This is a genomic window from Paraburkholderia sp. UCT70 (genome assembly GCF_050434085.1).
GTDB lineage: Bacteria > Pseudomonadota > Gammaproteobacteria > Burkholderiales > Burkholderiaceae > Paraburkholderia > Paraburkholderia tuberum.
On sequence record NZ_JBNPVZ010000001.1, the window covers coordinates 57,672 to 458,253 of the forward strand.

At 59.4% G+C, this 400,582-nt stretch carries 339 protein-coding genes, 54 pseudogenes and 3 other annotated features (1 of these 396 running past the window's edge); of the genes and pseudogenes, 212 read left to right on the plus strand and 181 right to left on the minus strand.

Features of this window, described 5'->3' with window-relative positions:
* A protein-coding gene (locus OKW41_RS00275) for an NAD/NADP octopine/nopaline dehydrogenase family protein (RefSeq protein WP_429571150.1) crosses the window boundary here: on the minus strand, positions 1 to 644 show its 5' portion. 469 nt of this gene lie to the left of the window's left edge; only the first 644 of its 1,113 coding nucleotides appear in the window; its start codon is at positions 642 to 644; its stop codon lies off the left edge, out of view.
* Positions 645 to 2,043: 1,399 nt separating this feature from the next.
* Here OKW41_RS00275 and OKW41_RS00280 point away from each other — a divergent pair.
* From OKW41_RS00280 to OKW41_RS00300, 5 genes are all read left to right on the plus strand, one after another.
* Positions 2,044 to 2,925 (plus strand): DMT family transporter, encoded by an 882-nt coding sequence (locus tag OKW41_RS00280; RefSeq protein ID WP_429571420.1) that lies wholly within the window; start codon positions 2,044 to 2,046, stop codon positions 2,923 to 2,925.
* 709 nt (positions 2,926 to 3,634) lie between these two features.
* Entirely contained in the window at positions 3,635 to 4,174 is a 540-nt protein-coding gene (locus tag OKW41_RS00285; protein WP_429450564.1) for a polysaccharide deacetylase family protein, read from the plus strand.
* The gene (gene nodC, locus OKW41_RS00290; protein ID WP_429571151.1) at positions 4,152 to 5,369 is read left to right on the plus strand and encodes a chitooligosaccharide synthase NodC; all 1,218 of its coding nucleotides are present in this window, start codon (positions 4,152 to 4,154) and stop codon (positions 5,367 to 5,369) included. Before OKW41_RS00285 ends, nodC begins: the two co-directional genes overlap by 23 nt.
* Positions 5,370 to 5,781: 412 nt before the next feature.
* Positions 5,782 to 6,696 carry a nodulation factor ABC transporter ATP-binding protein NodI gene (gene nodI, locus OKW41_RS00295; protein WP_429571152.1) on the plus strand — a complete coding sequence of 305 codons (915 nt, stop codon included), beginning with the start codon at positions 5,782 to 5,784 and terminating at the stop codon, positions 6,694 to 6,696.
* Between the two features lie 3 nt (positions 6,697 to 6,699).
* Positions 6,700 to 7,488 (plus strand): ABC transporter permease, encoded by a 789-nt coding sequence (locus tag OKW41_RS00300; RefSeq protein ID WP_429571153.1) that lies wholly within the window; start codon positions 6,700 to 6,702, stop codon positions 7,486 to 7,488.
* A 47-nt stretch (positions 7,489 to 7,535) separates the two neighbouring features.
* Here the strand turns inward: OKW41_RS00300 and OKW41_RS00305 are convergent, their stop codons facing one another.
* From OKW41_RS00305 to nifH, 15 genes and pseudogenes are all read right to left on the minus strand, one after another.
* Entirely contained in the window at positions 7,536 to 7,820 is a 285-nt protein-coding gene (locus OKW41_RS00305; RefSeq protein WP_429571154.1) for a hypothetical protein, read from the minus strand.
* 79 nt (positions 7,821 to 7,899) lie between these two features.
* Complete coding sequence (locus OKW41_RS00310; RefSeq protein ID WP_429571155.1) at positions 7,900 to 8,403, minus strand: hypothetical protein; 504 nt, start codon at positions 8,401 to 8,403, stop codon at positions 7,900 to 7,902.
* A 53-nt stretch (positions 8,404 to 8,456) separates the two neighbouring features.
* Complete coding sequence (locus tag OKW41_RS00315) at positions 8,457 to 8,960, minus strand: hypothetical protein (RefSeq protein ID WP_429571156.1); 504 nt, start codon at positions 8,958 to 8,960, stop codon at positions 8,457 to 8,459.
* A 297-nt stretch (positions 8,961 to 9,257) separates the two neighbouring features.
* The gene (locus OKW41_RS00320) at positions 9,258 to 9,818 is read right to left on the minus strand and encodes a nitrogen fixation protein NifQ (protein ID WP_429571157.1); all 561 of its coding nucleotides are present in this window, start codon (positions 9,816 to 9,818) and stop codon (positions 9,258 to 9,260) included.
* Positions 9,819 to 9,829: 11 nt separating this feature from the next.
* Complete coding sequence (gene fdxB / locus OKW41_RS00325; protein ID WP_429571158.1) at positions 9,830 to 10,141, minus strand: ferredoxin III, nif-specific; 312 nt, start codon at positions 10,139 to 10,141, stop codon at positions 9,830 to 9,832.
* Between the two features lie 25 nt (positions 10,142 to 10,166).
* Entirely contained in the window at positions 10,167 to 10,367 is a 201-nt protein-coding gene (locus OKW41_RS00330; protein ID WP_429571159.1) for a CCE_0567 family metalloprotein, read from the minus strand.
* 24 nt (positions 10,368 to 10,391) lie between these two features.
* Positions 10,392 to 10,877 (minus strand): NifX-associated nitrogen fixation protein, encoded by a 486-nt coding sequence (locus OKW41_RS00335; protein ID WP_429450575.1) that lies wholly within the window; start codon positions 10,875 to 10,877, stop codon positions 10,392 to 10,394.
* Positions 10,870 to 11,283 (minus strand): nitrogen fixation protein NifX, encoded by a 414-nt coding sequence (nifX, locus tag OKW41_RS00340; RefSeq protein WP_184010354.1) that lies wholly within the window; start codon positions 11,281 to 11,283, stop codon positions 10,870 to 10,872. Before nifX ends, OKW41_RS00335 begins: the two co-directional genes overlap by 8 nt.
* Positions 11,284 to 11,305: 22 nt before the next feature.
* Positions 11,306 to 12,697: a nitrogenase iron-molybdenum cofactor biosynthesis protein NifN gene (gene nifN, locus OKW41_RS00345; protein ID WP_429571160.1), complete on the minus strand. Its 1,392-nt coding sequence runs from the start codon at positions 12,695 to 12,697 to the stop codon at positions 11,306 to 11,308.
* 50 nt (positions 12,698 to 12,747) lie between these two features.
* Positions 12,748 to 14,265, minus strand: coding sequence for a nitrogenase iron-molybdenum cofactor biosynthesis protein NifE (gene nifE / locus OKW41_RS00350; RefSeq protein ID WP_429571161.1), 1,518 nt, complete (start codon positions 14,263 to 14,265; stop codon positions 12,748 to 12,750).
* A 169-nt stretch (positions 14,266 to 14,434) separates the two neighbouring features.
* On the minus strand, positions 14,435 to 14,785 hold the full coding sequence (locus OKW41_RS00355; protein ID WP_429571162.1) for a hypothetical protein: 351 nt from the start codon (positions 14,783 to 14,785) through the stop codon (positions 14,435 to 14,437).
* A gap of 78 nt (positions 14,786 to 14,863) precedes the next feature.
* Positions 14,864 to 15,213: pseudogene (locus tag OKW41_RS00360) on the minus strand (hypothetical protein).
* A gap of 16 nt (positions 15,214 to 15,229) precedes the next feature.
* Positions 15,230 to 16,789 (minus strand): nitrogenase molybdenum-iron protein subunit beta, encoded by a 1,560-nt coding sequence (nifK, locus tag OKW41_RS00365; RefSeq protein WP_429571163.1) that lies wholly within the window; start codon positions 16,787 to 16,789, stop codon positions 15,230 to 15,232.
* Between the two features lie 74 nt (positions 16,790 to 16,863).
* Positions 16,864 to 18,327 (minus strand): nitrogenase molybdenum-iron protein alpha chain, encoded by a 1,464-nt coding sequence (gene nifD, locus OKW41_RS00370; protein ID WP_429571164.1) that lies wholly within the window; start codon positions 18,325 to 18,327, stop codon positions 16,864 to 16,866.
* A gap of 105 nt (positions 18,328 to 18,432) precedes the next feature.
* Positions 18,433 to 19,314 (minus strand): nitrogenase iron protein, encoded by an 882-nt coding sequence (nifH, locus tag OKW41_RS00375; RefSeq protein WP_018423167.1) that lies wholly within the window; start codon positions 19,312 to 19,314, stop codon positions 18,433 to 18,435.
* Positions 19,315 to 19,693: 379 nt separating this feature from the next.
* Between nifH and OKW41_RS00380 the strand changes: the two genes are divergently transcribed.
* The 3 genes from OKW41_RS00380 to OKW41_RS00390 all read left to right on the plus strand — a co-directional run bounded on the left by OKW41_RS00380 (position 19,694) and on the right by OKW41_RS00390 (position 21,347).
* A complete protein-coding gene (locus tag OKW41_RS00380; protein ID WP_429450584.1) occupies positions 19,694 to 20,113 on the plus strand; it encodes a group II truncated hemoglobin in 420 nt (139 codons plus the stop codon).
* Between the two features lie 36 nt (positions 20,114 to 20,149).
* Entirely contained in the window at positions 20,150 to 20,758 is a 609-nt protein-coding gene (locus OKW41_RS00385) for a hypothetical protein (protein WP_429571165.1), read from the plus strand.
* Between the two features lie 76 nt (positions 20,759 to 20,834).
* Positions 20,835 to 21,347 carry an ankyrin repeat domain-containing protein gene (locus OKW41_RS00390; protein WP_429571166.1) on the plus strand — a complete coding sequence of 171 codons (513 nt, stop codon included), beginning with the start codon at positions 20,835 to 20,837 and terminating at the stop codon, positions 21,345 to 21,347.
* 9 nt (positions 21,348 to 21,356) lie between these two features.
* Here the strand turns inward: OKW41_RS00390 and OKW41_RS00395 are convergent, their stop codons facing one another.
* The 5 genes and pseudogenes from OKW41_RS00395 to cyoA all read right to left on the minus strand — a co-directional run bounded on the left by OKW41_RS00395 (position 21,357) and on the right by cyoA (position 26,400).
* Positions 21,357 to 22,439 carry a fatty acid desaturase gene (locus OKW41_RS00395; protein WP_429450589.1) on the minus strand — a complete coding sequence of 361 codons (1,083 nt, stop codon included), beginning with the start codon at positions 22,437 to 22,439 and terminating at the stop codon, positions 21,357 to 21,359.
* 105 nt (positions 22,440 to 22,544) lie between these two features.
* The gene (gene cyoD, locus OKW41_RS00400; RefSeq protein WP_090811308.1) at positions 22,545 to 22,877 is read right to left on the minus strand and encodes a cytochrome o ubiquinol oxidase subunit IV; all 333 of its coding nucleotides are present in this window, start codon (positions 22,875 to 22,877) and stop codon (positions 22,545 to 22,547) included.
* Positions 22,878 to 23,490 (minus strand): annotated as a pseudogene (gene cyoC / locus OKW41_RS00405) (cytochrome o ubiquinol oxidase subunit III). It lies immediately after the preceding gene.
* 3 nt (positions 23,491 to 23,493) lie between these two features.
* Positions 23,494 to 25,500: a cytochrome o ubiquinol oxidase subunit I gene (gene cyoB, locus OKW41_RS00410; RefSeq protein WP_429571167.1), complete on the minus strand. Its 2,007-nt coding sequence runs from the start codon at positions 25,498 to 25,500 to the stop codon at positions 23,494 to 23,496.
* Positions 25,501 to 25,503: 3 nt separating this feature from the next.
* Positions 25,504 to 26,400 carry a ubiquinol oxidase subunit II gene (gene cyoA / locus OKW41_RS00415; RefSeq protein WP_429571168.1) on the minus strand — a complete coding sequence of 299 codons (897 nt, stop codon included), beginning with the start codon at positions 26,398 to 26,400 and terminating at the stop codon, positions 25,504 to 25,506.
* A gap of 105 nt (positions 26,401 to 26,505) precedes the next feature.
* Between cyoA and OKW41_RS00420 the strand changes: the two genes are divergently transcribed.
* Positions 26,506 to 26,781, plus strand: coding sequence for a hypothetical protein (locus OKW41_RS00420; protein ID WP_429450599.1), 276 nt, complete (start codon positions 26,506 to 26,508; stop codon positions 26,779 to 26,781).
* A 96-nt stretch (positions 26,782 to 26,877) separates the two neighbouring features.
* Here the strand turns inward: OKW41_RS00420 and hemN are convergent, their stop codons facing one another.
* Complete coding sequence (gene hemN, locus OKW41_RS00425) at positions 26,878 to 28,281, minus strand: oxygen-independent coproporphyrinogen III oxidase (protein WP_429454480.1); 1,404 nt, start codon at positions 28,279 to 28,281, stop codon at positions 26,878 to 26,880.
* A gap of 845 nt (positions 28,282 to 29,126) precedes the next feature.
* Here hemN and OKW41_RS00430 point away from each other — a divergent pair.
* The 3 genes from OKW41_RS00430 to OKW41_RS00440 all read left to right on the plus strand — a co-directional run bounded on the left by OKW41_RS00430 (position 29,127) and on the right by OKW41_RS00440 (position 30,653).
* On the plus strand, positions 29,127 to 29,798 hold the full coding sequence (locus OKW41_RS00430) for an OmpW/AlkL family protein (RefSeq protein ID WP_429450601.1): 672 nt from the start codon (positions 29,127 to 29,129) through the stop codon (positions 29,796 to 29,798).
* Positions 29,799 to 30,089: 291 nt separating this feature from the next.
* Positions 30,090 to 30,398 (plus strand): ArsC/Spx/MgsR family protein, encoded by a 309-nt coding sequence (locus OKW41_RS00435; protein WP_429450603.1) that lies wholly within the window; start codon positions 30,090 to 30,092, stop codon positions 30,396 to 30,398.
* An 18-nt stretch (positions 30,399 to 30,416) separates the two neighbouring features.
* Positions 30,417 to 30,653: an FmdB family zinc ribbon protein gene (locus tag OKW41_RS00440; RefSeq protein WP_090811320.1), complete on the plus strand. Its 237-nt coding sequence runs from the start codon at positions 30,417 to 30,419 to the stop codon at positions 30,651 to 30,653.
* Between the two features lie 391 nt (positions 30,654 to 31,044).
* Here OKW41_RS00440 and OKW41_RS00445 read toward each other — a convergent pair whose 3' ends face one another.
* From OKW41_RS00445 to OKW41_RS00510, 14 genes and pseudogenes are all read right to left on the minus strand, one after another.
* The gene (locus tag OKW41_RS00445; RefSeq protein WP_429450605.1) at positions 31,045 to 31,887 is read right to left on the minus strand and encodes an SIR2 family NAD-dependent protein deacylase; all 843 of its coding nucleotides are present in this window, start codon (positions 31,885 to 31,887) and stop codon (positions 31,045 to 31,047) included.
* Positions 31,888 to 31,897: 10 nt separating this feature from the next.
* Positions 31,898 to 33,061 carry a DegT/DnrJ/EryC1/StrS family aminotransferase gene (locus tag OKW41_RS00450; protein WP_429450607.1) on the minus strand — a complete coding sequence of 388 codons (1,164 nt, stop codon included), beginning with the start codon at positions 33,059 to 33,061 and terminating at the stop codon, positions 31,898 to 31,900.
* Entirely contained in the window at positions 33,048 to 33,326 is a 279-nt protein-coding gene (locus tag OKW41_RS00455) for a hypothetical protein (RefSeq protein WP_429571169.1), read from the minus strand. The genes OKW41_RS00450 and OKW41_RS00455 overlap by 14 nt, the downstream gene beginning before the upstream one ends.
* Before the next feature lies 1 nt (position 33,327).
* Entirely contained in the window at positions 33,328 to 33,546 is a 219-nt protein-coding gene (gene nifT / locus OKW41_RS00460) for a putative nitrogen fixation protein NifT (RefSeq protein WP_007177241.1), read from the minus strand.
* A 114-nt stretch (positions 33,547 to 33,660) separates the two neighbouring features.
* Positions 33,661 to 33,909, minus strand: coding sequence for an aminotransferase class V-fold PLP-dependent enzyme (locus tag OKW41_RS00465; protein WP_429450609.1), 249 nt, complete (start codon positions 33,907 to 33,909; stop codon positions 33,661 to 33,663).
* Between the two features lie 77 nt (positions 33,910 to 33,986).
* Positions 33,987 to 34,358: a hypothetical protein gene (locus OKW41_RS00470; RefSeq protein WP_429450611.1), complete on the minus strand. Its 372-nt coding sequence runs from the start codon at positions 34,356 to 34,358 to the stop codon at positions 33,987 to 33,989.
* The gene (locus OKW41_RS00475; protein WP_429450612.1) at positions 34,355 to 34,630 is read right to left on the minus strand and encodes a nitrogen fixation protein NifZ; all 276 of its coding nucleotides are present in this window, start codon (positions 34,628 to 34,630) and stop codon (positions 34,355 to 34,357) included. The genes OKW41_RS00470 and OKW41_RS00475 overlap by 4 nt, the downstream gene beginning before the upstream one ends.
* A complete protein-coding gene (locus OKW41_RS00480; protein WP_184053466.1) occupies positions 34,627 to 35,007 on the minus strand; it encodes a nitrogen fixation protein NifZ in 381 nt (126 codons plus the stop codon). The genes OKW41_RS00475 and OKW41_RS00480 overlap by 4 nt, the downstream gene beginning before the upstream one ends.
* Positions 35,000 to 35,719, minus strand: a complete 720-nt coding sequence (locus tag OKW41_RS00485) for a 4Fe4S-binding leucine-rich repeat protein (protein WP_429450616.1) — start codon at positions 35,717 to 35,719, stop codon at positions 35,000 to 35,002. Before OKW41_RS00485 ends, OKW41_RS00480 begins: the two co-directional genes overlap by 8 nt.
* Entirely contained in the window at positions 35,716 to 36,297 is a 582-nt protein-coding gene (locus OKW41_RS00490; protein ID WP_429450618.1) for a hypothetical protein, read from the minus strand. Before OKW41_RS00490 ends, OKW41_RS00485 begins: the two co-directional genes overlap by 4 nt.
* 15 nt (positions 36,298 to 36,312) lie before the next feature.
* A complete protein-coding gene (locus OKW41_RS00495) occupies positions 36,313 to 36,720 on the minus strand; it encodes a HesB/IscA family protein (RefSeq protein ID WP_429450620.1) in 408 nt (135 codons plus the stop codon).
* A 50-nt stretch (positions 36,721 to 36,770) separates the two neighbouring features.
* Positions 36,771 to 36,965: a 4Fe-4S binding protein gene (locus tag OKW41_RS00500; protein WP_429450621.1), complete on the minus strand. Its 195-nt coding sequence runs from the start codon at positions 36,963 to 36,965 to the stop codon at positions 36,771 to 36,773.
* Between the two features lie 40 nt (positions 36,966 to 37,005).
* Positions 37,006 to 38,601 carry a nitrogenase cofactor biosynthesis protein NifB gene (gene nifB / locus OKW41_RS00505; RefSeq protein WP_429571170.1) on the minus strand — a complete coding sequence of 532 codons (1,596 nt, stop codon included), beginning with the start codon at positions 38,599 to 38,601 and terminating at the stop codon, positions 37,006 to 37,008.
* A pseudogene (locus OKW41_RS00510) lies at positions 38,523 to 39,344 on the minus strand (sigma 54-interacting transcriptional regulator). The gene nifB and the pseudogene OKW41_RS00510 overlap by 79 nt, the downstream one beginning before the upstream one ends.
* A gap of 300 nt (positions 39,345 to 39,644) precedes the next feature.
* On the opposite strand from OKW41_RS00510, the pseudogene OKW41_RS00515 reads away from it, so the two are divergent.
* From OKW41_RS00515 to OKW41_RS00575, 13 genes and pseudogenes are all read left to right on the plus strand, one after another.
* A pseudogene (locus OKW41_RS00515) lies at positions 39,645 to 40,429 on the plus strand (aminotransferase class V-fold PLP-dependent enzyme); the annotation flags it as partial.
* A 12-nt stretch (positions 40,430 to 40,441) separates the two neighbouring features.
* Positions 40,442 to 40,555 carry an iron-sulfur cluster assembly scaffold protein gene (locus OKW41_RS00520; protein ID WP_429454482.1) on the plus strand — a complete coding sequence of 38 codons (114 nt, stop codon included), beginning with the start codon at positions 40,442 to 40,444 and terminating at the stop codon, positions 40,553 to 40,555.
* A 66-nt stretch (positions 40,556 to 40,621) separates the two neighbouring features.
* A complete protein-coding gene (erpA, locus tag OKW41_RS00525) occupies positions 40,622 to 40,996 on the plus strand; it encodes an iron-sulfur cluster insertion protein ErpA (protein ID WP_429450623.1) in 375 nt (124 codons plus the stop codon).
* Positions 40,997 to 41,019: 23 nt separating this feature from the next.
* Positions 41,020 to 41,172, plus strand: a pseudogene (locus tag OKW41_RS00530) (2Fe-2S ferredoxin); the annotation flags it as partial.
* A gap of 395 nt (positions 41,173 to 41,567) precedes the next feature.
* Positions 41,568 to 42,704 carry a homocitrate synthase gene (gene nifV, locus OKW41_RS00535; protein ID WP_429571171.1) on the plus strand — a complete coding sequence of 379 codons (1,137 nt, stop codon included), beginning with the start codon at positions 41,568 to 41,570 and terminating at the stop codon, positions 42,702 to 42,704.
* On the plus strand, positions 42,701 to 42,853 hold the full coding sequence (locus tag OKW41_RS00540; RefSeq protein WP_429571172.1) for a hypothetical protein: 153 nt from the start codon (positions 42,701 to 42,703) through the stop codon (positions 42,851 to 42,853). Before nifV (OKW41_RS00535) ends, OKW41_RS00540 begins: the two co-directional genes overlap by 4 nt.
* Positions 42,854 to 42,858: 5 nt before the next feature.
* Entirely contained in the window at positions 42,859 to 43,197 is a 339-nt protein-coding gene (gene nifW, locus OKW41_RS00545; RefSeq protein WP_429571173.1) for a nitrogenase stabilizing/protective protein NifW, read from the plus strand.
* Positions 43,198 to 43,231: 34 nt separating this feature from the next.
* Positions 43,232 to 44,080 (plus strand): electron transfer flavoprotein subunit beta/FixA family protein, encoded by an 849-nt coding sequence (locus OKW41_RS00550; RefSeq protein ID WP_429571421.1) that lies wholly within the window; start codon positions 43,232 to 43,234, stop codon positions 44,078 to 44,080.
* A complete protein-coding gene (locus tag OKW41_RS00555) occupies positions 44,077 to 45,180 on the plus strand; it encodes an electron transfer flavoprotein subunit alpha/FixB family protein (protein WP_429571174.1) in 1,104 nt (367 codons plus the stop codon). The genes OKW41_RS00550 and OKW41_RS00555 overlap by 4 nt, the downstream gene beginning before the upstream one ends.
* Positions 45,181 to 45,191: 11 nt before the next feature.
* The gene (locus OKW41_RS00560) at positions 45,192 to 46,502 is read left to right on the plus strand and encodes an FAD-dependent oxidoreductase (protein WP_429465814.1); all 1,311 of its coding nucleotides are present in this window, start codon (positions 45,192 to 45,194) and stop codon (positions 46,500 to 46,502) included.
* Complete coding sequence (locus tag OKW41_RS00565) at positions 46,499 to 46,798, plus strand: ferredoxin family protein (RefSeq protein WP_018423212.1); 300 nt, start codon at positions 46,499 to 46,501, stop codon at positions 46,796 to 46,798. The genes OKW41_RS00560 and OKW41_RS00565 overlap by 4 nt, the downstream gene beginning before the upstream one ends.
* 36 nt (positions 46,799 to 46,834) lie before the next feature.
* Positions 46,835 to 47,131 carry a (2Fe-2S) ferredoxin domain-containing protein gene (locus OKW41_RS00570; protein WP_429571175.1) on the plus strand — a complete coding sequence of 99 codons (297 nt, stop codon included), beginning with the start codon at positions 46,835 to 46,837 and terminating at the stop codon, positions 47,129 to 47,131.
* Positions 47,128 to 47,715, plus strand: coding sequence for a hypothetical protein (locus tag OKW41_RS00575; protein ID WP_429571176.1), 588 nt, complete (start codon positions 47,128 to 47,130; stop codon positions 47,713 to 47,715). The genes OKW41_RS00570 and OKW41_RS00575 overlap by 4 nt, the downstream gene beginning before the upstream one ends.
* A 212-nt stretch (positions 47,716 to 47,927) precedes the next feature.
* On the opposite strand, the gene nifA is transcribed toward OKW41_RS00575, so the two are convergent.
* Both nifA and OKW41_RS00585 read right to left on the minus strand, forming a co-directional pair.
* The gene (gene nifA / locus OKW41_RS00580) at positions 47,928 to 49,766 is read right to left on the minus strand and encodes a nif-specific transcriptional activator NifA (protein ID WP_429571177.1); all 1,839 of its coding nucleotides are present in this window, start codon (positions 49,764 to 49,766) and stop codon (positions 47,928 to 47,930) included.
* Positions 49,767 to 50,273: 507 nt separating this feature from the next.
* A pseudogene (locus OKW41_RS00585) lies at positions 50,274 to 50,805 on the minus strand (transposase); the annotation flags it as partial.
* A gap of 328 nt (positions 50,806 to 51,133) precedes the next feature.
* Between OKW41_RS00585 and OKW41_RS00590 the strand changes: the two are divergent.
* Positions 51,134 to 51,445 (plus strand): annotated as a pseudogene (locus OKW41_RS00590) (IS3 family transposase); the annotation flags it as partial.
* Between the two features lie 133 nt (positions 51,446 to 51,578).
* Here the strand turns inward: OKW41_RS00590 and OKW41_RS00595 are convergent.
* Positions 51,579 to 51,749, minus strand: a pseudogene (locus OKW41_RS00595) (LysR family transcriptional regulator); the annotation flags it as partial.
* A gap of 141 nt (positions 51,750 to 51,890) precedes the next feature.
* Here OKW41_RS00595 and OKW41_RS00600 point away from each other — a divergent pair.
* The 8 genes and pseudogenes from OKW41_RS00600 (at position 51,891) to OKW41_RS00635 (ending at position 57,725) form a co-directional block, all read left to right on the plus strand.
* Positions 51,891 to 52,133 (plus strand): hypothetical protein, encoded by a 243-nt coding sequence (locus OKW41_RS00600; protein WP_429553397.1) that lies wholly within the window; start codon positions 51,891 to 51,893, stop codon positions 52,131 to 52,133.
* Positions 52,134 to 52,797: 664 nt separating this feature from the next.
* A complete protein-coding gene (locus OKW41_RS00605) occupies positions 52,798 to 53,391 on the plus strand; it encodes a NodA family N-acyltransferase (RefSeq protein ID WP_429571178.1) in 594 nt (197 codons plus the stop codon).
* Positions 53,392 to 53,408: 17 nt separating this feature from the next.
* Entirely contained in the window at positions 53,409 to 54,080 is a 672-nt protein-coding gene (nodB, locus tag OKW41_RS00610) for a chitooligosaccharide deacetylase NodB (protein WP_429571179.1), read from the plus strand.
* 391 nt (positions 54,081 to 54,471) lie between these two features.
* On the plus strand, positions 54,472 to 54,963 hold the full coding sequence (locus tag OKW41_RS00615) for a glutamine synthetase (protein ID WP_429402229.1): 492 nt from the start codon (positions 54,472 to 54,474) through the stop codon (positions 54,961 to 54,963).
* Positions 54,964 to 55,105: 142 nt separating this feature from the next.
* The gene (gene nifV / locus OKW41_RS00620) at positions 55,106 to 56,242 is read left to right on the plus strand and encodes a homocitrate synthase (RefSeq protein ID WP_429450644.1); all 1,137 of its coding nucleotides are present in this window, start codon (positions 55,106 to 55,108) and stop codon (positions 56,240 to 56,242) included.
* Between the two features lie 40 nt (positions 56,243 to 56,282).
* Positions 56,283 to 56,588 (plus strand): nitrogenase-stabilizing/protective protein NifW, encoded by a 306-nt coding sequence (locus OKW41_RS00625; protein WP_429450646.1) that lies wholly within the window; start codon positions 56,283 to 56,285, stop codon positions 56,586 to 56,588.
* Positions 56,585 to 57,067 (plus strand): annotated as a pseudogene (locus tag OKW41_RS00630) (electron transfer flavoprotein subunit alpha/FixB family protein); the annotation flags it as partial. The gene OKW41_RS00625 and the pseudogene OKW41_RS00630, both read left to right, overlap by 4 nt.
* 172 nt (positions 57,068 to 57,239) lie before the next feature.
* Positions 57,240 to 57,725 (plus strand): hypothetical protein, encoded by a 486-nt coding sequence (locus tag OKW41_RS00635; protein WP_429571180.1) that lies wholly within the window; start codon positions 57,240 to 57,242, stop codon positions 57,723 to 57,725.
* Between the two features lie 160 nt (positions 57,726 to 57,885).
* Here OKW41_RS00635 and OKW41_RS00640 read toward each other — a convergent pair whose 3' ends face one another.
* Positions 57,886 to 58,002, minus strand: a complete 117-nt coding sequence (locus OKW41_RS00640) for a nitrogen fixation protein NifQ (protein ID WP_429450648.1) — start codon at positions 58,000 to 58,002, stop codon at positions 57,886 to 57,888.
* A gap of 41 nt (positions 58,003 to 58,043) precedes the next feature.
* Here OKW41_RS00640 and OKW41_RS00645 point away from each other — a divergent pair.
* A pseudogene (locus OKW41_RS00645) lies at positions 58,044 to 58,244 on the plus strand (IS3-like element ISBvi4 family transposase); the annotation flags it as partial.
* Between the two features lie 58 nt (positions 58,245 to 58,302).
* Here the strand turns inward: OKW41_RS00645 and OKW41_RS00650 are convergent.
* Entirely contained in the window at positions 58,303 to 59,250 is a 948-nt protein-coding gene (locus OKW41_RS00650) for a LysR family transcriptional regulator (protein ID WP_429450649.1), read from the minus strand.
* 514 nt (positions 59,251 to 59,764) lie between these two features.
* Here OKW41_RS00650 and OKW41_RS00655 point away from each other — a divergent pair.
* The 3 genes from OKW41_RS00655 to nodU all read left to right on the plus strand — a co-directional run bounded on the left by OKW41_RS00655 (position 59,765) and on the right by nodU (position 64,334).
* Positions 59,765 to 61,777 (plus strand): carbamoyltransferase family protein, encoded by a 2,013-nt coding sequence (locus tag OKW41_RS00655; RefSeq protein WP_429571181.1) that lies wholly within the window; start codon positions 59,765 to 59,767, stop codon positions 61,775 to 61,777.
* Between the two features lie 192 nt (positions 61,778 to 61,969).
* Entirely contained in the window at positions 61,970 to 62,599 is a 630-nt protein-coding gene (gene nodS / locus OKW41_RS00660; RefSeq protein WP_429571182.1) for a nodulation methyltransferase NodS, read from the plus strand.
* A gap of 13 nt (positions 62,600 to 62,612) precedes the next feature.
* Positions 62,613 to 64,334: a nodulation protein NodU gene (gene nodU / locus OKW41_RS00665; protein ID WP_429571183.1), complete on the plus strand. Its 1,722-nt coding sequence runs from the start codon at positions 62,613 to 62,615 to the stop codon at positions 64,332 to 64,334.
* Positions 64,335 to 64,542: 208 nt separating this feature from the next.
* Here the strand turns inward: nodU and OKW41_RS00670 are convergent.
* Positions 64,543 to 65,153 (minus strand): annotated as a pseudogene (locus OKW41_RS00670) (transposase); the annotation flags it as partial.
* 288 nt (positions 65,154 to 65,441) lie between these two features.
* Positions 65,442 to 68,105, minus strand: coding sequence for a 2-oxoglutarate dehydrogenase E1 component (locus tag OKW41_RS00675; RefSeq protein ID WP_429571184.1), 2,664 nt, complete (start codon positions 68,103 to 68,105; stop codon positions 65,442 to 65,444).
* A 312-nt stretch (positions 68,106 to 68,417) separates the two neighbouring features.
* Between OKW41_RS00675 and OKW41_RS00680 the strand changes: the two are divergent.
* Positions 68,418 to 69,030: pseudogene (locus tag OKW41_RS00680) on the plus strand (IS6 family transposase).
* Positions 69,031 to 69,465: 435 nt separating this feature from the next.
* Here OKW41_RS00680 and OKW41_RS00685 read toward each other — a convergent pair.
* Positions 69,466 to 69,929 (minus strand): annotated as a pseudogene (locus OKW41_RS00685) (IS6 family transposase); the annotation flags it as partial.
* A 290-nt stretch (positions 69,930 to 70,219) separates the two neighbouring features.
* A pseudogene (locus OKW41_RS00690) lies at positions 70,220 to 70,518 on the minus strand (IS701 family transposase); the annotation flags it as partial.
* Positions 70,519 to 70,887: 369 nt separating this feature from the next.
* On the opposite strand from OKW41_RS00690, the gene OKW41_RS00695 reads away from it, so the two are divergent.
* Positions 70,888 to 72,186, plus strand: a complete 1,299-nt coding sequence (locus OKW41_RS00695; RefSeq protein ID WP_429571185.1) for a cytochrome P450 — start codon at positions 70,888 to 70,890, stop codon at positions 72,184 to 72,186.
* 166 nt (positions 72,187 to 72,352) lie between these two features.
* Here the strand turns inward: OKW41_RS00695 and OKW41_RS00700 are convergent.
* Positions 72,353 to 72,692, minus strand: a pseudogene (locus OKW41_RS00700) (IS110 family transposase); the annotation flags it as partial.
* A gap of 295 nt (positions 72,693 to 72,987) precedes the next feature.
* Between OKW41_RS00700 and OKW41_RS00705 the strand changes: the two are divergent.
* Positions 72,988 to 74,085: a porin gene (locus tag OKW41_RS00705; RefSeq protein WP_429571186.1), complete on the plus strand. Its 1,098-nt coding sequence runs from the start codon at positions 72,988 to 72,990 to the stop codon at positions 74,083 to 74,085.
* Positions 74,086 to 74,206: 121 nt separating this feature from the next.
* A pseudogene (locus OKW41_RS00710) lies at positions 74,207 to 74,744 on the plus strand (IS6 family transposase); the annotation flags it as partial.
* Positions 74,745 to 74,888: 144 nt separating this feature from the next.
* On the opposite strand, the gene istB (OKW41_RS00715) reads toward OKW41_RS00710, so the two are convergent.
* Both istB (OKW41_RS00715) and istA (OKW41_RS00720) read right to left on the minus strand, forming a co-directional pair.
* Entirely contained in the window at positions 74,889 to 75,659 is a 771-nt protein-coding gene (gene istB / locus OKW41_RS00715; protein WP_429571187.1) for an IS21-like element helper ATPase IstB, read from the minus strand.
* On the minus strand, positions 75,656 to 77,290 hold the full coding sequence (gene istA, locus OKW41_RS00720) for an IS21 family transposase (protein WP_429571188.1): 1,635 nt from the start codon (positions 77,288 to 77,290) through the stop codon (positions 75,656 to 75,658). The genes istB (OKW41_RS00715) and istA (OKW41_RS00720) overlap by 4 nt, the downstream gene beginning before the upstream one ends.
* Positions 77,291 to 77,471: 181 nt before the next feature.
* On the opposite strand from istA (OKW41_RS00720), the gene OKW41_RS00725 reads away from it, so the two are divergent.
* The 3 genes and pseudogenes from OKW41_RS00725 (at position 77,472) to OKW41_RS00735 (ending at position 80,319) form a co-directional block, all read left to right on the plus strand.
* Positions 77,472 to 78,581 carry an IS110 family transposase gene (locus OKW41_RS00725; protein WP_429571422.1) on the plus strand — a complete coding sequence of 370 codons (1,110 nt, stop codon included), beginning with the start codon at positions 77,472 to 77,474 and terminating at the stop codon, positions 78,579 to 78,581.
* A 446-nt stretch (positions 78,582 to 79,027) separates the two neighbouring features.
* Positions 79,028 to 79,247, plus strand: a pseudogene (locus tag OKW41_RS00730) (IS6 family transposase); the annotation flags it as partial.
* A 367-nt stretch (positions 79,248 to 79,614) separates the two neighbouring features.
* Positions 79,615 to 80,319: a GntR family transcriptional regulator gene (locus OKW41_RS00735; protein WP_429571189.1), complete on the plus strand. Its 705-nt coding sequence runs from the start codon at positions 79,615 to 79,617 to the stop codon at positions 80,317 to 80,319.
* Between the two features lie 118 nt (positions 80,320 to 80,437).
* Here OKW41_RS00735 and OKW41_RS00740 read toward each other — a convergent pair whose 3' ends face one another.
* From OKW41_RS00740 to OKW41_RS00750, 3 genes are all read right to left on the minus strand, one after another.
* A complete protein-coding gene (locus OKW41_RS00740) occupies positions 80,438 to 81,253 on the minus strand; it encodes an SAM-dependent methyltransferase (protein WP_429571190.1) in 816 nt (271 codons plus the stop codon).
* Positions 81,254 to 81,925: 672 nt separating this feature from the next.
* Positions 81,926 to 82,678: a maleate cis-trans isomerase family protein gene (locus tag OKW41_RS00745; protein WP_429571191.1), complete on the minus strand. Its 753-nt coding sequence runs from the start codon at positions 82,676 to 82,678 to the stop codon at positions 81,926 to 81,928.
* A 69-nt stretch (positions 82,679 to 82,747) separates the two neighbouring features.
* Complete coding sequence (locus tag OKW41_RS00750) at positions 82,748 to 83,452, minus strand: GntR family transcriptional regulator (RefSeq protein WP_429571192.1); 705 nt, start codon at positions 83,450 to 83,452, stop codon at positions 82,748 to 82,750.
* A gap of 350 nt (positions 83,453 to 83,802) precedes the next feature.
* Between OKW41_RS00750 and OKW41_RS00755 the strand changes: the two genes are divergently transcribed.
* From OKW41_RS00755 to OKW41_RS00800, 10 genes are all read left to right on the plus strand, one after another.
* Positions 83,803 to 84,945 carry a M24 family metallopeptidase gene (locus tag OKW41_RS00755; RefSeq protein WP_429571193.1) on the plus strand — a complete coding sequence of 381 codons (1,143 nt, stop codon included), beginning with the start codon at positions 83,803 to 83,805 and terminating at the stop codon, positions 84,943 to 84,945.
* Between the two features lie 5 nt (positions 84,946 to 84,950).
* Positions 84,951 to 85,160, plus strand: a complete 210-nt coding sequence (locus OKW41_RS00760) for a hypothetical protein (RefSeq protein WP_131317375.1) — start codon at positions 84,951 to 84,953, stop codon at positions 85,158 to 85,160.
* Positions 85,157 to 86,497, plus strand: coding sequence for an amidase (locus tag OKW41_RS00765; RefSeq protein ID WP_429571194.1), 1,341 nt, complete (start codon positions 85,157 to 85,159; stop codon positions 86,495 to 86,497). Before OKW41_RS00760 ends, OKW41_RS00765 begins: the two co-directional genes overlap by 4 nt.
* Positions 86,498 to 86,548: 51 nt before the next feature.
* Positions 86,549 to 87,631: an ABC transporter substrate-binding protein gene (locus tag OKW41_RS00770; RefSeq protein WP_429571195.1), complete on the plus strand. Its 1,083-nt coding sequence runs from the start codon at positions 86,549 to 86,551 to the stop codon at positions 87,629 to 87,631.
* A gap of 15 nt (positions 87,632 to 87,646) precedes the next feature.
* Positions 87,647 to 88,795: an ABC transporter ATP-binding protein gene (locus OKW41_RS00775; RefSeq protein WP_429571196.1), complete on the plus strand. Its 1,149-nt coding sequence runs from the start codon at positions 87,647 to 87,649 to the stop codon at positions 88,793 to 88,795.
* A gap of 2 nt (positions 88,796 to 88,797) precedes the next feature.
* Positions 88,798 to 90,072, plus strand: a complete 1,275-nt coding sequence (locus OKW41_RS00780) for an ABC transporter permease subunit (RefSeq protein WP_429571197.1) — start codon at positions 88,798 to 88,800, stop codon at positions 90,070 to 90,072.
* Positions 90,073 to 90,074: 2 nt separating this feature from the next.
* Complete coding sequence (locus tag OKW41_RS00785; RefSeq protein WP_429571198.1) at positions 90,075 to 90,929, plus strand: ABC transporter permease; 855 nt, start codon at positions 90,075 to 90,077, stop codon at positions 90,927 to 90,929.
* Positions 90,930 to 90,939: 10 nt separating this feature from the next.
* On the plus strand, positions 90,940 to 91,602 hold the full coding sequence (locus OKW41_RS00790) for an N-formylglutamate amidohydrolase (RefSeq protein ID WP_429571199.1): 663 nt from the start codon (positions 90,940 to 90,942) through the stop codon (positions 91,600 to 91,602).
* A 238-nt stretch (positions 91,603 to 91,840) separates the two neighbouring features.
* Positions 91,841 to 92,053 (plus strand): hypothetical protein, encoded by a 213-nt coding sequence (locus tag OKW41_RS00795; protein ID WP_429571200.1) that lies wholly within the window; start codon positions 91,841 to 91,843, stop codon positions 92,051 to 92,053.
* A gap of 24 nt (positions 92,054 to 92,077) precedes the next feature.
* Positions 92,078 to 93,013 carry an NAD(P)-binding domain-containing protein gene (locus OKW41_RS00800; RefSeq protein WP_429571201.1) on the plus strand — a complete coding sequence of 312 codons (936 nt, stop codon included), beginning with the start codon at positions 92,078 to 92,080 and terminating at the stop codon, positions 93,011 to 93,013.
* A gap of 250 nt (positions 93,014 to 93,263) precedes the next feature.
* On the opposite strand, the gene OKW41_RS00805 is transcribed toward OKW41_RS00800, so the two are convergent.
* The 4 genes from OKW41_RS00805 to OKW41_RS00820 are packed head-to-tail and all read right to left on the minus strand — an operon-like array spanning position 93,264 to position 96,745.
* Positions 93,264 to 94,193 (minus strand): electron transfer flavoprotein subunit alpha/FixB family protein, encoded by a 930-nt coding sequence (locus tag OKW41_RS00805; RefSeq protein ID WP_429571202.1) that lies wholly within the window; start codon positions 94,191 to 94,193, stop codon positions 93,264 to 93,266.
* Entirely contained in the window at positions 94,193 to 94,942 is a 750-nt protein-coding gene (locus OKW41_RS00810) for an electron transfer flavoprotein subunit beta/FixA family protein (RefSeq protein ID WP_429571203.1), read from the minus strand. The genes OKW41_RS00805 and OKW41_RS00810 overlap by 1 nt, the downstream gene beginning before the upstream one ends.
* A gap of 35 nt (positions 94,943 to 94,977) precedes the next feature.
* On the minus strand, positions 94,978 to 95,580 hold the full coding sequence (locus tag OKW41_RS00815; protein WP_429571204.1) for a HutD/Ves family protein: 603 nt from the start codon (positions 95,578 to 95,580) through the stop codon (positions 94,978 to 94,980).
* Positions 95,558 to 96,745 carry an NAD(P)/FAD-dependent oxidoreductase gene (locus OKW41_RS00820; protein ID WP_429571205.1) on the minus strand — a complete coding sequence of 396 codons (1,188 nt, stop codon included), beginning with the start codon at positions 96,743 to 96,745 and terminating at the stop codon, positions 95,558 to 95,560. The genes OKW41_RS00815 and OKW41_RS00820 overlap by 23 nt, the downstream gene beginning before the upstream one ends.
* A gap of 181 nt (positions 96,746 to 96,926) precedes the next feature.
* Between OKW41_RS00820 and OKW41_RS00825 the strand changes: the two genes are divergently transcribed.
* The 11 genes and pseudogenes from OKW41_RS00825 to OKW41_RS00875 all read left to right on the plus strand — a co-directional run bounded on the left by OKW41_RS00825 (position 96,927) and on the right by OKW41_RS00875 (position 108,604).
* Entirely contained in the window at positions 96,927 to 97,898 is a 972-nt protein-coding gene (locus tag OKW41_RS00825) for a LysR family transcriptional regulator (protein ID WP_429571206.1), read from the plus strand.
* Positions 97,899 to 97,923: 25 nt separating this feature from the next.
* Positions 97,924 to 98,713, plus strand: a pseudogene (hutG, locus tag OKW41_RS00830) (N-formylglutamate deformylase).
* A 246-nt stretch (positions 98,714 to 98,959) separates the two neighbouring features.
* Positions 98,960 to 99,708, plus strand: a pseudogene (locus OKW41_RS00835) (NAD(P)/FAD-dependent oxidoreductase); the annotation flags it as partial.
* Between the two features lie 648 nt (positions 99,709 to 100,356).
* Positions 100,357 to 101,679, plus strand: coding sequence for a lysine N(6)-hydroxylase/L-ornithine N(5)-oxygenase family protein (locus OKW41_RS00840; RefSeq protein WP_429571207.1), 1,323 nt, complete (start codon positions 100,357 to 100,359; stop codon positions 101,677 to 101,679).
* A gap of 4 nt (positions 101,680 to 101,683) precedes the next feature.
* Positions 101,684 to 102,925: an MFS transporter gene (locus tag OKW41_RS00845; RefSeq protein ID WP_429571208.1), complete on the plus strand. Its 1,242-nt coding sequence runs from the start codon at positions 101,684 to 101,686 to the stop codon at positions 102,923 to 102,925.
* A gap of 40 nt (positions 102,926 to 102,965) precedes the next feature.
* Positions 102,966 to 103,745 (plus strand): phytanoyl-CoA dioxygenase family protein, encoded by a 780-nt coding sequence (locus OKW41_RS00850; protein ID WP_429571209.1) that lies wholly within the window; start codon positions 102,966 to 102,968, stop codon positions 103,743 to 103,745.
* A gap of 16 nt (positions 103,746 to 103,761) precedes the next feature.
* Positions 103,762 to 104,097, plus strand: a complete 336-nt coding sequence (locus tag OKW41_RS00855; protein ID WP_429571423.1) for a cupin domain-containing protein — start codon at positions 103,762 to 103,764, stop codon at positions 104,095 to 104,097.
* Between the two features lies 1 nt (position 104,098).
* The gene (locus OKW41_RS00860) at positions 104,099 to 105,682 is read left to right on the plus strand and encodes a class I tRNA ligase family protein (RefSeq protein WP_429571210.1); all 1,584 of its coding nucleotides are present in this window, start codon (positions 104,099 to 104,101) and stop codon (positions 105,680 to 105,682) included.
* 18 nt (positions 105,683 to 105,700) lie between these two features.
* Positions 105,701 to 106,858 (plus strand): PLP-dependent aminotransferase family protein, encoded by a 1,158-nt coding sequence (locus OKW41_RS00865; RefSeq protein ID WP_429571211.1) that lies wholly within the window; start codon positions 105,701 to 105,703, stop codon positions 106,856 to 106,858.
* A gap of 326 nt (positions 106,859 to 107,184) precedes the next feature.
* The gene (locus OKW41_RS00870; RefSeq protein WP_429571212.1) at positions 107,185 to 107,853 is read left to right on the plus strand and encodes a heme-binding domain-containing protein; all 669 of its coding nucleotides are present in this window, start codon (positions 107,185 to 107,187) and stop codon (positions 107,851 to 107,853) included.
* A gap of 31 nt (positions 107,854 to 107,884) precedes the next feature.
* Positions 107,885 to 108,604, plus strand: coding sequence for an IS6 family transposase (locus OKW41_RS00875; protein WP_429571424.1), 720 nt, complete (start codon positions 107,885 to 107,887; stop codon positions 108,602 to 108,604).
* A 328-nt stretch (positions 108,605 to 108,932) separates the two neighbouring features.
* On the opposite strand, the gene OKW41_RS00880 is transcribed toward OKW41_RS00875, so the two are convergent.
* The 3 genes from OKW41_RS00880 to OKW41_RS00890 all read right to left on the minus strand — a co-directional run bounded on the left by OKW41_RS00880 (position 108,933) and on the right by OKW41_RS00890 (position 112,488).
* Positions 108,933 to 109,142, minus strand: a complete 210-nt coding sequence (locus OKW41_RS00880) for a hypothetical protein (protein WP_429571213.1) — start codon at positions 109,140 to 109,142, stop codon at positions 108,933 to 108,935.
* An 871-nt stretch (positions 109,143 to 110,013) separates the two neighbouring features.
* Positions 110,014 to 111,822, minus strand: coding sequence for a S8 family serine peptidase (locus OKW41_RS00885; protein WP_429571214.1), 1,809 nt, complete (start codon positions 111,820 to 111,822; stop codon positions 110,014 to 110,016).
* 465 nt (positions 111,823 to 112,287) lie between these two features.
* Positions 112,288 to 112,488 (minus strand): hypothetical protein, encoded by a 201-nt coding sequence (locus OKW41_RS00890; RefSeq protein ID WP_429571215.1) that lies wholly within the window; start codon positions 112,486 to 112,488, stop codon positions 112,288 to 112,290.
* A gap of 28 nt (positions 112,489 to 112,516) precedes the next feature.
* On the opposite strand from OKW41_RS00890, the gene OKW41_RS00895 reads away from it, so the two are divergent.
* Complete coding sequence (locus tag OKW41_RS00895) at positions 112,517 to 112,939, plus strand: hypothetical protein (protein ID WP_429571216.1); 423 nt, start codon at positions 112,517 to 112,519, stop codon at positions 112,937 to 112,939.
* Positions 112,940 to 113,793: 854 nt separating this feature from the next.
* Here the strand turns inward: OKW41_RS00895 and OKW41_RS00900 are convergent.
* On the minus strand, positions 113,794 to 113,949 hold the full coding sequence (locus OKW41_RS00900; RefSeq protein WP_429571217.1) for a hypothetical protein: 156 nt from the start codon (positions 113,947 to 113,949) through the stop codon (positions 113,794 to 113,796).
* A gap of 249 nt (positions 113,950 to 114,198) precedes the next feature.
* Here OKW41_RS00900 and OKW41_RS00905 point away from each other — a divergent pair, with 249 nt between their 5' ends.
* From OKW41_RS00905 to OKW41_RS00915, 3 genes and pseudogenes are all read left to right on the plus strand, one after another.
* Positions 114,199 to 114,966 (plus strand): methyltransferase family protein, encoded by a 768-nt coding sequence (locus tag OKW41_RS00905; RefSeq protein ID WP_429571218.1) that lies wholly within the window; start codon positions 114,199 to 114,201, stop codon positions 114,964 to 114,966.
* Between the two features lie 139 nt (positions 114,967 to 115,105).
* A pseudogene (locus OKW41_RS00910) lies at positions 115,106 to 115,640 on the plus strand (IS5 family transposase); the annotation flags it as partial.
* A gap of 542 nt (positions 115,641 to 116,182) precedes the next feature.
* Positions 116,183 to 117,232, plus strand: a pseudogene (locus OKW41_RS00915) (IS30 family transposase).
* Positions 117,233 to 117,357: 125 nt separating this feature from the next.
* On the opposite strand, the gene lon reads toward OKW41_RS00915, so the two are convergent.
* Positions 117,358 to 119,775: an endopeptidase La gene (lon, locus tag OKW41_RS00920; protein WP_429571219.1), complete on the minus strand. Its 2,418-nt coding sequence runs from the start codon at positions 119,773 to 119,775 to the stop codon at positions 117,358 to 117,360.
* 760 nt (positions 119,776 to 120,535) lie between these two features.
* On the opposite strand from lon, the gene OKW41_RS00925 reads away from it, so the two are divergent.
* The 7 genes and pseudogenes from OKW41_RS00925 to OKW41_RS00955 form a co-directional block, all read left to right on the plus strand.
* Positions 120,536 to 121,186 (plus strand): helix-turn-helix transcriptional regulator, encoded by a 651-nt coding sequence (locus OKW41_RS00925; protein ID WP_429571220.1) that lies wholly within the window; start codon positions 120,536 to 120,538, stop codon positions 121,184 to 121,186.
* A pseudogene (locus tag OKW41_RS00930) lies at positions 121,107 to 121,403 on the plus strand (IS110 family transposase); the annotation flags it as partial. The gene OKW41_RS00925 and the pseudogene OKW41_RS00930, both read left to right, overlap by 80 nt.
* Before the next feature lie 91 nt (positions 121,404 to 121,494).
* Positions 121,495 to 122,739: a tyrosine-type recombinase/integrase gene (locus OKW41_RS00935; protein ID WP_429571425.1), complete on the plus strand. Its 1,245-nt coding sequence runs from the start codon at positions 121,495 to 121,497 to the stop codon at positions 122,737 to 122,739.
* A 130-nt stretch (positions 122,740 to 122,869) separates the two neighbouring features.
* The gene (locus OKW41_RS00940; protein ID WP_429571221.1) at positions 122,870 to 123,139 is read left to right on the plus strand and encodes a DUF1488 family protein; all 270 of its coding nucleotides are present in this window, start codon (positions 122,870 to 122,872) and stop codon (positions 123,137 to 123,139) included.
* Positions 123,140 to 123,868: 729 nt separating this feature from the next.
* Positions 123,869 to 124,177 (plus strand): type II toxin-antitoxin system RelB/DinJ family antitoxin, encoded by a 309-nt coding sequence (locus tag OKW41_RS00945; protein ID WP_429571222.1) that lies wholly within the window; start codon positions 123,869 to 123,871, stop codon positions 124,175 to 124,177.
* A complete protein-coding gene (locus OKW41_RS00950) occupies positions 124,174 to 124,464 on the plus strand; it encodes a type II toxin-antitoxin system RelE/ParE family toxin (protein WP_429571223.1) in 291 nt (96 codons plus the stop codon). The genes OKW41_RS00945 and OKW41_RS00950 overlap by 4 nt, the downstream gene beginning before the upstream one ends.
* Before the next feature lie 11 nt (positions 124,465 to 124,475).
* Positions 124,476 to 124,676, plus strand: a pseudogene (locus tag OKW41_RS00955) (IS3 family transposase); the annotation flags it as partial.
* A gap of 392 nt (positions 124,677 to 125,068) precedes the next feature.
* Here the strand turns inward: OKW41_RS00955 and OKW41_RS00960 are convergent.
* Positions 125,069 to 125,266 carry a hypothetical protein gene (locus tag OKW41_RS00960; RefSeq protein ID WP_429571224.1) on the minus strand — a complete coding sequence of 66 codons (198 nt, stop codon included), beginning with the start codon at positions 125,264 to 125,266 and terminating at the stop codon, positions 125,069 to 125,071.
* Positions 125,267 to 126,055: 789 nt separating this feature from the next.
* Here OKW41_RS00960 and OKW41_RS00965 point away from each other — a divergent pair.
* The 6 genes and pseudogenes from OKW41_RS00965 to maiA all read left to right on the plus strand — a co-directional run bounded on the left by OKW41_RS00965 (position 126,056) and on the right by maiA (position 129,612).
* Positions 126,056 to 126,253: a hypothetical protein gene (locus tag OKW41_RS00965; RefSeq protein WP_429571225.1), complete on the plus strand. Its 198-nt coding sequence runs from the start codon at positions 126,056 to 126,058 to the stop codon at positions 126,251 to 126,253.
* Positions 126,254 to 126,713: 460 nt separating this feature from the next.
* A pseudogene (locus tag OKW41_RS00970) lies at positions 126,714 to 126,824 on the plus strand (high-potential iron-sulfur protein); the annotation flags it as partial.
* Positions 126,825 to 126,831: 7 nt separating this feature from the next.
* Complete coding sequence (locus OKW41_RS00975; protein WP_429571226.1) at positions 126,832 to 127,371, plus strand: poly-beta-hydroxybutyrate polymerase N-terminal domain-containing protein; 540 nt, start codon at positions 126,832 to 126,834, stop codon at positions 127,369 to 127,371.
* Between the two features lie 11 nt (positions 127,372 to 127,382).
* On the plus strand, positions 127,383 to 128,081 hold the full coding sequence (locus OKW41_RS00980) for an IS6 family transposase (RefSeq protein WP_429571227.1): 699 nt from the start codon (positions 127,383 to 127,385) through the stop codon (positions 128,079 to 128,081).
* A gap of 12 nt (positions 128,082 to 128,093) precedes the next feature.
* Entirely contained in the window at positions 128,094 to 128,828 is a 735-nt protein-coding gene (locus OKW41_RS00985; protein WP_429571228.1) for a hypothetical protein, read from the plus strand.
* A gap of 136 nt (positions 128,829 to 128,964) precedes the next feature.
* Positions 128,965 to 129,612 carry a maleylacetoacetate isomerase gene (gene maiA / locus OKW41_RS00990; RefSeq protein WP_429571426.1) on the plus strand — a complete coding sequence of 216 codons (648 nt, stop codon included), beginning with the start codon at positions 128,965 to 128,967 and terminating at the stop codon, positions 129,610 to 129,612.
* A gap of 611 nt (positions 129,613 to 130,223) precedes the next feature.
* Here maiA and OKW41_RS00995 read toward each other — a convergent pair.
* Positions 130,224 to 130,568 (minus strand): hypothetical protein, encoded by a 345-nt coding sequence (locus tag OKW41_RS00995; RefSeq protein WP_429571434.1) that lies wholly within the window; start codon positions 130,566 to 130,568, stop codon positions 130,224 to 130,226.
* Between the two features lie 164 nt (positions 130,569 to 130,732).
* Complete coding sequence (ligD, locus tag OKW41_RS01000) at positions 130,733 to 132,238, minus strand: DNA ligase D (RefSeq protein WP_429571229.1); 1,506 nt, start codon at positions 132,236 to 132,238, stop codon at positions 130,733 to 130,735.
* 279 nt (positions 132,239 to 132,517) lie between these two features.
* Between ligD (OKW41_RS01000) and OKW41_RS01005 the strand changes: the two genes are divergently transcribed.
* Positions 132,518 to 135,007 carry a filamentous hemagglutinin N-terminal domain-containing protein gene (locus OKW41_RS01005; RefSeq protein WP_429571427.1) on the plus strand — a complete coding sequence of 830 codons (2,490 nt, stop codon included), beginning with the start codon at positions 132,518 to 132,520 and terminating at the stop codon, positions 135,005 to 135,007.
* A 711-nt stretch (positions 135,008 to 135,718) separates the two neighbouring features.
* On the opposite strand, the gene OKW41_RS01010 is transcribed toward OKW41_RS01005, so the two are convergent.
* From OKW41_RS01010 to OKW41_RS01020, 3 genes are all read right to left on the minus strand, one after another.
* Positions 135,719 to 136,741 (minus strand): hypothetical protein, encoded by a 1,023-nt coding sequence (locus OKW41_RS01010; protein WP_429571230.1) that lies wholly within the window; start codon positions 136,739 to 136,741, stop codon positions 135,719 to 135,721.
* A gap of 241 nt (positions 136,742 to 136,982) precedes the next feature.
* A protein-coding gene (locus tag OKW41_RS01015) for an IS3 family transposase (RefSeq protein ID WP_429571231.1) occupies positions 136,983 to 138,214 on the minus strand; the annotation gives its coding sequence in 2 pieces (ribosomal slippage) (positions 136,983 to 137,926 and positions 137,926 to 138,214; 1,233 coding nt in all).
* Positions 137,820 to 137,936, minus strand: a sequence feature (AL1L pseudoknot). Its footprint overlaps the gene before it by 117 nt.
* Before the next feature lie 70 nt (positions 138,215 to 138,284).
* Positions 138,285 to 139,001 carry an IS4 family transposase gene (locus OKW41_RS01020; RefSeq protein ID WP_429571232.1) on the minus strand — a complete coding sequence of 239 codons (717 nt, stop codon included), beginning with the start codon at positions 138,999 to 139,001 and terminating at the stop codon, positions 138,285 to 138,287.
* Here OKW41_RS01020 and OKW41_RS01025 point away from each other — a divergent pair.
* A protein-coding gene (locus tag OKW41_RS01025; protein WP_429450707.1) for an IS3 family transposase occupies positions 138,975 to 140,110 on the plus strand; the annotation gives its coding sequence in 2 pieces (ribosomal slippage) (positions 138,975 to 139,239 and positions 139,239 to 140,110; 1,137 coding nt in all). The genes OKW41_RS01020 and OKW41_RS01025 overlap by 27 nt on opposite strands.
* Here the strand turns inward: OKW41_RS01025 and OKW41_RS01030 are convergent.
* Positions 140,094 to 140,951, minus strand: coding sequence for an IS4 family transposase (locus tag OKW41_RS01030; RefSeq protein ID WP_429571233.1), 858 nt, complete (start codon positions 140,949 to 140,951; stop codon positions 140,094 to 140,096). The two genes, OKW41_RS01025 and OKW41_RS01030, sit on opposite strands and share 17 nt — an antisense overlap.
* A 542-nt stretch (positions 140,952 to 141,493) precedes the next feature.
* On the opposite strand from OKW41_RS01030, the gene OKW41_RS01035 reads away from it, so the two are divergent.
* Positions 141,494 to 142,477, plus strand: coding sequence for a hypothetical protein (locus OKW41_RS01035; protein ID WP_429571234.1), 984 nt, complete (start codon positions 141,494 to 141,496; stop codon positions 142,475 to 142,477).
* Between the two features lie 501 nt (positions 142,478 to 142,978).
* Here the strand turns inward: OKW41_RS01035 and OKW41_RS01040 are convergent.
* Complete coding sequence (locus OKW41_RS01040) at positions 142,979 to 143,542, minus strand: cysteine hydrolase family protein (RefSeq protein ID WP_429571235.1); 564 nt, start codon at positions 143,540 to 143,542, stop codon at positions 142,979 to 142,981.
* 349 nt (positions 143,543 to 143,891) lie between these two features.
* Between OKW41_RS01040 and OKW41_RS01045 the strand changes: the two genes are divergently transcribed.
* Positions 143,892 to 144,524, plus strand: coding sequence for a class I SAM-dependent methyltransferase (locus OKW41_RS01045; RefSeq protein ID WP_429571236.1), 633 nt, complete (start codon positions 143,892 to 143,894; stop codon positions 144,522 to 144,524).
* 547 nt (positions 144,525 to 145,071) lie between these two features.
* Here OKW41_RS01045 and OKW41_RS01050 read toward each other — a convergent pair.
* Both OKW41_RS01050 and OKW41_RS01055 read right to left on the minus strand, forming a co-directional pair.
* Entirely contained in the window at positions 145,072 to 145,845 is a 774-nt protein-coding gene (locus tag OKW41_RS01050; RefSeq protein WP_429571237.1) for an SDR family oxidoreductase, read from the minus strand.
* Positions 145,846 to 145,880: 35 nt separating this feature from the next.
* A complete protein-coding gene (locus tag OKW41_RS01055) occupies positions 145,881 to 146,294 on the minus strand; it encodes an acyl-CoA thioesterase (protein WP_187630047.1) in 414 nt (137 codons plus the stop codon).
* A 113-nt stretch (positions 146,295 to 146,407) separates the two neighbouring features.
* On the opposite strand from OKW41_RS01055, the gene OKW41_RS01060 reads away from it, so the two are divergent.
* The 4 genes from OKW41_RS01060 to OKW41_RS01075 all read left to right on the plus strand — a co-directional run bounded on the left by OKW41_RS01060 (position 146,408) and on the right by OKW41_RS01075 (position 150,548).
* A complete protein-coding gene (locus OKW41_RS01060) occupies positions 146,408 to 147,112 on the plus strand; it encodes a Crp/Fnr family transcriptional regulator (protein ID WP_429354829.1) in 705 nt (234 codons plus the stop codon).
* 143 nt (positions 147,113 to 147,255) lie between these two features.
* On the plus strand, positions 147,256 to 148,623 hold the full coding sequence (locus OKW41_RS01065) for an MFS transporter (protein WP_429571238.1): 1,368 nt from the start codon (positions 147,256 to 147,258) through the stop codon (positions 148,621 to 148,623).
* A 59-nt stretch (positions 148,624 to 148,682) separates the two neighbouring features.
* Positions 148,683 to 149,603 (plus strand): 3-keto-5-aminohexanoate cleavage protein, encoded by a 921-nt coding sequence (locus tag OKW41_RS01070; protein WP_187630050.1) that lies wholly within the window; start codon positions 148,683 to 148,685, stop codon positions 149,601 to 149,603.
* Positions 149,604 to 149,606: 3 nt separating this feature from the next.
* Complete coding sequence (locus tag OKW41_RS01075) at positions 149,607 to 150,548, plus strand: 3-hydroxyacyl-CoA dehydrogenase NAD-binding domain-containing protein (RefSeq protein WP_187630051.1); 942 nt, start codon at positions 149,607 to 149,609, stop codon at positions 150,546 to 150,548.
* Positions 150,549 to 150,876: 328 nt separating this feature from the next.
* Here OKW41_RS01075 and OKW41_RS01080 read toward each other — a convergent pair whose 3' ends face one another.
* Positions 150,877 to 151,515, minus strand: coding sequence for a putative quinol monooxygenase (locus tag OKW41_RS01080; RefSeq protein ID WP_429571239.1), 639 nt, complete (start codon positions 151,513 to 151,515; stop codon positions 150,877 to 150,879).
* A 689-nt stretch (positions 151,516 to 152,204) separates the two neighbouring features.
* Here OKW41_RS01080 and OKW41_RS01085 point away from each other — a divergent pair.
* Positions 152,205 to 152,996: a hydroxyacylglutathione hydrolase gene (locus OKW41_RS01085; protein ID WP_429571240.1), complete on the plus strand. Its 792-nt coding sequence runs from the start codon at positions 152,205 to 152,207 to the stop codon at positions 152,994 to 152,996.
* 354 nt (positions 152,997 to 153,350) lie between these two features.
* Here the strand turns inward: OKW41_RS01085 and OKW41_RS01090 are convergent, their stop codons facing one another.
* From OKW41_RS01090 to OKW41_RS01110, 5 genes and pseudogenes are all read right to left on the minus strand, one after another.
* Positions 153,351 to 153,833, minus strand: coding sequence for a cupin domain-containing protein (locus OKW41_RS01090; RefSeq protein WP_429571241.1), 483 nt, complete (start codon positions 153,831 to 153,833; stop codon positions 153,351 to 153,353).
* Positions 153,834 to 154,487: 654 nt separating this feature from the next.
* On the minus strand, positions 154,488 to 155,321 hold the full coding sequence (ppk2, locus tag OKW41_RS01095; RefSeq protein WP_429571242.1) for a polyphosphate kinase 2: 834 nt from the start codon (positions 155,319 to 155,321) through the stop codon (positions 154,488 to 154,490).
* Positions 155,322 to 155,344: 23 nt separating this feature from the next.
* The gene (locus OKW41_RS01100; protein ID WP_429571243.1) at positions 155,345 to 156,985 is read right to left on the minus strand and encodes a Na/Pi cotransporter family protein; all 1,641 of its coding nucleotides are present in this window, start codon (positions 156,983 to 156,985) and stop codon (positions 155,345 to 155,347) included.
* Positions 156,986 to 157,147: 162 nt separating this feature from the next.
* Positions 157,148 to 158,530 (minus strand): HAD-IC family P-type ATPase, encoded by a 1,383-nt coding sequence (locus tag OKW41_RS01105; RefSeq protein WP_429571244.1) that lies wholly within the window; start codon positions 158,528 to 158,530, stop codon positions 157,148 to 157,150.
* A pseudogene (locus tag OKW41_RS01110) lies at positions 158,476 to 159,321 on the minus strand (HAD-IC family P-type ATPase). Before OKW41_RS01110 ends, OKW41_RS01105 begins: the two are co-directional and overlap by 55 nt.
* 159 nt (positions 159,322 to 159,480) lie before the next feature.
* On the opposite strand from OKW41_RS01110, the gene OKW41_RS01115 reads away from it, so the two are divergent.
* The 5 genes from OKW41_RS01115 (at position 159,481) to tnpC (OKW41_RS01135) (ending at position 164,220) form a co-directional block, all read left to right on the plus strand.
* Positions 159,481 to 160,563, plus strand: a complete 1,083-nt coding sequence (locus OKW41_RS01115) for an IS630 family transposase (protein ID WP_429571245.1) — start codon at positions 159,481 to 159,483, stop codon at positions 160,561 to 160,563.
* Between the two features lie 13 nt (positions 160,564 to 160,576).
* Positions 160,577 to 160,876: a hypothetical protein gene (locus OKW41_RS01120; protein WP_429571246.1), complete on the plus strand. Its 300-nt coding sequence runs from the start codon at positions 160,577 to 160,579 to the stop codon at positions 160,874 to 160,876.
* Between the two features lie 832 nt (positions 160,877 to 161,708).
* A complete protein-coding gene (tnpA, locus tag OKW41_RS01125) occupies positions 161,709 to 162,173 on the plus strand; it encodes an IS66-like element accessory protein TnpA (RefSeq protein ID WP_429571247.1) in 465 nt (154 codons plus the stop codon).
* Positions 162,173 to 162,526: an IS66 family insertion sequence element accessory protein TnpB gene (tnpB, locus tag OKW41_RS01130; protein WP_429444186.1), complete on the plus strand. Its 354-nt coding sequence runs from the start codon at positions 162,173 to 162,175 to the stop codon at positions 162,524 to 162,526. Before tnpA (OKW41_RS01125) ends, tnpB (OKW41_RS01130) begins: the two co-directional genes overlap by 1 nt.
* A 116-nt stretch (positions 162,527 to 162,642) precedes the next feature.
* Entirely contained in the window at positions 162,643 to 164,220 is a 1,578-nt protein-coding gene (gene tnpC / locus OKW41_RS01135; RefSeq protein WP_429571248.1) for an IS66 family transposase, read from the plus strand.
* A gap of 659 nt (positions 164,221 to 164,879) precedes the next feature.
* Here tnpC (OKW41_RS01135) and OKW41_RS01140 read toward each other — a convergent pair.
* Positions 164,880 to 166,607 (minus strand): HAD-IIB family hydrolase, encoded by a 1,728-nt coding sequence (locus OKW41_RS01140; protein ID WP_429571249.1) that lies wholly within the window; start codon positions 166,605 to 166,607, stop codon positions 164,880 to 164,882.
* 601 nt (positions 166,608 to 167,208) lie between these two features.
* Here OKW41_RS01140 and OKW41_RS01145 point away from each other — a divergent pair.
* Positions 167,209 to 168,365: pseudogene (locus OKW41_RS01145) on the plus strand (IS30 family transposase).
* A 199-nt stretch (positions 168,366 to 168,564) separates the two neighbouring features.
* Here OKW41_RS01145 and OKW41_RS01150 read toward each other — a convergent pair.
* Positions 168,565 to 168,945, minus strand: a complete 381-nt coding sequence (locus tag OKW41_RS01150) for a hypothetical protein (protein ID WP_429571250.1) — start codon at positions 168,943 to 168,945, stop codon at positions 168,565 to 168,567.
* Positions 168,946 to 169,581: 636 nt separating this feature from the next.
* Between OKW41_RS01150 and oxlT the strand changes: the two genes are divergently transcribed.
* Positions 169,582 to 170,913, plus strand: a complete 1,332-nt coding sequence (gene oxlT, locus OKW41_RS01155) for an oxalate/formate MFS antiporter (protein WP_429571251.1) — start codon at positions 169,582 to 169,584, stop codon at positions 170,911 to 170,913.
* 20 nt (positions 170,914 to 170,933) lie between these two features.
* Here the strand turns inward: oxlT and OKW41_RS01160 are convergent, their stop codons facing one another.
* Entirely contained in the window at positions 170,934 to 171,173 is a 240-nt protein-coding gene (locus OKW41_RS01160; RefSeq protein WP_429571435.1) for a hypothetical protein, read from the minus strand.
* Here OKW41_RS01160 and oxc point away from each other — a divergent pair.
* Together oxc and OKW41_RS01170 are read left to right on the plus strand one after the other, a co-directional pair.
* Positions 171,066 to 172,225, plus strand: a pseudogene (oxc, locus tag OKW41_RS01165) (oxalyl-CoA decarboxylase); the annotation flags it as partial. The gene OKW41_RS01160 and the pseudogene oxc overlap by 108 nt on opposite strands.
* 39 nt (positions 172,226 to 172,264) lie before the next feature.
* The gene (locus OKW41_RS01170) at positions 172,265 to 172,984 is read left to right on the plus strand and encodes an oxidoreductase (protein ID WP_429571252.1); all 720 of its coding nucleotides are present in this window, start codon (positions 172,265 to 172,267) and stop codon (positions 172,982 to 172,984) included.
* 487 nt (positions 172,985 to 173,471) lie between these two features.
* Here OKW41_RS01170 and OKW41_RS01175 read toward each other — a convergent pair.
* Positions 173,472 to 174,639: pseudogene (locus tag OKW41_RS01175) on the minus strand (IS91 family transposase).
* Positions 174,640 to 174,760: 121 nt separating this feature from the next.
* Between OKW41_RS01175 and OKW41_RS01180 the strand changes: the two are divergent.
* Together OKW41_RS01180 and OKW41_RS01185 are read left to right on the plus strand one after the other, a co-directional pair.
* A pseudogene (locus OKW41_RS01180) lies at positions 174,761 to 174,838 on the plus strand (integrase); the annotation flags it as partial.
* Between the two features lie 9 nt (positions 174,839 to 174,847).
* A pseudogene (locus tag OKW41_RS01185) lies at positions 174,848 to 175,228 on the plus strand (ATP-binding protein); the annotation flags it as partial.
* A 239-nt stretch (positions 175,229 to 175,467) separates the two neighbouring features.
* On the opposite strand, the gene OKW41_RS01190 reads toward OKW41_RS01185, so the two are convergent.
* The gene (locus OKW41_RS01190) at positions 175,468 to 175,845 is read right to left on the minus strand and encodes a hypothetical protein (protein WP_429571253.1); all 378 of its coding nucleotides are present in this window, start codon (positions 175,843 to 175,845) and stop codon (positions 175,468 to 175,470) included.
* Positions 175,846 to 176,709: 864 nt separating this feature from the next.
* Between OKW41_RS01190 and OKW41_RS01195 the strand changes: the two genes are divergently transcribed.
* From OKW41_RS01195 to OKW41_RS01205, 3 genes are read left to right on the plus strand one after another with little or no spacing between them, the layout of a single operon-like run.
* Positions 176,710 to 178,347, plus strand: coding sequence for a recombinase family protein (locus OKW41_RS01195; protein WP_429571254.1), 1,638 nt, complete (start codon positions 176,710 to 176,712; stop codon positions 178,345 to 178,347).
* Complete coding sequence (locus OKW41_RS01200) at positions 178,271 to 179,173, plus strand: plasmid partitioning protein RepB C-terminal domain-containing protein (RefSeq protein ID WP_429571255.1); 903 nt, start codon at positions 178,271 to 178,273, stop codon at positions 179,171 to 179,173. The genes OKW41_RS01195 and OKW41_RS01200 overlap by 77 nt, the downstream gene beginning before the upstream one ends.
* Complete coding sequence (locus OKW41_RS01205) at positions 179,170 to 180,150, plus strand: plasmid partitioning protein RepB C-terminal domain-containing protein (RefSeq protein ID WP_429571256.1); 981 nt, start codon at positions 179,170 to 179,172, stop codon at positions 180,148 to 180,150. The genes OKW41_RS01200 and OKW41_RS01205 overlap by 4 nt, the downstream gene beginning before the upstream one ends.
* A 306-nt stretch (positions 180,151 to 180,456) precedes the next feature.
* Here OKW41_RS01205 and OKW41_RS01210 read toward each other — a convergent pair.
* The 14 genes and pseudogenes from OKW41_RS01210 to OKW41_RS01275 form a co-directional block, all read right to left on the minus strand.
* Positions 180,457 to 181,128: pseudogene (locus OKW41_RS01210) on the minus strand (IS5 family transposase); the annotation flags it as partial.
* Positions 181,115 to 181,480, minus strand: coding sequence for a hypothetical protein (locus OKW41_RS01215; protein ID WP_429571257.1), 366 nt, complete (start codon positions 181,478 to 181,480; stop codon positions 181,115 to 181,117). The pseudogene OKW41_RS01210 and the gene OKW41_RS01215, both read right to left, overlap by 14 nt.
* A 311-nt stretch (positions 181,481 to 181,791) precedes the next feature.
* Positions 181,792 to 182,493 (minus strand): SDR family NAD(P)-dependent oxidoreductase, encoded by a 702-nt coding sequence (locus OKW41_RS01220; protein WP_429571258.1) that lies wholly within the window; start codon positions 182,491 to 182,493, stop codon positions 181,792 to 181,794.
* A gap of 68 nt (positions 182,494 to 182,561) precedes the next feature.
* A complete protein-coding gene (gene cysN, locus OKW41_RS01225; protein ID WP_429571259.1) occupies positions 182,562 to 184,487 on the minus strand; it encodes a sulfate adenylyltransferase subunit CysN in 1,926 nt (641 codons plus the stop codon).
* The gene (gene cysD, locus OKW41_RS01230; protein ID WP_429571260.1) at positions 184,487 to 185,389 is read right to left on the minus strand and encodes a sulfate adenylyltransferase subunit CysD; all 903 of its coding nucleotides are present in this window, start codon (positions 185,387 to 185,389) and stop codon (positions 184,487 to 184,489) included. The genes cysN and cysD overlap by 1 nt, the downstream gene beginning before the upstream one ends.
* Before the next feature lie 24 nt (positions 185,390 to 185,413).
* Positions 185,414 to 186,187, minus strand: coding sequence for a 3'(2'),5'-bisphosphate nucleotidase CysQ (locus OKW41_RS01235; RefSeq protein WP_429571261.1), 774 nt, complete (start codon positions 186,185 to 186,187; stop codon positions 185,414 to 185,416).
* Positions 186,184 to 186,690: a VOC family protein gene (locus OKW41_RS01240; RefSeq protein WP_429571262.1), complete on the minus strand. Its 507-nt coding sequence runs from the start codon at positions 186,688 to 186,690 to the stop codon at positions 186,184 to 186,186. Before OKW41_RS01240 ends, OKW41_RS01235 begins: the two co-directional genes overlap by 4 nt.
* A 2-nt stretch (positions 186,691 to 186,692) precedes the next feature.
* Complete coding sequence (locus OKW41_RS01245; RefSeq protein ID WP_429571263.1) at positions 186,693 to 187,862, minus strand: sulfotransferase family protein; 1,170 nt, start codon at positions 187,860 to 187,862, stop codon at positions 186,693 to 186,695.
* Between the two features lie 86 nt (positions 187,863 to 187,948).
* Complete coding sequence (locus OKW41_RS01250; protein WP_429571264.1) at positions 187,949 to 189,115, minus strand: DUF1214 domain-containing protein; 1,167 nt, start codon at positions 189,113 to 189,115, stop codon at positions 187,949 to 187,951.
* Positions 189,103 to 190,125, minus strand: a complete 1,023-nt coding sequence (locus OKW41_RS01255) for an alcohol dehydrogenase catalytic domain-containing protein (protein WP_429571265.1) — start codon at positions 190,123 to 190,125, stop codon at positions 189,103 to 189,105. Before OKW41_RS01255 ends, OKW41_RS01250 begins: the two co-directional genes overlap by 13 nt.
* A 374-nt stretch (positions 190,126 to 190,499) precedes the next feature.
* Positions 190,500 to 191,309, minus strand: coding sequence for a MarR family transcriptional regulator (locus OKW41_RS01260; RefSeq protein WP_429571266.1), 810 nt, complete (start codon positions 191,307 to 191,309; stop codon positions 190,500 to 190,502).
* Between the two features lie 249 nt (positions 191,310 to 191,558).
* Complete coding sequence (locus OKW41_RS01265) at positions 191,559 to 192,248, minus strand: NAD(P)H-dependent flavin oxidoreductase (RefSeq protein ID WP_429571267.1); 690 nt, start codon at positions 192,246 to 192,248, stop codon at positions 191,559 to 191,561.
* Entirely contained in the window at positions 192,199 to 192,537 is a 339-nt protein-coding gene (locus OKW41_RS01270) for a nitronate monooxygenase (RefSeq protein ID WP_429571268.1), read from the minus strand. Before OKW41_RS01270 ends, OKW41_RS01265 begins: the two co-directional genes overlap by 50 nt.
* Positions 192,538 to 192,611: 74 nt before the next feature.
* On the minus strand, positions 192,612 to 192,947 hold the full coding sequence (locus OKW41_RS01275; protein ID WP_429571428.1) for an acyl-CoA reductase: 336 nt from the start codon (positions 192,945 to 192,947) through the stop codon (positions 192,612 to 192,614).
* 107 nt (positions 192,948 to 193,054) lie between these two features.
* Here OKW41_RS01275 and OKW41_RS01280 point away from each other — a divergent pair.
* The 4 genes and pseudogenes from OKW41_RS01280 to OKW41_RS01295 all read left to right on the plus strand — a co-directional run.
* Positions 193,055 to 193,552 (plus strand): annotated as a pseudogene (locus OKW41_RS01280) (DUF4158 domain-containing protein); the annotation flags it as partial.
* Positions 193,553 to 194,043: 491 nt separating this feature from the next.
* The gene (locus OKW41_RS01285; protein ID WP_429571269.1) at positions 194,044 to 194,316 is read left to right on the plus strand and encodes a hypothetical protein; all 273 of its coding nucleotides are present in this window, start codon (positions 194,044 to 194,046) and stop codon (positions 194,314 to 194,316) included.
* Between the two features lie 611 nt (positions 194,317 to 194,927).
* Positions 194,928 to 196,052: a hypothetical protein gene (locus OKW41_RS01290; RefSeq protein WP_429571270.1), complete on the plus strand. Its 1,125-nt coding sequence runs from the start codon at positions 194,928 to 194,930 to the stop codon at positions 196,050 to 196,052.
* 333 nt (positions 196,053 to 196,385) lie between these two features.
* Positions 196,386 to 197,219 (plus strand): hypothetical protein, encoded by an 834-nt coding sequence (locus OKW41_RS01295; RefSeq protein WP_429571271.1) that lies wholly within the window; start codon positions 196,386 to 196,388, stop codon positions 197,217 to 197,219.
* Between the two features lie 494 nt (positions 197,220 to 197,713).
* Here OKW41_RS01295 and tnpC (OKW41_RS01300) read toward each other — a convergent pair.
* From tnpC (OKW41_RS01300) to OKW41_RS01320, 5 genes and pseudogenes are all read right to left on the minus strand, one after another.
* Positions 197,714 to 198,487 (minus strand): annotated as a pseudogene (tnpC, locus tag OKW41_RS01300) (IS66 family transposase); the annotation flags it as partial.
* 140 nt (positions 198,488 to 198,627) lie between these two features.
* The gene (locus tag OKW41_RS01305) at positions 198,628 to 199,107 is read right to left on the minus strand and encodes a hypothetical protein (RefSeq protein ID WP_429571272.1); all 480 of its coding nucleotides are present in this window, start codon (positions 199,105 to 199,107) and stop codon (positions 198,628 to 198,630) included.
* Between the two features lie 40 nt (positions 199,108 to 199,147).
* The gene (locus OKW41_RS01310) at positions 199,148 to 200,917 is read right to left on the minus strand and encodes a PQQ-binding-like beta-propeller repeat protein (protein WP_429571273.1); all 1,770 of its coding nucleotides are present in this window, start codon (positions 200,915 to 200,917) and stop codon (positions 199,148 to 199,150) included.
* Positions 200,914 to 202,692 (minus strand): hypothetical protein, encoded by a 1,779-nt coding sequence (locus tag OKW41_RS01315; protein WP_429571274.1) that lies wholly within the window; start codon positions 202,690 to 202,692, stop codon positions 200,914 to 200,916. Before OKW41_RS01315 ends, OKW41_RS01310 begins: the two co-directional genes overlap by 4 nt.
* Positions 202,693 to 202,916: 224 nt before the next feature.
* Positions 202,917 to 204,524 (minus strand): S10 family peptidase, encoded by a 1,608-nt coding sequence (locus OKW41_RS01320; protein WP_429571275.1) that lies wholly within the window; start codon positions 204,522 to 204,524, stop codon positions 202,917 to 202,919.
* Between the two features lie 362 nt (positions 204,525 to 204,886).
* Here OKW41_RS01320 and OKW41_RS01325 point away from each other — a divergent pair.
* A pseudogene (locus tag OKW41_RS01325) lies at positions 204,887 to 205,181 on the plus strand (DDE-type integrase/transposase/recombinase); the annotation flags it as partial.
* A gap of 400 nt (positions 205,182 to 205,581) precedes the next feature.
* A complete protein-coding gene (locus OKW41_RS01330; protein WP_429571276.1) occupies positions 205,582 to 206,670 on the plus strand; it encodes a trypsin-like serine peptidase in 1,089 nt (362 codons plus the stop codon).
* Here the strand turns inward: OKW41_RS01330 and OKW41_RS01335 are convergent, their stop codons facing one another.
* Both OKW41_RS01335 and OKW41_RS01340 read right to left on the minus strand, forming a co-directional pair.
* Positions 206,671 to 207,687 carry a hypothetical protein gene (locus OKW41_RS01335; protein ID WP_429571277.1) on the minus strand — a complete coding sequence of 339 codons (1,017 nt, stop codon included), beginning with the start codon at positions 207,685 to 207,687 and terminating at the stop codon, positions 206,671 to 206,673.
* Positions 207,684 to 208,418, minus strand: a complete 735-nt coding sequence (locus OKW41_RS01340) for a hypothetical protein (RefSeq protein ID WP_429571278.1) — start codon at positions 208,416 to 208,418, stop codon at positions 207,684 to 207,686. The genes OKW41_RS01335 and OKW41_RS01340 overlap by 4 nt, the downstream gene beginning before the upstream one ends.
* A 77-nt stretch (positions 208,419 to 208,495) precedes the next feature.
* Here OKW41_RS01340 and OKW41_RS01345 point away from each other — a divergent pair.
* From OKW41_RS01345 to OKW41_RS01360, 4 genes and pseudogenes are all read left to right on the plus strand, one after another.
* Positions 208,496 to 208,756: pseudogene (locus OKW41_RS01345) on the plus strand (IS6 family transposase); the annotation flags it as partial.
* 869 nt (positions 208,757 to 209,625) lie between these two features.
* Positions 209,626 to 211,260, plus strand: coding sequence for an IS21 family transposase (gene istA, locus OKW41_RS01350; protein ID WP_429571188.1), 1,635 nt, complete (start codon positions 209,626 to 209,628; stop codon positions 211,258 to 211,260).
* The gene (gene istB / locus OKW41_RS01355) at positions 211,257 to 212,027 is read left to right on the plus strand and encodes an IS21-like element helper ATPase IstB (protein WP_429571187.1); all 771 of its coding nucleotides are present in this window, start codon (positions 211,257 to 211,259) and stop codon (positions 212,025 to 212,027) included. The genes istA (OKW41_RS01350) and istB (OKW41_RS01355) overlap by 4 nt, the downstream gene beginning before the upstream one ends.
* A gap of 182 nt (positions 212,028 to 212,209) precedes the next feature.
* A pseudogene (locus tag OKW41_RS01360) lies at positions 212,210 to 212,653 on the plus strand (IS6 family transposase); the annotation flags it as partial.
* A gap of 6 nt (positions 212,654 to 212,659) precedes the next feature.
* Here the strand turns inward: OKW41_RS01360 and OKW41_RS01365 are convergent.
* The 6 genes from OKW41_RS01365 to OKW41_RS01390 form a co-directional block, all read right to left on the minus strand.
* Positions 212,660 to 212,923, minus strand: a complete 264-nt coding sequence (locus OKW41_RS01365; protein WP_429571279.1) for a hypothetical protein — start codon at positions 212,921 to 212,923, stop codon at positions 212,660 to 212,662.
* A gap of 737 nt (positions 212,924 to 213,660) precedes the next feature.
* On the minus strand, positions 213,661 to 214,497 hold the full coding sequence (locus OKW41_RS01370) for a sulfurtransferase (RefSeq protein WP_429571280.1): 837 nt from the start codon (positions 214,495 to 214,497) through the stop codon (positions 213,661 to 213,663).
* 281 nt (positions 214,498 to 214,778) lie between these two features.
* A complete protein-coding gene (locus tag OKW41_RS01375; protein WP_429571281.1) occupies positions 214,779 to 215,267 on the minus strand; it encodes an SRPBCC family protein in 489 nt (162 codons plus the stop codon).
* Positions 215,268 to 215,860: 593 nt separating this feature from the next.
* Complete coding sequence (locus OKW41_RS01380) at positions 215,861 to 218,140, minus strand: filamentous hemagglutinin N-terminal domain-containing protein (protein ID WP_429571282.1); 2,280 nt, start codon at positions 218,138 to 218,140, stop codon at positions 215,861 to 215,863.
* A 621-nt stretch (positions 218,141 to 218,761) separates the two neighbouring features.
* Positions 218,762 to 221,212 (minus strand): filamentous hemagglutinin N-terminal domain-containing protein, encoded by a 2,451-nt coding sequence (locus OKW41_RS01385; RefSeq protein WP_429571283.1) that lies wholly within the window; start codon positions 221,210 to 221,212, stop codon positions 218,762 to 218,764.
* Positions 221,213 to 221,872: 660 nt separating this feature from the next.
* Positions 221,873 to 222,085, minus strand: a complete 213-nt coding sequence (locus OKW41_RS01390) for a hypothetical protein (protein WP_408258917.1) — start codon at positions 222,083 to 222,085, stop codon at positions 221,873 to 221,875.
* Positions 222,086 to 222,278: 193 nt separating this feature from the next.
* Between OKW41_RS01390 and OKW41_RS01395 the strand changes: the two genes are divergently transcribed.
* Positions 222,279 to 223,196, plus strand: a complete 918-nt coding sequence (locus OKW41_RS01395) for a Ku protein (RefSeq protein WP_429571284.1) — start codon at positions 222,279 to 222,281, stop codon at positions 223,194 to 223,196.
* Positions 223,197 to 223,210: 14 nt separating this feature from the next.
* A complete protein-coding gene (locus OKW41_RS01400; RefSeq protein WP_429571285.1) occupies positions 223,211 to 224,137 on the plus strand; it encodes a MerR family transcriptional regulator in 927 nt (308 codons plus the stop codon).
* An 85-nt stretch (positions 224,138 to 224,222) separates the two neighbouring features.
* Here the strand turns inward: OKW41_RS01400 and OKW41_RS01405 are convergent, their stop codons facing one another.
* The 7 genes from OKW41_RS01405 to OKW41_RS01435 all read right to left on the minus strand — a co-directional run bounded on the left by OKW41_RS01405 (position 224,223) and on the right by OKW41_RS01435 (position 230,174).
* Positions 224,223 to 224,399: a hypothetical protein gene (locus OKW41_RS01405; protein WP_429453761.1), complete on the minus strand. Its 177-nt coding sequence runs from the start codon at positions 224,397 to 224,399 to the stop codon at positions 224,223 to 224,225.
* Between the two features lie 137 nt (positions 224,400 to 224,536).
* The gene (locus OKW41_RS01410; protein WP_429571286.1) at positions 224,537 to 224,773 is read right to left on the minus strand and encodes a hypothetical protein; all 237 of its coding nucleotides are present in this window, start codon (positions 224,771 to 224,773) and stop codon (positions 224,537 to 224,539) included.
* Positions 224,774 to 224,837: 64 nt separating this feature from the next.
* A complete protein-coding gene (locus OKW41_RS01415) occupies positions 224,838 to 225,275 on the minus strand; it encodes a DUF29 domain-containing protein (protein WP_429571287.1) in 438 nt (145 codons plus the stop codon).
* Between the two features lie 308 nt (positions 225,276 to 225,583).
* The gene (istB, locus tag OKW41_RS01420; RefSeq protein WP_429571136.1) at positions 225,584 to 226,372 is read right to left on the minus strand and encodes an IS21-like element helper ATPase IstB; all 789 of its coding nucleotides are present in this window, start codon (positions 226,370 to 226,372) and stop codon (positions 225,584 to 225,586) included.
* A gap of 5 nt (positions 226,373 to 226,377) precedes the next feature.
* Positions 226,378 to 227,901, minus strand: coding sequence for an IS21 family transposase (gene istA, locus OKW41_RS01425; RefSeq protein WP_429571429.1), 1,524 nt, complete (start codon positions 227,899 to 227,901; stop codon positions 226,378 to 226,380).
* A 414-nt stretch (positions 227,902 to 228,315) separates the two neighbouring features.
* Positions 228,316 to 229,818 (minus strand): DNA ligase D, encoded by a 1,503-nt coding sequence (gene ligD / locus OKW41_RS01430; RefSeq protein WP_429571288.1) that lies wholly within the window; start codon positions 229,816 to 229,818, stop codon positions 228,316 to 228,318.
* Positions 229,731 to 230,174 (minus strand): hypothetical protein, encoded by a 444-nt coding sequence (locus OKW41_RS01435; RefSeq protein ID WP_429571289.1) that lies wholly within the window; start codon positions 230,172 to 230,174, stop codon positions 229,731 to 229,733. The genes ligD (OKW41_RS01430) and OKW41_RS01435 overlap by 88 nt, the downstream gene beginning before the upstream one ends.
* Positions 230,175 to 230,519: 345 nt before the next feature.
* Between OKW41_RS01435 and OKW41_RS01440 the strand changes: the two genes are divergently transcribed.
* Complete coding sequence (locus OKW41_RS01440) at positions 230,520 to 231,083, plus strand: site-specific integrase (RefSeq protein ID WP_429571290.1); 564 nt, start codon at positions 230,520 to 230,522, stop codon at positions 231,081 to 231,083.
* Between the two features lie 48 nt (positions 231,084 to 231,131).
* On the opposite strand, the gene OKW41_RS01445 is transcribed toward OKW41_RS01440, so the two are convergent.
* A complete protein-coding gene (locus OKW41_RS01445) occupies positions 231,132 to 232,511 on the minus strand; it encodes an IS4 family transposase (protein ID WP_429571291.1) in 1,380 nt (459 codons plus the stop codon).
* A gap of 139 nt (positions 232,512 to 232,650) precedes the next feature.
* Positions 232,651 to 233,888 (minus strand): IS3 family transposase gene (locus OKW41_RS01450; protein ID WP_246530497.1). Its coding sequence is split into 2 segments (ribosomal slippage): positions 232,651 to 233,585 and positions 233,585 to 233,888, totalling 1,239 coding nucleotides; the frame shifts between segments, so codons are not numbered across the junction.
* Positions 233,482 to 233,598: a sequence feature (AL1L pseudoknot), on the minus strand. (Overlaps the previous gene by 117 nt.)
* Positions 233,889 to 233,938: 50 nt before the next feature.
* Here OKW41_RS01450 and OKW41_RS01455 point away from each other — a divergent pair.
* Positions 233,939 to 234,079 (plus strand): annotated as a pseudogene (locus OKW41_RS01455) (YbhB/YbcL family Raf kinase inhibitor-like protein); the annotation flags it as partial.
* A 189-nt stretch (positions 234,080 to 234,268) separates the two neighbouring features.
* On the opposite strand, the gene OKW41_RS01460 reads toward OKW41_RS01455, so the two are convergent.
* Positions 234,269 to 234,817 carry a hypothetical protein gene (locus OKW41_RS01460; protein WP_429401207.1) on the minus strand — a complete coding sequence of 183 codons (549 nt, stop codon included), beginning with the start codon at positions 234,815 to 234,817 and terminating at the stop codon, positions 234,269 to 234,271.
* A 196-nt stretch (positions 234,818 to 235,013) separates the two neighbouring features.
* On the opposite strand from OKW41_RS01460, the gene OKW41_RS01465 reads away from it, so the two are divergent.
* Positions 235,014 to 235,772, plus strand: a complete 759-nt coding sequence (locus OKW41_RS01465) for a class I SAM-dependent methyltransferase (RefSeq protein ID WP_429571292.1) — start codon at positions 235,014 to 235,016, stop codon at positions 235,770 to 235,772.
* 836 nt (positions 235,773 to 236,608) lie between these two features.
* Here OKW41_RS01465 and OKW41_RS01470 read toward each other — a convergent pair.
* The 3 genes and pseudogenes from OKW41_RS01470 to OKW41_RS01480 all read right to left on the minus strand — a co-directional run bounded on the left by OKW41_RS01470 (position 236,609) and on the right by OKW41_RS01480 (position 238,834).
* Positions 236,609 to 237,948, minus strand: a pseudogene (locus OKW41_RS01470) (MFS transporter).
* Positions 237,933 to 238,568: a hypothetical protein gene (locus tag OKW41_RS01475; RefSeq protein ID WP_429571293.1), complete on the minus strand. Its 636-nt coding sequence runs from the start codon at positions 238,566 to 238,568 to the stop codon at positions 237,933 to 237,935. The pseudogene OKW41_RS01470 and the gene OKW41_RS01475 overlap by 16 nt, the downstream one beginning before the upstream one ends.
* Positions 238,457 to 238,834: an FAD-dependent monooxygenase gene (locus OKW41_RS01480; protein WP_429571294.1), complete on the minus strand. Its 378-nt coding sequence runs from the start codon at positions 238,832 to 238,834 to the stop codon at positions 238,457 to 238,459. Before OKW41_RS01480 ends, OKW41_RS01475 begins: the two co-directional genes overlap by 112 nt.
* On the opposite strand from OKW41_RS01480, the gene tnpC (OKW41_RS01485) reads away from it, so the two are divergent.
* The 6 genes from tnpC (OKW41_RS01485) to OKW41_RS01510 all read left to right on the plus strand — a co-directional run bounded on the left by tnpC (OKW41_RS01485) (position 238,809) and on the right by OKW41_RS01510 (position 244,791).
* On the plus strand, positions 238,809 to 240,332 hold the full coding sequence (gene tnpC / locus OKW41_RS01485) for an IS66 family transposase (protein ID WP_429571295.1): 1,524 nt from the start codon (positions 238,809 to 238,811) through the stop codon (positions 240,330 to 240,332). The genes OKW41_RS01480 and tnpC (OKW41_RS01485) overlap by 26 nt on opposite strands.
* Positions 240,333 to 240,346: 14 nt before the next feature.
* Positions 240,347 to 240,835 (plus strand): hypothetical protein, encoded by a 489-nt coding sequence (locus OKW41_RS01490; protein WP_429571296.1) that lies wholly within the window; start codon positions 240,347 to 240,349, stop codon positions 240,833 to 240,835.
* A 30-nt stretch (positions 240,836 to 240,865) separates the two neighbouring features.
* Positions 240,866 to 241,234: a calcium-binding protein gene (locus OKW41_RS01495; protein ID WP_429571297.1), complete on the plus strand. Its 369-nt coding sequence runs from the start codon at positions 240,866 to 240,868 to the stop codon at positions 241,232 to 241,234.
* Positions 241,235 to 242,013: 779 nt separating this feature from the next.
* Entirely contained in the window at positions 242,014 to 242,301 is a 288-nt protein-coding gene (locus tag OKW41_RS01500; protein ID WP_429571298.1) for a hypothetical protein, read from the plus strand.
* 132 nt (positions 242,302 to 242,433) lie between these two features.
* On the plus strand, positions 242,434 to 242,778 hold the full coding sequence (locus tag OKW41_RS01505; RefSeq protein WP_429571299.1) for a hypothetical protein: 345 nt from the start codon (positions 242,434 to 242,436) through the stop codon (positions 242,776 to 242,778).
* 84 nt (positions 242,779 to 242,862) lie between these two features.
* Positions 242,863 to 244,791 carry an AAA family ATPase gene (locus tag OKW41_RS01510; RefSeq protein ID WP_429571300.1) on the plus strand — a complete coding sequence of 643 codons (1,929 nt, stop codon included), beginning with the start codon at positions 242,863 to 242,865 and terminating at the stop codon, positions 244,789 to 244,791.
* A gap of 446 nt (positions 244,792 to 245,237) precedes the next feature.
* Here the strand turns inward: OKW41_RS01510 and OKW41_RS01515 are convergent, their stop codons facing one another.
* The 3 genes and pseudogenes from OKW41_RS01515 to OKW41_RS01525 all read right to left on the minus strand — a co-directional run bounded on the left by OKW41_RS01515 (position 245,238) and on the right by OKW41_RS01525 (position 246,611).
* On the minus strand, positions 245,238 to 245,816 hold the full coding sequence (locus OKW41_RS01515) for a hypothetical protein (RefSeq protein WP_429571436.1): 579 nt from the start codon (positions 245,814 to 245,816) through the stop codon (positions 245,238 to 245,240).
* A 152-nt stretch (positions 245,817 to 245,968) separates the two neighbouring features.
* Positions 245,969 to 246,310, minus strand: a pseudogene (locus tag OKW41_RS01520) (site-specific integrase); the annotation flags it as partial.
* The gene (locus OKW41_RS01525; protein ID WP_429571301.1) at positions 246,303 to 246,611 is read right to left on the minus strand and encodes a hypothetical protein; all 309 of its coding nucleotides are present in this window, start codon (positions 246,609 to 246,611) and stop codon (positions 246,303 to 246,305) included. The pseudogene OKW41_RS01520 and the gene OKW41_RS01525, both read right to left, overlap by 8 nt.
* A gap of 1,317 nt (positions 246,612 to 247,928) precedes the next feature.
* Here OKW41_RS01525 and OKW41_RS01530 point away from each other — a divergent pair.
* From OKW41_RS01530 to OKW41_RS01540, 3 genes are read left to right on the plus strand one after another with little or no spacing between them, the layout of a single operon-like run.
* Positions 247,929 to 248,678: a hypothetical protein gene (locus OKW41_RS01530; protein WP_429571302.1), complete on the plus strand. Its 750-nt coding sequence runs from the start codon at positions 247,929 to 247,931 to the stop codon at positions 248,676 to 248,678.
* 37 nt (positions 248,679 to 248,715) lie between these two features.
* Entirely contained in the window at positions 248,716 to 249,576 is an 861-nt protein-coding gene (locus tag OKW41_RS01535) for a hypothetical protein (RefSeq protein ID WP_429571303.1), read from the plus strand.
* 1 nt (position 249,577) lies between these two features.
* On the plus strand, positions 249,578 to 250,201 hold the full coding sequence (locus tag OKW41_RS01540) for a hypothetical protein (RefSeq protein WP_429571304.1): 624 nt from the start codon (positions 249,578 to 249,580) through the stop codon (positions 250,199 to 250,201).
* Positions 250,202 to 251,351: 1,150 nt separating this feature from the next.
* On the opposite strand, the gene OKW41_RS01545 is transcribed toward OKW41_RS01540, so the two are convergent.
* Positions 251,352 to 252,770, minus strand: a complete 1,419-nt coding sequence (locus OKW41_RS01545) for a replication initiation protein (protein WP_429571305.1) — start codon at positions 252,768 to 252,770, stop codon at positions 251,352 to 251,354.
* A gap of 661 nt (positions 252,771 to 253,431) precedes the next feature.
* Between OKW41_RS01545 and OKW41_RS01550 the strand changes: the two genes are divergently transcribed.
* Positions 253,432 to 254,643, plus strand: a complete 1,212-nt coding sequence (locus tag OKW41_RS01550; RefSeq protein WP_429571306.1) for a ParA family protein — start codon at positions 253,432 to 253,434, stop codon at positions 254,641 to 254,643.
* Positions 254,640 to 255,620: a ParB/RepB/Spo0J family partition protein gene (locus OKW41_RS01555; protein WP_429571307.1), complete on the plus strand. Its 981-nt coding sequence runs from the start codon at positions 254,640 to 254,642 to the stop codon at positions 255,618 to 255,620. Before OKW41_RS01550 ends, OKW41_RS01555 begins: the two co-directional genes overlap by 4 nt.
* 2,701 nt (positions 255,621 to 258,321) lie before the next feature.
* Here OKW41_RS01555 and OKW41_RS01560 read toward each other — a convergent pair.
* Positions 258,322 to 258,744 carry a hypothetical protein gene (locus OKW41_RS01560; protein WP_429571308.1) on the minus strand — a complete coding sequence of 141 codons (423 nt, stop codon included), beginning with the start codon at positions 258,742 to 258,744 and terminating at the stop codon, positions 258,322 to 258,324.
* A gap of 640 nt (positions 258,745 to 259,384) precedes the next feature.
* Between OKW41_RS01560 and rpoD the strand changes: the two genes are divergently transcribed.
* Positions 259,385 to 261,280 (plus strand): RNA polymerase sigma factor RpoD, encoded by a 1,896-nt coding sequence (gene rpoD, locus OKW41_RS01565; protein ID WP_429571309.1) that lies wholly within the window; start codon positions 259,385 to 259,387, stop codon positions 261,278 to 261,280.
* Positions 261,281 to 261,439: 159 nt separating this feature from the next.
* On the opposite strand, the gene OKW41_RS01570 is transcribed toward rpoD, so the two are convergent.
* A complete protein-coding gene (locus tag OKW41_RS01570; protein ID WP_429571310.1) occupies positions 261,440 to 262,825 on the minus strand; it encodes a hypothetical protein in 1,386 nt (461 codons plus the stop codon).
* Positions 262,826 to 263,103: 278 nt separating this feature from the next.
* Between OKW41_RS01570 and OKW41_RS01575 the strand changes: the two genes are divergently transcribed.
* The 11 genes from OKW41_RS01575 to OKW41_RS01625 all read left to right on the plus strand — a co-directional run bounded on the left by OKW41_RS01575 (position 263,104) and on the right by OKW41_RS01625 (position 271,203).
* Positions 263,104 to 263,613, plus strand: a complete 510-nt coding sequence (locus OKW41_RS01575; RefSeq protein ID WP_429571311.1) for a hypothetical protein — start codon at positions 263,104 to 263,106, stop codon at positions 263,611 to 263,613.
* Positions 263,585 to 264,580 carry a hypothetical protein gene (locus tag OKW41_RS01580; protein WP_429571312.1) on the plus strand — a complete coding sequence of 332 codons (996 nt, stop codon included), beginning with the start codon at positions 263,585 to 263,587 and terminating at the stop codon, positions 264,578 to 264,580. Before OKW41_RS01575 ends, OKW41_RS01580 begins: the two co-directional genes overlap by 29 nt.
* Positions 264,581 to 264,651: 71 nt before the next feature.
* On the plus strand, positions 264,652 to 265,518 hold the full coding sequence (locus OKW41_RS01585) for a transposase (RefSeq protein WP_429571313.1): 867 nt from the start codon (positions 264,652 to 264,654) through the stop codon (positions 265,516 to 265,518).
* 361 nt (positions 265,519 to 265,879) lie between these two features.
* The gene (locus tag OKW41_RS01590) at positions 265,880 to 266,248 is read left to right on the plus strand and encodes a hypothetical protein (RefSeq protein WP_429571314.1); all 369 of its coding nucleotides are present in this window, start codon (positions 265,880 to 265,882) and stop codon (positions 266,246 to 266,248) included.
* A 327-nt stretch (positions 266,249 to 266,575) separates the two neighbouring features.
* The gene (locus tag OKW41_RS01595; RefSeq protein WP_429571430.1) at positions 266,576 to 266,779 is read left to right on the plus strand and encodes a BPSL0761 family protein; all 204 of its coding nucleotides are present in this window, start codon (positions 266,576 to 266,578) and stop codon (positions 266,777 to 266,779) included.
* A complete protein-coding gene (locus OKW41_RS01600; protein WP_429571315.1) occupies positions 266,776 to 267,381 on the plus strand; it encodes an HAD domain-containing protein in 606 nt (201 codons plus the stop codon). Before OKW41_RS01595 ends, OKW41_RS01600 begins: the two co-directional genes overlap by 4 nt.
* A gap of 352 nt (positions 267,382 to 267,733) precedes the next feature.
* The gene (locus tag OKW41_RS01605; protein WP_429571316.1) at positions 267,734 to 268,258 is read left to right on the plus strand and encodes an HAD domain-containing protein; all 525 of its coding nucleotides are present in this window, start codon (positions 267,734 to 267,736) and stop codon (positions 268,256 to 268,258) included.
* Positions 268,259 to 268,593: 335 nt separating this feature from the next.
* Entirely contained in the window at positions 268,594 to 269,313 is a 720-nt protein-coding gene (locus OKW41_RS01610) for a hypothetical protein (protein WP_429571317.1), read from the plus strand.
* A gap of 328 nt (positions 269,314 to 269,641) precedes the next feature.
* Complete coding sequence (locus tag OKW41_RS01615) at positions 269,642 to 269,923, plus strand: hypothetical protein (RefSeq protein ID WP_429571318.1); 282 nt, start codon at positions 269,642 to 269,644, stop codon at positions 269,921 to 269,923.
* Between the two features lie 137 nt (positions 269,924 to 270,060).
* Entirely contained in the window at positions 270,061 to 270,609 is a 549-nt protein-coding gene (locus OKW41_RS01620; RefSeq protein ID WP_429571319.1) for a DUF2442 domain-containing protein, read from the plus strand.
* Between the two features lie 384 nt (positions 270,610 to 270,993).
* Positions 270,994 to 271,203 carry a hypothetical protein gene (locus OKW41_RS01625; protein WP_429571320.1) on the plus strand — a complete coding sequence of 70 codons (210 nt, stop codon included), beginning with the start codon at positions 270,994 to 270,996 and terminating at the stop codon, positions 271,201 to 271,203.
* Positions 271,204 to 271,608: 405 nt separating this feature from the next.
* Here the strand turns inward: OKW41_RS01625 and OKW41_RS01630 are convergent.
* A pseudogene (locus OKW41_RS01630) lies at positions 271,609 to 271,778 on the minus strand (metal-sensing transcriptional repressor); the annotation flags it as partial.
* 396 nt (positions 271,779 to 272,174) lie between these two features.
* Here OKW41_RS01630 and OKW41_RS01635 point away from each other — a divergent pair.
* Both OKW41_RS01635 and OKW41_RS01640 read left to right on the plus strand, forming a co-directional pair.
* Positions 272,175 to 272,870, plus strand: a complete 696-nt coding sequence (locus tag OKW41_RS01635; RefSeq protein WP_429571321.1) for a glycine zipper 2TM domain-containing protein — start codon at positions 272,175 to 272,177, stop codon at positions 272,868 to 272,870.
* 149 nt (positions 272,871 to 273,019) lie between these two features.
* Complete coding sequence (locus tag OKW41_RS01640) at positions 273,020 to 273,304, plus strand: hypothetical protein (RefSeq protein WP_429571322.1); 285 nt, start codon at positions 273,020 to 273,022, stop codon at positions 273,302 to 273,304.
* Between the two features lie 31 nt (positions 273,305 to 273,335).
* Here OKW41_RS01640 and OKW41_RS01645 read toward each other — a convergent pair whose 3' ends face one another.
* The 4 genes from OKW41_RS01645 to OKW41_RS01660 form a co-directional block, all read right to left on the minus strand.
* The gene (locus tag OKW41_RS01645) at positions 273,336 to 274,544 is read right to left on the minus strand and encodes an MFS transporter (protein ID WP_429571323.1); all 1,209 of its coding nucleotides are present in this window, start codon (positions 274,542 to 274,544) and stop codon (positions 273,336 to 273,338) included.
* Positions 274,545 to 274,655: 111 nt separating this feature from the next.
* On the minus strand, positions 274,656 to 277,691 hold the full coding sequence (locus OKW41_RS01650) for an efflux RND transporter permease subunit (protein WP_429571324.1): 3,036 nt from the start codon (positions 277,689 to 277,691) through the stop codon (positions 274,656 to 274,658).
* Between the two features lie 17 nt (positions 277,692 to 277,708).
* A complete protein-coding gene (locus OKW41_RS01655; RefSeq protein ID WP_429571325.1) occupies positions 277,709 to 278,656 on the minus strand; it encodes an efflux RND transporter periplasmic adaptor subunit in 948 nt (315 codons plus the stop codon).
* 97 nt (positions 278,657 to 278,753) lie between these two features.
* Complete coding sequence (locus tag OKW41_RS01660; protein ID WP_429571326.1) at positions 278,754 to 280,037, minus strand: TolC family protein; 1,284 nt, start codon at positions 280,035 to 280,037, stop codon at positions 278,754 to 278,756.
* Between the two features lie 196 nt (positions 280,038 to 280,233).
* Between OKW41_RS01660 and OKW41_RS01665 the strand changes: the two genes are divergently transcribed.
* The 4 genes from OKW41_RS01665 to OKW41_RS01680 all read left to right on the plus strand — a co-directional run bounded on the left by OKW41_RS01665 (position 280,234) and on the right by OKW41_RS01680 (position 283,360).
* On the plus strand, positions 280,234 to 280,908 hold the full coding sequence (locus OKW41_RS01665) for a response regulator (RefSeq protein WP_429571327.1): 675 nt from the start codon (positions 280,234 to 280,236) through the stop codon (positions 280,906 to 280,908).
* The gene (locus OKW41_RS01670) at positions 280,872 to 282,209 is read left to right on the plus strand and encodes an ATP-binding protein (RefSeq protein WP_429571328.1); all 1,338 of its coding nucleotides are present in this window, start codon (positions 280,872 to 280,874) and stop codon (positions 282,207 to 282,209) included. Before OKW41_RS01665 ends, OKW41_RS01670 begins: the two co-directional genes overlap by 37 nt.
* A 363-nt stretch (positions 282,210 to 282,572) precedes the next feature.
* On the plus strand, positions 282,573 to 282,893 hold the full coding sequence (locus OKW41_RS01675) for a hypothetical protein (RefSeq protein ID WP_429571329.1): 321 nt from the start codon (positions 282,573 to 282,575) through the stop codon (positions 282,891 to 282,893).
* 131 nt (positions 282,894 to 283,024) lie between these two features.
* On the plus strand, positions 283,025 to 283,360 hold the full coding sequence (locus tag OKW41_RS01680) for a hypothetical protein (RefSeq protein WP_429571330.1): 336 nt from the start codon (positions 283,025 to 283,027) through the stop codon (positions 283,358 to 283,360).
* 101 nt (positions 283,361 to 283,461) lie between these two features.
* On the opposite strand, the gene OKW41_RS01685 is transcribed toward OKW41_RS01680, so the two are convergent.
* Positions 283,462 to 283,995 (minus strand): sensor histidine kinase, encoded by a 534-nt coding sequence (locus tag OKW41_RS01685; protein WP_429571331.1) that lies wholly within the window; start codon positions 283,993 to 283,995, stop codon positions 283,462 to 283,464.
* Positions 283,996 to 284,858: 863 nt separating this feature from the next.
* On the opposite strand from OKW41_RS01685, the pseudogene OKW41_RS01690 reads away from it, so the two are divergent.
* A pseudogene (locus tag OKW41_RS01690) lies at positions 284,859 to 285,092 on the plus strand (SOS response-associated peptidase family protein); the annotation flags it as partial.
* 189 nt (positions 285,093 to 285,281) lie between these two features.
* On the opposite strand, the gene OKW41_RS01695 reads toward OKW41_RS01690, so the two are convergent.
* Entirely contained in the window at positions 285,282 to 285,434 is a 153-nt protein-coding gene (locus OKW41_RS01695) for an H-NS family nucleoid-associated regulatory protein (RefSeq protein WP_429571332.1), read from the minus strand.
* Positions 285,435 to 285,436: 2 nt separating this feature from the next.
* Here OKW41_RS01695 and OKW41_RS01700 point away from each other — a divergent pair, with 2 nt between their 5' ends.
* The gene (locus OKW41_RS01700) at positions 285,437 to 285,763 is read left to right on the plus strand and encodes a hypothetical protein (protein ID WP_429571333.1); all 327 of its coding nucleotides are present in this window, start codon (positions 285,437 to 285,439) and stop codon (positions 285,761 to 285,763) included.
* Between the two features lie 247 nt (positions 285,764 to 286,010).
* Here the strand turns inward: OKW41_RS01700 and OKW41_RS01705 are convergent.
* Positions 286,011 to 286,262, minus strand: a pseudogene (locus OKW41_RS01705) (hypothetical protein).
* A 564-nt stretch (positions 286,263 to 286,826) separates the two neighbouring features.
* On the opposite strand from OKW41_RS01705, the gene OKW41_RS01710 reads away from it, so the two are divergent.
* The 3 genes and pseudogenes from OKW41_RS01710 to OKW41_RS01720 all read left to right on the plus strand — a co-directional run.
* Entirely contained in the window at positions 286,827 to 287,294 is a 468-nt protein-coding gene (locus OKW41_RS01710) for a DUF1488 family protein (protein ID WP_429571334.1), read from the plus strand.
* Between the two features lie 203 nt (positions 287,295 to 287,497).
* Positions 287,498 to 287,815 (plus strand): P-II family nitrogen regulator, encoded by a 318-nt coding sequence (locus tag OKW41_RS01715; RefSeq protein WP_187635620.1) that lies wholly within the window; start codon positions 287,498 to 287,500, stop codon positions 287,813 to 287,815.
* A gap of 259 nt (positions 287,816 to 288,074) precedes the next feature.
* Positions 288,075 to 288,296: pseudogene (locus OKW41_RS01720) on the plus strand (hypothetical protein); the annotation flags it as partial.
* A 437-nt stretch (positions 288,297 to 288,733) separates the two neighbouring features.
* Here OKW41_RS01720 and OKW41_RS01725 read toward each other — a convergent pair.
* Both OKW41_RS01725 and OKW41_RS01730 read right to left on the minus strand, forming a co-directional pair.
* The gene (locus tag OKW41_RS01725; protein WP_429571335.1) at positions 288,734 to 289,264 is read right to left on the minus strand and encodes a phasin family protein; all 531 of its coding nucleotides are present in this window, start codon (positions 289,262 to 289,264) and stop codon (positions 288,734 to 288,736) included.
* A gap of 168 nt (positions 289,265 to 289,432) precedes the next feature.
* The gene (locus OKW41_RS01730; protein ID WP_323047015.1) at positions 289,433 to 289,636 is read right to left on the minus strand and encodes a cold-shock protein; all 204 of its coding nucleotides are present in this window, start codon (positions 289,634 to 289,636) and stop codon (positions 289,433 to 289,435) included.
* A gap of 1,074 nt (positions 289,637 to 290,710) precedes the next feature.
* Between OKW41_RS01730 and OKW41_RS01735 the strand changes: the two genes are divergently transcribed.
* On the plus strand, positions 290,711 to 291,238 hold the full coding sequence (locus tag OKW41_RS01735; RefSeq protein WP_429571336.1) for a Uma2 family endonuclease: 528 nt from the start codon (positions 290,711 to 290,713) through the stop codon (positions 291,236 to 291,238).
* Positions 291,239 to 291,543: 305 nt separating this feature from the next.
* Complete coding sequence (locus OKW41_RS01740) at positions 291,544 to 291,912, plus strand: hypothetical protein (protein WP_429571337.1); 369 nt, start codon at positions 291,544 to 291,546, stop codon at positions 291,910 to 291,912.
* 367 nt (positions 291,913 to 292,279) lie between these two features.
* On the opposite strand, the gene istB (OKW41_RS01745) is transcribed toward OKW41_RS01740, so the two are convergent.
* From istB (OKW41_RS01745) to OKW41_RS01755, 3 genes are all read right to left on the minus strand, one after another.
* Positions 292,280 to 293,038, minus strand: a complete 759-nt coding sequence (gene istB / locus OKW41_RS01745) for an IS21-like element helper ATPase IstB (RefSeq protein ID WP_429571338.1) — start codon at positions 293,036 to 293,038, stop codon at positions 292,280 to 292,282.
* Positions 293,039 to 293,052: 14 nt separating this feature from the next.
* Positions 293,053 to 294,594 (minus strand): IS21 family transposase, encoded by a 1,542-nt coding sequence (gene istA / locus OKW41_RS01750; RefSeq protein ID WP_429571339.1) that lies wholly within the window; start codon positions 294,592 to 294,594, stop codon positions 293,053 to 293,055.
* A gap of 1,194 nt (positions 294,595 to 295,788) precedes the next feature.
* Entirely contained in the window at positions 295,789 to 296,124 is a 336-nt protein-coding gene (locus OKW41_RS01755; RefSeq protein WP_429571340.1) for a hypothetical protein, read from the minus strand.
* A 1,047-nt stretch (positions 296,125 to 297,171) separates the two neighbouring features.
* Here OKW41_RS01755 and OKW41_RS01760 point away from each other — a divergent pair.
* The 6 genes and pseudogenes from OKW41_RS01760 to OKW41_RS01785 all read left to right on the plus strand — a co-directional run bounded on the left by OKW41_RS01760 (position 297,172) and on the right by OKW41_RS01785 (position 299,664).
* Positions 297,172 to 298,047 carry an H-NS family nucleoid-associated regulatory protein gene (locus OKW41_RS01760; protein WP_429571341.1) on the plus strand — a complete coding sequence of 292 codons (876 nt, stop codon included), beginning with the start codon at positions 297,172 to 297,174 and terminating at the stop codon, positions 298,045 to 298,047.
* A gap of 209 nt (positions 298,048 to 298,256) precedes the next feature.
* Positions 298,257 to 298,484 carry a hypothetical protein gene (locus tag OKW41_RS01765; protein WP_429571342.1) on the plus strand — a complete coding sequence of 76 codons (228 nt, stop codon included), beginning with the start codon at positions 298,257 to 298,259 and terminating at the stop codon, positions 298,482 to 298,484.
* 376 nt (positions 298,485 to 298,860) lie between these two features.
* Positions 298,861 to 298,911 (plus strand): annotated as a pseudogene (locus OKW41_RS01770) (H-NS histone family protein); the annotation flags it as partial.
* Positions 298,912 to 298,946: 35 nt separating this feature from the next.
* Positions 298,947 to 299,018 (plus strand): annotated as a pseudogene (locus tag OKW41_RS01775) (hypothetical protein); the annotation flags it as partial.
* A 150-nt stretch (positions 299,019 to 299,168) separates the two neighbouring features.
* Positions 299,169 to 299,357, plus strand: a complete 189-nt coding sequence (locus OKW41_RS01780) for a hypothetical protein (protein WP_429571343.1) — start codon at positions 299,169 to 299,171, stop codon at positions 299,355 to 299,357.
* Positions 299,358 to 299,436: 79 nt separating this feature from the next.
* Complete coding sequence (locus OKW41_RS01785; protein ID WP_429571344.1) at positions 299,437 to 299,664, plus strand: hypothetical protein; 228 nt, start codon at positions 299,437 to 299,439, stop codon at positions 299,662 to 299,664.
* Positions 299,665 to 299,795: 131 nt separating this feature from the next.
* Here the strand turns inward: OKW41_RS01785 and dcm are convergent, their stop codons facing one another.
* From dcm to OKW41_RS01840, 11 genes and pseudogenes are all read right to left on the minus strand, one after another.
* Entirely contained in the window at positions 299,796 to 300,887 is a 1,092-nt protein-coding gene (dcm, locus tag OKW41_RS01790; protein WP_429571345.1) for a DNA (cytosine-5-)-methyltransferase, read from the minus strand.
* A gap of 165 nt (positions 300,888 to 301,052) precedes the next feature.
* Positions 301,053 to 302,319 (minus strand): annotated as a pseudogene (locus OKW41_RS01795) (IS256 family transposase).
* A 293-nt stretch (positions 302,320 to 302,612) separates the two neighbouring features.
* The gene (locus OKW41_RS01800; protein WP_429571346.1) at positions 302,613 to 303,476 is read right to left on the minus strand and encodes an HNH endonuclease; all 864 of its coding nucleotides are present in this window, start codon (positions 303,474 to 303,476) and stop codon (positions 302,613 to 302,615) included.
* Positions 303,476 to 305,071: an ATP-binding protein gene (locus tag OKW41_RS01805; RefSeq protein ID WP_429571347.1), complete on the minus strand. Its 1,596-nt coding sequence runs from the start codon at positions 305,069 to 305,071 to the stop codon at positions 303,476 to 303,478. The genes OKW41_RS01800 and OKW41_RS01805 overlap by 1 nt, the downstream gene beginning before the upstream one ends.
* Before the next feature lie 18 nt (positions 305,072 to 305,089).
* Entirely contained in the window at positions 305,090 to 305,521 is a 432-nt protein-coding gene (locus OKW41_RS01810) for an EcoRII N-terminal effector-binding domain-containing protein (RefSeq protein WP_429571348.1), read from the minus strand.
* Between the two features lie 16 nt (positions 305,522 to 305,537).
* Positions 305,538 to 307,415: a DEAD/DEAH box helicase gene (locus tag OKW41_RS01815; RefSeq protein WP_429571349.1), complete on the minus strand. Its 1,878-nt coding sequence runs from the start codon at positions 307,413 to 307,415 to the stop codon at positions 305,538 to 305,540.
* Positions 307,416 to 307,699: 284 nt separating this feature from the next.
* Entirely contained in the window at positions 307,700 to 310,360 is a 2,661-nt protein-coding gene (locus tag OKW41_RS01820) for an AAA family ATPase (protein ID WP_429571350.1), read from the minus strand.
* A 79-nt stretch (positions 310,361 to 310,439) separates the two neighbouring features.
* Positions 310,440 to 312,692, minus strand: coding sequence for a DEAD/DEAH box helicase (locus OKW41_RS01825; RefSeq protein WP_429571351.1), 2,253 nt, complete (start codon positions 312,690 to 312,692; stop codon positions 310,440 to 310,442).
* Positions 312,664 to 313,962: an ATP-binding protein gene (locus tag OKW41_RS01830; protein WP_429571352.1), complete on the minus strand. Its 1,299-nt coding sequence runs from the start codon at positions 313,960 to 313,962 to the stop codon at positions 312,664 to 312,666. The genes OKW41_RS01825 and OKW41_RS01830 overlap by 29 nt, the downstream gene beginning before the upstream one ends.
* Complete coding sequence (locus OKW41_RS01835; protein WP_429571353.1) at positions 313,959 to 316,349, minus strand: TerB N-terminal domain-containing protein; 2,391 nt, start codon at positions 316,347 to 316,349, stop codon at positions 313,959 to 313,961. The genes OKW41_RS01830 and OKW41_RS01835 overlap by 4 nt, the downstream gene beginning before the upstream one ends.
* A 761-nt stretch (positions 316,350 to 317,110) precedes the next feature.
* Positions 317,111 to 317,977, minus strand: coding sequence for a transposase (locus OKW41_RS01840; RefSeq protein ID WP_429571313.1), 867 nt, complete (start codon positions 317,975 to 317,977; stop codon positions 317,111 to 317,113).
* Positions 317,978 to 318,424: 447 nt separating this feature from the next.
* Here OKW41_RS01840 and OKW41_RS01845 point away from each other — a divergent pair, with 447 nt between their 5' ends.
* From OKW41_RS01845 to OKW41_RS01870, 6 genes are all read left to right on the plus strand, one after another.
* Positions 318,425 to 319,372 carry a Ku protein gene (locus OKW41_RS01845; protein WP_429571354.1) on the plus strand — a complete coding sequence of 316 codons (948 nt, stop codon included), beginning with the start codon at positions 318,425 to 318,427 and terminating at the stop codon, positions 319,370 to 319,372.
* The gene (locus OKW41_RS01850; RefSeq protein WP_429571355.1) at positions 319,369 to 320,211 is read left to right on the plus strand and encodes a tetratricopeptide repeat protein; all 843 of its coding nucleotides are present in this window, start codon (positions 319,369 to 319,371) and stop codon (positions 320,209 to 320,211) included. The genes OKW41_RS01845 and OKW41_RS01850 overlap by 4 nt, the downstream gene beginning before the upstream one ends.
* 1,301 nt (positions 320,212 to 321,512) lie before the next feature.
* Positions 321,513 to 323,060 carry an IS21 family transposase gene (istA, locus tag OKW41_RS01855; RefSeq protein WP_429571431.1) on the plus strand — a complete coding sequence of 516 codons (1,548 nt, stop codon included), beginning with the start codon at positions 321,513 to 321,515 and terminating at the stop codon, positions 323,058 to 323,060.
* A gap of 12 nt (positions 323,061 to 323,072) precedes the next feature.
* Positions 323,073 to 323,831: an IS21-like element helper ATPase IstB gene (istB, locus tag OKW41_RS01860; RefSeq protein ID WP_429571356.1), complete on the plus strand. Its 759-nt coding sequence runs from the start codon at positions 323,073 to 323,075 to the stop codon at positions 323,829 to 323,831.
* 262 nt (positions 323,832 to 324,093) lie between these two features.
* Positions 324,094 to 324,585, plus strand: a complete 492-nt coding sequence (locus tag OKW41_RS01865) for a hypothetical protein (protein ID WP_429571357.1) — start codon at positions 324,094 to 324,096, stop codon at positions 324,583 to 324,585.
* Between the two features lie 18 nt (positions 324,586 to 324,603).
* On the plus strand, positions 324,604 to 324,870 hold the full coding sequence (locus OKW41_RS01870; RefSeq protein WP_429571358.1) for a hypothetical protein: 267 nt from the start codon (positions 324,604 to 324,606) through the stop codon (positions 324,868 to 324,870).
* Between the two features lie 539 nt (positions 324,871 to 325,409).
* Here OKW41_RS01870 and OKW41_RS01875 read toward each other — a convergent pair.
* The 3 pseudogenes from OKW41_RS01875 to OKW41_RS01885 form a co-directional block, all read right to left on the minus strand.
* Positions 325,410 to 325,832, minus strand: a pseudogene (locus OKW41_RS01875) (transposase); the annotation flags it as partial.
* 5 nt (positions 325,833 to 325,837) lie between these two features.
* A pseudogene (locus tag OKW41_RS01880) lies at positions 325,838 to 326,923 on the minus strand (IS630 family transposase).
* 77 nt (positions 326,924 to 327,000) lie between these two features.
* Positions 327,001 to 327,708 (minus strand): annotated as a pseudogene (locus tag OKW41_RS01885) (IS110 family transposase); the annotation flags it as partial.
* Positions 327,709 to 327,848: 140 nt separating this feature from the next.
* Between OKW41_RS01885 and OKW41_RS01890 the strand changes: the two are divergent.
* A complete protein-coding gene (locus OKW41_RS01890) occupies positions 327,849 to 328,346 on the plus strand; it encodes a hypothetical protein (protein WP_429571359.1) in 498 nt (165 codons plus the stop codon).
* Between the two features lie 67 nt (positions 328,347 to 328,413).
* Here OKW41_RS01890 and OKW41_RS01895 read toward each other — a convergent pair whose 3' ends face one another.
* Positions 328,414 to 328,665, minus strand: a complete 252-nt coding sequence (locus tag OKW41_RS01895) for a hypothetical protein (protein WP_429443996.1) — start codon at positions 328,663 to 328,665, stop codon at positions 328,414 to 328,416.
* A gap of 970 nt (positions 328,666 to 329,635) precedes the next feature.
* Here OKW41_RS01895 and ltrA (OKW41_RS01900) point away from each other — a divergent pair.
* The 3 genes from ltrA (OKW41_RS01900) (at position 329,636) to OKW41_RS01910 (ending at position 333,998) form a co-directional block, all read left to right on the plus strand.
* Positions 329,636 to 330,904 carry a group II intron reverse transcriptase/maturase gene (gene ltrA, locus OKW41_RS01900; protein WP_429571360.1) on the plus strand — a complete coding sequence of 423 codons (1,269 nt, stop codon included), beginning with the start codon at positions 329,636 to 329,638 and terminating at the stop codon, positions 330,902 to 330,904.
* A gap of 581 nt (positions 330,905 to 331,485) precedes the next feature.
* Positions 331,486 to 332,790 (plus strand): group II intron reverse transcriptase/maturase, encoded by a 1,305-nt coding sequence (ltrA, locus tag OKW41_RS01905; protein ID WP_429571361.1) that lies wholly within the window; start codon positions 331,486 to 331,488, stop codon positions 332,788 to 332,790.
* Positions 332,791 to 333,644: 854 nt separating this feature from the next.
* On the plus strand, positions 333,645 to 333,998 hold the full coding sequence (locus OKW41_RS01910) for a BON domain-containing protein (protein ID WP_429571362.1): 354 nt from the start codon (positions 333,645 to 333,647) through the stop codon (positions 333,996 to 333,998).
* Between the two features lie 35 nt (positions 333,999 to 334,033).
* On the opposite strand, the pseudogene OKW41_RS01915 reads toward OKW41_RS01910, so the two are convergent.
* Positions 334,034 to 334,179 (minus strand): annotated as a pseudogene (locus OKW41_RS01915) (XdhC family protein); the annotation flags it as partial.
* 303 nt (positions 334,180 to 334,482) lie between these two features.
* Between OKW41_RS01915 and OKW41_RS01920 the strand changes: the two are divergent.
* The 7 genes from OKW41_RS01920 to OKW41_RS01950 all read left to right on the plus strand — a co-directional run bounded on the left by OKW41_RS01920 (position 334,483) and on the right by OKW41_RS01950 (position 340,764).
* Positions 334,483 to 334,749, plus strand: a complete 267-nt coding sequence (locus OKW41_RS01920; protein ID WP_429571363.1) for a hypothetical protein — start codon at positions 334,483 to 334,485, stop codon at positions 334,747 to 334,749.
* 647 nt (positions 334,750 to 335,396) lie between these two features.
* A complete protein-coding gene (locus OKW41_RS01925) occupies positions 335,397 to 335,777 on the plus strand; it encodes a hypothetical protein (RefSeq protein WP_187638489.1) in 381 nt (126 codons plus the stop codon).
* A 4-nt stretch (positions 335,778 to 335,781) separates the two neighbouring features.
* Complete coding sequence (locus tag OKW41_RS01930) at positions 335,782 to 336,720, plus strand: ATP-grasp fold amidoligase family protein (protein ID WP_429571364.1); 939 nt, start codon at positions 335,782 to 335,784, stop codon at positions 336,718 to 336,720.
* 59 nt (positions 336,721 to 336,779) lie between these two features.
* Positions 336,780 to 337,781, plus strand: coding sequence for a glycosyltransferase family 2 protein (locus OKW41_RS01935; protein ID WP_429571365.1), 1,002 nt, complete (start codon positions 336,780 to 336,782; stop codon positions 337,779 to 337,781).
* Between the two features lie 73 nt (positions 337,782 to 337,854).
* The gene (locus tag OKW41_RS01940; RefSeq protein ID WP_429571366.1) at positions 337,855 to 338,505 is read left to right on the plus strand and encodes a hypothetical protein; all 651 of its coding nucleotides are present in this window, start codon (positions 337,855 to 337,857) and stop codon (positions 338,503 to 338,505) included.
* 139 nt (positions 338,506 to 338,644) lie between these two features.
* Positions 338,645 to 338,968 carry an SOS response-associated peptidase family protein gene (locus OKW41_RS01945; RefSeq protein WP_429571367.1) on the plus strand — a complete coding sequence of 108 codons (324 nt, stop codon included), beginning with the start codon at positions 338,645 to 338,647 and terminating at the stop codon, positions 338,966 to 338,968.
* Between the two features lie 512 nt (positions 338,969 to 339,480).
* Entirely contained in the window at positions 339,481 to 340,764 is a 1,284-nt protein-coding gene (locus OKW41_RS01950; protein WP_429571368.1) for a helix-turn-helix domain-containing protein, read from the plus strand.
* Here the strand turns inward: OKW41_RS01950 and OKW41_RS01955 are convergent.
* Positions 340,677 to 341,903: an ISL3 family transposase gene (locus OKW41_RS01955; RefSeq protein WP_429571369.1), complete on the minus strand. Its 1,227-nt coding sequence runs from the start codon at positions 341,901 to 341,903 to the stop codon at positions 340,677 to 340,679. The genes OKW41_RS01950 and OKW41_RS01955 overlap by 88 nt on opposite strands.
* Between OKW41_RS01955 and OKW41_RS01960 the strand changes: the two genes are divergently transcribed.
* The gene (locus tag OKW41_RS01960) at positions 341,794 to 342,342 is read left to right on the plus strand and encodes a hypothetical protein (RefSeq protein ID WP_429571437.1); all 549 of its coding nucleotides are present in this window, start codon (positions 341,794 to 341,796) and stop codon (positions 342,340 to 342,342) included. The two genes, OKW41_RS01955 and OKW41_RS01960, sit on opposite strands and share 110 nt — an antisense overlap.
* 122 nt (positions 342,343 to 342,464) lie before the next feature.
* Here OKW41_RS01960 and OKW41_RS01965 read toward each other — a convergent pair whose 3' ends face one another.
* Both OKW41_RS01965 and OKW41_RS01970 read right to left on the minus strand, forming a co-directional pair.
* The gene (locus tag OKW41_RS01965) at positions 342,465 to 342,623 is read right to left on the minus strand and encodes a DUF1643 domain-containing protein (RefSeq protein WP_429571370.1); all 159 of its coding nucleotides are present in this window, start codon (positions 342,621 to 342,623) and stop codon (positions 342,465 to 342,467) included.
* A 76-nt stretch (positions 342,624 to 342,699) separates the two neighbouring features.
* Positions 342,700 to 343,062: a hypothetical protein gene (locus OKW41_RS01970; protein ID WP_429571371.1), complete on the minus strand. Its 363-nt coding sequence runs from the start codon at positions 343,060 to 343,062 to the stop codon at positions 342,700 to 342,702.
* A 612-nt stretch (positions 343,063 to 343,674) separates the two neighbouring features.
* On the opposite strand from OKW41_RS01970, the gene OKW41_RS01975 reads away from it, so the two are divergent.
* The 4 genes from OKW41_RS01975 to OKW41_RS01990 all read left to right on the plus strand — a co-directional run bounded on the left by OKW41_RS01975 (position 343,675) and on the right by OKW41_RS01990 (position 345,774).
* On the plus strand, positions 343,675 to 343,893 hold the full coding sequence (locus OKW41_RS01975) for a DUF4160 domain-containing protein (RefSeq protein ID WP_429453723.1): 219 nt from the start codon (positions 343,675 to 343,677) through the stop codon (positions 343,891 to 343,893).
* On the plus strand, positions 343,880 to 344,290 hold the full coding sequence (locus OKW41_RS01980; protein ID WP_429571372.1) for a DUF2442 domain-containing protein: 411 nt from the start codon (positions 343,880 to 343,882) through the stop codon (positions 344,288 to 344,290). The genes OKW41_RS01975 and OKW41_RS01980 overlap by 14 nt, the downstream gene beginning before the upstream one ends.
* Positions 344,287 to 344,610, plus strand: coding sequence for a tyrosine-type recombinase/integrase (locus OKW41_RS01985; protein ID WP_429571373.1), 324 nt, complete (start codon positions 344,287 to 344,289; stop codon positions 344,608 to 344,610). Before OKW41_RS01980 ends, OKW41_RS01985 begins: the two co-directional genes overlap by 4 nt.
* Before the next feature lie 108 nt (positions 344,611 to 344,718).
* Positions 344,719 to 345,774: a UPF0149 family protein gene (locus tag OKW41_RS01990; RefSeq protein ID WP_429571374.1), complete on the plus strand. Its 1,056-nt coding sequence runs from the start codon at positions 344,719 to 344,721 to the stop codon at positions 345,772 to 345,774.
* Between the two features lie 1,035 nt (positions 345,775 to 346,809).
* Here the strand turns inward: OKW41_RS01990 and OKW41_RS01995 are convergent.
* Positions 346,810 to 347,709, minus strand: a complete 900-nt coding sequence (locus OKW41_RS01995; protein ID WP_429571375.1) for a hypothetical protein — start codon at positions 347,707 to 347,709, stop codon at positions 346,810 to 346,812.
* A gap of 805 nt (positions 347,710 to 348,514) precedes the next feature.
* On the opposite strand from OKW41_RS01995, the gene OKW41_RS02000 reads away from it, so the two are divergent.
* The 9 genes from OKW41_RS02000 to OKW41_RS02040 all read left to right on the plus strand — a co-directional run bounded on the left by OKW41_RS02000 (position 348,515) and on the right by OKW41_RS02040 (position 358,150).
* Positions 348,515 to 349,696, plus strand: coding sequence for a hypothetical protein (locus tag OKW41_RS02000; protein WP_429571376.1), 1,182 nt, complete (start codon positions 348,515 to 348,517; stop codon positions 349,694 to 349,696).
* Positions 349,693 to 350,454 (plus strand): hypothetical protein, encoded by a 762-nt coding sequence (locus OKW41_RS02005; protein WP_429571377.1) that lies wholly within the window; start codon positions 349,693 to 349,695, stop codon positions 350,452 to 350,454. The genes OKW41_RS02000 and OKW41_RS02005 overlap by 4 nt, the downstream gene beginning before the upstream one ends.
* A 309-nt stretch (positions 350,455 to 350,763) precedes the next feature.
* Positions 350,764 to 351,507: a hypothetical protein gene (locus tag OKW41_RS02010; protein ID WP_429571378.1), complete on the plus strand. Its 744-nt coding sequence runs from the start codon at positions 350,764 to 350,766 to the stop codon at positions 351,505 to 351,507.
* A gap of 548 nt (positions 351,508 to 352,055) precedes the next feature.
* Positions 352,056 to 352,490, plus strand: a complete 435-nt coding sequence (tnpA, locus tag OKW41_RS02015; RefSeq protein WP_429571379.1) for an IS66-like element accessory protein TnpA — start codon at positions 352,056 to 352,058, stop codon at positions 352,488 to 352,490.
* Positions 352,487 to 352,831: an IS66 family insertion sequence element accessory protein TnpB gene (tnpB, locus tag OKW41_RS02020; RefSeq protein ID WP_429571380.1), complete on the plus strand. Its 345-nt coding sequence runs from the start codon at positions 352,487 to 352,489 to the stop codon at positions 352,829 to 352,831. Before tnpA (OKW41_RS02015) ends, tnpB (OKW41_RS02020) begins: the two co-directional genes overlap by 4 nt.
* Positions 352,832 to 352,861: 30 nt before the next feature.
* A complete protein-coding gene (gene tnpC, locus OKW41_RS02025) occupies positions 352,862 to 354,430 on the plus strand; it encodes an IS66 family transposase (RefSeq protein WP_429571381.1) in 1,569 nt (522 codons plus the stop codon).
* 79 nt (positions 354,431 to 354,509) lie between these two features.
* Positions 354,510 to 355,289 carry a hypothetical protein gene (locus tag OKW41_RS02030; protein WP_429571382.1) on the plus strand — a complete coding sequence of 260 codons (780 nt, stop codon included), beginning with the start codon at positions 354,510 to 354,512 and terminating at the stop codon, positions 355,287 to 355,289.
* A 404-nt stretch (positions 355,290 to 355,693) separates the two neighbouring features.
* The gene (locus OKW41_RS02035) at positions 355,694 to 357,421 is read left to right on the plus strand and encodes an HAD-IIB family hydrolase (RefSeq protein WP_429571383.1); all 1,728 of its coding nucleotides are present in this window, start codon (positions 355,694 to 355,696) and stop codon (positions 357,419 to 357,421) included.
* Between the two features lie 465 nt (positions 357,422 to 357,886).
* Positions 357,887 to 358,150: a hypothetical protein gene (locus tag OKW41_RS02040; RefSeq protein ID WP_187634563.1), complete on the plus strand. Its 264-nt coding sequence runs from the start codon at positions 357,887 to 357,889 to the stop codon at positions 358,148 to 358,150.
* A gap of 310 nt (positions 358,151 to 358,460) precedes the next feature.
* Here OKW41_RS02040 and OKW41_RS02045 read toward each other — a convergent pair whose 3' ends face one another.
* Entirely contained in the window at positions 358,461 to 358,640 is a 180-nt protein-coding gene (locus OKW41_RS02045) for a DUF4148 domain-containing protein (protein ID WP_429571432.1), read from the minus strand.
* A gap of 185 nt (positions 358,641 to 358,825) precedes the next feature.
* Entirely contained in the window at positions 358,826 to 359,770 is a 945-nt protein-coding gene (locus OKW41_RS02050) for a LysR family transcriptional regulator (RefSeq protein ID WP_429571384.1), read from the minus strand.
* Between the two features lie 182 nt (positions 359,771 to 359,952).
* On the opposite strand from OKW41_RS02050, the gene OKW41_RS02055 reads away from it, so the two are divergent.
* The 3 genes from OKW41_RS02055 to OKW41_RS02065 all read left to right on the plus strand — a co-directional run bounded on the left by OKW41_RS02055 (position 359,953) and on the right by OKW41_RS02065 (position 363,818).
* The gene (locus OKW41_RS02055; RefSeq protein WP_429571385.1) at positions 359,953 to 360,876 is read left to right on the plus strand and encodes a dihydrodipicolinate synthase family protein; all 924 of its coding nucleotides are present in this window, start codon (positions 359,953 to 359,955) and stop codon (positions 360,874 to 360,876) included.
* 237 nt (positions 360,877 to 361,113) lie between these two features.
* A complete protein-coding gene (locus OKW41_RS02060; RefSeq protein WP_429571386.1) occupies positions 361,114 to 362,556 on the plus strand; it encodes an MFS transporter in 1,443 nt (480 codons plus the stop codon).
* 188 nt (positions 362,557 to 362,744) lie between these two features.
* Positions 362,745 to 363,818, plus strand: coding sequence for a porin (locus OKW41_RS02065; RefSeq protein ID WP_429571387.1), 1,074 nt, complete (start codon positions 362,745 to 362,747; stop codon positions 363,816 to 363,818).
* 359 nt (positions 363,819 to 364,177) lie between these two features.
* On the opposite strand, the gene OKW41_RS02070 is transcribed toward OKW41_RS02065, so the two are convergent.
* From OKW41_RS02070 to OKW41_RS02095, 6 genes are all read right to left on the minus strand, one after another.
* Positions 364,178 to 365,644, minus strand: coding sequence for a 3'-5' exonuclease (locus tag OKW41_RS02070; RefSeq protein WP_429571388.1), 1,467 nt, complete (start codon positions 365,642 to 365,644; stop codon positions 364,178 to 364,180).
* 330 nt (positions 365,645 to 365,974) lie between these two features.
* Positions 365,975 to 366,688, minus strand: coding sequence for a TetR/AcrR family transcriptional regulator (locus tag OKW41_RS02075; protein WP_429571389.1), 714 nt, complete (start codon positions 366,686 to 366,688; stop codon positions 365,975 to 365,977).
* A 246-nt stretch (positions 366,689 to 366,934) separates the two neighbouring features.
* Positions 366,935 to 367,633, minus strand: a complete 699-nt coding sequence (locus OKW41_RS02080) for a hypothetical protein (protein ID WP_429571390.1) — start codon at positions 367,631 to 367,633, stop codon at positions 366,935 to 366,937.
* 67 nt (positions 367,634 to 367,700) lie between these two features.
* On the minus strand, positions 367,701 to 368,972 hold the full coding sequence (locus tag OKW41_RS02085) for a CaiB/BaiF CoA transferase family protein (protein WP_429571391.1): 1,272 nt from the start codon (positions 368,970 to 368,972) through the stop codon (positions 367,701 to 367,703).
* A gap of 1 nt (position 368,973) precedes the next feature.
* Entirely contained in the window at positions 368,974 to 369,750 is a 777-nt protein-coding gene (locus OKW41_RS02090; protein WP_429571392.1) for an enoyl-CoA hydratase/isomerase family protein, read from the minus strand.
* Positions 369,751 to 369,880: 130 nt separating this feature from the next.
* Positions 369,881 to 370,177, minus strand: a complete 297-nt coding sequence (locus tag OKW41_RS02095; RefSeq protein ID WP_429571393.1) for a DUF1330 domain-containing protein — start codon at positions 370,175 to 370,177, stop codon at positions 369,881 to 369,883.
* 163 nt (positions 370,178 to 370,340) lie between these two features.
* Here OKW41_RS02095 and OKW41_RS02100 point away from each other — a divergent pair, with 163 nt between their 5' ends.
* The 9 genes from OKW41_RS02100 (at position 370,341) to OKW41_RS02140 (ending at position 381,583) form a co-directional block, all read left to right on the plus strand.
* Positions 370,341 to 371,747, plus strand: a complete 1,407-nt coding sequence (locus tag OKW41_RS02100; RefSeq protein ID WP_429571394.1) for an NAD-dependent succinate-semialdehyde dehydrogenase — start codon at positions 370,341 to 370,343, stop codon at positions 371,745 to 371,747.
* 46 nt (positions 371,748 to 371,793) lie between these two features.
* Entirely contained in the window at positions 371,794 to 372,678 is an 885-nt protein-coding gene (locus OKW41_RS02105; protein ID WP_429571395.1) for a 3-keto-5-aminohexanoate cleavage protein, read from the plus strand.
* A 263-nt stretch (positions 372,679 to 372,941) separates the two neighbouring features.
* Positions 372,942 to 373,373, plus strand: coding sequence for a tautomerase family protein (locus tag OKW41_RS02110; RefSeq protein ID WP_429571396.1), 432 nt, complete (start codon positions 372,942 to 372,944; stop codon positions 373,371 to 373,373).
* A gap of 175 nt (positions 373,374 to 373,548) precedes the next feature.
* Positions 373,549 to 374,568, plus strand: coding sequence for a zinc-dependent alcohol dehydrogenase family protein (locus OKW41_RS02115; RefSeq protein ID WP_429571397.1), 1,020 nt, complete (start codon positions 373,549 to 373,551; stop codon positions 374,566 to 374,568).
* 9 nt (positions 374,569 to 374,577) lie between these two features.
* A complete protein-coding gene (locus OKW41_RS02120; RefSeq protein WP_429571398.1) occupies positions 374,578 to 374,988 on the plus strand; it encodes a hypothetical protein in 411 nt (136 codons plus the stop codon).
* A gap of 403 nt (positions 374,989 to 375,391) precedes the next feature.
* Entirely contained in the window at positions 375,392 to 375,916 is a 525-nt protein-coding gene (locus OKW41_RS02125; RefSeq protein ID WP_429571399.1) for a hypothetical protein, read from the plus strand.
* A 12-nt stretch (positions 375,917 to 375,928) separates the two neighbouring features.
* The gene (locus OKW41_RS02130) at positions 375,929 to 377,029 is read left to right on the plus strand and encodes an OmpA family protein (RefSeq protein WP_429571400.1); all 1,101 of its coding nucleotides are present in this window, start codon (positions 375,929 to 375,931) and stop codon (positions 377,027 to 377,029) included.
* 166 nt (positions 377,030 to 377,195) lie between these two features.
* On the plus strand, positions 377,196 to 377,828 hold the full coding sequence (locus OKW41_RS02135; RefSeq protein WP_429571401.1) for an alkyl hydroperoxide reductase: 633 nt from the start codon (positions 377,196 to 377,198) through the stop codon (positions 377,826 to 377,828).
* A 503-nt stretch (positions 377,829 to 378,331) separates the two neighbouring features.
* A complete protein-coding gene (locus OKW41_RS02140; protein WP_429571402.1) occupies positions 378,332 to 381,583 on the plus strand; it encodes an AAA family ATPase in 3,252 nt (1,083 codons plus the stop codon).
* A gap of 157 nt (positions 381,584 to 381,740) precedes the next feature.
* Here the strand turns inward: OKW41_RS02140 and OKW41_RS02145 are convergent.
* Positions 381,741 to 382,956 (minus strand): annotated as a pseudogene (locus OKW41_RS02145) (ABC transporter substrate-binding protein).
* 929 nt (positions 382,957 to 383,885) lie between these two features.
* Between OKW41_RS02145 and OKW41_RS02150 the strand changes: the two are divergent.
* Positions 383,886 to 384,158, plus strand: a complete 273-nt coding sequence (locus OKW41_RS02150; protein ID WP_429571403.1) for a DUF1488 family protein — start codon at positions 383,886 to 383,888, stop codon at positions 384,156 to 384,158.
* Between the two features lie 18 nt (positions 384,159 to 384,176).
* Here OKW41_RS02150 and OKW41_RS02155 read toward each other — a convergent pair whose 3' ends face one another.
* Positions 384,177 to 384,518, minus strand: coding sequence for a tyrosine-type recombinase/integrase (locus OKW41_RS02155; protein ID WP_429571404.1), 342 nt, complete (start codon positions 384,516 to 384,518; stop codon positions 384,177 to 384,179).
* 70 nt (positions 384,519 to 384,588) lie between these two features.
* Between OKW41_RS02155 and OKW41_RS02160 the strand changes: the two genes are divergently transcribed.
* A protein-coding gene (locus OKW41_RS02160) for an IS3 family transposase (RefSeq protein WP_246530497.1) occupies positions 384,589 to 385,826 on the plus strand; the annotation gives its coding sequence in 2 pieces (ribosomal slippage) (positions 384,589 to 384,892 and positions 384,892 to 385,826; 1,239 coding nt in all).
* Positions 384,879 to 384,995: a sequence feature (AL1L pseudoknot), on the plus strand. (Overlaps the previous gene by 117 nt.)
* A gap of 59 nt (positions 385,827 to 385,885) precedes the next feature.
* On the opposite strand, the gene OKW41_RS02165 is transcribed toward OKW41_RS02160, so the two are convergent.
* Positions 385,886 to 387,265: an IS4 family transposase gene (locus OKW41_RS02165; RefSeq protein ID WP_429443705.1), complete on the minus strand. Its 1,380-nt coding sequence runs from the start codon at positions 387,263 to 387,265 to the stop codon at positions 385,886 to 385,888.
* Positions 387,266 to 387,770: 505 nt separating this feature from the next.
* Positions 387,771 to 388,475: a transposase gene (locus OKW41_RS02170; RefSeq protein WP_429571405.1), complete on the minus strand. Its 705-nt coding sequence runs from the start codon at positions 388,473 to 388,475 to the stop codon at positions 387,771 to 387,773.
* Between OKW41_RS02170 and OKW41_RS02175 the strand changes: the two genes are divergently transcribed.
* A complete protein-coding gene (locus tag OKW41_RS02175) occupies positions 388,474 to 388,746 on the plus strand; it encodes a hypothetical protein (RefSeq protein WP_429571406.1) in 273 nt (90 codons plus the stop codon). The genes OKW41_RS02170 and OKW41_RS02175 overlap by 2 nt on opposite strands.
* Positions 388,747 to 389,038: 292 nt before the next feature.
* Here the strand turns inward: OKW41_RS02175 and OKW41_RS02180 are convergent, their stop codons facing one another.
* The 6 genes and pseudogenes from OKW41_RS02180 to OKW41_RS02205 all read right to left on the minus strand — a co-directional run bounded on the left by OKW41_RS02180 (position 389,039) and on the right by OKW41_RS02205 (position 394,377).
* On the minus strand, positions 389,039 to 390,169 hold the full coding sequence (locus tag OKW41_RS02180; protein ID WP_429571407.1) for an NAD(P)/FAD-dependent oxidoreductase: 1,131 nt from the start codon (positions 390,167 to 390,169) through the stop codon (positions 389,039 to 389,041).
* Positions 390,162 to 391,799: a methionine--tRNA ligase gene (locus OKW41_RS02185; RefSeq protein ID WP_429571408.1), complete on the minus strand. Its 1,638-nt coding sequence runs from the start codon at positions 391,797 to 391,799 to the stop codon at positions 390,162 to 390,164. Before OKW41_RS02185 ends, OKW41_RS02180 begins: the two co-directional genes overlap by 8 nt.
* A gap of 43 nt (positions 391,800 to 391,842) precedes the next feature.
* Positions 391,843 to 392,904 carry an NAD(P)/FAD-dependent oxidoreductase gene (locus tag OKW41_RS02190; protein ID WP_429571409.1) on the minus strand — a complete coding sequence of 354 codons (1,062 nt, stop codon included), beginning with the start codon at positions 392,902 to 392,904 and terminating at the stop codon, positions 391,843 to 391,845.
* On the minus strand, positions 392,904 to 393,260 hold the full coding sequence (locus OKW41_RS02195) for a cupin domain-containing protein (protein ID WP_429571410.1): 357 nt from the start codon (positions 393,258 to 393,260) through the stop codon (positions 392,904 to 392,906). Before OKW41_RS02195 ends, OKW41_RS02190 begins: the two co-directional genes overlap by 1 nt.
* Positions 393,261 to 393,391: 131 nt before the next feature.
* Positions 393,392 to 393,583: pseudogene (locus OKW41_RS02200) on the minus strand (DNA polymerase IV); the annotation flags it as partial.
* A gap of 158 nt (positions 393,584 to 393,741) precedes the next feature.
* Entirely contained in the window at positions 393,742 to 394,377 is a 636-nt protein-coding gene (locus tag OKW41_RS02205; protein WP_429571411.1) for a response regulator, read from the minus strand.
* 395 nt (positions 394,378 to 394,772) lie between these two features.
* Here OKW41_RS02205 and OKW41_RS02210 point away from each other — a divergent pair.
* Positions 394,773 to 395,025 (plus strand): annotated as a pseudogene (locus tag OKW41_RS02210) (IS6 family transposase); the annotation flags it as partial.
* A gap of 61 nt (positions 395,026 to 395,086) precedes the next feature.
* Here the strand turns inward: OKW41_RS02210 and OKW41_RS02215 are convergent.
* Positions 395,087 to 395,242 (minus strand): annotated as a pseudogene (locus OKW41_RS02215) (integrase core domain-containing protein); the annotation flags it as partial.
* Positions 395,226 to 396,197, minus strand: a complete 972-nt coding sequence (locus OKW41_RS02220) for a reverse transcriptase domain-containing protein (protein WP_429571412.1) — start codon at positions 396,195 to 396,197, stop codon at positions 395,226 to 395,228. The gene OKW41_RS02220 and the pseudogene OKW41_RS02215, both read right to left, overlap by 17 nt.
* 461 nt (positions 396,198 to 396,658) lie before the next feature.
* On the opposite strand from OKW41_RS02220, the gene OKW41_RS02225 reads away from it, so the two are divergent.
* A complete protein-coding gene (locus tag OKW41_RS02225) occupies positions 396,659 to 397,927 on the plus strand; it encodes an SIR2 family protein (protein ID WP_429571413.1) in 1,269 nt (422 codons plus the stop codon).
* Positions 397,920 to 399,653, plus strand: coding sequence for an ATP-binding protein (locus OKW41_RS02230; RefSeq protein ID WP_429571414.1), 1,734 nt, complete (start codon positions 397,920 to 397,922; stop codon positions 399,651 to 399,653). Before OKW41_RS02225 ends, OKW41_RS02230 begins: the two co-directional genes overlap by 8 nt.
* Positions 399,654 to 399,833: 180 nt before the next feature.
* Here the strand turns inward: OKW41_RS02230 and OKW41_RS02235 are convergent.
* On the minus strand, positions 399,834 to 400,582 hold a 749-nt coding region (locus OKW41_RS02235; protein ID WP_429571415.1), incomplete at its 5' end, for a hypothetical protein.

The window sequence follows — 400,582 nt, forward strand, 5'->3', positions numbered from 1 at the left end:
AAAAAATCTCCTTTTGTGCTTTCTATCCATCCCGTATTTAAAATACCCCCGACAGGATGGATGACACCATTATTCGACTGCATTCCAATTGCGAAAATGTTATCCCACCACAGGAGTCTTTCCGGAAAGATTGCGGTGATTTGCGATAACTGTTTCTCATCCATGGCGTTCGAAAAAGCAGCAATCGGCAAACAATTCTTAATACCAGTGATCCGGACTTCGCCGTCCCTGACCGACGACGCATAGGGCGAGGAATTTGTCTCTAGAACTGCCTGCGGGTTTAGCTTTTTTGAACCCATCGGGGAAAAAAAATTGGCATTATTGACTATGATGACATGTCGACTCAAATCGAAACCTTTTAGATCGCCAATGAGGTCGTCATGCGCGTATGCCGGAACAGCAACCACGAGAAAACGCGAGAAGTTTACGGCCTCATCCATATCAGTAGTTACAGTCGGATAAAACTCACCCGTGATAGCCATGCTAGCCAACAAGCGACCGTTCGCTCGGATCGCATCAATATTACGACGATGATCTGGCTTCCCGTAAAGGAGAACTTCGAATCCACGACTAGCCAAATCGGCCGCGAAAGCGCATCCACAATTTCCGGCACCGATGATTGAAACTGGAAACCTTAATGGCATGTCCTCTCCGCATAAACAAACAGAAGTTTTCTGTGACGCCACTCAATATTGCGACGTCATGCAAGGCTGAACGCCGATCAGTGGCTGTGCGTTAGCACCACGACGGCACGCAACGAACGTGCCACCGCGGACCGAGGTCACCTCTTTAAACGGCTTATATACCGGTTAATCCGGTGAGCAGAACAAGACGCGATTCCTCGTCCAGTGCAGATCATGTCGCGAACGTTACAAATCCAGCATCTTGAGTTAGATCTGTCCGAATCCCGACGTGTTTGTACGGCAACGCGTATCAACCACCGCTGAACAATCATCTGTGCGGAAAGGTTATAAGGCAAAACGGTGTTTTGGCACTCAGATCGCGCAGGTACGTTGGTGCGAGCTTCTTACAAGGCCTCTCACGCCGGCCCAGTGATCGACTGTGATATTGTGGCCACAGCGATGACCGAACTCGTTTCCGATAGATAGATCAAACATCCGAGCGAGCGAGTCGGTATAACGGTCCGGCTGAACGCGAAAACTGCGTCTATCGCCGTTAATGATTCAGAAGGCCATTGGCGGGTCTCGTACGCTCTGCTACGAAAGACTGTTGACATCTAACCTTTGCGATACCGTCAACACGGGTTCCGCTGACGGATACATCTCAATGATCTTCAATTTGGCGCCCTAGTGCCGTAGGCCCGCGAACACCTCCAATAGAGCCTCCCACTCTGTACTTAGGGGCGTTCATTCCATATGTCGTCGCGTAGTAGCCGATGCCGCGCGACTGGGTCATCCGTCGTGAAGTGTGACGGACCCAATCGCGCGCCAGGACGGGACACGAAGGCACCGCTTGCGACAAACCACGCGCCGTTTGTCTGGAATCCGACGTCGGCAATGTCAGCCGAGGCAATTTCGCGAAATTCGCCAAAAGTTCGTTCACCGGGGATTTCGAGCTTTCAGGCTGACATGGTGCGAAAACTGCATGCAGAAAGCTATCCGACCTGGGATATTTCGACAAACCGCGACGTCCCGTAACGCTGCTCAACCAATCTTTTTTGACGCGCCCGATGCGAAGTCGATCGCCGTGCCGAAGAGACAGCCGCTACAGCCATGACGTTGTCCGTTGAGGGCTGTGCTGCCTGAAGCCCTCACGCGCAGCCCGAGCTGAAATCAGCTTTCCGTCCGCGCTGAAATGGCCCCGACAGTTAGAGCCGGTATGCGCCGTGTGGGCTTCGTTACCACACGCGATCGAGCAGGCACTCCTTTTTCGCGGGACCTTCGCAACATGAGAAAACTTTTCGTGATGACGCGCAGAACGAAATTCTGCCTTCTGCGGTATGTCGGTTTGAATTTTGTTACGTTAGGGAATCCTCATATAAGTCACGATTCGTTTGAGACATCGGAGCAGTCTGGCTACAAGTTGGCAACCGAAAATCGGCTTTTTCGCACAAGATTTAGAAAGCTGCGCGGGATTGCGTTCATGTTCTACGCGATTCTTTTCTTCGCGATAAGCAATGCGGTTGCGAAGCTCATTCCGGCAAGATATCCGGCGAACGAGATGATGTTCTTTCGGATGCTATCGGGATTAATTCCCGCCGCGTTCGTGTTCGGGACTCGTCTCATTCAATGGAAGGAACTCACGATTTATCGCGTAGGCGGTCATTTCATCAGAGCCGTCACAGGGCTTGCCGCAGTAGGATTTTTCATTGCCGGCGTGCCATATCTGCCTTTATCAACTGCTGTAACGCTGAAGGAGACAGAAGCAATCTTTGTCTGCTTTTTCGGCATCGTGTTCTTGGGTGAGCGTTTTCGCCTACCTACGGCGATAGCGTCGATGTCCGGATTCGTGGGAGTCGCGGTGGCTTCCTCACCATTTAGCGCCAATGGTGCGTCGCTGCGCGCAATGATTCTAATTCTGCTGAGTGCTATGTTTAGCGCCGGTTCAGTCATCCAGGTCAAGAGACTCTCGCGAACTGACGAGCCAGCGACAATCGTCTTCTATTACACAATCATAGCGACGATTGTTAGCGGAGTGTCACTTCCCGTCGCTTGGGTAACGCCAGATCTAAGGGATTTCGGGTACATGGTTCTATTTGGGCTGACTGCAGGTGTAGCTCAACTTATGCTAACGATCGCAGTCGCGACTGTCGCCACCCCAATCGTCGCCTCATTTGGTTACCTCAGCATTGTATGGGCAATCATTTTCGACTATTTGATTTGGGGGGAGGTCATTTCTCTACAGGTAGCACTCGGAACGGTCATAATTATTGCAAGTGTGCTCTACCTGTCGTGTCGCGCCTAAATGATCCTTTGTGACAGAGCAATGTGCGCATGACCACGACCAGATACTGATATGACTGTCGCAGTCGAGTACCGCAAAGGTGACGACGCGAGCGACAGGACGCGCCGCTCAAGCTCGTCTTCTTCCAGATGTTCGACCGACGCCTAGCCCAGTCCTGCCGCTGCGGCAAGCTGAAGATACTGCGTGATCGTCCCCAGACCGACGCTGAGGGCGCCCTGCACGCTGGCGGTGCGTGAGATCGCATGCCCACTTCAGGCGGAGTACTTCCTTGATTTTTGCGCATGGTTGTCCGATGAGCCGGCATCGTCGGTCGCTCCAACAACGGATCTACCTTAACGCCAGCGGATTGGTCTATGCGCGCGAGCGCAACGAGCAGATGTAGATCGAAACCCATAAAACGCATTTCTCAACATATCCACGCTATAGATGCAAGGCATCAACGCAATCGATTTTACAAATCAATTTTTGTGTTGCACAGTGAAGCCTATCGTTGCGGAAATGGAAATCGAAGTTGATTGATCGAATACTTCAAATTTGTAAGTAGTACGACAATGTTTAGACGTGTCTTCATGATGACCATACTTTTAGATGTATCTCTCGACGCGCCACCTAAGCTTACCGGAACCGTGCCCGTCGTAGCCTTTCGGTTGGGACTATCGACCGTGGAGCGGCCTACTGGCTCGATAATTGAACGAAACGGTCCAGATCTGTGAAGGTTTTCGATTGCGTATCCGAGGCGCGCGACGAGTGCCACGATCGCGCCGGATGTCACGACGTCTACTTAACCTTTGACGACAGTATCAATTCCTTTTTCATACCGAATTTTCTCGATTTATTCGGGCCATTCCGGGTTCCAGCAACATTCTGCGTTATCGGCGCGTACGCAGCGGACCAGCCGAAGCTGATCCGACGGATGATCGCGGACGGGCACGAGGTCGCAAACCACACGATGACTCGTCCGGACCTGTCCAGATGCGAACCCACCGAAGTACAACAGGAAATACTAACGGCAAGCAGGGTCATCAGGATGGCGAGCCCGCATGCTTCGCTGCGGTATATGCGTGCCCCGTATGGCATGTGGACCGAAGCAGTGCTCACTACGTCAGCGAGCGCTGGTCGGCGCGAGCAGACCCTCATGGCGCTTTCCCTCATGATTCCAGCATTGCATGACCGGGGGTTTGCAATCCGATCGCTTCCTCAACCTCACCGGACGAACCAGATACCCTATGAACATGCTTGCCGCAACTAGCACTGTCGCTGTCTCGTTTTATGCGCTGCTTTCGACTGTCTATAAAAGCACGCAGGCGCTTTATGCTCAGCCGACAAACGTGTCATCGCTGTCGGACGGCCTGGTCGACTCCGACACTCTGCCGGGCGTGGATGTCATCGTTCCCTGCTTCAACGAGGACCCACCCACGCTCTCGGCATGCCTGGAGTCCATCGCAAACCAGGACTACGCCGGAAAACTGCGCGTCTATGTGGTTGATGATGGTTCTGCGAATCTCGACGCCGTGAGGTCGGTATACGATGCATACACGCGCGACCCGAGATTCAACTTCATTACGCTTCCCCAAAATATGGGAAAGCGCAAGGCACAGATCGCCGCGATACGCTCCTCATCCGGGGAACTTGTACTCAACGTCGACTCGGACACGACGCTGGCGCCCGATGTCGTCAAGAAGCTCGTATTGACAATGCGAGACGCGACGATAGGCGCCGCCATGGGGCAGTTGACGGCCAGCAACCGCAGCGACACCTGGTTGACCCGTCTGATCGATATGGAGTACTGGCTGGCATGCAACGAAGAACGCGCCGCACAGGCTCGCTTCGGCGCTGTTATGTGTTGCTGCGGTCCATGTGCTATGTACCGCCGGTCCGCGCTCCTTTTGCTGCTAGATCAGTACGAGACGCAATTTTTTCGCGGGAAGCCGAGCGACTTCGGCGAGGACCGTCATCTGACGATTCTCATGCTGACGGCAGGTTATCGGACCGTGTACGTTCACGACGCCATTGCGGCGACAGTCGTTCCAGACAGACTGGGGGCGTATCTGCGCCAACAACTGCGCTGGGCGCGCAGTACGTATCGGGACACGTTCCTTTCGCTGCGCCTGCTGCCCTGTCTCGATCGTTACCTTACGCTGGACGTGGTCGGACACAATCTGGGCTCGCTATTTCTCGGCTTATCGCTTCTAGCGGGTCTCGCGCAGCTCGCATTGACAGCGACAGTGCCGTGGTGGACTGCCCTGATAATCGCATCATCGACCATGATCCGCTGTAGCGTGGCATCGGTTCGCGCTCGCCAGGTTCGATTTCTTGGCTTTTCTCTTCACACACCCATTAACCTCTTTCTCTTGCTCCCCCTGAAAGTCTATGCGCTGTGTACATTGAGCAATAGCGATTGGCTGGTCCCGTGGCTCTGCGGGCAACGTATCGAACGTTCATGAAAAACAGGTCGATACTCCGGATCCGGTTACAAAGCCGAACGTGACTTCAGCGTCAAGAGCTGCAACTCCGCACCGTCGACCGGATCACGCGTGTGAGTCTTCAACATTAGCAACGTCTGACGAAGCATTCGATGGCAATTAGTTAATTGTACATAGGATCTCGAATATTGCGCCAACCCAGAACCGCCCACCATCGGCAGGGTCCGCTTGAGTGCGATCGTCTCACGCAAAGGCTCGATTGTCGCCTTCCCAACGCGAGTGCATTCACCGAAATCCTGGTACTCCATTGTCAGCAACTCTCCCACATGGCAGGCAAGGATGTTCTATCGACCAGTGCGTTTTCAATAGGGCCGCGGCAGCAGAACGGCTTCTTTTTCTCTAAGACGAGTGCGTAATTTCCCTTCTTATCTCCATGTCCAAAGCAGCAATCAGCTTCGCCGGCGTAAGTAAGTCATATGGCGACAAGATCGTAGTCGACGGATTGTCGTTCAGCGTCGCGCCTGGAGAGTGCTTCGGTCTGCTAGGGCCAAATGGCGCGGGCAAGAGCACGACGGTGCGTATGGTTCTCGGCATGGCGCCGCCCGACGCAGGCAAGATCATCGTGCTCGGGGAGCCAGTGCCGGCGCGCGCTCGCTCGGCACGTATGAGCATTGGCGTGGTGCCGCAATTCGACAACCTCGAGCCTGGGTTCACCGTGCGCGAGAACCTTCTGGTGTTTGGGCGCTACTTCGGCATGAGCACACGTGAAATTGAAGCGGTCGTGCCGTCGCTGCTCGAATTTGCCCGCCTCGAAAGCAAGGTCGATGCGCGCGTCACCGAACTATCCGGTGGCATGAAGCGGCGGCTGATGCTGGCACGCGCGCTGATCAACGATCCACAGTTGTTGGTCATGGACGAGCCTACAACAGGTCTCGACCCGCATGCGCGCCACCTGATCTGGGAACGCCTGCGTTCCCTGTTGGCGCGCGGCAAGACGATCCTCTTGACCACCCATTTCATGGAAGAGGCCGAGCGGTTGTGCGACCGACTGTGTGTGCTGGCGGAGGGGCGAAAGATCGCCGAAGGCGGGCCTCGCGCGCTGATCACAGAACAGATCGGGAGCCACGTGGTCGAGATCCACGGCGGCAATCCGCATGAGCTGCGCACGTTGATCGCGCCGCACGCGCAGCGTATCGAGGTCAGTGGTGAGACACTCTTTTGCTATGTGTCCGATCCGGAACGGGTGTGCGTACAGTTGCGCGGTCGCGCGGCGCTGCGCCTTTTACAGCGTCCCGCAAATCTCGAGGATGTCTTTTTGCAGTTAACCGGGCGCGGGATGAAGGAGTGAACGATGAGAGAGTTTTATGCAGCGGCCCTGCCCGCGAACGTGTGGAACTGGGTTGCAGTGTGGCGCCACAACTATCTGGCATGGAAAAAAGTCGCGTTTGCCTCGATTCTCGGTAACCTTGCCGATCCTATGATTTATCTGTTCGGCCTCGGCTTTGGTTTCGGGATAATGGTAGGTCGCGTCGATGGCGCATCTTATATCGCGTTTCTCGCGGCGGGCATGGTCGCCACGAGCGCGATGACCTCCGCGACCTTCGAAACGATTTACGCAGCTTTCTCTCGCATGCATGTTCAGCGCATGTGGGAAGCGATCCTGTGTACACAGCTCACGCTCGGCGATATCGTTCTCGGTGAACTGGCATGGGCCGCCACTAAGGCCTTTTTTGCCGGCATCGCCGTCATGGTGGTAGCCACCGTGCTGGGTTATTCAGCGTGGTCATCCATTCTCTACGCATCGCCTGCCATCGCCCTGACTGGCCTCGCCTTCGCGAGTCTGGCGATGATCCTCGCGGCGCTTGCACCCAGTCACGATTACTTCGTCTTCTATCAAACGCTCGTTCTCACGCCCATGGTGCTCCTGAGCGGCGTGATCTTCCCGATCAGTAAGCTACCTGCCGTTTTTTGCGACGTAGCGCGCTTCTTACCGCTCGCACATTCCGTCGACCTTATCCGTCCCGCTATGCTCGGACGCCCGGTGGGCAGTGTTGCCCTGCATATTGGGGCTCTCTGCATCTGCACGGTGTTGCCGTTCTTCCTGTCGGTGGCGCTGTTACGTCGACGCCTCATGTCTTAATGCCAGCTATGGCTTGTACGAGTGACCAGGAAAAACACCATGTCGTATCAACGCGAACGCTTCGTGCATCCGCGCACGCGCCTCATCCGCCGACGGTATCCCCACAGCCCGATATAGCACCGGAAACGAGTCGCGATGTAGGCAAACAGCAGCGTCAGCGCGCTGCTGATCGCGTACGACCTGTAGTGATGGTCGGCGAGCCACACCTCGTGGTAGCCGAACGTTTGGGCGGCCGGCGCATTACGCACGGATTGCGTCAGCGCATCGCGCGCGTCGCCGTCGGGGTTCTCGACGTTGAGGAAAAGGCCGTAGCGTTGTGCGGAATCCGACATGGCAGACCCTCTCGTGGAATGGCCACGTCAAAGTCAAGTTTTGCGCCCACATCTCGCGGTACGTAAAGTCATGACGACGTCAGCCATGCCTCAGGCAGAAGCGCGACGCTGCGACCACGCCGCGCGGCTGGGCAGGCCGAGCCCGCAACACGCCCGCGATGAAGCTCGTCACGCTCGACGAACGCAAAGCGGACCACGGCGCGCGGTGACGCGCGCACAACCGCCGCAGCGCGACCAGCGAGTCCGGGTCGATCAGATCCAGTGGGCACAGCACCCGGTAGGCGCCCGACAGCAAAGCCTCGAAGCTTTCGGCGCGGCTATCGTCGTCGATGGTCCCGGTGTGATGAACGAACTCGCCTCCGGCCGCCTCCACCAGCGCACGCAGCGCGGCGTTGATGCTTGGCCGCCCGCCCACATAAACCCATCGACGCCCGCTCAATGCGCGCGTCAATGCGCGGTCGTCGAGCAGCGAATGCTCAACCGCGAACAACTCGTGCTCCAGGCTCGCGACATGTGCCCGCGCGCGCTCCAGCGACAGGCTCGCACTGCTGTCAGGAAGGCATGTGCCGCGGTTCTGATTCATGACGGGCTGCGCCTCGGATCGCGCCGTTCCGGCAACGGCCGGCGGCATGGGTCTCATGGCGAGCGCCTCGTGGCATGGCCCGCAAGCCGTTCGCCCGCTGCCGGAGTGAGAAACCAACTACGCACCGTGTCGTACGTGTAGCGCGTCCGGCCGGCATGACGCGCGTGCGGCGCCAGCCGATGCTCGGACAGCGGCTTCGCCCAGCCCCAGAAGTCGGCGCGCAGCGCGGGCGGGAAACCGACGTCGTCGAACGCGTACCAAAGTTGAACCAGCCAGGGTTCGCGGCCCTCTTCGTCAAGCAGCAACGGCGGCCTGGAGCCTGCCTGCAGATGTGCATGCCGCTCGTCGTAATACAGCAGCCCGCCGCAGGACTCGACCACGAAGTCGGCCACCCGCGACGCGACACAATCGAAGCGGTGACCGACGCGTGCAAACAGCAGCATAAGCCTGAGCCGCTGCAAGTGGCACAGCGCCAGATCGCGCAACCCCGCTTCGTCGCAGATCGCGAGTAGCCGGCGCGGCGGTTGCGGCAGCGCGGGCACGCAGGCGGGCGGCAATGCCCGGGCGCGCGGCCCTTGCTGCTGCGACTCCGCAACGGGCCATTGCAGCGTCAGGTAGCAAGCCCGGGTGCAGGGTGTACAGCGAGGGCGGGGCTCCGGGGACGCAGCAGATTGGAACGAATCCATAGGTGCGTAAGGTTTGTGGTTCGATTTCTCGGGTGAATGCCTGAATAGATAACGATGAGCACGCTTAAGCAAGTCCCGTGCCTTCTCACTGTGAATCTACCGAAGAAGCCTGGCAATGCGGACCGGCGACGGACCTGCTCAACGGGGGAGCGGGCCGGGCATTTTTGCCTACTCCGCTTCAAAGCAAAGCGCATGGTCCGAACAGACACCACAACTCGGCGCCTTGCAGATGAACAGGCCCTCGCGCTCGCACAGTTGCTTGTAGAAGAACTTCTTCCACTTCATGTCATGCGTATTCTTCGCGGCCAGCCGCGGAAACCAGTGGCTGATCAATGCGGACAACTCGCACCGCGACGGCAGAAGCAGGTCTTGCCAAAGGTGGTTTTGCCCGAGGCTCGCGCAGGCCAATGCATGGGCCACGCAGTTCGCCTCGTCTGCCGGGCCGGCGCGCGGATCGGCATGATGATTGAGCAACGCCACCAGGTCTTCCAGTTCGTCGTCACGCGGCATCGTGGCGGGCGACAAGACGCACGTAAGACCGAGCGCCGGCCCGGCACCCGGGAACCAGCGCGCGAGCATTCGGCGCGTCTGGTCGGCGTCCAGTCCGGGCATCGGCAGCACATCGACGCCGTGGTGCTCGATCCCGCTCGACAGCACGCCGGCCAGTGCCAGCACGGTGGGATCGCCCGCATCCACCGCGCACGCCATCAGGGTTGCATAGGCGTCCATCGCGGCATCGCTCAGAGAGCGGCCGCCGCATGCGTGTAGCACTTTTTCGGGCAGATCTTCGCGCACGCGGTGCAGCCGACGCACAGTTCCCGATGCACGATAATCATCACCTTCTTCTCGTACTCGTCGTCGTCTTCGTCTTCGTCCCCGTCCAGTGCGACGTGCGCGCCGTCCTCGTTAAGCCCGACGAGTTGCAGCACGCCACGCGGACAGACACGGAAACAACGTCCGCAACCAATGCATTTTTCTTCGTCGAGCCTGTTGACGAAGGTCGGCGTCCAGGTGGCGCCGCTCGGCAGCGTAACGCTGAAGGTATCGCTCATGACGTGGCTCCATGGCTTCGCTGGTTCAGACCGCTGGCGCAGCGGCAGCCTTGCGGGCTGCCATCAGCGCGGCGTGGGCGTCATGGCAGCGCTGGGCGACAGCGAGAATGTTCTCCCAGTTGGTCGGGAGTTCCTCTGAGAGGTCGTGCAGGTCCAACTTCGCCCGGGTCGCTTGCGCGTTGAGTTTCTTCAGGTGCGCCTTGAGTTCATCGGCATCGGTGCTCATCGTCTCGGTCCCCTCACGATTTCTTCACGCGCCGTACTGTGCGACGGCGGGGTACATCCGGATCACCTCGACCGCTTCGTCGAGAAGCTTTGCGCCCGCCTCGGCGAGCTTCTCCAGCGAAGCGAAGCCGAACCGGTGTACGTCTCGCAACTGCTTGTTGACGACAACGAGCCGCCCCGCGAGCAACACCATGCGGCCGAAGCCCTCGTGGCTCATCTTCATCATCGGCGAAACCATTTGGCCGGTCTCACGCTCGATCGCCACCGCAATCGCGCTATAGAAAAGCTCGAGCCGCCACAGCGTTTCGGGGTCGGGATCGCCCATGATCGGAATCGCGCGGCGTTCCTCCGGCGTGTGGATGTACGGCTTGAGCAGTTGCAGGTCGGTCTTTCCGTCCCACACGCCGTGGGTGTCCTGCGCGCGCAACTGCCTGACGAGCTGCTGCACGAACGGTGCGACCAGCAGCATTTCGTCGCTGGCCTTGGACGGAATTGCGGATGATTCAGCCATGGGATACCTCATCGTCTTCAAAGTCGTATACACGTTCGCCACCCTTCGCCAGCGCCTTGCGCAGCCACGGCGGCGGCGTGCCCTTCAGCACCTGTTGCAACTTGCCGAGAATCTCCTCGATGGACTCGGGCCGCGGCACCTTGATCGGGTGAATCTTCAGCGCAACCACTCGAGCCGCGGCCGAGCCGCCGATTGCGGCGACGTACAGGATCGCGCAATCCTTGACGGCTTCCAGCTTGGGCGCGACCTTATCCTCGTCGCCGTCCTCTTCGAGCTTGCCACCAAAGTCGAACGCCTCGACGAACTGGTAGCCGTCCGGTGTGACGTTGTAGGTGACGATGCTCCTCGCCCAGCCAAAATGCGCATCGACGAACTGCCTGTCCTGGGTGGCGAACGCGATCTTCATGCTGTGTGCTCCTTTAGGTGGGTCAAGCACCGGCCGCGACGACAGGAATGCTCGCTTCCCGCGCCGGATCGCGCGCGGCCAGATCGATAGCGGCCTGCGGCAGCGGCCAGTCGCCCGGATCGTGATGCGGAATCTGCTCGATCATCAGGTTGGCGATCTCAAAGATCAGGTTCATCGTGCCGCGGTAGCCGACGTAGCGTCGATGTGCGTTTCCAACCCGGTCGAAGACCGGAAAACCGATCCGGAAGAGCGGCTTTTGCAGGTGCTCGGCCATCTGCCTGCCGTGCGAATGGGTGATCAGCAGGTCGCAGTCCGCCGCGGCGCGCTCCATGTCTTCGAGATCGCCGATCACGACCTGATCAGCGGGCAGCAACGCGTGCGCGGGCGATCGCGTCGTGCTGATGCAGCAGCGCAACTGCGCGCCCATCTCGTGCAGCATGCTGCCGACCGCGAACAGCAGATCGGGCTCTGCGCCGATCGCGACCTTGATGCCTCCAGTGTAGAAATGGCCATCTAGCATCGCATCGAGCAATTGGCTGCGCTGACGCCGGTATTTCGCGGGGACGGGTCGTCCGGAGCGCTGCGCGAGCAATTGCAGCAGACGATCGTTGGGTTCCAGTCCGGTGAGCCGCCCGAACACTTCGAACGGTGTGCCGGCGATAGCATGCAATGCCTCCGCGCCGTCGCGCGTCTGCTCGCCCACGCCGATCGTAAATGCCGATGCACCAGCGGCCCGGATCTCCGCGAGCGTGGTACCGCCCAGTGTGGTGCCGCGCCAGTCCGGCGCGATATGGCCGTCGAGCGAGCCGGAAATGTCGGGCAGCACGATGACATCGAAGCCGAACGCTTCTATGATCTCGCGCAGTTCGTCGATGTCGCCAGGCGACAGATGGCTGCCGGGCAGCAGCGTCACCTGATTGGCCACCGTTGGCAACGCCTTGACCAGCGCGTTGACGATGCCGGTAATCGCATGCCGGTAGCCGTCTTCGAATGCGCCGACATAGTCGGGGGTCGACACATAGACGATCTCAGTGTCGTTGAGTTCGGGCTTGCGCTTGCGCACGGTAACGAGATAGCCGTCCACGTCGTCGCCTTCGGTCTCGGTGAGACCTGTTGAACAGATCGCGATGACCTTCGGCGCAGCGCGCTTGCGGATGTTGAGCAGCGCGGCCTCGATGTTCTCGTAGCCGCCGAGCACCGCGGTGACTTCGTCCATGGCTGTCGTCTGCAGCGGGATCGCCTCCCTGAAGTGGCGCACCAGCAGCACGAGGCCGAACGACGTGCAGCCCTGCGAGCCGTGCATCACGGGCATGCAGGCATCGAGCCCAAGGAACGCGAGGCTCGCGCCCAGCGGCTGGCTCATCTTGAGCGGATTGACCGCACAGGCTTTCATAGATTCGACGACATCGGCCATGGCATTTTCTCGAGTTCGGGGGCGTCAGGTCGGTATACCGGGTTCGAGGCTCATCGCCCCCACCCCGGGGCGCTCGACGGCGGGCGCGCGGCTTGCGCTTGGACCACACCGAGCGCTCCTCCGTGCGCGGCGCTCGACAGCGGGCGGGCGGCTTGCGCTTGGACCACACCGAGCGCTCCCCCGTCGTCGCCCCACGGAGCAGGGATCCGCACCTGTTGCCACACCGGGTTGTAGATCGCGCGGTCGATCTCATGCACCAGCTCGACGATCCCCTCGTAGCCGCCATAAGGGTGGTGGCGTTCCTGATTGATGTCGAGCCACGGTATGCGGGCCTTCAGTGCGACGAACTGTGAGCGGCCACCCGACAGCATGATGTCGGCCCGCGCGTCCCTGAGCATCGCGTACATCTCGCGCGGCGTCATACCGTCGATCATGTGGGCGTCGTCGCCCATGATCTCCCTGATCTTGTCCTTGTCTTCCTTAGTGCTCTTCTTGACGCTGGTGCCGACGATTTCGAGCCCTGCTTCCTGCAGCGCGGAAACCACCGACCAAGACTTCACGCCACCTGTGATGAGCAACACCCGCTTGCCGGTAAGGCGCGCTTTGTAGTGCGCGATGCGCTCCCACGCACGCGCTTCCTCGGCGGCGATCAGGCGCTCGGTCCGCTCGAGCAGATCGTCCGGCGCACCCTGCTGCACGAGCAGGCTGGCGATATGGCGCAGCGTGTCGCTCATGTCGCCGATTCCATAGAACGAGCCCTCGAAGTAAGGGATGCCGTAGCGTCGCTGCATCTTTGTCGCGATGTTGATCATCGACTTCGAGCAGACCATCATGTTGACCTTGGCGCGATGCGAACTTGCGATCTCGTTGTAGCGCCCGTCGCCGGAGATGCACGAGAGGATACGGATGCCTAGCGCGTCGAGCAGCGGCTTGGTCTGCCAGAGTTCGCCCGACAGGTTGTATTCGCCAATGACGTTGATGTCATACGGCGTCGTGTACTCGGGCTCGCGCGTGCCGATCACATAGTTGAGGATCGCCTCGCCGCCAAGCTTGTTGCCCAGATTCTTCGGCCCGGCGAAACCGGGGGAAATGACCGGAATCACCGGCTTGCCAAATTGTTCGGTGGCGCGCTTGCAGACCGCCTCGATGTCGTCGCCGATCAGCGCAGTGACGCAGGTCTGGTAGACGAACACTGCGGGCGGATCGTATTTCTCGATGATTTCGCGCACGCTCCTGAACAGGCGCTTCTCGCCGCCGTACACCACGTCGAGTTCGTTGATATCGGTGGTGAAGCCGGTGCGATAGAGTTGCGAACCGGATGAAGCGGCGTGCCGGTTGTCCCACGAGTTACCTTCACAGGCAATCGGCCCGTGCACGAGGTGTGCGACGTCCACCACCGGCTGCAAAGCGATCTTCGCGCCGTCGAACGCGCACCCGCCTGCGGCCGAACCCGGCGAAAGCTGCTTCGTGCAGCCCCTTTTGCGTTCCTTCTCGCTCTTGCCTTGATTCTTGTCGCAACCCGGCTCGTCGAAAACTTCGGCGATTTGGGCATTGAGCGAAGCAGACATGACGTGCTCCTGATGGATGAACGTTTCTCTAGTGGCAAGTTCCATCCCACCGGGAAACGCCTTGAAAACGTGCCAATTGGCGCTGAAGCAGTCGCTCGCGCGCATCGCAATGGCGGGTTCGAACGGTTTGCGACAGACGGTTCGCGACACAGAAAACGACAACACACGTTCACTGCCTGCCTTGCCGTTCCGTATGGAGCAGGACCCGTGCGATCGCATTCGCGCGCGCCTCCAGCAACGCATCCGGCCCCAAGGGTTCGCGAACCGCCAGGTAAGCAGTCAGCGCGCGGCGCATCCGTGGAGCTTTCGCGTATTCCCACCGCACAGATCGACAGGTACTCTGCCCGTCCGTTCGCATCGGAAACGTGGTCGACAACGCGAGCAGTTCGCGCGGCGTTACCTCGTCCTTGATCTCCGCGAGGCTCAACGGGTCGGACGCCGCCACCTCGCGCTCAAAGTCGTCGTGGGCGAACCGCGCACTCAGCGGCCCTGAGTCAGACTGCTCGACTACATAGATCATGCCCCGCTCCCTCGCTTAGGTTCGTCACGCAGGCTAGCTACAAACCAGCGCAGCAATTTTGTTTTCAGCGGTGCCCCGCTACTCGACACCCTCCGCCGCAATCTTCGCCCACACCGCACGAGGTAACCGCGGCGCGATGCCCGCCGGGCTCGCGTCGAACTGCCGCCGAGCCGCCGACATCGCACCCTGTGCAATCGCAATTCCTCGTGCGTCAATGGCAACCGGCCGGCCACATGCGCGGGCCCCCCGGGCAGCACTTGGGCGATCATCTGCCGGTTCGGGTGTTCGAGCAGCGGGACGAGGTGGTCGGCCTCGCCCACACCGGCCAGGCAAACCTAGCCGTTGATGACCTCGACGTTACGGCCGTCCTGCGTCATCTTGACCAGAACTGCATCTGCCGCGCCCGATGCATCTGCTGTGTCTGCCATGGCCGCGCTCTCCTCGTCAGCGAATGATGTCGTAGCTGTAGTCGGTCTTCGCCACGTCGATCGTGTTGGCGTCGAGCGCTTCGAAGAACTCGTCCAGCAGCGTGACCAGCACCCGCAACGCACCTTCATAGCCCCAGGTCGGGAAGCGATGGTAATGGTGGCGATCGAAGATCGGGAACACCATGCGTATCAGCGGCGTTTTGGTATCGCGCTCCAGATATTTGCCGTAGGTGTTTCCGATCAGGAAATCCACCGGCTCGGTAAACAGCAGTGAGCGCATGTGCCACAGATCGCGTTTCGGATACACCTTGCAGCCGGCGCCGTAGGGCGACGCGTCGAACAGCGCCTGCACCTTCGCAGCCCAGGTTTCGTTGCCGTTGGTCGCCAGCACGTGAGCCGGCTCGGCGCCGAGTTCCAGCAGGAACTGCGTGTAGCCCAGCATCTGGTCCGGGTCGCCGTAGAGTGCAAAGCGCTTGCCGTGCAGGTGAGCCTGGCTGTCGGCCATCGCATCGACGAGCTGGCCTCGCTCCTTCTCCAGTTGCGCCGGAATCGGCTTGCCGGTCACGCGCGAGATTTCCATCAGGAACTGATCGGTGCCCGCGACGCCAACCGGCGAGTTCAACACCACCACTTCCTGTCCATGCTCGCCAATGAACTTGCTGGTCTTCTCGCAGCAGTATTCCTGGAACACGAAGGTCGCCTTCGCGTTCAACGCGCGCTCGACTTCCTCCTTGGTCGTGCCGCCTTCGTACATCCGGAACTCACCGTCGGTCGGCGTATTCCACGTTTCGGATGGGTCGCAGATGATGTTCACCGTCACGCCGAACAGATCGAAGATGCGGCGAATTTCCTTCATGTTGCCGACCACGTAGCCGTCGAAGCCGCCGATGAAGTTGACGCTGTCGTCGGGCACGCGCTCAAGCGGCGTCGCTGTGCCGGCCTTGCCGTCCCAGAAGTGCTTGAGGATGCCGAGGAGCGCGTTGTCGTAGCCGGTCACGTGGCTGCCGACGAAGGCCGGCGTGTGCGCGAACGGCACGTCATAGTCCTCCGGCACGCTGCCCTTCTGCTTGCTGTTCTTGATGAGCGCGTCGAGGTCATCGCCGATCACTTCCGCCATGCAGGTCGTGGAGACCGCGATCATGTCGGGCTTGTACAGGTTGTACGCATTTGCGAGGCCGTCGATCATGTTGTTCATGCCGCCGAACACCGCCGCGTCCTCGGTCATCGACGAGCTGACGCACGAGGTCGGCTCCTTGAAGTGACGCGAGAAGTGCGAGCGGTAAAACGCTACACAGCCCTGCGAGCCATGCACAAAACTGAGCGTCTTGTGAAAGCCGTTGGCCACGTACACTGCGCCGAGCGGCTGGCAGGCCTTGGCCGGGTTGATGGTGAGCGAGTCGCGTGCAAAGTTCTTTTGCCGGTAGTCTTCGCTCTTGGTCCACTCGACGATCTCCTTGACCTGCTCGTCTGAATGGTTGAACTCGAAGTTTTCCTTTTTCGCGCGGAAAATTTTCTGGTACTCGGGCTCACGGAACAGGAGTTCCTGGTCGAGAATGTTGTCTGCAGATTGGGGCACGGGATGCTCCTGATATTCAATTCAATGGCCTGCCGGCCGGTGATCAGTCCGGTGATCGGTGCGGTGGCCGGCGCTTAGGGGGTTTTCTTCCAGGGTGCCTTGGCGAGCCCCCATACCGGGCTGGAAATGGCCATGTCCATGTCGCGCGCGAAGATGGCGTAGCCGTCGTAGCCGTGATATGGACCGGAATAGTCCCAGCTGTGCATCTGGCGAAACGGCACGCCCATTTTCTGGAACACGTACTTTTCCTTGATGCCGGAGCCGACCAGATCGGGCTGGACCTGTTCGACGAACCTCTCAAACTCGTAGCCGGTCACGTCGTCGTAAATCAGTGTGCCGTCCTTCACGTAGTGCGTGGTGCGCTGATAGTCGTCGTTGTGGCCGAATTCGTAGCCGGTGCCGACCACGTTCATGCCGAGGTCTTCGTAGGCGCCGATCACGTGGCGCGGACGCAGGCCGCCAACGAACAGCATCACGGTCTTATCCTGCAGGCGCGCTCTGAACTTCGCGTTCACCGCATCGACCAGGGGACGATACTTGGCGATCACTCTCTCCGCGTTGGCTTTGATGGTGTCGTCGAAGTGACTGGCGATCTCGCGCAGGCTCTTCTCGATCATCGACGGGCCGAAGAAGTTGTATTCCGCCCACGGAATGCAGTACTTCTCTTCCATGTGCCGGCTGATATAGTTCATCGAGCGGTAGCAATGCAGCAAATTGAGCTTGGCCTTGGGCGTATTCTCGAGCTCGGCGATCGAGCCGTCGCCCGACCATTGCGCGATCACGCGCAGGCCGATCTCTTCGAGCAGAATCCGGCTCGACCAGGCATCGCCTCCGATGTTGTAATCGCCGATGATCGCAACATCATAAGGCGTCGAAACAAATTCGGGCCGCTTGTCCGGATCGGCCTTGTCGAATATCCAGTCTCGAATCGCATCGTTAGCCAGATGGTGGCCCAGCGACTGGCTGACGCCGCGAAAACCTTCGCAGCGCACCGGCAAAATGGTGTGCCCTTCATACTGCGCACTCTTCTTCTTAGAGACCGCCTCGATGTCGTCGCCGATCAGGCCGATCGGGCATTCACTCTGGATCGAGATGCCCTTGTTCAGCGGAAACAGTTCCTGAATCTCGTCGATGATCTTGTCGAGCTTCTTGTCGCCGCCGAAGACGATGTCCTTTTCCTGGAAGTCCGACGTGAACTGCATCGTCACGAAGGTGTCGATACCGGTAGTGCCGATGTAGTAGTTGCGACGCGCGGCCCACGAGTACTGGCCGCAACCGACCGGACCATGACTGATGTGGATCATGTCCTTGATGGGCCCCCAGACCACGCCCTTCGAGCCGGCGTACGCGCAACCGCGAATCGTCATCACGCCCGGCAATGACTTGATGTTTGATTTCACGCCACAGTCGGGCTTGCCGTCCTCGAAGGTGCCCAAATGCTTGGCGCGCCGTTTGGCCATCTTCTCCGGATAGGCCTTCAGAACTTCATCGATCAGGGCCTTGTTCGCGGCCTTGCGCTCTTCAACAGTGACGCTCATGGGGGAATGCTCCATAGGGTGAGTATCAAGCCTGGCAGCGGGTAGCCGGCATGGCCCGGTTCATCGCGTGAAGAAGAACACCGGGCCGCGCGCGGCGGCGCTCGCTTAGGCGGTCAGTTCCGCTGCAGGCTTGCCGACTTGCGATTCGTCGATGGACGTCATGATTCCGTGCTCCATTAACAGGTCTTCCAGTTGATCCATCGTGATCGGCGTCGGGATCGTCCCGTTGCCCGCGTTGTTGTGCACCTTGGTGGCGAGCTGGCGATACTCTTCCGCCTGTTTGGATTCGGGCGCGAACTCGATCACCGTCATGCGGCGCAGCTCGGCGTGCTGCACGATGTTATCGCGCGGCACGAAGTGGATCAGCTTCGAACCGAGCATCTTCGCCAGCGCTTCGGCGAGTTCGAGTTCCTTGTCGGTCTGACGCTCGTTGCACACGAGCCCGCCGATCCGCACACCGCCGCTGTTCGCGTACTTCAGAATGCCCTTTGAAATGTTGTTGGCCGCATACATGGCCATCATTTCGCCGGACATCACAATGTAGATTTCCTGCGCCTTGTTCTCACGAATCGGCATTGCGAAACCGCCGCACACCACGTCGCCGAGCACGTCGTACGACACGTAGTCCACGCCGTCATAGGCGCCGTTTTCTTCGAGGAAGTTGATCGACGTGATGACGCCACGGCCCGCGCAGCCGACGCCCGGTTCCGGACCACCGGACTCCACGCAACGGATGTTGCGGTAACCGATCTTCATCACGTCCTCGAGTTCGAGGTCCTCCACCGAGCCGGCTTCGGCCGCTAGCGACAGGATGGTGTCCTGCGCCTTTGCATGCAGGATCAGGCGGGTAGAGTCCGCCTTGGGATCGCAGCCGACGATCAGGATTTTCTGCCCGAGTTCAGTCAGGGCTGCCAGGGTGTTCTGCGAGGTGGTCGACTTGCCGATACCGCCTTTACCGTAGAACGCGATTTGCCGAAGTTTAGACATTGCATTTCTCCATTCAGGAAGAAGGGTTGAAATCAGGGTTGCGTAACCGCGACCATGTCAGCCTGTCGTGCCTGTATGGGTCTTCTTATATCGAGTCACGCATCGGCCGGACCTGTGTCCGCGCTGGACTCCAAACGCAGCTTCTGTGCCACGTCACCAGCGGTACTGCGACGCGTCCGCCCCGCCGCGCTGCGGCGGTTGGTTCGGGACTTTTGCGGACTCCTCTTCTGTCTTGTCGATTTCGCGACAAACCACGCGAACTTCGTCGCCAATGAAACCATTCGGGCGCGTTTGTCGTGCGATTTCTGTCGCATCGGCCTGCGTGCAGCCGCACAATCGCCGGGTTGCGGCCTGGTTCGGTTATTGCGTTGATCGCGCCATGGACACACCAGCCACCCAACCTTCGCGACCCGTGCCACGCGAGACGCACTTCGACCGTCTAGGCGGCGAGACCGCCGTCATCCGCCTTGTCGATGCGTTCTATCGGCACATGGATACGCGGGCCGACGCGCAGCGCATTCGCGCGATGCATCACCCAGACCTGTCTTCGACGAAGGCCGTGCTGGTGCTGTATCTGTGCGAATGGCTCGGCGCCGACAAGCGGTACTCGGCACAGCGCGGCCAACCACGGCTGCGCATGCGTCATGCCGCATTCGCGATCGGCACCGCCGAACGGGATGCGTGGCTAGCTTGCATGCGCGCCGCGTTCGACGAGACGGGTGTCGATCCGGTGCTACGCGATGAACTGATGCAGGCCTTTTTCAAAATCGCCGACCGGATGCGCAATACGCAGACGTGAATCCCTCTTCAACGCTGTTTAACCCAAGGATCTGTGATGACCGAAACGCTCGCGCACAAGGAGATCGACGACACCGCGTTCGCCCGTCTCGAACATGAAGGCCGTCTGCTCAACCCGGTTCTCAAGGGGCTGACGAACAAGTTCGGCCGGGTCGGCTTCCGCGGCGAACTTGCGCTGCGGTTTGCCCCAAAGCTCGCCGACGAAGCGCGGCCGCCGGAGCTGACCTGCGATCAGGTGATGGCATGCGCGACGATCGGCCATAAGCACTTGCCGTTCTTCGCCGGGTATCTGTTGAGCTTCGAACATCTGAAGGACGTGGCCGAGGTGCTCAGCGACACGCTCTCGGCGGACGGCAAGTACTTTCTGTTTTGCGACAACATCGACCTGAGCAAGCGATATCAGGTGCCGTACAAGGGCGCGATGTTCTATGTGCTGCCGATTCTCGAGTCCACCGTCTACAACGAGATGCTCGAACTGCTGTACCTTGAAAAGAACGAATTGAAGAAAAAGGACTCAGGCGGCAAGCTGGATGCGGTAGCGGACGCGGCCACCAAGTTCGACGTGACCTTCGACACGATCACCTACAGCGAAGGACTTGAATTGATGGGGCCGGTGCGCAACCCCAACGAGAACCGGCCTGTCTGAGGCGCGGGTCCCGACTGCTGCCGCCCGCACGGCTGCGCCAACCGATGTTCCCTTGCACCCGAACGCGACCATGATCATGCACACCGACACTGCTTTCGTCGTCCGCGAGCGCCTGGCCTCGCGCGTTGTCCGGAACGCCGATCCACAACTCGAAACGATCGTGCCCGCCGCACTTTCCACGTGGCTGGCGTACCACGGCTTCCCTGATCCGCATTCGCGCTGCGTGAACGGCGAAACCCCGTTGATGCGCGCCGCGCAGCATGGCGAGGACGCGGTCGTCGAAGCGTTGCTCACACTCGGCGTACGCGCCGACGCGCTCGATGACGACGGCAACCATGCGCTCTGGTTCGCGTGCCTGCACGGCGGCCCCGCGACCATCCTGCGGCTGATCGACGCCGGCGCGCCGATCGACCATGTGAACGACGACGACATCACATGCCCGATGCAGGCAGCCGCGAGCGGTCGCCTCGACGTCCTGCAGATGCTGCTTGCGCATGGGGCGAACGCAGAACTGTGCGCACCGGATGGCCGCAGCGCGCTCGACATGGCAGCCGACCTCGGGCTGCAACTGCTGCTTGCTTTCGGATGACAGGCTTTGTTAGCGAGTCTTAAGAAGGACGTGCGTCGCGCGACCAGCGAAATCGGTCCACTGATCAGTCGAAAAATCGTATAGTTTGCAGCCTCGTGCGGTGTCGAAGTACCAACGCCACGAAAACCGCTGCACGACGATCCGTTCCGGAAGCATCGCTTCGAGGGTTCGCTGAGCATCGACGAGCCCGTATAGAGGGAGACTCATGTCGACGTGATGCGCGGTGTGCTCCATGATGTGATGAAACAGCGCGCCAAAACGCCAGCGAAAGGTCAAGTGCACCGTCGTGGATACGAACGGATCCGAACGCCCCCATTTCGCGCGATCGTCGTACCAGCGGATTTGCGGATGCGTGTGGTGCGCGTACACGACGAAACCCACCATCGCGCACCAGAACAGGAACGGCACCCCGAACCCGCATGCGATTGACGGAACCACCCCCCGCTGCGTCGCGCGAGCGATCCACGCGAGCGCGCCGATCCACAGCAGTGCGAACACCGATACCAGCGTGCAGTCACGGAAGAACACGGGGCGCCGGGTCGGCATTGCGGCCCGCGACGGGAAAAACATCTTCGTCCACCAAATTTCGATCATGTAGTAGAGACCGGGCGCCCAGCCGCTGCGATAGATACGTTCCAGTGCGCGCCGTGGCCCACTCAAGGCGCGATATTCTTGGATCGTCAGCGGTGCCCACACAAAATCGACGCCTTTCAGGTTCGTGTAGCCGTGATGCACCACGTTGTGACCCACTTGCCACAGGCTGTACGGCGTGAGCGACGGCAGGAAGGCGATCCGGCCCAACCAGCGGTTGAGCGTGCGGTGCCGGGTCAGGCTCTCATGACATGCGTCGTGACCGATGACGAAGAGCCGTCCGATGACGAAGCCCGCCATGCATCCGAATACGGTCTTCAGCACGAACCCGTGCGCGAACACGCTCGCGGCGAGCGCACACAATAGCAAAACGTAGTCGAACACGAGCAGCAGAAGCGCGTAGGCGGTGCGGCGTTCGGCGAACGGTGTCAGCCACGAGCGGATGACCTTGCGATGGGGCAATGGCTCATTGGCGGGAACGGGGTGATTCGGACTGTTCATGAAGAATGACCGGTAGAGCGGTGCAGCAAAACACTACGTACGCGGTCGACGGCTGCATGCCGTGTCCGCGATGATGTGACCAGACAGTTTCGCGCTGGTGGCGAGTCAGCGCGACATCATGTTCATGCTGACATTGTGCATCACCCAGATCGTGCCGAAGATCAGGAACAGCGCGGCGAGCGCGGTGTAGCATAACGCCAGCACGTTCCAGCGCTGGCCGCGCGACAGGTCGAGATGCAGGAACGTCACCAGATGCACGACGATCTGCACGAACGCGAGCAACGCGAGCGCCATAATCGCGGAGCCGGACGGCAGCAACCGTTGCGTGACGATCGAGAATGAGCCAGCAGTCAGCGCCACGGCAAGCACGAAACCGGTGATATAACCGGCGACGTCACCACGCGAGGCGGTCGTGGACGTCGAGTGTGAATGGACCATTTAGAGCATGCTCCCGAGATAGACAAACGAAAACACGCAGATCCACACGATGTCGAGGAAGTGCCAGAAGAGGCTCAGGCATGTCAGACTCGTGAGGTCGCGACCGGACAGTTCAGGCGAGCGGACGACATGCACGACGAGCACAGCCATCCAGACGAGGCCGGCTGTGACGTGCAGGCCGTGGGTGCCAACCAGCGTGAAGAACGACGACAGGAAGGCGCTGCGACTGGGCCCAGCACCGTCGGCGACTAGGTGCGAGAACTCGCGCAGCTCTAACGCGAGGAACAGCGCGCCAAGCACGAACGTCACGAGGAGCCAGCAGATCACGGCACCACGCCCCTGGCGCTGCGCGCCGAGCATCGCGAAGCCGTAGGTGGTGCTGCTCAGCAGCAGCGCGCCGGTTTCAAGTGCGACACCCGGGATGTCGAACAGGTCCCGTCCGGACGCACCACCCCCCCGCGAACTGGTGCGCCATTACGGCGAACACGGCGAACAGCGACGCGAACAGCACGCAGTCGGTCATCAGGTACAGCCAGAAGCCGAACACGGTGGGCGTTGGGCCGTGGTCAACGCTCGACCTGCCGTGATGGACGAGTAATGCAGATTGCGTCATGGATCAGGTCTCCGCGGATTCGGGTAATTCAAGGGCGGCCGGGGTGGGTGCGCTGCCGCGTCGTGCTTCGATTTCGCGCACGCGCGAGGCCGGAATCACGTAGCCATGGTCGTCGCGGAAGCTACGCGCGATCAGCGCGGCGACGATCGCGACGAAGGCCAGCACGGCGAGCCACGTGATGTGCCAGACGCCGGCGAAGCCGAGCACGAGGCTGAATGCGCCGATCAGGAACCCGTCCGCGGTGTTCGACGGTAGGTGGATGTCCTCGTAATGCGCCAGTGCGGCATTTGCTGCGCCGCTTTCCTTCATGTGCGCGAACGCGTCGAGTTGGTGGACGACCGGTATGCGCGCGAAGTTGTAGACAGCGGGCGGCGACGCGGTGGCCCATTCGAGCGTGCGGCCGTTCCACGGGTCGCCCGTCAGGTCGCCGTATTCCGGCTCGTTGCGATGGATCACGCTCACGACGACCTGGGCGATCTGGTGCACGACACCGAGTGCAATCAGCACCACGCCGCATGCGGCGACGAACAGCCAGGGATGCCAGGTCGGGTTGTCGTAGTGATTCAGGCGCCGGGTCATGCCCATGAAGCCGAGCACGTAGAGCGGCACGAACGACACGTAGAAGCCGACGAACCAGCACCAGAACGCCCGCTTGCCGAGCTTCTCGTTAAGCTTGAAGCCGAACGCCTTCGGGAACCAGTAATGGAAGCCTGCGAGATAGCCGAACACGACGCCGCCTATGATCGCGTTGTGAAAGTGCGCGATCAGGAACAGGCTGTTGTGCAGCACGAAGTCCACGCCCGGGATCGCCATCATCACGCCCGTCATGCCGCCGATCGTGAACGTGACCATGAAGCCGATCGTCCACAGCACGGGTGCGGTGAACTCGATGCGACCGCGGTACATCGTGAACAGCCAGTTGAAGATTTTCACGCCCGTGGGGATCGCGATGACCATCGTCATAATGCCGAAGAACGCGTTAACGTCCGCGCCGGAACCCATCGTGAAGAAGTGGTGCGCCCACACGAGGAATGCGAGCACCGTGATCGCGCACGACGCGTAGACCATCGTTCTGTAGCCAAACAGCGGTTTCTTCGCGAAGGTCGCGATCACTTCCGAGTAGATGCCGAACGCGGGCAGCACGAGGATGTACACCTCCGGGTGGCCCCACGCCCAGATCAGGTTCAGGTACAGCATCGCGTTGCCGCCGAGCTCATTTGTGAAAAAGTGCATGCCTGCGTAGCGGTCGAGGCCGAGCAGTGCGAGCGTCACGGTTAGGATCGGGAACGTTGCCATGATCAGCACGTTCGAGCACAGCGCCGTCCACGTGAACACCGGCATCTTCATCAGCGTCATGCCGGGCGCGCGCAGCTTGACTATCGTCACGAAGAAGTTGATCGCGGTAATCAGCGTACCGACGCCGGAGAGCTGCAGACTCCAGATGTAGTAGTCGACCCCGACGCCGGGACTGAACTGCAGCTCCGACAGCGGTGGATACGCGAGCCAGCCGACCTGCGCGAACTCGCCGATCACGAGCGACAGATTGATCAGGATCGCGCTGATCGCCGTCATCCAGAAGCTCAGCGAATTCAGGAACGGAAAGGCGACGTCGCGCGCGCCGATCTGCAGCGGCACGACAAGATTGAAGAGGCCGACCATCAGCGCCATCGCCATGAAGAAAATCATGATGACACCGTGCGCGGTGAATATCTGGTCGTAGTGGTGCGGCGGCAGGTAGCCGGGGCCGTGAAACGCGATCGCGAGCTGAAGCCGCATCATTACGGCGTCGACAAAACCGCGCATGAGCATCAGCACCGCGACGATGATGTACATGATGCCAATCTTCTTGTGATCGACGCTTGTCAGCCACTCGGTCCAGAGCCACTTCCAGCGGCCGAGCTTCGTGAGCGTGACGATGACCGCCAGCACGATGAGCGCCATGAACGCGGCCGCGCCCATGATGATCGGCTGATCGAACGGAATCGCGCCGGGCGTGAGTTTTCCAAACATGGCTTACTCCGTGGTCTGCGTGCGACAGGCGGCGTCGCGGAAGGCCGTGACGTTGCCGTTGTTGTATCGGGCAACGATGTTGCGAAACAGGTGCTGGTCGATCGATGAGAAGTAGCGTACCGACTGCTTCTCGCTCGGCTTCGCGACTTCGGCGTATTCGTCCATGCTCAGGCGGTCCGGCGAAGCCTTGACCTTCCGCACCCATGCGTCGAAGTCGGTGGCGCTCGTCGCGAGCGTGCGGAACTTCATGTCGGCGAATCCCTTGCCGCTGAAGTTGGCGGACATGCCTTCGAAATTTCCCGGTGCATCCGCGATCAGGTGCAGACGGGTCTGCATGCCGACCATTGCATACACCTGGGTGCCGAGTTGCGGGATGAAGAATGAGTTCATCACCGAGTCCGACGTGATCCGGAAATTCACCGGCGTATCGACTGGCACGGCGAGCTGGTTCACCGACGCAATGCCGAGGTCCGGGTAGATGAAGAGCCACTTCCAGTCGAGCGCGACCACCTCGAGGTCGATCGGCTTCACGCTCGACTGCAGCGGCCGGTACGGGTCGAGCTCATGCGTGGTGCGCCACGTCAGGATACCGAGGTACAGGATGATCAGGGCGGGGATCGTCCAGCAGACGATCTCGATCGCCGTCGAGTGCGCCCATTTGGGTGCATAGACCGCGTGACGGTTCGACGCACGGTAGCGCCACGCGAAGAACAGCGTCAGCAGGATCACCGGGATCACGACGATCAGCATCGCCCACGTGGCGGTGGCGATCAGCGACTTCTCGGCCGCGCCGACGCTCCCTTTTGGATCAAGCACAGTCAGAGCACATCCCGATAGACAGGCGCTCAATGTCGTGACGATCGCTATCGACCGTTTCCTTAAGGCTTTTCTGTCTGTCATAGTGGTTAAGTCCGGGTTGTGGCACTTTTGACCTGAAACTGGCTTGACGCATGCGGCATCACACTCGCAGCGTCATGGTCCGACAACCGGCCAGCTTTGTGATTGATGTCGATCAAGGATGAACAAAGCGGCGGGGTGCGGTGCACTGACGCAGTGCGCGGGCAAAATCAGGCGATCGCTCATGTCTTCATGGCTGAACAGAAGCAGAGCCAGGCTGCGAGGGATGGCCTCGATCTGGCAATCGAGGGTCGTGACGGGCACGTGGCGCGGAACGAAGGACAGACTTTACGGCGCCCGTGTGAACAGGGGAACACCTTGCTGACGGTGCGGTTTGCGGGTAATGCAACGCTCGCAGCATTCTCGATGCGCGGGACAATCTGATCCGGATCAGCGAATACGCACCTTGGCGTTGCTATTTCGGAGTTCGACGAACACGTCTCGTCGCGTTGTTTGCGCCAGCCGCCGGCGGTCGTGCCGCTAGATCAGTTTTGACCAGGACGAGCTCGAGGGGCGCTCCAGATAACCGTCGAACACCATGGCCACTGCGCGCACGAAGAACCGGCCTTTTGGGGGAATCGAGATGCCGTTTCCATCGATGCTCACCAGTCCCGCCTCCCGGTATGGTTCCAGGGCGGTAAGCTCACTTGAGAAATAGCGGACGAAGTCGATCTGATGCGCTAGCGAGATCGCCGCGAAATTCAGCGGCACGCTGCACATGAGCGTCATGATCACCTCCCGACGCAACGCATCGTCAGGCGATAGGGAAATTCCGCGTTCGACCGGAAGCCGGCCTTCGTCGAGTGATCGGTAGTAGCTTTGCAACGAGCTCGTCGACTGGCTGTACGCGCTGCCGATCTTGCCGATGGCCGACACACCGAAGCCGACCAGATCGCACTCCGCGTACGTCGTGTAGCCTTGGAAATTACGATGGAGGCTACCGTTGCGCATCGCAATGCTCAGCTCGTCGTCGGGTCTGGCGAAATGGTCGAGACCGATATAGATGTATCCGGCATCGAGAAAGCGCTGGGCCGAGAGCATAAATATGCGCAGGCGCTCCTCGGTCGATGGCAATTGGGCTGCGTCAATTAATCGCTGGGCCTTGAAGCGGTCTGGTAGGTGCGCGTAGTTGTAGAGCGCGACGCGATCGGGCGCCAGCCGGATCACCTCGTCTAGTGTGTGGGCAAAGCTGGCGACAGTCTGCTGCGGCAAACCGTAGATCAGGTCGACGTTAATTGAGAGAAATCCCGCATCGCGTGCGCCGCTGAGTGCGCGTTCCACCACATCGAGTGGCTGGATGCGATTGACAGCCTGCTGGACGTCGGTAGCAAAGTCCTGTACGCCGAAGCTCGCTCGGTTGAAGCCGAGGCGCGCGAGTGGTGAAAGCGTTTTGGTGCTGACGGTTCGCGGATCGATTTCGATGGCGAGTTCTGCGTCGATCGCGAACGCGAAGCGGTTCTGCAGTTGCTGGACAAGCTCTTCGAGCTCGGCAACAGGAAAGAAGGTCGGCGTTCCACCGCCCAGATGCAGCTGCACGGTTCGCCGGTCAGGTCCGAGATGTGACGCGACCAGGTCCATCTCACGAACGAGGTAGCTCAGATATCTAGCGCTGCAGCCATGGTCGTGCGTGATGACCTTGTTGCATGCGCAGAAGTAGCAGAGTGATCTGCAAAACGGCAAATGAACATATAGCGAGAGCGGCGGATTATTCTCGGCAGTAGCACGAGCGGCAAGCTGACGTTCGTATGCCCGCTCCTCGAACCCGGGGTGAAATCGATCTGCGGTGGGATATGAGGTATAGCGAGGCCCCGAACGGTCGAAGTGGCGAACCACCTCCGCGGGAATCTCCGGACTGTCAGGCGTTCGGGATGCCGCTTCCCGCATCCGCGTGCGCTGCTTCGGCTGATAATCTGCTTCGCGGTGTATTCGTTTCTTCATCCCCATCTCCAGAACCTTCCGCGCGGACAGCGCCGCGAACACGGTTGCCCCGATTGTCCTGCATGGAGCCCGGAAAGCTCTGATCTGTGTCAATACGAGGTGTCGTTAGCGCGATAGTCCTGTGTAGGTGAGAGGCGAGGCGCGGGACGTGTTCATGATATACACGGACGTTCGTTCTGGAATAGCGCTACGCTCAGGCGCGCAATCTCGCGAAGCCGGCCGCCTGAAATTATGTGCCTGCGACCGGGCAACGGGACGGCACGCCCCGGCGAGCTCGTGTTGATGGTGACGGCAGAGCCTGCGGCCGAGCGTCCAGAAGTGCATCCAGGACGGGAAGACGTCAGATACGGGCGGGTCGGGTGCGCTAGATAGCCTTGACAACGGCTTCTTCGGGAAGCTGACTGGCTTCGCCCGCGGCACGAATTGCCATTGATCTGCCGTACAGCCTGAGTGGTCGGGCACTGGGTACGCGACGCGTGTCGCGCGGCGCTTTCGCACCCGCCAGATAGATCTGAACTGCGGAGCATCGCGCATGGCTGTGCGGTTCGGCGGCTGCAGGCAGTTTGGCAATGGCTGCGAAATCGGTCCTCCGGGTGCGAGAAACATCTTGGGTACCAGTCAATGCGGTTGAAGGCCCATAGTCCGTCCTCAAGGCTCCCGCTATCTCGACATTCCTACGCGTGACCCGATGTCGCAACTTGACTTCGGGCTCGGGACCGGTTGATCTTGCGCAAGGGCCACCCTGATTTGCGCGTCGACAATTCCCCGCATACATCAACAAGGGGAAAGCGATGAAGCTGATTAAGGCCGTCATGATCGTGGCAAGCCTGTGCGCTACCGGTTTGTTCGAAGTGCTGGCATACGCGGATGACGTAAGCGCGAACGGAAGCACGATGGCAGGCGAGGTGCGGGCGGATGGGATCCACGCCGGTGACGTGCTCGTGCGTCTGCGTGCCATCTCGATCGAGCCCGAAGTACACACCAGCGGCACGTTGTCGTCGCTCGGCGTGGGTGTCAATAACGCACTCGTGCCGGAGTTGGACCTGACCTATATGATCCGCGACGCGATCGGCATCGAGCTGATTCTCGCCACCTCGCGGCACCACGTGACGTCTGGCCTCGGCGATCTCGGTGGCGTGAACGTGCTGCCACCGACGCTGCTGCTGCAATATCACTTCAACCATGCTGGCATGATCCGACCGTATGTCGGCGCGGGGGTCAACTACACGTACTTCTACAACGACGGCCTGAGCGCGGGCTCCGAAGGTATCCAGGTATCACGCAGCAGCTTCGGTCCGGCGGTGCAGGCTGGCGTCGACGTGCAGATCACGAAGACCGTCTTTCTCAACGCGGATATCAAGAAGATCTGGATGCACACGGACGCCTCGGTCGGCGATAGTTCGTTGGGCCGGCTGGACATCGACCCACTGGTACTGGGAATAGGCGTCGGGATGAAGTTTTAGCGAGCGCAGCTAGTGTCCCTTTCCGTTGTTAAGTGCGCACGCTGCTCGGGCTGGGCGCCGATCCGGCTGTGCGTTATCAGGACGACTTCACTGCCATCGACACGGCGGCCAGCCTCGACTGCCTGCAACTGCTGCGTCAAACCTGAGAACCCCGGCAATGGCCCACCTCATCCAAAGGCCCGGCTGCTCCGGCAATGCGCGCCAGAAAGCCCTGCTGCGCATAGCCGGCCACACACTCGACGTGCGCAACCTATTGAGCTGGCTCTGGACCGCCGCACGCTGCGGGCCTTCATGGCGCCGCGGCCGGTCAGCGAGAGGTTCTACCGCGCGGCACGGCGCATCAAGTCGAGCGAAGTGGTGCCGGAAACGATCGACGCCAATGTCGCGCTGGCGCTGTTGCTGGCCGAGCCGCTGCTGATCCGTCGGCCGCTGATGCAATGCGACGAGCGCCGCATGGTCGGCTTCAATGCGGCCTTGGTGCACACCTGGATCGGGCTCGGCGCGCACGCACCGGCCCCGGACATGCCGCACGAAGGCTGCGCCGCAATGACAGACCACAGCTCGCACCAACGGGCGATCCGCTGCGCCCCATCCACCTGAAACGGAGATCTGATCACTATGCCCCTGTACGACTACCGCTGCGCGGCCTGCGGCCACGCATTCGAAACGCTGGTGCGCGCCGGCCACACGCCCGTCTGCCCGCAATGCGGCGGCACAGCGCTGGACAAGCAGGTCAGCGCGCCGGCCTCGCCCGGCAAGAGCCGCGCGATCATCTCCCGCGCGCGGCGTCAGGCGGCGCGCGAAGGGCACCTCAGCAACTATTCGCCGGCCGAGCGCCGCAAGCTGCTGCGCTGAGCCCAACGGGGAATCGCGCTGTCGATGTATATGAACCTCGAGGGCGCCTACGGGATGGCACTCAGTCTCACCGTCTTCATGGCCGGCACGCTGGATCAGACCACCGCCGACAGCCTGCTGGAACGCGCGAAGGGCATCTGCCCGTATCTCGACGCGTGGCTTCGCAACATTGCGTCAGCACGGCCGCCCTCGCGCTCGCGCGCTTCGATGACCACGACGGAAACGTCCTGCGCATGCAGTACGCGCGCCAGCGCGAGGCCGAGTTGCCTGCAGCAGAGTCGCGCCGGCGGCAACGTCGTAGGTCTTGCCCGAAGGCAGTACGGTCAATGTGGTCATGACGGCGATCTTGATAAAAGGCTACGGATAAAGAACGATGGATAGCGGCCACGCTTCACGCGGCCAGTGCGGGTTGCAAGGCATCCACCAACGCTTCGGCGAACCCGCCCAGCGGCATCGCGATGCACGTGATGCCCTGCTCTTCGAGAAAGCGCGCCTCCGTACGCGTCGGTTCGTCGGACAGCACGGCCCAGTGCATGTCGGAGGAGCGCTTCATGATCTGGCGCGCGAAACTGCGTGTGAGCTGGTCATCGAAACGGCAGCCCAGAAACAAAAAACTGCGACCGCTGCGCCACGCCTGCACGGCGGGCGGAATGGGCGTCTGGATATCGATCTCGGTCATGACTTCGACGAAGTCGCTGTCAGAGACCAGGTAGTTAGAGGCCGGCGCATGGCCGCCAATCGGCTTGTAGAGCAGCGCGCCCGAGGCCGGCACGTCATCCAGCAACGCGCCGTCTGCGCTATAGGCCGCGAACCAATGGCCGAAATGCTCGGCCTGCGACAGCCCCTGCAACTGCGCCCAGCCGCCCTGCGGCCGCGCCTGCGCCAGCGCGCAGGCGAAGGTGTCGTCGTACCAGCTGTCGACAACCAGCCCGGCGCCGATCGCCGCCAGCGCGCAATGCAGTGCCGACGGCGTCGGCGTCATGGCGAAGGCCTCATTCATGACGCTCACCAGCGACTTGCGATGCTTGAAGTTTTCGATGAACTGCGCCGCCTGGGTCAGCCGGGTGCGGATCTTGTGCAGCACGCTGACCTTGGCCGTGATGATTTCGGCGAGCGCGAGCGGCGTGGCAGGGACGGCCGTATCGGGGCACAGCGCGAGCAGCGCCGGTCCCAGGTACGGAATGACGCCGCCCGCACACAGGCGTTCGGCGATGGTCTGGACTGAAACGGTCATGGAGTGCGCCTCACAGATAAATGGCGGCGCCAGCGCCCACGTTGGTCGCGGTGTCTTTCAGCGTCTTGACGATGTACTTGACCTGGTCGGTGTCGAGCAGCGTGTGCAGCGGCAGCGCCAGCGCGCGATCGCCGATGCGCTCGGTGTCGGGCAACAGGCCGCTCTTGCGGCCGATCGCATCGCCCGCGTTCATGTAGTGGAACTGCTGATGCAGCGGATGGCTGTAGGCCACCGTCTCAATGCCGCAAGATTTCATGTCGTCGATCATTTGGGCGCGCGCGCTCTGCGTGAAACGCTTGCCCAAATGCACAACATAGAGCATCCAGTGCACTTCTTCGACGTCCTCGGCCACGTAGGCCGGCTTGATCCCTTCGAAGCTTTGCATCTCTTCGTGATACCAGGTCTCGACCTGCTTTCGCTGCGCGAGGCGCGTGTCGAGTTCGGCCAGTTGCGCGAGACCGAGCGCGGCGGTCAGATCACTGATGCCCGCCTGCAGCGGCACCCGCGAGCCGACCGAGACGGACGCGCGGTCCGTGACGCGCCGCTCGCGCAGATAGCGCAGTTCATGGACGAGTTCGTCATCGTCGGTGACGAGCATGCCGCCCGCTCCTGTGCACAGCGCGGACGGGCTGGAGAAGTCGAACACTGATACGTCGCCGAAACAGCCGACGTTGCGGCCCCGGTAGCGCGAGCCCAACGCCTCAGTACTGTCTTCGATCAGCCGCAAGCGCTGCGCGTCGGCCAGTTCGCGCAGCAGCGCCCACGCGGCCGGGTGGCCGTTGGTATTGCCGGCGAGGATGGCGCGCGTGCGAGGGCCGATCTTCTGCGCGGCTTTCTCGGCGCTCAGACAACCGCTCCAGTAGTCGATGTCGGCGAACACCGGCACGGCTCCCACCAGCGTGATCGCCTGCGCCACCTGATGCCAGGTGTGCGACGCGCAGACCACCTCGTCTCCCGGGCCGATCCCCGTCGCGCGCAACGCAATCCAGGTGGCGAGCGTGCCGCTCGCCACCGCGACCGCATACTCCCGGCCAACCCAGCCCGCAAACGCGCGCTCGAACGAATCAAGCATCGGCCCGTCGCTCCAACGCGAGGATTGCAGCACCGCGTTGACGAGATCGATCTCGCGCGCCGCGCAAGCCGGTTCGCTCAACGCGATCTCATCGATTTCCATGCGCCTTGTCCTCAGTCAGGATCAACGCATCGGCCTCTTCAGGCCGCTGCGTGATGGTCCTGTAATACCCGGCCGATATCGCGAAATAGATACTGCGCACACCGGACCGGAGCGCTGCTGTCTCGTCGCGCATCACCGTTGCGCTGACATGCATTGTGCGCACCTCGGGATAACGTTCGTGCCATTGCGCGGCAGCGTCGCGTAGCGTCGGTGCCGTGCGGAGCAGGTCCGCCGCGGAGTCCAATTGCTCGGCGTTGAGGCTCATCTCACTCCTCCACGCCAGCAATGCGCCGCGCTTCGACCGTGATGGGCAGTGGCGTATCGTCGGCCATCGCGGGCAATTCGAGTTGCCAGCCGTTCGCGAGCGTGACGAGACCGCCCCACATCCCGGGCTGCGCCATCGCGACAATGGGCTCTTCCAGGTCCTTCTTTGGCACGTAGGCGCTCAGCGCGCCCTTGCTGTCCTTGCGGATCATGACTTTCATGGTTGCGGACTCCGGAGATTGATGACAGGTTCAAACCAGGTTCAAGCGGGATGCGCTGCTTCCTCCAGCAGTGGACGAAGCAAACGCCGCGTGCAGCCAGCCCACGCGCCAGCTTCAGGTGCGCTGCATGTTCGATCGCGCTGATACGCCACGGTGCCGGCCCTCCGGCGCCGCCGCGTGCAGCCCGCACACGGCCAGGTGATTGGCTTCGGTGGCGCCGCTGGTGAAGATCAACTCTGCGGGCTTGCAACCGAGCGCTCGCGCGAGCGTCGCGCGGGCCGCAGCGAGCGTGCCCTTCGCCTGCTGCCCGACGGCATGCTGCGACGACGCGTTGCCCCACACATCCGTCAGGATGGACAGCATCGCCTGCCACGGCGGAGGCTGGCGGCATGGTCGTGTTGTGGTCGGGATAGATCGTCGCCCGGCTCCGTTAGTTTGCTTCACGGCCAGAACACGCATTCGCGATCGATGCACAGCGTGTCCAGCAGCTCGGCCAGATCGGTGCTCTCATGCTGGAGCATCCATCGGTGCGACGCATGATCGCGCGCGCTCAGGTGCCACATACCGTCTTCATCGCGCGTGAGCCAGGCTATGTCGATCAGCCCGCCATTCGCGTCGACATTGCGGGAGCAGCACGGGCTCTCGACACGGAACCCCTGCCCATCGCGCAGCACGCGCGGCAGCACATAGCGGTAGCGGGTACGCTCGCGCAACGCTTGCTCGATCTGGCGCTGGGTCAGGTCGAACGGGTGGCCCGCGCGCAAACCGTCGCGCGGCGCCGCCGCTTCTGGCGCGCTCGCCTGAACCGTCATGACATGGCTCCTTCTTCGGGTAGCAGGCCGGCGGGTGCGGGCGCAATTTCATACTCCGTGCATCCGACGACACAGTTGCCGAACTCCACCAGATAGACCGGCTCGCCGCTCTCAACCACCTGGCCGACGTTGACGATTTCGCCGACCGTACCCGCCTCGGCCAGACAATCGTCCTGGCCGCGCTCCGGAAAGCTGCCGTCGTTGCACAGGTCATCCAGCGCGATCACGCGCATGCCCCACTGATAAGCAGGCTGAACCGGTTCGATACTCATGCTGACGGCTCCTGCGGTTGCGACGTTTCCGGCTGGACCCGCGTGCCGATCTTGTGCAGCGCTTCCGCCCGCTCGCCCAGGCCTTGCAGCACGTCGTCCGGCAGGTTGTCGAGCGTGCATAGCTCTTTCGCGCGCATGCCGACACGGTGGCCGCTCTCGACGAAATACACCGCGTAGATATAGAACTGCTGAAGGAAGGTGTCGATGCTGGTGACGTAGCCAATCTCGCCCTTGTTCACCAGCACTTCGCCGATGTCCTTGCCGTTGTAGGTGCCGTCGTTGCGGATCACCGCGCGTGCGATCACGCGCTCGCCGTAGTTGAAACGCGGGGGAAACGCGACCTCGATCAGGTCGTCGTCGCGGTTGATGTCAGCCATGCTTCACTCCTGCTGATCGTTGCGTCTGTCCGGTGGTCATCACGTTAGCGACCTCGCCCGACTGCCGGCGCTGCCGCGCGAGCGCGCGCACCTCTTCGTCCGCGTCATCCAGCAGCGACGCCACGATTTCGCCAGCGGCGCGCCGCGCGACTTCCCAGCGCACTCGCCAATCGGGATCGAACGCGAGGCGCGATAGCAGCGTCGCGGGCAGACGCTCGGCGACGATGCGGCGTACCTCGACCTTGCTGTCGTCGGCAATACGCAGCAACGCGGGCATCTCAAGACGCTCGGCCAGTCGCATCCGGACTACGCGATCAGGGTCGCCGATCATCTGCGGCAGCAGCGCGAGCGGCAGACGCTGCGCCACCCATTCGCGCACGCCGTAGTCGGAATCGCCCCGCATGCCGACCAATGCAGCAGGCGACAGGCGCTGCGCCACGCGAATCCGCACCTCGCGATGCGGATCGTGGATCAGGCGCGCCAGTTGCGCCTGCGGCAATCGCAACGCGAGCTGCAGCCGGACCATCTCGTCCGGGTCGCCGAGCAATGCCGGCACACAAAACACACCGGCGTGACTCTCTGGCCCGCAACCGTGCTCCGCCGGCAACTCGCGGAACCGCACGTACCCGCAGCCGGCGCAGTCGAGCGGGCCGCCCTGCCAGTGGCGCGGTGCAATGTCGCCGCCTGGTACGCGCACGTTCTGTACGCTCATGGTTGCGTCCCCGTCCAGCCGCGCGTCGGATACGCACTCAGCGCATCCATTGCATCGTCGGACCCGACGCCGGTCTCATGACGATCCAAGACCTGCGAAAGCAGCGCGCCCCCCACCCGGTCTTCGGGATCGAGCCGGCGCAATTCGCGCAGTAGCATGCGCGCTTCTTCAAAGTCGCCGAGACGCATGTTGAGGTACGCGAGGCCCTTCAGCGTGAACAGATAAAAACGCGCGGCCGCGTCATAACGCGTGGTCACGATCGCGGCCGCAAGCGGTTCGTCGCCGAAATCTGAGCCCAGCGCGGTGCGGGCGACCGCCAGCGCGTCTTCGCCGATCGCACGTGCCTGCGCCAATTGATGGCCGTAGAAGTAAAAGCGGTACAGCGCGATCAACGGCACCGGATGGCGCGGCGCGGCGGCGCGGGCGCGTTGCAACAGCGCGAGCGCCTCGTCGGGGCGCTCGCGCAACCGACCCGCCTCGGCGATCAATGCATTGACGCCTGACGGCAAGCCGCCGCCAATCGCGCTCTGCGCAAACGCGGTCATTGCGTCGTCGAGGGCACGGTCGCCTGACTCCATCGCCATCGCTCCTCTTCAGGAGATCTGACGCGGCAGCGGCGGCCGCCCGCGGCCAATCGCGCTGACATCGATGGTCGCCACGCTCGGCGGCGCCGACTCCGCACTGCTGCTGCAACCACAAGCGACCTGGTTCGGATTGGAGAAGATAAAGCCGGACTGAGTTGGCGTGTCGGCGAAATCGATCGTTATGCCTTCGAGCATCAGCCGGCTCTCAGCCGGCAGGAATACGCGCAGGCCGTTGATGTCGAGTTCCTGTTCGCCTGGTTGCAGCGCCGGCTCGGCGGTGAATTCCGCGGTATAGCCGGAACAGCCGCCGGCGCTCACCACAAGACGAAAGCCGGCGCCAGCCGGCAGGCCCGAAAAGCGCACGATACGACGCATGAACTTCTCGGCGGCGCTCGTAACAGTTACGTTGGACAGCATGATGCGTAGTCTCCTGATGGATGAATGGCCGGCCCGGCCACGAGCCAGACTCAAACCTGAACGATGCAGCCGTCCACGGGACACACGGCGACGCACTGCGGGTCGTCGTAGTGGCCTTCGCATTCGGTGCATTTCTTGGGGTCGATCGCGAACACGCCGCCTTTCTCGCTGATCGCGACATTGGGGCATTCGGGTTCGCAGGCCGAGCATCCCGTACAGGTGGACGCAATTATCTTCAGAGGCATGGAGGCTCTCCTGTTGTCCTGTCTGGAAGGGTGTGGGGTGTCACGCCGCTGAGGCTGACGAGGTGTAAGCACCCTGGCGGATCGAAGCATCGCCGCGGTCCCGGTGCACGATGGCGCCGCTGGCGATGCGACTGCGATAGTCGTTGAACCAAGCAAGCACCGCTTTTTCGATAAATTCGCCGACGTACTGATCGACCGGCTCGATGCCCGCTTGCGCCAGTTCGTCTTTCGGGCAGGCGCCGATCTTCGCGACCAGCACCGCGTGGCAGTCGTGGAGCGCGCGCACGACCGACGGTAGTTGCTCGTCGTCGCCGTAACCGCCCAGGCAATACAGGTCCACCCGGCGATGGCCGACGAACAGCGCTTCGGCTGCCGAGACCTCGAAGATCTGAAACTCCGTGACGTGCCCGAAGTGCTCGTTGACCCGGCCGCCGCCCTTCGTTGCGACCGCGACCAGCGCCTTCATGCCGTCGGCGATGCCGATCTCGCGAGAGACAGCCAGCGCTTCCTGCTTCGCGTCGTGCTGCGCCTGACGCTCGGCTTCGACGCGCTTCTGGTATTCACGGCGGCGGTCGAGGTCGTAGACCACTTCCATCTGCTCGATCTTGTCGAGCGTGAAATCCTCGCTGCGGTCCTCGCCCAGCAGGCCAACCGCATCCGCGCGGCACTGGCGGCAATGACGCATCAGGTTGGCGCCGCCCATGCAGGCGTCCTGCACGGCCTTGAGTTCCTGCGCAGTCGGTCCGCGCTGGCCGCTCAGGCCAAAGTGAGTGCCGTGCTCGGGCTCCGAGATCAGCGGCATGATGTTATGCAGGAACGCGCCGCGTTTCTTGACGTCGCGGTTGACCTCGATCAGGTGCTCCTCGTTGATGCCGGGAATCAGCACCGAGTTGATCTTGGTCAGCACGCCGCGTGCGGTGAGCATCTCGAGACCCTTCATCTGCCGGTCATGAAGGATGCGGGCTGCTTCGTAACCGGTCACGCGCTTGTGCTTCCAGAAAATCCACGGATAGATTTTCTCGCCCACCGCCGGGTCGACCATGTTGATGGTGATTGTCACGTGGTCGATGTTGTACTTGCAGATTTCGTCCACGAGGTCGGGCAACGCCAAGCCATTGGTCGACAGGCACAGCTTGATGTCCGGCGCCTGTTCCTGCAGCATCCGAAACGTCTCGAAGGTCTTCTTGGGGCTCGCCAGCGAATCACCGGGACCGGCGATGCCAAGCACCGTCATCTGTGGAATCTCGCTTGCGACCGCCACGACCTTCTTCACTGCCTGTTGCGGCGTTAGCTTCTGAGAGACCACGCCGGGACGCGACTCGTTCGCGCAGTCGTATTTGCGGTTGCAGTAGTTGCACTGGACGTTGCAAGCCGGCGCCACCGCCACGTGCATGCGCGCATAGTGATGATGGGCTTCTTCCGAGTAGCATGGGTGATTCTTGACCTTCTCCCAGATGTCCGGCGGCATGTCGTCGAGACTACCCGACGCGCCGCAGCTGGCCTTACCCTCGCCACCGTGCGTGCCGCAGCCGCCACCGGTGGACGGGTCTTCGATCTTCACGCCGAGCGGTTTAATCTGCCCGATGCTGATATAGGCCGCTGCGGGCAAGTCGCTCGCATTTGAACTCGCTTGCATGGATATCTCCTCGCAACCAACGGCGGCCGCGCGCAAGCCATAGAGCCAGATCCATGCCACTCGACAAGAACGCCAGGAATCAACGAGTTAGGATATATTTCGCAGTTCTGTTTGATCCCGGCGCGCGACGTATCCCTACAATTTCGTTGCGTCGTGTCGGTGTTGCGACAAATCTCACACGACCCGGACAGCATGTTCTGAACCAGCGAGGCCTGAAACGACGGCGAGATATCGCCGATCTCGTCAAGGAACAGCCTACCGCCGTGCGCCAGTTCGAAGCAGCGCTTACTTGGCCCCTCCGCGCCGGTGAACGCACCGTTCTCGTGGCCGAACAGCTCGCTTTCCCGCAGGCACTCAATCAACGCCGCGCAATTGCCCCGACGAACGACTCGCTGCTGTCTGGACCGCGCCACCCATGCAAACAGGAGCGCCGGTTCATCGTTCACGTTGGGCACGATCACCCCAATGCCGCTCCTTCACGCGCGGCCGACGGTGCCTTCGCCGGGCCGGAACTGAAGACGCTACTGCTCGTCACACGAAAGACCCGTAGCGCTCAGGCCGCGCAGTTGCCCGTCCGGTTCGGCCAGCACCACAAAGGCGCGCCGCCACTCCATCGTCTGCACAAAATAGTTCAGGGACTCGCGGAAGGCTTTCGCCACATCGAGCGACGAAACCAGCGTCTTGCTCACCTCGTAGTTGCCGTCCAGCGCTTGCCGGGCAACGCTTGCCTGAATGTTCACCATTGACTTCCCCTTCGTGCGCTGAGCGCTTTCGATGTACCAGCGCAAGGCGCACGATCGACGCAAAGACACAGCGTTTGAAGTAAGCGCATTTCTACGCGAGCCATCGCGCATGGCAATCCCGCGCGCGTAACGACAAATCCGACAAAAAGAACGGCGGCAATCCTCACTCGTCGGGCGCATCGACACAAAAACAACAGCGAAACAACAGCGGCCCAACTGAAAGAGGCCACTAGAGCGTGAAAATCCACTGGCATGGAAGTTGCCCTGAAGGTCGCATTACCCCGCTTTCAGGAGCCTGCGATGTCGGATTTCCAACGCGTCAGTACCGGCCTCCATCCGCGCGGCGCCAACCCGGTCCCTCTGGATCATGCCGCCACCACGCCGGTCGATCCGCGCGTGATCAGACGCATGCTGCCTTACCTGACCATATGTACGGCAATCCTGCCAGCCGTTCGCATGCCTATGACTGGGTCGGCGAAGAAGCGGTGGAACTGGCCCGCGAGCAGGTCAGCTCGCTCGTCAACGCGGACCCGCACGCGATTGTCTGGACCTCCGGAGCGACGGAATCGAACAACCTCGCGATCAAGGGTGCCGCGCACCTTCATCGCGCCAAAGGCAATCCCCTGGCGACGCTCACGACCGAGCACCAGTCGGTGCTCGGCGCGATGCTCGAACTTGATCGCGATGGCTTCGAGGTCACAGTGTTGCCGGTGCAAGAAAGCGGTCTCGTGGACCTCGCCGTGTTCGAAGCAGCGCTCCAGCCGGGCGCCGTGCTTGCGTCGGTGATGTTCGTCAACAACAAGACGGGCGTGATCCAGGACATCGCCGCAATCGGCGCGCCCCGCCGCGCCCGGGGCATCCTGCCGCTCGTGGATACCGCGCAGGCCGCCGGCAAGGTGCCGATCGATCTCGCCGCTTTGCCAGTCGATCTGATGTCGTTCTCGGCTCACAAGATGGACGGCCCCAAAGGCATTGGCGCGCTGTATGTGGGGCTCCGGCCGCGCATGCGGATCGCGTGCCGAATGCACGGCGGCGTCCACGAGCGCGGCATGCGTTCGGGGACGTTGTGCACGCATCAGATCGTCGAGGAACTGCCATTGCCGCCGGTCGAGATCCAATGCTCGGTTCTCGCCGAGGACGCGATCAAGGCGGCCGTGTCTGACTTTCGCTCGCGCCAGACGATTCGAGGCGCAGCAGCCGACGACCTGTAACTCGCCGAGCAACCGACCTGCTCGTCTAACCCGAAGTGAGTCCATTCAAGCCTGAGAGGAACCTCCATGGAAACGCTCACCCAACCGGCTTCCGCCACACCCGGCGTCACGCCCGGCCTACTCGAATTCACGCCTCAGGCCGCTGCGAAAGTGGCCTCGTTGATCGAGGAAGAAGGCAATCCCAACCTGAAGCTGCGGCTGTACGTGTCCGGCGGCGGCTGTTCGGGCTTGCAGTACGGCTTCGCGTTCGACGACCAGGTGGCGGACGACGACATGCAGATCGTCACGGACGGCGTCACGCTGCTAGTCGATTCGATGAGCCAGCAATACCTGCCCGGCGCGCGCATCGACTACGAAGACGGCCTGGAAGGTTCGCGCTTCGTCATTCACAACCCCAATGCGCAGAGCACCTGTGGCTGCGGCAGTTCGTTTTCCGTGTGAGGCAATCATGAAAATCTCACTGACTGGCGCCTCTCGACGACGAGGAGAACAACCAGTTCGACAATGCGTGGGGCCTTGACGTGCAATCGCGTCTCGCGGGCTGCGTGAAGCTGCGCGACGCCGACCTGACGATCGAACTGCCGCCACATACGCGCGACCTCGCGCGTGAGCGTTGAGGGCATGCGTCCTTAGCGCTGTGCGGCCTCTTCAAGCGCCGTAGCGGTCATCGCCGCGAGCGCATAGCCGCGCTGATAGCCGCCGCCTGTCTTTATCTTCCCGGATCGCCGTTCCTATGGATAGCCAATCCTTACAGCGTTTGCATCGCGCCGACCGCGTCCGCACGTCCTGGCTGACCACGCCCATCGCATCGCGCATCGCTTTCTGCAGCGCCGTGTTCATCACTACACCTGGCTGTTCGAAACAGGACATTCGCGACAGGTCTTCGTTGGAACCGCTTCATCACAGCGCAAGCGAACACCGGAAAGCCCCGCGGCAAGCGGCTATTCGCACTAACCGTGCATGGCGCAGTACTTGCGAACCGTATGATCAAATGCCTAAAGGACAACTTCCCGTGTCGAATCCGATCATCAACGACACCACACTGCGCGACGGCGAACAGACCGCTGGCGTCGCATTCACGGTTGCCGAAAAATGCGCGATTGCCGAGGCGCTCTCAAGCGCCGGCGTATCCGAACTGGAGATCGGTATCCCCGCGATGGGTGCCGAGGAAATCGATTGCATCCAGACCATCGTCGCGCTGAATCTCGACGCCGATCTGATGGTGTGGGGCCGCCTCACCGACGCGGACCTGGCGTCGGCCTTGTGCTGCAATCCCGACATCATTCACCTGTCGATTCCCGTGTCCGATATTCACCTTCAACACAAATTGCGCCAGCCGCGCTCGTGGGTGCTCGCGCAGGTGAATCGCGTGATCAGCGCCGCCGTCAAAAGCGGCCGCAAGGTTTCGCTGGGCGCGGAGGATGCCTCGCGCGCGGACCCCTCGTTCCTTGCCGACGTGGCGCGGCACGCGCAACAGTGCGGTGCGCAACGCATCCGCTTTGCGGACACGCTCGGCGTCCTCGATCCTTTTTCGACCTATGAAGCGATTGCGCGATTGCACGACGCGGTCGATCTGGAAATCGAAATCCACGCGCGCAACGACCTCGGGCTCGCGACCGCGAACACCCTTGCCGCACTGCGCGCCGGCGCAACCCACTCCAGCACCACTGTCAATGGTCTCGGCGAACGCGCCGGAAATGCCGCGCTGGAGGAGATCGTGATGGGCGTGCGCCATATCATGGGTCGCAACACCGGCGTCGACACGACCGCGCTGTTGAGCATCTCGCGGCTTGTCGAACGGGCTTCAGGACGCCCGGTCGCGCTGAACAAAAGCATTGTCGGCGCCAGCGTATTCACGCACGAGTCCGGCATCCACACAGACGGGCTCGCGAAGAATGCATCGACCTACGAGAGCTTCGATCCTGCCGAACTCGGTCGCGAACGCTCGGTCGTGCTCGGCAAGCATTCGGGTTCGCAAAGCGTGCGCCGGGCTTATGACGCGCTCGGCCTGGCCGTCAGTGAAAAGCTGCTCGTGCTGCTGCTGACCCGTATCCGCCACCATGCCACCCAACACAAGCAAACGCCCAGCGCCGCCGACCTGTATCGCTTCCTGATCGAGGTGCGCTACACCGTCGGAGAATTGTCATGAGCGGCGCTGTGGTCGGCTTCACGAAGTGCGTCGCGAAACCCGAACAGTCGGGCACGACGACGCCGTGCGCCACCAGCGGCGCCTGCGACAAGTACTTCGCCGAGCCGACGTTCTGTCCACACCTATCCTCATCCGCTTGCAAGGAGTAAACGCGATGGAAAGCTTTGTCCAGCAACTCAAGGCGCTGTCCTCAGCCGAGGACTTCCTGCAGTTCTTCGGCATTCCGTTCGACCAGAAGGTCGTCAACGTGAGTCGACTGCACATCCTCAAGCGCTTCCTTCAGTACATCCAGCAACAGGACGCGCTGCCGGAAGGCGACGAACCCGCCCTGTTCGCGTCATATCACGCGCTGCTGCTGAAGGCTTACGGCGACTTCGTCACCTCCACGCCGGCGCAGGAAAAAGTGTTCAAGGTGTTCCGGGACACAAATGGGCGGCAGCACGTTTCACTCGACAGTCTGCGCGCGTCGCTGCCCGCGCGCACCCTTGCCTGACAGGTGGAGCAAGACCATGCACATCGTTAAGACCATGCACATTGTCGTCTGCATCAAGCAGGTCCCGGACTCGACGCAGATCCGCGTTCATCCGGTCACCAACACGATCATGCGCCAGGGTGTTCCGGCGATCGTCAACCCCTATGACCTGTTTTCACTCGAAGAGGCGCTGCGACTGAAGGACCGCTTCGGCGGCAAGGTCACGTTGCTTTGCATGGGCCCGCCGCAGGCCGAGGAAGCGCTGCGCAAGTGCATCAGCTTCGGCGCGGACGCCGCCGTGCTGCTCACCGACCGTGCATTCGCTGGCGCGGATACGCTCGCTACGTCGTACGCGCTGGCAGCGGGTATCCAGCAGATCGCGAAGGAGCAGGCGGTGGACATCGTGTTCACTGGCAAGCAGACGATCGACGGCGACACCGCGCAAGTCGGCCCCGGTATCGCCAAACGCCTCGGGCTGCAACTGCTGACCTACGTGTCGCGCATCGTCGAGACCGTTCTCGATGCGCGCACGATCACCGTCGAGCGACGCGCCGAGGGCGGCGTGCAGGTGCTCAGGACTGCGCTGCCGTGCCTGATCACAATGCTGGAGAACACCAACGAACTGCGTTTTGCGACGCTGCCCGCGATGATTCATGCGGCCGGCTATCCGGTGCACAAATGGAACTGCGAACAGGCCGGCATCGAAGACCTCAGCAAGATCGGCCTGAAGGGCTCGCCGACAGCGGTCAGAAAAGTCTTTGGACCGACGCCGCGCAGCGAGAAAGCGGAGATGCTCGACCTCGACGCATCGAGTCTGTGCGACGTGTCGGTGAACCTGCTGCAAAAGATCTTCACGCGCCATCCAACCCTGGAAGCTGATCTGCTGATGAAGGAGGGGTCATGAACGCACCCGCCGCCCCCGCGAAGAAACCCGCCGGCCGTGCAGGACGCAACCTCGAACTGCCGGAACACCTGAAGGCCTACAAAGGCGTCTGGGTCTTTATCGAGCACGACCGTGGACACGTGCACAGCGTCTCGTGGGAACTGCTCGGTGAAGCGCGCAAATTGGCCGACACGCTCGGCAGCCGAGTGGGCATCGCGGTGCTCGGCGGCGCGAACGAACCGCTCGAACAGTTCGCCGCAGAAGCCTTCACTTACGGCGCGGACGATGCGTACATCGTCCACGACCCGGTCTTGCAAGGCTATCGCAACGAGCCGTTCACGAAAGGGCTGACCGACCTCGTCAACCGGCATCAGCCTGAGATCCTGCTGCTGGGCGCGACGTCGATGGGCCGCGACCTCGCCGGCTCCGTAGCGACGACCCTGCTGACCGGGCTGACCGCCGATTGCACCGAACTCAACATCGATCCCGCGTCGCGGGCGCTGGCGGCGACGCGCCCCACCTTCGGCGGCTCGCTGTTGTGCACGATCATGACGCTCGCGTACCGTCCGCAGATGGCGACGGTGCGCCCGCGCGTGATGCCGATGCCGCTGCGCGACGCCGAACGCACCGGCAATATCGTCCATGGAACGCTGGGGATGATCGAGACGGACATCGTCACGAGGCTGCTCGACTTTATCCCGGATGCGAGCAGCAACCGGATCAACCTGCCCTATGCCGATGTGATCGTGAGCGGCGGCAAGGGGTTGAAGAACCCGGAGAACTTCCAGCTGGCGTTCGAACTGGCGAACGTGCTCGGCGGCGAAGTGGGTGCGACCCGGCCATGCGTGCAGGCCGGCTGGGTCGAGGGGGAGCGCCAGGTGGGACAGACCGGCAAGACGGTGCGGCCCAAGCTTTACATCGCCGCCGGCATATCCGGCGCGATCCAGCACCGCGTGGGCATGGAGAGCGCAGACGTGATCGTGGCGATCAACACCGACCCGAACGCACCTATCTTCGATTTCGCACACTACGGGATTGTCGGCAATGCGTTGCAAGTGTTGCCCGCGCTGAAGCAGGCTTTTGTGGAGCATTTGACCCGGCGCCGCAAGCAGGCTGCCTGAGGAGAATCACGATGAGAAAACCTTCACAGTTCGATGTGATCGTGGTCGGCGCCGGTCCGTCCGGCAACGCTGCCGCTTACACGATGGCCAAGGCAGGTCTGGAAGTGCTGCAGATCGAGCGGGGCGAATATCCGGGCAGCAAAAACGTTCAGGGTGCGATCCTGTACGCGAAGGCGCTCGAAGAGATCATCCCGGACTTCCGCGACGATGCGCCGCTGGAGCGCCACATCATCGAGCAGCGGATGTGGATGCTCGACGATACGTCGTTTGTCGGTACACATGTGCGCAGCGAGGACTACAACAAGCCGCCCTATAACCGCTACACGATCATCCGCGCGCAGTTCGACAAGTGGTTTTCATCGAAAGTGCGCGAAGCCGGCGCACTGCTGCTCTGCGAGACCACGGTGAAGGAACTGATCATGGACGGCGACCGGGTGGTCGGCGTGCAGTGCGACCGCGAGCACGGCGATGTCTATGCCGACGTGGTGGTGCTCGCCGACGGCGTGAATTCGACGCTCGCGCGCAAGGCGGGCTTTCATGGAGAGATCGGGGCCGGCAACGTTGCGCTCGCCGTCAAGGAGATTCTCTTCATGCCAGAGGAGACGATCCGCCAGCGCTTCAACGTCGGCGAGGACGACGGCGTCGTGATCGAGATGGTCGGCAGGATCACCGACGGCATGATGGGCACTGGCTTCCTCTATACCAACAAGGAATCGCTCACCATAGGCGTGGGCTGCATGCTGAGCGACTTCAAGAAAAACCCCAACCGCACGAGCCCCTACGTGCTCCTCGAAAAGATGAAGCAGCACCCGTCGATCGCACCGCTGATTGCGGGCGGCGAGATGAAGGAGTATTGCGCGCATCTGATTCCCGAAGGCGGTTTTCACGCAATCCCGCAGGTCTACGGCAACGGCTGGATGATCGTTGGCGATTCAGGCGGTTTCGTGAACGCCGCGCACCGAGAAGGATCGAATCTTGCGATGACCACGGGACGCCTCGCCGCCGAAACGGTGATCCACGCGAAAGCCGCGGGCCAAGGATACCGCGCCGGCACGCTCAAGGCCTACAAGGCCGCGCTCGATCAGAGCTTCGTGATGAAAGACCTGCACAAGTACCGCGACATGCCGGCCGTGCTGCACCAGAATCCGCAGTTCTTCACGACCTACCCCGACCTCATGGCGCGCGCCGCGCGCACGATGATCACGGTCGACGGTAAGGACAAGAAAAGCAAGGAGCGCGAGATTTTTTCGAGCTTCCGCACAGCCCGTTCGCTTTCCGGCATCGTGGGTGACGCTTACAAACTCCTGAGGGCCTTCCGATGAGCACCCTACCCGTCAACGTAGAGGAAAAGCTGTTCCAGAACCGTTATCGCGTCGATGCAGGACGGCCGCACGTCCACATCAAGGATGCCGACGTCTGCCAGAGCGAATGCAGCGCGAAGAGTTGCACCTTCGTCTGCCCGGCCTCGTGCTACAAGGCCGAAGGCAACGGCGCGGTGACGCTGATCACCGACGGCTGCCTCGAATGCGGCAGTTGCCGCATCCTCTGTACCGACCACCAGAATATCGAGTGGGACTACCCGCGCGGTGGTCACGGCATCCTGTTCAAGTTCGGTTGAGGAACATCGTCATTGCCAGACCAGAACGACATGTGTTTGCTTGCACCGAGAACCGGCCGCCGCCGCATCCGCGGGGCGCCGGGCGGCAAGGGCTCGACCGCGCTGCTGAAGGCCTTCTGGGCGGAACAGCAGAAACGCCAGGCGCCCGATACCGTCGCGATCACGTATTCGGGCTGCCTCGGCTCGTGCGATCAGGGCGCGCACGTGCTCGTCTATCCCGACGCGGTGCTCTACAGCGGCGTGACGATGGCCGACGCGGAGAAAATCTTCACGCGTCACCTCGAAGGCGGCGAACCGGTGCAGCGCCTCATCCCTGCGGAGACGGTGTGGTGAACCTGCTGTCCGGGGTCGAGTCGACCGAACTGTTCGGCGGCGAGGTGTCGGCCGCCATGCGGCGCCTCATCGAAGGCCTGCACGGCGCGCCGGCCGAGCAGATCGTCGCGGTCCTGTGGAGCGTCACGCTGACCTCTCCGCAAAGCCTTGCCGCCTACTATCTGCTCTACAAGTTCCATGCCGGACGCTGCGAACTCGATGAGGCAGAGCACGCGGCCCATCTGGGACTAATAGCATCTGCGCATGCCGCCGGGTTGAATGAGAACTGGCAGATGGTACAAGCCGGCGACGCGAACTTCCACGCGCCCGGTCCTGCCTGCTTCTGGCTGTTCACGCTAAAGGCGCTCGCCTTCATTGGCCTGCGGCGCGGCGAACGCGAAACCGCCACACAGTTGATCGCACAACTACGGCAACTCGATCCGGCGGATCACCTCGGCTTCGGCGCTGCAACGGTCCGTCTGAGGAGACACACGATGTCCAAACAGCCCGCCATCGCATCGTTGGCCGACGACAATCTGGCAGCCGGCGGCGTGGCAGCAGTCGACCGTGCGCTGAGCGCGACATGGCCAACGAACCGGCGATGACAGCGCCGCGTTCGCACCACCTTAGTCGAGATACGGACCGCCCCCTAAGGTCGGACGTGCTGTTCTCGACGCTTACCGAATTAGCGCCGACACGGGGGCCGCTTCCGATCGTGATCGTGCCAAGGTCCGCCAAATCCAGATTTGACTTGTCCGAGCCATTCGCCTCAGTCGCGATGTCGCGGCCCCGACACGCCGCAAGTCCGACAGTCCTTTCAGAGACGCTTGATCTCGACACCGTATTTCCTCAGCGCGTAGCCAATCTGGCGCGGCGTCAGTCCAAGCAGCCGCGCCGCCTTTGCCTGCACCCAGCCGGATCTTTCCATGGCGGCGATGAGACGCTCGCGGTTGGTCATCTTCGCATCACTTCCGAGGACTGCGCCGCAAGCCGCTAACGGAGCCCGCTCGCTGCCGACAGGCTGGACCGCAGCAACCGCGCCCGACGTCGCAGCCTCAGCCCGCGGCGTAGCGGGCTTCACGGGCACTGGTACGATTGGCCCGGGCTGCAGCGCCATTTCGTCCGATCGGCTCTTCCACAGCATCGCGGACAGGCACTGGCCGTGGCAGCAGGCAAAGTCGTTTCTCACGATCGCTGGTCCCGGCGCCAGGGTCGCGCTCCGCTGCACGCAATTCTCGAGCTCGCGAACATTGCCGGGAAAACCGCAGTTCATCAATACTTCAATCGCGCTCGCATCGAAGGTCAGCGTACGGCCGTTCTCGCTGTTGAAATTCTTGAGAAACTCAACGGCGAGGAGCGGAATATCACTGCGCCTTTCACGCAACGGCGGCAACAGCAAGGGAACCACGCTGATGCGATAATAAAGGTCGGCGCGGAACTCGTTCCTTGCCACCGCCTCTTCCAGGTTTTTATTCGTGGCGGCAATCACGCGAACATCGACCTTAATGGTCTGGTTGCTGCCGACGCGCTCGAATTCTTGCTCCTGCAGGACGCGCAGCAGCTTTGCCTGGAACGAGGCCGATATCTCGCCGATCTCGTCCAGAAACAGCGTCCCCTTGTCGGCGAGCTCGAAGCGCCCCTTGCGCGAATTGAAGGCGCTGGTAAAGGCACCCTTCTCGTGACCGAACAATTCGGATTCCAGCACCGTCTCATGGAGCGCCGCGCAATTGAGCTTGATGAAGGGCCGCTTGGCGCGCGGCGACAGCTCGTGAACGGCCTTGGCGACCAGCTCCTTCCCGGTACCGGATTCGCCGCGCAACAGAACTGTGCTGTTCGATTCGGCTACCACCGCGATCTTCGCGAGCAGCCCGCGCAGCGCCGGGCTGTCGCCAATGATCCCCTCGATCTGAAACTTCTTACGCTCCCCTGCAGGGTGCTTGAGCTCGGACAATGGCTTTTGCAGCCCGTCCTTCCCCGCCATCAGTCGCTCGCGGTCGCTCTTGAAAAAGCGATGCAGCTTCACCGTCTGCCCCACCAGGTTAGCGACCATGGTAAGCAGCGGCACGTCGTAATCGAGCCGGAAGTTCGACCCAAAGTCCAGGATGCGGTCGATGGTCAGCGTGCCTACGACTTTCGCGTCGATGCGAATAGGGACGCCAATGAACGACACTCGCACGTTGTCGGAGGCACCGAGCACGCCCATGTCGGCGGCACTGAAGCCCGAATGCACCGCTATGTTCTCGGCGACGAGCGGCCTGTCCGTCGCCATGATCTGGTCGATTGCCTTCTGCGGCAGGCGCATCCGGTAGTGCTCATCGCTGCCTTCGCTCCAGTCCGCGCCAACGGTAATGTCCGGTACGCCATCATCGTCGAAGAGAGAGATGATACCGAGCCGCATCTGAACAAACGATTGCAGGAGATCAATGACGTTGGCCAACGTGACTTCGAGCCGGTAGGGGGCGGTGAGTACCTTCGATATTTCGAAGATGCCGGTAAGCACGCTCTCGTGCCACTGCACAATAGGGACCGCGTGGTCCGTCTCGGACTTTGAGCTAGGCCTTTCGCGTACGGAAGCGATATGCAGCATGACGACGTCCCCGTTGTGGGGACCGTGCTCCCCGTCACCTTGTTCGGATTTGCGGGCATTGTGTTGCATATCATCCTCGATCTAGCGCCCAATTTCACGGGCTGACTTCAAAAGATAATGCCTTTTCATGGAAGGACGGTGAAACTGTAGTCCCTTGATTTACTTATTTTCTGCGTTTGCGATCTCGCTGTGTGGATTCCGTTAGGAACGCGAGTTCCATTGATGTCGCTCAAATCAACTGCGATTTGTCTACTCCAGGTGAAGCCGATTACAGGTGTCGTCCATCATTGATTGCTGCCTCGGTGCCCGTGAGATAACTCGCCGCATCCGAGCATAGGACGCAGATGATCTATCTTTGTGACCTCTTCGGGCGTGCCCACCCGGCGCAGCGGGATATTTGGCACAAGAAGCGCTTCCGTGTCGGGCGACAAAATGTCCGTCTTGAACTGGCCGAGGACGTATGGAAACTGTTTTCAGATCGTCAGATCCGAGCCTATCGGTCCGATTAATCTGGTTTGATAAGTCATGGCTGCGTTAGCGTAACGTTTCAAGTGCAAAAAAAATCCCCTCCGGGCTCTAGGTGCCAGCCATCCTCACTACCTCTATTGTTTTGGCAACCCCAAGTATCTTCACGACGCGCTTCAGGTTGGTAGGCCAACACCTGTAGACTCATTTCGGTGCTGACCCGTCCGAGCGTTCGGGTCAGGAAGTGTGTGGCCCCCAATCCAGTGCTTCAGCGTGCCGAAGACATGTTCGACAGTGCTTCTGCGGATGGTCATTGCATCAGGCTTGCGCTCTAGCCGACGCTGCATGGCCTCAAGTATATGCTCATGTTCCCATCGTTGAATGCGCCGGTAGTCGCTGGGTGACATCGTTCCTTGAGCGGGCAACGCGGGCAGGCGCTGGGCCAGTAGCCGTCGTACTTGCGCACGTTCTGGCCAAGGAAATCGAAACCGTCTGCAATGTTCGTGATCCGGGTCTTCTCTTCCGAGCGCTCCAGACCTTGAGCGGCCATAAACTGCCTGACCGCCGGAAGCACCTCGAATTCGAGCACTTCTTTCGACATACCGGTCACAATAAAGTCATCGGCGTAGCGAACGACGTTGAGTTGGGCCTTGCTACGCGCGGGGCTTAGACGCTCCCACGCTTGCATAAACTGCTGCCTCAAGTCCATCCAACGCCATGCTGCCGGTTACAACCTGCGCTGGTTGGTGCGCGCCATCATCCGTCAGGGCCTGGGGCCTGTATTTTTTATCCTCGCGGTGCTGCATTGACTCGCCAATGTCACGCTGCAGCCGAGCGCTTGCTCGGCACAACCGCTTTCGATGGGCTGACTCCTGTTCGCCGACAGGCGCACCCATGGCTTGGCTCGCTACCGCAATCTGAATTTGCAGGACCGACTATCTACCGGCACTATGTCTTTGATTTGTGAGCGATGGCGGCGTCACCGCGCGCAGCAGGGGGCCCGGCTTGAGGTGGAGATATATGCCGCACATCAGCGCTCCCGCGAGAGTTATGGGGCCGGACGCCTGCAAAGGCACCTCGGAGCGCATGGCTTGCACGTCGGCGTACATCCGATAAAGAGACTGCGTCGCAAGCACGGGTTGCGTTGCAACCAGAAACGCAAATTCAAGGCAACAACCAGATTGACACACGGCTTGCCGGTCGCGCCGAACCTGCTCGATCAGGCGTTTGCCGTCACCGTGCCGAATCAGGCCTGGTGTGGCGATATACGTTATATCGCCACAACGCCCTCGAAACCCCACAAATCCATGACGCAAAAACCTTGCTGAAAGATGCCATTTTCTAACTTGGGTGGATTGGTCTTCGCGCGGTCTCACGCGGAGGAACCATGCGTGACGCCTCCTGCAATATTATCTCCCCCCTCATCGTAAATAGTTCATCGCGGAAATAGGCGCGTAGCCGGGCGACGGCCGCACTCATGGCCGGCTGGCTCAGGTTGATGCTGCGTGCCGCCGCGGTGAGATTACGCTCAGTCATCAGAGCATCGAGCACGACGAGCAGATTTAGATCGAGGCCCTTGAAACGCATGATCCCAACTTATCCATAGTGTGGATGCGTTCCATCAAAACAATCGATTTTACGAAATGTACTGCATGGAGGATAGTGTTCCTGGTAAATCCATTTCAATTTCGCAAACCTGCTGGCGCCTTCGTCGTGCCGGGGTAGCGGATGAAGTGTGTCGTAGAACTGAGCGAAGCCGAGGAAATGACGTTGCAGCAGTTGTCGATCAATCACATGCATCGGGACACGCGCACGCGAGCGGCGGCCCTGTCGCTGCTCGGACACAGGATCAAGCGCAAGCTCACCGCCGAGCAACTCGGCGTGAGCGGGCAGTCGATCTGTGACTGGCTCACGCATGGCGCAACAGCGGCGTGTCCGGCCCGATGGGCGGCCATAACGGTGGGCACATAAAGCAACACTGGCGACGCTTCATCACCTGGACGAAGGAAATCGCAGATCCCGAACTCGCTGAACTTTCTCGGCGGATGCGGCACCAAATTTCAAGTCAATTTCTCGTGGACGCTCTCATGAATACGGTAGCAAAACGTCGGGCCGGAGATCGCGCCGACACGACGCGACAAGCGTCTGGTAGGTCGCGTAGGCGCTTACTACCGGCAAAACTTCGCATAGTTCTCCAAACCCTTTCTATATCGGCCGCTTACCTTCGTACAGTTGAGGCAACCCTCGACTTCGGCTGGGCTTCGCGACGAATTGGGAGCAGCCGATTGCAGGTGCCAAATGCTTCAGCGACCCGGCCAAATGGATCTCGTGTCAATCGCGGTCAGATCGTGCGGAAGATGCGGGGGAAGTCTTTGGTAGATCCGGTGCGAAAGGCACGCGCACTCGATGTAATCTCCATCGCGGAAGAGGTTCAATCGGTCCGTGAAGCGTTGACGGAAATACTCTTTTCTTCGGGCTTCATCCCGGAACTGTTCCAGAGTGCAGATGATTTCTTGAAATCGAACCGCTTTCTCAGCAAGTCCTTCGCGTGCGTCAGGTCCACCCTCAAAGGCCGGACGGCGCATAGGAGGCAGTCGTGAATTTGGCCGTGTCCACAGCTAGAGGACCTCTCTCCATGCGCTCTCAGGTGCGGTGGAGGCTGGTTTGGGAAAATGAGTTGCGACTCGCCGACCACATCGAACTGTCCGAGTTCTTCCGAAAGACCTACGGACCGACCGGGGTGTTTAATGCAAAACCATTCGAAGGCAATCACAGTTGGGCTGGTGCGAGGCCAGAGGTCCGTGTAATCGGCTACGACGCGCGCGGCGTAGCGGCTCATATCGGCGCACTGCGTCGTTTCATCAAGGTTGGCGCAGTCGATCTACTAGTGGCCGAACTAGGATTGTACGCGGTACGTCCGGATCTTGAGGGACTCGGAATCCCTCATTTAATGCGCGTGATGTATCCCGTGTTGCAGGAACTTGGCGCTCCATTCGGCTTCGGCACGGTTCGACACGCGTTGCGGCAACATATTGCAAGGCTGCTCGGCCGACCCGGTCTGGCGACTATTGTATCTGGAGTTCGCGTGAGGTCGACCCTTCGAGAAGTGCATCTCGACACGCCGCCCACGCGCACCGAGGACGTACTCATTGTCGTCTTACCGATTGGACGGTCAATGAGCGATTGGCCGACCGGAACGATAATTGATCGGAACGGGCCAGAGCTGTGAGGCACTGCTTATCCGAAGTGCGCAGCGAGTGCGCTGACACCACCGGACGTCGCTGCGTTTATTTGACGTTTGACGACGGCCCTAATCCACTTTGCACACCGGACGTCCTCGATGTGCTGGCGGAACACCGGGTGCCAGCGACTTTCTGCGTCATCGGCGCGTACGCAGCGGACCAGCCGAAGCTGATCCGACGGATGATCGCAGAAGGGCACGAGGTCGCAAACCACACTATGACTCATCCGGACCTGTCCAGATGCGAACCCACCGAAGTACAACAGGAAATACTAACGGCAAGCAGGGTCATCAGGATGGCGAGCCCGCATGCTTCGCTGCGGTATATGCGTGCCCCGTATGGCATCTGGACCGAAGCAGTGCTCACTACGTCAGCGAGCGCTGGTCTGGCGCCCCTCCACTGGTCGGTAGACCCGCGAGACTGGTCTCGTCCCGGCGTGGACGCGATTATCAGCGCAGTGCTGGCCTCTGTCCGCCCGGGTGCAATTGTGCTCTTGCACGACGGATGCCCTCCCGATGAGTTGGGACGATGCACTCACGCTGGTCGGCGCGAGCAGACCCTCATGGCGCTTTCCCTCATGATTCCTGCATTGCATGACCGGGGGTTTGCAATCCGATCGCTTCCTCAACCTAAGCGGACAAACCAGACACCCTATGAACATACTTGTCGCAACTAGCACTGTCGCTGTCTCGTTTTATGGGCTGCTCTCGACTGTCTATAAAAGCACCCAGACGCTTTATGCTCAGCCGACAAACGTGTCATCGCTGTCGGACGGCCTGATCGACTCCGACACTCTGCCGGGCGTGGATGTCATCGTTCCCTGCTTCAACGAGGACCCGCGCGCGCTCTCGGCATGCCTGGAGTCCATCGCACTCCCAAAGCATCTAGATGACGCTCGTGCTTTCCGTTGAGAATCTAGCAGTTGGTTTCTAAAATCCCTTACCGACTAACGATTTGTGCATCCGTCGACTCCGTGAAACCTGGGAGCTTCTGAGCCTTACCGCAATCAGGTCGGCACTGGCCCACCGCCAGATTTTGCACGGACAGGAAGATTCCCCTGTGAAACGTTGCCCGCGCGGCAAAGCGTTCGTACCGCATCCACATATAAACGTCTCAATCTGATGCACCATTACCTTGGGGGCCTGCAGAAATATTCGAAGGACATCACCCTCTTTCTGGCGCCCCACATCAACTCCTACAAGCGATTCCAGATCGGTACGTTTCCGCCGACCAAGGTCGCATGGAGCCAAGACAATCGGACGGTCGGTTTCCGCCTTTACGGCGAAGGCTCGGACGCCGTCCGCGTTGAGTGCCGCATTGGCGGTGCGGATCTGAATCCGTATCCCGCTTTTGCGGCCCTGATCGCGGCGGGGCTTGCGGGCATCGACGAGAAGCTGGCATTGCCAGACCCGCTTGTCGGCGACGCTTATCGGGATGCCGATCTATCGGAAATTCCGAAAACGCTGCGGGACGCCACCGACATCAGTTCGACATTCTGTCCGCTAGCGGATGGAACCGATCGAGCCACCTCCAGCGCGGCCGCATTGTCCGGAACGTAACATTCGCGACACGAACAATCGGACGATGCACCGCCATAACCCGACATTGTGCCGGTCAACATCCCGCAAATTGTGCTCCGACTGTAGATGCTCGCTTGGCACAACGCTTGCGATCCATCGCCGACAACTCAAGAGACCTGACATGCTCAATCCGATCATCAATGACACGACACTTCGTGACGGCGAGCAGACCGCCGGCGTCGCGTTTCGCACCGAGGAAAAATGCGCGATCGCCGCCGCACTGTCGCAAGCCGGCGTGGCCGAACTCGAAATCGGAATTCCTGCCATGGGCGAAGACGAAATGGCGTGCATCGCTGCAATCGTCGACCTGAACCTCGACGCCCGCCTGATGGTTTGGGGGCGCCTCACCGACGAGGATCTCACCGCGGCATTGCGCTGCGATGCCGATATCGTTCATCTCTCGGTTCCCGTTTCGGATATTCATTTGCAACACAAGCTGCGGCAGTCGCGCAGTTGGGTACTGGCGCAGATCGCACGCGTCGTCGGCGAGGCAGCGAAAAACCATCCCAAGATTTCCCTCGGCATGGAAGACGCCTCGCGCGCGGATCCCTCATTTCTCATAGAAGTGGCTCAATGCGCGCAGCAGCATGGAGCCCAGCGCGTGCGCTTTGCCGACACTGTCGGTATCCTGGACCCCTTTAAGACCTTCTACGCCATTGCAGCGCTGCGCGTCGCCGTCGATCTGGAGATCGAAATCCATGCGCACGACGATCTCGGGCTCGCCACAGCCAACACACTGGCCGCCCTTGGGGCCGGCGCGACCCATGCGAGCACCACCGTCAACGGGTTGGGTGAGCGCGCCGGCAATGCAGCGCTGGAAGAAGTCGTGATGGGCGCGCGGCACCTGCTGCGACGAGACACTGGCGTCGACACCAGAGCGCTGCCCGACATTTCGTCGCTGGTCGAACAAGCCTCAGGCCGCGCAGTTTCCTTCCACAAGAGCATCATCGGTAGGAGCATCTTTACTCACGAGTCGGGCATTCACACCGACGGCCTCGCGAAGCACCCCACGACCTACGAGGGATTCGATCCAGCAGAGCTCGGCCGGCAACGGTCGACGATACTCGGGAAACATTCTGGATCTCAAAGTGTGCGTGAGGCCTACGACGCTCTAGGCGTGAGGGTGTCGGAGCGGCTCATCCCGCTCCTGCTTGCGCGCATCCGCTCTTTCGTCACGCAGTACAAGCAGGCGCCGAATGCAAGCGATCTGCTCCGCTTCCTGACCCAAGCCCACAGCACGCGGGTGAAGGTGTCGTGAGTGTGGATGGCGGCCAAACTTGTCCAATAGAAGTAACGACATGCAAGAAGTTATCGAACAACTGCGTCACCTGTCGTCGGCCGAGGATTTCCTGCGATTCTTCGACATCGCATTCGACGAGAAGGTGGTGAACGTGAGCCGCCTGCCCATCCTCAAGCGCTTCTTTCAGTATATCGAGCAACAGAAAGAACTGCCGCGTAACAACTCGACGGCCGTGCTCGCCGTCTATCGATGCTTACTGCAGAAGGCCTACAACGACTTCGTTGTCTCGCTGAAACTCGTGCACAAGATATTCGCTCGCCATCCGACATTGGAGGCGGACCTGTTGATGAAGAGGGCCCCATGAACTCGCCCGCTGCCTCGGAAAAGAAGCCGGCCGCGCCGGTCAAACGGGCCGCCGGCCGTAACCTCAATCTGCCCGAACATCTGAAAGCCTACCAGGGCGTCTGGGTCTTTCTCGAGCACGACCGCGGCCACGTGCATAGCGTGTCGTGGGCGCTGCTCGGTGAGGCGCACAAGCTCGCCGACAAACTCGGCAGTCGTGTCGCTGTGGCCGTGCTCGGCGGTACCGACGAGCCGCCTGAGCAGTTTGCCAGTGAGGCGTTCAGTTTCGGCGCGGACGAAGCGTATGTGATTCACGACACTGTGTCGCTCGGCCATCGCAACGAACCGTTCACGAAGGGGCTGACCGACCTGGTCAACAAGTACCGCCCCGAGATTCTGCTGCTCGGTGCAACCTCGATGGCCCGGGATCTCGCCGGATCTGTCGCAACGACGCTCTTGACCGGCCTCACCGCCGACTGCACTGAGCTGAACATTGACCCGTAGTTGCCGCATTCTGTGCACGGACCATCACAACCTCGAATGGGCGTGTCCGCGCGGCGGGCATCGCATCCAGTTCAGGTTCGCGTAGACAAACACATCCATCGTCACATCGGCTTCCGAGCGCCGCAAAAGCGGCCGGACGCCTCACCACTCACCATATCGGAGCAAATTGATGAATCTCATTACTGGTATCGAATCGACTGATCTCTTCGGCGGCAACGTTCCCTCCCCCGTGCTACAGTTGATCGAGAGAACCTGCGGCGGCAGCAATGACGATGTGGCCGCCGCGTTGTGGACTGCGGTCCTGTCGTACCCGCGCTGCCTGCCACCCTACTATCTGCTGTATAAGTTCCATGCGAACCGGGGTGAACTTGGCGAGGCGCAGGAGGTCGCGACCAAGGCTTTGGCGGTCGCCGCCCGGCAAGCGTCGCTCGACAGCGACTGGTGTGCGGTACAGCCGGGCGACACCGACTTCACCATTCCTGGTCCGGGCCGCTTCTGGCTCTTCACACTGAAGGCGCTCGCGTTCATCAGCGTGCGGCGCGGTGAGCGCGCCGTTGCACTGAAGCTGATCGCCAAGCTGCGCAGGCTGGACCCGATCGATTGCATAGGCTTGGACGTCGTGGAAGCCTTGCTCGCACAGTCCGGATCCCGATAATCGCCGCCGGAAGATCAGCTGACAGATTGACAATATGTCCCCGGCATGGCTATGGCAGAACTCCATTGCAGTTCATCGCGATCGTTTCAGTAGTCAAAGGCGACGCTCACCGCACACTTCGCGCGGGCGCGCACGCTGGGCTACCTAGACAGCCAGATCTTCATTCTGGCCCGAAGCAATTCGCGAAATCGGCACAATCGCCGCAGTTTGAAGCCTTGCAGATAATCAACGCCTCGCGCTCGCACACGCGCTTGTAGAGGAATTTTCTCCACTTCATGCCGTGGACGTTTTTTCAGCGAGCCGTGGAAACCGGTAGCCCAGCGGTGCCGACAATTCGGCGTACATCCGATAAAGAGACTGCGTCGCAAGCAGGGGTTGCGTTGCAACCAGAAACGCGAATCAAGGCAACAACCCAAATTGACACACGGCTTGCCGGTCGCGCCGAACCTGCTCGATCAGGCGTTTGCCGTCACCGCGCCGAATGAGGCCTGGTGTGGCGATATACGTTATATCGCCACAAGACCCTCGAAACCCCACAAATCCATGCCGCAAAAACCTTGCTGAAAGATCCCATTTCCTAACTTGGCTGGATTGGTCTTCGCGTGGTCTTAGGCGGAGGAATCATGCGTGACGCCTCCTGCAATATTATCTCCAGCATCCAATTGCTTGCCGGATCACTGTTGTGAAGGGCAGACCATTGGACGGCCTCGGTGAATGTGGGACGTGGCAGCGGAAGTTCGACGATCCGCAGAGGCATCGTTTTTTCGAAATACTTGACCAGCCTTAAGGGCATCGTCCCTATACGGTCAGTGTTTAATAGCATAGGCGGGATCATGCTAAAGCTCGGCACGATGACCTCGTCCCGTCTCTTGAGACCGTGCTGAAGCAAAAACCATTCCTCGATGGAGGGCTGCCGCGCACGCCCGAACTTGACCACAACGTGCCCCATCGACATATATCTCTCGAATGTGAGTTGCCCTGATAGCTGCTGGTTCGTGCGGCAGCCTACGCACACGAGCGTCTCCTCGAACAGCTTCGCTTTAGGGTGCGCGCTCGACATGAAAAATTCCGGCAAGATAAGAAAATCGGCTTCGCCGCGCCGGAGAACCTCATCGGGGTCATCGGCAAGTGGCAGCAATTCGAAACTGACGGCGGGAGCTTCCCGTGCAATACGCTCCACGATCTTTCGAAAAAATACGACTGTCATGAAATCGGAAAGAATGATCCTGAAGCGGCGATCCGATTTGGCTGGGTTGAACACGTCCTGGGAAATAACGGAGAGCTGGATGTGCACCAGAGCCTCCCGGACTGGAGCAGCGAGCCCTTCTGCACGCGGTGTTGGGACAAGTTCCCGGCCCCTCATCGTAAATAGTTCGTCGCAGAAATAGGCGCGTAGCCTGGCGACGGCCGCGCTCATGGCCGGCTGGCTCAGGTTGATGCTGCGTGCCGCCGCAGTGAGGTTACGCTCGGTCATCAGAGCATCGAGCGCGACGAGGAGATTTAGATCGAGGCCCTTGAAACGCATGATCCCAACTTATCCATAGTGTGGATGTGTTCCATCAAGACAAACGATTTTACGAATTGTACGGCATGGAGGATAGTGTTCCTGGTAAATCCGATTGAATTTCGCAAACCTGCTGGCACCTTCGTGGTGCCGGGTAGTGGATGAAGTGTGTCGTAGAACTGAGCAAAGCCGAGGAAATGACGTTGCAGCAGTTGTCGATCAATCACATGCATCGGGAGCCATCCTCCCGAACCCGCCGCATGTTTGGCAACGATTGGGGATTTCCTCGGGGTTCCAGCGCTTCAGCTTTCTGGTCGCGCCATCCTTCGTCGCCAAGAAACGCGACCCTGGACCAAACGGTACAGAATTTTCATGAATTGCGGCGCCATTTTGCAGACGGACCCTACGCGAGATTCTTTGGGGCTGGTGACGTCTGACCGGTGTTCGCAGCGGCGAGCGATACCCTACCTTACCTATGTGGTAGGGGTTCGAGTCTTGCCAATAGGGGCTTCCTACCACGATGAAGGAGAGAAACATGCTGTGCTTAGGAGTGAGCGGCGGGCTAGACAAAGTTCATGAAAATTCACTCGAACTGCCGAACACATTTCTGCACGACGGCGCTGCGGTGCTTGTCCGGGACGGACGCGTAATAGCGGCCGTCGAAGAGGAGCGCCTCAACCGGATCAAGCACTCTAACAAGTTCCCGAGCAGTTCAATTCAATACTGCCTCGCATCCGCAGGGATTCAGCTCAGCGATATCGACCACATCGCGTTTTACGCTACCGAGGCCTATTGCAACGTTATGCTCGAACGCCTGTTCCTGTCCCAGCCGAACATCTCCATTCCGGTGGATGCCAAGCTGTTTCTGCGTAACTTACTAATGCGGGAATTCGGTACCGAGGTCGATCCTTCGCGAGTCTCATTCGTGAGTCACCATCTGGCGCATGCCGTGAGCGCGTTTGCGATGTCTGGATTCGAGCAAAGTCTGATCCTCGCGGTCGATGGCGGCGGTGATTTCCTCTCGGGGCTCTTGGCGCTCGGATCTGGAACCGAAATTACGCAACTCGCGACTTTCGCAGAGAATAATTCTCTAGGGCTGTTTTATCTCGAAACAATCCGGTATCTCGGTTACGGCTTGTTCGACGAATACAAGGTCATGGGGCTTGCACCTTATGGGGATCCCGCTCCCTATCGCGGGCTCTTCGAGCAATTCTATCAACTGTCCGCCAACGGTGAGTACCGCCTCTACCTGGACCGCATCGGTCCGACGTTGCTCCGCAGCATCCAGGTCCGGCGAAAGGGAATGCCATTCACACAGCAGCATCGAGATGTGGGTGCTTCATTGCAGGAAGCGCTGGAGCGGATCGTGTTTCACATTCTCCGCCATCATCGCGAGGTCACCGGTATGAAGCGGCTGTGTATAGCCGGAGGAGTAGCTCATAACTGCACCATGAACGGTAAGCTGCTGTATTCGGGACTTTTCGAAGACATCTTCGTGCAGCCCGCAGCGCACGACGCAGGTTGCGCACTAGGCGCTGCCCTTATGATGTCAAACGACTTCGGTCGGCCCCCGCCGCGTGAGCGATTGCAGGACGTTTATTGGGGGCCCGATATTGGGCGCGATCTAGTCGTGGAGCAAGAATTGAATGCGTGGGCCGGACACCTCGACGTTGAACGCAGTGATGACGTGGCAGGCAGAGCAGCCGACTGGATGGCCAATGGCGCCGTGATCGGCTGGGTGCAGGGTCGTTCCGAGTTCGGGCCACGCGCGCTGGGCAACCGCAGCATTCTTGCCGATCCCCGGCCGGCCGCAAACAAGGACCGGATCAACGCCATGGTCAAGAAGCGCGAGGGTTACCGACCGTTCGCGCCATCAGTGCTCGAGGACGATGCGCACGAATTTTTTGACCTCCCAGAGGGTACCCGCGAATTCCCTTTTATGAATTTTGTAGTTCGCGTGCGCGACTCCAAGCGTGCCTTGCTCGGCGCCATCACGCACATTGACGGTACAGCGCGGCTGCAAACAGTATCGCGCAAGACCAATCCCGCCTACTGGGACGTTATTAATGCGTTCAAGAAGCGCACAGGAATCCCAATTCTGCTCAATACTTCCTTTAATAACAACGCTGAGCCGATCGTAGATTCAGTTGCAGACGCGATTGCCACATTTCTGACGACAGAGCTGGATGGACTTGTGGTCGGGCCGTTCCTCGTCAAAAAGCGGCCCGCAACGCAGGAACATTGGACTGCGCTCGCGGTTTCACTGCCGCCCTATGCATCGCTCTATCGAGTCCGCGCTCACACAGCGCGGGATCGTCAGGAGACGGTGTGCGAAATTCGCACCGGCGGCTCCAACTGTGACAGTGTGCGTATTTCACATGAGTTGTTCGATCTGCTGATGCGGATCGAAGGCGAAGCCGTACTCGGACATCTTCTCGATACGATTACGCCTGAGCAGACTCGACGTGAAGCCCTCGTCGAGGAGCTGCGCGGATTGTGGGAACAGCGTCGGGTTCGGCTACATCCCTCACGGGCGTTGTCACGGTAACGACGCCCTTCCAATGAGTGGCTGAAGATCTGAAACTAGGTAACAGCGCTCGCGAGCTATTTTTCTAGAACGTTAAACAATAGTGTTTGGCCGCCGTGTAGTTCTTATACCAACACGCCGGTGTCCAACGGAGCACCAGTCCCGGCCCAAGGTCCGGACACTTGCAGCGGCGCACCATAAAGGTAGGCGGAATTGACACATCAAACGAACTTCGAATTGCTGCGTCGGGAATTGGACGCAGACGATCCATGGCGGCTCGACAGCAATCCCTTTGAGCACGAGCGCCACAGGCAAATGCTTCGGATGGCACTTTCGCAGGGATCCGTCACAAATGCGCTCGAAGTCGGATGCGCAGGCGGAGCCTTCACGGAAATATTGGCACCGCACTGCCAACGGCTCACCGTGATCGATATCGTGCCACACGCAATTGCTAGGACACGCGAACGGATGATGGACCCACCACACATCAATTGGATCGTCTCCGATGTCCAGCATTTTTCGACTGAGCAACAGTTCGATCTGGTCGTGGTGGCGGAGGTTCTCTATTACCTCGACGGCAGCGCCGAGGTGCGCGCGGCTGTCCGCAATTTAGCACGGATGCTTGCGCCCGGTGGACAGCTGGTTTTTGGATCGGCACGCGACGCCAATTGCCGGCGATGGGGCCACATTGCCGGAGCCGAGACGGTCATAGCCATCCTGGAAGAAGAGCTGGTTGAAATCGATCGTTTGAGTTGCGTCGGTCAGTCGTTGAATGAAGACTGTCTGCTCGCCTGTTTTCGAAACGCGGCTTCGCCTTCGTGCGGACCAACTTACCAGCGTTAGGCCGGGAGATATTATGCGCATCTGTGGGATCAAACTGACGCACGACGGAGCGATCGCCCTTGTCGAGGATGGAAAACTGGTTTTTTGCGTGGAGCAGGAAAAGCGAGACAACAATCCGCGGTATCAGGCGATCGACGACCTCGACGCGATCGCGATCGCATTGGCCGAGCATGGTTTCGATGCGCACGATATCGACCAGTTTGTCATCGACGGCTGGGACGGAGTAGTCGAGTCGCAGTTTCGGGTCCTCAGTGGGTCGATTCCCGTCAGCCTGAAAGGGGCCCCTTATGCCGAACGCCGAGCCGATGATCTTCTCGCTTCGCTCGACGGCTCCGGACTGCTTGTCGGCGGCCAGTCCTTTCCTTATAAAAGCTATCCTCACGTGTCAGGCCATGTGGCCTCCGCGTACTGCACCAGTCCCTTTGCCCAAAGCGGGCAACCTGCATTCTGTTTGGTGTGGGATGGTGGCATCGTCCCACGCCTCTACCATGTAGAACGCCACCACGCCCGCCATGTTGACTGCCTGTTCCCCGTGATAGGTCACATCTACGCTGCGGCGGGTCATCACTTTGGTCCTTATAAGAAGCCGGGCGGCGCCCGGTGGGATCTGGGTGTGGCCGGCAAGCTGATGGCTTACATCGCGCTCGGCTCCGTTGACGAAGATATCGTTGAGGTATTTCGCGAGCTTTATCAGGCACGCTTTGCTGGCGACACGAAGTGTGCGCAAGCTTATCGCGAGAACATCCACAGCGCGGACGCGTCACTAGCGGCTGTGGGAGAGTTCTTCGAAGCAAGCGCGCTGCGACTAGAAGCCAAGCCGCCCGAAGACGTACTCGCCTCGTTCCATGTATTCCTCGAGCGTCTTCTCGTTCATGAAATGGGTATCGCGCTGCAGCGCCATTCGATTGCGGGGCCGAAAAATTTGTGCATCGCTGGCGGATGCGGACTCAATATCAAATGGAACAGCGCCCTGCGCGCGAGCGGTTTGTTCGACGCAATCTGGGTGCCGCCGTTTCCCAACGATAGCGGGTCTGCGATTGGCGCCGCGTGTTGCGCGCTGGCAGCCGAGAAGGGCTTCGTGCCGCTGGAATGGTCGGTATATAGCGGACCCGCCTTAAAAGGTTGCCAAGTACCGCCCGGATGGACGGCGTCTACTTGCTCCATTGCAGAACTCGCCGGCATACTCGCCAGTAGCAAGCCCGTCATTTTCCTTGCCGGCCGGGCCGAGCTCGGACCACGAGCATTGGGGGGCAGAAGCATTCTGGCCGCCGCGACTTTGCCCACAATGAAGGATCATCTCAACGACATCAAGTTTCGAGAGCACTTCCGTCCCGTGGCGCCAATTTGCCTTGAGGATCGCGCGCCGACCATTTTTAGCCCGGGGAGCCCTGATCCCTATATGTTGTTCGATCATCAGACGCGCGCGGAATGGCGAGAAAAAATCCCTGCGGTCGTGCATCTTGACGGATCTGCCCGATTGCAGACCATCTCAAGAACTTCCGAGCATCCGGTGGCGCAACTTCTGGTCGAATACGAAAAGCTGACGGGTATTCCGTTGCTCTGCAACACGAGCGCCAACTACCACGGACGAGGTTTCTTCCCGGACGCTGCTTCAGCCTGTGCGTGGGGACGCGTCGAACGTGTGTGGTGCGATGGTTTGTTACTGACCAAGACTGGTCTGTCGCCGTCAGTCGACGAAACACTGTTCGCTACGTCGCCGTTCGAAGATTGCTGACGTTGCAGCTCAGTGGTCAGTACGACGCGGTCAATTGTCCCGGCAGCTCGCTCTATCGCAGCTACGGTCCGAAGACGATCAGTAGGCCGCCCCTGGCTCGATTTTCGCAAGCACTTATCCCGGGCGGAGGTTGCTCATCGACCCGCGGAACCTCGATGCCATCCTCGGAAACTTGGCATCTTCTTCAAAATGCTGTGGGTAACGGGGCTCACGGAGCGTGCGGGTTGAAGCTGGAGAAATCCAGCTTGCCGGCGATGAGAAAGAGGACGGTGCGCATCGTCGTGAAGCGCGTGTAACCGCGAGCCTTGCGCTTGGCAGCTTGAATCAAGCCGTTGATGGCCTCGATGAAGCCGTTGGTCCGGCGGGTCTGAGTCCAGGCGACGATGCCATCGAAGTGCCGGCAAATCAGACGTGCCACGTCCTTCATCGGCTCGACTTTCGAGCGCATGACGTTAGTGCACCGCTGCCGCAACATCGCGGAAACAACATGGATTTGCTTGCGCTCGAGAATCTCGCGCGGTTGCTCGCGATACAGCCAGGCGCGGGCGGTGCGTTTGGTGGCGTACTGCCTGACCAGCGCCTCGAGGTCCGTCAATTGCCCAGATTCAGTTTGTTCACGTCCTTGAGCAGCGTCCAGCCCATCCCCTTGAGTTCCGGGTCGCCTTTCTGCTGCTGGCGGCGGACCGTATCGAGCGCCTTGGACGCGTGGGCGACGACGTGAAACTTGTCGAATGTCAGCCGCGGATTGGGCAGATGTACGCCCACGCCCTTGATGAACGCCGGCGACATGTCAATGCTCACCGAGGTGACCTGTTCGGGCGTGCACCGCATTAAACTCAACTGCAAGTCTATCCGTCGAACCGGGTCAACTCAAACCGCGCTATCCGGTCGCTGTCAGCGCGCGTAAAGGTGGAATTTTTGAGCGGCTTCGGCACGGCAGCAGGCGCTGCCGGCGCCTCGCACCTTAAAGGGCTGCCGCGTATCGACGGGCGACCACGCCAGCAGCTACGCGGCCTTACGAGGTTGTTGAGTTCGATGGCCACCGGACAGGTTCCGGCCATAGATGACATCAGGCCGAGTTCGGTGCAGAGCGAGCCGTTTAGTTCGTCACCTGGTAGATGCTTCCGGCTTGTCCGATACGCCATCTTCCCCACGAGTGCTAACACTGGAAGAATCAGGAGGTCCACTTCGCCCCAACGCCTCGGTCACCAGGCGATGCTGTTCGGCGAGATGTGCGCGAACTGACGAATGTGCACCCGATGCCGTAGAGGTGCGACAGACTGGCGTAAGAACAGATCCGGACGGCAAGATGGTCTCGAGTTCGTCGCGAACAAACCGCCAGGCCCCCTGATTTGCGTCCTCTTCCTGTGCCCAGACAACCTCCCGTAGGTTACTAAATTCAGCCAGAATGCAGGCAAGCTCGAGTTGGGGAAACGGATAGAGCTGCTCGACCCGTATCAAAGCGGTAGCCGAATCAACGGCATCACCTCTGACCCCTTGCAGTGCATAGTGAAACTTCCCACTAGACAGTACGACTCTCCTCACACGGTTCGCGTCAGAAATCGAGCTATCCCTGATCACCGGAGAGAACGCCCCTCCGAGGAATGTCGATACTACCGAGTGCGACCGAATGTCGGAGTAAAGTTGCGTTTTTGGTGCCATCACGATGAGTGGCTTGGGATGCCGTGCCGTGGCCTGCTGGCGCAAGATATGGAACCACTGAGCAGACGTCGACGGACAAACGACGCGCAAATTGTCGCTTGCACAAAGTTGAAGGAACCGGCCCAGAAACCCGTTCGAGTGCTCCGAACCGTCTCCTTCGTGACCGTGCGGCAACAGAACGACCAGCCGTGACTGATAACCCCATTTGTATTCGCCAGCCGCGATATATTGATCGATGATGACTTGCGCGCTGTTTGCGAAGTCACCCAATTGCGCCTCCCATATCGTTAGGCGCGAGGGGGATTCGACGCTATATCCATACTCGAAACCGAGCACCGCCTCCTCTGTCAAGGGCGAGTTAACAATATCAAACTTGCCCTGACCTGCAGAGACACTGGTCAGCGGGATGTGAACGCCACCAGCCTCCTTCTGATCACCCTGGAGATGCCATACAGCGTGCCGGTGCATGAAGGTACCTCGCCCTACATCCATTCCTGATATCCGGACGTTATATCCATCGTCGAGCAGCGAAGCATATGCGAGATTCTCCGCGAGGATCCAGCTTACCTGATTTCCCTCACCTGATAGAGCATCGCCCCACGTCGAGAGCAGCTTGTCCACGAACCTATGAATCGCAACCCCTTGTGGTACTCGTGAAAGCGCCTGGGTTAGCGACTGAAGCCTTTCGAGGGAAAGCCCCCGAATCGAAATCGTCGCATCGAGGTTCCGATCAAATCGAGGTGCGACGCTGGAATCGATTGCCTCCTTTCCACGACCAAACTGATGAAGCGCTTCCTTGCGCAGGAGATCGATTGGCGGGATCTCCTCGAACAATCCGTGATACAGCTCTGTTACTGTCGGATGAGAGTCGATAGCGCGCTGCCGAGCCGGCTGGGTGATTGCCGGGATGTCTTGCTCGAAGTGGCCGAGCCGGCGGTAGCCGATCAAGTCGATGACAATGTCCGAATTGAATGTCATCCGGTATTCGAGCGCGAGCTTCGCCGCCGTCACGACAGCATCGGGGTGGTCAGCGTTGACGTGCAGAACAGGCACATCGGCCACTCTCGAGACGTCCGTGCAATACACATTCGCCTCTACGTTGATCCGATTTGGTGTGGTGCCGCCGATCTGATTATTAACGATGACGTGGATCGTCCCGTTCAGCGAGTATCCCTTTTTCCGCGTGAGAATCAGCGTTTCCATGACGACACCCTGCCCCGCGAAAGCCGCGTCACCGTGGACGACGACCAGGACGCAACCACTCTCTGGATGGTCGTCCTGATATGCACGCGCCATCCCACTGACTACCGGATACACGCTTTCCAGATGAGAAGGGTTGGGTGCAAGCTGCACCGACACGTCACCGTACGGCGTTTTTTTGAGGGCGATGGCGCCCTGATGGTACGGTAGATCCGTCTGCCGCAAAGCGAAATTAGAGTCCGGGTCTAGATACGTGAGGACTTTTCCGGGCGGGAAGTCCATTACATTTACGAACGCATTCAGCCTGCCTCGGTGGGACATTCCGAGAAACACCTGGCTCACTGCGTGGCGACCGGCACTTTCAATCAAGGCATCAAGCAGAGGAATCAGGCTCTCACATCCCTCTAGCGAAAATCGTTTCGCGTCACCGAAGATTTCGGCAACGTGTAGTTCCCACATCTCCGCAGAGAGGAGCCGAGAGAACACAGCACGGCGCTGCTCGATGGCTAACTCAAAGTCCTCCGGCAGTGACTCCATATATTCAAAGAGCCAGCGCTGTCTTGTCCCATCGCGAACACCGCTGCAATCCAGTCCGATCGCTCCGCAGTAAATCCTTTTGAGGCGCTGTTCAAGTTCCCCAACAGTGTTATCTGCTTCGAATCCCACATAGGGTACGCCTAGAAGGTCAGTTCCTCTGAGTCCATGGAACTTGGCCGTCAACTGCGACAAGTCCGGATGAGAACGGAGCCCAAGTGGGTCAATGCCTGCAATACGATAGCCAATACGCCGGTATGCATCGATAAAGCGCTCAGCCTGCGAAGGTGCGATATTTTGTGAAGCCTTCGGAATTCGACCACTTGGTGAGCCGATCGGGATAATGGTGGTGGGCTCGTAATATCTGCTGGACATGTCGAATGTATGGTTGGACAGAATTGGTTAATCGAGTCTCGCCACCCGAATCATGACAATGCCAAAATTTCCGATCAAAGCTAGGAGACTGCAGTAAAAAATAGGGGGCCTACGTCGGATAACGAGCCGAACCGGAGCGCTCCTCTTCAAGCATTTGCGCTCCTTCAAATCTCATCGAACCTTCCTCTCAACGGTTCGTGTCTCCGTCCTTCTTGCCATCCTGGGGTTCTGTCGCAGTAAGGCTTATATTCTAAATTAGAAGAGTAAAGGTCGATGACGTAATTGACGATGCCAACGGTGAAATCGAACTTCATGCGAGTTTCTAAACGGTTGCACCACCCATTTTGATGTGATCCTATTGTGCGTTGGTACGCCACCTATCCGTTGATGCTTCGGCACCTGAAAGAAACGATGATGGAGCGAGGCGTCTCAGCGGAACATTCAACCGTACACCGTTGGGCCATCAAACTGCTGCCGATGCTGGAAAAAGCGTTTTCCCGCAAACGCTCCGTTGGCAAGAGCTTGCGTGTCGACAAAACCTACATCGTGGTCAACGGCCAATGGAAATACCTGTATCGCGCCGCCGACAAGGCCGGCAACACGATCGACTTTCTGTTGCGTGCCCATCGGGACAAGACTGCGGCACGGCGGAATTTCGAAAAATAGATATTCCTGAATGGCGAACCTGGATCGACAGAAGCGGCGCCTGAAGGTCCGGCAGGCTACGTACCTGAACAATATAACTGAGCAGGACCACCGCGTGATCAAGCGATGCACCCGTCCCATGTTCCGGTTCAAGAGTTTCCGGTGCGCACGCATCCTACTCGGCGGCATCGAGGTGGCTCACATGATCTCCAAGGGACAGTTTAAAGGGCAACGGCACCCGACAAACATTCGCCGGCCGATTCTTTCGTTGAAAGCGTAAGCAATCCTACTCATACCGTGCTTTTCTCCACCTACAATTGTTATGGCGACAGAAACCTCCGGTCCGCGCCGCTCGGAGGCTTTCTAGCAGCCAGTACTCACGTCATTCATTCCTCACTTACTGATACCGAGAAAGTAACATTCTGGTTAAACCCACAGGCAAACTGTGTGGGGGCTCGCGCACCGACTTCCAAGCGACATAGGTCGGGAACCGTGGACGTGTCGGACCGCATGGTAGGGCCGTACGAACCCGCAGTTGCTCACGAAGCTGCATGAATACTACACAGACCTTCAACGACCGTGGTTGATGTGCGTCAATCAGTTCATTGATTGGGAAGCTTCTGTTCTCACGACACTGATAATCATATAGCCGGCGGCAACGATCATGCTAGAGACGGGGACCATCACGCGCTTTGCCGACGTTGGCAACTTCAGCTCGTAATGTCGCTGTGTGGATAGTGTCCGCCTTTGCCGCAGGGTAGCTACGCAACTGGTCAAGATCCTGCGCGGCGCCGGGTTCGAACGCAGTACCCGCCTGATGAAACGCTTTGCCGCTGCCTTGTCACGGCGCTTTTGCAGCAGCACGTCCAATTCGGTACCGTGTTCGTCCACGGCGCGCCACACTACGTACGGCTCGCCGCGAAGGCAGACAAACATTTCGTCGAGGGCCCACGTCGAGCGCGCCTTGTTCCGTTCCGCCTTAGCACGACGTGCGAACTGCGCGCCGAACCGGTCGTACCACTGGAGGATCGTCTCGTAGGTCACGCTCACACCACGTTCGAGCAACAGCTCCTCGATGTCGCGCGGACTCAAATTGAAGCGAAAATACCAACGAACCGCGCAACTGATGATCGCCGCCGGGAAATGAAAGCCGTGGTACGGTGATTTGCTCTTCTTCATTCCGACATTCTATCTGGCAGCGATCTCAAGTTGATAGTGCCTGCCAGATAGGCTAGGAATGAAAACGTCCACACCCGACGTCCGGGTATCTGCATCGATGAGGCGGCTGCAGTAGATGGTCAATCAATTCGACGAAGAGACTGTTTGTGCGGGAGCGAACGAAGCGACAAAACCGATCGCGTCAGTCTTACTATGTCATATAATTCGTTGTGCAGTTTATTTCCGCACAGGAAGAGTGCCATCTTTGTATGAGGCGTAGTCCAAGCAGGATACGCAACGTGGTAACGAAATCAGGAACGTGGCATTGTGCGCGCTGGACTGCCCCGTGGGATGTAATCCGGGGGAAGGACAGGCAGCGTGCGGTCAAGGAAGTTTTTTTATCGTTTGCATCTGATCCCATCCTGAGTCGCTGAGCCAGCATAAACCCATATGCGGTGATACTCACTCTGGCGTGGTGGTGAAAGCCACGCCAGTCGCGCCCCTCGTAATGATCGAGCGCGAACTCCTGTTTCAGGTCCTAATAGTCGCGCTCGATGCGCCAGCGCATCTTGGTCACGAACACAAACTGCTCAAGCTTCGCCTCCTCTGGGGCCGGCTCAGATTGTTGCGTACTGGCCCGACAAACAGCAGCCCTCAAGGACCACCTGAGCGATCACTTAACCAAAAAGAGTTGACCTAGATTAAGGGTACACAGGGAGACCGCGGATAGTATGAACGAATACGAAGGGCGGATATCGACGTCCGTCACGCCAGTTCACCCACATTACTGATGCGAACGCTGCAGTGCCTACGCCAACGGGGGACCGATTCCAACGAACTATTGCATCGACCGGTTGAATCCGCCGTGACCAGTCATTGAGTCCGCGGGGAGCCCAATAGCGCAATGGGGTGGGAAGAGGCGCCCTTCTCTTGCCTAGACGGTGCTGCCCGTCCACCAACAAACCGCACTATCAATATCATGAGCATGCCAAATTACGACCTACCGAAAGACATAGCAAACCATCTGGTTGATCCGCAGTCCTATACCAACCTCAGTCGTCTCCATGAAACCTACACTTGGGCGCGTGCAAACAACCCTGTCGGGCGCGCAATGGCGGACGGACATGATCCGTTCTGGGTGGTCACGAAACACGCCGACGTCTCCATGATTTCACGAGACAATGTCTTGTTCCGCAACGGCGACTATTCTGTCGTCTGCAGGCCAAGAGCGTCGATCGAGCATGTCATTTCCATCACCGGTAGTCCAAACATCGTCCGATCGCTCGTGCACCTCGACGGCGACGAGCACAAGAGTCTACGTGCGCTGACACAGTCGTGGTTCATGCCGAACAGCATTCTCGAGCTTGACGACCGCATTCGATCGCTGGCAAATATGTCGATCGCGAAGCTGTTGCATCACAGCGGGCAAGTGATCGATTTTGCGAATGACTTTGCATTGCATTTTCCACTGAACGTGATCATGGATATTCTCGGCGTTCCGCAGGAAGATTCCCTGCGCATGTTGACGCTGACTCAGGAGATGTTCGGAAGCGAGGATGCCGAATACAAGCGCGAAGTGCAGCGCCAAGGCGATGCGAGCGGTGCGATGGGCAAGGCTCTGCTGTCCATTGTGGCCGACTTCAAGGATTATTTCGACCGCCTGACCGAAGACCGCCGGAAGAACCCACGTAACGATATCGCAAGCTTGCTGGCCAACGCGGTGATCAATGGACAGCCTATCGATGAAGCGACCCGTCTTGGCTATTACGTGATCATCGCCGCAGCAGGACATGATACGGTTTCGTCGTCCATATCGGTCGCGATGTGGGCGTTGAGCCGCTTCCCTGAGCTACTGCCGCGACTACAGGCGGATCGTTCGCTGATTCCGCAGTTTATCGACGAAACCCTTCGCTACGCATCGCCGGTGCGTCATTTCATGCGCACAGCGACTGCCGACACCAACGTCCGGGGTCGGACAATCCGCAAGGGCGATTGGCTGATGCTCTGCTATGGCTCGGCAAATCGTGACGAGCAAGTCTTCCCTGAGCCGTTCGCATTCAATATCGACCGCAAACCGAACCGGCATCTCGCTTTCGGCGTCGGCGCCCACGTGTGCCTGGGTCAGCATCTCGCGAACATGGAAATGCGCATCTTGTTTGAGGAACTGGTCCCGAGGTTGCGGCTTATTGAGCCGGCAGGCGAAATCGAATTCGTTGCGTCCAGCTTCGTGAGCGGCCCGAAGCATCTTCCAGTTCGTTGCGTGGTGCATCCGCATTGAGCCACCGGAGCCTGTAGTTGGAGTGAACCCTTGAGGCTCGGCCTTCACTGCGGAACTTACCAGGCGCCTATGTACGGGTCCCGGCATGAAGCCGCATATGAGCTCGGGCTTGACGATGAACCAAGCGTCCTCTTTCGCACCTCTGCATCCAGCGCAGGTTGTGGCGGCCGCACAGCATGGTGATTTCGGCGAGCAGTACGTCAGCCAGTCGGAGGCAGCGCAGTGTAAGCGGCATTGAGCGCGCGGCTATAGCAATGACAGCGGCATCGCGCGCATCAATCTTGGCATTGCCATCGAGCAGGTCGGCAATGCGGCGCATAGCTAGGCTGGTAAGGATGCGACTGGGACACCAAGGTCAGGAGGGACTGCCACTGACAATGCTTCGATGGTGAGGGTGTTCTACGACGAACAGAAGTTGACCGAACGTCTTCAGTTCGGAGATGAGTGCACAGCGTGGCCTCATCGTCGGGCAGCGCTTTGCTGTACCAACGCTTTCGGGTTCGGTCTGCACATCGACGGCAAGTCTCGGCATTCACGTACCGGATGGCCTAACGGTGTTCCGGCTGAACTCCTATTAGCGATCGCCTGCCCCACCAGGCCCGGTGCCCCCGGCTCACGACTGCAACCTGGAGAATCATGCCGGGCCTAGATTCCCAATTCTCGATTATCGAGGCGTGAAGATAGTAACGGAGTGCGCATAGCATAGATTTGGCTGTTACTTCTGCAACTCCACTTTCTGTCGGATTTGTTCAATGGCCACGATACTGGCCCATAAGAAGTAAAAAACGATTAGGCATACAAATGATCAAATCGGTATGCGCAATTGTGATGGGAGTACTTTTTGGATTGGCATGCGATTCAAGCCGAGCGCAGAGTAGCGTCATGCTATATGGAGCATTAGACGTTCTCATTGATATCTCAAATCAGGGCAGAGGAACCTTAACTAAAATGTCGAATGGCGGCACGTTCGGATCGCGACTTGGCCTTATGGGTAGCCAAGCCTTCGGCGACGGTTACAAAGCTATTTTCAGACTTGAGAGTGGTTTTGCGCCTAATGCCGGCACAATACAGCAGGGCGGCGCACTTTTCGGCCGGCAAGCGTATATTGGCTACGAAGGTCCGGCAGGGACTTTAACTTTTGGTCGTCAATACTCGCCAGAATTTCTCGCTATGAGTGACAACGACGTTTTCTTAGGAGGCTTAGGAGGGAGCATCTGGGGCGTTGACCGTACTTTGCCTAATGGTACCGTCCAAGCTACGCTCCTTACCGAGATCACGACGTGCCGCGTTAACAATTCCGTTCTTTACTCTTCTCCGAAAATTTATGAATTCTCGGTTGGGTTGATGTACGGTCTCGGCAGTGTGGCGGAATCTAAAAGTAGCGGAACAGCTTTTAGCGGGGCAATCAATTACACCAATGGCCCCGCAACGTTTCATGCCGGATATGTCTATCAGAGAGACGCATTGGATCAGGGATATTACAAAGCATGGGGTGTCGGCGGTAACTATGTGATTGGGCCGGTAAGAGTGTATCTCGGATACACTAAAGATGACTATTCAATCAGAACTGGCGCAGCATCGTTGAAGAACTCGTTGCGATATGCAATTGCCAATCTGGGGGCGAGCTACCAAATTATACGTTCGACCGTGTTAATGGCGCAAGTTACAAAATTGATTGACACCTCGGCTGGAATTACTCAGTCACAAAACGCGTACATCTTGGGACTAGGTGTTTTTTATTCTCTTTCGAAACAAACCAGTCTATATATCGGGTATGCACAAACAAAAAATGAAAATGGGTCCGCTTACACGTTGGGGCAAGCGCTATATTACGGGGAACCGGCACACCCCAACTCCACAGCACGCGTGTTTAGATTCGGAATGCGAACGACCTTCTAGGTTAAAGTTGAAAATCGGCGGTTAATTGCTAATACATAATCGTTAGATGCTCATGAATCCCGCCGAGGCTCCCTCAGATGGACTTTGTCACGTTGGCGCTGCGGTCAGTTAAGATGAAGCGATGAAGAAAACGAAATCGCTGTATCACGGTCACCGGTTCCCGGCGTCAGTCATCAGCCACGCCGTACGCTGGTATTTCAGGTTCCAGCTCAGCCTCCGCGATATCGAGGAACTGTTGTTCGAGCGTGGCGTGATCGTCAGCCATGAATCGATCCGGCGGTTGATAGACAAGTTTGGGGCTGGTTTCGCGCATCGCGTGAAGGCTGCACGTCGCCAGCCGGGCAGCACGTGGCATCTTGATGAAGGTTCATGTCATTGCACGGTGAGGCTTATGTGCTGTGGCGTGACGTCGACCAGCACGGCATTGAGCTCGACATCCTGCTACAGAAGCGGCGCGACAAGGCCGCCGCGAAACGTTTCTTCAAACGCGGACTGGCGGCCTGTCCCGAGGTGCCGAAGAAGATCGTCACTGACCAGTGCGCAGTTACCCCGCAGCAAAGGCCGAAATCCCGGAGCTGGCGAGCGTGAAGCATGTGTTCGTCAAGGCGGCCGCCCGCGTCAACAACCGTACAGAGAACAGATCCTATGAAGCATCCAGGTCGTCGACTGGCTAACGCCTAAAATCGGCGTACCGAGGTTTGCTCACGGGAGAGCATCATGCGTACAGCCCGGACGGTCACTTCAAACTCCTCCACTTGTGGTCGCGCAAACTCCTCCACCAGGCAGCAGGACAAGGTTGTTTTTTAGCTCGCTTTGGTTTTGCGCGCAAGGGTTTCAGCAGCCTCCTTCAGGCGGTAACTGCGGCCGTCGAATTCGAGCGAGTGGCAGTGGTGCATGAGTCGATCGAGAATGGTGCTACTCATGGTGTTGTCGCCGAGATACGCGCCCCAGTCCTGCACGACGCGGTTGGACGTGACCATGGTGCTGCGGCGTAGCTTGTATCGTTGATGAACGAGGGTTTGCAGTAGCGCACCAGCGGCATCCGGAATCGATCGTGACAGAAACAGGTCGTCCAGAATCAGTAGATCGCAGTCGAGAATGTTGCGCAGACGTTTCTCCTGCTGGTCGGGCTCGCTGAGACTGAAACGCGCAAAGAAGTCGTCGGTCTCAAGATACTGGACCTTATAGCCTTGCAGAACAGCCTGGTTGGCGACGGCCTTCGCGATGTGCGATTTGCCAGTACCAGGTTTGCCGATGAGAAGCGCGTTCTCGCCGGCCGAAACGAACTTCAGCGTTCGCAACTCCAGGCACGCCTGACGCGGAAGTTTCGGATTGAAGGACCAGTCGAATTCGGCAAACGTGAGCTTTTCGTCAAGCCCGGACTGCTTATGCCGACGCTCGATCAGCCGGGACTGACGACGGTCCAGCTCGTCTTGCAGAATTATCGAGAAGGTTTCGAGGAACGGTTGATTTGCCGTCTGTGCCTGCAGTACGCGGGTCTCCAGCGTGTCGCGGACGCCAGACAGGTGGAGCTGTTTGAGCGAACGCTCGATTTCGGGCATCGACATGGTCATTCTTTGTTCTCTCCGGTGGTCAACGACGATTGGTTGAGTTGATGTCGCGCGCCGAGACTGAACAGCTCGCCGTATTCGGCCGCTGGACGGATTAGCGCGTGATCCTGGGTAAGAGGCAAAGCGAGCTGGGGCGCCTGATCAAGCTGCTCCAGCGCGCGCTCGAACAATCGTTCGACCAGTCCGCGAACCTGTTTGTAGGATTGCAGACGGTACTGCAGTGCCTGGCTGCAGGCTTGCTCAACGATGCGGGCCGGGTATCGCTTCGCGAGACCGACGATGCCCCACATGCCTCGCTGGCCAATGCGTCCCTGGGCGTCAAACATCTGCTGGCAGAGTGCTTTCGTTTGCGGCCCGATGTCGCCTGCGGCTGAGAGCAGGAAGGCCGTTTGCCGGGACGGGTTGAACGGACGCTCGTCCTCGGGCAGTAGCAATTGACCGGGCTCGGTGAAACGCGGGTGAATGCGTAACAGCGCTTGTGTCTGTCGATCCCGAACTTCAATGGTTGAATCGAAGACGCGCACCAGCACCGTGCTGCCTATCGCAGCAGGACGAGCTGCGTACCAGCTGTGGTCGATCCGAATGGTTGTATCGTCGGAGACAGTGCGAACGACCTGTTTGAAGTAGCGGAATCCAGTCAGCGGCAATGCCCGCAGGTGCGGCTTCTCCTGCTCGAACATCGACTCGACCTGACGGCGGGCGCGTCCATGCAAGCGCTTCGATGCCCAGTTAGCCTCCCAGCGTACAAGGAACGCGTTCTGCTCTTCGATTGAATCGAAACTCCTGCCGCGCAGTGCGGTGCCCTGCGTATGCTGGATCGCGCTCTCAACCGTGCCCTTCCGGTTCGGATCGCGGACGCGTGCAGGATCAGCGACCACGCCATAGTGCTCGAGCATCGCGGCATAAAGATGATTGATCTCCGGCTCGTACAGGTCCGGTGTGATAACCCCTTCCTTGAGGTTATCGAGGACGACGTACTGAACACAGCCACCGAAATAACGGAACGCTTCTTCGTGCAGTCGCGCCCACGCCTCCTGGCTGGATTTCCAGACAACCCGCCGGAAACTGTGACGCGAATAGCGCAACGTCATCACAAATAGCCGTGGTCGCCGATAACGTCCAGTCTTCGGATCGCGGGTCAGAGCGCCCTCCCCATAGTCAACCTGGGCCTCCTCGCCGGGCAGGAAATCGAGCCGGTCGAATTGCTCGGGATCGATGTGTCGCAGTGCGCGCACGAACCGTTTGACGCTCTCGTAGCTCGCAGCAAACGAGAACTCGTCGACGAGGTCCTGATAGATGGCTTGGGCGTTTCGCTGCAGACGAACCTGTTCTTCGATCCATTGCCGGTGAGGCTCGCACAACGATCGGGCAAAATCGAAGTTATGCGGCTCGGCGGGCGTGGCCTGAAAAGCCGGTGGTCGCGGGGGTGGAGGAGTTTGATCTGAAGGGCGCGAGCCGATGGTCGCGGGGGTGGGGGAATTTGCGGGCGCGGTTGCGCGTGCAGCGAAGATCGCCGTGTAGCGGCGGATCGTCTTGCGGTCGATTCCAGTGATCCGATGAATCTCGCGCTGGCTCTTGTTGAGTTCCAGCAACGTGAACACCGTACTTTGCTGATGCGGCTTCAAGACGTTCAACTCCCACCTCCCGGGCTGGCCAAGGAGGTAAAAATAACGTCCTGCTACGTGGAGCGATCGGCGACGTCGGTCTGCTCAGATCGGACCGCAAGGTGGAGGAGTTTGAAGTGACCACACCCGGAGGAGTTTAAGTGACCGCCCGGGTACAGATCAGGGATACACGCGTACTGCGGAACCGGCGCTGGCGGTGTCACTCGAACTCGCTGCGGCGAAGTGGAAGGTAGCGTTGCACGACGGGCAGCGGGAGCAGCCGGCGGTGTACACCGTAGCGCAACCGCAAGCCCCCGCGCGCCTACAGGCCGTGCTGGAAGTGATCGAACAACAGAAGCTGAAGTGGTCGCTGCCCGCGGGCGTGCACCTTGTCGTGAGTTATGAAGCCGGCCAGGACGCGTTCTGGATCTATCGGGCGCTACGGGCACGCGGTATCGAGTGTCATGTGGTCGATCCAGCGAGCATTCCGGTCGAGCGCCACAAGCGGCGTGCCAAGACTGACCGGCTTGATGCAATCAGTCTGGTGATCAGCCTGCGCGCGTGGCTGCGCGGCGAGCGCGACCGCATGCACGTGGTGCACGTGCCATCACCGCAGGACGAAGCGTCCCGCCATCTGATGCGCGACCGAGGGGAACTGCAGAAAGAGGTGCTACAGCATCGTGACCGGATGCGCAAACTGCTTGTCACGCTAGGCTGCTGGGATGAGGTTGACCACAAGGCCTTCGCCGCCCGCCTCGCCCGTGACCAGGTGCGGTGTCACGACGGTGCGCCACTGCCGCGCGAGCTGCGGGAGCGGCTGCTGCGCGAGTGCGAACGGCTGGCGCTGGCCGTGCAGCAACTCGCGGCACTCGAGAAAACGCAACACGCTGGCCTGCCCGCACCCGCACGCGAAAGGATCGATCTTCTGACGCAGCTAAATGGCATTGGCCCGGTGGGTGGCTCGCGTCTGGCGCTCGAGCTGTTCTGGCGGGACTTCCATAACCGGCGCGAAGTTGGGGCCTGCGTAGGGCTGGTTCCACAACCCTACGACAGTGGCGAGAGCCAGGTGGACCAGGGGATCAGCAGGCAGGGCAACCGTCGCGTGCGCGCACTGCTGATTGAGATGGCGTGGTGCTGGATCCGTTACCAGCCTGGCAGTGCACTGACGCAGTGGTTCAACCAGCGCACGCAAGGCACGGGACCGAATCGCCGCGTGCGGCGCATTGCGATCGTCGCAGTAGCACGACGCCTCGCGATCGCGCTGTGGCGCTACTTGCAGGACGGCGTGATACCCGAAGGCGCACAACTGAAGTCAGTCTGAGCCCGAAAGGTATCGCGACAACGCAATCAAGGGAGGTACGATACCTGTCGATAGAGAGTTTGCAGTGAACATGCCCGTGTTGATGGCGGGTTGCTAACGCGACCGATTAAACAGATGGGGCATGCTCCCGGAACAGGTTCCGGCGTAACGCGCATAAAGGATGAGGCTGGCCATACGCCAGCGGATAGAAGTTGGTGAGACGTTGCTGTCTTACGCGCGCGATAAGCGGCTTCAGGCTAACGACGTTGACCGGACTGTAGCCATGGTTGAAGTTGAGGGCGGTGGGAATCCGCCGGACTATGCCGCGAAAATGCGGCTTGTATGGCGGCGAGCGCCATCACTCGCGCTTGCCGCCATACGCCAGCATGTCACCACTTTGCAGCGAGGAGAAGGAGACTTGACCTATCCTTTGTAAGCCAGTTCGCAAATGGCCTTGACAACTTTCTGCTCATAGAAGCCATCAGCCCACACGTGAACGCGAGCGACGTATGCGTGGTTTCCGCCTGCCCAGGCGCACGCAGGCGTTCCTGTCGTGCTTCGGTCCGATCCGGCAACACTTCGCGCTCAAGCGTCATCTGCTGCGCGCTTCGCTTTATCGAAAGCAGCTCGCGCCCCGGTTTGAAGCCTGGCGTCTTTTCCGGTCTCACCCAGAATCCGTCTGCTGTTTTCTGGGCAATTGCATCGCCTGCACACGATTTGTTCGGTGATCGGCAACCTGACAAAGCCGCCGTAGGGCCGCAAGTGCGCGGTACGCATGGTGCTTGCTTACCTCCGGATTAATCAATCGATGGGAACCGTCGAGTCGGTTGCTTAGGGTAGAGCTATTCGCGGGAGACGTTACAAACCGGGTGCGGCAGGAACGCGTCGTTCAGGCCACCCTTCGCTGCGCTATTTGATCTGCGTACGGGTCGCGGAAAGCTGCAGTTTTCGCCTTCGTCGGCACGGTAGTAACAATTCGGGCAACGGGCGTGGAATTTGCGCGGTGCTACCGGCATGCGGCTGTCTTTAGTGCATTTCTGCGGGGAAGTCCTTGATGGCACGCGTTGCAAAACAAAAGGCGTCAGCGGCTCACACCGCAGGCAAGATATCAGCAATCCGCACCCGGATGTCAGACATTCACAGGACGTTGCGTGACAGGATCTGCAATCTGCATTATCCCCCGGGTACTGTACTCAGGGAGAGCGCACTTGCGGAGGAATTCGAGGTCAGTCGCACACCGATCCGAGAGAATCTTCAGAGGCTGGAGTACGAAGGCCTCGTGGAAACGAGGAATGGTGTTGGCACGATCGTGAGCGGCGTCGATTTTCGCCGATATCGAGACACAGACGCGTTCCGGTTAAGGTTGAGCGAGATGTTCGGCGACTTCTGTTCTCCAACATGCGCTCCCGAAGCTCTTGAGCGGATTCAGCGACTGGCCCTGAGAGCGAAGGTGCTGCGAAATCAGTCGCCAGATTTCGAAGAGTTCTGGCGGATCATCCATGAGTTGCATTCCGTAATCAACGGTATAATAACAAACGGGGAGTTTCGCCTAACCCACGATCGCTGCTACTTTCAAGCATCGCGCGCCCGGTACAACATTGTGCACCTCTTATGGGACGAGGAGATCAAGTACCTCGACGGAGAGCTGGAGGAATGTTGCTTAGCGTTGCGCGCCGGGGACATGCGCGCTCTTGGACTAGTACAACGGAACTACATCTCGTTCGGTCTGGCCCGTATCGCCCGGCTAATGTCCGAATAGTCAGCGGGGCGCGTCATATACTATTGAACATCTGTCGGCACTATGATGCCCTAATTGGGCAGATGCTAGACTGGGTAAGCGGTATCCGCTGTTCTTTCTCGTCGTGCAGAGACGCGATTTATTGCTTGCGTGATGACAATTTCGCTTGCGGCACAACAGATTCGTCATCGACGCAAATGACCGTGTTTAGGTCGTGGCGCAGATAGTCTTCATGGCTCTTTGGGGATATTCCTCGCATTATCAGCTGACGGGAAAGGTATTCTTTCCAAGAAAATGCGTCGAATCCGAGATGATATTCGATGTGTCGCCGCTCCGTTGCGTGTGTGAAAACAATCCATTGATGGCCCAGTGGGTGAGGAGCATCGATTGGAAAAAGGTTTAAACCGCAGTGCTCTGCTAAAGAACGCAGAGTTGAGGCCTTGTAATACTGCACTTCCGGATACGACCAATCTGCGTTGATACTGTCGGTATCGCCAGACAGAAAAGCCGCCACAAATATTCCATTAGGTGCAAGACTCCGCGATACTGACGTTAGGCAGTTTGCAATTTGACTCTTGCTCGCATGCATAAATATTCCAGCAGCAATTATGTAGTCAAACTGACAATCGAACTGGGAAGCATCAAAATCGGAGTTAAATGAAAATTTGGGGCGCTTCAGGGTTATGACGGCGGAGCCAAGTTCCGCCTTGATGCCTTCCCTCAGACACCATTCTTCTGGCTCGATGCCGAAATAGCGATCGGGGTTAAGGTATATCAAAGGAAACTTGCCCCCGCGGAGCGAACCACACCCGATATCTAGAAGCAGGTGGTCCTCTCTCAATCCGAGCAAAAGCAATGTGACGAATTGCACGGCACCTAAGCGGTCATAATAGTCAGGCGGCCCTACCCAAGCACGATGATTTCTGTCCCCCATTACTGGATCTTTCGGCTGCATTTCAGCTCCTTCTGAGATCGTGCAAAGAATCTATCGACGCCTAATGGCTTTTTGCAGTCGAGCGTGTTGACCTCGATCGGTGTGGCCAACGCATATACCAGATCCGGGAGCCAAGCTGTCCGGCGGCAATGCTGTCGCCGGGTGTCGACCGGCACTTAAACAATTGGCCATGACAGAAGGGCGGAAGCAGGAGCCGTGCCAGTGAGTGATCAGCCCGTCAGGGCGCGTCGCTAGCCGCCTATCATCTGAGGGTGTCGAAAACGTGTCATGTTTGTTACGTGAGTGTACGAACGCCGACCAAGGCTTTGTCAGATTGCCGATCACCGAACAAATCGTGTGAAGGCGATGCAATCGCATAGGGAGGGTACGTTGTCCCCGAAGCTTCGAACCCGACCGTTTCCAGTCGCGCACGTCCGGGCAGGCAACTGCTGATCGCACAGCAGGTCACAACCCCAACCTCCAATGTTCCGGGATTGAACGTGACAAGGCAGAATCGAGCTTTGCCAACCATTGCTGCATGCCGAATAGCGCTCGGCGGACGGCGACACGTGTCGCACACGGCTGTAGTACTAACCTTTCACCGCACCCCATCGCAAAGAAGCCCATTCAAGCGGCGCGAAGTCGTTGAACGCTCACCAAGTGTCTTCGCACCGCCGCCCTACATGCGATTTATCAGTAAGCGGAAAGAAGTTGTCCATAGCCGTTGACGCGGTCTAGCATTCCGGCAAGTCTCATGACATCCCATGCGACAGCTTGATTGCTGGTGACAACTGGTTTTCCTGTGCAACGTTCGATTTCCTCGATGACTTCGATCGACCTGAGGGCGCCGCAACTGATGAAAATTGCATCCGCATCTGGCCGGTCCAAGAAAAGCGCCATGTCCACGATAGTCTCAGGTGTGACACGCACCATATCGCTGTCCTTCTCTAATTGCAAGCCGTGAATCGCGAGCACTTCGAATCCCTCGTTTTCCAAATACTCCTTTTCCATCACGTTGATTTCGTCGAGATAAGGGGTACCGATTACGATCCGCTTCGCACCGACAGCGCGGAGTCCGCGGATGACTGCGGTGACCATACTAGTTGTCTTCGCGTTCGGGGCACCGCGGGACAGTTCGGTGAACACTTTTTTCTCGCCGACTACCAGGCTTCCCGAAGTACAGCCGTAGCAGATCACGTCAAGGCTTCCATCTGGAAGGATTCGCGCCGCTGAATCGGCAAGGCTCGAAGCGATGTTGCCGAGGGACTCCATGGTGATACTGTCCGGGTTTGGAACTCTGGTGAAATGGATGCCCATCCCCTTCGGAAGCAAAGTGAACATGTCTTCCTCGATGGTCTGCTCAGTGGCAAGCAGCACAAAACCCGCTTTCGCACGGTCGTGACGACCGCCATCGAGAACAACATCGAATCCCGCGTTGATACTCACAATTCGTGCTCCTATCAGTAGAAAGAGGCGAGCGCGTAGCAGCGATAACCCCAATGGCAACGCAACAAACTAGCCGGTTATAAATCGTGCGATACGAGCTAGCCCGAAGGATATGTAGTTACGCTGCACCAGACCGAGAGCGCGCATATCTGCAGCGCGCAGAGCTCGGCAGCACTCTTCCAACTCACGATTGAGGTACTCGACTTCCTCATCCCAAAGATCAGTAACGAAGTTGTACCAGACACGCGACGCCTGGAAGTAACAGCGATCATGTGTCTGCCGCAGATCCTTGTTTCGGATCAGTTCGTTGATAGAGAAATGAAGCTCATGGAGGATCGACCAGAACTCGTCAAAATCATGCCGAGAAGTCAACAGTGCTGCGGCGCGCGGCACCAGTTGCTCGATGCGCTCTAACGCTTTTGGGGCATCGGTCGGCGAGCAAAAATCGCCCAGCATCTCGCTTAACCTCAAGCGGAAGTTGTACGTATCACGGTATTCGCGGAAATCGACCCCGCTTACGATCGTTCCAACGCCGTTCTTCGTCTCGACGAGTCCTTCGTACTCAAGGCGCTGCAGGACTTGACGAATAGGCGTGCGGCTGACCTCAAACTCTTCGGCAAGCAGGCTCTCCCCAAGCAGCGTACCCGGAGGATAGTGAAGGCTACAGATGCGGTCCCGCACCGTCGTATAAATGTCTGGAGTCTGGTTCCGAACCGCCGGCGTTTTTCGCGCCGGCCGCGACCCTGGTCCTTTGAGTTTCACCACGCGCCCCATTGATCGTCCTTCGCAAGGAGAGGCTGTTAGCCGCCGCCCCAAGCCCGGTTGTGCGAATTCCACGCAATGATAACGCCAAAGTCACCCTACATGCAACCTGTACACAGCTTGCAATATACACAGGTGGTTTTCGGCCTCTCAGCACTGTCTGTATCTGCCTGATTGCCCGACCGACATCTTTGAGTTTCGTTATCTACCTGAAAATACTGATCTTTTACCGGCTTGATCACTTGGTGGACCGATGCGGTGATTGGGCCAATCTAGGCGAACCCCCCACTTGACATCCAGATTTTGCGCTCCTAGAGTCCAGCTGTGTACCTGCTGCATACAGCTGACAACCGGAGAAATTTGTGAACGAGTACCAAGGCCGAGTAAGCAAGTTGCGAGAAGCGCTGCGCGTCGCCAATATCGACGTGGCGCTGATCAGTGATCCAGACTCAGTGGCTTACTTCGGGGGCTTCTGGAACTATCTTGGAGTCGAATTCGGCCGTCCGACGTTGATGGTCATCCTTCAAGATCGCGACCCGGTTTTGATTACGCCTCTGATGGAATCTGAGATGTGTGCTCGGATGACGTGGATCAAAGATATTCGCCCCTGGGCCGATGGGATCGATGACGAGTGGCGCAAACCGCTACGGGATGTGTTGCAGGTATCGGGGGCAAAACGCCTGGGTATGGAGCGCGCGAAGATGCCAGCGCTTGTCGCCAATGCACTGCCGGTTGAGCCTGGCAGCCTTACCGACATTGGTCAGATCATTTTTGATCTGAGGACAATCAAGTCGGAGAGCGAAATCTCGATCATGAAACAAGCCGGCCAGGTTGCCGTTGCAATGGTCGAGTCCGCGAAAGACGTCATCAAGGAAGGTGTGCCTGAATACGAAATCGCGCTGGCTGTTATAGCAGGCGGCACTCGGAAAGCGGCCTCATTCCTGAACGATCACGAGGACCGCTTCGTGTCTCCCACTATCTATAACCTTCAGATTCTTCAGTCTGGGCGCGATGTCTGTCTTGTGCATCGAAGGTCTTCCGTTCGCAAGCTGAAGCGCGGAGACCCGGTTTACCTTTGCTTCTGCGGCATTGCGAATTTCAAGAACTATAAACTCGGTTTCGATCGCGAGTTCTTTGTCGGTTCCGTGACCGACGAACAAGCTCGCGTCTACGAGGCCGTCGTGGCTGCGCAGCAAGCCGCGCTAGCACAAATTAAACCGGGCGTACGCTGCGAGGACGTCAATGCTGCCGCCGAAGAGGTCTACCGCGCGGCAGGTTTCGCGCCAGGCTATCGTACCGGGCGTTCGATCGGATACTCGTTTCTCGAAACACCCGAGCTGAAACGCGGTGAGCAACGCACGCTCGAAGCGGGTATGACGTTCGCGGTCGACGGCGGCATCACCATCGAAGGGGAATTCGGTGGGCGGGTCGGTGATTCGGTTGTTGTCACTACAGACGGGTTTGAGTATTTGACAAACTATCCGCGCAACCTGGCAGTGGTGTAAGCGTCATGGTCGATCCGGTCACCCTCAAAACATTGATCGCGGTGAACCGCGAGTTCTTCGGCGGTCGTTGGAGCGAAAAAGACCTTGAGGAACTCGTCAATCCGCGTTTCGGTGTGGTTTCAGACTTATCCAGCCTGGTCGAGCGACTTTCAGCGATCCGAGAGAAGAATCTCGCTGACCTCGCTCCTCCCTGGATCATGGAGACCCAGCGATGAAACTGGCTAAGGGCGCTACCGTCCGAGATATGGCTGCGGCACTATCGTGCGGCGATGCAACGGCCCGCGAGGTCGTGAACAACAGTGTAGAACTCGCCGAGGGTAATAATGCGTGGCTCAAGAGCCTGATCACTGTGACGAGTGAACGAGCAAGTCTGGAAGCAAAGGCTGCAGATGAGCGACGTCGATCGGGGGAAATTCGAGGGATGCTCGACGGCGTGCCTTATGTCGCCAAAGATGTTTTCGAGACCGAAGGTATTCGGACAACAGCCGGAAGTAAAGTCCTCGCTGAGCACGTTCCGCGCAAAGATGCCGCTTTGATTCGCAAACTAACAGATGCAGGTGCGGCCTTGGTTGGTAAGGCGAACATGCACGAATTCGCGTACGGCGCGACTGGAGAGAATCGGTTTTCAGGCACCACGGTCAACCCTTGGGACGAACGGCGCTTGGCGGGAGGGTCAAGCGGCGGCTCTGCAGCTGCGGTCGCTGCTGGCATTGTTCCGTTCGCGCTTGGGACTGACACGGGAGGTTCTGTGCGCGTGCCGGCGGCCCTCTGCGGTGTCGCAGGATTCAAACCCACGTTTGGCCTGTTGGACGCAACCGGGGTCATTCCGTTTTGCTGGACGCTTGACCATGCTGGCATCATCGCAGGAAGTGCCGATGACATCTCGGTGGTTGCAGATTGTCTGACCGACCTTGATATCTTCGGCGGCGAAAGCTCCCTCCGTTCGCTGCGCATCGGGTTGCCAACGGCATTGACTTCGCTCTTAGAGCCGGGCGTTCGCGAAGGCTATGAACGTGCCATTGCGGCGCTGAGGGCGTCTGGCGCCACATTTCACGATGTTGATTTGCCTGATCACGCAGAATCGAGAACCGTGTCACTCACCATTCAGCTGGCTGAAGCTCTGGCGTACCACTCGTCATTGATAGCGTCGTCGGGCGAGCACTACGGAGCGGATATCAGGAGCGGGTTTGTGCTCGGCCAACAGCTGTCCGCGGAAAGCTACGTGCAATGTCAAAGGCTGCTGACCGCTTACCGGAAATCATTCAAAGAGCTCTTCAAAGACATAGACGCAATCCTCACCCCTACATGTCCCATCGTCGCGCCCGAGACAGGCAGTACCCGCATTCCCATCGGTGAGGAACTCTTCCCGGTTGGCAATGCGCTGACGCTATTTACGTCGTTCTTCAATTTGGTCGGCGCGCCTGCTATCGCGTTACCTGCCGGCAGGAACGAAAGCGGACTGCCCGTCAGTGTGCAGCTAATTGGCGCGCCCAACAAGGACAAGGAAATTCTCAAACTTGCACGACATCTTGAACGGGATCTGGCAAGTTAAACCTGTGCAGCTCCCAGCAAAAGACCATCAACGCACTGTAAAGAGGCAAATATGCAAACTCGTAAAAGCTCGAAGCACATTCGGACGTGTCTGCTCCTGTTGTTGAGTGCAGTTCTTCCGGTTACCTCGGCCCATGCTGAACAGCTGGTGGTCGCATCGTTCGGCGGAGCTTACACCGCAAGCCAGTCCAAGGCATTTTTTGAGCCGTTTACGGCCAAGACCGGAATAAAGATTCTTCCGGCCGACTATAACGGTGGACTGGCGGAGCTTCGTTCTCAGGTGCAGGCGGGGGCCGGAGCCTGGGACGTGCTCGACCTTGAATTTCAAGACGCAGCTCGCGCGTGCGACGAAGGGTTGATCGATCCCATCAAGCCCACGTCACTCGCCAACTCGCAAGACGGGAAGCCAGCGTCTTCTGACTTCGTCCAGGGATCGCTGATGGACTGCGGCGTCGGAACGATTCTCTGGTCGAACGTGATTGCGTACGACAAGCGAAAATTTAGTGGCGCACAACCTTCAACTATTGCTGACTTTTTCGACCTGAAGCGCTTCCCGGGTAAGCGCGGGCTTAGCAATAAGCCGAACGGGAATCTTGAGTGGGCGCTGATGGCGGACGGCGTGCCTCGTGATCAGGTGTATGCCACTTTACGCACCCCGAGCGGTCTGGACCGCGCCTTGAAGAAGCTTGACACGATCAAGGCGAATTCAATTTTCTGGGGTGCTCAGGCACAGTCCGTTCAGCTTCTCGCAGATGGGGAAGTCGTGATGACGGAAGGCGGAAACGGCAGATTCACGGACGCTATCACGAAAGACAAAAAGCCCTTCGGCATTATCTGGAACGGGCAGATTATCAACGGTGATGTGTTCGCTATATCGAAGGCGAGCAAGAATAAAACGGCGGCGCTCGACTTCATCCGCTTTGCCACCTCCGCACCTCAGCTCGCGGCACAGACAAAGTTCATCAGCTACGCGCCCGCAAGGCGTTCAGCGCTGCCGATGGTCGACGCGTCTCTCCGGGACAATCTCCCGACGTCGCCCGCAAACTTGAAGGTCGGTCTCGCGAACGACACTGCGTTCTGGAACGATCAGCAGGACGAGATCAATCGCCGTTGGGCCGCCTGGATGGCCCGCTAAGAGAAGGTAATCATCATGCTAAACGTCTCACAGCAGCGAGAGCAAGCAAAGGCCCAGCGGAGCGACAGCGATCATGTCGTCTTTTCGCAGGTGGAAAAGAGCTACGATGGCAGCACGCAGGTGGTCAAGTCGCTCTCGCTCTCGGTCAAACGCGGGGAATTCCTCACCCTATTAGGGCCGTCGGGTTCAGGCAAAACGACGACGCTGATGATGCTCGCAGGCTTCGAGGCTCCGACCGCCGGGACGATTAGTATCGACGATGTGAACCTCACCACGACACCGCCGCACAAACGCGGTATCGGCATGGTTTTCCAGAACTATGCCCTGTTCCCCCATATGTCGATCGCGGACAACGTCGCGTTTCCGCTGGCCGCCCGAAAGACGCCCCGACACGAAATCGGAAAGCGGGTAACCCGGGCACTGGAAATGGTCAAGATGCAGAACTTTGCGTCACGTCGGCCTGCCCAGCTTTCCGGCGGACAACAACAGCGTATTGCATTGGCAAGAGCGCTCGTGTTTGAGCCTACTTTGGTCCTGATGGATGAGCCGCTGGGCGCTTTGGACAAGCAGTTGCGTGAGCACATGCAGACAGAGATCAAGCACCTCCATGAAATGCTCGGTGTCACGGTCGTATACGTAACGCACGATCAGGACGAAGCCCTCGCGATGTCCGACCGCGTCGCAATTTTCAACAACGGCGTAATCGAGCAGATTGGTCCGCCCACCGAGATCTACGAATCTCCTGAAACTGAATTTGTTTCTCGTTTCGTAGGCGACAACAATCTTCTGGATGGCGTTGTGGAAGCATGTTATGCGTCACAGAGCGGCGACTACCGCGCGAGGATCACGCACGGTTCCTGCCAGTTTGAAGCACTGACAGCAAAGCCGCTCACGTTGGGCGCGCCAGTCAGATTGGTTCTCCGACCGGAGCGCGTTTCAATCGCATCGCAGGATGCCGGACTTGAAAATCAGGTCAACTCGCAGATCGTCGAGTCCACGTATTTCGGTGATCATGTTCGGCTTACCTGTCGGATTCCCGGTGGCAACGAGATTACCGTAAAAGTAGCAAATACCTTGAGCCTTGGTTCTCTCCGGTCGGGTCAGACGTTGCCCATTGGATGGCGGTCCGCTGACAGCCGCGCGCTGCTTTCGGCAGGAGGATGACGATGGATCCGTCTACGACAGTAAACAACCAGGGCCCGGAAGCGTCAACTCCGGGACAGTGGAATTCGACGTTGAAAGCCCGCGTCCAGAGGGCCCGGCGTGGAGAAACGCGCAAGTCGCTTTTTCTAGTCGCACCTGTGATTGTGTTCTTGCTGCTCGCGTTCCTTGTGCCAATCGCAAAGATGTTCGAGGTGAGCATTTACGATTCGACATTGCGAGACCTATTGCCCAATACCGCTCGCGCGCTTGGAAGCTCTTCGAAACAACAACCAGATAACCAGGTCTGGCAAAGTCTCGCGCGAGACCTTGTCTCCGCAAGAGAGCAGGGAAAACTCGGTATCGTCGCGGGGCGACTAAACGATGAGCGCTCCGGCTTACGTTCGGTGGTGGAACGGACCGCTCGGCGTGCTGCCGCGACGGATGACCTACATTCCGCCGAATGGTTCGCATCGGTAGATCCACTCTGGAGGGACCCAGGGATCATGCCAATGCTGGCGCGTGGAACGCGGCCGTTCACCATCGACAACTACCTCTCTGCGTTGGACTTCCGCCGCGACGAGCAGGGGAAAATCGTCTCGCAACCTGAAGACAGCAGGATCTACCGGTCGCTGTTCTTCAAAACCTTCTGGGTAGCTATTGCGGTTACGACGCTCTGCGGTGTGTTGGGCTATCCAATCGCTTACTTGATGGCGACACGGTCTAAAGCCACCGCGAACAGATTGATAGTCTTGGTTCTCGTGCCGTTTTGGACATCAATGCTTGTCCGCGTCACTGCATGGATCGTCATGTTGCAATCTCAGGGTGTGGTCAATGACCTTCTCGTTCTCGCGGGTGTGGTCAATGAGCACAATCGTGTCATGTTGATCTATAACCTCACCGGCACCTTGATCGCGATGACGCACATTCTGCTGCCGTTTTTCATACTGCCCCTTTACAGCGTTATGGTCGCCGTTCCACCTAGCTATATGCGTGCGGCACAGTCTCTCGGAGCAGGAAGATTCAGCGCGTTCTGGAAAGTCTATTTCCCGATTACCCTGCCGGGCGTGGGGGCCGGCGCGCTGCTGGTTCTTATCCTGGCGATTGGCTACTACATCACACCAGCGCTCGTCGGCGGACAATCCGGTCAGATGATCTCCAACATGATTGCCTTCAACATCCAGACTTCCCTCAATTGGGGTCTTGCGGCCGCGCTGAGCATGGTCCTCCTTGTTGCGGTCCTGGGCCTCTATTTCGTATACAACCGGGTGGTTGGCGCTGAGAACTTGAAACTGGGGTAACCATGAACATTCATAATCAGCCATTTCGGTCGCCGGTTGAAAAGGGGTGGAGCGTTCTTTTCGTCCTGTTGTGCGCGACTATCTTCCTTTTCCTGGTTGCGCCAGTACTAGTAATCATCCCGCTGTCCTTCAATGCAGAGCCTTATTTTACGTTCTCAAGGGCAATGCTGCATTTGCAGGCCGACGCATGGTCGCTGCGGTGGTACGACTCTTTCTTTAGCAATCCGCGTTGGTTGCTTTCGGTTAGAAACAGCGTTTTCGTAGGTGTCGCTACAACCGTCCTCGCTGCATCCATCGGTACTGCGGCAGCGCTGGGGTTGAGGCAGCGTTTGTTACCTGGCAGGTCGCTGATGATGAGCTTTATTCTTGCGCCGATGGTCGTGCCCACGATCGTCACCGGGGCAGGAACCTATTTCGTCTTTGCCAAGGTTGGCTTGACCGATAGCCTTTGGGGGCTCATTGCCGCTCACACTGCGCTTGGAATCCCATTTGTTGTCGTCACCGTACTTGCCTCCGTCAGTGGTCTGGATCGATCGTTTGAGCGAGCTGGGGCGATCATGGGAGCGCCGCCCTGGATGGTCTTCCGAAAGGTGACATTGCCCCTCATCATGCCCGGTGTGACGGCAGGCGCGGTCCTTGCCTTTATCACGTCTTTCGATGAAGTCGTGTTTGCCCTGTTCCTCCTGCCAAGTCCGCAATACTTCACTTTGCCTCGACAAATGTGGTCCGGTCTTCGCGAGCAGATTAGCCCGGCAATTCTGGCTGCGGCAACACTTTGGATTTTATTCTCACTCGTGATGATGTGGCTGGTCAGTGCCCTTCGAAAGAGAGCCTCTCTTGCTCGACGGCAGTCGTAGGAGTCGTAGATTGGCTAAATACAGCTTCGCAACCGTCGAATGCGGCGAGTCACCGCTGCTTCTCGTCATGCCTCATGCAGCCCGGAATGTTCCGCACGAACTGATAGGTTCGCCGAACTGGCTTACAGTTCAGGGAAGCATCTCAGATCCGGCTGCAGAGGCGCTATGCGATGTTGCGACGACACTCGACGCGACCCTAGTCGGTGGGATGTTTCATCCGCACGTCATAGACCTGCACGCCGATGCCGACGATGCTGACCTTACACCGCATTTTTCTCGACTCAATCTCAGCACGTTTCGCGCTGCGGACGGTGCTTCGCTATACGACACTGAGGCCCAGTACGAGGATGAAGTGTCCAGAAAGGTCGGCGCGTATTGGCGTCCTTTTCACCAGTCTCTTTGTGACGAGTTGGGCCGTCTTAAATCTTCCCATGACCGGGTGCTGATGCTCGTCGTTCATGCAAGGCAGCGGCTTAGAAACGCACAGGAAAGTGTGGCCTTCGCAGATTGCACGGTCTCGACGAACTTCGGCCGATCTGCGGATTCTCGTCTCGTCCATGCTCTGACTTCACAGGTACTGTCGAGCGGTTATTCCTGGGTGCTCAATCCTGCGGGCGCGGGGGAGGCTTCGCATCACGCCGATATGGCAATCCGGGGGATGGCTTGCACGTGATCGAACTCGAGGTAGGCGGTCGATGGCGCGCCGAAATCTCGTCATTGGTGAGGCGTCAACACATAGCCGTCGCGGCTGACGAGTGCAGAAGGCCAATAGACAGCCTGCTTGAAGTCGTCAGTGCGACGGTGATTCAGCTGGGCGATCTAGCCGCCTCACTAAATCCGGAGAGTGTCGCGCCTGGACGCGCCTGCGATAAGCATTGAGAGGCGTCAGAGGACACGGGCGCAAATCATTATTGGGTGAGGAGATTCAGATCGGATGGCTCATCAGAGGTGCATTTGTGGCGGTCGCTATGATGGGGATCGGGACGCTCAGTGGTGTCCTTGTTCGCCGTCTACTGCAAAGTTTTATGCCGGCCCTGCCGGCTGGCGCCATTGCCGAGATCGTCGGAATTGTGATGTTCATCGGTTCATGCGCGCTGTATTTTAGTGGGCGCATGGTCTGGTAACGCGTAGGGTGGTTTGAGTAATACTTGAATGACGCCCTTTCGAACGCCCCTGCGCGGCGGATGATGCAACGCGTGGTCCCGAACAGACTCGACTGCTTTACGACTCGCAAAGGACATCATGCGGAAGGCGCCGTTTTCTTTTTAATATTCGGTTTCACGAAAGGAGCGACCGTGGCCAAGGTGGGGGTGCTGGGAGTTGGCGACTTAGCAGACAAGATCGTCAGAGGTTTGCTTCGGCATGACGAACTTGCAGCAGAGAATGTGTTGCTCTCACCAAGAAACGCGCGCAAAGCGGAGGTTCTCGCCACGGATTTCGGATGTACCGTTCTATCTAGCAATCAACAGGTGGTAGATGAAGCTGACTTGCTACTGATCAGTGTCCGGCCTGACCAACTCAGGGACTTATCGAGGCAAATAAGGCTGAGCGGTCGTCGCACAATTATCTCTGTCGTTGCCGGAATTCCTGTGAGCGATCTACGTCAGCTTTTCGGTCACCACGACTTTGTCCGCTCGATGCTTTCCTACGCGTCGGAAATCTGTCAGTCAACTGTGGCAGTTTTTCCGGGGCACGTCCGGGTTGAGAGATTGCTATCGAAGCTTGGAAATCTCGTGACCTTTGACGTGGAAGGTGAGTTCGAACTGGCAACGATCGGCGCATGTATGAACGGTTTGCTCTACTTCCTGGCCGATGAGCTGCAGCGTTGGCTCGTTAAGGCAGGCCTTCCTCCTGAGACTGCGCTAGCGTTGGTGCTCAGCGGCATGACTGACTGCGCGGCCTACTCGCGATTCTGCTCACCGACACCGATAGCGGATATCGGCCGATCGATCGCTACGCCTGGGACGCTCACAGCCCTTGGGCTAAAGACGCTCCGCGAAAACGGTGGCCTCGCGGGATGGGCGGGCGCATGCGAGGAAGTATTTCGCGAGCTCGGTGGATCAACGACGGAAGGTAGACCGTAGCGACATCGGGCTGCCTTCCCATCCAAGCATCGCAGCCCTAACAGGCACAGGGGATCGGGACGATGGCGGTCAGAGTTTTAGGCGTACGTTGGTGCTGAGGACCTTCGCCCAGGAAGCCGCCGTTGCGGGACGCTGGTTATCGGCGTCCCGCAACGGCGGCGATAGGGCGAAACGCATTTTCTGGATTCATGGGGCTCGCGTCGGAATGTTGACAGCCGCGAGCGACCGTCCAAGGCCGCGCCGAATCCCGTCAAAGCTGCGTGGCAAGCTCCGGCAATATTTCGAACAGGTCACCCACCAGTCCGTAATCTGCGACACTGAAGATAGGTGCATCGGGATCTTTGTTTATCGCGACAATGATTTTCGAATCTTTCATGCCGGCCAAGTGTTGGATCGCGCCTGAAATTCCAACTGCGATGTACAACTGCGGTGCAACGATCTTTCCGGTCTGCCCCACCTGCCAGTCATTCGGTGCAAACCCAGAGTCAACAGCAGCTCTCGACGCACCGACAGCGGCTCCGAGCTTCTGTGCGACCGGGTCCAAAAGCGAGAAGTTCTCGGCGCTTCCAAGGCCCCGACCGCCGGACACGACGACGCGTGCCGACGTAAGGTCGGGACGTTCGCTGATGGCGACTTCCCGGCGAACGAAACGAGCGCGGCCATTCTCCGCAACCGGTTCACGCGTCTCGATTGCCGCCGTTCCTCCGGAGAAAGGGGCTGGTTCGAACGCAGTCGTACGAATCGTTGCCACCTTGACGGTGTCATTGCTTTGCACGGTCGCGATCGCATTGCCGGCATAAATGGGTCGATCGAAGGTATCAGGCGAGCGAATCGCGATGGCATCCGAGACCTGTGACGCGTCGAGTTTTGCGGCGACGCGCGGCGCGACATTCTTCCCGAACGCTGTGGCGGGAAAAAGGAGGTGTGTATAGCCGACGGATAAGCTAAGTATCTGCGCCGCTATGTTCTCGGCGATAGCGTCTGCCAGCCAGGGAGCATCGACCAGAATGACTTTGTCGACGCCCTCGATCTGGCTCGCAGCCTGCGCGGCAGGTTGTGCCGCATGGCCAGCGATCAGAACATGTACCCTGTCGCCCAATTGACGACCCGCAGTGACCGTATGAAGAGTCGACGTTTTGATCCGTTCGTTGTCGTGCTCGGCGATTACGAGAGTGCTCATCAGATTACCTTCGCTTCGGTTTTCAGTTTTTCGACGAGCTCAGCAACATCAGCAACGCGGACGCCTGCCTTTCGTGCGGCCGGTTCCACCACCTTCAACGTCCGTAAGCGAGGCGTGGGGTCAACGCCCAGTTCGTCAGGAGTCACCGTGGTGATCGGCTTTTTCTTCGCCTTCATGATGTTGGGTAACGTCACGTATCGCGGCTCATTCAGTCGAAGATCAGTCGTGACAATTGCCGGCAGCGTCAGGTCGATTACCTCGACGCCACCATCGACCTCGCGTGTGACGGTGGCAATTTCGCCGGCGATGGAAATGTGGCTTGCGAATGTTGCTTGCGGCCAGTCCAATAGCGCAGCAAGTAGCTGGCCAGTCTGGCCTGCATCATCATCAATGGCCTGTTTACCGAGAATGACCAGCTTCGGCTGCTCTTTCTCGACGACCGCCGCCAGCAGCTTTGCAACGGCCAGCGGTTGCAACTCGACGTCCGTTTGAACGAGCACGCCGCGGTCTGCCCCGATCGCCAGTGCCGTACGGAGCGTCTCCTGGATCTGTGGGACGCCGCATGATACCGCCAGGACCTCGGTGGCCTGCCCCGCTTCTTTCAGACGGACAGCAGCTTCGGTCGCGATTTCGTCGAACGGATTCATGGACATCTTCACGTTGACAATGTCGACTCCGGTTTGATCGCCCTTCACGCGGACCTTCACGTTGTAGTCGACGACGCGTTTGATTGCGGTCATTACCTTCATTACGCTAGCTCCTCTTTACTGACGAGACCCTCGGTTCACCGACGGAATATTGATTCAATTGTGACTAGAGCGACGTCCGCGCTCTTTGAGGTTTTGACGCATCTCAGCGAAGGACCGCTCGTGTCGCGGATCAAGACATCGCCAGCCTTAACCGTCAGCTTGTCGATCTCTCCAACCAGCATCGTGCAACTGCCAAAAAGATTGACTATCAGTGCGTGTGCAGCCGGCGGAACGTGAGAGTGTTCAGACAGCATCTCAACGTTGGTTCGGTAGCGCCCGTGCTTCGCAATCGCGTTCAATGCAAGGACTGTTCCGCCATGCAGGGTCGCTGTCCATGTTCGGTCCCCGGCATAGACTGCGGCGTTTCGCAGACGCAACGTGACCTCGAGATCGCCATTGCGAAGCGTGACGCCATCGCCTTTCAACACCAGTGACAAGCGCGTCATTCCAGGAAACTGGGAATAAGGGCCATCCTGCTCCACATCGGCAAGGCTGATGCGCCACCCCCCGTCAGAATCCTGAACCAATGTCCGCGTCGTCCCGCCGCCGTTGCGCCAGGGCTCGCTTGGGAAGGATCCAAGGCTCTTGACTGAGAGCCCCGCCGGCAATGGTTTATCAGGAGACTGCACCGAGGCCATATTTTCCAGTAAGGAGGGCGCCGGTCGAAAAGCGCTCAATCGAGTATGGAAGGAGCGATACGTCAGTCAGCAGGCCCAGTGCGCTCTGTGCGAGAACTTTGCCGACGGTAGGTGAAAGCTTGAAGCCGTGCCCCGAAAATCCATATCCGAGAATCAAGCCTTCGACACCGGGCAACGCGCCGAGTACCGGATTCCAGTCAGGGGTGACGTCGTACACGCCGGTCCACGATGACGCGATGCCGGCTGTCTCGTAGGCCGTAAAGCGTTCCGCCACTTGGGTGCCGACATTCACGATGTAGTCCATAGGGATATCGCCTTGCTCTGTGTCGGCTGCGTTGAGCTTTTCGCCAACGACGCCCTCACTAACCAGCATCTGATTGCCGCCGTAGCTGCGGTAATAAAGCATCCCCTGCGACGCCAGGTCTTTGAATACTGGCATTGAGAAGGTGTAGGGGGCTTCACGACATTCCAGCGCCAGCACCGCGTGACGCTCCGGTGCAACAGGAAGCTCCCGCCCCGTCCAGCCGGCAAGTTCGGGCGTCCAGATGTTTTGCGTGCTGATGACATTCTGAGCGGTGAAATCGCCTGCGGTCGTCGAGACGCCGCTCACTTTCCCGTCCCGTATTACCAGCTTGTTGACCGTGACGTTTTCCTTTATGGTCACGCCCCTGCGGCGCGCAGCGCGCGCGAAGCTGGTTGCGGTTAAGTAGGCGTCGGCGAATCCCGCTTCTGGCTCATACCCAATCAGGGCCGCGTCCTCGAATTGCGCAATCGGAAGGAGCTCGCCAGCCTGTTGTGCATTCAAGATCTCCAGCGGAATGCCTTGCTCCTTCTGCTGATTCAGGGCGGCACGAAGCGGCTCAAGCTTGTCCCCTTCGCCGGCAACAATCATGTATCCGCATTTGACCAGGCCGCACGATGCCTCCTCGTCCTCCAGATACGCTGCGAAGTCATTGAAGACGGACCAGGACTTTCGCGCCAGTTCCACGTTTTCCTTGACCGAATAGTGAGTGCGAAGAATGCCTGAGGATTGCGACGTAGTGCCGGCGCCGATCGTCGCTCGGTCTAGCACTAGCACGTTCCTGGCACCCAGATTCGATAGGTGGAACGCGACTGACGTTCCGATCACGCCTGCGCCAATGACGATGTGGTCGTAGTGTTTCATGAGAGATCTCAGAATGGTTGTTGCAGCTCATTCTGGTTGCGGGAGATTGCGAGGCCTGCTTCATAAGCTAAACTTATTCTGATGCAGCAGGATTGCTTTTCATCGTTTCTACAACCCGTTCCGATGGCAGAATTTTCCACAGGCTTGGTCGGGACAAGACGGCCGTCAGGCGAGGCGAGCAATGAAACGGACGCAGACACCAATCGACTTACGCGCGCTTCAGGCTTTCGTGACGGTGTGTGAGTCGGGATCAATGACGAGTGCGGCGAAGCGCCTGGGTGTCAGCCAAAGTGCTGTTAGTCAATTGGTTGGAGCACTTGAACGAGATTTAGACGTAGAGTTTTTCGACCGCGGTAGTCGACCCCTACGATTGACCATAGCGGGACGAACGCTGTTTGAACTGTCAGGCCCTCTTCTTGATCATGCCCAGACGGTCGAGAACCGGCTGGGTAGCGCGCTAGCTTCCGGGACGCCCGCTATGCGATTGGGATGTGTCGACTCTTTCGCGGCGACCATAGGGCCAGAACTGATCCGCGCGCTATCAGGCACGGCGAGCCAACTGGCAATGTGGTCCGGGTTGACGCCAGGTCTGTTGGCGCAGATGCATGACCGGGAAGTTGACGTGGTAGTTTGTACCCAGACAATGCTTGATGAGAGCCGCATCGTCGAAGTGCCGCTTTTTTCAGAGGCATTCGTAGCAGTGGCGCCGCGCCGATGGATGCAAAGACACGAAGGGCATAGCGTTGGCTGGAAGGAGTTGGCCGCGGATTTGCCGTTGATCCGTTACACCGCCCGGTCGGTCATTGGACAGCAGATAGATCGCTTTGCGCGTCACTTGCAGATAGATAGTCCTCGTCGGTACGAGTTTGATGCCACAGATCCGTTGCTGAGCCTCGTAAGTGCCGATCTTGGTTTTGCTATATCGACCCCGCTATGTCTTTGGCAGGCCCGGCAATATCTGGAAGACATCGTCGTCTTGCCGCTGCCGCCTGGGCGGCTCAGCCGACGAGACTTCTTTCTACTCCATCGCGAAGGTGAGTGGGAGAAACTCGCTGGAGAAATCGTGAATCTCACGCGTCGAGTCATCGAAAGCATCATCCGACCGTCACTTCGAAGAGCACTTCCAGCATTGGCTGAGGACGCGCTCCAATAGCAACTTCAATCGTTCAAGTACCCTTATGGAAGAGATATTCTCGGTCTCCCGCGGTGAGGCACCGCTGTTGATATCAATCCCGCATTTGGGATCAATCATCCCTGGTTATCTTCAATCTGACTATACAGACATCGCTTTGACGGTCGCCGACACCGACTGGCACCTCGACCGCCTTTACAATTTCGCTTCGGAGTTCGGCGCGACCGTCCTGCAAGCTCATGTTTCGCGGTACGTGATCGATCTCAACCGGCCGCCATCGGACGAAAGCCTTTATCCGGGCCAGACAACCACGGGGCTGTTTCCCGAGCAAACATTCAGGGGCGAGCCAATATATAGGGAAGGTCGTGTCCTGGATGCCGCCGAGAAGGCCCGTATACGACTACTGGCACCCATACCATAATGCAATCGAACAAGAACTCGGGCGACTCCGGGATCAACACAGAAACGTTCTGTTGTGGGAAGCACACTCGATTACCAGCGTGCTCCCCCGGCTCTTCGAAGGAAAGCTGCCCGACCTCAACTTTGGAACTCAGGATGGGCGCACGGCCGACGACGCGGTTCTCCGGGCGGCGACCGACGTTGCGGGTGAGAGCAGCTATACATGGATCGCGAATGGTCGTTTCAAGGGCGGCTACATCACCCGTCGCTTTGGGGCTCCGCAGAATGGAATACATGCCTTGCAACTCGAGATGTGCCAGAGCATCTATATGAACGAGTCGCACCCTTTCAATTACGAGCCGAGACGTGCATCAGTGCTCCAACCTACGCTTCGCGCAATGGTCGGTGCGGCTCTTTCGGCTGTAAACCAACTTTAACGCGACCCGTCGCCAATGATCTCGTGTCCGTAACTTGGCGTGGTGTGGCAGGCTGCATGAGGGGGTTTCCCTTCCCCGTATGTTGACGAAGAACGTAGCGTCGATGAGATTTACCACCCGGTTCACAGGTAAAGGATTTTGCTCCGCACGCCGTGTTTCGCTGGTCGTGTATAGCAGTGGCTGACATCTCATGCGCACATATGGGAACAACAGTGGTTGATCAACGAACTTTGACATCTGACAGATATGAATTCAGAAAGTAACACGGTTCCGGTTGAGCGCGAATCGATGGAATATGACGTCGTCATCGTCGGCGGCTGCCCGGCTGGGTTGTCGTCAGCCATCCGGTTAAAGCAACTGGCCGAAGACACGTGTGTCGATATAGGTGTATGCGTGCTGGAAAAGGGATCGGAAATTGACGCGCATGTCGTGTCCGGTGCGGTGATGGATCCACGCGGCCTCTCCGAACTGATTCCTGACTGGAAAGAAAAAGGCGCGCCACTGCATGTCGAAGTGACGGAAGACCGCTTCCTTTTCCTGTCGCGGCACAGCGCGAAGCAGGTACCGAACTGGCTGCTTCCCGACAACTTCACGGCAACTACGTCATTTCGCTTGCCAATGTAACGCGCTGGCTTGGTCAGCAGGCGGAAGCGCTGGGCATCGAGATTTTCCCCGGCTTTCCGGCCGCCGAAGTGCTTTATGCCGAGGACGGCTCGGTCAAAGGCGTCATTACCGGCAACATGGGCGTTGGCAATGATGGGGAGCCGACCGAGAATTTCCAGCTCGGCATGGAACTGCACGCTAAATACACGCTGTTCTGCGAAGGCGCGCGCGGGCATCTCGGCCGCGAGCTGATGGACAAGTTCAAGCTTCGGCAGAAGTCGGACCCGCAGGTGTACGGCATTGGAATCAAGGAATTGTGCGAGATCGATCCGGTCAAGCACAAGCCTGGTCTCGTCATTCACACGGCCGGCTGGCCACTCGACCCCGACACTGCCGTCCTTTGCGGCACGAACCCAGCTCGCCAACGTCTTCATCGAAATCGACAATTGATATGCGGCTTCGAACACGCCGAGGCCATCGGCCGTTACCAGCTTTACTGCTTCTTCATGAAATTCCTTTACGCACCTTTGGGGATTCGGTTCATCAATGCCTCCACCCCTCAATTTTACGGAATGTTAGCGTCCACTTTTTTCGACCGGCCTCTTGCACGACGCGATTGATGACGATCGCCGGAACGCGATGGCCACGATAGACCGATTCGATGTTCTGAGTCCCGGATGTTATCCGAACCGCTGAGCAACGTGACAACTCTCGTTGGGCTGCGCGTGATCCGGCGTCTGAACGCCGACAACGCCGCGTGGACAATTGACGCACCTCAAGGTTTGCGTATGTTCAAAGTGTTCAGCTTCTCAATTCCTCGTATGATTTGCTCAGGCGGCCCGAGGTAATGTCAAACCAAGCATAGTGCTGGCCAGAATGCCATTGGGAAGAAAAGCGATCGTCATCTACTGCTTTCGTTTTCCTGCAGCGGGCATCGGCTACGCAGTACGCCGGCACGACCACCTCAATCTTAGTCCACGGGAATTGCGCTGCACTATATCGGTTGGCCAATTCCCCTCTAACGGCGGAACAACCTTCCTATGGACATGCTAGACGTCATCGGTATCGGTATCGGACCGTTCAATCTAAGCCTCGCGGCGCTCATTCAGCCCACCGGTCTGCGAGCGCTTTTCTTTGAGAAGCGCATAAAATTCTCCTGGCATCCGGGGCTCATGCTGCCCCAAAGTCAACTCCAGGTGTCGCCGCTCAAGGATTGTGTGACCCTGGTGAATCCCACAAGCCCATATTCCTTTCTCAACTATCTCGCTGTACATCGACGCCTGTACAGCTTCGCGAATAAAGGTGGAAACAGCACGTCGCGACGTGAGTTCACCCACTATTACCAATGGGTCGCGCAATGCCTGGACACGCTTCGATTCGGCGAGGAGGTGATCGATATCAGGCCCTGCAATAAGGGCTATTGCGTGACCACTACCGCGCGCACATATCATGCGCGCGCGGTAGTGGTTGGGGTCGGCGTCGAACCCAAGGTGCCGGCATGTGCGCGGCAGGTGGTCGGCGAGACGGTCTATCACGTAGACGACTACCTTAACCGGAAACCGTTCAGCGAAGACGAACATGTGCTGGTGGTGGGCGGCGGGCAGAGCGGCGCGGAAGTCGTCGAGCACATGCTGACCGAGTCAGGTCCCGACAAGATCACTTGGGCGACGTCGCGCGCCAATCTGTTTGCGATGGACGACAACGCATTTGTCAATGAAGCATACATGCCCAGTTATAGCCAACGCTTTCACACGCTGCCGATCCAGCAGCGCCGGGCCATTGTCGAAAGCGAAAAGCTCACCAGCGACGGCATCTCCGCCAGCCTGTGCAACCGGCTCTATGAAGCGTTGTATGAACGTAGCGTCCATGGCACGCTAGCCGACTGCTTTCGTCTGTTGCCTTCGGTGACAATGGACGAGATCACACGCCGCAGCGGTCGCTGGCATATCGGGTTGACCTCGCTCGTCACGTCGCAGCGCAATGGCATAAGCGCGGACAGAATCATCCTGGCAACCGGTTTTCAGCCGCGCCATTTGCCATTCGTTCAGAAGCTGCTCGACGGCGCAAGCCGTGAAGACGGTCTGCCAACGCTCGATCCCGATTACGCCGTGCGCTTCGATGCGCCAATGCCCGGTCCCGTGTATCTGCAAAACCAAAGCCGCGTGCAGCATGGCCTGCAAAGCGTCAATCTTTCGCTGGTCGCGTACAGGAACAGCCGCATCATCAACAGTCTGCTAGGTCGTGCGTTCTATCCGGATGTTCCGGACCGGCAACTGCTCGATAGCCTTGAGGATCAGGAGACTGAAGCAGGATCGATACTGTGCGACGCGCCTCAGGCCTCGCGTCAACCGGCAGTGGCGTAAGCGCATGACTGGCTCCTCCATTTATCTATCGACCGGCGAGCGTGCGATCTCACACGCCGAGCACTTGCCGGCATCCCTCCAATTACGGGCGTTCATTCCGTTTCTGATTGCTTCACTGGTGATCGCCGCTTCGTACGGGACGAGTTTTCTCCTGCCCGAGTACCTGCAATCCCTGGGCATGAAGAGCGATGTCGCCGGCGCCGTGATTTCGAGCGGCATGGTCTCGACCATGATCTGCTGCTGCGTGGCTGGGCGCATAGCCCAGCATATCGGTGTCATGCCGACCATCGCGCTGGCCTCGCTCGTCATGGCAGGCAGCATGCTCTGCTTCGCCGCTGCGCCAATGGACATTCGTGCCGTCTATGCAGGCGGTTTGCTGTTGGGCGCTGGGTGGTCCGTGTTCTTCATACTCGCGCCGCTGCAAATCATCCATCATCTGTGCCCCAACGCGCGTATCCAGTACCTGACCTTCGTCTCCGGCACGCAAATGGCCGGCCTAGGCATGGCGGCGCCTTTGAGCCGCCTGATCGCCCAACATACCGGCTCGATCGCGCTGGCCTACCTTCTGTTCGCTGCGGCATGCGCGGTGGCGGCAGTCTGCGTCAAGATCGCCAGCGACGCGATGAGGGATAGGTCCTGTTTGCCGATGACGCGCGTGGCCATTACCGCGACCGACACGTTGGCCCTGCTCAGGGCACGAACAGCAGTGCCGATCGCAATGATCGCACTGGCAGCCTGTGTCTTCGCCGGGCTGGCGACTTACCAGACACCCTATGCCGTCTCGCGTAACCTCAGGCCAGACCTGTTCTTCCTGACGTTCACGATAACCAGCGCGGCACTGCGCTTGTCGCTCGCGAGAACCATGGGACGCATCAAGCCCGCGCGACTTGCGCACGCATTGTTTTTGCTGACCGGCGCCTCGCTCGTACTGTTCCTGTTGAACCACGGCAGCACGACGCTTTATATCGTCGCTACCGCGCTGTTCGCCACGGGCTACGGACTGAGCTACTCGACCCTGAACGGCATGGCCGTGAACCTCGCCGGAGACCACGGCGTTTCGGTGCCGGTGACTTCGCAAATCTTTACGCTTGCCTATTTCATCGGTCTGTTCGGATGCCCTTTCCTATGTGGCGCCCTGATTCACGTTTTCGGCGCCGATGCAATGCTCGTCGTCCTGCTAGGCGCCGTACTCGCCAATCTCGTGCTACTCGGCGTCATGCGAATGAAGGCGCATTTCGCCGCCTGACTTCTCCTTGAAAACTCCGTTCCTTAACGAGGTGGTTCGTATGCTGAATGAAACGCAAAAATCCAAGTGGCATGAAGATGGATATTTAAAAGTAGAGGGCTTTTTCGATCCGGTCACCCGCGAAAAGATTTCTGCTCTGGTCAACGATGTCTCGCGCTGGGAAATCAGCGACAACAAATGGATGATGTGGTTCGAGAAGACCGAGGATGACCGCAAGATCGTTTCAAAGATGGAGAATTTTTTGGACTTCAACGACGAGCTGCGCGACCTGTTGCTGGCCGACAAGCGCATCCAGACGGCCGTCGAATCGCTTCTCGATGAAGATACCCGCATGCTCAAGGAACTGCTCATCTTCAAGTACCCGGACAGCGGCGGCTATCGTCCGCATCAGGACATCTATCACATCCCCCACAATATTCCTGAACGCATGGTGCATGCCGTGGTCGCCATCGGCATCGACGATTCCGATCCGGACAACGGCGGCCTGTTCTTCAGTCCGGGCAACCATCAGAAAGGTGTGTTTCCGATGGACGCCGGCGGCGTGATTCATCCGGAAGTGGCCGAGACGTTCAAGTGGGAACCCGTGCCCTGGAAGGCCGGCGACATCTTCGTCTTCGACGACTACGCGCCGCACTATTCGCAGCCCAACAAAAGCAACCGTTCGCGCCGCACGCTCTATCTGGTGTTCCAGCGGGCCTCAACTGGTGGCCCCACGCGTACGGAATACAACAAACTGAAGCGTGCCTACAACCCACCCGAAGGCAAGGAATCGGATATCCACAATCTGAAGCCGGCAAATGGCATTTTCTATCGCACCTAATGTAATTCACCGGAGGATGTGCGTGTACACAAAGCAGATTGACCCATCCATGATGCGGCCGGAATACGGCGTTCTTGTTTGCCGGCTGCTCGAACATCTGCCCGCTGGCCTGACAACAGCGTTCGGCGCGTCGATTGTTGAGGTCGTGCCGGCGGGCGCTGTCAATCTGCACTCCCATTCCGAGCATGAACTGTGGGTACTCATTTCAGGCAAGGGAGTCTTCGAGGTGAATGGCCAGGCGCGGCCAGTGGCAGATTCAACGCTGCTCTATATCGAGCCGAATCGGGAGCACGCGATTCGCAATGCCGATCCCGCAGCGAGCCTGAAATTTCTATCGATATGGTGGGACTAACGTGACCACACGCACTTTTTTCGTTTGCCCCGCACCGCCCTGCCCGAACGGCAAACTGCATCTCGGCCATATCGGCGGGGTCTATCTGCTCACCGATCTTTTCGTTCGCTTTCAACGCATGAGAGGTCACCGCGCCTACCACGTCACAGGTGCGGACGAGCATGGCACCTATACGGTAGTGAAGGCGCGCAAGCTCGGTCGCCCGATTGACGAAGTCGCGCAGTTGCATATTGACGAGATAATGGATTGCTTGCGGGCAATGCACATCGAGCCCGATGTCTTCGTCAGAACAACAGACGCTACGCACAAGCAGAACAGTCTGAAGATCTTTCGCGAGCTGGAAGCTGCAGGCTACATTGATGTGCGTGATGGACATCAACTCTACTGCGAAAACTGTGACGAGTTCGTGGCCGATTCGCTTGCCGTCGGCCTCTGCCCCGCGTGCGATGCGTCCACCGACAGCAACTTGTGCGAAAACTGCGGTTTGGCGCAACAGCACTCGAAGTTGCGAACGCCAGTCCACACGTCGTGCGGCAAACCGCTATCGCTTCGCCCCATCGAACAGGCGGTTTTCGACATCCCTCGCATGGCAGCCATGCTTGACGATGCGATCAAGGGGAGTGAATGGGATCAAACGATCCAGCGTAAAGCGCGTGCATGGTTGCGTGACGAATCGCGGCCGCTGCCAATGTCGCGCATTTTCGACCGGGGTGTGACACTTGAAGCACCCGCGAAGATTGCGGGTCAAACGTTGATGACGTGGTTCGAAGGGCTTTGGTGTTTCGAGACGGGGATCCGCTTGCAGTGCGCGCGCGACGAGGTCAACTACGATACCGTGATGCGCGACCCCGATACACGCCTCCTGTTTTTCATGGGCCAAGATAACCGCTTCTACTACACCATCGGCGTGACTGGCAGCCTGCTTGCGCGCGGCTATCCGCTTCCGGCAAAACATTCGATCCAGGACTTCTATAGATTGGAGGGCGAGAAATTCTCGACCAGCCGCGACCATGCACTCTGGGCAGATGAAGTATCCCGGCAGGTCGACCCGAGTGTGTTGCGCTATGCGCTCGCTCGGATTGCCAAACCGTTCGGCACCAACAATAACGATTTCCAGATCGGCGAACTGATCCGGTCGGCTTCGCACATCCTTGCGTGGGAAAGCGCCATCCGCGGCGATTCACTGCACTCGTCGAATGTCGATGGAAGCGGTCTTACGCCGGCGCACGACGACATAGTCCAACGTTATATCACCGCGATGGACCAGGTACGCTTCTGGAACGCCCTCGATCTGATTGACGAATACTTCGTCGCGACGGGCTTCGGCACGAGCCCGGAAACGTGGCGGCCGGTGCACGTATCCGTCTTTCTGAGCATGCTCCATCCCGTGATGCCAGTGCTGGCCGAACGCTATGGAAACGTGTTCTTTGGCGAGAATTGGACACCGGCACTCGGCGCAAACGCCACGCTATTGGCTACGCCTCCCAGAGCGACGGCCGAATTTCCGCCGTTCGGAATGCCGATTGCCGACTCGTTCATCCGCCAATATCAATCGCGCTTCCAGCGCGCCGTCGATGCCGCGTAACCAACGATGGAGCCAGTCATGTCGATGCGCAGTTGCACTTCGCTCAGTTATGGGATATTCGACTACACCTCAGGCAAGGACACAGTCGACTTCGCCTATGGGCTTCCCGATCCTTTGACGTTCGCCCGCGTGCAATGGCCGGACCCGCTTACCGTCGAGACGGGCGTCAGCATCTCCGACCTACCGCAGTACACCGACGCCTATGGCCTTCCCGAACTGCGCGGACAGCTTGGCCAAAGGTACCGGATGGCGCGTGGCAATGTCATTCTGACGAACGGCGCTTCACAAGCCCTGCAACTGCTCGCCGATGCTTTTATCGACCCAGGAGACGTCGTGCTGACCGAGGACCCGTCCTATCTCGGTGCGTTGCGCATCTTCTCTATTGCGGGCGCCACGGTGGTGCAAGTAGGTGCGGATCCCTCGGGCGTCGACCTCGATCTGCTCGAACAAGCATTGCTGCACGCAAAGGGGCGAGCCAAGTTGTACTACACCACTCCGGCGTTCCACAATCCGACCGGACGATACTTTGCACACCGGCATATGGTCGAGGTGGAGGCTCTACTGTCCCGCAACGGCGTGCGGCTGGTGCAGGACCTGGTTTATAGCGAGTTGCCCTATGATGGCGCGTCACCCGAGATTCTGCAGGCGGGTGGTAACATCATCAATGTGCATAGCTTCTCCAAAATCTTAGGCCCCGGGCTTCGTGTAGGCTGGGTGCTGGCCGAGCCGGAAATCGTCGACCGCCTAGCCCACCTGAAATGCGATGGAGGTGTGAGTCCCATTGTCAGCAATATGGCGCTCGCCTTATTGCAGTCGTCGTCTTTGGACGCTCACGTCGAACACCTACGGACGCACTACCGGAGCAAGCGCGACGCAATGCATAGGCTGTTACAGGCCTGCCGATTCTGCAAACCTGATTACGAGATTCCGAGTGGAGGATTTTCGTTCTGGGTCTCGCTTGCCGAAGGCGTCGATTCCGCCGAATTGGTCGGCGAGTTGCGCCGGAAGCACAATGTGAAACTCGTCGAAGGAAAGCACCATGGACCGAGCGGTGCAGCCCGTGTACGCTTAAGCTTCAGTTATCTCCAGCCGCGTTTGATCGAGCGCGGCTTGGCTCAGATAGACGATGCGCATGCGAGCCTTCTGACATCGACGCGCTTTAAGCGGCGTGGCTAGAGAATGCCAAGTACTACGGATAGTCGGTGCGAGATGTACAAGCGTAGGCCGAGCGAAGACATCCCCTGCGCCGCCCTCTACCGCAAACAACTCGACGAACGCTTTTCGGCATGGCACTACGTCACTGATTTCGCTCAGGATCCGTCCGTTATATAGGCAGACACCCCCTTCGCGCGTGTCTCGGAACCAGTCAATTCCTGTGCGTTCTGTACGATCAGCACGTCATCGCTCTGCAGCCGATATCAACATCAAGACCTACCCGATGTAAACGGTATGGGATTCCGACCAAAATCGAAACAGGAGAGCAAGTGAAGAAACTGCTGATCGTGTCGATCGCCGTCGTGCTGATAGGCTATCTCTGCATCAGCGGTATCGCGTACATAGACGACAAGGACTATGCGGAAAGAGCGGCCGTGAGACTGGCCGCGTCCCCACAAGCATTCGGCATCCGCGAAGTGTTGGATCGAAACGCGTGCTATTACTGCCACTCGACGAAAACTGTCCTGCCCAACTATGCCGCGCTACCGGGCATTCGTCAGCTAGCCGAGCACGACATACAGACGGGCCTCGCCTACTTCCGCATCGACAGCCTGTACGCGGCGCTCGAAAGTGGCGTACCGGCCCCCGAAGCCGATCTTGCAAAGCTGGAAACCGTTGTGAACGAACGCAGCATGCCACCAAAGCTGTTCCGCTTCGTACACTGGACCACCGGCTTGAGCGGCGACGATCAACGCGCGCTTCTCGACTGGATCGCGTCACAGCGACACAGCGCATATGCGACGCCCGGCGTTGCACCAGAGTTCGCTAACGAGCCGGTACAACCGTTGCCACATTCGTTGCCGACTGACGCGGGCAAAGTCGCGCTCGGGAAGCAGCTTTTCAACGATGTCAGACTATCGGTGGACAACACGATATCGTGTGCGAGCTGCCACAAGCTAGCGATCGGCGGCGTAGATGGAAAGGTTCTGGTGCAAACAGTGAATGTGATCGGTTAGAGTGCTGCTTCCCCGATCTCATGATTCGATAATGAGCAAGCTTAAAAACATGGGCGATCTGTTCTCAGGCCGTCACTTCAACCGCGATGTGATCATTCAGTGCGTGCGCTGGTATCTACGCTACAAGCTCAGCCTGCGTGATCTCGTCGAGATGATGGCCGAGCGCGGCCTGTCGCTCGCCCACACAACGATCCTTCGTTGGGTGAAGCGTTACACGCCGGAGTTTGTCAAGCGCTGGAACCGTTTCGGCACGCTTGCGGGAACGTCGTGGCGTGTCGACGAAACGTACCTGAGAGTCCGCGGTAAATGGGTCTATCTTTATCGGGCAGTAGATCGGGCGGGTCAGACGGTTGACTTCCTGCTCAGGGCGAAACGCGACGTGAACGCGGCCAAAGCCTTTTTCAACAAGGCAATCAAACATCAGGGGCGGCCGCCGCAAACCATTACACTCGATGGCTATGCCGCCTCACACCGTGCTGTGCGCGAGATGAAGGCCGACGGCCTGATGCCCGAGGGCACGAAGGTTCGATCTTCGAAATATCTCAACAATCTGATCGAACAGGACCATCGCCATATCAAGTCCCGGACCAATGCCATGCTCGGCTTCAAGCGTTTCAGGAACGCCGCGATCACTCTGGCCGGCATTGAGTTGATGCATCGCATTAGCAAAGGCCAATTCAATCTCGCAAAGCTCGGCCTCAAAGATGCCACTGTACCCACCGTATGGAATGCGGTCCTGTCTTATCGATAAGGTATCCTTTTTATCGAGACCTTCTCGTCCAGACAGCCTATTTGCACCAGAACCACTTCGAGGACCGTTTGTAGACCGGGGCGAATCGAGCATCTGCGTCGCAATGGTCGCCGCGCGACCATCACCGAATCGGGATCCCTTTGACTTTCGTACAATTTACCGCGCGAGCAGGCAGGTCCCATGCGCACCGGCTTCTGCATGTCAGGGCCGCTGCGCTCAATGAGCAGCTGCCATCCCACTTCGAACGAAGGTAACCATCACTCGCTGAATCGACCTACTCATCGCACCGCCGCACCCTTTTGCGCTGATGCGCAGTGCAGGAGGCCCCTCAATGCTTCCGGCTGAAGAGCGCCTGAGCGGCTTCGGTGGGCGACAGGCCGGCGTTGAAATAGGCGTGGAGGCGACTTACGGTCGCGTTGTCGGGCTGATAGGTCGGGCGGATGAAGCCTGCTTCGACTACTGTGTCGTACCAAGCGGCCGTCCACCTATGCAGCTCAAGTTGGTCATCCACCGACAGCAGTTTGGACTCGTCGAACATAGGGACCTCCAGTGACTCGGCGGGTGCGTCCGCCGTTGCGTGAGCTCCATGGCGTTGCGTCCCCCGAGCCGGCGGCTTTGCTCGATTCGCACGATAGATCAAGTCGCGAATCCTCGGGTAACCATCGTCGCCGTTCATCCTCAGGCGGGGAACACGCACCGCCATCCACCCCCGTCATCGGGCCGGAAGAAAAACGATTGCAAGCGCCAAAAATAGCGCGCCGACGAGAGCAACAATGTCCCGTCGGACACGTACCGTCATACGCAACAAACGTTCCATCTTGCCCCCGCAGGCGCACTGGAGTCCCGACAAGAGCCGCCAAATGGCAACAGCGTCGTCGCCCGCCAAATGGTAACAGCGTGGTGCATACTCGACGAGGACTCGCACCAACGTGGCGCATCTGCCGCACCGACCGTGGCGCAAGCAGCCGACCACAAGTGGGTGGGAGTGTGACGCACCACATGAACCGCAATACAGGGCGTTGGCCAAGCGATTGCTCGGCATGCCTACGGAAACGCTGAACAAAGGAGGATCGTGCAACGCTGTTCGCACGATGCGGATTCTGTCGTGAACCGCCCGCGGATTTGCCCACTAGCCAGTGCGAATTTTGATTTCTGCGGGGACTTTCACCCCTGTTTTTGCGCTTTATGCCGCCTCGCAGAATCCGTGGCGCGGGAACTATTCTGGAATTCAGACAGGACACGATAACCGCGAACGGTGCGCCCAATGCCCACCGCCGGCCAGCGTCATGGTCGTCAGAGGCGACCCGCAGAGCCGGCGGCGGACAACCCCATCGTGGATTACCGCAGATAATCGTAATTCACCCCGTCCACCGCAGCGGGTCTCCTCAGCCTTAATCCGAAACTATGCATTAATGGCGTCGCAATTGATCCTCGAAACCACCCGGCATACCCTGCTGCATGGTCGCAGCAGGTGGCACGAAGCCACTGCTATATCGGTTCATGGCTACCAAAAGTGCGTTCCTGATAATTTCTTCAGCCTGAGCGAATGACTGGGGCGCGAGGGACGCCTGAAATGCGGCTGATACAGAGGGAAGGCCGGCACCACCATAAACGGGGTTGAGTCCAACCGGCATGGCAGCGGCCAGAACCGTTTGGAACAGCCGATCTACCCGCGCCGCGTTCCGGGGCGCGTCCTTCACGGCTGGATGATGTGCCGCCACCAGGGCGGCGAGCCCCGTGATATGCGCCGCAGCCATGGAAGTGCCGTCCCACGCTGCATACCCGCCACCTGGCACACTGGAAATGATCGCAACTCCTGGGGCGCACACCTTTATCTGTGGACCAAAGCAGCTGAATTTTGCTGCAAAGACGCCGTTGACGCCGATCAAACCGGGGCCCGCAGGCATGGTCTGCGCATGACAGGTGTCGGCGGGATACTGTCCTTGCTGTCCGATCGCGGACACCGACAACACACTGGCCAACGAGGCCGGGAACTGTACAGGGCCAGCTGAGTTTCCCGCAGCTACGACTACAGCGACTCCGGCTTGCCGGGCTTGCTCCATCCACTGCTGCACTATTTCCGAACTCTGGCTGCTACCTAGGCTGCAGTTCACGACGTCGATCTGATTATCGATGGCGTATTTCAGTGCGCTGATCAAGTTGTCGAAGGCACCACCGGGAAACAGCTTGAGGATATGCACCTCGCCAGCCGGTGCAAAGCCCCGAATACCGCTCTGCCCGTTCCCCGCGATGGTGCCGGCGCAGTGCGTGCCATGTGAGATCGTGTCAACAGTCCAGGTGCTCTGGTCTGGCTTCCCATCCGCGTCCAGGTTGGTGTAGTCACGCCCGATTTGAATGTGCGTCAATGCTGAATGTTTGTTGTCGCATCCGGAGTCGATGATAGCAACGCGACTTCCCTGCCCAGTTAAAGTGCCAGTGGCTTGCACGTCAACCCCCATAAGCCGCTGTCCCCATCCCAAAAACGGCTTACTCCCGAGACCCGCCGCCTGGAATGCGGATAACGGCTCCACACTGATCGTGTTTACTCCGCTATCGCTGAGCACCGGAGCCGGAATCCATTTTCCCCAAAAGTCGGCGACGGGCTTTACATGGACCGCTTGCACAGTGTCGACCGTCCCACCGAAGAGCGTCAGCGTCGCCAAGCCGTGCGCGTCAGTTTCCGCTTGCACGGGGAAGCCGCCGCCGTAAAGGACGATAAGAGCCTTTTGCAGCGGCTGACGCTTGTCGCCCACGACCTTGAACTGCAGCTGAAGGCTTGCTGGCGCGATAAAGGGCAGGCCAGCGGACACCCCCGAAAATTGCGGATCAAGGTCTGCAAGATGAGCCAACACATGATTCCTTTCCACCACCACGGTCGGGTCTGCAGTCATCTGCAGTTCGAGCCCGCGTTGTAACGTGGTACGTATTACGATCACATCACTGGTACTGCTGGCCCCGCTTATCGCAGGCGCGGTCACATCACGAGGCTGTATGCGGTCCAAAATCTCGACGTCCGGCATCGCGCTAAGTGCGGCAAACATCATATCGGTGGCCGTTGGATGCAGACCGGCATTGGGCCGAACTGCAACGAGATATTCGACACGCCCGGGCGTAACCTCCCCGGTTTTCGAATCCGCCCCGCCCTGCCCTGCGTTCGTCTGCGGCATTGCGTCCTGGTTAACGGACCCTTTCGCGTCATCTGACTTCGATGCAGACATGATCGCCCTCCTAGATCTGCTTGATATGGGAAGTGCCCGCCGTCTCCAGCCGCCTTAGTCAAAACTTCAGCTTTGCATTAGGGTCGACAAGGAAGGCATCTCCTAGCACTCTCTTAAAATCCGCAATCAGGTCATTGGGGACCTCGGCCACAACAACCCCTGTGTCAGAATCCACCCGCAGCACATGTGCGCCAGGCGTGCCTTCAACCGCACGTTGCACCGCTTGCACCGTTAAGTCCAATGCGCCTCCCCTGTCACGAGGAGCGACGGTGAGCTGCCGCAAGGATAATCGCGTCAGAATGGTCACCTTTCAATTGCGGCGTGAACGAGTCTTCCAGCCGGACGGGATGCCGATATAGACCCCGTATGGACCGGCTGGACTATGAGAAAAGTTCAATGCTTAATGGATAGCGGTTGATCCGACTCCCCCGGATCCCCACAAGTGAGGCGATGACGCAAACACATTCATAATAAGCCCGGGAAGCTGCTGGGCAATCGTTCCAGCAATTTGCTGCGCCATGCTGGCAAAGTCGTTTCCTTGCTGGAAGTAGCCAGGCTGCTGGCCACCAGCACCAAGCGGGTTAAAACCGGCGCCAGCACCGTGAATGCCCAACTGGGATGCGGCTTGCTGCCTGATTGCCTGCGAAAGCTGAGGGGATGACGCAAGCAAACTCATAACAAGCCCGGGAAGCTGTTGGGAAACCGTTCCAGCAATTTGCTGTACCACGCCAACATCGATTCCTTGTGGCTGGAGCTGGCCGAATTGTTGGGGCTGGAGCTGGCCGTACTGTTGCGGCTGGAACTGGCCGAATTGTTGGGGCTGGAGCTGGCCGTACTGTTGCGGCTGGAGCTGGCCGAATTGTTGCGGCTGGAACTGGCCGTACTGTTGCGGCTGGAACTGGCCGTACTGTTGGGGCTGGAACTGGCCGTACTGTTGCGGCTGGAACTGGCCGTACTGTTGCGGCTGGAGCTGGCCGAATTGTTGCGGCTGGAACTGGCCGTACTGTTGCGGGTGGAGCTGGCCGAATTGTTGCGGGTGGAGCTGGCCGTACTGTTGCGGCTGGAACTGGCCGTACTGTTGCGGCTGGAGGCCATACTGCCCCCACTGCCCCGCTGATCCGCCTTGTTGCCTAAACGCCTGTGAAAGCTGAGGCGATGCCGCGAGCAGATTCATAATAAGCCCAGGAAGCTGCTGGGCAACCGTTCCAGCAATTTGCTGTGCAACGCTGCTGAAATCGCCTCCTTGGAAGGTGCCTTGCTGCTGGCTTGCTTGAAGCGGTGATGCGCTGAAAGGATTCCAGGCACTCGGATCATTCCGCATCGGGTCTACAAACATCGCTGCCATTTTTCAGTCTCCAGAGTTGCTTACTTAAGTGGACGCCAGTACTAGAGATGCGCCCACTCCGCGTTGCTAAGATTCGGCGCGGGACTCAACCTTAGGTGACCTGATAGGAGAATTCAAGAAAACTAAGGGTATCGTTATACGCAACTCATAGCCTGTGCAGAGGCATCGGGGAGAAGAAGAGACCCGATCGAAAAGCAAGGTTTTCCAGCAAAGCCACGCAACATTCACGGGCTTGTCACCAACGGCTCGCCTTCATTGCATGTGGAGGCAAATGACGAGCCCGTCATGCTCGACATGCGCACGATGCGCATCGCGTCCTCCTCCGACAAGGGAAAGAATTCTGGGAATGCTTGCCCCTCGACGGTGCGCGCATTTGTACATCCGGACAAACCCAGATGCTTGACTTCCGCTTCAAACCTCAACTGCGAATACCCCGCTTTCGCGATGGCGAACAGTTCTGCAATGGAATTTGAGACCGGTGGCTGATCTCCATTTCAGATGATGCTGGGGATTTTCGACATGCTAGAGAAGAACTGAGAGACTCTTGTGCGCTGCGCGCTGGATTCGCTCGAGGCGACGCCTGTATCGTAGGTACCGTCGTAGATGTTTGATCCGGTTGCCTGTTGTCACGTTCCAGCCTTGGAACTCGCGGTGCTGAGCGCGTCCTTCATGCGCTCAGCGGCGGCAATTTCTTCCTCTTCGGCGGTTATCGTGACCCATTGATAACCGCAAGTGCGGGACACATGATAGAAGTCGCCTGATAGCTTTTCGCTGTAGCCCATCGGACGGTCGACGGACGTGCATCGTTCGCAAGTCATTCGATCCCGGCACAGATAGCTACGTGCCGGAAGTGTCATGTCTTTCTTAACTAGGTGGTAGCCAACCTTTTGCGTTACGCATAGGGACAGGCAGTCCCCCCGCGTCAGAATACCTGTCGCCTCGAGGGTAGCTTACGGATTCTTCAGGAATCTCAAATAGAAGGCTGCAAACACCAGGACAATGCCGATGTTGACTATCAGCCGTTCCCAGAATTGATTCCTAAAGAACAGAAAATCTACACTAACGACAACGGCTATCAACATCACAACGTAAAGCACGACGGACACGTTCCTTGTCATTTCAATCACCAGTTCAAATATAACAATAGGCGCTTACCCATGGTCAGCCCTTCACTTCGCCTGCGGCGGCTTTCGCTCATAGCAGCTGGCGGCGTAAACCAAGGCATCGTGGGCTATTGCGCTGATCGGTGCATCATAATCCAGGTGTCGAGTTGGAGCGAAAAGGTGGAGGAGCGTATGGCAAGCGATGATCGCAGCGAGGAAGCGGAGACAGGCATGGTGCCGCAAGTCGCAAACCGAGGGATCATGCGGCCGCCTTTTGTCTACCTGGGAGCGATCGCCCTTGGCCTGTTGCTGCATTTCGCCTGGCCAGTGCGGCTTGTGTCTCGTACAGTGAGTGGGCCGCTCGGGAGCACTGCAGTGTTGGTCGCTGGCGTGCTGTTTTTCTGGGCTGTGCGCACGTTTCGGACCGCTGGCACGCCCGTGCCGGGGAATCGTCCCACCACCACGATCGTGCGCACAGGTCCCTATCGATACAGCCGCAATCCCATCTATCTGTCTTTCTCGCTGCTCCAGCTCGGCGTCGCATTCTGGGTCAACAGTTTTTGGCTACTGGTCACCCTCATGCCAGCGGTGGCGCTGATGTCGTTCGTGGTCATCCCGCGAGAGGAGCACTACCTGAAGAGCCGCTTCCCGTCGGAATACCCACCCTACAGGGCTTCTGTGCGTCGCTGGCTGTAGGCAGCCGCCGAGCAAGGGCATGAGCCGACGCGCAGGTTCGCGCGGCTCATGCCTAGCGTTAGGGCAACGCTGATTAAGTCCACCGATCCGGCACCTCAAGCGTTATAGGGATCGGATTGAACGAAGAAGGCGAAACAGGATGAAGCAGCAGACGCTGGCGATGGCAGCCGATCAAGGAACGGGTTTCGAGACTCACCGCAAACGCACGCGGCGCGACGAGTTTCTCGACACGATGAATGCGATCGTGCCATGGGCGCAGCTGTGCGCGGTGATCGAGCCGCATTATCCGAAGCGCGGCAATGGCCGCCCGCCAATTGGTCTTGAGCGCATGCTGCGGATCCATTTCGTGCAGCACTGGTTCAATCCGGCCGACTTCGCTTGTGAAGAGGCGCTCTACGAGAGCGCCAGCCTGCGTCGCTTTGCCGGAATTGACCTGGGTTGTGAAGCCGTACCGGACGCGACGACGCTGCTCGAATTCCGGCGCCTGCTGGAGACGCACAAACTGGGCGAGCAATTGTTTGCCGAAGTCGGGCCGGGTGCTGCAGGCCAGCGGCATCAAGCTCAAAAGCGGCACTATCGTGGACGCGACGATCATCGGCGCGCCGAGCTCGACGAAGAATGAGCAGAAGGCGCGCGACCCCGAGATGCATCAGACGCGCAAGGGTCGCCAATGGTGTGTGTCACGAACCTGAGCGCAAGCTTGGGATGCTGTACCGAAGATGGAAGTAGGTCTTCCGAAGTCGGCCTGCAGGGGCAGGCTTCAAACCGCCCGGTGCCGCTGCGTTCAAAAGGCGTGGTGGTGAGCGACTGTGGAAAAGTCACCCGTTGAAGGTGGCAGGTAAGTATTGAGAAGATGAGCAAACGCAAACCGTCCGATGACGCATCGTTATGCCCAAGGCGCTGTCGAAACTGAGGTTGACCATTGGCTTCAGGACAAATCGGGACGAGACCTGCTTACGGGCCCGATGGCAGCCGGTGTATAGGCGGCATGATCTCAATACAGGCTTTGGTACGGAACGTGAGAACCTTGTTCCAGATGCGAAGGGAAATGACAAATGGCAGAAACCATGAGGAAGAATACCGACGCTGGGCCAAGGGGCGGAGTCACCCGTAGTAGCGCGGAAGCGCCTGTAATGGGAGCGGAGCGAAGGGGTGACGTTATCCTGTGGCGCGATCAAATTTGAAGCGCAACACCTTGCTCGTGTAAGGTGTGCCAATGCAAAAAAGAAGTTACCAACAACTGCAGCCTGAAGAACGCATGACGATTGCAAGCATGAAGCAGCAGGGTTCGAGCGTTCATGTCATCGCCCGAACACTCGGGCGCGCGGCGTCAACCGTGAGCCGCGAGCTGACCAGAAACACGAGTTCTGCCGTGGGCTATGCGTCTGCACCAGCACAGGCGCTCATCACGAGCCGACGCGAGGCTGCGCGCCCGTGTCCCAAGCTGCACCCTCAAAGCGTGTCGTGGCGCGTGGTACTCACCCTGCTGGAATGGAAGTGGTCGCCCCAGCAGATCTCAGGTACCCTCAAGCGCATGTGGCCCAACGATCCGACCCAGCACGTCTCGCACGAGACCATCTACGCCCCGAAGGAAGTCCCCTTGGGGGACACCGCCATCTATGCCCAGCCACGCGGTGAGCTGCGCCGCCAGCTTATTGCCTGTCTGCGCCACGGCCACAGCACGCGTATGTCACGCAAGCGGGGCACTGACCGGCGCGGCCAGATCCCCGACATGGTGAGCATCCATGTGCGCCCGCCTGAGGTCGACGACCGAGTGATGCCCGGCCATTGGGAAGGCGACTTCATCAAGGGCGCTGGCAACCAGTCTTCCGTCGGCGTGCTGGTTGAGCGCACCAGTCGCCTGGTGCTGCTGGCGAAGATGGACGACGCCACCGCCGCCTCGGCACTGGCGGGCTTCACTGCCAAGCTGAATTCGATCGCTGCCCCTCTGCGCCAGAGCTTCACTTACGACCAGGGCAAGGAAATGACCCGCCATCAGGAGCTCAGCGCCGCCACCGGCGTGCGCGTGTACTTCTGCGATCCGCACAGCCCCTGGCAACGCGGCACCTGTGAGAACACCAACGGGCTGCTGCGTTAGTACTTGCCAAAAGGCACCGACCTCTCGATCTACAGCCAGGACGACCTCGATGCCATCGCCGACAGCCTCAACAGCCGACCGCGTGCTACGCATGCATTTCATTCGCCATTCGAGGTGTTCGAACGTATGCTCGAAACCGCTTCCATAACTTCAGCTTCCGTTCATTAACCCGCTGTTGCGCTTCACCTTTGAAACCGCCCTTTATTTCCGTTATCGTCTCATGACCTCGACACACTAAAATTCTGACACGCTCAGTCCCGCGGGCTTTTGCGCCGACGTATTCGCGCGCCAAGTCAGTGCTTGACGACTCCGGTCGCCGCCTTGTCGGTGGCTTGCTCGGCAACGGGCGCCGCCTCCGGCTCTTCCTTCAGCAGCGGCTCGGGCACACGCTCGAGCACGCACTCGAGCACCTTGTCGATCCAGCGCACCGGCACGATCTCGATCGCGTTCTTGACGTTATCGGGGATCTCAGTCAAGTCCTTGACGTTCTCTTCCGGGAGCAGCACGAGCTTGATGCCGCCGCGGTGAGCCGCGAGCAGCTTCTCCTTGAGCCCGCCGATCGGCAGGACTTCGCCGCGCAACGTGATCTCGCCCGTCATCGCCACATCGGCGCGTACGGGAATGCCCGTCAGCACCGATACCAGCGCCGTGGTCATTGCGATACCGGCCGAAGGACCATCCTTCGGCGTTGCCCCTTCAGGCACGTGAATATGGATGTCCTGCTTCTCGAACGCCTCGTCCTTGATGCCGAGGCGCCGCGAACGTGAGCGCACCACCGAGCGCGCCGCATCCACGGATTCCTTCATCACGTCGCCGAGCGAACCCGTGCGGATCACATTGCCCTTGCCCGGCATCACCGCGGCTTCGATGGTCAGCAGATCGCCGCCCACTTCCGTCCACGCGAGACCCGTGACCTGGCCCACCTGATTTTCCTTCGCGGCCAGACCGAAGTCGTACTTGCGCACGCCGAGGAACGTGTCGAGGTTGCTGCCGTCGACCTTCACCGCGCCTTCCGCCTTCTTCAGCAGCAGCATCTTCACGACCTTGCGGCAAATCTTCGAAATTTCACGCTCGAGCGAGCGGACGCCCGCTTCGCGCGTGTAGTAACGAATGATGTCGCGGATCGCAGTTTCCGTCACATCGACCTCGCCATCCTTGAGGCCGCTGTTCTTCTTCTGCTTCGGCTGCAGATAACGCTGCGCGATGCTGACCTTCTCGTCTTCCGTATAACCGGACAGACGAATCACTTCCATCCGGTCGAGCAGCGGCGGCGGAATGTTCAGCGAGTTCGACGTCGCCACGAACATCACGTCCGACAGATCGAAGTCGACCTCGACGTAGTGGTCGGCGAACGTGTGGTTCTGTTCCGGATCGAGCACTTCCAGCAGGGCCGACGACGGATCGCCGCCGAAATCCATCCCCATCTTGTCGACTTCGTCGAGCAGGAAGAGCGGATTGCGCACGCCGACCTTGGTCAGGCTTTGCAGGATCTTGCCCGGCATCGAGCCGATGTACGTGCGGCGGTGGCCACGGATCTCGGCTTCGTCACGTACGCCGCCCAATGCCATGCGCACGAACTTGCGGTTCGTCGCGCGCGCGATCGACTGGCCGAGCGAAGTCTTGCCGACGCCCGGGGGCCCCACGAGGCACAGGATCGGCGCCTTCACCTTGTCGACACGTTGCTGCACCGCGAGGTACTCGAGAATGCGTTCCTTAACCTTCTCGAGCCCGAAGTGGTCCTCATCGAGCACGCGCTCTGCGTTCGAGAGGTCGTTGTTGACCTTGCTCTTCTTGCGCCACGGCAGGCCGATCAATGTGTCGATGTAGTTGCGCACGACGGGCGCTTCGGCCGACATCGGCGACATCAGTTTGAGCTTCTTCAGCTCGGCATCGGCCTTCTTCCTGCCTTCCTTCGGCATGCGCGCGGCTTCGATCCGCTTTTCGAGCTCCTCGAGATCCGCGCCTTCCTCGCCTTCGCCAAGCTCCTTCTGGATCGCCTTGACCTGCTCGTTCAGGTAGTACTCGCGCTGGCTCTTTTCCATCTGATCCTTCACGCGCCCGCGGATGCGCTTCCCGACCTGCAGGACGTCGATCTCCGCTTCGAGCTGCGCGAGCAGATGCTCGATACGTTCGAGGACCGGGAACATTTCGAGGATGTGCTGTTTCTGGTCGAGCTTGAGCGGCAAATGCGCCGCGATCGTGTCGGCGAGACGCCCTGCCTCGTCGATACCCGACAGCGAGGTCAGGATCTCCGGCGGGATCTTCTTGTTCAGCTTCACATACTGGTCGAACTGCGACACGATCGCGCGACGCAGCGCTTCGGTTTCGGCACTGTCCGCGTGGTCGGGCTCGAGCGGCATGGCTTCGCACGAAAACTGCGTTTCCTGCTCTTCGATCGACAACGCCTTGGCGCGCTTCACCCCCTCGACGAGCACTTTCACCGTGCCGTCGGGCAGCTTCAGCATCTGCAGGATGTTAGCGATACATCCCACGTCATACATGTCCTTTTCGGTCGGCTCGTCTTGCGCCGCTGTCTTTTGTGCGACAAGCATGATCTGCTTGCTGCCCTCCATCGCCACCTCGAGCGCCTTGATCGACTTCGGCCGGCCCACGAACAGCGGGATGACCATATGCGGGAAAACCACAAAATCCCGCAACGGCAGCAGGGGGAGCGTCGTGCGCTCGGAACGAAGGAGCTGGGTTCCTGACATTTTCATTTCCGTATGAGTGGCGCATCTACCGCCAAGTGCAGTTTGGTGCTCAGTCCGCCTCGCGAACGTCCGAGCGCTGGTGGACCGTTAGCAGGCTGCAAAGCCGCTCATTCGCCGGTCATTTTGGCGAAGCACACGGACCTGCATTGGTCGGGAGCGCCATTGTTCGAGCGCGTTCATGTCAGGAGCCCCCGCGTTGATCTCCGACGGCGATGATGTTCGCGTCCATCTTCCGCAGCTCTGCCGACGTCGGATCATCTCGGCGAAGCTCGACCAAATCTCCTGCGTTCGTGCTCATCGTGGCCCTGACTGGATATAGATGCGGCTAAGGTCAACAGTCCGGCGATACACGTTCTTATTCAGCCAGGGAACGAACGTGTACTCGTCATACGCACTGCTACCGATATAAATCCAGTTATGTAGAACTCTTAACATGGCTGCCACTCAAATGAATCTACCGCCCATGGCATCAAGGTAGGCTGACGACTGAAAGAAAACAATTCTACGAACGATTGCCGCATTCATACGTGAGTATGCTTCGAGTGGCCCCGGAAGCGAGTGTTCAGCCCCAACCTGGCCGTGCGGTCGCTGGGGCGCGTATCGACGGAAAGCATTCGCGACGTTAGCTTCAGCGTGTACCTGGAAGGTCCGCCCGGACAATTCCTGGGCGGCAAGCAACTGCTCGACGCACCGCAGATACCGTCCGTCCCAACCATCCTCGCGCTGGACATGGATCAGCCATGTACTATCCGGAGTTTTCATGGCCGGATACTGTTGCTCTTTGTGCCACGCGCCCTGGTCGAAAAGGGCGTTCCCCGACGCCGCAGCCCTGCATGGCCGCCAGGTCCAAGCCGCAACCCCCGTGACGCGCTTGCTGATAGCACATCTAGTGGCGCTCAACCGACAAATCGTCGGCCTGAGCAAAGACGAGGCATATCAGTCTTTTCTCACCGCGGTCGAACTGCTGGCCGCGGCGTTCAGCCGACAAGCGGGCCTATCCGGTAACGCCCGCGCTGCGGTGCGCGCCGCTGCGTACGGACAAGTGCGGCGCTATGTCGAGGCCAGTCTGCACGACCCGGATTTGTCGCCTGACAGCGTGTTGGCGTCGCTCCATTTATCGCGCGCCAGCGTGTACCGCCTATTCGAGCATGAAGGCGGCCTGGCCGCTTATATCGCCAGTCGCAGGCTGCGAATGGCGGCTGATGAACTGGTCCGCTTTCCTCATCTCGAAGTGCAGGACATTGCCGCGGGGCTTGGTTTCAACAGTGCGTCGAGTTTTACGCGTGCATTCCGTCGCGCCTTCGATAGCGCGCCGCGGGATCTGCACGGGTACCGCACTCGTCAACCGCCTGCGTGGCGAACTGTTCGAGTTCGGCGTGTTCCTTCCACAAGGCATCGACGCGTTCCGTGACCACTTCGTCGAGGCACTGGAGGACGGGACAACAGAGCTGGACGGTATCGCACGCACCGCGCTCCTCGCAGGCTGGCATCATATCCAAGCCCTCGACGAGCAGATCGCGTGGTGTGACTCGCAGATTGCCGCGCGGGTCAAACATGACGCCAACGCGCAACGCCTCATGGCCATCGTTGGTATCGGGCCGCTCACCGCGTCGGCCGCCGTCGCGAGCAAAGAGCGCAGCGGCTCTAATGTTGAAAACTGCCACGCAGGACCGTCTGCCATTGCGCGCCTCGACCCGCTTCCCGGAAAGGCTCACCCTCATGTCGAATCCGGCCGCCCGCAGCGGCGTCGCGCTGCAACCCGCTCCGCTCGAAACGCTCGCTATCCCTGCGGCGCTTGACGGTCGCACGGGATCGAACCGCGCGATCGGCGGCCACGCGCAGATTGCCGCGGCAAATGACCTGGAGGCAATACAGGCATGGCTCGCGCGCTTTGCCGACAAGCCGGCGACCTTCGACAGCTACCGCAAGGAAGCCGAGCGGCTGCTGCTCTGGTCGCTGGTGCAGCCAGGCAAACCGCTGTCGTCACTCACCCACGAGGACCTTGTCCGCTATCAGCGCTTTCTCGCAGACCCGCAGCCCGCCGCAACATGGGTCTCGGGCAGGGGTCGCAAGCATCCGCGCGGCGACGCGCGCTGGCGGCCTTTCTACGGCCCACTGTCGCCTGCCAGCACCCGGCAGGCGATGGTCATCCTGAACGTGCTGTTTTCATGGCTGGTGCAGGCGGGGTATCTGGCCGGCAACCCGCTCGCGCTCTCGCGCCAGCGGGCGCGGCATGCCGCGCCGCGCATTACCCGCTATCTCGAACCCGGGCTGTGGCAGGAGGTGAAGGACACCATCGCGTCGATGCCACAGGACACCGCGCGCGCCCGCGCGCACTATCACCGCGTGCGCTGGCTCTTTACGCTGCTGTATCTGGGCGGCCTGCGCATCGCCGAGGTCGGGGGCAACACCATGGGTCAGTTCTTCGTGCGGCGCGATGCCGATGGCGCGATGCGCTGGTGGCTGAGCGTCCACGGCAAGGGCGACAGGGAACGGCTGGTGCCGGCGACGCGCGAACTGATGACCGAACTCACGCGCTACCGGCAATCGTTCGGGATGACGGCCCTGCCCTCACCCGGTGAGGCTACGCCGCTCGTGCTTCCTATTGGCCGGACTTCAGAAGCCAGGACGAAGCTCGCCCACGAACGCGCTGACGGCCGATCACCCGAGCCGCTCACGCGGGCCGCGCTGCACGCGATCGTGAAAAACGTGTTTGCAGGCGCCGCCGACCGGCTGCGTGAACGCGGCGCAGAATTCCTGTCACGCGCAGACCTGCTCCAGGCGGCGTCTGCTCACTGGCTGCGACATACTGCCGGTTCGCACATGGCCGACCAGAAGGTCGATCTGCGCCTCGTGCGCGATAACCTCGGGCATGCGTCGCTGACCACCACCAGCGTGTATCTTCATGCTGACGACGATCGCCGCCATGATGAGACCGATGAGAAACACCGCATCGGCTGGTGAGGCCGGTGACTGTTCGTATTGCGCATGTCAGCGCCCCGGCGCAGTACAGGACAGCCGTCCCATATTCAGATTGCATCGCCTGTGCAAAAATGCCCTTAACGCTCCCTGAAGCGTCGGCCCCTGACCGCCTATGGAACTCCTCGACCTTGAACCGCAAGTGCTCGCGAATCGCCGCGGAGTGGCCTTCGGCCTCCCCCATCAGAACAGCACGGTTGGATGCGTCATCACCATCCGGGCGCTGGAAGCCTGCTTCTGGCTTGAACCGCAGGCCAGCGACGCGCGGATCCTGAAGACATTTCGTGACGGTTACAGCCGCATCCGGGCCATCGCCGAACGGAAGCTGCTCGCCCATCCGGCCACCACGCTTGAACTGACACCGACCGACTTCGTGCGTCGCTGATCACCAGACGGCAGGCGAATGCGCACGAGACGCGGTGCTCAGGTGGCGCCCAGATCCGCGCTTCGTGCGCGGGCGGGAGAACAAGGAGCGGCGCAGCCTCGCTGCGCACTTCCTCTCTAATGGTGCACGGGGCCCTGGCTGCCCATTTTCCTGTTAGCGGGGTGATGGCGAAGCCGGACAGGAACGCTCGCGCGCCAGACTGTTAGTTGCGTGGATCGCCATATGGATATGCCCCTTTCTTCATGAAAAAGCGAAGGTATGAAAGTCGGGGCTATCCGACCCTTCGTTTACGGACGCTACGGAAGAGGGTGCAAAAGCGGCGCCGAGACGGTAACCCCCGTCTATGCTTGCCACCGGTTCCCGAACTGCCGCAAGCATCGCCCCGGCCACCAGCGGAAAAGTCGTGGCCACCGTTCGTGCCTCAACAATATGTGTTTCCCGCGCAGCTGACGACACCATCCGGCCCCGCATTCAATATCCTGGGGCCGCCCGGCAGTGACCCACTTACAAACTGCCTGTTTTGCGGAGACGACCCGCGAGAGGATGCGCCCACCGTCGACGACTTTGACCGGATGCGCGAATTGCCTGGGATCGTGGATTGAGCCATTTTTCCAGGACCGCGCGGTCTCTCCAGCGGCCAAGTCCGAAAAGCACAAACCCAATAGTACCCGCGTGTAATTCGAATGAATTACAATGTGAAGTCTGAAGCTACACGTAGGAGTAATCGCCATGGCTGCGACTGCATTAGTGCAAACACGCATCGACCCGGCGCTGAAAGAGCGCGCGGCCGCGGTGCTCGACAACATGGGACTGACTGTCTCGGATGCCGTGCGAATCCTCCTGACGCGCGTTGCCAACGAAGGTGCGTTGCCGTTCGCCTTCGCGACCGACCCGGCCGTACATGACGCCTGGTTCCGCGCGAAGGTGCAGCAAGCATTGGACGACCCGCGCCCCGCTACCCCGGACCATGAAGTTGAAGCCCATTTCGCCAGGCGCCGCGCCGCGGCCCATCGCAAAGCCGGCGAAGGTGACGCGTGAGGCTTGAATGGTCCGCTTTCGCAATAGAGGATCGGGACGCGATTTTTGATTACATCGAAGAGGACAGTCCATATGCGGCCGTCGCCGTTGATGATCGGATTCGTGTGCAAGTGAGGCAGCTACTGCAGTTTCCCGAGACTGGCCGTCCGGGGCGCATCGAAGGTACTCGCGAACTGGTTATAAGCCGGACACCATATATCGCGGCCTATCGGATCACCGGAGAAACAGTGCGCATCCTGCGGGTGTTGCACGGCGCGCAGCTATGGCCTGATGAGATGTTGGATTAACCATAAAGATCGGCGGGTACAAGGCCGAACTGATTCATCGGCGCGCTCCGTGGAAAACTCGAGAATCTATCGAGCTGGCTACGCTGGAATGGGTCGCGTGGTTCAACCATCATCGGCTGATGGAACCTCTCGGCTATATCCCGCCCGCTGAAGCTGAGGCAAACTACTACCGGCAATTCAGCAATACCATCGCTGTGCCGGCATCAACTTAAACCAACCAGCCTTCACGTTTCCCAGGGCGCGTCAATGTCGGGGCGAACCATCTTGCTGCCTTCCCCTTCCCTGCATCTCCGTCAATGCGCCGGTCAATCTCAATTCCTAGAAGCGTGTCAGTCCGAGACGGGCTGCGGCACAAAGACCGGAACGTCGCGTTGCCATGGACCAACGCCCTCGACGTCTCAGAGTCACCGGCAGCATGTGCTTCCATGGCCGGTCACACCCCATGCTTGCACCGCTCGACGATTGTACGATCAAACCTCGTTAAAAAACCTGCCGCTCGCGTCGCGACTCAAGCCTCGGGGCGCTCATGTCAACAACCCCGATCAGGCTCCGTATAAGCGACCGGCAGCGCAATCCCGGATGACAGAAGGCTGGCGAACATCGCTCAGTGTTTTCGGGCAACGGCCTGAAGCACCGAATCGCCGTCGCGGGCGAGAAGGGGACGCTGGCGTCCGGATGCCAGCTGTTCGAGTGCGATCAGCTGTCGTTCCAGCAGGGTGTCAAGTTCGGTGCGGTTCAGATCGATCTGGTCGGGCGCGTCCTTGACCAGCATCAGGGTGGCGAATTCATGGGGGCTCAGCATGCCTGTCTCTCACATTTTCTGGATTATCGTTGCCGGAAGCAAAAAATTACCGCTACCGCGCCAAATAACAACGGTATTCAGTTCTTTTATTCCGGTATTGCGAATTCAGTAATCTGTTCCCAACGCCGGGACGGCTATCCTAATCTGAAATTTGCACGTAACAGATGAATATAATCCATGGATGTTGTTCATTGATAGTCTTGAATTCATCAGATGATATGTCGATGCCACGCAATCGTTTAAAGCGCCATTCGGTCCTGCGCTGGCAGTCCGTGAGACGGACATTGTGCAGATGCCCTTGCGTTTGAAGAAGGATGTCGTCGAGTACAGGACGAAGGCGAGAACCCGCGAACGCTCACGCAATCGGAATTAAGTAATCGAATTCATAATTTGTGCCATTGATTTAATCTTTTATTCCATCGGCGCGCATTGAATATTACTGCAATGGTCATACGCATGAATAGATCGCAAACGAAAAATTCATGAAAAGTAAGGCTGAGATGAGAAGCCCGGCTGACACCGCGACGCACGACATTGAGACCCAGCGCAGTCCTGGTCGGGTATCTTCCAATAATCCTGGAACGGTTACACGAGAGAGGTCATTCTTCGCCCTATTGGATGGTACTACTTCCCCTAAATCCGCGCGCAGCGCCCGCTCGTGAAGACGCGCGAGTATCAGGCATGCAAATTGCGGAAATTCTAATAACCGGTCGAGGTGCAACAGGCCCGCAGGTCGCAGCATTCCGTTCACCGGAAGCCGGGTTGCAGCCAGACCAGGAGGAATCTGCGATGAAACTAACTGCGAGACATCTTGTAATTGCGGCATCGGTCGTGCTGCTGACGATGGGCGCATCTGGATGCAAGCGGGCGGACAACAGTAGCGAGACCAGCGGCGCAGCGGCGGGCAGCAGCGGCACGATGGTTAATCCGGCAGCGACCGGAGCGATGGGCGCAAGCGGCCCGGCGGCAGCATCGGGCACCAAGTAACGGAAAACACGATAGCCCGCACATGGTGCCCGCAAGTGAGCGGGTATCAAATTGGTAGAGGAAGCCAGCGGGAGCGACACCTCAGGAACATCGCAGCTCCCGATGAGCCTGTACTGAGGAGATTCATCGTGGAGTCTACGGTCCACTATTGGTCAGGCCAGATCCTGCAGGGACCGATCGGCTCCTCCCGCCCTGATCGGCCAGAGGACTGATGTCATGCCTGAAACCGTCGGTTCCGCTGTGGAAAAGGACTCCAGTCACGTCACTCACCCGTCGTCGTTTCGTGATACTTACCGCTTCCGTTTGCTTCAGCGACGGTCTTTCCCGACGCGTCGCAAGCGACGCCACAGTGCCCCCTGAAAAATGATCCGACGCCGCCGTCGCTTGGCTACAGGATGGACGCCGCGAAGTAGACAAGGCAAAGTTTCCCAGGTACCAGACCGGGCAGACGTGCGCAAATTGTCAGTTCTATCGGGGCAAGCCCGGCGCCGGGACCGGTCCGTGTCCGATCTACGGTGGGAAGCTGGTCTATGCGAAGGGATGGTGTAATGCTTACGTGAAAAAGGCTTGACGAAACGATGACTGAAACCGTCACCCGACCCAAACACGCCGGATCGTCAGCATCTGCGGGCCCTGCGCCCGTAGGGGAGCGTCCTGTTGACGGCAGATGCACCGGGACGCCGCCCGATGTCGCTGCCGGGCTGCTTGATCGACAGACGCGTGCGCTATTCGGCCGGGCGGTCGGTTGGGTACCGGCACCCGCGCTGCAACTGGCGTGGCTGGACTGGTCGCTGCACCTGGCCCGTTCGCCGGGCAAACAGTACGCGCTTTGGCAGCAATGCGTGCAACAGTTCTTTGGGTTGATGCCTCGTCTGCAGCCAGATTCTGCTCGCCCCACGGCGGACCCCAACCTGGTGGGCGATCCGCGTTTCGCCGATCCGGACTGGGGACGCTGGCCATTCAGTCTGCTGCGCGATGCGTTCTTCCAGACGGAGTCGTTCTGGCAGAGTGCCACCACGGGTCTGGACGGTGTCACGCCGCACCATCAGCACATGGTCAGTTTTGCAGGTTCCGTCGCAATAGCGGCGGCTGGTATGCTGGGGGACCTTACAGAATGATGTGAACGACAATGAAAGCGCTCAGTCCGGCGGTAGCCAAGGTGCTGAAGCGGTTGCACTATCCGCTTGAGATCATGTTGGTGTGCGTGCGTTGGTATGTGGCCTACCCGCTGAGCTTGCGCAATCTCGAAGAGATGATGGCCGAACGCGGGATCGCGGTCGATCATTCGACCGTTCACCGGTGGGCCATCAAGCTTCTGCCCGTGCTTGAAAAGGCGTTCCGCCGCTGCAAGCGCCCGGTCGGCAAGAGCTGGCGTGTCGACGAGACCTACATCAAAGTCAAGGGGCAATGGACCTATCTGTACCGCGCCGTCGACAAGGCCGGCAACACGGTTGACTTCCTGCTGCGAGCCAGGCGGGACAAGGAAGCGGCCCGACGGTACTTCGAGAAGGCCATCGATCAGAATGGCGTGCCCGAAACCGTAACCATCGACAAGAGTGGTGCCAATCTGGCCGGGCTGCACGCCGTGAACGCCGAGCGTGAGACGCCTATCAAGATCCGCCAGGTCAAGTATCTCAACAACATCGTGGAACAAGACCATCGGGCGATAAAGCGCCGTACCCGACCCATGTTGGGATTCAAGATATTTCGTTGTGCGCGGATCTTGTTAAGCGGCATTGAACTTATGCATATGGTCGCCAAAGGGCAGATGAAAGACTGCGGCATCGGACAGACTCCCGCGGAGCAGTTCTACTCGTTAGCCGTATAAGTAGTCCTAATCATGCGGGCCATTGTTCAACGCACTTTTTCTTATTGCGACAGAACCGTCCTTTGTTATCCGGCGATCTACCGTGGCCTGACGCATTTTGCCAATCCGGCGCTGGAACGCGCCGTCGAGACAGCGCCCGTCGTGGTCGTGGCCGATCCGCATGAATGCTCGGCGCAATTCAATGCGCTCGGAACGTCGAAGTTCCATACGTCCTGTGATCTCGCGAAGAGTGCGCTTGTCCGCGCCGGCATCAGCTACACGAATGAGATAGCGAGTGCGGGCGCCGGTGCAATCATCAGGGTGGGCGATAAGGTCGTCGCTTCTTACGACGGCAGCGGGCCGGACGCCCCTGTCAAGGCTAAAGCTTTCGCAGCTTCCCTGCGCGGCGCGCTGGACTCCGCCGGATACCCGCAGAAGGCCCCGCCGCACGGTGTGAACCGGCCAATGGTCTTCCTGCTGCTGGTCGCCCTTGCCACTCTTGCAGCCATGACCTACGCACCTTTAGCAGCGGCCATGACTGACCTGTTCCCAGCCAGAATCCGCTTCACTGCGCTTTCCGTGAGCTACCACATTGGCTTCGGCTGGTCGGGAGGATTCCTTCCGGCGGCCGCATTCGCCATCGTGGCTGCCAACGGTAACATGTACGCGGGACTGGCCTATCCGCGACTCTTCGCACTGGTCGCCGCTGTCCTGGTCATCTTGTATGGTTTGACGTCTCGCTGGGCCCGACAAAACCCTGATGCTTGATACCAATCGAGCGGTCAGCAATTAGTCGTCGTAGCGCAGTCCGCGCTGCTCCGTAAGACCGCCGACGTTTGGGCACCAACTGCGAGGCCGCGTGGACGATATCGATCGAATGGCCCCTGTACGGATAGAGGATCGCGTGAAGCTTTACAGTTACTTCCGAAGCTCAGCTTCATACCGCGTGCGGATTGCCCTGAATCTGAAACGCCTTCCGTACGAATGCGTGCCGGTGCATCTGGTACGCAATGGTGGAGAACAGTTTTCAAGCGCGTACAGCAATATAAACCCCGAGCGACTCGTGCCAACGCTTCTTGACGGCTCGCAACCGCCGATGACGCAGTCGCTTGCAATAATTGAGTACCTTGACGAAATCCAGCCGGATCCGCCCCTCCTGCCGCGAGACTCTGCGGGGCGTGCCTATGTACGCTCACTGTCGCTGCAAATCGCATGCGAGATCCATCCCCTGAATAACCTGCGCGTGCTGAAGTATTTAACGGCGAATCTGGGCCTGACCGAGGAAGCGAAGCTCGCCTGGTACAGGCATTGGGTCGAGGTTGGGTTCGAGTCGCTCGAGACGCGGCTCGTTTCCGACAAGCGGACCGGCAGGTTCTGCGTCGGCGACGCACCGACAATGGCTGACCTCTGCCTTGTGCCACAAGTTTTCAATGCGCAGCGCTTCTCCGTCGACGTCGGCCGCTTTCCGATACTCACACGCATCAATGAGAACGCAATTGCGCTCGCCGCTTTTGCGCAGGCGGCGCCGGACCGGCAACCTGACTCGGCATGAGCGCGTAGGCCGCGAGGAAGGACGGATGTGCGTCCCCGCGGTCGGTTTGCTTTGATTGGATGAGGTCTTGTCGTCAAGAAAGTCCAGCCTGCGCTAACGCAAGGGCCAAGGGACAGGGAACCCCTGGGCGCTGGATACGAGGGGCGACGACGACGTTGGCCCAGGTGCAGGCATGGAGCGTTGGTACCGACGCAACGGTAGCAAAAAGGCGGATCAGCCGAGGTTGTCGTTTAGCGGCGAACGGCGGCTGCGGAGCGCGAAGCCGACGTCGGGATGACCGATCTGCGGGGGCGGCGAATGGCGCCAGTTGGCCGAGGGTGTGTCAAAACATGCGGCTTCGACGTTGAGCGCGAAAGTCGACCCACCAGAATGCTCTGTATCGGCTTCGCGGCACTTGGGGAGGGGTAAAGCGACACCCGAAAACCAGGCAATTTCGAGTTTTGACACACCCTCGGCCGACTGCTGCCTCATCAGCCTGCGTGACGTCCAGTTGAAGCGTACCTCAACCGGACGTCAGTGCGCGCGTTAAACGCGTCAGAGTAGAGCCGTTTTCGCAATTGGTTGACGCCTCTGCATCAACGTCTCAGGCCCCAAACTGACAGTTTCCGGCGTTAGTCGGGCGTGGCGCCGCCGGCAATCCGCGGCGCGTGCTTCGGGTTGCGGCAGTCGATGGATACCATTGGCGCCTTTGTCGGGACGCAACTCGCGATCGGGCTGATGCTGTAGTTCAGCGATCGCATTCGGGGGTCGACGAACCGGATCAAGCCCAGTGCAGCGTCGCTTCCGTTTCCCCCGGCACCTGCGCGCACTCTGTTCGTCGGCGCGGCAGTGGCTTGGGCGCGCGTGCGCGTATTTGTGGGCGTGAATTTTCCGCTCGACATCGTGAGAGCCATTGTCGTCGCGTGCCTGGCGTAGGCGCTGATCACGCCGCTCTGGCGAATCGGCGGCACGCCCATGACACTCTCAGCGATCGGGCTGTATCGCAAGCTGCTCGCGCGGCCCATCGGATTGGCTGGCTACGCCGCTGTTCGGCTCGTGCGCGGCCCCGCAAGCCGTCGACAAGCGTAGTGCTGATCGGAATCGGCAGCACCATCCTTGCCGGACATCTGAAGCTCGTCGCCTAGTGACCGCCGATCCGACGGCGCGCTCTCACCTGTCGGATACCGAGCGCGGACAGGCGGAGAGTCTCGGCAACGCGATTGCCGACGAATAGCAGGTGCTCCCTCCCCGGCACCCCTCCCTTTCTGCCAGAGACAGATAAACGCAGACAGACAAAAAACCAAAAGCACCTAACAATAACGGACATCTGTGCCAACCCCACGAGCGCCTCTTCGCTGCCGGCGACCAGTAACGGAGGGTGCCGCGGGTGTAGTTCGGCAGGTAGTTCGACTACGCCGGGAATCCGCGCTTTCTCGCTGTGCTTCTGAAAGAAGAGCTCGCCCTTGATCCCGTCTGGCGCACGCACGAGCGCGAGCGGCCGGTTATGCAGATGAGGCAACGCCCATTCTCCGATCGCGGCGTAATACTCCACCAGTTCCTTCTTGGTGTGGCCAGTGACTTCGTCCAGACCCCGCTGCGGATTGGTAATCCGGATGTTGCCGATCTTCACCGCGCCCTTGGCGCCCGCCACTTCCCGGGTAGAGCCGGCGTCGGCTTCCACTGGCTCGTCGTACTCCACGGCAACCATAGGTTCTTCCGTAACCGATGACGCCGCCTTGTCGTCACGGACCGCATGAAAGACGGGGTGACGCACTTCGCCGCCTGGCGTCCATTCGAGAAACGAGCACTCAGCGACGATCGACGGGCTAAGCCATAGATGATCCCGTTCTTTTTCTGGCTGCGGTGGATCGTAAAAAGCTGTCTGTGCGCAGCGCAGGGATTCTGCTCGCGAAAGAAACGCGGACGCAGCGCGGGAGGAAAAGTAAGGTCTTACTCTGCCCGCGTAGCGCAACGAGCCGTCCTTTTCATGCACGCCCAGTAGCAGCGAATGCACGCCCGCCCGCGCCCCTTTCGTACGGGTGAAGCCCCCGACCACGAACTCCTGTTTGGCGTGGCACTTTAGTTTGATCCAGTCCGTCGAGCGGCCTGAACGATAAGGCGCGTCCGCGCGCTTGCCGATGATGCCTTCGAGCTTCATCTTGCATGCGGAGGCGACAAGAGACACTGGGTCCTGCGGAACGTCTTCCGAAAAGCGGATCGCGTCGGACGTCGCTCCTTCCAACAGTTCACGCAGAAGCGCCCTGCGCGATCGCAACGGCTGCTCGCGAAGGTCCGTCCCGTTCAGCCAGAGGATGTCGAACACGAACATGACGATTTCAGCGGTGCTGCGACGGTCAAACGCGTTTTGCAACGCGTTGAAGTCGGGGCGCCCGCTGGAATCAAGCACGACCGCTTCGCCGTCGAACCACGCATCGTCGCCTTGCAGTTCGTTGCACGCCTCGGCCAGCCGCGGCATGCGCGATGTCCAGTCGTGGCCATTACGCGTAAAGATCTGCGTTGCCCCGCGCGCAATGCGGGTCATCACCCGGTAGCCGTCGAATTTGAAAAGGCACCTTTCGCGGTGTTGCCTTTCAATCTCGACCACGCCGCGCGTCCCTGACAGCGAGCTGCCGGATTCGGCCAGCAAGCGTCATTCGCCTCATCCGTCAGACGAAAGTTCAGACGTCGGCTCCGCACTGCAAACGGTCACTGGCCTTCGGTTGGTTGGGGGAATTAGTAAGCGTGTGACAACTCCTGCCGCACGACGAACGGGCACAAAAGTTCCACAGGAAGGCGCAAAACGCTGAGATATTGACATGCCCCCGCGATGCTAGCGGCTATTCTTCAGACGCAGCGACTCACGCGTTCTCGGCCGGCTCTGCGGGTCGTCGGCAGCCATTCCGCACACACGCGGAAAGGGGGCTGTATGTCACATCCAGGACTACTTCGGCCCGCGCGACGCGCACTGCGTCGGCAGCAGTCGCGCGGATACATCTGGCTCGCCGTCGGCGTTTCGCTGACTGGACTGTCCCTGACACCCCCGGTGTTCGCGGCGGGTGTCCTTCCACAAGGCGGCACATACGTCGCCGGCGCGGGCACGATAGCCAGCCAGGGGAATGGTCTCTTGATCACGCAACCGGGTTCGACGCGCGGCGTGATTGACTGGAACAGTTTCTCGATCGGCAGGCACAACAGCGTGACGTTCGACAACGGTTCGGGCGCGACCCTGAACCGGGTGACGGGTGGCACACCTTCGGCCATTCTCGGCAGCCTCAGTGCAACGGGCAGCCTCTATGTGATTAATCCGCAGGGCATCGTCGTGGGGTCTTCGGGCGTAATCACAACGGGCGGACGTTTCGTCGCGTCGACGCTGGACATCTGCAACGACGCGTTCATGCGGGGCAGCGGCTCGGTCACGCTGTCGGGCGACTCAAACGCAGCCGTGATCAATCTCGGCAAGATCAGTTCGAGCGGCGGCGATGTGTTCCTGATTGCGCGAGACGCAGTCATCAACGCGGGAACCGTGGCAGCGCCCGACGGTACGGCGGAACTGGCCGCCGGTGGCGACGTGCTGTTGCAGGACTCGGCGAGCAGCCGGCAGGTGTTCGTGCAGACGGGCAGTCAGGGCACGGTCGTCAACAAGGGGCGGATAACGGCCGCGCAGGTCAGCCTGCAGGCCGCCGACGGCAATGTGTATGCGCTCGCAGGCAGCGGCACGCGCATTCGCGCAACCGGCACGGCCAGCCGCGACGGGCACGTCTGGCTCGTTGCCGACAGCGGCAGTGTCGATCAACTCGGCAAGATCGCCGCGAGCAACGCGGACGGCAGCGGCGGAACGGTCGATACGCAGGCGGCACAACTGACGTTCGGCAAGCACACAGTGGTCGATGCAGGTCAGTGGAATCTCTCGACGCCTGCTTTCACTATCGATGACGTCGCCGCGCATGCGTTGCAGCGCAGCCTGAACGCGGGCACCTCGATCGATGTCACCACCATAGGCGCCAACGGCGCAACGGGCGACCTGGGCGTTGCGTCCAGCCTGAACTGGAGCGGTCCGGCTTCGCTCACGCTCGCCGCGTACCACGACGTCTCGGTAGCGATGGGTACGACCATCGCGAACTCCGGTGCGGGCAATCTGACCTTGCGCGCGGACGCAGCCGGCATCGACAACGGCGGCAGCGTCATCAACAACGGCACCATCGACTGGTCGGGCAGCACAGGCATCGTGAGTGCATTGCATGACATAACCGGTGAATACTTACCCGGAAACATTCTCTCAAACAGCACATGGTCTGCCGCTCCAGACAGTGGTCTGGTGACGCAAGTTACCGCCTATGCGCTAGTGAATACCGTCTCCGATCTGGGCGCAGTTGGACTCAACCCCTCGGGCAACTACGCGCTCGGCAGGGACATCGACGCCACACCCCCGCCCGGTGCATTCAGTCCGACCGTGGCTTCGTTCTCGGGCCAGTTTGATGGCATGGGACACACGATTTCGAATCTTTGGTTATCCGAATCGCTTTTCGGTGACATCGGGTATTCGGGCGTAGTTCGGAACCTCAACGTTCAGGGCAGTGCCAACTTCCTCAATTCTGCCCAGGTGGGGGCCCAGGTGGGGGGGCTTCTTGCGGGCACGAATTCGGGTACGATTGCATCCGTACACGCAAGCGTGCCCTCTATCTCTATCGGGGGACCTGGTGGGCTCTTTGGTGGGCTCGTTGGGTTGAATCAAGGCATGATCACGCGCTCGTCAAGCAATGGGGACGTCATGGGAGGTACTGGGGTGGCTGGTGGACTTGTTGGGGACAATCGCGGCACGATCACGCGTTCATCCAGCAATGCGGACGTGTCATCCGAATTTATCGCTGGAGGCCTGGTCGGAACAAACGAAGCCTTTATCCAACAATCGTTCGCATCGGGCAATGTCACGGCGACCCAATTGGGAATGGGCGGCGGTCTGGTCGGCTTCAATTATAGCTTTATCACACAGTCTTATGCGACCGGAACGGTTCACTCCCCGCGGCAATGTGACACAGCCCTCACTGGGTGTGGGGGTGGGTTAGTTGCCAAAAACGCAGGCGCGATCAGTCAATCGTTCGCAACCGGCAAAATCGATCAGCCATCCGGACCTTCGGGGGGGCCGGGCGGCATCGCGGGTCTCAACGATTTTTTCCCGTTTCCTGTGCCGGCGACTATCACCGACGATGTCTATTGGGATACGCAAACGACAGGCGTGACAGTCGGCGTCGGCACCACGCTTCGGGGCGGGAACCTGGGTAACGCTCAAGGCTTGACTACTATGCAGATGAGCACGCCGTCAAGCTTCGGTCCGACATACGACTTCGGCCCAGGCGGCGTTTGGGCGATGCCCGCGGGAGCGACGCATCCGATATTGCAGTGGCAACTAGCGCAATGAGACCGGCTGCTATCCACAGACGTCAGCGACCAGTTATCCGTTGCATTGAGGCGACAATGGTTCAACCACCAGCCGCCACAATGACTATTGAGTGGTGACGGACCGAAGACGAGTTCATAGTTGAAGGCGCGGTATGGCCGCTTTACTCTGATACCTGCCGTTGGCACCGCGACGACCCGACTGTCGGCAATGGGTCGCTTTATTCCGGTCGCATATCGGCATCGAGCGGCGGTAGATCGAGGTCCGCATCGGGCTGGGTTCGGCCATCTACGGCCATTGGCCCGCGGTTTCACAAGGACATTCGCATGTCGGCTCCGCCTCCGACACCGGACGTTCGTGCGTGGATCATGTCCGGTGGCGTCGTCGGCCATTATAGGTAGTCCGTCCCGCCTTTCATCGATAGATAGATACTGTCAGACTGGGAGCGTTCTGCCAGTCTGACAGTGGCGGGACATGCACCCGTTTCGCGCTGCCAAACACGTTCCACTTTTCCGGTTCAGGAAGAACCGTTCGGCAAACGCGTAGACGCTCCTATGTCAAGCGACTCCGATCGATGTCGCTCGCCGCTCGGGAACCTGGATGGTGCGCGACGGTTTAGGTCGTCGGTTCGACGAACGGGCACCGCGATGCTCGAGCGTTTGCCGCTTCGAGGGACGGATCTGCCTTGTTTGAGGACGCCGTCCGGCATCGCCGCGCCCTGAGCCCCGGAGATCAGTAGGCGTTGAAAGCCACCGTGCGCCAGCCGATGGTCTGCACGCGTTGCGACAGGATGGGCGAGCTCACGTACTTGGCGTCGAAGAAGAAGTCGCCAAGGATGTCTTGCAGCGATTTCGTGATAGCCGCATTGATGCCGAGCCATTCGGTCTGGATGACGAGCCAATATCCCTCGAGTTCGGACGACGGGGCGTTCTTCTTCAATCGCTTGCGCGCCTCGTCGGGCACGCTGTCGTAGGCGACGTTCGCCCTTTTGCTAGCGAGCTCGCTCTTGCCGGCTGGCGTGAGCTTGCGGTTGGAGTGCTCGCGATAGGCCTGATCGCGGTAGATGGGCTTGTTGTTCCGCGTGGGGTCCTCGCCGATCTTCTCGAGTTCAGCGCGCAGCGAGGCCTTGGACTCGACGAGCCCGTTGAGCTTCTGCAAGCAGTTACGGATCTTCTCGGGCTGCCACGTGAGGCCAACGTCGTCGAAGAAGATGAGCATTCGCGCCACCTGGTGGCATATCGATACAAAGGCTGCGCAGGTGATGCCGCGGTTCTCGCTGAGCGGCGCGTTGTCGATCGCGCGCAGCGTCCATTTGAGCAGCCGCACGAGCGCCGGGAACTCGAACGGGATTTGGCCGAAGTCGGTCGTGCGCACCATGCCCGTGAAACGGCTCGCGTGGGGGCTCTCGACGAGGAGCTGCAAGCGCTGGAAGTCCGCCGACGAAGGGTAGTTGCCGTAGGGCGTGCGCTTGACGGTTTGCGCGAACATCTGCGCGATTTCGGCCGTGCGGGAGCGCAGCACGTTATCCGTCGGATGGGCGTGCAGGTATCCGCCGGCGCCCTTGTCATCCGCGTAGGTCGCGACGTCCGCGATCTCCAGCTGCTGCGCGCCCGCGTGAACGTAGCTCCGGCCGAGGCCGTGGCGCGGCTCGAGGAACACGGTGACGTGGATCGGCTGCCGGGTGGTGGGCGGGTAGCGCGTAAACACCAGGTCGCCCGTCACAAAAGTGTTGATGCTGTCCGTCAGCTTGCTCATGCTGCCCCCGCACTGCCTGAATAATGTGGTGGTCAGATAAATGTGAAAAAACGATAGGTTGTTGAGTTGTAGTGGTCAAGTCATTTCGAACGCGACGATAGATTTTTTGCTGCCATCTTCGGCTCGACATTCGCCGACCAGATTTGCGCTAAATTACCGCTCAGGCCGCCGAGTCACTTGGCTGCCGACCCAACTGCCCTACGACCGTGAACCGCCCCGGGAATCGTGGAGGCTGGTTGGTTTAAGTTAATGCGGGTTCGGCGACCGATGTTTCAAGTTGCCGATAGTAGTTTGCCTCAGCTTCAGCCGGCGGGATGTAGCCGATGGGTTCCATCAATCGATGATGATTGAACCAGGCCACCCATTCCAGCGTTGCCAACTCGACGGACTCGCGTGTTTTCCAGGTGCGGCGATGAATCAGTTCGGCCTTGTACAAACCGTTGATTGTCTCGGCCAGTGCGTTGTCGTAACTGTCGCCACGGCTACCAACCGAGGGCTCGATGCCCGCTTCGGCCAGTCGCTCGCTATAGCGAATGCTGACGTATTGCGAGCCTCTGTCGGAGTGATGTATCAACGTTCCATCTCCGCCTGGGCGCCGCGCATAAAGTGCCTGTTCAAGTGCATCCAGAACGAAGTCTGTAGTCATCGACGAACTGACGCGCCAGCCGACAATCCGTCGGGCGAACACGTCGATCACGAAGGCCACGTAGAGCCAGCCCTGCCACGTCGAGACATAGGTGAAATCAGAAACCCAGAGCTCGTTTGGCCGGTCCGCCCTGAACTGCCGGTTGACCCGATCCAGCGGGCGAGCGGCCGCCGCATCGGCAATGGTCGTGCGAACACGTTTGCCTCGCGTTACGCCACGCAAACCCAGTTGCTTCATCAGCCGTTCGACCGTACAGCGAGCCACCGCAATGCGCTCCCGGTTCATCTGCTTCCAGACTTTATCCGCTCCGTAGACACGCATGTTGGCTTGCCAGACACGCTGGATCTCAGGCCGCAGGCGTTCATCGCGTATCGCACGTGCACAGCGGCGCGACGGATCGCGAAGCTGCGCAGCATGGCGCCGGTAGCCCGACGGGGCAATCCGCAAGACCTTGCAGATCGGCTCGACCCCGAAGGTGTCTCGATGCTGATCGATGAAGGCCTTCAGGACTTCAGGCGGCGGTCGAGCTCCGCCTGGGCGAAAAACGCACTCGCCAGTTTCAGAATCTCGTTGGCGCGGCGCAGTTCCTTGACTTCGCGCTCCAGTGCCTTAAGACGTTCGCGTTCCGACGTGCTCACGCCCTCGCGCTCGCCGCTATCGACTTCATCTCGTTTGACCCACCCCAGCAATGTCTGGCTCGTGCAGCCGATCTTGGGGGCGATGGATTCGATCGCCGCCCACTGTGACGGATACTCGCCCCGATGCTCTTGCACCATGCGCACTGCACGTTCCCGGACTTCAGCAGAAAATTTGTTCGACTTGTTCATGGCTCCATTCTCTCAAGAGTTGGAGCCTCCACCAAATCCCTCAGGATTACCCACAAGTAATGTGATGGTGCTATTCGTTTTGCCTGAATATTCGGTACATCATCGTGATTTCGTGCAGGACAAGAAATCCACGCCAGATGACGGTAGGACCAGGTGGACGATCATGCTTTCGAGCGAGATATCCGCCGAGTCTGGCGATCCACAAGATGACCTGCGCGAGTGACGGCGGTTTATCAGGTATTTCGGTACTGCCATGCGTACGACAGTAGAGGGCTCGCCACTCGATTGGCTGCAGCAATACTTCGCATGGCAGGTTGCCATCAAGCCTGGCAAGCAACATGGAGTACAGGATCCTCCAGCTTACGACGGCGAACAATGCGGTGGCGCGGACGAATCGATCGAGATTGCCAAATTGGCGGGCTTCAATGCGACAGCCACTTTTAAGCACACGATGCCACGATTCAATCGTCCATCGGCGCGCATACCATGCAAGACGCTCGAGGGCCTCTGCGTGTGTTTGCGTAGGCACCGAAGTCAGTAGAAGCCATTCCAATGGCTCTGCTCCTTCGTCTAAGTTCGTTTCCTGTGCATGAATTGCAAACACTTCAATTTGGGGAAGCTTCTCGCGACGACGATTTTGCGGCGGACGAAGGCGTACGGGCATGCAGCGCACAGAGGTGGGCGCGCAAATTCGGACAGTCGGATAAGTGGAACGCTCGGGGCCTGAGCCGGCGATAATGCCGACAAAGGAACCAGGAAGATGACGAAGAGAACCCGACGGACGCACTCAGCCGCGTTCAAAGCGAAAGTGGCGATGGCGGCGGTCAAGGGCGAGCGGACGCTAGCCGAATTAGCGCAGCAGTTCGATGTGCACCCGAACCAGATCACCGAATGGAAGCGGCAGTTGCAGGAACGTGCCGCCGACGTGTTTGGCGCAGGCGGCACGGCGTCGAGCGAGCCGCAAGTCGATTTGAAGGAGCTACATGCGAAGATCGGCCAGCTCACGCTGGAGAACGATTTTTTAAGCGGCGCGCTCAACAAGGCGGGATTGCTGAGCGCAAAGCGATGATCGATCGTACACACGCATTGCCGGTCTCGCAGCAGGCGCGACTCGTTGGTATCGCAAGATCGAGCGTGTATTACCGGGCGCAACCGGTGAGCAACGCAGACCAGTTGCTGATGCGCCGGATCGATGAACTGCACATGGAGTTTCCGTTTGCCGGAGCGCGGATGCTGGCGCGACTGCTGCGTCGCGAGGGACACGAGATTGGCCGTCGGCACGTGCGCACGCTGATGAAGCGCATGGGTATCGAGGCGCTGTATTGCAAGCCGAATACGAGCCGACGCAATGCGCAGCACAAGATCTGGCCGTATCTGCTACGGGGCATGACGATCAGTCGGGCAAACCAGGTCTGGGCACTGGATACCAGTTATATCCCGATGGCGCGCGGCTTCGTGTATCTGACCGCCGTGGTGGACTGGGCCAGCCGGAAGGTACTGGCCCACCGCGTAGCGATCACGATGGAGGCGATGCACGCTGTCGAGGCGTTGGAAGAAGCGTTCGCGAAGTACGGGCAACCTGAGATCGTCAATACCGACCAGGGCAGCCAGTTCACCGCGATAGCGTTCACCGAGGCCGTGCTCAGCCGGGGCATCCGCTTGTCGATGGACGGCAAAGGTGCCTGGCGAGACAACGTGTTCGTCGAGCGCGTGTGGCGAAGCGTGAAATATGAAGAGGTGTATCTGAAAGCCTATGAATCGGTAGGCCACGCCCGGCGCTCAATCGGCGATTACATCAATCTGTACAACCAGAGACGGCCTCATTCGAGTCTGGAAGACCGCACGCCGGATGAGGCATACTTCGCAACACTGCCTGCGATCAAATTGGCAGCATGACTGCCCCGGACGTTCCACTTAAAAATATCGAGAACCTGTCCGAACAAGCGAGGCCACCTCTCACAACCAGCCGTGCGGTGCGTGCCTGGCGGTTTTCGCGTGCAGGCACCTGCAGTTGCGCCTCTCCAAGCACTGGCGAGGCCAGCACGGTTTCCCACAAATATCGATCGGGGTGAGCAACGCGTCGGTTCCACGACGCGCGCACCAACCAGTCGACACCGGCAGGCCGCTGCGCCAGGAACACGTCATAGACATCGCCTTCACGGTCGCTCACGCCGATGACATGCGTGCACGGACAGTGCGTCTTGAGTACGCCCAGTTGCTCGATGCCTTCGAGCCATTTCGCGCTCTCTTTCTGTTGTACGGTTCGTTGCCCACGCAGATGTTTCTTGCCCAACTCCTCGTGCCTGCGTATCCAGGTCTTCATCCCGATCACCCCGAGTGGCAGCCCCTCTGGCGTGAGCGCAAGCAGACTGTGTATCAGGAAACCACGCACATGTGGATCGGAGCCATATCCCAGACCTTCGGTTGCCCGCAGATGAGACAAATTGAACTCGGTGGTGTCCTGAACAGCAAGGACGACTGGCACCTGTTGCATACGACACAGCGTTTGACCGATGTGCCCACCCAGCACGCCATCGACATCCACGTGCGGGTTGTCGAAAAAACGATATGCCGCCTTCAGCTCCGAACCATTGAACGACTGCGGAAAAGAGCAATGTGGGCCCAACGAAAGCTTGCGTGCCAGCGTCACGAGCCGTCTGGTCAGGCGAGCGTCGCCGAGCTCGGCGGCGCCAAACTCTTCATTTGCCCAATCATCAAGGTCAGATGTGTCCGACAATGCCCGACATCACAGATCACGAACCGGATCAAAGTTAACATCGGTCGTCACCGTTTACAAGCCATCGCCCTTCAATCGCACAGTCGCGAGCGACTTATGGGTAATCCTGAGACCAAATCCGGGGCGGTTCACCGTCGCTCGTTCGAAGCGGCCGTTAAAGTCGTGTGGGGTCGAGCGGCAGAGACGGGTCGCTTTATGCCGGTCGCATATCGGCATCGAGCGGCGGTAGATCGAGGTCCGCATCGGGCTGGGTTCGGCCAGATGCTGCCGGTCGCCCGACCACAAGCCTGTCGTTGGAGTTGCTGGGCTTACTCTGGAACCTGCCGGATGCCAGTGGAGCGATCGCGCAATGCATGGCGGCCCTAGCACGTAGATTGGCCGCCGCAATGCTTCAGGGTTAACTACCTTTGTGCGAGTCGGCCTGCTCCCTAGCCGAAGGAACGCTCCACGTACCAGCGCAGTTGTCTCAGCCCTGCGGATCATTGGGAGTGTGATACGTGACGGCAGAAAGGCGTATGGTCGCGCATTCTGTGAGCATCCCCATGGCTACTGTATACGAGCCCTTCAAACTGTCCGATTTCGAGGTGCAGCGCGCGCAGATCAAGCCGCTCATCAACTCGCTTCGGTTCGCCAATACGCTCATTGATATGGTCTTCTATGACGTCACTGCTTTTCATCGCGCGATGAAACTCGACGGTTTGGACGTGACCATCCACGGCCCCTGTGACTTCTGCGCGCAGTTTGCTCGAGCGCTTCAAGAGGTCGACCTGAGCGCGTTAGCAAACCCAGAGGGTGCCATTGTTATCGTTGACGCCAGCACGACTCCTCACATCCAGTGCTTCTTCGATGTCTCCGAGTTCCTCCGCGCCAAAGACGGCGTGAGCCGTATTGACTCAATCTCGGTAAGTGGCGTGGGAAGCTCCGCCCTCGGATCTGCGGCCTTGGCGTGGAATGTTTCCCGCGCAATGGGAAAGCCCGTGGCAGGCGTTGTTCCCGGCTACGGATTAGCTGACGTCGTCCAGCAGGCACTGGGTGGTTTCCTGGGGTTCGGAATTTTTACGTACTGGATGAAGCAGCCTCTTCAGAACACACTGGCGGTGTTGTTGCCGGGAGCCGCATCTGTAGGAAGGAGTCTGGTCGCGACCGTGCCGGGAGCGAAAACGGCCCCAACCGAGGCTCCAGTGTTCCAGCATGGCAGCGGCTCTTCTGACGTACTTCATTCCGTTCTGAAACACACCGACCACATCAGGACGCTGGTTGGACACAGTAAAGGGGCGCTCGTCATCGAGAACGCTATCGCGGACCTGGAGGAGGAAAAGCTGAGCCGTCTCAGGGTTCTGACCTTTGCATGCAGCATCGCTGAGCAGCCAGCTGTCGGCGAATATGAGCAATTCCTTGGCACCATCGACGCGCTGGGGCTGCTGGGCTCCGTCGGCAACCGCCCGGAGCACGCGGTCCCGACGTGGCATAGTACGAATACCGAAATGCCCTTCACGATGCACGTCGCAACGCTGGCGCAGCCTTAAGGACTCCCTTTTTGCTGCCGTCCGTTGTCGCACACTCTGTGGGCGGCCTAGGAATTCCGCGGTTTGAAAAGCCCGCGTGGGAGTCAGGTAGCGAGCGCAGTAGCGGCAAGCCGTGTCGAGCCCTAGAGCGCTCGCCGCGGCCTCACCCTGATGGTTGGCTGTCAGCATGAGCTCCATGCGATCTTCTAAGGATTCTCCACAGACACCATGGGCCAGGCCCGGTGTGCGGGCTCACAGCGGTTGGCGGTAAGCTAGCATCCGGTGCAGCGAGCGGCTGTTGTACCCCTGTGAGCAGCCGTAGACCTAGCGCCTAGCTAGTCGACAGAACCGGGTGGCCCTATGCCCTTGCGCTAGAGGCCGCGCCCGCGGCGATCGCGGCGCTCGGTCATGGGGCGCTAGCCGGCCAGGAGCGGGCAGTCATGCCAACGAAGACGATGCCCGATTCGAACGGGTTATCGGCCACTCAGCCGCCGCGCGAATCGGTCTACCAACGGTCGCCTTTCAGGAACCACAGCATGAGAAATCGACGTCACGACTCTCGACGACTCCGCCCACGCGGCCTGGCGCGCGTTGATTGCTCCAGTACAGATTAGTGTGTTTGATCACACCATCTGGCGGCGGCGCACCCCATCGCGTCATGTCTTCCGTCGTATGCGCGTCGCTGACCAAAGTTGCGTCATAGCCGCGCACAAGTGCGCCGTGCAACGTCGAGCGGATGCACATATCCGTTTGGGCACCGGTCACAATGAGTTTGCCGACACCCAGCGTCGACAGCAACTGTTCTAGTTCAGTACCTTCAAATGCGTCGCGATAGCTTTTTTCGATAATCGCTTCACCGGACGCTGGAGAGAGTTCTGCAACGATCTGCCACGCTGCGCTGCTCGCTGCCAGCTCTTCGTCGCTGTGGCGGACCCAGACAACCGGCACGTGCGCACGACGCGCGCGCTCGATGAGCATATTGACGGCACTGAGCACTTCGTTGCGTCGATACGCGTTCTCGACAACTCCGTTCTGAAGATCGATAACGATCAGCGCGGTGTTTGGGCGATTGGCAAGCGTAGTCATAGGGAGATGCCTTTCGTGGAAAAGCACATCTTGCCAGATTTAATTTCGATAACGCGAGTGGCTGCTGCTCGCAGGTTCAACGGACATTCGCATATGAAAGGCCAATGCCCGTAACGGGTCGCGTGCTGCCGCTCGTGGCACGCACGGGTGGATCGCACGACGATCGGCAAGGTACGGCCATCTCCAGCCGTTCGCCTGATACCGTGCGCTTTCCTCGGAAACCCGAGAGGAATCAGTTGCGCACACGGAATCGCGTTGTTCATCCTGTTCGGCACGCAACCGACCACGACTGATGACACCGGAAGTACGACGCAGTCGTGCGGGAAATGCCCCGAGATATACTTCCCGCATGGAACTCGACCCCCGCGACCTCGATAAAATCAGTGCCGTCACGTTGCAGCACTACGACGCGCACGCGGAAGATTTCCGCAACGGCACGTACGACCACGACGTCACGCAGAACATCGCGGCGCTGCTGCACCATATCGAAGTCGAGCCGCCTCTTACGATCCTGGATTTCGGCTGCGGGCCGGGGCGAGATCTCAAGGCCTTCACTACACTCGGCCATTGCGCGGTCGGCCTCGATGGCGCCGAGCGCTTCGTTGCGATGGCGCGTGACGCGACTGGCTGCGACGTCTGGCAGCAGGATTTCCTGCATCTCGATTTGCCGGCCGCGCACTTTGACGGCATTTTCGCCAACGCCGCGCTGTTCCATGTCCCGAGTCAGGCGTTGCCGCGCGTGTTGCGGCAATTGCACGCGACGCTGAAGCCCGGCGGCGTGCTGTTCAGCTCCAACCCGCGCGGCACGAATCAGGAAGGCTGGAGCCACGGCCGCTACGGCGTCTTCCATGATCTCGAAGCATGGCGCCGATATATGGCGGACACAGGCTTCGTCGAAATTGAGCACTATTACCGGCCCGCCGGCTTGCCGCGTGAGCGGCAGCCGTGGCTAGCCAGCGTGTGGCGCAAGCCGGTTGCCTGAAACGCCAGGGGGCTGTTCCACAGTATGCCCGCGTTGGGCTTGGCAGATGCTTGCGCTCAAGCCGCTTTGATGCAGCGCAAAGCAGCCGATTTGCAACAGTGTCCATCGCGCAGAGAAACGGCCAGTCGTGGATCTCAGACAATCGGCAGAAGCGGGGACGCCTGTCGTCGGCCGCGACACGCAGAGGGCGGCCAGGAGCCGACATTCGCGTGCGCCGTCGCTCGGACGTTCAGGCGTCGGTTCTATCCAGGAAACGGCCGTTCAATTCGCGACATCGAACGTTGCTTCATCGGCCAATGCCAAGTCGCCGATCGGAAGGTGTGAGGCTGCTATTGATTGCTGTGTCGATGTTTGCTAACTGGCATCATCAGACAACAAGCGGCCGTCTGAGGGTTCTCATTTTCAACGGGATCATGATGCTGAAGTTGAAGTCCATGAGCTAGCGTCACCCGAGCAGAACGCCAACGAGAGCAGCTAAACCACAAGCGGACGCGTCGGGCGTGACTGGCCTGGTGACTATCAGGTATTCACGGACGTTTACTTGACCTCAAGATGCGCTTTGCGAATCTCCATCAATTGGGATCATTTGGCCGGAAATGGAACGTCCGGCATCGGATGCCAGGAAGACAGCGAGCGCCCCGATCTCCGCCGGATCCACGAAATGTTTGACGGACTGATTGGCGAGGGCGGCCGCCTCTTCCTGCGCGACGGAGCGGCCGCTGGCTGATGCTCGGCCCGCCAGCACTTGCTGAATACGTGGCCCTTCAACGGCGCCTGGCAAGATCGCGTTGACGCGTATGTCAAACTCTCCCAACTCACGCGACAAGGTCTTGGTGAATCCAATGAGGCCCCACTTGGTCGTTGCGTAGGGGCTGCGGTTTGGGTAGCCGAAGCGGCCAGCCAGCGACGACATGATCAGAATGACGCCCGCGCGCGATTGCTTCAAGTGAGCGATGGCTTGTTGCGTGACCGTGAACGTACCGGTGAGATTCAAACGCAGTACTGCTTCCCAGGCATCCGGATCCATGTCCGCAACACTCGCTGTCGGTCCCGCAATGCCTGCGTTGTTGATCAGGACATCCAAACCGCCCAAGGCGGACGCGGCCTCCGCGACCATGCGCGAAGCCGCCGCGCGATCTGCGATGTCGCACACCGAAGCCGTCACGCGCGGCAATTGCGCCTGGATCTGTTCAAGCGCGGCTTCGTCGATGTCGCAGACGTGAACGGTAGCGCCTGCCGCTACGAAGGCTTCCGTGATCGCGCGCCCGATACCCCCGGCGCCAGCGGTCACCAGCACGCGCCGGCCTTTCGATGTGGTCATGCAACCCTCCTTTCTGACTTGATCATGCTCGCCGCTCAGGCGCACGCGGCACGTATGAATTCAGGGACACCGACGGCCTTCAGACGTCCGTCGTCCTGCTTGACACACAAAGCACGCGTCGCGTTACCCTCACAGATCAGGGTATCGTCGCGCATGATGCGATGGCTTTGGATAAACACTTTGCCTCGCCATTCCTCAGTGCGGGTATGCAACTCGAGACTTTCACCGTAAGTCGCCGAGGTGTGAAAACGAGTGTGGATCTCTAACAGCGGCGCGCCGATGCAGTTGGGCAGCGCTTGCATTTCCCGCCACGGCGGCAGGCCGCACTGTATAAAATAATCGTGCGATGCGGCGTCCATCCAGCGCGAAAAGTTCGGAAAAAAAACGATTCCGGCCGGGTCGCAATCGCCGAATTGCACGTCGATACGATAGACAGTTTCTTTACTCACGGGTATATGCTCCTGCTTTCAGTTCAACCATTGTGCGTGCATTGCCCGCGCGACACTGTCAGCGCGGCGACATTTCGCATCGGCTGCCGTGCGCGCCGCCCGGAGGGACGGCAATGACGAGGCAAAAGCGGATCGCCACGGTGTCGCTGACGCTCGACGAACTGCTCGCCCAATCGCCGTGGTTCGCGAGGCTCGACGAACCCACGAAGTCCCGCGTGCGCGCCGATGCGTCGGAGCGCGCCGTCGCAACCGGTCAGGCGCTAGGGCATCACGGCGAACGACAACACGCCTGGTTCGGCATGCTCGAAGGCCTCATCAAGTGGTCGATCACTGCGCGCGACGGCCAAACGGTGACCTTGGGCGGACAGTCGGTCGGCAGTTGGTTCGGCGAAGGCACGCTGATTCGCAACGCGCCGCGCGAATCGGATCTGATCGCGTTGCGCGACAGCCGAGTCGCGCAGATTCCGCGCGCAACCTTCAATTGGCTTCGCGAGCACCAACCCTCGTTCAACGAATTTTTGCTGCTCCAGGTCAACGAGCGTCTGCACTGGTTCATGGGCGCCGTCGCCGCGCACGGACTGCTCGACACCGACAGTCTCGTCGCCAGAGCGCTGGTGGGTATGGTGCTACCGCTGTCCAATCCGAGCGGCGCGGGACATCTGCCGCTGTCCCAGGAAGAGCTCGCCAACCTCGCCGCTGTGTCGCGTCAGACGTGCAACAAGGCAATGACTCGCTTCAAGAACGCGGGGCTCGTGCGCACCGAGTACGGCGGCATCGTCGTGCTGGATTTGCCCCGGCTCCACGCGTTGGCCAGATAGCGGCGTCTGCCTTTCTTCGTCGTTGCGGCATCCGCATCCCCGGATGGCCAGGTGTTTACGCTGACCCCAACTGTCGCGCCATCGACAGTCGCGGGAAGGGTCGCCCGAAATAATGCGTGTCATACAAGACCCGGAGACACGCAATGAATCGCGCCCATTCCCTGCCCACCGCAATCGCGCTCGTCGAGAGTCCGTCGGATCAGATAGCGGAAGACGCCGTCTTTCGAAAGATCAGTTGGCGCGTGATGCCTCTCATTCTGATCGCCTACGTCTGCGCGTTCCTCGACCGCATCAACATTGGCTACGCGCAGTTGCAGATGAAGCAGGACCTCGCGTTCTCCGACGCGGTATATGGACTCGGCGCGGGCATTTTCTTCGTGACCTATCTGCTGTTCGAGGTGCCCAGCAATCTGCTGCTCGAGAAGATCGGGGCGCGACTCACCTTCGTGAGGATCATGGTGCTGTGGGGCCTCACGTCCGCGGCGACCGCGTTCGTCACCGAGCCGTGGGAGTTCTATGGAATCAGGCTGCTGCTCGGCTTGTTCGAAGCGGGCTTCTTCCCCGGAATCATTCTGTATCTGACCTACTGGTATCCGAGCCAGCGCCGCGGCCGCGTGACGGGTCTGTTCCTGTTCGGCATGCCGATCACGGGCGTCCTGGGCGGCCCGCTGTCGGGAACGATCATGAGCCGCATGGAGGGCCTTGGCGGCATGCATGGCTGGCAATGGCTGTTCCTCGTCGAAGGCCTGCCGACGGTCCTGCTGGGGATTCTGCTGTATTGCATGCTGCCGGACCGGCCAGGCCGCGCCCCGTGGCTGAACGACGCGGAGAAGGTGCTGGTACGGTCGGTCCTCGATGCCGACCACGGCGGCGAGACCAGGGCTCCGCATCATGGCCGGCTCGCGGCGGCGCTGGCTGACCCGAAGACCTACGTGCTCGCATTCGTCTATTTCTGCTGCGCTTGCGCCGTCTACACGCTTACGTTCTGGTTGCCGACCATGATCAAAGGGCTCGGCATCGCCCCGATCGCCACGATCGGCTGGTACACGGCAGTGCCCTACATCTTCGGCGCGCTGGGTGTTCTCGTCATCAGCCGCAGCTCGGATCGTTTTAAGGAGCGTCGCTGGCACGTCGGGGGAACCCTGGTCTTCGGCGCGGTGGTCCTGGCCTGCACCTCCTTCCTCGGCACCGCCGTCGTACCGGTGATGGTCCTGCTGTGCGTGGCCTCGTTCTTCATCTTTGGTGGCGGCTCGCTGTTCTGGTCGATTCCCCCGACCTACCTTGGGCGCGATGCGGCCGCAGCCGGCATCGCCGTAATCAGCTCACTGGGCATCCTTGGCGGCTTCGTCAGCCCGACGCTGATCGGTTGGATAAAGGGCGCGACCGGCAGCATCCAGATGGGTCTGCTGGCCTTGACCGCGGTTGTCATCGGCGGCGGTCTGACGATCCTGCTGGGGCTGCCAAAGCGCGCAGTCCGCGTGGGCCCCGGCGATGGCGCGAACGTGCACTGATCGACTCGTCCCAGCCAATCCCGTTCTTTAGATCAATTTCAACTCTGGAGTAGACCACCATGAGCAAGCCCAAAGTCATCGTGACCGTTGCCCCGACCGGCGGCATGGCCAACAAGCAAATGAACCCGAACCTGCCGACCCAGCCGCGCGAGATCGCTGAGGACACCTACCGCTGCTACAACGCGGGCGCCAGTGTCGTCGCAGTCCATGCGCGACGTCCCGATGACGAGGCCACCTGCGATCCGGCAATCTATAGCCACATCAACCGGCTGATTCGCGACAAATGCGACATCATCCTGAACAACTCCACCGGCGGCGGCATCAACGGCGACATGGTTCGCGAACTCGACAACGGCCTGTGGGAGATCCAGTGGGAAGAACGCCTGAAGGGTATGCAGGGTGACGGCGTCGAGATGTGCACGCTCGATGCGCAGACCGTGATCGCAAGCTTCAGCGGCAAGGAGATCCTGGTGGCGACGCCGCCCTCGCGAATCCGGCAGATTGCCGCGATGATGAAAGAACGAGGCATCAAGCCCGAATGGGAGGTGTTCGGCCTTGCCGACATCGTCCAGGATGTTCAGCGCGCCATCAACGAGGGACTCGACGACGCACCGCACTTCATCAATATCGTGATCGGCGCCAATGCGTTCCAGGGCGCGTTGCCGTACACGCCCCGGCTGTTGCAAACGATGGTCGACCACCTGCCCCGTAACACCGTCTTCAACGTCAGCGCCATCGGCGCGGCGCAGTTGCCCGCCGCGATGAACTCGCTATTGCTGGGCGGGCACGTGCGCGTCGGGCTCGAAGACAACCTGTACTACAGGCACGGTGAGTTGGCCACCAATGTGCAACTGGTCGAACGGCTCGTTCGCCTGGTGCGCGAGATGGGTTACGAGCCTGCCACGCCGGCTGAGGCACGCGAGATCATTGGACTGCGGCCGTTGCGCGAAACGCTCAGCGCTGCCTGCCTGGAGGGTTAGGCAATGGCAACGCGAGACGTCAACGTCGCCATAGTCGGCACCGGTGTTATCGGCGCAGCTTGGGCGACCCACTTCCTGGCTCATGGTTTCACTGTCACGGCGACGGATCCCGGTCAAGGAGCCGAGTCGCGCCTGCGCGACTGGATCGACGATAGTTGGCCTGTGGTCGAGAGGCTCGGACTGGCAAACGGCGTCTCGCGGGACAAGCTGACGTTCACGACTGACATGGGCGCGGCTGTGCGCAATGCCGATTTCATTCAGGAAAGCGGCCCGGAGCGGCTGGATGTCAAGCACGCGTTGATCGCGAGTATCGAATCGGCGGCAAGGTCGGATGCGATCATTGCGTCGTCTTCGTCGGGGCTGGCAATCAGCGAGATTCAGACGGGCGCGAAGCACCCGGAACGAATCGTCCTGGGGCATCCATTCAACCCGGTCCACATCATGCCGTTGGTCGAGGTCGGTGGCGGCCGGCTTACCTCGCCCGAGAACATCGCGAAGGCCATGGCGTTCTATTCCTCAACGGGCAAGAAGGTCATCAGGATCAGCAAAGAAGTCAAAGGTCATATCGCCAACCGTCTGCAGGTGGCGATATGGCAGGAGGCCATCAGCCTGGTACAGCGCGGGGTCGTCTCTGTGGAGGACGTCGACGCGGCGATCTCCTACGGCCCAGGCCTGCGCTGGGCACTGCTCGGTCCGTTTCTCAACCTTCACGCTTCCGGGGGATCCGGTGGCATCACCCATGTCCTCCAGCACCTGGGTGCGGCCCAGCGCGAGTGGGCCAGAGACCTGGGCAAGTATCCCGAGACAGACGACTACATCGAGTCGATTGCAAGCGGCGTCAATACGGAACTGCAGTCGTACGACTTTCCTGAGATGCTTCGCCAGCGCGATCAATTGCTGATTCAACTACTGGAGGCGAAGCGAAATCTTTCTCAGATCCCCTAGCCGGACGGTACCTGAAGATGAGCGGGATTTGGATGCAGATCTCTGTGACATACATTGATCTGCCATTATTGCGGCAGAAAAGATCCTGCTCGTCCCGCGGTATGGCAGTTCCACACTGATACCTGCCGTTGGAACCGCGACCACCCGACCGTCGGAAATGGGTCGAACACGGACGGTCTTGCCTGAAAACTCTCGGGGCCGGGAACCGCCGTGCAACGCGATATTCACTGTAAGACTTTTTGCGCTGTCCCTGACGATACGACCGGAGGCAGATTCCGACCTTTGGGGAAGGTTCCCTATCAGGCCTCGTTCGCCGTCTGCTGGACCGTCACCGTGCCCCCGCAGACTGGTCGGCCCATTTTGCGTCGACAACGTCGAGCATTCCGATATCCGGCACGCTGCCCAGCAATGACAGCGAATGCTTGGCGAGTTCCCGCGGAACATGACCCGTCAAGTGCGCAAACCGACCGCCGTTGTCGGGGAAGACGTCAAAGATGCCGAAGTGACTGTCGTCAAGGCGGATGGCAAACCAGGCAATGGTCTTGGGTTCCTGCTCCACGAGTGCTTGCGCGTCGCGAAGGAACTGCGCGACCTGCGACTCATGGCCCGCCTTTGCCTTGAACGTGAGGAGCAGCGCCTTCGTGACCGGCTCGCCCGATGATGTTGCAGGCAACTTGTCGGCCAGGACGTCGAGCTCCTGAATCAGCGGCGCCCCGGCAAACACGCTGCCGCCGGCATCCAGCAGCGCTTGTGTAACTGGCCCCGCCAGATGCGCCTCGCGGCCGGCATCGTCTGGGAACACGTCGAAGATGCCGTACTCCGATCGCCCGAATCTGATCGCGAACCACGCGGTCGTTGCGGCTTCCGCCCGACCCATCGCGAGAGCCGAGCGCAGGACGTCTTCCGCCCTGGCGTCGTCGTAGCCGGCCTTGACTTCCAACCTGACGAGCAGACCTTTAGTGCCCATGAGACACCTCCATCCGTGATCGACCGACCGTGAGCGCGTTGAGCGTGCAGTCCTTCGACGCTAACAAGCCAGCAGCGCCGCGCAGCGCTCCAGAGGACAGCTTCGGTCCTGCGATCGTCGCCGGCGGCATCGGGCGAGACATCTCGCCCGGGGATCCTGCGCGCCTGCAATGCACCTCAACTGACACGATAGTGGATTTCGCCTCGCCGTTCCAGGCGGGATCGCTGGAACCGGCTTGCCCTTACGTCTCTGGCAGCTGCCCCTAGACGAGCTCGCTGGCGACACGTCGGCAAGTCAGGAGCGGGAGCCTGCCGACGCCCCGAGCGACGTGGATCCGAGTGGGATGAGCAGTTAAGGTACTCATGCTGCGCCGCGAAGAGCGTAAGAGCGCCGCACGCCGGGTGAGCCGCGCAAGCTCGAACTCCCTCTAGCCTGGCGCCTCCGGTCACGGACACATCTGCAGTATGAGCCGTCTCGGGCCCGGTGACCCGCGGAAATGTCGTCTGACGAGGCTCCGGCTGTCTTGGCTAGAGCAATCCCAACAGGCGTTGGACGACCGCTGCTACCATATTCGAAAGATCGAAGCCTACGGGTTGCCCCGGCGGCGATCCGGTTCCATGGGCTTCAGGTCGGTAACATGGCTTGCGCCCTATGCCTGTTCGTCGGCAGCAAGCCCTCGGGAGCACACGATGATCGTCGAGCGTATCTGGACTGGCAATGCCTACCGCAACTTCAACTACCTGATTGCATGTCCGGAAACCGGCGAAGCACTTGCCATCGATCCGCTGGACCATGAAAAGTGCCTCGCCGCCGCGAAGGCCAAGGGGTGGCAGATCACGCAGATCCTCAACACCCACGAGCATCGGGACCACACCGGCGGCAACGAAGCGATGGTCGCGGCCACGGGCGCCAGACTGCTTGCTCATTTCAGGGCCGGCGCTCGCATTACGGGGGTGGACCGCGGCGTCAAGGCCGGAGACATCATCAGGGTCGGGAAGCGGGTCGAACTTGAATGCATGGACACGCCGGGCCACACCATGTGTCACGTCTGCCTGCGATCACATACCGACCAGCCGGCGCTGTTTTCCGGCGACACCCTTTTCAATGCGGGCGCCGGCAATTGCCACAACGGCGGCGATCCGGGCGAGCTGTATGCCACGTTTGTGGGCCAGCTCGCCAAACTGCCGGACGACACAAAGATCTACCCCGGGCATGACTACATCGAGAACAATCTGAGGTTCACGTTGTCGCTCGAGCCGGAAAACGCCGCTGCCCGGGCCCTGCTTCCCCGCGTGGCCGGTCATGACCCGAAGACCTCGATCGTCACCACGCTCAAGGACGAAGAGCAATTCAACACCTTCTTCCGGCTCACAAGCGCAAGCGTGATCGCCAGGTTGCGGGAAAGCTTCCCGGATCTCCCGGAAAAACCCGATCCCAGGACGGTGTTTCTCAAGCTTCGCGAGTTGCGCAACAGATGGTGATGCATCAGGGCGCGAAGCGCTGCCGCTCACCGCATCGGGCCATTTCTGTGTAGACCGCACCATCGAAGGTAGAGGGGGCTGAACCTCCGCGTTCAACCTCGCCAAAGCAGTCCCTCGCGGAAGCCGGCCCCGGCCAACGAGACGCTCCAACGAGCGTTTGCTTTCAACTGGAGCGAAGGACGCCTCTGTTGGATCGAAGGCGGGTATCGGGCGAAAGGCTACCTGCGGCCATGAAGCGTCATTCGCCCGCATCGTTGCGCGGACGTTCAGATGTCGGATCCACCCAGCAAGCGGCCATTCAATTCGCGAGGACGAATTGTGCTTCATCGGCCATTGCGGTCATCCGCGTAAGCTTCAGTCCGGCATCCCGTTATGGTCGCCGAGTGGTCTAGCGGGCCAGTCCACCCAGCGGTCCGCGCGGGTAAGTTCGTGCGCTTCGTTGAGCGGGTAACGAACACGGTTGTCGTCGCGCGGACGTTCACCGATCACCATCAGCCTGACTTCGTCCTTCGTATTGTTGATGAAGGTGTGGCAGATTCCGGTGCCTGCCGGAAACGCGACGGAATCGCCTTCAGCAATGGGATGCAGCACGCCGTCGATCCAGACATCGGGCTTGCCCTCGAGCACGTACACAAACTCCTGCTCGGTACTTTCGGCGTGCGGATATGACGTCCGCCGGCCGGGCAGAAGCCTCACATGATGAATGCCAATCCGCGTAATGCCGAGTGCGGCGGAAAGCGGCGCGTCTAGCGCCATTAGCTCGGTATCGGCGCGATAGGAATGCGCATCCGGTTCTTCGAGTTCAGTCCAGTGTTTGATGAAATCTGGTCGGCTCATCGGTTGTTCTCCTTTAGGGCGAACATCGATAATAGCGGTTTAGGAGCGGACGTTAGCCGTGACTCGCGGCCAATCTCGGCCATGGCCACTTCGGCCGATGACCCGCCGAGCGACTGGCAGGAGTGAATGGCAGCTGTAGTTTGGACGCTGCCGAATATGTGCTGCTGGGTCCACCGTCGGCTCAGGGTCGGCTACGGAAGTTCGACGCGGCGGTGCGGCCGACGATCACCGGAGGCCGCTCGATTTCCGGAATCGGCCAGGAAGCGTCATTCGCCGGTCGCGTCGCTCGGACGGTCAGACGTCGGCTCCGCCCAGTAAACGGCAGTTCGATTGGCGAAGACGAATGTTACTTCATCGGCCAATATAGATAGTCCGCACTGATCGCGCTCCACGCTCGATGAATGGCCGCTTCGGAGGAAGCCTATACCCGGAGGCGACCCTGTGCGGACCTCAGAACCCTCGACAGTTGGATGGGAGCCTTTGCAAGTCGCGCCACGTTAGGACGGCAATCCGGGGAGATCCAGATAAATCCGGTCCATGATTAGAGATCGCGGCCAGGATCTACCCCGATCTCTCCGTTAGACCATCATCATCGACGCGCGCGTGAAAGTCACCGACGGCCGTTGTGAGTCGCTTACGGTTCAATATAGCCGTTCAGTACTTTTCCGGAATCCGGTTATAGGGATAATCGGGCTCCCTGTACCCTTTGGCCTTTTGCCTCGGCGGTAGATCGACTTTGAGGCGCTCGATTTCCTCATAAGGGATGAGGCTCAGGAAATGCGCGATGCAGTTCAATCGCGCGCGCCGTTTGTCGTCGGCGTCGACAACGTACCACGGCGATGTTTTCGTGTCGGTGGCCGCGAACATCGCATCGCGCGCGCGCGAGTAGTCGTACCACCGCCTGTGCGACTCCATATCCATAGGACTCAGCTTCCAGGTCTTGCGGCCGTCGATAATGCGCTCCGAGAACCGGCGGGTCTGCTCTTCCTTGCTGACCTCGAACCAGTATTTGATCAGGGTCACGCCGGCATCGATGATGTCCTTTTCCCACGCCGGACAGAGTCTGAGAAAGCGCTGATACTCGTTGTCCGTGCAGAAGCCCATGACCTTCTCGACTCCCGCGCGGTTGTACCAGCTTCGGTCGAAAATCACGATCTCCCCGCCCGCGGGAAGATGCTCGAAGTAGCGCTGAAAATAGATCTGCGTGCGCTGCCGTTCCGACGGTGCCGGCAGCGCGACGACGCGGAACACGCGCGGGCTGACACGCTCCGTGATCCGCTTGATCACACCGCCCTTGCCAGCCGCGTCCCGCCCTTCGAAGATCACGATGATCCTCGCTCCCGTATGCTTCGCCCAGAACTGCAGTTTCACCAGCTCGACATGGAGCTCCGCTATTTTCGCGTCATACTCCTGCCGCGAGAGCTTCGTCTTCGCCGCCGACTGCGGACTTTCGCGCCGGCTGGACTTCGTGTCTGTTCCATGGCCCATGATTTCACCATCGACTGAATGTACTAGCGGAATTCTTCCGCGGTCTTCGCTATCGCCCTCGCAAACTGCGCAATCTGCCTGCCGTGCTCGATCAGGTCCATCGTCAGCCGGAAACTCAGCACGTCGGATTTGTCAGCCAGTTGAAGTTTGGCAAGCACCACCTGGCGCGCCGTTGCCGCCATCCTTTCGATCTCGGCCTTCGCCGCAATGACCTCCGCCGCTTCGCTCGCCTTGGGATCGCTGATCGTGCCGATGGCCTGTTCGAGATTCCGGATCACGGTGTCCGCGAATCGCACCGTCGCCTCATCGCGCAATCGCGCGAGGTCGATCTGGTGCGTCAATCTTTGCTGGCTGACGGACACCAGATTGGTCCCGACAATGCCGCTGATGCTTTCCAGGTTGGACGCAATCTGCGTGAACCTGACCATCTGCTGGCCTTCGTCCTCCGAGTGCTCCACCTGCGACAGGTGGCCGATATAGTGAAGAATTTCGGCAGCCAGCCGGTCGGTTTCCTTGTCCTGGTCCAGCAGAAAGTTGATCTCCTCGATAGTTCCGCTAGAAATCATGTTCGAGCCGCTGCGAACGACTTCCAGAACCTGTTGACCCAGCCGCGTCAGCTCGAGGCGTACCCGCTGAAGCCCGAGCGAAGGCGCCGTCAGGGACGATTCGTCCAGATAGACCGGATCGCCTGCCCGTTTGGCCTCCTGCGCCCGCTTCGGCACGATGAACTGGGCAAGCCGCGCGATCGGCCCGGTGAACCAGATCAGGATCAACGTGCTAACCACGCTGAATATCGTGTGGGTGTTGGCGACCTGGCGCGGCGTTTCGGCCGCCAGTCTGGCCATCCCTTGCAGATCAGGGTAGGACGGCGAAATGTGCCGAACCAGATCCGCCATCTGCGGGATGAAGAACACCCAGAACAGGATGCCCAGCATATTGAAGATGAAATGCACCACGCCAACCTGGACCGCCTCGGCCGATTTTCCAATCCCGGCGAGTAGCGCCGTTCCGCACGTGCCGACGTTGGCGCCCAGAATCAGGGCGATGCCGGCCTCGAGCGGCATCAGGCCCTGTGCCCCCAGCGCGATCACAATGGCCAGCGTCGCCGCGGAGCTTTGAACCACGGCGGTGAAGACAGCGCCCACCACAATGCCCAGCAGCGGGTTCTCCATATTCTGCATCGCGTCGATGAAAGGCTGGAACGTGCGCATCGGGCGCGTCGCGTCGCCCATCATCTGGATGCCCAGAAACAGCAGGCCCAGCCCGAGAATCACACCGCCCAACTGCCGCAGCAGGTCGCGCCGCCCGAACGCGTGCAGCAGAAAGCCCAGGGCCAGCATGAACGGCGTCAGTTTCGAAACGTCGAACGCGATGATCTGCGCGGTAACTGTCGAGCCGATGTTCGCGCCCATGATCATCGGCACCGACTGGGCCAACGTCATCAACCCGGCGGAAACGAACCCGACCATCAGGACCGTGGTAATGGTCGATGAATTCAGCAGGGCGGTCACGACGGCGCCGGCCAGCACCCCGCGGAACCGGTTCGAGGTCAGCATGCCCAGCAGCGCCTGCAGTCTCGATCCGGCGATGGCCTTCAGGCCGCCCGTCATGAACTCCAGACCGAGAAGGAAAAGCGCGAGGCCACCGATCAGAAGCCCGAACATCTGAACCAGGTTCAGCTTGACCAGTTCGACTTCCGCGGGTGAAGGAGTCATCTTGCTTCGCCTTTTGTCATGTCGCGCATTCCTGAGAAGGAGCGTCGCCGGGCGGCTGCCGATCCTTCCGGTCTGCCGCCCTGCACCTCAGGCCGCTGCGTGCGGCATCGGTTACGTCGTCGCCAGGGCCGGCTTCGACGCACGCCACCTGCGAATGATCCATTTCTCGGCCTCGACGACGAGGAAGAACACAAAGCCGCCGAGAAACAGCCGTGGCCAGATTCGAAGTGGAATGGCCATCGTGCCGAACAGATCCTGAAGCGGCAACGCGTAGGTAAACAAAAGCTGGAGGACGACGAGTGCACCGATCCCCATCGGCAGATATCGATTGCCAAGATGCGCCGTGATCGACAGCGAGGAATCGACCAGATAACGGGTATTGAGCAGATAGAAAATCTGACCGATCGTCAGCGTGTTGACCGCAACCGTGCGCGCAAGCTCGTCTGGCGCATCTTGCGCCTTCATCCAGAAGAACGACCACAGCGTCAATGCCAGCAGACTCAACCCGACGAAAATCACCCGCCAGATCCCAAACCTGGTCAGGATGGGACGACCTGCTACGCCCGGCGGACGGCGCATGACGTCCAGTTCGTGTGGCTCGAAGGAAATGACAAGACCCAGTGCAACCGACGTCACCATGTTGACCCAGAGCACCTGAGGCGCCGTGATCGGCATGGTGAAGCCCACCAGGATCGCCACCATGATGACGGCCGCCTGCGCGACGTTGGTCGGCAGCATGAAGAGAATCGCCTTCTCGATGTTGTTGTAGACCGTTCGCCCCTCGCGGACAGCGGCCGTGATCGACGCGAAATTGTCGTCGGCAAGCACCATCTCGGCGGCTTCCTTGGTGACCTCCGTGCCCTTGATGCCCATCGCTACACCGATGTCGGCCTTCTTCAGGGCAGGTGCATCGTTCACCCCGTCACCGGTCATCGCCACGACCTGGTTGTTCGCCTGGGCCGCAAGCTGGTCCGAGGCCTTCAGAAAATGGGCAAGATCGATCGGCTGCGGGCCGTCCCTCGTCTGTTGCCGGTCGCAATGCTCGAGGATGACTTCGGGCGCCCCCTTGACGAGGAGAAGCTGGCCGCCGTCCGGCGCTTCGTTGAGCGTCGCCATAAAGCGGTGCTCGGACTCGAAGGGAATCGCGTCGACGCGACGATAAGCCGTCTGCTGTGCCTGCCGCTCAAGGCCGATCTTGGTCGCGAACGGGTACAGCGCCCCCTCCGTCGGATCGCCTTCGACCTTCCAGACGCCCTCCACCTTGCGCAGCTCCGCGTCGTTGCAGAGCATCGACACGCGCCCCATCAGATCGAGGACCGGGTCCTGATTCGCGGGTGCGCCATCCCGCAGAACTCGCCCATCGGGTGCATAGCCATCGCCTTCAACCTGATAGGTGGTCTCGGCGGTGACGGCCGACACGACCATCATTTCCATCAGTGTCAGGGTGCCGGTCTTGTCCGAGCAGATCCGCGATACGGAACCCAGCGTTTCCACCGCTGGGAGCCGGCGGATGACGCGTTGCGTTGCGCCATGCGCTGCACGCCGATGGCAAGTGTAATCGTGATGATTGCAGGCAAGCCCTCCGGAATGAGCGACACCGCAATGCCGACAACAGCCTGAAAGATTTCGACGAACGGCAATCCCTCGACCCATCGGCCGTAAGCAAACACCAGCGCGCCGATCACGAAAATGACGGCGGTAATGGCGTAGCCGAATTACTTGATCTGGCGCAGCAACGGCGTCTCGAGCGAACTGACCGCGGCCAGCATCTGATTGATGCGCCCGAGCTCGGTTTCGCTTCCTGTCGCAACGACGAGCCCGGTGCCACGTCCGGACACGACGAGCGTTCCCGAGTAGGCCATGCTATGGCGATCCCCGACCGTCGCATGGGCAGCGACAGGCGTGACGGATTTGTCGCTCGGTACCGATTCTCCAGTCAGCGCCGCCTCTTCCATGCGCAGGTTCTTGACGTCAATCAACCGGAGATCGGCGGGAACCTTGTCGCCTGACTCCAGAAGGACCACGTCTCCCGGCACAAGCTGGTCCGATGCGATCATGCGGGTTTCGCTTGCGCGCAGGGTTCTCGCCTCGGCGGACAGCATGTTGCGAATCGAATCCAGTGCCTTCTCGGCTTTGCCTTCCTGGATAAACCCAAGCAACGCATTGATGACGACGACGCCGAGGATGATTGACGCATCAATCCACAACCCGAGCATCAGCTTGACAAAGCCGGCGCCTAGCAGGACGTAAACCAGAACGTTGTTGAACTGGCCCAGAAACTTCATCAACAGACTCTGCTTACCAGCTTCCGGCAAGCGGTTTGGACCGTATCTCTGAAGTCACTCAGCTGATTCCGGAATACCCAGGCCCGATTGCGTATTCACTCCTAGTACAACATCCCTGAAATAGATTGAATAATCAACTGCCCCGGTTATCATGTCTGAATGAGCCGAGGCCGCCATGCAACGCCAGTGAAGCTGGCGAATAAAGAACGACAGGAACTGCTATCGCTGATTGAGCGGAAGACGGCTACGCAGCGAGATGTGATGCGGGCGCGTATCGGGTTGTGGGCCCACGAGGGTCACTCCAATACGGTGATTGCGCGGGAACTGGGTGTCTCGGTGCAAACGGTCTGCCTGTGGCGCAAGCGCATTGCGCGGCAAGGTGTCCAGGGTATTCGCGAGGGCGAGCGCAGTGGCCGTCCGCCACGCATCACGCACGAAGCGCGACTGCAGTTGATTGCGCTGGCGTGTGAAGCGCAGGAGCCTGAGGGACGGGTCACGCCGACACTCGACGAGATTGCGGCGCGTGCCGTGGAGCGCGGCGTCGTCGGGCAGATCAGCCGCAGTCACGTGCAGCGCATTCTGCAGGCCGGCGACGTACGCCCGCACCGGGTCCGGCAATGGCTGCACAGTCCAGACCCGGCCTTTCGCGAGAAGGTCAACGTGATTTGCAAGCTGTACCGCAAGGCGCCGCGAAACGCGGTCGTGCTCAGCATCGACGAGAAGACCGGCATTCAGGCCATTGAGCGCAAGCACCCGGGACGGGCACCCGCGCCAGGACGGCTGCGTCGCCGTGAATTCGAATATATCCGTCACGGCACCCAGGCGTTGATTGCTGCGCTCGATGTGCATACCGGAAAGGTGTTGGCAGAGTGCCGCGAGCGGCGCACCCAGGACGATCTGGTAGCCTTCATGGAACGCGTGGCGGCCGCGTACCCAGACAAACAGGTGCACGTGGTTTGGGACAATCTGAACACGCATCGCGCGCAGGCCGTCTGGCAGGCGTTCAATGCGCGGCATGGCAAGCGGTTTCACTTCCACTTCACGCCGTTGCACGCAAGCTGGGTCAATCAGATCGAACTCTGGTTTGCCCGTTATACGCGCCGGGTGCTGCGCCATGCCAGCCACACCAGCACCGCGCACCTGCGCGAGCGCACCGGGCAGTTCGTCGGCGAGCACAATCAGGCCGCACGCCCCTTCAAATGGAGTTTCCGGGGCTATCCGCTGCAAAGCGGTGCATCGTAATCGAGGAACGCAGATGCCAGCTGTACCTGCCAAACACCACGCTGCTGAACTGCAGCGTCGACTGCGCAGCCTGCTCGGTCATGAGCAGATCGTCACGCAAGCCTACGGGCGCCACTTGCTGATCAAACGTCTGGACGATGACGAGCCAACCGTCGTGGCGCGCCTCACCGAGCTCGGCCGCAATCGATATGGCGCCGCCTTTCGTAGCCATAGTGGGCGTTGGGAACCGCTGCCGGGCACGGGTTCGCTCGACGAAATGGCCGATGTGGTCGTCACGCTCCTACAGCCTTATTTGCAGCCTGATAATTATTAAACGTATTTAAAGGATGTTGTACTAGCTGCTTCGCAGCCTCCTCCGCGGTCACCGCATACCAGGCCGATTCCTTGCCTTGAGGTCTTGGATTTGTCACCTCATTTGTCGCCTCGTTCATCGCTCACTCCACAATCTTGTTGCGGACGCAAGTTTATTGAACCTGCGGATGCAGTTTTTAAGAACTGCCTACATAAGAATTGTTATCAAGGGCGCATTCGGAAACGGCTGTGGCAATGTCACTATCGCTATGGTGATCCTGGTTTACACCCGAGAACTCAGCACGTTATTCGCTATTTCTATCATAGGCGCCCCGCTAAACATCGGGGTCGATGGGCGTTGTCGCGTCGGCGGATTACTCGCATAAGATGGAGCGATGCAGAGTACGAAGCCGCTCTATCGCGGTCATCGTTTTCCGGTGGCAGTCATCAATTGGGTCGTGCGGCCGGCATAAGGAAAGCACAAGCGATTGTCTGACCGGCCTGCGGGCAAGCCGCGTGATTGCTGTCGCTGCGCAACTGCTTGGTATTCAGGCAGCGACACAGGCCAAGATCGTCGACATCAGCCGATAGAGGCGCCCTGTGAGCGTTGGCTGAATGGCCGGACTTACGATGAGATGCCAAGATAAGATAAATACACTTCGACGGCATAGCAGTTCAAGCGAAGACTATTCAACTGCATGCTTGTAGCCAGCGCGCTTTGCGACAACGCTATGCGCCTGTGTACTGATAATACGGGCTTTGAATAATCGTAAGCGCGCGATTTCGCACACCTAGCTTGCGCTGTTGAGAAGGCTCACGATTGCGTCCGCAACCTCACTTTGCGGACGCAATCCATGACAGAAGATGACCTCAGCTTTTTGCCCCTACGCGTGACGCGTGTTGGTGCCGGCGGCAAGCGAAGCTTCGATCCAACGGACAAACGACGACTCGTCGAAGCCTGTCTGCGGCCAGGCGCTTCGCTATCGGGCCTCGCCCTTAAGGCTGGTGTGAACGCCAACCAGCTGCATAAATGGGTCCAGACGCGTGAACAGTGCCGGCCCCCAGTCAGGCACGACGTGCCGGTCGCATCGTCAGCGTTTGTGCCGGTTGTCGCAATCGACGAGCCAACAGCGCTGCTGGCGCCCGCGCCCGCGTCGCACCGCGCCACCGGAGCAGAATCATCCTGCGTTTCGCCACGCTCAACACGAGTGGCACGGCTGTCGGCTCAGCTGCCTAACGGCGTGAAGCTTGAGCTCGAATGTTCAGCAGACGACGTGGCAATCGTCAATGCCGTGGTTGCTTCATTGGGAGCGCGTTGATGTTCCGTTTCGACGCGGACCTGACGGTCTTCCTGCATCGCGAACCGATCGACTTCCGCGCCGGCATCAACAGCCTCGTGACGCTCGTCGAGCAGTCCATGCAGCTCGATCCGTTTGCACGCGCCGTGTTCGCCTTCCACAACCGCAAACGCAACCGGGTCAAACTGCTGTTCTACGATCGCAACGGTTTCTGGATGATGTTGAGGCGCCTCGAGGAAGACCACTTCGTATGGCCACGCCGGCAGCAGACCGTCGTCAAGCTGACGAGCGAGCAGTTGCACTGGCTCCTGGAGGGCATCGACATTGATGCTGTACGCCGCCATCCGGTACGGTCGTACCATCACGCCAGCTGAGCATCGGGCGTCGCCCGTCAGCAATAACTGGCCGGCCGTCCCCCAAGGGGACTTCCTTCGGGGCGTTACAAATTCCCGTAAACCCATCGCGGGCGACACTTCGCTATCGTGGAGGCATGAACGAGGACGACTTCTCCCGATTGCCGCCGGCCGCCCAGGCCTATATCCGTGAACTCGAGACACGCAACCGGCAACTGGGCGAACGGATTACCCAGCTCGAAGAGCAGTTTCGCCTCGCGCAGAGCAGGCGCTTCGCCCCGAGCAGCGAGAAGCTCAAGGATCGTGTCTTCGACGAGGCCGAGCAGATCGCCGGCACCGAACCCGACGGCATGGATACCGGCACCACCGACGACACGTTTGCGCTTCCCGACACGGGTCTGCCGGATCCGCCTGCGCCCACGGGAAGCAAGCCGGGACGTAAGCCGTTACCGGCGCATCTGCCGCGTCAGCGCATCGAATACGATCTGCCCGAAAGCGAGAAGGTATGTCCGTGCTGCGCGCACGCCCTGCACCGTATGGGCGAAGAGATCAGCGAACAATTGCATATCGAAGTAAAGGCCTCGGTGCTTCAGCACGTGCGCTTGAAATACGCGTGCCGCCACTGCGAGCGTCACGCGGAGCGCACGCCGGTGATCACGGCACCGATGCCGGCCCAGCCGTTGCCGGGCAGCAATGCCAGTGCGGCGATGATCGCCACGGTCACTGCGGGCAAATATGTCGACGGAACGCCGCTATACCGGATGGCCCATGCGCTGGCACGCGCGGACATCGAAGTCGGGCGTGGCACGCTGGCGAACTGGATCATCCGGCCCGCTGAACTGCACTACAGCCGGTTGTACGAGGCGCTGCGCAAGACACTGCTGTCGCAACAGCTGATTCACGGCGACGAGACAACGGTACAGGTGCTCAAGGAGCCGGGCAAAGCCGCCCAGAGCACCTCGTACATGTGGGTCTACCGCAGCGCCGAAGATTGCCCTGAGCCCGTCGTGCTGTTCGACTACCAGCCGGGGCGCGGGCAGGAATATCCCCGGGCGTTCCTCTCCGGCTATAAAGGTCTGCTGATGACCGATGGATATGCCGCCTGGCGCACGCTCGACGGCCCGACGCACTTCGGTTGCCTGGCTCACGCCCGGCGTGCCTTCGTGCAGGCCCTCAAGGGCATGAAGAAACCATGCGGGCGGGCCGCACATGCACTGGAATACTTCAAGGCGCTCTACCAGGTCGAAACTCTCGCAAAGGCAGATCGGACCGAAAGCGAGACGCGCGTCGATTACACCTTCCGGCTGCGCCAGCAACACAGCGTGCCGCTGCTCGAATCCTTCAGGAAATGGCTTGACGAATTGGCACCGCAGATCCTTCCTGAGAGCCTGCTGGGCAAGGCGATCTCCTATACACGCAATCAGTGGACGTACCTCAGCCGCTACGTGAACGATGGGCGTGCCCCAATCGATAACAACGTGATCGAGCGCGACATCAGGCCATTCTGCACCGGCAGATCGTCATGGATGTTCAGTGACACGGTTGCTGGCGCGAAGGCCAGTGCCATGATCTACAGCTTGATGCTCACGTGCCGAGCGTGCAACCTCGAACCTTATGCATATCTCGTTCGGGTACTCGGCGAATTACCGCAACGAGCATTAGACGCCGATGTCACCGACCTGCTGCCGTTTAACTTCTCGAAGCCTACGGCTTGACCGCGTAACAACGCTTGGTCCAACCACCGTATCGACGCGACCGTTGCCACGCAGCCCATTTGGTCCCGTGTGCGCCAGATCGAGCGCTTACGAATAATCCGTAGAAGCAACGGAAGTTGCGACAGCGGACGTTGCTGCACCGGTTCTGCGACGATTCGCGAGCGTCCGCTCAGGCCGGAACTTGCCGGCCGACATGGCCGCACGAATGGCCGTTGTACCTGGCGGAGCCGACGCTTGAATGTCCGACCGACGACGCATATGAACAGCGGTTTGTGGCCGAACCCGGGCGGATGCCAATCCGGCGATGTATCACGGGCCGACTCTCCGCGTCCGGCAGAGGTCGACCCTCATTAGGCCTTCGGGCTAGCGGAATACAATATGGCGCCTACGGACGCGGAGCCGACGCTCGAACGTCCGCACGAAGACGCGTATGAATGACGCTTGATGCGTGCTGCCCGATGCGCTTTTTGCCTCGCGACCACCCAAAGGGCCAAATGCTACGCCGACATACAGCTTTGATTTTGGCGAGAATTGTATTGCCGTTTGAACTATAAGAAAGCGCGAGAGTCGCGTCATTTCCAGGTGCCAGCAAAGCCTCGCAAAGCCTCGCAAAGCCTCGCCCCGAGCCACTCGGCTGAGAAGACCCATCAAACTTTAAACTATTCAGCTTTTGTGTATCGGCGTTCTATGGCCGCACGGATCTTTCGCCGGCATTCCTGAATATCCGCGTCAGCCGCGTTTTCAATGCCCGCGATCTCACCTGCTAGTTCCGGGTCCTTTATGCAATCTCGCAACCAACGAGAATAGTCTCTCGCCCGAGCATGGTAGCGCCATGTCTCGTCATCAACGCCTTCGCCGATCTGACAGAACATTTCCAAATTTTGCGCCCGCAGATTAAGCGCGCCGTCCGGACCGCGAAAATAGAAGCTTGTATCCTCACCGAGCGTCCCCGTAGCATACTTCCGCACATGTCGACGATGCTCCGCGCTTGGCGGGATCACATGAACCTCTGCGGGTTGTTGCCCCTCACCAATCGGCCATACCAACGCGCAGCCGGCATCGAGAGCGGCAGGAAGACTTTCCGGAGCAGCCAAGCCAGTTGCTGCCGCAAATTTCGCCACAGTATCCCCGATGGCGATTCCGAGGGCGACCAACCATGTCGTGCCGATAAGCGCGGACTTCGCCATATGGTCGGGATGAACTGTGATGAAGGCCACCCGATCGAAATCCGAGGGCAAGCTCTTGGCCATTGATTCGTTTTGTGAAGGCATCATATGATGCGCCTCGTCGATTACCAGCCAGTGCGGCCGACCGGTTCGCACGCGGAGGTCAATCAACTTTGGAATCAGGGATGACAAAAAATTCGGACGGTCGTCCAGTGGCAGTCCAAGAAGACTGATCGCGACGTTGCGATCCGGATACTCGAGAAGCTCGGTCACGTTTTGCAGAGATGGCGACCGCTCAGCGTCGCCGACGCAGGTAACGCCTACAAAGCCCTCGTAATCCCCCTCCGGATCAATGATGCAATACTGCATGCCGGCAACTGCTAGCCGCTCAAGAAAGCCCTGCGTAAATGTGGATTTTCCACTTCCAGAGGTGCCACAAATAAGCATTCGACCCGATCGGCCGACCTGCATCGAAACCGGTTCCACTTCATTGGAGTGGGCGTCCATCACTGTGCCGAGTGCCACAGTGTGACGGTCGCTACAGGCAACCTCCGTCAAATCGTTGTTCAGGATGCCATCCACAACTTCGACGACACCCGCTCCGCGCGGACAGTCTGTTACCCAATCTGCGGCCGCCTTCAGCATTGGAACGGCGTTCGCGACGGCGACTGAGCAGCCGCAGGCGTTTAGCAAAGCATGATCGTTCTCGGCGTCGCCCACGCCCACGACATTGATCGAGGCTAAAGATAGATTGCGCAGCGCGGCCTTCAGCCCGGTGGCCTTGTTGATCCCCGGCGGCAACACCATTACCGCGCCCTTGTTGAAAATGATCTGCAATTCAAGCCCGAGATCCTTGACGGTTTCCAGCACGATGTCCTGGTTGGGCTCCCAAGTCGCGACGATCACATGACCGACGGACAGGGGCGTGACGCCACGGTCGCGAAGCTGGTTGACGAATGCAGCCGGCGGCGGCTCAGCCAACAGATCGACCACCTGGGTCGCGGGCCGATAGAGAACGCCGCCATTTTCGGCGACAACCTCCTCGAACATGTCCAGGCGCGGGCAAACCCGTTTTAAATCCTCAAGCTCTCTTCCGGTGGCCAGGATCAGGCGCCGTCCGGACTCGCGAAGGCGTGCCAGCGCCTCGAAGGTGGAATCCTTCACGACCCCATCTTCTGCGATCGTCCCGTCATAATCTGTTGCAAGCGCGTAGAAGAACATGGCCGCACACCGTCTTGGATTGAGAGTCGAATTCTGAGGCCCGCGTCGTGACAGAAAGGGAATGCGCAAGCGTCGACTGCTTCACGAAGGGTCTCCGATCAGTTCCCTTAATGCACCACTCCGCGCCTTGCGAATAAGATCGGCACTTGACCCACAACGCAGCCGACATTGACGACGCAGATAATGCGTACTTTGTCCAGACCATTATAGTATTTATCGCATGCGTCCTCTGCCGGACGCGGTCCGGCACCTAACTTCCGCAGGCGGACCCTGAGCCGACATTGGCCGGGCCAAATTGGGCGCCAGAAAGCGGACCCTCGCGTCGAGTATCAAACCCCAGGGTTACTCTTCGGTTTGTCATCTGCCCTCAGCTGGATGAATCGTTGGCAGTGGTTGATGCCCGTCGCGGCTCGCACGAACGGCTCGTCCGGCAAAGGTACGTCGACTGGCCGTATATGGCCGCGGCCGCCGGATGCGTCGGGCTCATCTCGACCCACTGCCGTCCTTCGAACCGGAGCGGCCCAGACGGCCGCTTGTAAGGGCGGATTCAACCGGTCGATGCAACACAATGAACGTCGCATGAGCGGCGGGAGTGTTGCAAATGAAACAGAGGCGCCGGATCTATTACAGCGAAAGCCAGAAGGCATTGATGTGGGAACGCTGGCGCAAAGGCGAGTCGTTGCAGCACATCGCCCAGCTATTTGACCGCAATCACTCGTCAGTACAGGGAATTCTGGCGCAAACTGGAGGAATCCAGCCTGCACCCCGCCAGCGATCCAGGCTGGCGCTGACGCTTGCCGAACGCGAGGAGATTTCGCGAGGCCTCGTCGCGGGTGATTCGATTCAGTCAGTCGCCCGGCGACTGTCGCGGTCACCGTCCACGATCTGTCGCGAGATCAAGCGCAACAGTGGGCAGGGCGGCTATCGGGCCAGCCACGCCGACCAGCTGGCATGGGATCGGTCGCTGCGCCCCAAAGTCTGCAAACTGGTCGAGCACCGGACGCTGGCCCATATCGTGGCCGACAAGCTCCAGTTGCAGTAGTCGCCCCAGCAGATTGCTGGATGGCTCAAACGAGCCTGGCGGGGCAACGAGGACTACCACGTGTCACACGAGACCATCTACCGCAGTCTTTTCATTCAGGCACGGGATGCACTGAAGAAAGAGTTGCTGGAGCATCTACGGCGCACCCGGGCCATGCGTCGCTCGCGCCATCACACGCAGAAAACGGACGACCACGGCAGGATCCGTGAGGCGGTATCAATCCGTGAACGCCCCGCCACTGTGGAAGACCGTGCGGTGCCGGGACACTGGGAAGGCGATCTCCTGTGTGGCAGTGGCGGTAGCCAGATTGCAACGCTTGTAGAGCGTCAGACGCGCTATGTGATGCTGGTGAAAATCGCCAGCAAGGACAGCGAAACAGTAGTCAATGCGCTCATCAGACATGCTGGAAAGCTGCCGAAGGAACTGTATAAATCGCTTACCTGGGATCGGGGATCAGAGATGGCGAACCACAAGCAGTTCACCATTGCCACCGACATTGCCGTGTACTTCTGCGATCCGAAACACCCCTGGCAACGGGGCTCGAATGAAAACACCAATGGTTGAGACAATACTTCCCGAAAGGCATCGATCTGTCGGTCTACTCACAGGCCAAACTCAATGCCGTGGCACGACGGCTGAACGAGCGACCACGAAAGACCCTGGATTACGAGACACCGGCTGAACGGTTCCATCGAACTATTGCATCGACCGGTTGAATCCGCCGGGTGGAACCGACGCCTGAATGTCCGTGCGACCGAGCCGGCGAATGACGCTTCGTGGCCGATCACTGCCTCATGCAAGCGGCACACGTACGCCAAGGCGGCGCAATGCAGCGATCGGCCGTACGCGACCCGTGAACAGCCTTTCAGTTCTACCAATAACGGCCGTTCAACATACGCGGCTAACCACCGCGGCCTATACGCCAGCCAGCGCTGGCAACTCCACGCCATACGAAATGCGTTCGGACCAGCGGCTCATCGGTGGTTGATGCATCGGATGCGGCGCGCTATCGACGCGCTTCTGTAAGCGCGATGGATAGCGGGCGTTTTTCTTTTCGAGAATGGCCCGGCTCAGAAACTCGGCGCTATAGGCTTTCAGCAAGTGTGCATGATGCGTTTCGATGTACGAGGCAATCTGCTCCTGTTCGCCGTCAATCATGGCCAGCGACATCAGCGTGCGCTCATCCCAACGGAAACACAGGCCAAGTTCGTCGAAAGCGACGTTATAGGCACAAAGTTGTGCCTGGACTTCCGCGTCATGCGCGCTGTCGCGAACATGGAATTGAGAGAGGTTCATTGTCGACTCCTTCCGGCAAATGGCCTGAGCAAAGAATAGGAGACCACATGAATAAACAACAGTTAAATTTTTTTCCAATAACTATTGTAATTTGTTTATACATGTGGTCGCCGTTGCAACGGCGTTGATGGAAGGCACTCATTTCTCGCAGTGCTGCAATACGTACAGAGCATCACACGAAATCCGACGACATCCAGCGGGGTAACCCAGTCGCGCGTGCTCTCCGATCTGGTCAATTTCCAAATCGAACGCCCGCTGGCGAAACCCAATTTCATACGTCTGCGGGCGAAAAAATTACATGCCAGTCAATGTCTGGAAGACTTGCCGTTGGCGGGGACCCGTGTTCCGCATCAATGCGGCCGACCCATATATTACGGATACCTAATGCAAACCATAGAATATTTTAACTTTCGTTTATCACCGTTCTCGCGCAGCATCCCCTCACCCACGCTGCTCGTGCAATAGCTTGCACCTCCACTGTTGTGCGTTTCAACGAGCAAGGGGTTTTCGTTAGTGCAGTGCCCTCTGGCCGACCATTGGCGCTTCATTGCCGCAGGCGAACCGGCGACGAAGCGATTCGATCACGTAAGTCCAACGCGCCGCTTGAGCGCGACGGAATATGCAGGAGACGAAGACATGGGACATTCGAACGTATCGGATGGCGGCCGCGCACGATTCTGGCATCACCGGTGGGTGCAACTCGCTATCGGCATCGTGTGCATGGGGCTCGTCGCGAATCTGCAGTATGCGTGGACGCTGTTCGTCGTACCAATGGACAACGCCCACCATTGGGGTCAGGCAGCGATCCAGACCGCATTCACGATTTTCATCGTCACTGAAACCTGGCTCGTACCCGTCGAAGGCTGGCTCGTCGACAAGTTCGGGCCACGCCCGGTTGTGACCGGCGGTGCGCTGTGCGCAGCGCTCGGCTGGATCATCAACGCGCATGCGACCAGTCTCGCGGAGCTATACGTCGCAGCAGTCATCGCCGGCATCGGCGCAGGCTGTGTGTATGGCACCTGCGTCGGCATGGCGCTCAAATGGTTTCCGGACAAACGCGGTCTCGCAGCCGGTTTGACGGCGGCGGGTTTCGGCGCCGGCGCGGCCGTCACGGTGATACCGATTGCCAACATGATCCAGCGTTCGGGCTACGAGCACGCGTTCATGTTCTTCGGCATTTTCCAGGGTGTCTGCATCCTGCTGCTCGCCACCATGCTGGTAAGGCCAAAACCGCCCGCCAGTGCGATCCCGACTAGACGTATCGTTGCAAGCAAGATCGACTACACGTCCGGCGAGATGGTCCGCTCGCCGCTCTTCTGGGTGCTGTATCTGATGTTCGTGTTCGTTGCGGCTGGCGGCATCATTGCGACCGCGCAGCTTGGGCCGATCGCGAAGGAATACGGCTTTGCCAGGCTGCCTGTGAGTTTGATCGGCGTCACGCTGCCGCTCCTCACGATGACGCTGTCGATCGACAACCTGTGCAATGGACTCACCCGTCCCCTATGCGGATTTCTGTCGGACCGCATTGGCCGCGAAAACACGATGTTCATGATCTTCCTCGGCGAAGGCGTCGCGCTGCTAGGGCTGATGCAGTTTGGCCATAACCCGTATGCATTCATGGTCTTCGCGGCCGCCGTTTTCCTCTGCTGGGGCGAGATCTTCTCGATCTTCCCCGCAACCTGCGCGGACACGTTCGGCAGCAAATACGCCGCTGCGAATGCGGGGACGCTGTACACCGCGAAGGGTACGGCCTCGATGCTGGTGCCGGTCGCATCGCTTCTGTCGGCCAACGGTGGCTGGAGCACGGTGTTCATCTCGGCGGCGGTGATATCGATCGCGGCCGCCATATCCGCGAAGTTCATCCTTGCACCCATGAGAAAGCGCTGGATCGAAAGCTCGGGCGTGCCAGCAGGCGTAACCATTGCCGAAGCACGGCTGCAGCAGTGGCCCGGCGGCTCATCTGAATAAACGACAGCGTGAGTGCCCCCTCACGACCAACCACACAACGCTCCGCCACCCGGAGACATGTCATGGCAGAAGCCGACCAGCTCACAACAGACGGCACATTGAAACAACAGGCGACCGAAACGACCGACGGATTCCATCTCGTCATCGATGCGCTGAAACTGAACGACATCAATATCATTTTTGGACTGGTCGACATCCCCATTACCGACCTGGCGCGACTGGCACAAGCCGAAGGAATGCGTTTCATCGGCTTTCGTCATGAACAGCACGCCGGCAACGCGGCAGCCATATCCGGCTACATCACGCAAAAGCCGGGCATCTGCCTGACCGTGTCGGCGCCGGGCTTTCTCAACGGCCTGACCGCCCTCGCCAATGCGACCACTAACTTGTTTCCCGATGATCCTGATCAGCGGCTCGAGCGAACGCGAAATCGTCGATCTGCAGCAAGGCGATTACGAAGAAATGGATCAGTTGAACTCGGCCAAGCCTTACGCGAAGGCTGCATATCGCGTTCTGCATGCGGAGGATGTTGGCATCGGCGTAGCGCGTGCGATCCGCGCGGCGGTGTCGGGCCGACCGGGTGGCGTGTATCTGGATTTACCGGCCAAACTGCTTTCGCAAACGCTGGACGCCGTGAAGGCGCAGCAGTCGCTGATGAAGGTCGTCGACGCCGCACCGCGTCAGCTGCCGGCGCCGGAATCCGTCGAACGTGCGATCGAGGTGCTGAAGAGCGCCAAACGTCCGTTGATCCTGCTGGGCAAGGGCGCGGCGTACGCGCAGGCTGACGCCGAGATCCGCGGCTTCGTCGAGCAAAGCGGCATTCCGTATCTGCCGATGTCGATGGCCAAGGGCCTGCTGCCCGATACACATGAGCAATCAGCGTCAGCGGCGCGCTCGTTCGTGCTCCAGGAAGCCGACGTGGTCCTGTTGATCGGCGCGCGTCTGAACTGGCTGCTCTCGCACGGCAAAGGCAAGACGTGGGGAGCGCAGCCGAAGAGATTCATCCAGGTCGATATCTCGCCGACGGAAATCGACAGCAACGTTGCGATTGCCGCGCCGGTGATCGGCGATATCGGCTCATGCGTGGCGGCGCGTCGCGCCGGCATCGACGCGAGCTTCGGCAAACCGGGCGCCGAGTGGATCGGAGCGATCGCCGAGCGCAAGAACAAGAATCTCGCCAAGATGGCCGCGACGCTCGACAAGAACCCGTCGCCGATGAACTTCCACAGCGCGTTTGAAGACGCGCCCGGAAATCAACGTCGTCAACGAAGGTGCGAATACCCTCGACTACGCGAGCAGCATTATCGACATGTAGAGTTCCACCTGTGAAGCAGGTCCTATTGGAGAAGACATGCGCGACAACCTGATTCCCGTCATCGTGGGCCGGAAATGGCAAATTGCTAAGGGGTACCATGCCCTTGAACTTCGAACAACGTCCAAATCGGCGCTTCCGCCGTTTAACGATGGGTCGTGCGTCACTCTCTGTTTGAACAGCGCTGGCGACAAGCAAAGAATTTATCCTTTGCTCGGTGTTTCGTCCCTGTCCGATGGTTACGTGGTAGGCATGAGACAAGAAGGTGATGGCAGAACGGATAGTCTGCTATCCGAGTTTCCGTTGAATGAACGAGACGAAGTGTTTGTCGGCACCCCCCAAAGCCCGCCGACAATTTTCGACGATCGTGCGCGATCTATCCTTTTTGCTGGCGGAATAGGTGCCGCATCGATCGCGGGAATCGCGAAGCGGCTTGCATCGGCGGGTCAAAGGTTCGAGGTGCACAACTTCGCCCGATCGGCCGACCGCGCAGTTCTTCGAGAAGAATTTGACGCGCTTCGAAGTCACGGTAAGGTCTATCACCATTTCGGCCTGTCCGATGATCTATTCGCGCAGAAGAGTTCCCACGCAATGAGTCCAACTCATGCCAACACACAGGTTTACTGCAGCGGCCCCCCTGCTTTCATGGATCTCATTGAGCGCCAAGCCCGCGAATGGGTGTATGCAGCGAACGTTCATAAAATCGCCCTTGGCGACCAAACGGCATGGTCAGCGGCAGTGCGACAGCACGGTAACTGAGGCGCGCTTTCCGCAGCTGATGCACAATCGCTCGTCGGTCTCGCCCGCTCACGTCTATCTGGGGCTTTGGAATACTCGTGAGACGCTTGGACGGTTCTAGAACCGTGGGGGTTGACATCATGCGCATCTGACCGTTGGCGTTTAGGTTTATTCGATGCCGGCCCTCGAGCACGGGCTCATGAGCGAACGACAACGCGTGCGGGCAGGCGTTGAATAAACCTCGAGGAAGGAAACCGCGGAGTGGTCCGAGGCGGCCAGGGTCTTCGCTATGGCGATTGATCAATCTGGCCGGTCTGTGTTGCGAGTCGACGGCGGGCGATGCAAGCGCCCGGAGCGGGCTGAATGCGGCAATGGAGACAATCCCGCGTGCGATTTTGAGTTCGGAATACGGCCGTGGGACCGTGTATGACACCGAGGGCACAACCGTCCGCTCGTCGGTCGCGCTGACGCAAAGCCGACGGTTGAAACGCAGATCGAAGCGAGGCGCTCATCGCTGGGTTGCCTTTGGTGGTGCGCGAATCGGTACGGTGCGCGTCAGAATATCGATGACGAGCATAGGCGCGCCGCAATGGCGACAGATGAAGGTCGGTCGATCGATGGCGATCGCATTGTACGGTGATGGACAGAGCTTGGGGGCAACGCCGAGCAACGTACGAATCTTCGTCAGGTTTGCGCGGCGCACCGGGTTAGCGAGCAACCCGTAATGGCGGATTCGATGGAAGCCGGCGGGCAACACATGGAGCAGGAAAGCGGCGCATGAATTCGCCAGCCTCCAGCGTCATGGTCTTGTAGCGGGTGCGCCCCTTCTCGCGATAGTCCTTCCAGCGGAAGGTCACGCCGCGCTCATCGAACGCGAGCAGGCGCTGGCTGGAGATGGCCATACGGTGTGTATAGCGTGAGAGATACGCGAGTACCGCTTCGGGTCCCGCAAAGGGACGCTTGGCATACACGACCCACTCGCAGGTGCGCAGCGGCGCAAGCCACCGGGCAAAGACAGCCGGGTCGGCGAGTCCGGCATACTCACCAAAAAACTGCAGCCGGCCACACCGGTGTGCCTGCTCGAGCGCCTCGAGGAAGCGCCTGCGGAACAGGCGTGAGAGCACGCGCACCGGCAGGAAGAAGCCAGGCCGGCAGGCAATCCACCGTTCACCATCGTGGGACAGGCCACCACCGGGGACGATACCGTGTACGTGCGGATGATGCGTGAGCGCCGAGCCCCAGGTGTGCAGCACGAGTGTGGCGCCAATCTGCGCACCGAGATGCCCGGGATCCGCGGCGATGGTACGTAGCGTATCGGCAGCAATGTCGAACAGCAGTCCGTAGATAACCGCCTTGCTGTACCAGGCGATTGCGCCGATCGGCGCGGGCAGCGTGAAGACGACGTGGTAATACTCGACCGGCAGCAGGTCGGCCTGACGTGCCTCGAGCCAGCGGCGTGCGGCACTCCCCTGGCACCTGGGGCAATGGCGGTTGCGGCAGGAGTTGTACGCGATCTCGCTGCGCGCACAGCCGGAACAGCGCAACACGTGTCCCCCCAGCGCCGCGGTGCGGCACTGTTCGATGGCCGACATGACCTTCAGCTGCCCCAGGCTCAGCGACACCGTGCGTCGCCATACCGGTCCCTGGGCGCGGAAGATGTCCGCGACCTCCAGCATCGGTACTGCGTCGCGTTACTCGGAGGGCAGACGCTCCAGTGGGCTGATGACCTCGCGCAGGAGATCGGTAGCGACCTGCACGTAAAGTGCAGTGGTCTCAAGTCTATTGACTGCAGTCAATAGGCTCGAGAGCACCGTACGTTATCTTGGCATCGAGGTCGACGATGCACTGGAGATGGCGGAGCAGACTGAGGTTTAAGCGCAGGCACAGGGCTTCTCCGCCTGCTATCTGCGCGTGCCGAAGCTTAACGAGGAACTGGCGATCGCACACGGTAGCGGCCGCTACGCGCGATGGCTCGCACAACTGGCCAAGACGGATCTCGTGATTCTCGACGATCTGGCGGTGGCACCGCTGACCGATTCGGCGCGGCGTGACCTCCTGGAGGTGCTCGATGACCGCCACGGACACCGATCCACACTGGCGACCAGCCAGATTCCCGTGGACCACTGGCATGAGGCGATCGGCGAACCCACCGTCGCGGACGCAATCCTCGACCGGCTGGTACATAACGCTCATCGCATCACGCTCGCGGGCGAATCGCTGCGCAAGACGCGCAGCCGGTTGACCGCAAAGCCGCAGTCCGAGTAAAAAGGCAAAGGTCCCGCGTCGCTGCGCTCCGTCTGTTCGCGATGGCGTGGAATCCTTGTTCTCTTTGCCGTGGAATCACGATTCACTTTGCCGTGGAATGGCTGTTCTCTTTGCGTGGAATACGCATGCCAGTCGGGGCGATCGGTCACCGTCGAGGCCCGCGGTGGTCAGGCGGTTGCGTGTCGAATGCAACGTCGCAGCCGATCGTGTCGGACCGTCCGGCATGCTTGACTGTCCGCTCAGGATTGGCCTGCGCCATGACGACGCGTGATGTAATCACCGCAAACAGCTAGTATTTTTTTCACGTCGGCTTTGCGATAGTCAAGACGGGTCAGGGCTAGGATCATTTGGATTAAACTGGCTTCATCCTCGAACGGCGGTAATCCGAGAAACTGTTCAGCTACGTCGACCGAAAGCCGCGACAAGTCAGAGCGTTCCCGGGCACCGCAATTGCCGCCGTTAGCGGAGAGCCAAAGCAGTACAGATTCGCAGACATGCGCTGTTTCAAGCCATTGCCCCGTTCTTGCTCGCGCGATGAGTTGGACGACCACCAGATACCCTAGCAGTTCAGTTCGAGCTTCATCGTCCAGATTGTAGTGCAAGAGGTGCATTTCCATCGCGCGGGTTCCTGTCGCGCCCCTTCGATCAAGCCTTCGACAGCCGGACGGAGTTATCAAACCGATAATTTAACCTGCTTTTGCCCTCCACAACAGGAGATCTGGACCCTGATGTAATAAGTTCGCAAAGCATTGTCGCGTTTTGACGGGACTCCTGAGCGGTATCGAAGCCGCCAGGAACCTTGCGCGTGTGGCAGCCTCTGCATGAAAGCGGCATGCTACTCATGTCCGGACCTGTAACCATAGCCCGGTGTGGTCTGGTCGGGATCAGTCACCAGAAAACCCTCCGCCATAGCTGCTCTTCTCTAGCTGCCTCTCCTCTCGGGCAAGGTTTCCGCGAGTACTCGGATTCATTCTCTTTAACGGCAATTATCCATCGTCAGACATCGAGCGGCACAACGTTGTCGGTCGAAGAGAGGCCTCAAGTCATCGCGGCGTCGCTTGAGTGTACCTGCAGAGCCGAGCCACGGCCGCAGCCGTCCGGCTCTGCGCGCGAGATTCGATCGGTGTTCGGACAAAACGGGGGCGAGAATGAAGGACGAGAAAGCCGTTCAGTTGCGATTAAACGAGGAACGGCAGTACCACCGGCAGATTGTGGCCAAACCGCTCAAGCGAGCTAAACGCTTTGGGTGTCTGGTGGCCTTTGCGAAGACACCCGAGTGCAACTTCGTTTATTTAACCGCATACGCGATACGCGCGCTCAGGGCGCGACCGAAATAAAAAATTCATCCAGACGCTTCGCGGAGAACCCAAGGGTCACGCAGCGGGAGGCCTCGATGAATAGCCTGGATCTTGACGTTTGCGCTCCTTGACTTGCCTGTGCACCGAACTATCACTAATTACCGCGGAAGACAGGAGACGGAGATGCCCGCATGGGCTGCTACATCGCCTTCCCTCGCCGGCAGGCTCGCAGCACAATACGTGCGCATGTCTACCGAGTTCCAGCAGTACTCGACGGAAAACCAGAAGCGGGTCATCGCAGAGTTCGCGGCCGTGCAGGGGCTAACTGTCGTAGCGACTTACGAAGACGCCGGTAAGAGCGGTGTGTCGTTAAAAGGGCGACAGGCTCTCGTTCAGCTGCTTCGGGATGTACAGTCGCCTGGCCGTGCCTTCAGCGTTGTACTGGTGTACGACGTTAGTCGGTGGGGACGCTTTCAGGACGTCGACGAGAGCGCGCACTACGAGTACGTCTGCCGACAGGCAGGTGTGCAGGTTGTGTACTGCGCGGAACTGTTTGGCTGGGACGGCAGTCCGGCGGCGGCGTTAATGAAAGCCCTCAAGCGGGCAATGGCGGGCGAATACAGCCGTGAACTCTCCCGAAAGGTTTTTATCGGCCAATGCCGACTTGCCGAGCGAGGCTTCTGGCAGGGAGCAACTCCCGGATATGGACTGCAACGGGTATTGGTCGCGTCGGACGGAACCGTTAAAGGTGCCCTGCGCCCGAGGGAACACAAAAACATCAAGACAGATAGAGTTATCGTGACGCCCGGCGAGGCTCATGAAGTGGCGCTCGTTCTGCGCATCTACGACTGGTACGTACGTCAAGGACTCGGATGCAACAGAATTGCGGAGAGACTGAATGCGTTCGGCATCTGCAACGCGTATGGCCGCCCCTGGAATCCCCAGCTTATTACCAGCATTCTGAGCGGCGAAAAATACATCGGAAATAATCTCTACGCCCGGACGTCAAGTAAACTCGATGCCAACTGGCAAAGGAATCCCGCGTCGGAATGGACCCGTTCGGTGGGCGCTTTTCCGCCTCTCGTCGACCGTGGTACGTTCGAAACAGCCGAGCAGATTCGGACGAACAGGACAAGAAATCTCAGTGATGAGGAGATTCTGGAAAAGCTTCGCGACTTCGTGTGTTCCGCCGAGGTCGTCAGCGCGAGAGAAATCGACCGGACCCCGTCGATGCCGGCAGAAAAGACCTATTGCAGGCGATTCGGCAGCTTGAATATTGCCTATGAGCGCGTCGGATATGAGCCACGTTACTATCGCCCAGGCCCTGAGGCCTTTCATGCGTCTCGAACTGCCTTGCAACGCTGCATTGAAAGGACGACTGATGCGCTGGTGGCACAAGGCCATCGTGTGGAAATCTCCGTGGACGGAACCACCATTCGGATAGAAGACGAACTGGTCGTCAGATTCACCGTTCGCCTGATACTTCAGTACGACCGTCGCAGCCCGCGCTGGCGAGCGCGGTGGCCGACCTACTGCTCCCCCGACCTTCTAGTCGTATTGCGGCTGGACTCCGCACTTGAAACCCCGCTCGACTTTTATGTGTTCCCGCGGGGCAGTCTGGCACCCGGCTACGACTTCTCAATGTCCATCCGAAGCGGAAGTAGCGGGCCTTTCGAGATGTTCCGCTATCCGGACGAAAGCATTCTGCTTGAGCTGGCAGCGCGGTCTCACATGGAGGCATACGATGGAAGGCAATCTTCTGATTCCAATCACAGATATTCCGGTCCAGCAGATTCGGGTGCTGAATCCGCGGACCCGTAGCAAGCGTCAAAAGCAGGCGATGACGGAAAGCATCGCGGCGGTGGGATTGAAAAAGCCCATTACGGTGAGCCGTAGGGCAAGCTCAGACGATATCGCTCAGTTTGACCTGGTTTGCGGTCAGGGACGACTCGAGGCGGTGCAGGCCCTCGGCCATGAGACGATTCCCGCACATGTTGTTGACCGGGCCGAAGATGAGTGTCTCGTCATGTCGCTGGTTGAAAACGTTGCGAGACGAAACCATACTACCCTGGAACTACTCAGGGACATTCAAAGCCTAAGGAAGGCAGGATACTCGGACGGCATTGTCGCGGACAAAGTTGGCCTGTCCGTTGCGTATCTGGAAAACCTGATGTTTCTCCTCGACCACGGCGAAGAACGACTCATAAACGCTGTCGAAGCCGGCACTATGCCCATTGCTATCGCCATGCACATTGCACGCTCCAACGACGCTGAGGTCCAGTCCGCGTTGCTGGAAGCGTATGAGGATGGAACATTAAAGGGCCCCCAGCTCGCAGTTGTCCGCAGGCTGTTGAGCCGACGCATGAGGTCGGGTGGAAAGGCTCCGCCTGTTTTCTCGGGGCCGACCGCTGCCCATCGTCGCGAACTGGCTCCAGACCAACTACGTCGTCTCTATATGCGAGAAAGTGACCGTCAGAGGGTCCTCGCAAAAAAGGTTGAGTTGACCCATGCACGACTGCTATTCATTGTTCATGCGATGCGGCAGTTGATGCGCGACGAAGGATTCATCAAGCTGCTGGAGCAAGAGGGCCTCACGAGTCTTCCCCGAGTTCTGGACCAACGTATTCGCGCCGGGGGGCAGTCATGAACAAGCTGCCAGCGAAACCCCTGAAGGTCGCATTTGAGAGCCAGCCGGTCGTGCTACAGCTGAACGCGCTCGAGTCGTCAAGGCCGCTCCCGCACACCGCTACGTCGAGCATAAAATTCCTGCAGATTCTCGCCTCCGTCGCGACTGTTGGTCTCGTTGAACCCCTGATTGTGGTGCGAGTCGAAGATACCGACGACAGATTTCGCATCCTCGATGGGAGACTGCGGATAGAGGCTCTGCGCCGCCTGGGGATGAACGAAGCCTTGTGCCTCATTGCGACAGACGATGAGGCGTACACATACAACAAACACATCAGCCGGCTGACATCGGCGCAGGACGCACGCATGATTGCAAAGGCAATCGAGCGCGGTGTACCACGCGAACGGATAGCGTCAGTACTAGGCATTGAGGTCAATACCGTGAAGCGCAGGGCAAGCCTTCTTGATGGAATATCGGATGGGGCCGCTGCGCTACTTGCGGACAAGGCCTGTCCAGCGACAACCTTCAAGGCGCTGAAGTTGATGAAGCCGCCGCGGCAAATGGAGGCCGTCGAACTTATGTGCGGGCAGGGAAACTTCACGTCGGCCTTTGCGCGAGCAATTGTCGCCGCCACTCCGTCGGAGCAGCTCGAGTGCGGAGCTGGCGTTCGTGGGAAACGGGGCAAGGAAATCGCAGAGCAGCTCGTCCGTCTTGAGCGTGAACTGGCTACGCTTCAGACGACCGTGGCACAAACCGACGAACGATATGGCATTGAGCACCTACATCTCACCGTTTCCGCTGCTTACGTTGCCACGCTCCTCAGGAACGAGCGTCTTGCCCGTTGGTTAAAGGACCATCATCCTGACTTTGCGACGCAATTTGAGACCATCAGCCAGGAAGCGAGGGATGCACGGTCTGCATCGGATTCTAGCGGGCCAAGGTCAAAGAATTTTCGTCGGATCGGGGAAAAGCTGCCCAGCACTGCGTCACCTGGATAACGTGCTTCGCGCAGCAACGTCGTCGTCGGCATTTACCGGTTGATGCGTCCACGGAATGCTGCATCGCAAAAGCCCCGCAATCGTGAACCGTAAAATCGGGGGCCCAATTCGACCCCACAGTCGCCGGTCGCGCAGTCGAGCATCCAACGGCAGTTAAGGAAGGTCTGCAAAACCCGCATTTGAAGCGTTGCCTTTCACATTGAGCGCAGCCTCGGCGTTCAGATCTGTGTTGATGCGTGGATTGCAGGATTTTTCCGTGCGCCGGAGCGTTCCAGCCAGACATATGGCCGTCATTGGCCCGCTGTTTCAAGCTTTGCGCAAAGCTCTACGCGCCATCCATAAATTGCCCAAAGCAAACAGCGTAGTGATCTGGGCAGTGTTCTTCATCAAACCGCGATAGCGGGTCTTCATGTAACCGAATTGCCGCTTGAGGATACGAAACGGGTGTTCGACCTTGGCCCGAATACCCGCTTTCAGGCGTTCGATCTGATCGTAGATCGCGTCCAATGAATCACTCAGATCCAGTTTCCTGCGCTTTGCCGGTCGCATTGCAACATGCCACCGAACCGCGTCAGTCTCACAACGCTGTTCGATCCCCTGATATCCGGCGTCCGCGTACACATCCGTTTCTTCACCATGCAGCAGCGCCTGGGCTACGGTGATGTCGTGAACGTTGGCCGCGGTCCCAACGACCGTATGGACCAGGCCCGAGTCGGCGTCCACGCCGATATGCATTTTCATCCCGAAGTACCAGTTGCCACCTTTCTGCGTGGATTGCATTTCCGGATCGCGCGTTTTGGAGTCGTTCTTTGTCGAACTGGGTGCGGCAATCAGGGTGGCGTCGACTGCCGACCCGGCCTTAAGCATCAGGCCTTGCGCCGTCAGGATTTCATTGACCAGCGCCAGCATTTGCATCGCCAGCCCGTGCGTTTCCAGCAGATGGCGGAACCGGAGAATTGTGCTTTCATCCGGCAAGCGGACCATCTCGCCGTCGAGAATCGAGCGCGTTCAACGTGCGCGGCGAGCCTGTCAACTTATCCACAGCTGCTCCATTGCCGAGCAGCGTGTAAGCGGCAGCGGTCGTCGTTGCAGAGTCGCCGTCGAGATCAAAGTGTTGTCCATCGGGATCGATCGTAAGCCGTGCGATAACCGGGAACGGGTTGGCATTCGGTCCGGGCGGCGTGGCATTGTGCGCAGCGGTCTTGAATTCGCCCGACAGCGTCACATACACGCTGCCGTTCACCATGACCATATCGTCCAGACCGCCGGTGCCGTCGCTCCCTCCCGATTGCGGCATGAGCGTCTTGTAGCGGCTGGTACCTGCCGCCAAGTCGCGACGAACCGGTTGTCAATGTTGCGGGCGCAAGGTCTGCACGAGATCAGCTTCGTACGCCACAATCACGTCGCAGCCCGCACGGAACACCGACCTCCGCCCGGGAGTGTACATAAATGAATGCCGTAAAACATATGAATACATCGCCGCCGTGCAGAATGTCAACCTTCTGCGGAGACGACTGGATGCCGACACAGACGGTGCCATGGCGCGGCGCTGCGCTGCGTCTGGCACACGTTGCTGATAGGCGTTGCCGTCCCTCCGGATACCTTGTAGTAAAAAACGAATTTGGCGACCGGCAATCCGGTTCACGTGGCACTTCGGCCACCGTCGATGACGTAGGCCCCGCCAGTTACGAAGGATGCCTCGTCGGACCCCAGAAACAAGGCGAAGCTGGCCACCTCTTCCGGCGTACCCATGCGGCCCAAGGGGATACGCGACTGCAGCAACTCCCGGACGTCCGGATGCGCATCTCGCACCATATCGGTTTCGATCACACCGGGGCACAGCGCGTTGACGCGGATATGGTCCTTCACGTATTCCAACGCAGCCGTGCGTGTCAGCATCAGCATCGCGCCATTTGAGGTGATATAAGCCGAAGAACGGGGCGATCCCCGGAAGCTGCCCATGGAAGCAATGTTGACGATGGAGCCGCCCCCGCTAGCCAGCATCAACGGAATGGCGTATTTCAGAACGAGGAAGGCACCGCGTACATTGACTGCGATGGTCTGGTCCCAACTCTCGACTGGTACTTCGTGTATCCGCAGAGGGTTTGGATCTGCCCTACCGGCGTTATTGACGAGAACATCGAGTCTTCCGTAACGTGCGCGGCAGTGTTCGACCATCGCCTGCACAGCCTCCGGCTGTGAGACATCGCCTCTGTAAAACTCCACCCGGCTATCGACCTCTGCGACATCTTTACCAGCATCACTAACAGATACAGCGATGACCTTCGCTCCCTCCGCGGCAAAGCGCAATGCAATGGCCCCGCCCCAATCCACGACCGCCACCAGTCACAATGCAGACCTTGTCTTTCAATCGATCGCTCATCAAATCCTCCCTGCTTATAAGAGACATGCTAGAGCGGCGAGCCCTTGTGCACATCCAGAAAGCCCATCGTGTGCAGCTTGTCGAAGATCCTTTCCACAGCCGCCTCGGCAGATATCTTCGTGGTGTCGACGCGAATCTCCGGGTTTTCCGGCGATTCGTACGGTGAATCGATACCCGTGAAGTTCTTTAATTCGCCACGTCGCGCTTTCTTGTACAGCCCCTTCGGATCCCTCTGCTCGGCAACATCCAGCGGCGTGTCGACAAACACCTCGATGAACTCGCCCGCCTCCATCAGATCGCGCGCCATCGCCCGCTCTGCGCGGAACGGTGAAATGAAGGCCGTAATCACGATCACGCCCGCATCGGCCATCAACCTGGCGACCTCGGCGACGCGACGGATGTTCTCCACGCGATCTTCCGCGGTAAATCCAAGGTCCTTGTTCAACCCGTGACGCACATTGTCGCCATCGAGCAGATACGTGCGTTTTCCCATCGCGTGCAGGCGCTTCTCCAGCAGATTCGCTATGGTCGACTTCCCTGCTCCTGAAAGGCCGGTCAGCCACACGACACCACTCTGATGCCCATTCAGCACGCGGCGCGCCCGCTTGTCGACTTCAAGCGTCTGCCAGTGAATATTGCTCGACCGCCGCAATGCGAAGCGCAGCATGCCTGCCCCGACCGTGTTGTTGCTCATCCGGTCGATCAGGATAAAGCCGCCCGTTTCGCGGTTCTCCTCGTAAGGGTCGAACGCAATCGGCCGGTCCAGTTCGAGTTCGGCGACACCGATCTCGTTCAACGTCAACGTCTCGCCCGGCACGTGTTCGAGCGTATTGACGTTGACCTTGTACTTGAGCGGAAGCACCGTCGCCGTCACGGTCCGCGCGCCGATCTTCATCAGATAGCTGCGTCCACGCAGCATTGGCTGGTCGTTCATCCACACGATGGTCGCGTCGAACTGATCGGCAGTCTGTGCGAGCGAATCCGCTGCCGATATCAAATCGCCGCGCGAAACGTCCACCTCATCCGAGAGCGTGAGCGTCACGGATTGCTCCGCAACAGCCTCGTCGAGATCGCCATCCGCCGTAACGATCCGTGCCACGGTACTCTCCCGTCCTGATGGCTGTACCTGGATACGCTCCCCTACACGCACGATCCCTGATGCAATCGTCCCGGCGAAGCCACGAAAATCAAGGTTGGGACGGTTGACCCATTGCACGGGGAAGCGCAACGGCTGTCCCTGCAGACGTGCTTCGTCGATCTCGACTGTCTCCAGATGATGCATCAGGGCAGGACCGTCGTACCACAGGGTCTTCGCGCTCTTCTCCACGATGTTGTCGCCGTTCACACCCGAGATCGGGATAACAGTCACATGTGGAATGCCGATCTTCTGCGCGAATTCACGATACTCGCGTGAAATCTCGGCGAATCTTTCGCGCGAGTAATCGACCAGGTCCATCTTGTTGATCGCGAGCACCACGTTGCGGATGCCGATCAGCGATACGAGGTAACTGTGTCTGCGCGTCTGCTGCAGCATGCCTTTACGCGCGTCGATCAGGATGATGGCCAGATCCGCTGTCGATGCGCCCGTGATCATGTTACGGGTGTACTGTTCGTGTCCCGGCGTATCGGCAACGATGAACTTGCGGCGGTCAGTCGAGAAGAACCGGTAAGCGACATCGATGGTGATGCCCTGCTCCCGCTCGGCGGCAAGACCGTCGAGCAGCAATGCGTAATCGATCTCCCCGTCACGCGTGCCCACCTTTTTCGAGTCCGCTTCGAGCGCCGCGAGCTGGTCTTCGAAGAGCATCTTCGATTCGTACAGCAACCGCCCGATCAGCGTACTCTTGCCGTCGTCGACACCGCCACAGGTAATAAAGCGCAGGAGGCTTTTCGTTTCGTGCTGCTTGAGGTATCGCTCGATATCGGTGGCGATGAGGTCAGAAACGTGTGCCATTAGAAGTACCCCTCCTGCTTCTTCCTTTCCATGGAAGCAGCGCTGTCGTGATCGATCATGCGGCCCTGACGCTCGGATGTCGTCGTCAGCAGCATCTCCTGAATAATCTCGGGCAGCGTGGTCGCCGCGGATTCCACAGCGCCTGTGAGCGGATAACAGCCGAGCGTGCGGAATCGCACCATCTTTTCCATCGGCTGCTCTCCCGGTTTAAGCGGCATACGTTCGTCGTCGACCATCACGAGCGTACCGTCCCGATCCACCACCGGGCGTTTTGCGGAGAAGTACAGCGGCACAATCGGAATATTCTCGAGATAGATGTACTGCCAGATGTCGAGTTCGGTCCAGTTCGAGATCGGAAACACGCGAATCGATTCGCCTTTGTTTTTGCGTGCGTTAAACAGACGCCATAATTCGGGACGCTGGTTCTTTGGATCCCAATGGTGCGTCGCGGTTCGAAACGAAAAAATGCGCTCCTTGGCGCGCGACTTCTCTTCGTCGCGTCGCGCGCCACCAAAGGCGGCATCGAAGCCGTATTTGTCGAGCGCCTGCTTCAGGCCCTGGGTCTTCCACATGTCGGTATGGACTTGCGAGCCATGATCGAACGGGTTGATTCCCAGTTCCTTCGCTTCGGGGTTCTGGTGCACGATCAGTTCCATTCCCGTCTCACGGGCCATACGGTCGCGCATCGCATACATGTCGCGAAACTTCCAGGTGGTGTCCACGTGCAGCAATGGAAATGGCGGCGGCGCCGGATAGAACGCCTTTTTCGCGAGATGGAGCATGCAGGCGCTGTCCTTGCCGATCGAGTACAGCATCACGGGGCGCTCGGCTTCTGCGACCACCTCCCTCATGATATGAATGCTTTCGGCTTCGAGCCGCCGCAGGTGAGTCAGGGTAGTCATGGCGAATCCTTGGGTAACAGCGACTTATCGTAAAGCCGCGATGGCGGCCAGCAACGGCTCGGAAATTTCGGGGCGGCACACCAGGAGATCCGGCATCGAAACGTCCGCGCAGTTGTAGGCACATGCGCTTCCATCGATGCGGCTCGCATGGAGGCCAGCCGCAAGAGCGACGCCCACGGGTGCACACGAATCCCACTCGTACTGACCGCCGGCATGGAGATAGGCATGGGCCTCGCCGCGCAGGACTGCCATTGCCTTGGCGCCCGCCGAGCCCATTGGCACGAGTTCGGCATTGAGGTGCTCGGCCACCTTGAACGCCACGTCAGGCGCGCGAGTTCGGCTCACGAGAATCTTCAGGCGACCGGGCGGCGCTTCGGGCAACGCCGGCGGGGCCGCCGTACCGAGCGTCACGCCCAAGGCGGGCAAGGCGACCGCGCACGCGACAGGCTTGCCGCCGATGGTCAGTGCGACATGCACCGCCCAGTCGTCGCGTCCCTCGGCGTGCTCGCCAAACTCCCGAGTACCGTCGAGCGGATCGATGATCCAGACGCGGTTGAGGCACAGGCGCTTCGGGTCAGGAGCGGCCTCTTCGGTGAGAAAACCGTCATCGGGTCTCGCATGCGCGAGCAAGCGCGTAATCAGTTCGTTTGCCGTGGCGTCGCCCACTATCCCCAACGGCTTGCCCGCCAGCACAGCCGACGCGCGTATCGCATTCAACACGCTTCCCGCCGCCGTTGCCACGTCTGCTGCGAGCTGGTGGTCGTCGTGCTGCAATGCAATCGAATTTGCCACGTTCACTGTCTGCCTCCATTGCGCGGCAGCTGCTCCAAGCCAGCAAGCCCTGCGGGCGTGTACCAGATATGCTCTAAATAGTGCCCCAACGTGGCACGATGGTCCGTGTAGAAATAGCGGGCAGCCCCGGGCATCTGGCCATCCAGGACGATCGGCATACCCTGCGCGGCGAGTTCCTCGCGTTGCCTGTTGAACTCGGCTTCGGTGGCGATCAGTTGCGCGATGTGGTGATGGCGAATCGCAAATTCCGATGCTGGCAACGCGTCGCGGTAAATGTGATCGTCGCCCGAGAGCGGCTGGATCAATTCGAGTTGCGTCGCGCCGACAAACGCAAGTGCGATATTCAAGGTGCAGGTCCGTCCGGGCATCGACTCGATTTCGATGGCCGGCAGCCTCGCCCATTCCGGAACGTTGTGTTCGCGGTCGAAATAGGCAATCGCCTGGTCGATGTCCGAAGTCACGTAGGCGATCTGCAGCAGGCCCGCAAACGGAGAAAGCGTCGGTGTCATGTTCAGTGCAGTCCGTAGGTGGTGATGTAGCGGGAGAAGCGTTCCTTGATGGCTTCTGGCGCGATGCCGAACTCGTCCAGTGCGTAGCTGTGGGTGCCGTGTGAGCGCTCCGGATTGTCCTTGATGCGTTGATGCATCACGTTCTCCGTGTCCGGGGTCAGCGTGAAGCCGAAGTGCCCGTATATGTGCCTCACGGTGCCAAGCGGATCGGCGTAAAAGTCCTTTTGGCGGATATCCAGAAAGCGCGTCGGCGGCATTCTGGTGCGCGCCTGCATCGCGGCCTCAGTCGCACGCGCCCAGTTCTCGACTTCACGCCGGCCGATCTCGTGCAGGTCGACATGTTCGCCCTCGGAGACGCGGCGAGCCATCGTCAACACGCTAGCTAACGAAGGCAGCGCCTGAACCGGATCGCGATGGGTCTGCACGACGCAGGCATCGGGGAAGACTTCAAAGAGCGCCGGCAATTGCATGATGTGTCCGGGATTCTTTAGCAGCCACGTCTTTTCAGTGTCGTGCGCCCCAATCAGACTGATTGCCTTGGCGAGGTACCGGTAAGTACTCAGCTCGCTCTGTTCGAGCCACCACCGGTCGTATTGGGGCACGCGCAATGACGAGCCCCACAGGTTGCTGCAAAAGCCCTGCTTCAGTATTTCAAGGCATTCGTCGACTTCGTCGGCCACGATGTTGTGTGCCGCACGCATATCCGGCGCTGCCTTGAAGAAGGCCTCCAGACCATCGGCTGTCGCCTTGAACCGCGCATTGTCGCTCCATGTGTCGCGCGGCGGCCTCGGCTGTGGAAAGACAGTCAGCCATTTCTCCAGCCCCTGAAACTGCGGGTCCACCGACAAGAGCTTGTGCAATGCCGTCGTGCCCGTCCGCGGTATGCCGGTAATGATGAGGGGCCGCCGGGGAGCCGGTTGCAAGCTATCGCGATGCGTACGCAGGCCGTCAAGTAACGTCAATCGCGATGCCAGCGCACCGATAATCGCATTCCACACAAACTCCCGCCCGCCGGGCGCGAAACGCGGCCCGTCTTCGTCGAGAGCGATCAGAAGCTGCGACAGCCCAGGCAGATATTCAGTACTTTCCCCGAAATCGCTCAATCCAGCAGCGGAGCTGGCGGCGCAGTGAAGCGCATCTTCTGTTCCCGTAAACCTTCCAGGCAACGACATTTACTGTCTCCTTTGAATTCTTCGGCGAGACCATCCCGCATCGCAAGGATTGCCACTCTGCGATTGCGGCCTTTCAATCGAAGCGCTCACCATCGCCGCCTCAATTGCGCACCGACCCGACGTTCGCTCAGGCGTTTCGCTCGCTCCGTATCGCTGACGGCAGGTGTCGCGGCGGGAAGGTGCTGACGCACTTCGGACAGGCGCACACGCTTGAGTGTCGGCACCGGCTCCGAACTGCACGCGTACCATCTGCCGATCGCGGTGCCGCGATTGCGTCCGCATGTGTCCAGCCAGTTCGGGACCCCGGGGTCACTGTGGGCGATTACCGCTCGAAAGCGTCCGTCTTCGTCGATGTGCGCCTGATGACCGTTGAGGCTGCTCTGGTGGTCGACGAAGTCGAGTGTGTTGAACAGTGCGTCGTTGAGCTGCACGTTCCAGTAGCGCCGTTTCTCGGGTAGATCGGTCTCGAGTATCAATGCCTCGTCAGGACTGAAATCGAAGATCGCTTGCCAGTACGCCTGCTTGACCAATCCGCCGCCGAAGGCAAAGAACTCGAATTCGTTGACTTTGGTGCGTGATCGAAGCTGCTGCATGTGAACCAGCCAGCGACGCGACAACCGCCCTGCATAGTCCATGACCTCGCCGGTACGCCGCGCAATTTCTTCATACCCCAGTAGCGGCTTGACCAACGGAGCATCGAGGCACTCGATAGCGATTCGCGCGTCACGCTCCACACCCCATACATACGAACGCTGGCGCAACATTGCGAAGTCGGCGTCCCGATGCAGCGGCAGCCAGTTTCCCCCGTAGCCGGCGGGGCGCTGCGCGCTCAGCAGCACTTCGAAACAGCCGTCACTACTGATCTTCAGATCGTCGAGATCGAACTGACCGAGCGGCGGATGAACCTGATCGGTGGTACCCATGATTCCACGACCGATATCGAGCGTAAGCAGATGCACGCTGCCGCGCTCGCCCGTCAACCGGTATCGCAAGTCACCACGCAAAGGCGCAATGAAGTAGGTGTCATCCGGGTTCGGTTGCAGCATGAACACCGAGTTCAGGAACGGCAGCCAGTCGGGATGCTCCGGAGTGGACTGAAAGTAGATGAAGTAGGCCAGCGACAGATTCATCTGGAACTGGCGATATAGATCCGCCCGCGTTTGCGGATCACGCGGCGTTTCCGTCAACTCCAGCAATGCTTCTGCCGGCGCAAGCTGCGCGAGGTAGTCCTTCCAGGATTTCAGCTGAGCCATGGATTCACCATGACCTTGCATTGGGTCGAGCGGTTACGCAGAGCCTCGAATGCGTCAGGCAATGCGCGTAGCGAGACGCGATCGGTGATCATCAAGCGTGGCTCCACGTGACCGGCATCGAAAACATTCGCGACGTGTGTGAATTCCTGCAAGCTGTACGTTACGGCGAACTGGAGCCGGATTTCCTTCCATACGGCCGCCGCTGGAACGAACTGGTCGGGCACAGTACAGAAGCCGAGCACCACCACATCGCCTTGCGGCTTGACGCAATGAATCGCCTGCGCGATCAGGTCCTTCTGCCCGGCGCATTCGAACACGATGTCTGGTGGGCCTTCGAGCGCGTCAGCGGCCAGTGCCGCCAGATCCTGTCCCGCCTCCGGGACAACAAACGCATCAGCACCCATGTGCCGTGCCAGCGATTCGCGGCGCCGTGAGGAAGCAGTCGCTACGATGCGCCCGGCACCCACGCGTCGCGCCCAGAAAATTGCGGCAAGTCCGACGGGACCTGCGCCAATCACGAGCACTCGCGCGCCCGGCGTCAGTTTCCCGAGAGCGACGCCGTGCAAGCCGACCGCCATCGGCTCGATTAACGCGCCGTCTTCCATGCTCAACGTCTTAGGGAGCTTCGTTGTGACGCGCTCGGCGACCACCGCGTATTCCGCGAAGCCCGCCGCCACTCCCTTGAAATCCGCGCAAAAGTTGGGCTTTCCGGCGAGACAGGTCGCGCAGCACCCACATCCCGTGAATGGAAGCGCCGTGACTGGATCGCCGACCTTCAGTCGCTCGACGCCCTTTCCTACGGCAACCACCTCGCCGGCGAACTCATGCCCCAAGGTCGAGTTTTCCGGCAGCGTGAAATGCGGTGCATGTCCGTCCGTCATGTGAAGATCCGAGCCGCAAATCCCACAGCGGTGGATCTTGAGTACGACCTCTCCGGAACCTGGGGCGGGATCATCCACGCTCCTGACCTCCAACGGCAAACCAACTCGCTTGAAATAAGCCGCTCTCATCGCTCGGATCTCCGTTTAGCGTGAATGTCCAGTTCGCATCGATCATCTGGAAACTACTTTACCGGGAAAGTATATTGATGCCACTGGGGGTTTATACTGAGATGTCGTACGAAGTGGATTGCCGCTCACGCACGGAAGCGTCGCATTCGCGTATGTAAGTAGTCTTAAGCATTGTCAGATACGTATTTCTGCGCAAAGGGAAACGCGATGCGGCCCGTTGATCGCGACCGCACCAGGCTGATGGAGAGAAGAAGAAGGTAGCCGACAGAGGGTGCCGGCCGAGTCGGACGTGCGTTGTCGCCGCACCGCCGCAGCGGATCCCTATGGGAGGGAGCTACGAGTGCGGACGTTTCTCTCACTCACGGGTGGAAGCTTTACGTCCGCTCCTGACTTCGACGTACGGCCTCCGCGTCGGCATACAACTGAAGCTCGCGTAGCAAGCTTGACAGTGTCGCGCGGCGTTCGGGCGCCATATGACTGGACGCCACCCAGTCGGTCCCATACGTACCTTCGCGGAGAATGTTCTCCAGAATCTTGTGCGCCTTTGGCTTCATCCGCACCAGGATGCCGCGCCCGTCGGCGGGGTCTGGCCTGCGCTCGACCAGTCTCATCTGCTCCAGCCGGCTCACGCACTTCGTGATGCCGCCCAGTGTCATCGCCAACGGCTTCTGAAGTTGCGTCGGAGATTGCGTGTAGGGCGGCCCGGAAATCAATAGCGCGTCAAGCAGCAACAACTCGGCGGCCAGAATGCCCTGACTGGCCGCGGCCCCCTTGAGAGCGCGGTCGATGTGCGCAGACAGCCGAAGAAGCCGTTGACCGATGAGATAGACGTTCACGTCCTCTGCTGGCCACTCGCGCGCCCACGCCGCAGCCTGTACGTCCAGCACATCGCTTGCGCGGGGGTCCGCTGGCGCCTGCAACGCCGCGCATTCGGCAAGAAACTGCTGTTCGGCCTGGGGGCGCTTCGAATAGAGCGCGTCACCACTGCCTTCGTCAGTGACATCGACCCAGCCGGCTTCGCCAAGCGCGTCCAGATGACCGAGCACGCTTGCGCGCGACATGTTCAGTTTGCGCGCCAGTGCAGGCGCGCTCTGCGTACCTGCGCTCAACAGCGTCAAGAGTTGTCGTCGGGAAGCGTGGGCGAGTGCGGCAAAAAGCGGATCAGCGGACTTGTGAGCTACCATACCATTGTTGATCGATCAGGGCCCGCGTGCCGGTTCGCAGAACAACGATGTGAACAAGAGCGCGATTGACACGGACCGCAACTTGACGGCCCACGCCTGTACGCTCGACAGGCGCCGTTTCCTGTAACGCAGGCCAATTCGGCCACGCTAAGTTACCAGAAAAGGCCAACACCGAAAGCAACGCCGAAAACCCTCGAATCGACTCGCATTCAAAGTAACCGAACGGGATAGGCGCAAGGGATCTGAAGATCAGTCGCTGATCATTGCGTTCAGGCGTGCGCGAATGACGGACTGCGCCTCGGCTACCATCCGATCGACAACCTCCGCGACGCTGGGCAAGTCGTGAATCAGCCCGACGGCGAGCCCGACAGGGAATGCCCCATCGTCAGCGTCACCGCGTTGCGACGCGTCAAGCCAGCGCTCTGCGCCGATCATTGGAAACAGGCTCGCATAGTCGCTGCCGCCAGCTTTCTCAAGAGCCAGCACGTCTTCCACGAGGCGGTTGTTCAGCACGCGCGACGAGTCGTGCACGCTACGTCCAATGACCCGGGTGTCCTTCTCTGTCGCAGCAAGCATGCGTGCCTTCACGGCGGGATGCAACGGCGATTCCCGTGTCAGCAGGAACCGGGTGCCAATTACTGCACCGTCTGCCCCAAGTCCCAGCACAGCGGCGAGCCCGCGTCCGTCGGCGACGCCACCTGAAGAAAGAATCGGCAACGTCAATTGGTCCGCCGCGGCCGGAATTAGCACCAATCCCGGAATGTCGTCCTCGCCAGGATGGCCTCCGCACTCGAAGCCGTGGATACTGACCGCATCGGCGCCGAGTTCCTGAGCCTTCAAGGCGAAGCGAATCGACGACGGACAGTTGTGGATCACCTTGATCCCCGCTTTACCGAACAGCTCGATATACTTCGCCGGGTTGCTGCCTGCCGTTTCCATAACCGGCACGCCCATCTCGACGATGACGCGGCAAAAAGCCCTCGTAGTCCGGCTTGATATTGGGAAGAACGGTGAGGTTGACGCCGAACACCCCTTGGGTCAGCGTGCGGGTCCGCGCGATTTCCCTGCGCAAGCTCTCAGGCTCGATGTGGGTATGAGTAGAAAGAAAGCCTAGACATCCGGCATTCGCCACTGCAGCCGTCAGTTCGGCAAGGGCAATACCGCGCATGCCACCTTGGACGACAGGATGACGCACCTGAAAGAGTTCGGTAATACGGGTCTTGAGCATGGAGGTTGATGCGTAATTGGCGGGATCGGCGGGAGCGTCTAAACGGGATCAGTCGAAGCGCGCTTCCGAAGCAGTCACGGCCCACGCGTCCAGTTCCTGAGACATCGATCGTTGGACGGCAGTTTGAGCAAATGAACGCCCTTGGACAAAGCGCCGCGAATCACCGTCATCGCCGTCACCATAGGCGAATTGCCGGCCATGATGTGCACGAGCCGCGGCGGGAATGCGCGAATCCGGTTGGGCGCGCCGCGCACGTCGCGCGCTTTCCATCCGTCGATCACCTCGGTGCTGCCGAGGCTTTCGACGACTTCAGGCAGCAGCTGTTCGCGGTTAAACATATGCTGCATGTCCTGATAGGGGTAATCGTCCTTTTTTTGCCAAATCTGGCGGTTTCTCCGCAGAGCCTTTATTTATAAGGCTGCCGTCGGCTCTGAGTGTCGTCCGGAGGTCCCAAGGGTATCTGCGATAACATACCTGCCCGCGATTACGGATCGCGCGCCGTTGTCGGGAGACGGAGATGCCAGGTCTGCAATTTCGCTATGTGGGAAAAGATCGCCTGCCCGCCCGACTTTCGGAATTCGATGTGGAGCGCTACTTCGCGTTGACTGACAGCGATATTGCCGCAGTCAACGAGCGTTTTCGGCGCGATCACCGTGCCGGCGTCGCGATCCAGTTGGTCTTTCTGCGCGCCAGTGGCCACACGCTCGAGCATGTCGGCACACTGCCACGCCAACTGTTGCGCTATGTCGGCGAACGGCTCAACCTGTCCACCCCGACGATCGCCTCCCTCCGCACGCTCTATAAGCGCTATAAGACACTGTATGAACACCAGCTCTGGACCTGCGAATATCTCGGCATCGCGTCGATCGGACCGAAGCACTGGGCGGAACTGGAAGCGTGGATGCGAGAGGACGCCACCGAATCGCTCACGCTCGACGAACTGCTCCAGCACGCCCATTGCTGGCTGTATGAGCGTCGCGTTCTGATACCCGCCGAACGGAAGCTGAGAGATCTCGGCGGTAAGCGCCGAGATAATGGCGGTCGTTACGGGATCCATTGCACGCTCCTGCCCGGCGGCATAAGTCCAGAGCCGGTCTATCGGAGATCGTGACGCGGGTACGCCCGGCTTCTGCGTACCACTATAAGACGAAGGAGCATGGATTTTTCAGGAAGAAATGCCGGATCAGAAGCGATGGCAACTCACAGCCTTTGACAGAAGACTCGGCGGTGTCGTAGACCATCTATTCCCATAACAACACGCGCTCGCTACCGGAAAAACGACGGACGGCAACTGTGTCAGTTGCCAAAACACGACCAGACGATCCCAAACCCGAGGGAGTATGTTTAATCAACCTTTGGCTAAAAGCACGAGTACGCGCAAACCCAAGCAACCACGCTTAAAACGGACACTCGGCTCTTCGTCCTACCGTTGACAGTCGACTTTGCGACCGCACCGTCACGCATCGACTCGTCGCGTTCTCCTTGGGAGGATTATCGACCAATCCAATGATCAACGATGTCACTGGAATCTCGAGTCAACGCATCGTCAGGATCTTGGGGGCGAAAGTTGCCAGCGTGCCTCCGCCTGTCGTCACCCAGTTGCACGTGCCGGCGGAAATGGTGTTTGCCACAACTGTCACGATGCATCCAGAAAAATGGATGAGCAGTACGTATCATCGACGACGCAACGAGACGCTCTCCTATCCGATTCGCACTGCGAACCCTCGCCAAACCATAGTAGAGAAGCGACAAAAGACCGCACCTGCCTCTTTTCTCTGACAGTCTTGATATTACAACCCGTGATTCACCAAAACAGTCAACTTCGACTTAGGTGGATCGCAACGGCAGGATGCTACGTAGAGAATTCTGCATCCACTTGACCATACGTTCGGAATCCATATGGAAACGCGAACCGCGGTGACCACTCCAAGCCGCCCTTGAAAAACGGTGATCACACGGGATCAAAGCAGGCGGATTCTGAAGCGGAGGCTCCCATGAATGCGACCAACGGCGAAAATCCGCGTTTGAACTTGAGAGACGATATCGCCCGCTGCGAGATCTGCATCTCGCTCGCAGCGCGCGCAGGTGTGCGAATTCCCGAAGACATCCTGCGCGCCGTGAAGAACGCGCGCGCGGATTTGGAGCGAGGCGAGATTAGCCCCGAGAGAGAATCCGCGTTCTATTACGCGATGGCGTATATCGTGGCGAAAGCACCTTATCCCAACGCGAAAGTCGCGGACGATCTGAAACGGTGCTCGGAGGTTGTGTCGCACGCGGGACTCAACGGCAAGAAGCTCGCGGGATCGGATGTCGATGCGCTCGCCGCCGCGCGCCAGGCACAGAGGGATTTCACGTGGTCTCCCACGGTCGAAGTGCCGTTCTATGATGCGATGAGCCGAATCACCGAAGCGGTCGCGCCGGTCGTCGGCGAAACGGTCGGCGCCGAAGCGCGCGAAGGTGCGCGCAAAGCGATCAGGAATTATTCGTACTCCGCGGCGGCGCTCACTTTGGTCGTGCTCGCGCTTTCGTGCCTTCTGTTCGCGATCAAAGAGATATCGGACGACATCAAGGCCGTGATCCAGAACAACGACCCGATCGCCCTCACGATGCACAATCAGTTGCAGGCTTATGACGCCTCGATCAAGAAGGCAAACGACAATATCCAGCACGACACACTTGCGCAGATACAAAATTCGCCCGAAGCAGACGCGATCAAAGAAACCTTGCAGAAGTTTGCGACCAACAACCGGCAACTATATTCCGACATTCAGCGAACGGGGAGCATCAGCAAGCTTTTCTTCTGGGTGCCGAATGCGCTTGGGGAGCGGGTCTATGGGCTCTTCGGGGAAGATTGGGGGGAGGACTGGGGCATCGTGAGAAAACAGTATGCGAAGGATTGCAAGAGGGACGTCGGAGGGGCACCACTGCCTGGCGATTGGGAGTGCTCGACCGAGTCCATGCGTGCCGCACTGGAGATCGATATACCGTTGTTCAACATTGGCGTCTCGGCCGACAAGAAAACGGTGATTCCTGAAGACACGGTGAATCAGGGCTTTCAAAAAATCGCGCTCTACCAGCAGATTCGCGCGACGGCGAAGTATGCACTGGACAATATCCTGACCTTCGTCGGAATGACGACTGGTTTCGTGCTGCCCATCCTGTATGCATGGCTCGGCGCTAACGCCGCGATCCTGCGCAAGCTGCGCGACGACACCGCCGCGTGCCTCTTTCATCCAGAATATTCGAAAGTCGCCAATCGCTCGCATGTCATCACTGCCGTGATCGTCGGCATCTCCATCGGATTATTCAGCGACATCGTGCAGGAGGGAAAGACGCTGTCTCCACTGGCAATCGCATTCATCGCCGGGTACGCATCGGACAGATTCTTCCAGTTCCTGGATCGGCTCGTGGCGACGCTGTTTCCGTCGGACTCAAGCCGCGGCCAGCAACTGCCAGAGCATGAGGGCGAAAGCCAACCGCGCGAGGGAGTCACGCGGCAACCCGCGCAGTCTTGAGCAAATTCATGCCCACCGCACTGGTGGCGGCCCTGTAACTAGGGCGGCATCCGATCAGCGCCGCTATCTGCCGGCAAGCCGTGTCCATCGGGCTTTTGCTGAACGACAGGTAGCGGCACGATCGAATGGCTCCATGCACCGAGCGCTTGTGATGGTGATGTGCGTTGGGGGCCGCACGTTGCACTGTACGTTTCGAGCAGGATCAGGAGTGTGTGCCGCTCGACTCATGGCTTTGCCTAAGTTCTCACGTGGAGACGATGCGGAAAGACCGGGCAGATTCGTGCCCGACATGGCTCCTTTGCGTGAGCTAAATCGGATTAACAGGAGGCACTTATGTTGGCAACGAAAGTCGGGCTCGTCGACACGACGGGTACAGTCGATACTCAAACGATGGCCGCGGTGGCTGCGGCGCTGAATGTGCAGGTGACACGGGATTTGCCGAAATACTGGCCAGTCAGCGCCACGGTCTCATATCTGGCCGATCACAAAAAGATCCCCCAGGGTGTATGGCCCGTCCAGCTCGTCAAGAGCCTGCCTGCGGACGAAGGGGGCTTTCATATGACTCGCCATAACCAGCCCTACGCGAAAGTCATCGTCACGCCGGGCAGCGAAGAATGGGCGGTCGATGCAAGCCACGAAACCATAGAGATGCTTGTCGACCCAAATGGTAACCGGCTACAGACCTCGAACTCGATCGAGATCGCAAACGACAAGATCCAGGATGGCACGGGTCGATTCGAATATCTGGTTGAGGCCTGCGATCCGTGTGAAGCCGATGCTTACACCTACATGATTGATGGCATAGCGGTGTCCGACTTCATTACGCCCCACTTTTATGACCCCAAGGTTGCCCCGGACGCCCGGTACAGCTTTACAGGAGCAGTCGAGCGTCCGAGACAGATATTGCCGGGCGGCTACATCAGCTGGGTGGACCCAACAACCAACGAGATGCAGCAGATTCTCTGGGTCGATCCGGGTCAACCACCCGTCCTGCGCAATCTCGGACCGGCAACAGGGGGGAGTTTGCGTCTGTTCATCGAGACTCAGACCTATCACAAGAGCCGTGAGAAACGACAGGCACTGAAGCCGGAGGTGAAAGCAAAGAGAGCGGTTTATCAGGAAGCGCTAGCCGCCGCGGCCACGGCACGGGCCAATCACTATAAGTAAAGACACGTCGACATTTCTCTGAACCGCTTTCATAGAATGCCGAAGGCGAGGACGCGTAAAGATTTGCCGCCCATTTTTCCACGAGTCTCTCGCCTCGACGTACCAGTTGTCACGTTTTTGGGGTCAGCGGTCGGTCCGTTCGGGGCGGCGTTTCCGGCCGCGTGCCGCACAGGCCGCCAACTGTGAGCTCGAAGAACTCGCTCTCTCACGTGCGCCTGTGAGAGAGCTTTCAATGATCAGTCGCCGACTGTCCCGCCAAGGACGGCACTACATCATGGTTTCCGGGATCGACGATATGAACGTGAACTCATTGGGTAAGCGGCTCAGCAGGGCCGGTCCGCGATTCGCGCGCGCGTAGGGCATGATGTGAGGGCGTGGGGAGGTCCGGATAGATCACCTGTGATCGTGCCCATGATCGGCGATCGTGGACGCGATCTATCTGGATCTACCCGGTCAAACGGTGGGCATGGGCGCAGCGTCCGATTCAGTTTGTCGGCCACGTTCCAGGGAAGCAGTTCGTCGATGCGATTGATCTTGTGATCTGCGATGTGAGTCAGGACGTATTTCAGATAGGCCCGCGGATTGATGCCGTTGAGCTTGCACGTTCCGATCAGGCTGTACATCGCCGCCGCCCGCTCACCGCCATTATCGGAGCCGACGAACAGGTAGTTTTTCCTGCCCAACGCGACACAACGCAGGGCATTTTCTGCGAGCACGTTACTGATTTCGGCGCGGCCGTCCTCGCAGTAGAACATGAGCGCCGCCCAGCGGTTCAGCGAGTAGTTGATCGCGCCCGTGAGCGCAGACTTCTTCGACAGCGTCGCCAGCTTGGCCCTGATCGTCGATTCGAACGTGGCGAGCAGAGGCTTGCTCTTCTCCTGCCGCACACGCAACCGCTCATCGGGAGGCTTGCCGCGAATGTCGGCTTCGATGCTGTAGAGCTCGCCGATCATCTCGAGCAGCTTTTGGGTATCCGGAGTCGGCGTGCGTACGTGAACGTCATAGATGTACCGCCTCGCGTGATCCCAACATGCCGCTTCGTGGATGTCGCCGTTCGCGTACAGCTTATCGAAACCTGCATAGGCATCCGCTTGCAGGATTCCCTCGAAGTTGGCGAGGTGGGTTTGCGGATGAACACCCTTGCGGTCCGACGAGTACGAGAACCAGACTGCAGCAGGATCGGTCGAGCCCGAGCGGCGATCGTCGCGCACATAGACCCAGAATCGACCGGTTGTCGTCTTCTGGTTGCCCGGCGTGAGGACAGGAACCACACGATGCCCCTGCCTGGGGCGGCCATCTTTCGCTGCGCTCTCCGACATCTCGGCAAACCCTCCTCGTTCACGAATCAGCTCACATCATGAAGCTGTCTCTCGTGAAGCGGGGAACGGCCCTGACGAGCCGCATACACTCATTGGCGCGGTACCGGCCAGATCTCCGTTCTCCCGCAAGGCGCGGACCATTGCGGCATGTCCGTCTCGTACGGGCATGGCCAGGTGCCCGAGATGAGCCTAAACAGGATCGCGCCGACTGATAGCCCGAATAGCGCAAGCGTCGCGCTACCGACGCCGTCGGCAATTGCATCATTCAGTCCGCCGCCAGCCGCAAGATTGTCGAGACTGAGCACTGCCGGCAGCACATTGATCCACCCCCGGTAACGGCGCGCAGCGAGTCCGAGCAGCACTGCACAGCATATCCAGACCACCAAGCTCGGAGGCGCAGGTAGCATGGGGCCAAACGCAGCGCTCACGACCGATGCACAGGCATCCCACATACCAAACGCAAGCGCTAGTTTGAGCCTCGTGCTCCAGCCCAGCGTTGTCACGCCAATGACGAGGCAACAGACAGAGCTGTCGAGTCCCAGGACGAAGATCGACGCAGGGTTGTTCATGAGTCGCTCCCAAGAACGTATACAACCGGACGATGTTCAATCAGGCGAGGGTCAGGACCAGCAGCTCGCCGCCGTATGTCGGCACCAGCACCCGGCCGTCGACTGCGATAGGCCGGTTGAACTTCGGGTGCAGCAGATTCCAGTTCCAGTCCTCCGAGTCCCATAGCGGCACGAGCTGCCCGCTTCCGTCAGCGTAGCGCCCGAAAGCTTCAGCATCGTAGGCGAGAAGGCGAGAATTCGTAATCGTTGTATTGGCATTCCCGTAAGGCACCATCGCCCAGACGATGGCTGCCTCGCCGCCGTTGGCTGTCAACGCGATGCTCCATCCCGGCATACCCCCATAAGGATCCGTGCACTGCGCTGACGCATAGACCTCGCTGCATGCGAGGTACACCGACAACTTGTCTGGATTAAGTTGCCATGCGCGCAAGTTGCCGTTCTCGCCGCCGCAATAGTGCATCCATCCGCGCGTTGCCGATTTCCAGACGACCGGCGTGCCGTGCAGATGGTGACTCCGGTGTGCAGCATATACGTTAAGAGCAGCTGGATCGGTGGGCGCCGGGTTGACCGAGGGATCGTAGTAGGTATAGAGAATGGGCGGAGCGGCCAGCTTCGCAAAATTCGCTGCCACGTGAGCCGGTGCGAGATCGGCCTGACTCGTATTGCCAGGCTCATCAAGGCGGACCGTATAAAGAATGCCATCCTTTCCGGAAACGAGCGCAATGCCGAGTTCCTCGATGAGAACAATGCCCGAGGCACCGAGATCCTGATCGCTCCACGTCTCGTCCACAGCCTCCATCCCGAGGCTCGCCAGATAGGGTCCCACGCGAAAATTTGACGGCACGCGCCTGGGCAACAGGGCGGCGACAGCTTCGCCGCCCGGGTTCTTGCCCATGCGCCCATCATCCGTCCATGGGGTCCACCACCCGGTCACCTCGAACTTGCCGTTCGCGTCCTTTGCAGACGGCGCTAGATAGCGAAGGCGCACTACGCTCTCGCCGAAATCGACGATGCCATCGAACTCTCCATTGCCCGTGACGATCCAGATGGAGCCGTCGCTTTGAATGGCCGGTCCCGATCCGCTCATCCAGATCCCCCCTCCGCTCCCACGCGCCGTCGAGCACCAGGACGCCGTCTGTTTCCAGGTGTGGGTATCTACCGCGATCAGCCAGCCGCGCGCTTCTTCGTCGGTTTCGGCAACGGTGCCGAAAGGCACGAGCACCGTGCCGTCGACCAGCGCAAGCGCTGCGCGCTGCTTTCGTTCCCGCGATCTGAACTGGAGCGGACGCAGGTTATGGCCCGGGTCAAACGTCACGCCCTCGAAAGCAATTGGGGAATGTGTCTGCTTACCAGTCGCGATATCGAGCGACGCGAGGTAGTGCCGTCCATCGGCCCAGTTTCCATTTTCGGTCGACCAGTAGCACACGTAGAGGCGGTTCGTCGAGAGATCGATGACGGGCGTCGACAGGATGCCCCAGTGCACGTTGATCGGGTGCTCGTCTATTGCAACTGCTTCGTTGATCGGCGTGCCGAGATGGGTCTGCCAGAGTTGCGCCCCCGTATCGGCATCCCACGCGTAAACGCAGTTTCCCATCGTTGCCTGGAAGATCAGGTCATGCGTGCCGCCTGCAATCTGCGCGCCGGCGACATAAAGCGGCTGTGCTTCGTGCCGCGGATCGTCCGGCGTTTTAAGCACGTGCGCCTGCTTGATGCCACGCGAGCGCACTGCCTCAGGCGTCAGAATGCTCTCGTCAAGTTGTGCTCCCGTGCGGGCACTGTCGAACGAGCGGGTCGTAACTGAGACGTTCATGGCCGACTCTCCTCCAGATGTTGCGCGCCCTGATAGGTGACCTTGAGTTCATAGGGCACCATACCTGCAAGCCCCGAGGGGTGCGCACTCAGTGTGTGCCATCCCTGCTGGCCAGTGATCGCCACGAGCGCCGCCGCCGGCTCGCCATGGTGGATAGTCTTGCTCGCGATCACGCCGCCATCGGGCGCGGCAATTTCGAGCGCTATCGAAGCGCCTTGCACCCACGCTGCCCCATTCGGGGGTTCGAGAACCGCGTGTATCGGGCTGCGCAAACCGGCATAGACCCGCGATGCGTTCACTGCGCCGTTTCTTAGAGCAGGTATATCGAGATCTTCAGCTCCGAAAAAAGTTTGTGACGTCGTGCGCGGCTGGAACTGAAACCCAGCGTCAAATCCCGACCGTGAAAACACAAGATAACTTTGTCCCGAAAGATACGCGTTGGACGGGATCGCGAAGCTCACACGTCCTTGCGCATCGGTTTGAATGTCTGGATGCTTGCCCGTGTATTCGTGCAAGCTCACGTTTGCGTCAAACGCAGTTTCGCAAACAATTGTGTGCCCGCTCGTCGGGTCAAAATTGAGCGCTGTGAGCAGGCCGGGATACCCCATGCGTTCGAGCACGATTACATGACCGTCCAGATGCCTCGTGACCGTATTCCCGAACGCAAGCTTCTCGTGGATCCAGATCAGGTTGTCGATCCATGGCTTGAGACCATAGGCACCAGGCCACACATCATTGCCGAAATAGTCCTTGCCGTAGACGAACGGGTAGCCCTCTGTGGTCAGCAGAAACGCGTAGGCGAGCATCTTGTTGGAAATGATCTGCTCGCCCGGCGTCGTATCTGTATCAGGGTTATCGACGAAGGTGCAGGCAAGAAAAGGATTGCGGCTCGCGTAGCCCGCGCCGTCGAGCGCCGCGACATTTGCACCGTCACAGGCGGCCTGAAGCGCCCAATGCAGTGCGAAATCCGCGACCAGCGAGCGTGACTGCATCGGCGGTTGAGTTACCCATGCGTCGAGCAACGCAGGATTGCCATCGAAGTATTCTGCGTAAGCGAACTTCGATGCCATCGCCCCCGAACGCATAAACTGCGACACGAACGGTGCCCATGTGCCTTTTACGTCGTCGAATCGCATGCCGTCCGCGTCCGTGGTTCGGAAGAGCCAGTCCCCGAAGTCGAGCGCATCATCGATTGTGTAGCCGGGCGGCGCGCAATTCTGATAGACCTTCTCTCTCCCGAAAGGGAAATCGTCCTTAGGTGCTGGTACGGCGTCTTCGGGACGAAACGGTGGGATGGGATCGTGGTTCCCGGTACCGCCGCGGAAGCACCCCGGCTCCATCCGCCCACGACCGTTAAAGGTATGCCGATCCGCGCCCAGATAGCGAAAAGTACCGGGGCCACCGTTTTCGCCCATGAGTTGGTGAAGAACGATATCCAAGTACACATCCAGACCGACGGCATGACAGCACGCGACCATCCGACGCAATGCGTCGGCGCCTCCATAGCGGGTCGGAATACTTCCCTGCTGGAGTTTAACTCCGAGATCGCGCGGGTCGAAAACGCCGTAGCCATCGCATCCGGCGCCTTCGCCGCCTTGTGCCTTGCTCGCTGGAGGCAGTTGGAGGGCGGTGAACCCGGTTCGACGCAGGTCCGCTGCCGCGCTTGCGAGAACGTCCCAAAGCCAAGGCGCACCCGGTTCAGTGCTCGGCGCAGGAACGGTGACTTTCTCGCCGCCTTTCACGAAACGGCCCCAAGCGATGAGTGCCACGCCCATAATGATTCTCCTGCAAGCACGCTGGTGCTCCAGCCATTGATCACGGCGTTTGGCAGAAACGTCCTTTGCGTTGGCTGAGCGCGGCCAGACCGACCCGGCCCCATAAGCAACAGTGCGACGATCATCAGGATTAGTCGCCTGACGTTCGCGACATAGTCACAGCGCGCCCAGACACAAGATATCCATCAATGATCGACTTTCATGCTGATTGTTCTGTGAAATGTTCAGTACGGCGTGCGGCTCGAACGTTTGCGATACTTGATGGCGCCGGCTATGGCCTTGTGCTCAGTCTTGACTTTTGCCTTGATCGCCTCGACATGCGCCTGCGCATTTCCATAGAACGACGCAAGATCTCCTTTCATGGCCGTTCGCGACGCGTTGTCGAGATAAACCATATGGCCCGACGGATAATTACTGAACGTTAGATTGCTCTCGATCTGCGCGCTGTCGAGCGGCATGTTCTGGAAATTGATCAGGGTCTGGAAGAATGGCGTCACCGCATCGTGGTATCCATTCGCAGAAAACACCCTCAGGTAAGGATTGACGGCCATCGCAGCAGCCAGGTCTCCAGCGGTATAGAGACCAGCGCCACCCCTTTGCGCTCCCGTTGGATCGACATGGCTGAAATCCCAGTTTTCGAAAGTCAGATCATTCAGGTCCATGAACGGAGAAACGGATGTGTATTGCAATTCGTCGTTGAGGTACAGGTTCCACATCGCCGTGTAGACGCCACTCACCGCTGCCATTGTCGGGTCGTTGCCGCCGGAGTCGGGCGCGATGAACTCCGCAATGCCGGTGTCTTCGCCCGTCACGCGACCGTCATAAGCGCCGACGGCCAACCCTTCGTCCAGCATCAGGCTCGTCAGGAACGCCGAACCGTTTCCCATTGATGGATTGAGCTGCCAGTATTTCAGGACCATTGCCGGAATGCCGAGCATGTCGCTCATCGTCTGAAGGACGTCAGGTGCGACATTGGGGAAGGCGTTCAACGCATCAACATACGGCCCCGTCGCGAATGCCTCCACTTGCTCCATGAAGCCGGGCAGATCCGCCGGAGCGGGTGACGTGGTTACTTTCTTGTGGAACCATGCATCGGCCGCATAGGTCGGCAAGATGCCAATCGGGTTGCTTGCCTGCGAATAATCGAGAATCGAAGACTGCAGCACGATCCCGTTCAGATCGACGCCGTCCTCGTGCAGCATCCACGTGAGCACACACGTACGTGGTGTCCCATATGATTCGCCGAACAGGTACTTTGGAGAGTTCCACCTGTTGAAGACAGTCAGATAACGCTTGACGAACTGCTTGATACAGCCTGCATCCTGATCGACACCCCAGAAATCCTTGTTGGTGTGCGGCTCGATCGCGGTCGAGTAGCCCGTGCCAACGGGATCGATGAACACGAGGTCCGTGAGATCAAGCAGACTGTCCGGATTATCTTCGAGCGTGTATGGCGCCGGTGGCGTGAACTCCGGCATGCTCGTTTGAATCCGCCTCGGCCCGAAAGAACCTAATAGCAGAAAAACCGATGACGAGCCCGGTCCGCCGTTATAGAAAAATGTCACAGGTCGCGTGGATGGCGTCGCATCGTCGGCGGTAAACGACACGTAGAACAGTTTCGCGCCCGACCGTGAGCTGTAGGTGTCGGTCGTCACAAGGTGACCGGCTCGCGCCGTGTACGCAATCGACTTTCCGTTGACATTCAGTGTGTGGTGAGTGACCGCGGCATTTTCAGTGGCATCGCTGATCGAATCGTCTGGACCGTATGCATAAGGGGTGGTGTCCGCAAGGGGTTCGTCAGGAAAGACTTCCTTCTCTGCAATTGTGCTCATCGAAGATCTCCTTATTCATTGCCGACGTGTGCTCGCTTTGGGCCTGGAGCGAAAAACGGGCGCACGAACACATACCGGGTTGCGACACGATCGCGTCGGGACCCTTTCGTGCTTCATCCGTGACACGACGTGCGTTGAGCGATGCGAAGGGTTCTCACGCCGATCGCCGCGATTCGTGAATCGCCGATTGCGAAGTTGTCGGTCAGGTAAACGTAGGACGATCCGGATTCCTTTTTTTAATCTTTTCTGCGGGAATGTCGCGAAGTATAGGAAAGCGCGCGTCGATTCCAAGGGGATTTACGTTTGTCTCCGTTCTTGTTCCTACCGACAGGTAAACTGCTTCCGGCTAGTTACGTTGCATTGACCCCGTGACGAGCGACAGGAGCGGCGCCAATCTCGCCGCGGTCGAAGCGATCAATCCCGCTCGTGAACCGCCCATCAAGATCCGTCAGTCCAAATATCTCAATAACGCGGTCGAACAGGATCATCGGACGATAAAGCGACGCACGCGGCCCATGCAAATTCAAGACTTTTCGCTGTGCACTGATCCTACTGGCTGGCATCGAACTGATGCACACGATCGCCAAAGGACAAATGCAATCTGCACGCGGGACCCATCCGACCGCCGCGGAGCAATACTATGACCTGGTAATATGAGCAGTGCTTCTTACATAGATTTCGCTCCCGCCCTGATCCTTACCGCGACAAAACTCGAAAAAGTCAGCTCGTCGTTACCCGACAAGCCCGAACTTCTTGGCTTTCAGAAACGCAATTTCTATACTTCGCGAAGCCTGTCCGCCCAAAAGGGAAGTAAGGCAGTGCTCTTTGCCTCAAAGCGCGGAAAGGGAGATGAATCGATGCAATTCGCATAGGTGAAACACCGTCGTCGCAATCGGTTGGAAGCTTCAGTTTGCGATCTATTTCACTAAATTGGTTGACCGAAGGGTTGTACTCACGATCGCGCGACATCTTCATACTCAGGAGGCCCGCATGGCAACGGACCAAGAGCAGTGACCGAAAGGCCAGCAAACCCCCGCTCTCGATCGACGAGATCGTCTTGCTTGACAACGTTGCCGCAGCAAAGAGACTGCCGGCAGCGACTGCTGCCCTGCTGTCTACCCGGCAGCTCGCGTTGGGCGGGCCAAAGGAACTTGCGGAGGAGCTTCAAAAAGCGCTGCGTGATACGAAGCAGACCAAAGCGGGTCTGCGACTGGCGCTGCCCCCGTCGACAATCATCGGCCTCGCTGGTAATAGCGGCGACCGCGTGAGCCCGAAGACCCTAAGGACAACCGCCGCCTCAGCCGCGGCAGGCAAGCCGTTCAAACCGGATTGGTTCCCGCTGGTATATCACCCCAAGATCGGCGCCAGGCCAACGCGGAAATACCTTCGCGGTTCGGGGGGGCGGCGGATAGTCCCGGTGAACCAGAGTTTTCTCTATGGACCCGACGATCGAAGGGTGTTCTATCCGTCCGGCTATCCGTGGCACTGTATCGGCAGGGTCGATGTCTATCCGAATGCTGACGCCGACAACCCCACATCGTCAGGCAGTGGCGTGCTCATAGGAGACCGGCTCGTACTCACGGCAGGTCATGTCCCACCAGCCAACGCGGCGCCGGGTACCTGGAAGATGCGCTTCACGGCCGGAATGTACAACGGCTCGCCGGTCGACGGACCTGGCGCCATCTCGTTTGTTTCCGACTTCCAGGGATACAGCGGTGGGCTATCTGGCGTTGACTACGCAGTGCTCCGGCTGTACGAGCCGCTCGGTGTCCATCTGGGTTACTTTGGCTGGAAAACCTACGACGACAGCTGGACCGGGGGCACCTACTGGTGGCTTGCGGGTTACCCGTTCGATATTGCATCGGCGAACAGCCCGTCGTATCAGGCAGGAATTGCCGTGCTCGACCAGGACTCCGATAGCGGCGGCCTGGAACTTGAGCACCATGGCGACATTGCCAGCGGCGATTCTGGCGGCCCGTTCTGGGGTTTCTGGGACGACGGTTTCCCCTATGTCGTTGGGACATGCAGTGGCCACGAGAACATCTCCGGGCCATCTTGGACTGGCGGCGAGGACAACAATATCGCAGCGGGCGGAGGCGCGCTGTCGAACCTGCTCAGTTGGGCACGTGGCAACTGGCCAGCCTAATCAGCCCGGTAGTTCCTCCAGCCAAGCCTGGACAGTGGCCTGGAAGGACTGAACGAAAGCCGATCCATAGTCATCGGCGATCCGGCGAAGCTGGAGGAGCCTGAGTGCGAGGCGGCGCGCCTCGGCATCCGCGATACCGTTGTCCACCACATGCCGCAGAACCTTTTGCGGGCTGCCGGGCGTGCTGCCACCGGTGCGAGCGAGCCACCACAGTGGTCGGCTCCATCCGCCTGCCGCCCAGTCTTCGCGGATATCGGCCAAGTCGTCTACGATCCAGATCGCCTGACCGGCTAGCCGGCCCGACGCGATTGCTGCCGCCCGGCGCTCACGCTCTCCGTTCGGCGAGGCCAGTAACGCAAGTCGTGCCAACATGGTGATCGGAACCGCACTTTTGCGCCGCAGAGAGCGCCACACGGCGATCGTGGGCCTAGAACAGTCGCGGCGGGTCGCACTGGACTCGCACTCGGCAATGTACATGGCGTGTAACTGGTCAGCAAGAGCAGAGTGTTCACGACGGTTGCTGCCCAACTGCCTACATCGGGCGAGGAACTCTGTGATTAGCGCGGTAAGCGCGTCGATCGCAGCGTCTCCGCTGCCCTGCGGCGCTGGCTTCGTCCCGCGGAGATGTTCTACGAGAAACAGCGGCGTAACATTCCGGTTCAAGAGCTTTGCGCGATCGGCAAAGCGATCCACAATCAGATCGAATAGGACGATGCCGAGATTGAAGAGTGCGCCCGCATGGCAGACCTGCGGCCGCATCGACGCTGATGTTCCGGCGAGCAAGGCCAATCCATCCGTTTGTTGCCAGCCGAGTCCGAGGATGCGTACGAGTGCAGGTTCGGCAAGGCCCAACGACACTGCGGCCTCTCTCAGCAGATCAGGATCCCCAAGCGCCTTCGGGAGCAGGCGGCGGCCAGCGAAGAAAGCGTCCTCGCGCACACGTTGCTCCCGATGTGGAGGGAGCAGCACGCCAGCGTCGTCGAGGACCTCGGTGACGAGGGATCGCAGTTCCGTCATGATTCCCCTTCGGTACGCGCCAGCGTACCCAGGCACAAGGCCGTGGTGAAAAGCCGGTTCTGATCATGGACGACGACACCGGTGCCCAATCCATCGACACGCCATGCGCGGCAATCGTCGGGCTCGGTGACCCACGGCGGTGGAACGCGCATCTGTGCATGAGACGGCCAGGCGCCATCGGCCTCCCGCATCGCATTCAGGCTATGGATCGCGCGCTCCCGACAGTGCTTGTGCTTGCCTGCGACAGCAAGCACTGAGAGGGACGACGCCGTCGCAAAGGCCGATTTGGGTCGGCACCATGAGCCATCGCGCCGCTGCAGACTGCAGGCCCACGCCGCAGCACGTCTCACCACTCTCGTCTCTTGCATCACCGCGGCCAGTTCAACCGCCTGAAGTGTGGGATAGTGCCTCGAATTCCACCAGTACGAAGGCCAGGATCCGTCATCACTCTGCCGTTCCCTCACGTACTGCCAGGCCGCCTCGGCTTCGGCAGTGTAGCCGTTACCATGCAAAGCAAATGCACGCCCGGCCGTCGCCGTCACTTCGAGGTGAGCGCGGCACCACCCAGCGAGCCGAACATGAGCCCCTAGCCGCATGTAGCGCAGGATGGGGTAAGGTTTGGCATAAGTGCGCACTCCGCCTGAAGCGGAATCCTGATGTCGTGCAAGGCAGGCAGCAGCCCGCTCAACGCTGGCGCCTCGGTATCCAAGTGCCATCAGGAAGAGCAGCACGTGTGCAGTCGTGTCGGTTCCGTCGCAATAGCGGCGGCTGGTATGCTGGGGGACCTTACAGAATGATGTGAACGACAATGAAAGCGCTCAGTCCGGCGGTAGCCAAGGTGCTGAAGCGGTTGCACTATCCGCTTGAGATCATGTTGGTGTGCGTGCGTTGGTATGTGGCCTACCCGCTGAGCTTGCGCAATCTGGAAGAGATGATGGCCGAACGCGGGATCGCGGTCGATCATTCGACCGTTCACCGGTGGGCCATCAAGCTTCTGCCGGTGCTTGAAAAGGCGTTCCGCCGCTGCAAGCGCCCGGTCGGCAAGAGCTGGCGTGTCGACGAGACCTACAGTACGCCCAGCCAACGTAGCCTGCCTGCACGGGGGTGAAGTTGCTTGAGCATGTTTGGAATGCAAAACCCGGAGAAGTTGTCGTTGCAGTACCGGGGTATGCCCTTTCTCTGCTGCGAGAGAAAGTGAGCCGAAGCGGCGGTGACTTGCTGACACTGGCAAGGTGACGAAGTCCGTGGGAAACGGGGCTTGCGGCGAAGCGGTTACGCCAAGATGAGCCTCCAGGCTGAGCATGGGACGGTTGAGGAACACGAACCTGTTTGAACGCATCTGAGGGTTGAATCGTCACCCCTGCCTACACCGCTTAACAGGCAGGGCGCGGATCGTTGCCGATCATATGTACGGCCCGGCAACGCGGATGCTGACTGGATATGTAGGCCCATCAGCAGGGAGCCATGGAGAGTGCGCAGCTAGGCCGTGGTATTCGCGACGACTTGCGGCAAGCAAGGATAAAGACTGCGACAGGCAGCCTCGCCCGTGCGTTTGAGTCCAGCATGTGAACTGGGGAAGGCTTGCACAGATGTTAAGGGAGTGTGCCCCCGATGATGTGCAAGCTGGCGGAGCCTCCGTAGTAGTCCGAGGCCGGGAAAGCCGGCTACATGGCGAAGGGAGGCAGTTGAAGTGGTTTGCCTGGTTGATTAACTGACTGTAGTGAGGTGAAGACCTTCGATAATCAGTGAAATGCAAAGCAAACTGGTGGCACGGTGGCATGGTGTCGCCTTCGACCCGGGCGGTCACTTAAACTCCTCCGGGTGTGGTCACTTCAAACTCCTCCACCTTGCGGTCCGATCTGAGCAGACCGACGTCGCCGATCGCTCCACGTAGCAGGACGTTATTTTTACCTCCTTGGCCAGCCCGGGAGGTGGGAGTTGAACGTCTTGAAGCCGCATCAGCAAAGTACGGTGTTCACGTTGCTGGAACTCAACAAGAGCCAGCGCGAGATTCATCGGATCACTGGAATCGACCGCAAGACGATCCGCCGCTACACGGCGATCTTCGCTGCACGCGCAACCGCGCCCGCAAATTCCCCCACCCCCGCGACCATCGGCTCGCGCCCTTCAGATCAAACTCCTCCACCCCCGCGACCACCGGCTTTTCAGGCCACGCCCGCCGAGCCGCATAACTTCGATTTTGCCCGATCGTTGTGCGAGCCTCACCGGCAATGGATCGAAGAACAGGTTCGTCTGCAGCGAAACGCCCAAGCCATCTATCAGGACCTCGTCGACGAGTTCTCGTTTGCTGCGAGCTACGAGAGCGTCAAACGGTTCGTGCGCGCACTGCGACACATCGATCCCGAGCAATTCGACCGGCTCGATTTCCTGCCCGGCGAGGAGGCCCAGGTTGACTATGGGGAGGGCGCTCTGACCCGCGATCCGAAGACTGGACGTTATCGGCGACCACGGCTATTTGTGATGACGTTGCGCTATTCGCGTCACAGTTTCCGGCGGGTTGTCTGGAAATCCAGCCAGGAGGCGTGGGCGCGACTGCACGAAGAAGCGTTCCGTTATTTCGGTGGCTGTGTTCAGTACGTCGTCCTCGATAACCTCAAGGAAGGGGTTATCACACCGGACCTGTACGAGCCGGAGATCAATCATCTTTATGCCGCGATGCTCGAGCACTATGGCGTGGTCGCTGATCCTGCACGCGTCCGCGATCCGAACCGGAAGGGCACGGTTGAGAGCGCGATCCAGCATACGCAGGGCACCGCACTGCGCGGCAGGAGTTTCGATTCAATCGAAGAGCAGAACGCGTTCCTTGTACGCTGGGAGGCTAACTGGGCATCGAAGCGCTTGCATGGACGCGCCCGCCGTCAGGTCGAGTCGATGTTCGAGCAGGAGAAGCCGCACCTGCGGGCATTGCCGCTGACTGGATTCCGCTACTTCAAACAGGTCGTTCGCACTGTCTCCGACGATACAACCATTCGGATCGACCACAGCTGGTACGCAGCTCGTCCTGCTGCGATAGGCAGCACGGTGCTGGTGCGCGTCTTCGATTCAACCATTGAAGTTCGGGATCGACAGACACAAGCGCTGTTACGCATTCACCCGCGTTTCACCGAGCCCGGTCAATTGCTACTGCCCGAGGACGAGCGTCCGTTCAACCCGTCCCGGCAAACGGCCTTCCTGCTCTCAGCCGCAGGCGACATCGGGCCGCAAACGAAAGCACTCTGCCAGCAGATGTTTGACGCCCAGGGACGCATTGGCCAGCGAGGCATGTGGGGCATCGTCGGTCTCGCGAAGCGATACCCGGCCCGCATCGTTGAGCAAGCCTGCAGCCAGGCACTGCAGTACCGTCTGCAATCCTACAAACAGGTTCGCGGACTGGTCGAACGATTGTTCGAGCGCGCGCTGGAGCAGCTTGATCAGGCGCCCCAGCTCGCTTTGCCTCTTACCCAGGATCACGCGCTAATCCGTCCAGCGGCCGAATACGGCGAGCTGTTCAGTCTCGGCGCGCGACATCAACTCAACCAATCGTCGTTGACCACCGGAGAGAACAAAGAATGACCATGTCGATGCCCGAAATCGAGCGTTCGCTCAAACAGCTCCACCTGTCTGGCGTCCGCGACACGCTGGAGACCCGCGTACTGCAGGCACAGACGGCAAATCAACCGTTCCTCGAAACCTTCTCGATAATTCTGCAAGACGAGCTGGACCGTCGTCAGTCCCGGCTGATCGAGCGTCGGCATAAGCAGTCCGGGCTTGACGAAAAGCTCACGTTTGCCGAATTCGACTGGTCCTTCAATCCGAAACTTCCGCGTCAGGCGTGCCTGGAGTTGCGAACGCTGAAGTTCGTTTCGGCCGGCGAGAACGCGCTTCTCATCGGCAAACCTGGTACTGGCAAATCGCACATCGCGAAGGCCGTCGCCAACCAGGCTGTTCTGCAAGGCTATAAGGTCCAGTATCTTGAGACCGACGACTTCTTTGCGCGTTTCAGTCTCAGCGAGCCCGACCAGCAGGAGAAACGTCTGCGCAACATTCTCGACTGCGATCTACTGATTCTGGACGACCTGTTTCTGTCACGATCGATTCCGGATGCCGCTGGTGCGCTACTGCAAACCCTCGTTCATCAACGATACAAGCTACGCCGCAGCACCATGGTCACGTCCAACCGCGTCGTGCAGGACTGGGGCGCGTATCTCGGCGACAACACCATGAGTAGCACCATTCTCGATCGACTCATGCACCACTGCCACTCGCTCGAATTCGACGGCCGCAGTTACCGCCTGAAGGAGGCTGCTGAAACCCTTGCGCGCAAAACCAAAGCGAGCTAAAAAACAACCTTGTCCTGCTGCCTGGTGGAGGAGTTTGCGCGACCACAAGTGGAGGAGTTTGAAGTGACCGTCCGGGCCTTCGATTAGAACGACACTTCAGCGGAGAGCCGGATGCGCTGAGAGGCGCACGTCCGGTTCGGGGAGGAGAGGCCGGGAAATAGTTCGACTACGCCCTGTCTCTTACTCCACTCAAAGTCAAGGGGCAATGGACCTATCTGTACCGCGCCGTCGACAAGGCCGGCAACACGGTTGACTTTCTGCTGCGAGCCAGGCGGGACAAGGAAGCGGCCCGACGGTACTTCGAGAAGGCCATCGATCAGAATGGCGTGCCTGAAACCGTAACCATCGACAAGAGTGGTGCCAATCTGGCCGGGCTGCACGCCGTGAACGCCGAGCGTGAGACGCCTATCAAGATCCGCCAGGTCAAGTATCTCAACAACATCGTGGAACAAGACCATCGGGCGATAAAGCGCCGTACCCGACTCATGTTGGGATTCAAGTTATTTCGTTGTGCGCGCATCTTGTTAAGCGGCATTGAACTTATGCATATGATCGCCAAAGGGCAGATGAAAGACTGCGGCATCGGACAGACTCCCGCGGAGCAGTTCTACTCGTTAGCCGTATAAGTAGTCCTAATCATGCGGGCCATTGTTCAACGCACTTTTTCTTATTGCGACAGAACCCTGGGTCGTCCCTAGTACATTGGGCGGAATGGTCACTGCCGTGCCATTCAGGGGATTGTTTGGCGCGTTTACAACGAGAGTCGCACCCGTTGCCGGGTTGACCACCTGGGTCAGGACCACCCCCGGCCCGTTTTCAGCACCGCCAACGCTACCACCTCCACATCCGTCCAGCACGGCGAAAAGGAATGCCACCATCACAGAACGTGCGATCATGAAATTCTCCTCACCGTTGTCCGAAGTGTTGTCGACAGTAGATGTACGGCGTGAGCTCTCACACCAAATAAAGCCGCGCTGACTTTAGGCCGGCCTCCTGCAGCGATTTGCCTAAGCAATAACCTAGGCTATTCCGGGGTTTTGAACGGAGTAACGCCTTAAACGGGAGGGGAGCGCCTATAGAGCGCTCTCAAAACAGGCGGGATGGTCGCGAGAATTCAGGTCGTTCAGAAAAGTGTAGACGATGAAGTGCGAACAGGCGTGTTCTCAGGTTTTCGGCATAGCGATTGTTTGCGTCGGCGTTGTAGCAGGTGCCGTGCATCCGGTCACCCGCATCAAATCGGAAACGACGGACTCTAGTTCCGAGCTGAGTTGGGGTAATCCAGACGGGCGAGTCAGGCGAAACGTAACAGTAAACGTCCATTCATGGCCGAGTTGAGGCAGTGCCACCCGCAATTCGCTCGCCGGAGACCGGCCATTGAGCGAGGGCGGACGAGACCTAGGCTATCCAAACTGGACGACAACCTCGACCGGCCGCTCATGGCCGCACCCCGACCGACGATGCTGTCTCGACCCTCGGTGCCGTGGGGAGGTCGCAGCCCGGACCCAATATAGCCTCTCACATTTCTCTTATACGGACGTTCGGCCGGCGTGATGGCTACCTCTGCTCGAGTCGACTCTGAAGTTCACCAATGAGCCTTCCGCTTCCCCTGGGATGTAAGCGGGACTGGGCCACATCAGTCGACGCTTATTGGCAGGTCACGTCGGGCACCCCATTCAGACCAAGACCCGTCATAAACCTTGATATCAGTTACTCCGATCACCTCTGCCGCTAGAGCGGGAACACACGCCGTCACTCCGGAACCGCAGCTAAAAACGAGTCGCTTTGATGCCAAAGAAAGCCCATCGAAGATAGTTCGCAATTCGTCCGCAGAACGCATAACTCCTTGATCGAGTACCGAGTCGAAGGGCATATTTACTGCGCCAGGAATATGTCCGCCACGCAAGCCCGCTCGTGGCTCAAGAGCCGTTCCTTTGAATCGTCCCGAAGACCTCGCATCAACAATCGCATAGTCGGGGGATTGCATCGCTTCGCAAACAAATTCTGCGTCGCAAAACACTTGTGATCGAAAGTTTGCGACGAAATTGCCCGGCTGTCGGTACGCGTCAGATGCACGAGGGTAGCCGGCGGAACTGGTCGCTCGCCAAGCCGGCAAGCCGCCATCAAGCACCGCGACTTTGTCGTGGCCCATAGCCTTGAATGCCAGCCGCAGCCGCGGGCTTGCGTAAATGCCAAATTTATCGAATACGACAATCGTATGGTCGCGGTTTACGCCTAACGCCCGCGCATCCTCCGAAAACTTGCAGGGTGCCGCCAGCATGTGAGGTAAAACTTGATCCTCGTCTGCGAAATACTTGTTGAGATCAACGTATATAGAACCCGGCATTCCCTCGTCCTCAGTCGGCGGTGCTGCGCCGGCTGATACGGCCGATGGCAGTCCTGCTTCCAGGATGATCAGGTCCGGTCGCGTCAGGTTTTTTCGCAACCAGGCAACAGAAACAAGCGGTTCCATAGTGTCGTCTAGTCCGAATTTATAGAGGTCGATTTTTCGAATGTTGCAGTAGCCTCGCGGCCATAGCGCTAATAGACCGATTGTTGACGATTACCGTCGAGGCGTCGAGTGGCCGAAATTGGCCGGACAGCGACCGACGGTCGATCGCCAACCGGCGGCGCCTGGGTTCAAACTTCAGTCTGCTCCATCATCTCAAGCGCATCATCTGCCTCGATGCCAAGAGATACCATCGAGGTTAGGGGGAACCGCTGCACAGCGCTCAATCCATTGCCGCGCTGGATTCATCGATGCTCGATGCCGAGCAGCCGCGCGTCCAGCCGCCGCGCTAGCGCCTCGCCGCCTTCGCGCATTACTGCATCGTGGTTCCATTGGAAAACCGGTCTTAGCAACGGCGCCAATGCATTCATCCATGCGCGGTTCGTGTGCACGCACCAGTCGTAACGGACCACGGTAAGGTTGCGTCCGTCGGTCGAAAAGCTCCACCGGCCGGCGCCTTCGACGTCGCCACTGGCTTCCCCCTCCAGCGCGACCAACGGGTCGACGCGCGTCACCCGCATATCGAACACGAGACGATAGGGCAACCAGCCTTTCCACGTATAGCGTTGTACGACACCGACGCCCTGATCGGACCCAGCCTCTAGCTGGTCCACCCGCTCGACGTTATCCCACCACTCGGGCCATCGCGCCGAATCATGGATTGTCGCCCAAACTTCCTGCGCTGGCGCATCGATGCGCCAAATGGTGGAAAAGCGGTATTCGACCGTCCGCAAGCTGCCTCCATTGTTAGTATTCTTCTAGAGATTTTGTCAGATGCTCACTGCACTTGCCATCATCGGCGAAACGGCATGCGTTTCCTTCGGTCGATATCTCGTCGAGCAAACTGCAACGTAGGACAGCTAGAGGCAGCCGACCAGTGCACGAAAGCAGACGGCCAAAGGTTTCACCTCAGCCCAATCCCGCCGACTGCTGCCTGACGCGACCGCCTCAGGCCGACCCCAAAGAGACCTTCGACTTTGGGGCTGACAGCCGTCCGTTGCCAAGCGGGGTCCGGCCATTCAGGAAACCGGTTCCGCGCATTAGCGATAACTCGGTAACCGAGAGCCGCGCCGGCCTGTGCGTGGTTCCAGTCCAGAAGCACGACACCGATCGCAAGAGCCTTTGGACCCAAGCGCCTCAGCCAAGGCTACATCTGCGTACCTGGGGTCGCCGTGTCTGAAGAGTAGTGCTGCGTGGTTTCCCACCAGTCCACCCTGAGCGTGGTGATCATCCGGTCAATGGTAAGCGACCGTCTCCGCTTGCGAGGCTCTTCAAACTTATCGAAAGAGAGCCTAAGGTGCCCCGGCGCGCGCCGGGGCACCAACATTCACTGCGCGGTGACTTGCCAGCGCAGAACCGGTTGCGTGGCCCCGCTCGGCATCACCCACGGGCCGTTCGGGCTGAAGTCCCAGCCCACAAAGCTGGCTGGATTGCTCATCTGTGCGGATGTGAGCCCGTTTGCCGCGGGCAGACCGCCGCCGCTCGAAGCTTGCCCTGTTGTCTCCACGTTCCAATAGACATCGTTATCGGGCGCGCAGCCTATGCATATGCCGCCGATGAAGCCGGCTAACGAATGCACGGGGCCGGACGCATACGACTGCGTGATCCTGCCGTTGCCGTCTGCGATCAGCCCTCCTGCGCCGCCGTGCGACGAGAAACTGGTGACTGGTCCTGTCGAGTACGACTCAGTGATGGCACCCTGATTCTCGAGGACGAGTCCGGCGGCAGTTCCGTCGGCGGTGACCGTGGCATTACTGCCCGAGCGGGCGACCAGCCCGTAGTTAGTGCCGACGAGGCCCGCGAACGCATCTCCGGAATCACTGGAGGTCGCGACCATTGACCCGGACGTAAAGACATTCGCAATCGTGCCGTGATTGGCGGCGGCCAACATCCCGGCGCCAGTGCCGAAGCTCTCGGTCGCCGTAACGTTCTCTTCCAGGTTCAGATTGCGGACAACACCCGTTGAGCCTATATCGGCAAATACCGCGTCCTCACTCGGGGAGAGATGCGAGATCATATTGAATCTACCGTCGAACTGACCGGTGAACGGCCTGCCGGGATCGGGGCCGGGATGGGGATAGAAGCCAAGCGTGGTAAAAACTGCGTTGCTCGCGTCGATGTTTTTGCCAAGCGCGTAATTGCCGGCCAGATTGTTCTGGATGTTCTGCAAGTCCGTGACCGAATTGACGAGTTGATAACCAGTTATCTGTGTCACGAGCCCGCTGTAAAGCGGTGCGCTCCATACCGGATTGGCGACAAGCGTGCCGGGGCTGTAACTACCGTTCATATCGTAGAGCGCGCTGACGATGCCCGTACTCTTCGACCAGTCGATCGTGCCGTTGTTGATGACGCTGCCACCGTTGTCAATTCCCGACGCGTCGGCGCGCAACGTCAGGTTGCCCGCACCGGAGTTCGCGATGGTCGTACCCGTCGCTACCGAGACATCGTGGTACGCGGCAAGCGTGAGCGAAGCCGGACCGGACCAGCGCAGGCTCGACGCGACGCCGAGGTCGCCCGTTGCGCCGTTCGCGCCCGTCGTGGTCACGTCGACCGAAGTGCCCGCGATCAGACTGCGCTGCAACGCATGCGCTGCGACATCATCGATGGTGAAAGCGGGCGTCGAGAGATTCCATTGGCCTGCATCGACCACCGCGTGCCTGCCGAACGTCAGTTGTGCCGCTTGTGTATCGACCGTTCCGCCGCTGCCGTCCGCGTTGCTTGCGGCGATCTTGCCGAGCTGCTCGACGCGGCCGCTGTCGGCGACCAGCCATACATGGCCGTCGCGGCTTGCCGTGCCCGTCGCGCGGATGCGCGTGCCGCCGCCTGCAAGCGCATACACGTTGCCATCGGCGGCCTGCAGGCTGACCTGCGCGGCGTTGATGGGCCCCCTGTTGACCACGGTGCCCTGACTGCCCGTCTGCACGAACACCTGCCGGCTGCTCGTCGAGTCCTGCAGCAACACCGTCTCGCCGACAGCCAGTTCCGCCGTACCGTTGGGTGCGGTGATAGTGCCCGCGTTGATGGCGGCACGCCGTGCGATCAGGAACACATCCCCGCCGCTCGAACTGACCTTGCCCAGGTTGATTACGCTTGCAGCGGAGTCGCCCGAGAATGTAAGCGGGCTGCTCCCGGTCATGAATGCACAGTTGCAGACATCGAGCGTCGACGCGACGAAGCGGCCGCCCGTGCTGATCACGCCCGATGGGCCCACAACGATGCCCTGCGGATTGATCACATAGAGGCTTCCCGTTCCACTGAGCCTGCCGAGAATGGCCGACGGCGAGCCGCCCGTTACCCGGTTCAGCGTCGCGCCCGAGCCGTTATCGAACATCACGCTGTTGTGCCTGCCGATCGAAAAACTGTTCCAGTCGATCACGCCGCGCGTCGAACCGGGTTGCGTGATGACGAGACCGTTCCCGTTGCTGGCTATCGTGCCCGTGCCCGCCACATAAGTGCCGCCTCGTGGAAGTGTGCCCGCCGCGAGCGTCGCCTGGGTAAAGGACAGTCCGGTGAGCGCGCCACCGATGACGAGCCACCGGCGTCCGTGTGACTGGCCACGGCGCGGTGCGCGTAGTAGCGCGGGCCGAGGTAGTTTTGGATTTGACATACAACCCCCTTTCCGCGCGGGGCGCGGAATGGCTGACGACGACCCGCGGAGCCGACCTGAAACGCGTTAGTCGCAGCGTCTGAAGAATAGCCGCTGGAATCGCGAATGCATGCCGATACTTCTGCTTTTTGCGCCTACTTGACTCGCCGTTTGTGGCCGCTTCTCGTGTGGGACCTTTTGACGCGCTTGCGAAATCGGCTCGAAACTGCTCGACGGGCAATGTGTTCCCGGCGAAGGTCGATGACCGTTTGCAATGCGGATGCGACGTCTGACTGTCCGCCGACGGAGGAGGTGAATGACGCTTCATGGCCGACCTCTGTCCGCTGAGCGAACGCGCGCCCCCTCGCGGACAGCGGTCTTGTTGGCGACATACGACCGCGTTGATCAAAGTGCCCCCTTCGAATCAAATGCGCTCCGTCACCGCGCCTGATGCCGAAAGAACGGGGACACTAGGCAGTGACGTTGGGCCGACGTGTTCGAATTGGCCGAACCCGGGCCAACGAATCCAACAGATCGTCCGAACGTTGAGCCGAATTCGGGCTGCGCCTTGAAGCAAATATGTGGGCAAGATGATCCCGCGTCGAAAACCCGCTTACAGCCCTATGGCTGACTCCACGTCTGTCATTGCGCCAGTTGCCAGCGCAGCACCGGATGCGTCGCGCCGGCAGGCATCGCCCGCACCCCCGTCGGACTGAAGTCATAACCCACGAATGATGCCGGTGTGCTCATCTGCGCGGTGGTCAGCCCGTTCGCCGCGGGAATCGGCGTGCCGTACACGACGCCGACTGTGGCGGTCGTGGTGTCGGTGTCCCAGTACACATCGTTCCCGATCGTGCCGGTATTGGCCCGCGCGATACCGATCGGTCCATACAACGGCTGCGTCACGAGGCCGGTTGCGAATGACTGGCTGATCGTTCCTTCGTTCGTAACGACGAGTCCCGCGCCACCGCATGGCGTACCGAAAGCACCTCGGCAATAGCCCCGAAGCGTTGTCGAGCCGGTTGCATAAGACTGGTTGATCGTGCCGCTGTTATCGCCGACAAGGCCGCCGCCGCCCTCATTGATATAACTCAGCGAAACGACAGGACCCGTGGCGAACGACTGGTTGATCAGGCCGCTATTCGCGCCCGCCAGACCACCGAGCACATGCCCCGCGGTCACGGCGGCGCTGCTCGAAGAACGCTGGATTGAGCCGGCGTTAGCGCCCACGAGCCCACCGGCTATCGAACCGTCGCTCATAACAGCGGCCTCGGGTCTGCTGTTCACCACCACCGTGCCGGACGTGCTCACGCGCAGGACGGTACCGAAGTTCGCGCCGGCGAGTACGCCCATATCGAGGGTTGGGTACTCGAGGTCCACGCTCACGTTAGACAGGTTCGCCGTGCCCGAAACGTCGAGGTTGCGTATGACACCTTGGGTGCCGATCACACCGAACATGCCCATCTGTGGCCGTTCGGCCCTGGTACCCACCCACTCGCCCAGCGTGAGCGAACTAATCGTATTGCCTTGTCCGTCGAACTGGCCCGTGAAACGTGTGTCGACGTTGCCGATCGGAACGAATGGCGTGTTGCTCGTCGCGCTCGCATCGATATTCTTGCCGAGCGCGTAGTTTCCGGTGAGATCGTTGGCGACGTTCGACAGATCGGTCAGCGAGTTCACAAGCCTGTACGCGGTGATCTGCGTAACGAGGCCGCTGAAGGCTGGAGGCGTCCACGCCGGGTTGCTCAGCAGGGTACCGGCAACGTAGGTGCCGTTCATGTCGTAGAAAGCGCTCAGCGCACCGGTGCTCTTCGACCAGTCGAGCGTGCCGTTGTTCACGACGCCGCCGCCGTTGTTGATGCCGGTTGCGTCGGCGCGCAAGCCGAGATTGCCCGCGCCATTGTTCGCGATCGTCGCGCCGCTCTCGACCGACACGTCGCGGTATGCGGCGAGCGTCAGCGACGCAGGACCGCGCCAGCGCAGGTTCGAGGCGACATCGATATCGCCCGTTGTGCCCATCGCGCCTGTCGTGGCGACATCGACAGAAGTGCCCGAATTCAGGCTGCGACGCAGTGCGCGTGCAGCGGAATGATCGATCGTGAATGCAGGCGTCGAGAGATTCCATTCGCCCGCATGGACCGCTGCCTTGGCGCCGAACGCCAGTTGTGCCGCGTCAGTATCGACCGTCCCGCCGCTGCCGTCGGCGTTCCTGGCCGTGATCACGCCCGACTGCTCGACCCGGCCGCTGTCGGCGACGAGCCACACATGTCCGTCGCGGTTCGCCGTGCCCGTCGCGCGGATGCGCGCGCCACCGCCGGCGAGCGCATACACGTTGCCATCGGCGGCCTGGAGGCTGATCTGGGCGGCTGCGATGCGTCCCCCGTTGACGACCAAACCATCGCTGCCCGTCTGCACGAAAACCTGTCTGCTGCTGGTCGAGTCCTGCAACAGCACCTGACCGCCTGCCGCCAGTTCCACCGTGCCGGCAGGCGCTTTGATAGTGCCCGCGTTGACGACCGCCTGTCGCGCGATCAGGAACACATCGCCGCCGCTCGAACTGATTTTGCCGAGGTTGATCACGCTCGCATTCGAATCTCCCGACAGCGTGAGCGCGCCACCCTTCATGAACGCACAGTTGCAGACATCGAGCGTAGACGCGACGAAACGGCCTCCCGTGCTGATCACGCCCGATGGCCCCACGACGATGCCCTGCGGATTGATCACATACACGCTGCCGGTTGCACCGAGTCTGCCGAGGATGGCCGACGGCGAGCCGCCCGTGACCCTGTTCAAGGTTGCGCCCGTGCCGTTGTCGAACCTAACGCTGTTGTTCCCGCCGACCGAAAAGGTGTTCCAGTCGATTACCCCGCGGGTCGAACCAGGTTGGGTGATCACGAGGCTGTTGCCCGCGCCCGCTATCGTGCCCGTGCCGGCGACGTAACGGCCGCCCTGCGGCAGGCTGCCCGCCGCGAACGCCACGGGTGTCAGGGACAGCCCAGCCAGCGAAATGCCAATGGCGAGCCAGAGGCGTCGGTTTGACTGTTGACGATGGGGTGCGCATCGCGCGGACCGAAGTTGTTCTGGACGTGACATACAGCCCCCTTTCCGCATGCATGCGGAATGGCCACCAACGACCCGCGGAGCCGACCGGAGACGCGTGAGTCGCCGTGTCTGAAGAATAGCAGTTGGCGTCGCGCATGCATGCCGATATCTCAGCGTTTGGCACCTTCTTATGGGGACTTTTGTGCCACTTCGCCAGGTCAGAACGCGGTAACCATAAGGGAAACAAGGGAAGGTCCAAACCAAGGCTGTAGATATACCGAACCCGAAGAAGGCGGACCAGGAAGATCAGTTGTGTTCCGGTGGCCAATGGCCGCTGGCGGCTGCAGAACCGACGTCTAAATGTCTGGTCAACAGTAGCGGCGAATGACACTTCCTGGCCGATTACGGAACTGCGCGACCAAGACCTGACTCCACCCAGACGGGACGAGCGGCACTAAGTAAGCGGGGAATGTCTTACTCGCGGACTTGCTCCAGATCCAACGGATCTTCGGGATCTTTTCGCGGGAGGGCCACCAACGGATTGCGACGGTGACAAACTGGGCATGTGAAGTAAAGCCCCTCGTCGTCCATTTGTGGCTCCGCGACTTCCAGCGCCGTCAGCATTCGGCAGCCGTTGCATATCCACATGGCGACCTCCCCTCGTGAACTTCTTTTTATAGTTCACGCTAGCTCCGACGGTTGACAGCTTTCTTACTTGTCGCCGCTGCCAAGTTCGCTGTGCTTATGAGAATGGGTCGCACCATGGACGAGTTCGTAATGCGCGCCCTTCCCCGAACGCGTCGGCGGAAAGTGCTCGCCTTCCACGCACGTGACTTCGAATTCGGGGCCACCGCCACCCTCCTTCACGACCTTGTAGATACCGGATGTTTTCACGGTCTCGCCCGGCTTATGCTGGTCTGCCATATAACCTCCTTTTCTTTGGTGATCTGAAACCTAGCAATGTCTGCACCCGATACAGCGCGGGTGCGAACTGCTCGGCACAGCGACCCGGCGGTGAGCCGAGAACGGAGGTTGAAGTGCTAATCTTGGCGCATGGCTCAAACCCCGCGCGCCGGCCGTAGTGCCCGGCTTTCTTCTGTTCAATCGGGAGACGCAAATGGCTGCCCGTTCGATTGCATCACTCTCACTTTCGTTTGGACTGGTGTCCATTCCTGTGCGCCTGTACTCAGCGACCTCAGCGTCCGAGACTATCAGCTTCAATCTGCTCGCCCCGGACGGCTCCCGCGTCCAGCAGCAGTACGTGTCGAAAGCAACGGGAAAGGTGGTCGAGCGCGCCGATATGCAGAAAGGCTACGAGTTTGAGAAGGAGAAGTTCGTCGTCTTCACGAAGGACGAACTGAAGGCGCTCGAGGAAAGCCCGAGTCACATCGTTGAGATTCTGGCCTTTCTGCCCGACCGGTCAATCGATCCCGTCTACTACGACAAGGCGTATTTCATCGCGCCCGACAAGCGCGGAGGTAAGCCGTATAGCCTGCTTAAGAAGGCTCTTCTCGCGAGTGAGCGTTGCGCACTTGCCAGTTGGAACTGGAAGGGCAAAACCCATATGGTTCAGGTACGGGCAACCGACGAAGGACTCGTTTTCCAGCAACTGCTCTGGGGCGACGCGGTTCGTTCGCTTAAAGACCTGGACATCGAGGACGCGCCTGTCACGGAAAACGAGTTGCAGCTTGCGCTGAAGATCATTGAGCAGGGCGAAGCCGATAGCTACGAGCCGGGCCAGTACGAGGACAAGGAGAAGAAGCGCGTTTTGGAAGCGATCGACGCGAAGATTGCAGGTAAGCAGATCGTGACGCTGCAGGAAGAGACGGCGACGGACAGCGGTCAGGTGATCGACCTGATGGAAGCGTTGCGCGCCAGCTTGGCACGAAACGCGAAACGCACTCCCACGCCTTCCCGTGCGCGGCCAGCGGCGCCCGTCGCGGAACTCCCCGCCAAGCCGCGCAAGACCGTCAAGCGTGCTGAGAAGGCGGAGGCGGCGACTGCAGCGCCCGCCAAGGCACGGGGCCGACGGTGACGCGCGGGTCTGCCGTGCATACTTTCTCGCTCCGGGAGGTGCAGTCGCTTCTGGGCGTCTCCCGCCGCGCCCTGCAGATTCTCATCGATGCCGGGTTCGTGCAGCCGTCACGTGGCGCGCGTAACGATCTGCGTTTCACTTTCAGGGAGGTCGTCCTGCTTCGCACGGCGCTGAAGCTTCGCGGATCGCGGATACCTCCTCGTCGCGTCCTGCAGGCGCTTTCACGAATCAAGGACCAACTACCCGACGTGGCGCCCCTGTCCGGCGTGCGCATTACAGCAGTCGGTGACGCGGTGGCCGTCACAGCGGGCGCGGCACAGTGGGATGCTGTATCGGGACAACTCCTGCTCGACTTCGAGGTTGCGGACGTAAAAGGCGACGTGACCTTTCTGGACAGGGCGCCAACCAGCCAGAGCGCACGGAGAAAGCAGGCGCAAGACTGGTATTCGCTTGCGGAGCAACTACAGGCTACGGATGCGGTCGGGGCCGAGGCCGCGTACCGCAAGGCGATCGAACTGTCACCGGAGCCGGACTTTCACGCGTACAACAATCTGGGCGCTTTGCTCGCCGGCGATAGTAGCCGCTGCGGACACGCGCTGAAGGTGTTCGATGAGGCTCTCAAACACTTCGCGGATGCCGAACTGTTGCACGCCAACCGCGCAGTGGTGCTTGAAGAAATGGGCCGGCTCGAAGATGCGGCCGCCAGCTATCTGCGCTGCGTAGAAATCAACGAGAAAAACGACCAGGCAGCCTTCGAGCATGCTTTGCTTCTTGAAAAGCTCAGGCGCTACGAGGAGGCCATGCAGGCATACGCCCGCTGCCTCGACATCAACCCGGGAAACGAGGAAGCGTTGCGCCACCTCACCGAGCTGCACGAGCAGAGAGGGGACACGCGAGCCGTTATCCGTCACCTGAGCGCATGGCGCCGCTCCAATGGGTGAGACTCCCCTGCCGATATGCCACCCCGGCGAATGAGTCAATTCCCACGGCGCCCCCGCTTTCTCATCATGTCGTTTCCTACCCGACTCAGTCGACCTTGATAACTTCAAGATCGTACTCAGCCATCCAGTCGGCTCCAGCGCCGCCGTCGCTTGTCACAACGCCGTTATCGAGTTGATTGCGAATCTGTTCCTCGAATTCATCGAGCGAGTCACATTCCATCGCTTGAAGGTCCGCGTCCGAAACCTCAATCCTGATAATCATTCTTCGTCCTTTTCTATCGTTGCGCCGCGTTCGCGGTTTTTCCTACTCGAAGTCCGGGTCGACGATGTAGCCACCTCGCGGGCCGAATTCCGGAGCCTCGGGCCGTATCCGTTTTCGCTCGCGCGCCAAATGTCTTCCTACAGTTCGTGACTCGCGAGCCACATCAGCGCGCCGTTCCTTTCGCTGCCCGCGATAGCGGTCCAGGTGTGACCTTGCTCATCTACCGCAATGCATCCAGGTTGCCAGTGTTCGGGATTGCGGAGCTTGTTCACCCAGCTCTGAACCTCGCCGTCGAACAGCACTACCACACCGCCGCGACCGACGTATCCATTCTCTTGCCGCCAACGGTGTGCTATGTCGATGGGCGTTGCCATGCTTTCCACTATGAAAACGTCAATACGACTTCGGTGCGCTCGGCGCGAACTTGCCGGTTTTCCATTATTCAGGATGAAACTCTTGCGAGAGCACTTCATCGACGGACCACGGCAACACTTCCGGGAACACGTCAAGGTCGAGCCCCGTTTCATTGCTTGCAATGCTGCGCGCCTTTGACCAAACGATATCCAGCCACGCCGCGTCGTTGAACTTGCCGCGAAGGCTCGGCGCTTCGTCCAGAACGTAGGCCACGTCCTTACGCTGCGTGCGGATTGTGAACTGCCAGCTCTTGCTACGACGTGACGGCTGAAACTTCCACTTCAGCAGATGAGCCAACAGGACCGACATACGGCTTGCCAACTCGCGCTGTTCGCTCTTGCCCACGTCTTCGATCTCCTCTGCGATGTGCTGAACGTCGATGGCAGTCAGCTTGCCAGCGCGCAGAAGTGCCGCTTGCTCGTTTGCCCATGCCACCACGTCCTGTTCGTATCTCGTTCCCATGACCGTTCCATATCGAGACAATGGTTAGATTATCGGTGCACAAGTGCACCATGTAAACGTCCTTTCGAAGCCTTCGCTAGCGTCTTCCGCGCATGCTCCAGAACGTTGTTCGGGCATGCTCGACGCCTGGCGCTATCGGGCGCCGCGAGATACGCCTTCCACGTCGATAGCGCAATGGGAAACGCTTGCCCCCGGTTCAGCGCCGCGAGCGCATCGGCTTGCGTGTCACGGATCGGCGTAATCGAGCCGGTGATGATCGGCATAATGAGGCCACCAGAAGTGGCCCCGAAACGCGATTTCGAAGGGACTCAAGAATGCGGTTTTTTGCCAGATTTTGCAACGGCGTTTTCGCTGTTTTCAGGCATTGGTTTGGGCTTGCGGAAGCTGTCGCCTTCGATCACCACGCGATAGGCGCCGTGGCGTAGCCGGTCAAGCGTGGCGGCGCCGAGGATACGGTTGTCGGGGAACGCGTCGCCCCATTCGCTGAAGTCGAGATTTGAAGTCAAGACTGACGCCGCGCGCTCGTACCTGGCGGCAATCAGATCGTGGAAGTCTTCGTCGTGGGGCGGATGCAGGGGTTTGAGCGCGAAGTCATCGACGATCAGCAGCGGCACGCGCACGAACTGCTGGAACTTGCGTTCGTACAGGCCGGTAGCGCGCGCGGCGTGCAACTTCTTGAGCAGGTCAGTCTGCGTGATGAACAGCACGTCGCGCCCCTGGCGGGCCGCGCAGTGGCCCAGGGCCTGAGCCAGATGCGACTTGCCGACGCCCGTTTGGCCGACCATCAGAATGCAGACCTTCTCGTCGATGTAGCGGCCCGTGGCCAGATCGTGAATGTGCGCCCGATTGAGCTTGGGCAGCAGGTCAAAGTTGAAGCTCTCGAGCGTCTTGCCCAGCGCGAAGCCGGCGCGGGCGAGCCGCGCGCCGAGTTTCTTCTGGTCGCGCCGCGCAACCTCGTCGTGCAACAGCATGGCGAGGAATTCGGTGTAGGCAAGCTGCCCGTCGATGGCCTGCCGGTTGCGCTGCTCGAGCGAGTCGAGGATGCCCGAGAGGCGCAATTGCTTGAGGATGGAATTCAGTTCTGGACTCGGATTCATGATGTTCAATGCAGCAGGATAGATTGGAGGTCGCGGCCGAAGCGGCCGCCGTTCAGATAGGTGTCGGCGGGTGCCGGCGTTTGCGCCGGGGCCGCCGCAGGCTGGCTGTCCAGCCCCTTGTCGAGAATGGTCTTGATGGTGCGGTACTTCGGGCTGGCGAACGTGAGCGCGCGTTCGCAGGCGGCATTCAGTCGTGCATCGCCGTACTTCTCGCGCATACGCACGATGCCCTGCGCGCCGCGCAGGTTCACGAGCACCGTATCGTTGAACAGCGCGAGAATCACCGCGTGGCAGGCTGGCCCGATCTCCTTTGCCCGGGCCAGACACCACTGCGGGTTGTGCTCAAGCCAGGCCTGTGCTTCAGGTGGCTGGTGGTCCCGTACCGTCGAGCGATCGCCGGGCTTGCGCTTGCGCACGTGTGTTGCGACGAGTTCATGCCGGTGGAACACCTGCACCACTGTGTCGGTCGCCTTCAGCCACAATTGCTTGCCCACCAGCGTGAACGGCACGGAATACAACACCTTCCTGTAGACGACGTGTCCATCCGTATGCACCTTGACCTCGCTCCACACGGCGAGCACCGGCGGCACATCGGGCAGCGGCGTGAGCAGCGGGCGCTCGATCGTAAATCGCGTCAATGGCTGTTCACGTGTCGTGCCGTGATCGCGCACACCGGCCTGCTGCATCACCCAGTCGCGCAACTGCCGGTTGGCATCGGCGAGATCGCGGAACTCGCGCAGCGGCACGAAGGATCGTTTGACGTATTTGACGCCCGATTCAACGATTCCCTTTTTTTGCGGGTCGCGTGGCGGACATGCGTCGATCCGGAAACCGTATGCTTCGGCAGCCGAAGCATACGAGCGCTGCACCTCGGGATCGTACGTGCAGGCCTTGATGATCGCGCACTTCGCGTTGTCGATGATGACGCGGCCTGGACAACCACCGAACCATTCGAACGCACGCCGGTGGCAGGCCAGCCATGTCTCGACCGTCTGGTCCAGTACGATCTCGGCGTACTGATGCCGCGACCAGCACAGGGTCATGACGAAGAACCACGTCTTGAGCGGGATGCCGGACTCGTGCGTGAGCGCTGGCCCCGAGCCGAAGTCCACCTGCACGGCGTCAGCTGGCGCCCACTCAAGGATCGTCGTTGCGGTGACGCCGCGCTCGGCCTTCAAGTGCAGCAGGAAGCGGCGCACTGCCGAATAGCTGCCGGTGTAACCGTGGTTGCGTTGCAGCGCACTGAAGATCGTAGTGCCTTGTACGTCGGCGTCGAACCAGCCGCGCAACAGATCGCGAAACGGCTCGAGTGTGGAGATGCGGCTACGCGGCACCTTCGGGTCACGGCCGAAGATGCCCGCGAGCTCGGCATCGTCTGGCAAGGGCCTGCCTGGGTCGAGCCAGCCGTGGGTGAGCGCGACCTGCCGTACGGTCTTCAGCTTGCTGCGCCCCATCAGGCGCGCGCCGGCAATGTCGCGGTCGGAATCGCCCTGACGCATACGCGCCAGAACCTGTCGATACTCAAACACTTCGAACCTCCTGTTACTCATCGGCCCTCCGGGCAAAGAATCCGAAGGTACCGGGTTACGGAAATTCGAAATGCGTTTCGGGCTGCAGCCCGACATAACAACGAGCCGGTCAAGTGGCCCGATTACGCCGATCCTGAGGTGGCTCCTATACGCCGATCATCGAGTGGCTCCAATACGCCGATCCTGCACTGGCTCGATTACGGCGATCATCTGGTGGCTCGATTACGCCGATCCCGAAATGGCCTCATTACGCCGATCCGTGACATTGCGTAAGGCCTGCCTGTTCAATGAGGGTGCGCAACGCAACGGTGTTATCAGAAACCTCGTTCATAGCCGTTGATAAGTGGTGTACAAGTGCACCAAGAATATCATGGGAAACACCGCCTAATAATGCATCTAGCGGGACTTGCGGTTTCACTGCATCCCGACGGCGCGTCGCATGGCGGCGGTGATGCCTTGTCGCGTCTGCCAGTAGCCCAGCCACGGGTCCACTTCCAGCGACCGCTGGCGCGCGACCGCTTTTTTCATCGTCCACTCGTCGCCGCGGCTCACCTCTTTCAGTTCGTCCCACGAGACAGGCATGGATACGCCCATCCCTGACCTGGCGCGGACCGAGAAGGCCGCAACAGTGCTTGCTCCGCGACTGTTGCGCAGGTAGTCGATGAATATCTTGCCAACGCGGTTCCTGGGCCCGAGCACTGCGGAAAAACGCTGCGGCACGACCCGCGCCATGTGCCGAGCGACCGCGTGAGCGAAGGCCTTTGTTTCGCTCCACCCCTGACGGCGGGTCAACGGCACAACGACGTGAAAGCCTTTGCCCCCGCTCGTCTTTGGAAACGAGCGCAGGCCGATCTCGTCAAGGACGACCTTCAGGAGTTCGGCGGCCTCAAGCATCGCCGCCCACGGCAGCGCCGGGTCCGGATCGAGATCGAAGATGATGCGATCGGGGTGCTCCAGATCGGGCGCGACGGCGTTCCACGTGTGAATCTCAATGACATTCAGTTGTGCCAACCCGATCAAGGCTTCTTCGCTGCCGGCGACCAGTAACGGAGGGTGCCGCGGGTGTAGTTCGGCAGGTAGTTCGACTACGCCGGGAATCCGCGCTTTCTCGCTGTGCTTCTGGAAGAAGAGCTCGCCCTTGATCCCGTCTGGCGCACGCACGAGCGCGAGCGGACGGTTATGCAGATGAGGCAACGCCCATTCTCCGATCGCGGCGTAATACTCCACCAGTTCCTTCTTGGTGTGGCCAGTGACTTCGTCCAGACCCCGCTGCGGATTGGTAATCCGGATGTTGCCGATCTTCACCGCGCCCTTGGCGCCCGCCACTTCCCGGGTAGAGCCGGCGTCGGCTTCCACTGGCTCGTCGTACTCCACGGCAACCATAGGTTCTTCCGTAACCGATGACGCCGCCTTGTCGTCACGGACCGCATGAAAGACGGGGTGACGCACTTCGCCGCCTGGCGTCCATTCGAGAAACGAGCACTCAGCGACGATCGACGGGCTAAGCCATAGATGATCCCGTTCTTTTTCTGGCTGCGGTGGATCGTAAAAAGCTGTCTGTGCGCAGCGCAGGGGTTCTGCTCGCACAAGAAACGCGGACGCAGCGCGGGAGGAAAAGTAAGGTCTTACTCTGCCCGCGTAGCGCAACGAGCCGTCCTTTTCATGCACGCCCAGTAGCAGCGAATGCACGCCCGCCCGCGCCCCTTTCGTACGGGTGAAGCCCCCGACCACGAACTCCTGTCTGGCGCGGCACTTTAGTTTGATCCAGTCCGTCGAGCGGCCTGAACGATAAGGCGCGTCCGCGCGCTTGCCGATGATGCCTTCGAGCTTCATCTTGCATGCGGAGGCGACAAGAGACACAGGGTCCTGCGGAAAGTCTTCCGAAAAGCGGATGGGGTCGGACGTCGCTCCTTCCAACAGTTCACGCAGAAGAGCGCCCTTCGCGATCGCAACGGCTGCTCGCGAAGGTCCGTCCCGTTCAGCCAGAGGATGTCGAACACAAACATGACGATTTCAGCGGTGCTGCGCCGGTCAAACGCGTTTTGCAACGCGTTGAAGTCGGGGCGCCCGCTGGAATCAAGCACGACCGCTTCGCCGTCGAGCCACGCATCGTCGACTTGCAGTTCGTTGCACGCATCGGCCAGCCGCGGCATGCGCGATGTCCAGTCGTGGCCGTTACGCGTAAAGATCTGCGCTGCCCCCCGCGCAATGCGGGTCATCACCCGGGTAGCCGTCGAACTTGAAAAGGCACCTTTCGCGGTGTTGCCTTTCAATCCCGACCACGCCGCGCGTCCCTGACAGCGAGCTGCCGGATTCGGTAGAGTCGAGATGTGACGCGGTGGCTTTAGGCTGGGTTTGTCTGTTGCCGCCTCTTTCGTCTGGCGGTGCCCGAATAACCTCACCGTTGCTCCGTTTTCACACCCCGCTCATCGAACCGGACATGCAGATTTCCCGCATCAAATGTGATCGAACTCATTTGTCGCGATATGTGGTGTTGGCTCAAATGTGGTCTTGCGGGGACGGGACGAGGTTCGTCAGCGGCGCGTGCCAATTGAAGGCCACATAAATCGGCGTCGGAGTAGCGTCGGAGATCCGAAGGATAACTCGGAGATCCGATCATGTTCGGTACGTTGTTTCATTACCCTCGTGTACTGGCTCGTCATCGCAATGGTCCATCGGCCGATGATCGAGAACGCTATCTGGCCCACTGCGCACAGGGTGGTGCAGCCCATTCAACGTTGTTGGGCCTTGCACCTGAGCTCGTGGCTATCTCCCAGCGTATCGCGCTCGACAACGGGCGATTGATTCCGCCTGCGGAGGTCGAGATGGCGGCCGATCGCTGGGTTCGTTACCAGCGACGGCATCAGCGAATCCTGACGGGAAGGTTCTCGCGGGAACGGTTTATTCGGACCGCTACGGCCTGGCTTCGCTTCCTGGGACGACTACAGGAGCAGCAACCTGAAACGCCGCCGTTCGGCGATCTTGTTCAACGGTTTGACAGCTACTTGCGCGAGGAGCGCGGCCTGTCGTCACACACGATCCACAATCGATGCTGGCACGTTCAGGCGTTTTTGTCCTGGCTCAGCGAGCAAGGAAGCAGCATCGGCGAGATGCGACTCGAACAGGTCGACGCCTTTTTTGCACTGAGACGATTGCAAGGCTGGTCCCGGGTATCGATGTGAACCGCCCCGGGTTTCCCCTCAGGATTACCCACAAGTAATGTGATGGTGCTATTCGTTTTGCCTGAATATTCGGTACATCATCGTGATTTCGTGCAGGACAAGAAATCCACGCCAGATGACGGTAGGACCAGGTGGACGATCATGCTTTCGAGCGAGATATCCGCCGAGTCTGGCGATCCACAAGATGACCTGCGCGAGTGACGGCGGTTTATCAGGTATTTCGGTACTGCCATGCGTACGACAGTAGAGGGCTCGCCACTCGATTGGCTGCAGCAATACTTCGCATGGCAGGTTGCCATCAAGCCTGGCAAGCAACATGGAGTACAGGATCCTCCAGCTTACGACGGCGAACAATGCGGTGGCGCGGACGAATCGATCGAGATTGCCAAATTGGCGGGCTTCAATGCGACAGCCACTTTTAAGCACACGATGCCACGATTCAATCGTCCATCGGCGCGCATACCATGCAAGACGCTCGAGGGCCTCTGCGTGTGTTTGCGTAGGCACCGAAGTCAGTAGAAGCCATTCCAATGGCTCTGCTCCTTCGTCCAAGTTCGTTTCCTGTGCATGAATTGCAAACACTTCAATTTCGGGAAGCTTCTCGCGACGACGATTTTGCGGCGGACGAAGGCGTACGGGCATGCAGCGCACAACCAGCCGTGCGGTGCGTGCCTGGCGGTTTTCGCGTGCAGGCACCTGCAGTTGCGCCTCTACAAGCACTGGCGAGGCCAGCACGGTTTCCCACAAATATCGATCGGGGTGAGCAACGCGTCGGTTCCACGACGCGCGCACCAACCAGTCGACACCGGCAGGCCGCTGCGCCAGGAACACGTCATAGACATCGCCTTCACGGTCGCTCACGCCGATGACATGCGTGCACGGACAGTGCGTCTTGAGTACGCCCAGTTGCTCGATGCCTTCGAGCCATTTCGCGCTCTCTTTCTGTTGTACGGTTCGTTGCCCACGCAGATGTTTCTTGCCCAACTCCTCGTGCCTGCGTATCCAGGTCTTCATCCCGATCACCCCGAGTGGCAGCCCCTCTGGCGTGAGCGCAAGCAGACTGTGTATCAGGAAACCACGCACATGTGGATCGGAGCCATATCCCAGACCTTCGGTTGCCCGCAGATGAGACAAATTGAACTCGGTGGTGTCCTGAACAGCAAGGACGACTGGCACCTGTTGCATACGACACAGCGTTTGACCGATGTGCCCACCCAGCACGCCATCGACATCCACGTGCGGGTTGTCGAAAAAACGATATGCCGCCTTCAGCTCCGAACCATTGAACGACTGCGGAAAAGAGCAATGTGGGCCCAACGAAAGCTTGCGTGCCAGCGTCACGAGCCGTCTGGTCAGGCGAGCGTCGCCGAGCTCGGCGGCGCCAAACTCTTCATTTGCCCAATCATCAAGGTCAGATGTGTCCGACAATGCCCGACATCACAGATCACGAACCGGATCAAAGTTAACATCGGTCGTCACCGTTTACAAGCCATCGCCCTTCAATCGCACAGTCGCGAGCGACTTATGGGTAATCCTGAGGGGTTTCCCGGAGGCTGTTTTGCTTGAGTCACGCCGCGATGGCGGACCCAGCGAGTTTTGAATAATAAGCGGCTTCTGCCTCAGCAGGTGGAATGTTGCCGATGGGGCCGAAGAGCCGACGATTGTTGAACCAGTCGACCCATTCGAGCGTCGCAATTTCAACGGCCTGCGGATTGCGCCATGGTCCGAGGCGATGGATCACCTCTGCCTTGTACAAGCCGTTGATCGTTTCCGCCAGTGCGTTATCGTAGGAGTCGCCCACGCTGCCCACTGACGGCTCAATGCCAGCCTCGACCAGCCGATCCGTATAGCGGATCGATACGTATTGCACGCCGCGGTCGCTGTGATGTATCAACCCGTCCTGCTGCGCCGGCTGTCGCTCGTACAAGGCCTGCTCCAGTGCGTCCAGAACGAAGTCCGTGCGCGCCGAGCTCGACACACGCCAGCCGACAATGCGTCGGGCGAACACGTCAATGATGAACGCGACATAGACGAAGCCCTGCCAGCTCGATACATAGGTAAAATCTGACACCCACAGCGCATTGGGCCGTTCGGCCGTGAATTGCCGGTTCACGAGATCCTTCGGGCACGGCGTCGAACCATCGCTCACTGTCGTGCGTACCGTCTTGCCCCGCACCACACCGCGCAGGCCCATCTGCTTCATCAGCCGCTCGACCGTGCAGCGCGCCGCGACAATGCCTTCCCGCTTCAATTGCGTCCAGACCTTGTCTGCGCCATACACCTGGAAATTTTCTTCCCACACGCGCCGGATCTCATCCTTGAGCATCCTGTCGCGCTGGGCCCGCGGCGGCACCAGGCCTGGATTGACGCGGCGGGCCACATGCGTGTAGTACGTCGACGGGGCAATTGGCAGCACCCTGCAGATCGGCTCGACCCCGTAGACGTGCCGGTGATCATCGATGAACGTGATCATCACTTCGGTCGGCGGTCGAGCTCCGCCTGTGCGAAATATGCTGACGCCTTGCGCAGGATTTCATTAACCTGGCGCAGCTCACGGTTCTCCCGCTCCAGTTCCTTGAGCCGATCCTGCTCCTGCGTGCTTGTGCCCGGGCGCAAACCCCGATCCCGCTCTTCCTTGCGCACCCAGCTACGCAGCGTTTCACCCGAGCAGCCAAATTTCGCTGCGATCGACGCGATCACTTTCCATTGCGATTCGCGGTCGCCCTGGTGTTCCAGCACCATTCGCACAGCCCGCTCACGAACTTCCGGCGAGTACCTTGGGGACTTCTTCTTGGTGTTTTCCATAGCTCCATTTTCTCAAGAAGTGGAGCCTCCGGAAATCCCGGGCCGGTTCACGTCATCGGTATTTCCATAAGCTGTATGCGCTCGACACCGTGCTGCCCGATCTTCACAAGCCCACAAAGGCGGCGTTGGAAAAGGCAATGGAAGGTCATGTCGTGGCACACACCGAACTGCTCGGCACATTCCAGAAGTAACAGGCGGACCTTGGACGCTACTTGCCCGGGACTGTCGATTCCGCGTCGATGCCTGGCGCAGATGTCATCGATTGGCGCGAGGCGTTTCAAGGCTACAAACTCGGCGAGGCAGCCGACAGGTGAACTTCAATCCCATACAGCGTTTGCGCACGGTTCGCCATCTCCAATGCGTCAGATGCGGCGTTGACATCACCCGCCGGGTTTCCACGGCCACGACGGATAAAGACGTCCGTTGCTTTCGACACTCTCGCGCTGTGCGTCGCCCGCTTCTCCGCCACGCTCCGCTTTGGCGGTCTCGATGTCGGAGGTGTCCGACGTGGGCGAATCGTCGTCGCCCGCTTCACGTGATTGCCCGGTCGTCTCCGAAGCAGCGGGTAGTGCATCGCCGAACCATTCCACCTCGCGCGTCAGTGCCCCGACATACGCGTGCCAGCCTGGGGGGTCGTTCGCGAACAGATTGCTCCGTACGGCAAATGCCAGTTGCCTATAGTCCACCTGCGCTTCCAGCAACTGTGCGGGCCAGCCGGCAAACGACGCGCTAACGCGCTTCGCGAACTCCGCGACCTCCATATCGGGCGGTACGGCGGCTAGCCATGCATGGGTGGCGAGAGCCGCGTCAGCGTCCAATAGATCGCGCACTGTGTCGCGCGGGTTGTTGGTTGCGAGCGCGGCAGCGATTGCTTGCAACGCGTCGCCGAGATGCAGCAGCAACGCGCGTCGTTCAAAAGCGTCTTTCATCTAACGATATCCGTCGGTAATTCGATTAAGCCATTTTAAAGTGCGTGGGACGCGAGAGCGCAATGGCGTGCGAGCGGAAGCTAAAGAACCTTGCCACGGCCAGGAATCGAAAAGACCTGCCGTCGCAACTCGCAAAAACGGCAGAACCGCCGTCATCCTGTCGCCACCGCTCGACGCGATATCGATATCAGAAAGCGTGTGGCGGGTGCGCGAAGAAGCGGCGACCACGCTCGGAATACGCCTGACGAAATCCGCAACGACGTCACGGCGCGCGCGCTCACGCTGCATTGGGCGGCTGGCCGAACGCAGCGCGTCGCCCATAGCCGCCTGCGCGAGGCGTGGCCATGCGCGTTCTGCAAGCGCATTCGCCTCGCGGGCCGCGTGCCCACGGCGGCACCCCAGACTCACGCTCACCGACCACGACGTCACGCAGAACATCGCGGCGCTGCTGCACCATATCGAAGTCGAGCCGCCTCTTACGATCCTGGATTTCGACTGCGGGCCGGGGCGAGATCTCAAGGCCTTCACTACACTCGGCCATTGCGCGGTCGGCCTCGATGGCGCCGAGCGCTTCGTTGCAATGGCGCGTGACGCGACTGGCTGCGACGTCTGGCAGCAGGATTTCCTGCATCTCGATTTGCCGGCCGCGCACTTTGACGGCATTTTCGCCAACGCCGCGCTGTTCCATGTCCCGAGTCAGGCGTTGCCGCGCGGGTTGCGGCAATTGCACGCGACGCTGAAGCCCGGCGGCGTACTGTTCAGCTCCAACCCGCGCGGCACGAATCAGGAAGGCTGGAGCCACGGCCGCTACGGCGTCTTCCATGACCTCGAAGCATGGCGCCGATATATGGCGGACGCAGGCTTCGTCGAAATTGAGCACTATTACCGGCCCGCCGGCTTGCCGCGTGAGCGGCAGCCGTGGCTAGCCAGCGTGTGGCGCAAGCCGGTTGCCTGAAACGCCAAGGGGCTGTTCCGCGGTATGCCCGCGTTGGGCTTGGCAGATGCTTGCGTTCAAGCCGCTTTGATGCAGCGCAAAGCAGCCGATTTGCAACAGTGTCCATCGCGCAGAGAAACGGCCAGTCGTGGATCTCAGACAATCGGCAGAAGCGGGGACGCCTGCCGTCGGCCGCGATGGGCAGAGGGCGGCCCAGAAGGAGACGACTGAGCTCGCACCCTGGAGCGGCCATTCAAGCTTGCGACAGAACGATGCTAAGTTTATTTGTGCGCGTGTGACCCGTCGACGGTCAGGTTCGACGCCAGAACGTCGTGATCGATGCCGGCGGGAGGTCGCGACCTCGCCTGGCAAGTTGACTTGCACCGAAGCCCAGAACGTCGGGGTCGTGCCGAAAGGCAAGCCTGGATTGTGAAGCCGAAGCGTCCGGCGCTGCCCACCAGGCGCGAGGTCGATTTCCGCGCCGAGCCGTGCAAGCAGCGCTTGCATGTCGTCGCCGCGCCACAGTACGGTCTGCATCGTGGATGTCGGCGAGCGCGTGAACAGTGGTGGATCGTCAGGCTGGTGAACGCGGAAGTTGAACTTGGCAAGATCTGCGTGGAGTGCACGGCGAGCTTGCGCATCGTGCATCGTGTGTGGAGCGTCCATTCATGTACCTCCATTGATTCGGACAGAAATTGTGCGCGTTCACGCGCGCAGGTTTTTCCGATGTCCCGTCGCTGAGCAAGGGACACGCGAGTGCACCGCTAGCATCATGGCAGCCGGTATCCGTTATTCGTCCACTTGATAGGGACGCCCGGCGGAGCCATTCAGATCGGAGTCCTTGACCGCCAGCACCGTCAGCTTGCGACGACAGCCACACCGGCGGCCAGTCCGAACGCATTGTGGTAATTGCCCGTATGCTTGAATATCTGGCCGAACAATGCCGGTCCGCACCCCAGGCCAACACTGAAACAGACCATCAGCGCGCCGTACACGGAGCCCAGATGCCGTCGGCCGAAGACACGGAACGCCAGGTACGCCAGGGCATCGACTTCCGCGCCCAGCGCGATACCGATCAGCACTGCGGCAACCGGCACGGTGATCGCGGAAACGCCCGAGGCAAGACAAACGAATCCAATGGCGGCCCCGAAGAACACGAGCGCAGTGAGGCGCGGTGCACGAATGCGATCGAGCAAGGCGCCGGTGCTGAACCGCGCGACCATCATCGCCACACCGACAATCGTCATGACAAACGAGCCCTGCTGCGCCTTCAGTCCATAGTCGGACAGAACGATGGGGAGCACGTGCGTCCCGGCGCCCACCACCACCGAAATCAGGTAAAAGCCGATCGCTATCAGCCAGAATGGTCGCGTCCGGACGGCGAGGCGCAGCGTCATGCCGTGTTCTTCGCCCGACCCGATTCTGGCGGCATGGCTGGCGCCCGCATCTGCGGCATGCTTTTTTGTCGGTGGTTTATGGAGCAGGAACATCACGGATGGAATGCTCACGGCCCAGACAATGACCGCCAGCGCAACGTAGGCCATGCGCCACCCGAATGCGTCAATGAGTGCCGCGGACAATGGGGGAACAACGCCACGCCAATACCACTGAATATCATCGCCGAGCCTAGCGCGAGCCCGAGGCGTTTGTCGTACCAGTTGGCAACAGCCTTGACGTAGGGCACCGGCACCTGCGCCGCACCGAGGAGGAAGCTCAGTGCAAAGAAAAACACGAAGCTTCCGGCGCTCCGGGACATCAGGCCAATGAGCATTACACCCAAACCCAACGACGGCCCGGCAAAAAACGCCACTCGTCTGGCACCAAATCGGTCCACGGCAAATCCTGTCACAGGGGACGCAAGTGCGAGTAGCAGCTGCCCCCACAGGACTGCAGAGCTAAGGTCGGCCCGTGACCATCCGGTGCTCTCGATGATCGGCTTGACGAAGACACCGGAGCTGAACAGCAGGACTTGCCCGGTCCCGAGGAACAGGTTAAATCCGGCGCCAATGACGACGCACAGTGCTCGTCCCGTGAGCGTGCGTCGGGAGTCTGGGGCGACCGAATCCAGTTCAGTCATCATTTCTCGCTGCATGTTTGTCTCCCCGCCCTTGGTGGGCGATTTTGTCATCCTCTTTGGCGCCGAGCCCGGCGTCCCCTCGACCGATAAGGACGTCGCAGGCATCAGCCTGGCGTGCATGCGGTCGCGCCGCGAACAACGTTGATGATTTCGTCCGCATCGGCGGGCTCTGCGTTGCTTCGCCAGCACACTTGTCCGTCGGGACGCACCAGTACCAGTGCTGTTTCATAAAGCCGTGCGGCTTCGTCGTTCTCGATGACATGCGATGTCAGCGGCATGCCCACTTTCGCCGCAGCATCTGCCAGTCGTTGCCCCGAGGGCGCATTCGCGCCAAACCGAAGCAGTACGAATGCCTTGCCGAACAAATCGAGTGTCGACACTCCCTCTTCCAGCCAGACGTGCGGAGCCCGCGACCCCGGACGGGCTGTTTGCGAGTACGTGGAAACGGTGTCTTCCGGGCGCACGGTTCCGTCCGGAACGATGATCGGCGAGCCTTCGTACACGTAGCCGAGGTGGATGCCGATGCTGAACCACTCACGTTTCATCGCATCGGTATAAGCGTGGCCAAATTCTTTGCGGGCCTGTTCGCCGTCCCGCCACTCGTCGAACAGCGTGGCCGGCGGCTCTTTCACTCGCGGCGCCAGCATGCGCTGCAGATTCCCGGTGAATTCGGTGACGTTGCGTAAGCCGATGGGCCGCTGCTCGTTGTCGTATGAAGCCATGAGGTACTCGCCCCCCAACCCTTCACCATCGCTGCGAGCTTCCAGGACAGATTGACGGCGTCCTGAATCCCAGTGTTCATGCCGAAGCCGCCGGTCGGTGAAGTCAGGTGGGCCGCATCTCCGGCAATGAACACACGCTTCGTCGAGTAGCGCTCAGCCACCAGTTGGCGGCGCACCCATGGAAGCACCGACAGGATCTCGAATTCGCACTCGATACAACGCTCTCCGATCTTGTAAACGTCGCGCGAGTTGGGCATCATGACAGGCATGCCGCCCACCGCCATCACTGTCGCGGACTTGCCGGTCGAGCCCGATGCGCTGCAAGCCTTCGCGCTCGAACAGAACAGGCTGGCATGCGTGCTGTGGGAGCAGCTGGAAATCCTGCAGCACCAGATTGCCCAGGCGAACCGCGCGCGCTTCGGGGTCAGCTCCGAGCGGCTGGCGGCCCAGGCGGAACTATTCGATGCCGCTACGGAGTTACCGGTTCCGCCCGAGCCGAACGAGGTTCCGGTTGCGGGCCACACCCGCAAGGGACGTCCTGCCCTGCCGAAGGACCTGCCGCGCACGCGCATTGAATACGATCTGAGCGACGAACAGAAGGCGGCATTCGATTCACTCGAATGCATCGGCGAAGAGCGCAGCGAGACGCTGCACTACGAGCCATCCAGGCTCACCGTCATTGAGCATATCCGCTTCAGATACGCGGCGAAGAAGGATGGTGAGTCGACCATCGTGACGGCGAGCGCCCAGCCTTCACCGCTGCCGAAGAGCAATGCGAGCGCGAGCCTGCTGGCTAACATCCTGGTCAATACCTACGTCGATCATCTTCCCTTGAATCGCCAGGAGACGCGCTACGCGCGCCGTGGTGTGTACCTGCCCCGGGCAACGCTGTGTGAATGGAAGCTGGCGGCAGCCGAGCTGCTCGAAGTGCTGCTGCCGCCGCTACGGGCTCACCAGTTGCAGGCCCCGCGCATGCACGTGGACGACACAACGCTGCCGTTACTCGAGAAGGGTCACACGGCGACGCGCACCGCACGATTATGGGGATACCTGGGCGCGGGGCAGCGCGAGGAGAACGGTGTCTGGGTTGACCACCCGCCGGCGGTCGTGTTCGAATTCGCTGAGTCGCGCTCCGGTTCGCATCCGCTGCGCTACCTGCAAAAGTACAAAGGCTATCTGCAGGCGGACGCATACAGTGGACATGGCGCACTCTACGAAACCGGAGATATCGTCGAGGTTGGATGTTGGGCCCATTGCCGCCGACGCTTCTTCGAAATCGCGAAGGCGCAAAGCAAACCGGGACTTGCGGCGCAGGCGCTGCAGTGGATCACGCAGTTGTATGCGATCGAGTCGCGGATCAAGGACCAGACGCCTGAGCTCAAATATGCGGCGCGGCAAACTGAGGCACTGCCGCTACTCGTGCTGTTCCGGCAATGGCTGGAAGGCAACGTCATCGGTTTGCCGGCTCAGGCGCCGCTTGCAAAGGCCTTCGGCTATGCGTTACGTCACTGGCCGGCGCTCGTTCGCTACACTGAGAGCGGTATCCTGCTGCCGGACAACAACGCTCTCGAGCGGCAAATCAGACCCATTGCCCTCGGAAGGGCGAACTGGCTCTTCGCGGGCTCCCCGCGCGGCGCCCGCGCGACCGCCACGATGTATTCGCTGCTCGGCACGGCTCGCCTGAACGGTTTCGAGCCGTACGCGTGGCTCAAGGACACGCTCGAGAAGCTGCCATCGTATCCTGTCAATCGCGTGCACGAACTGTTGCCGCTCGCCCGTTAAACGCCATCACATTCATGGACATTCTCGACTCACTTCGGCAGGCGCCCAGCGCTGAACTCTATCGCCTTTATCTCGCCGTCGGAAAAATGCTCGATGATCCCCGACGCATCCTGGAAGTACGGCAGCGCCTGCACCTCGGCATGGCTATCAGTTATATCGCAGACAACCCGCTGGCCCCTCCATTGCAGGGAACCGTCGTTGAGCTTCGGCAAGCACAGGCGGTCGTTCAGGACAATGCGAGCCGGCGCCGCTGGGCGCTACCGTACGCGGCGATCGTTCCCGATAGCGCAGCCCCGATTCATCCTGAACCGGTACCGCCACCGCGCGCACAACGCGATGAGTTCCTCGTCGGCGACACCGTCGGTTTCACCGACAAACACCTGAGCGAGTGTGTCGGCACCATCGTCAGACTCAACTCGAAAACGGCCTCGGTTGCAGTGACAGATTCCGAGGGTCACTGGCGCGTTTCCTACGGTCTGCTGCGGCGTATCGTCGATCTATAGCCCTATCAACTCTGGTCGGAAGACAACATCATGGCCAAGCCCAAGATCGACGCAAAACGTGAACATCGCATTGAGATGGAAGTGGTGGTCGACGCCTATACCGAGGAAGAGCGGGCGATGTCGTGGTACTGCTATCTCGAAGAGCAGCTCTCGTTTCCATTCGAGGCCTGCATTCGCCAGGCAATGGCCTCTTCACCACTGCACCCGGGTGAACACGTCTCGGTCACCGGACTCGCTCATGAAGACCTGTGTCGGGTTGGCATCTTCGTCTGGGCCCGGTGGGGCCAACGTGACGTGGTGGCACCCCTGGCTCAGATCGTCCCGGTGAACAGCGACAAACCGACACGACTCGCCGTCACTGACTGGCACTACTGGCACGATCAAGGTTACGCGTTCTGACATCCAGAGAGCCGTCGCACTGTCGCAGCGGGATCTCGCTCACCTCGTCCTGATCTCTCGCGGCGTTGTTCGACTCGTACTAAATTCCAACTTCTGACGGGTTACGCTGACGGATACATCCCAGCGTGGCACCCATAGCGGCCGCAAAAAGCCGCAGCATAGCGGCTTCATGCACCGCGCCAAGATCGACACTGGACACCGGGGGCTGCACCGCATCTGCGACGTGTCGGCGCTATGGCATCTCGCGACTGGTCGTCCTTACTCTGCGTTCGCCCGGAAACTGCGCCCTAGCGCCGCATCGATCGCCGCGAAAAGGTGTCGCTGTTCGTGGAGCGGTGTGTTTCGGTAACAGGGCTTCATTGGATTGAAATGTTCCTGACGCTTGTGCGCCCTCCGGCCATCGCCCACAGCCGACTTGCGTTGGCAAATGCCCGTGCGATCCTGAGCCTGTCCCTGCAGTGAAGTTCGCAGGGACCGGCAGGCGGGGTGCGCTTTTCTGCATTCAAGCCGGTCCGGTCTGCCTCGTGCCGTCACTGCCATTGTCAGTTCCGTCAGCCCTCTGGCCGACGGACATCCATGACCTAAAGGACGTGTAGACGCCTTACCACGACCACCCGCAAGGACATCGCAATGAGTAACTCAGGGAACCGGCTATGGCAGGTATTTGTCGAGGAATGCTGCCAGTGCCTCGCAGACTTCTTCATGCCGCTGATCGTCGTCGCACGATGGATACGGCGTCACACGCGGAAATAAACACATCGATAGTACGGAGGTCTCAAATGGAAACCACACGCTTTACGGCTGAGAACGGGCGCGAGGTCGTCAAGATTGTCACCGACTCGGGGGCGACCGGCTACATCGACACCAGCATCCCGCCTGAAGTGATCGAGGCTTGGCATCGCCGCATCAGTGCGGCCCTCGGGCGCCCGATCGCCCGGCAGCGACGTCTCCTGCGTGCGAGCCAGCGCCGGGTGTTCGAGCCGGTACGTCGACGGACACGCCAGCGAGGATTGATGGTGCGCATGCGACTACACCGCCGCGGCCGTCCCCTTCTTGCGCTTCGCTAGATTGCGTGTGCACTTGCGTCTGCGCGAGCCAATGCGAACCTGGCTCTGTCCCGCCCCGACGCTTCCACTTCACCGGGCCGGGCAAATCCTTTTCCAACACGTCAATTCCTTCCAATACTTCTGGAGCTTGTCATGCATAACGATCAGCAGCAGTCGTTCTTCAATTTTATCCATCCGGATCACGCAAGCCTGCCCCTGCCTGTGCGAACGTTCTGGAACAGCGCCGCCGTCCTGTTGTTCATCTCGCCCTATACGATGGCCTTCACGTCCTGCCTTGGTGTCGTGCTAGGCCTTAACCAACTGCAGGCCGCGTGGCCCGCGCTGACGAACGGTTTGCCCCTCGGCGTCATCGAGCTGCTGAGGGACGGTGCTATCGCTTTCGCAGCGCTATTTGTCACTGGGGCGTTTTTCGAGCGTAATGAACTGGCCCAACTCATCCGCAACGACATCTACGAGACGCTCGAGGACCTCGAATAGCCGATGTTTCGCGAGGCGAGCCATTGACCGTGCCCCTCCTTGTTCGTCCGCCTTCGCTGAGATCCCTTCCACGGAGAACTGTCCATGAAGGACGCCATTCTTTCCACCGCCCGTGACTGCCCGCCGCTCCTGATTGGATGTGGCGCAGGCTTCGGCCTCGGGTTCGCGCTCCATTTCGATAACATTTGGGTGATCGTCATCGTAGTAGTCTGTGTTTGCGTGGCGCTCATGCTTCATTACCGCATCCCTCTCGCTCGCCGACTGATGGCAATGGCCACTGTCGTGCTGCTGGTTGCCGTTCTCGGCCACGCATCGTTGCACACCACTGCCGTGCTAGGGGGCGGTGCGGCGCTCTGGATGATTCTGGCTGCGGGATACCGACGGTATGGCCGGGGGCGCCCGTCCGCGCTTCCGGGGAGAGCGCCCTCGTCGCCGCAGGGTTCAACAGCTCAGCGTGATGCGGAGCAGGTGTCGGCCCAGCACGCATATTCGTTGGATGACCGCGTACTTCGTGCGAGATTCGGCTTTGACGCTATCACAGGCATGGCTGACGTCAAGGCACGACTGCTCAACGTGGCACGCGATATCCTCACCCACCCGGAGCGGGCCAGAAACGGGATCCTGCTGTCGGGGGAGCCGGGTAACGGCAAGACGATGTTTGCCGAAGCGCTCGCTGGCGAATTGGGCATCCCCTTTTTATCGATCTCCTACCAGGACATTGCGTCGAAATGGATCAACGAAACGCCCGAACGCGTGAAGGCTGCCTTTGCTCAGGCAGCGCGCTTGCGGCAGGCAGTTTTTCTAATCGATGAAATGGATGGTTTCATTAAGTCACGCAGCGACCAGACCCATTCGATGGATCGCGACCTCACCAACACAATGCTCACGGAGATTGTGCGCCTGCGTGGCGCAAGCATCGTGCTGGTTGCCGCCACTAACGACATCGCCTGGCTCGATGCGGCCGCCATCCGGGAGGGACGCTTTGACTTCAAGGTCGAGGTGCCTCCACCGGATCTGCCAGCGCGTGAAGCGATCCTGAAGCGTTCGGTCGGCAAGGTGCTTGGTCCTGATGCTCTTGACCAGTCCGCCCTCCGTAGCCTCGCGGCGCGCTGGGCTGGATTCAGTGCGGCACGCCTGATGGCTGTCGGACCGCAGCTTGCCGATATGCGGCGGGAGGGACTTTTCGGGAAAGGTCCCGTGTCGTTCGATATTGCCATGCAGGCCATGCGTCGTATCCAGGGCTCGAAGGGACACCTGCCGGAGGGAGTCAAGGCAATCGATGAGATCATCATGCCCGACGGATCACGTGATGACCTGAAGCGCCTCACGCGACGGCTCAAGAACGTTCACCGAATGGAGCAGTTGGGTGGAGCACTGCCGCGCGGAGTTCTGTTCTACGGTCCGCCGGGCACCGGTAAGACCCAAGCGGCAATGGCCCTCGCGAAGGCAAGCGACTGGGCATTCCTCAAGACCACCGGCGCCGAGCTGTTCGGCAGTCATGCGGCCTGGAATAAGCTCTATCGGGAGGCAAAGGACCTGCGCCCATGCATTTTGCTAATCGACGAGGCGGAGGACGTACTGGGTGATCGGCGCCTTTCCAGTGTTGCACCGCTTACCAACCGGATCCTTGCCTCGATCGACGGGGCGGATGGCCGGGTGCCGGACGTGCTGGTCATTGCTGTAACCAACCATCCCGAAGCACTGGATCAGGCCGTGCTGCGCGGTGGGCGTCTGGAGCAAAAGATCCGCTTCGAGGTTCCTTCACGAGAAGTGCTCGCCGCGTATATCCGCATTCAGTTGAGGCACAGAGCGGGTGAGACCTTTGCAATCTCGCGGCACACGGTGGAATGTCTGATTGCAGGCCTCGAGGGCCGCTCGATCGCCGACACGGACACGGCTCTTCAGCGCGTCATCGATGAAGCGGTAGCGCGACATATTGACGACGGGTCCACCACCATCACTACGGCCGACGTGCGCGCGGCACTCTCGACCCTCGCTGTCTCGAACGCTTGAATCGTGTCTGCAACCATGCTGTTACCGCCGTCCGATTTCAACTTTATGGACGGTGATCTATGTGAATCCGCCAGTTCGTAGCAAAGAAGTCTCCGCCAGACAAGGTACGCGTCAGAACAGGCCCTGTCGAACAGCTCAAAACATTTTCCAATTCGACATCAGTCTCAGCCGCTCGACTCAAAATGGCCGGATGTGAAGGATATCCGCGGCCGGCCCTCTTTCACAGACTTGGCCCGTGTCCACCGGGTGTTGAATAGGCTGGGCAACTTCGGTCGCTGGTCGCCGGTGCGTTCTACCGCTTCATCGCACGCGGGTATCTGAAGAACCTATCGGATCCCTGATCGTGGGCTGATCAGCGTCTCGAGTGGACGACGACGATCATGTTGGCCGGCGCATTGACTCAGGTCTTTCGTTACCGGGCTAGGCTCGTCGCCCCGGGTATTTTGCTACCTGTCAGACGGCTGGCGGGAGTGACTTATGGCGAGGCAGCTCTGCGCTTTAGCAGCCCTCGCCTTTTCCTCTTCAGCCTTTGCCTTTGCCTTCTCCTTTGCGGGCGTCGTCTCAAGATCGTCCGGATGCTTCCGGCCTGCCGGCGCGTTCCTGTAATACGGACCCGGCAGACCGACGATTGCCGTCGCGCGCACGCTGCCCCCTGCCTCTGCCGCGGGCGCCACGACCTCCGTTCCGCCCGCCTCAGAAGAGACCGGGGCCGATTCGCCGGCGGCGCGCGTCTGCGCATCAAGTTCGGTCGTCACCGGCTGTGCAGATTCGTCAGCGTCGACTTTCTTGATGGTCTTCGGCGTCGGCCCGAAATAGTTGGCCGTAACCTGAACGCGACTATGCCCAAGCCGCTCGCTCACACGCTTTTTCCGGACCTTCATTTCGTCAGAGCTGAATTCGTCGCCCGTGCCGCCCAGGGTTGTGGGAGTAAAGCCCTCGAGCATCGCACAGTTCTCTGCGTACTCTGCCCGCATGCCGTGCCCGCACATCGAGCAGTTCGCCTTCGAAATGCCCAGCTTCGCCATGTAGCGCCGTAGCGGTCGGTGTTCCGTTGTAGGTTCGAGTTCAGTCCGCGAACCGTCCTCTTCCACCCGAGGCGATCGCGCTTCCCGATGTGCTGCTTCACGTAGTCGAGCACGAAGATCTGAAACTCAAACTCAAGGGGGATGACGCGCTGTCTGCCACCCTTCGCACCGTCGTAGACAATGATCGCGTTATGCCCAAGGTCGCGCTGGTCGGAAACCCACGGCTGCATGCAAAGCGCCTCCTTGCGGCGAAGGCCGAACGCAAGCTGCATTGCGACCATCATCCCGAAACGGTCGTCAATTTCCAACGCGTCCCGGAGTTTCTCCTCGACGTTGATCCCATTCGCACTCCACGACTTCGTGGCTTCCGCAATGGACGTCACCTTGAGGCGCTCTGGGCTCGCATCCGGGAGGTAGTACTCCAACGGTTTCACGAGATTCGGCTTCCCGATCCAGTGAGCGAACTTCCGAAGCACCGACAGCTCATTACGCATCGTCGCGGGCGCCTTGTTTTTCCGCGTACCAGTACTGCGCCAAGAGCTTCACGTGCGCCTCCGCCAGGTTGCGGGGATAGATCGGCCGGTTTAGCTTGTTGCGGAGCGTCCTGAAGATGGCGAAAAGCACCTGGGCGTTGAGCTCCATCGTCCGATGCGAGGCCTGCCTGTTATTGGTGCGCCGATGGACCTTCGCGTCGATGAGCTCTTGCAGCTCCGCTTTCCAGCCCTTCCGTTCACCACCGAAACCAGTGCCCGTGTCATTGGTGCGTTCGTCGAAACCACGTTCGTTCTTGGCCATGACTGTTCTTCCATATGTGAAATGCAGCGCCCGCGCCTGTTGAGCACCGGCCGGGCGTAGAGCGCATCCGCTCTGACCCAAGCATCAAAGCTAGCCATTCACCACTACCCGATCTCGCGGTCGGTCGTAGTTTGGCGTGCCTGTCGCAGCACACCAGGGAGGAGGCAGACAAACTCCCGCATATCACGTCGTGAATTAAAAAAGTGCGATTCTTCGTGGGAAGCTGACTTGACGCTAACCACCAAGCCCGGTCCTTACGGTTACCGGGTTACCTAGCACGTGACCGTAGCTAGGCGCGGGCCCTTGAAGGGGAGCCAACCTGTGCGCGTCCATCCTCGCAGTGAGGACGGTTCTGAGATAGCGCACTTATCTCCGGGGATTAACTATCTCGCCCTGACAGGCGAGCGAAGCCCTACCACGATCCCGCTGACGCGAAGAATCCATGGCTCGTCGGGATGACGAACAGCTTCCGTTTTTTTGGTCGGTTCAGGCTGGGAATTCGGCTGCACGTATGTGTGCATTAAGGCACCGGAACCTTCCCGCTCAGCCGCACTCGTCAAGGGTTTGCGCCTTGCCTCTGTGCGGAAATGTGCCCTGAAACCGCTGGGTCGAAAAAAAACGCCGCGAGGGCGTGATCCTACTTTTTGCGCGGATGGCTCCGCGTGATATCTGTGTTGCTGGCGCCTCGTGCGAGTACGAGGCTTTACTACTGCCGCATCGGCGGCACGTTGAATCTTGTGGGCGAAGTAGAGCACAGACTTGCAATCTCCGCAAGAGGCAGCACCCAACTCTTAGTAATGCCTGGCGACAGCGCAGCAGCGCCTCTACTATGTACGTCCCTTGCGGTTTTTGAATCCGCGGTCTTTCAACGCAAGCCCAAGCCATTTTCTCGCGCCTATCGATCTTAAACCCAAACAGGTCCCAACAACGGGTTCCCATGAGGTTCCGACAAAGTTCCAAGAGGTTCCTTTCCAGAAGGTCCAGAAGGTTCCAGAAGGTCCAGAAGGTTCCAGAAGGTTCCAGAAGGTTCCAGAAGGTTCTAGAAGGTTCTAGAAGGTTCTAGAAGGTTCTAGAAGGTTCTAGAAGGTTCTAGAAGGTTCTCGAAGGTTCTCGAAAAGGTTCCAAAAGGAACTAGAAGGTTCCCAGAAAGTACGGTTCCAACAGGTTCCAGCAGGTTCCCGACGGTCCCAGAAGGTTTCTGCTAAATATTGCGCTAAATCGCGGTTCTTTCACCCTGCGATGCCTCTCTCGCAAAGGCAGACTTGGACGTGCGTTTCCAAAGCCCGCTTACAGACAATCAAGACACGCGACTATCAAATGAATGTTGATGAATTCCTTCAGTCCGCCCGTCGCCCTCGCCGTCTGAAAATCAGTGCCTTCGATGCTGAAATGCGTCAGTTGCGAGCAAGAGGCGTCAGCTATCAAGGAATCGCGGATTTCCTGTCCCTATGCAACGTTCAGATTTCGGGCCGAGCCGTCAACAGATATTTCGAACGACACCCCTATCGATATGGCGCCACCAAACCGTCAAAAGCACGCAATGCACTGCAGGATGCTCCGCACGCGGACGTGCAACGGTCTACGAAACGTGCACAACCACTACCTCAGCAGGCTGACCCGGGGCGCCGTGATGCAACTCCGGTGAGCAGGGCCCCTGACGATTCTGTTCAAATCGTTGCGCCGAAAGTGCGAACGGATGGCGTAACTTCCGCAACAACACACGCTGATTCGGATCGCGATGCTGTCGTTGGCGGAGCATCGAGCGAAGCGCGCAGTGACCGACCATCAATGAACCGCACGCCACACGGCGACGTGCCCGCGGGACCCACCGGATCTCCGCCGTTGTCGGACTCGAAAGGTGATGCTGAACACCACGCATTCCCCCAGAAAGCAGATATTGACGCACCATATGATTCGACTGAGGTCGCTCAGGCTCCTTCGCTCGCATCAACTATTGCGGAGAAACCTGACATAGGGGCCAACCCATTGACTGACCTGTTCAAGTCCGTCGACTTCGAAACACCAGACTTCTTCGCAGCGCGAATGAAATTGCGCAACCGGCAGTAGGACCGAACTCTTCTCTTACTCTTATCAGAGGCAGCACATGGCAAATTTTTTCGTCGCGTCCAAAGCGGGCACCGTAGGCAAGAGCACGATCTCGTCTGTTGTGATCGCACCGCGATTAGGGTGCGACGAGGTAATAGCGATTGAAACTGAAAATGCAGCCGGCGCGCGCTACGCTCAAAAGGTGAAACGCTTCTCGGCGGAACGGTACGGTTCCTATATGGAATACGTGATCGAAGCCACCGACGAAGGCAAGAACACTGTTACGGACCTCGGCGCATCGAACTACGTGCCCTTCGTCCGGAACCTGGCTCTCGGTAATACCATCGCGTTTTTCGATTACCTCGTCGTGGTAACCGATACCCAGGAGCGCTCTCAACAGGACGCGATCGAAACGATCCTTCACTTCTTAAAACTCGGCATGGACCTCGAAAGGGTTCGCATCGTGCTGAACAAATCGAGGCCTGCGATAACGGAGTTGACCATCGAACAACAGTACGAGACCGTGTTTGCTGCTGCCCGAGTCGACCCGCGCATCAACGTCAACCCGGAGTGCAACATGCCCGACCTGCCGATTTTCGACCAGATGGCTTTCAACAACATCAGTTGGTCAGAATTACTTGCAGACACCACGGATCACACAGCGCGCCTGAAAGCGACGGTAAGTGATGGCCAGACCATGGCTCGCGCAAAAACCGCCGCCTACCGCATGGCTCAGGCATCCTTGAAGCCGACGATCATGTTTTCGGATCTGCTGTTCAAGGCATTGAACATCGGCCCCGTGATTCCAGCACCCGCCCTCCCCACTGTTAAGCAGAGCGGGGCAGCCGCGGCGGAAGAGTCCAGGAACGAGGCGGGCAAGCACCCCTCCACTGATAAGCTTTCGACAGTGAAGGCGTAAGATGCTGAAGGACCCCTTTGACTACCTCGCGATTTTCGATGGCTTTCAGACGACGCGAGATGAGTTGCTGCACATCCAGACCACGATTGACGATAGGGCCAAAAGCATCGGGCAATCGGCGGAGGATATTGCCGGGGTCGTCAAGTTGTGGCGTGCCGACATCAGAGAACTCGGCACAACCATCGGGCGCGATGTACATACAAACGGGTACGTCGCGCTCGAGAAATACGTGGACGAACTTCACGAGAGGTCGGTCGCGGAGTCGCGAGAGATCGCGACCTCCGCGGAGACAAAGATGCGGGAAATCGCATCGTCGGCAACGACCGAGTGGCGCGCCCTCTCCGCCAATCAGCAGGAAACATTTCATCGCCAACTGAAGGAAATAGCGGCGGCTGCAAATGGGCTCCCCCCTCTACCACCACGCCCGATCGCAGCATCGCCTTTCAGGAACTGCGCGTATTTTGCGAAGCTAACGTTCGTTCACGCCCGCCGATTCGCTATCGAAGCGAAGTCTTTCGCCACACTTGTCTTGGCAGTCGCCTCTGTGATTTCGGCCGCTGCACTGGTTTTCATCGCGGCCCAACACACGCACGGCCCGATTTCCCTGTCATCCTTCTTCCGTTGACGCACCGACGGTCAGTTCAGTGACCGTCGTCATCTCGACGTTTACGCGGCGCCTCTAAACGCTCGCCTGGACAGGCCCTCGACGGCCGAACCAACGAGCCTCTGCCGAGACTCCGCTCACACCGCAAGTCCAACCAAGTTGCGTCCGTCGCGCACTCGTTGGCTGTTGGCCATGACATACACCCATCCTTCTGGATTTCGCACCCTCCTCAAGACGCGCGGAATCCGGCACCCTTGCCGCGTGTTTGTACACCCGCCGAATCCGCGACGACTCAGCGACCGTCCGCCCACTCAATCGATCGATAAAACCCCCACACATTTCCAGAAACTGAATGCTATGCTGCGCCCGTATTCATTCAAGTTCGTGCATACGAACAGCTTTTTGAGTGAACGCCGCCCCTCGCGATGAGCGAAGCGGGCAACGCACCGCCGACCGTTCGGCATGAAGTCTCAGGATCCGCTGCGATCCGTCTATTTTGATGTCGCCCCCTCAACGCAGGCACAGGCGCGTCCAGCAATCCCCATTCATCAGATTGATTTTTTCGTGTACGTGGTCTCGCGCGTGCGCTTGGTCGACCATGCGCTCTGCTGAACGCTTCGTCTCACGCTGAGACAAATTCGACAGCACGCATCCTTGATTTAAAAGGAAAAAATTGGATTGGATTCGTACCATCTGAGCGTTTTGTTGTCGGCCTCCTATCGGATCTTCATCCAGCCCGCATTGCGCAGGAGCAAGCTTGACTCGCGGAGATGGGTTGTCTGGGCCTGTGATGCATGCCGAGCGAACGGCTGCCGGCAGTCTGCTACAGCAGGTTGCAAGCACCAACTGTTCTCGCAACGCCCGAAATTTGAGTGTCCGCCCGAGCATATCGTTCTAACCGCCCCCGGATGCAGGCACACCGTCGTTAGACGCTCGGCCTTGGAATGCTTGCGTGCGAAGTACCAGCGCCCAGCTTGCCGGGCCTAGTGCCGAAACTGGCGAGCGCTCCTGTGAAGCGCGACATCGTAGCGAGGCACAAATTCTGATAGCCAGATTGCCGGCGGCTCGACAGGGAGAAACTCAGAAGCTGCTACCTGTGTCGCTGTCGGATGAATAATCCCCACTGGGAAATTACGGGCGGCATTGACAACCTGACGGAGGAAGAGCGCGGCTACCGGGCGGGTGCCAGCCGGTTCGCTGCCATGGCTTTCCTCATCTTAGCGAAGACATGGGAACCAAAAGCGTCGGCGACCACGCGATTCACCGTCAGAATGTTATCGGGACTGAGGGTCTCGCGAGCGACTCCCACGCGGGTCATAAGCCGCTGCTGAAGCAGTTGGCTAATGAAAGACTGGAACAGCTCCTTGCGCAGTGTGCCCTCGGCAGCTTCGAAGAATTCGCGGCCCGCCAGAATTTCTCCATTTCGCTTGGCGGTGGCTTGGTCAGCCTGAGCCTGCAACGTGGCCTTCAGCGTCGCTTCCGCCGCGTCCCGGGTGCAAGCTTCGGCGCGATCGGCCTCCCGCTGTCTGGTCTGGATCGCGATCATTTGCCGGTCCGCTTCGCCGATCCGGTAATTGCCTTGGAGTGCCTTAAACAAGTACCCCTTCGGGCTGCTCGTGATCTTGCCCCGGATGAGCTGGTGCCGGGTGTACTCGAGTGCCTGCTTGAGGCGCTCGTTCGTCCATGTATGCCGGTTGGCTGCCAGCCGTTCAAAATCTGGAGGGTCGAATGCAAAGTCGTTGAGAAGCAGGAGGTATGTGTCGTCCGAGATACCAGCGCGCGCGGCGTCAGCGCCTTGCTTCTTGCGAAAGCGGAACCGGATCCGCAGCTTGTCGGCCGAAACGCGTTCGGCGTTTGGCTCCCAACTAACGTCGAAATCGGATTCAGTGTTCAGCTGTTCGATGGCGGGCCCCAAGAAGTGTTTCTTGAACTCTTTGAGATCCTTGCGCGACTCCCCCACTTTCCCAGGCCAATCCAGTACGTCTTCGTAGGCGAACCACTCTGTTACCCCGTTACCTTCGCACGGGATAAGCCGGTCGTAGATCGCGCGCGCAAGGGAAAGCGTGAGCTTGGCCGCGGCGCGCAGGCTTAACCAGTGTGCTTTATACGGGCTGATGAGATACCGGATCACACGTCCTGATAGCAGGATGCAAACAACGTTGCGTTCGATATAGCAGTCACCCAGCAGGCCAATGGTCCCCCAAGAATCCTTTTCCGTCAGCTCCTCGATGGACGGCGCCGTCATAATTTCCACGCGTGCCTGCGCAGCCGCCCGCATTTGCGCAACCAGATGACTGTGATTGCGGCTGTCATACTTCATCAGGAATTTGAAGAAGTTGATGTCCGCGGAGAAGGTGTAGACCTTATCGTCGACTAGGTCCTCGGGCGCTTTGCTGGCCACGATGTAGTACGCGGCATCGAGCACGCGCCGAGCAGCGATGCCAAGGCCCCGTACGCGTGTGAAGATGTTGTTGCGCAGAAAACCAATGTCCTGATCTGCGCGATGTATCGGCGTGTCTTTGCCGGACATGTCGTCGTAGATGTCCAAGGCAAGCTGATACGGGGTAGCAGGAAGGATCTGATTTTCCATTCGTTGACCGACCAAGATTCCCGGCACTGTATCAGCCGGTTGACGCCTGTCAACACAAAAACCGCCCCTGTCTGCAGTAGCAATCCAGCACACAACGCCCACCTACCCGCAGCCGACCCAGCACAATAACCAACCCGGTCGCCCAATTTTCGCCTCAATGGCTCCCAACTAGCAGCTGATGCGTCCCAATTTTCGTCCTCTCGCGCCCAATAACCGTCCCCGCGCGCCCAATAACCGCCCCTGTCCACAGGGAGTTTCCTTGAAATAAAAGGATTTTCTGATCGCTGTATGTGGGTTTGTTGGTTTATGTTTACAAAAACCAGACAAACAGCGCGCACAACTCGGGGAAAGGGGGCTTTCTTCCGTTGCCGCACCGTTTAACTCACTGAAAAGATGGAGTTTTTTTGGCATTGCGGAGTCTCACAAAAACCGTCTCCGGGGTGGTTTTTGTGCGCAATCCGCTGCCTCGGTTTTTGAGGTATCCGTTCTCACTCGTTCGTCGCTCAATGATCGACAGGCAGCGTGGGGTGTAAAACGATAGAAAATCAGGTGCTTAGACGGGTTTGCTGATCTGAAAGCTAGTATTTGCGATTAACACATCCTTGTTTACGCGGAATCGTGTATTCTGCGCTTCGTAGTCAAAACCAAGGAGAAGCGCAGAATGGATGCCGTAGCCACCCTACCGTTGGAAAGCAGGAAAGTAACGCTTCGGGAAGTAGCAGATTTCGCTAATAACCTCGAGCCCTTCACGGACAATCTTCGGGAACAGATCCTAGCGCCGCGGCCGCGCAAAGTTGCGCCGATCTATACGATTAGTGAACTGGCCGAGATGTGCAGTTTGTCGCGGCAGCAGATTCAGTATCTGGTGACGAAGGACGATTCGGGGCTTCCCGCTGGAACCCTCAATGGCACCGGCCGCAGCCGCACCTTCACCTTGGCTGAAGTGCGCAGCTGGGTCAAGATGGCGTCGGATGTCTACCAGACCGCTGTGGGGGAGGCAGATGGAACCTTCCGGGGAAAAGTACTGACGACGGCGCAGCTCAAGGGCGGGTCTGCAAAGACGACCACCACCGTATGCCTGGCCCAAGCCTTGACGCTGCTAGGTCGAAAGGTCCTGCTGATTGACCTTGACCCGCAGGCGTCTGCGTCTGAGCTGTGCGGTCTTTATGCTGAAAAGGAAATCACCGGCGACGACACGGTCCTGCCGTACATCTACGACCAGAACGTCGATGGAGGTCTTGGTGCCAAAGTCCAATCGACGTACTGGGATGGGCTCGACATCATTCCGGGGCACACGTTTCTATATGGCGCGGAATTCCTTCTTCCGGCGCGCCAGAAGACGATTCAGGGTTATCGATTCTGGTCGGTATTGCGCCAAGGGCTTGAACCGCTGCGGTCGCAGTATGACTACATCCTGATTGACACATCGCCATCGTTGTCCTACATGAATCTGAACGCGCTGCTCGCTGCCGACGCGCTGGTGATGCCCATGATTCCCGAGAACCTGGACTTCATCAGCTCCTTGGCATTCTGGCGTCTCTTTTCGGACGTGGCTGAAGACTTCCTGCCCTATGAAGAGGACAAGGTCTACGAGTTCATCTCCATCCTGCTTTCAAAGGTGGACTACGGGAAAACATCATCGGCGCCAGTGGTGCGGCAATGGGCGCAAACAGCCTACGGTCGCTGGCTTGACCCGTTTGAAATTCCGGCCAGCTCGGTGATGAGCGGCGGCGCCCTGTCGTTCTCGACCGCGCTCGATGTCGTAAGCTCGCATTCGACCGCGAAGTCGCTTCAACGCGTGAAGCAGCCGATGGTGCAGTACGCGAAATGGCTCGACGACATGTTTGTCAAGACCTGGAAGGAGGCAGCATGAGCGGCAATATTCGCGAGCAGCTGATGGCCAAGACGGCCAACCTACCCGCACCGGGTGACTTCAAGGGCGAGAAGAAGGAAAAGGACCGGAGCGCACGCGTCTCCCAAACGATGCCCGGTATCACTGCGTCCTTGGCGGCCGCCCAACTGCGGGTTCAGGAGCTTGAAAGACAGGGCATAGAGACGGAGATCGCACTTGGCGCCATTGTTCCAAATCCGTGGCAGCCTCGCCGGCAGTTCAATGAGGACAAGCTAGCAGAACTGGCGCGCTCAATTGCCGAGGCGGGTTTGCTGCAGGCGGTGGTGGTCCGCAGGGCCGGCGATACGTTTGAGCTGGTCGCCGGCGAGCGGCGGTGGCGTGCCCACAAGCTGATCAATAGGGAAGCAATTCGCGCGGTGGTCATCGAGTGCACGGACGAGGACATGGCCGCGCTGGCACTGATGGAAAACGTCACGCGCGACGATCTGTCAGACTACGAAATTGCGATCGCAGTTCGTCGTGCCGAATCGGAGTTTCCGAATCGGACTCGGCTAGCCAAGGTGATAGGGATATCGCGCAGTGATCTGTATCGGTTCCTGTCGTTCGACGACCTGCCCGGCTTCGTAAAGAAAGACCTTGATCTGAAGCCTTCGGTCCTGAGTGCCGCCACTGCCCACGAAATTGCTCTCGCGGTGAAGAAAGGTGGTGAGGCCGCGATCAAGGCATTGGAGGAACTTTGGCCTGGAGTCGTCTCCGGTGATCTGGTTCAGACCAAAGTTGCCGCGGCGATAAGCGCGGCGGTCATCCGGGGGGCGCCCACGGCCGATGCCGGAGATCGGAGTATCCTGAAAATCTTCGCCGGGAAGGTTCAGGCCGGTAGTATCACCAAAGATGTCAAAGGTCTGACGTTCAAATTCAAAGCAGGCGTCGTGACCGAAGATCAGGAGCACGAGCTCAGGGAGTACATCGGAAAGATGTTCTCGATACGCCCCGAATGAGTGACCATCAGACTTGTTAGCGGCCCGCGCCCGCCGTGGGTGGCCCCGTTTGGGAGTGTCCAGATCTGGACAACTTCCTGACCGCGAGCGATCCAATGAATGATTTGAACGTCCCTATGCGCGTCCTGGAGGTATGCGCCGGACAAAGAGGTTTCGGTGCCTCCCCCTACGGAGTCCGCTCTCGGATGCGTGACTACCTCCGGCTCTTTTGGCGACGTCTCGTCACTTTTCCAGGGAGGATTTCGTCGACGCCGCACCAATCGTGTTGTGGCTGTCCAGATCGCTCAGGAGGCGCCGCGTGTCACGTCTTAATGGGCAGGCGCCGTGGGATCCGCCTGGGCGTCCAGTTTGAATCTGTCCAGCGCAGCGGGCGTGAGGAACGTGTATCGTCACGGATTTACCGGTCGGCCGACCCGCGATCATGTGGGTCGACTTGCTTGAGCATGCAGGCTTGTCTTGTCGCGCCCTGAGTCTCGATCACCCCAAAAAAGTGTTCAGATCTGGACACTCCGCGGCAGCGACAGGTCGACCATGGCTACGCGGGCAGACAACAGCAGAGCAAATACCTCATTTAGTCTAGATAGTGCACGCTGGGGGTCAGCGTCGGCAGAGTCAGGCGAGGATCGTGAACAGCGGTTTCCCAATGTCTTTGGTGGCTTGAGACGCTGGCAGACGCCGCCAGCGAAGAAGATGCAATCGCAGACGTACAACAGATTCTCCGATGCCGTGGTCGAGCGCGAGCGCCCCCGCTGGCCCCAAGCGTCAATCTTCGCGCGCCAGTCCTCCGAGGAGGCCACCGCAGGCTACGTTCGCAAAGATTGCGATGATAGCCGTCAGCACCAGTCTACCGAGCGCCACCGCGGTGATACGCTACCGCAAGAACCGCGTTGCGCCGGGCGAACTACGCAACGCTACACTCAACCACTCGGCCGGCAGATGGTTGATCTCGATCCAGACGCGGTGCGAGGTTAAGAAGCCTGTTCCGCGGACGAAGTCGGCGATTGGCATCGACGTGGCATTGCCCGTTTTGCCACGTTCTCCGGTGCGCATGAGGCGCTCAACGTTTCCGGCGAGACGCGAAACGTCTGGCGCTCGCGCAACTTTGCCGCAAGGTCAGGTTCGGTAGCAACTGGAAGACGCAGGAGGTGCACATCCTGCGCATCCACGCCCGCTTGGCCAACGCGCGTCGCGACCGCCTTCAAAAGGCTTCGACCACGGTCAAGAAGAACCGCCGGCGCGTGTGTATCGAAGACCTGAAGGTGCGCAGGATGTCGAAGTCGGCGGCCGGTAGCGTCAGGAACCCGGGCAGGAATGTTCGCGCCACGGCTGACGTCAACACCGCCATTCCCCGATCAAGGGTGAGCCGAGTTTCGGCGCCAACTCGAATACAAATTGGACTGGAGCGATGGCTGGCTGATCGCCGTGCCGGCGCATCACACGAGCCAGATTTGACCGCGCAGTTAACATGGTCTCGCCCGATAATCGTATAACGCGGGCCAAATTCCTTTGTACGAGTGCGCATACGTGCATCGTGCCGACGTCGTCCGCGCGATAAACACTCCGGTGCGGGGATACCGCGTTGCAGCGTGTGGAGTCGCGGTGCCATGGGTTCTCATGTCAAGTAGCGACCGGCGAAACGTCGCGCGAGGCGTAAAGCATCAATGCCCCTGTATAGGCCATCTGGATCGCGCGGGCAGGGGGAGACGCTGGCAGCCCGGAGCTCAACCTACGCGCCACAGATACGCAGGACGTTCGCCGCAATTCGGGGCTGTGAAGTTGCGAGCGCGCGGCGGCATCTTTGGGCGTGCGTAGTAAATAGCTGGCACGGAGCCGGGAAAGTTAAAACAGTTCGTACACCTAAAGTATTTCCTTCCTCCCATCCTATGTCATAGCTAGGCGTCCGGAGCCTTCACGGTCAGATGGCACACCATCTCCGTGAAACATCGCTGAACAATTTGCGTTTGCTCGAAAGCCCCGTCCTTCGGCGCTTCCTTGCAGTTCCCGACAATTGTTTCACGGCACATCCGAACGAGGGATGGCAAAAGGTGATTATGTGCGCGCCGAGCGGCCATCTTCCATATGGTCCTCTTCCCATCGTAGTGATCGTTACGTAATGTGTAACGAATCTTAAGTTTCTCCCCGACTTTTTCGTCGCTTCGCGCTGTCGCCACCGCGCCCATGTTGGATACCTAGACGCCCGGCTATCGAAATCTGACGCGATCGGCGCACCACGCACCTTATGCGCGACATGCTGGGACAAGAGCCTGACAGATGCAACTAACCGTCATGCGGATTCGTTCCCTTAGAACAGGCAGCGCCGTATGCAAGTTGACCCCTTTTGTGTCGATTCGACGGGAAATAAAAGTGTCAACCCGGTCGCGTTCTGGCCGTGGTTCTTGGGGAGAAGGGGGACAGATTTGTTACGTCCTACGGGTCGGTTTCGCTCGAGCAACTGCGAGAGCGCTCCTGCCGCGGCACGGCTGCCGCGCTCGCCTTGCGTTCTCGATGTCTTTGACGGCATCGCCGCGCACGTATCCCTCGATTGCCTGCATTCAAAGCTTTACGCGTTTGCGGGAGGTTGTGTCGAGCTCGGTCCAGGCAACAGTTGGCCACGCCGTTAGGTCAATGGCCTGCAACTCGGGCTTGCGTCGACTCATGATCGGGTTCCCGCGGCGGCAAAGCGCGTCAACAACGACAGGGGTTAGGTGTGCAGTTCGGCCGTGCTGACGCAACCGACATGCAACAGGTTGAACACGCCGGCGCGTGCAACAAGTGGATCGCCCATCGAGAATCCGCGCTCGATGGCGCGCAATGACCGGGCCGTCGCTACGAAGCGCTCGATCGCAGTGAGGAGCGAGCTCGACGGAAGGCCGCGGGTGGTAATCAGGCAGGGCAGTATGCGCTGCCAGTTCTCGATCCAGGTGCGTGAAGCGGCAAGTTCCGCAGGCTCGATCAGACGAACCGTCATGGCGGTGTGATCAGGTTCCGCGCGAGCACGGATGCTCTCTGCGGTTACCGGATTGGGTAGGAGTACCAACTCGATGCGGCCAGCGTAGTGGACCTGGAAATCTGTGAAATCCGTGCTGCACGCGGGTTCCGGGTTGACGACATTAATTTCTTCCACGGCCGCAGAACGGGAGTTGAAAGAACAACCTCCCCAACTTTTGCACGCTCTCGTCGACGTTTACCGTTGCGACAAGGCGGCAACCCACGTAGAAGCCCAACTTTCGAAAGAACGGCTTCGCGTCGACGCGACGTTCGCCGCGGGCTCGACTTGCGGGAGTACTGCGGGCGAAGGTAGCCGATCGGCGGAACAGGCAATTCGAGGCGGAGAACCGGCAGCCGCGAGGACAATACGCTGCCCCCGCCCCTAGCGCGACGAGTGCCTGACAAGGCCTGCTTGAGCAGAAAGCATCTCCGGCCGGCGAAGTGCGCTTCAGTGGTGCAGTGCAGCAACTGGTGCTATAATTTTAGGCAGTGGTTTTCCTGTGCTCCATTTCAACCGGCCCGCTCCTGTCGGCAGGCCGCGTCTCTTGCTCGCTGCGACGCTACAGCTGGTGGCCGCCTGCCTCCGTGAACGTGTGCGCCTCGCCGGCCGCCGCGCTCCAGGCTGCCGGGTCTCGCTATCGCCACGCAAACCTGTCCAAGGAGAATGTATGGCAACTTTTGATCGGGAAGATTCCGGACCGGAAACAGCCGCATCCGCACCGAATGTTTCGGCTCGGCGCGCATCGAAGGCCAGGGCCGCCGCAGCCGTGCTACCGATGGACGCAGTGTCCACGGTGTTGCAGGACGAAGAGCGGCAGCGTGAGATGCGCGCGCTCATCCAGTTAGGAAAAGAGCGCGGCTACCTGACTCACGCCGAAATCAATGATCACCTGCCGGACAACTTCGCGCAGACCGTTGCCATCGAGACCATTGTCAGCACCTTCAATGACATGGGCGTAGCGGTCTACGAGCAGGCGCCCGACGCGGAGACGTTGCTCCTGAACGACGCTGCGCCGGCAGCCGTGTCGGACGACCAGGCCGACGAGGAAGCGGAAGTCGCGCTTTCCACCGTCGACTCTGAATTCGGGCGCACGACCGATCCCGTGCGTATGTACATGCGTGAAATGGGCGCGACCGGATTGTTGACTCGCGCGGGCGAGGTTGAGATTGCGAAGCGCATCGAAGATGGTCTTCACGAAATGATCCAGGCAATTGCCGCCTGCCCGGCGACTGTCTCCACGATCCTTTCGAGTGCAGAGCAGATCGGGACCGGTGAACTGCGCATCGACGAACTGGTCGACGGTCTCAATGAAGACATTGCAGCGGCCGAGCTGTCAGTGTCGGACCCGGCTGGGACACCGGACATTGACGCGGATACCGCCGATGGCGACGACGAGCAGGGAGATGAGGACAGTGCGATCGGGGAGGGGGATTCGGCGAAGGCGAACGAGGCGCGTCTGAAACAGCTCACGAGCGACAGTCTCGCGATATTTGCGCGAGTGCGTGAGTTGTTCGATCAGATCCCGCATGCCGACGCCGCGCAAGGCAAGGGCCACGCAACCTTCGCACGCGTGTGTGAAGCGATCCGACGCGAGATGGCGCCCATCCGCTTCACGGCGCGAACCATCGACCGGCTGTGCGCCGACGTGCAGCAACAGGTCGCACAGGTGCGAGCGGTCGAGCGGCGTATTTTACAGATTGCCGTTGACCGGTGCGGGATGCCGCGCGAGAAGTTCGTTGAGTCGTTTCCCGGGCACGAAACCGATCTCGGGTGGACCGAAAGGATGGCGGCGGGGTCGCGCCAGTACGGCGCCGCGCTCGGACGCAGTCTGCCTGCGATCCACGCCGAACAGCAGAAGCTGATCGATATCGAAGCGAACGTGGTACTGCCGCTGCAACAGTTGAAGAAGATCAACCGGCAGATGATGGCGGCTGAGTCGAAAATGCGGGAAGCGAAGCGCGCGATGATTGAGGCCAATCTGCGCCTGGTGATATCCATCGCGAAAAAGTACGTGAACCGCGGCATGCATTTTCTGGATCTGATTCAGGAAGGCAATATCGGCTTGATGAAGGCCGTCGACAAATTCGAATATCGACGCGGCTGGAAGTTTTCCACCTATGCAACGTGGTGGGTGCGGCAAGCCGTCACGCGTTCGCTTGCCGATCAGGCGCGCACGATTCGCGTGCCCGTGCATATGATCGAGTCAATTAACAAGCTCAACCGGATCTCGCGCGAGATCCTGCAGCAGACCGGACGCGAGGCTGCTCCTGCGGCGCTTGCGCAGCGCATGGAACTGCCGGAAGAGAAGATTCGCGGCATGTTGAAGGTCGCCAGGCAACCGGTGTCGCTCGAGACGCCCGTGGGGGAGGACGCCGACGCGACGCTTGGCGATATGATCGAAGATCCGATGGCGGCATCGCCCGCGGACGCGGCCGTGCATGCGAACCTGCGCGCCGCGATCGATGAGGCGCTCGATGCGCTGTCGCCCCGTGAAGCGAAGGTGCTACGGATGCGTTTCGGAATCGATACCACGTCCGACCATACGCTTGAGGAACTCGGCAAACAATTTGACCTGACGCGCGAACGGATCCGGCAGATCGAAAGCAAGGCGATGCGAAAACTGATGCACCCGGCTCGAGCCGGCAAGCTACGGCAATTTCTCGACCATTGAGCCACGGGCCGGGGCCCTCGGCGCGTTGCGCTGTCATTGAGGACGGGATCCGCAGTCGACCGTCGATCGGAACAGGACGATTCCTGGCGCGCACCGGGGCCGGGTTACCTCGATGCGCTTCATGCGTCATTGCACAATGGGTCGTGGCACGCTACCGACTCACAGCAGGACTGCCTGCTGCAAAAGTTCCAGCGCCTTCAGTTCGTCCAGTCGACCCGTGCGTGCCTTACCTGCCAGCGTCTTGATCAAGGCTTCCGCGATCGGTTCGATACCGTGAAGATTATCCAGGCTGGTCACGGAAGCGAAGGAGAGCAGCGCCGGACTGCGCTGCGGTGTTGCAGCGGCCGCGAGCAACTCAGGGGTTGCCGGTGTCGCTGCCGGGAGTTCGCTATCACTTTCTTCTGGCGAGCCACCCGCAGGCTCGTCGGGGGCAGCACTGACATGATTCTGTAGGCTGACGACGATCATTTCTTTCGCTCCGGCGACATCCGCCGAAGCAGGAGAGGAGCTGTCCGGACCGGTCCGGCCCGCCGCCCGCACGCGCCCAGTGTGCGCCTTCACTTCTGCGGGGTTCACTGGCACGCCATCCTTCGTCGCGGCCGCGAGCGGCTCATGCTGTTCAACGGATGCACGACCGCGCGAAGCAGGCGTAAGCAGACGCGACACCGACTCTGGAATGTCAGCTTCAGAGCGCGGCGTGTCCAGCCAGCCAGTTGGCAAACCAAGTCGCTCGGTGAAGCGGTTGGCTTCGACATCGTCCATGCGTTTCTTGCCATGCAGCCGATGGGCCATGTTGGATCCGCTCATCGCCATGACTACACCAAGTTTTGCTTTCGATCCGTTGCGACCCGTGAGAATGTGAAGGTTAGCGCGTCGAATGTTCTGTACCGCGGCCCGGTCGTCTAATGCCAGCGCTTGCTGTTGGGTTGTTCCAGGAGATGTCCTGTGTTTCGAGGGCAAACCTTTTCGCGGCGCATGAGGGGTATGCGGTTCGGCCATCTGGCTCCGACTGTTCCTGACGGCTCTGGGCGACCCGCCCGTTGCTTTCTTCGGCATTTGCGCTTCCTCGGACAAACTATCTTTAAGAAATGATTGCTGGCCGCCCTTCAGGGCGGACGCTGGCATGGGTGTTTCAGACACTGCTTCAGGTTCGTCGTCTGTTTGAACGAAGTCGAGCGGTGATTTCAGGCGGGCGATGGTTTCGGCCGCGAGCGCAGGATTGGGCTGGTCAAAGAAACCGTGAGGCAACCCAAGCGTGGTTTCCATGTGGAAGGCGGTCTCGGGCGTGAACCTCTCGCCCCTCGTCAGTTCGGCCACTCGCGCCATGTTCGATCCAAGTCCCAGGGCGATATTCTCTGCACCCACCGTATCGATCAGGAACTGGAACGATCGGGTTTTGAAAATGGAGGCAGTCTGGGCGGAGTCTCGAGCAGGTGCATTCACGTACGGTTGTCTCTGCCGGTTGGACTGGGATTTCTTCACGTGACGAGGTTGGCGCTGGCCGCTGTCCCGAGATCCCGCAGATCGTCCGCGGGGTTGACTCATAAAGTAGGGCTCCATGCGATCATTGGTGTTCTGACTTTTGAATTATAAACGAGGCCATATTGGCATTTGCTGCGTCAGCTCTGCTGGGCGGAAATGTACGCGTGAGCCGAAACCCCAGCGCGATACCGCGTCAGCGTTCGCATATGCTCCAAGTTCGCTCACGCCGCAAGGATCGCGTTGAACTGTCCCGGAAGAAAACGGGCCTCTGCCGGCTTACGACCCCGGCCGAGTGTGCAGGTATCGTTGCAGCGTGCATACCGCACACCTTGAGGTCCAGGATGGCCTGGAGACTGTGGAAAACCGAGAAGCGGCAAGACGAGACGCGGAACTCGCCCAGCGATACACATCAGTCGATAAAGCAACTTCTGGGCATGTACCTGGGCGGCGGTTCAGCACCGTTCGCAGGGTGGGCCGCCCCTGGCATCACATTCATGCCCGACGTCGAGCCAGTCCTCCGAAACGGCGTTCGAGAATATCAGCTTGCCCTCTGGTTCTGGCTCTTTGCCGAGAAGCACGGCACTATTGCGGCACACATGGCCCGTGAGTCCTTCGGCCTGCTCGCTGAGGCAGCGCAGCCGTCGTCCGGCGACAAAATCGATGCGCTCCTCGACCTCGAAAACCGCCTCGCGCATTCTGTCGAGGGAATTTCCTCCGGCGAACGCAGGTTCCGGCTGGAGGGTCTGCCGGTGGAGCTACCGATGGAATTTTTTCTGGCCACCGGCTTCCTGCGCCTCTCGCCCGAGTCGCCTTACGCTGGAGATGAGAGCGGCCGTCCGCGGGGGCAATGACGACAAGCTCGCTGACTGCTTTCGTCATGCGATCGAAGAGGCACTGGCGATGGCCCGACCGATGATAGACGCGGTCGAGTTCGATGCGAAATCGCTGCCCAACTGGAAATGGAGCACCCATCCCGGCGCTGCCGAGCGACACCTGCAACGCCGCCACAGCAAGCCGCTCTTTCCCCTGCATCGCCAAATGGTGACGACTCACGACGTGTTTGAGTCACGGCTTGCGGATGCCCGAGCACTGCATGAGATCAGCAACGAACTTGGCGATGTCAGCAACTCGTTCTTCCAGACCGCAGAGCTTCCGTTGAACTGGCAATCGTTCCTCGAGGGCTATCGGGACTATGTCGACAGACTCGAAGAAGAATGGTGCCTCGCGGCGGGCGGGCATAAGGCGGCACTTTGTGAAGCAATTGCAAGACTGCGCAATGACATCCTCACGACCTGGCGCACTTCGCTTCACAAGAACCGGCACAGTCTTGCCGCGCTGGACCAGGAAGAAGCACACCGGAGTGAGCGCCGCGCGCTGCTTTACGGATGCGACTGGACCGCTCAGCTTCTGAGTAACGGCTCTTTGATACCGCCAGAAGAGGTAGTGCCTGCCCTGTTGAGCGAGTCCCCCTCTAATCTCGAAAAGGTCGTCGTCGCCGTGCAGGCCGAACCGCGATTGCACGAGACGACGCTTTCCCGGTGCCGCGCGACCGCACATCGACTTGTCACCGAGTCCAGCGTGGGCGGCAACAATATTCCCGACATGGGCAACGAACTTCGTATTCTTTTGGGGGCCCGGCCGGGCGGGTGCCGGCGCGACCTCCCTCGCTTGAAGTCGCGTTCTATGTGCCAGAAGGGCGCAGACTCAACGCCGCTTCGTTTTTGGGCACCAAACGGTCAGACTGGCAGCCGATCACAAACTAGCAATTTCTCTATTTCAACTGGTTGCGGGTTTTTTCCAGCTGGCGGAATCGGTTGAAAGGCCCCCCGGGCTTGGGTTCTACACGCCTGGCACGAATCGGCTAGAATCCCGATGCTTTGAAGGTCGAAATGGCCGAAAGTCAGTCGTGGCAAGAGATTCCAACGAGATTGAGCGTCGAAGAGTTCGAGCAATTTGTCTGGCCGCATCTGACCAAGGGCCGTCGCGGACCCGCGCGAAAGCTCAGCGCGCATGCGATTTTCAACTACATCCTGAAGGCGCTCTATCTCGGCTGCCAGTGGAAGGAGTTGCCCATCGAGAAGGATTGGCATAGCCGTCCCGAGATCCATTACACACGCATTTATCGCGCCTTCCGGCGCTGGGAATCGGACGGATGCCTTGATGCCATTTTCGAGGCTTCGGTGTTCAGGCTTCATGGCGATCACCGCCTGGACACGCGCATCATCCATGGCGATGGCACCACAACCGCCGCGAAGAAAGGCGGCGACAATCTCGGCTTCAGCGGCCACAAGAAGCTCAAGGGCTGCAAGGTGGTTGCCCTGTGTGACCGGAATTGCAACGTTATCGCGCCGTTCGTCAGAGCACCGGGCAATCGCAATGAATCGCCGCTGTTACGAGAAGCGCTGCCGCGCCTCACGAGCATCGCCCGTGCGGTGGGGCTGGATCTGCGGGGCACGGTCATGAGCCTGGATGGCGTGTACGATTGCCGGCCCAACCGCAAAGCCGTTTTCAATCGCGGCATGGTGCCTAACATCAACCCTAATTCGCGCGGCAGAAAAGGACCGAAGCGCGGGCGCAAGCCGCTATTCGATCCGGCCATCTTTAAAGAACGGTTCAGGACGATCGAGCGGGTGTTCGCGTGGGAAGATAAGTTCCGGCGCCTGCTGCTGCGCTTCGAGCGACTCAGCCACCTACACTACGCATTGAAAACCCTCGCGTACACGATGATCAATCTTCGGCACTACTGTCGAAGCTGATCACTTGCTTCGAGACCTTTGTTTCATCGCCGGCCATCGTGCCGTGGTCACGCTCGCCCGCACCATGCCGATACCTTCGCACAACGACACACATGGTCGCACCGCACGCCTGGCCGCCGCGATTCCTTCCCATCCCGTGGGCTTGTCCAACCGCCCTGCGTCGAGCCTGCTCGAAACGCGCAACCAGTTGCTTGCGTTTCCGTGCTGAGTGCCTACACTGGATAAGTGCGAAAAAAATCGCACCTTATGGAGCGCCAGAAGTCGAACTATACGAGCGTTCCCCGCCGTTGAGGGCAGCAAGCCAAGCCATGCCTGTGGACATGCCTCGCTGACTTCGCGGAGCGCACCTTCATGGAGACAGATGATGCCGGTCTGGTCCCCTCCCTCTGTAAACATCGAACCGGAGCTAGCGCTGCAGCACTGGCGCGTCATGCAAACAGAGCGCGATGAGCGACATCTTGTCGGCATACGAACCGACACGAATGTGGCCCGCGTCACCTCCGCTCTTCGCGAGTTCGATGCCTTGGCGTTGGTCGCCGTCAGCAGTTCCGGCCGACGCTACCGACTCGTCAGTGAGCCCGGATGGACGCCCGACACCATCTTTCTGTGGATAACGTGGTGTCTGAAGAACGGCGTGAGCAGCTGTTCCGACGTGACCTCCGCGTATTTCTATCCACCGTTCGGCATGCCGCATTCGCGGTGTAAATCGCAGGTCGATACGGGAGACTAGCGATGCCGGTCTGGAAAGCAGCTCCCCTAGCAGAAAAGCCGAACATCATGTTATCCGACTGGTGTGTCTTTGAGATTGACGCCGGTACACGGCATCTGGTTGGCTACAACACCGATAACGGCCACGGTCGCGTGAGTTCGCCAATCGAGACCGTCGACTACCCCTCGCTTCGTGCGCGCACCCGGTCGGGTCGCGTCTACGAACTTCAAGGTCCCACGGGGCTGCCTCCCGTTGCGTGCTACACATGGCATCGCTGGTGTCAGCTACACGACGTCCTCTGGTACGTCGACGTTTCGTCGCAGTTTCGGAACGGAGGCTGCCATGACGATGCCTGAAGAGCGGACGAGGGCCATCACCGAGACACGTCAGTTTCTTGAGACGCTGCGCAGCTCCGAGACTGAAATCATGTGGGGGCTAGTCCGGACCATGGCGGGTCAATTGCTTCGACACTATCCCCTTGACGTCGACCTTAGTGTCTCTGCGTCAGCTGTGCCCGGCGTTTGGGCTCCCCCAAGGGATAAGCAATCGTGACCACAACTCCCGATGGGCAAAGCACCGCAGCGGCGAGAGCGGCGCCGACAGCGCGCCTCGACGAACACGCGCGCGTTGTCTTCCTCGACATAGACAACACCCTGCACGCCTCGGATGCTTTTCTCAAAGACGGAAAAGTCATCGCGGGTTCGCCCACGAGCAGCCTCTTTGAGTTCGCTCCCATCCTCGAACAGCTCCTCACACCCTATCCGTCTCTTGTCATCATCCTCAGCAGCTCATGGGTGCAGGTTCTTGGATACGAATTTACCGTAGCGCAGTTGCCGAGCGACTCATTGCGAGCGCGAGTACGTGGCGCGACCTTCGAAAGAGAAGACGCAGCGGATGACGGGTGGCCTGCCTTGCCGCGAGGGACCCAGGTTCTCCGATTCGTTCAGCGCCATAAGCTCGAGCGGTGGCTTGCCATTGATGACATGCGCGCCGGCTTCGAGGGATACGAGGCGCGACTGATTCACTGCCAAGTTGGCATTGGTCTTCGCGACAAGGACGTTCAACGAGTGCTCGCATCTCGCTTAGAGGAGATATTCGGACAGCCTGGTTCACTCCCGTCATCCGGCGCATCCACTCCGGAGCAATCGACATGAAGGTAAAGCGACTGAGACGCCCGAGATTTGTCGGTACCGAAGCAGCGCGGATTATCGGATATGCGCTAAACGGGGTTGCAAAAGAACTGGCTCGGCTGCTAAAGCGCCATCTAGCACGGCGGCGACGCATGCTGACCAGACGAGGCGAGACCGGGGTGTCTAAAGATGATGTCGCTCGCCTTCTATACCGAGCGCTCTCAAGAGCAATCCTGCGTCCGCATGGCAACGTGGTCCGTGCGGCCAGACAGCGGAGCGCTTTGATGTACGCGCTCGCCGCAGCAGATGTGCCTCCAGCTCTACACGTACCTGGCGCACCAACGGAATTGCTTCGCGCCCGCAAGCGGAGGAAAAGATGACAGTATCTGTCCAATCGAAACACTCGCTCGCCGACGTACCGACGCTCTACCTCAATTTCGGAGGCGTGCTCAATGTTGGTCATGGCCTGCTGGACGACCGCGGCAACATCGCATTGGATTCAGGCAGGACGCCGTTCGAGTTCGCGCCCTATCTCCTTGACGTTCTCACGCCTTACCCGCAGGTGCAAATCATCGTCACCACCTCTTGGCTTCAAAGTCTAGGCGCTGGGAAGACTATCGCACTGTTACCAAAGCAATTGCGTCGCCGGGTGGTCGGAACAACGCTCCATACGCCACCACGTTTCGGCGAAATCAGGGGTGGCACAGCGAAGACGATGTCCGTCATCCGTCACGCAGCCAAACACGGCCTGACAAGATGGCTAGCGCTTGACGATGAGGCATGGGGCGTGCCCCCGGACTACGAGCAACAATTCTTCCGCACAGACCCAGACACAGCGCTAGGAGCGCCAGGAGCACGCAAGCAATTGCGAGATTGGCTCGACATTTCATGCCGGCAATGACCGCGGCTTGAGAACAAGAGGTGCGTGCCGGCCACGCAGTGAGGGAGACAAGACGATGCGAGTTCGAGACCTACTCTACAAGTTGAGAGATGCCGACCCAGACGCTGTCGTCTTGTATCTCGTTCCTTACGCAGACGAAAGTGATGCGGATGAGATTGTCCAGGTCAACGTACCGACCGATAGCTGGACCTGCGAGCGTCATTATCCCGCGGACGGCCGAGTAGACCAGGTTTTTCATCCCACCGACGGTGGCTTATCGCTCGGTTGGGACCCGGAGACGGACGAACAATCAACGGTCCGTGTGGTCATATTGTCTTCAACACCGGGAGCTGTGGATGGCTAAGACCGGCTGGGATATTGCGATGCGCAACATCGACGCAGAGCTCGACCTTCCGCAATTCGAAGCGTCGACGCTTGTACGCAAAGTCGCCGCAAATAATTTTCAGCTCCCAACAGCGGACCGCGCAAAGTTTGAACGGTTGCCGGACGAGGTGATTGCGCGCATAGAACAAATCGTTCGCGACGCCTACCTGGCAGCAGGCGAAGACGTCAGCGGCGAAAGCTTGCGAGAGTACCGTGAACAACAAGCCGTGGCTGGTCGTCGCGAAATGATTGCGAACGGTGAGCTGGTGGCGCCCACCGATTTCAAGAAGCGAATCGGCATAAGCGAGAAGCGACTGGCGGCCCTTCTAAACGACGGCGGCGTGTTCACTGTCGAAGTGGACGAAGTCTCATACATTCCTGCTCTGCTTGCAGAACCGGCACACAATCGAAAACGGCTGCAAGCAATATGCCGAATCATTGCTACGGCTCCCCCAATCTCCCGGCTTGATTTCCTGACGTCACGGCGAGGAAGCCTCGGCGACCGCAGCCCGCTTGAGATGCTCGAGAGCGACGATGATTTCAAATCGCTGAGACGCCTGGCTGCAGCGTGGGCCGCAGAGTGGTCGCGCACTGCGGTGAAGCTTTTTAAAGGTGATTGCGAAATTGCACCCAAGGACGTTGAACCGCTGTACACCGCGGCAGCGGAAATTGACCCCAGGAAACCACTGTAAACACGAGCATCCGAGGCGCTTCGCTTGCACGGATACGAATGGCCGCCGGGTCCATATCCAGACCCTCGGATATTTACCCTGTTCGTTGAGCGACAAGCGGTTGGGGATTCCACGCCGATACCCGAAGCTTGCGTGCAAATCCTCGTCGTCGGCGAGCTCATTCGTATTCGAATCGTAGCTGCGCCCAGCACTGTGCTCAACTCGCAAACAATAGCGGCTGGCAAGCACAAGACGGTTGTTGATGTAGCGAAGCAAGTCATTGCTTATCTTCGCAAGCACTACGCGCAAGTCGTACGACCAGATGTTCTCCCATTATAGGAGTTGCATCATGCTGCAAGTCACCGTTGAATTGTTGCCCTTCGGCGACCCTGACGCCGCGACGCGCAAACACCTCGGGAAAGTCGAAATCGTCAACGTAGTCGGTGACCGAGCGCGGGCGTCGTATGAAGTCCGTGTTTTTGACGAGGCCGGGGAACGAATCGCGACGGGGCACCTCGAGAACTACCCTCGATTTGCGACCACGGTGTGGGACCTGGTCGCCCGGGGTGTCGCGACGGCTCTTGCAGGCAGAGAGGAACTTCCGCCGCGGCCCTTAACAAAAGAGACGTGATGTTGAGCAGTGCAATTCGGTCGCGCAAAAAAGTGCGGCGAACATTCACGTACTCGATAGCGAGTCCCGACTTTGCGCAAGCTAGATGGTACTGGCATGAGCGTCTACGACGTGGGCCACGTATCGAGGTCTGTCAGATGATAGAACGCATTCGACCGATAGCAATCAAAGTGACCGTAAGTGAGAACGCGTTTTGCATCTCGCTTAAGGACGGACGCGTATTTCGAGTTCCGATGCGTTGGTTTCCCCGATTGCTAGAAGCGACACCCGAGCAGCGAAGCCAAGTTCGAATCTCTGCATTTGGCGCAGTGCTGCGCTGGGACCAATTGGACGAGGACATCAGCGTCGGCGGGCTGATGCGTGACTATGAGCATCTTCTTCTTGAACAGACTTTGAGTTCACGCATACCCGACGATTTTCCGTGGGACACGACCCCCGCATCACTGTCCGGCACACAGCCGAAATTCGCTGGCCGGAGGATTGCGGGAAGGGTTGTTGTCGGCCTGACGGCGCCAGAACGATTCGAACGCTGGGATTTGTGTGAAGACCTCGCGCAGCAGTTAATTCCAAAGGCACTCAAAGACGCAGCGAAGTTTCCCCAAAATTCCCGCGAAGTCACGCTCCGGCGCGTGCGACGCGGTATCGAAGGCAACAATGGACCAGCGTGGTGGAAACGGACTGGCTAATGGCCCGGTTGCGAGTGTTGCTCGGCTGGTGACAGCCAACTGAGCGAGGGCTCACATGTGCATCGACTCGCTGTAAGTGTGGTGCGAGAGCCGGCTGCTGTTGGCGGTGCCTGCGGCGGCCAAAATCTATCAAGGTGAATATGAAACGCGACGTAGAACCTGTGCTTTCGCTATCGTTTTACCATGGCGAGTACATAGGCAATGCGGCATTGCTTACGAAGCTTTGCGAAATTGAAGGCAGTGTGGTGCCGGACGGTCGTCCGCCGTATTCGGCAGTGGAGGAGGCATTGCGAGTACTTGAGCTGTGTGCCGACAGATACAGCACACCTCGGCCGCCGGGTGAGCACCTGTCGGTGTTTATTGGTCGCAAGAAAAGCACAGAAGTTGAGCCGCGGGTATCTGCCGCTGGACCTGCGTAGCCGCGTCGTGGGCACGACCAGCAGCATCAAGCCGCGGCGCAGCTATGTGCTGGAGGGCACCGAACGCACCGATGTCATCCGCACCTACGCGTACGGAAAGCGACTGAACACTGGCTCGCAATTGACGATGCAGTGTTCGGCGTTGAGCGGTTCGGACGCGAACCGGGGGAACTAGTGCAGCATTTTCTCTTGCACGATTCGGCTCGGGGCAAGTGGCTGGCTGATGTACACAACGACGCCAGTTCCTAACTGGAGGCTCGCAGTGACGGTAAAGGACACGGCAAACCATTTTTCCGGCACGGATGCAAAATATCTCCGCGTTGGAGGGCGTAGCGGTACCCGCATTCGCTATCGCCACATGGGTGTTGGGCGGCGTACAGGGAGACTTGGTGCCAAAGCGCGGGCGGACATCGCCCGCGTGGCGTACATGATTTGCATGCACGCGCCGGATGAGGTCGATACGATTCTTAAGCTGCCATCCCGACGCATCGGACGTATGTTCAAACGGGCGCTACGCCGCATACAAAGGACGATGCGTAGGCGCGAGCGCTTCAGACGTAGGCCGAGAACATTGCTGCCTCTACTTGAAGTAGCTGTGGACCACTTCGATTAACTGCTCTGTCGCACTACCGTCATGCCCATCGCCGGCTTCTTCCGCGTCGACCAGATGAGTGCGGATGTGGTCCTCGAGCACCACCGCCAGCAGACCGTCATCGCGCCCCTGCAACTCGTGATTTGCTGAAGGACGTCGTTGCCCTCCGCAGCGGACTTTGATACCTGGTGGGTGCTCTGTTACCCGCGTCCTATCAGGCACCGCCTTTTATCGTGACGCTCTTCGTTTCGACCGCCACGCTTATGGGACCCGACAGCACATACCGGTCCTTTTTTCTGCATGCCATGGATGTTGCCGATGCTTTCGCGCGTCCGCGTTGAGTGGAAAGCAACGTTCCGGCGCCGTATCCTGACCTTGAAAAAGAATGCAGTCTGACGCGAGGTTGTTCTTGACTCTTCTACGGTCTGCGTCTGAGGAGGCTTCCCCTTGAACCCTCCGTAGCGCACTACAACTGCTTACAAATCTCGCAGTGGCCCGGTGCACCGCTCTGTCGGTTGCGGCGTTCTTGCTGACACACATCAACGGAGCGCGACATGAGCACCAACCTGACTTCCAGTTCACCGCAGCGTGGTCGCATTCACCCTTTGGTTGCAGGTGCAGCCGTGGCCGTCATGCTGGCCAGCGCTACGGGTATCGCGGCGATGACGGGCATTCTTCCGACGTCCCGGGCTGTGACGGCGCCTCCGACGCAAGCTGTACCGGTCGCGGCACAAATCGCCAGCGCACCGGTCGCTTTGCCGCAACCGAACGGAGAGCAACGCGTGACCCGGGAGGACGCACCCGCCCAGCCGCGCGTCCATCATCATCACAATGTGCCTGTTGAGCAGGCCCCGAGGTATGCCAACAACGACGCATATCAATCCTCGGCGAAACCGGCACCAAGGCCAGTCGCCGGTGACCCGAACGCTGGCGAGGTAGTCGCCGTCAATACGGTCCAGCAACCCGAGCCAACAACGGGTCTCGGGGCAGTAGGCGGCGCAGTCGCGGGCGGGCTGTTGGGAAATCAGGTCGGCGGAGGACGCGGTCGCGTTCTGGCAACGATTGCCGGCGCGGTCGGCGGTGGTTTTGCGGGCAATGGTATTGAGCATGCTCTGCGCAAGGCGACGAGCTACCAGGTGCAGGTCAGGATGCAGGACGGCAGCTACCGGAACTTCAACTATTCGACGCAACCGCCAGTCCAGGTCGGTGAGCGCGTTCATGTATCGGGCGACTCCCTGAGCGCGTCGTAATCAGCCGCCAAAACCGGCAGGACCATTACGGTTACTGCCGGTTACAGAATTGACAATCCGGCCGTACCTGCTCCGGCGTTGCACCCTTATAATCGGCGCCGTTCGTCGTGTCTGGCACCCGTCAGAACTGAGCAGGACAGGAGAACTCCATGAAGCGCGCTATCCTTTCTCTTGCCGTGGGCATCTCCGCTGTGTGTGCATCCAGCGTGGCTTTCGCTCACGTAGACGTCGGAGTTTTTCTCGGTGTGCCCGGTCCTGTCTATGCCGCGCCGCCTGCGGTCGTGTACGAGGCGCCGCCGCAGGTGGTCTACGCTCCGGCCCCAGTCTATGGCTACGCATACCGCTATGAAGGCGATTACGGCGACGAGCGCCGATGGCATGACCACGGCCGGCACCGTGGATGGGAACATCATCGTCACGAAGACGACGACTGATTTGTCACTGCTGGCTCGTAGAGCCGCCAGGTCATGTCCTGCTGTTGCTTGTCGCTGGCCGGGTCGCCAGCGCGAACAGCGTTGCGATACAGAATCCGGCCCCGGCATAAAACGTCGCACTCGCCCCGAAGCGGTCCCAGAGGTGACCGGCCACGATACTGGCAACAAGCATCGCCAGCCCGCTCATCAGGTTGAAGAAGCCGAATGCAGTGCCTTTCAGCTCGTTCGGTGCTGATTGCGCGACCATGGTCGCCAGCAGACCTTGAGTTAATCCCATATGCAGCCCCCAAAGGGCAACGCCGAGTATCACGACCGGCCATGAGTTGCCATGAGCCAGCACGATGTCAGATGCGACGAGCACCACGAGCCCGGCGGCCAACAGCCTGGTGTGACTCATGGAGTCAGCCAGTTTTCCGGATGGGTACGCCGTCAGCGAATACACGACATTCATCGCCACCATGACGAGAGGCACAAGGGCTATCGGCACACCGCCCTGCATCGCACGCAACACGAGGAAGGCTTCGCTGAAGCGTGCGAGCGTAAAGATTGCGCCGACACCGACCACCCACCAATAAGGCCCGCTGAGTTTCTTCAGATTTTCGAGCTTAATCGGGTTGACGCGTTTTGCTCCCGGCTGCCGTGCCGGTTCCCTGATACCGAAGGCCAGCAACGCAACCGCAACGAATCCCGGCACCACCGCGACCCAGAATACCCAACGGAAGTTGTCCGCCCACACCAGCATCAGCGCGACCGCGAGCAACGGTCCAAGAAAGGCGCCAACGGTGTCGAGTGATTGCCGCAGGCCATAGGCCGCGCCACGCAGATGCGCGGGGGTGATGTCAGCCACGAGCGCGTCGCGTGGTGCACCCCGAATGCCTTTGCCCACCCTGTCGACCACACGTGCCGTCAATACGACGCTCACCGTGGGCGCCAGCGCAAACAGTGGCTTGCTTAACGCCCCCATGCCATATCCGATGACCGCGAGCCACTTCCGGTTACCAAGATAGTCGCTCAGCGCCCCGGAAAACACCTTGACGATGGGCGAAGCGGCCTCTGCCACGCCTTCAATCAGGCCGACCATCGTGGCGCTCGCACCGAGGCTTGTCACGAGGAACATCGGCAGAAGGCTATGGATGATTTCCGACGAGATGTCCATGAACATGCTCACGAAGCCGAGCATCCAGATGCCGTGGGGGATTTGGCTGAGCGTACTGGCACGCTGGGTGGAATCAGTCTGCACATGTCCTCTGTTCGGTAATGGTCCGCATCGACGCGAGTATTGTCACACCGCCGTGCAGCAGAACGGTGAAACTCGGTAACCGTCTTCGAGACATTTGGGCATCGGCCAGACCTAGGATGCTTTTCGCAGTTGGCGCTCGCGCCGGTACACATAAAGGGCTGGCAACAGGTTTGTGCTGAGCAAGCCACTCCATACCAGCCCACCGAGTGTAACGACGGCGAGCCCTTGCTCCGGAGCTGCGCCTTTTCCGAAGCCGAGCGCGGTTGGTAGCAGACCCAGCGAGCCAGTCAGCACGGTCAGTAGAATCGGCCTGAATCGCACCTCAACTGCATCGCGTACTGAATCGAGCACTGACAGGCCCTGCGCTTCGTTTCGCTTCACCAGTTGCAGGAGCACGATGCCATGATTCAGGCTCACGCCAATCAGCGTCAGAAACGCAATCAGGCCTATGGCGTTCAGTCCGATACCACTCACGACCAGCGCGATTGCTCCGCCGGAAAATGCCAGAGGCATCTGTAGCAGAAGCAGCCCGGGAACCAGCAGGCCATCAAACTGTAGCGTCAGGATGCCAAGCATGAGTGCCAGCGCGACTGCCGCCGCGATAGCGACGTTGAGCGCGGCATGCTCCAGTTGTGGGTACAGGCCACCAAACTTCACGTCGTATCCTGGCGGCAGGTGAAGTGTTTCGAGAGCTCGCTTCGAGGCAGAGATGACCTGCCCGAGCGGCGCGGTCGGTGTGGCCAGTATCTCAATCGCACGAAGGCCGTTCAGATGCCGGATTACGTTCGGCCCCGTCGCCATGCGGACATCGGCCACGTCCCGCAAGGCGGCCCAGCCATTGGCCATGATGGGGATTTGCTTCAGCTGCTCAATGGAGAGCTGGGTGGGGTCCACCAGTCGAACGAAGACGTCCAGGTGGCTGTTGCCCTCGGGTACTGTTGCAATCGTCTGTCCTGCCAGCAGGATGTGCAGCTGTGAGAAGAGTTGCGCTGGCGTGATGCCGTGAAGGGCAAGACCGGCCGGGTCAGGCGCGATTTGCAGTTCGGTGATGGGGTAACCGTCGTTGTTGAATACGTCCGACAGGTTGGGCACTCCCGTGAGCCGGCTTGTCACATCAGACGAGAGAGACTGCAGGGTCGTGATGGAATCGCCATACACGTCAATCACGAACGGCTGGGGCAACCCGGAAAGTGTCTCACCCACCCGTTCCAAGGTCGGTGTTCCAATCGCTGTCTGTACGGCGGAGAGCTTCGACGCGGCGAGGACCTGCTGACCGATTTTGTCCAGACTGCTTGCATTCACGTTCGGCTTCAGTGCGATTTGAATCTCGCCGGCGTAGGCAGGCTCGGTGTAGGACGTTCCCGATGCCGAGCCCACCCGCGTGAAGACGTGCGCCACCGGGTCCAGGCTCAACAGTCGCTGACTGATGCGGTCAGCCACGTCCTGAGTGTCGTGTAACGATGTACCGGGCGGCAGCGTAAAGCTCTCAAGCAGTACCTCCTCATTAGGCAACGGCAGGAAGTCGACGGGCACCAACGCGAGTCCCGCCACCGAAACAACAAAAATGATGACGCAAGCCCACAAGGACAGCCTCGGACGGCGCAAGGTGAATTCCAGCAACCGGAAGTTATGGCTCTTGAGCCATGCTACTGCACGCGAACCCGATGTCGCTCTCTTTTCGACATGCGGTCCGATGAAGCCCAGTACAAGTGGAATCAGGCTCAGGGAGATGATGAGCGAGGCGATAAGACTCACGGTCATCGCCAGTGAGAACGGCACAAAGAACAGTCCAGCCAGGCCGCCCACGAATGCGAGCGGCAGAAACACCGAGACGGTCGTCAGCGTGCCGGAAATATCGGGACCAGCGATGTCGCGCAAGCCGTGGGCAACCCCTTCCCACCGGCCATCGCCTAGCTCCCAGCGGTGGTAGATGCTCTCAAGAACAATGATGGCATCGTCTGCCAGCAAGCCAACCGCAACCGAAAGGGCACCGAATGTCAGCAGGTTCAGTGTCTGTCCCATCAGATACAGGCCGGCGATACCCATCAGAAGCGAGAGCGGGATGCTCAAGGCAAGTGCCCATATTCCGCGACTCGCGCCGAGCATCCAGAACAGGACGGCGACAGCCAGCGCCGCGCCGATGGCGAGGTTCCGGCTCAAATCCTGGGCGACCACCCCGACAATGTGCCCCTGGCTGTAAATGCGCACGAAGCGCGTACCGCGTGGCAGTTGGGATTCAAGCTCGCGTAGCGTCTTGTCGACTGTGTCGACGACCGGCACGGTCGACGCGCCCGGCTGCTTGAAGACAATCAGCGCGATGGTGGGCCGGTTGTCGAGTTTGACCGCGTGGTGTGACGGTAGCGCTGAGCGGACAACGTCTGCCACTGCACCGAGCGGAACACCGCCACCGGGCGTCTGCACAGACACCCCGGCATAGGCGGACGGCTCGGTCGGCAGATTCCTGCCTTCGATAAAGACGTCCTGGTGGCCCAGGTCGACATATCCGCTCGGCACCATCGCGGTCGTGGTTTCCAGTGACGACGCAAGCGCCGACGCCGAGACGTTGAACCGCTGCAGCTTCCCGAGGTCGGGCCGCACCCATATTGCATCTGCGCCTGGTCCGACGACGGACACGCGTTGAACGCCCGCCACCGCCCGGATACGGGGCGCGAAGTTCGATTCGACCAGGCGCTGTACCTGTGAGGCATCTACACCGTCTGGAATCTGTATTGCATAGTCGGCGACTTCGTTGATTGCGTTGCCGGAGATTTCCGTCGTCACGCTCGTCCCTTTGGGAAGAGCGCCATTGACTCGACCCACGACGCCGTTGACGTCCTGCAGCGCGCTTGCGGCGGTTGTCCCTTCTGCGAACCGCGCTTCAATCTTGACTGAGCCCTGGCTCACGACCGTCCGCACGTCGCTCAAGGACTGAAGCGATGTGAGCTCAGTCTCGACAGGCCGGGCAATCAACCCCTCGAGGTCGAGTGTGGTCGCCCCGGGCAACTGCGCGACGATGCTCACCTGCGGCATGTTGAACTGCGGCAGGACTTCCGAGTGGATGTTGATGAGTGCATAGATGCCGTAGGCAATCAGGGCGCCGTACAGCATGACCCATAGCAAGGGCCGCTTGACGATGTCGTTGAGCATATTTTTGTTGGGTGGCGTCAATCGGCTTGCTGGTAGTGCGCAGAGAAGTCCTGATGGAAGAGCAGATAAGCGTCCTGTGTGACGACCCGCTCGCCCGGCGAGAGACCGGTCCTGATAGAGGTCCAGCCGCCGTCAGCCAGTCCGGGGGCGACGTGGCGACGGTGATTTCCCGATTTGTCGTGAACCAGTACCCACCATTCGCCGCCATCGAGGATGAGTGATGTGGATGGAATTGCCAGCCGCTTGTCGTCGGACGCTGACAGGGAGACGGTGCCGACGGCGCCAGATTCAAGGCTGATGCCCGGTGCGACATTGAGCCAGACCTCCAGCTGACCGGGTGCCGTGACGCTCCATGACGTGCGCTGGACCACAACGTCGACGGGCGCATCGCCACGTTCAGGCAGAAACACTCCCTTCATACCGACGGAAGCCAAGGCAGCGTCGCTGCCGTAAAGCGTCGCGACAACATGGAGGTCGCGCGACGACGAGACGGTCACAAGCGCCTGTCCGGCACTCACGTACTGACCATCGGCCGCGCTGACCGCTGTCACGACGCCTGCTTCCGACGCAGTGATTGTGGCAAGTCCGGTGTAGCCTTGAGCGGCCGACTGTGCGGCCACCAGTTGCTGGCGCGCTGCATCCAGGTCAGCGCGAACGCGGGTGATAGCGTCGCGCGTGCTGAGCTGGTCCTCAAACTTTTGTTGTTCGATGGCCGCCGCTTGTGTCGCAGCGGACACGCGTATCTGTGCAGTTTTCAGGTCGGCCGCAAGACGCGTCTTCTCGGACGTCACCGTCGGCCCCGTCAGATGCGCAATCGTCTGCCCCGGTCGAACCGTTTCACCCGGCGTGATTCGCAAGCCCGAGACAATGCCCGCCGTTGGTGCGGCCAGTACAGCATTGGACACGGCCTGCACGTGCGCTGGTGCGGTTACCTTCGCCACGATGCGCTTTTGTACTGCAGGCATCGTCACAACGTCCTGGGCGAACGCGTGGGGACTCACGGCGCACCACGAGCTCACGAGGGCGGCAATAACGAGCAGGCGGATAGACTTCATCTCGGACCTATTGGAGAGATTGGTGGTCGATGGCGCTTACGCCAATCAAGGTGCACAACTCGACCTGCTGCTGAAACACTGCATTCTCGAGCTTTGTGATTGCGATACGCTGGTTGAGCCGGCGCGACTCGAGGTCCATCAACGTCGGGAGTGTCACGTCGCCCCGTCCATGAGCGATACGCGCCTGTTTCGTTGCTTGCTCCAGCGACGCTTCGATTGACCGGGTGTTGCGAAGCTGGTCATCAAGCAGGTCCAGGTTTGAAACGATGTTGTCGACGGCGGCGTACGCCTCTTTGAGCCGTTGCGTGTACTCCTCGTAGAGGCTCTCCCTCGTGGTTTTTTCGACCGCAATGTTTCCCCGATTGCCGTTGAACAGCGGCAACGTCACGGTGACGGCGATGCCCGAGGTGTAGATGGCGGACGTGTCCCGGCCTCGCGTAATGCCGATATCCAGGCGGGGAAATTGCCCAAGAAGTGCTGTGCGGTAGCGCTCGTCCTGCTCCGCGTAGCCGGCGCGCAATGCTAGAAGGTCAGGACGACGCTGGCTGAGATTGGCGAGCGCGTCATGTACGGCGTCGAGCGGCACGTCGTAGGGTTCGCGCGGCGCCGCAAGCATCAGGTGGGTGCCAGGCCGCAGGTCGAGCAGTGCAGCGAGTTCCTGCTGCGCTTTGAGATGGTCCTGCCCAAGCGTGTCCAGTTGCTGCAAGCCGTCGCGGTACGCGGTTTCCGACTGCACTGCGATATCGCGCGTCACGTCGCCCCGCGCGAGCGCCTGTCGCATGCGGTCGGCGACAACCTGTTCATGAACCACCAGTTGCGCGACCTCTGCCTCGACTCGGGCAAGGCTCACATTGCTGACATACAGCGCGTAGGCATGGTTAGCAACCTGCCATCTGGTCCACTGCAACGTGAGCTGCTGCTTGTCCGTTGCCGCCGTAGCAGCACGCTGCTTTGCCGGATGGTCAACAAGCGCCGACACCTCGTAGCTGAGCCCGACCATGAATGCCGGAATAAATCCAGTCGCGCCGGGACGGTCCGTGCTGAAGCTAAGCTGTGGGTCCGGGAGTAAGCCCTCGGCATATTTGTGAGCGTTTGCGATATCCAGCTCGCGTTCGGCGCGCCGGACGTCAGGACTGTGCGTCAGTGCGCGTTCGACGACCTGGTCGACAGTCAGCGGTGCAGCCGTTCCGGCGATGTTATCGGGCCAGTCTGGGGCCGTCGGAAGGGGCTTCGGCGCGTATGACGCACAGCCCCATAATGTCGCAACCAGCACCGCAAGCGTGCCTCGCACGAACGCGAATTCTCTGACCCGAAGCAGGCCAGTTGCGCGAATTCCGTTTTGCGACCTAGTATCGTGGGCACCACTCGGCACGATGGCTATCCTGTGTAAAAGACGCTCAGGATGCTATTCCGCAAGAGTTAGTTTTGACTTAGCACGACCTGAATTAGTTTTGGCTTAGCTCGATATCCACGATTCCGCGACACCTATGAGAATCCTCCTGGTTGAAGACGACGAAATGATTGGTGCTGCCATCGTTCAGGCGTTGAAAGATGCCGCGTACGCGGCCGACTGGGTGCGCGACGCGGAAGCTGCGAGTGGCGCGCTCCTGGGGCAGGAGCACGATGTCCTCCTGCTGGACCTGAACCTGCCGAAGGCCGACGGCATAGACGTGCTTCGGTCACTTCGCGGCGCAGGCAGCAAGATTCCAGTGATTGTTCTCACGGCGCGCGATGGTCTCGACGACAGGATTACCGGGCTGGATGCCGGTGCCGACGACTACCTGGTGAAGCCGTTCGAAATCGGCGAACTGCTCGCCCGCCTTCGAGCGGTAACGCGTCGGCTGGGTGACCATGGCGATACCCGCATGAAGAGCGGCAAGCTCAGTCTCGACGCGGCTACGCACATCGCTGTGTATGACGGGACCGAGTGTCGTTTGACCAGCCGGGAGTTTGCCCTGTTGAGTGCACTGTTGATGCGTCCCGGGACTGTCCTCTCACGAACCCAGCTGGAGCGAAAGCTCTACGCATGGGCGCAACAGGTGGAAGGCAACGCGGTAGAGGTTTTGATTCATGGCATCCGCAAGAAGCTGGGTGCGTCGGTGATTCGCAACGTACGAGGTGTGGGATGGCTGGTGGACAAGGAAGACAATCACGCTCTCTGACGCTGCAGCTTTCGGCGTGGATTGGCGGCTTGATGGCGGCAGTGGGGGTGCTTGCGTGTGGATTTTCGTTCGCGTTCGCATTCCAGGAGGCGCGCGCGCTGCAGGACGGCCAGTTGAATGAAATCGCTGCACTCATAGACAGTCACGCGCTGGCATTGTCGGGACCCCGGTCGTCCGTGGAGAGCTCACAGGATTCAGACGTCAAGGTTGTCATCGACAAACTAAGCCCAACCTCCGGAGGCATGTTGCAGGCAGCTGGGCTCGCGATACCCGGGCTGATGGCGGATGGGTTCCACGACCTCGAAGGCAGCGGACAAGGCTGGCGCATCAACATCCGTACGCTTCGAAGCGGTGAGCGCGTTGCCGTTGCGGAACCCTCTGCCTTGCGCGATGAAATAGCAAGGGACGGTGCAATGCGAACCCTCGTGCCCGTGCTGCTTCTCATGCCGGTACTGTTTGCCGTCGTTGTCGTGATTGTCCGGGCGAAGGTAGCACCGCTGACCCGCCTTGCGAGGATGGTAGACCAGCAAACGGACGCGTCGCTTGAGCCACTACCCGAAGACGGTATTGCCACTGAGGTGCTTCCGTTTGTGCGGTCGATTAACAGTCTCATTGCACGGTTGAAAGAGGCCATCGGTCAGCAGCGCCGGTTTGTTGCCAGTGCAGCCCATGAGTTGCGCTCACCGCTTGCAGCTCTGTCGTTGCAGGCTGGCAATCTGGGTCCCGCCATTACGTCGCCAGATGGCCGGGAGCGGCTATCAGCCCTACAGTCCGGTTTGCGGCGTACCCATCGCATGGTGGAGCAACTGCTGGCCCTGGCAAGGTCTGAGCAAGGCGGACTGGAACGGCCGGCAGCTTTATCGTTGAGTACTGCGCTAACTGATGCAATCAACGCGAGCATAACGCTCGCACGAGCGAAGAACATCGACCTCGGCATCGAACAGGTCGACGATGTCGACGTTATGGTCGATGCGTCGTCCATCGCACTGGTACTGAGAAACTTGGTCGACAACGCGGTGCGATACACGCCCGACGGCGGGAAGATTGATGTATCGGCAGTCCGGCTGGCGGGTGAGTTGATGGTCGAGGTCGCGGACACAGGGCCAGGCATACCGGACGACGAACTTGAGCGCGTGCTTGAGCCGTTCTATCGCCTGGACCACTCGGTAGTATCTGGAAGCGGACTGGGTCTTTCCATCGTCTCTGAAATCGCTCGCCGCACAGGGGGACGCCTGGTGCTGGCGAATGTCGAAAACGGATTCCGCGCCCGCTACTTCCAGCCGCTTCAACAGACGGTGTGATTGCACGACCGAACCCACACACCCGAGAGCGCTGGGGATTTATCGTGAATCACCCAGAGTGACTTGATTTCCGCGCGTGTGCAAACGTGACCGCGAATGGAGGCGAACTAGCAACATGAGCGAGCAGAACGAGGACGCGGTGGGAAGTCCTGGTCGGCGCGGAGACCGGAATGGCGAAGCCTTACCTTGCTCGGTGCACGTCTGTCTACCGACGGCGGACGACCTTCCGCCCCGAGGTGACGCAACGTCCGAAAGCGCCGGGCTGACCCAGGCCGAGGTGTCTGAACAATGCCGGGCGGGCAACGTCAATCGTGCTCCGAGGTTCACTACGCGGACCGTGTCTGGCATCCTGCTAGCAACGTCGTGACTGTATTCAACAGCATTTTGGCCGTATCAATTGTCGCGCTTCTGGTCGTCCACGCCAACAGCGAGGCAGCGTTCCTGTCAGTGGTCACTTTCGCGAACATGCTGGTCGGAATCGTCAATGAGTTCCGTGCCAAATGGGCGCTGGACCGGCTCGCCGTCCTACAGAATAACGTCGTTACTATGCGCCGGGATGGACGGGACCAGCGAATCCCGCGCAAGAACTCTTTTGGTAATAACTCGCCTGGTAATAACCCGCAAGACGCCGGTCGTCCAGACGAGAATTGGCGCCGAAATCCGCAAACCGAAAGAGACTGTTGATTCACCTAGGCCAATTGGTTTGCGAGACGAATCCTTACATTTCGACGAATCACGTGACGTCAACGGGGCGACGGCTCGCACGTTTATATGGAAGGGGCAACGGGCCTCACATCCTGAGGAGGGATATAGCAATGAACAAATTTTGTGCGGTTGCTATTGCAGCATTGTTCTCCATAAGCGCCGCCTACGCACAGACGTCCGCGCCGGCGGCATCCAGCAAGGCCGCAGCTCCCGCTGCTGCAGCTCAGTCAGCGTCGTCCAGCTGTGAAACACGGGCGGTTGGAAAAAATGGTGAGCCGCTGACCGGTGCAGCGAAGTCATCCTTCATGAAAAAGTGCGAGGGCAATGTCAAGAGTGCGGCGTCGACCGCATGCGAAGCCAAGGCGGTTGGAAAAGACGGCAGACCTCTCGCCGGCGCTGCGAAGGCGTCGTTTATGAAGAAGTGCGAAGCGGGTGCTGGCAGTTAATCCGGCGCTCGACTCACGGGCCGGCCGGCGAGCCGGCCGTGCTTCTACGTTGTAACCGGCTTTTTCGGATAATTGAGGCTGTACAGCACTGACGGCGAGCTTCAGGGTCTCGTATTCGGAGTCGCGAAATCTTCTCGACAAACGTCGAAGTCAACGCCCCTCAGACTCGAAGTGGTGTTTGTACAGTCTTTCATTGCAGCGACTTGCCTGCCCCTACAGGGTGGGCAGGCGCTCGAAGTTGTCAAAGCGAGCGAACGGCGGCTGCACCTCGTCACCAGATGCTTCACGACAGCCAGTCCGATTCCGAGTCCACCTTCTGCATGCCTGCGGGCCGATGGCGATTGCGCAAACATTTCGAAGACGTGCGGCAGCAACGAAGGTGCAATGCCAGCGCCGTTGTCCCTTACAGTAATGACCGCATGACGTGGGGACGAGCCGTGTGTCGACCCGAGGCTGAGGTCCGGCGCCTCTACCAATAAAGTGATGTCACCACCGGGCGGCGTGTATTTCACCGAGTTCTTCAATAGATTCGACACAACCTGTGTGAGCCGGGCGGGGTCCGCGTGAACGGTCACCGGATACGGCGGAACAGTGATATGCAGTTCACGCTGACCGTTGTTGACGTCGGTCTTCATCGCCGTCACCGCGTCTGTCACGATGTCCTGGAGCAACGCGTACGAAGGACGCACCGAAAGTTTGCCGTGCCGTATCCGCGACGCATCGAGCAGGTCAGTGAGGAGGCGTTTTAGGAGCCGTATCTGCCTATCACCGAGTCCAGAGAAGGGTCATGATGGTCTCGCTGGCACCGGAGCGTGAACGGGCTGCGCGTGTTCTACGTGTTCTAAAAGGCGCCCGGGCGCTCCGAGCCGCCCTTTGCCTTTCTTTCATCCGTGAGGGCGTTTTACGGGCGTTTGTGTGACTTGAGCGACACCGGCGCGGCGCGAAAGGCGTCCGCGTCAGTCGTGCCCACCCCAATGGCGGTGATGGTGTTCCCAACCTCCATGCCAGCCGTCATCATGCCAGTGCGGACGGCCCCTCCAACCCCTATAGCCGTAGCCATATCCGTAGACCCCCGGTGGCGGCCCGTACACGATGGGCGGCGACTGGTAGACCACTGCCGGACCATACGGTTGATAGATTACCGGAGGCGGATACGGTTGGTAGATTACTGGTGGCGGCGCGGCGTCGACAGGACCGGGAAAACCGAGGTAAATGCCTACGTTCGCGTGCGCCGACGCGGCATTACATGCGCAAGCGACCGTGACTCCTACGGCAAGCGACGTTAGTGCGCGTTTCATGATGACTTCTCTCTTCGTTCGCCAGTCCGGCGACGGCGACGCACGGTCTCTGGCAAATAAAAGGATAGGCCGGGAAAAGCGGAACGGTGATACGGTGCCCTCCCTTTTGTAACAGGCCGTAACTCTCTTTGTTCGCAAGGCTGCCCCGTTCTGCGTTCTGGTGCGCGCCAGCGGGGCCCGCCGGCGCGTGTCCTCGAACCTGCCTGTGGTCCCATTGGTCTGGGAAGAACGAGCCCGACCTTTTGTCGTTTACCGCCATCACCGACGAGCCGCCGCCAGAAATCGCGGCGGCGGGCCATGACCGTTGCATCATCCCAATCAAGCCCGAGAACATCGACGCGTGGCTGAATCCAGATGCTTCTAACCTGGCGGCGCAGTACGCCATTCTCGATGACCGAGACCGGCCGTACTATGAACACAGACTTGCGGCTTGAATTGGGGACGCGGAATCTGGTTCACGGACCTTCGGAAAAGCCACTCGAAGTAACACAGTCTGCTTGCCGTATGATTCAAAGGGCCGAGACGGGTTTCTGCTAACGTCCACCGCGTCGCGCCAACGGGCCAGTCCACCGCCTCACGGCTACGCTGTGGTGCTGCCGCTTCTGCCACAGTGCAAAGTGGTCTCATGATTGCCCAGCGCTAATCGCTTGCTTCAGCCATTGGGGCATTTCCCCTTCGCCGTTCCACGTGTGTCCGGTCGCACTACGGTAGCGCACCTCTGTCTGCTCTGATTGCTCTTGCGCTAGTGCTGAAGCCAAATCCTTCATTTCGTCCATGGGTGAACTCGTCCTATATCCTTTCGCAGATTTATGTGGAGGTGCTCGCAGTCTGCGATGCGAGCATGGAAACAAGCCACTTGAACAAAGCGCCGGCGAGGCGCAACTCGGCGCTACGCGACCTGCAGAGCCAACGTGATATAGCGACGCAGGTCCTTTCGCTGCATGCGCCGTCCCCAGTGCTGACGGCGAAGCGGGAGGTCGGTGCGCTCAGCAAAGCTTCACTTGTGCGGGCGAACGAACCGAGGCGAGACGACGGGACAGTCGAGTTTACGCCCGCAGGTAATGCGGTGCTGAATACCCTCGGCGCGAAATTACTGGGCCGCTGATAAGCGCAGGTCGGCTTACTCACTGCGCCGGGTAAAGCCGCTTCGAAGTCGGGCGCGCATCGCTGTTTCTTTTCGCGGGATGTGTTGCCTCCCTGCAATCCGGCGCCGTGCGGGGGAAGTGATGCAATCAACTCGGCGACGATAATCTCATGGCGGACCAAGCGACGTCCATCAAGGGCTAGCCGCGAGCGCAGCCCGCGAAGGTCCTCGGCGTTACAGCGGCGGTATGGACGTCGGCGCGGCCCCCTCACGCGGCAAAGCGGTCGGCAATCACCCTCGGGCTGTCGGCTGTAGGCGGAAACACGCACCAGAAACCGTCATCGTGCCGAAAGAAGAACAGCGCGCGCAGGCCGGCCGGTTATGCGGTCTCGACGCATACATAGCGTCTCCGGCCCGAGCGGGTGCGACTGAAAACGGTCACGTGGACCGGCGTCGCGGGACCCGGCGCGAGCCATTTTTCGACCTGGAAACGCAGGGACTGCTCATTCATGCTTTTCATGCCTGCCTCCATCACCCGGTCCTTGCTTGTCACAGCGGTCCACGGGGCCCAACAATTCTCCGAATGCACTTTGCGTGACAGCATCGGTGCGAGTTGCCGCGCTGCTCTGCGTTTCGCCGCACATGTTCCGCACCGCACCCGAAACTTGAGAAAGCACTTTAACTTGAGCCCAAAAAGGTGTGCCGCTGTGCATCATTTGATGAAATAGCAACGGCCGAAAAGGAGCGAGTGGAGTACCTGCACGCGCCTCTAGGGCCTCTAGGGTGTGCGCGTTGACGCGTTGCAGTATGTGCGCGACCGACCACAAAAATCGCGTTCGGCCGCAATCCAGAAACGGTCGGCGTCGGGAGAAGGTTGACCCGCGCCTTGCGGTCGCGGGTCAATTGATTGTGCCGATTCTTCGCCTGTTTTTACGTCGTTCCCCGTTTGGCGCCGGCGCCGAGCCTTCATGGCTCTTATGTCCTTATGTCAGCATCCCATTTGGAATATCGCCATACGTTTGTCTGCTTGCGCACAAAATTCTCTGATGAAAAGGGCGCGATGCCTCGGATGGAGGCGCCCCGAATGCCAGAACCGTCGAGGAAGCAGTGGGGGTGGGCGTCTCTCAATGAGCCCCGATACGCGGCGGAAGTTTCCTCGGCAGTTTCAAACGGTGCGCACAATTGCCGGTTGTCACGTGCTCTTTCGCACAGTTGCGGTTCATTTGGGGCGGTCGGTTGCGATACGATTACTCCAACAGTGCACGGCATCAAGCAATCACAATGGATATCAACCTCTCCGCAGCAATCACCTTGTCCCCCGGACGGGAAGCTGGTTCAATTTGTCGCCGCGTTGCCCGAGCGTTCCGTTCAATGCGCAATATCTCGAGAGGCGCTGGAGTGCCACTTTTGGGTGCCGAGCGGTGCAGACGGCGCACGCCTGTTGAAGGCGTACCTGGAAGGGCGCCAGCGTATCGCCGTGAAGGTGGCAAGGCGTCTGATGCGAAAAGAACCCGAGCCGATAGTGCTCAACGCAAAGCACTTTTCTGGTTAGTGCGCTGCACCGACAAAGACGTGCGAGCGCGCTGCTTGCATTGCTCACGTTTGGCATGTCAGAAAAATGCCAACCGCCAATCGCACGGTAGTTTCCGACATTTGTGAGCCTCGCCTTGGCGACGACGTATCAATTCAAAGTGGGCGCCGAAGGGATAGCAGCGCATGACGTCCTTCCATCAGGGAGTCAACGAGGAGCTAGACATGGAACTTAAATGTGTTGTGGCGGTTGTCCGGCCGGAGGTTCTGCAAACTCTGGAAAAGAGGCTCGCCGCTATTGATATCCACGGCATAACCGCCAGCAAGGTAAAAGGGTTCGGCGCGCATCCAAACCTGTTTGCCGATGATTGGACGACCGAGCACCTCAAAATCGAAATTTTCGCCCAGGCATCGGACGTTGAAACCCTCGTAAGAGCAATCATGGATATCGCGCACGTCGGGCCGGTCGGAGACGGCATAGTCGCGATTATTCCCGTCGAAAGGTTTTTCCGCGTCCGCACGCAGTCTGAGGCAATACCTTGACCTGACGGCCACGCCGATGGTCCTGAGTGTGGTCGCCCCGGGCTCTGGCAGGAGAGGCCGAAAAAGACAACGGTGCAGACTGGGTCCGTGCGTTGCTCGGTGAAATGAGCCGGTCTTTTCGCCGGCCATTCCATCAAAGCATTAAATGGACACGAACAGCATCAACCTTGCATCTCGGCCTGCGACGAATGAGCGACGGCGTGCGACCACTGCGTCGCTTCCCGTTTGTGAGACGAGCATGCGACCGAAATGGCCGAACGCGTGGTGGGGACCATCGGTGTCACTGAGGTTCGGCTATTGGGGCGGCTGCTGTTACGGCGGGGGCCACCACGGCTACTGGGGCCACCACGGCTATTGGGGCCACGGATATCGAGGCGGTTGGGGCGGTCACGGGGGCTGGGGTGGCAACGGATACCGCGGGCGTGGTATGGGCGGCGGCCATTACTGGGGCGGTGGCGGCGGCCACGGGCATGCGCATTGAGCGCTAGAAGAAATACTGACGTGTTCAACAGTTCCCGAACAGCTGAACCCGTGGGCGAAGTGGACGCAGGCCGCCCACGCGATTACGGCGTCGCGTAACATATAACCGGTTGCCAATCTATTTGCTGTGCCAAAATAGGATGCTGTTGGACACTTTTGGCCCCGCGCGCATTTTCACCGCATGACGGTATGTGGCCATTCGACTGAGTTAACAGAATCCGCCAGCCGGGTCTCCGGCAAGAGGCGGCTCTCTCGCGGAAAGCAACGCTGTGCAAAGTTGAGGCGCAGACCTGTATGGGATGCGTCTGCATTCTTCGCCTGAGCACCAGGTCAGCTCTTACTCGGGCTGCAATCGCCTAGGTGGCCCATCGAGTGGACAGTCAAGAGAAAGGACCGTGACTGCGGCCCTATCAGCAAATGTGAGGACTGCCTGGCGATTTAAGCCTTGGTCACCGGCTTGCTTGCTTTGTCGATGAGCTCCACAGCCTCCTTCGCCGCGGCCGTGGCCTGCTGATTCAGTGAGTTACCTGCGTCCCACATCGTCCGGAAGCCCTTCGACCAGAAGGCGGTAATCACTTCGTTTTGCGCCGGCGGGTTTCTCGCGAGGCTATCGATAATTACCTGAGTCTCACGAACGTACTCGCTGGCCAGCTTTTCAGTTGACGCGAGCAGTTGACTTCGCGCCTCTGAGGCAACCTCATTCACATGTTGCCAGTAGGCTTGCGCCTTCCTAGTGGCCGCTTGCGACTGCCGGGACTGCAGTTCGAAGAATGACTGCGGGTCCTTGGCGGAAAGAGCAAGGGCCTCCGACGCGACAGCCTCGTTCTCCAGAATCGAAGCTTTGGCCGCCTGCAGGTTCAATGCGACGAGCTTTTCGTAAGCCTCAAAACCAGTATTTAGAAATCCGTAAAGGGCCTCAACGCCGACCTTCTGTGCAGCAGCCACCTGCTCGGGAACTTGCGTGTTCATCGGTTTAGACTCCAGTGTAAGTAGCGGCGCGTCGACCGATTCGGTCGGTGCTGAGCCGCGTCCCGCCCGTCGGCTGAAATATGTGGGCCTCGATGCGAGAAGAGAATTTTCTTATAGAGCGTGGGTTTTCATGCCGCACAATGCGTGCGGCATGAAACGGGCATGTTCCTAGAGCGGCTGGATATTTGCGGCCTGCTTGCCCTTTGGTCCCAGCTTGACCTCGAAGCTGACTTTTTGCCCATCGCTAAGAGACTTGAAGCCGTCGGACTTGACTTCGGAAAAATGGGCAAACAGGTCTTCGCCACCATCGTCCGGCGCGATGAACCCGAAGCCCTTTGCATCGTTGAACCACTTCACTGTGCCCGTCTGCATCATCTGATTCCAAGGAAGTAATAAAGAGTCATTGACCCGCCGTAAAAACTCTAAAAGTGCCGCTGAAGGCGCTGGTGCAGGCGTGCGGACGCCCGTGGGAAAAGCTACTACCGGTTCCCGGCAAAAAGAGTGTCCGGGCTTGCGAATGGTTATTCGGTTTGCAAGCCGCTGCGATGAAACTAAGGGCAGGCAGCGGCGCCATCTGCTTGTGCGACGCAAGTCAGCCGTTTTAAGCCTGTGCCCGTCAGGTGCCCGCTAGTTGTGGGGGGAGCGCTCTCGGGCGTGATACATCCGACGCCTCGAATCTGCGGGCGCGCCGGCGAGACGGTCGAGCAATCGCTGTAGCCGTTCCTGTTGTCGTTGCAGGAGTCCGGGCGTCGCATACGCCTGAAGAACCCGAGCGCGCCAGTAAGTTTGGGCGAACAACGAATCGGCGCCTTCTGCGCACAGGACCCGCTCAAGATGCGTGACTGCAGGGTCGAGGTTTTGAGGTGTATAGGGGCTCGCCCAGGCGCCTGCTTTGGTGGCAACGTTCACTGTGTGCTCTCTCAGTCATATAGTTTTCTGACTAACGGCACCCTGCACAAGGTGCGCCGGGCTCTCCGACCGCGATGGTATTAGTCAGATGTTTAGTGCATTTTGCTAAACGAATTGAAAAAGATACAGGAAACATGGTCCCCCATAAACCGGGTTAACCCGCCAATGCGCAGTCTTTTACTGCTCAAAATAGTGCCACATTTATATGACGTATCGACGCCTCGACTGTCGCTGGAAAGAAGTTCCGGCGGTTGGCAATGGTTTCTCTTTTATCTGCAGTACTGATGGAAGGGATTGCGCGTCCGTCGCGAAGTGTAACGGTGTTCGCCGATGGTCTGACGCTGGCGGCTGTGGGCTCAGCGAGGTACCCCCTGCATCCGATGAGCGCCACGCTCATATGGGGCCGGCGCCCGTTGGCCGTTGGAGTGGACGGTGCACTCCTGGTCGTCCGGGTATCCGCAACGTTGAGGCAGTCGACCTGGACCCAATGCTTCCGCGAGGGTATACACTGGGCTTGTCTCTTTGGCGGAGAGCATCATGAAAACGCAAAATCTCTCGGGCCCAGACAGGCTGTTGGCAGTATGGCGAAACCTGAATGCTCACGCGGCCAGCGACGGAAGGGTCGGATACGAAGTCGACCAGCTGGGACGAGTCGTCGACCATCGACGCGTGTGTCCATGGCATCAACTCCTGGTCACCGACATGTTCTGCCAGCTTGCCTCGCAGTTGGGGCCTCGCGTGGCGATGCGTCAGCCGGTATCAACCCGGTCGTTCGGTATCCGCATTGCCGACGTCGTGTGGATGCCCGAGGAGAAGTGGCCGGAAATCGATTCGGACGCCCCGTTACCTTCCGTTCCCGACCTATGCATCGAGGTGCTCGCGGACGACAATGACGCCGACCAGGTTGAGCGCAAGGCTGACGCCTACCTCAACAGCGGTGCGCAGGAAGTCATCATCGTCGGCCCCCTCGGGAAGGTTGAATTTCGAGGACTAGACGGTCCGCGTGCGTCATCCTTGTTTCGCGTGACCCTCGAACCGGACCCGATGTTTTTCGCGTGGGCGTGACGTGCATCGGCATTGCTCGAAACATCTCTCCTAAAAGCAGTGGTGAAAATCGGACCTGGTTTCAGAGGTGGTACCGGTCAAAGTTGTCGAAAATTCGATAAGCGAGGAGTTTCTGACCTCGCGGCGCTTCATGTGCTGGCGCCAACACAAAATTGACCCGCTCGCCAACATTAGACTGACCAGCCGGGTTGGGCCGCGAGTTGTCGATGGCGGAGTTGTTTTCCCAATTGTCAAGCTGGTCAGTTCGATGTCGGCAAATGGGTGAAACTGGTACCGGCGAGAAGAGAGCACGAGGGCAAACTAGAATGTTGGAAGCAGCGTTGGACAATGTGCACGCGGCGTTGATGGGCTTTGCAGTCCAGCACGACGCGCTATTTTCGCTGTTGCTGGTCGCTCCTGCGGCCGTCGCCTGTTTTTTCGCATATTTCATCGTCCGCTACCATGTGCGGGTTGCCCCTGCCTTCATGCACGGGCGCAGGGCTGTGTCTACTGGACTCTTCGCGTTGTTCCTCACGGCCAGTGACCAGTATGCATTGCCGCATGTACTGCGCGCACTCTCGTTCGACACGATGTGCGCCGCCATTCCGTTCATGATGCTTGCCCTTGGCGCGTGCTGGGGTGTATTCCTGGCAAGCGTCATGGCGTGGTGGCATACCCGCCTGGTTGCCCACTGAATCAGGTTCTAACAAAGTCCAACTGACAACTTGAACCTGCTCCTGCAATGCTGAAGAAGGTACTCCGGTCGCCTTCGTTCATGGCGCGTGGGCGATTGGCGTAGACCGAATCCGCTACGCGAAGCAACTGGGAGAATCGTTACGCTCCGGGCCGGGCTTATCGTCGACGTCTGAACAGGCCGGTCGGCTGTCGCGACTGATACCCGACATTTTCTCGGTTTGGCTGGCGTGAGCGTGGTTCGATGCATATTCCACGCAAATCGAGCGGCCATTCTGCGGCAAAGCGAGCAAGCATTCCACGCGAAACCGAGCAGGCATTCCACAACAAAGCGAGCGCTGCGGACATGGCGACGCGGGGTGAGTTTTTTTACTCCTTCCCGCCTTCGGCGGTCAAACTATTTCGGCGCTTGCGCATCGATTCGCCTGAGAGCGTGAAGCGATGCGCGTTGTGAACCAGCCGGTCGAGAATTGCATCAGCGAGCGTCGGATCTCCGATGGCAGCATGCCAGCTGTCGACTGGAATCTGGCTGGTGACGATCACCGAGCGCCGGCCGTGCCGGTCGTCGAGCACCTCCAGCAGATCGCGCCGCGCCGCATCTGACAGCGGTGCCATGGCCAGGTCATCCATGACGAGGATGTCGGTCTTGGCCAACTGTGCCAGCAGCTTTGCGTAGCCCCCACTGCCGTGCGCGATGGCCATCTCCTCGTTGAACTTCGGCATGCGCAGATAGCAGGCCGAGAAGCCCTGGCGACACGCCTGGTTGACCAGCGCGCATGCAAGCCAGCTTTTACCGAGCCCGGTTGGTGCGACCAGAATGATGTTCTGGTGCGCCCGTACCCATTCGCCAGTGAGCACCCGGGCGAGCAGCGCACGATCCAGTCCACGGGGCTCGCGGTAGTTGATGTCTTCGGGCACCGCGTCCGGGAAACGCAGCTTCGCGCGGCGTAGCCGCGCCGTGAGCAGGCGCGACTGACGTTCGCTTGCTTCCCGTTCGACGAGCAGCCCCAGGCGCTCCTCGAAGCCGAGCTGGTCGATGCTGCTCTGGGATTGCTGGTCGGCCAGCGCGGCGGCCATGCCGAACAGGCGCAACTCGTGCAGCCGCTCGACAGTTGGATGATGCAGCATGTCATGATCTCCTTTCAGTGGTAGTAAGACGGTCCACGCACGTTGGCATGCGCGAGCGGCAATTCGGTCTGGGCGGCGGCCGTGTCGGCCCTGTTCTCCAGACCGTTCTTCAGCGTCGAGGCGATGAACCGATAGCTCGGCGCTTTAAGATCAATGGCACGCTGGCAGGCGGCTTCCAGTCGCGCATGGCCATAGTCCTTGCCCATGCGCAGCACGCCCAGACAGGCGCGGTAAGCCTGCTGTGGATGCTGGCGACCGCCAAGCAGGTGTTCGATGACTGCGGCGGTGTGCGGGCCGATCTCCATGGCCCAGTTGATCAGCCGCTGCGGATTCCACTCGGTGGTCGCTGCCCGATGATTCGCCGGCATGTGGGCGGCGATCGTGGTGTGATGGCCGCGGCGCTCGCTCTTCGCGTGCGCGGCAATGCGCTGACCGCGCAGGAAGATCTCGACGGTCGTCTTCGTGTGGCGCACCTCCACCTGCTCGCGGGCGTGGCTGTATGAGACGGAGTAAAAGTGTTCGTCGAGCTCGACATGGTAATCAATGCCGACGCGAGCAACCTTCCACTGCGCATACTGGTAGGGTCTGTCTGGCAGCGGACGAAGTGCCGGACGATCAAGTTCCTCGAAGGCGCTGCGGCGGCAACCGGGCAGTTTCTTGAACGGCCTGTTGTTCAGTTCAACGAGGAGTGCCGCGATCGCGCGGTTGGCTTCGTCGAGGCTGAACAGCCGCTGGTTGCGCAGCCGTGCCAGAATCCAGCGCTGCGCCAGGAGCACCGACTGCTCGACCTTCGCTTTATCACGGGGCCGACGTTTGCGGGCTGGGATGATCGCCACGGAATAATGCGCGGCCATCTCTCCATAGGTCCGGTTCAGAACCGGATCGTAGAAGTCGGCTTTGTGCACGCCGGACCTCAGGTTGTCGGGGACCAGGATCTCGGGACAACCGCCAATGAAGTTCAAGGCGCGCACATGCGAGCCAATCCAGTCCTCAAGCTGCTGGGTCCAGGTGACTTCGGCGTAGGTGTAGTTTGATGCGCCGAGCGTCGCGACGAATACCTCTGCTTCACGGATCTCGCCGGTGTGCGGATCGACGATGCCCAACCTGTTACCCGAATAGTCGATGAACAGCTTCTCCCCGGGCGTGTGCGTCTGGCGAAGCGTGACCGGCAACGCTGCCGCCCATCGCTCGTAATACTTGCAGAACCAGCTGTAGCCGTAGCCTTCGGGCTCCTGCGCTTTGTACTCGTTCCATAGCAGGTCAAGCGTCACGCCTTTCCTGCCGAGCTCACGATGTACCATCGGCCAATTGGGCATCGGCCGTGTCCGGCTTGACGACGGCGGCGGCGGGAATAGCAGCGCATCCAACGCTGTCTCCTCCATCGTCATCGCCTTCTCGAAGTCCAGTTGTGCGCGCCGTACGCGATCCAGATAGTCCCAGACCGTCGCGCTCGATGCGCCTATCGTCGTCGCGATCTCACGCTGGCTACGCTGGCACACAAAGCGCAGGCGTAGCACTTCCTTGATTTGACGCATGGATAACCTTTTATTCGACATTCGCTCGCTCGACAAAATCGTCAAGCGTGCCATGGTTATCCCGCGTTGCCGTCCCTCCAGCTTACCGCTCGGTTACGCGTGGAAATCGCGCTCGGGCAGTCGCGGAATCCCTGCTCGATTTGCCGTGGAATCGACGCTCGGCTTGCTGTGGAATCCGTGCTCGGTTCGCCGTGGAATTGGTGTTCGGTTTGGTGTGGAATACGCAGGTTCGAGCGCCAACCTGCGAGCTTCGTCTGCCTGCGGCGAACTTTCCGACAACTCGTCGTTGTTCCACATCCAGAGGGGCAGAACTGTAATGACAGCCCAGTTAGCCATGTCCTGCACGACGACATAACTGCGGTCGTCGACTTTACTGTAGATGAGGTAGCAGCGCCGGTTGGGCGGAACCTCCCCAAGTGACACGCATCGACCTGCGTCCACCATTTCTCGAACAGAGGTTGCCGACAAGGTAGACCGTTGACTCACTCGTTCCTTCGCGTGAGGTGCGACCCACGACCGTCGATTGCTGGACCGTCTCTTCGAGAAATGCATCTTCGCCTCCCACGCATTGCTGCGGCAGTCAGGCAATCCTATTCCGTGTCGGGGCGCATCGCAACGCGGGCAATGGATGTTCTGAGGAGCTGGTCCGCGGATGCGCTGCGCCACTCGGTAGCGGCGACCGGCCATGCTGCTTGACGCTATCTATCTATGAAGGCTGCAACGAAATCCAGGAACGTCTTGACGACCAGGGCTACAAGGTCACAGCACTTGGCAACATGGTGTAGAGCGAAGCGCGCACCGCCGTGCTCGAAAACATCACGCTCGCCGCGCTTGACTGTTACTTCGAGATGCATGAGAAGGAACCTGAGACCGTCTCACAAGTAAACGCATCAAGCCTGGTTTGACACAACGAGCACGTACGAGACTTCAGCCAAATCCGATTCGAAGCCCCACCGCGCTTATGCCTGGTGCAGCCTTCTTGTTGGCGGGCTCACGCACCTGCGCGCGGTTCGAGGGCGGGAAGAATCCTAAAACAAGGCTTGTCGGCAAGATTCGAGAGACCCGAAAACATGCTTCTGGTTCTCCTTAGTCGTCTTCGTTCTTAGGTAACGGAGGATTTTTCGGCGGTATCTGATTGGACTCGCGAAGGAGTCCGGTGTCCATAGTCGGCGCGCTTGCAGGCGGCCCGAGGTCACGGAGCCGCAAGTCAGCCTCTTACTCTGGTGTAAGTGGACCGCCGAAGATGTCGTCAAACGGCACACCGTGACTATTGCGTAAGATGAGAATCGCGGCCTGAATCTCTTTTAACGCTCTCTCAAAATCTCCGCGTGCCTCCAGCCGCTGGGCGTTCGTGCCAGCCGTAGCCAGCAACATTCGGTCGCGGTCTCGAAGCAAATCGTAACCCCATGAGCGAAGGCGCCTCTTTGTATCGTCGAGCGCCCAGCCGCACTTGAATGCCTGGGTTTTGAATGGCTCCGGCGCATTCTTCCAGATGCTTTCCGTCGCGCGTTCAAGTTGCTCCATCGCCTGCAGATATTGAGAAACGTCCATCTGCCGCTCCTTGGTCTGTCCCGCAACCACGAGCCTCAAGGGCCGCCAGTTTGCTGACGCGCTCACGCGTAGGCGGCAGCCCCCGTCGGCGCAATCAGCGAACGGTGCCAACCCTCAAATTGGTCCCTGTGCACGCATGTCCATTGGCGCGTACACCTCTGAGAATCCGAGCAGAGAAGGAAGAAGAAACTCCACATCGCGCGTCGTCCGCGAATTTGAGATGTCCGGAAATTGGCTTCTGGTTCTCTTCAGGCGTCCTCTTTCTTCGGCATAGGAGGTGTTTTCGTCGGTATTTGATTGGACTCGCCAGGCCGTCCGGTGTTCATCGTCGGCGCGCTTTTCACTGACGTCGGTGACGCAACCTCGGAAGCAACCGCTCGGACAAAACGACGGCGCACGAATCGCGCCGCCATGCCACCTCTACGAGCGAACACGGGTGCCGCGCAGGGTCCAGAAAAACCGTTCTTGCGAGCAGTAACGAACGAACGTCCGCATTTCCTCCTGCCACAGTGGGGGCGCGGCGATTATGCTCTGGCTGCTTCTGTCCCTGTTCGACGCGCCGACCCATTAGTCTTGCAAGCGCGTGAGTGTCTTGCTTCGACCGTCCTGCGGAGCCGGCTTACCGGCAACGCAGAGGGGATGGTGGGTACACGCCTCCACGCTCGCTGAAGGGAGATGTTTCGTGGCTCGGTGTGAGTCTGCCGTTGGGTGACGGCTGTCGAGGAGGTGCGTGCTGATTTGACTGATGGCGACCCCGAAAGCGTGCAGGCGAACGAGGTTGCGGCCGCTGGCGATGTCGAGCGCAATGGCGGACAAGCTGCGGACCATCCGGAGAGTGTTGAGACCATCGAACTTATTGACCCCCCTAGCGTGTAAGTCGCGAGGCCGGTGAAGTCAGCAAGTACAGCGCACATCTGCTCGCAAGACTCAATGGTTCGATGCCGAAGCTGGACAACCGTGGCGGGTATCTATTCCGCCTTCGAGCCAGAAGTAGCGCACCTCATCATTGGCGTGGCATAGTGCGGCATCTCAACTACGGAGGCGGGAATGCCCACCCTGGAATCCTTGCAAGCAAAAATCAAAAAACTGCAGACTCAAGCAGACGCACTCATCGCGGAAAAGTCGAGCGCTGTTATCGAGAAGATTCGGGAATTGATGTCAGAACACGGACTGACGACAGCCGACATCGATGCGCACGTTGGCGGCAAGAAACGTGGGCCGAAGCCCGGTGCAAAATCTGCGGGCGTAGCGAAAACTTCCACAGCGAAGTATCAGGACCCGAAAACCGGTGCTACGTGGTCCGGACACGGACGCGCTCCGGGTTGGATTGCGAACGCGAAAAACCGCAGCAAATTCCTGATTGAGGGTAGTGCCGATGCAGTCGTCGCTGCAGGCGTGGCAAGCGCGAAGAAGGCCAAGACTGCGGGCAAGAAGGTCTCGTCGCCAGTCGGCGCCGCTGCTGGCATGGGTCAGCCGAAAGGTCCGCAGCCTGCGAAATATAAAGACCCCAAGTCCGGTGTGACCTGGAGCGGGCGTGGCCCGGCACCTGCGTGGCTGGCTGCCGTCAAAGACCGCACCAAGTTTTTGATTGAAGGCGCCAGTGCGGTCACGACAGAAACCAGTGCTGTGAACGAGGCGAGCAAGCCGAACGCCGCTGGCAAGCGCGGTGCTGTTGCAAAAAAGACAGCTGCAGTCAAGAAGGTGGCGACAACGAAGGTTGCTCCGCCGAAGCAAACCGTCGTCGCGAAGAAGGTGACGGCTAAAAAGGCGCCGGCGACGAAGGCGGTGGTTGCTGCGAGCAACACGGTCCAAAGCAAAATGCCCCTTCGGACTTCCGTCGCGAGGGGCGTTTTTTCTGCAAGCCTCGATTTAGAGCACCGCGTCCTTCAGCTTCTTCAGCGGCCGCACTTTCAGACGCACTGAAGCAGGTTTCGCGGCGAACACAACCTTCAGCAGACCGGGCAGTGTGAACTCCTTCGCGCCCTTCTTGTGGACCGATGTCAATCAAGTCGAACGAGTGTGCAAGTCATCGAGCGTCTGATTGATGCCCGGTGATTTGCTGCAACGCACCTACCGCATCGCGACCATCATGCTAGGATTTCTGCGTACAACGCAGGCGTCAGGAGGGTGGCATGGACGGCTTCGTCAGGCATCAGATAGAAGGTGCGTCCGTCGACATCGACGTGATACCGGCTACGCCACGTGGCTACTGCGCGCGCTTTCGCATTTTCCGTGACGCGTCTGATAACCCGGAGTGGCACAGGGTGTATGTGTCGGGCAGTGTGTTCGATACGGCCGAACAAGCGGAGGAAGCGGCCAGGTCGATGGCGCTCGAACGGGTGCTGGCGGGGGGCGGCTAAGCCGCACCCATGAAAATTGCCGACCAACGGTCGGCAATTGAGTCTCCTGCGGTCCAGGACACGCTCTCGGCGGGCGACTCCGACGCCATACGCACGGCGCGCACGTGCTACGAAATCGGAGGTGGTGACCCGTTTGTCAGCGCGGCGGGAACGCTCATTCCCCCCGGTGTCCCCAGGAGGCACGCCTGCTGTTTTGTCAGTCACCTACGGACGACGCGTATCCGTCCGCGCCCGAAGCGTGCCCGGGCCAAATTGGATTGCAAGCGCGAAGAATCGCGATAAGTTTTTGGTAGATGGCGGGACGGTGACGGCGAAGCCGGCTCCTGTCAGCAAAGCAAAGGCTGCTGGCAATTATCTTCGCGGTCCGCAGCCGGCGATGTATCAGGACCCAACGTCGGGTGCGACATGGAGCGGTCGCGGCCGCGCTCCGGCCTGGATTGCTGAAGCCAAAGACCGCAATAGATTCTTGATTGCAGGCGGTGCCGAAGCCCGAAGTCTGGCGCGGGCTGGAGTGGGCGTGGTCGGGCGCCGGCATGGTTGGCTGGGGCCAAAGACCGGGCCAAGTTTCTGATTGATGGCGCTGCGCCGTTTGCGACTGACGCTGGTTCTGTCGGCAAGGCTAGTAAGCCGAAGACTGCTGGCAAGAGTGGTGCCGTTGCGAAGAAACTTGCGGCCAGGAAAACCATGACGAAGAAGGTGACCGCGACCAAGGAGCCGGCCGCCACTGAGACGGGGACGGTATCGAAGTCGGAAGCGTCGAAGTTTGTAGCCACCGCACGCAAGCAGTCACCAGCCAAGAAAGCTCCTCGCAAGATGGCGGCGGTTGCCGATAAAGCGGACGTGATACAGCTCGCGCTACCGCATCTACAATGACGAATGGAGAAACAAATTGAGCGGACTACTGTCCAATCGCTGACGAGTTTGCGGCAGCAGCCGTACCTGCAATTTAGTTATGAGAGAGGAAATCATCGCTTCGCCCGAGGCAATCGCACTTACGCGCATAGCAACTGCGGCACGGGACGTGCAAGCAGCATCAGCTGCGCTGGAAAAGCATTTCGGCGACACCGGGGGAACTCAACCCTCGACGCTTGAACTCGCGCGCTTCGCTGCAGCAATGCAAGAACTGCGGGACGCGCGCGAGGAATTTGACCGTCTTCTATCGCAAAGTCGTCAGGGTTGATATAACTCCGACGACCTGCAAGGTGCCTAATGAATAACTGAGTGATTGCGCGAAGCCAAACTTGATTCAGTTTTGGTTTAACGTCTCCGTAGGGGGGATACGACTGTGATTTTCCTAAGTCAATGTTGCAGTCAAACCACCACCGGAATCTTAACGAGTCGTGTTGGCAGATTCGGGGTGCCCTTGAGAATTAGCTCGGGCTTCTCCGTTACCTTGGCAATGCCTGAGGCCCTGCCTTTCTTTAGAGCCTGCTTCAAATAAGGTTCCATTGCCTTAGCAACAGCCTTGACTGCGGGAACCACTACCGAATTGCCAAACTGGCGATACAACTGCGTGTCGGAGACTGGCAAAACAAAGCTATCCTCGAAACCCATAAGTCGCGCGCACTCACGCGGAGTAAGGCGACGCGGGTTCAGTCCAACGCCGCGATGCACCAGGATTTCGGACCCGTCCTTGTAGTAACGGGCCGACAAGGTTCGAGTCGTATCAATAGGCGTCACAACGGAGTAGCCAAACCCATTCCCTGCCTTTTCATGCTTGTCACGGTAGCCTTGCAGGTAGCTCCAAAGCTTGTCAGTAAGGACATATTTCGAGTCTACAGTTGATTCCGGTTCCAAGATGGAACCGAGCCTAACAGAACCCGCCTCGGGCCAGGTAGACTCGTCGGGCCACTCGAAGCCGACGTCCTCACGGAAGCCCACAATGTAAATCCTTTCGCGATGCTGAGGCGTCCAGCGCTTACCATCAACGACCTTCCAATCAATGTGGTATCCGAGCTCCTGTTCGAGTACGTGCTGGATGACACGAAACGTGTGCCCTCGATTGTGGGAAACGAGGTTTTTCACGTTTTCCAGCATGAAGGCCTTCGGCCGCCTCTCTTTCAGGATTTCGGCAATGCGGAAAAACAAGGTACCTTGAGCGTCGCAAGCGAATCCATGGGTCCTACCCATGGCGTTCTTTTTCGACACGCCAGCTAGCGAGAACGGCTGACACGGGAAGCCGCCCACGAGGACGTCATGGTCAGGAATAGAATCCAAGGGAACAGACCAGATGTCCCCAGCAATGTCCTCTTCGTTTTCCCTGTGGTTCACTGCATAGGTGGTGCGGGCGTACTTGTCCCACTCGCTGGTGAAGACGCACTTGCCGCCGATGTGCTCGAATCCTTTTCTGATGCCACCAATGCCCGCGAAGAGGTCAATGAAGGTAAATTTTGGTGCTGCCATGGGTAGCTTCAGTAGTTATTTGTCATCGGCAGGGGAAAAAATTGCCTCCCCCTGGATTCTAGCGGTCATCGGACAAAAATTGCGTTCTTCATTCGGGCATCTGCAAACTGAGCTGCCAGAGCTAGCGTCAAGACTGGTGTATAGGCAACTTGATGAGCAGGGACTTCAGGCGGCGAGTTTCTGCTGAACCGGTTGATCGTCTTTCACCGGTTCGCCATCCCTGAAGGCAATGCCTTCCAGCAACAGCTTGATCTTTTCGGGCCCGTTGACGCGGCGCCAGGTTTTCTCGGCTTCCTCGATCAGCTTGAATGCCAGACCAAGGAAGGTTGGTCGCGACACACAGTTGCGCGTGCGCGTCGTACGGTGTCGCACCGTCGCGAACGTCGACTCAATCGCATTCGTGGTCCGCAAATGCTGCCAGTGCTCAGCCGGGAAGTCGTAAAACCCCAGCAGGCTTTCCCGGTCCTTCTTCAACGTTTCCGTTGCCTTCGGATATTTCGCCGCGTAGACCGTCACGAAACGATCAAACGCGGCATACGCGTCGGCGCGCGTGGCGGCCATCCAGATCGCCTGCAGATCTGCTTTAGCTCTGCCTTGCTGCGACTTCGGCAGCACGTTCAGAACGTTGCCCATCTTGTGGAACCAGCAGCGCTGGCCGCGCGTTGCAGGAAACACTTCCTCCAGTGCGGCCCAGAAGCCCATCGCGCCATCGCCGACGGCAAGCAGCGGCCCAGCCTGCAGGCCTCTCGATTTCAGGTCGAGCAGCAACTCCTGCCATGACGCCTTCGACTCGCGATACCCGTCACCGATCGCCACACGCTCCTTGCGTCCATCCGGCCTCACGCCGATGATCACCAGCAGACATTGACCGTCCGAGTTCTCGCTGCGCAGCCCGGTGTGAATGCCGTCGACCCACCAATATACGTAGCGCGATTTCGACAGATGCGCGTCGGCTCCAGCTCGCATGCTCGTCGGCCCACTGCGCCTTCAGACGGCTCACCACATTGGCCGACAGGCCTTTGGCGTCGTCACCGAGCAACACGCTCAGCGCTTCGCTCATGTCGCCCGTGGAGATGCCTTTCAGATAAAGCCATGGCAGCGCGGCACTCACGCGCGGCGATTTCCTCACATACGGCGGCACAATCGACGAATTGAACTTCACGCCTGAGCCTGAGCGATCGCGAACCTTCGGCACCTTCACGGCAATCGGGCCGGCCGCCGTCAACACCTCGCGCTCCGGCAAATAGCCGTTGCGCACCACGGCGCGCTGCCCATGCAGGGTCTTGACGTTCTCGAACCGCTCCAGCAGCGCCGCGAGCTCCGCTTCGATCGCCTGCTGGATCACCTGCCGCGCTCCATGACGCACCAACTCGTCCAGTCCCAGACCGACTTCCGATAGACCTACAACCGCTTTTTCCGTAAACTTATTCATGGTGGATGGTTTGTTGTTTGCTGGGTTCCGACTTCGACAATCAGATTCTCAGCTAAAACCTCCACCGCCTTCAATCTCCCGCCTCAACTCCCCGTACACCAGAATCGAGCTTAGCTCGAGCTGCCAAGCAGATACCTTGAACGTCGGCATATCGGCCCACCAATCGACTCTCTGCGGCGTTCGATAAACCCGCCGTCCACCCCAAAAAAAAGACACCCGGTTTCGCAAAGTCGGCGAGTTTTCATCACTTTACCAGGTCCTGTCGTCATCCGCCAGGATTCCAATCGCGCTTTTCAACGGTCCAGTAGCTTGGCCGTTCTGCGGGCCTTGACCAGCGAGCCGAGGTCTTCCACTACCATTGGAGGGTCCGTCCGGTGGACCATTGAGTGGCAGTTCCCGCACAAAGGAATTAGGTCCTTCACAGGGTCGACTATGTAGGCCGGCCCCAATTTTGACACGGGCACGCGATGATGTACCTCGACGTAGCCATCCCCTAACTCGCCATAGATATCAAAGAACTCGAACCCGCAGCACTGACACCGGGGACCATAGTGCTCAATGCAGGCGGCCCGATTTACCGGGCTGCGCTCGTAGCGGTTTACCTCGACTCGCAGCTTGGCTCCCTCCGGTAGCCCTTTCGTCGAACTATCCGGGACATCCTGACCCTCCTCTCCAGTGCCTGACAAAGCAAGGACCAAAGTGAAGCAGGCCGAAGCGACCTGAAAAGCTGTTATTTGTATGTCGTCTGCCGTCTTTCCTGATGGGAAGCGGCGAGATATGTCGATTTCAACTCGAGCCCACCGGTCTGCCAGTTCAATGCAATTCTCGCCGTCGTTGCCGTTGATGGCCACATAGACTTGTATGCCTGAGGTCGTGGCTGACTCTTTGGCACGGAAGAATGCTTCTCGCTGACCATTGTTAGCCTCTGACATCACGCGCAGGAGGGCGCCCGCGAAATTGTCAGCCTTAAACGAAGCCTCAAACTGGCGGTGCGTTCGAGAAAGCAGAATTGCAAAGCCGTTTCCCTGTTCCAACTCCGCGGGCCGTAAAGTATTGAAGTCGCCGCCATCGACTGTCTCCAACTGCGAAAGGATAGTCACCTGAAACCTGCTCTCGAGCTTGCGACGCAATGCTTCGATATCTAGGCCTTCGGACATCAGCTATCCCCATTTTCAACCGGGTCTGGCAGGTCTGCCACGAGCTTCTTCAGGTTGCGTGAAACCTCAATTCGGAACTCCTCGAATGCATCTTGATTCTCCGGATTTATGTTGTTGAGTTCGGCTTGTGCAAGTGCCCAAAGGAGGTAGTCCAGCGCTTGAATGACCGTGCTGTTCGATTTGTTGGGTAGATACGCTTTGGTATAGAACGGATGACCTGTATTGAGGGCCACCGCCGCCTTGCTGTTCTTTCCAATAGTCGGCTCCCACAGCACCCCGTGCTCAAGCGTCCCATTAGTAACGACATGGGCGCTGCCAACATCTTCCGAATTCAAAAGTCGAACTGTCGTCGTGGTCACGCCCGAATTGTTGCTAACCGTAACCTTGCCTGTCGTCTCATCGACCTTGGATACCGCTGCTGTCTTAAGGGCGGAAGCCTTCTGCTCAATGACGTTGCTAGCCGATGAGTGAAGCAGAGCGGCCGCACCCTTGGCCACACCGGCCGCCCCCTTTCGATAGCGTGTTTCCGCCTCGCGTCGAGGACCCGAGAGAAATTTATCGCGCAGCCACTCGTAAAGGCCTGAATTTAGTTCAATGCGAGACTTCTTGATGTCAACCTGAAATGCGTTGTCCAGAGTATGGTCGAATGACAGTTCAACACGGAGCAAGGAGTAGTGCGGCTCCTGTTTGAACATGTTCATCCAGTCAGGACCATGGATAAGACGGTTCTCCCGGTAAATGTAGAGGCCTTGACGCTCGTTGGAAATCCGCGCCGCAAGACGATTGGCATCGGAAGAAAACTCCTCTTTTCGAGGCAGCACAAAGGCGCGCACGATGAATGAAGTCTGCGTTCCGTCTGGCAGTCGGACATCCATCTTCTTCTCGGCCACGGGCTCCGTTGTCTCGGCTATGCAGAATGGGTCCCATGCGACAACGGGCTCATTGTTCAACCGAATATCAACATTGCGCTCCCGACTGTCCTCCTTATCAAGGAACCGCTGAAAGACGACACCTATATGGTCACGGAGGCTCGCCGACAACTTGTCAACGGTTTTCCGGATAGGCTGTCCCTCCGGCGCGCTTATTCGGTCGATGTTTTCCCATAGCACAAGCGTTCCGGGTCCACCGGAGGCAATTTCATCAAGCACCTGCGCATGGGAGGCGTCCGCGGCGGCAATCTCGAGGTCCCAACTATTCCGTTCTGCCATCTCATCAAGGTCCCACGTCGCGCGCAGCAACGGTGACCCACTAGCGTCACGGGAGACCACCGAAAGACGTCGGCAAAATGCCGTGGAAGCTGTTTTTAGACCCATGCCAAACTTGCCAAGGCTCTTAGCGCTGGCCCTTTTGCTAGAGCCGTACTTCATCGCATTGACGAGACCTTCCTCAGTCATTCCTTGTCCGTTGTCTACGACTGAAATGATGACGCTATCGGCGAAATCGACTTCCAATCGAACATGAATCTTGTCAGCTCCCGCTGCGATTGAGTTGTCGACGATGTCAGCGACAGCGGCATCGAAGTCATACCCAGTGTCCCGCAGGCCTTCGCTAATACGAGCTACGTCTGGGGGAACGCTAATGTGTTTTTGGGTCATGGGGCTGCTCAGTGTCAATTAGCTCGAGTGAATGACCGTCCATCCCCCACCCAAAACGAGCGTGTCTCCGTCCATTTCTAGACCGGATGACGTGTTTGAGCGAATGATGTCGACCTCGAAAGATGCATTTTCGTCGCGTGAGAAGACCAGGGCATCGTCAACCTTGGCGTCAATGGCGCGGATGAATTTCGTCATGCCGGTCAGGCGAAATTCGTTACGCGTCCCTTCACGGAACAGCTTGTTGTTGTAATAGATGAAGTTAAACTCCCAACGCTCCCGGCTCTCCCGCTCGAAAACGACAAGTTTCATTCGTGGATTTTTTACTGTCTTGTCGAGAGGCGGAAAGAACGAAAGAATGCGTTCTTCCTTGGGGACCAAAATACCTGCCTGATGCCCCCCCGTGGTCCCGACGTCGTTGGCGCTCAATCTCTTCCGAACTTCTGTTGTCATTTGTCTAGCTCCAGGCTCAGGCGAGCGGTGATATCTGCAGTGCCTGCGCAATAGTCATGGGGTCAACGTTCCCGTCATGACCAGTGACGGCCTCATTAGCAAGGTCCTGCTTGAAAGCCGCAGCACCTCTAATCACTTCTTCGACAGTTTGCACGTAGAACAGGTGGTGAACGGTTACAGGCTTCAATTGCTTTCTTCGATATGCGCGTGCCGACGCTTGGGCCGTGAGTGCGGGGTTCCACTCCGGGTTGTAATGAATCACGTGGTTTGCGGTCGTGATGTTAAGGCCGGAACCTGCCGCCTTTGGATTCAAAAAGAGTACGCCGTAACCGTTGTGCGCGAAAAACCGGTCGACGACCTCCTGTCGTCCGGCGCTGTCGACCCGGCCATCAATAAAGTCAAAAAAGCCCTTCGGGAATCGCCTCGGAAAATCCGACATGAAGAGGTCCGCGACAGCCTGGTAGGTTGAAAAAACGAGCGCTTTTTCCCCCGAGCTAAAGATTTCATCGACAAGTTCAATCGTCCGTTCGTATTTTGGCATCTCGACTGAAGGGTCGGTGTGCCAGTTCCCTACCAACGATGGGTGGGCGCACAGCATACGAAGGCGCGTGGTCGCGACGAGACCGCCGGCAGCGCCGAACTGCTCTAGAGTGGCCTTGCGCAGAGCTTCATATGTCTGAGCAAGGGGCAAGGGCATCCTTAATGCCTGAGGCACCTCAATCCGCTCGGGTAGGTCTTGCGCTACGTCCTGCACCTTTCGGCGCAACAGCATCGGGGCAACGATAGGCGCCAATCGCGCGGCGTCCTCTAGTTCGTTCCCGAACTGGGAGGTAAATGCGGTCCGTGCTCCGAGTAGGCCCGGCATGACGAAATCTGACAAGGACCATAGGTCATCAATGCAGTTCTCCAAAGGCGTACCAGTTATCGCTATCGAAACCCGGCGAGGTATCCGCTTAACCGTAGCCGACCGCTCGGCGTCGGGGTTCTTGATTGCCTGTGCCTCGTCGAGTGCGACGACGTTCCAATGAAGCTGATTGAGTATTTCCTCGTCGCGAATGGTCGTGTCATATGAAACAAGAACGACGTCCGCATCTCGTAGCCGGCCGGCTGAGCCAGCCCGGTCTGCGCCGGCATGGAGTAAGACAGAGAGCGTCGGTGCAAAGAGCGCCAGTTCCCTGCGCCAGTTCTCTAGCAATGTTGCCGGAGCAACCACAAGGGACGGGCCGCGCCCGGCGTTCTTTTCAATCTGGAGCATTGCAATGACCTGCGCCGTCTTGCCCAGTCCCATCTCGTCCCCGAGGATGCAGCCGACGCCCTGTTCCGCCACAACGGACAAAAAAGCGACCCCTGACGACTGGTATGCGTAAAGCGTCCCAGAAAATCCGGCAATTTGCCCTTGGGTGTTGCCAACTACCGGTGCAGAGGCGTTGAACGCCACTTCATCGAACAGAGCAAACGGTAGGTCCTTCTGAGCGCGCAAGGTAACAAGGTCACCAATGGTGATACGCCCCTGCGTCTCGATGCCTGCGGTCTTCAGCCAGTTGTGAGCTGTTCGCACGAGGTCTTCTCTTATGGGATACCATCGTCCGTCATGAATCAATTGGTCGCCAACTCTGTTTTCCTGAACGAAACCGGTATCCGTGGCCAGACCAAGCGAAAGCCGGAGGTTTCGGCCATCAAATCCCGAGAGAAAAACGGCCGGCTGGGCCGGCTCGCGGGAAAACGTTAAGCCGGCGATGTCTTCCACCGGACTACGAACAGCCTCGTTCCCGCAAATGCGCAACCGCCCGAACACAGCCCGGAAGATATCGATTGCCGGCAGGAGCAGGCGCTCACCGGATGCGTTTTTGAGAAAAATTTGGGAGGCTTCGGCCACCCATGTAGCACTGGTCATGACGGCGATTTTTCGGTCGTATTGTGGTCGTTCAAATACCAATATTGACGCCAATGTTTACCACTAGCCAACAGTGGCACTCATTTGGCCCGGCGATACCCCACAGTTGTCCCCACGAACCGGCATAAAAGCATCCATTGCGCATGCTTACCGCCGCGCGCAACCCTGGGAGCGTGATTCGTAATAGTACGAGAATATTCGCTGAGTTTGCACGCAGAATCGCCTGCGAGGGCTTCCATGTGGGAGTATCTGCCTGGAGGGTGTCGCTGCTCGAAGGCTAGATGTTATTTCCCTTTGCGGAGGTCCAAATCACGGAGTTCCTCGAGCGTGCGAACAACCGCCTCTACCTGTTCGCCATCGAAGTCATCCCGGTCCGCTTCTTCATGTGTGCCTTTGTTCAGGTAAGTCCAGATAAGGCTGGTCCCTGGGATACCGAGGATGCGCTCCAATGCTCCAACAATTATTTCCTTGTTGGCATGATTGAACGAGCCGGCATCGCGCAGCTTCTTCCGCAGCGCCTCGCACAGGTTTCTGAGCGCCGGCTCCGCGCCGACACCTGCGAGTGGAACACTAAGCGTACCGAGGTCATGTGTTCCCAGCCACCGCCAGACCTTCTCGGTTAGCATCTCGAGCGCCTGCCGTGATGCAGATAAAGCTTCCCGGTCGTTCAATACGTCCCGAGCAGCTCGCGCTTTCGCAACGTAGTTCGCAGTTGGGACATTGCCGCTCACGCGCGGATGATGGTCTCCAGTATGGTGGCGGAAGAGATAAACCTGAGAGTCGCGCTCTCGGGGCAGGTGTTGCTGGATGTCCTTGATGAATTCGTTGCTGTGGCAGGTGACGACGATTTGAGTGTCCGCGAACGTATCGCTCTCAAATATGGCTTCCCGGATACCGCCGCGGTGGTCGTGGTCAATCGCATTGATTGCATCGTCGAAAACAATCGTCGGTGAGTCGATGCTCTTCGCCTTTGCCAAAAGAATCGCGAGGCCAAGACAGCGGATATGACCTTCACTCAGAACATGCAATGCATCAACACGTCTGTCTTGGTCGCCGCGGAAGGTGACTTCAATTTTTCCATCGTCCGTCAAGGGCAAATGCAGTGCCGCGAGCTTGTCGGCGTCCAGGTCGTTGCGATTGAACTCATTGTATAGATTAAGCGCCGTCTCGTTGAGGCCCGCCATCAATTGGCCCGGGAGGTGGTCCCGGTATGACCGCAGCTCCTCGAGGAATCGGTCATACGTACCCTTCATCGGCGTGTCGCGGGCGATAGCGAGTCGCTCCTGTTCAGCCTCTGCTATCAATTGGGCGTTTGCAACGTCAAAATCTTCAATACGCTTGTTGGCCGTAGCGACATTATCCTTAAGTGTCTGCCGTTTTTGGTCTTGGGCTTGAACTCTGAGGCGAAAATTCTCAAGACGCCTGCGCTCGTCGACGTCGGGTTGCCGGTTCTGTTGCGCTTGCTGCGAAGCGGCATCTTGTGCCTCCATACGCTCGACAATCGCAAACAGTTCCTGCGCCACGTCAGGGTTGGCTGGTTGTGCAGGCTGTTTGGGATAGACGCCGGCCCACCATGCGCCGGCAGGGGCTGGCGGCAATGGAGCAAGAAACTGCGTGAGCGCTGTCGGCTTCTCAGTCAGAGAAGCGAGGAACCCAGATACCCGACCGAGCAACTCCCGAAGTTCCCGGGATGCTTGGTCCACTTCGCGCTGTGCGGCACGTTGCTTTTCCTGAAGGGTGCCAAGCTCCTCGAGCTGCTTAAGCCCTGCCGATGCTTTCTCGTACGGGTTGGTCGTCACCTGCATCGGCCCGGCAAGTGGTGTATCGCACGCGGGGCACCGGTCTCCCACAGACTCTTTCAGGGCAACGACCGCGTCATACAGGCCTTTGAACGATACTTGCTCGCTGCGGGCACGCAGGGCGGCAGTATGTTCGTCAACTGTGCTCTGACACTCGTTCGCCTTGTCAAATGCTGCAACGAGTCCCAGACGCGTCACACCGATGATGCTTGGCGGCATGCGTTCCAGAATGGCATTGAGGGCATGGAGTCGGCCAGGTACTGCCTCGGAGCCAATGAGCTGCTTAAGCATTTCATAGGTCGTGCCTGCGGCGTGTTCGAGCCCCAACTTGGCTTCCTCGGCATCAAGCCCGCGAAGTGACTCCGCTTCGCCTTTTACGGTTTGTTGGTCAGTGGCCAGCGTGGCACGCTGCGCGGCCAACGCTTTTTGCTTGTTATCAGTCAGGACGAGCTGGCCGTCGATGTTTTCATTGAAGTTGCCGACAAAGTCGCTGAACTGGTCCATGCCAAACAGCGTGGCTATCAATTCTGCTCGTTGTGCTGGCGGCCGTGCAGCAATCCGAGAGAAGGAGTCAATCCGGTTCTTCTCGACGAAGCAGAAGCGGTACGTGTCAGGGTTCGCGGCGACATTGATTTCACCGCCCCGGTGGTCCGTTGCTGTCAGGACGGGGTCAACGAAGCGCCCGGCGTGCAAATTCGCGAGGTACGTGCGCGCGACGATTCGCTTGGCGCCTGCTTCCTCGACCTCGCCTAGCAGCGCGTATTCCAATCCTTCGCACAAGCTAGTCTTACCGCTTCCATTCGGGCCATAGAAGAGGACCACCTGCTTGGTCAGGTCGAAGGTCTCAGGGTTTCTGAATCCACGGAACGGACCAAGAGTGAAGTTGCGCAGCCGCTTCCATGCCCACACGCCAGCGACGGCTTGAGCCGCCGGTGCTGGCACGACTTCCGCGATTTCCGGCATTGAGTCGCGTATTAGCCGCGCAAGAGTAATTGAGCGCTGACTGCGTTGTCTTGTGGTCGCCGCAAGCTCGTCGAAGTTCTGCAAACAGAGCATCGCCAGACGGCGCACGTCGGCAGGCATTGCGCTATCCGGCTCGTAGAGCCGGCGGACGAAGTGTTCAAAATCTTGTTTGGCAGTAGCCATTAATGCTCCTCTCAGTGTCGTTGTAATGTTCGCCGCAACTTCACGAAACCACCGCTTCTCGGAGCCAGCGGCTTTCGGCTTATTTGGTCGTCGGTTCGTCCGTCGCAGACCGCGCAGTACTTCGAGCGAATTCCAAGGCGCCGTCAATATCGAGATGCGTCGATGCGAACGCGGCGCGCTTCACGGACATCGGTAGCGCCCAGTCCCATTTTTCCCGGTCAAGATTTTCTATCTCGGCTACGGTCTTGATGGCTGTCGCCTGGTCTAACTGACCAATCTGATGTAGAGCTTCCGTCACGCGCTCTGCGCTGCCGTTCGACACGCCGATGACTGCGCCATTGTTAAACGCGTCGAGTTTGTTGGCACGTAGCAGCAGGACCAGAGCGTCGTTGAGATAGTCACCTTGCCACGTTGCAATAAAGGTACCCGAGCCCTCTCGGAAAATGGCGGTCCGTTCCAGTGACGCTTCGGCATAGTATCGACGCGCCTCTCGCAGCATTCCTTGGCCCGCGGCGTCCAGAAACAATACGGGTTCCGCGCCCGCCAGAAGGCGCCGCATTTCGCGCCGCACCTCGTCATGAACCATCGCGCCGTTGCCATCAAATTGCGGCGGAGCGCCACCTTTATCGGGTGTTACGTAAATGGTCTTTCCTTCTTGGTCGACTTCTTCGACACGCCAGCGCCGTCCGCCAAATATTAAGCCCTGACCCTTGGTCAGCGGGTGCGCCACTGGGACGCTTCCAAGCTGGCGTCCACCTGCAATCACTCGAAATTCTTCATCGCTGGCGAAAGCCGAATAGAACTCGTAGTGGTTGACCAGTTTTTCACCGACCCCGCCGTGAAGGAGCAGCCCGTTTGACGATTGGACAAGAAGGTCCAGCTTGCCCAGATTCTGCAAGACCTCCGTGAATGAGGACTTATCTATTGCCTCGAACGTACCACTGGCTATCAGGCTGGCCCAAAGCTCTGCGGCCGTACACCCACCACGCTCGGCGATGACGGACAGAATTTGCTGGATTAGAGTCGACGCATGCATTCCGCCAACCCTGGGCGGCTCGAACCATCCTCGCATCAACAGACTTACCATCGCGACTGACTGGACCAGACTTTCCCGTATCCGGTCGGAAAAATCGGAATCCGCCTTCAGTTCCGATTCGACGCAGTACCCGCGCAAGATTGCCGACTCCCCCTTGCGCCGGCCTGAGCGCCCGAGACGTTGACGGAGGCTCGCTACCGATGGCGGCGCACCAATCTGCGCGATGCTTTTTACTGCGCCGATGTCGATACCGAGTTCCAGAGTCGTCGTGCAGATGGCGCTCGCCGGCCTGGTGCCGTCCTTGAGTGCTTGCTCCGTGTCCTCGCGGAGTTCCTTCGAAAGGCTTCCATGATGCGGCCAGAATTCGTTCAGATATCCGTCTCTTTCACACGCGCGGCGCAGAAGGTCGGCATAGGTTTCAACGAGCCGCCGGCTGTTGGGGAATATGAGATTGTTTGAGCCACGCAGCGACTTGTACAGCTGGTTCGCGACGTCGACGGTACTTCCGGGGACCGCGTCCTCCAGCACCGGATTTTCTAAATCGGGTTCCAGTTCGATTCTGGGTGGTCGGAGGACAAAGCCCTTTATCAGGACCTTCAGTTCCTGACCGCCGCTCTTCGATTCGATGACCTCGACGGCGGTGTCGTGGCCAGGCCGAAGGAATTTCGCTGCAAGCTGCATGTCGCCGAGCGTGGCAGAAAGCGCAACGCGAGGAACCCGCCGTCCGCATGTGCGCTCGACCCGGTGCATCAGTGACTGGAGCTGCTTTCCGCGCTCAGACCCAATGAACGCATGCAATTCATCGACAACGACGTAGCGCAGCGCGCCGAATGTTGCCTGCAAGGACGAACCACGATTGACAAACATCGCTTCGAGAGACTCGGGCGTTATCAGCAGAACTCCCTTTGGATTCTTAAAGAATCGCTGCTTGCGGCTAGCTGACACGTCTCCGTGCCAACCAATCACGGGAATCTCAAGTTCTTCGCAAAGGTCATTCAATCGCGACCATTGGTCGTTGATAAGGGCCTTCAATGGGCTGATATAGAGCACCGACCCGGTACACGGCTCGTCGCGCAGCAGATTCGACAGAATGGGAAGGAACGCAGCTTCCGTTTTCCCGGCCGCCGTCGCCGCTGCGATGATGATGTCACGGTCCGCATTGATGAGCGCGGGCACGGCGCGCTCCTGCGCGTCGCGTAGCTCGGTCCATCCCTCGCTCCAGACCCAACGCCTAATCTTTTCGTGGAGCAGGTCGAAGCTTCGGGAGTCAGCCGAGGCGGAAGCTGGCAAGTTCATCGTCACCCTCAATCGCAACGTCCGCCACGCCTCCCGTATCCCTCTCGATTTCGAGCGCCCCAATCAACTGCCGCCAATCTGCAGTCGGGTTCTGTTCGATGACGGCAAGCAGGTTAATGAAGGCCGTTATCGTTGTGCGCGGCGTCCTGAAATAGGTATCGCCTAGCCGTATGGCGCAATGGGCCATGAAGGCCGGAATCGCTTCCTGCGGCAGAATCGCTTTAGTCGCGTCGCCAAAGGCGTGGACAATACGAATCTTGTCCAGCAAGACGAAGAAGTCCTCGGGTATCAGACTGGCTAGCCGTATCACCGGACCGGTGTAGTCGACGAAGCCATTGGTGGCAAATGTGTTTTCGGCAAGCCGCGACTGAAGGGCGGTGTAGCTATAAAGCCCCCGCTTCGTATCGAGCAGAAACTCAGGGGTACCCCCAAGAACGAACCCCAATCCTTCTGCAGACCCCTGGAGCGAATCATTGAGAATCCGCAAAATCTGTTCGTAGTTCGAGTTTCGCGCCTGGACGTTCGCGAGTTTGTACAGGTTCACCAGCTCGTCGAGGCACACCATCATTCCGCCGTACCCGGCGAGTTTGACAAACCGAGCCATGAGCTTGAGTTGGTCGTACACCGATGCGTCATCGATGATGGTACGAACCCCGAGTGCCGCCCGGGCATCGGTCTTGGTAGAGAACTCGCCGCGCAACCAGCGAATCGCGTCGCCCTTGAGCTGCTCGTTTCCTTCGTCGAATCCGCGGCAGTATGCTGCGATAACGTCCGCGAAGTCGTATCCATTGACCATCTCGGTCAGCTGGTTGAGCTGCAGGCGAATCACCTCCTCGCTCGTTCGCCCCGAGGCCTTAGCCTCGGTTTTGGCCTGCCCAATGAACTTTTCTACAATACCCGCGAGCGCACCGCCGTCAGGCTTCGTGCGAGTCGACATGTTCTTCGCCAGTTCGGCGTACAGTGAACGTGCCTGACCACCGGAGGCATGCAATCTTCTGTCAGGGTTCAAGTCCGCATGGACCGTGACCAGCTTCTTTTCGAGTGCGATGGCTCTGACGAGATTCAGAAAGAAGGTCTTCCCAGCGCCATATTCGCCCACCACCACCCGGAAACTCGAGCCGCCGTCCGCTACACGACCGATATCCTGAATCAATGCTTCCAGCTCTTTTGCGCGGCCAACCTGGATTAGATGTTGCCCGATTCGGGGGACAACGCCAGCGCGAAGGGACTGAAGAACCGCATCGCGGTCCTTCGGGCGAATTGTTGTCATGAGGCTAACCTTTGTGCAAATTCCTGATTGATTTCGACTGGGTCATCGCCGTCAGTCAGCGGTTCGTCCCAGTGGTCGAGCGCGGCTTCGTTTACCTGTTCCATCGCGCCGTCGACCATCAGTTCCAGGTCCGATGCCGCGTCAGAGAGCTCCGAGCGAGTCCATGAGGGACGTGACAGCAAAAGGCGCAAGAACGTCGAGTGCACCTCGTCCAGTCCTAGCAGGCTTGCAGAGCCCGTCTGCGGCTCCACGGTTTCCTGGGCAGGTTCCGCACCCGGGACCTCTTCTGCAAACACATCAGCCAGTAAGGCGGAGACTTTCGCCGTCTCCTTCTGAAGCGCCTCGATTCTCGACGTATCCAACGTAAAAGCCGGTTGCGCCGACCTGCTCGGCGCCTTGTCGACTCCGGTCGAAATCCGCGGCGTGTTAGAAGAACCGACAACAGTGTTGCCATGCAGGTCGCCATAGAGCCGCTGAGGGTCGAGACCAAGCATTTGATAGAGTTTTTCCAGCATTTTTACTTCGGCCGGTGACACAAAGCCATCTGCGTTTGCTGTCTGCACGAGCAGAGTCGCGACGGAAACCTTCGCGTCCGCAGAAAGCGGTTCAAGCCGCTTCTTCAGACTCGCGGGAGTGGGCGGCTGGGAAATCAGCACCGCTGCGCGAGCTTTAAGCCTGTCCTGTTGTCGGGGGGGTAATTGCGGCCACGACTCAATCTGGCGATGAATCAACGCAACTTCCTGCTCGGACGCGTTGCCGTCAGCCATCGCAATCGATGCCGCCATGTCCACCATTAGCGCGAACGTCAAGTAACTGTCGTCAACGGAATTAGTAGAGTTGCTTGGCGGCGTCGCATACAACGCGACATACTCGGCGCTCTTCGGCGTCCGCCCCGAAATTCGCGTATCCGGTTCAATAGCTACGCCGGCCTCTCCCAGAACGCGAGCGAGAGCGGTCAGCTTGTCGCGCGTAATGTTCCCAGACGCCTTGAATTTTTCGAGCAAGCTTCCAAAAGTCATCACGACTGTCCCGCCGGCGACAGTTGAAGCAAGTGACTCGAGCTCCAGACGCGCACTCTCCGGCCAGAATTCGACCGGCAACGTGAGCGCACTTTCCAGCGAGCCTTTCGCATCCGGATTCCGGCCCAGAAATCTGCTGTATGCATCGAGCGAGTCGGAGCACTCGTTGACCAGTTGCTGTAGCTTGTTCCTTGGTCCCGTCACGGCAGCAATATCAGGCAGCGACGTAATGTAATCGGGGTACTCGATGCCCTGCAGTGCAGGGAAAGCGGTTTGCGCGGACACCTTCAGCTTTGTCTTGTTCGCTGTCAGCTTCATGCCATCCCGGAATTGCTCCCGATATTTCCGCTGGAACAGTTGGCGAAATTCGTCCTCGCAGCGAGTCACGGGGGTTCGCTTATATACGCCACCGTCGCCAAGCGCCCAGGCAAGTGCCCAATCTGAAGGCACCGGCTTCTTATCGACCGCAGCCTGACCAAACGCAACGCGTATGCTCAGTGGTACCTCGAACGCGCTGTTAATTGTCCCCGGCACCTGGTCGTACTGGCGCTGGGGGTGGGTCAGATAGACACAAATGAACTCAAGCAGGCCATCGATGTGCACGGTCCGCAAAACGTTCGAATAAACCGATTTCAGACGCTTCAGTTCACGTGCGATGGTTTCAAATTCGCTTTTTTGCACCTTTCCTTGAATCCCGTCGAAAAGGACGCGCCTCTCAAGACCGTATAGGTAAAAAAGGGCAAAGCTTCGATGCAATCGCGGGTCAGAGCGGTCGGAAGCCAGCCACTGAAGGTATGCGCCACGTTGCTCGGCCGAAAAGGACTGATAGCTTAGCCAGTAGTCTTCCGACCCGGCAGAGGGGTCACTGGCTGTCTTAGCGACATTTACCTTCGGATTCAGGACGCACGCGTCCAAGCTGGTAGCCTCGACGCGCTTGGGTACACCCAGATAGAACATACCTCCTGTAATCGCTACGCTGCTAATCTCCACCTTTTCGCCGGGGCCGACCCATCGAACGCCGGCGGCGGTTTCAAGCGCGGGCCGCGCAATTCGATAGGACGAAGAGGGTGAATCTGCTGACAGGGTGACTGTCAGGAATTCGTCGTCGGACTGGGCGCAACGACCGATATTGGTGGGCAGCATCGAGGAGCTTGAGCTAGGGTCGAGTGGTGCGGCAGAAGGCGGATGGTTGCTGCTGGTAGCAGGTCCTTGTTCCTTCTTCGTGCCGAAGATAGCCACAAGCACACAGCCGAGCACAAAGACGAGGAACACGGTCCACCCGCCCTTCGGGGCAAATATGATGGTCATGACAATGGCCACAACCAGCGTGCCCGCGCCGGAACCCGATTTTTTCGCCTTCCGGCCCATGGTCTCAATCTCTCGCGTCTTATGATTATGCGGGTTGACTCATTCGGTCATCGCCGTCATTTTCGGGAAGTATATTACGGCCGAAGGAAAGTGACCTCGGAACGGAGCCGGTTCAGATTACCGCTTTCCTCGCGCTTCCGTGACTAAGCCGACGCCGCGCAGATACCCGAAATCGCTTCCGAACGCCCAAACTGCCGTTGCTCCCATGAACGCAAGTCTGCGCGCAGTGGACGACGTCTGAATAGGTGAAGCGAGGGGCGTTCTGCAGGCAATTCGTTGGATTGGGAGACCGGACGACGACTCGCTCATTGGTACTTCCCCGCAAATAACATCGCTATAGGGGCAACGGAAACACCAACTACCGCCAGCAATGGATTCAGCTGCAAGTTTGCGCTCACTCACATCGCAAAGCGTTGCGCCGGCCTTCCCGACGCCATCGTCCCTGCTGAGGGCTAGCGGCCACGCTTAGGTTGCACAGTCCGATGAGACTTGATAACGTGCACGTTCCCGGCGGTAGGCACATTGTGGGCCGCCTATCCTCCATTCCGTCACTATGTGATATCGCGATATACAACTGGTTGCGCGTTTCGAGCAGGCTCGACGCAGGGCGGTTGGACAAGCCCACGGGATGGGAAGGAATCGCGGCGGCCAGGCGTGCGATGCGACCATGTGTGTCGTTGTGCGAAGGTATCGGCATGGTGCGGGCGAGCGTGACCACGGCACGATGGCCGGCGATGAAACAAAGGTCTCGAAGCAAGTGATCAGCTTCGACAGTAGTGCCGAAGATTGATCATCGTGTACGCGAGGGTTTTCAATGCGTAGTGTAGGTGGCTGAGTCGCTCGAAGCGCAGCAGCAGGCGCCGGAACTTATCTTCCCACGCGAACACCCGCTCGATCGTCCTGAACCGTTCTTTAAAGATGGCCGGATCGAATAGCGGCTTGCGCCCGCGCTTCGGTCCTTTTCTGCCGCGCGAATTAGGGTTGATGTTAGGCACCATGCCGCGATTGAAAACGGCTTTGCGGTTGGGCCGGCAATCGTACACGCCATCCAGGCTCATGACCGTGCCCCGCAGATCCAGCCCCACCGCACGGGCGATGCTCGTGAGGCGCGGCAGCGCTTCTCGTAACAGCGGCGATTCATTGCGATTGCCCGGTGCTCTGACGAACGGCGCGATAACGTTGCAATTCCGGTCACACAGGGCAACCACCTTGCAGCCCTTGAGCTTCTTGTGGCCGCTGAAGCCGAGATTGTCGCCGCCTTTCTTCGCGGCGGTTGTGGTGCCATCGCCATGGATGATGCGCGTGTCCAGGCGGTGATCGCCATGAAGCCTGAACACCGAAGCCTCGAAAATGGCATCAAGGCATCCGTCCGATTCCCAGCGCCGGAAGGCGCGATAAATGCGTGTGTAATGGATCTCGGGACGGCTATGCCAATCCTTCTCGATGGGCAACTCCTTCCACTGGCAGCCGAGATAGAGCGCCTTCAGGATGTAGTTGAAAATCGCATGCGCGCTGAGCTTTCGCGCGGGTCCGCGACGGCCCTTGGTCAGATGCGGCCAGACAAATTGCTCGAACTCTTCGACGCTCAATCTCGTTGGAATCTCTTGCCACGACTGACTTTCGGCCATTTCGACCTTCAAAGCATCGGGATTCTAGCCGATTCGTGCCAGGCGTGTAGAACCCAAGCCCGGGGGGCCTTTCAACCGATTCCGCCAGCTGGAAAAAACCCGCAACCAGTTGTGGGTGTCGCTTTGCTCCTTACCAGTTCGAGTGCTTTATCCGCCAGTGAGCCAAAATCAGCGGCGCTAGCAGGTAGCAAACATGGGTACCCTGCGAAAACAGCACAGCGCCGCCGTTTGCACGCGAACCGAACTTTCTGTTCGTCCAAAGCTTTCGCAGGAAGGCGGCCTACGAGCATCCACGGCATCTGAATTGCTTCGGCCTTCGGGAACCGGTTTCCCGGTGCTAAGCTTGCGAAGGCCGGGAGGGTATCGGCTAGCCTCCGACAGCTGGCTGGTCCAAGCCGTAATCAGAAGCCGCGCGAGCTTCCTGCCGCCGGCTACGAGGAGAAGTCCATGACAGCGCGCTCAATCGCATCGTTGACCCTTTCCTTCGGGCTGGTTTCCATTCCGGTCAAACTGTATTCGGCCACCGAGAGTGCCTCAGGGGTAGGCTTCAATCTCCTGACGCCAGAAGGCGGTCGGGTAAAGCAGCAGTACATATCGGAGGCCACTGGCGCGGTCGTCGCACGCGCGGATATGAAGAAGGGATACGAGTTTGAAAAGGGGCAGTTCGTCGTCTTCGCTGCGGACGAGGTGAAGGCGCTTGAAGAGGGTGCTACGCATGTTGTAGAAATTGTCTCGTTCGTCCCAGAAAAGTCGGTGGACCCGCTCTACTACGATAAGGCGTATTTCATCGCTCCCGACAAACGCGGCGGCAAACCCTATAGTCTGCTGCAACAGGCCATGCGAGAGAGCGAACGTTGCGCGCTGGCAAAATGGTCGTACAAGGGAAAGACCCGAGTCGTTCAGATAAGGCCGGCTGAAGACGGGATGGTCTTCCAGCAACTGCTATTTGCCGATGAAGTGCGCGCGCTGAGCGATTTGCATATTGAGCAGGTCACTGTCAGTGATACGGAGTTGAAGCTCGCGCTTCAAATCATCGACCAGGTATCAGAAGACGCATATGTCCCGACTGCGTACGAAGACGAAGAAAAGAAGCGGATTCTCGAAGCCATCGACCGGAAAATCGCAGGCAAACAGATTGTGTCGCCGGAGGCGCCAGCTGAGGAATCTGGCGGCCAGGTGATTGACTTGATGGAAGCACTGCGTGCAAGTCTTAGCGCCAGCAAGGCGAAACGGGCCCCTCCTGCCAAAACGGCCGCAAAAGCGGCCGCTCCGAAGAAGGCTCCCGTCGATGACGTCGAAGCGCTATCAGCCAAACCTCGGCGCCCTGTCAAACGAGCCGCTCCGAGAGTCGACGTCAAAGAAGCACCGCCGGCAAAGGTTCGAGCTCGCAAGTGAACAGACGAAATCTGTCATACGACTATTCGTTGCGAAGCCTCCAGTCGCTGCTGGGCGTCTCGCGCAGAGTTCTGGCCGGACTGATTGACGCGGGCTTCGTCCATCCCTCGCGCGGCCGGCGCAACGAACTCCGGTTCTCTTTCCAGGATGTCGTGGTCCTGCGCACAGCGTTTCAGTTGCAATCAGCCAAAGTCTCAACACGCAAGATTCTGAGGGCGCTTGCGAAGCTGAAAGCCGAACTTCCTGACGAGCTTCCGCTTTCTGGAATTCGAATCACATCGGTAGGCGAGACGGTGGCTGTCAGGTCAGGACAGGCCCAATGGGACGCCGCTTCCGGCCAGCACCTGCTCGACTTCGAGGTCGCACCTATTAGAGGCGAGGTCGCTTTCCTCGACTCGGCACCGCGAAACCAGACGAGTCGCGAACAGCAAGCGGAGGAATGGTTCGCACTCGCCGAACAACTCACCGGAACCGACGCTATTGGCGCGGAGCAGGCGTACCGGAAAGTGCTCGAGCTCGCGCCATCACCGCATTACCACGCTTATACGAATCTGGGCGTATTGCTGTGCGAGGCAGAAACGCGCTGCGATGAGGCATTGTCCGTTTTTGATGGGGCGTTAGAGCACTTCCCAGATGACGCGTTACTGCACTTCAACCGCGCGGTCGTTCTCGAAGAGCTAAAACGCTATGACGCTGCGGCGGCGACCTATCAGCGGTGCATAGAACTTGACCCGACGCATGCTGACGCACACTTTAACCTCGCCCGGCTGAGCGAGATTCGCGGCGACAAACAGGGTCTAGTTCGACACCTTAATGCTTATCGCCGGTTGATTGGCTGAAGTGGACCTCGCCGACGATTCATGGGTTTCAGAACACGGCGTTCGACCTATCAACCCGTTCATGAGAATGCTGGAACTCTGCGGCATGTCCGGACGACGGCCTGATGCGAACAGGTACGAAGCTCCAGTCACCGCGTTCCGTATCGTTCTCGTGACGCAATCGTTCTGTCGAAGTTCATCGACACGACTTGTCCTCCACCCACGTTTTACTTGTCCTCCACCCACGCGCAACTTGTCCTCCACCCACGTTTTGCTTGGCCTTCACACACGGAAAATGGGTATCCACTTCCGAAAACTGTGCTGCGGGCAAGACGTTTTCTCGGTCGAGCACTCCGGTAATCTTATAAGCTTTAATCTGTGTAATTCGTTATCCTTGAGCGACGCGTCTCTCGTTATTCGCACTTGACAGCCTTCCTGCCAAGCTCCCGTGTGTTTGCTTCAATTGCTGTTCAGAGCGCGGAGTTTGGGCAACCAAGACGAAGGATTAGCGCACGCGAGTTACCTCTGCCACCGAACGCGGCCGCCTGCAAACTCCCACGAGTCGCGGCCACACGACTAGAAGTCGCCGGTGCTTCAATGCGCTCCTTTGGCTGCCTGTGCACAGCTTCGAGAAAAGAACCGTAGCAATGCCGATTGCGCCATGGTTCGCGTTCCTCTTTCCGACAACCCCTTGCGGAACTTCGACGAAGTTGCAAACACGCTTACCTTGTCGTTGTCGTTGTCCTAGGCGTTTGCTTCCGGTGATACGAGAGGAGATGTTGCATGGATTCGAGGCTCTCTCGCGGTTAGCAGACTTGCAGATTCAATCCAGTTTACCCTGTTCGGCCAGTTCCACCAAAGTGTCGACAACATGCCGCACCCTGGGGTCGTAGATGAGCCACCTTCGGCCAGACGGCGTGCACGTCTATCTGGCTCAGTAACGGTCTAAGGTCGCGAAGCGTTTCTCGCGATGTGGGGCTAGAAAACAAGGGGCCACCCGAAGGTGGCCCGAAAACTTAGGCTATTGACTACCGTTTTCATACTGCCGACTGCTACTTCGTCTTACTTTGCGTCGCGTTCGTTTGCCTACCGTCGACGCCTTCCCCGAGCGTGTGATTTTTAGCGTTCTCCTTCTCAGGTGAATATTCCACGCCAAAGTGAACAGGGATTCCACGGCAAAAAGAACACGAATTCCACGGCAAAGTTAATGCCGATTCCACGGCAGAAAGAACAGGGTTTCCACGCCATCGCGAACAGGATTTCGGGGTGGCGGCGACGTGGGTCAACGGTGGCACGATCGACGGTTTTGTCGGGAGTGCCGAATGGCAAATGTCAGGTTGACCATGCGCAAAATCAGGGAAGTGCTGCGGCTGCATTTCGAGTGCGACCGCAACCAGAGGGAGATCGCCGACGCGGTCGGCGCCTCGACAACAACGGTGTGGCATTACCTGCGCCGCACGCGGCTGGCAGGGCTGGGCTGGCCGCTGCCAGCGGAACTGCTGACGGACGACGCGGCGCTCGAGGCGAGGCTGTATCCGCCGCCGGCGCGGCGCGAGCCAACGCGCGGCATGCCGGACTGGCCGACGGTGCATCGCGAGATCGGCAGGAAAGGCGTCACGCTTGATCTGCTGTGGCAGGAATACAAGGCGCAGCATCCGGACGGCTGCGGCTACAGCTGGTTTTGCAAGGCTTACCAGGAATGGGCGCAGCGGCTGCCGGTCACGATGCGGCAAACGCACGTGCCGGGCCAGAAGCTGTTCGTCGACTACTCGGGCAAGAAGCTGGGCATCATCAACCCGGACACCGGTGAAATCCGCGAGGCCGAGTTGTTCGTCGCTGCGCTCGGCGTGTCCGGCTTCACCTTCGCGGAACTCACCTGGACCCAGCAGTTGCCAGACTGGATCGGCTCGCACGTGCGCGCCTTCGCGTTCTATGACGGCTTGGTCGAAATCCTGGTCCCTGACAACCTGAAATCGGGCGTCCACAAGCCCGGGTTCTACGATCCGGACATCAATCCAACCTACCAGGAAATGGCCAGGCATTACTCCGTGGCTGTGATTCCGGCTCGCAGTAAAAAACCGCGAGACAAGCCGAAAGCAGAGTTATCGGTTCTCCTGGTGCAGAGATGGGTCCTCGCCCGCCTGCGGAATCAGCGCTTCTTCAGTCTGGACGGGGCAAACCGGGCGGTCGCCGCATTGTTGACCGATCTGAACAACCGGCCCTTCAAGAAATTACCTGGCTCCCGCCGTAGCGTCTTCGACGAGATCGATCGCCCGGCGCTCAGGCCGTTGCCCGAGCGGCCGTATCAGTACGCGGAATGGAAGGTCGCACGCGTCGGCCCGGACTACCACGTTGAGCTCGATCAGCACTACTACTCGGTGCCGTACCGCTACGCGCGCGAGCAGGTCGACATGCGTCACACGGCCAGCACCGTCGAAATCTTCCATCGTGGCCAACGCATTGCCGCCCACGGCAAAAGCGCCCGAGCTCGCCACCACACCACGATCGACGCGCACATGCCGCCCGAGCATCTCGCGGTCGCGAAAGGCTGGGATCCGCAGCGGCTGCGCAACTGGGCCGCCGACATCGGTCCGCATACGGCGGCCGTTATCCAGCACCTGCTGGGTGCCCGCAAGCACCCGCAGCAATCCTATCGAACCTGCCTGGGCGTGCTGCGCATGGGCAAGGACTACGGGCGCGACCGGCTCGAAGCCGCCTGCCGCCGCGCCATCGATCTGAAAGCGCCGAACTACAAGTTCATTGCCTCGACGCTGAAGAACGGCCTGGACCGGGAGCCCGAAGCGGCTCCCGCCCAGGCTGACCTGCCGCTCATGCACGCCAACGTGCGCGGGCCGTCTTACTATCATTGAAAGGGAGTCGTTATGCTGCAACATCCCACTGTCGACAAACTGCACGCGCTGCGCCTGCCCGGCATGGCGGCGGCGCTTGCCGAGCAACAGACCCAGGACGGCATTGACCGGCTGGGCTTTGAAGAGCGTCTGGGGCTGCTGGTCGAGCGCGAAGCCAGCGAGCGTGACTCGCGACAAACGGCGGCCCGGCTGCGCCGGGCCAGACTGAAGGTCCCTGACGCGTCGCCCGAGGACATCGACTATCGCACCGCCCGCGGGCTGGACCGGGCGCTTACCGCCCGACTGCTGACCGGTGAGTGGCTTCGGGAGCGGCAGAACCTGATCCTGGTTGGCCCGACCGGGCTCGGCAAGAGCTGGTTGGGTTGCGCCTTCGCCATCCAGGCGTGCCGTCAGGGGTTCTCCGCGTGCTATCTGCGCGTGCCGAAGCTGAACGAGGAACTGGCGATCGCACACGGCAGCGGGCGCTACGCGCGGTGGCTCGCACAACTGGCCAAGACGGATCTCGTGATTCTCGACGATCTGGCCATGGCGCCGCTGACCGATTCGGCCAGGCGCGACCTGCTGGAGGTGCTCGATGACCGGCACGGACACCGATCCACGCTGGCCACAAGCCAGATTCCGGTTGATCACTGGCATGAAGCGATCGGCGAGCCGACCGTCGCCGACGCGATCCTCGACCGGCTCGTGCACAACGCACATCGCATCACCCTCGCGGGCGAATCACTGCGCAAGACACGTAGCCGATTGACCGCGAAGCAGCAGTCCGAGTAAAAAGGCAAAGGTCCCGCGTCGCTGCGCTCAGTTTGTTCGCGATGGTGTGGAATTCTTGTTCTCTTTGCCGTGGAATCACGATTCACTTTGCCTTGGAATGGCTGTTCTCTTTGCGTGGAATACGTAGTTCCGTAACTATCTTCTGGCGATCCAGTGGGATCTGTCTCGGCGTGAGCTCGTTGGACGCACGATCAGTGATGCGGGGTACGCGCGAATCCAGCCGGATACCTATGGATTATGGGAGAGGGTCCGGATGTTACGCATGCTGCTTTCGATCGACGCGAACGAGCGGGATCGGGCGGAAGCTCACGCGGGCGATCTCGCATCCGGTCGCATTGACGATACCGAAGACAACCGGATGCTGTGCGATCCGCAGTTCGAATTCGTCACGCCGCAGCAGCTTGTGGCGATCGATTTATTTCTGTCGATGCACCACTACGCACCGCATGCGTTCCCCGCGCTCACTGCGTGGCATGACGTCAACGTGCTTGGCCGCAGATATGCGGTTCCTCACGTCGAGCCGAAGCCGAAGGCAGAGATTGTTCTGCATGGCTGGTACCCGGTGGATCGGTATGACCGTGAGGCACCTACGGTCGGCCTCCGCGATTTCGATGCGGAACAGTGGAATCGCTACAGGCATCCGGAGCGTGCAGGGTGGTACGCGCGAACGTCGGCAGGCGATCAAACGGTGTACTTCCAGGAGGCCTCGCAGTTTGAGGTCGATGCCGAGGCAGCATGCGAGTTCGTGACCTAAACGTACGACACTGCGTACATGCTGAGAACCCAGCACCATGATGCGATGGAGTCAGCGCGTTTCTGGCTGAACGAAGGCATTGTGAAGCTGCCAGTCGGCATGGCGCAGCGATATCAGGAGATGGCAAAGCGAGGGCAGTACTTCAGCAGGCTCGCCCAGCGTTTAAATCTGACGCCCGACGAGCTGGGCATGCACCTGATTGCGAATAGCGTGAGTGACGCGCAGCACACGGCGATGCTCAAGCCGGCGGCGCCGCAGTTTGATCTTTTCGCCGCAGCAGCCTGATCGGCGTGCGGCAGTTTCTTTCGACATCCCCGGGGCTTACACCCTGGGGATTTTTTTTGGTTCAGCGCGGGCGTTCGGGGAAGGGCTCTGGTCGACCCATTGCCGACGGTCGGGGAAGGGGCTCTGGTCGACCCAATACCGCCGTTCAAACCTACGTTATCTCAATGGCAGCTTCTATGGGGACTTGTTTGTCAAGCCATTATTGATCGTCAGGTGAAGGAATCCGATTTCATGGCGAGACCTTTATGTTGTTGGCGACATGAGGTGGCGGGTGCGGTATGGCCGTTCGATCGTGATCCGAGGTCGGGGTGTGACTTGCGTTCGGGCTGGCGCCCCAACGAACTTCTATCCGTACAGGGCGCAAGCGCCATGTACCTCATGCGGTATGCGCGCAAGGCGCACTGGCAAACCCCAGTTATGGGCGCGCCCCATCTTTCAGAGCGGTCACGGTATGGTGACCCGCTGCCGTTACGGGCGCGTCGACCTTTGATCATGATGTGTGCCTTGGCAGGCAATGCGAACGATACCGTTCCGAAACGTCAGGGTGCAGTAGAGCTGAGCGAGGCCCCGGCTGGAATCTCGCCGTGCTCCAGGTAGCGCCATAGGGCGATGGCGAGCCGCCGCGCCAATGCGACGATGCCCACACGTCGCATACGCTTGCCGTTGCCCGCAAAGCGCCGGTTGAACCACTGGGTCAGAAGGCTGTCGGGCTGCAGGCGCAGCCAGCGCCAGGCCTGTTCGACGAGGATCGTGCGCGCTCGCCTGTTGCCGGCTTTGCTGATGCCCTGTTCGATCTGGCTGTCTCCGCTGTCATAAGGCGTGGGCGTCAGTCCAAGACACCCTGCGACCTCGCGCCGGTTGGCGAAACGTCGCCAGCCAAATACTTCCTTGACCAATACCCAGGCGCCCTTGGGCCCGATCGCGCGCAGCCGGGCGAGTTGGGTCACGAGCGGGTGCTTGCCATCGGCTAGTGTAGTGCTTCGTTTTTCTTGGAACCAAGGCGACGGTTGGCGCGAATGACTTTCTGCAAGATGTCATTGGCCTTGGCAGTCCACACGAATGGTTTGGGATCCTGGTTATGCACGGCGATGTACTCCTTGATAGCGAGGACCAGATCGGGAACGCAGCGGAACACGCCACGGCGCAAACGTTCGGTAGTGATATCGCGAAAGAAGCGTTCCACCATGTTCAGCCACGATGCGGAGGTCGGCGTGAAATGCACGGTGAAACGAGGATGTTTCGCGAGCCACTCCTCAACTTTAGGGTGCTTGTGCGTGGCATAGTTATCGCAGATCAAATGCAACTCTTTGCCCTTGGGAGTTTCACGGTCAATCTGGCGCAAGAAGGCGAGCCATTCGCTGTGACGGTGGCGCTGATCACAGCGGGCGATGACCGAGCCATCGACGGTATTGAGCGCCGCGAACAGGGTCGTGGTGCCGTGACGCTTGTAGTCATGAGTCTGGGGTGGCCGCACGGCCTCTCTTCAAGGGCAGTCCGGGCTGGGTGCGATCGAGCGCCTGCACCTGGCTCTTCTCGTCGCAACACAGAACCAACGCGTGCTCCGGCGGGGACATATACAAGCCCACGATGTCTTCGAGCTTCTCGGCGAACTTCGGATCTCGCGAGACTTTGAAGCTCTCGATCAGGTGAGGCTTGAGTCCGTTGGCCTGCCAGATTCGCAGCACCGTTGTGTCGCTGACGCCAGCTGTCCTAGCGAGCGTGCGCGTGCTCCAGTGAGTCGCAGCTTCAGGCGTGGTCTGCGTCGTCAACCGTACAATCTCGGCGCGATCGATGCGTGGCTTGCGCCCACTGCGCGGCAGGTCATCTTTTATCGCCGCGACGCCGCCCCGAACAAAGCGCTCGCGCCAGCGTCCCACCTGCACCCGCCGATTCCCAAGGCTGCGGCAATCTCCCGATTGCCCATGCCATCGGCTGCCAACAGGACGATCTGCGCTCGCCGAACGGCTCTTACCTCGAGGGTTTGCGATCTCGCCATCGCTTCAAGCTTGATGCGTTGTTCGCTGCTCAATTCGATCGGTCTCGCCGTCTTCATGACTCGCTCCATCATTCGTACAAAGAGCATGACAATGGCAAGACCTTCTTGGTTCCACTAATTCAGAAGCACTACACTAGTTCGTGGCGGCTTGCGGCCTCCAGGTTCCTGATCTGTTGCTTGACCAGCGCCAGCCGCGCGCTCTCGCGCTCGATCTCGCCGCATAGCATGGGCGGCACCTGATCGCGGTGATTTGCCCACCAGTGTGCCCAGTCGCGCCCGCCGATGATGGCCTGCGGACGCAGGTTATGCAGCACCAGCAATGAGCGGATGCGGTTCATGTGGGCGACGCGCTCCTGGCTCAGCCGGGTCAGCTCACGATGGGTACGGCGAGCGTCTTCCTGCTCGGGTGTGGGCTCGCGCAACACCGACCAGACGCGCTCGCCCGCGTGATGGCGCCTGAGCAGCGCCAGCAGTTTGTCGCCGTCGAGCCGGTCGGTCTTGGCTCGCCTCGCACGTCGGTTCACCTCGATGCTGGCGGCGTCCACCACGAGGTTGTCGATGCCTTGCCCGGTCAACCAGCGGTGCAGCCACCAGCCATCGCGGCCGGCCTCATAGCAGGAATGGACCTTGGCCTGCGGCTCGAGGCCGCATCGCCGCATGGCACGACTTGCGCAGTCGAGTACGGCAGCCGTGTCGCCCGCGTGCACGCTGTAGCGGCTCGGGCCCTGTCGGCCATCGCTGGCCGTCAACTTCCAGGACTTGTCGCCGAGTTCGAAGCTCACGTACAGCTCGCCCTGGATCGCCGTATCCTTGTCGTGTGGGACTGCATGGGTCGTAGACATTTCCGTCTCCTTTGCGCAGGGTTGGAAATTCCGTTTTAGCTAAACGGGCCTCGGTCTGGTAGTCCCACATAGCATCTTAATGGGGCTTCGGTCATCCAAGCTCCCGTGCTCTATTCGGCGTCCCTGCGACACGACGTTACTTGCCGACCGTGCTGCACGCACTGCAAACCAACCAGGTCGGCGCCGCGTATCTGGTTGCGCTTGCCGCCCTCCTGCTTTGCGGCTGGATCGTGCGTCGACCGGAAGGCAAGATGCCGTGCGTGCGAGATGCCGTCGTGAGCGGCATGTTGCATGCCTCCGTGAAGGCCAGAACGGGAGCCCTGGCCCCGGCAGAACCGATCGAATCCATAACCCTTCGCCTTCGCGCTAACGCGCCACGCTCTGGACGAACGGCCTTCTTCGACAAACTATCAGATCTTGCTAAGCAGGATCTGGCGTACCTCCTCAAAAGGTTTGCGCATCATCTCTTCATCGACTTCGACCTCGTGGTGCTTGTGGTTTGGGTGCGGCAATGCATGGACATGGAGCGTGTTTTCCCCGTCCTGGACCGTGCCGGAACGTACCGCGCCAAGAAATTTACCCGCTGTGTCTGTGACGACCGTCATCTTGTGCGTCATGATATTCCCTGCCTTTCATAGTGATCTGGGCAACGGCTTGAACGCTCGTGCTCAGAAGTGAATGTTGGAAGAGCGAGTATGGGTACACTCAGGTTTGCCCGCCCCCGTGAAGGCCGAAACGGCAGCCGCGGCCGTCGCAGTGCAAATCGAATGCGTAGGAAAACAAGCCGTCATCTCCAAAACCGATTCGAGCGTTAGTCGTTGTAAGCGTATTGCCGGCGTCTTGTGGCTCGCCTTCCGCCCACTGCGAACCAAAATTTTGCCCGCCATTGATCAGAAATCCGACTCCGATCGTGGCGCCGTTTTCAATGACGCCCCAGTTATCGACGTTGTAAGCCATTTCCAACTCCTTCCGCTGTTGAGGATGCACTTGTCGCGCCGGATTTGACGTGACTCTTTCAAAACGATCTGGGCAACAAGAATTTAGAACAAAGGAGCGGTTGTAGAAATGATCCGTGTAGTTGTGCGCAAGGGCAGCGTAGGCTGCTCCGTCAAATAGTGAGCTATTTAAAATAGACGACTCACTGCCGCGCTGGCTGGTGGGCGCATGCTGATCGCGACTGATATACGGGTGCAGAGGAGGCTCCTTGCCAGTGCTCTTTGATCTGCCCGCGCCGACCGTACGAGCTTACGCACGTGAAGCAGTGATCGCCGAAAAATCCCGGGCGATGGTTGCGCTGGAGTCGCCAACAGCAGGATCAAGGACTTTTACGACAATCGAGCCGACGTTCGAATGTCCGGCCCAGAGCGCGGTCGAACGGCCGGAGATGGCGTGCGCCGTGTAAAGGCGGCGTTTTCCCAGTGGGTGTAAGCCCCACCCGGCAACCGCTCCAGCCGGAAGCAACCGGAGCAGCTATGGAGGTAACGAAATGGCTGAAGCCTTCGGTGTAGCGTGTCACAAATTACGTTGACAGCGCGAGTGTGCAGGCCGTAACACGTGTGAACGCCGAGCAAGCCTCGAAAAGGTCGATGCGCAGGCCGACCCGACTGCCATTACGGGGAAGGCTGATACGGCTGGGTGAATGAGCAGGCAGGACATCCAGTCGCTGCGCCGGGGTAGTGGCGACAGCATGCACACAAGGGAAGCGCACGCAACACGGGAAGCCCCCTGGCGTGGTCAGGGATGACCAACCGGACGCCCGTGAGGGACAGGCCGGGCGCCTTGGGGTGACGGAGAGGCCCGTAGTACCGCTGAAGCCGGGTAATGCCGGTGGAGGAAAGGGGCCTCAGTTCAAGACAAACGCAACACGTAGTGAGGGACCTGGAGATTGGGAAACCTATCAACTCCGATCAGTGTTCAGAAGCTGCAGATGGCGTTACACGCGAAAGCGAAGGCAGAAGCCGGGTACCGCTTCTATGCTCTGTACGACAAGATCTATCGTGAGGATGTGCTGGCGCATGCGTACGCCCAGTGCCGCTCGAACAGGGGCGCCCCGGGTGTCGATCGGCAAGACTTCACGGAGGTCGAAGCGTATGGGGTGCAGAAATGGCTTGGCGAACTGGCGCTTGCGCTCAGGCAGGAGACTTACCGGCCGGACCCTATCAGACGAGTGTTTATCCCGAAGGCCAATGGCAAGCTGAGGCCACTGGGCATCTCGACCTTGCGAGATCGGGTGTGCATGACAGCAGCGATGCTGGTGCTCGAACCGATCTTCGAAGCTGACCTCCCACCAGAGCAGTACGCTTACCGCCCGGGGCGAAATGCCCAGCAAGCGGTGATCGAGGTGGAAGAGCGGCTGCATAGAGGGCAAACGGACGTCGTAGACGCCGACCTCGCGGACTACTTCGGAAGTATTCCCCACGCCGATTTGATGTTGTCGCTCGCGCGACGCATCGTGGATCGGCGCGTGCTGCATCTGATCAGGATGTGGTTGGAGTGCTCCGTTGAAGAAACCGATCACCGAGGCCGGAAGACACGTACGACCGAGGCCAAGGACAGCAGGCGCGGCATTCCGCAAGGCTCACCCATCTCACCACTGCTGGCGAATATCTACATGCGCCGGTTTGTGTTGGCATGGAAGAAGCTCGGGCTTGAGCGAAGTCTTGGCAGTCGAATCGTGACCTACGCGGACGATCTGGTGATCCTGTGCAAGCGAGGCAAAGCTGAAGAAGCGTTGTCTCGACTGCGCGAGATCATGAGCAAGCTGAAGCTGACGGTCAACGAGGAGAAGACACAACTTTGTGCGGTTCCGGAAGGGGAATTCGATTTCCTGGGTTACACGTTTGGGCGGATGTACTCAGCGACGACTGGTCAGGCCCGCATGGGCATGCGTCCGTCGAAGAAGAGTATCCGGCGCATGGTTGAGAAGGTTCATGCGCTGACCGCCGCTTCTATGACGTGGCTGGACACCACGGAGCTGGTTGGCAAGTTGAATCGCATGCTACGCGGCTGGGCGAACTACTTTAAGGTAGGGACGTTCAGACGCGCGTACCGGGCGCTCGACAGCTATACCGCTGCGCGGTTGCGCCGGTGGTTACGGAACAAGCATAAGGTCAGGCGTCGCCGGGGCGGGAGCTATCCACTCCAGCACCTCTACGGGCACTTCGGTCTCGTACGCCTGACGGGCCCTTGGCTGTAACTTGCCGTGTACGAAGGCGTGATGTCTTGTCCGAGAGCCGGATGCGGGAAATCTGCATGTCCGGTTGTGTGTCCAGCTAAGGCTGGCGTGTTCAGCAGGAGATAGACCTGCCGGAGTAGAAGTCAGAAGCTCCGTAGCTTGGATAGCAGGGTGGCGGGAAACCAAGACTCTGAAGCCTATCGACGACCGTCTCCTTGGGGGACGTGCGAGTCATCGGGCCGTAATGAAGATGAACGTGGATGTGGCCTCGAAAGTGAAGAGACCCGAAGGCCGAGCCTGCAACCGTGAGGGCGAAGGCAGCATGGGTAGCCGAAATCTGACCGATACGGCTATTCCACTTCGGCGGGGTGGAAGCGACGGCACGATGACAAGGACATGCTGAGCAACTGGAGAAACCCTCCTCGCCCCGGCGCGAAATCGCCGGAGCAAGGTAGGTCCTATAACCGGCGAACCCGGGAAGTGGACCGAAGGCGAGAGGGTGGCGGATGGGTCCGTAGTAGCTGTGAAGCCGGGTAACGCTGGTGGAGCGAAGGGGCCCTGCTGTTTGTAACTTCCTCGACAACATGGGAGGCAAGGACGAGATGACAAAGGCGTCCAGCAGTTTGCAGGACCTGAGGCGGGGAATATACGTCAAGGCGAAGGCTGAACCGTCCTGGCGTTTCTGGGGTTTGTACGTCCATGTCTGCAAGATGGAAACGCTGCGCGAAGCGTATGCGCTGGCTAGAAAGAACAACGGCGCACCGGGTATCGACGGGGTGACGTTTGAGGTCATCGAGGCGCAAGGCGTCGAGGCGTTCCTCGAGCGGATACGGGACGAACTGATCGGGCGTGCCTACGTACCGCTACGATCGCGGCGGCAGGAAATACCGAAGGACGGGGGCAAGGTCCGTGTCCTTTCGATTCCGGCAATCCGTGACCGGGTGGTCCAGGGTGCGCTCAAGCTCATATTGGAGCCGATCTTCGAGGCAGACTTCCAACCGGGGTCGTACGGATATCGTCCCAAGCGTACCGCGCATGAAGCTGTGCATCGGGTGGCGACGGCGATTGTTCAGTGCAAGACCCGCGTCATAGACCTCGATTTGCGCGCCTACTTCGACACAGTTCGGCATCACCTACTGCTCGAAAAAGTGGCGCGTCGGATCAGGGACGACGACGTCATGCATCTGCTGAAGCTGATGCTAACGGCGTCGGGCAAACAAGGCGTTCCGCAAGGCGGCGTGATCTCGCCCCTGCTCAGTAACATCTACCTCACGGAGGTAGACCGGATGCTGGAGCGGGTGAAAGGGTCAACCCGTAGCGGGAAGTACACCTACGTCGAGTATGCCCGTTTCGCTGACGATCTGGTCGTGCTGATCGATGCTCATCCGCGCAATGCGTGGTTGCGGAGGATGGTAAGCCGGCGTCTTCGGGAAGAGTTTGCCAAACTACAGGTCGAGGTTAATGAAGAGAAGAGTCGCACCGTGGATCTGGACCGCGCGGAGAGCTTCGGCTTCCTGGGGTTTGACTTCCGACGCCTGCGCAGTATCGGGCGACAGGTGTGGCGGGCGCACTATACGCCGAAGTTGAAGAAACGCACGGCGCTATTGCGCAAGCTCAAGGAGGTGTTCCGGCGATACCAGTCGCAACCGGTGGATCGGGTAGTGCAACTGATCAACCCGGTGCTGCGAGGCTGGGTGAATTACTTCGCTGTTGGACATTCCAGCGAGTGCTTCAGCTTCATCAAGGACTGGGTGGAGAAGAAGATTCGACGCCACATGGGTCGATCCCGGAATCGTCGGGGCTTCGGCTGGAAGAGGTGGAGTAGGCGCTGGCTATATGACGAACTGAAGCTGTTCAACGGCTACCGGGTTCGTCGTGCTGCCGCACTGAAAGCGTCCCCGGCATGATAGGTCCCATAAACCTTGACGTGAAGCAGACAGGAAAGCGTAGTGCGGGAAAACCGCATGCTGCGTTTGACGTGGCGGGAGCTGGAAACGTGACCATGGCAACCGGATTGAGGCCCACCGCGAAAGCGAGGGAGAAGCCACCGGGGCCTACCGTGCGCGCGCCAGTTCTCGACCCTACCGATGAGCGGGGTGTGAAAACGGAGCAACGGTGAGGTTATTCGGGCACCGCCAGACGAAAGAGGCGGCAACAGACAAACCCAGCCTAACGCCACCGCGTCACATCTCGACTCTACCGATCTTTGTCCGACGTCGATCGACGGCACGCGAGCCACTTCTGCCCTTCGACTTTGCAAGACCGCAGCAGCAACTTCCAAAGTAGCGGCTGTTCACGCGGATGTCTATGCGCCACACAAGCCGCGCGCGACGGTCAAAAGAAGAGCCTTGACCGCCTGCCTCGAAGTACTCAGCTTCAACGTCCGATACAAAGACTACGAGCGTCATAATCACGCGGGCGCTAGCTGGAGCGCAAACACGCGCCAGTTGAGGCGTTCAGCGTTCCTTGCCATGTGTACTGGAGTCGGGCGCCTCCGTGCAGCGCGTTGAGGCGTAACCTTTCAGCACGCTGATCGTGCACGTGGTGAGGTGGCTTCCAAGGCGTCACGCGTTCGGATCTGCGGTGAAGCCTCGCCAGCGATACTGCGGCTGCTCATTCGCGAACTCGCCCGATGATCGGCCTGCCAGCGGGCGCGCGTCTGGATACGGGCTTTCCCTGAATCGTGCAAGCAGCTTTGTTAGAAGCGGAATGTTGGCTATCTTTGACTCACCATCTGCCAGGCCGAACGAGAGAGGCAATCATGAAAGCATGGAACGTCGTGAATCTGCTCGTCGTCGTGGGATGCGTGACGTTGACGTCGAACGTCTACGCGCAAGCCAGCAACGCTATGCCGATGGGCTCGGGTCCGGCTGCAAGTTCAGGCAAGGCGACGCCAGCGGACAAGAAGCTGGCTCGGGATGTACGCAAGGCGTTGTCGAAAGCGCCCCACTTCAACGTGTCGAACGTATTCGTCAAGGCGCGCGGCGGTGTCGTGACATTATCCGGCAGCGTGTCGGACGGTCCTCAGATCCAGCAGGCCGCGGAAGTGGCGAAGGGCGTGCCGGGTGTAACGTCGGTGAGTAACCATCTGACGCTCTATACGAAAGGGTATTGACCCTTCGAGGCGGCGCCGGGAAGTACTGGCCGTTTTCAGCCGTGAATATTGCAAGAGGAGCCGACGCTTCGTGAAATTTCACGCGCTCCTTTAGCGCCTTCGATTTGCAATAGCGTTGGCAACGTTACGCCGTTCTTCGCCGCTGTCACTCGGCAAGAATCGACACGAGCATTTCGGGCGGGGCCGATCTACAGTCAAGTCGCGCCAGAGCACAGATTCATGTTCCAGACACGGCTCCGGCGCTTCTGTGAGGGGCCTCAGCACCGCTGGTCGCGATTGGCGGTACCCCATCTTGATGCGCCATTCGAAGCCCCACTTTAGGTGACTGGTACGCAGTCAGAAGATGCCACCCCGCCGGGCAGCCGTCGACAACCAGCCGAAGCCGCCTGTCATCAGTGCGGCGTGATGTCGCCTAGCATCCGGCCATGAGGACACGTTGTGGGACAATCCAGTTCGGCAACCACCAGTCTGGAGGGCCAACGCCATGGATTCGCAACACATCAAACTGACAACCCCAATCGTCGACAGCCGGTCAGCGCTGTGGTTCTCCGCGTATGGCTTCGGGTGGGGATACTGTGCCTTCGAACTCAGACCGGAGGTTGTTTGCGAATACCTCGGAGCGGCAGACGACAGCCAGAAGCAGTTGCTGCTCGCGTTTCAGTTGGGAAAGCAAAAGTTAGTGGGAGTTGCGGAACGCAAAACACCTCCATCGAGTGGAGAGCGCATCGAGATTACTGGTCAGGATCTTTAAGCCGCGCTGCAGCAGTGCACACGACCGGCCGGTTCGGTCTAAGCACCCGTCATTCGCGCATGAAGTCGGACTGACCGGACCTGGCCGAACTCGGGCGTCCCCGGGCCGCAGACGATCGGCCGCCTTGCATGCTCGCCGCATGCAAAGGGTATATGCAGTTTCTAATGAAGAGAGACGTAGGGCTCAGCCAGCAGCCTATGGGCGAGTGCGCATCTGGTGTTTTCCCTAGTGCAGACCTCACCCAAAAGTGCCGACGTTGCGCCTGTTGGTCGCAGTGCTGACGGGTGTTGTTCTGGTCATATGGCTCGTTGTAACGCCCAGGTAGAGCGGGGACGGGCGTTGTCGGAATTTGCAGGCGACCGCATGAGAGAGATGTCTCAGCAGGTCGGATTTCAGTTCGGGATTGCGGAGAGGCAAATGGGTGTCGTGCGTAACGAAATAGGACAGCTGGAAGCTGCGGTGAACACCCTGGTGCGCCGTCCGCGGGTTATCCGCCGGGATTACTGCGTATCGGAGGTTGAAGGCGTGCTCGTCCGGCCGGGAATTACCGCTCAGGACCGGCAACGCCTAGCGGCACTTCTGGACCTGCTAGGGACCGTAGCGCTCGACTGCGATGGCACAGGTGCGAATACTACGTTAGCCCTGCGGTGAAGCGCTACGAGCAACTGACCGGCGACGATCTCGTTCGATCGGTAGACCTGGTTCTGGATCGCGTCGTTGCTGACGGCGGGCGTACCCGCATGCGCAGGGATATCCTCACGGCAGACCGGTGCGGGCTGAATTCGCTGCTGAACGAATCGCCGCGCACGCCAGCCATCTTGCGGACGCAGTTTCCATCTCTGGCCGTTGAGAAGGCTCCAGACCCTTTTCATCCCGAAAGAGCCCTGCAGAAGCCGCCGTTTTCGCGAAAATGGGCCAAAGTACCTTCCTTTAGCGACGCCGTCAATCACGACGGACTCTGTGCGCTAACCTCCGCAGTGACGTACTTGGAAGGCTGGCCTGGCCTCACATACGGCAAGACTATCTGACGGGATGGGAACCATGACGACGACCAACCCAACTCTGCGCAAGCTGAAAGACGCGGCCAAGTCGATGCTGCCTGCGCCATTGTTCTTGAGCCTGTTGCATCACAAGTACATTGGCCGTTATCCGAACCTGCTTCGTCCGACAACATTCAACGAGAAAATTTTGCAGAAAAGCCTGCGGCCGGATCCGTGGCTCACGGAGTTGACCGACAAGCTTACGGTCAGGGACTATGTTGCGAGAAAGCTTGGCGAGAGCCATCTTATACCGTTGCTTGCCGCCCCCGAGACCTTCACGAAAGAGGTATTCGATGCGGTGCCGGACTCGTTCGTGATGAAGGCGAATCACGGCAGCACTTATGTCAAAGTGGTCAGAAACAAATCGGCAACCTCATTCGAGGAATTGCGGGATCTCGCGAACCATTGGATGTCCCTCGACTTCTACAAGATCGGTCGGGAAAAGCACTATCGCCCCATCAAGCCGCGTATCTTCTTCGAGCAACTGCTGCTCGATGAGAGCGGCAACGTTCCCCCCGACTATAAGCTGCAGTGCTTTGGTGCCAAATCAGGCCGGCTGGTCATCTACATTCTCGTCATCTCGGACAGATTCGGCGCTGATACGCGCGGCGATCTGTACGACGTCAACTGGAACCATCTGGACGTAGTCATTGGCGAGTACAAACCCAGTGAAAACCCGCCGCCTCGCCCGGACAATCTCGACGCGATCGTGGACGCTGGGATCAAGCTCTCGGCGGACTTCGACTATGTCCGCGTTGACCTGTATTCGCCCAATAACCAGATTTATTTTGGTGAACTTACTTTCACGCCGGGTGCGGGCGTTCTGCCATTCATGCCGGACAGGATCGACTACGAGTGGGGAAGCCTGATACCAGACGCTTACCTGTCGATAAGGCCTTCCTTACGAGCAACTTCGCCCGGGGCACCGTAGTTTCCTGCCGATGTTTTTCGCGAACTCTCCATTAGCGGTAACGACAGTGGTGAAGCGCCATGCAAAAAATCACAATCGTGATCTGCAATTACAACCACGGTCGCTTTCTGGCCGACGCAATTGACTCATCTCTTTCTCAGGACTACCCGGAAACGCGTGTTCTGGTGATCGACGACGGATCGACGGACGGCTCACGCGAAATCGCAGAAAGTTATGCCGGCCGCATCCAGGCGTTCTATAAGGAGAACGGCGGCCAGGTCTCCGCATATAACGATGCAGTCAATATGATCGACACGGAATTCGTGATCCTGCTCGATTCCGACGATCTACTGTACAAGGGTGCGGTGTCCGAGGTCATGCAAGCATTCGAGGCCGGCGACTCCGTCAAGGTTCAGTTCCGTCTCGACGTTGTGGATTCAGCCGGAAAGCCATCGGGTACATACGTACCTCACTCCGCCGCGCCAGTCGACTGCGGTAGCCTGCTGCGCCGGGGTTGGCTCTATCCGTCGCCGCCAGCGTCAGGCAACGCCTACCGGACCAGTGCATTAAAGAAAATCTTTCCCGTGCCGGAAGCAAGCAGTAATCGCTACGGCGCAGACTTCTACGCGATCTACGGGGTCGCATTGTTGGGAGCAATCGCGACGATCCCGAAATCGTTAGGCGCATACCGCGTGCATCGGACCGAAAACACAGGAATCGATTTCGCCAATTCGTACAGCACCGACAAGGCGCCCAAGGCGCTGAACAAGCGTTGGTCGATCCTTCGGCAGATGGCGCGCTCGCGGCTCGGCATAGAGCTTCCGCCATCGTTTCACGACTTCTCACTGGAGAAAGCGTATTTTTGCTCTGCTGTTTATCAGGCTTCGTTCGCGAAGCGCTGGGGATGGGTCAGCCGGCAGTCGCATGGTTATTTGCGCTCGATAGTCGCCAATCCGTTCTGGAGCTATAAGAAGAAGATAGGCACGCTCGCGCTGTCCAGTCTTTGCCTGTTGCCGTACTCACCGCTTTCCGATTTCGCGGTTCGCTATATTTCCAACCCGCTCGCGAGACGTCGCCTTTAGTCAACTGAAGACGTGTGTGCCCTGTTCCAAGGCTGATCCGTTATTACATTGCGGAGGGCGCAATAAAGCGCATATGATGGACATCACATTGCGACGCGCAGAACACAGCGACATTCCAGGCATTGTTGCGTTCTACGAACGGGCAAGCGATCCTAATATCCTTCGGCGCAGCGCGCGTGAAGTTGCCAATGCCGTCGATCTTGGCGCCATCTTTCTGTTTTTGGAGCGTAATCAGATCGTGGCCGCTTCAGGCGCGTTCGCAATACATTTCAGGGAAGAACTGTACTTCGAATATGGCGGCACGATCGTGACGCGCCCGTTCAGAGGCTTCGATCTTCAGGATATATTCACTTCTGCACGTTTTTGCTTCGGTGTCCTCTTCTACCCGGAATCGCTTCCAGATCGTGTTTATACGTTCATCAAGCCAGACAATGCCCCATCAAATGAAAATATTAAAGGGAGAGGTTTTTCACTGCGAGAGACAGCGCCCACTCCATACATGAGACCATGTGGAACCTGTAAATCGCGCGCGTCACTCCCGCCTGGCAGAAGATGCTGCTACAACATCTATGGAATCGATATGGAAGCGATCAGGCGTAATGTCCGATACTTTCTCGAGGCCTCCGCGGAGCGCACGTCGTCAAAGGGCATGCGGCTTGAAATAACCTCGACCCTGTTTCGAGACGCGCGCCAGCGCGCCATCCTCCATAGCGTCATTGCTTGAGTGCTCTTGTGCCTGGCGTCCACACATCCGCACTCACGGCCCGAACTGTTGCCAACGCAAAGACGGGCGGGTGTCGCCGGGGAAGCCATCATATGAAACCGGCAAGCCCGTGCGCTGACGGATCGGTCTGGCTGATCAGGTGTCGTGTGCCATAGCGGGCCTATGGCGCACGTGCGAAAACCCGGACGGCACGCAAGCCATGAGCATGACGATGCTTACGCTCAACGCCGACGAGCATCCGTTAATGAAGCGGTTTCACAAACCCGGAGCGGAAAAGCGCGCTGTCGTCGTGCTCCCGCAATCCGATCACATTGACTGGCTTTCGTGCAGGAGTACGGACGAAGCCAGATCGTTCCTGCGATTGCTGCCAGCCGACGCCTTGCACGCGGAACCGTACCCGCTTCCGCCGCGCGGACGAACCGCGCTCGCTCCCGAAGGGGGCGATCAACCGTCCCTTATCTAGCTGGCAGGGCCGACTCCAATCCGTGCATTTCTCGCACCGTCGGGCCAAAAAAGATCGTTCTTCGCGGATTTTCCGGGGTGACCACTTGCCGACAGGCAGTAGTCGGCCACTTTCGGTCATTCGACAGCCTCCCTTAGATTGACGACAATCGTTGCCCAGGTTGATGTCTCCACGGGGCCAACCGGATGACCTACGCTAAGGAATTTGAAATTTTCGATCTTCAGTTACAGTGACATTGATCTTGACGGCCTGATGGACCGATGCGCGACCGTGACGCCGGTCCCCGGCGGCGCAGGGCCTATGCCCATTCGACAGTTATCGCCCAGACCGACGGTAGCGCCAAGCGCGCGCGTGGCTGACTAACGGGCGTCCACGATCGAAAGGTCGAAGGTCGGCGTACGCTCGTGTCCGGGCGGCCCCAACATGCCGGGCTCGGCCCAAAGTGGTCCATTGAGATGCGCACGCAGCTAGGCCGATAATGACCGATGTCCACGTCAACTGAGGCCACAAATATGGCCCTGTCCTCCGAACTCAAAGCGCAGATCCTGCGCTGCTACTACGCTGAGAAGTCGCCCGCGGGCACCATCGCCCGCCAATTGCATATCCACCGCGGCATAGTCCAGCGCGTACTCGCGCAAGCCGGGCTACCCAAGTTCGGTGCTTTGCCGCGGCCTTCGCAGATCGATGCCTACCTGCCATTCATCCAACAGACGCTGATAACGTTCCCAACGCTCACCGCCAGCCGTCTCTATGCGATGGTGTACGAGCGAGGCTACCGGGGTAGCCCGCATCACTTCCGGTACCAGATCTCGTTGCATCGTCCACAGCCCGTTACTGAGGCTTACCCGCACCTGCGTCCGAGCTTCGATGCGTTCGAGTGGATGCTTGCCGTGCTTCAGAAGAAGGTCGCAGTCCATGATCTGAAGCACCAAATGGATGACCTGCCAGATTTAGAAGTTCTTCTCAATCGGCTTTACTCTGGAAAGCTGTCAGATAGAAATAAGTCACTCGCGATCATTGCTCGGCGACGCGGCCTATCAGTGCGTACAATCTGTGCCTTCCTCGGAATATCCACTAGCACGTACAACGTGTACAAGCGGACGTTTGCTGCAGGTGGGAGTCAAGCGCTATTTTCCCGAAAATCCCCCCCAAGAAAAAGTGAGAACGAGACGCTCAAGACCGCGATTTTCAAGGTGATTCACGAGCCACCGAGCAACTATGGCATTAACCGTACGACTTGGACGATGCATCTGCTTAGGAAGGTTTTGGGCGAGAATGGTAACGCCGCATGCCCAGAGGTTATCAGAGCAATCACGCGGGCTGCGGGGTATATCTGGCGCAAAGCGCGCATTGTGCTAACGTCCGCTGACCCCGCCTATTCAGAAAAACTCGATCGCATTCACTCGATCTTAGCCAGCCTGCAATCGAACGAAGCTTTCTTCTCCATCGACGAATATGGCCCCTTCGCTGTCAAGATGTACGGCGGACGCAAACTGGCCTCTACTGGCGAACAACCGGTTGTCCCTCAATGGCAAAAATCGCGCGGTAGCCTAATCGTGACCGCAGCCCTCGAACTTTCTAGCAACCAGATCACTCACTTCTACAGCGACCACAAGAACACGGATGAAATGATCAAGATGATGGATGTTCTGGTCGCCAAGTACGCCGATCGACGAAAAATTTATGGCTCTTTTGAATTTCGAATGGGTTACGCGGCATGCGGGTTGATCGAAGCGAAGTTGAGTTTGCCCGCGATCAGGAAAAGCACAGTGCGCATGGTTTCGAGATTGGCGTAGCCACGAGCACGTCGCCTGGCGGCCTGAAACAGGCCATTGATGGCTTCCAGAAAGCCGTTGGTTTGGCGTGTCTGGGTCCACGCGATGATGCCGTCGAAGTGCGCGCGGATCATGCGCGCAACCTCCTTCATGGGTTCGACCTTGGAGCGCATCACGTTGGTACACCACTGCTCAAGCATCGCGGAAACGACGTTGATCTGTTTGCGATCAAGGATGTCGCGCAACTGCTCGCGATAGAGCCAGGCGCGAGCGGTCCGCTTCGTCGTGACGTTGGCGACCAGCGCATCGAGATCGGCGCGCTGCGCCGCATTGAGCCGGTCGCGGTCCTTGAGCAGCGCCCAGCGTAGGCCCTTGAGATCGGGGTCGGTCTTCTGCTCGATCCGTCGTGTCTTGTCCAGGGCCACCGATGCCTGGGCGACGACGTGGAACTTGTCGAAGGTGATGCGCGCATTCGGCAAGTGTTCGCTGACGCCCTTGATGAAGGCGGGCGACATGTCGATGCTGACCGAGGTGATCTGTTCGGGCTCGGCGTGGTGCGCGAGCAAGTGGGCTGCAAACTGTTCGAGTGTCGCGGCGCCCTTGCCCTCGGTGACGAACACGACCTTGCGTTCATCGGCGTCAGCCACGAGTGTCAGATAGTTGTGCCCCCGCTTGTAGGACGTTTCGTCTACCGCAGTATTCGTCATGTCCGACAGGTCGATCTCGGCCAGCGCGAGTTCGACGTAGCGCTTGCAGATCGCGTGCACACGGTGCCACGACTCGCCCACAGCGCGGGCCACGGCAGCAAAGGGCATCTGCTGCGCGAGCGTAAGCACCATCGCCTCGAACAGCAGCGTGAAGCCCGAGAGCTTGCCAGCAAAGTCAGGCTCAACGAGCGCCACACGGCCGTCAGGCAGCTTCACGCGCGGCGTGCGCACTTCGAGGTAGCAGTCGTGCTGGAAGAAGTTCAGGTGGCGGTAGCGCTTGACGACGGTGTCATGCACCGGATGCACGCCGGCTACTCCCGGGTGCGCGAAGCGGGTGCCAGCAATGAAGTCGATCTGGACCGTCAGCCGCTTGGCGGTAACGTCGAAATCGACGCCGCTCACGAACCACGGATCGCTGATACCCAGCGCCGCTTCAAACAGCTTGCTCTGCATCACTTCCCTTCGTCCTGTCTACAAAGAGCTGGACGATACCACCCACTCAAAACTCAACAGAGGCAAATTGCAAATTTATCTATCCTGGGACGCCGCGTCTTGGCACATTGCCAAACGGTTGAACAAAAATATCGAGGAGCATAATGCCGCTGTCGCCACAAGCGGTGCAGTTGTTGTCGAAACCGCTCCATTGCCAGCCGGTGCGCAGTTCCTCAACGTAATCGAGTCGGTCTTCAGCGGAATGTCTCGTGCAATCATCCAGAATAGTGATTATCCGTCGCTCGATGATGCGAAACGAGCTATTGATCGGTACTTTGGTGAACGAAACTATCAATTTCAGAAACATCCCCGACGAGCGGGTAGGAAAATATGGGGCAAAGAGCGCGAGCCAGCTACGTTTTCAGATTCGAGCAACTGCAAAGACCCGCGCTACCGATGAACTACGCGCCGAAAGAACGGTCGGCGCCATATTGTGAAATGAAGGAATAACGCTGGCCCAGATGCTAGATGGCCCACATGTCGACATGTGGCTACGTCGATCCGCCGGCGATCACGAACGCCTCAGATGGGTTGCGAACGTCCGCTGTCGAGAAAAGTTGAACGGCGGTAGTGGGTCGCATGCTGCCGCTTGCGGCCTTGCGAGGTTCGCGAGCGGCAGCGCCTGATGGTCGGGTCGTCGCAACTGGCGTTGGGCGCGCTCGGGTTCAGCATGAGGAACATCGTCTGCCCACGGTCGTCGAAGGGTGCGTCGCCGGCTCGCGGTATCGGTAAGTGACGAAATGGCTGATGGTTGCGCTCATGCTAGGATTTCCCCAACAAGGGAGGAAAAGAAATGACAGTCCATGCTATAACGGCGGTTCGGATGGACGGGAATTCGCACAGGATCACACACGTGCTTTGGGGGCAGGTGTCCTTGAGCGGAGAACAATTTGAGGTCGCGCCGTACGCATCGCCTGTAATTGAAGTGGTAGACGCACTGGCCAAGGGCGACACTGTCGTAACAGTCTTTCCGCTTGATGGACAGCGCGTCGCTGGTCCAGAGGTCCGGCGCGTCGTCGACGAGGCCGGACGCGTAGGCATCGAAATGGTGGTCGGTGATTCCGATGCGGGCCGAACGCTCGCGGACCTGCCACGGCTTGATCACGAATAGAGCGCTCATCGGGTCGGCTCTATTGGGCAAAATTTAACCACCTGCACCCACGGATCGACGCCGAGAACTTGCCCCAAGGCTCGCGCACATCAAGGCCGGGCCGTCTGGCTTGTCAAAAGGGCAGGTGATGTGCTTCGAGTCTAGCTCGGACATGGGCATCGTCAGAACACGCGGGTGGGCTTGTCATCGCGCCGATGGATTGGCTCCGGCGAACTACTTGCTTATGGTGTTTCAGTTGCCACTTGACGAAGTCGTCGACGATCGCCTTCTGAGCCTCAACAGCGCTGTGTTATCCACATACACGCCACGTCTGAAGATCCGCGCGGGCATTGATAATCGTCCTATGGCATGACGTTTTTCGCCAAGGTTATGCACCAGAAAAGTTGATGAGCCTGTGGATAACCGCCGGCGAATCCCACGCAAGTCCATGATCTTACGGGCTTTCGCTGCGTCGCATCACGGGAAGGCACGCCGGACAAGGCGTCGGCGCACGTGTTGCTTGGTCTGGTCGACAGGCAGGGCAGGGCAGGGCGGCGCAGCGACACCACGACGTTGCGAAAACCCATCCGTTAGGTTTATCATCGGCGTATGCCCACAATAGCAACGATCAACGGCTACCGCGTGGTGATCTACACGGCGGACCACCGACCAGCGCACGTCCACGTGATCGGCGCCGGCTTCGAGATCGTCTTTAACCTCAACTGCCCGAACGGACCGCTGGACGTCAGGAACATCGCCGGGAAGGTTTCAGACCGGACGATATATCGCATAGCGAGCCTCATCGAGCCCGCGATCGTCGCCTTTTGTGCGGCATGGAGAAAGCATCATGGCCATTACTAAAGAGTCGATCGCCGCCGCTCGCAAGGCCGGCAAGGAACTAGGCCCGCGCGCCGTCGCCGCGCGCTATCGCCCGTCTGTCGGGAAGCTCGAGGTCGAGTTCGACAACGGCGTGACGCTCGCGGTACCCGCACGCCTGATTCAGGGGCTTGCGCGCGCCAGCGCTACGGACCTGAGCAAGATCGAGATCACGCCGGCCGGATGGGGCCTGCACTTCCCGCGCCTCGACGCCGACGTGTACGTGCCCGCGCTTTTTGAAGGCATCTACGGTTCTAAGGCGTGGATGAAGCAAGCCGCACGCGTGGCGGGCGCGACACGCTCCGCAGCGAAGGCGGCCGCCGCGCGCGAGAACGGCAAGAAGGGAGGACGTCCGCGCAAAGCCCAAGAGGTGCACGCATGACGAACAGTCCCAGTAAGCACATTGGCGGCAACTTCGACGATTTCCTCGTCGAGGAGGCAATGCTCGAGGAAGTCGCGGCGACGGCCTTGGAGCGGATCAGCGTCTATAAATGCGTGCTCGCGTACGCGGTGCAGGCGAAGATCGCGATCGACGGCTTCGGCGTGCACAGCCTGCGCGCGACCGCCGCGACCAACGCGCTCGAGCATGAGGCCGACATCGCGACGGTGCAGGAATGGCTCGACCACGCGAACATCGCGACCACGCGGATCTACGACCGACGCAAGAGCCGCCCCGAAGAGATTCGCCGACGTTTAAAGTGACATATTGACTCGAACGGCGCCGCGGCGGCGAAGAAGCGCAGGACGGACAGGCACGCACACGGGGCCGTCGAACGGGACCCGCGATCGCAGGCGCTTGCTGGAGAATCCATGAAAGACGAAATCGCACCCACATTGCCGCTGAACGAAACAGAAATCGATCAGCTTGATGATTTCTTGACCAGTGATTCCGCTCCCGATGCGGCAATGGACGTTTCGATGATGGACGGGTTTATGACAGCGCTCGCCTCGGGGCCAAACCTGATGATGCCTGGCACCATGCTGGGTTGGATCTGGGATGCGGAGCATGGCCAGGACCTGCCGACGTTTGCCAGTGCTGACGAGTCAAAAGGCATCGTCGGGCTGATCATCCGGCACTGGAATAGCGTCAACGACATGTTGAACGATGCCTCCGCCGGGTACGAACCGCTCATCCTTGAACACGAATCAGATGGGCGAGTGATTTCGGTCATCGACGACTGGTGCGAGGGGTATTTCAAAGGCATCTCCGTCGATCGGACAGCGTGGGCGCCGGTGCTCGCGGAGCACCCTGAATGGTTCACGGTGATCATGCTGTACGGCACGGAGGAGGGGTGGGATGAGCTGAAACGGCGAAAAGACAACCTCGATCAGCATCAGGCATTTGCCGGATCGCTCGCCAGGTCGGTGCAAGATATTCATCGCTACTGGGCCGAACAGCGCCGGCTGCGAATCGAGCGCGGCGGGATTCCCGGTGTGATGGCCCAACGCGAGCCGCTTCGACGCGCACCGAAGGTGGGTCGTAACGACCCCTGCCCGTGCGGTTCAGGAAAGAAATACAAGCGCTGTCATGGCGCGGTCGAAGTGGCCACCGGTTCCGGAAGCGCCGGGCATGGCTTTGATCTGGAACAGGCCAGACGTGTTCTGACTGACGCTCAAGAGTCGTTGATTGTTTCCCCGCTGAGTCAGCGCGTCACACGCGACGGAACTGCAGTCGAGGTTGAAATCTATGGTGATGGCAAGGGGGCGTGGCTACTCGAGGTCGTCGATGAATTCGGCAATTCGACCGTCTGGGACAATTCATTTCCGACTGACAGTGCAGCGCTCGCTGAAGCCTTGAATGTGATCGACAGCGAAGGCATCGCGGCCGTGATTGGTTCGCCGCCAGCCAGCGCAACGCGCCATTGACTGTGGTTATGCGGGTCCATGGGACACCCTGGAGATTTCCCAGGATATAGCGCGATGCGCAGACAAAGAATCGCCATCATCGGACGGCGGGTGACAAGGTAACTATGATCTCGAGCGCCCGACGTGAAAAGGGCGCTCCGGTTCATTGTGGGCCACGTGCAGCATGCAGCCACCAAGTTAAACTTGGGCGTTCGGCGGCCGTGCACGGGGTTGTTTCGCAAACTGGCAACCGTTGCCGCTTGAAACTGTTGCTGGCCGCGCTTCGTGTTGCTCAGGCTATCCGACATTCCCCGGTTGCCTGACAGGCTGGGGATTTTTCTTCCTTCTCACCAGTGCCGCCAAAACGATAGTTTGCGCAATTCCGGTTCAGCGTCGAAGGGCCGAATTCGGCCATGAAGGGACGCTCGTCTAGCCAATCGTTCGGACATTCAGACGGCCGCACAACTCAGCAAGCAGTCGTTCGATTTCGAAGGCTAACGTGAGATCGTCGGCCTTTGCGGACGGTGGCCGCTGAAAAACGTGCGGCGGTTCGAGATCACTTAGCCGACATTCGCGACCCGGTGCCGGCGAATGTCAGCTTTCGGTATTGGCGAATGAGTCTTGTCGACCCACAACTGCCCTTCCACCCGAAGCGAGCGCCGTGGCAACCTGCCAACAGGAGCGGTCATTCGAGCAACCCGTCTAGCCCGGCGAATTCTCGGTACATGAGAACGTTCGTCACGCGCGGTATTGTGCACGATTCTCCGTTTCCGAATCGTTCTGCGTTAGACGGTGGCGACGGTGAAAGCAAGTTGTGAGAGCAGCCGCAATGGACCAATCGGCGAATGCGCTTTCGACCTCGCCTTACGCAGCAAGTCGCAGCGTATTGGACCCGCACCGTGCGTAGTTGAGTCAATGCGCCAGGCGCCGCAGGGACTGTTTGTCGCCGCCCTTTTGTTTGGCCTTTTCGATGGCTGGCGTCTGGTCAACGTGGGCCTCGGCCAAAACTGACTCAGCAGTCGTGTCCGTGCGCGGCATGTGGTTTGGGTCCATGAGCTAAAGTCTGAAGACGTGGACGAGTGAGCTTATGTTTCCGGAGCTATCTACCCTCCCGTCGGCCGTATATAAATGCCTTCTGACAGGGCCGGACAGCCCTGTCTCCGCGGCTAAACTTGTTTGTGGTCCTGATGCAGGCGCGCCCTTCGACAACACCGGGTAGAGTTTCAACGCACTTTCATTAATGGTCAGTGCACCTTTCTTCGGAAAACTTAAATCTGCTACTTCTTCTTGCGCGAGTACCTTCTTGCCATCAATGTAAAAATAATGCGTTGGAAAAATAGATCCGCAGCCAAGCAATTTAAAGATCCCTCTATCATAGGTCAGGAGAAGTTCACACCATACCCACGGAACATGAAAGGGAGAGCCAACATCGTCGCTCACTCCGATTCCATCAGTATGGGAACCAGCTCTGAACTTAATCAGTGCATTTACGCAAACCACTTCATTCTTTGGCGTGGGAGGCAGCACAGTATTTGCGTGTCGTGCGCGTGTCTTAACTAGAGAGATGCTACTGGCCTCTCCAGGATAAAAATTTGGGTCACTCATTGACGAATTTTTCATCAACTTTGTGCTGCTGAACTTCGATTTATCAAAAGGCGGCGTCCACCCCGGATCGTGTACGGCATCAAGAACATTGAAGCTGCCTACTGCGTTGGTGGTCGGATCTAGTTCAACGGTAAAATGGCAGTACAACAACGCTCGAAATTGCTTCTGAGCTTGGAAAGACTTGAAGTCAGCAATCTCGTTCGGAGGTGTCGGATTGGCCGTGGCGGCCAATCCGATATAGGTTTTCGGGATCCAGTGCGGTGTTTGCGTAAGGGCTTGGAACGCAAATGATACCGGGTGCGAATCGGCGTGAATCCAACTGATGGAGCCAACGGCAACCTTATATAGCATCGCGACCTCCTAAGCGAACAGTTGTTTCGAACGATGCCGATGCGCCATCGGCCAACAGTGTCTTAACTGTTGAGATACTTGTCGACCGGCGCGATGCGCGTGTCCAAAGTATATGTCTCGTAGCATTCGCTACAAACCGATTTGGCGGGCCAGACCTTAAACCAAAGGAACCCGTAAATGTCGGTTTCGATCGGCCACTCAACTCATATGACGTGAACACGAGTGTCCGGTGTTTGGATGGTGTGGACTTCCGAGCGTCTTCCTAAAAGCATGGGCCAACGTCTGAAAGTGGCCGAGAGCACCAGCTGCGTGAACCTTCTACAGAGCTGACGTTGGAGTCGTCAACGGCAGCTTTCCAGCGAGGTGGATGAACGCGTACTGCCGGCCATCTGCGGCCACTCGCCGATCTCCAGACATCGTCATTGGAACGGCAGGTCCTTACCTATAAAGCGACAAACGGAATTCACCGCCAAGCAAACGCCATGGCTCATTTCTGACAGCCCGACGAGCCTGCCAAGGTTCTCTTCGATTTTTTTGCCAAGACTTGCCGAGTCAGGCCAAGCGCCGCGGACCGCGCCTCCGTTGCGCGTGCTCGCGCACCGGCTCAGCTGAAGAAAGCGCGCCCCATGCCCTTGGGCTCGTGCGGTAGCGAACAGACAACGCCAGGCAGCCATAAGAGTATCGATAGCGGGCGAGCGTCATTCGCTCGCGAGACGAACGCGAACATCGACCGGTGGCAAACGGTTCGGCCGGCGAGACTCTGGAGTCAGCCCACATGGCAAGGTCTGGCGACACGCAAATCGTCATGAGTAAGCACATTACTCAGAAGCAGTTGTGCTCGTTACTGAACGCGCTTTGCCCGGCGGGTGGCTGCGTCGCCTACATCGTCGGCTTTACGGTCAGCGAGGACGCGAATCCCGAAATTAGGGACGGTCTGTCAGGGCTCCTCGCATGGCATGTACTCTATTCGGACGACCATCACATGGTCATCACTTACTGGGCTTCGAAAGAGACTTTCGACACGGCCGGAGAGATCTGGAAGACGTCACTGGGCATTTCGCAGTTCTACAAGGGACGGGTTGGCTCTATAGAAGGCCTTCGGGAGGGATTCTTTAAGCGCTTTCGCAAGGGCACGCCGCCGTTATTGCAAAACACAGTCATCCTGCTCGCCGGCGTTCTGGCCGCCATCACGACCATTCGGGAGTTCAACGAATACCTGTTCGCGACGCCCGCGATCACTGTCCAGTTTGATTCGCAGACGACAGACTTCGTCAAGCGTAGACCCGTGAGCGTCAAGTTCACGCTGGAAAACGAGACAACAGAAAAAAACGAAGACATCACGATCGCCGCGAAGCTGATGCAGGATGCGGCCGACGATAAGGAAGCAATTTATGATCGCCCGATTGCGTTGACAGTCTCCGAAACAACCATTGCCGAACTCAATCCCAAGGAAAAGAAAGACCTCTTGCTCACCTATCCTCCGCCGTCCGTCGACGCGAGGACGAAACCGCTTGCGAGTGGACGCTATCACGTGGAAGTGTCGGTCACGTCCTACGCTGGACCGTTTTCGCACACCGAGGGCGTGTCGTCGCGCAAGACGCCCGTGACCATCTGGCCGGACGAGCCGAAAGGGCACATCCTCGGCTCCGCGCCTACGGATCCTAGGACGGCCCCGCGAACAGTGAGCGGCATCATCAGACTGGGCGCGTTGAGCACCTCCGCGAGTATATGCACGCTGCAGATTGTGGGCTTTCGTGGCCTACCCATGCCGGCGTCCGATCTGCCGACGCAAGACCCGCCAAAGTGGACACGCAGCCAGACGAACGGCCCGGAGGTGGACGTACTCTCCTGGACGTTGCCGCCTAACAAGGGAATGCAGGAACTGTACGTCAACTTCACGTTCGATGCGCCAGCCGACCTCGACTGGACTGCGATCCGCAAGGCGTCGGAACTTTCGTGCTGGCGGCCAAAGGAACCAATCAAATGAAGCGATCGTCCAACTGGCGGCCGTTGGCCGCGCTGCTTGCCGCGCTGGTCAGTGCGGCCGTTCATGGCGACGAGGTGACCGGTAAGGTGATTGACCTTGGCTCGAGCCGTGGATTGCCGGGCGTCCTGATTTCCATCCGCGATCTCAAGGATCATGAGGTGGCCTCAGGCTCAACGGATGGCGTAGGTGCATATAGCGTTGCGATACCAAAAGGACAAACGCTGCCCATGACGGCCCAATTCCGAAAACCCAATTTCGTTAGTGATCCTACGTTGCTGACGATCAAGCAGACGAAAACCGCGCAAGACTCCGTCTCAATGGTTCAAAGCGAGGGAACGACAGCTTACTACAATCGAGCCGTTGCGGAACTGGAGCAGGACACAAGCGCTGCGCAACGCTGGCAAAAGGCGTGGGCTGTCGCGTCGCTGCCCGACGCCGACCAGCAGTTGGTCAAGGCGCAGCTAGCTACGAACGGCCACACCGACATTGTGAATGACGTCAACAAAGCTAGACAGACGCAGGAAGTCATCGCCGCAGTTAGCAGGAACGTCCGAGACGGCGGTTTGCCACATGTGGCGGTGCTCCCGAACAACTCCAGCAAGCTGGTCGCCATCGTCCCTGACTCGACCTCCCGTGTCCAGTTCGCTAAGGTTCAATCCGTACTCAACGATGCGAAAGAAAAGGCGGACCTTCAGGGCCAGGGCGTCTATCTACTCAAACCGGAGGCCATTCGGAACAACAGCGCGGCGCTTCGGTAGCGGTGCGGCGGGCGCTTCCGCCGCCGGGCGCGCACAGGCGGCATACGTAAGCGTCCCCCTAAGATTCGCTCCCTAAAGTCCGTTCAACTCCGCAAAGAGCCGCTGGACGTTCGGCACGGCGGCGGACCGCTGAGGGTCGACCTTCGCCTGTCGGCGAGCCGACGAGCCACCGTTCAGCAGTTGATAACACCGGCGAATGTGATTGACGTGTAGAACGGTCTCCAAGCATGGGGCGCTAAAATCGTACGTAGCATTGGTCCGTTCCATGGAACCGATCGCCCCATCCCGATCTATCAACGGCAGGCAACCATGAACACTCACTACGCGTGTTTCGTTCGTCCGGCGCTGGCTGCAATTTGCGTGGCTTCCCTCGCAACGCTCGCCGCTTGCGGCGGAAACGCCTGTATCGGCCTCGACAGTTGCGGTGGCGGAAACGTGACGCCAACCGTCGCTATATCCGGCACGGCCGCCACCGGTAGTGCGGTCGCCAGCGCGACGGTCAGCTTCAGTTGTGTGCAGGGCTCGGGCTCCACCCTGTCCGACGGCGGTGGACACTACGCGATTACGTTCAATGCCACGCCTCCCTGCATCCTCACCGTGACCTCTGGTGGCATTGGCCTGCATTCGGTGGCATTTGCCGGCGGCACCTTCAATACGACGCCAGAGACCGAACTGATGTTTGTCTACATCGCTTCGCAACTCGGCACGAGCGAGAGCGGTCTGATAGCGGGCTTCCCGACCAACTCACAGTTCCAGGAGGTGCTGGCAAACCAGGCCGACGTGCAGGCTGCGCAATCGGCAGTCGTCACGAATCTACAGCAGCGCTATGCGGTCACGCTGACGGCACCGGCGTTTCTAACGACATCCTTTACAGTTGGCCAAATAGGTGTCGACAGCGACCTGGGCGCGCTAGCGGCAGCAGGGGCTCTCGACGCCAATGGCATGCCCGATCAGGCCGCCGTCTCGCTGCTGTCCGCGGCGGGTCTCGCCCATCCGCTTACAGCGACGTCCGCACCTTCTTCCGGCACTGGCAGCAACAGCGGAATGATGTGACGTGCGGGGAGCCCGGGGCCATCGAGTCAGCCCCGGTGCCACAAGAGGTTGCGCTCGTCTACTTGGAAGAACACCACCCATCTTCCTGCTGCGCAGGTGGTCTGCATCGGGCGCTGTCCGGCCAAATACGGTCACTCAACTTCAGAGCCTGAATCGTTCACAATTCCCGCTCGGAAGAGGATCCGTCTCAAAGGTCTCGACGTGGAACGCAGACTTCAACTAGCTGGCTTTATGTATGCGTTTCGGAGTCTAGACGTTCGTGGTTAGCGCGCCGAGATGATTCTGTATGGATCTACCGTACGGAACGGTCGCCAAACGTAACAGGAAATTAGTCCGCGCTGGTAGGATATTTCACATCGACCCTGCGCTCACCCTTCGGATCCGCTTGCCATGGACACTATTCTGAAAAACGCTGTTCAATCAATACAGATCGGTGTCGAGGATTTTCAATCAGCCGACCCGCGAAGAGCTTTATCCGCAAACGCGGAACATCAGTAAGCGGCTCGTCCCGACCGTCGTAGGCGGGGACAGGGATACACAGCAAAGTGGTGTCCATCATTTTCGATCTGATGGACACCATTTTGTCAGAGTCTGCAGAGAAGAAGCCGGGCAGTCGTGCGGGCCGTCCGAATTACCCACGGGAGCTTCGCGACCGGCTAGCGGCAGCAGCGTGTAAGCCGGGCGTCTCGGTCGCGAGACTGGCCCGGGAGAATGGCATCAACGCGAACATGCTGTACACCTGGCGGCGGCGATATCTTGCCGAGCAGCAAGCTCCGTCTGCCGGCCTCCTCCCTGTCGTACTGCTGAGTGACGCGCCGACGCAGGTCGTTGCGTCATCTTTGGCCGAACCGCAAGCGCTTGACATGAAGCCGGCGTCGCATGGGGGCACGATCGAGATCCGCATCGGCCGTGCGGTGGTTAAGGTAGACGGACTGGTCGACGCTGACATGCTGCGGACCGTGCTGGGTAGTCTGCGATCATGATTTCTCTGCCAGTTGGTACGCGCATCTGGATCGCTGCGGGCGTGACCGATATGCGCTGCGGGTTTCAGGGGCTGGCCGCAAAGGCACAAACAGCGCTTGAAGAGAATCCACTGGGCGGCAACGTCTACATCTTCCGAGGCCGCCGGGGCGACCTCATAAAAATCCTCTGGGCAACGGAGGACGGAATCTGGCTCCTCGCGAAGCGGCTTGAGCGAGGCCGTTTTATCTGGCCCCAGGCCGACGGCGGCAAGGTCCATCTGAGTTCAGCACAACTGTCGATGCTTCTCGAAGGCATCGATTGGCGACAGCCCCGTCGCACCGCCGCGTTATCGATGTTGTAAACCGCGCGGCAGACTCGTAAACTACGGCGCATGTCGAACGGCGCCGATCTCCCAGACGATGTCGAACTCCTGAAGGCCTTGCTGGCAGAGGCCCGTAGCCTGCTTGCCGAACGCGACGTCGAGATCGAGCAGCTCAAGGCGCAGATCGACAAACTCAGACGCATGCAGTTTGGTCGCAAGTCCGAGCAGTTGCAGCGGCAGATCGAGACGCTCGAGACGCAACTCGAGGATCTGGCAGCCGGACGCGGCGTTGCGGAGGTGCAGCGTGCGCAGGCTCGAGGCGCAAACGCGTGCGCCTCCAATGCACCGACGGACGAAGCGGCTTCGAGGCAAGCGCTACCTGCGCACCTCTCGCGCGAGGATCAGGTGCTTGAGCCCGAATCGGGTTGCCCGGACTGCGGTCAACCAATGCAGGTGCTCGGCGAGGACGTGTCCGAACAACTCGCCCGGGTCGCGGCGGCGTTCAAAGTCATTCGCACGATCCGGCGCAAACTGGTCTGTCCATGCTGCAGCACCATCAGGCAGCCGCCGATGCCCGGTCTGCCGATCGGGCGGAGCATCGCCCATCCGAGCTTGCTGGCGGACATCCTCGTCTCGAAATACGCAGACCACCAGCCGTTGTATCGGCAATCGGCGATCGCGGCGCGCAACGGCGTGACGCTTGACCGGGCCAGTATGGGTCGCTGGGTCGGTCAGTGCGAGGCACTGTGCGCACCGCTGACAGAGGCGCTGCGCCGCTATACGATGGCCGCCACCAAGCTGCACGCAGACGACACGCCGATCCCGGTGCTCGCGCCGGGCAACCGGAAGACCCGCACCGGCCGGCTGTGGGTCTACGTGCGCGACGATCACCGCTCGGGCTCGACGCAACCGGCTTCGGTCTGGTTCGCGTACTCGCCGAACCGGCAAGGCATCCATCCTCAAACCCATCTCGCCAACTTCAAAGGGATTGTGCAAGCGGACGCTTACGCGGGTTTCGACGAATTGTTCCGCGATGGCTCGATACGCGAGGCGGCATGCCATGCCCACGCCAGGAGAAAGTTCTACGATATCCATGTGCGAACGCCGTCCGACACGACGAAAAAGGCGCTCGAATATATAGGCGGTCTCTATGACATCGAGGCCTCCATTCGCGGCAAGCCTGCGGCCGAACGGCTGCGAATACGCCAGGAGAAAGCCAGGCCACTGCTTCAGATCTACGAAGCGTGGCTCAGGGCCAGGCTCGAAACGTTGTCGTCAAAGTCCGACACTGCCAAGGCAGTCAACTACTCGCTTAACCAGTGGCATGCACTGACGCTGTATTGCGAAGACGGCACGCTCGAAATCGACAACAACATCGCGGAGAACGCGCTGCGTTGTGTAAGCCTGGGCCGGAAAAATTTTTTATTCGCCGGCTCGGACAGTGGTGGCGAACGGGCAGCCGCGATGTACGCGCTGATCCGCACCTGTGCACTGAACGACATCGATCCGCGAGCCTACCTGGACTACGTGCTAACTCACATCGCAGACCACAAAATCAATCGTATCGACGAGCTTCTGCCGTGGCGCGTGGCCGACAAGCTGCACACACCTGGCGGTCCGCCGACTTCCCCTACCTGACCGGACAAATCCGGATCACCATCATGCCTTACGCGCACGCGCGCGGACGAATGGCCCAGGTGAGCCGCTTACGAACATCATGGCGGGAGTTCTGCTGCTGTTCAAGGAGAAACTGCGACTGTTGTCGCCGAAAGGTTCCGACGAGGTTCTGATCAAGCAGAAGCTGCGGCCGCAGCATGGCCCCAACGGTTCGGTCGTGTTTAAAGGCGAGGGCAAGAAGACGGTTGACGTTCAACAAATCAAAGAACGCTTCGACTCGCTTGGCATCGTCGTTGATATGGCGACGTTCGATAAGATCAGCAAGATACGAAACAACATCGAGCACTATCTGGTGACGGAATCGCCAAGTGCGATAAAGGAACTGGTTGCCGATTCGTTTTTGATCATCCGTGACTTCGTGACAAACGAGCTTCGGCTTGAACCGGTCGACTTGCTGGGGGTGCCTACGTGGAACGCGCTGCTCGAAACGTCGGCCGTCATGGAGAAGGAGCGTGCAGAGTGCAAAGCAGCTATGGAAGAGATCGACTGGGGTAGCGATCTGATGCACGAAGTATCTGCGGACTTAACCTGCTTGAATTGCGAATCCGCGCTGTTGAAGCCGGTTGATCCTGAGGTCGATGCGGTACTGGCGTTGGAGTTCAAATGCACCGTCTGCGGTGAACAGTTTGAACTCGTGGATATGTTGGAGAAGGCTGTAGCGGAGCACTTTGCCTACGAGATTTACACGTCATTCACAGAATGGCGGCGACTCACCCGTTGCAACGTGCTGGGAGTGCGGCAGGGAGACATTCGTGCTTGCAGAGAACGAGTGTCTAGCCTGCTCGGCCACGCCCGAATACGATACGTGCGCAGTTTGTAGCGCAAGTCTTGGACCGGACGAGCAAGAATTTAATGGTCTCTGCGCATACCATTACCATCAGGCGATGAAGAACGACTGAAGGCAGTCTCGTTAGTACGTATGTGAATGGCCGCTTTCGAGGAAATCGAGTGACGCTTGAGGGTCGCCTGCGGAAGTTAGGTGCCGGACCGCGTCCGGCAGAGGACGCATGCGATAAATACTATAATGGACAAAGTACGCATTATCTGCGTCGTCAATGTCGGCTGCGTTGTGGGTCAAGTGCCGATCTTATTCGCAAGGCGCGGAGTGGTGCGTTAAGGGAACTGATCGGAGACCCTTCGTGAAGCAGTCGACGCTTGCTCATTCCCTTTCTGTCACGACGCGGGCCTCAGAATTCGACTCTCAATCCAAGACGGTGTGCGGCCATGTTCTTCTACGCGCTTGCAACAGATTATGACGGGACGATCGCAGAAGATGGGGTCGTGAAGGATTCCACCTTCGAGGCGCTGGCACGCCTTCGCGAGTCCGGACGGCGCCTGATCCTGGCCACCGGAAGAGAGCTTGAGGATTTAAAACGGGTTTGCCCGCGCCTGGACATGTTCGAGGAGGTTGTCGCCGAAAATGGCGGCGTTCTCTATCGGCCCGCGACCCAGGTGGTCGATCTGTTGGCTGAGCCGCCGCCGGCTGCATTCGTCAACCAGCTTCGCGACCGTGGCGTCACGCCCCTGTCCGTCGGTCATGTGATCGTCGCGACTTGGGAGCCCAACCAGGACATCGTGCTGGAAACCGTCAAGGATCTCGGGCTTGAATTGCAGATCATTTTCAACAAGGGCGCGGTAATGGTGTTGCCGCCGGGGATCAACAAGGCCACCGGGCTGAAGGCCGCGCTGCGCAATCTATCTTTAGCCTCGATCAATGTCGTGGGCGTGGGCGACGCCGAGAACGATCATGCTTTGCTAAACGCCTGCGGCTGCTCAGTCGCCGTCGCGAACGCCGTTCCAATGCTGAAGGCGGCCGCAGATTGGGTAACAGACTGTCCGCGCGGAGCGGGTGTCGTCGAAGTTGTGGATGGCATCCTGAACAACGATTTGACGGAGGTTGCCTGTAGCGACCGTCATACTGTGGCACTCGGCACAGTGATGGACGCCCACTCCGATAAACTGGAACCGGTTTCGATGCAGGTCGGGCGATCGGGTCGAATGCTTATTTGTGGCACCTCTGGAAGTGGAAAATCCACATTTACGCAGGGCTTTCTTGAGCGCCTCGCAGTTGCCGGCATGCAGTATTGCATCATCGATCCGGAGGGGGATTACGAGGGCTTTGTAGGCGTTACCTGCGTCGGCGACGCTGAGCGGTCGCCATCTCTGCAAAACGTGACCGAGCTTCTCGAGTATCCGGATCGCAACGTCGCGATCAGTCTTCTTGGACTGCCACTGGACGACCGTCCGAATTTTTTGTCATCCCTGATTCCAAAGTTGATTGACCTCCGCGTGCGAACCGGTCGGCCGCACTGGCTGGTAATCGACGAGGCGCATCATATGATGCCTTCACAAAACGAATCAATGGCCAAGAGCTTGCCCTCGGATTTCGATCGGGTGGCCTTCATCACAGTTCATCCCGACCATATGGCGAAGTCCGCGCTTATCGGCACGACATGGTTGGTCGCCCTCGGAATCGCCATCGGGGATACTGTGGCGAAATTTGCGGCAGCAACTGGCTTGGCTGCTCCGGAAAGTCTTCCTGCCGCTCTCGATGCCGGCTGCGCGTTGGTATGGCCGATTGGTGAGGGGCAACAACCCGCAGAGGTTCATGTGATACCGCCAAGCGCGGAGCATCGTCGACATGTGCGGAAATATGCTACGGGGACGCTCGGTGAGGATACAAGCTTCTATTTTCGCGGTCCGGACGGCGCGCTTAATCTGCGGGCGCAAAATTTGGAAATGTTCTGTCAGATCGGCGAAGGCGTTGATGACGAGACATGGCGCTACCATGCTCGGGCGAGAGACTATTCTCGTTGGTTGCGAGATTGCATAAAGGACCCGGAACTAGCAGGTGAGATCGCGGGCATTGAAATCGCGGCTGAAGCGGATATTCAGGAATGCCGGCGAAAGATCCGTGCGTCCATAGAACGCCGATACACAAAAGCTGAATAGTTTAAAGTTTGATGGGTCTTCTCAGCCCAGTGGCTCGGGGCGAGGCTTTGCTAGGCTCTGCTGGCACCTGGAAATGACGCGACTCTCGCGCTTTCTTATAATTCAAACGGCAATACAATTCTCGCCCAAAATCAAAGCTGTATGTCGGCGTAGCATTTGGCCCTTTGGGTGGTCGCGAGGCAAAAAGCGCATCGGGCAGCACGCATCAAGCGTCATTCATACGCGTCTTCGTGCGGACGTTCGAGCGTCGGCTCCGCGTCCGTAGGCGGCCATATTGGATTCCGCTAGCCCGAAGGCCTGATGAGGGTCGATCCCGGCCTCTCGTTGCCACTGCGAAAAGCACGCCGCTCGCTCAACATACGCAATCACCGATCCAGGCACGACGCCGATAGCCACGTCGGTCCCGCCGATGCCCGGCCTTTCTGGCCTAAGATATTTCAAAGGAGCATCCGTGCGAGGGGCATCATGAAAGCACTTATCGTTGCTGCGACATTGGCGGCTGGCTGTTCCATCACCTACGCGCAGACTTACCCGCAGGGAGCGCTGGCTGACCAAAGCATGGGGGCCTATAGAGCGCAATTGGAAGCGCAGAAGCAACAGATCGAACTCCAGAACGAACAACTCCAATTACTGAAACAACAGCGCGACCTGGATTTGCTGAGGCAGCAGCGCGAACTGAATTCGCTGAGACAACAGCGCCAATTTGACTTGCTCAGACAGAAGCGCTAGATCGCTGTGAGGCGCGGCACACGCCTCAAGATCCGGCTGAGGCGACTCCCGGCCATGAAGGGACGTTCGAACCTGTCGTTTCACGGGCAGTTGAGCGACGGTTAGCAGCCGGCAAAGCGTCATTCAAGCGTGGAAGAGCCAGAAAAGCGCAGAGCAAGGCGGACTGCTCGGGAAAGGTTCGCAAGGAGGGCTTCGCCGTCGGACAAGGGCTGTTCCTGAAGCTGACAGCATCAGCCAGCCTTAAGGAGGTCCGCCGGCTACAGGGCAAAAGGATAAGTCAACGTTGCTCCGTACCGGTTTGAGTCGCGGCCTAGCGCTGGGATGCCGCCTGTTCAGCTTGCAATCGAGCTTCTGCGTTTTGCAGCCTGGACGGGTAGTCCACATCATCGGGGATCGGGTTATATCCGGCTCGTTCGAGGTTGGCAAGTTCCGCTCGTACCTGGGCGCGCGTGACTGGCGCGTGAGTTTGGGCGAATGAGGCAATGGGGATGAGGCAAGCAAGGCGAGCGCACTTGCCACGAAGATCTGATTCATCAAGAACCTACTCTTTGGCGTTAGTTAATCTGGTACTTCTCGAAGCCAGAAATTATATGCGCCAAAATCTAGGTATTTACCTCGTTGGTACAACAGTGCATTGCCACTCACACGCAGAATCTGCGCGCCCGTAGAAGTTTGTCAGATGGTTCGCACGAAGGCGGCAGACATGCCTAGTCGCAGGTCCGACGCCAGGTTTCGCGAACGCGCGATCTCTTTCGTGAGCCGCATCACCGTGCGGCACGCCAACGTTAGTTCGCCATGCGGGGACATAGCCAGCGCAATGAAGCGTGGCACCGGCGGATCGACCACCATCGACGCCTGTAACTCACATTCCTTCTCGAGATTCGCGATGGCGTATGGTCCGAGCAACGCATAGATTCCGCCGTCTGCCACGATGTGCCCTTGCAGGCTCAAAGAGTCGGCTTCTGCAGCGAAGTTAAGGGTGACCCGATGTTCACCCGCAATTTGTTCCAGCCGGTCGCGCCAGCTATTGGGGCGGCAGAAAGAGACCAGCGGAATGCCGTTGAGCTTCGAAAATGCGATTGTCGACTGCTCGGTCAGCGGGTCACCTTTCGCGGCGACCAGGTAAGTGGCCGCCTCGACCAGATACTCGTCGCCGTCCTTTGGCGTCGGACTATTTCGAAAGAGGATTGCGAGATCAACACTGCCGTTCTCCAACCACGTTTCCAGCAACGCCCCTTGACCTTCGCGAACCTGCAATTGCACGAGGGGATAACGCTCGCGCAGACGATGGTACAGCGTGCTGACAAGGGGATGAGCGGTTGAGGGGAGTATCCCGATTCTGACCAGCCCGATCGGCTCTCCCGCCGTGCTCCGGATGTCGTTGGACAATTGCTCGGTACTGGCGAGCCAGGTTCTGACGCGCGGGGCAATTCGCGCCCCCAGCTCCGTCAATACCACGCCGCGCCCCGTCCGCTGAAACAGGCGGCCGCCGCAGTACCGTTCAAGCTCGACGATCTGACGGCTGATGTGTGGCTGACTTGTCCCATAAGCACTGGCAGCCTTGCTCAAGCTCCCTAGCTCAGCCGCGTCGATGAATAGCTTCCAGGCAGCGTAGTCCATCGCTGGCCTCCGATCGGATATGCCAAATCAGTATAGCTGAAATGTCCCTTTCAGCAGTTCTCGCATGGGTCGCTCATCCCTACACTGCAACGCATGCACCGTTGTTTCCAGTTTTATGCAAAAGACACAGCGGGCTCTCCTCTGCTGAAAGAGGAGCCGAAAAGCTCATATTTGGAGGCGTCATGAAAGCGATCGATCTGCGCGGTTTGGTACCGGCACCCGTTACCCCCTTCACCCGTGACGGAACGGTGGACCATGCAGCAATTCAACGGCTGGGTTCCTGGCTTGGCAGCATTGAGGGCGTGAAAGGTCTGACGGTTCTTGGCCACGCTGGCGAAGGCACGTTCCTAACCCAGCAAGAACAGGCTGAAGTTATCCAAAGCTTCGTCAAGTCTGTTGACGGAAAGATTCCGGTCATCGCCGGTATCACGCTCGAAGGCACCGAAGTGGCGGTGGAAGAGGCGAAGCGCGCTGTAGAAGCAGGCGCGTCGGCAGGCCTGGTGTACCCGTCGCACGGATGGCTGCGCTTCGGTTATCAGAACGGTGCGCCGCAAGATCGCTACCGCGCAATTTACGAAGGTAGCGGCCTGCCGCTCATCCTGTTTCAGTACCCGGATGCCACCAAGGCGACGTACAACCTGGAAACGCAATTGGACATCGCCGCACAGCCTGGCGTCTTCGCGATGAAGAACGGCGTGCGCAACATGCGCCGCTGGGACACGGAAATCCCCGTCATCCGTCGCGAGCGTCCGGAACTGCAAATCCTGACCTGCCACGACGAGTATCTGCTCCACACGATGTTTGACGTCGACGGTGCGCTGGTCGGCTACGGCGGCCTGGCCCCCGAGCCGCTGATCGAACTGATCAAAGCGGGCAAGGCGAAAGACTACAAGGCCGCTCGCGCGATCCATGATCGCCTGCTGCCCGTGACACGCAATGTGTACCACCGCGGCTCGCACATGGAAGGCACCGTCGCACTCAAGCACGGCCTGGTGGCGCGCGGCATCCTCGAGCACGCTACGGTGCGCTCGCCGTTGCTGCCGCTTGCCGAAGGTGCGGACGTGGAAATCGCAGACGCGCTTCGCTCGGCGGGCCTCGTCGACTGACGACGAAGCGGCGCACCCAAAGCGTCATTACGGTAGTGGAGCGGCGCCCGGCTTCGCTATCGACGTTGAGCGGTAACGGCGACGCGCGAAGCATCGTTTCGCGCGTCGCCCATAACAGGATCGGTAAACGACCAAGAAAGCTCCGAAGTCGCGACACAACAAGAGAGAAACGCGACTAGTGCTTAAAGACAAGAAGAAATCCGAGGGCCCATAAAATGCAGCTTTTCAGGAGACAGCATGAACACCCCATCGACCGCGTACGGTGTCGGCCTTGGTCAATCCCCGAGCGATACGCGCCCCGTGAGCGAGCAACTGCGTGCTGCGAATCTGCTGTTCCGCCTCGAGAACGTGCCCTTCTGCAAGTGGCACACCAAGGCGCGAATCATCATGGGCAGCGCCACCCTCTTTGACGCATTCGACGCCCTCTCGCTTGCTTTTGTACTGCCTGTACTGGCGGGCCTGTGGCATCTATCTGCTGGCCAGATCGGGATACTCATCGCCGCCGGTTATCTCGGGCAGGTCGTAGGAGCGTTGGTATTCGGCTGGCTTGCCGAGCGCATCGGTCGTGTTCCGAGCGCCACGATAACGGTCGGTGCCATGTCGGCAATGAGCATCGTGTGTGCATTCACGGGCAACCTCCACATGCTGTTCCTGATGCGATTTCTCCAAGGCATTGGAGTCGGAGGAGAGGTGCCCGTAGCGGCCACGTTCATCAACGAGCTTTCCCAGGCGCACGGCCGAGGTCGTTTCTTCATTCTGTATGAACTCATTTTCCCACTGGGTCTCCTCGCGGCCGCGCAACTCGGTGCTTTCATCGTTCCCCGCTGTGGTTGGGAGTACATGTTCCTGATCGGCGGGATTCCGGGCATCGCCGTAGCAATCTTGATCGCTCGTCTTCCCGAATCGCCGCGCTGGCTTATTGCACGTGGACGCTTTGACAAAGCTGAACGCATCATTGAGCGACTAGAGGCAAGTACGACGAAGCGCAACCTCGACACCCAGACGCAAAAGGCCGAAGTTGATGAGCGCGTCGTGGGTCTTCTCAACGGAGTCCAGTCGAAGCGGAGGGGGACGTGGAAGGAGCTTTTCTCGCCGTTCTACCGTGGACGCACGGTTGTTGTTTGGCTGCTCTGGGCAAGCTCCTACTTTGTGGCCAATGGCATCAACAACTGGCTGCCAAGCCTGTACACGACGGTCTACCATCTGCCCCTGCAAGAGTCACTGCGCATGGCGTCCGTCTCTAACGTTCTGAGCACATGCGGAGTCCTTGCCTGCGCGCTGCTGATTGATCGCGTCGGGCGCCGCCGCTGGGCAATGGCCTGCTTCGTCATCAGCGGAATGCTGCTCGCCGTTCTTGGCATCCATGGCGCTGGGAGCGCATGGTCCGTGGTATTTCTCGGATCGTCGGCCTACGCTGTGATGGCGACCACAACCGTCCTCCTGTACCTTTACACCCCTGAAATTTATCCAACGCGGATGCGCGCTATCGGGACTGGCCTCGCGACTTCCTGGTTGCGGGCAGCGTCTGCCGCTGCGCCAGCGATCGTCGGTGTCGTGCTGACAGGGAAAGGCGTCGCTGCGGTATTCATCATGTTCGCCGTAGTCAGTGCAGTGGGCTTCTTCGTCGCTGCGCGAATGGTGGAGACGACCAATCGCCCACTCGAAGAAATCTCCCCCTAGCCACTCTCCCGACAGTCAGGTTCCTCTCTTGATATGACGCAAGGGAGGAACTCTCTCGCTCGTTCTTACCCGATAGCTTCAGCGACAAGATAACAATTGCCGATGCGCCCAAGCGTTTAAATTTAGTGATGCTTAAAAGCTCTCGGAAAAACAAATCGCACACGAAAACATGAATGGAGACAACCGAAATGAAAAAAGCAGAACTGGTAATGGGCCGCCCGCCTGTGCGGAGAGTTTTTCGTTCGCTTGCTGTTGCGGCGATTCTTTACTCCAGTCAGGCATTGACCTCGATCGACGCACACGCCGATAGCGGCTCGCAGGTTCAACTTTATGGGCTGATCGGCACGTACGTCGGGAGCGTCAAACGCAGCGACACGCCGCAATCTACCGTACTCATGGGAAGCGGTGGACTCACCACGTCGTTCTGGGGAATCAGCGGCAAGGAAGATCTTGGAGGCGGCGTCAATGCCATCTTCGCTCTTGAGAGCTTCTTCCAGCCCCAAAACGGCGCGCAGGGTCGCAGTGCGGCGGACCCGTTTTGGTCGCGCAACGCGTACGTGGGTTTTAAGGGCGATTTCGGCCAGTTGACTTTCGGTCGACAAAGAAATCCGACCTATACGGCGGAATCCCTGATCAATCCGTTCGGATCATCGACCGTATTTGCTCCGCTTGTGCTCCAGACATTCGTGAGCAGTTATGGAGGTACGATCATCGGAGATACGGTGTGGAATAACACCGCCAAGTACACGACCCCGAACTTTAAGGGTTTCGGCGCAACGGTAATCTACGGCCTGGGCGGCGTCGCAGGTTCGCCCGGCATCGGTAACCTCGGCGTTCACCTGAACTATCAAGGCCACGGTCTTACGGCAGTGCTGTCGGGCCAGCGCGTGCGCTATACCGCAGCAGGTCCGGTGGGCGCGCAGTATGCCTATCTCGCCGGCGCAGCATACGACTTCAAGGTCGTGACGCTTTACGGGGCGTGGGCCATGACGAGTGACGTCAGTACGCCGACAGGCAGCCACACCTATCAGGCAGGTTTGTCGATCCCCTTCTCGCCCGCCGACTTCCTCCTTGCAGAATGGGCGCGTACGCAACGGTCCGGACCTACCCATGCGACCAATAGCCTTCGCAACACGGCCTCGCTCGGCTACGACCATCTTTTGTCCAAACGGACGGACATTTATGCAATCTACTCTTTTGACAAGCTGAGCGATCACGCCACCGGCAACACATTTGCCGTCGGCATCCGGCATACCTTTTAACTCGAAGCCCAGTCGGTCAGCACATGCTTGCTTCGGTTCGTGAGACGTTCGGCAAGCGGACAGCCGCCCCAACGCACCAGCATGGAAATGTGGAGTTCGCTGGCCGGACCTTCTGCCCGCGACTGGCGGTTGTACCCTCTGAAGCGGCCGTTCCTATTGCGTCAGTCTGAACGGCAACTATATAGGGTCGATTCGCGACGATCGTTCCGTCGCTACCGTGCTTGTTTTCCGTTTTCTGAAGCGTCCCCAGGTAGATGTCGTCCAACCGCGGTTTTGCCTCGAGGTGCGGCGGCGTCCACCGTCAGCAAGCACAAAGTTCGGCGTTGAAAGTCATCCTGGCACGGAGCAGCCCTGCGCGGTCACCGACGCGAGTTGAACAACCGTAGAAGCTCCTCGCGTAGCTCGGAGATGTCCAGCACATGCTGTGCGCGCGTCACGGCCACGTAAAGCAGGCGCATCTCGTCCTCGTCCAGCGTCAGGCGCCCGTCAACGGTCTTGAAGCGAAAATCATTGGCTACTTTCACCCGTTTCCATTCCAGTCCCTTCGCACGGTGCACGGTCGAGATCACGTAGTCGGCGCCTGACTCGGGCGTAGCTCGCTGCGCCAGCGCCCGCAGGTAGGCGGTGCCACACTCGTCGACGATTCGCACGATCGGTAGTAAGTCGCGCCCGACCGCGCTCCGGGCAAACGATTGAGCGTCCTGCCACGTTTCGAACAGCGAAAATGCCGCTGGCCGGAAAGCTCGCTTGCCGGCCAGCAACTGATCGGCGCCGTCTGCAAACGCTACGATCTCCAGGGGACTCATCCGGATCGCGGGCTTATGACCCGCTTCGACGCCCGCGGCCAATTGCCAGATCGCCGTCACATTCTTGCGACACAAGATGGCATCGACGGGCGGTGAGATATTCGGATCTTCCACCAAGATCGAACCGATGTGGGCCTGGCCGCGAATGGGCGTGCGCTCGCCAAGCAGAGCAAGAATACGACTGGCGAGCGCCGCGAACGTCGGTCCGAAGCGGAAGGATTCGGTTAGCGCACGCTCGGGCGCGTCGATCTGTGCCATCGCATTGACCGCGCCGCGCCACTCATAGATTTGCTGGTAGGGGTCGCCGACGTAGATGATCTGCGCGTGGCGCTGGCGGCCAAGCACCGAGAGCATGACGCCATCGCTGTCCTGCGCCTCGTCGAACAGGATGAAGTCCGAATCGATCCGCGGTTCTGTCTGCGCCCAGACTTTTAAGTAGACGTCCGGCGTAACGGCGCTGCGCCCGCGTGGGTCAGTGCTCTCATTCCACAGGCGCACTACGCAGGGAAGCAACGATTCGCGCAGCCAGTCGGCCGCCTTGTCATGTACCTTTTCGTCGACAGGGATGTGGAAAGCCTCCGGCCGCAGCTGCGCCGAGCGGCAGAATCTGCCCAGGCCGTCGGCAATCATCCGGCCGATTTCGAACGGCGTGACTTCGACGGTTTTGCCGGTGATGGTGGGCACCTGTATCAGTCCGAGGCCATAGCGGGCAGCTAATTCGTGCGGTGGCTCGGCCGGGAGATTCACGCGCGCGGTCAGGGCGGGAGCAACGGATGCATACGCGAGCGAATGCACCGTGCGCGCGCTGACATTCGGCGGAAAGCCGCGGCGAGCGTGCCCGGCGATTTCCTTGTTGAAGGCGAGATAGCTGCCGCGGTTACCGGCGAGATGATTGGCAACCAGCCGTAGCGTCGAAGTCTTGCCCGCGCCGGCATACGCCTTGACCTTCAGGTCGCCGCCGCCAAGAACCCCATCTACGACGGCGTGCTGTTCGGCGGTAGGCTTAAACAAATGGGGCATGGCATGTGAGGCTGAGCGAGGATGCCCGTAGTGTGCCGGAAATTCGCGTATGGGCAAGCTGCGAGGCTCCGCAAGGGACGGTCGCGACCAGGATTCGGCCGTCTAGCCGTCGACGGCACGGAGCCCGGTTGGGCTCTGCCGATCGCCGTCAGGCAGAGGCCGGCCATAAGGCGTCATTCGCACACTGTGTCGCTGGCACGTTCGGATGTCGGCTCAGCCCCTCGTAACCGGCCGCTCGATCTTCCTCTGGTGGGCGGCATCATCACTGGCAATGCCAGCCTTCGCCACCAGATAGTCGCGCAGCGATCGCCACTTCGACCGCGACGATGGCTACACTTTGGCGCGCTTGCGAGCCGCGCGCGTACCCACTGGCTTCTCAGAGACCGCGCAGTGCTGGATCACGCGCTGAAGATGATCGGGACCGGCCGTGATCGCGCTAAGCAAGGTCATCAAGACAAAATCGATCAACTTCGGCATTGCGACTTTGGCGTCCGCCCGCGGTGCACGGTTCGCCAGGATCAGCGTGGCAAGACCATGTTCCATGCTCCACGCGGCATGGGTCACCAGCTTGAGATCGGCCTGGGTCCAGCCAGTCTCGACGGCCAGCGCCTCAATGGTCTCGGAAAACAACCCGAAAGACCTGTTACTTTCCTCGATGAGTTCTGGATACGCTTGGTGCGCCACGATGCGAGGTCCGATCATCAGGCCGAACAGGCCATTGTGGCGCTGCGCGAACTCAACATACACCCGCATCATCCGATATGCTTTGGCAAGCGCCGTATCTTCGCTGTCACGGATCGCAACGCGCAGCGCAGCGAGGTCACGATAACCGCTCGCCGCAATCGTGGCCAACAGTTCGTCGATACCCGAGAAATGTCTCGAGGGCGCGGCTTCTGATACCCCCACCATGCGCGCGAGGTAACGCAGGCTCAAGTCTTGCGCCGATACATCCATGAGCGCGTTGCGCCCCGCTTCAATGAGGGCGTTTCGCAGATTCCCATGATGGTAGTCCGCATTCTTCGCGATAGATGACTTACGACTCACGTGGCCTTCGTTCGTGGAGCAAAACAGGGAATCGATTATAAATTCTGCGCAAAGAGGCTCGCAATATCGTGCTCGCGCGCTAGCGCGCGTGTCACTACACGCATTCTAGCGGCTTGGTGGCGTGGCCGGGCATGATGCTACATCGCATGCCTGGCGGCCCCGGGAGTACAAAGCCCCAAGCAGCCTTTCGGTGCTCAACGCACGCGCTCGCCACACGTCCCTGGCGCCCGCGTCGACATCCGCCAATTACGTTGGGCATCGAACCAATACATCGTCGACGGGCGATGTCCTCCTGAGAATGCGCTGCACGCCGAAAAGAAGCACTAAAACGCCCAGTGCCTGGATGGAGGCAATCATGATGAACCCGCTCGCGTAAGTTCCCGTTGCGTCGCGGACATACCCGATCAGAAAGGGCGTAACGAAGCCGGCGACGTTGGCGACGGAACTGATTAACGGCACGCCGACCACTAGCGACTTAGCGCTGAGAAGGCCCATAGACATTTGCCAGAAGAGCGTTATACCTGCACCCGTTCCCGCGAAGCCAAGAACAAGCAGGAAAAACGTCGCGGTAGTATTGCTGTGCCATACGAAAACGAGCGCCGAAAGGCTCACCGCAGTAAAGACCGACGCCAGCGCACAGAAAAGCCGCCGACGGTGCACACTGCCCCCGATGCTACAGATGAGCACATTGCCCAATGCCCCTAAGGCGCAGGCACCAGCGACTGCACGGCCAATCTCTCTGTATCCGCCGAATTCGCTGAACCTTAGATCGACGACCATTTGCAACTTCGCAAAAGAAACGTTCGAACGACCAACCCACGCCAGCATCCATAAGGCAAACAATGTCGGCAGTATTCTCCATTGCGCGCAAGCGTATGCCTTCCGAAGGAGAGCGTTGTCATCTGACGATGCTGCCTCTACGCAGGCTTCTTTCACCACGTCCATTCGGTCCTCCGACACGTTGTGTTGATACCGGTAATGCAAGGTGTGCTGCGTGATCAAAAATCGTCCGTCACTTCTGCGACACACTCGCTTGCGCAGGGACCGCAACGTCGATCTTCTTCGTGGTTGATGGTGGGCCGCCGACCAGAATGCCGGCATCGATTGCATCGCGGATTTCGTTATCCGCCAGGCCTGCTTCGCGGAACACCTGTTCGTTGTGTTCGCCGCGAAACGCAGGCGCGCTGCGCGTTCCAAGCTCATCGTCGGAAAAGTGCCACGGATAACCATGTATCAGATACGAACCGCCGCGGCGATCCGTGATCTCGTGCACCGCGCCCCATTGCCTGGCCCAATCAGTCTCGGCCAACTCCTTCAGCGTACGAATCTGGCCAATCGCGATCTTGGCCTCGTCGAGTTGCGCATCGAGCGTCTTGAGATCGCGGAACGACAGCATCCACGTCTGGATCACTCCGTGCAGTGCCTTGTAGTTCTGCAGGCGGCGCCGAGCGGTGCTGAAACGGGGATCCTGCGCAAGGTCCATACGGCGCATTGCGCGCAAGTAATTTGGAAACGTGTTGCTGCCGACGATGCTTTGCGCCGCCACAAACTCTTCGCCACCAGGACCGACGAAATGCGGTCCGTCGGCGGCACCGAGAATGCCCGGTTCTGAGCCCGTATCGACACCCGCGAGATCAAGGTGAGCGCGCTCGTTGATCGACAGCATCACGGCTGCCATCGCCACGTCGATGTATTGGCCGCGCCCGGTGACTTCACGCTTGCGCACTGCCGCGAGCACGGCGATGGTCGCTTGCAGGCCCGCATAGACATCCGCGTGCGACAGGGGATCGGTCCATCGGCGGCCGTCGCTCGCGCTGTCGAAATGTCGAAGCGTGTTGTGCGTAAATCCCGTTTCGGCCTGCACGGTCGGCGCGTAGGCCATGCGCGAGGCCCACGGGCCACGCTGCCCATAGCCTGTGATCGATACGTAGACCAGCTTTGAGTTGCGCTGGGAAAGCGTGTCGTAGTCGAGTCCAAAGCCCTTGAGCGTACCTGCCCGAAAGTTTTCGACGATGATGTCAGCTTCGTCGCACAGGCGTAACACGAACTCACGTGCGCCCGGCGCGTTCAGATCGATGCTGATGTTGCGCTTGCCGCTATTCTGCTGAGCGTAATAGCCGGACATGCCGTCGCGGTTCGGGAACGCAGCACGCGACACGTCGGGCCGCGGTGGCTCGATCTTGATCACGTCTGCACCGAGATCGGCTAGCGTCCGCGCGCACAGCGGACCAGCCAGCACGCGGGAAAAATCGACGACTCTGAGTCCTTCGAGCGGTCCGGCCATGTCAATTCCCTTCGAAAACGGCTGTACCCGGGCCAGCCTTATCGAAGGCCTCCAGTCCACGTTTGAGATCCTGCGACGCCCAGATCGGCTTTTGCAGTTCGAACATCGCCTCGTCGGCAGCAGCCACCCCCTCGTTGACCGCGACCCGTACGAGTTGCTTGGTGGCGGCATGCGCGAGGGTCGGGCCGGCCGCCAGTTCCTGCGCAACCGACAGCGCGACTTCATCGAGCTTGTCATCGGGCACAACGAGATTGATCAGGCCCCAGCGTTCCAGCGTGGCTGCGTCGTAACGGCGGCCGAGCAACGCGAGTTCTTTCGCGCGCGCTGGACCGGCGCGCATTACCTGACGCTGGATGCCGCCGAGCAGTGGATGTAAGCCGAGTGCAACCTCGACCGAGCCGATCTTGGCCGATTCGGCGACGACGCTGAAGTCACAGGCTAGCGCCACTTCGAATCCGCCCCCGAGGCATGTGCCGTTCACCGCGACAACGATCGGGATTGGCAGTGTCTCGAAACCACGCAGCACGTCAAGCGGATCCATCAGCGCTTTGCCTTGCGTGGCAATGCGATCCGGGAAAAGCGCCACTTCGGCGCCGGCTGAGAAGTGCCTCAGACCACTGCGCAGCAGGATCGCTCGCGAGCCGCGTCTCACTGCCTCATCGAATTCATCAAGTAGTGCACGATACAGCGTCGGACCCATCAAGTTGTGCGGGCGACGGTTCATCGTAACGACGGTCACGTGGCCTTGGGTTTCCTTCTGAACAATTGCTTCGTCCATTTTTTGCTCCGTTTCATGAGATTCAGATATCCTTCAACCTCAATGTTAATAACGATAACATTTGGGCTGATAGTGATCGAAGCTGAGCGGTGATTGCAGACTACGGCTTCGGTAGCCATCTGGCAGCCTCTCAATCATCGACGCCTGCAACGACGCGTGCGTCCCTTTCGACGCCGTCTCCCAGTACCGCCAGCGCTTCCTGGTAAGCCTCACTCTGAAACGTGGCGAGCGCCTGCTCGAAGCTCGGAAATTCGACCACGACGGTCCGCTCCTTGAGACCCGCCTGGAACGCAACGACTTCGCCGCCTCGCACCAGAAACTTTCCGCCGGCCGCTTTGACCACCTGTGTCGCGAGGACGCCGTACGCGGCGAGCTTGCCTGCGTCATGGACCGCCCAATACGCTGCCACCCAATATCCCTTCGCCATTTTCGCTTCCCAGTTGAAAGAAGATATGTGAGCATGATAACGCCGTTAACATTAACATCAATGAGGGTTTTTCCTGGCCATAAAAAGTTTGTCGGCAGCAGTGTTAACGGTGTTAGCATGAGCCCGTGCGATGACCCAGTGACGACCTTTCGCGGAGAACTTCATGCCGTACACGACGACTAATCCTGCAACCGGCGAACTGCTCGCCACTTACGACGACATATCCGACGAGTTGCTTGAAACGAAACTCGCTGCTGCGCAGCGCGCTTTCGAAAGTGACTGGCGCCGCCGTCCCGTCAGCGACCGGGCGCGCATTGTGTCGCGCGCGGCAGCGCTGTTGCGCGAGAGGGCCGACGAATACGCAGGCTATCTGACGCTGGAAATGGGCAAACGCAGCGGCGAAGCGCGCAAGGAAGTGGAATCGTCGGCGAACATTCTCGACTACTACGCAAAGCATGCGAACGCGTATCTGCAACCGCGCCCGCTCGCGGAAGCGCCCGGCGCAGCCGTGCACATCGAGCCAATCGGCGTGCTTTTCGGCATCGAGCCGTGGAATTTTCCGTACTACCAGATCGCGCGGGTAGCTGGGCCGCAACTGATGGTCGGCAACGTCCTGCTGCTCAAGCATGCGGAAAGCGTGCCGCAATCCGCGTTGGCCTTTGCCCGGTTGTTCGAGGAAGCAGGTGCGCCCGAAGGCGTCTATACGAATCTGTTCATCTCGATCGACCAGGCCGGCCGCGTCATCGATGATCCGCGCGTTCAGGGCGTGACGCTGACGGGCAGTGAGCGTGCTGGCGCCGCCGTCGCCGAGCGCGCCGGCCGTAATCTGAAGAAGGTCGTGCTCGAACTGGGCGGCAGCGACCCGTTCATCGTGCTTGAGGATGCGCCGCTCGATTGGGCGATCCAAAGCGCGGTCGCGGGCCGCATGCTCAATGCAGGTCAATGCTGCGTAGGTTCCAAGCGAATCATCGTGGTCGGCAAGACGCGCGGCGACGCTTTCCTCGAAGGCTTTGCAAAGCAGATGGTAACGCTCGCGCCAGGCGATCCAGCCGATCCGGCGACCGCCGTTGCTCCGCTTTCGTCCGAACGCGCATTGCAGCTGCTGCTTGAGCAGATCGATCGCGCGGCTTCGCACGGCGCACGCATCGTATGCGGTGGAAAGCGCGTCGAGCGCCCGGGCTTCTTTTTGCAACCGACTGTCCTGATCGACATCTCGCCACAGAATCCCGTCTTCGCCGAAGAGCTGTTCGGCCCGGTTGCCGCCTTCCACATTGTCGAGGATGAAGCCGCTGCAATTGTGCTCGCCAATGGCACGCCGTACGGTCTCGGTGCGTCGGTGTTCACCGCGGATACCGAGCGTGGCGAGCGGGTCGCCGCGCAGATCGACAGCGGCATGGTGTTCATCAATCAGCCGTTCGCCACGGCGGCGGAACTGCCGTTCGGTGGGGTCAAGCGTTCAGGTTTTGGCCGGGAGCTTTCTAAACTGGGCTTCGACGAATTCGTCAACAAGAAGCTGATCAGGATTGCGCCCGTTGGTGCGGCACCGTTCGGCCCCGCGCGGGCCGCCTGAACGCGCGATGGTAGCACCTGATTTTTATTTCCTTTGAACGAACATCATGACAAGCAGGACGATTATCAGTTGTGCACTCACAGGAAGTGACGATACACCGCGGCTGAACCCTGCAGTGCCCGTGACGCCCGAGCAGATCGCCAATGAGGCGATGGCTGCATGTGAAGCCGGTGCGAGCATCGCGCACATTCACGTTCGCGATCCCAGGACTGGCGTTCCGAGCACTGAGTTGGCGCTCTACGGAGAAGTCGTTTCGCGTATCCGCGATAGCGGGTGCCCGATATTGATTAATCTCACGACGGGCCCAGGCGCACGTTTCGTTCCCAGCGACGAAGACCCGAATCGGGGAAGCGAACTGAGTACGATGATGACGCCCGAGGCGCGCGTGAGGCATGTGCTCGAATTGCGTCCGGAAATTTGCACCCTGGACATCGCGACCATGAACTTCGGCAGTCGCGCATTCGTGAACGTGCCGGATCATCTGATCAGGATGGCAACCCTCATCGAAGAAGCAGGCGTGAAGCCGGAACTCGAGGTGTTCGATCTGGGCCACGTGCGCCTTGCGCGCCACCTGATCGAAACGCAGGGCATCCTGCAGGCTCCGCTGTTCCAGTTATGTCTTGGCGTGCCTTGGGGCGCGTCCGCCGACATCGAGAGCCTTCTGCAGATGAAACGCTATCTACCGGAGAACGCCCGCTGGTCAGCGTTCGGCATCTCGCGCGCCCAATTTCCGATCGTGGCGCAAAGCGTGATTCTCGGCGGCCATGTCCGCGTCGGCCTGGAGGACAATCTTTATCTTGCGAAAGGAGAACTGGCGCCGGGCAACGCATCGCTGGTCAAGCGCGCGGTCAGTATTGTCAAAAGCATCGGCGGGGACGTGGCAACACCTGACGAGGCTCGCAGCATACTCGGCCTTTCCCGTCGCCAATAGACGGGGGGCGGCGATGTCATTGCACTTCTTTTTGACGAGTCGCAATTCATGGTTGAAGGTCCGGTCGGCTTCTTAATGAAGTTGATGAGTAGGACCAACTTTCGATAAAAAATGGTGCGCTGCGAAAGCACAGTTTTCGAAGGGTGGCCTATTCTTTGGCTACCTGTACCGCCGCCTCACTTATGTCGGATTCATTTCTCTTCCAGAAGCTCTGGAAATTCTGACATAAGAGACGCGGCATCTATTGATGCATGGAGACAAAAATGCCTTTGTGGAATATCTATCATCCCGTCGGTGCCTACTCGGCAGAAGACAAGCAGGACATGGCAAAGCGAATCGCCGACATTTACGTCATCCCTCGCTTCTATGTAGGCGTTCTGTTTCATGAACAGCCCAAAGACTCCTTCTTCATGGGAGGTGAGTCGCGGGTTGATTTTGTCAGAATCAGACTAGATCAATTCGCCAGACATATTTCAAAGGACGTCGCGTGGACGGAGTCGTGGTTGCGCAAGGCGAACGCGGCCATTGCGCCATTTGTCCAGGAGCGGGGCTATCACTTCGAGCTGCATGTCGGCGAGACGCCGCGAGAACTGTGGTTGATCGATGGCATTCGACCACCTCGGCCTGATACGGAGGCTGAGAAGAGATGGAAGCTTGAAAACCGGGCGTCGCCATATGATCCGAGCGAAGGCTAGATCGAACGTTTTGGTCTGAAGCTGTTCAGAGGCTGAACTGGACAGACAGCGGTGAAAGCCTGGGTTTCACCGCTGTCTGTCGCAATCGTCTGGATGCCTCTCTCTGACATACCGTTGAATAGCAAGCCCGCGGGATCATGATTAGAGACAGTAGTTCCAGCGAAGGAGAAGGCACATGAAGGCTTTGATAATCGAACGCAATGGCGATCCGTCAGAGGTGGTTCACTGCTGTGATGTGCCAGAGCCCACGCCCGGTCCCGCTGAAGTCCGCGTAAAGATGCTCCTGGCGCCCGTGCACCCGTCTGACCTGCACGTCATCCGTGGACGTTTCGCCCGTCAGCGTCAGCCGGAACTGCCAGCCTCGCCCGGGTCCGAGGGCGTCGGAATCATCGACTCCGTGGGCAGCGACGTGCCACGCGCGCGGGTAGGAGAGCGCGTTGTTTTGCTGGATGTGCCCGGAACATGGAGAGAACAGGTCATCAGTCCAGCCGATCGAGCGATACCTGTACCGGCGACGATCTCCGATGAGGACGCGGCACAGGCTTTGATCAACCCGATGACGGCATGGGCAATGACGATCTGCGAGCACCAGCTCGAACGGGGCGACTGGCTGGTGCAGAGCGCGGCCGGCTCGACTGTCGGTCGCCTCGTATTGCAGATCGCGAAAGCGCAGGGGTTCCGTACCATCAACCTTGTACGCCGTCATGAGCAGGTCGCCGAAATTCAGGCGCTTGGCGGCGACGTCGTGCTTTGCACCGCTGACGAACGCTGGCCCGAACAGTTGGCTAAGGCCACTGGCGGCAATGGCATCGTGAGCGCGATTGACTGCGTCGCTGGCCGCACGGGCGCCGCGCTTGCGCGTCAGCTGGCCCCGAACGGCCGCCTGCTCGTGTATGGAGCCTTGTCGTCGCATCGTCAGACGGACCAGGCGGCGTTCGAGATGCCGATTTTCGCGCCAGCGCTTGTCTACTCAGCTGCCGAGGTGCGCGGCTGGTTCATCTTCTCGTGGCTCGCACGCAAGGGGGTGAACGAAGGCAGCCGGACGTTGCGCAGTCTGCTCGATCGTATCGCCGATGGGTCCCTGACGCCGCCGGCAGCTCATCGCTACGACCTGGATCGTGCACGAGAAGCCTTCACAGCCGCCGAGCGCGCCGCACACGACGCCAAGCCGCTGCTGGCGTTCGCGGAGCGCTGAGATTCGCCCATGTCCGGCGCACCATCGAAAGCTGTGAATGCCGTGGCCACGCATCGGCTAGATGGGATGACCGGGCTGGACGCGATAGTGGTGCGCGAAGGCAAGAACATTAAAGGGCTGGTTCTCGCGTTCGTGTTCGGAACCGTCGGCAGGCACATTCTGGAAAGGGCCTTTCCAACAGCAGCAAGGCGGTCGAAGCCAGGAATAGCGCAGCGAGAAGAGAATGCGACAGTGCTGGTTGATCGCGTGCATGGGGCATGTCCGCTTGACTTCGGAATCGGCCATTGCTTAGCCGACGAATCGGAAGACCGCTTCGGGTCGTTCCCAGCCTTTGATTGCGCCAAGCTCATCGCGGCGTCGGTAGCCAAATGCGTTCACGACCCAGATTCCTCACTCGCGATCGAAGCTGAGGCGATGTGAAGAATTTACGGAAATGGCCGGCGGCTGGCATCGTCACTTGTGTTGCTATAAGAGGCACAAAGCCGCTGCTCAACGTTCTCAGGAGCGGCCCCCTCGAGCAGGCGGAGCACAGTCGCACAGCGACGAAGCGCCTGGTGATGAGTCGTGAAGCACTGAGACCCATCAGATTTGTCGGCAGCATCACGCTAGGGCTTGACCCGATTGCCGAGCCGACGAAGAGTTTCGTACTTTAACGGTGACTGCGGACTCTGCTGCGCACCACCGCGGCGCGATCGGGATCGTCGATTTCGAGCGCCTCTGACGGCCAACCGAGATCGGATAGGCGCCCGCCGCCTCACCCCATTCGGCGAATTGTGGCAGCGCCCCGGCCAGTCGATACTCGTTCACCGCGAACGGAGGTGTCATGTCGATCCGATACGATTTCACCCCGCGCAATACCATCCGAATCGAGTGCGGCGACGAGGTCATTGAAGTGCTTCTGCCGGCCGGCTCCTCACCTGTGGCGCCCGCGCCGGCAGCGCCGGCCCCCGATCCTGATCCCGATACCGATGTCGGCCGCGGCAGCCCGATCGGAGTGACGCCGATCCCGCGGCGGGCGCGTCCGAAGCAGGGTCCCGGCGTGATGGCGATCATCGCCGACAAGAAAAGCCGGCCGCTCGATTTCGACTGGACGAAGTTCGATCCCGGCGTGCGCCTGCACAGTCTGGACAGCATCGGCGACATGGCCGAGGACGAGCTGGCGCGGCTCCTCACGCAGAGCGGACCGCAGCTTGACATCACCGACAACGGTCTGAAGATCGTCAACGTCGGCGTGACGCCCTGGAGCGGAACGACGCCGACGCAATTGGAGAGCCTGCGCCGGATCGTCGAGAACCCCACCATCGGCGTCGACGCGGTGCGCCTGTTCCAGCTGCCTGACAGCGATTGAGGCGGTAGGCGGGTGGCCTCGACCGATAGCTACGCGACCGCGAAGGCCAACCTGCGGGACAACGTCAAGACGCTGGTTGGGATCTTCGGCGGCATCGCCGGCTTGCTGCTCGCCGGTACGCCATTCACCGGCTACGGCAGCCTCGACCCCGCGTCGGCCACCTTCCGCTGGTCGATCGCGACCGTCGGACTGGCCGCCGCGGTGGTGCTGGTCGGAAGTTCGATCGTGCTGCTGCTGCGCCTGCTGCAGCCCGATCTTGTCTACCAGAGTGTGCTGCGCCGGCAGGCTGAGCTGGCACCCTACGACCCCGCCGACCGCGAAGAGATCGAAGCGTTGCGTCGGGAATTCGAGCGCCAGCGGGGCAATCTGCTGCCGGAGGGCATGGAGTGGCTCGACGACCTCGAGACGGAGACCGATGAGGCCCATGACCGGTGGGTGGAGGTGGTCAACCTGGCCGGCGCGCCCGGCGCGCCAGCCGATCTGAAGACCCAGATCGATGCCCGGCGCCAGATCTACGAAGGCCTCTACGACAACCTCGGGGCAGTTAACAACTGGGCGGCATACACCCGCCTGCGCTATCGGATCATCAAGGGCTGCAACCTAGCCTTCGTGATGGGCTTCGCGGCGCTGGTCGCGATCGGCATGTTCTCCTGGGCCGTCGGACAGAAGAAGGAGGAGACGAAAGACGTCCCGGCGGCGCAAATCTTCGTCGTCCAGCCGCCCGCCGCGCTGCCGCCGTCACCGCCAGCGGCGCCGCTGCCAGCAGTGAATCCAATCCTGTTCAAGACCGGGCAGGCAGCGCTGTCGACCGAGGGCATGGCGGAACTCGCGAAGGCGCGCGATTACCTGCGCGGCCATCCGGACACCGCCGTGCTGGCCTTCGCCTACACCGACACGCGCGGCGGCGGCGCGGTCAATCGGGCACTGGCGGCCCGGCGCGCACAGGTCGTGCGCAGTGCCCTGATTGCCGAAGGCGGAATCGCCGCTTCGCGCATCTTCGTCGCCGAGCTGCCCGAGACCGACCTTCCGATCTTCACCGGGCGCCCGGTCGACAGCCAGAGCAACCGCAGCGTGCAGCTCATGCTGCTGGCGCTGCCGCAGCGCGGCCACTGAGGGAATATGTGCGATAGCGCAACAGAGCGCACTGACGTTTCGAGGGAGCATCACCCGGCAACCTCTTGATCCAAATGGCAGAAGGCGCTGCACGTTCCGTTCAGATTTTCTTTCAGTTCCTGCACTTCTTCATCTAACCTTGTGAAGGTCGTTAGGGGATCGAGACATGTTAAACACCAGTCTCAGGTCACAACTGCAGACGTATCTGCGAAACATCCGTAGACCTGTCGAATTGATCGTGTCGCAGGACGGTAGTCAAAAATCGTCCGAGATGCTGACGATGTTGAACGAAATCGCGTCGTTGACAGATCTGGTGACGGTAATCGAGGAGCAGCAAGGCGAGGAACGCAAGCCATCATTTTCAATCGGGCAGGCGGGAGCAAAACCCGGCATTCGGTTTGCCGCCACTCCAACAGGGCCTGAATTTTCGTCCCTTGTCCTTGCAATACTCCAGGTGGGAGGACATCCCGTAATAGCCGACCGTACGACCATCGAACGGATTCGAACGCTAGAACGTGACTACTATTTCGAGACCTTCATTTCACTATCTTGCGGAAGCTGTGTGGACGTTGTGCAAGCGCTGAACATGATGACGGTGATCAATTCACGGATTCACAACATTACGATCGACGGAGGGCTTTTTCAAAGTGAGGTGTCGGCGCGTGATGTTAGCGTTGTGCCGACGATCTACATGAACGGCGAGTTATTCGGCGAGGGGCGCAGCAGCTTTGAGGAACTCGGCGCGAGACTTCACGACATAGAAATGAGCATGAGAGCGGCACTGCGCGCGGCGTGCTAGCCGTAGCACCGACCTGCAGGTTATATCTGTTGCGGGTATCCCCGCTAATTCGCCCGCGGGGATGCCGTTATCTGTAACGCTGAAAGTCCGCAACGCGTGGACCTCAGCCGACCGCATCGGGCTGTACTCGGCCAGCTGCAGTCGTTCGCCCTCGTCCTTACACGGCCATTCAGAGGAACGTTCCGGTCAGGTAACGGACCTTCGCGTGGGACGCGGTCGAGAGCCCGGGCAGACGCGAACTTGCGACCCAGCACGGAGGTCCCGCGCCTCAGCCTCCGGGGAATATCTGACACGCAGGTTTGGGCCCGGATCCACGGGCAAGCGACCATCACACGGCAAAGTTCGGGCGCCGTCAGGAAGCGGAATAAATCATACGTTAGCCGCGCCGCACATCGAATAGAACTAACCACTTTTACAGCCGGCGCGCTGCGCTGATTGTCGACAAGCGCGGAACAAATATGTTTCCTACCATTGCATGAGGCAGCACCTTCAGGAGACAGCCGGTGGGAAGCATTGCGGAGTGGTTAGCATCACTCGGCTTGTCCGAGTATGTCCAGGTCTTTGCCGAGAATGGTATCGATCCCTCGGTCCTCCCCGATCTCACGGACCAGGATCTCAAGGATCTTGGCGTCTTGCTTGGGCATCGCCGCAAAATGCTGCGCGCGATTGCCGAACTTGGCGACAGCGCGGTTGCAATATCTCCGATCGCGGCCGCGCCCGTCCGGGGTGATGACGCGGACCGACGCCAGCTCACCGTCATGTTTTGCGATCTCGCCGGTTCGACTGCCCTGTCGACGCGACTCGATCCGGAAGACATGCGGCAGGTCTTCGGCGCCTATTACAGGGGTTGCGCAGATATCGTTACTACGGCCGGTGGTTTCATCGCAAAGTACCTGGGCGACGGTGTACTGGCCTATTTTGGTTATCCCCGGGCGCACGAGGACGACGCGGAACGGGCGGTACGCGCGGGGCTGACGCTGGTGCGATCCATCGGCAAACTCGATTCCGGGACGGACGAAAGTTTGCGGTTGCGGATCGGGATCGCTACCGGTGTAGTGGTAGTCGGTGATCTCATCGGCGAAGGCGCAGCCCTGGAGCGTGGCGTTGTCGGTGAGACGCCTAATCTCGCTGCCCGGCTACAGACATTGGCCGAGCCCGGAACAGTCGTGATTTCTACGAGCACGCAGCGGCTTACGGGCGGACTGTTTGACTACCGCGACATGGGCCTGGCCACTGTGAAGGGTATGGGCGAAGCAGTGCGGGTTTGGCAAGTGCTCGGCCCCAGCAGGGTCGAAAGCCGGTTCGAGGCGCTGCATGGGACCACACTGACGCCAATCGTCGGGCGCGACGAGGAGATCGAGCTGTTGCTCCGCCGATGGCAGCGAGTGAAGAACGGCGAGGGGCAGGTTGTGCTGCTTTCGGGCGAGCCGGGTATCGGGAAATCGCGCCTGACCACCGCCCTTGAAGAGCGGCTCCAATTCGAGCCGCACAAGCGCTTGCGGTATTTCTGCTCGCGCCGCCATGAAGACAGCGCCTTCTACCCGTTCATCGCCCAGCTCGAGCGGGCGGCTGGTTTGCGACGCGACGATACTGCTGAACAACGTCTCGACAAACTTGAGGCGGTGCTCGCGTTGGCCACCGACAATCTGGGCGAAGCTGCTCCGCTGGTGGCAGCGTTGTTATCGATCTCGACAGAACGTCGATACCCAATCCTCAACCTGACGCCGCAGAAGCGCAAGGAGAAGACGCTTAGCACAATTATTGCGCAGATCGTGGGTCTGGCAATGCGCCAGCCGCTGCTGATATTGTTCGAAGACGCGCATTGGGCCGACCCCAGCTCACTCGAAGCGCTGGACCAGCTTGTCGATCGTATTGCAACCCTTCCTGTCCTGCTGATCGTCACGTTCCGGCCTGAGTTCATATCTCCGTGGATCGGCCGCGCAGAGGTGATGCTCCTTACGCTCAATCGTCTGCAGCCTCGGCAACAGGCGGAAATGATCGGGCGGATAACTGTTGGCAAGGCGCTACCGAAAGAGGTTACAGACCGGATCATCGAGCATACGGATGGAATACCGCTATTTGTCGAAGAACTGACCAAGACCGTGCTGGAGAGCAGCGTACTGCGCGAGCAGAACGGGTGCTACGTCCTCGACGGTCCGCTGCCCCCACTGGCGATCCCGATGACGCTGCACGCTTCGCTGATGGCGCGTCTCGATCGCCAGGTGCCGGCGCGGGATGTAGCACAAATCGCCGCTGTAGTCGGCCGGCGATTTTCTTATGAGCTCATCAGCGCGGTCGCGTCGATGCCCAGGGAGCGCCTGGACGACGCATTGGACCATCTCGTCAGTGCGGGGCTGGTTTTCCAGCACGGGGCACCACCGGATGCGGAATACACCTTCAAGCATGCTCTGGTGCAAGACGCCGCGTACAGCTCCCTGCTGCGGGACAGGCGACAGCAACTGCATGCCCGCATCGCAACGGAGCTCGAAAATCATTTTTTTGACGTAGCGGAGCAACAACCGGAAATCCTGGCGGAACACTGCGCCCAGGCCGGATTGATGGAGAAGGCGGCCCGGCTGTGGCTGCGTGCCGGTCACAATACTGCAAAACGCGCCGCGCATCGCGAGGCGTCGGCCTTGTTCGAGAAAGCGCTGAATGCCTATGCGGCCCTGCCGTCCTCGGCCGAGATACTTGGTGAAATCATCGACACCCGATGGGAACTTAACCACTCGCTTTATCCGCTCGGAGAATTGACACGGGACCGAGCGAATCTGGAGAGCGCAAAACATCTTGCCGAAGGACTTGGCGACGAGGTACGCCTATCGCGCGTTCTATCAAGGTTGGCTTTCACGCTCGGTTCGTTAGGCGATCTGGTCGGCGCCGTCGAGGCAGGCGACCGCGCCCTGACGTTGGCGGAGCGGCGAAGCGACCCCGATGCGAAGGCGTGGGCTGCTATGATGCTGGCCAGGTCACGGTATGGGCGCGGAGACTATGAACGTGCGATGGGACATGCTCGACAGGCGCTAGATCTCCTCCATGAAGGCCTTGGTCACGGCCTCGGACCCCATGAGGATTACGCAAAATTCACGCGCGTCAACGGTCGTATCTGGTTGGTGCTGTGTCTCGCCGAACTCGGCCGGTTTGAAGAGGCTGCCGTCTTTGGACAGGAGGCGACCCGCATGGCCCGAGAGATGAATGAGCCAGAGGAACTGATCTTTGCTGGCCACGGTGTCGGACGGATGCACCTTGTTCAACGCAATCCCGGCGTTGCTGTCGAGGCACTTGAGCCAGCACTGGCCATGTGCAAGAGCGCTGAGTTTCCAATCTACGTTCCGCGAATAGCCTCCTGTCTGGGGGCGGCGTATGCCGCACTGGGCCGGACCGATGAAGCACTGGTTCTTCTGGAAGAGGCAGTTCGCCAGGCGGCGGCGAGTAATTTAACGTTCGGACAGTCGCTAGTGCTCTCAATTTTCGGTCAAGTGTGTCAGCTCGCAGGTCGACAAGATGAAGCGCTCACTCATGCACAAGACGCCATTGATCTTGCTCGAGCCTCCGGCGAACGAGGCAACGAAGCCTGGGCCTGGTGCCTGTTGGGCGATCTTGTCTCGGATGGCAACGCTACCGCACCTCGGATTGAGGAAGCTCACAATCACTATCGCGTGGCGCTGATGATCGCCCAGGACCTCGGAATGCGTCCGTTGCAGACACAGTGTCTGAATGGACTTTCCGGGCTACAAAAGGGTGGTCGGAAATGAAGCATTGACCGAGCAACATGCAGCAGACGCCAGCTCGCTTTGCCGGGGAGCGGGCATAAAAACCCCACGGCATGGTAGAACCTGGTTTCACCCCGCACCGTTCGCCGCGAACCGTTCGCGCGCTAGTCTGCAGCAAATCTCAATTACCACCATCGCATTACTTACCTAGCGACTGGTTCGCCTTTTCGGCTGCCGCGTTCAGTGCCGCGGCGGGTTGAGCTTTTCCCAGGTAGACGGATTGCATCGCATTCGACACGGCCTTCCCGGTGTCTTCCCAGCCAGTGACAGTCGGTGAGAAACGCGCGTTCGGCAACAACGCGATGAACGCCCTGGGTGTCTGGGCTATTGAGCGCCGGATCGCTGGCTTCAGCTTCCGTCGTGGGCAGGAAGCCTTCCGTCTTCGAGAATTCGACGCGCGGGCCCTTAGTGAAGAGGAAGTCGAGAAACTTCCAGGCGCTCTTCTTGACCCTGGAGTTCTTGAACATCATGATTGAATCGGTCACCGCATAGGTGGCCTGCGTCGTTCCGGTCGGAATGGGATCGATACCGTACTTCAGATCCGGTGCCTCCTTCGCGATCTGCTTCGACAGTAAGGGCAAAGAGATAACCATCGCCACACGCCCCTGCTTGAACAGGTTCTGTACGCCTTCACGGCTATACCCGGTGACCCCCGCTTCGGTCAGACCTTCGGCTATCATCGTTTTGTACAGCGTTGCGGCTTTCACGCCAGCCGGCGAATTGAAAGCAGCCTTGCCGTCCTTGCCGATCACGTCTCCGCCGTAGCTCCAGAGTGCATAATAGAAATAGACATCTGTCTCGATTTCTCTGCCTTGAAGACCAAAGCCGGCGATTCCCATCGCTTTCAGCTTCTTTGACGCATCGACTACATCGTTCCAGGTCTTCGGACCATTCGAATAACCAGCTTTCGCAAGCAGGTCCTTGTTGTAGTACAGCGCGCGTGTTGAAGCAGCGATCGGCAAGCCGTACACCTTGCCTTTGACTTCACCCGGCGCCAGCATCTGGCCAATGAAGCGGTCCTTGAAACTCGCGTCCATGTAGCCATCAAGGGGCTCGGCGACGTCGTCCTTAACGAAGTCCAGCAACCAGCGGGTACCGACAATTGCGAGGTCCGAGTTCGCGCCACCCATGATGTCCGTCTGGATCTTCTGTTGCAGCGAGTCCCAGTTTACTTCTTCGATCTTGATTGTCGTACCGGGGTTAGCTTTCTCGAACTCGTGAGCCATCTTGTTAAAGTATGGGCCAGTCGCGTCACTGTAGTGCGAGACGGTGATCCGGACCGTGTCGGCGTGTGCCGCTACTGCAATACCTGCAAACGCAAGCCCTACGGCAATCTTGCTCAGCGTGAAAGACACAAGTACCGAGTACGTGCTTTCGCCGGAGAATCAGCCTGCTCATGGGGTCGCTCCCGCTTGTGCGCGCTTGCCCGATAGGCAGGGAGCGCTCCCTCTAGAATAGTCCGGGCCAGCACGCGGCCTCCGCCATTTTCCCGCGTAAGAACAAGACGGCAGGGAGCGCTGGGAGACGGAAACACGCCGGAAACCGCGCCTCCTGCCGGGGTCATCAATGTCGCTGACTGGTACTAGGGGCATTGCGTTTAATGGGACAAAGATGCGGCGTGTTGCGCAGTCCGTTATCCTCATCAACGAAGTGGAGCGACCCCGACTGGCCGTTATACCCGGTAAGCCGCCGCTTCGGTCGCGCGGGGTCGGACGACCGCAAGGGGTCGAGAGTGTGAATTCGCTGATGCAGGAAGCTGCCGTCGGGTTGCTCGATGCCACCGCCGTCAGCAATCCGCCACATTGCTGACGCACAACCCAGCCCGCCCCAATGTCAGTAATGGCCGACAAACAACACTCTGCATCGCGAATCGAACGGCCGTTTCCAAGGTATCGACAACAGCTGGCTCAGAGTCGACTTCAACCGATCTCCCCACGCGAAACGAAAACCAACCCGGCCTCCTTCATCCCGCGCGATTATCCAGCCCCGGGGGGCTTGACCAACCGATCGGGTTTCGAATTACCGCGTGCAGCTCGCGTCCCGTAAAGGCTCACCTTGAGGACTTGAGTCAGCCATAGGGATGCAACTAACAGTCTGGCTTCATCGCATCCGTATCAAAATCCAGACCCAAACCCTGCCTGCAAAGGCAGCGGGGCGGAGTTTACGCGACGGTTTATCTACGTGGCGGAAATCAGCGGCGCATCCGTCTTCCGTCTGTTCTGTAAAATTGAAGACAGGCGACAGCAGCTTAAAGGCCCCTGGTTGAACTCACGAGGTGTAAAAAATGGACATGATTGACCTGATGCCCGACGTCGCGGCGGCCCGACATGAAATCTCGTTTCGCCTGGCCGGGCAATGCAGTGAGGTCGCCTGTGTGATCACGCGGGAAGCGCTCGAAGCGCAATTCTGGTTGCCCGGAGACGCTGATCAGGTCCGCATGCTCAAGGCATTTGCTGACGGACGGCGTCGCATTATCGCGGTCGCCGAAAGAAGAGTCCGCCTGCGTCCGGGCAAACCGGTCAGGCTCACTACCGGGGATTTCGAGATCAGGCGTTAGTCCTCCGGCTGCTGTCGGTCACCAGTCAATGCGGTGTTTCTCATCGGTTTCGCGATGCCGGCGATCATCGTCCAGGTGCAGATACTGACTGGTTGTCGTCAGTGACGCATGCCCGAGGTTATCGCGCACGAGTCGCAGATCCAGTTGCTGGTCTGCCATGTGTGACCCCGCGCTGTGACGTAGCCAGTGTGCCGATGCCTGCTCGAGGCGGTCTGCGCGCTGCGCATGGTCGTCGCCACGCGCCCGCAACGCTTCAGCGGCGCCGCTGAAGACGTCCTTCACAAGGCTCTGGTGCAAATAGCGCGGGGGCAAATCGGTTAAGGTATCGGGCTGAACGAATTGAGAGCCGACGATGAGCAAGCCGAAGTGCCTTGACGAACTGAACCGGCCCGGGATTTCCGGAGGCTCCACTTCTTGAGAAAATGGAGCTATGGAAAACACCAAGAAGAAGTCCCCAAGGTACTCGCCGGAAGTTCGTGAGCGGGCTGTGCGAATGGTGCTGGAACACCAGGGCGACCGCGAATCGCAATGGAAAGTGATCGCGTCGATCGCAGCGAAATTTGGCTGCTCGGGTGAAACGCTGCGTAGCTGGGTGCGCAAGGAAGAGCGGGATCGGGGTTTGCGCCCGGGCACAAGCACGCAGGAGCAGGATCGGCTCAAGGAACTGGAGCGGGAGAACCGTGAGCTGCGCCAGGTTAATGAAATCCTGCGCAAGGCGTCAGCATATTTCGCACAGGCGGAGCTCGACCGCCGACCGAAGTGATGATCACGTTCATCGATGATCACCGGCACGTCTACGGGGTCGAGCCGATCTGCAGGGTGCTGCCAATTGCCCCGTCGACGTACTACACGCATGTGGCCCGCCGCGTCAATCCAGGGCTGGTGCCGCCGCGGGCCCAGCGCGACAGGATGCTCAAGGATGAGATCCGGCGCGTGTGGGAAGAAAATTTCCAGGTGTATGGCGCAGACAAGGTCTGGACGCAATTGAAGCGGGAAGGCATTGTCGCGGCGCGCTGCACGGTCGAGCGGCTGATGAAGCAGATGGGCCTGCGCGGTGTGGTGCGGGGCAAGACGGTACGCACGACAGTGAGCGATGGTTCGACGCCGTGCCCGAAGGATCTCGTGAACCGGCAATTCACCGCCGAACGGCCCAATGCGCTGTGGGTGTCAGATTTTACCTATGTATCGAGCTGGCAGGGCTTCGTCTATGTCGCGTTCATCATTGACGTGTTCGCCCGACGCATTGTCGGCTGGCGTGTGTCGAGCTCGGCGCGCACGGACTTCGTTCTGGACGCACTGGAGCAGGCCTTGTACGAGCGACAGCCGGCGCAGCAGGACGGGTTGATACATCACAGCGACCGCGGCGTGCAATACGTATCGATCCGCTATACGGATCGGCTGGTCGAGGCTGGCATTGAGCCGTCAGTGGGCAGCGTGGGCGACTCCTACGATAACGCACTGGCGGAAACGATCAACGGCTTGTACAAGGCAGAGGTGATCCATCGCCTCGGACCGTGGCGCAATCCGCAGGCCGTTGAAATTGCGACGCTCGAATGGGTCGACTGGTTCAACAATCGTCGGCTCTTCGGCCCCATCGGCAACATTCCACCTGCTGAGGCAGAAGCCGCTTATTATTCAAAACTCGCTGGGTCCGCCATCGCGGCGTGACTCAAGCAAAACAGCCTCCGGGAAACCCCTCAGGATTACCCACAAGTAATGTGATGGTGCTATTCGTTTTGCCTGAATATTCGGTACATCATCGTGATTTCGTGCAGGACAAGAAATCCACGCCAGATGACGGTAGGACCAGGTGGACGATCATGCTTTCGAGCGAGATATCCGCCGAGTCTGGCGATCCACAAGATGACCTGCGCGAGTGACGGCGGTTTATCAGGTATTTCGGTACTGCCATGCGTACGACAGTAGAGGGCTCGCCACTCGATTGGCTGCAGCAATACTTCGCATGGCAGGTTGCCATCAAGCCTGGCAAGCAACATGGAGTACAGGATCCTCCAGCTTACGACGGCGAACAATGCGGTGGCGCGGACGAATCGATCGAGATTGCCAAATTGGCGGGCTTCAATGCGACAGCCACTTTTAAGCACACGATGCCACGATTCAATCGTCCATCGGCGCGCATACCATGCAAGACGCTCGAGGGCCTCTGCGTGTGTTTGCGTAGGCACCGAAGTCAGTAGAAGCCATTCCAATGGCTCTGCTCCTTCGTCCAAGTTCGTTTCCTGTGCATGAATTGCAAACACTTCAATTTCGGGAAGCTTCTCGCGACGACGATTTTGCGGCGGACGAAGGCGTACGGGCATGCAGCGCACAACCAGCCGTGCGGTGCGTGCCTGGCGGTTTTCGCGTGCAGGCACCTGCAGTTGCGCCTCTCCAAGCACTGGCGAGGCCAGCACGGTTTCCCACAAATATCGATCGGGGTGAGCAACGCGTCGGTTCCACGACGCGCGCACCAACCAGTCGACACCGGCAGGCCGCTGCGCCAGGAACACGTCATAGACATCGCCTTCACGGTCGCTCACGCCGATGACATGCGTGCACGGACAGTGCGTCTTGAGTACGCCCAGTTGCTCGATGCCTTCGAGCCATTTCGCGCTCTCTTTCTGTTGTACGGTTCGTTGCCCACGCAGATGTTTCTTGCCCAACTCCTCGTGCCTGCGTATCCAGGTCTTCATCCCGATCACCCCGAGTGGCAGCCCCTCTGGCGTGAGCGCAAGCAGACTGTGTATCAGGAAACCACGCACATGTGGATCGGAGCCATATCCCAGACCTTCGGTTGCCCGCAGATGAGACAAATTGAACTCGGTGGTGTCCTGAACAGCAAGGACGACTGGCACCTGTTGCATACGACACAGCGTTTGACCGATGTGCCCACCCAGCACGCCATCGACATCCACGTGCGGGTTGTCGAAAAAACGATATGCCGCCTTCAGCTCCGAACCATTGAACGACTGCGGAAAAGAGCAATGTGGGCCCAACGAAAGCTTGCGTGCCAGCGTCACGAGCCGTCTGGTCAGGCGAGCGTCGCCGAGCTCGGCGGCGCCAAACTCTTCATTTGCCCAATCATCAAGGTCAGATGTGTCCGACAATGCCCGACATCACAGATCACGAACCGGATCAAAGTTAACATCGGTCGTCACCGTTTACAAGCCATCGCCCTTCAATCGCACAGTCGCGAGCGACTTATGGGTAATCCTGAGGGGAAACCCGGGGCGGTTCAATTGCTTATCTTCGGCCATGTGTGCTCGAACGGATCGGGGCGGGTGCGCCAGTCATGCGGCGCCCGGGCTTTTGTCATATGTCGGGCGCACTTCGCCGGCCTGCCAGGCCGTCCCCAGGCTCGCCAGGAAGTCATTGGGGGCGTTTGACGAAAGGGGCGATAAAGTACGCTAGCAACTGGTTGCGGGTTTCACTCCAGCGCGAACTGGAGGCAGTGAAGCGATGTGGCGTGAGCACGCAGGGCGGTTCGAGTTGTGAAAAAAGTCAATCTTTATGTTGTTTTTAGTGCTAGTTTGTCGGGATTGCAGATGAAGTTGACGTGACGCTTCATGGCGCGGAGCGCCATCGCCACGGTGTTCGCACCGGCGCTGATGGTCAGCCGTAGTGCCGCAGGTTGATCATCGTGTAAGCGAGGGTCTTGAATGCATAGTGAACCGGGCTCAGACGCTCGAAGCGAAGCAGCAGGCGCCGGAACTTGTCCTCCCAGGCGAAGACCCGCTCGATGGTCCAGAAGCGCTCCTCGAAAATGTCCGGATTGAAGTGCAGTCTGCGGCCCCGCTTTGGTGTTTTACGTCCGCGTGGGTTTTCGGGAATGTTGGGAATCATGTCCCGGTTAAAAATCGCCTTGCGGTTAGCCCGGCAGTCGTAGACGCCGTCCAGGCTGACCGTTGAGCCTTGCAGGTCCATGCCAATGGCGCGGGCAATCTGGTTCAATCCGGGCAGCGCCTCACGCAGCAGCGGCGATTCGTTGCGGTTGCCCGGGGCAGAAACGAATGGCGCTATCACGTTGCAGCGGCGATCGCAGAAGGCGACCACCTTGTCGCCTTTCAGGTGCTTGTGTCCGCTGTACCCCAGGTTGTCGCCGCCCCTCTTCGCGGCAGTGGTCGTGCCGTCGCCGTGGATGACCGTGAGCTCAAGCAACCCGTCCTGATGAAGCTTGCGCACCGAGCCGGCAAAAATCGCGTCGAAGCAGCCATCGGCCTGCCATCGCCGCAACGCCCGATAGATGCGCGTATAGTGGATTTCAGTGCGACCGTCAGCATTCCTTTCGATCGGCAGCGCCTTCCACTGACATCCCATGTACAGCAAACTGCAGGATGTAGTTGAAGATCCTGTGCAACCCCAGCGCCGGTGCCGGACCACGCCGACCCGTACTCAGATGCGGCAAGACAAACTGCTCGAACTGCGCAAGGCTCAATTTCGTCGGAATCGTTTGCCAGCATTGGCTTCCAGCCATCAGTGCCATCCACAAATCTGGACTTTAACCGATCTGGCTCCGCCGATCAAAACTCTAGGCGTGACGCCGCTCACAGACAAATTCAGCCGCGCCATAAAACCCGCAGCCAGTTGATATCCAACGTGCCTCCCTCCGCGTTGAAAAGGTGGTCGAGGATTCAGCGCAGGTACGCTTTGATTCGTGTCGGGGTGCGCTCAGGATTCGGACAAAATCGTACGCTAGCGGTCCGGAAAGCCTTGTCGCGTAAGGCTTGTTCTCCCCGCACATGTCGACAAACACCATAGCAATCAGCGACGAAGATAAGCGCTTGATTTTATTGGTTGTGCAGTGCGGCTAACGTACGATTTACTTCATTTCCTGACGGCACCCCGATACCGAGTAACAATCTCAACGGCACCGCCGAACGTTAGTCGATAAATCGGCTAACCTCAAACTGGTGGAGGTCAACATGCATTTTTCCTCCGTCGATTAATGCGGCGATTTCCTGTCCAAACACCGGCGCGAATTTGAATCCGTGTCCCGACAAACCCGCAGCGACAATCAGCCCTTCGATGCGCGGATCAACGCCCACGATCGGATTCCCATCGGGGGTATCGTCGAAAAATGACACCCTACTGCCAACCGGCGACGCACCCGAGAGTCGGGAAAAACGCTGCGCGGCACGTTCGCAATATCGCCGGATCACGTCACCGTCCATCTGGCGGCGAAGCGCGTCCGGATCGACCGGGCAACTGTCGTCCGGAGCGAGGGAGCCGATCATATAGACGCCAGGGCTATCCAGCCGCAGATAGAAACCGAGCCCCCTTTCGCTATACCCGGGCAACCGCGCTTCGTCCACCTGCGTCCCAATCCTGCAGATGGCCACGCTTTGCCTCGACGCGGAAATCGGCAGATTGGCGCCGCAAGTCACAGCGAGAGAGGCCGCCCAAGGACCTGCGGCATTGACCACGACTGGGGAGTCGATTCTGCCGCGATCGGTTTCCACGCCGGTCACCCGCCCGTTGACTGTGTTAATGCGGCGCGCGGCCCGGTGCTCGTCGATGACCGCACCGAACCGCCGCGCGCCCTGTGCGAAAGACCGCGCTGTCGCGCGTGCATCGCAGTAGCCGGCATCCGGCTCGAATACCGCGCCAGCGAGACCGTCAACCTCGAGGTCGGCCATCAAAGCTCGCATCTGCGTTGGCGAATAGAGCTCAACGCCGGTGCCATCCGATTGCTGCTGATGCACCTGTCCGCCGGTGTTCTCCCACTCGGCTTGGGCCACGCCAGTCAGAAAACCGGTACGCTGGTAGCCGCAGTCGCCGTCGAACGTCTCGGCCCATTGCCGGTAGGCTCGCAAGCCGCGCGCCGCGAGTCGAGCCAACGCGGGGTTCGCATAGTACTGACGGACAATGCCTGGGGAATCGCCGGAAGAACCCGACGCGATTGTCCCGCGCTCGAGCAGTCTTACCGTCAGACCGGCACTCGCGAGATGCCACGCGACGCTGCTACCGGTCGAGCCGCCGCCTATCACCACAACGTCGGCAGTCTCACGCATGGCTTTCCACTCCGTCTAGCGAGAGGCTGACTGGCAGGCATGGACGGAGCGATTCCAGCGATAGCGGTGAGAACCATGCGCGGCAGTTACCTTGCGCATGCGGTGTCGACGCGCAGAGCATATCGTGCCGCAACGGCATCCCTTCATGTCCAAGCCCGCGCCACAGTTCGGCAGCCAGCCGGGGCATGACCGGCGCGGCAAAATATGCGAGGCCTTTGAGCCAACCGTATGCCTCTTCTGGACTTCCGAGATCGACCCGCGGCAGGCCGACCCATGCAAGCAGCACGGCACACGCAGCGCGCACGGAGACGGCATCGAGTCGAAATGCGTGATCCAACGTACTCGACGACGCCTCGAAGCGCTCGGCCACTGAAGCCGAAATGGACCACTCGCGCTGCGGACCTCGCGTCAGCGTCTCCCAGGCGGCGTCGATTCGTGCTTGCATCATGCCTGCCAAGTCATCGTTGACGAAGCGGATGAAGTCGCCCACGTCGAAGTTGGTCGTCTGCTCTTCCGGGCTCTCGCGAGCCAGAAAGTAACGCACTGCATCGCTTGACGCAGGTGTCATGTCGACGATATCGGCAGCCCAAACGACATGCAGCCTGCTAGTCGAGAACTTGGAGCCCTGAAGGTTATAGAAGTAGTTCGTCAGCACGTGATCGAACGGCTGACGCTCCGGCAACGCGTTCATCACCGGAACCGAGCCCGCCAACAGCAGGACGGCATTGTCGATGCCAAAGCTGACCAGCGTCGTCACGTCGCTGCCGTGGATCATCGGATGAGCTTCGCCGCCTGCCATCTGCGCGTAGCGCTCGCCGCACGTTAAGCCATACTCCCATCCGGCCTCGAACAGTACCCTGGGATTGCCCCAGCGGTCCGCCGACCAGGCGACGCCCCAATCGCCGGGCGCAGTCAACCTGAAAAGGCCACGCTCACGCGATAAAAACCGCAGCACTACCGCGATGAACTTCTCCGGTGCACCCGCGGATTGCAGACGCCGCAGAAATTCCGCTTCATCCGGCACGCGCAGGAAGAGGTTTTCCGTCTCACGCCATTCCAGATCGGCGTCGCCCATCCGTGGCTCGGGATGGAGCATCGACTCAGGACGAAAGTGGGCACCGCAGGCCTCGCAAAAATAACCGGCCGCCGGCGCTTCGCACTGCGGGCATTGGCCTGTCAGCCATGCGCCCGTAAGATACCGGCCGGTCGCGCGGCTGTACAGCACCTTCTCGGTGATGGTTTCGGTACAACCGCCCGCCACGAGGGTCTCGACAGCGCGCCGTGCGTTATCAGCATGGCTGGCTGCGTACGGCCCTTGCACCAGATCGAGAAAATCATCGACTTCGATATCAAGCGCTGCCAGATCGCGGGCAATCTGCGCATGATAGTCACGACAGACGTCCTCCGGCTGGCGAGTCTCCTGTAGTCCCTTCCAGAGCACGTACGAGTCGAAACCATCGACGGCGGACACGACGCGCACACGATGGCCTTGACTGCGCAGATAGCGGCACAGCATGTCCATCCGCAGATAGGGCCCGGCGATATGGCCGAGATGCAGGCGGCCGTTCGGCGTCGGCGGTATAGGCATTAGGAAAAACTTCCGCCTCGAAGAGTTCACAGTAGTGATCATGTGTGTGCATTTGAGAGAAACAGGAAGAGGGGAGGCATTTGCCTCATGCTTCGATCAGGCGCAAGGCTTCATCAGCGATGCCCGGCGCCAACCGGAAGCCCGCGCCGCTGCCAGCGCCAGCAAAAACCGCCGCGCGGCTTCGGTCGAGCGAGACCAGCGGTTCCCCTGTGGATGTGTAGGCGTCGCAAAACACCCGGCCACCGCAGCAGACATTGGCCAGCTCCGGCAGATAGCGATGCAAGACGTCTTTGGCCAGGTCACGGTCGCGCTCGCTGATTTCCAAAGCGTGCTTGCGAGGCCGGCAGTCCCATTCGTCGCTGCGAAAGCTGAACAACCATTGGTTGCGGGCGGGCAACGGCGTCAGATAGGCGTCGTCTTGTGGAAAGAATACGGCTGCGGCGTCAGGCTGCGGCGAGTGGTCGACGTGCAACGCGACGACTTTCTTGATCCGCACGTCGTGCGCGTCAGCGAACGTTTCGAAAGGCTCCTCCACGATCCAAGGCCCGACGGCAACCACAGAGCGCGCGGCGTGGAACGCACGACCATCCGCCAGCCGTACCTCGGCGCCCCCAGAAGACGGCCGCATCATCGTCACGGCGGCGCCTTCTACACAACTCACGTGCTCCGAACGCAGACTTGCACTGATCAACGACCTTGCGATAAGCCCTGGATCGTGGCTGACCGCCGTGCCGCCGCGCAACACAATCTGTGCGCCACCGAGATTCGCCGGAACGCCGAGCCTGTTTTCCAACTCCGTCTGTGGGATCGAGTCGCCACCGATCGAGAAGTCGACCGCGCCCGAGCGCACCTCGTCGCTAGATTGGGCGTCGGCAACCCAGAATACGTCGGCCTGGGTCGTTTTCAAACCGAGCAGCGCCTGTACATCGCCGTAAAGATCGGCGCTGATCGCCGCCAGCTTGCGTTCGCGCGCTGAACGCCCCGTGGCGAGAAGCACGCCGGCCGAATGGGCGGTCGCTCCGTCGCCTACCCTGTATCGATCGACGAGCACGATACGCCATCGCGGGTGGCCTAGAGTCGCCAGATACAAGGTCCATGCGCCGACTATGCCACCGCCGACAACCGCCAGATCGTATCTGTCAGTCATCATGCCCACCACACGGAGAAAATCTGCGCTTCGATACCACCGTTATTCCTCGCGAAGTGAGGCTTGCACGATTCGAAAAATACCGCTTGCCTGGCACTCACGCGATGCCATGCATGGTCGTAACAGACATCGACGGTACCCTCGGAGATGAACCAGATCTCCCGGACCGCATGCTCGTCTTCCAGCGTCCTGCAACCGGGTAGGATCGTGAACCGCGAAGTGCGTAGCGGCGCACCGGCCAACCCGCCGGCGAAGCTGTGCATGAACAGCTTCACGCCTTCAATATCCACGGCTTCCTGCCATTCCGGTATGACGGGAAACGGTGCCACCACCGCGTCCGCCGTTGCATCTTCCATGTGATTTTCCATAGCCATCCTTAAACGAGTCTCGCACCTCGCCGGTTGCGTTATGAAGCCATTTGCAGGCGGGGGCTCTCTTCTCCCCCGGAATTGCCTCGTGCGTCCCAACTCACGAAGGGCGCCGGCACTTCCGTCGCCGCACGCCGGATCGTGCCGGCGTCGGCAGTCGGACCCGGCAGCGTAACGTCACGTGTCACCGTGTCAAAGTCGGCGTAGCGCAGTTTTATTCCGATTGTTCGACCGAGGTACCCCTTGCGCCGAAGATCATTGAAAACCCTTGTGCAAAGCTCCGTAAAGACGGCCGAGAGGGCAGGGCGATCGGTTTTTTCGCAATAACGAGGTGAGGCAAAGCAGAGGCTATATCTTGAGTACTGCTTATGCCGACAACTCATAGAACTGCTTGGCCTCACCTCGTTATTGCGAAAAAACCAAATCGAACGCTCTCGGACCTCAATGGTCGATGGCAACGGCGATGGTTTCAAAGCGGGGCGATGCCGAGGCGGTGAGCCCACCGCACGAGTTCGGCGATGTTACGGGCATCAAGCTTCTGCATCATGTTCAGGCGGTGTGTTTCGACGGTTTTCAGGCTGATGGTGAGGCGTTCGGCGATATCGCGGTTGCGGCCGCCTTCGGCGATCAGCTTGAGCACCTGGCGCTCGCGCGTGGTGAGCAAGGCGCTGGTGACGTGCGCGCCGACCTTGATGGTTTGCCGGCGCATCGACTCGATCTGATCGAGGTTCAGCGCTGCATCGATATATTGCTGGCTGGCGCGCAGCGCAAGGATCGCGCCGAGGAGCGTGCCGGAGCTGCTGCGCTTCAGTACGTAGCCTTGTGCGCCGGCATTGAGCGCCTCGGCGACGCGGATCTCCGTGGTCATGGCGGACAGCACGAGGATGCGCGTGTCGCGCCAGCGGCGGCGGATCGTGCGGATCGTATCGATGCCGTCGAGCGAGGGCAGCTGCAGTTCCATCACGACGATGCCGGGGCGGTGTGCTCTGCATGCGGCAAGCGTCGCGTGGCCGTCGCCGGCGTCGGCCACCACGTCGATATACGGTGCGTCGGCAAACAGTCGACGCAGTACGTCACGAATCACTCCGTGCTCGTCGGCGATCACGATGCTGCTCACGCGGGACACGGAATACGTTGAAGTCTTGCCAGCCTGCCGCATGATCTGCGCCCCAGCGCGAAGAGGTCGCGGATGCGGAGGTGAGAGATTGGACAATGACATGATGGCTCCGGGGTGGTTAAATTTCATGTAAGTGTTGGTGCTGTCACGTTGACGATTCCGGGACAAAGCGGTGGCAGGTAAAGGGATCGCTCTCCCAAGAAACAAAAGTGTAGATGGCAATTATCATGCTGCAATCTACATGGTTATGCGCGATGCTTAAAGCTCAGGTTCTGCGTCCTGATTGACTGAGATCAACGGTGCGCAAATCAGCGGGCTCCGTTGCAAATAGCGCGGCGGGCGAATCGGTTAAGGTGTCGGGGTGAACGAATTGGGAACCGACGATGAGCAAGCTGAAGAGCCTGGAGGAACTGTTCGCAGGCCGTCACTTTGACCGCGATGTGATCATTCTGTGTGTTCGCTGGTACGCGCGCTACAAGCTTAGCCAGCACGATCAGGTCGAAATGATGGCGGAACGGGGTCTGTCGCTGGCGGACACGACGGTTCTGCGCTGGGTGCGGCTTTGCGCCGGAGTTCGTCAAACGGTGGAACTGCTTTGGCAGGTCCACCGGCCAGTCGTGGCCTGTCGACGAGTCTAGAGGTGGCCTCGTTCGTTCAGAAAGGATCTGCGAGTTTTTAAGTGGAATCGCTGAGGCGATCAAGCTGCCGATTTTATCGCTGGCAGCGTCGCGAAGTATGCTTCATCCGGTGTCTGGTCGCCGAGCTTCGAATGAGGCCGGTTCTCGTTATACCAGTTCAGGTAATTGCCGATTGAGCGGCGGGCGTGGCTGACCGAGTCATATGCTTTCAGATAGTTGAGTAGCCCGGCGGAGTCGCACCGCCAGGCCCTCCCAGAACTGCACGTGAGCCTCTCGACTCATACAGCTCCTATCGTCCAGCCGTGGCTCCGAGCGTCCAATGCGCGAACAGGTCGGGCGCGGCGTTTCCAGACGCCGCAACCAATCCCATGCCCGCAACTTGTGCGTTCGGAGTTTCTTGTATTTGCGCTGAGCCCAACGCACAATGAACGAATCCAGTGTACGTAAGGCCCCTCGAAGAGCGGAAGGCCGAAACCGCCCGTAGTAGCGAACCCAGCCCAGAAGTACCGGCTGTGTCCAACGAGCAACTTCGACAAGTTCAAGGTCATTGCGACTATGCAGCCGCCACCGACGCATTCGCAACCGCATTAATTTGGCCGCCTTGTCGCTTACCGCAGGAGCGAAACTGACGAACAGGGTCCCAGATCGACTCATTGAACTCCGGGGCCGAAAGCAGTAGCCCAGGAAATCAAAGCGTTGGACCGGATAGCTGCCGCGTCGTTTGTCGTCCTTGCAGTAGACGATTTTGGTCTTCTCCGGATGAAGCTGTAGTTTGCAAGCCGCAAGCCGGGCATCGAGCTCCGCTCGTAATTGCTTGGCCTGCGCCTCGCTCTTGCAGTGGCAAATGACATCGTCGGCGTAACGCTCAAACAGGACGCCGGGATAGTTCCGCGACATCCATTGATCAAACGCGTAGTGCAAGAACAAGTTAGCCAATATAGGGCTGATCACACCGCCCTGGGGTGTACCGCGTTGCCGAGGCAAACAGGTACCGTCCTCAGTTTCAAACGGCGCAGTCAGCCACCGCTCGATGTACAGCAGAATCCAGTCTTCCTTGATGTGACGACGCACGGCTTTCAGTACAAGCGCATGGTCGATCTGGTCGAACGCCGCCTTGATATCAAACTCAACAACCCAGTCGTCCTGCCAGCAACGCTTGCGCGTCACCATGATCGCCTGTTTTGCCGACTTTCCCGGCCGACATCCATAAGAATCTTCATGGAAGCGCTTGTCGAGGCCATTTCAAGATGTCGTGGCGGCAGCTCTGAGATTATGTCGAGTTCGTGGGGCGTCACCTGCCGCCACACCCTGTGATTACCGGTTCGTGCCGCCGACCAGCACAGCTACTTTCCATAATCAACGACTTGGCATAATCGGCCTTTGCCGACATTCGACGACGCTCTTTGGGATGTCAGCAATGTGGCGGGTTGCCGACAGTGACGGCGTGGTGCAGCAAGGCGACCGCTTCCGGCATCCGCCAACTCGCAGTTTCGACCCGTTGCAGTCCGGCAAAACTTCTACGACCGCTATGTTAAGATCAATGCGGCTGACGAGCGCGCAGGCGACTGCGCAGCAGCAGTCCTGCGCACCACCGGCCGGGCGCTGGAACTATAACTAGACCACTACGCCCGATGGATACCAATCAAGCGCTTAATGTGCCGACTCCGCTTGCTCCTGAGTTCAGCGGGGAACTCGCCTACAGACGCCCGGGTCAGTCCAACTGGGCACCGCTTTCAGAATCTGCCTATAGGCTTTTTTTGGGTGATGAAGATGCCGGCGACGAAGCCGAGCGGCGGTTGAATGCAAATAGAGCGGCTTGCAACGAATTGCTCGTTGGGGCACTTCAGTATTCCAATCTTGGATTTTTTGCCGGAAGTGGATCGTCGCTTGGTCCACCGCGAGGTCCTAGCATGTGGACGCTGTGGCTCGAAGCAATGTGCTCAGGCGGTCCGGCCGGCGACCTGACTACTACTGCGCAAGTTGTCTGCGACAAGGTCCGTTACGCTGAACGGGAGAATCCAAACATTGAGCATTTCCTGTCGCAATGTGACGCGTATCTCGCCTTCACTGACGACGAAGAAGTCGCGAACTTTCTGATCGAAGTCAAACAGAAGATTCTTGGACTGTGCAGCGAGTTCCTTCGCGACCCGCGTTCCGATATCTCAGCGTACCGACATCTTCTCCAAAAGCTGGCTCGGCGCCGGGTCCGTGATCCTCGCCTGAAAGTGTTCACAACCAACTACGACATGTGTTTCGAGACTGCCGCTGCAGAACTCGGGATAATGGTCGTCGACGGATTTTCGTACACTCGAGGTCGTAGGTTTGATGGCCGACACTTTGCGTACGATGTTGTGCGCCGTGAAACAGACCGGCAGGAGTTCGTCGAAGGCGTTTTCCAACTGCACAAACTTCATGGATCGGTGAGTTGGGAGCGCCAAGGGAATGAGATCTTTGAGTCGGGTGCGCCCGACCCCAGTCGGGTATGCCTGATTTATCCGGCTAAAGGCAAATATCAGCAGGCATTCATTCAGCCTCATCTGGAACTCCTGTCGAGATTTTTAGACTTCCTGCGGCAGCCAAACACCTGCCTCGTTATGTCTGGATTCGGCTTCAACGACGACCATTTGTCGGAGCCGATTCTGTCTGCCATTCAGTCGAACCCCAGTCTGAAGCTCATACTGACAGACCACCGCTGTATTGAGCACTTGCACAACCAAGGCTTTCACGGATCCAGCGTGTACTGGAAGAGGTTCAGCGATCTCGCCTCCAAGGGTTTCGATATTCATTTCATTGGTGGTTCATTTACCAACGTCGTGAACCTCATTCCTTCTTTGCAAGCCGTGTCACCTGCTGAGCAACTCTCTAATGCGATTCGACGGCTGGGAGTGGGGCGTGACTGACGATTCACTCAGTGCAGGGCTGCTGCAGAACAATCTACGCGTCGGCGTTGTCTCGAGCGTCACGGCAAACGGCGTGAAAGTCAACTTGGCTCATGCTGGTGAAGTGAGCGGTCAGTATCTTCGCTCTCATCGTTACGGACGTGGCGAGGTGGGCGAGCTGGTTTTGATCGAAGCGCAGCAAACAATGCTTCTGGGACGTGTGACGGAAGTCTCGCTGCCTGACAGAGACAGGGACGAGATTACGCAGGATTTTGGCGGAGCCGCAAAGATTGATGCTATTGGCATGATTCGCCTACTCGGGTCGGTGCATCCTGTCTCACTACGAGTGCAGGCTGGAATCTCGGCATATCCGCGCCTGGGTGATCGTGTTTTCTCTGCGCCCGGTGACTTTGTTTCGCGCATTCCCCGTTTAACCGGAGGTGGGATCGACGAGACTCCCCCGAAGGTTACCCTGTGCCTCGGCGTTGTATCTGGCGATGGCGGTTTCCCCATCACGGTCACGCCTGAGAAGCTATTCGGGCGCCACTGCGCAATCTTAGGCTCGACCGGTGGCGGGAAGAGTTGGACGACCGCCAAGATTGTGGAGGAATGCCGCCGTTACAAAGCCAAGATAATTTTACTCGACGCAACGAGTGAGTACCGGTCAATCATCGGCGACGACGTAATGCACCGTCATCTCGGCATCCCACTCCATCAGGCTCCGATGTCGCAAGAGATCGCCCTACCGCCGACAGACTTCACTGAAGGGGACTTCATTGCCTTGTTTCAGCCGTCAGGAAAAACCCAGGGCCCGAAACTCCGTGAAGCGATGAAAAGTCTCCGGCTGGCAGGACTTGCGCCCGAAGTCGCTCCAGACGGCTACGTGAAGAAGGTGAATGCTTCGAAGCTTGCTTACCGAAAAGCGTTGAAGCAGGCGAATAATGCTGCGTTGGTCGACAATCCTAGCCAACCATTTGACATCAATTATCTTGTAAAGCAGATCGTCGAAGAATGCTGCTTTCCCGAAAAAGATAGTGACTCTTCCCGCTGGGGCGGCCCGTCGAATGAGCTCTCGTACTGTTCGTCATTGTTGACGCGTATTATTGGGGTTACCGGGTCCGCATCGCTTTCCTGCGTATTCTCAGAAGCGCCTGGGATTGCAACCTTGTCGGAATGCATTGATGAGTTCCTCAACGGCGATGCTTCGGTGCTGCGCATTTGTATGAGCTCGATTGGTTACGAGTTCTCGGCCCGCGAGGTAATTGCGAACGCTATCGGTAGGATGCTGCTTCGACGAGCGCGCGCCGACGCATTTCGAAACAGACCTATCCTCGTCATCTTGGACGAGGCACACAACTTCCTTGGCAAATCCGTTGGTGCTGAAGACTTCGCGCTCAACCTTGACGCCTTTGAACTGATTGCAAAAGAAGGTCGGAAGTATGGATTGAATATCTGCTTGGCGACCCAGCGGCCGCGCGACATCACGGAAGGTGTCCTCAGCCAGATGGGGACGCTGCTCGTACATCGACTGACGAACGACCGAGATCGTGAAGTGGTCGAGCGCGCTTGTGGGGAAATTGACCGTTCGGCTGCCGCGTTCCTACCCAATCTGAAGCAGGGTGAGATTGCGCTTGTGGGTGTCGATTTCCCCATTCCTGTGACCGTTCAGATGGACCGGCCTCTGAAACCTCCGCTTTCCGATGGTCCCAGCTATCAGCAACTCTGGGACAAGACAGACGATTCTTAGCAATCTGCGGGTGGATAACCTACGACCATCTCTACGACGAGATCGCGGTTTTTGATGGGTTCCTGCTTGACGCTGCGGGCGCTGCCGACCAGATGGCCGAGGAAGCGTTAGAACGCTACCCGGAAGAGCGACGGCGCAATCAGCCATAGCTCGTTCGACCAGCAGCGCCTCCGCCGGATCTTAGGCGACTGCACTCCCCGGCTCGTCGCGAATGACGCGCATCGAGTTGACCATCCGGGAATGGAGGCACTGGTCGCGCTCCTCGTGTATCCATGCGCTCGCGTGCTCGTCGAAGTAGTGCTGCACGACGCCGGTCCGTCGAAATATATGCGGATCAAGAGGTCGAATCGCATTGGGATTGTGAAACACTTGCAATCCGTCTTCGAGCGTCTCCGTATGTTGGCCACGAGGCAACATGGTGCCTCGTGGCTTTCCACCAGGACCGCCCCAGGTCGCCGCGACAAAGCCAGGATTTTGACTCGCTTCGGCCATCGCCTCGACCTTTCCCCACGTGGCGGCACATGAGAACAGAACGGCGCTCACGTCCCGGTACTCTTCGGTGTTGAAAATTCCGAGCGGCACCTCGGCACCGTTCTCTTTTTCCACGAAGCCGAGCTTGACGCTCGGTGGTCCATCAGGATATCGCTCCTGATTCTTGCAGTACGCAGTTTCATCAACGTAGTCGTCGTACAGGACAGCACGAATGGCCCGGTCGTACTGGTATTGAAAATCTGGCTGCTCAAACGGAGCAATTGCCAGCACGAACGGCCGGGTCTTTACGTGGTCCAGCCTCACGTAACTCTTCGCATACTTCCGCGCCTTGGCACGAATCGCGTTTGCTAGACGGATCATAGCCTCCCTGTTCAACGGCCAGAAATCCTTCGCCGCGACTGCCTCACCGATGGGCACCTTTTTCTCCCATTCCGCCG

Bases quoted from the DNA above. Each gene is read 5' to 3' on its own strand.
- OKW41_RS00695 (WP_429571185.1), top strand. From the start codon at position 70,888: ATGAGCATGCCAAATTACGACCTACCGAAAGACATAGCAAACCATCTG.
- OKW41_RS01985 (WP_429571373.1), top strand. From the start codon at position 344,287: ATGACGAACAGTCCCAGTAAGCACATTGGCGGCAACTTCGACGATTTC.
- cyoA (WP_429571168.1), bottom strand. From the start codon at position 26,400: ATGACAGACAGAAAAGCCTTAAGGAAACGGTCGATAGCGATCGTCACG.
- OKW41_RS00945 (WP_429571222.1), top strand. From the start codon at position 123,869: ATGGCTGCGACTGCATTAGTGCAAACACGCATCGACCCGGCGCTGAAA.
- OKW41_RS00485 (WP_429450616.1), bottom strand. From the start codon at position 35,719: ATGAGCGTACAGAACGTGCGCGTACCAGGCGGCGACATTGCACCGCGC.
- OKW41_RS01080 (WP_429571239.1), bottom strand. From the start codon at position 151,515: ATGGGCACTAAAGGTCTGCTCGTCAGGTTGGAAGTCAAGGCCGGCTAC.
- OKW41_RS01170 (WP_429571252.1), top strand. From the start codon at position 172,265: ATGCGCGACAACCTGATTCCCGTCATCGTGGGCCGGAAATGGCAAATT.
- OKW41_RS01740 (WP_429571337.1), top strand. From the start codon at position 291,544: ATGTTGGAAGCAGCGTTGGACAATGTGCACGCGGCGTTGATGGGCTTT.
- OKW41_RS02055 (WP_429571385.1), top strand. From the start codon at position 359,953: ATGAAAGCGATCGATCTGCGCGGTTTGGTACCGGCACCCGTTACCCCC.
- OKW41_RS01930 (WP_429571364.1), top strand. From the start codon at position 335,782: ATGGGAACCATGACGACGACCAACCCAACTCTGCGCAAGCTGAAAGAC.
- OKW41_RS01270 (WP_429571268.1), bottom strand. From the start codon at position 192,537: ATGCTCAAGACCCGTATTACCGAACTCTTTCAGGTGCGTCATCCTGTC.
- OKW41_RS00825 (WP_429571206.1), top strand. From the start codon at position 96,927: ATGAAACGGACGCAGACACCAATCGACTTACGCGCGCTTCAGGCTTTC.
- OKW41_RS00840 (WP_429571207.1), top strand. From the start codon at position 100,357: ATGGACATGCTAGACGTCATCGGTATCGGTATCGGACCGTTCAATCTA.
- OKW41_RS01815 (WP_429571349.1), bottom strand. From the start codon at position 307,415: ATGACCAGTGCTACATGGGTGGCCGAAGCCTCCCAAATTTTTCTCAAA.
- OKW41_RS01250 (WP_429571264.1), bottom strand. From the start codon at position 189,115: ATGGCTCAGCTGAAATCCTGGAAGGACTACCTCGCGCAGCTTGCGCCG.
- OKW41_RS00750 (WP_429571192.1), bottom strand. From the start codon at position 83,452: ATGGGGCGCGTGGTGAAACTCAAAGGACCAGGGTCGCGGCCGGCGCGA.
- OKW41_RS02070 (WP_429571388.1), bottom strand. From the start codon at position 365,644: ATGCCCCATTTGTTTAAGCCTACCGCCGAACAGCACGCCGTCGTAGAT.
- OKW41_RS00640 (WP_429450648.1), bottom strand. From the start codon at position 58,002: ATGAAGTGGAGAAAATTCCTCTACAAGCGCGTGTGCGAGCGCGAGGCG.
- OKW41_RS00430 (WP_429450601.1), top strand. From the start codon at position 29,127: ATGAAGCTGATTAAGGCCGTCATGATCGTGGCAAGCCTGTGCGCTACC.
- OKW41_RS00500 (WP_429450621.1), bottom strand. From the start codon at position 36,965: ATGCCTCTGAAGATAATTGCGTCCACCTGTACGGGATGCTCGGCCTGC.
- OKW41_RS00445 (WP_429450605.1), bottom strand. From the start codon at position 31,887: ATGACCGTTTCAGTCCAGACCATCGCCGAACGCCTGTGTGCGGGCGGC.
- OKW41_RS00850 (WP_429571209.1), top strand. From the start codon at position 102,966: ATGCTGAATGAAACGCAAAAATCCAAGTGGCATGAAGATGGATATTTA.
- OKW41_RS01005 (WP_429571427.1), top strand. From the start codon at position 132,518: ATGTCACATCCAGGACTACTTCGGCCCGCGCGACGCGCACTGCGTCGG.
- OKW41_RS01490 (WP_429571296.1), top strand. From the start codon at position 240,347: ATGGACATTCTCGACTCACTTCGGCAGGCGCCCAGCGCTGAACTCTAT.
- nifT (WP_007177241.1), bottom strand. From the start codon at position 33,546: ATGAAAGTCATGATCCGCAAGGACAGCAAGGGCGCGCTGAGCGCCTAC.
- istA (WP_429571431.1), top strand. From the start codon at position 321,513: ATGGCAAATGTCAGGTTGACCATGCGCAAAATCAGGGAAGTGCTGCGG.
- OKW41_RS01335 (WP_429571277.1), bottom strand. From the start codon at position 207,687: ATGACGGAACTGCGATCCCTCGTCACCGAGGTCCTCGACGACGCTGGC.
- OKW41_RS01590 (WP_429571314.1), top strand. From the start codon at position 265,880: ATGATGCCGGTCTGGTCCCCTCCCTCTGTAAACATCGAACCGGAGCTA.
- cysN (WP_429571259.1), bottom strand. From the start codon at position 184,487: ATGGCACACGTTTCTGACCTCATCGCCACCGATATCGAGCGATACCTC.
- OKW41_RS01635 (WP_429571321.1), top strand. From the start codon at position 272,175: ATGAGCACCAACCTGACTTCCAGTTCACCGCAGCGTGGTCGCATTCAC.
- OKW41_RS02175 (WP_429571406.1), top strand. From the start codon at position 388,474: ATGTACAGCAAACTGCAGGATGTAGTTGAAGATCCTGTGCAACCCCAG.
- OKW41_RS01150 (WP_429571250.1), bottom strand. From the start codon at position 168,945: ATGAACCTCTCTCAATTCCATGTTCGCGACAGCGCGCATGACGCGGAA.
- OKW41_RS01765 (WP_429571342.1), top strand. From the start codon at position 298,257: ATGGACGGCTTCGTCAGGCATCAGATAGAAGGTGCGTCCGTCGACATC.
- OKW41_RS01075 (WP_187630051.1), top strand. From the start codon at position 149,607: ATGGCAACGCGAGACGTCAACGTCGCCATAGTCGGCACCGGTGTTATC.
- OKW41_RS01585 (WP_429571313.1), top strand. From the start codon at position 264,652: ATGGCCGAAAGTCAGTCGTGGCAAGAGATTCCAACGAGATTGAGCGTC.
- OKW41_RS01410 (WP_429571286.1), bottom strand. From the start codon at position 224,773: ATGGCAACGCCCATCGACATAGCACACCGTTGGCGGCAAGAGAATGGA.
- OKW41_RS02080 (WP_429571390.1), bottom strand. From the start codon at position 367,633: ATGGACGTGGTGAAAGAAGCCTGCGTAGAGGCAGCATCGTCAGATGAC.
- OKW41_RS01305 (WP_429571272.1), bottom strand. From the start codon at position 199,107: ATGAACAACCCTGCGTCGATCTTCGTCCTGGGACTCGACAGCTCTGTC.
- OKW41_RS00975 (WP_429571226.1), top strand. From the start codon at position 126,832: ATGACTGAAACCGTCACCCGACCCAAACACGCCGGATCGTCAGCATCT.
- OKW41_RS00440 (WP_090811320.1), top strand. From the start codon at position 30,417: ATGCCCCTGTACGACTACCGCTGCGCGGCCTGCGGCCACGCATTCGAA.
- OKW41_RS00385 (WP_429571165.1), top strand. From the start codon at position 20,150: ATGACCGAAACGCTCGCGCACAAGGAGATCGACGACACCGCGTTCGCC.
- OKW41_RS02090 (WP_429571392.1), bottom strand. From the start codon at position 369,750: ATGGACGAAGCAATTGTTCAGAAGGAAACCCAAGGCCACGTGACCGTC.
- OKW41_RS01440 (WP_429571290.1), top strand. From the start codon at position 230,520: ATGTTCGGTACGTTGTTTCATTACCCTCGTGTACTGGCTCGTCATCGC.
- OKW41_RS01785 (WP_429571344.1), top strand. From the start codon at position 299,437: ATGAGAGAGGAAATCATCGCTTCGCCCGAGGCAATCGCACTTACGCGC.
- OKW41_RS01415 (WP_429571287.1), bottom strand. From the start codon at position 225,275: ATGGGAACGAGATACGAACAGGACGTGGTGGCATGGGCAAACGAGCAA.
- OKW41_RS00420 (WP_429450599.1), top strand. From the start codon at position 26,506: ATGTCGATCAAGGATGAACAAAGCGGCGGGGTGCGGTGCACTGACGCA.
- OKW41_RS01715 (WP_187635620.1), top strand. From the start codon at position 287,498: ATGGAACTTAAATGTGTTGTGGCGGTTGTCCGGCCGGAGGTTCTGCAA.
- OKW41_RS00770 (WP_429571195.1), top strand. From the start codon at position 86,549: ATGCAAACTCGTAAAAGCTCGAAGCACATTCGGACGTGTCTGCTCCTG.
- OKW41_RS01695 (WP_429571332.1), bottom strand. From the start codon at position 285,434: ATGGACGAAATGAAGGATTTGGCTTCAGCACTAGCGCAAGAGCAATCA.
- OKW41_RS01195 (WP_429571254.1), top strand. From the start codon at position 176,710: ATGCCCGCATGGGCTGCTACATCGCCTTCCCTCGCCGGCAGGCTCGCA.
- OKW41_RS01040 (WP_429571235.1), bottom strand. From the start codon at position 143,542: ATGACTACGCTTGCCAATCGCCCAAACACCGCGCTGATCGTTATCGAT.
- OKW41_RS00935 (WP_429571425.1), top strand. From the start codon at position 121,495: ATGTCGAATCCGGCCGCCCGCAGCGGCGTCGCGCTGCAACCCGCTCCG.
- OKW41_RS01800 (WP_429571346.1), bottom strand. From the start codon at position 303,476: ATGTCCGAAGGCCTAGATATCGAAGCATTGCGTCGCAAGCTCGAGAGC.
- OKW41_RS01620 (WP_429571319.1), top strand. From the start codon at position 270,061: ATGATAGAACGCATTCGACCGATAGCAATCAAAGTGACCGTAAGTGAG.
- fdxB (WP_429571158.1), bottom strand. From the start codon at position 10,141: ATGAGCGATACCTTCAGCGTTACGCTGCCGAGCGGCGCCACCTGGACG.
- OKW41_RS01120 (WP_429571246.1), top strand. From the start codon at position 160,577: ATGCCAGCTGTACCTGCCAAACACCACGCTGCTGAACTGCAGCGTCGA.
- OKW41_RS00310 (WP_429571155.1), bottom strand. From the start codon at position 8,403: ATGAATCAGAACCGCGGCACATGCCTTCCTGACAGCAGTGCGAGCCTG.
- OKW41_RS00455 (WP_429571169.1), bottom strand. From the start codon at position 33,326: ATGAGCCTCAACGCCGAGCAATTGGACTCCGCGGCGGACCTGCTCCGC.
- OKW41_RS01670 (WP_429571328.1), top strand. From the start codon at position 280,872: ATGGCTGGTGGACAAGGAAGACAATCACGCTCTCTGACGCTGCAGCTT.
- OKW41_RS01460 (WP_429401207.1), bottom strand. From the start codon at position 234,817: ATGAAAGACGCTTTTGAACGACGCGCGTTGCTGCTGCATCTCGGCGAC.
- OKW41_RS02220 (WP_429571412.1), bottom strand. From the start codon at position 396,197: ATGGTGACGCGCAAGCGTTGCTGGCAGGACGACTGGGTTGTTGAGTTT.
- OKW41_RS01810 (WP_429571348.1), bottom strand. From the start codon at position 305,521: ATGACAACAGAAGTTCGGAAGAGATTGAGCGCCAACGACGTCGGGACC.
- cysD (WP_429571260.1), bottom strand. From the start codon at position 185,389: ATGACTACCCTGACTCACCTGCGGCGGCTCGAAGCCGAAAGCATTCAT.
- OKW41_RS00775 (WP_429571196.1), top strand. From the start codon at position 87,647: ATGCTAAACGTCTCACAGCAGCGAGAGCAAGCAAAGGCCCAGCGGAGC.
- OKW41_RS01845 (WP_429571354.1), top strand. From the start codon at position 318,425: ATGACAGCGCGCTCAATCGCATCGTTGACCCTTTCCTTCGGGCTGGTT.
- hemN (WP_429454480.1), bottom strand. From the start codon at position 28,281: ATGCGGGAAGCGGCATCCCGAACGCCTGACAGTCCGGAGATTCCCGCG.
- OKW41_RS00625 (WP_429450646.1), top strand. From the start codon at position 56,283: ATGCAAGAAGTTATCGAACAACTGCGTCACCTGTCGTCGGCCGAGGAT.
- istA (WP_429571339.1), bottom strand. From the start codon at position 294,594: ATGTCGAATAAAAGGTTATCCATGCGTCAAATCAAGGAAGTGCTACGC.
- OKW41_RS01295 (WP_429571271.1), top strand. From the start codon at position 196,386: ATGTTGGCAACGAAAGTCGGGCTCGTCGACACGACGGGTACAGTCGAT.
- OKW41_RS01310 (WP_429571273.1), bottom strand. From the start codon at position 200,917: ATGAACGTCTCAGTTACGACCCGCTCGTTCGACAGTGCCCGCACGGGA.
- OKW41_RS01655 (WP_429571325.1), bottom strand. From the start codon at position 278,656: ATGCCTGCAGTACAAAAGCGCATCGTGGCGAAGGTAACCGCACCAGCG.
- OKW41_RS02060 (WP_429571386.1), top strand. From the start codon at position 361,114: ATGAACACCCCATCGACCGCGTACGGTGTCGGCCTTGGTCAATCCCCG.
- OKW41_RS00900 (WP_429571217.1), bottom strand. From the start codon at position 113,949: ATGGGCTACAGCGAAAAGCTATCAGGCGACTTCTATCATGTGTCCCGC.
- OKW41_RS01385 (WP_429571283.1), bottom strand. From the start codon at position 221,212: ATGTCACGTCCAGAACAACTTCGGTCCGCGCGATGCGCACCCCATCGT.
- OKW41_RS00820 (WP_429571205.1), bottom strand. From the start codon at position 96,745: ATGAAACACTACGACCACATCGTCATTGGCGCAGGCGTGATCGGAACG.
- istB (WP_429571356.1), top strand. From the start codon at position 323,073: ATGCTGCAACATCCCACTGTCGACAAACTGCACGCGCTGCGCCTGCCC.
- OKW41_RS00940 (WP_429571221.1), top strand. From the start codon at position 122,870: ATGGAACTCCTCGACCTTGAACCGCAAGTGCTCGCGAATCGCCGCGGA.
- OKW41_RS01575 (WP_429571311.1), top strand. From the start codon at position 263,104: ATGGCCTGGAGACTGTGGAAAACCGAGAAGCGGCAAGACGAGACGCGG.
- OKW41_RS01495 (WP_429571297.1), top strand. From the start codon at position 240,866: ATGGCCAAGCCCAAGATCGACGCAAAACGTGAACATCGCATTGAGATG.
- OKW41_RS01685 (WP_429571331.1), bottom strand. From the start codon at position 283,995: ATGAAGACCGACGTCAACAACGGTCAGCGTGAACTGCATATCACTGTT.
- OKW41_RS01090 (WP_429571241.1), bottom strand. From the start codon at position 153,833: ATGAGCCGACCAGATTTCATCAAACACTGGACTGAACTCGAAGAACCG.
- tnpA (WP_429571247.1), top strand. From the start codon at position 161,709: ATGACAGAAGATGACCTCAGCTTTTTGCCCCTACGCGTGACGCGTGTT.
- rpoD (WP_429571309.1), top strand. From the start codon at position 259,385: ATGGACGCAGTGTCCACGGTGTTGCAGGACGAAGAGCGGCAGCGTGAG.
- OKW41_RS01200 (WP_429571255.1), top strand. From the start codon at position 178,271: ATGGAAGGCAATCTTCTGATTCCAATCACAGATATTCCGGTCCAGCAG.
- OKW41_RS01870 (WP_429571358.1), top strand. From the start codon at position 324,604: ATGCTGAGAACCCAGCACCATGATGCGATGGAGTCAGCGCGTTTCTGG.
- OKW41_RS00300 (WP_429571153.1), top strand. From the start codon at position 6,700: ATGAGAGAGTTTTATGCAGCGGCCCTGCCCGCGAACGTGTGGAACTGG.
- OKW41_RS01640 (WP_429571322.1), top strand. From the start codon at position 273,020: ATGAAGCGCGCTATCCTTTCTCTTGCCGTGGGCATCTCCGCTGTGTGT.
- OKW41_RS01825 (WP_429571351.1), bottom strand. From the start codon at position 312,692: ATGAACTTGCCAGCTTCCGCCTCGGCTGACTCCCGAAGCTTCGACCTG.
- OKW41_RS01100 (WP_429571243.1), bottom strand. From the start codon at position 156,985: ATGTTCGGGCTTCTGATCGGTGGCCTCGCGCTTTTCCTTCTCGGTCTG.
- lon (WP_429571219.1), bottom strand. From the start codon at position 119,775: ATGTCAGGAACCCAGCTCCTTCGTTCCGAGCGCACGACGCTCCCCCTG.
- OKW41_RS01820 (WP_429571350.1), bottom strand. From the start codon at position 310,360: ATGGCTACTGCCAAACAAGATTTTGAACACTTCGTCCGCCGGCTCTAC.
- OKW41_RS00995 (WP_429571434.1), bottom strand. From the start codon at position 130,568: ATGGGCGTGCCGCCGATTCGCCAGAGCGGCGTGATCAGCGCCTACGCC.
- oxlT (WP_429571251.1), top strand. From the start codon at position 169,582: ATGGGACATTCGAACGTATCGGATGGCGGCCGCGCACGATTCTGGCAT.
- OKW41_RS00735 (WP_429571189.1), top strand. From the start codon at position 79,615: ATGGCACGCGTTGCAAAACAAAAGGCGTCAGCGGCTCACACCGCAGGC.
- ltrA (WP_429571360.1), top strand. From the start codon at position 329,636: ATGGCGTTACACGCGAAAGCGAAGGCAGAAGCCGGGTACCGCTTCTAT.
- OKW41_RS01205 (WP_429571256.1), top strand. From the start codon at position 179,170: ATGAACAAGCTGCCAGCGAAACCCCTGAAGGTCGCATTTGAGAGCCAG.
- OKW41_RS01955 (WP_429571369.1), bottom strand. From the start codon at position 341,903: ATGCAGAGCAAGCTGTTTGAAGCGGCGCTGGGTATCAGCGATCCGTGG.
- OKW41_RS01680 (WP_429571330.1), top strand. From the start codon at position 283,025: ATGAACAAATTTTGTGCGGTTGCTATTGCAGCATTGTTCTCCATAAGC.
- OKW41_RS01115 (WP_429571245.1), top strand. From the start codon at position 159,481: ATGAGCCGAGGCCGCCATGCAACGCCAGTGAAGCTGGCGAATAAAGAA.
- nifV (WP_429450644.1), top strand. From the start codon at position 55,106: ATGCTCAATCCGATCATCAATGACACGACACTTCGTGACGGCGAGCAG.
- OKW41_RS01780 (WP_429571343.1), top strand. From the start codon at position 299,169: ATGACGAAGAAGGTGACCGCGACCAAGGAGCCGGCCGCCACTGAGACG.
- OKW41_RS00560 (WP_429465814.1), top strand. From the start codon at position 45,192: ATGAGAAAACCTTCACAGTTCGATGTGATCGTGGTCGGCGCCGGTCCG.
- OKW41_RS00475 (WP_429450612.1), bottom strand. From the start codon at position 34,630: ATGAGTATCGAACCGGTTCAGCCTGCTTATCAGTGGGGCATGCGCGTG.
- OKW41_RS00635 (WP_429571180.1), top strand. From the start codon at position 57,240: ATGAATCTCATTACTGGTATCGAATCGACTGATCTCTTCGGCGGCAAC.
- OKW41_RS01730 (WP_323047015.1), bottom strand. From the start codon at position 289,636: ATGCAGACGGGCACAGTGAAGTGGTTCAACGATGCAAAGGGCTTCGGG.
- OKW41_RS01505 (WP_429571299.1), top strand. From the start codon at position 242,434: ATGCATAACGATCAGCAGCAGTCGTTCTTCAATTTTATCCATCCGGAT.
- OKW41_RS01545 (WP_429571305.1), bottom strand. From the start codon at position 252,770: ATGGAAAATCAGATCCTTCCTGCTACCCCGTATCAGCTTGCCTTGGAC.
- OKW41_RS00880 (WP_429571213.1), bottom strand. From the start codon at position 109,142: ATGTTCGACGAGTCCAAACTGCTGTCGGTGGATGACCAACTTGAGCTG.
- OKW41_RS01535 (WP_429571303.1), top strand. From the start codon at position 248,716: ATGGCAAATTTTTTCGTCGCGTCCAAAGCGGGCACCGTAGGCAAGAGC.
- OKW41_RS00760 (WP_131317375.1), top strand. From the start codon at position 84,951: ATGGTCGATCCGGTCACCCTCAAAACATTGATCGCGGTGAACCGCGAG.
- OKW41_RS00785 (WP_429571198.1), top strand. From the start codon at position 90,075: ATGAACATTCATAATCAGCCATTTCGGTCGCCGGTTGAAAAGGGGTGG.
- OKW41_RS02225 (WP_429571413.1), top strand. From the start codon at position 396,659: ATGGATACCAATCAAGCGCTTAATGTGCCGACTCCGCTTGCTCCTGAG.
- OKW41_RS01650 (WP_429571324.1), bottom strand. From the start codon at position 277,691: ATGCTCAACGACATCGTCAAGCGGCCCTTGCTATGGGTCATGCTGTAC.
- OKW41_RS00490 (WP_429450618.1), bottom strand. From the start codon at position 36,297: ATGGAGTCAGGCGACCGTGCCCTCGACGACGCAATGACCGCGTTTGCG.
- OKW41_RS01935 (WP_429571365.1), top strand. From the start codon at position 336,780: ATGCAAAAAATCACAATCGTGATCTGCAATTACAACCACGGTCGCTTT.
- OKW41_RS01380 (WP_429571282.1), bottom strand. From the start codon at position 218,140: ATGTCAAATCCAAAACTACCTCGGCCCGCGCTACTACGCGCACCGCGC.
- istB (WP_429571187.1), bottom strand. From the start codon at position 75,659: ATGACCATGTCGATGCCCGAAATCGAGCGTTCGCTCAAACAGCTCCAC.
- OKW41_RS00450 (WP_429450607.1), bottom strand. From the start codon at position 33,061: ATGGAAATCGATGAGATCGCGTTGAGCGAACCGGCTTGCGCGGCGCGC.
- OKW41_RS01085 (WP_429571240.1), top strand. From the start codon at position 152,205: ATGATCGTCGAGCGTATCTGGACTGGCAATGCCTACCGCAACTTCAAC.
- OKW41_RS02110 (WP_429571396.1), top strand. From the start codon at position 372,942: ATGCCTTTGTGGAATATCTATCATCCCGTCGGTGCCTACTCGGCAGAA.
- OKW41_RS00960 (WP_429571224.1), bottom strand. From the start codon at position 125,266: ATGCTGAGCCCCCATGAATTCGCCACCCTGATGCTGGTCAAGGACGCG.
- OKW41_RS02000 (WP_429571376.1), top strand. From the start codon at position 348,515: ATGAGTAAGCACATTACTCAGAAGCAGTTGTGCTCGTTACTGAACGCG.
- OKW41_RS00380 (WP_429450584.1), top strand. From the start codon at position 19,694: ATGGACACACCAGCCACCCAACCTTCGCGACCCGTGCCACGCGAGACG.
- OKW41_RS01500 (WP_429571298.1), top strand. From the start codon at position 242,014: ATGGAAACCACACGCTTTACGGCTGAGAACGGGCGCGAGGTCGTCAAG.
- OKW41_RS02095 (WP_429571393.1), bottom strand. From the start codon at position 370,177: ATGGCGAAGGGATATTGGGTGGCAGCGTATTGGGCGGTCCATGACGCA.
- OKW41_RS02120 (WP_429571398.1), top strand. From the start codon at position 374,578: ATGTCCGGCGCACCATCGAAAGCTGTGAATGCCGTGGCCACGCATCGG.
- ltrA (WP_429571361.1), top strand. From the start codon at position 331,486: ATGACAAAGGCGTCCAGCAGTTTGCAGGACCTGAGGCGGGGAATATAC.
- OKW41_RS01010 (WP_429571230.1), bottom strand. From the start codon at position 136,741: ATGAGCAAGCTGACGGACAGCATCAACACTTTTGTGACGGGCGACCTG.
- OKW41_RS00865 (WP_429571211.1), top strand. From the start codon at position 105,701: ATGTCGATGCGCAGTTGCACTTCGCTCAGTTATGGGATATTCGACTAC.
- OKW41_RS01525 (WP_429571301.1), bottom strand. From the start codon at position 246,611: ATGGCCAAGAACGAACGTGGTTTCGACGAACGCACCAATGACACGGGC.
- OKW41_RS01190 (WP_429571253.1), bottom strand. From the start codon at position 175,845: ATGGAAATGCACCTCTTGCACTACAATCTGGACGATGAAGCTCGAACT.
- OKW41_RS01515 (WP_429571436.1), bottom strand. From the start codon at position 245,816: ATGGCGAAGCTGGGCATTTCGAAGGCGAACTGCTCGATGTGCGGGCAC.
- OKW41_RS02050 (WP_429571384.1), bottom strand. From the start codon at position 359,770: ATGGACTACGCTGCCTGGAAGCTATTCATCGACGCGGCTGAGCTAGGG.
- OKW41_RS00875 (WP_429571424.1), top strand. From the start codon at position 107,885: ATGAGCAAGCTTAAAAACATGGGCGATCTGTTCTCAGGCCGTCACTTC.
- OKW41_RS00805 (WP_429571202.1), bottom strand. From the start codon at position 94,193: ATGAGCACTCTCGTAATCGCCGAGCACGACAACGAACGGATCAAAACG.
- OKW41_RS01710 (WP_429571334.1), top strand. From the start codon at position 286,827: ATGCCAGAACCGTCGAGGAAGCAGTGGGGGTGGGCGTCTCTCAATGAG.
- OKW41_RS00985 (WP_429571228.1), top strand. From the start codon at position 128,094: ATGCGGGCCATTGTTCAACGCACTTTTTCTTATTGCGACAGAACCGTC.
- nifB (WP_429571170.1), bottom strand. From the start codon at position 38,601: ATGCAAGCGAGTTCAAATGCGAGCGACTTGCCCGCAGCGGCCTATATC.
- OKW41_RS01370 (WP_429571280.1), bottom strand. From the start codon at position 214,497: ATGGAACCGCTTGTTTCTGTTGCCTGGTTGCGAAAAAACCTGACGCGA.
- OKW41_RS01580 (WP_429571312.1), top strand. From the start codon at position 263,585: ATGAGAGCGGCCGTCCGCGGGGGCAATGACGACAAGCTCGCTGACTGC.
- nodC (WP_429571151.1), top strand. From the start codon at position 4,152: ATGAACATGCTTGCCGCAACTAGCACTGTCGCTGTCTCGTTTTATGCG.
- OKW41_RS00740 (WP_429571190.1), bottom strand. From the start codon at position 81,253: ATGCAGCCGAAAGATCCAGTAATGGGGGACAGAAATCATCGTGCTTGG.
- OKW41_RS00355 (WP_429571162.1), bottom strand. From the start codon at position 14,785: ATGATCTATGTAGTCGAGCAGTCTGACTCAGGGCCGCTGAGTGCGCGG.
- OKW41_RS00980 (WP_429571227.1), top strand. From the start codon at position 127,383: ATGAAAGCGCTCAGTCCGGCGGTAGCCAAGGTGCTGAAGCGGTTGCAC.
- OKW41_RS02005 (WP_429571377.1), top strand. From the start codon at position 349,693: ATGAAGCGATCGTCCAACTGGCGGCCGTTGGCCGCGCTGCTTGCCGCG.
- OKW41_RS01830 (WP_429571352.1), bottom strand. From the start codon at position 313,962: ATGACAACAATTCGCCCGAAGGACCGCGATGCGGTTCTTCAGTCCCTT.
- OKW41_RS01260 (WP_429571266.1), bottom strand. From the start codon at position 191,309: ATGGTAGCTCACAAGTCCGCTGATCCGCTTTTTGCCGCACTCGCCCAC.
- OKW41_RS01245 (WP_429571263.1), bottom strand. From the start codon at position 187,862: ATGTCGTTGCCTGGAAGGTTTACGGGAACAGAAGATGCGCTTCACTGC.
- OKW41_RS01760 (WP_429571341.1), top strand. From the start codon at position 297,172: ATGCCCACCCTGGAATCCTTGCAAGCAAAAATCAAAAAACTGCAGACT.
- OKW41_RS00765 (WP_429571194.1), top strand. From the start codon at position 85,157: ATGAAACTGGCTAAGGGCGCTACCGTCCGAGATATGGCTGCGGCACTA.
- OKW41_RS02135 (WP_429571401.1), top strand. From the start codon at position 377,196: ATGTTAAACACCAGTCTCAGGTCACAACTGCAGACGTATCTGCGAAAC.
- nifA (WP_429571177.1), bottom strand. From the start codon at position 49,766: ATGCAACACAATGCCCGCAAATCCGAACAAGGTGACGGGGAGCACGGT.
- OKW41_RS01805 (WP_429571347.1), bottom strand. From the start codon at position 305,071: ATGACCCAAAAACACATTAGCGTTCCCCCAGACGTAGCTCGTATTAGC.
- OKW41_RS01070 (WP_187630050.1), top strand. From the start codon at position 148,683: ATGAGCAAGCCCAAAGTCATCGTGACCGTTGCCCCGACCGGCGGCATG.
- OKW41_RS00435 (WP_429450603.1), top strand. From the start codon at position 30,090: ATGGCGCCGCGGCCGGTCAGCGAGAGGTTCTACCGCGCGGCACGGCGC.
- OKW41_RS01065 (WP_429571238.1), top strand. From the start codon at position 147,256: ATGAATCGCGCCCATTCCCTGCCCACCGCAATCGCGCTCGTCGAGAGT.
- cyoD (WP_090811308.1), bottom strand. From the start codon at position 22,877: ATGGTCCATTCACACTCGACGTCCACGACCGCCTCGCGTGGTGACGTC.
- OKW41_RS00465 (WP_429450609.1), bottom strand. From the start codon at position 33,909: ATGCTGTCCATCCTGACGGATGTGTGGGGCAACGCGTCGTCGCAGCAT.
- OKW41_RS00555 (WP_429571174.1), top strand. From the start codon at position 44,077: ATGAACGCACCCGCCGCCCCCGCGAAGAAACCCGCCGGCCGTGCAGGA.
- OKW41_RS01965 (WP_429571370.1), bottom strand. From the start codon at position 342,623: ATGTTCCTCATGCTGAACCCGAGCGCGCCCAACGCCAGTTGCGACGAC.
- OKW41_RS01995 (WP_429571375.1), bottom strand. From the start codon at position 347,709: ATGCTATATAAGGTTGCCGTTGGCTCCATCAGTTGGATTCACGCCGAT.
- OKW41_RS01050 (WP_429571237.1), bottom strand. From the start codon at position 145,845: ATGACCACATCGAAAGGCCGGCGCGTGCTGGTGACCGCTGGCGCCGGG.
- OKW41_RS00390 (WP_429571166.1), top strand. From the start codon at position 20,835: ATGCACACCGACACTGCTTTCGTCGTCCGCGAGCGCCTGGCCTCGCGC.
- nodU (WP_429571183.1), top strand. From the start codon at position 62,613: ATGCGCATCTGTGGGATCAAACTGACGCACGACGGAGCGATCGCCCTT.
- OKW41_RS01265 (WP_429571267.1), bottom strand. From the start codon at position 192,248: ATGGAAACGGCAGGCAGCAACCCGGCGAAGTATATCGAGCTGTTCGGT.
- OKW41_RS01390 (WP_408258917.1), bottom strand. From the start codon at position 222,085: ATGGCAGACCAGCATAAGCCGGGCGAGACCGTGAAAACATCCGGTATC.
- OKW41_RS01315 (WP_429571274.1), bottom strand. From the start codon at position 202,692: ATGGGCGTGGCACTCATCGCTTGGGGCCGTTTCGTGAAAGGCGGCGAG.
- OKW41_RS02065 (WP_429571387.1), top strand. From the start codon at position 362,745: ATGAAAAAAGCAGAACTGGTAATGGGCCGCCCGCCTGTGCGGAGAGTT.
- OKW41_RS00565 (WP_018423212.1), top strand. From the start codon at position 46,499: ATGAGCACCCTACCCGTCAACGTAGAGGAAAAGCTGTTCCAGAACCGT.
- OKW41_RS01970 (WP_429571371.1), bottom strand. From the start codon at position 343,062: ATGAGCGCTCTATTCGTGATCAAGCCGTGGCAGGTCCGCGAGCGTTCG.
- OKW41_RS01045 (WP_429571236.1), top strand. From the start codon at position 143,892: ATGGAACTCGACCCCCGCGACCTCGATAAAATCAGTGCCGTCACGTTG.
- OKW41_RS01555 (WP_429571307.1), top strand. From the start codon at position 254,640: ATGAGCGGCAATATTCGCGAGCAGCTGATGGCCAAGACGGCCAACCTA.
- OKW41_RS01755 (WP_429571340.1), bottom strand. From the start codon at position 296,124: ATGGACGTTTCTCAATATCTGCAGGCGATGGAGCAACTTGAACGCGCG.
- OKW41_RS01540 (WP_429571304.1), top strand. From the start codon at position 249,578: ATGCTGAAGGACCCCTTTGACTACCTCGCGATTTTCGATGGCTTTCAG.
- OKW41_RS01895 (WP_429443996.1), bottom strand. From the start codon at position 328,665: ATGGCTTACAACGTCGATAACTGGGGCGTCATTGAAAACGGCGCCACG.
- dcm (WP_429571345.1), bottom strand. From the start codon at position 300,887: ATGGCAGCACCAAAATTTACCTTCATTGACCTCTTCGCGGGCATTGGT.
- tnpC (WP_429571381.1), top strand. From the start codon at position 352,862: ATGTCGAACGGCGCCGATCTCCCAGACGATGTCGAACTCCTGAAGGCC.
- erpA (WP_429450623.1), top strand. From the start codon at position 40,622: ATGGAAACGCTCACCCAACCGGCTTCCGCCACACCCGGCGTCACGCCC.
- OKW41_RS00470 (WP_429450611.1), bottom strand. From the start codon at position 34,358: ATGACGGTTCAGGCGAGCGCGCCAGAAGCGGCGGCGCCGCGCGACGGT.
- OKW41_RS01940 (WP_429571366.1), top strand. From the start codon at position 337,855: ATGATGGACATCACATTGCGACGCGCAGAACACAGCGACATTCCAGGC.
- OKW41_RS00395 (WP_429450589.1), bottom strand. From the start codon at position 22,439: ATGAACAGTCCGAATCACCCCGTTCCCGCCAATGAGCCATTGCCCCAT.
- OKW41_RS00540 (WP_429571172.1), top strand. From the start codon at position 42,701: ATGAGCGGCGCTGTGGTCGGCTTCACGAAGTGCGTCGCGAAACCCGAA.
- OKW41_RS01725 (WP_429571335.1), bottom strand. From the start codon at position 289,264: ATGAACACGCAAGTTCCCGAGCAGGTGGCTGCTGCACAGAAGGTCGGC.
- OKW41_RS01060 (WP_429354829.1), top strand. From the start codon at position 146,408: ATGACGAGGCAAAAGCGGATCGCCACGGTGTCGCTGACGCTCGACGAA.
- OKW41_RS01735 (WP_429571336.1), top strand. From the start codon at position 290,711: ATGAAAACGCAAAATCTCTCGGGCCCAGACAGGCTGTTGGCAGTATGG.
- OKW41_RS01480 (WP_429571294.1), bottom strand. From the start codon at position 238,834: ATGGCGGTGGGCGGCATGCCTGTCATGATGCCCAACTCGCGCGACGTT.
- tnpB (WP_429571380.1), top strand. From the start codon at position 352,487: ATGATTTCTCTGCCAGTTGGTACGCGCATCTGGATCGCTGCGGGCGTG.
- OKW41_RS00885 (WP_429571214.1), bottom strand. From the start codon at position 111,822: ATGTCTGCATCGAAGTCAGATGACGCGAAAGGGTCCGTTAACCAGGAC.
- OKW41_RS01920 (WP_429571363.1), top strand. From the start codon at position 334,483: ATGGATTCGCAACACATCAAACTGACAACCCCAATCGTCGACAGCCGG.
- OKW41_RS02100 (WP_429571394.1), top strand. From the start codon at position 370,341: ATGCCGTACACGACGACTAATCCTGCAACCGGCGAACTGCTCGCCACT.
- OKW41_RS01595 (WP_429571430.1), top strand. From the start codon at position 266,576: ATGCCTGAAGAGCGGACGAGGGCCATCACCGAGACACGTCAGTTTCTT.
- OKW41_RS00330 (WP_429571159.1), bottom strand. From the start codon at position 10,367: ATGAGCACCGATGCCGATGAACTCAAGGCGCACCTGAAGAAACTCAAC.
- OKW41_RS00705 (WP_429571186.1), top strand. From the start codon at position 72,988: ATGATCAAATCGGTATGCGCAATTGTGATGGGAGTACTTTTTGGATTG.
- OKW41_RS01140 (WP_429571249.1), bottom strand. From the start codon at position 166,607: ATGTTCTTCTACGCGCTTGCAACAGATTATGACGGGACGATCGCAGAA.
- OKW41_RS01865 (WP_429571357.1), top strand. From the start codon at position 324,094: ATGCTGCTTTCGATCGACGCGAACGAGCGGGATCGGGCGGAAGCTCAC.
- OKW41_RS02180 (WP_429571407.1), bottom strand. From the start codon at position 390,169: ATGCGTGAGACTGCCGACGTTGTGGTGATAGGCGGCGGCTCGACCGGT.
- OKW41_RS00855 (WP_429571423.1), top strand. From the start codon at position 103,762: ATGTGCGTGTACACAAAGCAGATTGACCCATCCATGATGCGGCCGGAA.
- OKW41_RS00925 (WP_429571220.1), top strand. From the start codon at position 120,536: ATGGCCGGATACTGTTGCTCTTTGTGCCACGCGCCCTGGTCGAAAAGG.
- OKW41_RS02185 (WP_429571408.1), bottom strand. From the start codon at position 391,799: ATGATCACTACTGTGAACTCTTCGAGGCGGAAGTTTTTCCTAATGCCT.
- nifE (WP_429571161.1), bottom strand. From the start codon at position 14,265: ATGTCTGCTTCGCTCAATGCCCAAATCGCCGAAGTTTTCGACGAGCCG.
- OKW41_RS01255 (WP_429571265.1), bottom strand. From the start codon at position 190,125: ATGAGAGCGGCTTATTTCAAGCGAGTTGGTTTGCCGTTGGAGGTCAGG.
- OKW41_RS02150 (WP_429571403.1), top strand. From the start codon at position 383,886: ATGGACATGATTGACCTGATGCCCGACGTCGCGGCGGCCCGACATGAA.
- OKW41_RS02105 (WP_429571395.1), top strand. From the start codon at position 371,794: ATGACAAGCAGGACGATTATCAGTTGTGCACTCACAGGAAGTGACGAT.
- OKW41_RS00480 (WP_184053466.1), bottom strand. From the start codon at position 35,007: ATGGCTGACATCAACCGCGACGACGACCTGATCGAGGTCGCGTTTCCC.
- OKW41_RS02010 (WP_429571378.1), top strand. From the start codon at position 350,764: ATGAACACTCACTACGCGTGTTTCGTTCGTCCGGCGCTGGCTGCAATT.
- OKW41_RS02040 (WP_187634563.1), top strand. From the start codon at position 357,887: ATGAAAGCACTTATCGTTGCTGCGACATTGGCGGCTGGCTGTTCCATC.
- OKW41_RS00320 (WP_429571157.1), bottom strand. From the start codon at position 9,818: ATGGACGCCTATGCAACCCTGATGGCGTGCGCGGTGGATGCGGGCGAT.
- OKW41_RS01610 (WP_429571317.1), top strand. From the start codon at position 268,594: ATGGCTAAGACCGGCTGGGATATTGCGATGCGCAACATCGACGCAGAG.
- tnpB (WP_429444186.1), top strand. From the start codon at position 162,173: ATGTTCCGTTTCGACGCGGACCTGACGGTCTTCCTGCATCGCGAACCG.
- OKW41_RS01615 (WP_429571318.1), top strand. From the start codon at position 269,642: ATGCTGCAAGTCACCGTTGAATTGTTGCCCTTCGGCGACCCTGACGCC.
- OKW41_RS01240 (WP_429571262.1), bottom strand. From the start codon at position 186,690: ATGACACCGACGCTTTCTCCGTTTGCGGGCCTGCTGCAGATCGCCTAC.
- OKW41_RS00655 (WP_429571181.1), top strand. From the start codon at position 59,765: ATGCTGTGCTTAGGAGTGAGCGGCGGGCTAGACAAAGTTCATGAAAAT.
- OKW41_RS01035 (WP_429571234.1), top strand. From the start codon at position 141,494: ATGGCTACTGTATACGAGCCCTTCAAACTGTCCGATTTCGAGGTGCAG.
- OKW41_RS01980 (WP_429571372.1), top strand. From the start codon at position 343,880: ATGGCCATTACTAAAGAGTCGATCGCCGCCGCTCGCAAGGCCGGCAAG.
- OKW41_RS02085 (WP_429571391.1), bottom strand. From the start codon at position 368,972: ATGGCCGGACCGCTCGAAGGACTCAGAGTCGTCGATTTTTCCCGCGTG.
- OKW41_RS02190 (WP_429571409.1), bottom strand. From the start codon at position 392,904: ATGACTGACAGATACGATCTGGCGGTTGTCGGCGGTGGCATAGTCGGC.
- OKW41_RS01285 (WP_429571269.1), top strand. From the start codon at position 194,044: ATGATCAACGATGTCACTGGAATCTCGAGTCAACGCATCGTCAGGATC.
- OKW41_RS01910 (WP_429571362.1), top strand. From the start codon at position 333,645: ATGAAAGCATGGAACGTCGTGAATCTGCTCGTCGTCGTGGGATGCGTG.
- OKW41_RS01290 (WP_429571270.1), top strand. From the start codon at position 194,928: ATGAGCCGAATCACCGAAGCGGTCGCGCCGGTCGTCGGCGAAACGGTC.
- nifD (WP_429571164.1), bottom strand. From the start codon at position 18,327: ATGAGCGTCACTGTTGAAGAGCGCAAGGCCGCGAACAAGGCCCTGATC.
- OKW41_RS01405 (WP_429453761.1), bottom strand. From the start codon at position 224,399: ATGATTATCAGGATTGAGGTTTCGGACGCGGACCTTCAAGCGATGGAA.
- OKW41_RS01365 (WP_429571279.1), bottom strand. From the start codon at position 212,923: ATGATCGCACGTTCTGTGATGGTGGCATTCCTTTTCGCCGTGCTGGAC.
- nodI (WP_429571152.1), top strand. From the start codon at position 5,782: ATGTCCAAAGCAGCAATCAGCTTCGCCGGCGTAAGTAAGTCATATGGC.
- OKW41_RS02035 (WP_429571383.1), top strand. From the start codon at position 355,694: ATGTTCTTCTACGCGCTTGCAACAGATTATGACGGGACGATCGCAGAA.
- tnpC (WP_429571295.1), top strand. From the start codon at position 238,809: ATGACAGGCATGCCGCCCACCGCCATCACTGTCGCGGACTTGCCGGTC.
- OKW41_RS01160 (WP_429571435.1), bottom strand. From the start codon at position 171,173: ATGACGAAAGCCGATGAAACGCATTCCTTCGGCTTGTGCCAGTCGCGC.
- istB (WP_429571136.1), bottom strand. From the start codon at position 226,372: ATGAATCCGAGTCCAGAACTGAATTCCATCCTCAAGCAATTGCGCCTC.
- nifX (WP_184010354.1), bottom strand. From the start codon at position 11,283: ATGAAGATCGCGTTCGCCACCCAGGACAGGCAGTTCGTCGATGCGCAT.
- OKW41_RS01835 (WP_429571353.1), bottom strand. From the start codon at position 316,349: ATGGGCCGGAAGGCGAAAAAATCGGGTTCCGGCGCGGGCACGCTGGTT.
- OKW41_RS01395 (WP_429571284.1), top strand. From the start codon at position 222,279: ATGGCTGCCCGTTCGATTGCATCACTCTCACTTTCGTTTGGACTGGTG.
- OKW41_RS01990 (WP_429571374.1), top strand. From the start codon at position 344,719: ATGAAAGACGAAATCGCACCCACATTGCCGCTGAACGAAACAGAAATC.
- nifW (WP_429571173.1), top strand. From the start codon at position 42,859: ATGGAAAGCTTTGTCCAGCAACTCAAGGCGCTGTCCTCAGCCGAGGAC.
- OKW41_RS00965 (WP_429571225.1), top strand. From the start codon at position 126,056: ATGAAACTAACTGCGAGACATCTTGTAATTGCGGCATCGGTCGTGCTG.
- cyoB (WP_429571167.1), bottom strand. From the start codon at position 25,500: ATGTTTGGAAAACTCACGCCCGGCGCGATTCCGTTCGATCAGCCGATC.
- OKW41_RS00675 (WP_429571184.1), bottom strand. From the start codon at position 68,105: ATGTCCAGCAGATATTACGAGCCCACCACCATTATCCCGATCGGCTCA.
- OKW41_RS01530 (WP_429571302.1), top strand. From the start codon at position 247,929: ATGAATGTTGATGAATTCCTTCAGTCCGCCCGTCGCCCTCGCCGTCTG.
- OKW41_RS02170 (WP_429571405.1), bottom strand. From the start codon at position 388,475: ATGGGATGTCAGTGGAAGGCGCTGCCGATCGAAAGGAATGCTGACGGT.
- OKW41_RS01570 (WP_429571310.1), bottom strand. From the start codon at position 262,825: ATGAGTCAACCCCGCGGACGATCTGCGGGATCTCGGGACAGCGGCCAG.
- OKW41_RS02030 (WP_429571382.1), top strand. From the start codon at position 354,510: ATGGCGGGAGTTCTGCTGCTGTTCAAGGAGAAACTGCGACTGTTGTCG.
- OKW41_RS00815 (WP_429571204.1), bottom strand. From the start codon at position 95,580: ATGGCCTCGGTGCAGTCTCCTGATAAACCATTGCCGGCGGGGCTCTCA.
- OKW41_RS01510 (WP_429571300.1), top strand. From the start codon at position 242,863: ATGAAGGACGCCATTCTTTCCACCGCCCGTGACTGCCCGCCGCTCCTG.
- OKW41_RS02195 (WP_429571410.1), bottom strand. From the start codon at position 393,260: ATGGAAGATGCAACGGCGGACGCGGTGGTGGCACCGTTTCCCGTCATA.
- OKW41_RS02125 (WP_429571399.1), top strand. From the start codon at position 375,392: ATGTCGATCCGATACGATTTCACCCCGCGCAATACCATCCGAATCGAG.
- OKW41_RS00495 (WP_429450620.1), bottom strand. From the start codon at position 36,720: ATGCTGTCCAACGTAACTGTTACGAGCGCCGCCGAGAAGTTCATGCGT.
- OKW41_RS01960 (WP_429571437.1), top strand. From the start codon at position 341,794: ATGAAGTCGATCTGGACCGTCAGCCGCTTGGCGGTAACGTCGAAATCG.
- OKW41_RS00305 (WP_429571154.1), bottom strand. From the start codon at position 7,820: ATGTCGGATTCCGCACAACGCTACGGCCTTTTCCTCAACGTCGAGAAC.
- OKW41_RS00335 (WP_429450575.1), bottom strand. From the start codon at position 10,877: ATGGCTGAATCATCCGCAATTCCGTCCAAGGCCAGCGACGAAATGCTG.
- OKW41_RS00550 (WP_429571421.1), top strand. From the start codon at position 43,232: ATGCACATTGTCGTCTGCATCAAGCAGGTCCCGGACTCGACGCAGATC.
- OKW41_RS01605 (WP_429571316.1), top strand. From the start codon at position 267,734: ATGACAGTATCTGTCCAATCGAAACACTCGCTCGCCGACGTACCGACG.
- istB (WP_429571338.1), bottom strand. From the start codon at position 293,038: ATGCTGCATCATCCAACTGTCGAGCGGCTGCACGAGTTGCGCCTGTTC.
- nifH (WP_018423167.1), bottom strand. From the start codon at position 19,314: ATGTCTAAACTTCGGCAAATCGCGTTCTACGGTAAAGGCGGTATCGGC.
- OKW41_RS01840 (WP_429571313.1), bottom strand. From the start codon at position 317,977: ATGGCCGAAAGTCAGTCGTGGCAAGAGATTCCAACGAGATTGAGCGTC.
- OKW41_RS01665 (WP_429571327.1), top strand. From the start codon at position 280,234: ATGAGAATCCTCCTGGTTGAAGACGACGAAATGATTGGTGCTGCCATC.
- OKW41_RS00600 (WP_429553397.1), top strand. From the start codon at position 51,891: ATGAAGTGTGTCGTAGAACTGAGCGAAGCCGAGGAAATGACGTTGCAG.
- ppk2 (WP_429571242.1), bottom strand. From the start codon at position 155,321: ATGGGCCATGGAACAGACACGAAGTCCAGCCGGCGCGAAAGTCCGCAG.
- OKW41_RS00845 (WP_429571208.1), top strand. From the start codon at position 101,684: ATGACTGGCTCCTCCATTTATCTATCGACCGGCGAGCGTGCGATCTCA.
- nifN (WP_429571160.1), bottom strand. From the start codon at position 12,697: ATGGCCGATGTCGTCGAATCTATGAAAGCCTGTGCGGTCAATCCGCTC.
- OKW41_RS01550 (WP_429571306.1), top strand. From the start codon at position 253,432: ATGGATGCCGTAGCCACCCTACCGTTGGAAAGCAGGAAAGTAACGCTT.
- OKW41_RS00650 (WP_429450649.1), bottom strand. From the start codon at position 59,250: ATGCGTTTCAAGGGCCTCGATCTAAATCTCCTCGTCGCGCTCGATGCT.
- OKW41_RS01320 (WP_429571275.1), bottom strand. From the start codon at position 204,524: ATGAGCACAATTGCAGAGAAGGAAGTCTTTCCTGACGAACCCCTTGCG.
- OKW41_RS00605 (WP_429571178.1), top strand. From the start codon at position 52,798: ATGCGCTCTCAGGTGCGGTGGAGGCTGGTTTGGGAAAATGAGTTGCGA.
- OKW41_RS00810 (WP_429571203.1), bottom strand. From the start codon at position 94,942: ATGAAGGTAATGACCGCAATCAAACGCGTCGTCGACTACAACGTGAAG.
- OKW41_RS02115 (WP_429571397.1), top strand. From the start codon at position 373,549: ATGAAGGCTTTGATAATCGAACGCAATGGCGATCCGTCAGAGGTGGTT.
- OKW41_RS01950 (WP_429571368.1), top strand. From the start codon at position 339,481: ATGGCCCTGTCCTCCGAACTCAAAGCGCAGATCCTGCGCTGCTACTAC.
- OKW41_RS00780 (WP_429571197.1), top strand. From the start codon at position 88,798: ATGGATCCGTCTACGACAGTAAACAACCAGGGCCCGGAAGCGTCAACT.
- istB (WP_429571187.1), top strand. From the start codon at position 211,257: ATGACCATGTCGATGCCCGAAATCGAGCGTTCGCTCAAACAGCTCCAC.
- tnpC (WP_429571248.1), top strand. From the start codon at position 162,643: ATGAACGAGGACGACTTCTCCCGATTGCCGCCGGCCGCCCAGGCCTAT.